The organism is Citrobacter sp. R56, from assembly GCF_016811995.1.
GTDB classification, from domain to species: Bacteria; Pseudomonadota; Gammaproteobacteria; order Enterobacterales; family Enterobacteriaceae; genus Citrobacter_D; species Citrobacter_D enshiensis.
In genome coordinates, this window is record NZ_CP069159.1 from 2,412,750 (window position 1) to 2,874,122 (window position 461,373).

At 52.2% G+C, this 461,373-nt stretch carries 434 protein-coding genes, 4 tRNA genes, 1 other RNA gene, 9 pseudogenes, 1 riboswitch and 1 other annotated feature (2 of these 450 running past the window's edge); of the genes and pseudogenes, 200 read left to right on the forward strand and 248 right to left on the reverse strand.

Going from position 1 to position 461,373, the window contains the following annotated elements; all coding sequences use genetic code 11:
* From JM656_RS11470 to JM656_RS11480, 4 genes are all read left to right on the forward strand, one after another.
* On the forward strand, window positions 1-171 hold the final stretch of the coding sequence (locus JM656_RS11470) for a carboxypeptidase M32 (protein ID WP_203357904.1). The gene continues 1,326 nt to the left of window position 1, outside the view; 171 of the gene's 1,497 nt are visible here — the last part of the coding sequence; its start codon lies off the left edge, out of view; its stop codon occupies window positions 169-171.
* A 176-nt stretch (window positions 172-347) separates the two neighbouring features.
* Window positions 348-677, forward strand: coding sequence for an acid resistance repetitive basic protein Asr (gene asr / locus JM656_RS11475; RefSeq protein ID WP_203357905.1), 330 nt, complete (start codon window positions 348-350; stop codon window positions 675-677).
* Window positions 678-768: 91 nt separating this feature from the next.
* Window positions 769-849 (forward strand): hypothetical protein, encoded by an 81-nt coding sequence (locus JM656_RS22520; RefSeq protein ID WP_192614343.1) that lies wholly within the window; start codon window positions 769-771, stop codon window positions 847-849.
* Window positions 850-949: 100 nt separating this feature from the next.
* Window positions 950-1,771, forward strand: a complete 822-nt coding sequence (locus JM656_RS11480) for a serine protease (protein ID WP_203357906.1) — start codon at window positions 950-952, stop codon at window positions 1,769-1,771.
* 1 nt (window position 1,772) lies between these two features.
* On the opposite strand, the gene JM656_RS11485 is transcribed toward JM656_RS11480, so the two are convergent.
* The 3 genes from JM656_RS11485 to mdtJ all read right to left on the reverse strand — a co-directional run bounded on the left by JM656_RS11485 (window position 1,773) and on the right by mdtJ (window position 4,718).
* Window positions 1,773-3,935, reverse strand: a complete 2,163-nt coding sequence (locus tag JM656_RS11485; protein ID WP_203357907.1) for a bifunctional diguanylate cyclase/phosphodiesterase — start codon at window positions 3,933-3,935, stop codon at window positions 1,773-1,775.
* 95 nt (window positions 3,936-4,030) lie between these two features.
* On the reverse strand, window positions 4,031-4,360 hold the full coding sequence (gene mdtI, locus JM656_RS11490) for a multidrug/spermidine efflux SMR transporter subunit MdtI (protein WP_203357908.1): 330 nt from the start codon (window positions 4,358-4,360) through the stop codon (window positions 4,031-4,033).
* On the reverse strand, window positions 4,347-4,718 hold the full coding sequence (mdtJ, locus tag JM656_RS11495; RefSeq protein ID WP_370552270.1) for a multidrug/spermidine efflux SMR transporter subunit MdtJ: 372 nt from the start codon (window positions 4,716-4,718) through the stop codon (window positions 4,347-4,349). The genes mdtI and mdtJ overlap by 14 nt, the downstream gene beginning before the upstream one ends.
* A 417-nt stretch (window positions 4,719-5,135) precedes the next feature.
* Between mdtJ and JM656_RS11500 the strand changes: the two genes are divergently transcribed.
* Window positions 5,136-6,170 carry an AI-2E family transporter gene (locus JM656_RS11500; RefSeq protein WP_203357909.1) on the forward strand — a complete coding sequence of 345 codons (1,035 nt, stop codon included), beginning with the start codon at window positions 5,136-5,138 and terminating at the stop codon, window positions 6,168-6,170.
* Window positions 6,171-6,226: 56 nt separating this feature from the next.
* On the opposite strand, the gene pntB is transcribed toward JM656_RS11500, so the two are convergent.
* Together pntB and pntA are read right to left on the reverse strand one after the other, a co-directional pair.
* Entirely contained in the window at window positions 6,227-7,615 is a 1,389-nt protein-coding gene (gene pntB, locus JM656_RS11505) for a Re/Si-specific NAD(P)(+) transhydrogenase subunit beta (RefSeq protein ID WP_203357910.1), read from the reverse strand.
* Window positions 7,616-7,625: 10 nt separating this feature from the next.
* On the reverse strand, window positions 7,626-9,155 hold the full coding sequence (gene pntA, locus JM656_RS11510; protein WP_203357911.1) for a Re/Si-specific NAD(P)(+) transhydrogenase subunit alpha: 1,530 nt from the start codon (window positions 9,153-9,155) through the stop codon (window positions 7,626-7,628).
* Between the two features lie 525 nt (window positions 9,156-9,680).
* On the opposite strand from pntA, the gene ydgH reads away from it, so the two are divergent.
* From ydgH to folM, 3 genes are all read left to right on the forward strand, one after another.
* Window positions 9,681-10,625 (forward strand): DUF1471 family protein YdgH, encoded by a 945-nt coding sequence (gene ydgH / locus JM656_RS11515; protein ID WP_192612141.1) that lies wholly within the window; start codon window positions 9,681-9,683, stop codon window positions 10,623-10,625.
* 187 nt (window positions 10,626-10,812) lie between these two features.
* The gene (locus JM656_RS11520) at window positions 10,813-12,195 is read left to right on the forward strand and encodes an amino acid permease (protein WP_203357912.1); all 1,383 of its coding nucleotides are present in this window, start codon (window positions 10,813-10,815) and stop codon (window positions 12,193-12,195) included.
* Window positions 12,196-12,232: 37 nt separating this feature from the next.
* Window positions 12,233-12,955, forward strand: a complete 723-nt coding sequence (gene folM / locus JM656_RS11525) for a dihydromonapterin reductase (RefSeq protein WP_203357913.1) — start codon at window positions 12,233-12,235, stop codon at window positions 12,953-12,955.
* Here folM and JM656_RS11530 read toward each other — a convergent pair.
* Window positions 12,952-13,287 carry a GlpM family protein gene (locus JM656_RS11530; protein WP_203357914.1) on the reverse strand — a complete coding sequence of 112 codons (336 nt, stop codon included), beginning with the start codon at window positions 13,285-13,287 and terminating at the stop codon, window positions 12,952-12,954. The two genes, folM and JM656_RS11530, sit on opposite strands and share 4 nt — an antisense overlap.
* 126 nt (window positions 13,288-13,413) lie before the next feature.
* On the opposite strand from JM656_RS11530, the gene rstA reads away from it, so the two are divergent.
* Window positions 13,414-14,148, forward strand: a complete 735-nt coding sequence (rstA, locus tag JM656_RS11535; protein ID WP_203357915.1) for a two-component system response regulator RstA — start codon at window positions 13,414-13,416, stop codon at window positions 14,146-14,148.
* Window positions 14,149-14,314: 166 nt separating this feature from the next.
* Here rstA and JM656_RS11540 read toward each other — a convergent pair whose 3' ends face one another.
* A complete protein-coding gene (locus JM656_RS11540; protein WP_203357916.1) occupies window positions 14,315-14,797 on the reverse strand; it encodes a glutathione peroxidase in 483 nt (160 codons plus the stop codon).
* Between the two features lie 375 nt (window positions 14,798-15,172).
* Here JM656_RS11540 and JM656_RS11545 point away from each other — a divergent pair, with 375 nt between their 5' ends.
* Window positions 15,173-15,883 carry a hypothetical protein gene (locus JM656_RS11545; protein WP_203357917.1) on the forward strand — a complete coding sequence of 237 codons (711 nt, stop codon included), beginning with the start codon at window positions 15,173-15,175 and terminating at the stop codon, window positions 15,881-15,883.
* A 560-nt stretch (window positions 15,884-16,443) separates the two neighbouring features.
* Here JM656_RS11545 and JM656_RS11550 read toward each other — a convergent pair.
* On the reverse strand, window positions 16,444-17,592 hold the full coding sequence (locus JM656_RS11550; RefSeq protein WP_203357918.1) for a multidrug effflux MFS transporter: 1,149 nt from the start codon (window positions 17,590-17,592) through the stop codon (window positions 16,444-16,446).
* A 97-nt stretch (window positions 17,593-17,689) separates the two neighbouring features.
* Here JM656_RS11550 and JM656_RS11555 point away from each other — a divergent pair, with 97 nt between their 5' ends.
* The 4 genes and pseudogenes from JM656_RS11555 to tus all read left to right on the forward strand — a co-directional run bounded on the left by JM656_RS11555 (window position 17,690) and on the right by tus (window position 21,432).
* Window positions 17,690-18,472: a helix-turn-helix transcriptional regulator gene (locus JM656_RS11555; RefSeq protein ID WP_203357919.1), complete on the forward strand. Its 783-nt coding sequence runs from the start codon at window positions 17,690-17,692 to the stop codon at window positions 18,470-18,472.
* A gap of 230 nt (window positions 18,473-18,702) precedes the next feature.
* Window positions 18,703-19,097: pseudogene (locus JM656_RS22310) on the forward strand (hypothetical protein); the annotation flags it as partial.
* Window positions 19,098-19,126: 29 nt separating this feature from the next.
* A complete protein-coding gene (gene rstB, locus JM656_RS11560) occupies window positions 19,127-20,434 on the forward strand; it encodes a two-component system sensor histidine kinase RstB (protein ID WP_203357920.1) in 1,308 nt (435 codons plus the stop codon).
* 68 nt (window positions 20,435-20,502) lie between these two features.
* A complete protein-coding gene (gene tus / locus JM656_RS11565) occupies window positions 20,503-21,432 on the forward strand; it encodes a DNA replication terminus site-binding protein (RefSeq protein WP_203357921.1) in 930 nt (309 codons plus the stop codon).
* Here the strand turns inward: tus and fumC are convergent.
* On the reverse strand, window positions 21,429-22,832 hold the full coding sequence (gene fumC / locus JM656_RS11570) for a class II fumarate hydratase (protein ID WP_203357922.1): 1,404 nt from the start codon (window positions 22,830-22,832) through the stop codon (window positions 21,429-21,431). The two genes, tus and fumC, sit on opposite strands and share 4 nt — an antisense overlap.
* 143 nt (window positions 22,833-22,975) lie before the next feature.
* Window positions 22,976-24,622: a class I fumarate hydratase gene (fumB, locus tag JM656_RS11575; RefSeq protein WP_203357923.1), complete on the reverse strand. Its 1,647-nt coding sequence runs from the start codon at window positions 24,620-24,622 to the stop codon at window positions 22,976-22,978.
* Window positions 24,623-24,820: 198 nt separating this feature from the next.
* On the opposite strand from fumB, the gene manA reads away from it, so the two are divergent.
* Window positions 24,821-25,996, forward strand: coding sequence for a mannose-6-phosphate isomerase (gene manA, locus JM656_RS11580; RefSeq protein ID WP_203357924.1), 1,176 nt, complete (start codon window positions 24,821-24,823; stop codon window positions 25,994-25,996).
* Between the two features lie 101 nt (window positions 25,997-26,097).
* Complete coding sequence (locus JM656_RS11585; protein ID WP_203357925.1) at window positions 26,098-27,606, forward strand: YdgA family protein; 1,509 nt, start codon at window positions 26,098-26,100, stop codon at window positions 27,604-27,606.
* Between the two features lie 83 nt (window positions 27,607-27,689).
* On the opposite strand, the gene JM656_RS11590 is transcribed toward JM656_RS11585, so the two are convergent.
* Entirely contained in the window at window positions 27,690-28,718 is a 1,029-nt protein-coding gene (locus JM656_RS11590; RefSeq protein ID WP_203357926.1) for a Mal regulon transcriptional regulator MalI, read from the reverse strand.
* A 200-nt stretch (window positions 28,719-28,918) separates the two neighbouring features.
* Between JM656_RS11590 and malX the strand changes: the two genes are divergently transcribed.
* The 3 genes from malX to add all read left to right on the forward strand — a co-directional run bounded on the left by malX (window position 28,919) and on the right by add (window position 32,798).
* Entirely contained in the window at window positions 28,919-30,511 is a 1,593-nt protein-coding gene (gene malX / locus JM656_RS11595) for a maltose/glucose-specific PTS transporter subunit IIBC (RefSeq protein WP_203357927.1), read from the forward strand.
* Window positions 30,512-30,521: 10 nt separating this feature from the next.
* Window positions 30,522-31,694: a MalY/PatB family protein gene (locus JM656_RS11600; protein ID WP_203357928.1), complete on the forward strand. Its 1,173-nt coding sequence runs from the start codon at window positions 30,522-30,524 to the stop codon at window positions 31,692-31,694.
* Window positions 31,695-31,796: 102 nt separating this feature from the next.
* Window positions 31,797-32,798, forward strand: coding sequence for an adenosine deaminase (add, locus tag JM656_RS11605; protein ID WP_203357929.1), 1,002 nt, complete (start codon window positions 31,797-31,799; stop codon window positions 32,796-32,798).
* Between the two features lie 55 nt (window positions 32,799-32,853).
* Here add and JM656_RS11610 read toward each other — a convergent pair whose 3' ends face one another.
* Complete coding sequence (locus tag JM656_RS11610; protein WP_203357930.1) at window positions 32,854-33,894, reverse strand: oxidoreductase; 1,041 nt, start codon at window positions 33,892-33,894, stop codon at window positions 32,854-32,856.
* 241 nt (window positions 33,895-34,135) lie between these two features.
* Here JM656_RS11610 and blr point away from each other — a divergent pair, with 241 nt between their 5' ends.
* The 12 genes from blr to gstA all read left to right on the forward strand — a co-directional run bounded on the left by blr (window position 34,136) and on the right by gstA (window position 44,590).
* Window positions 34,136-34,261 carry a division septum protein Blr gene (gene blr, locus JM656_RS11615; protein WP_203361281.1) on the forward strand — a complete coding sequence of 42 codons (126 nt, stop codon included), beginning with the start codon at window positions 34,136-34,138 and terminating at the stop codon, window positions 34,259-34,261.
* Between the two features lie 304 nt (window positions 34,262-34,565).
* The gene (ydgT, locus tag JM656_RS11620) at window positions 34,566-34,781 is read left to right on the forward strand and encodes a transcription modulator YdgT (RefSeq protein WP_162380406.1); all 216 of its coding nucleotides are present in this window, start codon (window positions 34,566-34,568) and stop codon (window positions 34,779-34,781) included.
* A gap of 91 nt (window positions 34,782-34,872) precedes the next feature.
* Window positions 34,873-35,313, forward strand: coding sequence for a DUF2569 domain-containing protein (locus tag JM656_RS11625; RefSeq protein ID WP_192612120.1), 441 nt, complete (start codon window positions 34,873-34,875; stop codon window positions 35,311-35,313).
* Window positions 35,314-35,389: 76 nt separating this feature from the next.
* A complete protein-coding gene (gene rsxA / locus JM656_RS11630) occupies window positions 35,390-35,971 on the forward strand; it encodes an electron transport complex subunit RsxA (protein ID WP_005121199.1) in 582 nt (193 codons plus the stop codon).
* Window positions 35,971-36,549, forward strand: coding sequence for an electron transport complex subunit RsxB (gene rsxB, locus JM656_RS11635; RefSeq protein ID WP_203357931.1), 579 nt, complete (start codon window positions 35,971-35,973; stop codon window positions 36,547-36,549). Before rsxA ends, rsxB begins: the two co-directional genes overlap by 1 nt.
* The gene (gene rsxC, locus JM656_RS11640; RefSeq protein ID WP_203357932.1) at window positions 36,542-38,749 is read left to right on the forward strand and encodes an electron transport complex subunit RsxC; all 2,208 of its coding nucleotides are present in this window, start codon (window positions 36,542-36,544) and stop codon (window positions 38,747-38,749) included. Before rsxB ends, rsxC begins: the two co-directional genes overlap by 8 nt.
* Window positions 38,750-39,808 (forward strand): electron transport complex subunit RsxD, encoded by a 1,059-nt coding sequence (rsxD, locus tag JM656_RS11645; protein WP_203357933.1) that lies wholly within the window; start codon window positions 38,750-38,752, stop codon window positions 39,806-39,808.
* A 3-nt stretch (window positions 39,809-39,811) separates the two neighbouring features.
* A complete protein-coding gene (gene rsxG / locus JM656_RS11650) occupies window positions 39,812-40,432 on the forward strand; it encodes an electron transport complex subunit RsxG (RefSeq protein WP_203357934.1) in 621 nt (206 codons plus the stop codon).
* 2 nt (window positions 40,433-40,434) lie between these two features.
* On the forward strand, window positions 40,435-41,130 hold the full coding sequence (locus JM656_RS11655) for an electron transport complex subunit E (protein WP_203357935.1): 696 nt from the start codon (window positions 40,435-40,437) through the stop codon (window positions 41,128-41,130).
* Window positions 41,127-41,762 (forward strand): endonuclease III, encoded by a 636-nt coding sequence (gene nth / locus JM656_RS11660; RefSeq protein WP_192612114.1) that lies wholly within the window; start codon window positions 41,127-41,129, stop codon window positions 41,760-41,762. Before JM656_RS11655 ends, nth begins: the two co-directional genes overlap by 4 nt.
* A 612-nt stretch (window positions 41,763-42,374) precedes the next feature.
* The gene (gene dtpA, locus JM656_RS11665) at window positions 42,375-43,880 is read left to right on the forward strand and encodes a dipeptide/tripeptide permease DtpA (protein ID WP_203357936.1); all 1,506 of its coding nucleotides are present in this window, start codon (window positions 42,375-42,377) and stop codon (window positions 43,878-43,880) included.
* Between the two features lie 104 nt (window positions 43,881-43,984).
* Window positions 43,985-44,590 carry a glutathione transferase GstA gene (gene gstA, locus JM656_RS11670; protein WP_203357937.1) on the forward strand — a complete coding sequence of 202 codons (606 nt, stop codon included), beginning with the start codon at window positions 43,985-43,987 and terminating at the stop codon, window positions 44,588-44,590.
* Between the two features lie 92 nt (window positions 44,591-44,682).
* Here gstA and pdxY read toward each other — a convergent pair whose 3' ends face one another.
* The 5 genes from pdxY to anmK all read right to left on the reverse strand — a co-directional run bounded on the left by pdxY (window position 44,683) and on the right by anmK (window position 49,256).
* Window positions 44,683-45,543 carry a pyridoxal kinase PdxY gene (gene pdxY / locus JM656_RS11675; protein WP_203357938.1) on the reverse strand — a complete coding sequence of 287 codons (861 nt, stop codon included), beginning with the start codon at window positions 45,541-45,543 and terminating at the stop codon, window positions 44,683-44,685.
* A 59-nt stretch (window positions 45,544-45,602) separates the two neighbouring features.
* Window positions 45,603-46,877, reverse strand: a complete 1,275-nt coding sequence (gene tyrS / locus JM656_RS11680) for a tyrosine--tRNA ligase (protein WP_203357939.1) — start codon at window positions 46,875-46,877, stop codon at window positions 45,603-45,605.
* Between the two features lie 126 nt (window positions 46,878-47,003).
* A complete protein-coding gene (pdxH, locus tag JM656_RS11685) occupies window positions 47,004-47,660 on the reverse strand; it encodes a pyridoxamine 5'-phosphate oxidase (protein ID WP_203357940.1) in 657 nt (218 codons plus the stop codon).
* A gap of 58 nt (window positions 47,661-47,718) precedes the next feature.
* Window positions 47,719-48,042, reverse strand: a complete 324-nt coding sequence (mliC, locus tag JM656_RS11690) for a C-type lysozyme inhibitor (RefSeq protein ID WP_203357941.1) — start codon at window positions 48,040-48,042, stop codon at window positions 47,719-47,721.
* A gap of 92 nt (window positions 48,043-48,134) precedes the next feature.
* Entirely contained in the window at window positions 48,135-49,256 is a 1,122-nt protein-coding gene (gene anmK / locus JM656_RS11695) for an anhydro-N-acetylmuramic acid kinase (protein ID WP_203357942.1), read from the reverse strand.
* A 278-nt stretch (window positions 49,257-49,534) separates the two neighbouring features.
* Here anmK and slyB point away from each other — a divergent pair, with 278 nt between their 5' ends.
* A complete protein-coding gene (slyB, locus tag JM656_RS11700; RefSeq protein ID WP_162380421.1) occupies window positions 49,535-50,002 on the forward strand; it encodes an outer membrane lipoprotein SlyB in 468 nt (155 codons plus the stop codon).
* A 72-nt stretch (window positions 50,003-50,074) separates the two neighbouring features.
* On the opposite strand, the gene slyA is transcribed toward slyB, so the two are convergent.
* Window positions 50,075-50,515: a transcriptional regulator SlyA gene (slyA, locus tag JM656_RS11705; RefSeq protein WP_192612106.1), complete on the reverse strand. Its 441-nt coding sequence runs from the start codon at window positions 50,513-50,515 to the stop codon at window positions 50,075-50,077.
* 194 nt (window positions 50,516-50,709) lie between these two features.
* On the opposite strand from slyA, the gene JM656_RS11710 reads away from it, so the two are divergent.
* From JM656_RS11710 to JM656_RS11720, 3 genes and pseudogenes are all read left to right on the forward strand, one after another.
* The gene (locus tag JM656_RS11710) at window positions 50,710-50,946 is read left to right on the forward strand and encodes a DUF1656 domain-containing protein (protein ID WP_203357943.1); all 237 of its coding nucleotides are present in this window, start codon (window positions 50,710-50,712) and stop codon (window positions 50,944-50,946) included.
* Between the two features lie 2 nt (window positions 50,947-50,948).
* Window positions 50,949-51,812 (forward strand): HlyD family secretion protein, encoded by an 864-nt coding sequence (locus tag JM656_RS11715; RefSeq protein ID WP_203357944.1) that lies wholly within the window; start codon window positions 50,949-50,951, stop codon window positions 51,810-51,812.
* Window positions 51,812-53,852, forward strand: a pseudogene (locus tag JM656_RS11720) (FUSC family protein). The gene JM656_RS11715 and the pseudogene JM656_RS11720 overlap by 1 nt, the downstream one beginning before the upstream one ends.
* Here JM656_RS11720 and sodC read toward each other — a convergent pair.
* From sodC to JM656_RS11735, 3 genes are all read right to left on the reverse strand, one after another.
* Window positions 53,828-54,349, reverse strand: a complete 522-nt coding sequence (gene sodC, locus JM656_RS11725) for a superoxide dismutase [Cu-Zn] SodC (protein ID WP_203357946.1) — start codon at window positions 54,347-54,349, stop codon at window positions 53,828-53,830. The pseudogene JM656_RS11720 and the gene sodC overlap by 25 nt on opposite strands.
* A 75-nt stretch (window positions 54,350-54,424) precedes the next feature.
* Window positions 54,425-55,321, reverse strand: a complete 897-nt coding sequence (locus JM656_RS11730) for an aldo/keto reductase family oxidoreductase (protein WP_203357947.1) — start codon at window positions 55,319-55,321, stop codon at window positions 54,425-54,427.
* A gap of 49 nt (window positions 55,322-55,370) precedes the next feature.
* Window positions 55,371-55,610 (reverse strand): DUF1289 domain-containing protein, encoded by a 240-nt coding sequence (locus JM656_RS11735; RefSeq protein ID WP_203357948.1) that lies wholly within the window; start codon window positions 55,608-55,610, stop codon window positions 55,371-55,373.
* Window positions 55,611-55,763: 153 nt separating this feature from the next.
* On the opposite strand from JM656_RS11735, the gene JM656_RS11740 reads away from it, so the two are divergent.
* The 3 genes from JM656_RS11740 to gloA all read left to right on the forward strand — a co-directional run bounded on the left by JM656_RS11740 (window position 55,764) and on the right by gloA (window position 58,023).
* Window positions 55,764-56,363, forward strand: coding sequence for a TetR/AcrR family transcriptional regulator (locus tag JM656_RS11740; protein WP_203357949.1), 600 nt, complete (start codon window positions 55,764-55,766; stop codon window positions 56,361-56,363).
* A 57-nt stretch (window positions 56,364-56,420) separates the two neighbouring features.
* Window positions 56,421-57,518 (forward strand): alkene reductase, encoded by a 1,098-nt coding sequence (locus tag JM656_RS11745; protein ID WP_203357950.1) that lies wholly within the window; start codon window positions 56,421-56,423, stop codon window positions 57,516-57,518.
* 97 nt (window positions 57,519-57,615) lie between these two features.
* Window positions 57,616-58,023, forward strand: coding sequence for a lactoylglutathione lyase (gene gloA / locus JM656_RS11750; protein ID WP_162380431.1), 408 nt, complete (start codon window positions 57,616-57,618; stop codon window positions 58,021-58,023).
* A gap of 54 nt (window positions 58,024-58,077) precedes the next feature.
* Here gloA and JM656_RS11755 read toward each other — a convergent pair whose 3' ends face one another.
* From JM656_RS11755 to JM656_RS11770, 4 genes are read right to left on the reverse strand one after another with little or no spacing between them, the layout of a single operon-like run.
* The gene (locus tag JM656_RS11755) at window positions 58,078-59,172 is read right to left on the reverse strand and encodes a fimbrial protein (RefSeq protein WP_203357951.1); all 1,095 of its coding nucleotides are present in this window, start codon (window positions 59,170-59,172) and stop codon (window positions 58,078-58,080) included.
* A 31-nt stretch (window positions 59,173-59,203) separates the two neighbouring features.
* Window positions 59,204-61,732 (reverse strand): fimbria/pilus outer membrane usher protein, encoded by a 2,529-nt coding sequence (locus JM656_RS11760; protein ID WP_203357952.1) that lies wholly within the window; start codon window positions 61,730-61,732, stop codon window positions 59,204-59,206.
* A gap of 22 nt (window positions 61,733-61,754) precedes the next feature.
* Window positions 61,755-62,477, reverse strand: a complete 723-nt coding sequence (locus tag JM656_RS11765; protein ID WP_203357953.1) for a molecular chaperone — start codon at window positions 62,475-62,477, stop codon at window positions 61,755-61,757.
* A 50-nt stretch (window positions 62,478-62,527) separates the two neighbouring features.
* Entirely contained in the window at window positions 62,528-63,085 is a 558-nt protein-coding gene (locus JM656_RS11770) for a fimbrial protein (protein WP_203357954.1), read from the reverse strand.
* 729 nt (window positions 63,086-63,814) lie between these two features.
* Between JM656_RS11770 and rnt the strand changes: the two genes are divergently transcribed.
* On the forward strand, window positions 63,815-64,462 hold the full coding sequence (rnt, locus tag JM656_RS11775; protein ID WP_203357955.1) for a ribonuclease T: 648 nt from the start codon (window positions 63,815-63,817) through the stop codon (window positions 64,460-64,462).
* Between the two features lie 72 nt (window positions 64,463-64,534).
* On the opposite strand, the gene grxD is transcribed toward rnt, so the two are convergent.
* Window positions 64,535-64,882 (reverse strand): monothiol glutaredoxin 4, encoded by a 348-nt coding sequence (gene grxD / locus JM656_RS11780; protein WP_003832760.1) that lies wholly within the window; start codon window positions 64,880-64,882, stop codon window positions 64,535-64,537.
* 338 nt (window positions 64,883-65,220) lie between these two features.
* Between grxD and JM656_RS11785 the strand changes: the two genes are divergently transcribed.
* Window positions 65,221-66,051 (forward strand): C40 family peptidase, encoded by an 831-nt coding sequence (locus JM656_RS11785; protein WP_203357956.1) that lies wholly within the window; start codon window positions 65,221-65,223, stop codon window positions 66,049-66,051.
* Between the two features lie 126 nt (window positions 66,052-66,177).
* Window positions 66,178-66,759 carry a superoxide dismutase [Fe] gene (sodB, locus tag JM656_RS11790; protein ID WP_203357957.1) on the forward strand — a complete coding sequence of 194 codons (582 nt, stop codon included), beginning with the start codon at window positions 66,178-66,180 and terminating at the stop codon, window positions 66,757-66,759.
* 53 nt (window positions 66,760-66,812) lie between these two features.
* Here sodB and JM656_RS11795 read toward each other — a convergent pair whose 3' ends face one another.
* Together JM656_RS11795 and cydH are read right to left on the reverse strand one after the other, a co-directional pair.
* Entirely contained in the window at window positions 66,813-67,979 is a 1,167-nt protein-coding gene (locus JM656_RS11795) for an MFS transporter (protein WP_203357958.1), read from the reverse strand.
* 166 nt (window positions 67,980-68,145) lie between these two features.
* Entirely contained in the window at window positions 68,146-68,235 is a 90-nt protein-coding gene (gene cydH / locus JM656_RS11800) for a cytochrome bd-I accessory subunit CydH (protein ID WP_003029209.1), read from the reverse strand.
* A 296-nt stretch (window positions 68,236-68,531) separates the two neighbouring features.
* Here cydH and purR point away from each other — a divergent pair, with 296 nt between their 5' ends.
* Window positions 68,532-69,557, forward strand: coding sequence for an HTH-type transcriptional repressor PurR (purR, locus tag JM656_RS11805; protein ID WP_203357959.1), 1,026 nt, complete (start codon window positions 68,532-68,534; stop codon window positions 69,555-69,557).
* Here the strand turns inward: purR and punR are convergent.
* Window positions 69,554-70,486: a DNA-binding transcriptional activator PunR gene (gene punR, locus JM656_RS11810; protein ID WP_203357960.1), complete on the reverse strand. Its 933-nt coding sequence runs from the start codon at window positions 70,484-70,486 to the stop codon at window positions 69,554-69,556. The two genes, purR and punR, sit on opposite strands and share 4 nt — an antisense overlap.
* A gap of 113 nt (window positions 70,487-70,599) precedes the next feature.
* On the opposite strand from punR, the gene punC reads away from it, so the two are divergent.
* Window positions 70,600-71,805 carry a purine nucleoside transporter PunC gene (gene punC / locus JM656_RS11815; protein ID WP_203357961.1) on the forward strand — a complete coding sequence of 402 codons (1,206 nt, stop codon included), beginning with the start codon at window positions 70,600-70,602 and terminating at the stop codon, window positions 71,803-71,805.
* A gap of 292 nt (window positions 71,806-72,097) precedes the next feature.
* Window positions 72,098-73,246 carry a cyclopropane fatty acyl phospholipid synthase gene (cfa, locus tag JM656_RS11820; protein WP_203357962.1) on the forward strand — a complete coding sequence of 383 codons (1,149 nt, stop codon included), beginning with the start codon at window positions 72,098-72,100 and terminating at the stop codon, window positions 73,244-73,246.
* A 41-nt stretch (window positions 73,247-73,287) separates the two neighbouring features.
* On the opposite strand, the gene JM656_RS11825 is transcribed toward cfa, so the two are convergent.
* Window positions 73,288-73,929, reverse strand: a complete 642-nt coding sequence (locus tag JM656_RS11825) for a riboflavin synthase subunit alpha (protein WP_203357963.1) — start codon at window positions 73,927-73,929, stop codon at window positions 73,288-73,290.
* A 218-nt stretch (window positions 73,930-74,147) separates the two neighbouring features.
* Here JM656_RS11825 and mdtK point away from each other — a divergent pair, with 218 nt between their 5' ends.
* The 6 genes from mdtK (at window position 74,148) to JM656_RS11855 (ending at window position 88,116) form a co-directional block, all read left to right on the forward strand.
* Window positions 74,148-75,521: an MdtK family multidrug efflux MATE transporter gene (gene mdtK / locus JM656_RS11830; protein ID WP_203357964.1), complete on the forward strand. Its 1,374-nt coding sequence runs from the start codon at window positions 74,148-74,150 to the stop codon at window positions 75,519-75,521.
* 440 nt (window positions 75,522-75,961) lie between these two features.
* Complete coding sequence (ompC, locus tag JM656_RS11835) at window positions 75,962-77,104, forward strand: porin OmpC (RefSeq protein WP_203357965.1); 1,143 nt, start codon at window positions 75,962-75,964, stop codon at window positions 77,102-77,104.
* Window positions 77,105-77,379: 275 nt separating this feature from the next.
* Complete coding sequence (locus JM656_RS11840) at window positions 77,380-78,723, forward strand: cation:dicarboxylate symporter family transporter (RefSeq protein ID WP_203357966.1); 1,344 nt, start codon at window positions 77,380-77,382, stop codon at window positions 78,721-78,723.
* 291 nt (window positions 78,724-79,014) lie between these two features.
* Window positions 79,015-79,091, forward strand: a tRNA-Val gene (locus JM656_RS11845).
* Between the two features lie 4 nt (window positions 79,092-79,095).
* A tRNA-Val gene (locus JM656_RS11850) sits at window positions 79,096-79,172 on the forward strand.
* A 364-nt stretch (window positions 79,173-79,536) separates the two neighbouring features.
* Window positions 79,537-88,116: a glycoside hydrolase family 94 protein gene (locus tag JM656_RS11855; RefSeq protein ID WP_203357967.1), complete on the forward strand. Its 8,580-nt coding sequence runs from the start codon at window positions 79,537-79,539 to the stop codon at window positions 88,114-88,116.
* Window positions 88,117-88,135: 19 nt separating this feature from the next.
* Here JM656_RS11855 and JM656_RS11860 read toward each other — a convergent pair whose 3' ends face one another.
* Window positions 88,136-88,369, reverse strand: a complete 234-nt coding sequence (locus JM656_RS11860; protein WP_007374831.1) for a hypothetical protein — start codon at window positions 88,367-88,369, stop codon at window positions 88,136-88,138.
* Between the two features lie 147 nt (window positions 88,370-88,516).
* Between JM656_RS11860 and JM656_RS22315 the strand changes: the two genes are divergently transcribed.
* From JM656_RS22315 to JM656_RS11875, 4 genes are all read left to right on the forward strand, one after another.
* Entirely contained in the window at window positions 88,517-88,693 is a 177-nt protein-coding gene (locus JM656_RS22315) for a YnfU family zinc-binding protein (protein WP_238929141.1), read from the forward strand.
* An 80-nt stretch (window positions 88,694-88,773) separates the two neighbouring features.
* Entirely contained in the window at window positions 88,774-89,043 is a 270-nt protein-coding gene (locus tag JM656_RS11865) for a hypothetical protein (protein WP_203357968.1), read from the forward strand.
* A gap of 548 nt (window positions 89,044-89,591) precedes the next feature.
* Window positions 89,592-89,732 carry a hypothetical protein gene (locus tag JM656_RS11870; RefSeq protein WP_101737839.1) on the forward strand — a complete coding sequence of 47 codons (141 nt, stop codon included), beginning with the start codon at window positions 89,592-89,594 and terminating at the stop codon, window positions 89,730-89,732.
* Window positions 89,733-89,841: 109 nt separating this feature from the next.
* Window positions 89,842-90,651, forward strand: a complete 810-nt coding sequence (locus tag JM656_RS11875) for an MBL fold metallo-hydrolase (protein ID WP_203357969.1) — start codon at window positions 89,842-89,844, stop codon at window positions 90,649-90,651.
* 59 nt (window positions 90,652-90,710) lie between these two features.
* Here the strand turns inward: JM656_RS11875 and JM656_RS11880 are convergent, their stop codons facing one another.
* From JM656_RS11880 to ttrS, 9 genes are all read right to left on the reverse strand, one after another.
* A complete protein-coding gene (locus JM656_RS11880; protein WP_203357970.1) occupies window positions 90,711-91,667 on the reverse strand; it encodes a hypothetical protein in 957 nt (318 codons plus the stop codon).
* Window positions 91,668-91,670: 3 nt separating this feature from the next.
* Entirely contained in the window at window positions 91,671-92,456 is a 786-nt protein-coding gene (phsC, locus tag JM656_RS11885) for a thiosulfate reductase cytochrome B subunit (RefSeq protein ID WP_203357971.1), read from the reverse strand.
* Window positions 92,453-93,121, reverse strand: coding sequence for a 4Fe-4S dicluster domain-containing protein (locus JM656_RS11890; protein WP_192612081.1), 669 nt, complete (start codon window positions 93,119-93,121; stop codon window positions 92,453-92,455). Before JM656_RS11890 ends, phsC begins: the two co-directional genes overlap by 4 nt.
* A 63-nt stretch (window positions 93,122-93,184) precedes the next feature.
* Complete coding sequence (locus JM656_RS11895) at window positions 93,185-93,835, reverse strand: YdhW family putative oxidoreductase system protein (protein ID WP_203357972.1); 651 nt, start codon at window positions 93,833-93,835, stop codon at window positions 93,185-93,187.
* Window positions 93,836-93,848: 13 nt separating this feature from the next.
* Window positions 93,849-95,951, reverse strand: a complete 2,103-nt coding sequence (locus JM656_RS11900; RefSeq protein ID WP_203357973.1) for an aldehyde ferredoxin oxidoreductase — start codon at window positions 95,949-95,951, stop codon at window positions 93,849-93,851.
* Between the two features lie 119 nt (window positions 95,952-96,070).
* Window positions 96,071-96,697, reverse strand: a complete 627-nt coding sequence (locus JM656_RS11905) for a ferredoxin-like protein (protein ID WP_192612078.1) — start codon at window positions 96,695-96,697, stop codon at window positions 96,071-96,073.
* A 471-nt stretch (window positions 96,698-97,168) separates the two neighbouring features.
* Window positions 97,169-97,378, reverse strand: a complete 210-nt coding sequence (gene fumD / locus JM656_RS11910; RefSeq protein ID WP_192614337.1) for a fumarate hydratase FumD — start codon at window positions 97,376-97,378, stop codon at window positions 97,169-97,171.
* 113 nt (window positions 97,379-97,491) lie between these two features.
* Complete coding sequence (ttrR, locus tag JM656_RS11915; protein ID WP_203357974.1) at window positions 97,492-98,076, reverse strand: tetrathionate respiration response regulator TtrR; 585 nt, start codon at window positions 98,074-98,076, stop codon at window positions 97,492-97,494.
* The gene (ttrS, locus tag JM656_RS11920; protein ID WP_203357975.1) at window positions 98,051-99,832 is read right to left on the reverse strand and encodes a tetrathionate respiration histidine kinase TtrS; all 1,782 of its coding nucleotides are present in this window, start codon (window positions 99,830-99,832) and stop codon (window positions 98,051-98,053) included. Before ttrS ends, ttrR begins: the two co-directional genes overlap by 26 nt.
* A gap of 179 nt (window positions 99,833-100,011) precedes the next feature.
* On the opposite strand from ttrS, the gene ttrB reads away from it, so the two are divergent.
* Genes ttrB through ttrA form a run of 3 tightly spaced genes read left to right on the forward strand, consistent with a single transcriptional unit; the run spans window position 100,012 to window position 104,830 of the window.
* Window positions 100,012-100,746, forward strand: coding sequence for a tetrathionate reductase subunit TtrB (gene ttrB, locus JM656_RS11925; RefSeq protein WP_370552271.1), 735 nt, complete (start codon window positions 100,012-100,014; stop codon window positions 100,744-100,746).
* Window positions 100,747-101,772: a tetrathionate reductase subunit TtrC gene (gene ttrC, locus JM656_RS11930; RefSeq protein ID WP_203357976.1), complete on the forward strand. Its 1,026-nt coding sequence runs from the start codon at window positions 100,747-100,749 to the stop codon at window positions 101,770-101,772.
* On the forward strand, window positions 101,765-104,830 hold the full coding sequence (ttrA, locus tag JM656_RS11935; RefSeq protein ID WP_203357977.1) for a tetrathionate reductase subunit TtrA: 3,066 nt from the start codon (window positions 101,765-101,767) through the stop codon (window positions 104,828-104,830). Before ttrC ends, ttrA begins: the two co-directional genes overlap by 8 nt.
* Before the next feature lie 43 nt (window positions 104,831-104,873).
* On the opposite strand, the gene JM656_RS11940 is transcribed toward ttrA, so the two are convergent.
* The 3 genes from JM656_RS11940 to JM656_RS11950 are packed head-to-tail and all read right to left on the reverse strand — an operon-like array spanning window position 104,874 to window position 107,391.
* Entirely contained in the window at window positions 104,874-105,686 is an 813-nt protein-coding gene (locus JM656_RS11940; protein ID WP_203357978.1) for a MetQ/NlpA family ABC transporter substrate-binding protein, read from the reverse strand.
* Window positions 105,687-105,707: 21 nt separating this feature from the next.
* Entirely contained in the window at window positions 105,708-106,376 is a 669-nt protein-coding gene (locus JM656_RS11945) for a methionine ABC transporter permease (RefSeq protein WP_203357979.1), read from the reverse strand.
* Window positions 106,369-107,391 carry a methionine ABC transporter ATP-binding protein gene (locus JM656_RS11950; protein ID WP_203357980.1) on the reverse strand — a complete coding sequence of 341 codons (1,023 nt, stop codon included), beginning with the start codon at window positions 107,389-107,391 and terminating at the stop codon, window positions 106,369-106,371. Before JM656_RS11950 ends, JM656_RS11945 begins: the two co-directional genes overlap by 8 nt.
* 589 nt (window positions 107,392-107,980) lie before the next feature.
* Between JM656_RS11950 and pykF the strand changes: the two genes are divergently transcribed.
* Window positions 107,981-109,402 (forward strand): pyruvate kinase PykF, encoded by a 1,422-nt coding sequence (gene pykF, locus JM656_RS11955; protein WP_203357981.1) that lies wholly within the window; start codon window positions 107,981-107,983, stop codon window positions 109,400-109,402.
* A 308-nt stretch (window positions 109,403-109,710) separates the two neighbouring features.
* The gene (lpp, locus tag JM656_RS11960; RefSeq protein WP_001082307.1) at window positions 109,711-109,947 is read left to right on the forward strand and encodes a murein lipoprotein Lpp; all 237 of its coding nucleotides are present in this window, start codon (window positions 109,711-109,713) and stop codon (window positions 109,945-109,947) included.
* Between the two features lie 69 nt (window positions 109,948-110,016).
* Here the strand turns inward: lpp and JM656_RS11965 are convergent, their stop codons facing one another.
* The 8 genes from JM656_RS11965 to JM656_RS12000 form a co-directional block, all read right to left on the reverse strand.
* Window positions 110,017-111,021: a L,D-transpeptidase family protein gene (locus JM656_RS11965; protein WP_203357982.1), complete on the reverse strand. Its 1,005-nt coding sequence runs from the start codon at window positions 111,019-111,021 to the stop codon at window positions 110,017-110,019.
* 99 nt (window positions 111,022-111,120) lie between these two features.
* On the reverse strand, window positions 111,121-111,537 hold the full coding sequence (gene sufE, locus JM656_RS11970; protein WP_203357983.1) for a cysteine desulfuration protein SufE: 417 nt from the start codon (window positions 111,535-111,537) through the stop codon (window positions 111,121-111,123).
* Between the two features lie 12 nt (window positions 111,538-111,549).
* On the reverse strand, window positions 111,550-112,770 hold the full coding sequence (gene sufS, locus JM656_RS11975) for a cysteine desulfurase SufS (protein WP_203357984.1): 1,221 nt from the start codon (window positions 112,768-112,770) through the stop codon (window positions 111,550-111,552).
* Entirely contained in the window at window positions 112,767-114,038 is a 1,272-nt protein-coding gene (gene sufD, locus JM656_RS11980) for a Fe-S cluster assembly protein SufD (protein WP_203357985.1), read from the reverse strand. The genes sufS and sufD overlap by 4 nt, the downstream gene beginning before the upstream one ends.
* Window positions 114,013-114,759 (reverse strand): Fe-S cluster assembly ATPase SufC, encoded by a 747-nt coding sequence (sufC, locus tag JM656_RS11985; protein WP_203357986.1) that lies wholly within the window; start codon window positions 114,757-114,759, stop codon window positions 114,013-114,015. The genes sufD and sufC overlap by 26 nt, the downstream gene beginning before the upstream one ends.
* Before the next feature lie 9 nt (window positions 114,760-114,768).
* On the reverse strand, window positions 114,769-116,256 hold the full coding sequence (gene sufB / locus JM656_RS11990) for a Fe-S cluster assembly protein SufB (protein WP_192612063.1): 1,488 nt from the start codon (window positions 116,254-116,256) through the stop codon (window positions 114,769-114,771).
* Between the two features lie 8 nt (window positions 116,257-116,264).
* Window positions 116,265-116,633, reverse strand: a complete 369-nt coding sequence (gene sufA, locus JM656_RS11995; protein ID WP_203357987.1) for a Fe-S cluster assembly scaffold SufA — start codon at window positions 116,631-116,633, stop codon at window positions 116,265-116,267.
* Between the two features lie 638 nt (window positions 116,634-117,271).
* Window positions 117,272-118,147 (reverse strand): LysR family transcriptional regulator, encoded by an 876-nt coding sequence (locus JM656_RS12000; protein WP_203357988.1) that lies wholly within the window; start codon window positions 118,145-118,147, stop codon window positions 117,272-117,274.
* A gap of 124 nt (window positions 118,148-118,271) precedes the next feature.
* On the opposite strand from JM656_RS12000, the gene JM656_RS12005 reads away from it, so the two are divergent.
* Window positions 118,272-119,123, forward strand: coding sequence for a Vmh family MBL fold metallo-hydrolase (locus JM656_RS12005; RefSeq protein ID WP_203357989.1), 852 nt, complete (start codon window positions 118,272-118,274; stop codon window positions 119,121-119,123).
* An 83-nt stretch (window positions 119,124-119,206) separates the two neighbouring features.
* Here JM656_RS12005 and JM656_RS12010 read toward each other — a convergent pair whose 3' ends face one another.
* From JM656_RS12010 to JM656_RS12020, 3 genes are all read right to left on the reverse strand, one after another.
* On the reverse strand, window positions 119,207-119,395 hold the full coding sequence (locus JM656_RS12010) for a YdiH family protein (protein WP_203357990.1): 189 nt from the start codon (window positions 119,393-119,395) through the stop codon (window positions 119,207-119,209).
* A 99-nt stretch (window positions 119,396-119,494) separates the two neighbouring features.
* On the reverse strand, window positions 119,495-119,905 hold the full coding sequence (menI, locus tag JM656_RS12015) for a 1,4-dihydroxy-2-naphthoyl-CoA hydrolase (RefSeq protein WP_203357991.1): 411 nt from the start codon (window positions 119,903-119,905) through the stop codon (window positions 119,495-119,497).
* Window positions 119,902-122,958 carry an FAD-binding and (Fe-S)-binding domain-containing protein gene (locus JM656_RS12020; protein ID WP_203357992.1) on the reverse strand — a complete coding sequence of 1,019 codons (3,057 nt, stop codon included), beginning with the start codon at window positions 122,956-122,958 and terminating at the stop codon, window positions 119,902-119,904. The genes menI and JM656_RS12020 overlap by 4 nt, the downstream gene beginning before the upstream one ends.
* Window positions 122,959-123,260: 302 nt before the next feature.
* Between JM656_RS12020 and ydiK the strand changes: the two genes are divergently transcribed.
* The 3 genes from ydiK (at window position 123,261) to aroD (ending at window position 125,625) form a co-directional block, all read left to right on the forward strand.
* On the forward strand, window positions 123,261-124,373 hold the full coding sequence (ydiK, locus tag JM656_RS12025) for an AI-2E family transporter YdiK (RefSeq protein WP_203357993.1): 1,113 nt from the start codon (window positions 123,261-123,263) through the stop codon (window positions 124,371-124,373).
* 265 nt (window positions 124,374-124,638) lie between these two features.
* Window positions 124,639-124,746: antisense sRNA RprA (gene rprA / locus JM656_RS12030), an RNA gene on the forward strand.
* A gap of 126 nt (window positions 124,747-124,872) precedes the next feature.
* The gene (gene aroD / locus JM656_RS12035) at window positions 124,873-125,625 is read left to right on the forward strand and encodes a type I 3-dehydroquinate dehydratase (RefSeq protein WP_203357994.1); all 753 of its coding nucleotides are present in this window, start codon (window positions 124,873-124,875) and stop codon (window positions 125,623-125,625) included.
* Between the two features lie 64 nt (window positions 125,626-125,689).
* Here the strand turns inward: aroD and ppsA are convergent, their stop codons facing one another.
* A complete protein-coding gene (ppsA, locus tag JM656_RS12040; protein WP_203357995.1) occupies window positions 125,690-128,068 on the reverse strand; it encodes a phosphoenolpyruvate synthase in 2,379 nt (792 codons plus the stop codon).
* Window positions 128,069-128,403: 335 nt separating this feature from the next.
* On the opposite strand from ppsA, the gene ppsR reads away from it, so the two are divergent.
* From ppsR to hemP, 3 genes are all read left to right on the forward strand, one after another.
* Complete coding sequence (gene ppsR, locus JM656_RS12045; protein ID WP_203357996.1) at window positions 128,404-129,237, forward strand: posphoenolpyruvate synthetase regulatory kinase/phosphorylase PpsR; 834 nt, start codon at window positions 128,404-128,406, stop codon at window positions 129,235-129,237.
* Window positions 129,238-129,392: 155 nt separating this feature from the next.
* Window positions 129,393-130,439, forward strand: coding sequence for a 3-deoxy-7-phosphoheptulonate synthase AroH (gene aroH / locus JM656_RS12050; RefSeq protein WP_203357997.1), 1,047 nt, complete (start codon window positions 129,393-129,395; stop codon window positions 130,437-130,439).
* 169 nt (window positions 130,440-130,608) lie between these two features.
* Window positions 130,609-130,800: a hemin uptake protein HemP gene (gene hemP, locus JM656_RS12055; RefSeq protein ID WP_203357998.1), complete on the forward strand. Its 192-nt coding sequence runs from the start codon at window positions 130,609-130,611 to the stop codon at window positions 130,798-130,800.
* Between the two features lie 6 nt (window positions 130,801-130,806).
* On the opposite strand, the gene selO is transcribed toward hemP, so the two are convergent.
* The 14 genes from selO to thrS all read right to left on the reverse strand — a co-directional run bounded on the left by selO (window position 130,807) and on the right by thrS (window position 143,570).
* Entirely contained in the window at window positions 130,807-132,249 is a 1,443-nt protein-coding gene (gene selO, locus JM656_RS12060; RefSeq protein ID WP_203357999.1) for a protein adenylyltransferase SelO, read from the reverse strand.
* A 61-nt stretch (window positions 132,250-132,310) separates the two neighbouring features.
* Window positions 132,311-133,024, reverse strand: coding sequence for an EAL domain-containing protein (locus JM656_RS12065; RefSeq protein WP_203358000.1), 714 nt, complete (start codon window positions 133,022-133,024; stop codon window positions 132,311-132,313).
* Between the two features lie 314 nt (window positions 133,025-133,338).
* On the reverse strand, window positions 133,339-133,803 hold the full coding sequence (locus JM656_RS12070) for an NlpC/P60 family protein (protein ID WP_203358001.1): 465 nt from the start codon (window positions 133,801-133,803) through the stop codon (window positions 133,339-133,341).
* 75 nt (window positions 133,804-133,878) lie between these two features.
* A complete protein-coding gene (btuD, locus tag JM656_RS12075) occupies window positions 133,879-134,628 on the reverse strand; it encodes a vitamin B12 ABC transporter ATP-binding protein BtuD (RefSeq protein WP_203358002.1) in 750 nt (249 codons plus the stop codon).
* Window positions 134,628-135,179, reverse strand: coding sequence for a glutathione peroxidase (locus tag JM656_RS12080; protein WP_203358003.1), 552 nt, complete (start codon window positions 135,177-135,179; stop codon window positions 134,628-134,630). Before JM656_RS12080 ends, btuD begins: the two co-directional genes overlap by 1 nt.
* 81 nt (window positions 135,180-135,260) lie before the next feature.
* Window positions 135,261-136,241, reverse strand: coding sequence for a vitamin B12 ABC transporter permease BtuC (gene btuC, locus JM656_RS12085; protein ID WP_203358004.1), 981 nt, complete (start codon window positions 136,239-136,241; stop codon window positions 135,261-135,263).
* Between the two features lie 102 nt (window positions 136,242-136,343).
* Window positions 136,344-136,643, reverse strand: coding sequence for an integration host factor subunit alpha (gene ihfA, locus JM656_RS12090; RefSeq protein ID WP_003030571.1), 300 nt, complete (start codon window positions 136,641-136,643; stop codon window positions 136,344-136,346).
* A gap of 4 nt (window positions 136,644-136,647) precedes the next feature.
* Window positions 136,648-139,035: a phenylalanine--tRNA ligase subunit beta gene (pheT, locus tag JM656_RS12095; protein WP_203358005.1), complete on the reverse strand. Its 2,388-nt coding sequence runs from the start codon at window positions 139,033-139,035 to the stop codon at window positions 136,648-136,650.
* Between the two features lie 15 nt (window positions 139,036-139,050).
* Window positions 139,051-140,034, reverse strand: coding sequence for a phenylalanine--tRNA ligase subunit alpha (pheS, locus tag JM656_RS12100; RefSeq protein WP_192612044.1), 984 nt, complete (start codon window positions 140,032-140,034; stop codon window positions 139,051-139,053).
* A 114-nt stretch (window positions 140,035-140,148) separates the two neighbouring features.
* Window positions 140,149-140,273 (reverse strand) — a sequence feature (Phe leader region).
* Window positions 140,224-140,268 carry a pheST operon leader peptide PheM gene (gene pheM, locus JM656_RS12105; RefSeq protein WP_001386830.1) on the reverse strand — a complete coding sequence of 15 codons (45 nt, stop codon included), beginning with the start codon at window positions 140,266-140,268 and terminating at the stop codon, window positions 140,224-140,226. Its footprint overlaps the feature before it by 45 nt.
* A gap of 119 nt (window positions 140,274-140,392) precedes the next feature.
* Window positions 140,393-140,749 carry a 50S ribosomal protein L20 gene (gene rplT / locus JM656_RS12110; RefSeq protein ID WP_192612043.1) on the reverse strand — a complete coding sequence of 119 codons (357 nt, stop codon included), beginning with the start codon at window positions 140,747-140,749 and terminating at the stop codon, window positions 140,393-140,395.
* A gap of 52 nt (window positions 140,750-140,801) precedes the next feature.
* Window positions 140,802-140,999: a 50S ribosomal protein L35 gene (gene rpmI, locus JM656_RS12115; RefSeq protein WP_003030583.1), complete on the reverse strand. Its 198-nt coding sequence runs from the start codon at window positions 140,997-140,999 to the stop codon at window positions 140,802-140,804.
* A 96-nt stretch (window positions 141,000-141,095) separates the two neighbouring features.
* Window positions 141,096-141,638, reverse strand: a complete 543-nt coding sequence (gene infC / locus JM656_RS12120) for a translation initiation factor IF-3 (RefSeq protein ID WP_071828920.1) — start codon at window positions 141,636-141,638, stop codon at window positions 141,096-141,098.
* A gap of 3 nt (window positions 141,639-141,641) precedes the next feature.
* A complete protein-coding gene (gene thrS / locus JM656_RS12125; RefSeq protein ID WP_203358006.1) occupies window positions 141,642-143,570 on the reverse strand; it encodes a threonine--tRNA ligase in 1,929 nt (642 codons plus the stop codon).
* A gap of 302 nt (window positions 143,571-143,872) precedes the next feature.
* On the opposite strand from thrS, the gene yniD reads away from it, so the two are divergent.
* Entirely contained in the window at window positions 143,873-143,980 is a 108-nt protein-coding gene (yniD, locus tag JM656_RS12130) for a small membrane protein YniD (RefSeq protein ID WP_162379854.1), read from the forward strand.
* A 174-nt stretch (window positions 143,981-144,154) separates the two neighbouring features.
* Here yniD and JM656_RS12135 read toward each other — a convergent pair whose 3' ends face one another.
* The gene (locus tag JM656_RS12135; protein ID WP_203358007.1) at window positions 144,155-144,913 is read right to left on the reverse strand and encodes a YdiY family protein; all 759 of its coding nucleotides are present in this window, start codon (window positions 144,911-144,913) and stop codon (window positions 144,155-144,157) included.
* Between the two features lie 288 nt (window positions 144,914-145,201).
* Here JM656_RS12135 and pfkB point away from each other — a divergent pair, with 288 nt between their 5' ends.
* The 3 genes from pfkB (at window position 145,202) to JM656_RS12150 (ending at window position 147,495) form a co-directional block, all read left to right on the forward strand.
* On the forward strand, window positions 145,202-146,134 hold the full coding sequence (gene pfkB, locus JM656_RS12140; RefSeq protein ID WP_203361283.1) for a 6-phosphofructokinase II: 933 nt from the start codon (window positions 145,202-145,204) through the stop codon (window positions 146,132-146,134).
* 103 nt (window positions 146,135-146,237) lie between these two features.
* A complete protein-coding gene (gene ghoS / locus JM656_RS12145; protein WP_203358008.1) occupies window positions 146,238-146,528 on the forward strand; it encodes a type V toxin-antitoxin system endoribonuclease antitoxin GhoS in 291 nt (96 codons plus the stop codon).
* 106 nt (window positions 146,529-146,634) lie between these two features.
* Window positions 146,635-147,495 carry a fructosamine kinase family protein gene (locus JM656_RS12150; RefSeq protein ID WP_203358009.1) on the forward strand — a complete coding sequence of 287 codons (861 nt, stop codon included), beginning with the start codon at window positions 146,635-146,637 and terminating at the stop codon, window positions 147,493-147,495.
* An 87-nt stretch (window positions 147,496-147,582) separates the two neighbouring features.
* Here JM656_RS12150 and JM656_RS12155 read toward each other — a convergent pair whose 3' ends face one another.
* A complete protein-coding gene (locus tag JM656_RS12155; protein ID WP_203358010.1) occupies window positions 147,583-148,122 on the reverse strand; it encodes a YniB family protein in 540 nt (179 codons plus the stop codon).
* Window positions 148,123-148,271: 149 nt separating this feature from the next.
* Here JM656_RS12155 and hxpB point away from each other — a divergent pair, with 149 nt between their 5' ends.
* The 4 genes from hxpB to tcyP all read left to right on the forward strand — a co-directional run bounded on the left by hxpB (window position 148,272) and on the right by tcyP (window position 152,051).
* Window positions 148,272-148,940, forward strand: a complete 669-nt coding sequence (hxpB, locus tag JM656_RS12160; protein ID WP_203358011.1) for a hexitol phosphatase HxpB — start codon at window positions 148,272-148,274, stop codon at window positions 148,938-148,940.
* Between the two features lie 138 nt (window positions 148,941-149,078).
* The gene (gene kduD / locus JM656_RS12165) at window positions 149,079-149,840 is read left to right on the forward strand and encodes a 2-dehydro-3-deoxy-D-gluconate 5-dehydrogenase KduD (protein WP_203358012.1); all 762 of its coding nucleotides are present in this window, start codon (window positions 149,079-149,081) and stop codon (window positions 149,838-149,840) included.
* Between the two features lie 96 nt (window positions 149,841-149,936).
* Window positions 149,937-150,524 carry a metal-dependent hydrolase gene (locus tag JM656_RS12170; RefSeq protein WP_203358013.1) on the forward strand — a complete coding sequence of 196 codons (588 nt, stop codon included), beginning with the start codon at window positions 149,937-149,939 and terminating at the stop codon, window positions 150,522-150,524.
* Window positions 150,525-150,659: 135 nt separating this feature from the next.
* The gene (gene tcyP / locus JM656_RS12175; RefSeq protein WP_203358014.1) at window positions 150,660-152,051 is read left to right on the forward strand and encodes a cystine/sulfocysteine:cation symporter; all 1,392 of its coding nucleotides are present in this window, start codon (window positions 150,660-150,662) and stop codon (window positions 152,049-152,051) included.
* 61 nt (window positions 152,052-152,112) lie between these two features.
* On the opposite strand, the gene cedA is transcribed toward tcyP, so the two are convergent.
* From cedA to osmE, 8 genes are all read right to left on the reverse strand, one after another.
* A complete protein-coding gene (cedA, locus tag JM656_RS12180) occupies window positions 152,113-152,355 on the reverse strand; it encodes a cell division activator CedA (protein ID WP_203358015.1) in 243 nt (80 codons plus the stop codon).
* A gap of 205 nt (window positions 152,356-152,560) precedes the next feature.
* The gene (gene chbG, locus JM656_RS12185) at window positions 152,561-153,319 is read right to left on the reverse strand and encodes a chitin disaccharide deacetylase (protein ID WP_203358016.1); all 759 of its coding nucleotides are present in this window, start codon (window positions 153,317-153,319) and stop codon (window positions 152,561-152,563) included.
* 12 nt (window positions 153,320-153,331) lie between these two features.
* Window positions 153,332-154,681, reverse strand: coding sequence for a 6-phospho-beta-glucosidase (locus JM656_RS12190; protein ID WP_203358017.1), 1,350 nt, complete (start codon window positions 154,679-154,681; stop codon window positions 153,332-153,334).
* Window positions 154,682-154,808: 127 nt separating this feature from the next.
* A complete protein-coding gene (gene chbR / locus JM656_RS12195; protein WP_203358018.1) occupies window positions 154,809-155,651 on the reverse strand; it encodes a transcriptional regulator ChbR in 843 nt (280 codons plus the stop codon).
* A gap of 11 nt (window positions 155,652-155,662) precedes the next feature.
* Window positions 155,663-156,010 carry a PTS N,N'-diacetylchitobiose transporter subunit IIA gene (gene chbA / locus JM656_RS12200; protein ID WP_203358019.1) on the reverse strand — a complete coding sequence of 116 codons (348 nt, stop codon included), beginning with the start codon at window positions 156,008-156,010 and terminating at the stop codon, window positions 155,663-155,665.
* Between the two features lie 49 nt (window positions 156,011-156,059).
* Window positions 156,060-157,418: a PTS N,N'-diacetylchitobiose transporter subunit IIC gene (gene chbC, locus JM656_RS12205; protein WP_203358020.1), complete on the reverse strand. Its 1,359-nt coding sequence runs from the start codon at window positions 157,416-157,418 to the stop codon at window positions 156,060-156,062.
* A 79-nt stretch (window positions 157,419-157,497) separates the two neighbouring features.
* Window positions 157,498-157,818 carry a PTS N,N'-diacetylchitobiose transporter subunit IIB gene (chbB, locus tag JM656_RS12210; protein WP_192612027.1) on the reverse strand — a complete coding sequence of 107 codons (321 nt, stop codon included), beginning with the start codon at window positions 157,816-157,818 and terminating at the stop codon, window positions 157,498-157,500.
* Window positions 157,819-158,121: 303 nt separating this feature from the next.
* Complete coding sequence (osmE, locus tag JM656_RS12215; RefSeq protein WP_192612026.1) at window positions 158,122-158,460, reverse strand: osmotically-inducible lipoprotein OsmE; 339 nt, start codon at window positions 158,458-158,460, stop codon at window positions 158,122-158,124.
* A 226-nt stretch (window positions 158,461-158,686) separates the two neighbouring features.
* Here osmE and nadE point away from each other — a divergent pair, with 226 nt between their 5' ends.
* The gene (nadE, locus tag JM656_RS12220; RefSeq protein ID WP_203358021.1) at window positions 158,687-159,523 is read left to right on the forward strand and encodes an ammonia-dependent NAD(+) synthetase; all 837 of its coding nucleotides are present in this window, start codon (window positions 158,687-158,689) and stop codon (window positions 159,521-159,523) included.
* Between the two features lie 66 nt (window positions 159,524-159,589).
* Here the strand turns inward: nadE and ves are convergent, their stop codons facing one another.
* The 7 genes from ves to JM656_RS12255 form a co-directional block, all read right to left on the reverse strand.
* Window positions 159,590-160,165, reverse strand: a complete 576-nt coding sequence (gene ves, locus JM656_RS12225; protein ID WP_203358022.1) for an environmental stress-induced protein Ves — start codon at window positions 160,163-160,165, stop codon at window positions 159,590-159,592.
* A gap of 163 nt (window positions 160,166-160,328) precedes the next feature.
* A complete protein-coding gene (gene spy / locus JM656_RS12230; protein WP_192612023.1) occupies window positions 160,329-160,814 on the reverse strand; it encodes an ATP-independent periplasmic protein-refolding chaperone Spy in 486 nt (161 codons plus the stop codon).
* 339 nt (window positions 160,815-161,153) lie between these two features.
* Window positions 161,154-162,122, reverse strand: a complete 969-nt coding sequence (gene astE / locus JM656_RS12235; protein WP_203358023.1) for a succinylglutamate desuccinylase — start codon at window positions 162,120-162,122, stop codon at window positions 161,154-161,156.
* Complete coding sequence (astB, locus tag JM656_RS12240) at window positions 162,115-163,458, reverse strand: N-succinylarginine dihydrolase (protein ID WP_203358024.1); 1,344 nt, start codon at window positions 163,456-163,458, stop codon at window positions 162,115-162,117. Before astB ends, astE begins: the two co-directional genes overlap by 8 nt.
* Window positions 163,455-164,933, reverse strand: coding sequence for a succinylglutamate-semialdehyde dehydrogenase (gene astD / locus JM656_RS12245; protein ID WP_203358025.1), 1,479 nt, complete (start codon window positions 164,931-164,933; stop codon window positions 163,455-163,457). The genes astB and astD overlap by 4 nt, the downstream gene beginning before the upstream one ends.
* Window positions 164,930-165,964 carry an arginine N-succinyltransferase gene (astA, locus tag JM656_RS12250; protein WP_203358026.1) on the reverse strand — a complete coding sequence of 345 codons (1,035 nt, stop codon included), beginning with the start codon at window positions 165,962-165,964 and terminating at the stop codon, window positions 164,930-164,932. Before astA ends, astD begins: the two co-directional genes overlap by 4 nt.
* Window positions 165,961-167,181: an aspartate aminotransferase family protein gene (locus JM656_RS12255; RefSeq protein WP_203358027.1), complete on the reverse strand. Its 1,221-nt coding sequence runs from the start codon at window positions 167,179-167,181 to the stop codon at window positions 165,961-165,963. The genes astA and JM656_RS12255 overlap by 4 nt, the downstream gene beginning before the upstream one ends.
* Window positions 167,182-167,626: 445 nt before the next feature.
* On the opposite strand from JM656_RS12255, the gene xthA reads away from it, so the two are divergent.
* The 9 genes from xthA to JM656_RS12300 all read left to right on the forward strand — a co-directional run bounded on the left by xthA (window position 167,627) and on the right by JM656_RS12300 (window position 176,020).
* Window positions 167,627-168,433, forward strand: a complete 807-nt coding sequence (xthA, locus tag JM656_RS12260; RefSeq protein ID WP_203358028.1) for an exodeoxyribonuclease III — start codon at window positions 167,627-167,629, stop codon at window positions 168,431-168,433.
* A 173-nt stretch (window positions 168,434-168,606) separates the two neighbouring features.
* Entirely contained in the window at window positions 168,607-169,329 is a 723-nt protein-coding gene (locus tag JM656_RS12265; RefSeq protein ID WP_203358029.1) for a TVP38/TMEM64 family protein, read from the forward strand.
* 4 nt (window positions 169,330-169,333) lie between these two features.
* A complete protein-coding gene (locus tag JM656_RS12270; protein WP_203358030.1) occupies window positions 169,334-170,017 on the forward strand; it encodes a YdjY domain-containing protein in 684 nt (227 codons plus the stop codon).
* A gap of 15 nt (window positions 170,018-170,032) precedes the next feature.
* Window positions 170,033-170,740, forward strand: coding sequence for a TVP38/TMEM64 family protein (locus JM656_RS12275; RefSeq protein WP_203358031.1), 708 nt, complete (start codon window positions 170,033-170,035; stop codon window positions 170,738-170,740).
* Window positions 170,740-171,306, forward strand: a complete 567-nt coding sequence (locus tag JM656_RS12280; protein ID WP_203358032.1) for a carboxymuconolactone decarboxylase family protein — start codon at window positions 170,740-170,742, stop codon at window positions 171,304-171,306. Before JM656_RS12275 ends, JM656_RS12280 begins: the two co-directional genes overlap by 1 nt.
* A 12-nt stretch (window positions 171,307-171,318) precedes the next feature.
* Complete coding sequence (locus JM656_RS12285; protein WP_203358033.1) at window positions 171,319-172,485, forward strand: ABC transporter substrate-binding protein; 1,167 nt, start codon at window positions 171,319-171,321, stop codon at window positions 172,483-172,485.
* The gene (locus JM656_RS12290; protein WP_203358034.1) at window positions 172,458-173,993 is read left to right on the forward strand and encodes a thiamine ABC transporter permease; all 1,536 of its coding nucleotides are present in this window, start codon (window positions 172,458-172,460) and stop codon (window positions 173,991-173,993) included. The genes JM656_RS12285 and JM656_RS12290 overlap by 28 nt, the downstream gene beginning before the upstream one ends.
* Window positions 173,993-174,625, forward strand: coding sequence for an ATP-binding cassette domain-containing protein (locus JM656_RS12295; RefSeq protein WP_203358035.1), 633 nt, complete (start codon window positions 173,993-173,995; stop codon window positions 174,623-174,625). The genes JM656_RS12290 and JM656_RS12295 overlap by 1 nt, the downstream gene beginning before the upstream one ends.
* Before the next feature lie 87 nt (window positions 174,626-174,712).
* The gene (locus JM656_RS12300; RefSeq protein WP_203358036.1) at window positions 174,713-176,020 is read left to right on the forward strand and encodes a rhodanese-like domain-containing protein; all 1,308 of its coding nucleotides are present in this window, start codon (window positions 174,713-174,715) and stop codon (window positions 176,018-176,020) included.
* A 66-nt stretch (window positions 176,021-176,086) separates the two neighbouring features.
* Here the strand turns inward: JM656_RS12300 and JM656_RS12305 are convergent, their stop codons facing one another.
* Complete coding sequence (locus JM656_RS12305; protein WP_203358037.1) at window positions 176,087-176,710, reverse strand: CDP-alcohol phosphatidyltransferase family protein; 624 nt, start codon at window positions 176,708-176,710, stop codon at window positions 176,087-176,089.
* Between the two features lie 87 nt (window positions 176,711-176,797).
* Between JM656_RS12305 and JM656_RS12310 the strand changes: the two genes are divergently transcribed.
* Entirely contained in the window at window positions 176,798-177,211 is a 414-nt protein-coding gene (locus JM656_RS12310) for a pyrimidine (deoxy)nucleoside triphosphate diphosphatase (RefSeq protein WP_203358038.1), read from the forward strand.
* Here the strand turns inward: JM656_RS12310 and JM656_RS12315 are convergent.
* Window positions 177,171-177,449, reverse strand: coding sequence for a YnjH family protein (locus JM656_RS12315; protein WP_192612007.1), 279 nt, complete (start codon window positions 177,447-177,449; stop codon window positions 177,171-177,173). The two genes, JM656_RS12310 and JM656_RS12315, sit on opposite strands and share 41 nt — an antisense overlap.
* A gap of 236 nt (window positions 177,450-177,685) precedes the next feature.
* On the opposite strand from JM656_RS12315, the gene gdhA reads away from it, so the two are divergent.
* Window positions 177,686-179,029, forward strand: a complete 1,344-nt coding sequence (gdhA, locus tag JM656_RS12320) for an NADP-specific glutamate dehydrogenase (protein WP_203358039.1) — start codon at window positions 177,686-177,688, stop codon at window positions 179,027-179,029.
* A 99-nt stretch (window positions 179,030-179,128) separates the two neighbouring features.
* Here gdhA and topB read toward each other — a convergent pair whose 3' ends face one another.
* The 3 genes from topB to JM656_RS12335 all read right to left on the reverse strand — a co-directional run bounded on the left by topB (window position 179,129) and on the right by JM656_RS12335 (window position 182,785).
* The gene (gene topB / locus JM656_RS12325; protein WP_203358040.1) at window positions 179,129-181,069 is read right to left on the reverse strand and encodes a DNA topoisomerase III; all 1,941 of its coding nucleotides are present in this window, start codon (window positions 181,067-181,069) and stop codon (window positions 179,129-179,131) included.
* Between the two features lie 4 nt (window positions 181,070-181,073).
* A complete protein-coding gene (gene selD / locus JM656_RS12330; RefSeq protein ID WP_203358041.1) occupies window positions 181,074-182,117 on the reverse strand; it encodes a selenide, water dikinase SelD in 1,044 nt (347 codons plus the stop codon).
* Window positions 182,118-182,233: 116 nt separating this feature from the next.
* On the reverse strand, window positions 182,234-182,785 hold the full coding sequence (locus JM656_RS12335) for an NAD(P)H nitroreductase (RefSeq protein ID WP_203358042.1): 552 nt from the start codon (window positions 182,783-182,785) through the stop codon (window positions 182,234-182,236).
* Window positions 182,786-182,963: 178 nt separating this feature from the next.
* On the opposite strand from JM656_RS12335, the gene sppA reads away from it, so the two are divergent.
* The 4 genes from sppA (at window position 182,964) to JM656_RS12355 (ending at window position 187,649) form a co-directional block, all read left to right on the forward strand.
* Window positions 182,964-184,820, forward strand: coding sequence for a signal peptide peptidase SppA (gene sppA, locus JM656_RS12340; protein ID WP_203358043.1), 1,857 nt, complete (start codon window positions 182,964-182,966; stop codon window positions 184,818-184,820).
* 54 nt (window positions 184,821-184,874) lie between these two features.
* The gene (ansA, locus tag JM656_RS12345; RefSeq protein ID WP_203358044.1) at window positions 184,875-185,891 is read left to right on the forward strand and encodes an asparaginase; all 1,017 of its coding nucleotides are present in this window, start codon (window positions 184,875-184,877) and stop codon (window positions 185,889-185,891) included.
* A gap of 20 nt (window positions 185,892-185,911) precedes the next feature.
* Window positions 185,912-186,553: a bifunctional nicotinamidase/pyrazinamidase gene (gene pncA / locus JM656_RS12350; protein WP_203358045.1), complete on the forward strand. Its 642-nt coding sequence runs from the start codon at window positions 185,912-185,914 to the stop codon at window positions 186,551-186,553.
* A gap of 193 nt (window positions 186,554-186,746) precedes the next feature.
* Window positions 186,747-187,649: a DMT family transporter gene (locus JM656_RS12355; protein WP_203358046.1), complete on the forward strand. Its 903-nt coding sequence runs from the start codon at window positions 186,747-186,749 to the stop codon at window positions 187,647-187,649.
* Window positions 187,650-187,959: 310 nt separating this feature from the next.
* Here JM656_RS12355 and JM656_RS12360 read toward each other — a convergent pair whose 3' ends face one another.
* Window positions 187,960-188,238: a YeaC family protein gene (locus tag JM656_RS12360; RefSeq protein ID WP_203358047.1), complete on the reverse strand. Its 279-nt coding sequence runs from the start codon at window positions 188,236-188,238 to the stop codon at window positions 187,960-187,962.
* 41 nt (window positions 188,239-188,279) lie between these two features.
* Window positions 188,280-188,693, reverse strand: coding sequence for a peptide-methionine (R)-S-oxide reductase MsrB (gene msrB, locus JM656_RS12365; RefSeq protein WP_203358048.1), 414 nt, complete (start codon window positions 188,691-188,693; stop codon window positions 188,280-188,282).
* A gap of 341 nt (window positions 188,694-189,034) precedes the next feature.
* On the opposite strand from msrB, the gene gapA reads away from it, so the two are divergent.
* A complete protein-coding gene (gapA, locus tag JM656_RS12370) occupies window positions 189,035-190,030 on the forward strand; it encodes a glyceraldehyde-3-phosphate dehydrogenase (protein WP_203358049.1) in 996 nt (331 codons plus the stop codon).
* 76 nt (window positions 190,031-190,106) lie between these two features.
* Window positions 190,107-190,991: a D-hexose-6-phosphate mutarotase gene (locus JM656_RS12375; RefSeq protein ID WP_203358050.1), complete on the forward strand. Its 885-nt coding sequence runs from the start codon at window positions 190,107-190,109 to the stop codon at window positions 190,989-190,991.
* A gap of 121 nt (window positions 190,992-191,112) precedes the next feature.
* Here the strand turns inward: JM656_RS12375 and JM656_RS12380 are convergent, their stop codons facing one another.
* On the reverse strand, window positions 191,113-191,967 hold the full coding sequence (locus tag JM656_RS12380) for an aldo/keto reductase (RefSeq protein WP_203358051.1): 855 nt from the start codon (window positions 191,965-191,967) through the stop codon (window positions 191,113-191,115).
* A gap of 90 nt (window positions 191,968-192,057) precedes the next feature.
* A complete protein-coding gene (locus JM656_RS12385; RefSeq protein WP_203358052.1) occupies window positions 192,058-192,804 on the reverse strand; it encodes a MipA/OmpV family protein in 747 nt (248 codons plus the stop codon).
* Between the two features lie 445 nt (window positions 192,805-193,249).
* Between JM656_RS12385 and yeaG the strand changes: the two genes are divergently transcribed.
* The 5 genes from yeaG to JM656_RS12410 all read left to right on the forward strand — a co-directional run bounded on the left by yeaG (window position 193,250) and on the right by JM656_RS12410 (window position 200,457).
* Window positions 193,250-195,184, forward strand: a complete 1,935-nt coding sequence (yeaG, locus tag JM656_RS12390; RefSeq protein ID WP_203358053.1) for a protein kinase YeaG — start codon at window positions 193,250-193,252, stop codon at window positions 195,182-195,184.
* A 123-nt stretch (window positions 195,185-195,307) separates the two neighbouring features.
* On the forward strand, window positions 195,308-196,591 hold the full coding sequence (locus JM656_RS12395; RefSeq protein ID WP_192611994.1) for a YeaH/YhbH family protein: 1,284 nt from the start codon (window positions 195,308-195,310) through the stop codon (window positions 196,589-196,591).
* Between the two features lie 298 nt (window positions 196,592-196,889).
* Window positions 196,890-198,227, forward strand: coding sequence for a GGDEF domain-containing protein (locus JM656_RS12400; RefSeq protein WP_203358054.1), 1,338 nt, complete (start codon window positions 196,890-196,892; stop codon window positions 198,225-198,227).
* A gap of 188 nt (window positions 198,228-198,415) precedes the next feature.
* Window positions 198,416-199,906 (forward strand): diguanylate cyclase DgcJ, encoded by a 1,491-nt coding sequence (dgcJ, locus tag JM656_RS12405; RefSeq protein ID WP_203358055.1) that lies wholly within the window; start codon window positions 198,416-198,418, stop codon window positions 199,904-199,906.
* Window positions 199,907-199,950: 44 nt separating this feature from the next.
* Window positions 199,951-200,457, forward strand: coding sequence for a YbaK/prolyl-tRNA synthetase associated domain-containing protein (locus JM656_RS12410; RefSeq protein WP_203358056.1), 507 nt, complete (start codon window positions 199,951-199,953; stop codon window positions 200,455-200,457).
* A 1-nt stretch (window position 200,458) separates the two neighbouring features.
* Here the strand turns inward: JM656_RS12410 and yoaI are convergent, their stop codons facing one another.
* Window positions 200,459-200,563 carry a small membrane protein YoaI gene (yoaI, locus tag JM656_RS22320; protein ID WP_238929142.1) on the reverse strand — a complete coding sequence of 35 codons (105 nt, stop codon included), beginning with the start codon at window positions 200,561-200,563 and terminating at the stop codon, window positions 200,459-200,461.
* Between the two features lie 204 nt (window positions 200,564-200,767).
* On the opposite strand from yoaI, the gene JM656_RS12415 reads away from it, so the two are divergent.
* Window positions 200,768-201,214: a DUF441 domain-containing protein gene (locus tag JM656_RS12415; protein WP_203358057.1), complete on the forward strand. Its 447-nt coding sequence runs from the start codon at window positions 200,768-200,770 to the stop codon at window positions 201,212-201,214.
* Here the strand turns inward: JM656_RS12415 and JM656_RS12420 are convergent.
* Window positions 201,197-201,989: pseudogene (locus JM656_RS12420) on the reverse strand (helix-turn-helix transcriptional regulator); the annotation flags it as partial. The gene JM656_RS12415 and the pseudogene JM656_RS12420 overlap by 18 nt on opposite strands.
* Before the next feature lie 99 nt (window positions 201,990-202,088).
* Here JM656_RS12420 and JM656_RS12425 point away from each other — a divergent pair.
* A complete protein-coding gene (locus JM656_RS12425; protein ID WP_203358059.1) occupies window positions 202,089-203,276 on the forward strand; it encodes a CynX/NimT family MFS transporter in 1,188 nt (395 codons plus the stop codon).
* A 34-nt stretch (window positions 203,277-203,310) separates the two neighbouring features.
* On the opposite strand, the gene JM656_RS12430 is transcribed toward JM656_RS12425, so the two are convergent.
* Complete coding sequence (locus JM656_RS12430) at window positions 203,311-204,018, reverse strand: CTP synthase (protein ID WP_192611987.1); 708 nt, start codon at window positions 204,016-204,018, stop codon at window positions 203,311-203,313.
* Between the two features lie 198 nt (window positions 204,019-204,216).
* On the opposite strand from JM656_RS12430, the gene JM656_RS12435 reads away from it, so the two are divergent.
* Entirely contained in the window at window positions 204,217-204,564 is a 348-nt protein-coding gene (locus JM656_RS12435) for a DUF488 domain-containing protein (RefSeq protein WP_203358060.1), read from the forward strand.
* Window positions 204,565-204,569: 5 nt separating this feature from the next.
* On the opposite strand, the gene JM656_RS12440 is transcribed toward JM656_RS12435, so the two are convergent.
* Window positions 204,570-204,821: a DUF333 domain-containing protein gene (locus JM656_RS12440; protein ID WP_203358061.1), complete on the reverse strand. Its 252-nt coding sequence runs from the start codon at window positions 204,819-204,821 to the stop codon at window positions 204,570-204,572.
* A gap of 198 nt (window positions 204,822-205,019) precedes the next feature.
* On the opposite strand from JM656_RS12440, the gene JM656_RS12445 reads away from it, so the two are divergent.
* Window positions 205,020-206,033, forward strand: a complete 1,014-nt coding sequence (locus tag JM656_RS12445; protein WP_203358062.1) for a sensor domain-containing diguanylate cyclase — start codon at window positions 205,020-205,022, stop codon at window positions 206,031-206,033.
* A 47-nt stretch (window positions 206,034-206,080) separates the two neighbouring features.
* Complete coding sequence (locus tag JM656_RS12450; RefSeq protein ID WP_203358063.1) at window positions 206,081-206,179, forward strand: YoaK family small membrane protein; 99 nt, start codon at window positions 206,081-206,083, stop codon at window positions 206,177-206,179.
* Between the two features lie 141 nt (window positions 206,180-206,320).
* Here the strand turns inward: JM656_RS12450 and JM656_RS12455 are convergent, their stop codons facing one another.
* The gene (locus tag JM656_RS12455; RefSeq protein ID WP_203358064.1) at window positions 206,321-206,569 is read right to left on the reverse strand and encodes a GlsB/YeaQ/YmgE family stress response membrane protein; all 249 of its coding nucleotides are present in this window, start codon (window positions 206,567-206,569) and stop codon (window positions 206,321-206,323) included.
* Window positions 206,570-207,059: 490 nt separating this feature from the next.
* Here JM656_RS12455 and fdhF point away from each other — a divergent pair, with 490 nt between their 5' ends.
* Window positions 207,060-209,207 (forward strand): formate dehydrogenase subunit alpha, encoded by a 2,148-nt coding sequence (gene fdhF, locus JM656_RS12460; RefSeq protein WP_203358065.1) that lies wholly within the window; start codon window positions 207,060-207,062, stop codon window positions 209,205-209,207.
* Between the two features lie 61 nt (window positions 209,208-209,268).
* On the opposite strand, the gene JM656_RS12465 is transcribed toward fdhF, so the two are convergent.
* The 7 genes from JM656_RS12465 to dhaR form a co-directional block, all read right to left on the reverse strand.
* Window positions 209,269-209,913 carry a hypothetical protein gene (locus JM656_RS12465; protein ID WP_203361284.1) on the reverse strand — a complete coding sequence of 215 codons (645 nt, stop codon included), beginning with the start codon at window positions 209,911-209,913 and terminating at the stop codon, window positions 209,269-209,271.
* A 227-nt stretch (window positions 209,914-210,140) separates the two neighbouring features.
* The gene (locus JM656_RS12470) at window positions 210,141-210,323 is read right to left on the reverse strand and encodes a DUF1869 domain-containing protein (protein WP_012132688.1); all 183 of its coding nucleotides are present in this window, start codon (window positions 210,321-210,323) and stop codon (window positions 210,141-210,143) included.
* A 3-nt stretch (window positions 210,324-210,326) separates the two neighbouring features.
* Window positions 210,327-210,689, reverse strand: a complete 363-nt coding sequence (gene yeaR, locus JM656_RS12475; RefSeq protein ID WP_203358066.1) for a DUF1971 domain-containing protein YeaR — start codon at window positions 210,687-210,689, stop codon at window positions 210,327-210,329.
* Between the two features lie 186 nt (window positions 210,690-210,875).
* Window positions 210,876-211,514: a leucine efflux protein LeuE gene (leuE, locus tag JM656_RS12480; RefSeq protein ID WP_203358067.1), complete on the reverse strand. Its 639-nt coding sequence runs from the start codon at window positions 211,512-211,514 to the stop codon at window positions 210,876-210,878.
* Between the two features lie 138 nt (window positions 211,515-211,652).
* A complete protein-coding gene (umuC, locus tag JM656_RS12485) occupies window positions 211,653-212,918 on the reverse strand; it encodes a translesion error-prone DNA polymerase V subunit UmuC (protein WP_203358068.1) in 1,266 nt (421 codons plus the stop codon).
* On the reverse strand, window positions 212,902-213,336 hold the full coding sequence (umuD, locus tag JM656_RS12490) for a translesion error-prone DNA polymerase V autoproteolytic subunit (protein WP_203358069.1): 435 nt from the start codon (window positions 213,334-213,336) through the stop codon (window positions 212,902-212,904). The genes umuC and umuD overlap by 17 nt, the downstream gene beginning before the upstream one ends.
* Window positions 213,337-213,474: 138 nt before the next feature.
* Window positions 213,475-215,391 carry a dihydroxyacetone kinase operon transcriptional regulator DhaR gene (dhaR, locus tag JM656_RS12495; protein ID WP_203358070.1) on the reverse strand — a complete coding sequence of 639 codons (1,917 nt, stop codon included), beginning with the start codon at window positions 215,389-215,391 and terminating at the stop codon, window positions 213,475-213,477.
* Window positions 215,392-215,714: 323 nt separating this feature from the next.
* Between dhaR and dhaK the strand changes: the two genes are divergently transcribed.
* The 4 genes from dhaK to JM656_RS12515 all read left to right on the forward strand — a co-directional run bounded on the left by dhaK (window position 215,715) and on the right by JM656_RS12515 (window position 220,769).
* On the forward strand, window positions 215,715-216,785 hold the full coding sequence (gene dhaK / locus JM656_RS12500; protein WP_203358071.1) for a dihydroxyacetone kinase subunit DhaK: 1,071 nt from the start codon (window positions 215,715-215,717) through the stop codon (window positions 216,783-216,785).
* An 11-nt stretch (window positions 216,786-216,796) separates the two neighbouring features.
* Window positions 216,797-217,429: a dihydroxyacetone kinase subunit DhaL gene (gene dhaL, locus JM656_RS12505; protein ID WP_203358072.1), complete on the forward strand. Its 633-nt coding sequence runs from the start codon at window positions 216,797-216,799 to the stop codon at window positions 217,427-217,429.
* Between the two features lie 10 nt (window positions 217,430-217,439).
* Entirely contained in the window at window positions 217,440-218,873 is a 1,434-nt protein-coding gene (gene dhaM / locus JM656_RS12510; RefSeq protein WP_203358073.1) for a dihydroxyacetone kinase phosphoryl donor subunit DhaM, read from the forward strand.
* 180 nt (window positions 218,874-219,053) lie between these two features.
* On the forward strand, window positions 219,054-220,769 hold the full coding sequence (locus JM656_RS12515) for an alpha,alpha-trehalase (protein WP_203358074.1): 1,716 nt from the start codon (window positions 219,054-219,056) through the stop codon (window positions 220,767-220,769).
* Between the two features lie 41 nt (window positions 220,770-220,810).
* Here the strand turns inward: JM656_RS12515 and JM656_RS12520 are convergent, their stop codons facing one another.
* Together JM656_RS12520 and JM656_RS12525 are read right to left on the reverse strand one after the other, a co-directional pair.
* Window positions 220,811-222,916, reverse strand: a complete 2,106-nt coding sequence (locus JM656_RS12520; RefSeq protein ID WP_203358075.1) for a TonB-dependent siderophore receptor — start codon at window positions 222,914-222,916, stop codon at window positions 220,811-220,813.
* A gap of 136 nt (window positions 222,917-223,052) precedes the next feature.
* Window positions 223,053-223,307, reverse strand: a complete 255-nt coding sequence (locus JM656_RS12525; RefSeq protein ID WP_203358076.1) for a GlsB/YeaQ/YmgE family stress response membrane protein — start codon at window positions 223,305-223,307, stop codon at window positions 223,053-223,055.
* 202 nt (window positions 223,308-223,509) lie between these two features.
* Here JM656_RS12525 and ycgR point away from each other — a divergent pair, with 202 nt between their 5' ends.
* Complete coding sequence (ycgR, locus tag JM656_RS12530; RefSeq protein WP_203358077.1) at window positions 223,510-224,244, forward strand: flagellar brake protein YcgR; 735 nt, start codon at window positions 223,510-223,512, stop codon at window positions 224,242-224,244.
* Window positions 224,245-224,256: 12 nt separating this feature from the next.
* Here the strand turns inward: ycgR and emtA are convergent, their stop codons facing one another.
* The gene (emtA, locus tag JM656_RS12535; protein WP_203358078.1) at window positions 224,257-224,868 is read right to left on the reverse strand and encodes a membrane-bound lytic murein transglycosylase EmtA; all 612 of its coding nucleotides are present in this window, start codon (window positions 224,866-224,868) and stop codon (window positions 224,257-224,259) included.
* Between the two features lie 160 nt (window positions 224,869-225,028).
* On the opposite strand from emtA, the gene ldcA reads away from it, so the two are divergent.
* Both ldcA and JM656_RS12545 read left to right on the forward strand, forming a co-directional pair.
* On the forward strand, window positions 225,029-225,943 hold the full coding sequence (gene ldcA, locus JM656_RS12540; RefSeq protein WP_203358079.1) for a muramoyltetrapeptide carboxypeptidase: 915 nt from the start codon (window positions 225,029-225,031) through the stop codon (window positions 225,941-225,943).
* 119 nt (window positions 225,944-226,062) lie between these two features.
* Complete coding sequence (locus JM656_RS12545; protein WP_203358080.1) at window positions 226,063-227,796, forward strand: potassium/proton antiporter; 1,734 nt, start codon at window positions 226,063-226,065, stop codon at window positions 227,794-227,796.
* Window positions 227,797-227,846: 50 nt separating this feature from the next.
* Here the strand turns inward: JM656_RS12545 and dadX are convergent, their stop codons facing one another.
* Together dadX and dadA are read right to left on the reverse strand one after the other, a co-directional pair.
* Window positions 227,847-228,917, reverse strand: coding sequence for a catabolic alanine racemase DadX (gene dadX / locus JM656_RS12550; protein WP_203358081.1), 1,071 nt, complete (start codon window positions 228,915-228,917; stop codon window positions 227,847-227,849).
* Between the two features lie 12 nt (window positions 228,918-228,929).
* Complete coding sequence (dadA, locus tag JM656_RS12555) at window positions 228,930-230,228, reverse strand: D-amino acid dehydrogenase (RefSeq protein WP_238929144.1); 1,299 nt, start codon at window positions 230,226-230,228, stop codon at window positions 228,930-228,932.
* Between the two features lie 326 nt (window positions 230,229-230,554).
* On the opposite strand from dadA, the gene JM656_RS12560 reads away from it, so the two are divergent.
* Window positions 230,555-232,087 (forward strand): SpoVR family protein, encoded by a 1,533-nt coding sequence (locus JM656_RS12560; protein ID WP_203358083.1) that lies wholly within the window; start codon window positions 230,555-230,557, stop codon window positions 232,085-232,087.
* 63 nt (window positions 232,088-232,150) lie between these two features.
* On the opposite strand, the gene fadR is transcribed toward JM656_RS12560, so the two are convergent.
* Entirely contained in the window at window positions 232,151-232,870 is a 720-nt protein-coding gene (gene fadR / locus JM656_RS12565; protein ID WP_203358084.1) for a fatty acid metabolism transcriptional regulator FadR, read from the reverse strand.
* A 224-nt stretch (window positions 232,871-233,094) separates the two neighbouring features.
* Here fadR and nhaB point away from each other — a divergent pair, with 224 nt between their 5' ends.
* Together nhaB and dsbB are read left to right on the forward strand one after the other, a co-directional pair.
* Window positions 233,095-234,636, forward strand: a complete 1,542-nt coding sequence (nhaB, locus tag JM656_RS12570) for a Na(+)/H(+) antiporter NhaB (RefSeq protein ID WP_203358085.1) — start codon at window positions 233,095-233,097, stop codon at window positions 234,634-234,636.
* A 144-nt stretch (window positions 234,637-234,780) separates the two neighbouring features.
* Complete coding sequence (gene dsbB / locus JM656_RS12575) at window positions 234,781-235,311, forward strand: disulfide bond formation protein DsbB (protein WP_203358086.1); 531 nt, start codon at window positions 234,781-234,783, stop codon at window positions 235,309-235,311.
* 130 nt (window positions 235,312-235,441) lie between these two features.
* On the opposite strand, the gene JM656_RS12580 is transcribed toward dsbB, so the two are convergent.
* The gene (locus JM656_RS12580; RefSeq protein WP_162383724.1) at window positions 235,442-235,687 is read right to left on the reverse strand and encodes a hypothetical protein; all 246 of its coding nucleotides are present in this window, start codon (window positions 235,685-235,687) and stop codon (window positions 235,442-235,444) included.
* A gap of 154 nt (window positions 235,688-235,841) precedes the next feature.
* A complete protein-coding gene (locus JM656_RS12585; protein WP_203358087.1) occupies window positions 235,842-236,261 on the reverse strand; it encodes a hypothetical protein in 420 nt (139 codons plus the stop codon).
* A 328-nt stretch (window positions 236,262-236,589) separates the two neighbouring features.
* Here JM656_RS12585 and JM656_RS12590 point away from each other — a divergent pair, with 328 nt between their 5' ends.
* Entirely contained in the window at window positions 236,590-236,949 is a 360-nt protein-coding gene (locus JM656_RS12590) for a hypothetical protein (protein ID WP_203358088.1), read from the forward strand.
* A gap of 264 nt (window positions 236,950-237,213) precedes the next feature.
* On the opposite strand, the gene JM656_RS12595 is transcribed toward JM656_RS12590, so the two are convergent.
* From JM656_RS12595 to JM656_RS12605, 3 genes are all read right to left on the reverse strand, one after another.
* Window positions 237,214-237,660, reverse strand: a complete 447-nt coding sequence (locus JM656_RS12595; RefSeq protein WP_203358089.1) for a YcgN family cysteine cluster protein — start codon at window positions 237,658-237,660, stop codon at window positions 237,214-237,216.
* A 92-nt stretch (window positions 237,661-237,752) separates the two neighbouring features.
* Window positions 237,753-238,412, reverse strand: coding sequence for a fumarylacetoacetate hydrolase family protein (locus JM656_RS12600; RefSeq protein ID WP_203358090.1), 660 nt, complete (start codon window positions 238,410-238,412; stop codon window positions 237,753-237,755).
* 69 nt (window positions 238,413-238,481) lie between these two features.
* Window positions 238,482-238,775, reverse strand: a complete 294-nt coding sequence (locus tag JM656_RS12605) for a YcgL domain-containing protein (protein WP_192611955.1) — start codon at window positions 238,773-238,775, stop codon at window positions 238,482-238,484.
* A gap of 905 nt (window positions 238,776-239,680) precedes the next feature.
* Here JM656_RS12605 and minC point away from each other — a divergent pair.
* From minC to minE, 3 genes are read left to right on the forward strand one after another with little or no spacing between them, the layout of a single operon-like run.
* On the forward strand, window positions 239,681-240,388 hold the full coding sequence (minC, locus tag JM656_RS12610; RefSeq protein ID WP_203358091.1) for a septum site-determining protein MinC: 708 nt from the start codon (window positions 239,681-239,683) through the stop codon (window positions 240,386-240,388).
* A gap of 22 nt (window positions 240,389-240,410) precedes the next feature.
* Complete coding sequence (minD, locus tag JM656_RS12615) at window positions 240,411-241,223, forward strand: septum site-determining protein MinD (RefSeq protein WP_192611953.1); 813 nt, start codon at window positions 240,411-240,413, stop codon at window positions 241,221-241,223.
* A 3-nt stretch (window positions 241,224-241,226) separates the two neighbouring features.
* The gene (minE, locus tag JM656_RS12620) at window positions 241,227-241,493 is read left to right on the forward strand and encodes a cell division topological specificity factor MinE (RefSeq protein WP_003859937.1); all 267 of its coding nucleotides are present in this window, start codon (window positions 241,227-241,229) and stop codon (window positions 241,491-241,493) included.
* A gap of 91 nt (window positions 241,494-241,584) precedes the next feature.
* Here minE and JM656_RS12625 read toward each other — a convergent pair whose 3' ends face one another.
* The gene (locus tag JM656_RS12625) at window positions 241,585-242,502 is read right to left on the reverse strand and encodes a LysR substrate-binding domain-containing protein (protein WP_192611952.1); all 918 of its coding nucleotides are present in this window, start codon (window positions 242,500-242,502) and stop codon (window positions 241,585-241,587) included.
* A gap of 103 nt (window positions 242,503-242,605) precedes the next feature.
* Here JM656_RS12625 and JM656_RS12630 point away from each other — a divergent pair, with 103 nt between their 5' ends.
* The 5 genes from JM656_RS12630 to JM656_RS12650 all read left to right on the forward strand — a co-directional run bounded on the left by JM656_RS12630 (window position 242,606) and on the right by JM656_RS12650 (window position 249,230).
* Window positions 242,606-243,691, forward strand: coding sequence for a tartrate dehydrogenase (locus tag JM656_RS12630; protein WP_203358092.1), 1,086 nt, complete (start codon window positions 242,606-242,608; stop codon window positions 243,689-243,691).
* A gap of 256 nt (window positions 243,692-243,947) precedes the next feature.
* Entirely contained in the window at window positions 243,948-245,561 is a 1,614-nt protein-coding gene (locus JM656_RS12635) for a BCCT family transporter (RefSeq protein WP_203358093.1), read from the forward strand.
* 49 nt (window positions 245,562-245,610) lie between these two features.
* Entirely contained in the window at window positions 245,611-246,735 is a 1,125-nt protein-coding gene (gene yeaW, locus JM656_RS12640) for a carnitine monooxygenase, oxygenase subunit YeaW (protein WP_203358094.1), read from the forward strand.
* 18 nt (window positions 246,736-246,753) lie between these two features.
* Entirely contained in the window at window positions 246,754-248,202 is a 1,449-nt protein-coding gene (locus tag JM656_RS12645; protein WP_203358095.1) for an NAD-dependent succinate-semialdehyde dehydrogenase, read from the forward strand.
* A 62-nt stretch (window positions 248,203-248,264) separates the two neighbouring features.
* Complete coding sequence (locus tag JM656_RS12650) at window positions 248,265-249,230, forward strand: PDR/VanB family oxidoreductase (RefSeq protein ID WP_203358096.1); 966 nt, start codon at window positions 248,265-248,267, stop codon at window positions 249,228-249,230.
* A 47-nt stretch (window positions 249,231-249,277) separates the two neighbouring features.
* Here the strand turns inward: JM656_RS12650 and rnd are convergent, their stop codons facing one another.
* The 5 genes from rnd to JM656_RS12675 all read right to left on the reverse strand — a co-directional run bounded on the left by rnd (window position 249,278) and on the right by JM656_RS12675 (window position 255,678).
* Entirely contained in the window at window positions 249,278-250,393 is a 1,116-nt protein-coding gene (gene rnd / locus JM656_RS12655) for a ribonuclease D (RefSeq protein WP_203361285.1), read from the reverse strand.
* Between the two features lie 81 nt (window positions 250,394-250,474).
* Window positions 250,475-252,160, reverse strand: a complete 1,686-nt coding sequence (gene fadD, locus JM656_RS12660) for a long-chain-fatty-acid--CoA ligase FadD (RefSeq protein WP_203358097.1) — start codon at window positions 252,158-252,160, stop codon at window positions 250,475-250,477.
* Between the two features lie 204 nt (window positions 252,161-252,364).
* The gene (locus JM656_RS12665; RefSeq protein ID WP_203358098.1) at window positions 252,365-252,958 is read right to left on the reverse strand and encodes a Slp family lipoprotein; all 594 of its coding nucleotides are present in this window, start codon (window positions 252,956-252,958) and stop codon (window positions 252,365-252,367) included.
* A 56-nt stretch (window positions 252,959-253,014) separates the two neighbouring features.
* Window positions 253,015-253,710 (reverse strand): tRNA (adenosine(37)-N6)-threonylcarbamoyltransferase complex dimerization subunit type 1 TsaB, encoded by a 696-nt coding sequence (gene tsaB / locus JM656_RS12670; protein WP_203358099.1) that lies wholly within the window; start codon window positions 253,708-253,710, stop codon window positions 253,015-253,017.
* A gap of 57 nt (window positions 253,711-253,767) precedes the next feature.
* Window positions 253,768-255,678, reverse strand: a complete 1,911-nt coding sequence (locus JM656_RS12675; protein WP_203358100.1) for an ATP-dependent DNA helicase — start codon at window positions 255,676-255,678, stop codon at window positions 253,768-253,770.
* Between the two features lie 136 nt (window positions 255,679-255,814).
* Between JM656_RS12675 and JM656_RS12680 the strand changes: the two genes are divergently transcribed.
* Window positions 255,815-256,159 (forward strand): RidA family protein, encoded by a 345-nt coding sequence (locus JM656_RS12680; protein WP_203358101.1) that lies wholly within the window; start codon window positions 255,815-255,817, stop codon window positions 256,157-256,159.
* A 7-nt stretch (window positions 256,160-256,166) separates the two neighbouring features.
* Here the strand turns inward: JM656_RS12680 and JM656_RS12685 are convergent, their stop codons facing one another.
* Window positions 256,167-256,346, reverse strand: a complete 180-nt coding sequence (locus JM656_RS12685) for a YoaH family protein (protein WP_203358102.1) — start codon at window positions 256,344-256,346, stop codon at window positions 256,167-256,169.
* An 83-nt stretch (window positions 256,347-256,429) separates the two neighbouring features.
* Here JM656_RS12685 and pabB point away from each other — a divergent pair, with 83 nt between their 5' ends.
* The 4 genes from pabB to JM656_RS12705 all read left to right on the forward strand — a co-directional run bounded on the left by pabB (window position 256,430) and on the right by JM656_RS12705 (window position 261,653).
* Window positions 256,430-257,794, forward strand: a complete 1,365-nt coding sequence (gene pabB, locus JM656_RS12690) for an aminodeoxychorismate synthase component 1 (RefSeq protein ID WP_203358103.1) — start codon at window positions 256,430-256,432, stop codon at window positions 257,792-257,794.
* A gap of 3 nt (window positions 257,795-257,797) precedes the next feature.
* Window positions 257,798-258,376 carry a CoA pyrophosphatase gene (locus JM656_RS12695; RefSeq protein WP_203358104.1) on the forward strand — a complete coding sequence of 193 codons (579 nt, stop codon included), beginning with the start codon at window positions 257,798-257,800 and terminating at the stop codon, window positions 258,374-258,376.
* 183 nt (window positions 258,377-258,559) lie between these two features.
* Window positions 258,560-259,924 carry an L-serine ammonia-lyase gene (gene sdaA, locus JM656_RS12700; protein ID WP_203358105.1) on the forward strand — a complete coding sequence of 455 codons (1,365 nt, stop codon included), beginning with the start codon at window positions 258,560-258,562 and terminating at the stop codon, window positions 259,922-259,924.
* 130 nt (window positions 259,925-260,054) lie between these two features.
* Window positions 260,055-261,653, forward strand: coding sequence for an EAL domain-containing protein (locus JM656_RS12705; protein ID WP_203358106.1), 1,599 nt, complete (start codon window positions 260,055-260,057; stop codon window positions 261,651-261,653).
* Window positions 261,654-261,659: 6 nt separating this feature from the next.
* Here the strand turns inward: JM656_RS12705 and yoaE are convergent, their stop codons facing one another.
* On the reverse strand, window positions 261,660-263,219 hold the full coding sequence (gene yoaE / locus JM656_RS12710; RefSeq protein WP_203358107.1) for a CNNM family cation transport protein YoaE: 1,560 nt from the start codon (window positions 263,217-263,219) through the stop codon (window positions 261,660-261,662).
* Between the two features lie 461 nt (window positions 263,220-263,680).
* Between yoaE and manX the strand changes: the two genes are divergently transcribed.
* The 5 genes from manX to mntP all read left to right on the forward strand — a co-directional run bounded on the left by manX (window position 263,681) and on the right by mntP (window position 267,871).
* Window positions 263,681-264,646 (forward strand): PTS mannose transporter subunit IIAB, encoded by a 966-nt coding sequence (gene manX / locus JM656_RS12715; protein WP_203358108.1) that lies wholly within the window; start codon window positions 263,681-263,683, stop codon window positions 264,644-264,646.
* Between the two features lie 57 nt (window positions 264,647-264,703).
* A complete protein-coding gene (manY, locus tag JM656_RS12720; RefSeq protein ID WP_162379735.1) occupies window positions 264,704-265,504 on the forward strand; it encodes a PTS mannose transporter subunit IIC in 801 nt (266 codons plus the stop codon).
* A 12-nt stretch (window positions 265,505-265,516) separates the two neighbouring features.
* Entirely contained in the window at window positions 265,517-266,368 is an 852-nt protein-coding gene (locus JM656_RS12725) for a PTS mannose transporter subunit IID (RefSeq protein ID WP_203358109.1), read from the forward strand.
* 51 nt (window positions 266,369-266,419) lie between these two features.
* The gene (locus JM656_RS12730) at window positions 266,420-266,878 is read left to right on the forward strand and encodes a DUF986 family protein (RefSeq protein WP_203358110.1); all 459 of its coding nucleotides are present in this window, start codon (window positions 266,420-266,422) and stop codon (window positions 266,876-266,878) included.
* Between the two features lie 195 nt (window positions 266,879-267,073).
* Window positions 267,074-267,174, forward strand: a riboswitch (yybP-ykoY riboswitch).
* Between the two features lie 130 nt (window positions 267,175-267,304).
* Window positions 267,305-267,871 (forward strand): manganese efflux pump MntP, encoded by a 567-nt coding sequence (mntP, locus tag JM656_RS12735; protein WP_192611932.1) that lies wholly within the window; start codon window positions 267,305-267,307, stop codon window positions 267,869-267,871.
* On the opposite strand, the gene rlmA is transcribed toward mntP, so the two are convergent.
* From rlmA to mgrB, 6 genes are all read right to left on the reverse strand, one after another.
* A complete protein-coding gene (gene rlmA, locus JM656_RS12740) occupies window positions 267,868-268,677 on the reverse strand; it encodes a 23S rRNA (guanine(745)-N(1))-methyltransferase (protein ID WP_203358111.1) in 810 nt (269 codons plus the stop codon). The two genes, mntP and rlmA, sit on opposite strands and share 4 nt — an antisense overlap.
* A 141-nt stretch (window positions 268,678-268,818) precedes the next feature.
* Window positions 268,819-270,564 (reverse strand): peptidoglycan glycosyltransferase FtsI, encoded by a 1,746-nt coding sequence (gene ftsI, locus JM656_RS12745; RefSeq protein ID WP_203358112.1) that lies wholly within the window; start codon window positions 270,562-270,564, stop codon window positions 268,819-268,821.
* A gap of 219 nt (window positions 270,565-270,783) precedes the next feature.
* Window positions 270,784-270,993 (reverse strand): transcription antiterminator/RNA stability regulator CspE, encoded by a 210-nt coding sequence (cspE, locus tag JM656_RS12750; protein WP_001062678.1) that lies wholly within the window; start codon window positions 270,991-270,993, stop codon window positions 270,784-270,786.
* 12 nt (window positions 270,994-271,005) lie between these two features.
* Window positions 271,006-271,149 (reverse strand): DUF2627 domain-containing protein, encoded by a 144-nt coding sequence (locus JM656_RS12755; RefSeq protein WP_192611929.1) that lies wholly within the window; start codon window positions 271,147-271,149, stop codon window positions 271,006-271,008.
* 700 nt (window positions 271,150-271,849) lie between these two features.
* Window positions 271,850-272,137, reverse strand: coding sequence for a YebO family protein (locus JM656_RS12760; protein WP_203358113.1), 288 nt, complete (start codon window positions 272,135-272,137; stop codon window positions 271,850-271,852).
* Window positions 272,138-272,211: 74 nt separating this feature from the next.
* Window positions 272,212-272,355, reverse strand: a complete 144-nt coding sequence (mgrB, locus tag JM656_RS12765) for a PhoP/PhoQ regulator MgrB (protein WP_203358114.1) — start codon at window positions 272,353-272,355, stop codon at window positions 272,212-272,214.
* A 157-nt stretch (window positions 272,356-272,512) separates the two neighbouring features.
* Here mgrB and JM656_RS12770 point away from each other — a divergent pair, with 157 nt between their 5' ends.
* Window positions 272,513-272,752 carry a YobH family protein gene (locus tag JM656_RS12770; protein WP_203358115.1) on the forward strand — a complete coding sequence of 80 codons (240 nt, stop codon included), beginning with the start codon at window positions 272,513-272,515 and terminating at the stop codon, window positions 272,750-272,752.
* A 197-nt stretch (window positions 272,753-272,949) separates the two neighbouring features.
* Here JM656_RS12770 and kdgR read toward each other — a convergent pair whose 3' ends face one another.
* Window positions 272,950-273,741: a DNA-binding transcriptional regulator KdgR gene (gene kdgR, locus JM656_RS12775; RefSeq protein ID WP_192611926.1), complete on the reverse strand. Its 792-nt coding sequence runs from the start codon at window positions 273,739-273,741 to the stop codon at window positions 272,950-272,952.
* A gap of 176 nt (window positions 273,742-273,917) precedes the next feature.
* On the opposite strand from kdgR, the pseudogene JM656_RS12780 reads away from it, so the two are divergent.
* Window positions 273,918-274,085, forward strand: a pseudogene (locus JM656_RS12780) (MFS transporter); the annotation flags it as partial.
* A gap of 54 nt (window positions 274,086-274,139) precedes the next feature.
* On the opposite strand, the gene JM656_RS12785 reads toward JM656_RS12780, so the two are convergent.
* From JM656_RS12785 to JM656_RS12795, 3 genes are all read right to left on the reverse strand, one after another.
* On the reverse strand, window positions 274,140-274,979 hold the full coding sequence (locus JM656_RS12785) for a hypothetical protein (RefSeq protein WP_203358116.1): 840 nt from the start codon (window positions 274,977-274,979) through the stop codon (window positions 274,140-274,142).
* A gap of 279 nt (window positions 274,980-275,258) precedes the next feature.
* A complete protein-coding gene (locus JM656_RS12790) occupies window positions 275,259-275,957 on the reverse strand; it encodes a recombinase family protein (protein WP_203358117.1) in 699 nt (232 codons plus the stop codon).
* Between the two features lie 180 nt (window positions 275,958-276,137).
* Window positions 276,138-277,220 carry a recombinase family protein gene (locus tag JM656_RS12795; RefSeq protein ID WP_203358118.1) on the reverse strand — a complete coding sequence of 361 codons (1,083 nt, stop codon included), beginning with the start codon at window positions 277,218-277,220 and terminating at the stop codon, window positions 276,138-276,140.
* Between the two features lie 66 nt (window positions 277,221-277,286).
* Between JM656_RS12795 and JM656_RS12800 the strand changes: the two are divergent.
* Window positions 277,287-278,504: pseudogene (locus JM656_RS12800) on the forward strand (MFS transporter); the annotation flags it as partial.
* A gap of 82 nt (window positions 278,505-278,586) precedes the next feature.
* Here the strand turns inward: JM656_RS12800 and htpX are convergent.
* The 4 genes from htpX to JM656_RS12820 all read right to left on the reverse strand — a co-directional run bounded on the left by htpX (window position 278,587) and on the right by JM656_RS12820 (window position 283,012).
* Window positions 278,587-279,471 carry a protease HtpX gene (gene htpX, locus JM656_RS12805; protein WP_203358120.1) on the reverse strand — a complete coding sequence of 295 codons (885 nt, stop codon included), beginning with the start codon at window positions 279,469-279,471 and terminating at the stop codon, window positions 278,587-278,589.
* A gap of 191 nt (window positions 279,472-279,662) precedes the next feature.
* Window positions 279,663-281,711 carry a carboxy terminal-processing peptidase gene (gene prc / locus JM656_RS12810; protein WP_203358121.1) on the reverse strand — a complete coding sequence of 683 codons (2,049 nt, stop codon included), beginning with the start codon at window positions 281,709-281,711 and terminating at the stop codon, window positions 279,663-279,665.
* Window positions 281,712-281,730: 19 nt separating this feature from the next.
* Window positions 281,731-282,417 carry an RNA chaperone ProQ gene (gene proQ / locus JM656_RS12815; RefSeq protein WP_203358122.1) on the reverse strand — a complete coding sequence of 229 codons (687 nt, stop codon included), beginning with the start codon at window positions 282,415-282,417 and terminating at the stop codon, window positions 281,731-281,733.
* A gap of 97 nt (window positions 282,418-282,514) precedes the next feature.
* The gene (locus JM656_RS12820) at window positions 282,515-283,012 is read right to left on the reverse strand and encodes a GAF domain-containing protein (protein WP_203361286.1); all 498 of its coding nucleotides are present in this window, start codon (window positions 283,010-283,012) and stop codon (window positions 282,515-282,517) included.
* Window positions 283,013-283,140: 128 nt separating this feature from the next.
* On the opposite strand from JM656_RS12820, the gene yebS reads away from it, so the two are divergent.
* The 5 genes from yebS (at window position 283,141) to JM656_RS12845 (ending at window position 289,191) form a co-directional block, all read left to right on the forward strand.
* Window positions 283,141-284,436 carry a membrane integrity lipid transport subunit YebS gene (yebS, locus tag JM656_RS12825; RefSeq protein ID WP_203358123.1) on the forward strand — a complete coding sequence of 432 codons (1,296 nt, stop codon included), beginning with the start codon at window positions 283,141-283,143 and terminating at the stop codon, window positions 284,434-284,436.
* Window positions 284,393-287,026, forward strand: coding sequence for a PqiB family protein (locus tag JM656_RS12830; protein ID WP_203358124.1), 2,634 nt, complete (start codon window positions 284,393-284,395; stop codon window positions 287,024-287,026). Before yebS ends, JM656_RS12830 begins: the two co-directional genes overlap by 44 nt.
* A 78-nt stretch (window positions 287,027-287,104) precedes the next feature.
* Window positions 287,105-288,553 carry a 16S rRNA (cytosine(1407)-C(5))-methyltransferase RsmF gene (rsmF, locus tag JM656_RS12835; protein WP_203358125.1) on the forward strand — a complete coding sequence of 483 codons (1,449 nt, stop codon included), beginning with the start codon at window positions 287,105-287,107 and terminating at the stop codon, window positions 288,551-288,553.
* Between the two features lie 107 nt (window positions 288,554-288,660).
* Window positions 288,661-288,897 carry a YebV family protein gene (locus JM656_RS12840; protein ID WP_192614329.1) on the forward strand — a complete coding sequence of 79 codons (237 nt, stop codon included), beginning with the start codon at window positions 288,661-288,663 and terminating at the stop codon, window positions 288,895-288,897.
* 102 nt (window positions 288,898-288,999) lie between these two features.
* Window positions 289,000-289,191: a YebW family protein gene (locus JM656_RS12845; RefSeq protein ID WP_203358126.1), complete on the forward strand. Its 192-nt coding sequence runs from the start codon at window positions 289,000-289,002 to the stop codon at window positions 289,189-289,191.
* On the opposite strand, the gene pphA is transcribed toward JM656_RS12845, so the two are convergent.
* From pphA to JM656_RS12860, 3 genes are all read right to left on the reverse strand, one after another.
* Complete coding sequence (pphA, locus tag JM656_RS12850) at window positions 289,192-289,854, reverse strand: protein-serine/threonine phosphatase (protein WP_203358127.1); 663 nt, start codon at window positions 289,852-289,854, stop codon at window positions 289,192-289,194.
* 387 nt (window positions 289,855-290,241) lie between these two features.
* The gene (locus JM656_RS12855; protein ID WP_203358128.1) at window positions 290,242-290,919 is read right to left on the reverse strand and encodes an SDR family oxidoreductase; all 678 of its coding nucleotides are present in this window, start codon (window positions 290,917-290,919) and stop codon (window positions 290,242-290,244) included.
* Window positions 290,920-291,244: 325 nt separating this feature from the next.
* Window positions 291,245-291,526 carry a hypothetical protein gene (locus JM656_RS12860; RefSeq protein WP_238929145.1) on the reverse strand — a complete coding sequence of 94 codons (282 nt, stop codon included), beginning with the start codon at window positions 291,524-291,526 and terminating at the stop codon, window positions 291,245-291,247.
* A 294-nt stretch (window positions 291,527-291,820) separates the two neighbouring features.
* On the opposite strand from JM656_RS12860, the gene JM656_RS12865 reads away from it, so the two are divergent.
* The 3 genes from JM656_RS12865 (at window position 291,821) to JM656_RS12875 (ending at window position 295,202) form a co-directional block, all read left to right on the forward strand.
* Complete coding sequence (locus JM656_RS12865) at window positions 291,821-292,225, forward strand: cell envelope integrity TolA C-terminal domain-containing protein (protein WP_203358130.1); 405 nt, start codon at window positions 291,821-291,823, stop codon at window positions 292,223-292,225.
* Between the two features lie 135 nt (window positions 292,226-292,360).
* A complete protein-coding gene (locus JM656_RS12870) occupies window positions 292,361-293,344 on the forward strand; it encodes an alpha/beta hydrolase (protein WP_203358131.1) in 984 nt (327 codons plus the stop codon).
* Between the two features lie 472 nt (window positions 293,345-293,816).
* Window positions 293,817-295,202: an FAD-binding oxidoreductase gene (locus JM656_RS12875; protein ID WP_203358132.1), complete on the forward strand. Its 1,386-nt coding sequence runs from the start codon at window positions 293,817-293,819 to the stop codon at window positions 295,200-295,202.
* A gap of 309 nt (window positions 295,203-295,511) precedes the next feature.
* Here JM656_RS12875 and JM656_RS12880 read toward each other — a convergent pair whose 3' ends face one another.
* Window positions 295,512-296,423: a LysR substrate-binding domain-containing protein gene (locus JM656_RS12880; RefSeq protein WP_203358133.1), complete on the reverse strand. Its 912-nt coding sequence runs from the start codon at window positions 296,421-296,423 to the stop codon at window positions 295,512-295,514.
* A gap of 185 nt (window positions 296,424-296,608) precedes the next feature.
* Here JM656_RS12880 and JM656_RS12885 point away from each other — a divergent pair, with 185 nt between their 5' ends.
* Entirely contained in the window at window positions 296,609-297,808 is a 1,200-nt protein-coding gene (locus tag JM656_RS12885) for an MFS transporter (RefSeq protein WP_203358134.1), read from the forward strand.
* Window positions 297,809-297,810: 2 nt separating this feature from the next.
* Window positions 297,811-298,983: an amidohydrolase gene (locus JM656_RS12890; RefSeq protein ID WP_203358135.1), complete on the forward strand. Its 1,173-nt coding sequence runs from the start codon at window positions 297,811-297,813 to the stop codon at window positions 298,981-298,983.
* Between the two features lie 565 nt (window positions 298,984-299,548).
* Here JM656_RS12890 and JM656_RS12895 read toward each other — a convergent pair.
* Window positions 299,549-300,394 carry a hypothetical protein gene (locus JM656_RS12895; protein WP_203358136.1) on the reverse strand — a complete coding sequence of 282 codons (846 nt, stop codon included), beginning with the start codon at window positions 300,392-300,394 and terminating at the stop codon, window positions 299,549-299,551.
* Window positions 300,355-300,663 carry a hypothetical protein gene (locus JM656_RS12900; protein ID WP_203358137.1) on the reverse strand — a complete coding sequence of 103 codons (309 nt, stop codon included), beginning with the start codon at window positions 300,661-300,663 and terminating at the stop codon, window positions 300,355-300,357. Before JM656_RS12900 ends, JM656_RS12895 begins: the two co-directional genes overlap by 40 nt.
* A gap of 570 nt (window positions 300,664-301,233) precedes the next feature.
* On the opposite strand from JM656_RS12900, the gene JM656_RS12905 reads away from it, so the two are divergent.
* Window positions 301,234-302,346, forward strand: coding sequence for an oligosaccharide repeat unit polymerase (locus tag JM656_RS12905; protein ID WP_203358138.1), 1,113 nt, complete (start codon window positions 301,234-301,236; stop codon window positions 302,344-302,346).
* Window positions 302,347-302,359: 13 nt separating this feature from the next.
* Here the strand turns inward: JM656_RS12905 and JM656_RS12910 are convergent, their stop codons facing one another.
* From JM656_RS12910 to JM656_RS12920, 3 genes are all read right to left on the reverse strand, one after another.
* Window positions 302,360-302,773: a hypothetical protein gene (locus JM656_RS12910; protein ID WP_203358139.1), complete on the reverse strand. Its 414-nt coding sequence runs from the start codon at window positions 302,771-302,773 to the stop codon at window positions 302,360-302,362.
* 743 nt (window positions 302,774-303,516) lie between these two features.
* Complete coding sequence (locus JM656_RS12915) at window positions 303,517-303,993, reverse strand: hypothetical protein (protein ID WP_203358140.1); 477 nt, start codon at window positions 303,991-303,993, stop codon at window positions 303,517-303,519.
* 61 nt (window positions 303,994-304,054) lie between these two features.
* Window positions 304,055-305,299, reverse strand: a complete 1,245-nt coding sequence (locus JM656_RS12920) for a host specificity factor TipJ family phage tail protein (RefSeq protein WP_370552335.1) — start codon at window positions 305,297-305,299, stop codon at window positions 304,055-304,057.
* A 240-nt stretch (window positions 305,300-305,539) separates the two neighbouring features.
* Here JM656_RS12920 and JM656_RS12925 point away from each other — a divergent pair, with 240 nt between their 5' ends.
* Window positions 305,540-305,839: a tyrosine-type recombinase/integrase gene (locus JM656_RS12925; protein ID WP_203358142.1), complete on the forward strand. Its 300-nt coding sequence runs from the start codon at window positions 305,540-305,542 to the stop codon at window positions 305,837-305,839.
* Window positions 305,840-306,175: 336 nt separating this feature from the next.
* Here JM656_RS12925 and JM656_RS12930 read toward each other — a convergent pair whose 3' ends face one another.
* The 3 genes from JM656_RS12930 to yobA are packed head-to-tail and all read right to left on the reverse strand — an operon-like array spanning window position 306,176 to window position 307,780.
* Complete coding sequence (locus JM656_RS12930; RefSeq protein ID WP_203358143.1) at window positions 306,176-306,514, reverse strand: YebY family protein; 339 nt, start codon at window positions 306,512-306,514, stop codon at window positions 306,176-306,178.
* 16 nt (window positions 306,515-306,530) lie between these two features.
* Window positions 306,531-307,403 carry a copper homeostasis membrane protein CopD gene (gene copD / locus JM656_RS12935; protein WP_203358144.1) on the reverse strand — a complete coding sequence of 291 codons (873 nt, stop codon included), beginning with the start codon at window positions 307,401-307,403 and terminating at the stop codon, window positions 306,531-306,533.
* 2 nt (window positions 307,404-307,405) lie between these two features.
* Window positions 307,406-307,780: a CopC domain-containing protein YobA gene (yobA, locus tag JM656_RS12940; RefSeq protein ID WP_203358145.1), complete on the reverse strand. Its 375-nt coding sequence runs from the start codon at window positions 307,778-307,780 to the stop codon at window positions 307,406-307,408.
* 137 nt (window positions 307,781-307,917) lie between these two features.
* Between yobA and JM656_RS12945 the strand changes: the two genes are divergently transcribed.
* The 3 genes from JM656_RS12945 (at window position 307,918) to exoX (ending at window position 309,596) form a co-directional block, all read left to right on the forward strand.
* A complete protein-coding gene (locus JM656_RS12945; RefSeq protein ID WP_162383786.1) occupies window positions 307,918-308,148 on the forward strand; it encodes a DNA polymerase III subunit theta in 231 nt (76 codons plus the stop codon).
* Window positions 308,149-308,254: 106 nt separating this feature from the next.
* A complete protein-coding gene (locus tag JM656_RS12950; protein WP_203358146.1) occupies window positions 308,255-308,911 on the forward strand; it encodes a carbon-nitrogen hydrolase family protein in 657 nt (218 codons plus the stop codon).
* 22 nt (window positions 308,912-308,933) lie between these two features.
* Window positions 308,934-309,596: an exodeoxyribonuclease X gene (gene exoX / locus JM656_RS12955; protein WP_203358147.1), complete on the forward strand. Its 663-nt coding sequence runs from the start codon at window positions 308,934-308,936 to the stop codon at window positions 309,594-309,596.
* Here the strand turns inward: exoX and ptrB are convergent.
* The 4 genes from ptrB to yebG all read right to left on the reverse strand — a co-directional run bounded on the left by ptrB (window position 309,593) and on the right by yebG (window position 313,208).
* The gene (gene ptrB / locus JM656_RS12960; protein ID WP_203361287.1) at window positions 309,593-311,653 is read right to left on the reverse strand and encodes an oligopeptidase B; all 2,061 of its coding nucleotides are present in this window, start codon (window positions 311,651-311,653) and stop codon (window positions 309,593-309,595) included. The two genes, exoX and ptrB, sit on opposite strands and share 4 nt — an antisense overlap.
* Before the next feature lie 87 nt (window positions 311,654-311,740).
* The gene (locus JM656_RS12965) at window positions 311,741-312,400 is read right to left on the reverse strand and encodes a tellurite resistance TerB family protein (protein WP_192611902.1); all 660 of its coding nucleotides are present in this window, start codon (window positions 312,398-312,400) and stop codon (window positions 311,741-311,743) included.
* A 95-nt stretch (window positions 312,401-312,495) separates the two neighbouring features.
* Window positions 312,496-312,852 carry a protein YebF gene (gene yebF / locus JM656_RS12970; RefSeq protein ID WP_203358148.1) on the reverse strand — a complete coding sequence of 119 codons (357 nt, stop codon included), beginning with the start codon at window positions 312,850-312,852 and terminating at the stop codon, window positions 312,496-312,498.
* Between the two features lie 65 nt (window positions 312,853-312,917).
* Window positions 312,918-313,208, reverse strand: a complete 291-nt coding sequence (gene yebG, locus JM656_RS12975; RefSeq protein ID WP_192611900.1) for a DNA damage-inducible protein YebG — start codon at window positions 313,206-313,208, stop codon at window positions 312,918-312,920.
* A 131-nt stretch (window positions 313,209-313,339) separates the two neighbouring features.
* Here yebG and purT point away from each other — a divergent pair, with 131 nt between their 5' ends.
* Window positions 313,340-314,518, forward strand: coding sequence for a formate-dependent phosphoribosylglycinamide formyltransferase (gene purT / locus JM656_RS12980; RefSeq protein WP_203358149.1), 1,179 nt, complete (start codon window positions 313,340-313,342; stop codon window positions 314,516-314,518).
* Between the two features lie 61 nt (window positions 314,519-314,579).
* On the opposite strand, the gene kdgA is transcribed toward purT, so the two are convergent.
* The 3 genes from kdgA to zwf form a co-directional block, all read right to left on the reverse strand.
* Window positions 314,580-315,221 carry a bifunctional 4-hydroxy-2-oxoglutarate aldolase/2-dehydro-3-deoxy-phosphogluconate aldolase gene (gene kdgA / locus JM656_RS12985; RefSeq protein WP_162383794.1) on the reverse strand — a complete coding sequence of 214 codons (642 nt, stop codon included), beginning with the start codon at window positions 315,219-315,221 and terminating at the stop codon, window positions 314,580-314,582.
* 37 nt (window positions 315,222-315,258) lie between these two features.
* On the reverse strand, window positions 315,259-317,070 hold the full coding sequence (gene edd / locus JM656_RS12990; RefSeq protein WP_203358150.1) for a phosphogluconate dehydratase: 1,812 nt from the start codon (window positions 317,068-317,070) through the stop codon (window positions 315,259-315,261).
* Window positions 317,071-317,304: 234 nt separating this feature from the next.
* The gene (zwf, locus tag JM656_RS12995; RefSeq protein WP_203358151.1) at window positions 317,305-318,780 is read right to left on the reverse strand and encodes a glucose-6-phosphate dehydrogenase; all 1,476 of its coding nucleotides are present in this window, start codon (window positions 318,778-318,780) and stop codon (window positions 317,305-317,307) included.
* 355 nt (window positions 318,781-319,135) lie between these two features.
* On the opposite strand from zwf, the gene JM656_RS13000 reads away from it, so the two are divergent.
* Both JM656_RS13000 and pyk read left to right on the forward strand, forming a co-directional pair.
* Window positions 319,136-320,005 (forward strand): MurR/RpiR family transcriptional regulator, encoded by an 870-nt coding sequence (locus tag JM656_RS13000; RefSeq protein WP_203358152.1) that lies wholly within the window; start codon window positions 319,136-319,138, stop codon window positions 320,003-320,005.
* A 93-nt stretch (window positions 320,006-320,098) separates the two neighbouring features.
* Window positions 320,099-321,541: a pyruvate kinase gene (gene pyk / locus JM656_RS13005; protein ID WP_203358153.1), complete on the forward strand. Its 1,443-nt coding sequence runs from the start codon at window positions 320,099-320,101 to the stop codon at window positions 321,539-321,541.
* A 48-nt stretch (window positions 321,542-321,589) separates the two neighbouring features.
* On the opposite strand, the gene lpxM is transcribed toward pyk, so the two are convergent.
* The 15 genes from lpxM to yceD form a co-directional block, all read right to left on the reverse strand.
* Complete coding sequence (lpxM, locus tag JM656_RS13010) at window positions 321,590-322,561, reverse strand: lauroyl-Kdo(2)-lipid IV(A) myristoyltransferase (protein WP_203358154.1); 972 nt, start codon at window positions 322,559-322,561, stop codon at window positions 321,590-321,592.
* A 177-nt stretch (window positions 322,562-322,738) separates the two neighbouring features.
* Window positions 322,739-324,172: a PTS glucose transporter subunit IIBC gene (gene ptsG / locus JM656_RS13015; protein WP_203358155.1), complete on the reverse strand. Its 1,434-nt coding sequence runs from the start codon at window positions 324,170-324,172 to the stop codon at window positions 322,739-322,741.
* A 294-nt stretch (window positions 324,173-324,466) separates the two neighbouring features.
* Window positions 324,467-325,264: a metal-dependent hydrolase gene (locus tag JM656_RS13020; RefSeq protein WP_203358156.1), complete on the reverse strand. Its 798-nt coding sequence runs from the start codon at window positions 325,262-325,264 to the stop codon at window positions 324,467-324,469.
* A gap of 10 nt (window positions 325,265-325,274) precedes the next feature.
* Entirely contained in the window at window positions 325,275-326,279 is a 1,005-nt protein-coding gene (holB, locus tag JM656_RS13025) for a DNA polymerase III subunit delta' (protein WP_203358157.1), read from the reverse strand.
* Window positions 326,276-326,917, reverse strand: a complete 642-nt coding sequence (gene tmk / locus JM656_RS13030; RefSeq protein ID WP_203358158.1) for a dTMP kinase — start codon at window positions 326,915-326,917, stop codon at window positions 326,276-326,278. Before tmk ends, holB begins: the two co-directional genes overlap by 4 nt.
* Complete coding sequence (yceG, locus tag JM656_RS13035; protein ID WP_203358159.1) at window positions 326,907-327,929, reverse strand: cell division protein YceG; 1,023 nt, start codon at window positions 327,927-327,929, stop codon at window positions 326,907-326,909. The genes tmk and yceG overlap by 11 nt, the downstream gene beginning before the upstream one ends.
* Before the next feature lie 2 nt (window positions 327,930-327,931).
* Window positions 327,932-328,741, reverse strand: coding sequence for an aminodeoxychorismate lyase (pabC, locus tag JM656_RS13040; RefSeq protein ID WP_203358160.1), 810 nt, complete (start codon window positions 328,739-328,741; stop codon window positions 327,932-327,934).
* Between the two features lie 162 nt (window positions 328,742-328,903).
* Entirely contained in the window at window positions 328,904-330,145 is a 1,242-nt protein-coding gene (fabF, locus tag JM656_RS13045; RefSeq protein WP_203358161.1) for a beta-ketoacyl-ACP synthase II, read from the reverse strand.
* Window positions 330,146-330,235: 90 nt separating this feature from the next.
* Complete coding sequence (gene acpP, locus JM656_RS13050) at window positions 330,236-330,472, reverse strand: acyl carrier protein (protein WP_000103754.1); 237 nt, start codon at window positions 330,470-330,472, stop codon at window positions 330,236-330,238.
* Window positions 330,473-330,626: 154 nt separating this feature from the next.
* Window positions 330,627-331,361 carry a 3-oxoacyl-ACP reductase FabG gene (gene fabG / locus JM656_RS13055; protein WP_203358162.1) on the reverse strand — a complete coding sequence of 245 codons (735 nt, stop codon included), beginning with the start codon at window positions 331,359-331,361 and terminating at the stop codon, window positions 330,627-330,629.
* 12 nt (window positions 331,362-331,373) lie between these two features.
* Window positions 331,374-332,303, reverse strand: coding sequence for an ACP S-malonyltransferase (gene fabD, locus JM656_RS13060; RefSeq protein ID WP_203358163.1), 930 nt, complete (start codon window positions 332,301-332,303; stop codon window positions 331,374-331,376).
* A gap of 15 nt (window positions 332,304-332,318) precedes the next feature.
* Entirely contained in the window at window positions 332,319-333,284 is a 966-nt protein-coding gene (locus tag JM656_RS13065; RefSeq protein ID WP_203358164.1) for a beta-ketoacyl-ACP synthase III, read from the reverse strand.
* Between the two features lie 76 nt (window positions 333,285-333,360).
* The gene (gene plsX / locus JM656_RS13070) at window positions 333,361-334,440 is read right to left on the reverse strand and encodes a phosphate acyltransferase PlsX (RefSeq protein WP_203358165.1); all 1,080 of its coding nucleotides are present in this window, start codon (window positions 334,438-334,440) and stop codon (window positions 333,361-333,363) included.
* A gap of 201 nt (window positions 334,441-334,641) precedes the next feature.
* Window positions 334,642-334,815 (reverse strand): 50S ribosomal protein L32, encoded by a 174-nt coding sequence (gene rpmF / locus JM656_RS13075; RefSeq protein WP_000290724.1) that lies wholly within the window; start codon window positions 334,813-334,815, stop codon window positions 334,642-334,644.
* Between the two features lie 16 nt (window positions 334,816-334,831).
* The gene (gene yceD / locus JM656_RS13080; RefSeq protein ID WP_192611884.1) at window positions 334,832-335,353 is read right to left on the reverse strand and encodes a 23S rRNA accumulation protein YceD; all 522 of its coding nucleotides are present in this window, start codon (window positions 335,351-335,353) and stop codon (window positions 334,832-334,834) included.
* 197 nt (window positions 335,354-335,550) lie between these two features.
* On the opposite strand from yceD, the gene JM656_RS13085 reads away from it, so the two are divergent.
* The gene (locus JM656_RS13085) at window positions 335,551-336,135 is read left to right on the forward strand and encodes a nucleoside triphosphate pyrophosphatase (protein ID WP_192611883.1); all 585 of its coding nucleotides are present in this window, start codon (window positions 335,551-335,553) and stop codon (window positions 336,133-336,135) included.
* A gap of 81 nt (window positions 336,136-336,216) precedes the next feature.
* Here JM656_RS13085 and rluC read toward each other — a convergent pair whose 3' ends face one another.
* Entirely contained in the window at window positions 336,217-337,170 is a 954-nt protein-coding gene (rluC, locus tag JM656_RS13090) for a 23S rRNA pseudouridine(955/2504/2580) synthase RluC (protein WP_203358166.1), read from the reverse strand.
* 572 nt (window positions 337,171-337,742) lie between these two features.
* Between rluC and rne the strand changes: the two genes are divergently transcribed.
* Window positions 337,743-340,970, forward strand: coding sequence for a ribonuclease E (rne, locus tag JM656_RS13095; RefSeq protein WP_203358167.1), 3,228 nt, complete (start codon window positions 337,743-337,745; stop codon window positions 340,968-340,970).
* A 243-nt stretch (window positions 340,971-341,213) separates the two neighbouring features.
* Here the strand turns inward: rne and flgL are convergent, their stop codons facing one another.
* The 11 genes from flgL to flgB all read right to left on the reverse strand — a co-directional run bounded on the left by flgL (window position 341,214) and on the right by flgB (window position 351,117).
* Window positions 341,214-342,167, reverse strand: a complete 954-nt coding sequence (flgL, locus tag JM656_RS13100; RefSeq protein WP_203358168.1) for a flagellar hook-associated protein FlgL — start codon at window positions 342,165-342,167, stop codon at window positions 341,214-341,216.
* A gap of 15 nt (window positions 342,168-342,182) precedes the next feature.
* Window positions 342,183-343,826 carry a flagellar hook-associated protein FlgK gene (gene flgK, locus JM656_RS13105; RefSeq protein ID WP_203358169.1) on the reverse strand — a complete coding sequence of 548 codons (1,644 nt, stop codon included), beginning with the start codon at window positions 343,824-343,826 and terminating at the stop codon, window positions 342,183-342,185.
* Window positions 343,827-343,890: 64 nt separating this feature from the next.
* Entirely contained in the window at window positions 343,891-344,841 is a 951-nt protein-coding gene (flgJ, locus tag JM656_RS13110) for a flagellar assembly peptidoglycan hydrolase FlgJ (RefSeq protein WP_192611878.1), read from the reverse strand.
* Window positions 344,841-345,938, reverse strand: coding sequence for a flagellar basal body P-ring protein FlgI (locus JM656_RS13115; RefSeq protein WP_203358170.1), 1,098 nt, complete (start codon window positions 345,936-345,938; stop codon window positions 344,841-344,843). The genes flgJ and JM656_RS13115 overlap by 1 nt, the downstream gene beginning before the upstream one ends.
* Before the next feature lie 12 nt (window positions 345,939-345,950).
* On the reverse strand, window positions 345,951-346,649 hold the full coding sequence (flgH, locus tag JM656_RS13120; RefSeq protein WP_162378992.1) for a flagellar basal body L-ring protein FlgH: 699 nt from the start codon (window positions 346,647-346,649) through the stop codon (window positions 345,951-345,953).
* Window positions 346,650-346,706: 57 nt separating this feature from the next.
* On the reverse strand, window positions 346,707-347,489 hold the full coding sequence (gene flgG / locus JM656_RS13125; RefSeq protein ID WP_162378993.1) for a flagellar basal-body rod protein FlgG: 783 nt from the start codon (window positions 347,487-347,489) through the stop codon (window positions 346,707-346,709).
* Between the two features lie 13 nt (window positions 347,490-347,502).
* Window positions 347,503-348,258, reverse strand: a complete 756-nt coding sequence (locus JM656_RS13130; protein ID WP_203358171.1) for a flagellar basal body rod protein FlgF — start codon at window positions 348,256-348,258, stop codon at window positions 347,503-347,505.
* A 20-nt stretch (window positions 348,259-348,278) separates the two neighbouring features.
* Entirely contained in the window at window positions 348,279-349,556 is a 1,278-nt protein-coding gene (gene flgE, locus JM656_RS13135) for a flagellar hook protein FlgE (protein WP_203358172.1), read from the reverse strand.
* A gap of 26 nt (window positions 349,557-349,582) precedes the next feature.
* Window positions 349,583-350,281 carry a flagellar hook assembly protein FlgD gene (flgD, locus tag JM656_RS13140; RefSeq protein WP_192611874.1) on the reverse strand — a complete coding sequence of 233 codons (699 nt, stop codon included), beginning with the start codon at window positions 350,279-350,281 and terminating at the stop codon, window positions 349,583-349,585.
* 11 nt (window positions 350,282-350,292) lie between these two features.
* Window positions 350,293-350,697, reverse strand: coding sequence for a flagellar basal body rod protein FlgC (gene flgC / locus JM656_RS13145; protein ID WP_192611873.1), 405 nt, complete (start codon window positions 350,695-350,697; stop codon window positions 350,293-350,295).
* Window positions 350,698-350,700: 3 nt separating this feature from the next.
* Entirely contained in the window at window positions 350,701-351,117 is a 417-nt protein-coding gene (gene flgB, locus JM656_RS13150) for a flagellar basal body rod protein FlgB (RefSeq protein ID WP_162378998.1), read from the reverse strand.
* Window positions 351,118-351,275: 158 nt separating this feature from the next.
* Between flgB and flgA the strand changes: the two genes are divergently transcribed.
* The 3 genes from flgA (at window position 351,276) to flgN (ending at window position 352,751) form a co-directional block, all read left to right on the forward strand.
* Window positions 351,276-351,935 carry a flagellar basal body P-ring formation chaperone FlgA gene (gene flgA / locus JM656_RS13155; RefSeq protein WP_203358173.1) on the forward strand — a complete coding sequence of 220 codons (660 nt, stop codon included), beginning with the start codon at window positions 351,276-351,278 and terminating at the stop codon, window positions 351,933-351,935.
* A 95-nt stretch (window positions 351,936-352,030) separates the two neighbouring features.
* Complete coding sequence (flgM, locus tag JM656_RS13160) at window positions 352,031-352,324, forward strand: flagellar biosynthesis anti-sigma factor FlgM (protein ID WP_203358174.1); 294 nt, start codon at window positions 352,031-352,033, stop codon at window positions 352,322-352,324.
* A 4-nt stretch (window positions 352,325-352,328) separates the two neighbouring features.
* Window positions 352,329-352,751, forward strand: a complete 423-nt coding sequence (gene flgN, locus JM656_RS13165; RefSeq protein WP_192611870.1) for a flagella biosynthesis chaperone FlgN — start codon at window positions 352,329-352,331, stop codon at window positions 352,749-352,751.
* A 70-nt stretch (window positions 352,752-352,821) separates the two neighbouring features.
* Here flgN and murJ read toward each other — a convergent pair whose 3' ends face one another.
* From murJ to rimJ, 4 genes are all read right to left on the reverse strand, one after another.
* Entirely contained in the window at window positions 352,822-354,357 is a 1,536-nt protein-coding gene (murJ, locus tag JM656_RS13170; RefSeq protein WP_203358175.1) for a murein biosynthesis integral membrane protein MurJ, read from the reverse strand.
* Between the two features lie 167 nt (window positions 354,358-354,524).
* Entirely contained in the window at window positions 354,525-355,448 is a 924-nt protein-coding gene (locus tag JM656_RS13175; protein WP_203358176.1) for a Gfo/Idh/MocA family protein, read from the reverse strand.
* Window position 355,449: 1 nt separating this feature from the next.
* Window positions 355,450-356,103 (reverse strand): YceH family protein, encoded by a 654-nt coding sequence (locus JM656_RS13180; RefSeq protein WP_203358177.1) that lies wholly within the window; start codon window positions 356,101-356,103, stop codon window positions 355,450-355,452.
* A gap of 26 nt (window positions 356,104-356,129) precedes the next feature.
* Entirely contained in the window at window positions 356,130-356,714 is a 585-nt protein-coding gene (gene rimJ / locus JM656_RS13185; protein ID WP_203358178.1) for a ribosomal protein S5-alanine N-acetyltransferase, read from the reverse strand.
* Window positions 356,715-356,950: 236 nt separating this feature from the next.
* Here rimJ and mdtH point away from each other — a divergent pair, with 236 nt between their 5' ends.
* The 9 genes from mdtH to JM656_RS13230 all read left to right on the forward strand — a co-directional run bounded on the left by mdtH (window position 356,951) and on the right by JM656_RS13230 (window position 363,683).
* The gene (gene mdtH / locus JM656_RS13190) at window positions 356,951-358,159 is read left to right on the forward strand and encodes a multidrug efflux MFS transporter MdtH (RefSeq protein ID WP_203358179.1); all 1,209 of its coding nucleotides are present in this window, start codon (window positions 356,951-356,953) and stop codon (window positions 358,157-358,159) included.
* Window positions 358,160-358,302: 143 nt separating this feature from the next.
* A complete protein-coding gene (locus tag JM656_RS13195) occupies window positions 358,303-358,863 on the forward strand; it encodes a lipoprotein (protein ID WP_203358180.1) in 561 nt (186 codons plus the stop codon).
* A gap of 104 nt (window positions 358,864-358,967) precedes the next feature.
* Window positions 358,968-360,014 carry a dihydroorotase gene (gene pyrC, locus JM656_RS13200; protein ID WP_203358181.1) on the forward strand — a complete coding sequence of 349 codons (1,047 nt, stop codon included), beginning with the start codon at window positions 358,968-358,970 and terminating at the stop codon, window positions 360,012-360,014.
* Between the two features lie 75 nt (window positions 360,015-360,089).
* Window positions 360,090-360,335 (forward strand): DNA damage-inducible protein I, encoded by a 246-nt coding sequence (gene dinI / locus JM656_RS13205; protein ID WP_203358182.1) that lies wholly within the window; start codon window positions 360,090-360,092, stop codon window positions 360,333-360,335.
* A gap of 288 nt (window positions 360,336-360,623) precedes the next feature.
* Window positions 360,624-360,878, forward strand: a complete 255-nt coding sequence (bssS, locus tag JM656_RS13210; protein WP_203361288.1) for a biofilm formation regulator BssS — start codon at window positions 360,624-360,626, stop codon at window positions 360,876-360,878.
* Between the two features lie 113 nt (window positions 360,879-360,991).
* Entirely contained in the window at window positions 360,992-362,110 is a 1,119-nt protein-coding gene (gene solA, locus JM656_RS13215; protein WP_203358183.1) for an N-methyl-L-tryptophan oxidase, read from the forward strand.
* Window positions 362,111-362,162: 52 nt separating this feature from the next.
* Complete coding sequence (locus JM656_RS13220) at window positions 362,163-362,276, forward strand: YceO family protein (protein WP_162380555.1); 114 nt, start codon at window positions 362,163-362,165, stop codon at window positions 362,274-362,276.
* A gap of 262 nt (window positions 362,277-362,538) precedes the next feature.
* Complete coding sequence (locus JM656_RS13225) at window positions 362,539-363,111, forward strand: cytochrome b (protein ID WP_203358184.1); 573 nt, start codon at window positions 362,539-362,541, stop codon at window positions 363,109-363,111.
* Window positions 363,108-363,683: a YceI family protein gene (locus tag JM656_RS13230; protein ID WP_203358185.1), complete on the forward strand. Its 576-nt coding sequence runs from the start codon at window positions 363,108-363,110 to the stop codon at window positions 363,681-363,683. The genes JM656_RS13225 and JM656_RS13230 overlap by 4 nt, the downstream gene beginning before the upstream one ends.
* A gap of 50 nt (window positions 363,684-363,733) precedes the next feature.
* Here JM656_RS13230 and JM656_RS13235 read toward each other — a convergent pair whose 3' ends face one another.
* A complete protein-coding gene (locus tag JM656_RS13235; protein ID WP_203358186.1) occupies window positions 363,734-364,786 on the reverse strand; it encodes a rhodanese-related sulfurtransferase in 1,053 nt (350 codons plus the stop codon).
* Between the two features lie 220 nt (window positions 364,787-365,006).
* Between JM656_RS13235 and JM656_RS13240 the strand changes: the two genes are divergently transcribed.
* From JM656_RS13240 to JM656_RS13250, 3 genes are all read left to right on the forward strand, one after another.
* On the forward strand, window positions 365,007-365,927 hold the full coding sequence (locus JM656_RS13240; protein ID WP_203358187.1) for a Kdo(2)-lipid IV(A) acyltransferase: 921 nt from the start codon (window positions 365,007-365,009) through the stop codon (window positions 365,925-365,927).
* 148 nt (window positions 365,928-366,075) lie between these two features.
* Window positions 366,076-367,281 carry a multidrug efflux MFS transporter MdtG gene (gene mdtG / locus JM656_RS13245; protein WP_203358188.1) on the forward strand — a complete coding sequence of 402 codons (1,206 nt, stop codon included), beginning with the start codon at window positions 366,076-366,078 and terminating at the stop codon, window positions 367,279-367,281.
* A gap of 118 nt (window positions 367,282-367,399) precedes the next feature.
* Complete coding sequence (locus JM656_RS13250) at window positions 367,400-367,771, forward strand: MysB family protein (protein WP_203358189.1); 372 nt, start codon at window positions 367,400-367,402, stop codon at window positions 367,769-367,771.
* Here JM656_RS13250 and JM656_RS13255 read toward each other — a convergent pair whose 3' ends face one another.
* The 3 genes from JM656_RS13255 to mdoG all read right to left on the reverse strand — a co-directional run bounded on the left by JM656_RS13255 (window position 367,772) and on the right by mdoG (window position 372,130).
* Window positions 367,772-368,011 (reverse strand): YceK/YidQ family lipoprotein, encoded by a 240-nt coding sequence (locus tag JM656_RS13255; RefSeq protein WP_370552275.1) that lies wholly within the window; start codon window positions 368,009-368,011, stop codon window positions 367,772-367,774.
* 62 nt (window positions 368,012-368,073) lie between these two features.
* Window positions 368,074-370,602, reverse strand: a complete 2,529-nt coding sequence (gene mdoH, locus JM656_RS13260; RefSeq protein ID WP_203358191.1) for a glucans biosynthesis glucosyltransferase MdoH — start codon at window positions 370,600-370,602, stop codon at window positions 368,074-368,076.
* Window positions 370,595-372,130: a glucans biosynthesis protein MdoG gene (gene mdoG, locus JM656_RS13265; RefSeq protein WP_203358192.1), complete on the reverse strand. Its 1,536-nt coding sequence runs from the start codon at window positions 372,128-372,130 to the stop codon at window positions 370,595-370,597. The genes mdoH and mdoG overlap by 8 nt, the downstream gene beginning before the upstream one ends.
* A 272-nt stretch (window positions 372,131-372,402) precedes the next feature.
* Between mdoG and mdoC the strand changes: the two genes are divergently transcribed.
* Entirely contained in the window at window positions 372,403-373,563 is a 1,161-nt protein-coding gene (gene mdoC / locus JM656_RS13270; RefSeq protein ID WP_203358193.1) for a glucans biosynthesis protein MdoC, read from the forward strand.
* A gap of 22 nt (window positions 373,564-373,585) precedes the next feature.
* Here mdoC and JM656_RS13275 read toward each other — a convergent pair whose 3' ends face one another.
* From JM656_RS13275 to csgB, 6 genes are all read right to left on the reverse strand, one after another.
* Window positions 373,586-375,025 (reverse strand): phospholipase D family protein, encoded by a 1,440-nt coding sequence (locus JM656_RS13275; protein ID WP_304521074.1) that lies wholly within the window; start codon window positions 375,023-375,025, stop codon window positions 373,586-373,588.
* Window positions 375,009-375,551: an O-acetyl-ADP-ribose deacetylase gene (gene ymdB, locus JM656_RS13280; RefSeq protein WP_203358195.1), complete on the reverse strand. Its 543-nt coding sequence runs from the start codon at window positions 375,549-375,551 to the stop codon at window positions 375,009-375,011. The genes JM656_RS13275 and ymdB overlap by 17 nt, the downstream gene beginning before the upstream one ends.
* 99 nt (window positions 375,552-375,650) lie before the next feature.
* A complete protein-coding gene (locus JM656_RS13285) occupies window positions 375,651-375,974 on the reverse strand; it encodes a type 1 fimbrial protein (protein ID WP_203358196.1) in 324 nt (107 codons plus the stop codon).
* A gap of 154 nt (window positions 375,975-376,128) precedes the next feature.
* Window positions 376,129-376,461 (reverse strand): curli assembly chaperone CsgC, encoded by a 333-nt coding sequence (gene csgC, locus JM656_RS13290; RefSeq protein WP_203358197.1) that lies wholly within the window; start codon window positions 376,459-376,461, stop codon window positions 376,129-376,131.
* Between the two features lie 59 nt (window positions 376,462-376,520).
* Window positions 376,521-376,979, reverse strand: a complete 459-nt coding sequence (csgA, locus tag JM656_RS13295) for a curli major subunit CsgA (protein ID WP_203358198.1) — start codon at window positions 376,977-376,979, stop codon at window positions 376,521-376,523.
* A 40-nt stretch (window positions 376,980-377,019) separates the two neighbouring features.
* Window positions 377,020-377,475 (reverse strand): curli minor subunit CsgB, encoded by a 456-nt coding sequence (gene csgB / locus JM656_RS13300; RefSeq protein ID WP_203358199.1) that lies wholly within the window; start codon window positions 377,473-377,475, stop codon window positions 377,020-377,022.
* 765 nt (window positions 377,476-378,240) lie between these two features.
* On the opposite strand from csgB, the gene csgD reads away from it, so the two are divergent.
* From csgD to csgG, 4 genes are read left to right on the forward strand one after another with little or no spacing between them, the layout of a single operon-like run.
* Window positions 378,241-378,891, forward strand: a complete 651-nt coding sequence (gene csgD / locus JM656_RS13305) for a biofilm master transcriptional regulator CsgD (protein WP_192611845.1) — start codon at window positions 378,241-378,243, stop codon at window positions 378,889-378,891.
* A gap of 4 nt (window positions 378,892-378,895) precedes the next feature.
* Window positions 378,896-379,285, forward strand: a complete 390-nt coding sequence (csgE, locus tag JM656_RS13310; RefSeq protein ID WP_203358200.1) for a curli production assembly/transport protein CsgE — start codon at window positions 378,896-378,898, stop codon at window positions 379,283-379,285.
* Window positions 379,286-379,311: 26 nt separating this feature from the next.
* On the forward strand, window positions 379,312-379,728 hold the full coding sequence (csgF, locus tag JM656_RS13315; RefSeq protein WP_203358201.1) for a curli production assembly/transport protein CsgF: 417 nt from the start codon (window positions 379,312-379,314) through the stop codon (window positions 379,726-379,728).
* Window positions 379,729-379,754: 26 nt separating this feature from the next.
* A complete protein-coding gene (gene csgG, locus JM656_RS13320; RefSeq protein WP_203358202.1) occupies window positions 379,755-380,588 on the forward strand; it encodes a curli production assembly/transport protein CsgG in 834 nt (277 codons plus the stop codon).
* Window positions 380,589-380,626: 38 nt separating this feature from the next.
* Here csgG and JM656_RS13325 read toward each other — a convergent pair.
* The 4 genes and pseudogenes from JM656_RS13325 to ghrA all read right to left on the reverse strand — a co-directional run.
* A pseudogene (locus JM656_RS13325) lies at window positions 380,627-381,113 on the reverse strand (DUF1097 domain-containing protein); the annotation flags it as partial.
* A gap of 101 nt (window positions 381,114-381,214) precedes the next feature.
* Window positions 381,215-381,769 (reverse strand): molecular chaperone, encoded by a 555-nt coding sequence (locus JM656_RS13330; protein WP_203358204.1) that lies wholly within the window; start codon window positions 381,767-381,769, stop codon window positions 381,215-381,217.
* 28 nt (window positions 381,770-381,797) lie between these two features.
* Window positions 381,798-382,535 carry a phosphatase gene (locus tag JM656_RS13335; protein ID WP_203358205.1) on the reverse strand — a complete coding sequence of 246 codons (738 nt, stop codon included), beginning with the start codon at window positions 382,533-382,535 and terminating at the stop codon, window positions 381,798-381,800.
* Between the two features lie 86 nt (window positions 382,536-382,621).
* Window positions 382,622-383,560, reverse strand: a complete 939-nt coding sequence (gene ghrA / locus JM656_RS13340; RefSeq protein ID WP_203358206.1) for a glyoxylate/hydroxypyruvate reductase GhrA — start codon at window positions 383,558-383,560, stop codon at window positions 382,622-382,624.
* A gap of 235 nt (window positions 383,561-383,795) precedes the next feature.
* Here ghrA and JM656_RS13345 point away from each other — a divergent pair.
* Window positions 383,796-383,883, forward strand: a tRNA-Ser gene (locus JM656_RS13345).
* A gap of 89 nt (window positions 383,884-383,972) precedes the next feature.
* On the opposite strand, the gene JM656_RS13350 is transcribed toward JM656_RS13345, so the two are convergent.
* The 9 genes and pseudogenes from JM656_RS13350 to putP form a co-directional block, all read right to left on the reverse strand.
* Window positions 383,973-384,203 carry a hypothetical protein gene (locus tag JM656_RS13350; RefSeq protein WP_203358207.1) on the reverse strand — a complete coding sequence of 77 codons (231 nt, stop codon included), beginning with the start codon at window positions 384,201-384,203 and terminating at the stop codon, window positions 383,973-383,975.
* A 358-nt stretch (window positions 384,204-384,561) separates the two neighbouring features.
* Complete coding sequence (locus JM656_RS13355; RefSeq protein WP_238929147.1) at window positions 384,562-384,981, reverse strand: hypothetical protein; 420 nt, start codon at window positions 384,979-384,981, stop codon at window positions 384,562-384,564.
* Window positions 384,982-385,009: 28 nt separating this feature from the next.
* Window positions 385,010-388,957, reverse strand: coding sequence for an RHS repeat-associated core domain-containing protein (locus JM656_RS13360; protein WP_203358209.1), 3,948 nt, complete (start codon window positions 388,955-388,957; stop codon window positions 385,010-385,012).
* A 446-nt stretch (window positions 388,958-389,403) separates the two neighbouring features.
* Window positions 389,404-389,697 (reverse strand): annotated as a pseudogene (locus JM656_RS22330) (integrase); the annotation flags it as partial.
* Window positions 389,698-389,811: 114 nt separating this feature from the next.
* Window positions 389,812-390,600 (reverse strand): phosphate starvation-inducible protein PhoH, encoded by a 789-nt coding sequence (phoH, locus tag JM656_RS13375; protein WP_203358212.1) that lies wholly within the window; start codon window positions 390,598-390,600, stop codon window positions 389,812-389,814.
* 517 nt (window positions 390,601-391,117) lie between these two features.
* Window positions 391,118-392,401: an iron uptake transporter deferrochelatase/peroxidase subunit gene (gene efeB, locus JM656_RS13380; RefSeq protein WP_203358213.1), complete on the reverse strand. Its 1,284-nt coding sequence runs from the start codon at window positions 392,399-392,401 to the stop codon at window positions 391,118-391,120.
* A 5-nt stretch (window positions 392,402-392,406) separates the two neighbouring features.
* On the reverse strand, window positions 392,407-393,534 hold the full coding sequence (gene efeO / locus JM656_RS13385; protein WP_203358214.1) for an iron uptake system protein EfeO: 1,128 nt from the start codon (window positions 393,532-393,534) through the stop codon (window positions 392,407-392,409).
* Between the two features lie 57 nt (window positions 393,535-393,591).
* Complete coding sequence (gene efeU, locus JM656_RS13390) at window positions 393,592-394,425, reverse strand: iron uptake transporter permease EfeU (RefSeq protein ID WP_203358215.1); 834 nt, start codon at window positions 394,423-394,425, stop codon at window positions 393,592-393,594.
* A gap of 270 nt (window positions 394,426-394,695) precedes the next feature.
* Window positions 394,696-396,204 carry a sodium/proline symporter PutP gene (putP, locus tag JM656_RS13395; RefSeq protein WP_192611831.1) on the reverse strand — a complete coding sequence of 503 codons (1,509 nt, stop codon included), beginning with the start codon at window positions 396,202-396,204 and terminating at the stop codon, window positions 394,696-394,698.
* A gap of 420 nt (window positions 396,205-396,624) precedes the next feature.
* Here putP and putA point away from each other — a divergent pair, with 420 nt between their 5' ends.
* Entirely contained in the window at window positions 396,625-400,587 is a 3,963-nt protein-coding gene (putA, locus tag JM656_RS13400) for a trifunctional transcriptional regulator/proline dehydrogenase/L-glutamate gamma-semialdehyde dehydrogenase (RefSeq protein WP_203358216.1), read from the forward strand.
* A 59-nt stretch (window positions 400,588-400,646) separates the two neighbouring features.
* A complete protein-coding gene (locus JM656_RS13405) occupies window positions 400,647-401,042 on the forward strand; it encodes a lysozyme inhibitor LprI family protein (RefSeq protein WP_192611829.1) in 396 nt (131 codons plus the stop codon).
* On the opposite strand, the gene rutR is transcribed toward JM656_RS13405, so the two are convergent.
* From rutR to JM656_RS13420, 3 genes are all read right to left on the reverse strand, one after another.
* Window positions 401,039-401,677, reverse strand: a complete 639-nt coding sequence (rutR, locus tag JM656_RS13410; protein WP_203358217.1) for an HTH-type transcriptional regulator RutR — start codon at window positions 401,675-401,677, stop codon at window positions 401,039-401,041. The two genes, JM656_RS13405 and rutR, sit on opposite strands and share 4 nt — an antisense overlap.
* Before the next feature lie 70 nt (window positions 401,678-401,747).
* The gene (locus JM656_RS13415; RefSeq protein ID WP_203358218.1) at window positions 401,748-402,683 is read right to left on the reverse strand and encodes a DMT family transporter; all 936 of its coding nucleotides are present in this window, start codon (window positions 402,681-402,683) and stop codon (window positions 401,748-401,750) included.
* Between the two features lie 154 nt (window positions 402,684-402,837).
* On the reverse strand, window positions 402,838-403,011 hold the full coding sequence (locus tag JM656_RS13420; RefSeq protein ID WP_012132907.1) for a general stress protein: 174 nt from the start codon (window positions 403,009-403,011) through the stop codon (window positions 402,838-402,840).
* Window positions 403,012-403,396: 385 nt separating this feature from the next.
* Between JM656_RS13420 and wrbA the strand changes: the two genes are divergently transcribed.
* Together wrbA and JM656_RS13430 are read left to right on the forward strand one after the other, a co-directional pair.
* Window positions 403,397-403,993 carry an NAD(P)H:quinone oxidoreductase gene (gene wrbA / locus JM656_RS13425; protein ID WP_203358219.1) on the forward strand — a complete coding sequence of 199 codons (597 nt, stop codon included), beginning with the start codon at window positions 403,397-403,399 and terminating at the stop codon, window positions 403,991-403,993.
* Between the two features lie 20 nt (window positions 403,994-404,013).
* A complete protein-coding gene (locus JM656_RS13430) occupies window positions 404,014-404,241 on the forward strand; it encodes a YccJ family protein (protein WP_203358220.1) in 228 nt (75 codons plus the stop codon).
* A 36-nt stretch (window positions 404,242-404,277) separates the two neighbouring features.
* Here the strand turns inward: JM656_RS13430 and agp are convergent, their stop codons facing one another.
* The 7 genes from agp to JM656_RS13465 all read right to left on the reverse strand — a co-directional run bounded on the left by agp (window position 404,278) and on the right by JM656_RS13465 (window position 410,840).
* Window positions 404,278-405,519: a bifunctional glucose-1-phosphatase/inositol phosphatase gene (gene agp / locus JM656_RS13435; protein WP_203358221.1), complete on the reverse strand. Its 1,242-nt coding sequence runs from the start codon at window positions 405,517-405,519 to the stop codon at window positions 404,278-404,280.
* A gap of 87 nt (window positions 405,520-405,606) precedes the next feature.
* The gene (locus JM656_RS13440) at window positions 405,607-406,317 is read right to left on the reverse strand and encodes a helix-turn-helix transcriptional regulator (protein ID WP_238929149.1); all 711 of its coding nucleotides are present in this window, start codon (window positions 406,315-406,317) and stop codon (window positions 405,607-405,609) included.
* A gap of 192 nt (window positions 406,318-406,509) precedes the next feature.
* Window positions 406,510-407,265 carry a sulfite exporter TauE/SafE family protein gene (locus JM656_RS13445; protein ID WP_203358222.1) on the reverse strand — a complete coding sequence of 252 codons (756 nt, stop codon included), beginning with the start codon at window positions 407,263-407,265 and terminating at the stop codon, window positions 406,510-406,512.
* Window positions 407,266-407,423: 158 nt separating this feature from the next.
* The gene (locus JM656_RS13450; protein ID WP_203358223.1) at window positions 407,424-407,930 is read right to left on the reverse strand and encodes a protein disulfide oxidoreductase; all 507 of its coding nucleotides are present in this window, start codon (window positions 407,928-407,930) and stop codon (window positions 407,424-407,426) included.
* Entirely contained in the window at window positions 407,920-408,543 is a 624-nt protein-coding gene (locus JM656_RS13455; RefSeq protein WP_203358224.1) for a DsbA family protein, read from the reverse strand. Before JM656_RS13455 ends, JM656_RS13450 begins: the two co-directional genes overlap by 11 nt.
* Window positions 408,540-410,426, reverse strand: coding sequence for a protein-disulfide reductase DsbD (locus JM656_RS13460; protein ID WP_203358225.1), 1,887 nt, complete (start codon window positions 410,424-410,426; stop codon window positions 408,540-408,542). Before JM656_RS13460 ends, JM656_RS13455 begins: the two co-directional genes overlap by 4 nt.
* A gap of 48 nt (window positions 410,427-410,474) precedes the next feature.
* Entirely contained in the window at window positions 410,475-410,840 is a 366-nt protein-coding gene (locus JM656_RS13465) for a copper resistance protein (protein ID WP_203358226.1), read from the reverse strand.
* Window positions 410,841-411,097: 257 nt separating this feature from the next.
* Here JM656_RS13465 and cbpA point away from each other — a divergent pair, with 257 nt between their 5' ends.
* The 4 genes from cbpA to dgcJ (JM656_RS13485) all read left to right on the forward strand — a co-directional run bounded on the left by cbpA (window position 411,098) and on the right by dgcJ (JM656_RS13485) (window position 415,311).
* Entirely contained in the window at window positions 411,098-412,018 is a 921-nt protein-coding gene (cbpA, locus tag JM656_RS13470; protein WP_203358227.1) for a curved DNA-binding protein, read from the forward strand.
* Window positions 412,018-412,323 carry a chaperone modulator CbpM gene (cbpM, locus tag JM656_RS13475; protein WP_203358228.1) on the forward strand — a complete coding sequence of 102 codons (306 nt, stop codon included), beginning with the start codon at window positions 412,018-412,020 and terminating at the stop codon, window positions 412,321-412,323. Before cbpA ends, cbpM begins: the two co-directional genes overlap by 1 nt.
* Before the next feature lie 223 nt (window positions 412,324-412,546).
* Window positions 412,547-413,644, forward strand: coding sequence for a 4Fe-4S binding protein (locus JM656_RS13480; RefSeq protein ID WP_203358229.1), 1,098 nt, complete (start codon window positions 412,547-412,549; stop codon window positions 413,642-413,644).
* 137 nt (window positions 413,645-413,781) lie between these two features.
* Window positions 413,782-415,311 (forward strand): diguanylate cyclase DgcJ, encoded by a 1,530-nt coding sequence (dgcJ, locus tag JM656_RS13485; RefSeq protein ID WP_255565689.1) that lies wholly within the window; start codon window positions 413,782-413,784, stop codon window positions 415,309-415,311.
* A gap of 96 nt (window positions 415,312-415,407) precedes the next feature.
* Here dgcJ (JM656_RS13485) and JM656_RS13490 read toward each other — a convergent pair whose 3' ends face one another.
* The 12 genes and pseudogenes from JM656_RS13490 to JM656_RS13545 form a co-directional block, all read right to left on the reverse strand.
* Window positions 415,408-416,583: an ROK family transcriptional regulator gene (locus JM656_RS13490; protein ID WP_203358230.1), complete on the reverse strand. Its 1,176-nt coding sequence runs from the start codon at window positions 416,581-416,583 to the stop codon at window positions 415,408-415,410.
* 230 nt (window positions 416,584-416,813) lie between these two features.
* Window positions 416,814-417,842, reverse strand: coding sequence for an N-acetylglucosamine-6-phosphate deacetylase (locus JM656_RS13495; RefSeq protein WP_203358231.1), 1,029 nt, complete (start codon window positions 417,840-417,842; stop codon window positions 416,814-416,816).
* Between the two features lie 10 nt (window positions 417,843-417,852).
* Window positions 417,853-418,593 (reverse strand): glucosamine-6-phosphate deaminase, encoded by a 741-nt coding sequence (locus tag JM656_RS13500; protein ID WP_203358232.1) that lies wholly within the window; start codon window positions 418,591-418,593, stop codon window positions 417,853-417,855.
* 44 nt (window positions 418,594-418,637) lie between these two features.
* Window positions 418,638-419,975 carry an MFS transporter gene (locus tag JM656_RS13505; protein WP_203358233.1) on the reverse strand — a complete coding sequence of 446 codons (1,338 nt, stop codon included), beginning with the start codon at window positions 419,973-419,975 and terminating at the stop codon, window positions 418,638-418,640.
* Window positions 419,976-420,322: 347 nt separating this feature from the next.
* Window positions 420,323-421,735 carry a tetratricopeptide repeat protein gene (locus JM656_RS13510; protein WP_203358234.1) on the reverse strand — a complete coding sequence of 471 codons (1,413 nt, stop codon included), beginning with the start codon at window positions 421,733-421,735 and terminating at the stop codon, window positions 420,323-420,325.
* A gap of 299 nt (window positions 421,736-422,034) precedes the next feature.
* Window positions 422,035-422,784 carry a hypothetical protein gene (locus JM656_RS13515; RefSeq protein WP_203358235.1) on the reverse strand — a complete coding sequence of 250 codons (750 nt, stop codon included), beginning with the start codon at window positions 422,782-422,784 and terminating at the stop codon, window positions 422,035-422,037.
* A 424-nt stretch (window positions 422,785-423,208) separates the two neighbouring features.
* Complete coding sequence (locus JM656_RS13520) at window positions 423,209-424,825, reverse strand: hypothetical protein (RefSeq protein WP_203358236.1); 1,617 nt, start codon at window positions 424,823-424,825, stop codon at window positions 423,209-423,211.
* A 335-nt stretch (window positions 424,826-425,160) separates the two neighbouring features.
* Window positions 425,161-425,391, reverse strand: a pseudogene (locus JM656_RS13525) (IS630 family transposase); the annotation flags it as partial.
* A 335-nt stretch (window positions 425,392-425,726) separates the two neighbouring features.
* Window positions 425,727-429,494: a peroxidase family protein gene (locus JM656_RS22465; protein ID WP_203358237.1), complete on the reverse strand. Its 3,768-nt coding sequence runs from the start codon at window positions 429,492-429,494 to the stop codon at window positions 425,727-425,729.
* A gap of 609 nt (window positions 429,495-430,103) precedes the next feature.
* Window positions 430,104-430,235, reverse strand: a pseudogene (locus tag JM656_RS13535) (IS3 family transposase); the annotation flags it as partial.
* A gap of 322 nt (window positions 430,236-430,557) precedes the next feature.
* Window positions 430,558-430,645: transfer RNA gene (locus tag JM656_RS13540), tRNA-Ser, on the reverse strand.
* A gap of 130 nt (window positions 430,646-430,775) precedes the next feature.
* Window positions 430,776-432,404 (reverse strand): ABC transporter substrate-binding protein, encoded by a 1,629-nt coding sequence (locus JM656_RS13545; RefSeq protein WP_203358238.1) that lies wholly within the window; start codon window positions 432,402-432,404, stop codon window positions 430,776-430,778.
* A gap of 267 nt (window positions 432,405-432,671) precedes the next feature.
* On the opposite strand from JM656_RS13545, the gene yccA reads away from it, so the two are divergent.
* Together yccA and tusE are read left to right on the forward strand one after the other, a co-directional pair.
* Complete coding sequence (gene yccA / locus JM656_RS13550) at window positions 432,672-433,331, forward strand: FtsH protease modulator YccA (RefSeq protein WP_162383894.1); 660 nt, start codon at window positions 432,672-432,674, stop codon at window positions 433,329-433,331.
* Window positions 433,332-433,418: 87 nt separating this feature from the next.
* Complete coding sequence (gene tusE, locus JM656_RS13555) at window positions 433,419-433,748, forward strand: sulfurtransferase TusE (RefSeq protein WP_203358239.1); 330 nt, start codon at window positions 433,419-433,421, stop codon at window positions 433,746-433,748.
* Here the strand turns inward: tusE and yccX are convergent.
* Window positions 433,745-434,026, reverse strand: a complete 282-nt coding sequence (yccX, locus tag JM656_RS13560) for an acylphosphatase (protein WP_203358240.1) — start codon at window positions 434,024-434,026, stop codon at window positions 433,745-433,747. The genes tusE and yccX overlap by 4 nt on opposite strands.
* Before the next feature lie 94 nt (window positions 434,027-434,120).
* Between yccX and rlmI the strand changes: the two genes are divergently transcribed.
* Entirely contained in the window at window positions 434,121-435,311 is a 1,191-nt protein-coding gene (rlmI, locus tag JM656_RS13565; protein ID WP_203358241.1) for a 23S rRNA (cytosine(1962)-C(5))-methyltransferase RlmI, read from the forward strand.
* A gap of 57 nt (window positions 435,312-435,368) precedes the next feature.
* Entirely contained in the window at window positions 435,369-435,686 is a 318-nt protein-coding gene (gene hspQ, locus JM656_RS13570) for a heat shock protein HspQ (RefSeq protein WP_162382774.1), read from the forward strand.
* 105 nt (window positions 435,687-435,791) lie between these two features.
* Here the strand turns inward: hspQ and JM656_RS13575 are convergent, their stop codons facing one another.
* On the reverse strand, window positions 435,792-436,205 hold the full coding sequence (locus JM656_RS13575; RefSeq protein ID WP_192614325.1) for a CoA-binding protein: 414 nt from the start codon (window positions 436,203-436,205) through the stop codon (window positions 435,792-435,794).
* A 173-nt stretch (window positions 436,206-436,378) separates the two neighbouring features.
* Here JM656_RS13575 and JM656_RS13580 point away from each other — a divergent pair, with 173 nt between their 5' ends.
* Both JM656_RS13580 and mgsA read left to right on the forward strand, forming a co-directional pair.
* Window positions 436,379-437,041 carry a DUF2057 family protein gene (locus JM656_RS13580; protein ID WP_203358242.1) on the forward strand — a complete coding sequence of 221 codons (663 nt, stop codon included), beginning with the start codon at window positions 436,379-436,381 and terminating at the stop codon, window positions 437,039-437,041.
* Between the two features lie 93 nt (window positions 437,042-437,134).
* Complete coding sequence (gene mgsA / locus JM656_RS13585; protein WP_203358243.1) at window positions 437,135-437,596, forward strand: methylglyoxal synthase; 462 nt, start codon at window positions 437,135-437,137, stop codon at window positions 437,594-437,596.
* Window positions 437,597-437,625: 29 nt separating this feature from the next.
* Here mgsA and helD read toward each other — a convergent pair whose 3' ends face one another.
* On the reverse strand, window positions 437,626-439,680 hold the full coding sequence (gene helD / locus JM656_RS13590; protein WP_203358244.1) for a DNA helicase IV: 2,055 nt from the start codon (window positions 439,678-439,680) through the stop codon (window positions 437,626-437,628).
* A 122-nt stretch (window positions 439,681-439,802) separates the two neighbouring features.
* On the opposite strand from helD, the gene JM656_RS13595 reads away from it, so the two are divergent.
* Window positions 439,803-440,249: a YccF domain-containing protein gene (locus JM656_RS13595; RefSeq protein ID WP_203358245.1), complete on the forward strand. Its 447-nt coding sequence runs from the start codon at window positions 439,803-439,805 to the stop codon at window positions 440,247-440,249.
* An 18-nt stretch (window positions 440,250-440,267) separates the two neighbouring features.
* Entirely contained in the window at window positions 440,268-442,421 is a 2,154-nt protein-coding gene (gene yccS / locus JM656_RS13600) for a YccS family putative transporter (RefSeq protein ID WP_203358246.1), read from the forward strand.
* Here the strand turns inward: yccS and JM656_RS13605 are convergent.
* The gene (locus JM656_RS13605) at window positions 442,399-443,013 is read right to left on the reverse strand and encodes a TfoX/Sxy family DNA transformation protein (protein WP_203358247.1); all 615 of its coding nucleotides are present in this window, start codon (window positions 443,011-443,013) and stop codon (window positions 442,399-442,401) included. The two genes, yccS and JM656_RS13605, sit on opposite strands and share 23 nt — an antisense overlap.
* A 217-nt stretch (window positions 443,014-443,230) precedes the next feature.
* Here JM656_RS13605 and sulA point away from each other — a divergent pair, with 217 nt between their 5' ends.
* Window positions 443,231-443,740, forward strand: a complete 510-nt coding sequence (gene sulA / locus JM656_RS13610) for an SOS-induced cell division inhibitor SulA (protein ID WP_203358248.1) — start codon at window positions 443,231-443,233, stop codon at window positions 443,738-443,740.
* Between the two features lie 354 nt (window positions 443,741-444,094).
* A complete protein-coding gene (gene ompA / locus JM656_RS13615) occupies window positions 444,095-445,141 on the forward strand; it encodes a porin OmpA (protein ID WP_192611803.1) in 1,047 nt (348 codons plus the stop codon).
* An 86-nt stretch (window positions 445,142-445,227) separates the two neighbouring features.
* On the opposite strand, the gene matP is transcribed toward ompA, so the two are convergent.
* Window positions 445,228-445,680 (reverse strand): macrodomain Ter protein MatP, encoded by a 453-nt coding sequence (gene matP, locus JM656_RS13620; RefSeq protein WP_203358249.1) that lies wholly within the window; start codon window positions 445,678-445,680, stop codon window positions 445,228-445,230.
* A gap of 185 nt (window positions 445,681-445,865) precedes the next feature.
* Here matP and JM656_RS13625 point away from each other — a divergent pair, with 185 nt between their 5' ends.
* Complete coding sequence (locus JM656_RS13625) at window positions 445,866-447,626, forward strand: Lon protease family protein (RefSeq protein WP_203358250.1); 1,761 nt, start codon at window positions 445,866-445,868, stop codon at window positions 447,624-447,626.
* 68 nt (window positions 447,627-447,694) lie between these two features.
* Window positions 447,695-448,213: a bifunctional 3-hydroxydecanoyl-ACP dehydratase/trans-2-decenoyl-ACP isomerase gene (fabA, locus tag JM656_RS13630; RefSeq protein ID WP_010429339.1), complete on the forward strand. Its 519-nt coding sequence runs from the start codon at window positions 447,695-447,697 to the stop codon at window positions 448,211-448,213.
* A 94-nt stretch (window positions 448,214-448,307) separates the two neighbouring features.
* On the opposite strand, the gene rmf is transcribed toward fabA, so the two are convergent.
* From rmf to rlmKL, 6 genes are all read right to left on the reverse strand, one after another.
* Window positions 448,308-448,475 (reverse strand): ribosome modulation factor, encoded by a 168-nt coding sequence (gene rmf / locus JM656_RS13635; RefSeq protein WP_192611800.1) that lies wholly within the window; start codon window positions 448,473-448,475, stop codon window positions 448,308-448,310.
* Between the two features lie 256 nt (window positions 448,476-448,731).
* The gene (gene pqiC / locus JM656_RS13640; RefSeq protein WP_192611799.1) at window positions 448,732-449,295 is read right to left on the reverse strand and encodes a membrane integrity-associated transporter subunit PqiC; all 564 of its coding nucleotides are present in this window, start codon (window positions 449,293-449,295) and stop codon (window positions 448,732-448,734) included.
* Window positions 449,292-450,932 (reverse strand): intermembrane transport protein PqiB, encoded by a 1,641-nt coding sequence (gene pqiB / locus JM656_RS13645; RefSeq protein WP_203358251.1) that lies wholly within the window; start codon window positions 450,930-450,932, stop codon window positions 449,292-449,294. The genes pqiC and pqiB overlap by 4 nt, the downstream gene beginning before the upstream one ends.
* A 4-nt stretch (window positions 450,933-450,936) precedes the next feature.
* Window positions 450,937-452,190: a membrane integrity-associated transporter subunit PqiA gene (gene pqiA, locus JM656_RS13650; protein ID WP_203358252.1), complete on the reverse strand. Its 1,254-nt coding sequence runs from the start codon at window positions 452,188-452,190 to the stop codon at window positions 450,937-450,939.
* Window positions 452,191-452,204: 14 nt separating this feature from the next.
* Complete coding sequence (locus JM656_RS13655) at window positions 452,205-454,112, reverse strand: ABC transporter ATP-binding protein (RefSeq protein ID WP_203358253.1); 1,908 nt, start codon at window positions 454,110-454,112, stop codon at window positions 452,205-452,207.
* Window positions 454,113-454,124: 12 nt separating this feature from the next.
* Complete coding sequence (rlmKL, locus tag JM656_RS13660; RefSeq protein ID WP_203358254.1) at window positions 454,125-456,233, reverse strand: bifunctional 23S rRNA (guanine(2069)-N(7))-methyltransferase RlmK/23S rRNA (guanine(2445)-N(2))-methyltransferase RlmL; 2,109 nt, start codon at window positions 456,231-456,233, stop codon at window positions 454,125-454,127.
* 97 nt (window positions 456,234-456,330) lie between these two features.
* On the opposite strand from rlmKL, the gene JM656_RS13665 reads away from it, so the two are divergent.
* The gene (locus JM656_RS13665; RefSeq protein ID WP_203358255.1) at window positions 456,331-457,440 is read left to right on the forward strand and encodes a YcbX family protein; all 1,110 of its coding nucleotides are present in this window, start codon (window positions 456,331-456,333) and stop codon (window positions 457,438-457,440) included.
* Here the strand turns inward: JM656_RS13665 and zapC are convergent.
* Window positions 457,437-457,979: a cell division protein ZapC gene (gene zapC, locus JM656_RS13670; protein WP_203358256.1), complete on the reverse strand. Its 543-nt coding sequence runs from the start codon at window positions 457,977-457,979 to the stop codon at window positions 457,437-457,439. The two genes, JM656_RS13665 and zapC, sit on opposite strands and share 4 nt — an antisense overlap.
* A 166-nt stretch (window positions 457,980-458,145) precedes the next feature.
* Window positions 458,146-459,156, reverse strand: coding sequence for a quinone-dependent dihydroorotate dehydrogenase (gene pyrD / locus JM656_RS13675; RefSeq protein ID WP_192611792.1), 1,011 nt, complete (start codon window positions 459,154-459,156; stop codon window positions 458,146-458,148).
* 255 nt (window positions 459,157-459,411) lie between these two features.
* On the opposite strand from pyrD, the gene ssuE reads away from it, so the two are divergent.
* The 3 genes in view from ssuE to ssuD are tightly spaced (each overlapping or abutting the next) and all read left to right on the forward strand, a layout consistent with a single transcriptional unit that may run on beyond the window.
* Entirely contained in the window at window positions 459,412-459,987 is a 576-nt protein-coding gene (gene ssuE / locus JM656_RS13680; protein ID WP_203358257.1) for an NADPH-dependent FMN reductase, read from the forward strand.
* The gene (locus JM656_RS13685; RefSeq protein WP_203358258.1) at window positions 459,980-460,954 is read left to right on the forward strand and encodes a sulfonate ABC transporter substrate-binding protein; all 975 of its coding nucleotides are present in this window, start codon (window positions 459,980-459,982) and stop codon (window positions 460,952-460,954) included. The genes ssuE and JM656_RS13685 overlap by 8 nt, the downstream gene beginning before the upstream one ends.
* A protein-coding gene (gene ssuD, locus JM656_RS13690) for an FMNH2-dependent alkanesulfonate monooxygenase (protein WP_203358259.1) crosses the window boundary here: on the forward strand, window positions 460,951-461,373 show its beginning. The gene runs 723 nt beyond the window's last position; only the first 423 of its 1,146 coding nucleotides appear in the window; the start codon lies at window positions 460,951-460,953; its stop codon lies off the right edge, out of view. The genes JM656_RS13685 and ssuD overlap by 4 nt, the downstream gene beginning before the upstream one ends.

The following is a 461,373-nucleotide window of genomic DNA, read 5'->3' on the forward strand; positions in this document are numbered from 1 at the left end:
ATCGCCGAAGGCGACTTCACCGCCCTGTTCGACTGGCTGCGGCAAAACATCTGGCAACACGGGAGCCGGTACACCACCGCGCAGCTCATTACCCAGGCAACCGGAGAACCCCTCAGTAGCCGGTACTTCCGCGAACACCTTGAATCGCGTTATTTGTCATTGCCTCGCTAAACCAGATTGCCCGATAGCGCAGGCTTATCGGGCTTCTCTACCGCTTATTCCCCATCTCGTACATATCGTTACACGCCGATACCAATGACTCACGGAAGCCCTGAATTTACAGCGATATAGTTATTTCAACGGCCCCGCAGTGGGGTTGAATGAAAAACCAAATCGAGGGTATTAAAATGAAAAAAGTATTAGCTCTGGTTGTTGCCGCTGCTATGGGTCTGTCTTCCGCTGCATTTGCTGCCGAAACCGCAACATCCACTACCGCTCCAGCGGTCACCAAATCGGCTTCCGCGACCACCACGCATCACAAAAAACATCACAAAGCCGCTACCCAAAAAGCGCCAGAACAGAAAGCGCAGGCCGCTAAAAAGCACACCAAAAAGTCTGCAACCAAACCGACGGTAGAACAGAAAGCCCCTGAGCAAAAAGCGCAGGCGGCTAAAAAACACACCAAAAAACCGGTAAAACACGAAGCGACTAAACCAGCAGCTCAACCGGCTGCTTAAGACGCCCCCAGGTTCAATGGCGCTCCCCCGCGCCATGACACACGGCGCTAAATTGTTCTGATTTAGCGCCGTCCTTTTGGAGGGTGCCAGGATGCCTCGTTACCGATTTGAGTTCATTCTTATCGCACTTATTTTATGTGCGCTTATCGCCACCCACTTTTATCTTTCCTGATGTAGTTATCTGATTTTACTCCCACTTTTCTGCCGTCCCGTCTATAGTATTTACTGAGGGTTTGCTTTTAATAATCATAATTACCCACACAGAGTGTGATATGCAGAAAACCATTGCTGTATTACTGGCTTCAGTTTGTCTTTCTCCTGTCGTGACTCATGCGGATGAGGTTGATACGACTGCCACGGATACCAGTGAAGTCAAAACACTATTTTTTGGTCAGGATGATCGCGTACAGGTCGCTGACCCAACCCAACCGCCCTGGGATGCGATTGGGCAACTGGAGACCGCCAGCGGTAACCTCTGCACCGCTACGCTCATCTCACCGCATCTGGCACTGACGGCGGGACACTGTTTGCTGATCCCACCGAAAGGTAAGCCGGATAAAGCCGTCGCCTTACGTTTTGTGTCGAAAAAGGGACTCTGGCGCTACGAAATTCACGGGATTGAAGGACGGGTCGATCCCTCACTGGGTAAGCGTCTGAAACCGGACGGCGACGGCTGGATTGTTCCCCCTGCCGCAGCATCCTGGGACTTCGGTCTGGTGGTGTTACGCTACCCGCCTTCCGGCATTACGCCACTGCCCTTATTTGAAGGTGATAAAGCGGCGTTAACCGCAGCGCTTAAAACCACCGAACGTAAAGTGACGCAGTCGGGATATCCGGAAGATCATATTGACGCGCTGTATACACACCAGGATTGTCTGGTCACCGGTTGGGCGCAAACGTCGGTCCTCTCTCACCAGTGCGACACGTTGCCTGGCGACAGCGGATCGCCACTGATGCTGAAGACCGATACGGGCTGGCAGTTGATTGGCGTGCAAAGCTCCGCCCCGGCGGCCAAAGATCGCTGGCGGGCAGATAACCGCGCGCTCTCCGTCACGGGGTTTCGTGACAAACTGGACGCGCTGGCCCAGCAATAACTTAGCAATGTCGTTGCTGGCGCAGCTGTAACAGTGATTCGATCGGCATCGGCTGGCTAAAATAGAAGCCCTGAAGCTGGTCACATCCGGCAAGACGCAGCAGCTTCATCTGTTTTTCTGTCTCCACGCCTTCGGCAATGACCGCCATCCCGAGCGCGCTGGCGATACGGATAGTGCCGCTCACCAGCGCTGACGCCTGATCGTCATCATCCACCAGCCCTGCCAGCGATTTATCTATCTTAATGGTGTCGAAGTTAAACCGGCGTAAATAACCGATGCTCGAATATCCGGTCCCGAAATCATCCAGCGCCACCGCCGTACCCAGCGATTTTAAATTTGCGATGGCAGCGCGCGCCCTTTCCGGGCTTTCCAGCACATAGGTTTCGGTCACTTCCAGCTGTAAACGTCCCGCCGGAAACCCGGTTTCCTGCAACACGCCAGCTACCTTGTTCTCAAAATCCGGATCGCGGAACTGGGCGGGAGAAATATTCACCGACAGTTTAAGGTCGCTCAGCGGCTGGAGATCAAAACAGGCGCGGCGCAATACAAACTGGCCGAGTCGGTAGATCAACCCGCTGGTCTCGGCAATGCGGATAAACTCATCCGGTTTTAATCCACCAGCGGGTCGCCGATGCCAGCGAGCCAGCGCCTCAACGCCAATCATTTTTTGCGATCGGGCATCAACAATAGGCTGATACCAGACATCGAACTCTTCTCTTTCCAGGCCGAGGCGAATGTCATTTTCGATGACGATTTCCCGTTCCCGAACGCTGTTTAATTCAGAATCGTAATGCGTAATTCGCCCTTTGCCGGTACTTTTGGAGTGATACATCGCAATATCCGCCCGACGGAACAGTTCTGAACTGGTAATCTCCACCAGCGAGCCACTCGCAATACCAATGCTGGCGCCAATGTGGATAGTTCTTTCTCCCAAGCTAATGGGCGTATTGAGATAATCCAGAACACTGCCCGCAAATGCCGCCGCGCTTTCTTCCGCGCGCGCGCCGCCAACCATCATGGCAAATTCATCCCCGCCCATGCGTGCCAGCATCCCTTCCGGAGGAATTTTATCTCTCAGCGTTTGGGCAATGGTGACGATCAGCTGATCGCCCACGTGATGACCGTAAATGTCATTGACGTCTTTAAATCCGTCCAGGTCGATAAAAACCACGCTTTTCGTTCCCGGCTCGCCGCTTAACCTGGAGTGCTCCAGCTTTTCAATTAACGCGCGGCGGTTTGGCAAATGACTTAACCAGTCAATACGCGCGATGCGTCTTGCCTGCTGCTCACCTTTTGCCAGTTTATAGAGTCCAACGCTGCTCAACAGAATAAAGAGCAGGATTAACGCGGCGGCGAGTAAGACGATCTGCGTAATATCGGTTGAAGCAGCCTGCGCCGCCTGGACACCGGGCAGACGCGCCTGCCAGCTAAGATAACCAAGCAACTCTCCGGCCGAACTTTTCAGTGGTACGCTGGGACCAGCCGAGGGTTCAGCAGTATAGGTGAGGTCTTCTATCTGAAAGGTTCTACCCAGTCCACTCAGGATCTCTGGATTGAGATGGCGGGTAATGACCAGGTAACGACGTGCGCTTCCCTGAACGGGAAACCCTTCCGTCATCGGGCGAATCAACCCGATACCGACAAAAGCGACACCTTCCCGGGTGCGGGTTATTCCGGCGTAAATGTTTTTTTCGCTGGCGAGAGGCTGAGCATGTTGGTCGATCAAGAACTGCATACCCCGACCAAAAAAACGGAGGTTATCTTCCGTAAACGGCTTACCGTGAAATGCGCCCCACAAAACGTGAAAGTGCTCGTCGAGAATAAACGTGCCGTCATACAGGTTATTGATCTTAAGGCCTGAACCCCAGGTTTTAGATAACCATGCGGTGTCTAACGTGGGTCGATAAGCCTCTTTGACCGCCTCGTCCCAGACGGCATTGTCCAGTACCAGCGACCATACGCGATTCACCGAGGTTTGCACCGCCCCTTGTACCGACAGCGCCGTGCGGCGGTCGTCAATTTCGTTGGTTTTAGTGGTGATCAGATGAAGGGAAAGATAAAGCAGAGCCACGACCGAGATTATCAGACCTATCCCGGCCATAAAAATCATAACAAACAGCGTTTTTGCTGTAGGAATATTACGCCAGTGCAACAAATTTGCCATCCGGATCCCTCGCCCGTCGCCTGACTAATTGTATTATTTATAGCGTACTACAGCCGGAGAATTTCGCTGCCTGATTCTTTCAGGCAGTGATCACATCAGGCGAGTTTTATCATTATCATACCGGCCAACAGTAATACCACACCGACCCAGCCTTTGTTATTCAGACGTTGACCAAAAAGCACCCAACCCGCTGCCAGCGTGGCGGCAATACCAAACCCGCCCCACAACGCGTACGCCACGGAAAGGTCGATACCTTCTACGGCCTGAGACAGCGCACTAAACGCGGCCAGGACGGCGGCGAGAGACAACACACCGTAAATTTTACGCCGAAAACCGTCAGAGAATTTGAGAAAGACGTTAGCGACAATTTCCAGCACGATGGCGGCCGCCAGCCAGGCGCCGTGTACCCATTCAAACTGTTGCATGCGTCGCCCCTTTCACCGTTTTCACCGTTTTGGCGGGCTTTCGCGTACCGGATTTAATCAGCACAATGCCGAGCACCAGGGTCGCCAGCCCCGCGATTTTCATCGTTGACAACGCTTCATCAAATAACAGCACACTAAACAACGTAATAAATAAAATACCGATCCCTTCCCACAAGGCATAGGCGACGCCAAGGGCTATTTTTTTAACCGCAAACGAGAGAAAAATATACGAGAGGGTGATCATTACCAGCATCAAAATAAAACCTGTGTTGCCATCGCTAACACTGGCCCATTTCATCGACAACGTTCCGGTAATTTCGGTCGCAATTGCCAGCGCTAATAAAATCCAGTAAAACATGATACTTCTCCTGCTTGAGAATATAGTCCTGCGGATCTGCTGCATGCAGCAAACCAAAAATAAAATCAGATAGCTCAGCGCGTCGCGCCAGCTCAGGCAGAAGAAAGGGACTAAAGCGCGTTGCGCCAGAGCTGCTCACCAGCAAGCAGGAAGGTAGAAGAAGTACGAAGGTGTGTCGATGTAGAAAAAAACGTTCTGAACAAATTGTCCATAATATTACAATTATCCGCAGTGTTGCTTCTCGTCATCGCGGATGATAATTGTCCTCGGTAGTTAAACACGCCTGATTTGTACCACAGCTACAGATTTAACTCAAAACCTTTTCACTTCTTTACCTCAATCGTCTGATTTTTGGTAGCGCACTTCGACACAAATCACATTATTATAAACACCAGGAAGCAGAATTCAGGAATTACCATGGCAAAACCAATTATCACGCTCAATGGTCTAAAAATAGTGATTATGCTGGGAATGTTAGTCATCATTCTCGCGGGAATTCGTATTGCGGCGGATATCATTGTCCCCTTTATTTTAGCGTTATTTATTGCCGTTATTTTAAACCCGGTCGTACAACGGATGGTCAAATTACGCATCCCCCGCGTGCTGGCGGTATCATTACTGGTCGTCATCATTGTGATGGCGATGGTGCTCCTGCTGGCGTATCTGGGAACCTCATTAAATGAGCTCGCACGAACGCTGCCGCAGTACCGTTCGTCTTTGATCATCCCACTGAAAAGTATTGAGCCGTGGTTACAACGCGCAGGAATTGGCGTTTCTGTGGATGAACTGGCGAAATATATTAATCCTAACGCGGCCATGACGCTGGTCACTAACTTGCTGACCCAACTCTCTAACGCCATGTCGTCTATCTTTTTACTTCTGTTAACTGTCGTCTTTATGCTGCTGGAAGTGCCACAACTGCCCGGCAAGCTAAAACAGATGATGGCTAACCCCGCAGAAGGCATGTCTGCCATTCAGCGCGCAATTGACAGCGTTTCGCATTATCTGGTGCTGAAGACCGCCATCAGCATTGTCACGGGTCTGGTCGCCTGGGGAATGTTGGCGGCACTGGATGTACGTTTTGCTTTCGTCTGGGGGCTGCTGGCCTTTGCGCTGAACTATATCCCTAATATTGGCTCCGTACTGGCGGCGATTCCACCTATCGCTCAGGTGCTGGTGTTCAGCGGATTTTACGACGCGCTTGTTGTGCTGGCGGGATATCTGGCGATCAACCTGGTGTTCGGTAACATCCTTGAACCTCGAATCATGGGGCGTGGATTAGGCCTTTCGACGCTGGTGGTGTTTCTCTCATTGATTTTCTGGGGATGGCTGCTCGGTCCCGTTGGTATGTTGCTTTCGGTGCCGCTGACCATCGTCGTTAAAATCGCCCTTGAGCAGACAACAGGCGGTCAGAGCATTGCGGTTTTGCTTAGCGACCTCAATAAAGCCTGATATAAAAAACGGCCTCCGCAGAGGCCGTTCACATCATTGCCGAATGGCAGCTATCTTTAAAGCGCTTTCAGAATGGCATCCACGCTGGCTTTAGCATCACCAAACAGCATGTGGGTGTTTTCTTTAAAGAACAGCGGGTTCTGCACGCCTGCGTAGCCGGTGTTCATGGAGCGTTTGAAGACAATAACGTTCTGCGCTTTCCACACTTCCAGCACGGGCATACCGGCAATCGGGCTACGCGGATCGTCGAGCGCCGCCGGATTAACGGTGTCGTTCGCGCCAATCACCAGCACGGTGTCGGTGTCGGTGAAATCGTCGTTGATCTCATCCATTTCCAGCACGATGTCGTACGGCACCTTCGCTTCTGCCAGCAGCACGTTCATGTGGCCTGGTAAACGCCCTGCCACCGGGTGAATACCGAAACGCACTTTGATACCGCGTGCGCGCAGCTTCTCAGTGATTTCCGCCACCGGATACTGTGCCTGCGCCACCGCCATGCCGTAGCCTGGGGTAATGATCACCGAGTGGGAGTTTTTCAGCATGTCAGCGGTGTCTTCCGCATTGATTTCGCGGTGCTCACCCACTTCTTCATCATCCCCGGTTGAAGAACCGTCAGTACCGAAGCCACCGGCAATCACGCTGATAAACGAGCGGTTCATCGCCTTACACATAATGTAAGACAGAATCGCACCCGAAGAACCGACCAGCGCGCCGGTCACAATCAGCAGATCGTTACTCAACATAAAGCCCGCCGCTGCCGCCGCCCATCCTGAGTAGGAGTTCAGCATGGAAACCACCACCGGCATGTCTGCGCCGCCGATCGACGCCACTAAGTGCCAACCGAATGCGAGAGCAATAATGGTCATCACCAGCAGGGCGAGAACCTGCAGGCCGACGCTTTCGGTACGGACAAAGAGCACCATCAGCAGGAAGGAGACCACCAGCGCCGCCAGGTTCATTTTGTGGCGGTTCGGTAACATCAGCGGTTTGGAAGAGATCTTCCCACGCAATTTGCCAAACGCGACAACAGAACCGGTGAAGGTGACCGCACCAATGAAGATACCGAGGAACACTTCCGTCAGGTGAATGTTCACCAGAATCGGCTCCAGACCGGCTTCGTGGTACAGGTAGCTGTTGAAACCAACCAGTACGGCAGCCAGACCGACGAAGCTATGTAGGATCGCCACCAGCTCCGGCATTTCGGTCATTTCAACTTTCTTCGCCAGACGAATACCAATCGCGCCGCCGATGATCATCGCCACCAGAATCCAGGCAACGTTGCCAGTATCCGGGCCAAAAATCGTGGCAATCAGCGCAATCGCCATCCCGGCGATACCAAAGTTATTACCCTGCTGGGAGGTTTCATGTTTCGAAAGCCCCGCCAGACTGAAAATAAACAGGATCGCGGCAACAATGTATGCAGCTGTAACTAATCCTCCAGACATGTGTTACCCCTTAGTTTTTCCGGAACATTTTCAGCATGCGCTGAGTCACGGTGAAGCCACCGAAAATATTAATACTGGCGATAAGCACCGCAACAAAGCTCAGGAAGCTCACCCAGCCGCCCTGGCCGATTTGCAACAATGCCCCCACCACAATGATCCCCGAGATGGCGTTAGTGACCGACATCAATGGGGTATGCAGCGCATGCGAGACGTTCCATACCACGTAGTATCCCACCACGCAGGAAAGCGCGAACACCGTAAAGTGACCGAGGAACTCTTTCGGCGCTACATCCGCCAGCCAGCCGAAGAGGATGATTGCCAGGGCCATAAACGCGAATTTACGCCACGGCGAAGCCGGTTTTGCGGGTTCTTTCGGCGCAGGGGCCGCTTTTGCCGCAGCCTGCGGTTGGGCAGAAACCTGGATCGGCGGTGCCGGCCAGGTGATTTCGCCATCGCGCACTACCGTGACGCCACGAATCACCACATCGTCAAAATCAACGGTGACATTACCGTCTTTTTCTTTGCATAACAGTTTGAGCAGATTGACAAGGTTAGTGCCATACAGCTGGGAAGACTGCGTCGGCAGACGCCCCGGCAGATCGGTATAACCAATCACTTTCACGCCATTTTCGGTGGTCGTGATCTGGTTTGGCACGGTGTATTCACAGTTGCCGCCGTTTTGCGCGGCCAGATCGACAATCACACTGCCCGACTTCATGGAGTCAACCATTTCGCGGGTGATCAGTTTCGGCGCGGGTTTACCCGGAATAAGCGCCGTGGTGACGATAATGTCGACCTCTTTGGCCTGCGCCGCAAAGAGTGCCATTTCCGCTTTGATAAACGCTTCAGACATGACTTTGGCGTAGCCATCGCCGCTGCCTGCGTCCTCTTTAAAATCCAGCTCGAGGAATTCAGCGCCCATACTCTGGACCTGCTCTTTGACCTCCGGACGGGTATCGAATGCGCGAACAATCGCCCCAAGGCTGTTTGCCGCGCCAATCGCCGCAAGACCCGCGACGCCAGCGCCAATCACCATTACTTTTGCCGGAGGAACCTTACCCGCTGCGGTGATTTGACCAGTAAAGAAGCGACCAAATTCATGCGCGGCTTCAACGATAGCGCGATAACCGGCGATGTTCGCCATTGAACTCAGGGCATCGAGAGACTGCGCACGCGAGATACGCGGCACGGAATCCATTGCCATGACGGTGACATTGTGCTCGGCAAGTTTTTGCATTAATTCCGGGTTCTGCGCAGGCCAGATAAAACTGACCAGCGTAGTCCCGGCATTCAGCAACGGAATTTCTTCATCTTCTGGCGCATTGACCTTCAGGATTACCTCTGACTGCCAAACCGCATTTCCATCCACAATCTCAGCGCCTGCTTGCACAAACGCCTTGTCGTCAAAACTTGCCAGTTGACCAGCGCCGCTTTCAATCGCGACGGTAAAACCCAGTTTCAGCAGCTGCTCAACCGTTTTCGGCGTCGCGGCGACACGGGTTTCATTGGTAAACCGCTCTTTTGGTATGCCAATTCGCATAATATTCCCTTCCATCGTTTTTTTTGATGATGGTTTGTCAGTGATCGCAAGATGCATATGCACTCTTGCGGAAGAGGTAAGCTTTACCTCTGCAAAATAAAACAGTAACAAACTCTTTATAACCTACTGAAAATAGCGCCTGTGATCTAGCGCCAAAAAACAGTATTTATTGCTAAATTGGCAAAACATGAACGATTCAGCCTGCAGACAGGGATAATGACCTTGAAATAGCGCTCAAAGGCCGATAATCCGCTCAAGCGGAGCGGCAAAACATGATTTAGCGCCACCCATAAACATTCATTTAACATTAAATTAACTTATGCAATTCATAGACCTCATTAGATTTGGCGCTTAAAAGCCTGTTTTTTAGACATATCAGGCAATGTGATCGGCTTTGTAATGTCACGTGACACGATGAGTGAAAAATGACGCAGACATTGACAGGGATTAAATGCAATAATCAGCCACGTTTCTAGTCAATAACAATACCAGTACCTGGTTTGCGCAAGGCGAAGGATTATTTTTATGAAGCTTAAGAACACTCTCCTGGCGTCCGCACTTCTTTCTGCGACTGCTTTTTCTGTAAATGCAGCGACAGAACTGACGCCGGAGCAAGCGGCAGCACTTAAACCTTATGACCGTATCGTGGTCACCGGTCGTTTTAATGCCATTAGCGATGCGGTGAATGCTGCATCCCGCCGTGCAGATAAAGAAGGTGCAGCCTCTTTTTATGTTGTTGATACATCTGACTATGGCAGTGGCGGTAACTGGCGCGTCGTAGCCGACCTCTATAAAGCCGATGCTGAAAAAGCGGAAGCCTCCAAAAATCGCGTGATTAACGGCATTGTAGAATTACCAAAAGATCAGGCCGTTGCGCTGGAACCGTATGACACCGTGACGGTGCAAGGTTTCTTCCGTAACCAACCGGAAGTCAATGACGCGATCACCAAAGCAGCAAAACAGAAAGACGCTTACGCCTTCTTTATCGTTCGCCAGATTGATGCCAACCAGGGCGGCAATCAGCGTATCACCGCGTTCCTCTACAAAGCGGATGCGAAAAAACGTGTGATTCAGAGCACTGACGTGATTCCGGCTGATTCCGAAGCGGGACGCGCGGCACTGGCCGAGGGCGGCGAAGCGGCGAAGAAAGTTGAAATTCCGGGCGTTGCAGCAACCGCTGCGCCAAGCGCTGATGTGGGTCGCTTCTTCGAAACACAATCGACCAAAGGTGGACGTTACACTGTCACGCTTCCGGACGGAACGAAAGTCGAAGAGTTGAACAAAGCAACGGCCGCCATGATGGTGCCTTTCGACAGCATCAAGTTCACGGGCAACTACGGCAACATGACGGAAGTCTCGTATCAGGTTGCTAAACGTGCCGCGAAAAAAGGTGCCAAGTACTACCACATCACTCGCCAGTGGCAAGAACGTGGTAACAACATGACCATCAGCGCCGATCTGTATAAATAAGGTGCATCAGTAGCAAAATAAGGCGGCTTTTTGCCGCCTTTAGTATTTTTAATCATAAATCTTTCCATGATTATTGCATGCGCTCTCTTCTCTCCGTAAAATCCCGCGCCTTGAGATGCTTTCGCTATTTTTATGCATTTTGGCAAAATAATTATTCTCCCACTCTCGTTTTTACAACTGGATATCGATGGAAAAGAAACTGGGTCTGAGCGCGCTCACCGCGCTGGTACTAAGCTCAATGCTTGGCGCAGGTGTTTTCAGTCTGCCGCAAAACATGGCGGCAGTTGCCAGCCCGGCGGCATTATTGATTGGTTGGGGTATCACCGGCGCAGGCATTTTACTGCTGGCCTTTGCCATGCTGATCCTGACGCGTATTCGCCCCGACCTGGATGGCGGGATCTTCACCTACGCGCGTGAAGGATTTGGCGAGCTGATTGGCTTCTGCTCCGCGTGGGGATACTGGTTATGCGCCGTTATCGCCAACGTCTCCTATCTGGTGATTGTCTTTTCGGCCCTCAGCTTCTTCACCGATACGCCTGAGCTGCGTCTTTTTGGCGACGGCAATACCTGGCAGTCAATCATCGGCGCATCCGTGCTGCTGTGGGTGGTTCACTTTCTTGTGCTGCGCGGCGTGCAAACGGCGGCAAGCATTAATCTGGTCGCCACACTGGCAAAACTCCTGCCGCTCGGACTGTTTGTCATCCTGGCGTTCATGTTGTTTAAGCTCGACACCTTCCGTCTCGATTTTACCGGTCTGGCGTTGGGCGTCCCGGTCTGGGAGCAGGTGAAAAACACCATGCTGATCACGCTCTGGGTGTTTATCGGCGTGGAAGGTGCGGTCGTTGTTTCCGCGCGCGCCAGAAATAAACGCGACGTTGGACGCGCCACGCTGCTGGCAGTCATCTCCGCGTTGGGCGTTTATCTGCTGGTAACCCTGCTCTCTCTCGGCGTGGTTGCCCGTCCGGAACTGGCGGAGATTCGTAACCCGTCCATGGCCGGTCTGATGGTCAAAATGATGGGACCGTGGGGCGAAATCATTATCGCCGCGGGGCTGATTGTCTCGGTGTGCGGTGCGTACCTGAGCTGGACCATTATGGCGGCGGAAGTGCCATTCCTGGCCTCAACGCACAAAGCGTTCCCGCGTATTTTCGCGCGTCAGAACGCTCAGGGCGCCCCGTCAGCGTCACTGTGGTTAACCAATATCTCAGTTCAGGTTTGTCTGGTCCTGATTTGGCTCACAGGTTCCGATTACAACACGCTGCTGACCATTGCCTCAGAGATGATTTTGGTGCCTTATTTTCTGGTTGGCGCCTTCTTGTTGAAGATTGCCACGCGTCCTCTTCATCAGGCCGTGGGTGTCGGTGCCTGTATTTATGGTTTATGGTTGTTGTACGCGTCCGGCCCCATGCATCTGTTATTGTCGGTGGTGCTTTATGCGCCAGGACTGCTGGTTTTCCTCTATGCACGCAAAACACATACGCATGATAATGTGTTAAACCGTCAGGAAATCGTCCTGATTGGCCTGCTGTTAATGGCTTCGGTTCCAGCGACGTGGATGTTGGTGGGGTAAGAATCGCCCCATCGTTTGATACCAAAAGGAGATTACGATGGGTAAGCATCCGTCCTTGCCAATTCTTATCACCGGTGGAGGCCGTCGTATCGGCCTCGCCCTCGCGTGGCACTTCCTGAATCAACAACAGCCGGTCATTGTGAGTTACAGGACGCGCTATCCTGCCATTGCGCTTTTAGAAAAGGCCGGTGCGGTATGCATTCAGGCCGATTTTTCAACCGATGAACGCGTGCTGAGCTTTGCGGAAGAGGTCAAAGCACAGACTGACGGATTGCGCGCGATTCTGCATAATGCCAGCGCCTGGAGGCCAGAAACGCCCGATACGCCGCTCTGTGATGTGTTGTCATCAATGCTGCAGATCCACGTCAATACCCCCTACCTGCTCAACCACGCCTTAGAAAGTCTGTTAGTCGGTCGCGGACATGCCGCCAGCGACATTATTCACTTCACCGATTACGTTGTGGAGCGCGGCAGCGATAAGCACATTGCCTATGCGGCCAGTAAAGCGGCGCTGGACAACATGACCCGCTCATTTGCCCGAAAACTGGCCCCGGACGTCAAGGTTAACGCCATTGCCCCTTCACTCATTTTATTCAATGAAGGCGATGATGCGGCGTACCGCGAGCAGGCGCTGGATAAATCACTGATGAAAACAGCGCCAGGTGAAAAAGAGGTCATCGACGTCGTTGATTACCTGCTCACCAGCGGCTTTGTGACAGGACGTAGTTTTGCCGTTGATGGCGGGCGCCACTTACGTTAATGCAGCTTTATCCAACAGACGATCAGCAGCCAGGCGCTTACCCCCCAGCATAAGACCGAGCCGCCAAGGGCGACCGGTAAGCGCATAAAGCCGGTGAAGTACCACAATGAAACCAGATACACAAAATAGGGAATGATCGACCACATACTAAACACGATGGTCGTACGTAACGCCTCTACCCCGCGCTCACTGGCCACAATATAGTGTGCAATAAGCGCAAACGTTGGAAACAGAGGGATTAACCCGGCGATATAATAATTTTTTGTTTTTGCCAGCACACCGATCAACACCACCACCAGCGCACCCAGCGCGGCTTTTATAACGAGTCCCATTCCTCTGCCTTAACACATCGATAACATCAGTCTCTAGCATAACGGAAGCGATCTCGTTTAGAAAAGATTAATAGCAGCGAAAACAGCGGCGGTGTATGTTGTCGTTTTATATTCATAATGAATGATATGAACACCATCGTATTTGTCGAAGATGAACCCGAAGTCGGCTCGCTGATTGCTGCCTACCTGGCCCGGCATGATATTGAGGTCATCGTTGAGCCTCGGGGCGATCGGGCTGAAGAGGTTATTCTGCGCACGCAACCCGATCTGGTGTTGTTGGATATCATGCTGCCGGGCAAAGACGGCATGAGCATTTGCCGCGACCTGCGCGAGCGCTGGCGTGGCCCCATCGTTCTGCTCACCTCGCTGGATAGCGATATGAATCATATCCTTGCGCTGGAAATGGGCGCCTGCGACTACATTCTGAAGACCACGCCACCTGCCGTGCTGCTGGCACGCCTGCGTTTGCATCTACGTCAGAGCGAACAGTCCGCCCATTCGAAAGGCATCCAGGATGCCATTGTCGCACCGCATAAAACGCTACGTTTTGGCACGCTCGCCATAGACCCCATCAACCGTACGGTGGTGTTATCAGGTGAGCCGGTTTCACTTTCCACAGCAGACTTTGAGCTTCTTTGGGAACTGGCAACGCATGCCGGGAAAATAATGGATCGCGATGCGTTGCTGAAAAACCTACGGGGCGTAAGTTATGACGGGCTGGACCGCAGTGTGGACGTGGCGATTTCCCGTCTGCGGAAAAAATTGCAGGATAGCGCCACCGAGCCTTACCGAATTAAAACGGTTCGCAACAAAGGCTATTTGTTTGCTCCCCATGCCTGGGAAGATGCGCAACATGATTGATCGTTACAACGTCACATCTGAACCAAAGAAGGCTTTCTGATTGTGACGTCAGTTGCTCCCCCTTTTTACACTCGACCGGCTGCGATGAGCGGACGTTAGCCTCACGCGGATATCATCCGTTTGTCGGGGGCTGTCTAAACGGGAATGGCTCGGATTACAGGAACACTTAGATTTTAAGTGCAGCAAGGATTGCGGCTTCCATTTTCTCTGGGGTGGTGAACGGTGCAAAACGCTTGATCGGTTTGCCGTCGCGCCCGATCAGGAACTTAGTGAAGTTCCACTTGATTCGCCCACCCAGTACGCCTGGCAATTCTGCTTTCAGGTAACAAAACACCGGGTGCGTAGCGGCGCCGTTGACCTCCACTTTCTCGAACATCGGGAAGCTCACACCGTAGTTGATGTAACAGGTCTGAGCGATTTCGTCGGTGCCGCCGGGCTCCTGCTTACCGAACTGGTTGCAGGGGAAACCAAGCACTACCAGCCCCTGGTCGGCGTACTTCTTGTAGAGCGCTTCAAGTCCTGTGTATTGCGGCGTGAAGCCACAATGACTGGCGGTATTAACCACCAGAACCAGTTTACCCGCGTAGTCGGCCATAGAGATGAGCTGACCACGCAGGCTGGTGGCAGTCAGTTGATGAAAAGTGGTCATGTCGGAATCCTCAAAGCAGTGGCGATTTAGTAATACACTGTCGCAAATTAATTACGTTTAGATTGAGACAAAGTTTGATAAATTTTCCCTGCAAAATAAACCGTTGTAATAGCGAGAATGATGGAGAGGATACCCATAAAAATCATCACTGATAGAAGAGGATTTATTACGCCACCAAAACTTGTTACATACCCCAACCAGGAAAGATGTTCGGGACTAAGTATACGAAAAATGAACTCAGGAATTATTAGAAAAAAAATAATAACAGTCGAGATGTAAATGAATGCCTTCCGTTTTTTTCCCGCCATCCTACTTGCCCTCGTCATCAGTATTGATCAATTATGAGGCAAAAATGATACAGCATGGAGTAATAAAATGTCACAGACCTATTTTCAACTACAGATGCAGTCCAAAAGACAATTAGCAATAGACCTCACAAACTCTCTACGCAGCATCCACGGAAATCTGATATCCACAATCAACAGCGCTAAAATGGGCACACAACGCCTGATCAACTATGGTTCCTGCGTTATCCCTGATGAATACTATCGCAGCGCGTGCCGTGACATGATGCGTGAAGATGAGAGATTGCTTTTGGCTGTAGGTGAGATTTTTAATCGCCAGGACGTCACTGTCGATATGGTTTCCATTTATTTTAAGAAAACTCTTAAAATAATCGATAACAACAAAGCTAATGATCTCGTGTCATTCCTACACGAAAAACTAGGGTTTGCAGCTAACAAAGCGGCTGGCAAAGTTAGCAACATGTCACTGGCAATAACTATTGCAAAATTAATTATTAGCTCAGGTAACTTTAAGGAAACTCATATCAACATGGTTAATAAGTTTGCGTCATGGTTTATTAGTGGCGCATCAATATATGGCAATGCTCAATTAGCTGCCTCAGCAGCAAATAAGTTAAAATTCCAGGACTCCGAGTATTATAATTTACTTTATAAAGAAAATTTAGAAATGCTTTACTTCACAATTGAACCGTTCATGACAAAGATAATTTATCAAATAGAGTCAGGAGATAACAGGCCTGAAATTATAGCCGATGCTTTGTATGAGATACTGAAGAAATGAAGAAACTGATTCTATGGCTATTGCAGTCTTTTTTTTACCTTGTGCCAGTCATAGTGAGTGTGATTGGTGCTTATTTCATTGTTCGTTTCATTCCGTTTTATCCAAGGGTTTTCGTTGTACTTTGGGTTATTATTGTTGCTTACCTATATGTAAGATACAGCAAATGGGTTTAGCCCTTTTAATCAGAACAGATAGTCGGCCTTGAGCGAGGAGCGGACGTCGCTGTCTGTTCACTGAACCAATTCGGTAATTGCCAGCTCAGCAACTTCTAATGTAGTGGATGCTGTATCATTGCTGTCGAGTGACACTGTTGTTGAGAGACCGCTCCACGCAATTATCCATTTGAGTTGACGCTCTCTATCCAGACCAGACATTTCTGGTAACAAATCTCAGTCGTTGTTTAAATATACCTGGCACAGTGGACTGGTGAGCTTTCTCAAAGCTTAAATTTTTAGTTCCCTATATCACGTGGTTTTGCTTGTTGCCGGATTTCAACTCTTGAACAAACATCAGTGCTATTGCCCGTAAATTCAACACAACGCGGCAAGCAAATTTGCGAGTCAAGGCGTCGTGGCTAATTCTGATACGCGAAGGGGTTTACATAACCAGGCTGTCAGCGCGCAGGCTGTGAGAACAAGCCCCAACTGTTGTACCAGACCAGCGACTCCCAGCATTACACCTAGCAGTAAATAGTAGGTCAATCCGAATAATGCTCCGGCAGTTCCCGCTTGCTCCCGATAGTGACGTAGAGCATTGCTCAGTATATTAGGTATCGCAATCCCATAGGCGACGACAACTCCGGTAACAGGCATTAAAATCCACGGCGAATTCTGTAAGCTCCATGCGACAAGACTGGATAACAGGGCCAAACTACAAGCATGACGAACCAATTGCGCAGGTTCCAGGCCTGTGACCAGTAACTTCCGGTTCAGAAGACTTCCAGATAGCGAGGCAATCGCCAGTAGTAATCCCGTCCACCCAAATGCTCTGGCTCCCCAACCCAACTGCTCGAAAAGAAACGGTGCCAGGCTGTAATAACTGAAGATCATTGCATTGAACAGTGAAACCAGCATTGCATTTCGCCAAAGCGAACTGTCACACGCCATGCGGACAGCCAGACAGCCCATACGAGGTGTTATTGTATTTAACGGCCGTGTTTCCGGCAGCATAAAGGCAGTAAGTACCAGCAGCAATATCGCCAGCAACGACAGTGCAATAAATACCCCAATATGACCGTAAATACTCACAATCCAGCCCCCGCTCACCAAACCAAACACCGGACTGACTGCCAGTGCAGCCCCCATGATAGAAAATACGCGAGCCAGGTTCGTGGATTCATAACTGTCCCGTAACATAGTCTGCACCACGACAGATCCTGCAGCAGCACCCAGAGCTGACAACATGCGAGCCAATAACAACATATTAAAATCTGTAGCAACTATCGCCATCACGGCTCCTGACCCATAGCAGGTCAGGCCAAACATCATGGCAAGACGTCTACCAATGCGATCACTCAACCAACCCCATAGTGCTACACCAATAGCAAAGGCGACAAAGTAAACTGAAAGTGTCTGAGCGGTACGTTCACTGCTCACATTGAATGTAAGAGCAATGTTTGGTAACGCCGGGCTGTAGATCGTTTCCACGAGTTGCGGAAACATGATCAGCAGAGTTAACAACCACAGTGGCGGTCGGTTAATAGTATTCATAGCGATGCTTCAATAATGAGGGAATAGATACCATTATTGCGGAAAGGAAGTGGTCACATTACAATCATAAGGACTAAATATATAAAATATCGGACAAATGGCTAAAATTAATCCGGATCAATTTTTTGACGCAGATAGCTTCGATACCCCAGTAATCGGTATTGCAGCCGATCTGGGGCTGCATGATTCTGGTCGACACAGCCACCGTCGCCATCAATTGCTATTTTCTGCTGCGGGTTGTATCACTATTGAGCTGGAAAAAACCTTATGCCTACTTCCACCGCGTCGTGCTGCCTGGATCCCCGCAGGCACTGTTCATCGTGCCATGATGCGTGGCGTTATGGCTTACCGCTCTCTGTATTTTTCAACTACGCTACCATTTCCTGATATGCCATTACAGGTTGTAGCGGTAAATCCTCTCTTTTACGAAGTCATTGAACGGATGGCATTTTGGTCATGGGACATGCCTGCGAGTCAACAGACCAGCCTGATCACCGTATTTAGTGAAGAGCTACACACAGCGCGTAGTGAGAACTGGAGTTTACAGTTTCCCTCAGATCCGCGTCTGTGCTCATGGCTGGACAGCGTGCGCAGGGGCGAATTACCTCCACGACTGAGCCAACTGGCGCATCGAGTTGGTGCATGCGAGCGCACGATTAGTCGAATTTTTATCAGAGATACGGGGATGAATTATCAGAGCTGGCGACAACAATGGCGATTGCTGAAGGCAATGGAATTGGTTGCTGATGGAGCTAATATAAATCAAATTGCGCAGCAACTGGAATTTGTCAGCGACAGTGCATTCATCGCATTTTTCCGTCAGCATACAGGTATAACACCAAAACATTATTCAAATAAGGCGCGAACCGGAGGTGAGTAGAACACGTTCAATATTAAATAATGACTCACTTCTATTTTACATTACGTACTTTCCATCTAAACAAGACCGTTTCGTTAAGAGGTAAGTACTGTCCGATTAAAAAGCGACCTTAGCGTGGAATATTTCTGTTTTCCCGGCAGCCCCAAAGGCAACGCCCGCTCCTGGCACTTAGCAGACAGGCCAGGAGCATGACATCAGTTATGAGCGAGGAGCGGGAATAGAGAATTTGGAAGAGTGAAACCCAGAATCTGCATTTTGTTTTTATCCCGCGGCACTGCGGGTAAGCAAATTGCACGTTATTCTGTGAGTTCCATTAATTCGATCTGGAACGTTGCCGTTCGTAGGGCGAACATACGACGTCGCCGTCCGTATCAGACATGTCATACGTTTGCATGTTGGATGTTGGATGTTGGATGTTGGATGTTGGATGTTGTCAGCCGGTGCAAACCCTGCTTTTATAGCAACACAAATGGGACATGAAAACGCACAGCTGGTTTATACAGTGTACTCTGCCTGGATAAGCGCGCTTGACGGTGATCAGATTGAATTTCTGAACCAGCGTATCAGTGGATACAGTCATGCCTCCACATGCCCCCACATGCCCCCAGGGGTCAAGGCGCACTAGCTAACGTATTGAACTTCCGGTAAATTATCATGAAGAAGCTGTTTGTGCAGTTTTATCTGTTGCTGTTTGTCTGCTTTCTGGTCATGACCTTGCTGGTTGGTTTAGTTTATAAATTCACTGCCGAGCGTGCGGGCAGGCAATCGCTCGACGATTTGATGAAAAGTTCGCTGTACCTTATGCGCAGCGAACTGCGCGAAATCCCCCCCAGCGATTGGGGAAAAACCCTTAAAGAGATGGACCTCAATCTCTCGTTCGATCTGCGTGTCGAACCGCTGAATAAATACAAACTGGATAGCGTCACGACGCAGCGACTGCGGGAAGGCGACATCGTCGCGCTTGACGATCAATACACGTTTATTCAGCGTATTCCGCGCAGCCACTACGTGCTGGCCGTGGGGCCGGTGCCGTATCTCTATTTTCTGCATCAGATGCGTTTGCTGGATATGGCGTTGATGGCCTTTATCGCTATCTCCCTCGCCTTTCCGGTTTTTATCTGGATGCGGCCACACTGGCAGGAGATGTTAAGGCTGGAATCCGCAGCGCAACGCTTCGGCGAGGGACATCTCACCGAGCGGCTCCATTTTGACAATGGTTCCAGCTTCGAACGCCTCGGGATCGCCTTTAACCAAATGGCGGATAACATCAACGCCCTTATTGCCAGCAAGAAACAGCTTATCGATGGCATTGCCCACGAGCTCCGCACTCCGCTTGTACGTTTGCGCTATCGCCTGGAGATGAGCGACAACCTGAGCGAGCAAGAGTCGCTGGCGCTGAATCGCGATATTGGTCAACTGGAAGCATTGATTGAAGAATTACTGACCTATGCTCGCCTCGACCGGCCGCAAAATGAATTACAGCTCACGGTCCCCAACCTCCCCGCCTGGCTGATTGCCCATCTTGACGATGTGCAAAGCGTCAATCCTGAACGCAAAGTACATCTGAGTAACCTGGTATCAGGCGATTACGGCGCGCTGGATATGCGACTGATGGAGCGCGTACTGGATAACCTGCTTAACAATGCTTTGCGCTACTGTCATTCCACCGTGCATGTCAGTCTGCTGTTAGCGGGCAACCAGGCCACCCTGCTTGTTGAGGATGATGGCCCGGGTATCGCACCCGATGCGCGTGAACGCATCTTTGAGCCGTTTGTACGCCTCGATCCCAGCCGGGATCGCGCCACGGGCGGTTGCGGACTCGGATTAGCGATTGTTCGCTCAATCGCGCTGGCAATGGGGGGAACGGTAAGCTGTAGCGAAAGCACGTTGGGCGGCGCACAGTTCAGTTTCAACTGGCCAGTCTGGCACGACATCGCCGATTTCCCCCCTGTAAGACCTTAACCGCACGGTGGTCAGGCGTGGAATGTTGTGGTATACAATAAGTATGTTGTAACTAAAATGGTGAACATATGGCCCGTTACGATCTCGTTGAACGCCTGAATGGTACCTTTCGCCAGATAGAGCAAGAACTGGCAGACCTGACGGAAAAGCTTGAGCAGCATACCTTGCTGATTGCGCGTGTCTTTTCCCTGCCTGAAGTGACAAAAGAGGCCGAACATTCGCCGCTGGAAACCATCGACGTTAAACAGCATCTGGGAAAAGAAGCCGAAGCGCTGGCTTTGCGCCATTACCGTCACCTGTTTATCCAGCAACAGTCTGAAAACCGCAGCAGCAAAGCCGCAGTACGTCTTCCGGGGGTGCTTTGCTATCAGGTTGATCATGCCACGCAGGCGATGCTCGAAAATAGGATACAACGCATCAACCAGTTAAAAACCACGTTTGAGCATCTTGTGACGGTCGAATCCGCCCTTGCGCCCAATGCGCGTTTCGAATGGGTACACCGGCATTTACCAGGGCTTATTACGCTGAATGCTTACCGTACACTGACGGTTATTCGGGATCCGGCCACTCTGCGATTTGGCTGGGCAAACAAACATATTATCAAGAATTTGCGCCGCGATGATGTTCTGGCGCAGCTGGAGAAGAGTCTCAGTTCGCCGCGTAGCGTTTACCCATGGACCCGCGAAGAGTGGCAGACCAAACTGGAGCGCGAATATCAGGATATCGCTGCCCTGGAGCAACACGCCAGACTGAAGATTAAGCGGCCGGTGAAAGTGCAACCTATCGCCAGAGTCTGGTACAAAGGGCAACAGAAACAGGTTCAGCACGCCTGCCCGACACCGCTTATCGCGTTGATTAATACGGATAACGGCGCTGGCGTACCGGATATTGGTGAATTGTTAAACTACGATGCTGAAAATATTCAGCACCGTTTTAAACCCCAGGCACAGCCGTTACGATTGATCATCCCACGGCTGCACCTGTATGTGGCGGATTAATGGCCCGGTTTCATACTGCCGACCATCAATTCCGGGCGAACCCAGCTGTCGAACTCCGCTTCTGTAAGGTAGCCTAACGCCAGGGCTGACGCTTTCAAGGTCAGCCCTTCTTTATGCGCTTTTTTGGCGATTTCTGCGGCTTTGTCATAGCCGATATGCGTATTGAGCGCCGTCACCAGCATCAGCGATTCGTTGAGTAACTGGTTGATGCGCTCACGATTCGGCTCAATCCCCACGGCACAATGCGCGTTAAAACTCTCCATACCGTCTGCCAGCAAACGAACAGATTGCAGGAAGTTATGAATCACCATCGGACGATAGACGTTAAGCTCAAAATTCCCTGATGCCCCGCCCATATTCACTGCTACATCATTGCCCATCACCTGGCAACACAGCATAGTCAGCGCTTCACACTGGGTCGGGTTCACTTTACCCGGCATTATCGAGCTTCCAGGTTCATTTTCTGGAATTTCAATCTCGCCAATCCCACAGCGTGGGCCTGACGCCAGCCAACGTACATCGTTGGCAATTTTCATCAACGACGCCGCCAGCCCCTTTAACGCACCGTGCGCATGGACCAGCGCATCACAGGTCGCCAGCGCTTCAAATTTGTTCGGCGCAGTAACAAAGGGCGCGCCGCTACTTACCGCCAGTTCATCCGCCACCCGGCGGGCATACTCCGGATGGGTATTCAACCCGGTTCCGACGGCCGTTCCGCCCAGCGCCAGTTCCGCGACGTGCGGCAAACTATGCTCAATATGGTTGAGATTGTGTTCCAGCATCGCCACCCACCCCGAGATCTCCTGGCCGAGCGTCAGCGGTGTCGCATCCTGCAGGTGTGTACGACCAATTTTGACAATATCCGCAAAGGCGTGGGATTTTTCGGTGAGCGTTTTGGTCAACACCTTCAACTGTGGGATCAACTGATTGCGCAGCGCCAGCAGCGCAGCGACATGCATCGCCGTCGGGAAGACATCGTTTGAACTCTGGCTCTTATTGACGTCATCATTCGGATGCACTTTGCGTTCCATGCCGCGAACGCCGCCCAGCAGTTCGCTGGCGCGGTTTGCCAGCACCTCGTTCATGTTCATATTGCTCTGGGTTCCCGACCCGGTCTGCCAGATAGCCAGTGGGAACTCATCAGTATGTTTGTCAGCCAGCACTTCATCTGCCGCCTGCCTGATAGCAGAGGCTTTATCTGCCGACAGTAAGCCTAAATCTTCGTTGACCTTTGCCGCTGCGCGCTTGGTCAGCGCCAGCGCGTGGATCAGTGAGACGGGCATTTTCTCCGTAGAAATACGAAAATGCTCCAGCGAACGCTGGGTTTGCGCGCCCCACAGCTTATCTGCCGGGACATCAATCGCGCCCATCGAATCTTTCTCGCGGCGTACCGTTACCATGACCTGCTCCTTATACAATCATTTGATTAGGTTATGTTTCGACATGGCCCACTTGCTTGCGGTCTTAATAAGTATCAACGAAATCAGTACCGCCATTTGGTGGTTTGTGCGGTAAAAAAAACCGCCCCGAAGGGCGGCTGACGTTACTTAACGCAGCGTGCGCACTGCGACGTCTGAATCTGTTGGAAGAAATCGTTGCCCTTATCATCGACAAGAATAAAGGCCGGGAAATCTTCGACTTCAATTTTCCAGATAGCTTCCATCCCCAGTTCAGGATATTCCACACACTCCAGACTCTTGATACTGCCCTGAGCCAGTACCGCCGCCGGACCGCCAATGCTGCCAAGATAGAAACCACCGTGCTTATGACAGGCATCGGTAACCTGTTGGCTGCGGTTACCTTTCGCCAGCATGATCATACTGCCACCAGCCGACTGGAGCTGATCCACATAGGAATCCATACGTCCTGCTGTGGTTGGGCCAAGCGAACCAGAGGCATACCCTTCAGGTGTTTTCGCCGGGCCTGCGTAGTAGATAGGATGGTCTTTCACGTACTGTGGCAAACCTTCACCGTTATCCAGACGCTCTTTCAACTTCGCGTGAGCAATATCGCGCCCCACAATAATGGTGCCGTTCAGCGACAAACGCGTCGACACCGGATACTGAGACAGTTGCTCAAGGATCGCTTTCATCGGGCGATTAAGGTCGATCCGAACCGCCTCACCTTCACCGGCCTGACGTAACGCTTCCGGGATGTATTTCCCCGGGTTGTGCTCGAGTTTCTCTACCCAGATACCTTTACGGTTGATCTTCGCCTTGATATTGCGGTCCGCAGAACAGGAGACGCCCATTCCCACCGGACATGACGCGCCGTGACGCGGCAGACGAATCACCCGGATGTCGTGTGCAAAATACTTCCCGCCAAACTGGGCGCCCAGTCCAAGATTTTGCGCTTCAATCAGCAGCTCTTTTTCCAGTTCGACATCACGAAACGCCTGGCCGTGCTCGTTCCCTTCGGTTGGCAGTTCGTCATAGTATTTTGCCGACGCCAGTTTGACGGTCTTCAGCGTCGCTTCCGCCGAGGTGCCGCCAATCACAAAGGCGATGTGGTACGGAGGGCAAGCCGCCGTCCCCAGCGTGCGCATCTTATCGACCAGATAATTTTTCAATTTTCCGGGTGATAACAGCGCTTTGGTTTCCTGATACAGATAGGTTTTGTTCGCCGACCCGCCGCCTTTGGCGATACACAGGAATTTATATTCGTCGCCATCGACGCTGTAGAGATCAATCTGCGCAGGCAGGTTGGTGCCGGTATTGACCTCTTTGTACATATCCAGCGCGGCGTTTTGCGAATAGCGCAGGTTGTCTTCGATGTAGGTGTTATAGACACCGCGGGCAAGCGCGGCTTCATCACCACCGCCAGTCCAGACACGTTGACCTTTTTTACCAACGATAATCGCCGTGCCGGTATCCTGGCAGGTTGGCAAGATACCTTTCGCAGCGATGTCGGAGTTACGCAAGAATTGCAGTGCGACATACTTATCGTTTTCGCTGGCATCCGGGTCATGCAGAATATCGGCCACCTGTTGCTGGTGCGCAGGACGCAGCATAAAAGAGGCATCATGGAATGCCTGTCGGGCAACGAGGGTTAAGGCTTCCGGGTCAACCTTGAGCACTTCCTGCCCGGCAAACTCGGCAACGGAAACATGCTCACTGGTCAGTAGATAATATTCGGTGTCATCCTTTTGGAGGGGAAAAGGATCCTGATAATGGAAGGGTTTGTTTGACATTGTACTCTCACTTACAGCTCGGTCTGTTTATACTCTGGGCAGATTTTCCAAAGCCCTGCTAAAAAGCAATTCACCTATCCTACACATTTTTTTAACAAAAACTGAGACAAGGACGACTTTTTACGTGCAGAGGTTACTTCCACTGGGTTTCTTGCTTTAATACACGCATTAATTTCCACATTGAAACAAGGCTTGATAATGCAAAAACTCATCAACTCAGTGCAAAACTATGCCTGGGGAAGTAAAACTGCGTTAACAGAACTCTATGGGATCGCCAATCCGTCTCAGCAGCCGATGGCTGAACTCTGGATGGGGGCGCACCCGAAAAGCAGCTCAAAAGTTCAGGATGCTCACGGTCAGACCGTCTCATTGCGCGACGTGATCGACAGTAACAAATCTGCGCTGCTTGGCGATGCGGTCGCTAACCGTTTTGGTGAGCTGCCGTTCCTGTTTAAAGTGCTGTGCGCTGCGCAACCGCTCTCCATTCAGGTACACCCCAACAAACACAATTCTGAAATCGGATTTGCGAAAGAGAATGCAGCGGGTATCCCGATGGATGCCGCAGAACGCAACTATAAAGATCCGAACCACAAACCTGAGCTGGTTTTCGCCCTGACACCATTTTTGGCGATGAATGCGTTTCGCGAGTTTTCCGAGATTGTTTCTCTGCTACAGCCGGTTTCCGGCGCACACCCGGCCATTGCGCACTTCCTGCAAGCCCCCAACGCGGAACGTCTGAGTCAACTCTTTGCCAGCCTGCTCAATATGAAGGGTGAAGAGAAATCCCGCGCGCTGGCGGTGTTAAAAGCTGCACTGAACAGTCAACAAGGCGAACCGTGGCAGACTATCCGTGTTATTTCTGAGTTCTACCCGGATGACAGTGGCCTCTTTTCACCGCTGCTGCTGAATGTGGTCAAACTGAATCCTGGCGAGGCCATGTTCCTGTTTGCCGAAACGCCGCATGCGTACCTGCAGGGCGTGGCGTTAGAAGTCATGGCGAACTCCGACAACGTGCTGCGTGCCGGATTAACGCCAAAATACATTGATATCCCGGAACTTGTCGCCAACGTTCAGTTTGTGGCAAAACCCGCGTCGCAACTGCTGACCACCCCGGTCAAAAACGGTGCGGAGCTGGACTTCCCTATCCCGGTGGATGATTTTGCGTTTTCCCTGCATGACCTGTCGGCGCAGGAAACGGCTATCGCCCAGCAAAGCGCGGCCATTCTGTTCTGCGTTGAAGGTGAAGCGGTACTGAGCAAAGGCGAAGAGCGGTTGGTCCTTAAGCCAGGAGAATCGGCATTTATTGGCGCACAAGAGTCTCCGGTTTCTGCCAGCGGCGTGGGCCGATTAGCCAGGGTTTATAACAAGCTTTAGCAACATACTGAATTTTTTAACAACTCTTGCTAAGCTAGTAAGTGGCTTATAACTTATCCAGGCGGATTCTCCCGCCTGGTTTCATTTTATGGATAATCGATATGAAAAAATCGCTGGTAGCTGCGGGAGTCATCGTTGCACTTGGCATCGTCTGGACGGGTGGCGCCTGGTACACAGGGAAGAAACTGGAAACGCATCTTTCCGAGATGATTTCTGAGGCTAATACCCAACTTAAACTGAATTCACCGGAAGCGAACATAGAACTCAGTTATCAGAACTACCAGCGCGGCGTATTTAGCAGCCAGTTGCAGTTGGTGGTAAAACCCATCGCAGGTAAAGAAAGTCCATGGATGAAACCAGACCAAAGTCTGGTGGTGAATGAAGCGGTAGATCACGGTCCCTTCCCGTTCGCCCAGTTGAAGACGCTGAATCTTGTCCCTTCAATGGCGTCAGTCAAAACCACCCTGGTGAACAATGCGTTTAGTAAGCCGTTGTTTGATTTTGCCAAAGGTGAGTCACCGTTCGAAATTAACTCCCGTATCGCCTACAGCGGCGACACGCGCTCCAATATCGCCATCAAGCCATTGAGCTACGAAAATGAAGGCGAGAAAGTGGCATTCAGCGGGGGTGATTTCCAGCTCGATGCAGACAAAGACGGGAGCATCCTTTCTCTGACGGGTGAAGCGCAAAGCGGACTGGTTGATGCCGTCAATGAATATAACCAGAAAGTACAAATCACCTTTAATAACCTGAAAACCGACGGTGCCAGTAGCGTCGCCAGTTTTGGCGGGCGCATAGGTAACCAGCAGCTGTCGGTAGAAAAACTGGCAATCTCAGTCGAAGGCAAAGAGATGTCGGTACTGGAAGGGATGAACATCAGCGGGAAATCCGAACTGACGCCTGATGGCAAAACCATCAACAGCCAACTGGATTACGCGCTTAAGAGTCTTAAAGTTCAGGGGCAGGATTTGGGTAGCGGTCAACTAACCTTGAAAGCGGGCCAGATTAATGCTGAAGCCTGGCATCAGTTTAGTAAGCAGTATAACGCGCAAACACAAGCGCTGATGGCACAGCCGGACGTGGTGCAAGATCCTGACCTTTATCAGGAAAAAGTGACTGAAGCGTTTTTCACCGCCCTGCCGCTGCTGTTGAAAGGCGAACCGGTGATCACTGTTGCGCCATTGAGCTGGAAAAATGCCAAAGGTGAAACAGCACTTAATTTATCTCTTTTCCTGAAAGATCCGACAACCTCAACCGTTGAGCCGCAATCCCTGTCGCAGGAGCTGGACCGCTCGGTTAAATCCCTCGAGGGTAAGCTGACGATCCCGGTGGATATGGCCGTTGAGTTCATGACGCAGGTCGCGAAGCTTGAAGGTTATCAACCGGAAGAAGCAGCCAGTATGGCGAATCAACAGGTAAAAGGTCTCGCTGCGATGGGACAAATGTTCCGTATCACGACGATGCAGGATAATGCCATTGCCACCAGCCTGCAGTACGCGAACGGTCAGGTAACACTTAACGGGCAAAAAATGCCGTTAGATGAGTTCGTGGGGATGTTTGGCATGCCGACGCTCCCTGTTCCACAAGCGCCTGCCGTACCTCAGCCGTAATTTTTCAACACGCAGTCTGCCCGATGACATTACGCTCATCGGGCAATTCCCTTCGCGATGGGTTCAGCCGTTGCGCCAGAACGTTACTTCTGAGTGATAAGTCGGGCCGAAATGGTCTGGCTACGCGACACGCTCTCTTCGTGACCGATCTTCTGCAGGATGCGTTCCGCCAGGGTATACCCTATCTCACGGGCGGGGGTACTGGCCCAGACAATGGGCAAATCATCCAGCGCATGTTCCGCAACATCGGCAAACGCCGCCAACGAAATTTGCTGATCAAAATAGCGATCCACGCCGCTTTCGCCACTTTGACGACCTGCCCGCATCAACCCAAACCACGCGCCCATCGCGATAGTTTCGTTGTAGCAGACCACCGCGCTAATGGTCGGGTTGTGTCGCAGTAATGCGGTGATTGCTTCGGCTGCCTGCTTCTGGCTGGAAACACATTCCAGTACCCAGTCGCTGTGAAACGGCAAACCGAATTTCAGGAGGGTTGCGCAATAGCCGCCAACGCGCTCAGCCCGGGTCAGCGATGAACTTTGCCCCCCGAGCCATGCAATGCGTTGATGTCCGTGGCGAATGAGATGCTCGGTCAGCAACTGCGCCGCCTGCATGTTATCCGGGCGGACCGTATCCACTTCATCAAGGTAACTGGCACGTGAAGCAAACACCACCGGGATCCCTTTTTCCTCTGCCAGTTGTCGCAAGGTATCGCTGCTGCCTGCCGCACCGGCAATCACCACACCATCGACGCCCTGATTGAGCAACATAGAAAAGCGTTGCGTTAGTTGTTCGCCGTCCTGGCCGCCGTGAAGGAGAAAAACCATCCGCCCCTGCGACTCCAGCGCTTCCGTCAGCCCGGCGGTCAGTTCTGCATAAAAAGAGGCCGACAGGTCACGCACAATCAATCCAATGACGCCACTCTGCCCGCCGCGCAGCGCCGAAGCCTGACGATTGCGAACAAACCCGAGCTGTTCAATCGCCGCATTCACCCGTTCGCCGGTGGCCGACGAAATGCGGCCTTTACCGCTAAGTACTAATGAAACGGTACTGACAGAGACACCCGCAGCCAACGCAACATCATGGATAGTAATTTTTTTGGCTATGGCCATGAAAACTGAAAACTCCCCGAAAACGTGACCTACCCGTGCCTTGACCGGATAGAGATAAAACGTTTTATCAATTACTTATATTTATACGCTTTATTATCATTCGGTAATGTGATTTATGCCGCACTAAAATTAGGTAAAACGTTTTATCTTCTCGTCCCACAAACCTAAAACAGAGCCTTCTTTTCACAAGGAATCGTTAGATGACGACGAGAACAACGCCAAAAATAACCTTATGGGAGTTTTTTCAGCAGCTGGGGAAAACGTTTATGTTGCCCGTGGCCCTGCTCTCTTTCTGCGGGATCATGCTGGGCATCGGTAGCTCGCTGAGCAGCCATGACGTTATCACGCTGATCCCGGCGTTGGGGAATCCTGTGCTACAGGCCCTGTTTACCTGGATGAGTAAAGTCGGCTCCTTTGCGTTCAGTTTCCTGCCGGTGATGTTCTGTATCGCCATCCCGCTCGGACTGGCGCGTGAAAACAAAGGCGTTGCCGCCTTTGCGGGATTCGTCGGCTATGCCGTGATGAACCTTGCCGTGAACTTCTGGTTAACCGCGAAAGGGATCCTTCCGACCACCGACGCCGCGATTCTGAAAGCCAACAACGTACAGAATATTCTGGGGATCCAGTCGATCGACACCGGGATCCTCGGCGCGGTTATCGCAGGGATTATCGTCTGGATGCTGCATGAGCGTTTTCATAACATCCGTCTGCCGGACGCGCTGGCCTTCTTTGGCGGCACCCGTTTCGTACCGATCATCTCTTCCGTAGTGATGGGACTTGTCGGCCTGGTTATCCCGCTGGTATGGCCTGTCTTCGCGATGGGTATCAGCGGACTGGGACACATCATTAACAGTGCCGGTGATTTCGGTCCGATGATTTTTGGTACCGGTGAACGCCTGTTGCTGCCGTTTGGTCTGCACCATATTCTGGTGGCCTTGATTCGCTTCACCGAAGCGGGCGGCACGCAGGACGTTTGCGGTCATAGCGTCAGTGGCGCATTGACCATTTTCCAGGCACAGCTGAGCTGCCCGACCACCCACGGTTTCTCTGAAAGCGCTACCCGCTTCCTGTCTCAGGGGAAAATGCCGGCTTTCCTCGGCGGTCTGCCGGGCGCGGCACTGGCCATGTATCACTGCGCCCGCCCAGAAAATCGTCACAAAATTAAAGGGCTGCTGATTTCCGGTCTGATCGCCTGTGTTGTCGGCGGAACGACAGAACCGCTGGAATTCCTGTTCCTGTTTGTCGCTCCCGTGTTGTATGTGATTCATGCCCTGCTGACTGGCCTTGGCTTCACCGTCATGGCGATTTTGGGCGTCACTATCGGTAACACTGACGGCAACATCATCGACTTTGTGGTATTCGGTATTCTGCATGGCCTCTCGACGAAGTGGTATCTGGTGCCGGTGGTGGCCGCCGTCTGGTTTGCGGTCTACTACGTGATTTTCCGCTTCGCCATTACCCGCTTTAATCTGAAGACGCCGGGTCGCGATACGGAAATTGCCAGCAATATTGAGAAAGTGGTGGCTGGTGCGCCAGGAAAATCCGGCTATAACGTTCCGGCCATCCTCGCTGCGCTGGGTGGCAGCGACAATATCGTCAACCTGGATAACTGCATTACACGCTTACGTTTGTCGGTTAAGGACATGTCGCTGGTGAATGTGCAGGCGCTGAAAGACAATCGTGCCATCGGCGTGGTACAGCTGAACCAGCACAATTTACAGGTGGTCATTGGCCCGCAGGTACAGTCTGTGAAAGACGAAATGGCCAGTCTGATGAACACCGTTCAGGCATAAGGATAGCGATATGTTCGATTTTTCGAAGGTTGTCGACAGGCACGGAACCTGGTGTACGCAGTGGGATTATGTCGCCGACCGTTTTGGTTGCGCCGATCTGCTGCCATTTACCATCTCGGATATGGATTTCGCCACTGCCCCCTGCATTCTTGAGGCGCTGAATCAGCGCCTGACGCACGGTGTTCTGGGGTACAGTCGTTGGAAAAACGAGGAATTTTTAGGCGCCATCAGCCACTGGTTTTTGACGCGTCACCACACCCCGATTGACCCTCAATCGGTGGTGTACGGTCCCTCCGTTATCTATATGGTGTCTGAGTTGATCCGCCAATGGTCCAATGTGGGCGAAGGCGTGGTCATCCATACCCCGGCTTATGATGCCTTTTATAAAGCCATTGAGGGGAACCAACGCACTGTTCTGCCCGTTGCACTGGAAAAACGTGGAAACGACTGGTTCTGCGACATGACAAAGCTCGAGGCCGTACTCGCTCGCCCTGAGTGCAAGATCCTGCTGCTATGCAGTCCACAGAATCCCACCGGCAAAGTCTGGACTCGTGATGAACTGGAGACCATGGCTGAACTTTGTCATCGTCACGGCGTCCGGGTTATTTCTGATGAGATTCATATGGATATGGTTTGGGGAGAGCAACCTCACATCCCCTGGAGCAACGTGGCGCGCGGTCACTGGGCGCTGCTGACCTCCGGATCCAAGAGTTTCAATATCCCGGCATTAACCGGGGCATACGGGCTTATCGAAGATGAAAGCAGTCGGGAACGCTACCTGAGCGCCCTGAAAGGTCGCGATGGTTTGTCTTCACCGGCAGTGCTGGCGCTCACCGCGCACATTGCCGCCTATCAGGACGGCGCGGAGTGGCTGGATGCGCTACGCGGCTACCTGAGAGATAATCTGGACTTTATCGCGCAGTCACTGAATACTGCATTTCCGGAGCTGAACTGGCAGGCGCCACAATCCACCTATCTGGCGTGGATCGATCTTCGTCCGTTAAACATTGATGATAAGGTATTACAGGATGCGCTGATTTATCAGGAAAAAGTCGCCATTATGCCCGGCTATACTTACGGTCAGGAAGGCCGGGGATTTGTGCGACTGAATGCCGGTTGTCCCCGCGCGAAACTTGAAAAAGGCGTTACCGGTTTAATCAACGCTATCCGGGCCGTACGCTAACTCTGGTTGCGCAATGAAATTAATCATTGCGCAACATAGATTTTACCCCCCGTTTGTTTTTATAATAGCGAGCACTTTTATATTCAAAAAATGAGTGCGACCATGATTGATACTTCCCTTCCGTTAACTGATGTTCATCGCCACCTTGATGGCAACATTCGTGCCCAAACTATTCTTGATCTTGGCCGCCAGTTTAATTTGACCCTCCCCGCTCAAACACTTGAAACCCTGATCCCACATGTACAGGTAACCTCGACAGAACCTGACCTGGTCAGTTTCCTGTCCAAACTGGACTGGGGCGTGAAAGTGCTGGCCTCGCTGGATGCCTGTCGTCGCGTGGCCTACGAGAACGTGGAAGATGCCGCACGTAACGGTTTGCATTATGTTGAACTGCGTTTTTCGCCGGGCTACATGGCCATGAGCCATCAACTCCCTGTTGCGGGCGTGGTCGAAGCGGTCATCGCTGGCGTGCAGGAAGGCAGCCGAACGTTCGGTGTTGAAGTCCGTCTGATCGGCATCATGAGCCGCACATTCGGTGAAGCGGCATGCTTGCAGGAGCTTGAAGCATTGCTGGCCCACCGCGATCGCATCACCGCCCTCGATCTGGCTGGCGACGAACTCGGATTCCCGGGCAGCCTGTTCCTGTCACACTTTAATCGCGCACGTGACGCTGGCTGGCATATTACCGTCCACGCAGGCGAAGCGGCCGGTCCGGAAAGTATCTGGCAGGCTATCCGTGAGCTGGGCGCTGAGCGAATTGGTCATGGCGTAAAAGCCGTTGAAGATCGTGCGTTAATGGATTTTCTGGCTGAGCAGCGTATCGGGATTGAATCGTGTCTGACCTCCAATATTCAGACCAGCACCGTCGCATCCCTCGCCGTACACCCACTGAAAACGTTCCTTGAACATGGCGTGATGGCAAGCCTCAATACCGATGATCCCGCCGTACAAGGGGTAGATATTATTCACGAATACACCGTCGCGGCACCTGCGGCAGGTCTGTCCCGCGAGCAGATTCGCCAGGCGCAAATCAACGGTCTGGAAATGGCTTTCCTGAGTGAAGCGGAAAAACGCGCACTACGTGAAAAAGTGGCGGCGGCGTAAGCGTATCGTTGCCGGATAAGCCACGCTTATCCGGCATTGCCGAAAAGAGAGAAAATCAGGTAAGACTTAGCGTTGCACGGTGTTTCGCTGACTCAATACCCAGTTCAATCAGTTCCATAATTTGAATAGCCTGACTCGCCGGAACCGGATTTTCACCGTTACCGTTCAGCGCATCGCGGATACCGGCGTAATAAGCCGGATAGTTACCCGGAACAGTCAGCCAGGTCTCTTCCACACGTTCTTCACCCTCAACACGCGTTAACACACCGTCACGCATATCGTAGCCCCAGTCCTCTTGCGGCAGACGTTCGCCATTTTTCAGGCGTTCTTCTTGCGGATCAAGACCATATTTTACGTAACTTCCGCGCGAACCGTGCACGATGTAGCGTGCCGATTCCGCCGCCGCCAGCATCGTGCCATGCAGAACGACCCGACGCTGTGGGTAGGCCAGCACGGCATGGAAGTAATCGGTAGACTGCGCGCCCGGACGCAGTTGCGCGAGATCGACCGTCATACTGACAGGTAAGCCGAACAGATTAATGGCCTGATCGAGCAAATGCGGCGCCAGATCATACCAAATACCGCTGCCCGGTCCGCCCTGTTCCCGCCAGCGATCGCGAATCTGCGGACGAAAGCGGTCAAAGTGAGATTCAAAATACGCCACCTCGCCCAGCACACCATCAGCCAGCAGCGCCTTCAGCGTCAGGAAGTCGCTGTCCCAGCGCCGGTTGTGGAAAACGGAAAGCACCCGTCCCAGACTGCGGGCTAGTGAATCCAGCTCACGCGCTTGTGACAGTGTCACGGTAAACGGTTTGTCCACCACGACGTGTTTCCCCGCTTCCAGCGCCGCTTTTGCCAGCGGGAAGTGCGTGTCGTTCGGGGTGGGGATCACAATAAGGTCGATAGTCGGATCGTTGAAAAGATGTTTAGGCTCAGAGACAACCGCCACAGAAGGCCAGTCAGCCTTCACTTTTGTTTCATCACTACTGGATACCGCCGCCAGCTCCAGTCCAGGCGTCCCTACGATCAAAGGTGCATGGAAAGTTTTGCTGGCATAACCGTAACCGATTAACCCAACACGGATGTTGTCACTCATGTCATTGCCTCTCATTACAGAACATTCACATTTCACACTATCCAATAACCACTCACAATAGTTTAATGGCCTTACAACGACAAAGGCCATAAGTTAACTTAAGTCAAACAAATGCCACTTTACCTAAACTTGTTGTGAAAAAGTCGTTGAAATCGTTCCCGATGAACTTGCCGTCTTAAATGTTGATGGGTAACATTTGCATCCTGTGTTTATGGATAAATCAAAGCAAATGTCGTCAGTAATGAATCGTCTTATTGAATTAACAGGCTGGGTTGTTCTTGTGGTCTCCGTCATTCTTTTGGGTGTAGCCAGTCATATCGACAATTATCAACCTCCAGAACCTACCGCCACCGTTGGGAAAAAATAAACGTCGCCGGGATCAGACGCCGTACATGGCATGACGCGAGGATGTTTACCGTTTGGTCACCCCGTGAATCCGCTGTAAATTTATCAAAATAGGATAAATGTACCGCATCCAGACCCGACGTTTATTGCCTGTTTTAATGAAGCGCGTTACCCTTCCGGCGGGTCCTTAATTGCACCCGCCTGTTTATACGTAAGAACTATCTTATTTTGAAAATCACGTGTCGCTTAACGTTCCCTGCGCCTGGTTGTGTATTTTCATATTTACTACTCCGTTAGTGTTATTTTTTTAATATGGATCCCTATTTATGACTGTCCAGGATTATCTATTAAAATTCCGTAAAATCAGTTCACTCGAAAGTCTGGAAAAATTGTTCGACCATCTTAACTACACGCTGACTGACGATCGGGAGATTATCAATATGTACCGTGCCGCCGACCATCGTCGTGCGGAATTGATCTCCGGTGGACGACTGTTTGATGTCGGTCAGGTGCCCAAATCTGTCTGGCATTACGTGCAATAACGAAGAGAGTAGCGATCGCCGTTAAAAGATTTATAATAATCGCCCCAAAATAGAGGGTATGCCTGTTAGCGCCAGCAAATCTGGAGAAGATATGACCACAACACCGGCACAACGCATTGGAGGCTGGTTGCTTGGCCCGTTAGCCTGGCTGTTAGTCGCGCTATTGAGCGCATCACTGGCACTGCTGCTTTACGTCACTGCGCTTGCGAATCCGCAAACGCTAAAAGCGCTGAGTGAACAAGAGACGGGCAACTTAGTGCTCTGGGGCATTTCATTTTTGACTGCGATTGCGATGTGGTATTACACGTTGTGGCTGACAATTGCCTTCTTCAAACGCAGGCAATGTGTGCCTAAGCACTATATTCTCTGGCTGCTGATATCGGTATTACTGGCCATCAAAGCGTTTGCGTTTTCGCCAGTGCCTGATGCTTTTGCCGTTCGCCAGTTGCTGTTTCCGTTACTGGCAGCAGCCCTGATGGCACCCTATTTCAAACGTTCAGCGCGCGTAAAAGCCACGTTTGTGAACCCGTAATAACCTTACAGTTCACCTGTTGTCGCCTGCTGTAGATTGACAGATAATAGGCGGCTTTTTTATTTCAGGCCGAAAAATGACTGATTACCTGCTGCTCTTTGTCGGAACTGTGCTGGTCAACAACTTTGTACTGGTTAAGTTTCTGGGTCTTTGTCCATTCATGGGAGTTTCCAAAAAGCTGGAAACCGCGATGGGTATGGGGCTTGCAACCACGTTTGTGATGACGCTTGCGTCTATTTGCGCCTGGTTGATCGACACCTGGATTCTTATCCCGCTCGATCTCATCTATCTGCGCACGCTGGCGTTTATTTTAGTCATTGCCGTGGTCGTGCAATTTACCGAGATGGTGGTGCGTAAAACCAGTCCAGCACTGTATCGTCTGTTGGGGATCTTTCTGCCGCTTATCACCACCAACTGCGCGGTGTTAGGTGTGGCTTTGCTCAACATCAACCTCGGTCATAATTTTCTGCAGTCGGCGCTGTACGGTTTTTCCGCGGCCGTCGGCTTCTCTCTGGTCATGGTGTTATTCGCCGCGATTCGTGAACGCCTCGCCGTGGCAGACGTTCCTGCCCCCTTCCGTGGCAACGCGATAGCGCTGATTACCGCAGGTTTAATGTCATTAGCCTTTATGGGCTTTAGTGGTTTGGTGAAGTTGTAATGAATGCTATCTGGATTGCCGTTGCCGCCGTGAGCCTGCTGGGTTTGGCGTTTGGCGCCATTCTGGGTTATGCCTCCCGCCGTTTCGCGGTTGAAGATGATCCGGTTGTCGAGAAAATTGACGAAATTCTGCCGCAAAGCCAGTGTGGGCAATGCGGTTATCCTGGCTGTCGCCCCTACGCAGAGGCGATTGGCAGCGAAGGTGAGAAAATAAACCGCTGCGCACCTGGCGGTGAAGCCGTCATGCTCAAAATTGCGGAATTACTGAATGTAGACCCGCAACCCATTGACGGGGATGAACAGGAACTCATCCCGGTCCGCATGCTGGCAATCATTGATGAAAACAACTGCATCGGCTGCACGAAATGTATTCAGGCCTGCCCGGTAGACGCGATTGTGGGTGCCACCCGAGCGATGCACACGGTCATGAGCGATCTCTGCACCGGCTGCAATCTGTGTGTCGACCCTTGCCCGACCCAGTGCATCGAATTACGTCCGGTGGCTGAAACGCCTGACAGTTGGAAGTGGGATTTGAACACCATTCCCGTTCGTATCATTCCCGTGGAACAACATGCTTAAGTTATTCTCTGCCTTTAGAAAAGATAAGATCTGGGATTTTGACGGCGGCATTCATCCACCGGAAATGAAAACCCAGTCAAACGGTACGCCCCTGCGCCAGGTTCCGCTGGCGCCGCGTTTCGTCATTCCCTTAAAACAGCACATTGGCGCCGAAGGTGAACTGTGCGTCAACGTGGGCGATCGCGTGTTACGCGGACAACCGTTGACCCGCGGTCGCGGAAAAATGCTGCCGGTTCATGCGCCAACCTCCGGCACCGTCGTTGCCATTGCTCCCCATTCCACCGCGCATCCTTCCGCCCTGGCAGAACTCAGCGTCATTATTGATGCTGACGGCGAAGATTGCTGGATTGAACGCGAGGGCTGGGCGGATTATCGTACCCGGAGTCGTGAAGATCTGATCTCCCGTATTCACCAGTACGGCGTTGCCGGACTCGGCGGTGCGGGATTCCCGACTGGCGTTAAATTACAGGGCGGCGGCGACAAGATCGAAACGCTGATCATCAATGCGGCGGAATGCGAACCCTATATTACGGCAGATGACCGCCTGATGCAGGACTGCGCCGCCCAGGTGGTCGAAGGTATCCGCATTCTCGCGCACATTCTGCAACCGCGTGAGATTTTGATCGGCATTGAAGATAACAAACCGCAGGCCATTTCCATGTTGCGGGCGGTACTGGCTGACGCGCACGACATTTCGCTGCGCGTTATTCCGACGAAATACCCTTCCGGCGGCGCAAAACAGCTCACACAAATTTTGACCGGTAAGCAGGTTCCGCATGGCGGCCGTTCCTCCGATATTGGCGTGTTGATGCAAAACGTCGGCACCGCGTATGCCGTTAAACGTGCGGTTATTGATGGTGAACCGATTACCGAGCGCGTCGTAACGTTGACTGGCGAGGCGGTGAGTCGCCCCGGCAACGTCTGGGCAAGACTGGGCACCCCGGTTCGCCACCTCCTGGACGATGCCGGTTTTTGCCCTTCCGCCGATCAGATGGTGATTATGGGGGGGCCGCTCATGGGCTTCACCCTGCCGTGGCTGGATGTTCCGGTCGTGAAGATCACCAACTGTCTCCTTGCGCCATCGGTCACTGAAATGGGCGAACCGCAGGAAGAAAAAGGCTGTATCCGTTGTAGCGCCTGTGCCGATGCGTGTCCGGCCGATCTGCTGCCTCAGCAGTTGTACTGGTTTAGCAAAGGCCAGCAGCACGACAAAGCGACGGCGCACAATCTGGCGGACTGCATTGAATGCGGTGCCTGCGCCTGGGTATGCCCGAGCAATATCCCGTTGGTGCAGTACTTCCGGCAGGAAAAAGCCGAGCTCTACGCCATCAGTCAGGAAGAAAAGCGCGCCGCAGAAGCGAAAGCACGCTTCGAAGCCCGACAGGCACGACTTGAGCGTGAGAAAGCCGCGCGTCTTGAGCGACACAAAAGCGCCGCTGTGCAACCTGCTGCGAAAGATCATGATGCGATTGCCGCCGCGCTGGCTCGCGTGAAAGAAAAGCAAGCCCAGGCAATGCAACCGGTGGTTATTCAGGCGGGGGCGAAACCTGACAATAGTGCGGTGATTGCCGCGCGAGAAGCGCGCAAAGCACAGGCCAGAGCAAAACAGGCTGAAAACGGCAACATCGAAGAGAGCCGTACCGATGCAGATCCGCGCAAAGCCGCCATCGAAGCAGCGATTGCCCGCGCCAAAGCACGCAAGCAGGAACAACAGACTGCCAGTGAACCAGCCGACCCCGTAGACCCACGCAAAGCCGCCGTCGAAGCGGCCATTGCCCGGGCTAAAGCGCGTAAACAGGAACAGCAGTCAGGCAGTGAGCCTGCCGAGCCCGTAGATCCGCGCAAAGCCGCCGTCGAAGCGGCCATTGCCCGCGCCAAAGCACGTAAGCAGGAACAGCAGGCAGTCAGCGAACCCGCTGAGCCCGTGGACCCACGCAAAGCCGCCGTCGAAGCAGCCATTGCTCGCGCTAAAGCGCGTAAGCTGGAACAACAGGCAGTCAGTGAACCCGCCGAGCCCGTGGACCCACGCAAAGCCGCCGTCGAAGCGGCGATTGCCCGCGCCAAAGCACGTAAGCTGGAACAACAGACGGCCAGTGAACCTTCCGAGCCCGTGGACCCACGCAAAGCGGCCATCGCAGCAGCGATTGCCCGCGCTCAGGCAAAAAAAGCCGCACAGCAGCAGGTTGTTAACGAGGAATAAATGGTATTCAGAATCGCAAGCTCCCCTTATACCCATAACCAGCGCCAGACATCGCGCATCATGTTGCTGGTGCTTATCGCCGCATTGCCGGGGATTGCCGCTCAATTGTGGTTTTTCGGCTGGGGGACGTTGTTCCAGATAGTCCTGGCCTCAGCCAGCGCGCTGATTGCCGAAGCCATTGTGCTCCAGCTACGTAAACAGCCTGTCGTCTCGATATTAAAAGACAACTCCGCCCTGCTTACGGGTTTATTGTTGGCAGTGAGTATTCCGCCGCTCGCCCCCTGGTGGATGGTCGTGTTGGGGACTGTGTTTGCCGTCATTATTGCCAAGCAACTGTACGGCGGCCTTGGGCAAAACCCGTTTAACCCGGCGATGATTGGCTATGTGGTGCTGCTGATCTCGTTTCCGGTACAGATGACCAGCTGGTTGCCTCCGCACGAAATCGCAGCGTCTGTTCCTGGTTTTTCCGATGCGCTACAGGTGATTTTCACCGGACATACCGCCGCTGGCGGTGATATGAACACACTGCGGATGGGTATTGACGGTATCAGCCAGGCAACGCCGCTGGATACCTTTAAGACATCGCTGCATGCAGGTCACTCGGTTGAGCAGATCATGCAATACCCCATCTACAGCGGAATGTTGGCGGGTGCTGGCTGGCAATGGGTGAACCTGGCCTGGCTGGCTGGCGGCGTATGGCTGCTGTGGACGAAGGCTATCAAATGGCACATTCCCGTCAGTTTCTTGCTGACGCTTGCCCTGTGCGCTTCGTTAGGTTGGCTTTTTTCACCTCAGTCACTGGCATCGCCGCAGTTACATCTGCTCTCTGGCGCGACCATGCTGGGCGCATTCTTTATATTGACCGATCCTGTGACAGCCTCAACGACGAATCGTGGCCGGTTGATTTTTGGCGCGCTGGTCGGCTTGTTAGTCTGGCTTATCCGCAGTTTTGGCGGTTATCCCGATGGTGTGGCCTTTGCCGTTCTGCTGGCAAACATCACCGTTCCCCTGATCGACTATTACACCCGACCTCGCGTGTACGGTCATCGAAAAGGATAAACCATGCTGAAAACAATTCGTAAACACGGCATCACGCTGGCGCTGTTTGCAGCGGGTTCGACAGGACTGACCGCCGCCATCAATATGATGACAAAAACGACGATCGATGAGCAGGCCGCGTTGCAGCAAAAAGTGTTGTTTGATCAGGTAATTCCGGCGGACCGCTACAATAATAATCTGCAGAATAGCTGCTTTGTCGTAAACAGCCCGGCATTGGGGAAAGGCGCACATCGCGTTTATATCGCCCGTATGGACGATACACCTGTTGCGGCAATTCTCGAAGCTACGGCGCCTGATGGATACTCCGGTGCAATTCGGCTGTTAGTGGGTGCTGATTTCAACGGTACGGTCCTCGGCACGCGAGTGACCGAGCACCATGAAACGCCGGGCCTGGGCGACAAAATAGAATTGCGTCTCTCCGACTGGATAACCCACTTTGCGGGCAAGAGCATCGGTGGAGAAAATGACGCGCACTGGGCGGTAAAAAAAGATGGCGGCGACTTTGACCAGTTCACCGGCGCGACCATTACGCCGCGAGCAGTTGTTAATGCGGTGAAACGCGCAGGTCTGTATGCGCAAACACTGCCTGCGCAACTCCCCCAACTCACCGCCTGTGGAGAATAACCATGAGCGAAATTAAAGACGTCATTGTTCAGGGGCTCTGGAAAAATAACTCCGCCCTCGTGCAGTTACTCGGTATGTGCCCCCTGCTGGCAGTCACCTCAACCGCCACCAACGCGCTCGGTTTGGGTCTTGCCACGACACTTGTACTGACACTCACCAACCTGACGATTTCGGCACTGCGTCGCTGGACACCCGCGGAGATCCGCATCCCTATCTACGTGATGATCATTGCGTCCGTGGTCAGCGCAGTACAAATGCTGATCAATGCTTATGCGTTTGGCTTGTACCAGTCGCTGGGGATTTTTATCCCTCTGATTGTGACGAACTGCATTGTGGTTGGCCGTGCAGAGGCGTTTGCCGCCAGAAAAGGCCCGGCGCTGTCGGCGCTTGACGGTTTTTCTATCGGGATGGGCGCCACCTGCGCAATGTTTGTGCTCGGTTCGCTTCGCGAAATCATCGGCAACGGAACCTTATTCGACGGTGCAGACGGTCTGCTCGGCAGCTGGGCAAAAGTGTTGCGAGTAGAAATTTTCCATACCGACTCACCGTTCCTGTTGGCAATGTTGCCGCCGGGAGCCTTTATCGGTCTGGGACTCATGCTGGCTGTGAAATACCTTATCGATGAGAAGATGAAAAAGCGTCGTGCCGAAGCCGTTACGGCAGATTCACCAGCAGGTGAAACAGGGAATGTCTCATGAACAAAACAAAACGTCTGGAAATCCTGACGCGTCTTCGCGACAACAATCCGCACCCCACGACAGAGTTAAATTTTACGTCGCCGTTTGAGCTGCTGATCGCCGTTTTGCTCTCCGCGCAGGCCACAGACGTTAGCGTGAACAAAGCGACCGCGAAGCTCTACCCCGTCGCCAACACCCCTGCGGCGATGCTGGAGCTCGGCGTAGAGGGCGTTAAGTCCTATATCAAGACAATTGGCCTGTTCAACAGCAAAGCCGAGAATGTCATCAAAACCTGTCGGATATTGCTGGAGCAACATAACGGTGAAGTTCCTGAAGACCGCGCCGCACTGGAAGCGTTGCCAGGGGTAGGACGTAAAACCGCCAATGTGGTACTCAATACCGCCTTTGGCTGGCCGACTATTGCCGTCGACACGCATATTTTCCGCGTCTGCAATCGGACCCAGTTTGCGCCGGGCAAGAACGTTGAGCAGGTTGAAGAAAAGCTGCTCAAAGTAGTTCCGGCGGAATTTAAAGTCGATTGCCACCACTGGTTAATTCTTCACGGACGCTACACCTGTATCGCCCGGAAACCCCGTTGCGGTTCCTGCATTATTGAGGATCTCTGTGAATTTAAAGAGAAAGTCGATATCTGAATGACACGGAGGATGCCCTTCCTCCTTACATTCATAACGTTTTGTTACACCCTCGAGACGCCGTCATTCACCGACAATGATACCAGGTCAGAAAGCCTTTCCAATGGAATATGCTGGCTATTAAACACTCCACCAGGTTAATCGTTTTTTTGATAGCGGAAATTTCTATTCATACGTGATCAAGATCACTTTGATAACTCGATGTGAATTTTTTTACCACTTCTTGTTAAAGTCACAATCAGTTGACCTGACCCCCTCTTTTCACTACAAAACATTACACTGGCTATTTTTCAGATAATGGCCTATTTCACTACTAAAAACCTTATATAGTAGAACATATCGCCACCATGGGGATTTCCGCCCCTTCCTGTAGAGTAATAAACTGCCTTTCTTCATTAGAAAAAATTTAACGCTACATAACATTTCGTGCGGCCGATGATTACACCAGATAAGTTAAATGTAACAGACTATTACAAACCCCTTGTCTGACAGGGCAAGATAGTGAACATTACTTGCCGTTTCCCCTCCCACTATAACAATCGGACGGATGAACTTGACTCATCACGTACCTGAACTCCCCCGTTGATATGGGATGTAAAAAAAGAGGTAAAAGTGTCTACTGCAAACAATAAACCAACTGAAAGCGTGAGTTTGAACGCATTCAAACAGCCTAAAGCGTTCTATCTCATTTTCTCTATCGAGTTATGGGAGCGTTTCGGCTATTACGGCCTGCAAGGAATTATGGCCGTCTACCTGGTAAAACAACTGGGTATGTCAGAAGCTGACTCCATCACCCTTTTCTCCTCCTTTAGCGCCCTGGTTTATGGACTGGTCGCTATCGGTGGTTGGTTAGGTGATAAAGTATTGGGCACCAAACGCGTCATTATGCTGGGTGCTGTCGTATTGGCGATTGGTTATGCTCTGGTAGCATGGTCTGGCCACGATGCAGGTATCGTTTATATGGGTATGGCGGCCATCGCGGTCGGTAACGGCCTGTTCAAAGCGAACCCGTCTTCTCTGCTTTCTACCTGCTATGCGAAAGATGACCCGCGTCTGGACGGTGCATTCACCATGTACTATATGTCCGTCAACATCGGTTCATTCTTCTCCATGCTGGCAACGCCATGGCTGGCTGCCCGCTACGGCTGGAGCACGGCATTTGCACTGAGCGTTGTCGGGATGCTGATCACGGTCGTTAACTTCGCATTCTGCCAGCGTTGGGTTAAACAGTACGGTTCCAAACCTGACTTTGAGCCGATCAACTTCCGTCATCTGCTGCTGACCATTCTGGGCGTTATCGCGCTGATCGCGATTGCAACCTGGCTGCTGCACAACCAGCAGGTCGCACGTATGGCGCTGGGCGTAATCGCACTGGGCATCGTCTTTATCTTCGGTAAAGAAGCCTTTGCGATGAAAGGTGCCGCGCGTCGTAAAATGATTGTTGCCTTCATTCTGATGCTTGAAGCCATCATCTTCTTCGTTCTGTACAGCCAGATGCCGACGTCTCTGAACTTCTTTGCTATTCGTAACGTTGAACACTCCATCCTGGGTATCGCGTTTGAACCAGAGCAGTATCAGGCGCTGAACCCGTTCTGGATCATTATCGGTAGCCCGATTCTGGCCGCTATCTACAACAAGATGGGTGATACCCTGCCGATGCCAACCAAGTTTGCTATCGGTATGGTGCTGTGCTCCGGTGCGTTCCTGATCCTGCCAGTCGGCGCGAAATTCGCTAACGAAGCAGGTATCGTATCCGTTAACTGGCTGATCATGTGCTACGGCTTACAGAGTATCGGTGAGCTGATGATTTCTGGTCTGGGTCTGGCAATGGTCGCACAGCTGGTTCCACAGCGTCTGATGGGCTTCATCATGGGCAGCTGGTTCCTGACAACCGCAGGCGCAAACATCATTGGTGGCTATGTCGCTAACATGATGGCGGTGCCGGAAAACGTGACCGACCCGCTGATGTCTCTGGAAGTCTATGGTCGTGTGTTCCTGCAGATTGGTATCGCTACTGCGGTTATCGCTGTTCTGATGCTGCTGACAGCACCAAAACTGAACCGCATGACTCAGGACGACGATGTACGCGAAAAAGCCACCAAGGCCGCAACTGCGTAATTTTCAGGGAAACTGATTTTAAGGCCGCTAACGTTAAGTTAGCGGCTTTTTTTTAGCCGACGTAGCACTACCATTGGTTATACCTCAGCAAAAAGGAGTTACCGATGAAATTGTTCTACAAACCGGGCGCCTGCTCTCTTGCTTCCCACATCACCCTTCGCGAGAGCGGTAAAGACTTCACGCTGGATAGCGTCGATCTGATTAAAAAGCGTCTGGAAAACGGCGATGATTATTTCGCGGTGAATCCAAAAGGACAGGTTCCTGCACTCCTGCTGGACGACGGCACGCTGCTGACTGAAGGGGTCGCCATTATGCAATACCTTGCCGATACCGTCCCCGACCGCCAGCTACTGGCACCCACCAGCAGTATTGCTCGCTACAGAACGCTGGAATGGCTCAACTACATTGCGACAGAGTTGCATAAAGGCTTTACGCCGCTGTTCCGCCCGGACACCCCGGAAGAGTACAAACCGACGGTTCGCGCCCTTCTGGAGAAAAAGCTGCACTACGTGAATGACGTACTCAACGATGACCAATGGATCTGTGGGCCGCGTTTCACCATTGCAGATGCTTATCTGTTCACCGTGCTGCGGTGGGCGCGAGCCGTTAAGCTCAATATGGAAGGGTTAACGCATATTGACGCCTATATGGCGCGGGTAGCAGAGCGCCCAACCGTCAAGGCGGCGCTTAAAGCAGAGGGACTGAATTAACGATTGTTATCGCCGGGTGGCGTTACGCTTACCCGGCCTACAATACGGACAGACCAATGGCCCGATAAACGATAGCGTCATCGGGCATTAAGTCAGAGCTGTGTTGCGCTAAAGTAGTGTTCCGGCTTCGCAATACGATCCTGTGCCGCAACGACCTGCAACTCATACTCCTGCATACTCTTCGTGGCGATCATGATTTCATAGACCGCTGCCGTCACATGCTCAAGCGCTTCCTGTAGGGTTGCGCCCTGCAACAGTTTGACTAACAGCAGGCCGCTGGTCACATCGCCGACGCCCACCGGCTGGCGAGTGCCAAAATCCACTAAGGGACGACTGATATGCCACGCTTCATGGCGGGTCACCAGCAGCATTTCAAAGCGATCCGTACTGTAACCTGCGCGCGCCAGATGTTTCACCAGCACGATCTCCGGCCCCATCGCAATCAACTCACGGGCGGCCAGCACGGCTTCTTCAACATTATGTACAGCATGCTCGCAGAGAATTTCCAGCTCAACCAGATTTGGCGCAATGATGTCACTTGCGGGAAGCGCATGACGGACGTGGAATTCCGCCACGCCTGGGGCGACGATACACCCTTTTTCAGGATGCCCCATGACCGGATCGCAGAAATACTTCGCCTGCGGATTCGCTGCCTTAACCTGGCGAACAATCCCCAGAATATGCTCACCCTGCTCTGCTGAGCCAAGATAGCCGCTGAGTACGGCATCGCACTTCTGCAACTGATCAATCTCAGCGATGCCCTGCACAATTTCGGTTAAATGGCTGGGCGGCATGACACAACCTGTCCATTTACCGTATTGGGTGTGATTCGAAAATTGAACGGTGTTGAGTGGCCAGACATTCGCGCCAAGACGACGCATCGGAAATTCTGCTGCACTGTTACCCGCGTGGCCAAAAACGACGTGAGACTGGATGGCGAGGATATTCTTCATTTTTTTACCTGAACATTAAAAATAAGGGAGTGATTTCTCACTCCCTGTTACTTAATGCGTTACTTCCAGCAAATCAGACAGTAGTTCTTTTTGCCACGGCGCAATAAGGTATAGCGACCAAACAAACGATCCGCATCGTTGAAGAAATATTCAGGATCGGACTGTTTTTCGCCGTTGATGGTGACAGCATTCGAGGCAATCGTTTTACGCGCCTGACCACGAGACGGTTGCAGCTCAGAATCCACCAACGCCTGCATCAGATCGGCACCCTTTTCCATCTCAACCATCGGTACGCCATCCTGCGCCAGCTGTTCGAAGTCAGCTTCGCTCAGCGCGCTCAGCGTGCCGTTGAACAGGCTTTCGGTGATGCGTTTTGCGGCCACCAGACCTTCTTCACCATGAACCAGACGCGTCACCTGCTCGGCCAGAACGTACTGAGCACGCGGTGCCTTACCGCTGTTTTTGTCTTCTTCTTCGAGGGCATTGATCTCTTCAATGTCCATAAAGGTGAAGAACTTCAGGAAGCGATATACGTCAGCATCTGCGGTGTTGATCCAGAACTGGTAGAACTTGTACGGGCTGGTTTTCTTCGGATCCAGCCAGACCGCGCCACCTTCGGTTTTACCAAATTTGGTGCCGTCAGCTTTGGTGATCAGCGGAACCGTCAGACCAAAGACCTGATTCTGGTGCAGACGACGCGTCAGATCGATACCGGAAGTGATGTTACCCCACTGGTCAGAACCGCCGATCTGCAGCGCAACACCGTGCAGTTTGTTCAGGCAGGCAAAGTCATAACCCTGCAGCAGGTTATAGGAGAACTCGGTAAAGGAGATGCCCTGATCGTCACGGTTCAGACGCTGCTTAACCGCTTCTTTGTTGATCATCTGATTAACAGAGAAGTGCTTGCCGATGTCACGCAGGAAAGTCAGCACATTCATGCCGCCAAACCAGTCGTAGTTGTTCGCAGCAATAGCAGCGTTGTCGCCACAATCGAAATCGAGGAACGGTGCAACCTGTTTGCGGATTTTATCCACCCACTCCTGAACCGTATCTTCGGTGTTCAGTTTACGCTCAGCGGCTTTGAAGCTCGGGTCGCCAATCAGACCGGTCGCGCCACCTACCAGTGCGACAGGTTTGTGGCCTGCCTGCTGGAAGCGTTTCAGGCATAACAATGGAACGAGATGCCCCAAATGCAAGCTGTCAGCGGTAGGATCGAAGCCGCAATAGAGCGCGATCGGGCCTTGCGCCAGTCGCTCTGCTAACGCTTCCTCGTCCGTCACCTGGGCTACCAGCCCCCGCTCTTGCAATTGTTTAATCAAGTTACTGCTTGCCATCAAAATCTCCATGTATAAAACGACTGCACCTTAGCCGGTACACGACTTTTCGCCTGATGCGAAAGAAACATAGAATAAAGCGCCGGAATCAGGAGTACCAGCGCTTAAAACAAGAAATTTGCATCTTTAAGGAGCAAGCCTGTCGATTTTCCACCCGTTATTTTCGCGTTGGTACAAAAAGCGGTCATGCAGACGGTGTTCGCCACCCTGCCAGAACTCCATTTGCTCAATGCTGACGCGAAATCCGCCCCAGAAGCTGGGCAGCGGCACTTCACCCTGCTGGAATTTCTGCTTGAGTTCAAGGAACTTGCTTTCGAGGATGCCACGCGCGGAGATACGGCTTGATTGTTTCGAAACCCAGGCGCCAATCTGACTGTCACGCGGGCGACTGTGAAAATACTTCACCACCTCAAGCGTGGACAGGCGTTCTGCTTTACCAATCACCATCACCTGACGTTCCAGCATGTGCCACGGGAACAACAGACTGATGCGCGGATTGTTTTCGAGTTGATGCGCTTTACGGCTACCAAGGTTGGTATAAAACACCATCCCTTTATCGTCGTAATGCTTGAGTAACACGATACGTTGATGAGGTTGACCATTTTCATCAACGGTCGCGACAACCATCGCTGTCGGATCGGCAAGTCTGGCTTCGCATGCCTGACCCAGCCAGCGTTCAAAAAGGGGTAATGGTTCGGCGGGAAGATCGTGGCGACGCAGGCCACCTTTGGTGTATTCACGGCGCAAATGCGCGATTTGCTGCAATTCGTCGTTATCAGACATGATGTTCGCTACGGATTGTCAGTGGGTGGCGCTATTGTGCGCCGCCCTGCTGAAAATCTCAACGCTTCGGGTTTTGTAACTGGCAGTTATTTAGCATAATTCTGTCACGTTTGTAGATTGTGGCACCGTCGCCTTTTGACCAGAAGACGTAGATGCCATCCGTGTAGCGTGCGCCTGATGCGGACACACCCTGCTTGAGCGTTTGCAGTTTATTATCGTAGATAAAGCTCACCTCTTGTCGCGTATTATTCAATTTGACGGTGAGTGGTTTTTCATCACACTGGTATTCCAGCGTATCTGTTTGCATACGCTCAACAAATTGATTGTAGACACTACAACCGGTGAGCAGCATGGGCAGACAAACGAGTAAGAGTTTTTTCATAGACGTATCCTGACGACTTTCCTGGTCCCGGAGGGTAAAACACCCTCCTTAACATCCTAAGTGTAACGGTATACGCTCGAAGAAAAATTCAGTTAACTCTGAGATCGTGGATTCGCAGGGAAAATAGCGCCCAGTACGCTCGGTTCTGAGGCCCCCGTCACTGAAGGCAGGTTTCCAGGGAGTCCGGCGAGCGTTCGCCAGGCAAGCCAGGCAAAGGCAAGCGCTTCCATATCATCACCGCTGATCCCGGCATCATCTGTACTGGTCACTTCAGTTCCAGGCAACAATCCTGCCAGACGCGCCATCAGCAACGGGTTACGGCTGCCGCCGCCGCAGACCATTAACCGCTCGCAGCAGCCGCTCAACAAAACTTGCTCTGAGATCGTTACCGCCGTCAGTTCTGCCAGCGTCGCCTGCACATCGCGAGGCTGAAGACCCGGAAATAATGAGAGATGCCGTTCTATCCAGCCGTAGTTGAAATACTCACGCCCGGTACTCTTCGGTGCCGGCAGTGAAAAATACGGGTCGCTCAGCATATTCTGCAACAGTGGGAGGATAACATTGCCCTCGCTCGCCCACTGCGCGTCTTTGTCATAGGGTTTGCCACACTGCCGCCAGATCCACGCATCCATGAGCATATTCCCCGGTCCCGTGTCATAGCCGCGAACCGGCTGTTCGGGGATCAGCAGCGACAAGTTGGCAATTCCCCCAATATTCAGCACCATGCGCCTTTCTGTGGGATGCGCCAGCAGCGCCTGATGAAACGCAGGAACCAACGGTGCGCCCTGACCGCCCAGCGCAATGTCACGACGACGAAAATCACCCACCACCGTTATCCCGGTGCGTGCCACGATCTGGTTGTTATCGCCAATTTGCAAGGTATGCGGCGCAATCCCGCCGGGCTCATGCCACACCGTCTGCCCATGGCAGCCAATGGCAATGACATCCTGAGGCTTCAGATTTTGCTGTACCAGCATCGCGTTGACTGCCTCGGCAAAGAGTTGCCCGAGCTGTGTATCCAACTGACCGAATTGGGAAAGCGTGAGTTGCTGCCCCTGGCAAATATCCAGTATGGCCTGTTTCAGATGAACAGGAATCGGCCAGGTCAGACTCGCCTGTTGCGCCACCATATTTTCGTCTATTGCCGCCAGCACAACATCGACACCGTCAAGACTGGTCCCGGACATAACACCAATAAAACGGCCCGATTTCATATGTTTTCCTTTTTGGCATGGATTTCACTTATCACACTCAACCATAATATACCGGTCAATGCCACGCTTCACTGCCAGATTTTGACCGCGCGTTCAGCGCGATGAGTTTATATTCTGATAAGTCTCGCGAATGGTTCGTTTATACTTGGTTAACCCAATTCTGATTATGATTTTCACAATGTTCCAGTAGAACATGTGACCTTAGGCTCACAAATGCCATATAATTTAACCATGAGGGATGCTTAAGTAGCGTTTCGTGGTGAACAGGAGATTTATAAATGATTAAACGTGTGCTGATCGTTTCAATGATGGGGTTGTCTCTGGCAGGCTGTACGAACACCGATAGCCTTTCCGGGGATGTCTATACCGCATCTGAAGCAAAACAAGTTCAGAATGTCACGTACGGGACTATTGTGAATGCTCGTCCGGTTCAAATTCAGGGTGGTGATGATTCGAATGTCATCGGCGCTATCGGCGGTGCGGTATTGGGTGGTTTCATCGGTAACACCGTCGGCGGCGGTACCGGACGCTCTCTGGCAACCGCGGCGGGCGCAGTAGCCGGTGGCGTTGCAGGTCAGAGTGTACAGGGCGCGATCAACAAAACGCAGGGTGTGGAGCTTGAAATCCGTAAAGATGACGGCAACACCATCATGGTTGTTCAGAAGCAAGGCAGCACCACGTTCTCTGCAGGTCAGCGCGTTGTACTGGCCAGCAACGGCAGCCAGGTTACCGTCTCTCCGCGCTAACCGAAGCGCTGATGCCGCCTGACGTAAGACGAGTATGTGTGGCCTGCCGGGTCACACATACGTCTTTCCGGGTTAATCCTGCGATTGCAACTCGATAATGTTGTGCTCAAGTTTGGCAACCAGCTTGATTAAAATGTCAATTTCCTGCTGAGAAATCCCTTCCAGAATCTCCCCACGGGTCTTATTAATCACAGCTTCCATCTCGGTAATAAGAGGCGTGGCTTTTTCCGTGAGCTTTATACGTTTCGCGCGACGATCGCTTGGACACGTCTGTCGTGAAATTAACCCTTTCTCTTCGAGCTGATCTAACGTACGTACCAGTGAAGGCTGCTCAATGCCAATCGCTTTCGCCAGTTGAATTTGCGACTGCTCCGGCGGCAATTGATGAATGTTGTGCAGCGTTACCCAGTGTGTCTGCGTCAACTCCAGAGGTTTCAGGCGATGGTCAATCAGAGCACGCCAAATGCGCACCAACCGTGCCAGATCAGAACCTAGTGGCGATTCCAATTTCATCTCCTTATAATTAGCTTGCTAAGTTATTATACTGATTTTAGAATAGTGTGCAGTATTTATATTCTCAAAACAAATGTATTGCTAAATTTGCATACAGGTAGACATTTTTTCAGACATTATGCGAGAAAGACGTGCGTTGCCCCGCTCTATACTAACCCTAAAGCCACGCTTTCTAATGCAAAGGAATAGTACTTGTGACATTCATGTTCAACGCAACAGGATTGCCCTTACAAGATCTGGTGTTCGGCGCATCAGTTTATTTTCCTCCCCTGTTCAAAGCGTTCGCGCTGGCATTTGTCATCTGGTTGATGATTCATCGCCTGTTACGCGACTGGATATACTCAGGTGAAATCTGGCATCCCCTGCTGATGGATCTCTCTCTCTTTACACTTTGCGTCTGCCTGAGCCTTATTTTACTGATTGTGTGGTGATTATGTCCCTGAAAACCATTAAATACTTTTCAACTATTGGGGTTGCTGTTATCGCCGTGCTGGCCGGCTGGTGGCTGTGGAATTATTACATGCAGTCGCCGTGGACGCGTGATGGCAAAGTCCGGGCAGAACAAGTGAGCGTGACGCCTCAGGTCTCCGGAAGCATTATTCAACTCAACGTGAAAGATAACCAGTTCGTCAATGCAGGCGATCTTCTGTTTATCATCGACAAGACCCCTTTCCATATCGCAGAACTTAACGCACAGGCACAGTTGGCAAAAGCGCAGTCCGATCTGGCAAAAGCCAATAATGAGGCAAATCGCCGTCGGCATTTATCCCAAAACTATATCTCCGCCGAGGATATGGACACGGCGAATCTGAACGTTAAAGCCATGCAGGCCAGTGTTGAAGTCGCCAGAGCAACCCTGAAACAGGCCCAGTGGCAGCTAACCCAGACGGAAGTCAAAGCCCCGGTCGCGGGGTGGATAACCAATCTTTCGACCCGCACGGGCGATTATGCCACCACCGGCAAGCCCCTGTTTGCGCTTGTCGACAGCCACTCATTTTATGTGATCGGCTATTTTGAGGAAACCAAATTACGCCATATCCGTGAAGGTGCTCCAGCACAAATCACATTGTACAGCGGCAATATAAAGTTACAGGGTCACGTAGCCAGCATTGGCCGGGCCATCTACGACCAAAGTGTGGAAAGCGATTCCGGGCTGGTGCCTGATATCAAGCCCAATGTTCCGTGGGTTCGCCTGGCGCAGCGCGTCCCTGTGCGGATTGAATTTAACGCCTTGCCGCATGACGTCACGCTGGTGTCGGGCACCACATGCAGCGTGGCGATTGCTGGTCAGCGCTAATGAAACGCCTTCATCAGGTGTTGCAAAACGCCCCCTGGTTTAAAGCGACATCCGGGCAATGGCGATATGCCTTACGCAACACCATTGCCATGTGTCTTGCGCTGACGTTTGCCTATTATCTGAACCTGGATGAACCCTACTGGGCGATGACCTCCGCTGCGGTTGTGAGTTTTCCTACGGTAGGCGGCGTTATCAGCAAAAGCCTGGGGCGAATCGCCGGGAGTTTGCTTGGCGCAACCGCTGCCCTGATCCTGGCGGGACATACCCTCAACGAGCCCTGGCTCTTTTTGCTGAGTATGGCCGCCTGGATTGGCTTTTGTACCTGGGCCTGCGCGCACTTCACCAACAACGTGGCCTATGCGTTTCAGTTAGCGGGTTATACGGCGGCAATCATCGCCTTTCCGATGGTTAACATTAGCGAGATCACCCAGTTATGGGATATTGCTCAAGCCCGCGTATGCGAAGTAATTGTGGGCATTCTGTGTGGGGCGATGATGATGATGATCTTGCCCAGCACCTCTGACGGCACCGCACTGCTCACCGCGTTAAAAAACATGCACGCGCGATTGCTGGAGCATGCCAGTCAGCTCTGGCGGCCCGAGACAACTGACGCCATTCGTTCCGCCCACGAAGGTGTGATCGGCCAAATCCTGACGATGAATTTGTTACGCATCCAGGCCTTCTGGAGCCATTATCATTTTCGTCAGCAGAATGCCTTGCTCAATTCACTGCTGCACCAACAGTTGCGCCTGACCAGCGTCATCTCAAGTCTTCGCCGGATGTTACTGAACTGGCCCAACCCTCCGGCGCATCTCCAGGAGGTGATTGAACAACTGCTGGTCACTCTCGCTAAACCGCAGACGGACAGCTACACCGTGGCGCGGATCATTGCCCCATTACGTCCTCTGGACAAGCAAGATTACCGGCACATCGCATTCTGGCAGCGGTTACGTTATTTCTGCCAGGTCTACTTACAGAGTAGCCATCGCTTAAACTTGCTGGAAAATGTCGCGTCGGTTGAGCAGATTAACGTGAAGCGCAGCCCCGGACTTGCGCGCCACACCGACAACGCGGAAGCCATCTGGGGTGGCTTACGTACGTTTTGCACGTTGATGGTGATTGGCGCATGGAGCATTGGCGCACAATGGGAGTCAGGTTCTGGCGCGTTAACGCTGGCGGCCATCAGTTGCGTACTCTATTCTGCCGTTGCGGCCCCGTTCAAATCGCTCTCTCTGCTGATGCGCACGCTTATCCTGTTGTCGCTGTTCAGTTTCGTCGTCAAATTTGGGCTGATGGTACAAATCACCGATCTCTGGCAGTTTCTGTTGTTCCTGTTCCCGCTGCTCGCGACGATGCAGTTACTGAAGTTACAAATGCCAAAGCTGGCGGGGCTTTGGGGGCAGCTCATTGTATTTATGGGGTCGTTTGTCGCCGTCACTAACCCGCCGGTTTATGACCTGGCGGAGTTTTTAAACGACAACACCGCCAAGATAGCCGGGGTGGCCATCTCCTGGCTGGCATTCGCCATTCTACGCCCCGGCTCAGACGCCAGGAAAAGCCGACGTCACATTCGCGCATTACGTCGGGATTTTGTGGATCAGCTCAGCCGTTATCCCTCTCTGAGCGAAAATGAGTTTGAATCCCTGACGTATCATCATGTTAGCCAACTCAGCAACAGCCAGGATGCATTAGCGCGACGTTGGCTATTACGATGGGGTGTGGTGTTGCTGAACTGTTCGCACGTTGTCTGGCAATTACGCGCCTGGGAGGCACGTTCAGACCCACTTTCGCGGGTGAGGGATATTTGCATCTCGTTATTGCATAACGTGATGAGCGAGCGCGGCGTTCAACAACGCCCACTCGCCACCACATTGCAGGAATTGCAGCGTATCTGCGACACGCTCGCGCACCATCATCAGCCCGCAGCACAGGAACTGGCGGCGCTTATCTGGCGACTTCACTGTTCACTTTCGCAGCTTGAACAAGCGCCACCGCAGGGTACGCTGACATTCTGATTATTTAATCACGCCACAGGCATAACGCGCCCCGCCACCGCCCAACGGTTTTGGCTGATCGGACATGTTATCGCCGCCCACATGGATCATCAGCGCCTTGTCTTTAACGTCATCGAGGGATGTGAGTCGCGGGGCAACGACGGGCGCTGTCGCCGTACCGTCGCTATTCACCACCAACAGGGGCAAGTCGCCCATATGGCCTGCGCCACTGGGTCCCTCATGTTTGCCGGTTTTGTGGGGATCGAGATGTCCTCCTGCGGACTCCGCGGCAGAGGCTTTCCCCTCTTTCATCGCGGGCTCGCAGCTACCGTTGGTATGGACGTGAAAACCATGTTCTCCTGCGGGTAACGCTTTAAGATCGGGGGTAAATTGCAGGCCTTTATCGGTTTCGGTGATAGTGACCGTGCCAATCGCTTGCCCGACGCCTTGCGATGTCACCAGATTCATTTCCACTTTTTCACTGTTGGCCTGCGCACCCGCACAAACCAACAGCGTCAACATTGCCAGACTCACACGTTTCATAGGACCTCCGTCAATTTATCTCCCCGTTAAGTGTAAACCAGCGAAATAATCTTGAGCGTAAAGTCCGTATGTTGGTTATGGCACGTCGTAACCGAGAGCGGCTTTGCGGATGCGGAACCATTGCTGGCGCGACATATTCAACGATTCTGCTTCAATTGCTGAACGCACCCGCTCAATTTTCCCGGAACCGATAATAGGCAATGGCTGCGAAGGCAGTCGTAGAATCCACGCATACACCACCTGCTCGATGGATTGCGCATTGAGCTCCTCCGCAATCGTGGCAAGTTCATTACGCAGCGGTTGGTATTCGTCATCATTAAACAGGCGTCCACCGCCGAGGCAGGACCAGGCCATTGGACGAATGCGCAGTTGCTGGAGCTGATCGAGCGTACCGTCCAGCAACAGCGGCTGGTAAACCGGCGAGATTTCCACCTGGTTTGTCGCAAGTGTGAACGGCAGGCGTGACTGCAATAACGTGAACTGTGCTTGCGTGAAGTTTGACACCCCAAAGTGGCTAACCTTTCCACTTTTGTGCAACTGTTTAAACGCTTCTGCGACATCATCGGCGTCCATCAACGGATCGGGGCGATGAATCAACAGCAGGTCAAGATGGTCGGTTGCCAGATTTTTCAGCGACTGTTCCGCGCTGGCAATAATATGGGAGCTATCGGTAATGTAATGACCGAGCGTATTTTCTGCCCGGGCGGTCGTGGCAATACCACACTTGGTGACAATTTGCATGCGTTCACGCAGATGCGGCGCCAGCTTCATGGCCTCGCCAAATGCCGCTTCACACTGGTAGCCACCATAAATATCCGCATGGTCAACCGTGGTAACGCCTAATTCAAGATGCTCTTCAATGAAACTCACCAACTGACGCGCGGACATATTCCAGTCCATCAAACGCCAGTAGCCCATAACGAAGCGGGAAAACTCCGGACCTTGCGGCGCAATCGTGACACGCTGAACCATAACAGCTTCCTCATCAATAGACAGGTTTTGAGTATACGCAATTACGCTTTTAAAAGAGTGAAGGTTGTTGCGGTTCTTCCTGCGGGTCAGGTTTGTTTGCACGCAATCTGCGCATCAGGCGCTGACGGCATAAGCGCAGCACCTCTTGTTTTTCGGCATCGCTCATATTTTGCCAGTTAAAGCGCTCATCACGGTTGCGCAGACATCCACGGCAAAACCCACGATCATCCGACTGACAGATGCCACGACACGGGCTCTGGACGGGAAAAAACTCCAACTGCTCAGCCACATTCCCTCCTTAATTAAGATAGCCCTGCACCACATACTTCATGTTGCGGCGCACCGCCTGAAGGATGATGTCTCTATGACAATTGAAGACGCTAACTGAAATTCTGGCAACTTCTGTTGCATTAGACCGACTGGTCTATTACACTCTTTTCCCATGAACAAACAGACTGAACATGACACACGCGAACATCTTCTGGCAACAGGCGAAAAGCTTTGCATGCAGAAAGGCTTCACCGGAATGGGGTTGAGCGAACTGCTGAAAACCGCCGAAGTGCCCAAGGGTTCGTTTTATCACTATTTTCGCTCAAAAGAAGCGTTTGGCGTCGCGATGCTGGAACGCCACTACGCGGCGTACCATCTGCGTCTGGCGACACTGCTGGAATCCGGTGCGGGAAATTATCGCGACCGGGTTCTGACGTACTACCAGGAAAACCTGAAGCAGTTCTGCCAACAGGGCAGTATTAGCGGGTGCTTAACCGTTAAACTTTCCGCTGAGGTGTGCGATCTTTCGGAAGATATGCGTACCGCGATGGACAAAGGTGCCCGGCACATTACCACGCTGCTGGCGCAAGCCCTGGAAAAAGGACGTGATAGTCACTGTTTGTCGTTTGTCGGTGAACCTCTGCAACAGGCGCAGGTACTTTATGCCCTGTGGTTAGGGGCGAATCTGCAGGCCAAAATTTCTCGTAGTGCAGCACCGCTGGAAAGCGCGCTGGCACACGTAAAAACCATTGTTGCAACGCCTGCCGTTTAACAGGCGTTTTTATTTACCTTATCACTAGTCGACCGGTCTACTCAGGAGTCATTCATTATGTCGTCCGAAAAATTATTTACCCCACTGAAAGTCGGGGCCATTACCGCCGCAAACCGCGTATTTATGGCCCCTCTTACGCGTTTGCGCAGCATTGAACCTGGCGATATTCCGACACCGTTAATGGCCGAGTATTATCGTCAACGCGCAAGTTCTGGGCTTATCATCTCCGAAGCAACCCAGATTTCGGCCCAGGCGAAAGGTTACGCTGGCGCACCTGGGCTGCACAGCCCGGAACAGATTGCCGCATGGAAAAAAATCACTGCCGGCGTTCACGCGGAACAGGGGCATATTGCCGTTCAACTTTGGCACACCGGGCGTATTTCTCACAACAGCCTGCAGCCAAATGGCCAGGCGCCAGTATCGGCGTCAGCGATCAGCGCAAATACCCGTACTTCTCTGCGCGATGAAAATGGTCATGCGACCCGCGTAGATACCTCAATGCCGCGCGCGCTGGAAACCGAAGAAATTCCAGGTATCGTGAACGATTTCCGTCAGGCGATTGCGAATGCGCGTGAAGCCGGGTTTGATCTGGTGGAGCTGCATTCGGCCCACGGTTATCTGTTACATCAGTTCCTTTCTCCGACCTCAAACCACCGTACCGATCAATATGGCGGTAGCGTAGAAAACCGTGCGCGTCTGGTGCTGGAAGTGGTGGATGCCGGTATTCAGGAATGGGGCGCAGAGCGCATTGGTATTCGCGTGTCGCCGATAGGTTCTTTCCAGAATGTGGATAACGGCCCGAACGAAGAAGCCGACGCGCTGTATCTGATTGAACAACTGGGTAAACGCGGTATTGCTTATCTGCATATGTCCGAACCGGACTGGGCGGGCGGTCAGCCGTATAGCGAAGAATTCCGTCGCAAAGTGCGTGAGCTCTTCCATGGCCCGATTATCGGCGCTGGCGCATACACTCCGGAAAAAGCCGAGGATCTGATCGCAAAAGGGTTGATTGATGCTGTGGCATTTGGTCGTGCGTATATCGCCAACCCGGACCTGGTTGCGCGTTTGCAACATAAAGCCGAACTCAACCCGCAACGCGCAGAAAGCTTCTATGGCGGTGGCGCGGAAGGTTATACCGACTACCCTACCCTGTAATTTCGCATTGCGTAATCCTGCATTGATAGCGGCGTAAAAACGCCGCTATACTAAAACAACATTTTGAATGTATTGACCATTTTAAAGGGGAATAACAATGCGTTTACTTCATACCATGCTGCGCGTCGGCGATCTGCAACGCTCCATCGATTTTTACACCAAAGTGCTGGGCATGAAGCTGCTGCGCACCAGCGAAAACACCGAGTACAAATACTCTCTGGCATTCGTCGGTTACGGTGAAGAACGTGATGAAGCGGTGATTGAGCTGACCTATAACTGGGGCGTCGATAAATACGAACTGGGCACTGCTTACGGTCATATCGCCCTGAGCGTGGATAACGCCGCCGAAGCCTGCGAGCGCATTCGTCAGAATGGCGGCAACGTCACCCGTGAAGCTGGCCCGGTTAAAGGCGGCACCACGGTGATTGCGTTTGTTGAAGATCCGGACGGTTACAAAATCGAACTGATCGAAGAGAAAGATGCCGGTCGCGGTCTGGGCAACTAATGCCTGCCGGGCGCAGATCCTCTGCGCCCTTTTTTCGTTTTTTCAGCGTTGTCGTTATTGGTAGGATATTTCATAAACAACCGACGCCGAGACTTTGCCGCCGACAATCGTGTCGTCGGACGTTCTGTAATATCTGACTGACATCGGAATTTCATAATGGCCATCACTCGCATCACCCACCGTAAAGGATTCGTTCAGATGAACCGTTTGCGGCGTTTGTCCCCCGTCTTTGACTGACAAGATCTGAATACCCACATTTTCCGCTAGTCCGTCCCCTTTATCGCTATACAGCACGCCATTTTCAGCGTCACCGCCATTAGGATCGGTCAACGTCATATTGACGGTAGTGGTACCGGTGCAAGTGAGATTAATAGCAAAATCCACATTATCACCGACGTCACCTTTATGCGTAAGTTTGTTGGCGTTAATGCGCGCTAAATTGACGAAGGCCGGTGTATCCGCATCAATATCGCAACCGCCGACCTTAACTGAAATAATGAAGGCTTTATTAGAAAGAATCGAACACGAATCATGCGTATTGGTTGTCCGGGAGGACGATAAACACACTCTTGCCAACGTCACTCCGCCTTCAATAATGTAATTTCCCGGAACCAGTGGACCTGTCATGACATAATATAGTTTATATTTTACCCCCAAAGATCCATACGATATTGCATGGTCATCTGCCCAAAGCGGCGCGGTAGGATTTTGTTGAAGTCCCTGATAAGGTTTGTTGGGATCGCCGATAGCCAGCGCAAAGCCAAATCCAACCGTATTATAGACTTCATAGACGGGTAGATTTCCTTCCGGCGACGAATATGTAGCAACCGCCGGTTTGCCAGCTTCCGCCCAGGTAGATGACCCACTTCCTACTGCACATTCCCGTTCTGTAAAATCAAATGCTACCGCAGAGTCATCCGCGTATGGCCCGCCAATCAGTGTTCCAACCGGATAGGCTGAGGCATCGTCAGTATTGATTGAGATATTATTGGTATCTACAGAAATATCATCGGAACGAACACATAAAAAATTATAGCTGGCCCAGGCCTCTTCGGAGATCACGCACAGCAATAATGCAATAACAGACATTATTACTATTCGCAGTGAGTAGTTCCATGTTCTGTTTAGAATTAAAATAATCGCTGTCATATATTCCTGTTATCCATTGTGTGCCGGTCGTTTATCTGCAACTTTCCACAAACGGCTTCAGCGCCGTTTTCTTTGTTTTTTCAGATTCTGGCGCAAGCGCATAATTGACACGACACTGTTCATTTTCATCATCCCCCCATTTAATATGCAAGCTGCCTTTATCATTCGGCACACGGGCATATATCAGGCTCCCTTGTGAAACCACCCCAACGCTGATACCGTTTTCATCAAAAACATCCGCGCCAAACGGTAGTGTGTTTCCGCCAAAATTCGCCTGAATTAATACCGGCCTCCCCTGACGGGCATCAAACTTCGCTTTCACCACCGCACCATAGCGAGGAACAATTTTTTGCGAGGTGTTTTCCAGTTCCGCGTTTTCAGATATCCCTTTTGGATCAATAACGACATCATTTAATTGATAAGGATTGGTTGACGGAAACAGGGCGTAGCCAAAACGGTCAATGGTCACACCGGGATATGAGGGTATCGCCGCCCCTTCAGCCCCTTTCGCCTCCACCAGGGTAAACGTATCACCCGTGTAGGGTGAGAATGTAATGCCGCCAGAATGCGCGACTAACGAACCGGACATCCCCAACGATGCGCTATGGTAATCGCGACCTTTACTGTACGTTGCGGAAAGTGAAGCGACACCACCTTTATAGGTCCCGGCAACGTTACCGCTTGTCCCTGCATAGTCGTCATGACTGCCGCTAACCGAATAAGTATACTGGTTCTGTTCACCGAGACTGCCCGAAATAATCGCCTGTTCTGAGGCCGTGCCAGATGAATCCTGGTTATAGCTCATACTGAGTTGCGGCACAGACGTCCCCATATCGTGGCTTTCCCACAATGGAATCGAGAAATTCAGAAAATAACTGGTCTGGGATGTGCCCCATTCGTCCTGACTACGACTGATATTCAGACTGTAATTCAACCATTTATAACTATTGGAATAACCGATCTGGTATTGCCGCTCTACAGATCCTTTATTCCAATAGTTCTCCATACTGGCACTGATATATAACTGGCCCCATCCTTCCTTGAGCCCCTGGCTCAGATTAAGCGTAAAGCGGTTTTTCTGTCGCTGAATCTGAGAATCATTATTACCGTGATGCAAATCATCCAGCGTTTCCATCGCCGTGAGGTAATCCATATATCCACTGCTGGAGAAACGGTACGCGGCCAGTGTGATATTACTGTTCGTTTCATTAATCAGCTTACTGTAGCTTATCTGAAAACTTTGACCGGACATATCGCCACGATCGGGCAGATGCGCTTTGGACTGGGTGACGTCAAACGCGATTGCGCCAATGGGAAAACCTAAGGCAGCGCCCATTTTTACCGCCTGATAATCCTTGTTTGCCTGAACGCCCCCATACCCTGTCAGAATGTTCGTGAAGCCCTGTTGCCAGGTCGCCTCCGTAAAGACAGGATCGTCCGATACGCTGTCGCTGCGCAGTTTTCCCGCACTGAGGCTGTAACGCGTACTTCCGGGGCGCAATAATTGCGACACCGAAGAATAAGGAATAGTAAAGTTCTGCTGCGAGCCATCGGCCTCCTGAATGCTCACATCCAGGTTGCCGCCATAACCGGTCGGATAGAGATCGCTAATCACAAACGCACCGGGCGAAACGGTGGTTTCATAAATCGTCTGACCGCTCTGTTTAACCGTGACCTTCGCATTCGTTTTCGCCACGCCGCGTATTTCGGGCGCATACCCGCGCTGCGATTGTGGCAACATGCGCTCATCACTGGCCACCTGCGCCCCGCTGATGGGCAATGTATCAAACAGTTGTCCGCTGGTATTGAGTTGCCCGGCAGCCAGACGCCCCCAGATAGCAGGAATATCCCGCTGAACATAGGTATTCAGGACAGTGTAGTGCCCGCCTTGATCCTGCATCCAGTTCCAGGAGCCATTATGACGAAGATACCATGCGCCAATATTCAGACCGCTGTTGATCGAGGTGTAGAATGACTTCGACTCATAATTGCTGTTTTTTGATTCGTAGGCATTCATATTGTATCCCAGCATCAGGGCGGGGATCCCGCTGTCCCACATTGACGGGGGGACAGAACCGCGCGGAAGTTTATTGATATAGACTTGCGGGATAGAGAGACTTAATTGCTGAGCTTCACTGTCAAATTCCTGCGTTGCCTCCGGGATGATATCCTGTATACGCGTACAGTTCTTACTGTCGGTCAGTACATCCCATTGCGTGAATTTAATCTGTTCTTTTTTAAAACGGATCAATTCAAAAACATTATTCGGAATACACGCATCAACGGCATTGTTCGCCCCGGCCCGGAACTCGATGTTCGAAATCGTTAATTGCTCAGTGTTCAGCAAGACAATAACTTTATAGATACCCGGTAATACACTCGCGCCATTTGAAAATCGCTTCAGGTCGATAATTTTCGCGCCTGAACGGTTAACAAAAGCATCATTAAACTCATAATTCCCTGCAACGTCCATCGAGGTGGCGTCAGTTGTTGCTCCGGCAACAGCATATTGCAATGGGAGCACAATGTTAACGCAACACAGTACTTTGAATAAGCGCATAATAAGATCACCGGAGGAAGAATTATTTTTTGACTTTAAACTTACTCAATCCACCAAAATCATTGATTGACGCATATTCGATCGAATCTACGCTACTTAACTGATTCACACCGTTGAAATGAAAATCGCTGGTTCCACCCGGTGAAATCATCTGTCCTTGGGCAACCACTTTCTTTCCACCTGATGTATACGTCACCTCACTCAGCGTGACATAGTAAGGTGTCGGGTTAGTTGCTGTAATACCGCTACCGTTAATACTCCAGCGTAGTAAATTGGGCGCGTCATTGGCGCTGCCTTTTAGTGAATCGGGACGATAGAAAAGCTTGATACGTGTTTTGAAGGCAATATTAATCTGGCTTGCGTCAATGGAGTCTTTCGACTTTGTCGGGATAGCTAATACATTAAGATAAAATACAGACTCTTTATCCTGCGGCAGAGTGTTTTCCGCAAGCAAACTGATCCTCAGCGTCTGTCCTTTGCCCGCATTCACCCGGTTAATGGGCGGTGTTAAGACAAAGACCGATGCTATTTTATCAGGCGTCTCGTTTTTGACACCATTATCGATCCAGCTTTGCGCCAGAACCGGCAGGCTTCCTGTATTTTTCATTCGTACAGTCACTTCACTCTCGCCGGCAGGATAAATAATGCGAGTCCCCTCTAACACCAGGCCTGCAAATGAAAGAGTGCTGAAACCAAACAGTGTCATCATTAATGACATCTGACATAATATTTTTAACCGTTTCATTAAATCATTCCAGAAATAACCATTTGTTAACAACACTCTGTGTAACTTATTTACTGATACGACAGTTCATAGGTGGCATTAGCGGTAACTTTACCGACGGCTGGCGCGGCATCATTACTGTAATATTGCACGATATAGGAAAGTGAACCGTTCCCACTGGCATCGATGGTAAATTTCGACCCACCGCTCTGATCCGCATTTAAATCAATCGCAGTATTGGATTTAGCCACATCCACCAACTGCAGACTTACTTTCGTCGGATTCGCTTCTTCGTTTTTCAGGTTGCCATTGGTATCCGGCGTCCCATTCTGCACGCCAAACTGAACACCTATACCTGTCGCGCTCGCCGTACAACCCGTAACGGAAATAGCGAAAGGTGTAGGTTTTGCTGTCGTACCAACCACCGCGATGGTTTCTGTAGACACTTTATCCAGAGTCACCGTGCCATTGGCACCACCGGCATCAACTTGGGTATCGCAGGTTGAGGCAACGACTTCTCCGGCGAATTTAATGGTTCCTTTATCTGTTGCCGCATTCGCGGTATTGATACCGGACAAACTTACTATCGCACAGGCAGACATCACCATGTATAACTTACGCAATTTCATTTATCTCTCCAACGTATAACAAGAGTGTTTATTGAGTATCATTCATCCCTAAAACTTAACACTCACTCAGCCAGTGTTATCTGTAAGGATTTTTATGTTATTTATCGCCATTATATTTTATATTTCCGACAACTCGCATTTCCGCGCAATTTTAGCCATCATATGCAAAAGAATGACTTTAGCGTCAGTACAATAGCCATAACAACATAATAATATTATATATCAATAATAAGCCGTCGGTAATCAATGTTCAGTCCAGTTTTGGACAGTTCACAACGCGGACACTTTAATTAAACACAAAGTTAACCAGAGATAATATCAGGTATTAGTTCACATAATAAGCAAGTGAAATTAAATAACCCCCTTCCACCTTTCAATTAAATTGATTGCACGATCGCTTAATCCCACAACACTGAATAATGCGGATACAAAACAGGAATACAAAATATATTTTTGTACATTTGATGAGTATGGTCACCAGCACCCTATTCCGCGCACACCCACGCTTTGCTCGGCGAGGTCATATTTTTTTGATTTTATGAACAGGCGTTCCTGCCATCTTAAGGAGAAGAAAATGCCCATAAGCAGCCTGGCAGGACATCAACCTGCTCTACGGGATGTCGATATCCTGGGACGCAATACCCGATGTCCCTTTTCCCTCTACCATTCCCGTCAGCAACAAAATTTGGCATAATGCGCGCTGCAATTTTTCTGTATTAAGAGACCCTGATGTCCGATAACGCTCAACTTTCCGGTCTGTGTGACCGTTTTCGTGGTTTTTATCCTGTCGTGATAGATGTCGAAACGGCTGGATTTAACGCCAAAACCGATGCGCTGCTTGAGATCGCCGCCATCACATTGAAAATGGATGAACAAGGCTGGTTGATGCCGGACACGACGCTGCATTTCCATGTCGAACCGTTTGAAGGGGCAAACTTACAGCCTGAGGCGCTCGCCTTTAACGGTATCGATCCGTCGAATCCACTGCGCGGTGCCGTGAGCGAGTACGACGCGTTGCACGCGATCTTCAAAATGGTGCGCAAAGGCATCAAAGACAGCGGTTGCAACCGGGCCATTATGGTTGCCCACAACGCCACCTTCGACCACAGCTTTATGATGGCAGCGGCGGAACGCGCATCGTTGAAGCGTAACCCGTTCCATCCCTTCGTGACCTTCGATACTGCAGCACTCAGCGGTCTGTCGCTGGGGCAAACCGTGTTGTCAAAAGCCTGTCTGGCAGCAGGTATGGAGTTTGATGGCACCCAGGCGCACTCCGCCCTCTATGACACCGAACGCACCGCTACCCTGTTTTGCGAAATCGTGAACCGCTGGAAACGCCTTGGCGGATGGCCACTACCGCAGCCGGAAGACGCTTAATCGTTTTTATCAGGCGAGCGAGCCCATAAAAAAAGCGACCAGAGAATGGTCGCTTTTTTTTATTTCCGCTGATTACTCAGCATCAGGTTCTTCGGTTTTGTATTTTGCCGCAGTTTCTTTAATCAGTTGCTGCAACTCACCGCGCTGATACATTTCGATCAAAATATCACAGCCGCCAACCAGTTCGCCATCAACCCACAGTTGCGGGAAGGTTGGCCAGTTTGCATATTTCGGTAATTCCGCGCGAATATCCGGGTTTTGCAGGATATCAACATAGGCAAAACGCTCGCCACAGGCAGACAACGCCTGGACAGCCTGTGCGGAGAAACCGCAGCTAGGCAGTTTTGGAGAACCTTTCATGTACAGGAGAATCGGGTTTTCAGCGATCTGGCGCTGGATTTTTTCGATAGTGGTGCTCATTGTCTTGCTTCCTTTAACTTCTTTTACGGCAGTAGTCTGACATTGTAGCGGGTCAGACTGGCAACGGAAAATAACATTTTCATTACGCTTTACTATTTTATCCCCTGGCGCGATAAGTTGCATTCTCTATATTCCTTATCCTGCGGAACAACACGCCCTGGACTCTCCGCTGACCATTTTTAGTACGAGCTGTTGATTTTTTTTGCAGTCGCTTACGAAATGGGGTTTTAGATGATAAAAGCGATTAACTTTCTGTGCTTTTATGGATTAGAATTGACAGGTTTTGTAAATCACACGCAGGCATTATAGCCGCCTGCCATTAACCAGAGGACTGCTCAGTGGCGCGAATAAACCGAATTTCGATCACGCTCTGTGCTTTGCTTTTTTCCACACTCTCTTTCACATCCCCGGCTAATGCTTCCCGGCAAACCAGGGAGACGCCTGCTGTTTCTCATGTGACGAAAACGGCAGATAAACATAAGAACGCGACGGCCAGTAAAAAAACAACCAAAACCAGTCAGAAAACCGTCAAAAAAGCCGTTAACAAAACCAGCGTAAAAACGGCCTCTTCGTCCAAAAAACGTACTGCCACGCCAGCGAAAACCACCAAAAGCGCACATCGCCGCGTCTCTTCCACAACCGCAAAAACAGCCGCCGTCACCTGGACCGAAAAATGCACGCCACGCAAAGGCCGCAAGCCCCATTGTGTGAAGGTGAAAGAGACCGCACCAACTTCGCTTGCCGATGCGCATAAGGTCAGAGTACAGAAAGCGACCAAAACGGCAATGTCCACGTTGATGAATCAGATTGGCAAACCGTATCACTGGGGCGGCACGTCGCCACGCACCGGTTTTGATTGCAGCGGTCTGGTCTGGTACGCCTATAAAGATCTGGTGAAGTTCCGTATTCCGCGTACGGCAAATGAAATGTACCACCTACGCGATGCCTCACCGATTGAGCGTGATGAACTGAAGAATGGCGATCTGGTCTTCTTCCGGACCCAGGGGCGCGGTACTGCGGATCACGTCGGCGTGTATGTCGGCAATGGCAAATTTATCCAGTCCCCCCGTTCAGGACAGGAAATTCAGATAACCTCATTAAGCGAAGATTACTGGCAACGCCACTATGTCGGCGCCCGCCGTGTCATGACGCCCAAAACCATTCGTTAATCCCTTACCCTGTTGTTTACGCAACAGGGTAAGTTCTTCTTTTGCATCACCTTTCAATTTGCTACCCTATCCTTACGTACTTTATGGCTATTGTACGTACCCATATTAATAATAAGGAGAGAAGCAATGTCGTTCGAATTACCTGCATTACCGTATGCCAAAGACGCGCTGGCACCTCACATTTCCGCTGAGACGCTGGAATACCACTACGGCAAACATCATCAAACCTATGTGACGAATCTCAATAACCTGATCAAAGGTACCGCCTTTGAAGGTAAATCACTGGAAGAGATCGTCCGCAGTTCAGAAGGTGGCGTATTCAATAACGCAGCCCAGGTCTGGAACCACACGTTCTACTGGAACTGCCTGGCCCCGAACGCAGGTGGGGAACCAACTGGTAAACTGGCTGACGCTATCGCCGCGTCCTTCGGTAGCTTTGCTGAATTCAAAGCACAGTTCACCGATGCTGCGATTAAAAACTTCGGTTCCGGCTGGACCTGGCTGGTAAAAGGGGCTGATGGCAAACTGGCTATCGTTTCTACGTCCAACGCGGGCACCCCGCTGACCACGGATGCCACCCCGCTGATGACCGTTGACGTGTGGGAACATGCTTACTACATCGACTACCGTAATGCCCGTCCTGGCTACCTGGAGCATTTCTGGGCGCTGGTAAACTGGGAATTCGTTGCGAAGAACTTCGCGGCGTAAATACGACAACGCAGAAGGGTTTCCTTCTGCGTTTTTATTTTCAACTCAATCGTTTAGTTGGCGACATATGCCGTTTCAGGCTGCCTTCTCGCTGACACAAAGACCAGCAATAACGCCAGCCCTGCCACAATGGCGCCCATCACCGGAACAAAGCTATACCCCAGACCGCCGGAAATCACCGCGCCGCCTGCCGCCGCGCCTAACGCATTCCCAAGATTAAATGCCCCGATATTCACCGACGAAGACAACCCCGGCGCTTCACTGGCGACACGCATCACGCGCATCTGCAAAGGCGGGACGACGGCAAATGTTGCCGCACCCCACACCACCATACTGAACGCAGCCCCCAGGTCATTGCGCGCCAGGAATGGAATGGCCAGCATGATAACCATCAACAGCAGTAAGAAACCTTTCAGAGTACCGTTGACGGAACGATCGGCCAGTTTGCCGCCTAAATAGTTGCCGATCGAAAAACCAACGCCGATCAGCACTAACATCGCGGTGACAAAGGCAGGCGTAGCATGGGCAATGTTTTGCAGAACGGGTGAAATATAGGTGTAGAGGGTGAACATTGCCCCCGCGCCCAGCACGATGGTGAGCAGCGCAGAAAGCACCTGTGGGCGTAACAAGACAGCCAGTTCTTTACGAACATCAGGTCGTTCCCCTGCGCCGCCTTTCGGCAGAGAGAAGAACAAACTGAGCATCGCAATCACACCCAGCCCAGCGGTCGCTAAAAACGACATCCGCCAGCCAATGGTTTCCCCAAGCCATGTGGCAGCAGGCACGCCGCCGATGTTTGCAATGGTCAGTCCCATAAACATCGTCGCCACGGCGCTGGCCTGTTTATGTTTCGGCACCACACTGGCCGCCACGACCGAACCCAGTCCGAAAAACGCGCCGTGATTAAGACTGGACAAAATGCGCGATAGCATCAGGGTGGTGTAATCCGGCGCAATGGCCGACAGGACGTTGCCCAGCGTAAAAATAGCCATCAGAAAAATCAGCGCATTACGACGAGCACGGTGTGAAAGCAGCAGGGTCATCAACGGCGCGCCCACCATCACGCCCACCGCATAAGCGCTGATGAGCATCCCGGCGGCGGGAATAGAAACATTTACGCCATGCGCAATGACGGGCAACAGCCCCATCGGAGAGAATTCCGTGGTCCCAATACCAAATGCGCCAATCGCAAGCGCCAGTAAGGGGTAATTGATTTTCATACGTCGACTCCGCTGAACCGTGCCGCGAAGCGACACCCGATAAGAGCCAAAAGCATGACATCAATCACAAAAATGATAAAGTTAACAGAATGGCAAAAGACTTTTGCTGATTTAGTAACAATGAAGGGGTAACGAGATGAGGGAGAGCACGCTCCCTCACGGTAAATCAGTGCAGTGCGGCGGTCAGACCACCCGCTACGATCAGGCCCAGAACAATAATAGTGGTTACTAACGAAAACTTCAGATCGGTGCTCATCAAATTTGCTCCTTTTTATTCCCACACAAAAAGTGATATTGCGCATTTTTACACACTTGGATGTAAAAATCTCCCAGGATTTATATTGATAACCACTTTTAACTCTTCCCCTTTTCGTCAAGATCAGACAAAATTCCACGCTTACTTGATTAGCGTACCGGCCATTGACCCCCTCCTGACGTTTCGTGTCGTTTTCCCGGCGTGCCGCAACCCTGATGTTGCGATAAGGGTGTGTAAAGGCAAACGTTTACCTACAGTATTTTCAGGAGTTTGGATATGGTCTGGAGTGAAATGTAATGGCAACAATTAAAGATGTAGCGAAGCGAGCAAACGTTTCCACTACAACCGTATCACATGTAATTAACAAAACGCGTTTTGTCGCAGAAGAGACACGCAATGCTGTCTGGGCAGCAATCAAAGAATTGCACTACTCCCCGAGTGCCGTCGCCCGCAGCCTGAAGGTGAATCACACCAAATCTATCGGCCTGCTGGCAACCAGCAGTGAAGCCGCCTATTTTGCTGAGATTATTGAAGCCGTTGAGAAAAACTGCTTCCAGAAAGGCTACACTCTGATCCTTGGCAATGCCTGGAATAATCTTGAAAAACAACGGGCCTACCTTTCCATGATGGCACAAAAGCGTGTGGATGGTCTGCTGGTTATGTGTTCGGAATATCCAGAGTCTCTGCTCTCCATGCTTGAAGAGTATCGCCATATTCCCATGGTGGTTATGGATTGGGGCGAAGCGAAAGCTGACTTTACCGATACGGTCATTGATAACGCGTTCGAAGGCGGTTATATGGCCGGTCGTTATCTGGTGGAGCGCGGTCATCGTGAAATCGGCGTCATTCCTGGCCCGATGGAGCGTAACACGGGTGCTGGCCGCCTGGCGGGCTTTATGAAGGCGATGGACGAAGCACTGATAAAAGTCCCGGAAAACTGGATTGTGCAGGGCGATTTTGAACCTGAGTCTGGTTATCGTGCAATGCAGCAAATCCTCTCTCAGACCCATCGCCCTACTGCGGTATTCTGCGGTGGCGACATCATGGCAATGGGGGCGCTCTGCGCTGCTGACGAAATGGGTTTGCGCGTACCGCAGGATATTTCGGTGATCGGTTATGACAATGTGCGTAACGCGCGCTATTTCACACCCGCACTGACCACCATTCACCAGCCGAAAGACTCACTGGGCGAAACGGCCTTTAATATGTTGTTAGACCGTATCGTCAACAAGCGTGAAGAGTCGCAGTCTATTGAAGTCCACCCGCGACTGATTGAACGTCGTTCGGTTGCGGATGGTCCGTTCCGCGACTATCGTCGTTAAGCTTCCCCAGCGGGAACCTCTTCAGGTTCTCGCAACCACTCTTTATTCAGCGTTTCACTGTCGCCTAAATACTCCAGCAGCCAGGCTAATGCGGGCGACGTGTCATTTTGCTGCCAGGTCAGGCAACATGCTGCATCCGGGAACGGATTCTCCAGGGTTAACGCGACCCATTTGCCGCTGTCGATCCACGGTTTTGCAAAATGCGTAGGCACCATACCGACACATAATCCGGCGGAAAGACAGGTCGCTGACGACTCCCAATCCGGCACAATCACCCGTTTTTGGTTATCCAGCAGCCAGGTAATACGTTTCGGCAGCGTCCGAGACGTATCTTCACGGACCAGCGATGGCCAGTTGCGCAACGTATCATCACTCAAGGGTCCGGGCATCGCCGCCAGGGGATGATGACTTGCCACCACGCAGCTCCAGCTCAACATTCCCATATCGCGAAAGGTATAGCGCCCGCCGACGGGGATCGCCTGCGTCGCACCGATAGCCAGTTCCACGCGTCCGTCGGAAAGCGCATCCCAGACGCCGTTGAACACCTCCTGAGAAACGACCAGCTCAACATCATCAAAATGGCGGTAGAAATCGACAATCATCTGCCGGGTGCGTTCTGGCCGCACAATATTGTCTACCGCGATAGGCAGTTGCCCTCGCCAGCCGTTCGCAATCTGTTGGCACTGCTGGCGGGTGATCTGCATTTTTTTGATAACAGAGCGGCCTTCTTTTAAAAACCAGGCACCGGCGGGCGTCAATTCCACATCCCGGTGGCGTCGTTCAAACAGGGGAACCGCCAGCCACTCTTCCAGTTGACGTACGGTGTAGCTGACGGCCGAGGGCACGCGATGCAGTTCCTGGGCGGCGGAACTGAAGCTGCCATTGCGCGCGACAGCATCAACAACTTCAAGGGAATATTCTGACCACATATTCTGCCTACAAAAAATTTGAATTCAGTAGACAAATATTAGCGTTTCACAACAGGAATTTCACTCCCTACACTCTGCGGCAATGTCTTACTGATAAAAAAAGAGAATGTATTATGCAACCGGGAAAAGGGTTTTTAGTCTGGCTGGCGGGTCTCAGCGTACTGGGTTTTCTGGCAACAGATATGTACTTACCTGCATTTGCTGCCATTCAGGCCGATTTGCAGACACCTGCCTCTGCCGTCAGCGCCAGTCTGAGCCTGTTCTTAGCCGGGTTCGCCATCGCCCAGCTCGCCTGGGGTCCGCTATCCGATCGTTACGGTCGTAAGCCCATACTATTGCTCGGTTTGTCGATCTTCGCCCTCGGAAGTCTGGGTATGCTGTGGGTAGAAAGTGCAACAGGCTTGCTGGTTCTGCGCTTTATCCAGGCCATTGGCGTGTGTGCTGCTGCTGTTGTCTGGCAGGCACTGGTGACGGATTACTACCCGTCGCAAAAAGTTAACCGTATTTTTGCCACCATCATGCCGTTGGTCGGGTTGTCGCCTGCGCTTGCGCCATTGTTAGGCAGTTGGATCCTCGCGCATTTTTCCTGGCAGGCCATTTTCGCCACGCTGTTTGTGATTACGCTGATCCTGATGCTGCCCGCCCTGCGTTTAAAACCCACCGCAAAAGCACGTGACGATAGTCAGGATAAACTGACGTTCACTACCCTGCTGCGTTCGAAAGCCTATCGTGGGAACGTGCTGATTTACGCAGCCTGTTCCGCCAGCTTCTTTGCATGGTTAACCGGTTCGCCGTTCATCCTTAGTGAAATGGGTTATAGCCCCGCAGTGATTGGTCTCAGTTATGTTCCGCAAACCATCGCCTTCCTGATCGGTGGGTACGGTTGCCGCGCAGCGTTACAAAAATGGCAGGGGCAACAGCTGTTACCCTGGTTATTGGTCATCTTCGCATTGAGCGTCGTCGCGACCTGGGCGACCAGTTTTATTAGCCATGTATCGCTGACCGAAATTCTGATCCCCTTCTGTGTCATGGCTATCGCCAACGGCGCGATCTACCCTATTGTTGTGGCTCAGGCATTGCGCCCATTCCCACAAGCCACCGGGCGTGCCGCAGCATTGCAGAATTCACTGCAGTTGGGTCTCTGTTTCCTGGCCAGTCTGGTCGTCTCCTGGTTAATCAGCACACCGTTGCTGACCACCACCAGCGTCATGTTATCGACCGTTGCGCTCGCAGGATTGGGGTATTGGATGCAGTCGCAGGCGAGCGAGTCCACGCATCACACCGCGCACTCTGAGATGGCACACAACGATTCGTACTAAAAATAGCGATAATAGCCACTGATTAGCTCGCTAACATTTTTGGGTTGTTTCACCGATTATTGAGGCCTATACTCATTTTCGGTTGTTACATAAATACGATAAATATTACGTTCTAACGGGAGCCGGAGCGCTCCCGTTTAGCCAGGGAATGGTCTTTTCGGCAAGGGTTCTCCCTTCCTCTGTTCTACGTCGGATTATAGGCTCGCGGACTTTTTCCGTGAGATTTCTCACAAAGCCAAAAAGCGTCTACGCTGTTTTAAGGTTCTGATCACCGACCAGTGATGGAGAAACTATGAGTTCATCGTGTATAGAAGAAGTCAGTGTACCGGATGATGACTGGTACCGTATCACCAACGAATTACTGAGCCGCGCGGGCGTTGCTATCAACGGTCCTGCCCCGGCTGATATTCAAATCAAAAACCCCGATTTTTTCAAACGCGTATTGCAGGAAGGATCGCTGGGTTTAGGTGAAAGTTACATGGATGGCTGGTGGGAGTGCGAACGACTGGATATTTTCTTCAATAAAGTTCTGCGCGCAGGCCTCGAAAATCAACTCCCTCACCATTTTAAAGATACACTCCGCATCGCAGGCGCACGCCTGTTCAACCTGCAAAGTAAAAAACGCGCCTGGATAGTCGGCAAAGAGCATTACGATCTTGGTAATGATCTTTTCAGCCGGATGCTTGACCCGTATATGCAATATTCCTGCGCCTACTGGAAAGAAGCCGATACTCTGGAGTCTGCCCAGCAGGCGAAGCTAAAAATGATTTGTGAAAAATTGCAGCTTAAACCGGGTATGCGCGTGCTGGATATCGGCTGCGGTTGGGGCGGATTATCACAATATATGGCGGCCAATTATGCAGTCAGCGTGGTGGGAGTGACCATTTCTGCAGAGCAGCAGAAAATGGCGCAACAACGCTGCGAAGGTTTGGATGTCACCATTCTGCTGCAGGATTATCGCGACTTACAGGATCAGTTCGATCGTATTGTTTCGGTAGGGATGTTTGAACATGTCGGCCCCAAAAACTACGACACCTACTTTGAGGTGGTTGACCGTAATTTAAAATCTGACGGCCTGTTTCTGCTTCATACCATCGGCTCTAAAAAGACCGACAACAATGTCGACCCATGGATCAATAAATATATCTTCCCGAACGGTTGCCTACCTTCCGTACGCCAGATAGCCAACGCCAGCGAACCGCATTTTGTGATGGAGGACTGGCACAATTTTGGCGCCGATTATGATACAACGCTGATGTCGTGGTATTCGCGCTTTATCAATGCCTGGCCTGAAATCGCAGAGAACTACAGCGAGCGTTTTAAGCGGATGTTTAGCTACTATTTGAATGCCTGCGCTGGCGCATTTCGCGCCCGAGATATTCAACTCTGGCAGGTCGTTTTTTCGCGCGGTGTTGAACACGGTCTGCGCGTTCCCCGCTAACAGAGCAGCCCCCGAAATTCTGCGGGGGCCACTTTCATCTTTTAGGCGTCATTCGCCAGCTTATTTACGGCGCTGTCCCGGGCCGCTAATACGCGCTCAACCGTATCGATAACCGCCTGGGTTTGCGGGTCAATTTCGATATTCACGCGAGCGCCCAGCTTTTTCTTGCCAAGCGTAGTGCGTTCAAGCGTTTCTGGAATAAGGTGAACACAAAAACGCGTTGCGGTAACTTCTCCCACGGTCAGGCTGATGCCATCGATGCCGATATATCCTTTGTACAGAATATATTTCATCAACTGCGGATCCTGAACTTTGAACCAAATCTGACGATTATTTTCTGAGGTCAGAATTTTTGAGATCTCGGCAGTGGTCATAATATGGCCCGACATTAAATGCCCACCAATCTCATCACTGAATTTGGCGGCGCGTTCAACATTAATCAGATCGCCGACGTTCAGCTCACCTAAATTAGTAATGCGTAAGGTCTCTTTCATCAAATCAAAACTGATCTGATTGCCCTTGATTTCGGTCACGGTCAGACAGCAACCGTTGTGCGCCACCGACGCCCCCGTCTCCAGCCCATCCAGCATGTATTCAGGTAATTCCACTACATGAGTGCGAAAATTCGGTTTTTCATCAATAGACACCAGTCTGGCGGTGCCCTGCACAATACCCGTAAACATACCTGCAACTCCTGAAATCAGTTTGAATATCTCTGCCCAGCACAATAGCAGGTGAAAATTCAGGTTGCCAGCAAAGTGCCGCTCACTCCTGTTTTTTCACTGGAGAATTACACATTCCCCGCTACAATAGACTGCAAATTCCCCTGCATCTTCTTCTTGCTGCCAATCAAGGCGGCTTTTCTGGTCTCTCAAATAACAACAAAAAACAAGGTGTATACGTGCAAAAGTATATCAGTGAAGCGCGTCAGTTATTAGCTCTGGCAATACCGGTGATTCTCGCGCAAATCGCCCAAACCGCGATGGGATTTGTTGATACCGTGATGGCCGGTGGATACAGCGCCACAGACATGGCGGCTGTCGCCATTGGCACATCCATTTGGTTACCGGCCATTCTGTTCGGTCACGGTCTGCTGCTGGCAATGACCCCCGTTATCGCGCAGTTAAACGGTTCCGGACGCCGTGAGCGGATCGCCCATCAGGTGCGCCAGGGATTCTGGCTGGCGGGGAGTGTCTCCGTCCTCATCATGGTCGTGCTGTGGAACGCCGGGTATATCATCCGCTCCATGCATAATATTGATCCGGCGTTGGCCGATAAAGCCGTCGGTTATCTGCGGGCCCTGCTCTGGGGAGCGCCGGGCTATCTGTTTTTCCAGGTAGCGCGTAACCAGTGCGAGGGATTGGCCAAAACCAAGCCCGGCATGGTCATGGGCTTCCTCGGACTACTGGTCAACATTCCGGTTAACTACATCTTCATTTACGGCCATTTTGGCATGCCGGAACTGGGCGGCGTCGGCTGTGGTGTTGCTACTGCGGCAGTGTACTGGGTGATGTTCATCGCGATGGTTTCCTACATCAGGCGCGCGCGTTCGATGCGCGATATTCGCAATGAGCCAGGATTCAGTAAACCTGACACCGCCGTCGTGAAACGGTTGGTCCAGTTGGGTCTCCCGATCGCGTTAGCCTTATTCTTCGAAGTTACCCTCTTTGCCGTAGTGGCATTGTTGGTATCGCCGCTGGGTATCGTCGACGTTGCGGGTCACCAGATTGCTCTCAATTTCAGTTCGTTGATGTTTGTACTGCCAATGTCGTTGGCGGCGGCGGTGACGATTCGGGTGGGGTATCGTCTGGGTCAGGGATCAACACTGGATGCGCAGACCGCAGCCAGAACCGGTTTAGGCGTCGGTGTCTGCATGGCCATGATGACGGCAATTTTCACGGTAACATTGCGAGAGCATATCGCCCTGCTCTACAACGATAATCCAGCAGTCGTTGCGCTGGCGGCACAGTTAATGCTGCTGGCAGCGATTTATCAGATCTCCGACTCCATTCAGGTCATCGGCAGCGGTGTTTTACGTGGCTATAAAGACACGCGATCCATCTTTTTTATCACCTTCACCGCCTATTGGGTGTTGGGTTTACCGAGCGGGTATATCCTGGCGTTAACCGACCTGGTCGTTGACCGTATGGGACCTGCTGGCTTCTGGATTGGCTTTATTATCGGTCTGACCTCCGCAGCCATTCTTATGATGCTGCGTATGCGATATCTGCAACGCCAACCTTCTACGGTTATTTTGCAACGCGCTGCGCGATAAATACGCAACCCCCACCTAAAAGCCAAAAAAAAACCGAACACACATTGTGTGTTCGGTATCCAACAGATGAATAAATGTACTACTGCGTAAGCAGAATATCACGCAAGTGCATATCCATTCCTCTCATTGTAGATTTAATAAATAAATTAAAAACTCATATTTGAGTCACAAAACTAACGATGAAAAGAGCCGCACAGGTCTACGGCTCGATAATTATAACGATTTTAATATTTAAAACAAATACACAAATTATATGTGAAACATAATTTCATTCGTCGCATGAATGTATATTTCCATTAGTTACGATTGTATTAACTGATAACACATAATAAATAGTTAGGATTTGCTGAACTATTAAGATTCAGCTTAGGATATTATTGATTCAATGAATCGCAATTAGTTCCATCTTCTAAAAATAATTTTGGTATTCGAGGGATAAAATGAAAAGAAAGGTATTGGCTATCGTCATTCCAGCCCTGATGGCGGCTGGTGCAGCTCACGCTGCTGAAGTTTATAACAAAGACGGTAACAAGTTAGATCTCTATGGCAAAGTCGATGGTTTGCATTATTTCTCTGATGATACAGCTTCTGATGGTGACATGAGCTATATCCGTCTGGGCTTCAAAGGTGAAACTCAGATTACTGATCAACTGACCGGCTACGGTCAGTGGGAATACAACGTGCAAGCCAACACCACTGAAAGCGACCACGGTAATTCATGGACCCGTCTGGCGTTCGCGGGTCTGAAGTTCGGTGACTACGGTTCATTCGACTACGGTCGTAACTACGGCGTTCTCTACGACGTTGAAGGTTGGACCGATATGCTGCCAGAATTCGGTGGCGACTCCTACACCAAAGCTGACAACTTCATGACCGGTCGTGCTAATGGCGTAGCGACTTACCGTAACAACAACTTCTTCGGGATGGTTGATGGTCTGAGCTTTGCCCTGCAGTACCAGGGTGCGAATGAAAACCAGGTTACTGACGAAGCATACTTTGACGGTATGACTCAGGAAGGTACGGGCAATGGCAGCGACCGTAATGTGAAAAATTCCAACGGCGACGGGTTCGGTATCTCCTCTACGTATGATCTGGGTATGGGCGTCAGCTTCGGTGCTGCATATACCTCTTCCGATCGTACTAATGAGCAGGTTAACCATTCAACCGCCGGTGGCGATAAAGCAGATGCGTGGACGGCTGGCCTGAAATATGATGCGAACAACATCTATCTGGCAACCATGTATTCTGAAACCCGCAATATGACTCCGTATGGTGGTCGTTTTGATAATACCATCGCCAATAAAACGCAGAACTTTGAAGTAACTGCGCAATATCAGTTCGACTTCGGTTTACGCCCGGCAGTTTCTTTCCTGATGTCTAAAGGTAAAGACCTGGTCGGCGTGGACAACGACAAAGATCTGGTGAAATATGCTGATATTGGCGCGACATACTACTTCAACAAAAATATGTCCACCTACGTTGATTACAAAATCAACCTGCTGGATGAAGACGACAGCTTCTATTCACGGAACGACATCGCGACTGATGACGTCGTCGCTTTAGGCCTGGTTTACCAGTTCTAATATTTGCCCTGTATAAAGTAGCCCACTCTGCAACAGGTGGGCTTTTTTCTTATATTCTCCTGGCTACGGACAAATATCCGTTCCCCCTTTCTTTGGCTTAATATTCGCCACATACAAATAAATCACCGTGACTCCACAATTTTTGTGTGCATTTAGAGGGCATACCTCTTTAGAATCTTGCCCGGCTCTATGACTTGTTTAAGACATAGATTTACTTACTGAAAACAAACTCTTTCCGGCATTTCAGGTGCTGAATGAGGCAAGAGGCTTAAAATATGTTCACCACGCTCGCCTATGTTGCGCTTTTTTTGATCTGTTCATGGGGTGTATTTAAAATAGATCAGAAGAGTCAATCCCTTTCCCGCGCTGTCTTCATTGCTATTTTTTTGGGTGCCGCCATCGGCATATCTCTCCATTTTATGGCAACCGACAACAGCAAAACCATTATGGAATGGTATAGCATTATCGGAAATGGTTATGTCAATTTATTAAAACTCGTCGCAATTCCACTTATTTTCATATCCATTCTTTCTGCAATTAACAAACTCGAAAACAATGCCGGTATCGGTAAGATGTCGTTGACCATCGTTGCCTGCATGCTGTGCCTGGTGATGATCGCCGGATTCGTGGGGCTGCTTACAGCGCACACCATTGGACTGGATGCCAGCGCCTTTGGACAGATGCAATCAACGCTGACAGCCGAGGATGTCAACAAAACGGCCGCTGTATCATTACCTCAGTTAGTGACATCGTTAATCCCCACCAATATATTTCTCGACCTTACCGGGGCAAGAAGCGTTTCCGTCATTGGTATCGTCATTTTTACTCTTCTGGCTGGCATCGCGCTGTTAAAAGTCAAAAAAGACGCCCCCGAAGAAGGTAAAAAATTAAGCGCGGGTATTAATGCCATACAGATTTGGGTAATGAAGATGGTGCGTATCGTCATTGCGCTGACGCCTTATGGGGTGATGGCATTAATGGCAAACGTATTTTCATCATATCAGCTTTCACAATTTACCAGCCTGCTGGGGTTTATTGCCGCTTGTTATCTGGCGGTGGCAATGATGTTTATCGTGCACGCCATTTTGCTGGTGCTGAGTGGTAAAAATCCCATTCACTACTTTAAAACCGTTTGGCCCGTGCTCACCTTTGCCTTTGTCTCACGCAGTAGCGCAGCGTCAATTCCTCTGGCGATATCTGCACAGGAAAAATATGGCGTACCGAATACGATTGCCAATATTGCGGCATCTTTCGGCTCCAGCATGGGGCAGAACGGGTGTGCGGGTATTTATCCTGCCATTATGGTGGCGATGATTGCACCAACAATGGGTGTCGATCCGTTATCTCTTCATTTCCTGGCAACCCTGCTTCCCGCGATCGCGTTGGGATCGATTGGCGTCGCGGGTGTGGGTGGGGGTGGGACATTTGCATCACTGATCGTTCTTTCGACGCTGAACTTCCCGGTGGCGCTGGTCGGTATCTTTATTGCGATAGAACCTGTCGTTGATATGGCAAGGACTGCGCTCAATGTGAATGGCTCAATGATGTCTGGTGTTCTGGCAACCCGATTGCTGAGTGAAAAAGGTCAGGAACAACAAGACAGTGCAACAATGAATTAACCTGTATTCAGGGTTTTCTCAAGCCTATCTGTTTCCTCAGCGTTTGCCCCTTTCCCCCGGGAGCACACGCTGAGGGTTCACACCTCAACCCCATTTATCTGATAATTCACCTGCCCCATGATGCCCTCAGCGTACAGTCTGAGTGAAAAACACGCTGCAATATCAACAAAATATAAGCAACTTGTTTAAATACTCTGCGATCGAGTGAATTCAGAAAGAAAAATACCATTTCCCTCTTGCCTCATCCTGACTCTGCCGCTAATATTCGTCCCCGTTGTCACCTACAACGTTGCGTTCATAGCTCAGTTGGTTAGAGCACCACCTTGACATGGTGGGGGTCGTTGGTTCGAGTCCAATTGAACGCACCATTTTGCGTCCGTAGCTCAGTTGGTTAGAGCACCACCTTGACATGGTGGGGGTCGGTGGTTCGAGTCCACTCGGACGCACCATTTCACAGCTTTGTGACCTGGTGCCTCGCTATTCTCATCGAATTTTTCTCAATATTATCAATACTTAGTTTTTATCTTACTCGCGGTCAATAAAGCATTTTTCTGCTCTCAATTCCGTAGCCGTCCATTGCCTTCCACTTGCAGCCACAACGTTTTGGTTCATCTTAGATTAGCCCCATCGATCACCAGACACTTCGTCGCGCTGAAACGTGAGGCAATCCTGGCAAAAAATCGATGTTCTATACTTAAAGAAGTGTCCCAGCAGCTGTTAAATCCCCGATGCCTTACGCCCATCCTGAGAAAATGTTTCTGAACTGATTTCGCAACTGCTCCCGCGCGTTAACGTCGCATCAGAGCAACTTCGATGAAAATGAATATCAGGGCGTGGTTCAGCCGTTTCCGTTTCTTACCGACTGTACCTGAGCAACAGGCGCTCCAGAGCAACGAACTGCCAGGCGAAAATAGTCTCAGAGCCGAGCTGTTTTCGACACCGCAGATGGCGCGTTTCGGACAAAAACTGGCGCGTTCCCATAAATTGTCTCCTGACCGGTTGCCTTACTCTCTTCTCAAACGACTGAGCGATAATGAGGCCGTCATTACGCAAAACTGCTATGTGCTCAATGCCGGAAAAAAGGCGAGCATTATGCCCGCTGGCGAGTGGCTGCTGGACAATTACTACCTCATTGAGGAGCAGATCCGTATCGTTCGCCAGCACCTGCCGAAAAACTTCGGTAAAGGGCTACCGGCGCTGGCGTCGCCGCACCCGTGTCCACGCATTTACGATATCGCGACCGAGGCCATCGCACACGGAGACGGACGCTGGGACACCGCCAGTCTGACCAGTTATATCACCGCTTATCAGCAAGTGGCGCCGCTCACGTTAGGCGAGATATGGGCTTTACCTGGTATGCTGCGACTGGCCCTGATTGAAAATCTACGCCGCGTCAGCATAGAGGTGGTAGAAGCCCAGCAGGAACGCAATCTGGCCGACACCTGGGTTACGCGAATTGTCGAGTGCGCCGAGAATACCCCCGCAGACCTGATCATGGTGATTGCCGATCTGGCGCGCTCCCGCCCTCCGCTGAGCAGTGCATTTGTGGCCGAACTGGTTCGCCGCCTACAGGGGCGCGGCAATGTGCTGGCGCTGCCGCTGACCTGGATTGAGCAACGTCTTGCTGAGCAGGGCGTCACCGCCGATGCCCTCATTCATCGTTTCAACCAGCAGCTTGCCGCCAGCCAGCTTTCAGTAAGCAACAGTATCACCGGTTTGCGTTTACTGAGTGAAACCAACTGGGCCGATTTCGCTGAAGCCATGAGCGTGGTGGAACAGACGTTACGTCAGGACCCTGCCGGTATCTATCCCCTGATGCACTTTGATACCCGCGACCATTACCGCCATGTGATTGAAATTCTGGCCCGGGGCAGCCGCTTCAGCGAACCCGACGTCGCCCGACGCGTGCTCACGCTCTCCAGAGAATCCCCCCCTGACACACCGGGACGCCATATTGGCTATTTTTTGATGGGTGAAGGCCGGAAGCGTCTGGAAATACAGCTGTCAGCCGACACCTCGCGGTTCATCCGCCTGCGGCACAGTTTCAACCAGATCCCCCTGCTCTCCTGGCTTGGCAGCCTGAGCCTGTTGACGATGGCGGCGACAACCGAAATAGTGCACGAAACGGCGCTGTCGGGGATGGGCTGGTTGCTGATACCGCTGGCGATACCGCTGATTGTGGCGATCAGCCAACTGGCAAGCGATCTGCTGAGTGAGGCGACCACCCGTTTTCGCTCACCGCGACCGCTACCGCGAATGGATTTTTCTGCCGGTATCCCGCAGGGTTCCGCGACCATGGTGGTGATCCCCTGTCTGCTGAACGATCGCGAAAGTATCAGCAAACTCATTACCCGTCTTGAGGTTTGCTGGCTTGGTAATCAGAGCGAACATCTCTGTTTCGCCCTGTTGACCGATTTCATTGATTCAGCGAATGAAAACTCGCCGGAAAACAGCGAACTGCTCGATCAGGCTCTCTCACAGATGCAGGATCTTAACCGGCGCTATCCGGCCAGCCGTCCCCGCTTTTATCTGCTCCATCGGGCACCTGAATGGAACCCACCCCAGGGCGTATGGATGGGTTATGAACGCAAACGGGGCAAACTGGCGTTGCTCAACAGCTGGTTGCGTCATCCTGACACACAGTTTTCCAGCGTGGCCGGGCTGCCTGCTGATCTGTTACCGGAGGCGATCCGGTATGTGATTACGCTGGACAGTGATACGGTGCTGCCCCGTGATACCGCGCATAAGCTGGTCGCGACAATGGCGCATCCGCTGAACCGGCCGGAATATGACCCCGCACGCCAGCGGGTGGTCAAAGGATATGGAATTTTACAGCCAGGGCTGGCGGAAGAGATGCCGCGTAACGGACAGGGTCACTATGCCGCCATGTGCAGCAGCGTTCCGGGCAACAACCCGTACTCGATGATGTCTTCCGATATCTATCAGGATCTCTTCGGAGAGGGGTCGTTTGTCGGGAAAGGAATTTACGATGTCGATATCTTTGTTCAGGCCACAAAAAATACCTGCCCTGAAAATCTGGTCCTCAGCCATGACTTACTGGAAGGGTGTTATGCCCGTTCAGGTCTGCTGAGCGAGGTCTTACTTTACGAACAATACCCGAATAACTACCTTACCGACGTTGCACGAAGAACCCGCTGGATCCGCGGGGACTGGCAGTTGCTTAACTGGCTTAAACTCCGCGTCAGAAAGGCGGATGGAACTCACGATAAAAACCCGTTATCCGCGCTTTCTTACTGGAAATTATTCGATAATCTGCGGCGCAGCCTGGTGGCGCCTTCGTTGCTGGCGCTTCTGTTTTGCACGCTGGTGTGGGTACCCAATCCATTTTACTGGCTGGGCGTCCTGGCGCTGGTATGGCTGCTACCCACGGCGATGGCCGTCACCCACGATCTCATCAGGAAACCCGCCCGCCGCCCTGTGGGACAACATCTGCTGCTGGTTGCGACCGGCGCACTGAAGCGGCTTTCCCGCATCGGGCTGAACATTGTCACCTTACCGCATGAAGCCGGGTACTCTTTATACGCCATTGCCGTGACGCTGTGGCGGCTGGGGTTCAGTCAACGCAACCTCAGTCAGTGGGCCAGCTTCAGCCCGGACAGCGATCGGACGAAGACATCCCCCGTGCGCTTTTACCGGGCGATGTGGATGAATGTGGTCAGCGGTGTGGCGTTAACGGTGCTGACTGCGCAGGTTGCGCCGGGGTTCTCAGCGATGGCGTTGCCGGTCAGTATCATGTGGTGCCTGGCGCCACTGCTGCTGAGCTGGATGAGTCGCCCGCCAGTACGTAACGCATTTTCGCCCAATAAAGAGCAGAAACAGCTGTTACGGCAGACGAGCCGTGAGATCTGGGCCTTTTTTGAAACCTTCACGACGGAAAATGAGAACTGGCTTACGCCTGACAACTATCAGGAAATACCGCAGCCGGTGGTCGCCCACCGAACCTCGCCCACTAACATTGGTCTGTCGCTGATGGCCAACCTGACCGCATGGGATTTGGGCTATTTGCCCATCGGGGAGATGTTGCAGCGCATCACGCTCACCCTCGACGCGATGGATAAAATGGAGCACTTCCGCGGTCATTTGTATAACTGGTATGACACCCGCACCCTTGCGCCCCTCAACCCCCGTTATGTTTCAAGCGTCGACAGCGGCAATATGGCAGGCCATTTACTGACGCTACGCGAAGGGTTGTCTGCCCTGCGCAATCAGCCGGTCTTAAACAGCGAACAGGTACTGGCCGGACTGGACGACACGCTGAGCATCCTGGAAAAACACTGGGGGCAGAACGCGCCAACCGGGCTGCGACTGCTGCGAAAACATTGTCACAGCGCCTTCTCGTTGCCTCCGGCGCTGTTGTTTACCGAACTCAAAAAAATGCGCACTCAAAGCAACCATCTGACGGCGTTGTGTCATCACGAAGACCATCTTGTGCTGCGCTGGACTGAACACTTACAACATCAACTGGTCCTGATCTGCCACGAATGGACGCATTTGCTGGGCTGGTTAACGCCAGAGTATGACGCGCAGGCCCTGCCGTCACTGAACTGGCTTGCTCAGGCAACATTTACCGGCGAAGGAACACCTCCGGCATCGACGATCGCGCTGGCACGCATGCGACTGAATATCATCACCGAGCTGGAACAGCGGCTGAATGAGCATGCACGCATGGATTTCACCTTCCTGTACAGCAACGTGACCAGCCTGCTCAGCATTGGCTACAACTGCGACAGTAATACGCTGGATAAGAGTCACTATGACCTGTTGCCCTCCGAAATTCGCCTGACCAGCTTTCTCGCCATCGCAACCAACCAGTTGCCGCTCAAAAGCTGGTACGCCCTGGGGCGGCTGTTCACCACCATTGAGAAAGAGACTGCGCTGATGTCCTGGAGCGGCTCAATGTTTGAATATCTGATGCCCAATCTGGTGATGCCCACCTGTCCCGGCAGCCTGCTTGACGACATGAACCAGTCGGCGGTGATGCGCCAGATTCACTGGGGAAAAGAGCGCGGGGTGCCGTGGGGCGTTTCAGAGTCTGGCTACCACGCGTTTGATGTTCAACACAATTATCAGTATCAGGCATTTGGCGTTCCTGGCCTGGGTCTTCGCCGGGGGCTGGCCGACGATATGGTGGTCGCCCCTTACGCCACGCTACTGGCACTGATGGTTTCACCACTGAAAGCCTGTGAGAACCTGGCAAGGCTGGAGAAAACCGGCGCTCGCGGCGAATACGGCTTTTATGAAGCGCTGGACTATACGCCGTCACGCCTGGCAACCGGACAGCTGTATGCCGTGGTGCAGTCATGGATGGCGCACCATCAGGGCATGGCCTTTCAGGCTCTGGCTCACGTGTTGCTTAACGCCCCGATGGCCGACAGATTCATGTCGAGTACGGCGTTTCAGTCGGCGAGCCTGCTGTTGCAGGAGCGGGTGCCGGATGCAGTCGATCTCTACAGCCCGCGCCGCCATTTTGAATCTCATGAAGGGAGAGTCAAACCGGTTCGCTACGAACCCCGCATTTTCACCCGGGTAGACAGCCTGGTTCCTGAAGTGCAGCTGTTGTCCAATAGCCATTACCATCTGATGATGACGCCTGGCGGCGGTGGTTACAGCCGCTGGAACGATATCGCCCTCACCCGCTGGCACAGCGATACCACCCGCGATAACTGGGGGGCATTCTGCTATATCAGCGATACGCAAACGGGTGAAGTCTGGAGCAATACCTGGCAACCCACGGCAGATAACAACTGTCACGATGAAGTGATATTTACCGATGCGGGCGCGGAATTCAGACGCACGCTCGGCGCGATCAGCGTCAAAACGCAGATTGTGGTCTCGCCGGAAGATGATATTGAACTGCGGCGGGTAACGCTGCTGCATCATGGCCGTCACCCGCGTCTCCTGGAACTGACGACCTACGCGGAAGTGGTGCTGGCGCCTGCGGCCAGCGATCTGGCGCATCCGGCATTCAGCAATTTATTTATCCAGACTGAGCTTATCCCCGCCCAGAATGCCATCCTCTGTCACCGACGTCCTCGCTCTCCGGATGAACCAAATCCCTGGCTGTTTCACATGATGGTGGTGCATGGCGACACGCGGAAGAACGTCTCGTTTGAAACCGACAGAGCGAAATTTCTCGGTCGCGGCAGAAGCCCGGCAGAGGCTCTGACGGTCAGACAACACGGGCCGCTCAGCAACACGGCGGGATCCGTGCTGGATCCGGTACTGGCGATACGCCACGCCGTCACCCTGCAACCCGGACAGCCGGTGATTATTGATATCCTGTATGGTCTCAGTGAAAGCCGTCAGCAAAGCCTGGCGCTACTGGAAAAATATCGCGATCACCCCATTGCCGATCGCGTCTTCGAACTGGCCTGGTCGCACAGTCTGGTGGTATTACGGCAGATTAATGCCAATGAAGACGATGCCGCGCTGTTTAACCGCCTCGCCAGCGCGATCCTTTACCCCTGCCAGGAACTGCGTGCCGACAGCCAGACAATCAGCCGTAACCGGCGCGGGCAATCGGGTCTGTGGGGCTGGGCGATTTCTGGCGATCTGCCCATTGTGCTTCTCAGTATCACCAGCGAGGAGAGCATGCCCTCCGTTACCACGCTGATTCAGGCGCACCGCTACTGGCGGCTAAAAGGGCTGGTGGCGGATTTAGTGATTCTGAATGACAGTCCAGGAGGTTATCAGCAGGCGCTGCAAAACCAGATTATGGATCTGATTTATGCCGGTTCTGAAGCCAGTCAACTGGATAAATCCGGCGGGATTTTTGTCCGTAATGGCGAGCATCTTTCCGCCGAAGACAAGCTGCTTTTGCTGAGTGTGGCGCACCTGTATCTGGATGACCGCGCAGGCGGGCTGAATGAACAGCTTGATCAGCGTATTCATCTCCCTAAAACATCGGTGCGGCCTTTTATTCCGCACGTTGGGCCGGGGATAAACCAGCATCTCCCCTGGACACCGGATACCGCTCAGCTGTTCCATTTCAACGGTCTTGGCGGTTTTTCTCAGGATGGTCGTGAATATCAGATTGTGCTCAGGGAAAACGAACCGACTCCCGCCCCGTGGTCAAACGTGCTGGCAAATGCCGGTTTCGGCAGCGTATTGTCGGAAGCAGGACAAGCCTATAGCTGGTATATGAATGCCCATGAATACCGGTTAACGCCGTGGGAAAATGACCCGGTCAGTGACCGCAGCGGCGAAGCCTTCTATTTGCGTGATGAAGAGAGCGGCGTGTGCTGGTCGCCGACCACGCTGCCGGTACGCGGCGAGGGGGATTATCTTACCCGCCACGGTTTCGGCTACAGCGTGTTCTCTCATCGTGAGTGCGGCATCGACAGCGAACTGACGGTGCTGGTTGCTGAACAGGCTTCGGTTAAACTGGCAATTCTGACGCTCAGTAACAATTCCGGGCGCACGCGCAGACTATCAGTTACGGGCTATGTGGAATGGACACTGGGTGAATCCCGGGCACGTTCCGCGCTGCATGTTGTCACCCATGCCGCAAGCGTTGCCGGTGGATGCGCCGTGATGGCCAATAACTTTTATGGCGCCAGCGGTGCCGGACGCACCGCATTTTTTGCTGTTACCGGCGTGCATTGCTCGCTGACGGGCGATCGCCGTGAGTTTCTCGGTCGTCAGGGTTCACTGCAAAAACCGGCGGCATTAAGCCTGCGCAGACTGTCTGATAAAACAGGCGCCGGTCTTGACCCCTGCGGCGCAGTGCAGTCTGCGACCACACTTATCGATGGCGATCAACGGACGTTTATTTTTGTGCTCGGCGTTGGCGAAGATCAGGCTCAGGCCCAGGCAACGCTCACCCGCTATCTCAACGAAGAGGCCGCGCGCGAAGAGCTGAACAAGGTTCATCGCTACTGGCACCACATGCTCGATAAAATGGTGATCAACACGCCGGACAGTACCGTTAATTTACTGGTGAACGGCTGGCTGCTGTACCAGACGATGGCCTGTCGCCTGATGGCGCGCAGCGGCTACTATCAGTCCGGCGGCGCATTTGGTTTTCGCGATCAATTGCAGGATACGCTGGCGTTGAGCCACACCGCGCCGCAACGGCTGCGCGAGCAGATTGTCCTCTGTGCGTCACGGCAGTTCACTGAAGGCGATGTCCAGCACTGGTGGCACCCGCCTCAGGGCAGTGGCGTGCGCACACGTTGTTCGGACGACTATCTCTGGCTGCCGCTGGCCGTCTGTCACTATGTGGCAACAACCGGAGATGCAGAGGTACTGGAACAGCTCATACCTTATCTGGAAGGTCGCCTGCTCCAGCCGGGCGAAGAGTCCGTTTACGACACGCCGGTAACCAGCGCCATCGAAGAGACGCTCTGGTTGCACTGCGTGAAAGCCATTCGGCATGGGCTACAGTTTGGGCAGCATGGCCTGCCGCTCATCGGGGCGGGCGACTGGAATGACGGGATGAACCGGGTCGGCATTGAAGGTAAAGGTGAAAGCGTCTGGCTGGGGTTCTTCCTGTATGACATTTTACTGCGCTTTGCCGATCTTGCCGAACAGCGTCAGGACGCCAGTATTGCTTTGCTGTGTCGCACGCAGGCCGTGCAATTACAGAAAAACCTCGATGCCTCTGGCTGGGACGGTGAATGGTACCGACGCGGATATTTTGATGGCGGCGAACCTCTTGGTTCCAGGCTTTCGCAGGATTGTCAGATTGATGCCATCGCGCAAAGCTGGTCCGTACTCTCCGGTGCCGGAAGTCCGGAACGCAGCGCCCGGGCCATGCAGTCGCTGGATGAACGTCTGGTAGACCGCGATGCTGGCCTGATCAAACTGCTGGCGCCACCGTTCGATGGTCACGGACCGAATCCGGGTTACATTCAGGGATATCTGCCTGGCGTGCGGGAAAACGGTGGGCAGTATACGCATGGCGCAATCTGGGCAATCATGGCGTTTGCCCGGATGGGCAAAACCGCACGCGCCTGGCAGTTGTGGTCGATGATCAATCCGATAAACCATGCGCGAAATGCCAGCGAAGTAGAAATATATAAAGCGGAGCCTTACGTCATGAGTGCGGATGTTTACAGCGTCGCGCCGCATACCGGACGTGCCGGCTGGAGTTGGTATACCGGATCTTCTGGCTGGGCATACCGACTGCTGACTGAGGAACTACTGGGAATTAAACGTTACGCAGACACCTTCACTGTTCACGCTCAGTTGCCTGATGAATGGCCGTCACTCAGCCTGACGTATCAGCATGGCCACAGCGGGTATCACATCACCATTTCGCGCGGCAGCGAGGAATATCGGGTCACACTGGATAGCAACACACTGCCAGATGATAAAATCCCGCTGTTGGATGACGGGCAAAACCATACGGTTGATATCCTGCAAAAGTGAGGCCGTCGTAAAATGCGCATTAACGTCTGCCGTTAATGCGTTGATTATCTCTGAGAACATCAATCGCGGTCTGCATCGCCACTTTATCATCCCTTCTTTTTTGCTTTCCCTGCATGACCTGAAGGTACTCAAGCAGCGTCCGGGTGTTAATTGGCCGGCCCTGTTTACCAACAGCCAGCACGGCTTCGCCAAGGATAATTTTCACTGGCGGCAATTGTGCCGGGTACCAGTCAAGAGTGTCTTCTGATTTCATTATAAATTTCTCATGGAAGGGCATTATATCACAATATCTAGTCTTACTCTCTGACGCATTCCCCAGACACAGAACCAAACACATATAAGCTCAATATTATTAAATATAGGCGTATACTTAATTATTAAACTTCTGGAGTGTTAATTTATGTCTTATACAAGTGGCTTGCGAAAATTTAAAGAAAGACCTGTGCATGTAACCTGCCCTGCCTGTAACCACACGGCAGACCAAAAAGCAGGTAAACTGCGAAAAGATGCGGTGCTGGAATGTCCTTCATGCGGGCTGTTATTTCTACCATCAGAATGCTGGTGCATTGGCGGCTAGCCAGCAATTCCCTCTTCGAAAGAAAACGAAACAGGAAAATAACCACATATCAATGTGATACTGTGATAAAGGTGAATCTCATGAAAAACAAGAAAGCTGTTTTTATTGAAGGGCATATCATTGCAAACCGCCTTTTTGGAGATGCAAGGCCCCCCTTTTGTATCCACAGGGTTATGTTCAGTAACGGAAAATATGCGATCGTTCGGGCTGCATCCGGGATATGCTTCAAACCCGGAGACGTTATTCAACGAAACGATTGCGAATGGTTTTTCAACGATGAAAAAACTCGCCTGCTCTCCTTCGAATATCTCGAAGAAAACGAATCACAGAGGCAACTGCTTGAATATTAATAATGTATTAGTGAATTTATGAACAGATAAAAATCACTGATGTAAATACGGAAATTAGAATACAGGATGACGTTCCTGTTGCTGTTTATTAACTATTTTATCTTGTCATTTCAAACGAAGGGACGCGGTCTTATTTAATACATATCGCCGAAGACTAATTTTCCTTATGCATTACAACGTTCAATGACATTAAGGAGAAGTTGTGCCACAGGTCTGTACTAACGCTTTACTTCATCGTGCGAGACTGTTGCGCACATCGAAGTACCGAGAAAATTCCGTTTAGAAATGCATAGTTGGTACATAAAATTGTCAGCAAAAAGGTGCGCTCCCAAGGGTTCTGATAGATAAATCATAAACATTCTCATCTACTGTACAACTTTAGGCCATCAACTCGGATGCCCCCCATTTTTTCTTCATCAGGCGCATTGACTTCTCGCTCGGCTTACTCCCCTTCGATTAAGTCCACTTTGCTGTACTTTGTTTGTTGATTATGTCCTTTCTGAAATATAATCAGATGTTGATAAACACTGAAATGAAGCAGGTAGCTGATGGAAATTGATCTCGATAATCTGGTCTTTAACGGACTGGAAGAAGCGGAAGAGCGTAATGCAGAGCGTCTTGATGATGCAGACAAAAAAGCGCAAGCGATTGTGGCCGATGATGACTGCGGCGACGCCTGCAAAATCTAATGTTTAAACCGGCTTCGCGCCGGTTTTTTAATGTCATTGATTCCTTCTTGCCCTATTGAGACTTCCCCGCAGATAGCAGACAATTCAGCCTTATGGCTGGAGAATGACCATGTCTTTGAAAATCAGCGTGCTACTTGAAAATCATCTGGCAAAAGAAAGCCACAATACCTCGCCATTGATATCCAAACCCGGCCTCAGTTTGCTCATTGAAGACGGTCAGGACAGACTACTGTTCGATACCGGCCCCGATGATAGCTTTCTGAAAAATGCCCTGAACATGGGGATTGATCTCAACACCCTGACGGCAGCTCTCCTTTCCCATGGACACTATGACCATTGTGGTGGCGTACCGTGGCTCCCGGAAAAGACGCGGATCATCTGCCATCCTGCCATCAGTCAACCACGTTTTGCCGCGCTCACATTTGCCGGGATAAAAGCAAAATTCAAAAAGTTGTCAGTCGACGTTGATTATTCACGCTTTATACAGGAACCGACATCAACACCGGTGGACATCAGCCCACGTTTCATGTGGTCAGGCGAGATCTCAACCCCTTCTCCAAAAGCCTATGGCGTACTTGGCGATCCTGCTCGGTCCACAGATTACATTCAGGATGAGGGGGTGTTGATCTATAAATCGACACAGGGACTGGTGATCATCACTGGCTGCGGTCATAAGGGGATTATCAACATTGTACGTCACTGCCAAAAAATCACCGGCATCACGCGTATCCATGCCATTGTCGGCGGGCTGCATCTGCGTAGTGCGTCGCCGTGGACTTTATGGAAAATCAGACGTTTTCTCCGCAAGGAAAACCCAACGTATATTTTCGCCTGCCATTGCACGGGTTGGTGGGGAAAATTGTGGCTGCCTTCGCTGCACAGCCCTGCGACGGGGGAAGTGGTCGTCATTCCGGAATAAGAGACATCGCGGCGCGTTGAGCGGGCAATAGTCGACCTGTATTGAGACTCCAGACTGACTCAGCACGCCACAAACTGGTGGTGTTCATTGAGCCGGTATTTCACCCCAGCCTGAATATTGTCCTCCCCTTCAATGGCAACGGCAAAGCGTGTGCGAACCCCATCGTGATAGGCTAACGCGGCGCACCCTCCGGGTCCAAGAATGATGGAATCCACATGCCCGACGCTGGCGATAACGGCATGTTCGCCACTGGCAACTATATGAACGTTATCACCGCTATTGGCTATTTTAGGTTGTTCACCGAAGCAGGTAATGTGTGACAGATCGCCCGCGCTGGCGATATTACTTCTGCTGCCGAGGGTACTGACTCGCACACGCATTCCCGTATTGGCGATTCGCATGCTATTTCCGGCGCTGCTAACGCGGGTTGAATTCCCCGCCACCACCACACGGGCACGATCGCCTGAACTGCCAATGTGGGCGTTATATCCCACACTGCCAATACGCACGCCATAACCCGCACTGGCAATCTGTGTGGCATAACCGGCACTGCTCAGCCAACCATTGTCCCCTGTGCTGCCGATATAACTGTGGGTCCCTGCGCTGGCCACTTTCACATTGTCTCCGGCACAGCCTAACCGCACGTTATCGCCCGCACTGCAGATCTGCGCGCTATTCTCCGCATTCGCCAGCTGTTCTTTATCTTTAACCATGGACAATTTACTGAAACAGGGGGCAACGCTTTCCGCATCATGAGGAAAAATGGCATTCGGCGGAGTCAGTGCATTCGCCAAAAAATCCATGGTACGAATATCCTGACGCACAAAGTTCTCTTCACCCAGCCACTTTGTCCACGCATATTCCACCAGACTGTTTGCCCAATCCGCATAACCTTCGAACTGGAGCGTGCGATGCACGTCTGCGTAACTCCCCCCATCAGGAAAATGGCGAATAAACCATCGATACATTACGGGCCCGACACGCCAGGCCCGCAAATCCTTACGCGTAATAACCATCGATCAATGCCGGTGGTAGCCATCTACCATGCACTTGAAGGTTTCGCCCGGCGTGCGACCTGTTGTGCATAAATAGAGATGACCAAAAATGAAAAACAGACTGACTATGGATAACGCAAAATGCGCCTGCAACAGCCAGTAACGAACGCCCGGGAACAGATCGCCGACGACCTGAGGGTAAAGCGACAACAAGCCGGTTATCAACAGTAGCGGCAGTAATCCATACATCACACCAACATAGGCAGCCTGCTGCAGCGGGTTAAACTTCGAGCGCACACTTGCCGGAAACGGGTGCGATTCCCCCTGCATAATGCCGAACAGATAGAAACGCGTCTGCCGAAGCGCACGGCTTACCCACCCCTGGCGCTGAATAATGTAATGATGACCGTTACCGCCCGCCAGGTTGATCAACACGAATCCAATCCAGCATATCAGCAGCAGGAAGCCACAGACTTCATGCACCGCCAGCAGACTTTTGATCGCCGACGGGCTGGCGAGAGTGAAATGATTAATCAGGCCGCTGACCAACAGCAACAGAAATAACAACGCATTAGACCAATGCCATAGCCTGACCGCTTTTGAGTACAAATAGACTTTCTCCCCGTGACTCGCCGACTTCTGATTCACGGATCGAAAACGTAAAATGGCGTGCAGCGCCAGAACCAACCCCATCGCCACCAGCATCAAACCGGCAATCACCAACCAGACAGGCCAGTATTCCGCTGAAAACAGGGGGACATAGCGGGCGAGCTGCATGTGAAACTGTTCGGCACTCTGCGACGCGTTCATACATTTTCCTTTTTAATCAAATGTTGACCGAACCGGCGATACAGATGGGGTTTGCCTGCGCCTGGAAGTTGATGCTCGTAGTATTTGTTTTCCCGCAGCCATGCCTGAATTTCTGGACTGTCTTCACGCCCAAAAATCAACGCGTGCTCTGGACAGGCACTGACACAAATGGGAGGAAAGCCTTTCGCCAGACGGCTTTCAGCGCAGAAATCGCATTTATCTGCCACTTTAGTTTGTGGGTTGAGATAACGAACCTGATACGGGCACGCGCCGATACAGTAGCTGCATCCAATGCAGCGGGATGTATCTACTCGCACAATACCGTTTTCGTCTCGCCAGGAGGCCCCGGTCGGACAAACGTCAATACAGGGCGCATTCTCGCAGTGCTGACAAGACTGACGAAAATAGTGATACAGAGTTTCATTTTCGTTATCAGACACCGGGATATGCGCGATCGACAAACGGCTCCCCTGCGGGGGGACATGGTTCGTTTTACGGCACGCACGTGCGCATAAATTACAGCCATTACACAGTGATTCGTCGTGAATCATGGCGTAGCGCACGTCTTTGGTCTGTTTCGTGCCGGCTACTACCTTTTGACCGGGGCCGGTGAAAAAGATCACCGTCCCCATGCCAATTACAAATTTTCGTCGAGTGAAGGACATCGGGTTATCCTCTAATGCTGTGACAGAGACAGTCCACACATTCCATGACATCTACCTGAAAAATCAGGGGTTCTGATACTGCTCAACCTCAAGCCATTCACATAAGCCATAGGCTTTTCCGTAGCTCATAAAACGCTCGCTAAACAGATAAGGCTCTGCGTTTGATGACTCCACGCGGCGTATATCCGCATAGTCCGGATGAACGTCCATCGTTGCCAGCGCCGCCTCTATCTCTTGCGGTTCAAAGCGGTACGGCGGTTGTTCCAGCATGGCGACTTTGTAAGGTCGGGGATACGTGCGGCAATCAAAACGCACCGCCTCGGCAACCGCACGGCAGATATCCCTTTCCACCACCTGCACACACATGTCGGCATAGTTTTCGGTCATCGTCTGCGTGCTGTAGTAGTACTCATCCTGGCTACCTTTCACACAGGTAATATCCGTCCCCCTTTCGCCCTGGCGCAGACTTTCCAGCAGAGGATCGAGATCCTCTTCGGTCAACAAATAGGGCGGCAGCGTAAACAGACTACGCGCCACCAGGTTTCCCGATGCCGAATGCTGGCGGATAAAATCCGCCACAATTTCTACTGGATTCGCCGCTTCCGCCGGTGTATCGCCTTGCTCTTCCTGAGGACGTAACGCATGAAACCACTGGCGTTTCTCGACGTCGATCTCTGGAGCATCCTGGGCTGAAACGCTATCTACATGGCTCATCACGCGTTCCTTTCTACGCAGGCAACAGATTCTGTGCGGCCAGATCGGCTGCAACGTCTTCAAGCCCGAGTCGATTCAGGGTTTCGCGGGTCGGGCATCCCAACTCAGGATCCCAGCCCATCTCCTTATAGAACAGCGTCAAAGAAAGGCGCATATCCTCACGATCCATTTTGTCCGTTCCTTCGGTGAAGACGGGGATTTTCGGATCCTTGTCGAACACCCATGAACAGATGAGATCGTGTTCATTACGCATATCTTTGGTTTGCATCAGCTTGACCGTGTAGGCACGGTGCAGCGTAAAGATACGCTCAGCAGCGAGATCCAGGCTTGCCTGGGTCGTTTCATCGCCGGTTACGGCCTGAAAGAACTTAGCCTCCAGGTCCAGATCGCCGCGATAATTACGACTTTTGAGCGGCGATACCGTCATTGGCCAAACCCAGTTACACAGCGTAACGGCGTTATGCAGGCAGACTTTGAGCAGCGTCCATTTGGCGTATTTGATTTTGGCCGCATTGATCGGCGTGTAATTTTTGGTTTCGTCGTAGGCGTCTTCGGAACCAAACAACTCGCCCGCCACTTCCCGTTGCAATTTCAGCGGTAAACCGGAACCAATGAAGTTGATGTGGGTGTGCGTCATGCAGTCGCGGTTAAACATGCAGTTGGTGATCGCCCCAACCTGTGCTGAAGCTTCGTTGGCGTGATGCACAGGAAAACCAAACGGCGACCAGAGTTTGTTTTTATCGTAAGCCCAGTATTCTTCACCCAGATTCCAGCGCTCAGCGATGGCATAAGAACCATCCGCAAGATGGCTGAGTTCACCGACGCGATGCGCCAGTCGGTAATAGAAATCTTTGATGAAGTTAGGATCGCCTGCTTCTAACTGATCCCAACGAATTTCGGCGTACTCGTCGGCAGGAAGAACGCGCTTGAAGACCCCTTTGCTGTAGCAATAAGTGAAATCCCGGTGCAATTGCCCGTAATTGCACCAGATACCGTAATCGTCAAACAGGTTTAAGCCGATCAGATTACCAATGACGCGCCCGTCATCTTTGTCATCAAAGTCTTTCGGGCCGTGCGGAAAGATCGTGGTGTGGACGAAGTTCGCCACGCAGGTGTTCCCCCCGGTACTTGGCACACCGAAATCTTTTACCCGGGGAACGTTGAGCTGGGTCATACAGCGAATCGGACACGAGTGGCATCCGCTCATTTTCACCGTGTATTTTTCGGCAGCGGGTCCCAGGTCAAAAACCGATTTACAGGTACGAAAGCCGACGGTGTTCTGGTTACCCGGTGGTATTTCACCCGTCTCAATGGGACCGCCTTCCGCCGCCCCCCAATACAATCCTTTGCGCGCATTCCAGCGTGAAGCCGGAGAGGAATATTCCGCCCATGCCTGCGGTGTACTGGGCACTACATGGTTGTTATTGGAACCAATCAGCTCGGTCATCATATAGTCATTGAGCCGTTTCATCTCTTTGCGATCGGCAATATTGACCCCTTTGGTGCCCTCAACCGCGATCGCTTTCAGGTTTTTCGACCCCATCACCGCCCCGGTTCCCGCCCCGCCACTGTGGTTGCGGCTGTTGAGCATACAGGAGAGCGGAACAAGGTTTTCACCGGCCTGACCGATTGCCGTCACGCAGGTTTCAGGACTGGTCATCCGACAGATCTCTTCGGTTGTGGCTCGCGTCCCTTTGCCCCAGAGAAAATCGGCTTTCTCCAGACTGACTTTGTCGTCTTTAATGTTAAGCCAGACGGGCGATGCCGCCTTACCTTCAATAATAATGGCGTCATAGCCTGCAAATTTCATTTGGGCGGCAAAAAAGCCTCCCATATGCGCATCTACGACTAAATTACCTTTGGTAAACGTGGAAAGTGAGGTGATATTGACGCGAGAACTGCATGGCGCTCCAGACCCAGTCAACGGGCCGGTGGCGAATACCAGTTTATTACCTTCATCAAAAGGTTTAGTGCCTGGCGGGACTTCGTCATACATGATTTTATAACCAAAGCCCATTCCGCCGACGAATTTTTTAAATTTGCTGGAATCTTCAAGAGTTATTTCACCCGTACTGAGATTGACCCGCAAAATATTACCAGTCCAACCGTTAGCCATAATTTTTTCCTTTGCAAGATGATTTAATGGCGTGATTATCGCTCACCGTCATCTCGCACTTTTTGCAAAACTGGATTCATTAAGGGAGGATAACGTATTGCGTTTCCACCTGAGATCAATCAAACAGTAATCTCTTTCCACTCAATTATTTTTAATGCCCCGGTCGGGCAAGCATTAGCGCATTCGCCGCATAAAACACACTTTGAAGACTTTTTGGTTTCGGTGTTTACGGTGGCCATCATCCAGGGGCAAGCGGTCGTACATGCACTGCAACCAATGCACCGCTTATGATCAACGACAATACAGCCCTCTTCCTGTTGCCAGGTAATGGCGCCGATGGGACACACCTTCATACATTGCGGATCTTTGCACTGACGGCAGGTATCAGGGGTATAGTTCAAATCACCGTACAAGCCGCCGCCGGAGCCGACGCCAGCATCGCCAAAGAAGTAATTACGATGGATCTTAATGCGAGAAAAGAACGTTCCCACCGCGCCATCGTTATAATTGGTACAGGAAATCTCGCAACGATGACATCCCGTACAGCGAGCGCGCTGGGTGACCAGAACGCCTTTCGGTGTATTAATCAGTCCTACTGTGCCACTGTCTATATCTTCCTGCTTGCAGCCAAAGAGTGACAACAACGCAGGCGCAATCGTTAATCCCGCCAGCCCTTTTCCTGATATACGCAAAAATTCAAGCCGCGTTAAACCGAAATCTAAAAGTGGACGATCAACCTGGTTCATTTATTTTGCATCCTCTTTGCAAACGCAGTGCTGACAACATCTCCCAGGCCAATTGTAATTATGCAAAAACAGAGCCTCTAATGTTGCCTCCAACACCTGGTGTTTTCGCCTTAACCGGATCTTGTAAAAGAGGATTAAATGCCAACGAACTAATCCTTTAGGGTTAGGCATAAAGATAATGTGGTTATTCAGCAGGTATAACTTTGATCGTCATCAATTAAAAAACGGAAGGGAAATATTAAATGCGAAGTGATATTTATTATCATTAAATGAGTGGGTGATATTTATTCAATTCTATTTCAGATGTTTGTGACAAGTCTCGCAGATATAATAATACGTCGCCTTCGATATATAATTAATCATACAGCGATTATTTCTGTTAATGAAAGAAATAGTATTTTCATATGGAAATAGTAACCCGAATATAAAGAATCAGAGATGGCGAAAGATATCGCCCATCTCCTTATCCCATTAACCTGTTAATGCCCTGATGACCGTTTCCATCGCCTGTTTTTCCAGGTCGCTGCGCACGATACGCTGATTCGCTAACGCCGTTCTTAACACGCCAGCAATCACGACGTGTTTCGGTTCTTGCCCCAGATCGCGCATTTCCAGCACCACTTTGCCTACTACCCTGCACATTTCCCGGTACAGTTCGTCTTCTTTGCCTGGTTTTCCCATCATGTTTCACTCGTTGCCAGCATTAGCCAACAGCATATATCACTCCGTTGAAATAGACAAAATTCAATGAAAATCAAATAAATAAAGATTGAAACTATTGCATAGTTATCGATTTACAGCACCTGTTGCAGGCGATTAACAAGCTCCGCCAGGCTTCCGGCCTGCATTTTTTCCATCACCCTGGCGCGATGAACCTCTACGGTGCGCACCGCAATATTCATCACGCTGGCGATTTCGCGATTCATCAACCCTTTCGCGACCAGCGCCGCCAACTCGCCCTCTTTTGGCGTGAGTTGTTGGTAACAGCGGATGATGGACTGCCGCGCAAACGCCGACGCCGACACTACCAGCGCATGTTCCAGCGCAGTCTGGAGGGGGCCGGCAGACACCGGCTTTTGCAGAAAATCGACCGCCCCGCGCTTCATTTGCTCCACCGCCATCGGGACATCCCCATGCCCGGTGAGAAACACGACGGCCAGCGTACTGCCTCGCTGGCGCATCTCTTCATGCACGCTCTGACCATCCAGCCCAGGCATCCGCATATCCAGCAGCAGCACACCGGTTTGTCGCAAGTCCGCCTGTGCTAAAAAACGGCCGCCATCGTTCCAGCAACGAACCTCGTAACCTAAACTCCCCAGTAAAAAGGCACATGCGTCTGTCACTGCCACATCATCATCCAGCAGATGAATGATCGCCATCGCCGCTCTCTCCCTCATTTTTTCTGAAATGCAATATGACAACCGCCCCCGTCTGACCATCAGGCGATGTCTGGTTCGAAATGCTAATTTCTCCCTGGCCGTAACGTACCAGCCGCTGGCAGATAACCAGCCCTAAGCCCATCCCTTCTTGGCGGGTGGTCACGAAGGGCTGAAAAGCCTGATGAAGTACCGCGTCATCAATTCCCCCCGCATTGTCCCGCAACAGGATAGACATCGAGTGGTTGCCCTCTTCAGCCTCTAACCACACTGTCGTCGCGCCCGCCTGAGCGGCATTGAGGATAAGATTCGCCAGAACCTGTTCAAGGAGCATCGGCGGCAGCGTGAGCGTCAGTGCAGGATCCACATCGGCGTGTAACGTCACCGTCGGGAAATGCTGCGACATGCGCAACAGCTGCCAGACGTGAGATATGGCGTCGCGAATGCCGGTAGCCTTCCACTCTTCGGTCAGGACCGGATTTCCCTGCGCCTGGCTGACCCAGTGGCGCAAATTGCGCAACGTATCCGCGCCGCGCTGGGCCTGGCTGTCGATATTTTCCAGCGCGGGTAACAGCGGGTGTTGCGGATCCTGTTTGCGTAACCGAATCAGGCACCCTTCGGCATAATGACGGATTGCCGAAAGCGGCTGGTTTATCTCGTGGGCGAACCCGGAGGTCATCTCGCCGAGAATACTCATTTGTCTTGCCGTTTCGAGGGCCTGCTCTTGTTGATGCAGCAGCACATTATTGCGTTCCAGCTGTTTCCCCCGCCGTCGAACCAACAGCATGACCCAGATGTAATTCAGGGTCAGCAGGAAGAGGATAATCGCCGCCCCGCCCATCGCCGTCTTATGCTGAATGAGCCAGCTTTTCACATCCAGCCATAAACGTCGATGCTGCGGATGCTGGCGCACCTCGCGCAGCAATGCTTCAACCTGGCTGGTAGAGGCAGGCGCGCCCCAGTGATATGGAGCGGATTCCGGGGCGTTGAATAACGCGCGGGTAACGCGATCCGCAAGGGCATTACTGACGGACGACAGGGCCGCAAACGACCAGTCAGGATAAAGCGGTGTGCTGGTTAAACAGGGGATCGACGCGGGATGGTTGAGTACCGCCACAAAATCGTCTTTATGGATCAGCCCTTCCTGGTCCATTTTTTCCAACAGGCACACCGGTACAATCGCGGCCTGTACCGCTTTTTCTCGTAGCAGATACACCACCGCATCGCCGGGGAAACCGGTAAAACGTAACTGCAGATCGCGCTCCGGACGCAGTCCCGCGTCGCTGAGGGCTTTATACCCCAGCAAATACCCGCCGAAGGCCTGGGCATCAATGGCGCCAACCGTTTTACCGATCAGGTCGTGAACGCCGTTGATGCCGCTGTCACGCCGCGTCAGGATCACGCTGCCAATCACATTTCCTGCCGTCTTGCTCCCTCGCAGCGAACGCAGCGATGCCAGCCAGCGTAACGGGGCGTGGCTATTGAGTTGCACAAACTGCGCCGGGTTAGTAATCACAAACTGAATCGTTCCGCGATTCACCGCCTCCTGCATTTGGTGCAAGTCTAACGGTTGAATATGGAATTGTTCGTCAGGCAGTTGCTGATTCAGCATCGTCACCAGCGGTTGCCAGTGATTGCGCGTTGAATCTTCCCCTCGCATCGCCAGAACGCCGATATTCCACGTCCCCGCCCACGCGGGATTCGTTAATACCCAGACGGATGCCAGCACCGTCAGGTAGGTCGCCACTTTGCCTTTCACCCAAGAATCCCTGTCATTTATGTTGTTTTAGATCAACAACAAGCCGGGTATGTGGTTAACCACAATAGAGCTGCCCCCGCCACGATTTTTACACTGTAAATCATCAAGATTCTTTATACATAACACGCAAATCAACGACATGACCAATGTTTAGTGGTTGCATCGTGACGGGAGAAAATATGGACAGCAGTAAACGGCAGTTTCTCCAGCATCTCGGCGTCCTGACCGCAGGCGCTTCTCTGGTCCCCCTGGCAGAGGCAAAATTTCCCTTCTCACCGGAGCGACACGAAGGATCGGCGCAACACCGTTATGCCATGCTGGTCGATCTGCGCCGCTGTATTGGCTGTCAGGCCTGTACCGTCAGTTGTGCGATTGAAAACCAGACGCCGCAGGGGGAGTTTCGTACGCACGTCAACCAATACCAGGTCAGGCTGGAAGGTGAGCAAAACGTTACTAACGTACTGCTTCCCCGCCTGTGCAACCATTGTGATAACCCGCCCTGCGTCCCGGTCTGTCCGGTGCAGGCCACCTTTCAGCGAGAGGATGGCATTGTGGTGGTGGACAACACACGCTGCGTCGGCTGCGCCTACTGCGTGCAGGCGTGTCCCTATGACGCCCGGTTTATCAACCACGAGACGCAAACTGCGGATAAATGCACGTTCTGTACGCACCGACTGGAGGTTGGATTGCTCCCCGCCTGCGTTGAATCCTGCGTCGGCGGCGCCCGGATTATCGGGGATATCAAGGATCCCGACAGCCGGATCTCGCAGATGCTTCACACTCACCGCGATGCAATCAAGGTACTGAAACCGGAAAACGGCACCTTGCCACACGTATTCTACCTGGGCCTGGATGAGGCGTTCGTCACGCCGCTGATGGGCCGCGCACAACCCGCCCTCTGGCAGGAGGTTTAAATGTCGCATTCACTGTTAATCGAAGAGGTGCTGACCCGGCCGCAGGAAGTGAGTTGGCTGCCCTGGGCTGTGCAATATTTCTTTTTTATTGGCATTGCCACCTGCGCGGCACTGTTTGCCTGCTATCTGCACTGGCGTAAGTCTGACGACAGCGCCTCTCTGGAGAATTTGACACTACTGATTGCCCTGACCTGCGCCATCACCGCGCCGCTGGCGCTCACCGCCGATCTCCACCAGACCGCCCGCGTATGGCATTTTTATGCGTATCCTACTCCCTGGTCCTGGATGCCCTGGGGCGCCGTATTCTTGCCGCTGTTCACGGGTTTTTTGGGTCTCTGGTTTGTGGCGCAGCACATCAAGCGGTTAACCAACAAAAGTTACCGCCTCACTAAATGGCTGGCGCTGGCCAGCGCGTTGTCCGCCGTGGGATTACTGATTTATACCGGGCGCGAAGTGTCTGTGGTGCAGGCTCGCCCGGTCTGGTTCAGCTACGCCTTTCCGGTGGCGATGCTCTTCAGCGCCTTTCAGGCTTTCTTCGCGCTATTGGTTGTCGCCAATCACCGCGACCCGCGATTACAACGACGCCTCGCAGGAGGACAGTTCTGCATGTTGTTAGCGCTGGCGCTCGTCGTGGTGATTTGGGTGAGCAGTGACACGCTTTCGGGCGTCGCGCTCCGCCAGTGGATTGACGTATCGCCTTCCGCCCGGCACTACGCCGTTGGCTGGGTCGCCTTATGGCTTTTCACTCTCACCGTGTGCGCCATCGCAATGCGTAAACCCTTATCGCGCACATGGCGCGTCAGCCTGGCGTTAAGCGCAATGGCACTGTGCTGGCTAATGCGCTGGACACTGCTGATTCAGGTACAGACCATCCCCAAATTTAACGCGCAATTTAACCCGTATTCACTGCCTGGAGGGAACGACGGCTGGCTGGCCATCGTCGGGACTTTTGGTTTGTGGATTGCGCTTATCATCATTGTTCGTGAGGTGCTTAACGTGCTCACCAGGAGATTACAACATGGCTAATTTAACCCGTCGTCAGTGGCTTAAAGTGGGTCTTGCCGTGGGCGGCATGGTGACCTTCGGCCTCAGTTACCGTGATGTGGCAAAACGCGCGATCGATGGTCTGCTGGATGGCACCTCCGGCAAAATTACCCGCGATCGGATCTTCGGCAATGCGCTGATCCCCGAAGCACATGCTGCGCCGCACTGGCAGCAAAATCCGCATCAGGTGATCTCCATGACGCAATGTTTCGGTTGCTGGACACAGTGCGGCGTGCGGGTTCGGGTCGACACCCAGCAGGGCAAGGTGCTGCGTATTGCAGGTAATCCGTATCACCCGCTTTCGCATGAACACCACATTGACGCCGCCGTCCCATTTGCAACGGCAATGGAGCAACTGGCCGGAGAAAATGGACTCGACGCCCGGTCCACCGCCTGCGCCCGTGGCGCCACGCTGCTCGAAGGCTTATACAGTCCGCTACGCATCCTGGTACCAATGAAACGCGTAGGCAAACGGGGAGAAGGGAAATGGCAGCGCATCAGTTTTGAACAACTGATCGAGGAGGTTGTCGAGGGTGGCGATCTGTTCGGCGAGGGACACGTCGACGGCCTGCGCGCCATTCACGCCCCAAACACGCCCGTTGATCCGCAGCACCCCGGTTTTGGCCCCAAAAGTAATCAACTGCTGGTGACCAACACCAGCGATGATGGGCGCGATACCTTCCTGCGCCGCTTTGCCCTGAACAGCTTCGGCAGTAAAAATTTCGGCGCGCACGGCGCGTACTGTGGTCTGGCGTACCGGGCAGGCTCTGGCGCGCTAATGGGCGATCTGGATAAAAACACCCACGTAAAACCCGACTGGGAAAACGTCGAATTCGCCCTCTTTATGGGCACCTCACCGGCGCAGTCCGGCAACCCCTTTAAACGCCAGGCCAGACAACTTGCCAGCGCGCGCTTACGTGATGATTTTCGCTATGTGGTCGTCTCTCCGGCAATGCCATTAACCACCGTGCAGGCCGACCCTCGCGGACACTGGCAGTCCATTTTGCCGGGCAGTGACTCGGCGCTGGCGATGGGCATGATCCGCTGGATCATCGAAAATAAACGCTATAACGCCGCGTACCTCGCGCTCCCCAGCGCGGCGGCCATGCAACAGGCTGGCGAGAAAAGCTGGACGAACGCCTCACATCTGGTGGTAACCGATGAGATCCCAACGCTTGCCGGACAGCATCTGACCCAGGCGCACCTGAGTTCTGAGGGCAGTGCCGATCCCATGGTTGTCAACGAATCGGGCGAGATGGTTGCGGCAACGGCGTGTCAGCAAGCCCAGCTGTTTGTCACCCGCCAGGTAACGCTGGCGGACGGTCGTCACGTGACGGTAAAAAGCGGGTTTCAGTGTCTGAAGGAGTCCGCAGAAAAACTGACGCTCAGCGAGTACAGCCAGCAGTGTGGGGTTTCACCAGAAAACATGGTGGCCATGGCTGACGCCTTCACCGGTCATGGCCGCAAAGCAGCCGTGATTACCCATGGCGGAATGATGGCGGGCAATGGATTTTACAACGCCTGGGCCGTGATGATGCTCAACGCGTTGATTGGTAACCTCAGTCTCGAAGGCGGTGTTTTTGTCGGGGGCGGTAAATTTAATGGCGCAACCGATGGTCCCCGCTACAACATGGACAGTTTTCCCGGCAAGGTGAAACCGAAAGGTCTGAGTATTGCCCGCAGTAAAACCGCTTATGAATCCTCCGAAGAGTACCGTGACAAAGTGGCTGCCGGGAAATCCCCTTTCCCGGCAAAAGCGCCGTGGTATCCGTTCGTGGCAGGCCAGCTCACTGAATTACTCAGCTCTGCGCTGGAAGGCTATCCCTATCCGCTGAAAGCCTGGATTTCCAATATGACCAACCCGTTCTATGGCATTCCGGGATTGCGGGCGGTCGCCGAAGAGAAGCTCAAAGACCCCCAACATCTGCCGTTGTTTATCGCGATTGATGCGTTTATGAATGAGACGACAGCGCTGGCGGATTATATCGTGCCGGATACCCACAACTTTGAAAGTTGGGGGTTCAGCGCACCGTGGGCGGGTGTCGCCAGTAAAGCCACGACCGCCCGCTGGCCTATTGTTCCGCCAGCCACCCACCGCGCGGCAGACGGGCAGCCCGTATCGATGGAATCGTTCTGTATCGCCGTGGCGAAACGGCTGCATCTGCCTGGATTTGGCGACAATGCGATCACTGATGCGCAGGGCAACAACTACCCACTGAATCGCGCAGAAGATTACTACCTTCGCGTCGCCGCCAATATTGCGTTTATGGGCAAATCGCCAGTGGCCGAGGCCAATCAGGAGGATGTCACGCTGACCGGCGTATCACGTATTTTACCGGTGATTGAACAGACGCTGAAAGCCGATGAAGTGCGCCGCGTTGCCTTTGTTTACTCGCGCGGCGGTCGTTTTGCGCCGGAAAAAAGCGGTCGGGTGGATGATCGGGTCGGCAACGCCTGGGAAAAACCGCTGCAAATCTGGAATGCGAGCGTTGCTGCACATCGTCACGCTATTACCGGCGAACGCTACAGCGGCTGCCCGGCATGGTATCCGTCGAGGCTGTCGGACGGGCGTTCGGTGGATGAACTGTTCCCCGTAAAACAGTGGCCGCTCAAACTCATTTCCTTTAAGTCCAATACGATGGCGAGCGCATCGGCGGTGATCCCGCGTTTACTCCACCTCAAGCCAACCAATCTGGTGGCGCTCAATCCGCAGGACGGCGAACGTTACGGACTCGCGCATGGCGACGTGGCGCGTATTACCACGCCCGGCGGCGAGGTGGAAGCGCACATCAGTCTGCTCAGCGGCGTAATGCCGGGCGTGATTGCCATTGAGCATGGTTATGGGCACCGGGAAATGGGGGCAGCACAGCATACCCTGGACGGTGAACCGATGCCGTTTGATGCGCAGATAAAATCGGGAATCAACCTGAACGATTTAGGGTTTGCCGACCCGACCCGCCAGGTGAGTAATACCTGGCTGGACTGGGTGTCGGGCGCGGCGGTTCGCCAGGGATTACCGGCGAAAATTGAACGGGCCTGAACCGTGCACCGGATGGCGATATCGCCATCCGGCACAGAACCTGTCAGTTATTGACCGGGATCACCGCACCTTTATATTTGGTACGGATCCAGTCCTGGATCGCCTGAGAGTGCAGCACGTCAACCAGCGCCACAATATCCTTCTTCTTCTCATCGCCGCGATGCACGGTAATGATGTTGGCATACGGGTTATTTTCACCACTTTCTACCGCAATCGGATCGTGTACCGGATCCAGACCGGCATCAATCGCGTAGTTGGCGTTGATAACCACCGCGTCGCCTTCGTCATTGTTGTACATCTGCGGTAGCAGCGCCGCTTCAACGTTTGGCAGGAACTTCAGTTTCTTAGGATTATCGACAATGTCGCTGATGCGGGCAGACACTTTATCCACGCCAGGCTTCAGTGTGATCACCCCTTCTTTTTCAAAAATCGACAGGATACGCCCCTCTTCAGAGACAGCATCACGCATGATAATTTTGCCGCCTTCCGGCAGATCCTTCAGCGACTTGTATTTCTTCGAGTAAATACCGATAGGCTCAATATGAATCGCCCCTGCGCTGACAAAATCATAGGTTTTATCCCCCGCATGATCCTTCAGAACGCTGTTCAGATAGGGAATATGCTGGAAGTAGTTCGCATCAATCTCGCGCCCAGCCAGCGCGGTATTGGGCAGGATGTAATCCTGGAAGGGTTGGATCTTCAGCTCGATCCCCTGCTTTGCGAGGATCGGTTTCGCCTGCTCGAGAATTTCAGCATGCGGAACGTTAGACGCACCAACGGTCAGGGTATCTGCCCAGGAGGCAAAGCTCAGGGCGCTTAAAGTTGCGGCGGCGAGTAATGTCAGTGTTTTTTTCATGATGCAGGTTTCCGTATTTTATTAGCGTTTATCGAACAGTGATGTGATCACATCGCCGCAGAACTGGATGATGAAAACGATGAGCAAAATGGTCACCGTCGCCACCAGCGTGACGTCGCTGTGGTTGCGCTGGAATCCCTCCAGATAGGCCAGATTCCCTAAACCGCCTGCGCCAATCACCCCTGCCATCGCGCTGTAACTAACCAGCGCAATCAGCGTCACGGTGATCCCGGACACCAACGCGGGTGATGACTCAGGCAGTAAAACCCGAAAAATAAGCGTGGCTGGGCGAGCGCCCATTGAGCGCGTGGCCTCAATTACCCCCTTGTCGACCTCGCGAAGCGCGATCTCCACCAGGCGCGCATAAAAAGGCGCTGCGCCGACAATCAGGGCGGGAAGCGCCGCGTTAGCGCCAAGAATGGTCCCCACTAATGACTTGGTGAATGGAATCAGCAGTACAATCAATATGATGAACGGGATAGAGCGAAACACGTTCACCACAAGGGAGATAGCGCTATAGAAAGCGCGATGTTGGTACAGCCCGCCGCGAGCGGTCAGGAACAATGCCAGCCCCAGAACGATGCCAAGCGCAAAGGTGGCAGTCCCTGAAAGCGCAGTCATGTAGAGCGTTTCCTGGGTTGCCGCCCACAGTTGCTCCCACCGGAGGTGAGGAAACAGCGTCTCAGCCATGTTGAATCACCTCGCTTTCAATCCCACTGCGTCCCAGATCCGCCAGAATATTGTTCAGTTGCTCTTCGGTTGCCACGACATGCAACCAAAGTTCCCCAAACACGCCGTGTGCGGTTTGCGTCATCTTGCCGTGCAAAATATTGAAAGGCAGGCCGTAGCGCAGGGTCAGCTCCCCGACAATCGGTTGATGCGTACTGTGACCGGTGAAGGTCAACTTAATCACCGTGCCGCCCAATTCACTCGCCAGTAAAGGATTGAAGGCATCGTCCTCGACATACTGGTTGACCTGACGGACAAACTGTCGGGTGATCGGCTGCTGCGGATGGGTAAAAACGGTCAACACGTCCCCTTCTTCCACCACCCGGCCATTCTCCATCACCGCCACGCGATCGCAGATTTTGCGTACCACGTGCATTTCATGGGTAATCAGCACAATCGTCAGTTGGAAGCGACGGTTGATATCGAGTAACAGATCGAGAATTTGATCGGTGGTTTGCGGGTCCAGCGCCGACGTGGCTTCATCGCACAACAATACATCCGGACGATTTGCCAGAGCCCGCGCAATACCCACGCGCTGTTTTTGCCCACCGCTTAATTGAGACGGGTACGCATTTTCGCGCCCGGTTAAGCCAACAAGTTCAATCAATTCCGCCACCCGGGTTTTGATCTTCGCCTTTGGCGCGCCGGCAATTTGCATCGAGAAGGCAATGTTTTCGCTGACGGTGCGCGACCACAGCAGATTAAAGTGCTGAAACACCATACTGATTTTTAGCCGCGCCTGGCGCAGGGATTCCCCTTTAGCTTGAGAGATAACCTGCCCATTGATGGTGACGCTGCCAGCAGTCGGTTTTTCAAGCCCATTGAGTAAACGAATCAACGTGCTTTTCCCGGCTCCGCTGTAGCCAATGATTCCGTAAATTTGCCCCTGTTCAACCGTCAAATTGACGTTATCCACGGCGGTGATCGTATGGTTGCCGGGCGTAAACACTTTCGAAATATTTTTCAACGCGATCATATCGTTATCGTATCCGCAGCTGCTGATGGTTATCCTGCCAGTGCCTTTCGCTGTTTAGCAGTATGGATGTCCAAATGAGTGTAATCAGAGCAGATACGCTTTAAAATGATTAAAAAAGAATTTGTTATAACTTCAGAGAATAAATGTCATCGTGCGAGCGTAAATTCAGACTTTGGCACTATTTTTGTAATGCTAAAGCATAAGATTCCCACTGTTGCGCAACACTTTTGCCTCCTGGAGGGTCAGTCTTCACGCGGGTATTAACGCTCTAATAACAATTTGTGGTGAAACTGCACAGAAGTTTTTTGAAACGCTGTTTTTATTTTCCTTTTGGATAAACTTCAGCGTATAATGCGCGCCAATTGTCTCTTGAATGGTTTCAGCAGATTGCACTATAAAACTCAACGACTAACATTATCCCCTTCCCGTTGGGCTGAAACACGAGCACACATTCTTCTGCACGCTCCTTCGATGTCACCTATCCTTAGAGCGATGTATCACCACTTTCGCAACACAGGTTTAGCTTCTTGGCCGTGCGCCCCTGAAGCCAGATTTCCATATCCTTCTCAACTTAAAGACTAAGACTGTCATGAAAAAGACGAAAATTGTTTGCACCATCGGCCCGAAAACCGAATCTGAAGAGATGTTAAGCAAAATGCTGGACGCGGGCATGAACGTCATGCGTCTGAACTTCTCTCACGGCGATTACGCAGAGCATGGTCAGCGTATCCAGAACTTGCGCAACGTGATGAGCAAAACCGGTAAAAAAGCCGCTATCCTGCTCGACACGAAAGGTCCGGAAATCCGTACCATCAAGCTGGAAGGCGGTAACGATGTTTCTCTGAAAGCGGGCCAGACCTTCACGTTCACTACCGACAAAACCGTAGTCGGTAACAACGAAATCGTTGCTGTGACTTACGAAGGTTTCACCACTGACCTGAGCGTTGGTAACACCGTTCTGGTTGACGATGGTCTGATCGGCATGGAAGTTACCGCGATCGAAGGTAACAACGTTATCTGTAAAGTACTGAACAATGGCGACCTGGGCGAAAACAAAGGCGTTAACCTGCCGGGCGTTTCTATCGCACTGCCAGCACTGGCTGAGAAAGACAAACAGGATCTGATCTTCGGTTGTGAGCAAGGCGTTGACTTCGTTGCCGCGTCCTTCATCCGTAAGCGTTCCGACGTGGTTGAAATCCGTGAGCACCTGAAAGCGCACGGCGGCGAGAAGATTCAGATCATCTCCAAAATCGAAAACCAGGAAGGCCTGAACAACTTCGACGAAATCCTCGAAGCGTCTGACGGCATCATGGTTGCTCGTGGCGATCTGGGTGTAGAAATCCCGGTTGAAGAAGTAATCTTCGCGCAGAAGATGATGATCGAGAAATGCGTTCGCGCGCGTAAAGTGGTTATCACTGCGACGCAGATGCTGGACTCCATGATCAAAAACCCACGCCCAACCCGCGCAGAAGCAGGCGACGTGGCTAACGCCATCCTCGACGGTACCGACGCAGTTATGCTGTCTGGCGAATCCGCAAAAGGTAAATACCCGCTGGAAGCCGTCTCCATCATGGCGACCATCTGCGAACGTACCGACCGCGTAATGACCAGCCGTCTGGACTACAATAACGACAGCCGTAAACTGCGTATCACTGAAGCCGTATGCCGTGGCGCAGTCGAAACCGCAGAAAAACTGGAAGCCCCGCTGATCGTTGTTGCGACCCGTGGCGGTAAATCTGCACGTGCAGTGCGTAAATACTTCCCGGATGCAACCATCCTGGCGCTGACCACCAATGAAACCACCGCGCGTCAGCTGGTGCTGAGCAAAGGGGTTATTCCACACCTGGTGAAAGAAATTGCCTCTACGGATGATTTCTACCGTCTGGGTAAAGAAGTGGCTCTGGAGCTGGTTGACCGTGGTCTGGCACAGAAAGGCGACGTTGTGGTCATGGTTTCCGGTGCACTGGTACCAAGCGGCACCACCAACACGGCATCTGTTCACGTGCTGTAATAATTCCTGTGTGAATTAATTTGTTTAAAAAGCGCCCTTGTGGCGCTTTTTTTATTTTATCAATAGCCACTATTAATAAAAAATCAAATCGGATTTCGCTATCTAATTACTGATTATCTAAGATGAATCCGATGGAAGGATTCTGTTTTCACTCAGTTTTTTAGACGATTTCGCTCAATTCGGTGCTTCTTTGAGCGAACGATCAAAAATAAGTGCATTAGCATCAAAAAAATATTCTCAACCTAAAAAACTTTGTGTAATACTTGTAACGCTACATGGAGATTAACTCAATCTAGAGGGTATTAATAATGAATCGTACTAAACTGGTACTGGGCGCGGTAATCCTGGGTTCTACTCTGCTGGCAGGTTGCTCCAGCAACGCTAAAATCGATCAGCTGTCTTCTGACGTTCAGACTCTGAACGCTAAAGTTGACCAGCTGAGCAACGACGTGAACGCAATGCGTTCCGACGTTCAGGCTGCTAAAGACGACGCAGCTCGCGCTAACCAGCGTCTGGACAACCAGGCTACTAAATACCGTAAGTAATAGTACCTGTGTAATAAAAATGGCGCACATTGTGCGCCATTTTTTTTGTCTGTTACTCACCCTTCCCTGTTACTGCGTCACACGCTGCTCCATATCATTCCCGGCTTTCCCATTCTGCGCAGAATCAACCGTTGAGACATTATTCGCAACCGGTGTCTGACTGGCGGTTACGGCCACAGGATATCCCGCGCGACGATACAGCGCTTTCTCTACCAGCCCATGATCCACATTCTTATCCGCTTTGAACTGGCTAAAACCCGCTGGCAAGACATAGGGCATGGTCTGTACGTTTTGTTCTTCTTCCGGCGACAACGGTCGGTGCACTTCTACATAACGTATACCGTTAGGCTCAACGGAGTATTTCACCGGTTCGTTGATCACTTTGACCGGCGTTCCTGTTCTGACCTGAGCAAACAGGGCCTTAATGTCAGGCGCATTCATGCGGATGCAGCCGGAACTCACTCGCAGACCAACGCTGTCCGGCGCGCTGGTACCATGAATGAGATACTCTCCGTGACCATGCGCCAGACGCAGCGCATAGCGTCCCAACGGGTTATTGGGCCCGGCCGGGACCACGGGCGGCAGCGTAATACCACGCTCCAGAGAACGCTTACGGATGCCTGGCGTCGGCGTCCATGTCGGGTTAGGGATCTTTTGCCCAACACGGGTTTCCATCACCGGTGTTTCAAGCCCCTGCAACCCAATACCAATAGGGAACACCTGCACCATGTTCTCACCTGGCGGATAATAGTAGAGCCGCAGTTCCGCCAGATTCACAATGATGCCTTCGCGCGGCGCATCCGGTAATAACAATTGAGAGGGGATTGTAATCAGCGTTCCGGCTTTAGGAACGGGAGCAATAGTGTTATTCGCTTCCAGGATCAGCATCGCGGCGGTATCGAAACGCCGGGCAATCGCCTGTAAATTCTTATCGCCTTCCTGAACGGTATACGTTTGATTTTGCCCAACCAGACGACTTCCTGCTGGCGGTAATGGATAATCCACCGCCCAGGCTGCCTGTAAGGCGCTGTAAGCGCCTAAAAGTGTAATAGTGATGAGAGACACGCGTTTCATACCCAAACTCCTGTATTCACTGGCTATGAGCCAGAAGGCTGAAAGTCCGACAAAGCAAAGCACCGCCTTGCCTAACAGGATGAAAGCTGTCTATTGAGTTTAGCCAATAGTGGCGGCTTTGGTGCGGATAGCGCGTATCATTGCCTCCAGCCCCTGTGAACGGGAAGGTGTTAAATGCTGTGCTAGCGCCATTTTTTCAAACCACGGTCGCACATCAAAATTCACAATATCCTGGGCGGTCATCTGGTCGTACAAAATAAAAACAACGCCGATAAGCCCCTTCACAATTGCCGCATCACTGTCGCCCTGCAACTCAATAATGCCTTCAGCATTCTGACGCATAACGATCCATACCTGACTCTGACACCCTTGAATGCTGTTTTCGGGGTTACGATCCTGCTCCGTTAATTCCGGCAGACGCTGTCCCAATTCAATGATGTACAGATACTTCTCTTCCCAATTATCGCAACGCTGAAAATTACGCAACAATTTTTCTTTATCCGGTAGCGCGGCCATAGTGTCTCCCTGTTACCCCAGCAGACGGTGAATACGTGTCAGCCCTGTCGCCAGGCGATCCACTTCTTCATGGGTGTTATACATTGCCAGCGACGCCCGGCACATGGCGGGAACGTGATAGAACGCCATCAGCGGCATCGCACAATGATGCCCGGTACGCACAGCAATGCCGTAGTTATCAAGAAAACTTCCCACATCATAGGCGTGATGTTTACCGAGATTAAACGCGATAACGCCAAGCCGATTATCCGGGCCATACAGCGTCAGTTCCGGCACCTCAGCCAGTTGCTCCAGCGCGTAGTGCATTAAATTCTGTTCATACTCGCTGATGTTCGCGAGCCCCAGCGCCGAGACATACTCTATTGCCGCGCCGAGTCCGACGATGCCGCCGGTATTTGGCGTACCCGCCTCAAAACGCCAGGGGGCTTTCGCCCAGGTGGTTCCCTGCGTCAGGCTAACAGTGGCGATCATCGACCCGCCGCCTTCCCACGGCGGCATTTCCTGCAACAGCGCCTCTTTGACATACAAAACGCCGATGCCCGTCGGCCCATACAATTTATGCCCGGAGAAGACATAGAAATCGCAGTCCAGCGCCTGTACATCGACCTTGTGATGCATCACCGCCTGTGCGCCATCCACCAGCACTTTCGCACCGTACTGATGTGCGAGCGCAATCATTTCCGGCAATGGATTCTCCGTCCCCAGCACATTGGAGACGTGCGTAATCGCCAGTAGCTGCGTATTGTCGTCAAACAGGGTGTCCAGAACATCCAGTTGCAACGTACCGTCCTGGTTTAGCGGGATCACCCGCAGTTCCGCTCCGACGCGCGAACAGAGCATCTGCCACGGCACGATGTTGGCGTGGTGCTCCATCTCGCTGATAATAATGTTGTCTCCGGCGCGTATATTGCTGTTGCCCCAACTGTTAGCCACCAGGTTAATGCCTTCAGTTGTGCCGCGAACAAACACTAATTCTTCGGCGGATCGGGCATTAATAAACAGCGACGCCTGCTTGCGTACGTTTTCCATTCTTTCCGTGGCCTGCGCACTCAGCGTGTGAATACCTCGATGGACCGCCGCATAGCCGTGTCGATAAAATTCGGCCTCAGCATCAATCACCTGATTGGGTTTTTGCGCACTTGCCGCGCTGTCCAGATAGGCCAACGGCATGCCATTGACCTCACGCGTCAGGACAGGAAAGTCCGCCCGTACTTTTTCGATGGAGAAACTCATGCTACGCCTCCCGGCAGGCGAAGACCTATTCGCGCCAGCACCTGTTGTTTAAGCACATCATCACCGAGAACTTCCGTCAGCTCTGCGGCAAATGCATAAAGGATCATCTGTTGCGCATCCTGCTGCCCAATACCCCGCGAGCGCAAGTAGAACATCTGCTCATTATCGATACGTCCTACCGTTGCCCCGTGACTGCACTTCACATCATCGGCATAAATTTCTAATTGCGGCTTAGTATCGACTTCAGCGAGTTTCCCCAGCAGCAAGTTGTTATTGGTCATCTGTCCGTCGGTTTTGATCGCGTGCTGCGCTACGGTGATCACGCCATTAAAGACCGCCCTGCCTTTATCGCTGACGATGGTTTTATGCAACTGACGGCTGTTGCAGTAGCCCTTGTTGTGTTCCAGCCAGGTCCGGGTATCGCACACTTCATTTTTCACCGGCATCGCCAGACTATTAATCCTAAGGGTGGTATTTTCGCCGTTAAGCTGCGTGCTGGTATTGTGGCGCAGCACGGCATCGCCTAGCAGGAAGCTGTGGCTGTGCGCGGTGGCATCGCCAGCCAGCCGAAGATCGTTATGGGCAAAATGATGGCTAACCGGGTTTTCAAACACCAGCTTGATGTGATGCAGATGCGCATTCGCACCGACGTTCATCGTTAAGCGCGCCCCAGTAAAATGACGCGCGTCATCGAGGCTGACGTAGTGCTCAATAATCGTTGCTTCAGCGCCGTCGCCCAGGTCAAGGTGATGGCGATAATGTGCGGTATTCACGTCATCACCGTCCACGCCTTGCGTGATATGCATCAGCAGCAGTGGTTTCACAGGACGTTGATGGCGTTTCACGCGAATATGGCTGCCGCGTTGGGCGAGACTTTCGGTCAAATGCAGGAACACATCCGGCTGAATCGGGGCAACCCAGGTTTGCGGGTCATCATTGAACGTGACCTCAAAGCCGCTGTCTTCTGTGCTGTCACTCAGCGCCGGGCTAAATTGTCCATCGACAAACACCAGGCGAACCGCATCGATGCCTAATGCCAGCGCCTCGCATTGAGCCGGGGTTATCGCAGCAACGCGGCTGACAAAAGTGCTGTTGGTCAATCCTTCAAGCGGTGTGTATTTCCAGTTCTCATGCTTACGCGTCGGCAATCCCAGACGCAGCATCTGCTGCAGATGCTGCTGGGCATGTTCTGAGCGCGATTCTCCCTGCGCTTCAAACAGGCGGTGCCATTGTTGCAGCACGCTACTGCTGTTCGCTAAGCCAGCCATATCCCTGCTCCTCCAGTTGTTTGACCAGAGTGAAATCACCGGATTTCACAATCCGCCCCTGATACAAAACGTGCACGTAATCAGGTTTGATATAGTCGAGTATTCGCTGATAGTGGGTAACGATAATGAACGCACGTTTCCCGTCACGCAGGGCGTTGACCCCATCGGCGACAATTTTTAGCGCATCTATATCCAGCCCGGAATCAGACTCATCAAGGATGCACAGTTCCGGCTCCAGTACAGCCATCTGCAAAATGTCATTACGCTTTTTCTCACCGCCCGAGAAACCCACGTTCACGGAGCGGGTTAACAAATCTTCCGGCATCTTCAGAAGCGCCATTTTTTCTTCCATCAGATCCTGAAAATCAAAGCGATCCAGGGACTCTTCTCCCCGGTAACTGCGCACCGCATTGAGCGCGGTTTGTAAAAAGAACTGGTTACTGACGCCAGGGATCTCTACCGGATACTGGAATGCCATGAAAATCCCTTCACCCGCCCTCGCCTCCGGCGACAGTTCAAGAAGATCTTTTCCTTTAAACTCTACCTGCCCCTGGGTGACTTGATAATCTTCACGTCCGGCAAGCGTAGCGGATAAGGTGCTCTTTCCGGAACCATTAGGCCCCATAATGGCGTGCACCTCTCCAGGACGGATCTCAAGATTCACGCCCCGCAGGATCGCGTTATCTTCAACACTGACCTGTAAATTTTTAATGCTTAACATGAGCTTTCCTTATCCAACGCTGTGTTCAAGGCTAATCGCCAGCAATTTTTGCGCTTCAACCGCAAACTCCAGCGGCAATTCGGAGAAGACATCCTTACAGAAGCCGTTGACGATCATGGAGATGGCGTCTTCTTCACTGATCCCACGTTGCAGACAGTAGAACAACTGGTCTTCACCAATGCGCGAGGTGGTCGCCTCGTGCTCCAGTTGGGCGCTGTTATTTCGGCACTCAACATACGGGAAGGTGTGTGCACCGCAGTCCGTACCGATAAGCATAGAGTCGCACTGGGTAAAGTTTCGTGCGTTGGTCGCCGTTGGCATGATCTTCACCAACCCGCGATAACTGTTCTGGCTGTGCCCCGCGGAGATCCCTTTCGAGATAATGGTTGAGCGGGTATTTTTGCCGATGTGGATCATTTTGGTGCCAGTATCCGCCTGCTGATAACCGCTGGTTAACGCGACGGAGTAGAATTCGCCGATGGAGTTGTCGCCGCGCAGAATGCAGCTCGGGTATTTCCAGGTGATGGCCGAGCCGGTTTCCGACTGGGTCCACGACATCTTGCTATTTTCCCCTTCGCACAGCGCGCGCTTCGTCACAAAGTTCAGAATCCCGCCGGTGTTGTTATCACCGGGGAACCAGTTTTGCACCGTGGAATATTTCACTTCAGCGTCTTTGTGGATGATCACTTCAACGACCGCCGCATGCAGTTGATAGCTGTCGCGGACCGGCGCAGAGCACCCTTCGATATAACTCACGTAGCTCCCTTCCTCCGCCACCAGAATAGTGCGTTCAAACTGGCCGGTTTTTTCCGCATTAATACGGAAATAGGTGGAAAGCTCCATCGGGCAGCGCACGCCTTTCGGCACATAGATAAAGGTACCGTCAGACGCCACGGCGGCGTTAAGCGCCGCAAAAAAGTTGTCATTCCCCGGAACCACAGTCCCGAGGTATTTCCTCACCAGTTCAGGGTGATCGTGAATCGCTTCACCAAAAGAACAGAAGATGATGCCCTGTTCCGCCAGTTTTTCACGGTAGGTGGTGGCCACAGAAACGGAGTCGAAAATGGCGTCCACCGCCACATTGCTACCTTCATGCACCGGCACCCCTAACTGGGCGAAAGCATCCTCCACCTCTTTGCTTAAAAAGGCATTTGCGCCTGTCTGCTGTACCGCGCCGGGTTCAGAGGCGCAGGTGTCGTCGCAGTTTCCGCACGACGGGGCTGAGTAATAGCTGTATTCCTGATAATTCAGTTTGTCGTAATGCGCTTTGAGCCAGTGCGGCTCCTCCATCTCAAGCCACGCGCGAAACGCGTTGAGGCGAAATTCGAGCATCCATTCCGGCTCATGGCGTTTTGCAGAAATAGCGCGCACCACCTCTTCATTAATGCCTTTTTCCAGCTCGTCAGTTTGCAACTGGGTAAAGAACCCCTCTTTATAGTTGAGGTGTCCGCCCGTCCAGGTTTTGACATCGTCGGTTGCTTCAGTATTACGAGACATAGTACCGCCTATACCCCAAAGCTTTCGCCGCAGCCACATTCATTCTGCGCTTTCGGGTTGTGAAATTTGAATATTTGATTTAATCCTTCACGCACATAATCGACTTCCGTTCCGTCGATAAACGGCATGGCCTGTAACGGCACATACAGTTTCGCGCCATCGAATTCGAACAGCAGATCGTCATTGTGCGGTTCACTGACCGTCGCCAGCACATAACCAAACCCTGCACACCCGGTTTGCTTCACGCCTAAACGCACACCCTGCATACCCGGTTGCTTATCAACCAGCTCGCGAATATGCGCTGCCGCGGCGGGCGTTAACGTCAATCCGCGCCAGGTAAAGTCGTCCGGGTTAAATGTTCCTGAATGCAATTCCATAGGTTCACCTCATGTCATGAGCCACCAGGGCATAACATCATGTTAGTGATAATGATTATCACTTCAACCCCTCATCCGCAGGGGCATTCGTTTAAATCGCCCTTTTTGGCTACGTTAACTAAGCATAGACCCTGCTACGCGGGATCACAGGGAACGATGATTTTGTTCAATGCATTGATTAATAATGAATTAATGAGAGGTTATCGTTCTGGCAGGTCAAATCATAAAAGATGTATAGAAAATGCCTATTTATAAAATAGCCGCAACTGGCACGTATCTGGTGTAGCGGAGCACCAACATTGTGAATCGTGCTGAAAAGAAGGAAGAACAGGTATGACGCGTTCGACGACGACGCCGGCAAACAGATTAAAAGAAGAGGGTTGAAAAAGAGAGAAACGACAGACAGTGAGGAAATGACCAGCGAACGGTCAGCGCTGTGGTACAACGCTGACCGTTCGCCTTCCCCATCCGGCGCTTATCTCCGGCACTCATTTCTGGCTTAGCTCTTGAAGGGGCATAAGAATCCTCTCATAACACCGCAGTGCCTTTTTAACACAAATTGCGGTTTGTTTTATTTATGAGCCATATTAAGCACCTGGACGCTCAAATAATCATCTGAATCGCTCTGATAATCGGGTTTATCTCATTGTGGCCTGCACCGCATCAAGCAGCAAACGCAATGCTGCTGGCTGATGATCGCGGGAAAGATACATGCCGTACACCGCAAGTCGCCGTGGCTCCAGTTGCCCTAAAAGCCGCACTAACGCGCCCTGTGCTAACTCCAGGCGAGCCTCTTTTTCCGGCACCAGCGCAATGCCCATTCCCGCCTGCGCGGCCTCACATAAGAGCGAGGAGATCCCGGCACTTAAATTTCCCTTGATAGCCACCGATAAAGCCTCGTCCTGAGCATTCAGAAAATGCCAGGATTTCCCTGCAAATCCGCTGTAATAGAGACAGTTATGGTGCGCCAGGTCCTCAAGCGTAAGTGGGGTTCCGTGCTGGCGAAGATAATCAGGTGAAGCGCAAAGGACGGATTCACAGTCACCCAGTCGGCGGGCTATCGTCCCTGGCTCAGGATTGTCGGTAATACGGATCGCCACATCAATACGTTCGCCCACCAGACTCACCGGTTGATTATTGATCTCAACTTCAATGCGCAGTTCCGGATAACGCGCTAAAAAGTCAGGCAGAATCGGGGCCAGAACATGGGTTGCCGTAAAATGCGCGCAAGCAACACGTAATATTCCTGAAGGGATTTCACGTCCGGCAGCCCCCGCGATATCGAGGGATAACCTTGCCAGCGTTCGTGTTTTCACCAGCGCCTCTTCCCCGGCAGGGGTAATCGTTAACCGCCGTGATGAACGATGGATCAGTCTGGCGCCTGCCCATTTTTCCATTTCATCCAGATAGCGGCTCACCATCGGTCTTGAGATCCCCAGCGCGCGGGATGCTGCGCTCAGACTGCCCAAATCGCAGATATGGTTAAATACCGTTGCCGCCATCACTCTGTCCATTCCGCCCTCATCTGATCGTTTTACGAAACCAAGCATGTCCTGATAGAGGAATTTTAACAGATCGCGATTTGCTTAAAATACGGGGCGTAAATAAAACAACATCATCTACATAAGGCTTCCTCTCATGAACGTTAAAACGCTGGCACTGCTGCTGTCATTTTCCGCATCGCCGTTACTCGCCGCCCCACTTCAACTCGATGTTTATAATCCGCAAGAAAACGGACTTTTCCCGGTCTCTTCTACACTGGTTTCCGGCCCGAAAGAGGCCATCTTGTTTGATGCGCAGTTCAGCATCAAAGACGGCGAAAAACTGGTGAAGATGATTCAGGCGAAGGGCAAAAAACTGAAAGCCATCGTGATTACCTCCGGCGATCCGGATTTTTACTTTGGCCTACAACCACTGGTCAGCGCCTTTCCAGAGGTGAAGATCCTGGCGACGCCCCACGTGGTTGACCATATTCGCGCGACAAAAGACGCCAAACTGGCGTTCTGGGGCCCACAAATGAAAGACGGCGCGCCAACAGCGGTGACGGTGCCAACGGTCACCCACGACACCCGTTTCACCATTGATGGTGAAACGCTGGAACTCCGCCATCCGGATGATTATGCCGCCTATATCTGGATCCCTGCGAACCGTGCCATTCTGGGCGGCACAGGCATCGCTTCCGGCATTCACGTCTGGACGGCAGACACGCAATCGGCAAAACAGCGCGCGGCATGGCGAGACTCTCTCAATGAAATGCAGAGCCTGAAGCCGGATCAGGTGATCCCAGGACACTACATTGGCGAACGTCCGGCTGGCGATAGCGCAATCCGTTTCACGCAAGATTATCTTCTGTCCTTCGAAAAAGCGCTGGAGGCGAAAAAGGGATCAACGTACGTGATTCAGACGTTAAAAGCCGCCTGGCCGGGGTTAGCGGATGAAAGTTCGCTTGAATTGAGTGCGAAGGTCAACAGCGGTGAAATGGCATGGTGAGCAGATAAAAAATAACCCCGGCGGGAGACTGTCGGGGTTTTCTGTTTGGCATTATAGGCCGTCGCCTTTCAGGCGGTCCGGAATCAATGCACGCCCAGCCGCCAGGCAAAATAAATTTCTTCTTTCAGCTCAGTGGAGGAAAGTGCGAGTAAATCGGCAAATTCCAGCTCGAGTTGTTTCAAACGTTTCAGATACTGCGCGGGAGAAAGCTCGGTTTTATCGCGACGAATAAATTCAATGGCCAGTTGGCTTGGGTCTAATTGGGTAGACATATCATCCTCACTTTTGTTCAAAACGTGCACAGTATATCACTTTCCACTGTGCACATTACGACCAAAAGCAAAATCAGGCTGATAATTAAAGTGACGTTGTCACACAATAGCCGTTGTCAGACGTGAAGTACAACACAGGCGCCCCTGTTCATCGAAGATCTCAATTTGCCAGACCTGATGGCGCGAGCCCGTATGCAGCGCTTTGCACACGCCCCTCACACGCCCTTCGCGAGCGGAACGAATGTGGTTGGCATTCACCTCCAGCCCCACCACCCTTTGTTCACCCTGGGTACACAGGTAGCCGGCAACCGAACCGATACTTTCAGCCAGAACAACGGACGCCCCGCCGTGCAACAGGCCAAACGGCTGTTTTGTCCGACGATCCACAGGCATTGTCGCCTCCAGCGTATCGTCACCAATATGCTCAAATCGGATATCCAGCAGTCCGACCATGTTTCCTTCTCCCATCGCATTAAGCGCGTCGAGAGAAACTTCACGTTTCCAGATCATCCAATAATCTCCAACAATGCCTGTAGTGGATGGCGAACGCCGGTGCCTTCAACACGCTTGACCTGGCTCCGGCAGGAATAACCGGTCGCCAGACAGCGGTTGCGCGGCAGTCTCTGCATCGCCTGACGCCATGAGAGCTCGTAGATCCCCAGCGAGTTCTCATGATTTTTGACTTCGTGCCCGTAGGTACCCGCCATCCCGCAGCACCCGACGCTGACATTTTCCAGTCTGGCGCCAAATTGGGCAAAAATGGCCCCCCACTGCGCTGGTGCGCCGGGTAAGGCAGTCACTTCAGTACAATGGCCGAAGAAATACCATGGCTCACCGCTGACCGCCAGCGGCTGTACCGGCTCGAGTACCTTCGGCAGCCATTCATGAACCAGTTGCACGTGGAAATCACCACGCTGTTCACCCAGCGCCAGGTTGTACTCATCGCGATAGCACAGAACCAGCGCCGGATCGACGCCCACCATCGGTATCCCCAACGCGGCCACGCGATTGAGAAACTCTGACGTCTTCTTCGCGGTTTTTGCAAACCGTTTGAGGAAGCCTTTGATGTGCTGAGCCTTGCCATTCGGCGAGAAGGGCAGCAGCACCGGCTGCAATCCCAGTTTTTCCACCAGGCGGACGAAATCTGCCACCACCTGCGCGTCGTAATAACTGGTGAACGGATCCTGCACCACCAGCACCGTGCGGGATTTTTGCTCGACACTTAACAACTCCAGCTGTTCCAGCGTCATATTGGCGCTGCGATGCCCGACCATGTGTTGCTGGAGCGACGGCGTAGAAAGCAACGGCAAATCAACCATCCCAATGTGTTTTTTGGAAAGCGACCGCACAATGGGTTGATTAATAAAGAAGTTGAATGTTTTGGGTGCCCGCGCCATCAGCGGCGCATAGGTTTCCACTGTCGCCACCAGATGGTCGCGCAGAGGACGCAGATAACGCGTGTGATAGAGCTGCAGGAAACGCGAGCGGAATTCCGGTACATCGATTTTGATCGGGCATTGCGTGGAACAGGCTTTACAGGCCAGACACCCGGACATCGCCTCTTTCACTTCATGCGAGAAATCGTACTCGCCCTTACGGGCATGCCAGCTATTACGGGTGCGGGCAATCAGAGTCCGCAAACTGGCGTGTTTTTCCGGCAGTTCGTGTTCCAGCTTAACCGGATCGATACCGCGGTCAGCCAACAGACGTAACCATTCCCGCACCAGCGTTGCGCGCCCTTTCGGGGAGTGGATACGGTTAAGACTGATTTTCATCGACGGACACATCGGACTTTTGGCATCAAAGTTAAAGCACAGCCCGTTGCCGTTACACTCCATCGCCCCACGCCACTCTTGTCTCACCGCGAACGGGATCTGGCGATCGTAGGTGCCGCGCTTCACGGCATCCACTTTCATCATCGGTGCATCAACACCTGCAGGCGGGCAAATCTTCCCTGGGTTCAGTCGGTTTTGCGGGTCGAACGCCGCTTTCACGTTGCGCAGTTCACTGTACAGTTGCTCGCCAAAAAATGCCGGGCTGTACTCGGCGCGGAAACCTTTCCCGTGCTCACCCCATAACAGACCGCCATATTTTGCCGTCAGCGCCACCACGTCGTCAGAGATTTGCTTCATCAGAATCTCTTGCTGCGGGTCGCACATATCCAGGGCAGGTCGAACGTGCAACACCCCAGCGTCAACGTGACCAAACATGCCATAGCTCAGGCCGTGGCTGTCGAGCAAAGCACGGAATTCAGCAATGTAATCAGCAAGATGTTCTGGCGGCACGCAGGTATCTTCGGCAAAAGGAATCGGTTTTGCCGCACCTTTGGCATTCCCCAACAAACCCACCGCTTTTTTACGCATCGCGTAGATACGCTCGACACCCGCCAGTTCAGTACACAGCTGCCAGCCGATCACGCCAGCCTGTTGCCCGGCAATCAAGCCGTCAAGTCGCTCGCACAGCGCCTCAATCTGCGCGTCAATCAACGCCTCGTCATCCCCCGCAAATTCGACGATGTTCAGACCCAACATCTCTTTGTCCGGCACATCGGTGATGAGTTCACTGACGGAATGCCAGACAATGTCCTCCCGCGCGAGGTTGAGCACTTTAGAATCAACGGTTTCGACCGACAGCGCCCGCGCCTCAACCATAAACGACGCATTGCGGAGCGCAGAATCGAAAGAGTCATATTTCACATTCACCAGACGGCGAACTTTGGGCAGTGGGGTGATATCCAGACGCGCTTCGGTGATGAAGGCAAGCGTTCCTTCAGAACCGGTCAGGACGCGCGTTAAATCAAACTCCGTCATCTCATCATTAAAGACATGACGTAAATCGTAGCCCGTTAAAAACCGGTTCAGCTTCGGGAACTTATCGATAATCAACTGACGGTTTTCACGGCAGCGCTGATAGACCGTATGGTAGATACGCCCTATCGTCGTATTGCTTTTACCTAGCGTCTCAGCAAGTTCGACGGGAAGTGCCTGAGTGTCGAGAATGTCGCCCCCCAGTAGCACTGCCCGCACGCCAAGAACATGGTCAGAGGTTTTGCCGTACACCAGCGATCCCTGACCGGATGCATCGGTATTAATCATCCCCCCCAGCGTCGCCCGGTTACTGGTCGACAACTCCGGAGCAAAGAAATAGCCATAAGGTTTCAGATACTGGTTCAACTGGTCTTTGATCACGCCGGCTTCCACCCGTACCCACCCTTCTTCCGGGTTGATCTCAATGATACGGCTCATGTAGCGCGACATATCAACGATAATGCCCTGATTCAGCGCCTGACCGTTGGTGCCGGTGCCGCCGCCGCGGGGGGTAAAGACAAGAGAGGTGAATCGCGGTTCTGCCGCCAGGCGGGCTAGCAGCGCCACATCTGCCGTTGAACGGGGGAAAAGAACCGCATCCGGCAGAAGTTGATAGATACTGTTATCTGTCGACATTGTGAGGCGATCGGCGTAACTGGTCGCCGTATCCCCCGTAAACCCTTGCTGTTCCAGTGCATGCAAAAAGTTGAGCACCAGCTGAACGACGCCGGGTGCCTGAGAAATTTGTGGAATCATTATTGACCCTTTCCTGCGGTCTGTGTTGTGGACTCTGGGCCTGTCCCGCTAATGGCTACTTTACAGACAATGAGAGACTGTTCAGCTTCATAACGGTAAATAAAATAGCCTTACAGGGCGGCACCTAATCGTTTGCGTGTTGCACTATTTGTTGTATCACATTTTTTTCATATGCGCTCAGCAGAATTACAGGCAGAATCACCCTGTCAAAAACCGCTGAAATTGCTCATTATTATATACGAGTGATTCGCGTGTTCAGATCACGTCAACGTTCTGACGTACAGAAAAGGTGAAAAGTATTTATGGAAAACATTCGTCAGCCAAGGGATATCGCGCAAGTGCTGCTATCGGCGCTGTTTTTGGTCATCATGATTGTGGCATGTCTGTGGATTGTACAACCCTTTATCCTTGGCTTTGCCTGGGCTGGCACCGTGGTGATCGCCACCTGGCCTGTTTTACTTCTGCTGCAAAAACTGCTCTGGGGCCGCCGCTCTCTCGCCGTTCTGGTGATGACGCTCCTGTTGGTTTTGCTGTTTGTGATCCCCATTGCGCTGTTGGTGAACAGCATCGTCGACGGCAGCGGTCCGTTGATCCACGCCATGAGCGCCGGTGACATGACGTTACCCGACCTTGCCTGGCTGAACAGCATTCCGCTGATTGGGAGCAAATTGTATGCGGCCTGGCACAACCTGCTGGATATGGGCGGCTCGGGGATTATGGCCAAAATCCGGCCCTATATTGGCACCACGACCACCTGGTTTGTCGGTCAGGCAGCCCATATTGGCCGTTTTATGGTGCACTGTGGCCTGATGCTGCTGTTTAGCGCCCTGCTGTTCTGGCGCGGTGAGCAGGTTGCTTTAGGGGTCCGCCATTTTGCCAGCCGACTGGCGGCAAAACGTGGCGATGCGGCCGTTGTGCTGGCAGCGCAGGCCATTCGCGCTGTGGCGCTTGGCGTCGTCGTCACCGCACTGGTGCAGGCGGTTCTCGGTGGTGTGGGTCTGGCGATCTCCGGTGTGCCTTATGCCACGCTGCTGAGCGTGCTGATGATCCTCTCCTGCCTGGTGCAACTGGGGCCTCTGCCGGTACTGATTCCCTCCATCATCTGGCTCTACTGGACAGGCGACAACACCTGGGGCACCGTGCTGCTAGTGTGGAGTTGTGTGGTCGGTACGCTGGATAACGTGATTCGCCCAATGCTCATTCGCATGGGCGCTGATTTGCCGTTGATTCTGATCCTCTCAGGGGTTATCGGCGGATTAATTGCGTTTGGCATGATCGGCCTGTTTATTGGTCCAGTGCTGTTGGCCGTCTCCTGGCGTCTGTTCTCTGCGTGGGTCAACGAGGCTCCGCTTCCCGATAATGAGCCAAACAACGCTCTGGAAGGACTGGCTGAACCTGAAGAACCCCACAAGTAGATCGTAAAAGTGTGGTGTTGCCGAAGCCTATTTTTCTGGTAAAGCCACACGGCAGAACTGCCCGTTAACAACGCGTCGACGGGCAGTCCCGATATTCCGAAACGCCAAATACTTTAGACTTACTAATCAATCAACCCCTTGATTACACAATATTGTTGCTGAATCTTTCTGTTTTCCCTTCTTTGTGTCGCAAATTCTTTACAGCTTTTAAACTATTGAGACGAATCTGATCGACGCAAAAAATCCCCATGCCTACTATTAGCTCACGGTTATAGATCAACACATTGATTTATAAGCATGGACATCCCCTGAGTGAAACAACGAATTGCTGTGTGTAGTCTTTGCCCATCTCCCACGATGGGCTTTTTTTTATTCCCCTGACGATGCCCCCCTGACCCCTTTATTTCGCCATTGTGTTGAAAATCCCCGGGGCTATGGTTGCAAAACGATGCGGTGTTGCGGCATGTTGTAACGCAGACCAGGTATGTGAAGGGTAATAATGAAGACGTTAACAATAAAAAATCTCGTCATTGGCGAAGGCGTTCCGAAAGTGATTGTCTCTTTGATGGGCAAGGACATCGCCACCATAAAGACGGAAGCACAAGCCTATCTCGATGCTGATTTCGACATTCTGGAATGGCGCGCCGACCATTTTATGGATGTGGGTTCTGCGCAATCTGTATTGAACGTGCTGGCTCATCTTCGCCAGATAGTGGGAGATATCCCCTTACTGTTTACCTTCCGTAGCGCTCAGGAAGGGGGAGAACAGGCGCTTTCCGTTGAGGAATACACAGCGCTCAATCTGGCGGTAATAGACAGTGGGCTTGCTGACATCATCGATATTGAACTGTACACCGGTGATAAACACGTAGAAGACCTCGTTGCCAGGTCGCATGAAAAAGGTGTTTATGTCGTCATGTCTAACCATGATTTTCACCAGACGCCAGCGGCAGACGAAATCGTCAATAGGCTACGCAAAATGCAGGCTTTGGGGGCGGATATTCCCAAAATTGCCGTCATGCCTCAGTCAAAGCGCGATGTATTGACACTGCTAACTGCCACGCTGGATATGCATGAAAACTATGCGGATCGTCCAATCATCACCATGTCGATGGCTAAAACAGGGGTCATTTCTCGCCTTGCGGGTGAGGTGTTTGGTTCTGCCGCCACCTTTGGCGCGGTAAAAAAAGCGTCAGCCCCGGGACAAATTTCTGTCACTGACTTACGCGCTATCCTGGCTCTCCTGCACTAACAAGGCATAAAAAAACGGCTCCTTTTTACGGGAGCCGTTCTCGATTTACGTGACGTAATCTATTTTACTTCTTCAGTTCCGCCAGGCTCAGCCAGGTTTGCACGACGGTGTCCGGGTTCAACGAAAGGCTGTCGATCCCCTCTTCCATCAGCCACGCGGCAAAGTCTTCGTGGTCGGACGGACCCTGACCGCAAATGCCCACGTATTTCCCTTGTTTCTTCGCTGCACGAATCGCCATCGACAGCAGTGCTTTGACCGCATCGTTACGTTCGTCGAACAGTGCAGAAACAACACCGGAGTCACGGTCAAGACCCAGCGTCAGCTGCGTCATGTCGTTGGAGCCGATCGAGAAACCGTCAAAATATTCGAGGAACTGCTCTGCCAGCAAGGCGTTGGACGGGATCTCACACATCATGATGAGCTTCAGTCCGTTTTCACCACGTTTCAGCCCCTGACGCTCCAGCTCTTCTACCACCGCTTTCGCCTGATCAACCGTACGCACAAACGGGATCATGATTTCAACGTTGGTCAGCCCCATGTCGTTGCGCACGCGTTTAACCGCATCACACTCAAGCGCAAAACAGTCACGGAAGCTGTCAGAAACATAACGGCCAGCGCCACGGAAGCCCAGCATCGGGTTCTCTTCTTCTGGCTCATAACGTTCGCCGCCCACCAGGTTGGCGTATTCGTTCGATTTAAAATCAGAGAGACGCACGATGACGCGTTTCGGGTAAAATGCGGCGCCCAGCGTCGCGATGCCTTCCGTCAAACGACCAACGTAGAACTCACGCGGCGAATCGAAACCTTTCATCATTTCGCGGATTTCGTTTTGCAGTTTCACGTCCTGGTCATCAAACTCCAGCAGCGCACGAGGGTGCACGCCGATCATACGGTTGATGATAAATTCGAGACGCGCCAGGCCAACACCTTCGTTCGGCAAACAGGCAAAATCAAACGCGCGATCCGGGTTGCCGACGTTCATCATGATCTTCAACGGCAGATCCGGCATGGTGTCGACGCTGGAGCTTTTCACACTAAAGTCGAGTAAATCGGCATACACGTAACCGGTGTCGCCTTCAGAGCAGGAGACGGTCACTTTATCGCCATCTTTCATGCGTTCGGTCGCATCGCCACAGCCAACCACTGCCGGGATCCCCAGCTCACGCGCGATGATCGCCGCATGACAGGTACGACCGCCACGGTTAGTCACAATCGCCGCGGCTTTTTTCATGATCGGTTCCCAGTCCGGGTCGGTCATATCAGTCACCAGCACATCGCCCGGCTCGATACGGTTCATCTCGCTGATGTCATGGATGACCTTCACGGTGCCCGCGCCGATACGGTGGCCAATGGCACGACCTTCCGCAACAATTTTGCCCTGGGCATGCAGCGTGTAACGCTCCATCACCTGACCGCGTGAGCGGACGGTTTCCGGACGCGCCTGAACAATGAACAATTTGCCGGTGTGACCGTCTTTTGCCCATTCGATGTCCATCGGGCGACCGTAATGTTTCTCGATCTGTACCGCTTGTTTCGCCAGTTCCTGAACTTCCTCGTTGGTCAGCGAGAAAATGTCGCGTTGTTCCTGCGGCACATCTTCAATTTTGACCTGCTTTCCGTGCTCCTGGGTCGGCGCATAGACCATACGGATTTTTTTCGAACCCATAGTGCGACGAACAATGGAGGGACGATTTGCCGCCAACGTTGGTTTGTGCACGTAGAACTCATCCGGGTTAACCGCGCCCTGCACCACCATCTCGCCCAGACCCCAGGCAGACGTAATGAAGACGACCTGGTCGAAACCTGACTCCGTATCAATGGAGAACATCACGCCGGACGAGGCGAGATCTGAACGCACCATGCGCTGAACGCCTGCAGAGAGCGCAACGCCGCGGTGGTCATAACCCTGATGCACACGGTAAGAGATCGCACGATCGTTAAACAACGACGCGAAGACATGTTTCACCGCCACCAGCACAGCATCAAACCCCTGAACGTTGAGGAAGGTTTCCTGCTGGCCCGCAAATGACGCGTCTGGCATATCTTCTGCCGTTGCGGAAGAACGCACCGCAAACGAGGCGTGAGCATCATCCGCAGAAAGCTGCGCGTACGCATCGCGGATGGCATTTTCCAGCTCAGGCTGGAAAGGAGTGTCGATAATCCACTGGCGGATCTGCGCACCGGCTTTCGCCAGCGCAGTGACATCGTCAATATCCGTTTGATCCAGCAGTTCATAAATGCGCTGGTTTACGCCGCTTTGGTCCAGAAATTGGTCAAACGCATCGGCGGTTGTCGCAAACCCATTCGGTACTGAAACACCCATACCGGAGAGGTTAGTAATCATTTCACCCAGGGAGGCATTTTTGCCCCCAACTCTGTCTACATCATTCATGCCGAGTTGGTTATACCAAAGCACCAGCGGTGACGAGCCATTGTTGGACATCGAACAATCCTTTTGTGATAAATGAACGAGTTTAGGAAACACTTAATTGCGTATTTATCTTTGCATATTTAACCCGCCGAAAAAAACGGTGAATCGTTCAAGCAAATATATTTTTTCTTTTTTCAGATTGTTTCCGCATTTGCGCAAAGCCACGAAGTACGGGCGATCCCCCTAAAAACTGTCGGTATAAACATCAGTTCCAAAAAATGAAATGTACTTTTCAGTAAATATAAAAATAGTGTTTCATTTTATAAAATAAGAGCTGAGTTATACGCTTCTGTCTTTTTTTAATTTATGCTTTCAGAGAATTATGTGTGCTCTTCAGGATGAACAAAATGGATAATGTTGTTGATCGTCATGTTTTTTATATTTCTGATGGTACGGCCATTACTGCCGAAGTGCTGGGACATGCTGTCATGTCGCAGTTTCCCGTGACGATCAGTAGCATCACGCTGCCGTTTGTCGAAAATGAGAGTCGCGCCAGGGCGGTCAAAGACCAGATCGACGCGATTTACCAGCAAACTGGCGTGCGCCCGCTGGTGTTCTACTCCATTGTGCTGCCTGAAATCCGTGCGATCATTTTGCAAAGCGAAGGTTTCTGTCAGGACATTGTGCAGGCGCTGGTCGCGCCGCTGCAGCAAGAAATGAAGCTTGACCCGACCCCGATTGCGCATCGCACCCACGGTCTTAATCCCGGCAATCTCAATAAGTATGATGCGCGCATCGCCGCCATTGACTACACCCTCGCGCATGATGACGGCATTTCGTTGCGCAACCTCGATCAGGCGCAGGTGATCCTGTTGGGCGTCTCACGTTGTGGAAAAACGCCGACCAGTCTTTATCTGGCAATGCAGTTTGGCATCCGGGCGGCAAACTACCCCTTTATTGCTGATGATATGGATAATCTGGTGTTACCCGCGTCTCTGAAACCCCTCCAGCACAAGCTTTTTGGTTTGACGATTGAGGCGGAACGTCTGGCGGCCATTCGCGAAGAGCGCCGTGAAAACAGCCGTTATGCCTCACTGCGCCAGTGTCGGATGGAAGTGGCGGAAGTTGAAGCGCTGTATCGTAAAAACCAGATCCCGTGGTTGAACAGTACCAATTACTCGGTAGAAGAAATTGCGACTAAAATTCTCGACATTATGGGATTGAATCGCCGAATGTACTAATGCGCTAGTGCAATGATTCAATTTTCGTTATCATCTCTGATAGCTTGCGAGGTGTGACACGCCTCGCACTTGAAATCAGCAGGGATTGGTTTATCGTGATGCCCATCACTTCCCGGTAGTCCTGCCGTTGAAGCAACAAATTTCTGAGAGATGTAATGAACAGAACCGACGAACTCCGTACTGCGCGTATAGACAGTCTTGTCACCCCCGCCGAATTGGCGCTACGACATCCCGTATCGTCCGCTGTTGCAAGCCACGTTACCGACTCGCGACGCCGGATTGAAAAAATATTGAATGGTGAAGATCCCCGCCTGCTGGTGATCATTGGCCCTTGCTCAATTCACGATCTTGATGCAGCGATGGATTACGCCAGCCGTTTGCAAACACTGCGTTCAAAACATCAGGCGCGCCTGGAAATCGTCATGCGCACCTATTTTGAAAAGCCGCGTACCGTCGTTGGCTGGAAAGGCTTAATCTCCGACCCTGATTTAAACGGCAGTTATCGTGTCAACCACGGCATTGAACTGGCGAGAAAATTACTGCTGAAAGTCAATGAGTTAGGCGTACCGACGGCGACTGAATTTCTTGATATGGTGACGGGTCAGTTTATCGCCGATCTGATCAGCTGGGGAGCCATTGGCGCACGGACCACCGAGAGCCAGATCCACCGTGAAATGGCCTCCGCGCTCTCCTGCCCGGTCGGATTTAAAAACGGTACTGATGGCAACACGCGCATTGCCGTCGACGCCATTCGCGCCTCCCGCGCCAGTCATATGTTCCTTTCACCGGATAAATCCGGCCAGATGACCATTTATCAGACCAGCGGCAACCCTTATGGTCATATCATTATGCGTGGCGGTAAAAAGCCCAATTACCACGCTGAAGATATTGCCGCCGCCTGCGACACCTTGCACGAGTTTGATCTGCCGGAACATCTGGTGGTGGACTTTAGTCACGGCAACTGCCAGAAGCAGCACCGCCGCCAGCTGGACGTGTGTGATGACGTTTGCCAGCAAATTCGTAACGGTTCCACCGCGATTGCCGGGGTCATGGCCGAAAGTTTCTTGCGTGAAGGCACGCAGAAAATCGTTAGCGGTCAACCGCTGGTGTACGGTCAGTCGATTACCGACCCCTGCCTGAACTGGGAAGACACCGAACTGTTGCTGGAAAAATTAGCCTCCGCCGTGGAGTGCCGTTTTTGATCTATAGCCCATTCCTTCGGGGATGGGCGCTTCCTTTCTCATCCTCATCTCGCGCATCGCCATCTTCGTTCTGCATCAACAGGCAACGACCCCATTTAACACTTGCCGTTACTGCCCATATTATTGATAATAATAATCATTGTTAAATTGATTTTTATTAATGAACGCTATGTCACGTATGGATCGCACCGAGTCACCTCATTCTAAGGAAAAGAGCAGCGTCCCTCCCCCCAATGATACGGAACGGCGGATCAGCAGTCAGACGTTATTAGGCCCACAAGGAAAAGTGATTATCGATCATGATGGTCAGGAGTATCTGCTGCGTAAAACAAACGCCGGTAAGCTCCTCCTGACCAAATAAGCCGTTTTAGCTTGAGCAACTGACTTCCAGCCGTTTTCCCCAGTCGGGAGGACGGCTGACATAGTCATCATCTCTGTCGGTAAACGGTGTGCGCAGTACCTGATGCAGTTGGTGCAATTTGCGCGTATCCCCACGTTCCGCATTCTCGATAGCACGTTGGGCCAACCAGTTACGCAGCACCACCGCAGGGTTGGCGCGCTGCATGTGTTGCTGACGCAATGCATCATCAACCTGTTCCCGTTGCAGGCGAGCGCGATACTGTGTGAACCACTCGTCAAAGGCAGCGCGGTCAACAAACTCATCACGCAGCGGAGATACCGCGCTTTGCTGCTCTGTCTGGCTCAACATTCTGAATGTTCGAGTATAGTCGCTTCCCTCGCGCGCCATCAGGCTGAACAAAGCGTTGAGTAACGCATTGTCGTCTTTCTGTTCGCTAAAGAATCCCAGCTTTTGCCGCATCCGTTGGCCGTAACGCGTCAACAGGGCCAGTTGATAGCCATCCAGCGCATCATTGAGCGTCTCAACCGACATAAACGGAGAAAGCGTCTGCGCCAGTCGTTGTAAGTTCCAGAGCCCCACTGCGGGTTGGTTTTCAAAGCTGTAGCGCCCCAAATGGTCGGAATGATTGCAAATCAACCCAGGCTGATAATCATCCAGAAAACCAAACGGGCCATAATCTATCGTCAACCCCAGGATAGACATGTTGTCGGTATTCATCACGCCATGGGCAAATCCCACGGTCTGCCAGTCAGCGATAAGCGTCGCCGTACGCGACACCACATCCCGAAACCAGAGCGTGTATTTATCCTCTTCACCCTGCAATTGGGGCCAGTAGTGGCGAATCGCAAAATCAGCCAACTGGCGCACTTTTTCAGGTTCACGGCGATAATAGAAGTGTTCAAAATGGCCGAAACGCATATGGCTTTGCGCCAGACGCATCAACATTGCACCGGTTTCCGGCGTTTCCCGGTAAACCGGGGAATCGCTGGTCACAATCGACAACGCACGGGTCGTTGGGATCCCCAGGTAATGCATGGCCTCACTGGCCAGACTTTCTCTGATCGTAGAGCGCAGTACGGCTCGCCCATCGCCCATTCGCGAATACGGGGTTAAACCCGCGCCTTTCAGATGCCAGTCAAGCGTCGTGCCATCGGGCAGGAGTTGTTCTCCCAGCAGAATGCCGCGTCCGTCGCCAAGTTGCCCCGCCCAGACACCAAACTGATGTCCGCTGTAGACCTGGGCCAGAGGCGACATACCGGGAAGTAAAGATTCACCACCCCAGACACCCGCTCCACGTTCAACATCAAAAAGTGAGGCTGGAATATCAAGCTGTTGTGCCAAAGCATCATTATGCCAAATCACACGGGCATTGCTCAGGGGAGTTGGGGAAAGAGCGGTATACGTTGCCGGCAACTCATCGCGCCAGCGGGCGGTAAAAGACAGGGTCATAGGGCCTCCTGTTTGTAGTGTAGTCGGTTACTACCGTCTTAAACACCAGCAAATAGAAGGGTTATCGCTGTACCAGAGTCGTTATCTGACCGACCGATACGGCTGACCACAAGCAGCCCTGCAATACGCTGAAACCTAAAGGGGTTACGCGGGCCTTCATCTCTTCCGTATCGATACCCGCAATTATAACGGAATCACAACAGGATGATATTTGCGAAACAATAGCCTGCATAAACGGTTCAAATGAAATGCTCATTGCTCTGTGCTGAACAAAACTTTTATCCAGCGCAACCCGTTTGAAAAGACCGTCAAAAATGGCTTTCATCGAAGAATCACCCGCACCAAAATTAGCCAGTATGAGTGGAAACCGCGCCGCTAATTTCACCAGCTTTGGATTTTCTTTTCCACGATTTAATTCAGGGTAATTTTCATTAATCATTAATTCAAGAAATGAAAATCGCTTAACACGCGCGTTAAACTGGTCGTCATATATTAATGCGTCAACCACCGCTGGTGTTAATTTAATCCAGGCATTCAATTTTTGTTGAATAAAAAAATGTTGGCACGTTTCAATCAGTGAGAGTTTTTCTTCGAATAAACAGCACTGTTCTTCAGCCGACAGTCGGGGTATGACCAGCTCTGTCGGCATACGTACAGAGCCATCGTCACTGACAAAGTTTGCAATGATTTCTAAACCGACAAGATCCCCTTTTACACTCCGCGCGGGCAGAAACAAGAGATCGGAGTGATAGGAATTATCCAGTGAAACAATCATTGTGCCAGCCCCGCTGTTTGGGTGTAATCCGGCATCCTGTAACAACGGATGGAAAACGACATCATTTCAGAGACTAATGGGGGTGCTTTCATTTTATCCTTTTTATCCGGTAAACCGGGTCCTTTTTTTAGCTTATCCTGATTATAAACCAATATCCAGTTTTACACTTTTTCATGAGATGCGCGCGAATTTACGCTAACCACATTACTTTCATGAATAGTATGGTTATCAGGAAGCCAGCCTTATGTCATTAATCGCAAAATTCCATTTTTAAATACGGATGATAAGCCAGGAAAACCTTGCCATCCGTATGATTAAATTCTTCGGGCCTGCCAAAAATTTTTGCGCCAGTAGACATTGTCGAGAGACGAACGCATCACCCCTCGACTGGTCGACGCATGGATAAATTGATTATTGGTGTCATAGATACCGACATGCAAACCACTCTCACCCGAACCGGTTTTAAAGAAAACCAGATCGCCGGGCAGGAGATCATCTTTGTCGATTTCCGTACCAATTTTGGACTGTTGTCGGGTATCTCGCGGCAGTTGCAGAGAGAACTGGTCACGCATCGTCATCAACACAAACCCTGAACAGTCCACACCACTACGGCTCATTCCGCCATAACGGTACGGTGTTCCGCGCCAGTTCTGTAACTGATCATTGAGACCCGCGATCACCGTAATGGAATCCGAAAGTCTGGCATTTGGCGCAGGAGCGCGATGGCTACTACACCCAGCTAACACCAGTGCTGCGATAAGAAGGAACCAAAAACGCATTCAGGACGAATCCTCTTTTTTATTTTTATATCTATATAGCGTGGAAAGCGCCTTATTTTCAAGAAACCATTTAACTTAAGTGGTTGATATGAGCATTCTGTGGCCTTCCACATCAAGCCGCCGAAAGTTTAACCCATACGCACGGGCTAAATTGGGCGGTGTCAGCACCTCTTCACGCGGCCCACAGGCAATCAACGCCCCACGTTTCAACAGCCACGCCTGATGCGCGTGACGTAGCGTGTGGTTAAGATCATGGCTACTCATCACGACAGCAATTCCCTGAAGGCAAAGCCGACTGAGCAGTCGGTCCAGTGCGTTTTGTTGCGCAACGTCCAGACTGTTCATCGGTTCGTCCAGAAGCAATAATTGCCCGTGAGGATTAGAATCTGGTGAAATTTGTAGCATTACCGCCGCAAGACGGACACGTTGCCACTCGCCGCCGGAGAGTTGATTCGTGCCCCGGTCCAGTTTATCGCCCAATCCGAGTGCCTCTGCCACCTCTTTCAGCAGATCGGTTCGTGTTTTATCGGGCTGATGAAGCGTCAGGTAATGCCAGACAGGCATGGCAAAAGGGGGATTTTGCTGTTGCGCAAGGTAAGCACGATGTTGGGCAAGCTTTGCGGCAGGCCAGGATTCCAGCGCCGTACCGCCAAATACGACAGTTCCGGCACCGCTGGTCAGGCCTGCCATCCGCGCCAGCAGTGTGCTTTTCCCCGCCCCGTTAGGTCCGACAAGGTGTAAGATTTCGCCAGCTTTGATCGAACCTGAAAGTGGACCAAGCCGGGAGCTTTCAGCCACGTCCTGTAACTGCATTAACGGAGACATTATTTCTCCAACGCCAGTTTGATACTTTCCATGACAATGGGATCGTCAGGCGTCATGTCGGGTGAAAAACGTTGCACGACGTGTCCATCCCTGCCCACTAAAAACTTCTCAAAGTTCCACAAAATATCGTCAGGATACAGCGGCGCACGACCTTTGCTGACCATCCGCTCGTAAAAAGCGCTCGCCTGCGGGGCAATGGCCGTAGGCGCGGCAGCGACCAATTTTTGGTACAAAGGGTGGCGGTCGTCGCCATTGACATCAATTTTGCTGAACATCGGGAACGTCACGCCCCAGGTCGTGGCGCAATACGTTTTGATCTCATCTTCGCTGCCCGGTTCCTGCCCGAGGAACTGGTTGCACGGAAAACCCAACACGGCAAATCCACGTTCGCCCCAGGTTTTTTGCAGGTTTTCCAGTTGTTCATACTGCGGCGTTAAACCGCATTTTGACGCCACGTTAACGATCAGCAGTACATTTCCGGCATATTTCGCAAGCGAGATCTCCTCGCCGTCGATGCTTGTCACTTGAGTGTTGAGAATGGTCTTTTGCATAACGTCTCCCGGGTAACAGACGAATGAGTATTGAACAACATCAGTTTCTAATCATAGACCGAACAGCGATGATCTTTGTATTTAACGTCCTGCTTTTAATAGCAACCAGATGAAGACAGGCGCCCCCAATGTGGCCGTCACCACACCGATGGGAAGTTCTGCGGAGGCGAGCGCCAATCGGGCAACCACGTCCGCCGTCAACAGCGCAATCGCGCCCGCCAGCGCACACGCAGGCAATAAGACACGATGGTCGGTTAACCCGCATAAACGCAATATATGGGGAATAACCAAACCGATAAAGCCAATTGCCCCAGCCAACGCCACGCTCACGCCAACCATCCATCCTGTCGCCACTACCAGAAGATTACGCCAGAACCATAAAGGCAACCCAAGCTGGCGGGCAGAGGTTTCACCCAATGCCAGCATATTCATAGCCTGCGACTGGCAGCAAATCCAGATCAGAACCGGAATCAATGCGATCATCAACCAGCTCTGTTGCCAGTCAACGCCGCCGAAGCCACCCATCATCCAGTACATCAACTGGCGCAGGTCAAAAGAGGTGGAAAAATAGATCGCCCACGTCATCAGTGCACTACAAATAATGCCCAACGCGACACCGGCAAGCAGTAAACGACTGGTCGAAAGATGACGACGTGCGAAACGCAGAAGAATGAGCGTGATGATGAGTGCGCCTGCAATGGCGCACACCCCTAATGCCCAACCCGGAAGCTTACCCTGCCCTAACAGCACGGCCGCAATAAGCCCCACGCCAGCGCCATTGGAGACGCCAAGCAGTCCCGGCTCCGCAAGTGGGTTTTCAAAGAGTGCCTGCATCACCGCGCCGGAGAGCGCCAGTGCGGCCCCGACCAGCAAAACAGCCAGCGTCCGTGGCAGTCGAATTTGCCAGACAAACAGGTCTCCACGGGTACCAAACCACTCACCTGGACCTATCCACTGTTCTCCAGCACATAAACTTACAGCGGCTGCCAGCAGCGTTAGCGCCGTCAGACTCAGTATCCAGCGCACATGTCGTCGCTGTTGTTGGCGGGCAAAAGTCAGCATATTTTCCATTCTGCTGAAAAGGGATGATCTTGATTTTACGGTGCTTATGCAGCAGTGAAAAGAAAAAAGGCCGCAAAAGCGGCCTTTTTAGTTAGTTAAAAATTACTCTTCTTTGGGCGTTGCGTTTTCAACCCGACTCTTTAACTTCTGTCCGGGTCTGAAGGTCACCACGCGCCTTGCTGTAATGGGAATATCTTCGCCCGTTTTCGGGTTACGGCCCGGACGTTGATTCTTATCACGCAGATCGAAGTTACCAAAACCAGAGAGTTTTACCTGCTCACCGTTTTCCAGAGCACGACGGATCTCTTCGAAAAACAGTTCGACCAGTTCTTTGGCATCCCGCTTGCTAAGCCCAAGCTTATCAAACAGATATTCTGACATTTCAGCTTTTGTAAGCGCCATAGGTTCAATCCCTCAATGATGCCTGGAATCGCTCTTTTAATGCCTCTACACATTTGGCGACGGTAGCGGCAATCTCCTCTTCTTCGAGTGTACGGCTGGTATCCTGAAGGATCAGGCTGATAGCGAGGCTCTTATAACCCTCCGCAACACCCTTACCGCGGTACACGTCAAATAAGTTTACGCCAACTACCTGATTTACGCCAACTTTCTTACACTCAGATAAAATATCTGCTGCAGGAACGTTTTCTGCGACCACAACCGCGATATCGCGACGGTTAGCCGGGAAGCGAGAAATCTCACCCGCCTGAGGCACCACGCGGTCTGCGAGCTTATTCCACTCCAGTTCAAACACCAGAGTGCGACCGTTGAGATCCAGTTTACGTTCCAGCTCAGGATGAACAACCCCAATAAAACCAATACGTTCACCTTTCAGATAAATCGCTGCGGACTGTCCAGGATGCAGTGCCGGATTGGCTTCTGCTTTGAACTGTACGTCAGCAAGTTTACCGGTCAGGTCCAGCACTGATTCCAGGTCGCCCTTCAGATCATAGAAATCAACGGTCTCTTTTGCCAGGTTCCAGTGCTCATCGTGACGGTTACCGCAAATCACCCCTGCCAGCATCAGGTCCTGACGAATGCCCAGGTTCGCCTGAGTATCAGGAACAAAACGCAGACCGCTTTCGAAAATGCGTACACGGTTCTGCTGACGGTTCTGGTTATAGACAACGGTCGCCAGTAAGCCAGTCCACAGAGACAGGCGCATTGCGGACATCTCTACAGAGATTGGGCTTGGCAGCAGCAGCGCTTCAACACCCGGGTGAATCAATTGCTGTACTTTAGGATCAACAAAGCTATAGGTGATCACTTCCTGATAGCCTTTGTCATTCAGCATCGTTTTGACGCGCTTCAGTGACAGATTGGCTTCGCGGTGCGTTCCCATGATCAGACCCGCCTGAACAGGCTCATCAGGGATATTGTTATAGCCGTACACGCGCGCTACTTCTTCGACAAGATCTTCTTCAATCTCCATATCGAAGCGCCAGCTCGGTGCAACCGCTTTCCACTCGTCCTGACCTTCAGTGACTTCGCAACCCAGACGGCGCAGAATATCGCTCACTTGCTCATCCGCAACGTGATGACCGATCAGGCGATCCAGTTTGCTGCGACGCAGGGTGATGGTCGCGCGCTTCGGCAACGTCGCTTCATGGGTGACGTCAATGACCGGACCAGCTTCACCACCACAAATGTCGATCAGCAGACGGGTCGCACGTTCCATCGCTTTGTGCTGCAGAGCCGGATCCACGCCACGCTCATAGCGGTGAGATGCGTCGGTGTGCAGACCATGGCGGCGTGCGCGACCAGTGATAGAGAGCGGGCTGAAGAATGCGCATTCCAGCAGCACATTTTGCGTTTCGTCGTTCACACCGGAGTGTTCACCGCCGAAGATACCGCCCATTGCCAGCGCTTTCTGATGGTCAGCAATGACCAGCGTGTCAGCGCTCAGTTTGGCTTCAGTGCCATCCAGCAGCACCAGAGATTCACCCTCTTTCGCCATACGCACGACAATCCCGCCTTCGATGCGGTCTTTATCAAACGCGTGCATCGGCTGACCCAGTTCGAGCAGCACGTAGTTGGTCACGTCAACCACGGCATCAATAGAACGGATACCACAACGACGCAGTTTCTCTTTCATCCACAGCGGCGTTGGTGCTTTAACGTTGATACCTTTGACCACGCGGCCCAGGTAGCGCGGACAGGCTTCTGGCGCGTCTACAGCGATAGGCAGCGTATCATTGACCATCGCCACAACAGGCGCGATTTCCGGCTCAACCAGCGGCGCCTGGTTCAGCACAGCGACGTCACGAGCGACACCGATAATACCTAAACAGTCGGCACGGTTTGGCGTCACGCTGATCTCGATGGTGTTATCATCGAGTTTCAGGTATTCACGGATGTCAGTACCGATCGGCGCATCCGCTGGCAGTTCGATAATGCCGTTATGATCGTCGGAAATGCCCAGCTCAGAGAAGGAGCACAGCATCCCTTCCGACGGCTCACCGCGCAGCTTAGCCGCTTTAATTTTAAAATCGCCCGGCAGTACGGCTCCGACTGTCGCCACCGCGACACGCAGCCCCTGGCGGCAGTTCGGCGCGCCACAGACGATATCCAGCAGGCGTTCACCACCCACATTGACTTTCGTTACGCGCAGTTTGTCGGCGTTAGGATGCTGACTGCATTCCACCACTTCGCCCACCACTACACCGTTAAACTCGCCGGCAACCGGATCAACACCATCAACTTCCAGACCGGCCATGGTGATTTGGTTCGACAGCGCATCGCTATCGATAGCCGGGTTTACCCATTCGCGTAACCACAGTTCACTGAATTTCATTATTTATTCCTGCCTTTATTTAAACTGTTTGAGGAAACGCAGATCGTTTTCGAAGAATGAACGCAGGTCAGTCACGCCATAACGCAGCATCGTCAAACGTTCCATGCCCATACCAAAGGCGAAGCCAGAATAAATTTCCGGATCGATGCCGACATTACGCAGTACGTTTGGATGCACCATGCCGCAACCCAGCACTTCCAGCCATTTGCCATTTTTGCCCATCACATCCACTTCTGCAGACGGCTCAGTGAACGGGAAGTAAGAAGGACGGAAACGGATCTGCAAATCTTCTTCAAAGAAGTTACGCAGGAAGTCGTGCAGCGTGCCTTTCAGGTTGGTAAAGCTGATGTTGGTGTCAACAATCAATCCTTCCATCTGATGGAACATCGGGGTGTGGGTCTGATCGTAATCGTTACGATACACGCGTCCCGGCGCGATGATACGAATCGGCGGCTGCTGGTCTTTCATGGTACGGATCTGAACGCCAGAGGTCTGCGTACGCAGCAGGCGGGTCGCATCAAACCAGAATGTGTCGTGGTCCGCACGTGCCGGGTGATGACCTGGGATATTCAGCGCATCGAAGTTGTGATAGTCGTCTTCGATTTCCGGGCCTGTCGCCACGGTAAAACCAAGCTCGCCAAAGAAACTTTCAATACGATCGATGGTACGGGTCACCGGATGCAGACCGCCGTTTTCGATACGACGACCAGGCAGAGAAACGTCAATCGTTTCTTCGGCCAGACGCGCGTTCAGCGCAGCATTTTCTAAATCTGCCTTACGTGCGTTCAGCGCTTGCTGCACCTGCTCTTTCGCTTCGTTGATAACCGCACCAGCGGCCGGACGCTCTTCTGGCGGCAGTTCACGCAGGGTCGTCATCTGAAGGGTTAAATGCCCTTTCTTGCCCAAATATTCGACGCGTACATTGTCTAACGCGGCAACATCTGACGCCTGGTTAATGGCTGCCTTTGCACTGGCAACCAGCTCTGCGAGATGTGACATGGTTTTCCTCATTGTGTCGGTGAAGACACCGTTTGTGGTCATTATTTTTGCTCTAACTATTTCGAGTTGCAGCCTGTACGCCTGCTACTTGAAATAGATCGCGCAATTTTAGATACAAAAAAAGCCTCCACTGGGGAGGCTTTCTGGCGCTGTTTTCCGTTTCATTTCTCACGCGCTAGCCTCCTGAAGTCAGGTGCTAAAGTAAAAAAAGAAACGGAAAATAGCAGCATTCATGCTTGCGTTACCTTGTTGGGTAAAACCGAAAGACCTTTATTGAAAAGGGTTACGGGTAAATTGTCAACTGATTGATTGCACTACAAATAAAAGAGAGGGAGCCAGGCTCCCTCTTTTCACTGGCTTATGCCAGAGCTGCTTTCGCTTTTTCGACCAGAGCGGTGAACGCTAATTTGTCGAATACTGCGATGTCAGCCAGGATCTTACGGTCAATTTCAACAGAGGCTTTTTTCAGGCCGTTGATGAATTTGCTGTAAGAAATACCGTTCTGACGTGCTGCTGCGTTGATACGCGCAATCCACAGTTGACGGAACTGACGCTTACGTTGACGACGGTCACGGTAAGCATACTGGCCAGCTTTGATAACAGCCTGGAAGGCAACGCGGTATACGCGAGAACGCGCACCGTAGTAGCCTTTGGCTTGTTTCATGATCTTCTTGTGACGTGCACGTGCCATTACACCACGTTTTACGCGAGCCATATGTGCTCTCCTGTATCTATATTCTTAGTGAAAAAAGTTAAACGTTAACGGCTTATGCGTACGGCAGGCACGCGATTACCAGACCCAGATCGCCTTTAGAAACAAGGCCTTTTGGACGCAGGTGACGTTTACGCTTAGTCGATTTTTTGGTCAGAATATGACGCAGGTTTGCGTGCTTACGCTTAAATCCACCACCACCGGTTTTTTTGAAGCGCTTAGCAGCACCGCGTACGGTCTTAATTTTAGGCATTTTAATAACTTCCACTTCGCATTGTTAATAAACGAAACGTAGGCGAACAACGGCTGTGGAACCCGCAGGCTCCACAGACATTGCTACTTGAAGGCCTTACTGTTTCTTCTTAGGAGCGAGCACCATGATCATCTGGCGGCCTTCGATCTTCGTAGGGAAGGATTCGACTACTGCCAGTTCACTCAGATCGTCACGGACGCGCGTAAGCACTTCCATACCGATCTGTTGGTGGGCCATCTCACGACCGCGGAAACGCAGCGTGATCTTAGCCTTATCGCCATCTTCCAGAAAGCGTACCAGGCTGCGGAGTTTTACCTGGTAATCGCCATCGTCGGTACCAGGACGGAATTTAATTTCCTTAACCTGGATAACTTTTTGTTTCTTCTTCTGTTCCTTAGAAGACTTACTCTTTTCATAAAGGAACTTGCCGTAGTCCATAATACGACAAACTGGCGGTTCGGCGTTAGGGCTGATTTCAACTAAATCTACTCCAGCTTCTTCAGCTTTTTCGATAGCTTCTCTCAGACTCACAATACCCAAAGCTTCGCCTTCCAGACCTGTTAAGCGAACTTCCAGGGCGCGAATCTCGCCATTGATACGATTCGGACGTGCCGTTTGAACTCGTTTTCCGCCTTTAATACCTTATTCCTCCAGTTGTTGAAGACTGCGGCTGCGAATCTCTTGTTGCAGCTTCTCGATAACTTCATTTACGTCCAGGCTGCCCAAGTCTTTGCCACGACGGGTACGCACGGCAACTTTGCCTGCTTCTACCTCTTTGTCGCCACAGACCAACATGTAAGGGACACGACGTAAAGTGTGCTCGCGGATTTTAAAGCCTATCTTCTCATTTCTCAAGTCTGCTTTTACACGAATGCCCGCATTTTGTAGTTTCTGCGTTAATTCGTTAACGTATTCAGACTGTGAATCGGTAATATTCATGACCACAACCTGAACCGGCGCAAGCCAGGTCGGGAAGAAGCCTGCGAACTCTTCAGTCAGGATACCGATGAAACGTTCCATCGACCCAAGAATTGCGCGGTGAATCATAACCGGAACCTGACGTTCGTTGTTTTCGCCAACATAAGAGGCGCTTAAACGAGACGGCAGAGAGAAGTCCAGCTGTACAGTGCCGCACTGCCATGCACGATCGAGGCAGTCATACAGGGTAAACTCAATTTTCGGACCGTAGAATGCACCCTCACCCAGTTGATATTCAAACGGGATATTGTTTTCTTCCAGTGCAACCGCTAAGTCCGCCTCAGCACGATCCCACATTTCGTCGCTGCCGATACGTTTTTCGGGGCGAGTGGAAAGTTTGACGACGATCTTCTCGAAGCCAAAAGTGCTATACATATCGTAGACCATACGAATGCAGGCGTTCACTTCATCACGGATCTGCTCTTCAGTACAGAAGATATGCGCATCATCCTGAGTAAAGCCACGTACACGCATCAGGCCATGCAACGCACCAGACGGCTCGTTACGGTGGCAACTACCGAACTCCGCCATACGCAGCGGCAGATCGCGGTAGGATTTCAGACCCTGATTGAAGATCTGAACGTGACCCGGGCAGTTCATCGGTTTGATGCAGTATTCACGGTTCTCGGAAGAGGTGGTGAACATCGCATCTTTATAGTTGTCCCAGTGCCCTGTTTTTTCCCACAGGACACGGTCCATCATGAACGGGCCTTTCACTTCCTGATACTGGTACTCTTTCAGTTTTGAACGAACAAAAACTTCCAGTTCACGGAAAATGGTCCAGCCGTCATTGTGCCAGAACACCATACCCGGTGCTTCTTCCTGCATATGGTACAGGTCAAGCTGCTTACCGATTTTACGGTGGTCGCGTTTGGCCGCTTCTTCCAGACGTTGCAGGTAGGCGCTCAGGGCTTTCTTATCGGCCCATGCAGTACCATAAATACGCTGCAGCATCTTATTGTTGCTGTCGCCGCGCCAGTATGCGCCTGCGGTTTTCATCAGTTTGAAGTGATGGCAGAAACGCATGTTCGGCACGTGCGGACCGCGGCACATATCGACATATTCTTCATGATGATACAAGCCAGGCTTATCATCATGAGTAATGTTTTCATCAAGAATAGAGATTTTATACGTCTCGCCACGCTTCACGAAGGTTTCACGCGCTTCGTGCCAGCTGACTTTTTTCTTAATGACGTCGTAGTTTTTCTCAGCGAGCTCGTGCATCCGCTTCTCGAGCGCGTCGACATCTTCCTGGGTTAACGTACGGTCAAGATCAATGTCATAGTAAAAACCGTTGTCGACAACCGGACCGATAGCCATTTTGGTATTCGGCCAAAGTTGTTTGATCGCGTGCCCTAACAGGTGCGCACAGGAGTGACGAATGATCTCAAGACCTTCTTCATCCTTGGCGGTGATGATGGAGAGCTTCGCATCATGTTCGATGAGATCGGAAGCGTCAACCAGCTCACCATTTACACGGCCAGCAATGGTGGCTTTCGCCAGTCCTGGACCGATGTCCAGCGCAACATCCATGGGGCTTACAGCGTGGTCGTAATGGCGTTGGCTGCCATCAGGAAGAGTAATAACAGGCATGTTATATCCTTATTTGCAGTGGTGACCCACACGAAAGATCACATACAAAGTTTCAATGTTAAATTTATCAAAAAGTTATGGACTGATTCCCGCTTCACTCTGCGAAATATGTCACGTACCACTCGCGTGGCGATACCGTAACCTACATCCGCTTTTTGATAACACCGTTTGACAGTGTACACGGCATTGACGGTCGTTCAAAGCCGCAATCACACTGAACTCTATGATGTAAATCAACTGACTGACTTGCCGCGACTTTGTTACACTAAGAAAATCAGGTTGAATTTAACAGGAAAAGGATAATGCCGACGAACCGCTTTGCGAAAAAACACTGGAAGATGGTGGTTGTGTTGATTGCCATCTGTGGTGCGATGCTTCTGTTACGCTGGGCGGCGATGATCTGGGGTTAACCTTCAGAATAATGGCGGAACGTTAAGCGCTGTATATTCCCTGCGCAACAATAAAACGCAAATGCGCGTTAATATTCCCCCGCCAGCGATGACTGAAATAATTTTCTGAAAAGAATAAAAAATAACGTCGCATTTTAAAACGGCCGGGTCGCCTGTAAACGACCCGGCGCACGTTTACATCTTATAACCCAGTGAAACTGTCGTACGGCGATCTGTATGCTCTGGCGCCGTTTCCGGCGGTTCGGAGTTCCAGGTCACATTATAAGCAACCTTCAAGCCGAAATGTTCATTGATGGCGACATCGAGCGCCGTCTCCGAGTTGAGGGTGGTATCATCCGCCCCAAACACTGACACGCCCTGCGTGAATTTAGTGGTATCCGTCATCTGCCAGGCGTAAGCGCCCGACGCATAACCGAGTGGCTGAGTTTCCGTCGTATCGTCTGTGCGTTCGTCATAACGAACACCGGGACCGAATTCAAAACGGAAACTGTGTACCGGACCATTGAGAAACTGGCGACCATACCCTGCCGTCGCAATATCACGCTCGTGGTAACCGTTGTAGCGGTCGGTAAGCCAACTCGCCTGGCCAAAAAGATAATCATAATCGGTGGTGTTAAAACGGCTACGGCCGCCCACAGCGTATTTTTCCGAAGAACGCTCATCATTCGACGAGGTGTTGCTGGCATTCCCCCACAGTGACCATGCGGTGGTTTGACCGTACCAGGTCATGGTGGTATCCGCCGTTATGGAAGAGCTTTGGGTATTGCCTGACTGAGCAAGGTATCCCGCATTCAGGTTACCTTCAAAGGGTTTCTTCGCGGTGGTGGGATCATCCATGACAGTAAAAACGGAATCATCGGCGGCGGCATGCATTGACGCAACGACGCCACCCGCCAGCATTAATGCAGCGGGTACTGTCTTCAAAAGCTTCATTTATAAAGAGTCCGTACAACAAAAAAAGAGACCATAGCGGTCCCGGAAACCTTCTTAGGGATCAAAGACAAACGATCGCCGGAAAGGTAACAAATTATAAAAAGGCTCGAATAACATAGCAATGAATTCTTATTTCATTTTTTGAATAAGGGCGCTCCTGAATCAATAAATTATTTATATCTACACATAGCGCAAATTTTGAATAAATAGCCAATAAATCATACCGTTAATTACTTCACTTTCCAGGCGTTCGGTGCCAGACTGAATTCAGCCTAACAGGAGGTAATGATGGTACGTATCTATACGTTAACACTTGCGCCCTCTCTCGATAGCGCAACACTCACGCCGCAAATCTACCCCGAAGGGAAGCTCCGCTGCACGTCACCGGTTTTTGAGCCCGGCGGCGGCGGCATCAACGTCGCCCGTGCAATTTCACATCTTGGCGGTACGGCCACCGCCATTTTCCCCGCTGGCGGTGCCACCGGCGAACACCTGGTAGCCTTATTGGCCGATGAACATGTTCCCGTCGCAACAGTTGAAGCCAAAGACTGGACCCGCCAGAATCTGCATGTCCACGTCGGATCCAGCGGCGAGCAATATCGCTTCGTGATGCCCGGCGCATCGCTTAGCGACAAAGAATTTCAGTTGCTTGAAGAACAGGTTCTCGAAATTGAATCCGGCGCGTTGCTCGTTATCAGCGGTAGTTTGCCGCCCGGCGTCAAGCTGGAAAAACTCACGCAGCTGATCTCGGCGGCGCAGAAACAAGGCATTCGTTGCATTGTTGACAGTTCAGGCGATGCCCTACGCGCGGCCTTAGATATCGGCAATATTGAACTGGTTAAACCCAACCAAAAAGAACTGAGCGCACTGGTCAACCGTGAACTCACCCAACCTGATGACGTGCGTAACGCGGCTCAGGAGATTGTGAAAAGCGGTAAAGCGCATCGGGTTGTTGTTTCTCTGGGCCCACAAGGTGCGCTGGCGGTCGACGCCGACAGTTGCGTTCAGGTCGTCCCTCCGCCGGTGAAAAGTCAAAGCACCGTGGGTGCGGGTGACAGCATGGTTGGTGCCATGACGCTGAAATTGGCTGAGGATGCATCTCTGGAAGATATGGTGCGGTTCGGTGTAGCTGCGGGGAGCGCGGCGACCCTCAATCAGGGAACGCGTTTGTGCTCCGCTGAGGATACACAAAAGATTTATGCTTATTTGACGCAATCATAACGGTTTTCCCCTCCTTAATTGTGAGGGGATTCGCCGACAAACCTGTCAGCATGGTGATTCTCCGTCTATGCTGAAAAGTCATGTGATTACAAAGAGGTGAATTATGGCCAGTGGTGATATCACCCGTTATGTCATAACCGTAACGTTTCATGAGCACTCCTTAACGGAAATTAATGAGCTTAATAATCATCTTACACGCGGTGGTTTCTTGTTGACCCTGACGGATGAAGACGGAAACGTGCATGAACTTGGCACAAACACCTTTGGCCTGATTAGCGCACTGAATAAAGACGAGGTGACGGCACTCACCGCAGGGCTGGCTGAAAGTGCGTTAGGCAATAAACCCGGAATTTCCGTTTCCACATGGGAGGAGTGGCGAAAAGACAAACAATAAGTGCCATTACAGCGACGACGCGTCTCAGGTGTGCGTCAGTTCGTGTTTTTTTACCGCATTTATGCGCTAACCTTATGATCTGGCAGACAACATGGGGAGAGACATCATGTGGCAGGCTATCAGTCGTCTTTTAAGCGAGCAATTAGGTGAAGGCGAAATCGAACTGCGTAATGAACTGCCCGGCGGAGAGATCCATGCCGCATGGCATTTACGCTATGCGGGACGTGATTTTTTCGTTAAGTGTGATGAAAGAGAACTCCTTCCGGGCTTTACGGCCGAAGCTGACCAACTGGAATTGCTCTCTCGCAGTAAAACCGTTGCGGTACCGAAAGTGTGGGCCGTAGGTTCAGACAGAGACTACAGTTTCCTGGTGATGGATTATCTCCCACCCCGTCCGCTGGATGCCCATAATGCGTTTATTCTGGGTCAACAGCTCGCCCATTTACACGCCTGGAGCGAGCAGCCGCAATTCGGTCTTGATTTCGATAACGCACTCTCTACCACGCCACAACCCAACGCCTGGCAACGACGCTGGTCGACCTTTTTCGCAGAACAACGTATTGGTTGGCAGCTAGAGTTGGCTGCAGAAAAAGGAATAGCGTTCGGTAACATCGACGCTATTGTTGAGCATATCCAACAGCGACTCTCCTCACATCAACCACAGCCCTCACTTTTACATGGCGATCTGTGGTCGGCAAACTGTGCGCTGGGTCCAGATGGGCCTTATATCTTTGACCCCGCCTGCTACTGGGGTGACAGAGAGTGCGATCTGGCGATGCTGCCGCTGCATACCGATCAACCTCCACAAATCTATGATGGCTACCAGTCGGTTTCCCCATTGCCGTTAGATTTTCTGGATCGCCAGCCCGTCTATCAGCTGTATACATTGCTAAACCGGGCGATTCTGTTTGGCGGTCAGCACCTGGTGATTGCGCAGAAAGCAATGGACAGACTGTTGGCAGCGTAGTGTGTATGCCCGATGGCGCGACGCTTATCGGGCACACAACCACACCCCCTGGCCGGATAAGGCGTCAGCCGCTATCCGGCATTATTTTTACCCGACAAATCCCAGCAGAGAAAAGAAGACGTAGCCGAGCACGATAATAATCACCGGCAGGATATAAAGCGGAAAAAACTGCAGAAAGATAGTGTGATGCGGCACGACGATACGTGACTCGATCTGCTCACGCGAGATCCCCTCAGCACCTTTGGCTTTTTCCAGAATCAACTGGTCCTCAACGCCTTCACGGAGAAAACGCGCCTGACGGCTCATTCTGGCACCAGAGTCCTGCAACGCAAGACCAATGAAGATCAGGACGAAAATCACCCAAAACATCACATTGAGACTGTTTTGAAAATCCGGCGTCGGCGAGTTGTACCAGAACAGGTTCAGGAACGGGGTATTAACGCGCATCATGTCGATCATCACGTGGGCAAAATCGAGCATCACCGCATTAATCCCCTCTTGCTTCTCGCTGCGGGCGTACATAAATTTCAGTACCGACACCAGCGTAGAAATCAGCGCAGGGATGAAAATCACCCATCCCAGAATCCTTTTTAAGATAGCAATGCGTCCAGCTTGTTGATACGTCATGAGTTCCCCTTGGTAAAGACGCGCTGTTTTGGCCTTAAGTCTACCTTCTGATAACTATTTTCGCCCGATTTTTAAAGGCAGTATGGTACGGTAGTAGCCATAATGAACGCTCATTACCTTACGTTTTAATCTCAACAGGAGAGGTTGTGATGTCAACCCCGCGTCAAATTCTTGCTGCAATTTTTGATATGGATGGATTACTGATCGATTCCGAGCCGCTATGGGATCAGGCCGAACTGGATGTGATGGCTAGTTTAGGCGTAGATATCGCCCGCCGCCATGAACTCCCGGACACCCTGGGTTTACGTATCGATATGGTTGTCGACCTGTGGTACGCACATCAGCCCTGGAAGGGGCCTGACCGTCAGGAAGTCACTGACCGGATCATCGCGCGGGCTATCTCACTGGTAGAGGAAACGCGTCCACTGCTGCCTGGCGTACGTGAGGCCGTTGCGCTGTGCAAATCTCAGGGATTGCTGGTCGGGCTGGCGTCGGCTTCCCCACTGCATATGCTGGAAAAAGTCCTGACTATGTTTGGTTTGCGCGACAGCTTCGACGCCCTCGCCTCGGCGGAAAAACTCCCCTACAGCAAGCCGCACCCGCAGGTTTATATCGACTGCGCAACCAAGCTGGGCATCGACCCGTTAGCCTGCGTCGCGCTGGAGGACTCCGTCAACGGCATGGTGGCGTCAAAAGCCGCCCGTATGCGCTCCATCGTCGTTCCTGCTGAAGAGGGTCAACACGATGCACGTTTTGCCCTTGCCGACGTGAAACTGACTTCTTTATCCGATCTTACGGCCGCCCATTTGCGTGGCTAATCCTCAGGGGCAATCGCGCATTGCCCCTTTCTTTTATTTTTTTAAAACAGCGTTTCATTTTTTGTTGTATTCCCTCGCAACCTCTTCTATTCTTCTTTCATTCGTTATCGCTGATAAACATGGGTAGCCGAGGTAAGTATGATTTTGGATGCGTTTAGTCTGGCGGGGAAAACAGCGATCGTCACCGGTTGCGATACCGGGCTGGGCCAGGGTATGGCTGTCGCGCTTGCCGAGGCAGGCTGCAACATCGTGGGTGTGAACCGGAAGATCCCCCACGAGACGGCAGCAAAAGTTGCGGCGCTGGGCAGGCAATTTATGACGATTCAGGCCGACCTGAGCCAGCAAAGTTCTATCGCTGATATCGTGAACCAGACGGTCGCGAAATTCGGGCGGGTGGATATTCTGGTCAATAACGCCGGGACGATTCGCCGCGACGATGCGCTCTCTTTCAGCGAGAAAGACTGGGATGACGTGATGAACCTGAATCTCAAATCTGTTTTCTTTCTTTCACAGGCCGTGGCGCGCCAGTTTTTACAGCAAGGCCACGGTGGCAAAATCATCAATATTGCCTCCATGCTCTCTTTCCAGGGCGGGATCCGTGTTCCCTCTTATACCGCTTCTAAAAGCGGTGTGCTGGGTCTTACCCGCCTGTTGGCCAATGAATGGGCGCCACATCAGATCAACGTCAATGCCATCGCCCCGGGTTATATGGCCACAAACAATACGCAGCAGTTGCGCGATGATGCCGGGCGCAGCAAAGAGATCGTCGATCGCATTCCGGCTGGACGCTGGGGAACGCCAGACGACCTGAAAGGCCCGGTGGTTTTTCTCGCATCAGACGCTTCTGCCTACATCAACGGCTATACCATTGCCGTTGACGGTGGCTGGCTGGCACGCTAATCACCACTTTTGTGACATAGGGTTACAACGTCACCTCTTCCGCCTACTGTACAAAAACCCTATACTGTATGAATTGACAGTTTATTGGGTTCTATCATGACGGCGGAAGGCCACCTCCTTTTTTCAATTGCCTGTGCGGTATTTGCCAAAAATGCCGAGCTTACGCCCGTTCTCGCGCAGGGCGACTGGTGGCATATTGTCCCTTCAGCAATTCTGACCTGCCTGTTGCCTGACATTGATCATCCAAAGTCATTGCTCGGTCAGCGGTTAAAATGGATCTCCAAACCGATTGCCAGGGCTTTTGGTCATCGTGGATTTACCCACAGTCTGCTGGCGGTATTTGCGCTACTGACCACGTTTTATCTGAAAGTCCCGGAGAGCTGGATAATCCCGGCCGACGCCTTGCAGGGCATGGTGCTGGGCTACTTAAGCCATATTCTGGCAGACATGCTAACCCCGGCTGGTGTCCCTCTGCTCTGGCCGTGTCGCTGGCGCTTCCGCCTGCCAATACTTGTCCCACAGAAAGGTAATCAACTGGAGCGTTTTCTCTGCATGGCGCTGTTTGCCTGGGCCGTGTGGATGCCGCAGACAATCCCCGAAAACAGTGCCGTACGCTGGTCTTCGCATATGATCAATACGCTGCAATTCCAGTTCAACCGTTTTATAAATCACCAAATCGATTAGTAAATCGACGCAACTGTTGTTTTTGGTATAAACAATTCCATTTGAATATAAGAGGCAACTCACAGTTCTGCTAATCTTGCGGCAACAGAATCGCAGAAACGAAGCGATACAAATAAAAAGATCAGGAGAACGGGGATGAATTTTCCATTAGTTGCGAACATCGTGGTGTTCGTTGTACTGCTGTTTGTGCTGGCGCAAGCCCGTCACAAACAGTGGAGTCTGGCAAAGAAAGTACTGGTGGGTCTGGTCATGGGCGTGGTCTTTGGCCTTGCTCTGCACACGATTTACGGGTCTGACAGCCAGGTCTTAAAAGATTCAGTTCAGTGGTTCAACATTGTCGGTAACGGCTATGTGCAACTGCTGCAAATGATTGTTATGCCGCTGGTCTTCGCCTCGATCCTGAGTGCGGTGGCGCGTTTGCATAACGCCTCTCAACTGGGAAAAATCAGTTTTCTGACCATCGGCACCTTGCTGTTCACCACGTTGATCGCCGCTCTGGTGGGGGTACTGGTGACCAATCTGTTTGGTCTGACCGCGGAAGGTCTGGTGCAGGGAGGCGCAGAAACGGCGCGTCTGACCGCCATTGAAACCAACTATGTGGGCAAAGTGGCCGACCTCAGCGTACCGCAGCTGGTGTTGTCATTCATCCCGAAAAACCCGTTTGCCGACCTGACCGGGGCAAACCCGACGTCGATCATCAGCGTGGTCATTTTCGCTGCGTTCCTCGGCGTTGCGGCGCTGAAACTGCTGAAAGATGACGCGCCGAAAGGCGAGCGCGTGTTAACCGCCATCGATACCCTGCAGAGCTGGGTAATGAAACTGGTTCGTCTGGTTATGCAGTTAACGCCTTATGGCGTGCTGGCACTGATGACCAAAGTCGTGGCTGGTTCTAACCTGCAGGACATCATCAAGCTGGGAAGCTTTGTTGTGGCGTCCTATCTTGGCCTGGCGATTATGTTTGCCGTACACGGCGTTCTGCTTGGCGTTAATGGCGTCAGCCCGCTGAAATATTTCCGCAAAGTGTGGCCGGTCCTGACCTTTGCCTTTACCAGCCGTTCCAGCGCTGCGTCAATTCCGTTGAACGTTGAAGCGCAAACGCGTCGTCTGGGCGTACCGGAATCTATCGCCAGCTTTGCGGCCTCTTTTGGCGCGACCATTGGTCAGAACGGCTGTGCGGGTCTGTACCCGGCAATGCTGGCCGTCATGGTGGCACCGACCGTTGGCATTAACCCGCTGGATCCCGTATGGATTGCCACGCTGGTTGGTATCGTCACGGTAAGCTCTGCGGGTGTTGCGGGTGTGGGTGGCGGTGCGACGTTCGCCGCGCTGATCGTTCTGCCCGCCATGGGGCTGCCGGTCACGCTGGTTGCCCTGTTGATTTCCGTCGAACCGCTGATCGATATGGGGCGTACTGCGCTGAATGTCAGTGGCTCAATGACGGCCGGTACTCTGACCAGTCAATGGCTGAAGCAGACAGATAAAACCATTCTGGACAGCGAGGATGATGCCGAACTGGCTCATCACTAATCCGCTCTGATGATGTGAAAAAACCGCCTGTATCTCCTACAGGCGGTTTTTTTATATCCCCTTATTCCGCCAACTCATTTTCCTGGCGGATCTGATTTGCCCAGCGCTGCGCCGACTCCGGAACGGTAAACGCAGGCGATCGCTGAAACGACTCCCCCATTAAGACAAACGCGACGTATTTTCCACGCATAATCCACACGTCACGAAATGACTCCATTTTTATCGCGTGTTCCGGCTGCGCAGGCTCCACGCGTGGAACATAGCTGATAACCGGGCGATTTTGTTGGCGAAGAGGTTTCATCATCAGTTGTTTCACTAAAGGCAAATTCAAAAAATCATAAAAACACTATCTTAGCCGATTTTGCCCCCCGGCGTCCTGCCCTGCGTGTGCGGTTACACGCATCGTAGCGATCGCGGATGGGAAAGTTGAAGGGGAAATAGCGAGCAGCAAATATAAAACATGGGTGAAATAAAAAAAGCGGCGCTCTATCGCGCCGCAAACTCAGGCTCTATACATCAAGAAAACTGCCGAGACGATACCCACGTTCCGCAATGGCATTTTTCAATGACGGGGACGTAAGCACATCAAGCTCAGTCAAGCGGGGGTAACAGTAGGCGCTCTGACGAAGTGTATTGTCGACAAAGGCCGGATGACACATGACTTCGAGTGATGCCTCGCCTTTTTCTGCAGAAGCGTCAAGCACCTGCAAAAAGAGCGATTCTGAAATCGCCTCACCATAAAACTCGCTGCTAAACCCTTGCGAGCTTCGCAGCGCCATCGGCAAATCGGTATCTTTAAATACCGTCTGGCGATCGATTCGCAATGCAACACCCTGTTGTGCGGCAAAATGCGCCACCCGCGGGAAAATCTGCGGGAACATATGGACATGGTGATGGCTGTCCAGATGCGTTGGCGCTTTACCAAACAGTTCTATAAAACGCTGATACTGACATTCCAGTTCATGCGAAATTTCGTCCAGCGGTAAGTCGTCTTCTTCCGCCATCTGCCAGATCCATTTCCCCAGACGGCCATCACGGGTTAGCCCTGGCATCTGCGTTAACGGTTTCCCCAGCGTCAGAACAAAGTGCATCCCCACCGCAAGCTCAGGGACTTCACGGCTAAGTTGAACGGCATGATCGATAGCGTCACCATTGACCAGCGCGGTCGTGGAAGTGACCACACCATGACGACAGCTCTCCACAATGCCGTAGTTTTGCCCTTTGCTCAGGCCAAAATCATCCGCATTCACAATCAATAAGCGTTCCATAGCCAACCTCTGTTAGTGTTCTTTGAGCTTTTCAATGCAGTCCGCAAAATGAGGCAGCCACTTTTCATGCGCCAGAATCAGTTCGCGCGCCAGGCTTTCCGCATCACGGTCAGAATGCACCAGCGGGCTCAGGTTAAGCGCCAGCAAGACATCATTAAATTCACCGCTCAGCGCCGCCTTACTTGCCGCGACTTCAAATCCTTTAATGGTATAGATAAGACCCAACACTTTCTCGTCAAAATGCGTAATACGCGGATGCGGCGTGGCGCCATTGCGTCCTAACGTACAGGTCATTTCCACCGCCCAGTCAGCCGGAATATTATCGACATGCCCATGATGCGGGATGTTGACATAATGCTCAGTCTGCTTGTCATTATAGATTGCATTAATCACTTCACAGGCGGCGTCGGAGTAATACGCCCCGCCGCGTTGCTCAAGCTCTTTCGGCTTCACGTTAAGTTCTGGATTCTTATAAAGGTCAAAAAGTTGTTTCTCCACTTTTTGCACCACCTGAGCGCGAGCGCCGCCTTTATAATATTCCCCTAATTCAATGGCCAGCATCTCTTTCTGTTTGAAGTAATACAGCAGATAAGAGCACGGCAGCAGATTCAGAGAACGAATTAACCCTTCGCTGAACGGCAGGTCGAAAATATTTTTCACCGTTGAGGCTTTCAACTCACCGGAGGCGACACCGTCCAGAAGTTCGGCAAACCGTGATTCACCATTTACCAGCACATCTTTAATAAAGACCATATGGTTCAAACCAAACAGGTCAATAGACAGATCGTCGTCTTCCGATAATTTCAGCACGTCATTAATAAACATCTTCATGCCAACCGGAATATTGCACACACCGATAAATTTCTTGAAGTTAGTGTGTCGGTAAACCGCTTCCGTCACCATTCCTGCCGGGTTGGTAAAGTTAATCACCCACGCATTCGGGCAAAGTTCTTCCACATCGCGAATGATATCGAAAATAACCGGAATGGTACGCAACCCTTTGAACAGGCCGCCAGCGCCGTTGGTCTCCTGACCAAGATATCCCTGACTGAGAGGGATACGCTCATCGAGTTCGCGGGCTTTCAGTTGGCCCACGCGCAGTTGGGTGGTGACAAAGTCAGCCCCTTTCAACGCTTCACGGCGGTCGAGGGTCTTAAACAACTTCATCGGTACGCCAGCTTTGTCGATCATTCGCTGGCAAAGATCAAAAATAATATCCAGTTTCTCTTTGCCGCCTTCCACATCGACCAACCATAATTCGGAAACCGGTAATTCGTGATAACGCTTAATAAAGCCTTCAAGTAATTCAGGGGTGTAACTGCTCCCGCCACCAATGGTGACGATCTTTAATTTCTGGCTCATAATATCTCCATTCAGTGTAAAAACACTGGCGTGTATTATGCTTCGCCCAAATACAGGACAGTCGCATGGCGTCCCGGCATTATTTTTCGGGCAAGCTTTAAAATAATTGAGTCGAACAAATAAATCGCTATTGATTTATTTCAGTTAATCTTTTCCGGTAGCTATTCGGCGTAAATGACGTCAGTTTTTTAAAGGTTTTAATGAACAGGCTTGGGCTACTGTATCCCGCTTCATAAGCGATATCGGTTACCGAATAGTTGGTCATTTCCAGCTGTTTTTTCGCAAAGTTGATACGGATTTCATTAATAATCTGCATCGGCGTTTTGCTGTAATAACGCTGGGTCGCGCGGGTCAGGTACTCCTGGGATTTTGCGGACAGGTATACCATATTTTCCAGCGCGCTTTCGCCAAACCGCGTTTTGTCGTGCATCGCCTCCACAGTGGCTTTAAGCCATTGTGGAATATCGCCAATCACCTGCTCTTCCCGGTGGTGCCGTAACCGATTAATGATATAGAAGGTGACCACTTCTATAAATTCATCCAGTTCGTTGTCCCGAAAGTTGAGCGACGCAATCACTGTCTCGATATAGGTGAGAAAGGCGCTGTTAGCCCGATACACCTGCGATGCCACAAAGCAAAACGGTAATAAAGGGTGATAGTGCTGTTCAAAAAAACGTTTACTGATGCCGACATTCAGAATGCGCGTGGCGCCAAATTCGTAAAAACTTTGATGGTGAGACCCCAGAGGGATAAAAACAAAGTCTCCACGCTCCAGCAACACCCGCTTGCCGTTGATTTCCTGATAATAGCGACCGGTTAATACCAGGGTAAACTCATAGTAATCATGCTGGTGCAGCCCACTGATACTCTCAGTTTTGTTGTAGATAAACACATGGAAATTTTTACCGTTAAAAAGCTGCTGCTCAAAAGCGGTCGCAATTTCCGGCGCGTTAACCTGTAGCTGCATCATATTACCCCTCGCTATTTCAACTTCTCGTGAAGCTCTATCAACTCGGTGACCAGTTCACGCGCCAGCATTGATGTCATCAGATGGTCCTGAGCATGCACCAGAACCAGGCTGACTTTCATTTTACCTTCGCCCTGATCGCCTTCAATCAGTTTCGTCTGCACGAGATGCGCTTCATTGAGCGCCATGCGTGACTGCTCCATCATAGCTTTTGCAGCTTCAAAATCACCCTGCTTGGCCTGCTTAAGCGCAGCGTATGCCAGGCTGCGAGCCTGACCCGAATTGATGATTAGCCCCATCACCACTTCTTCAAGTTCTTCCGCTTCTGACTGCGTATCCACGATATTTTCGAGATCGATCATAATCCGTCCTCTGATGTGTCCCGGCATGGCGCGCCATGCCGGACTCAATTTAGAATTTCAGTGCGTTGGCAATATCTTCTTCGCTTTCTTCTTCATCAATCGCGTTCTGTGCCTTGTTGGCAACCACCACGAACGGCAGATAAATCAGCGTGGCAATCCCTAAGTTGAACAGTGCGACCAGCAGAGCAGCGACACTACCGTTGGTGTTAAAGAACGCCCCTAGCCCGGTTGGCATCGTCCACGGCGCGATGTTGGTGATCGGCGGGATAATCCCCATGTAATAGGCCACCAGCGTGATACCTGCCAGAATCGGCTGTACCAGGATGAACGGAATAAACATCACCGGGTTCATGATAATCGGCAAACCGAACAGAATAGGTTCGTTAATCTGGAAGATACCGGAAGGCAGCGCCAGTTTCGCAACCTGACGATAATCTGCACGACGCGAGGCCAGGAAAATCGCAATAATCAGACCCAGAGTTGCACCGCTTCCGCCGAGGAAGATGTAGGAGTCCAGCATAGGTTTTGCCCACACGTGGAACGTCTTACCGGCTTCCAGCGCCGCATCTACGGAACCATACTGCTGGTAGATAGCGATGTTTTCCAGAGCCCAGGGGGTCATGATGCCGCTGTCCAACGCCGTCAGCGCCAGTGAACCGTGAATACCGAAGAACCACAGCAGCGGAACAAACAGTACATACGCCCAACCTACCACACTGCCCAGCGACGCCAGCGGTGTAGAAATGGTGTCCATAATGATCTGGTGGAAGTTAGAACCGTAATTAGACAGCGCCCAGGCAATGATCCCCATAATAGAGAGAATAATGAACCCTGGAATTAACGCCGAGAATGAGCGTGAAACAGATGTAGGCACACTGTCCGGTAATTTAATCACCCAGTTGCGGTGAACAATAAAGGTAAACATTTCGGCCACTGCCAGGCCAATAATAATACCGGAGATAATATTGGCACCGCCTAACCAGTTCGCTCCCACCGCATAGGCTTCACCTACGCTATATGGCGTTACGGTCATAAAGGCAGCGACAGATAACAGTCCTGCGGCCAATGAATCGACTTTACGCTCTTCCGCCAGCGCCATGCCAATAAAGAATGGCGCCATTAGGGACATGATACCCAGCGTACCGTTATAGACGTTTCCGCCGATGCCTTTCAGACTGTTCAAGTTCTCAATCGTCGACGCATCAAGCCGAATGCCTAATGAATAAAAAAACGACCCCTCCCCAAAGCTCAGGAAAACGTTATTGATCAAGACAAACATGGCCCCCGCAAGGGTCAGCGGCATTAAGCGAATAAAGCCGTTTTTGATTGCATTGACGTGTGGTTGCTTTCCTATTTTAACAGCGAAAGGAAGGAGTACCTTTTCAAGTGAAGCAATAGCGTTACTCATAGAAAAATACCCTTAAATACCGCAATAAAATATTGCGGTGAATGTTTATGAAATAACTCTTTGACGGGAAAATTTAAAATTAATTTGCAGCGGCTTTTTTAATTGCTGCAACAGCAGCCTTAAGCACGCCTAAACCATCGACTTTGCCATACAGCAGCGAGTCAATTACTTCTACAGGTTTGCCTGGTAACAGACGCTGAATTTCAGGCAACATATAAGCAATTTGCGGACCTAATAAAACGACATCTGCGACAGGTCCCTTTTCTCCGGCCAGTGTTTCAGGAAATGCTTCAATAACGACCGGAACTTCGTATTTCTCAGCCTGAGCACGCATTTTCGATACCAGTAACGATGTCGACATGCCGGCAGAACAAAACAGATAAATGTGTTTCTTTTCCATAAAAACGTTCCTCATGTGCGATTATCTGTCAGCCAGACATTGCGCAAGCCTTAACCTGCATCCATGCCTTGGGTAACTTGCGTAACCGAAATTACTTATTTAGGTGGCTGAAATGAGTATACGGTATCGAACCTGTGGATGGTATTTCCTTGACCTAACAAATTGTCTCTCATTGACCTTGCGTTATGACTGCCCTCACATTTTGGGCAAATAATTCGCGATAATAAATAAGATTATCATCGCCATAAAAAAACCGGCGCAATGGCCGGTTCTCTCAGATGCTCAGGCACCAGACAGGGAGGACTACTTGCCTGTCTGTGGATCGGTGTCATACTCTGCACAGGTCTGGTAACCCGAGTTAACGACATGCCCGGTATCGTCCAGCGCGACAAAATAGGTTTCCGTTTTACCATCCCGTTGACCCAGAATGTATGTCTGGCAACTACCGCGAGCGTGGGTCATGCTCACCTCAGAAGAAGGTTTCCCGGCAATTTGTGCAACCTGCGCCCGGCTCATGCCTTTCTTCACATCTTTGACGACGGGTTGAACAAATTGGTCTTTGGTACGATCATATGCCGTACACCCTGCCAACATCGTCATTACGGCCGCTGCGCTTAGAATTCCTGCCATTTTCTTGTTCATTTTTCGTCCTCTTGTTTATCAGCGTGTTATATAAGCCTGGAATACATCAAACCATTTTTCAAGCTTACTATTCCTACGATACGCGTTTCGGAAAATTCTCTTTAGGCCAAATGTTCTCTTTTTACGCCGCAAATTGCGCCACTCGCGCCAGTGAACCTTGTCGTTTGCACAGCAAAGCGTTAGCTTTAACGCATCGTGATTATTTTGATCGTTTCGGAGGGGTTGAATGACTCTGCAGCAAAAGATTATCCAGGCGCTTGGCGCAAAACCGCACATTAATGCCGAAGAAGAAATTCGCCGCAGCGTGGATTTTCTAAAATCCTATCTGAGCACCTACCCCTTTTTGAAATCGCTGGTGCTGGGGATCAGCGGCGGTCAGGACTCAACGTTAACCGGTAAATTATGCCAGATGGCAATAACGGAGCTACGGGAAGAAACGGGGAATATGGCTCTGCAATTTATTGCCGTGCGTCTGCCTTATGGCGTACAGGCTGATGAACAAGACTGCCAGGATGCTATCTCCTTTATTCAGCCTGACCGCGTATTGACCGTCAATATTAAAGGCGCCGTGCTGGCCAGCGAGCAGGCGTTGCGCGAAGCGGGCATTGAGCTTAGTGATTTTGTCCGTGGTAACGAGAAAGCCCGTGAGCGAATGAAAGCCCAGTACAGCATCGCCGGGATGACCAGCGGCGTGGTGGTGGGGACCGATCATGCGGCAGAAGCGCTGACCGGGTTCTTCACCAAGTACGGTGACGGCGGTACCGATATCAACCCTATTTTTCGCCTGAATAAGCGTCAGGGGAAACAGCTGCTTGCCGCCCTGGGCTGCCCGGAGCATTTATATAAGAAAGCGCCTACCGCCGATCTCGAAGACGATCGCCCTTCGCTTCCTGACGAAGCCGCGTTAGGCGTCACCTATGACAATATTGATGATTATCTGGAAGGAAAAACGCTGGCGGTCGAAACAGCAAAAATTATTGAAGGCTGGTATTTGAAGACGGAACACAAGCGCCGTACGCCGATTACCGTCTTTGATGATTTCTGGAAAAAAAGCGACCTCTGACCGTCACGTCAGGCCGGATAGCGCGTCCTCTATTCGGCCTGCCATTACCCGCAACACAATGTGAAATTATTGCACCGACGCTGGCGCATGACCCGCCAGCCAGGTGATCTCGCTAAACAGCAGTTTCCCCTCAGATTTCAACAACCGCAGCGTATGCCGTCCATCATCCCAGCAAGCCCCTTGATCGGCCGTCAGTAATTTTTCGCCCAACTGCCAGGCCCCGCTAATGACAAACACCACACCGCCGCGCGAGCCAAATGTCGTAAAGGAGCGGTCGGCGACTCTGACGTTCGCCTGGCAACAATCACGGCGGGTCATAATATTGAAATCCATCGACATTTTCCCCTCCGTCAGTTTCGCTTTCACCGCATGCTCGCCCGCAAAGGTAAACGGCTGATGTCGTTTGAGGGTATGGGTAAAGGTATTGCCGCCGTCCAGCGTGACCTCGCCCCCTTCCAACAACGTAATCACACGCTCCACGCCGGGGAAAAGTGCAAACTCACCGTTTCCGGCAATAGAGGCGATGCTCGCGCGCCAGTGAAAGTCACGCGTCGCCGGAGGAAAACAACAAATTTCTCGCGTTTCACCCGCCCCATTACGCCAGAGGTTTACCGGCATTTTACGGATATCAAAGTATTCCATCGTCACTCCTGAAAGATGCGGTGCGCCATAATCATGCACGGTATCGTTATCGGCAGCAGTGAGGATTTACCTTAGAGAGAAATAAAGAAAACCCGCCGACCCTGTCCACCTCGTAAAGACGTGTTGTGAACAGGGCCGGCGGTCTTGAATGTTGACTGCGAGATTACTCGGCAGTTGCAGGCATTTTACCTTCATGCGCCGGACGTTCTGTCAGACGCTTCTCAAAATTAGCATTAAACTGTTTTTTCTGTTCAGGGGTCAGAATGTTGTAGATCTTGTTCTGGGTTTCCATGTGCGCCAGCATGTTCGCCTGACGCTGCTCTTCCATCTTGGCAATCTGCGCCTGCGCTTTGGCTTTATCGAAGGTGTCGCTGGCAATGATGTCATGCATCGCGCGGCGTTCTTCTACCGGCGGACGTTTCATCTGGTCACGCTGGCCTTTCATGATTTCGCGAACCTGCTGTTTCTGCGCATCGGTCAGGTTCAGGTCTTTAAACATCATATCGTGATGCGGACCGAATTTACCTTTATGGTGCATCATCGGTTTTGCGTCAGTCGTGGCCGCGCTGGAAGTGTCAGCAGCGTGAGCCAGGTTTGCAGCGCCCAGCGCCAGCCCAGAGGCAACTAACAGTGCAGTTAATTTACGCATAATCTTTATCCTTCCTTTCAGTTATTTTTACGGCATTCCTGATGAGGCTATGCCGTGTTGACGAGATTAACTTTACTGGCTTATTCGTCAATAAGTCAGAGCAACGGTAAAACAATGAAAGTGTAAAAAACAGTTTTTCGCCAATTATGAAGAAAAAAAGAATAAATCGTGGAGAGTTGAAATAAATAATTACAATACACTGATTTTGAAGGGATTATGAAAAACTATACCGGAACAGTGGTGATTAATAAAGCAGTTATCCAGGAATAATCCGTAATCATGCGACCGACTGTCTGATGCGTATAATACCCTCAGGTGAACACCTGAGGGTAAATATCGCTAACGCAGTTTTTCCAGCATTAGTCCGGCGCGTAAACCAAATGCCACATTGGGATTGGGAAAGAGAACATATTCAACATCATGGGTGGCGATCACCCGCTCTTCACCATCCTGTGCCAGTAACGTCCCTTCTTTAAAGGGCGTAAAGTTCAGCGTCTGGTTATCCATATGCAGGACAAACGCGTCGCTGCGACGGGTAATTTGCGACACCACGCGATAGCGTACTGGAGACAAATCCCCTGCGATGGCGAGATTGCCGGCAAGCAACGACGCTAACGCCTGTGCGGTGGGCGCAAACAACGTGAGATCATTGTGGCCAAACGGCAGCGCCTTACCGAGTTCCAGCGTGCAGGACAGCGCGCCAAAATGCTCACAACTAAAATGCGTAAACGTGCCTCCCGGTGCCTGATGGAACACCAGCGCCTCCAGACCCGCCGCGCCAAGCCAGCTAAGAAATGTCTCCTCCCAGGGAATCGGACGCTGAGGCAATACGCCAAACCGAACGTGATACGAGCCGCGAATCGCGGTATGCAGATCGAGATGCCAGCGTAACCGTTCACTGCCGCCCGCGAAAAAATTCTCCAGACACTGCTCCAGCTCGCGGGTACGCTCCGTTTCTGCACTCTCCGCAAACACCTGCCATCGCCCGCCAAACATCCGGTTCATGTCGCTGTGGCAATACCGTTTCCCAGTCGAGAGCGCCAGTGGATTCCCCAGCACCACCAGCAGTCGCCAGCGCAGCGTCTGTCGCCCCTGAAGGAGCGCTGAAAGCAGCGCATCCAGCATTTCCACCGGCGCCGTTTCGTTGCCATGAATCCCCGCAGAAAGCACCAGAGCGCGATCCACAGGTGTTTCTGGCGTGAGTTCCAGCAATCCGTGACCTAACCACCGCCAGCGAAAACCGGGGGCTTCCCCCTCCCGGATATCCGGCGGTTTTCCCGCCAGCGTCAGCGCAAGAAAGTTATCCATTATTTGCCCCTGATTGCTGGAAGGGGTAGACCGACCCCAGGTTAAGCAACTGTGTCAGCGCATCCAGCGCTTCCCGACCTTCACGCAGCAACTGCGGATCGGCGAGATCGGCGGCGGTCAGGCGGTCGCGATAGTAGCGATCCACCCACTGATTCAGCGTCGCAAAGAGCGTATCGTTCATCATCACCGACGGATTCACGGCCCGCTGTTCCTCAGGCGTTAATACCACGCGCAAACGTAAACAGGCTGGCCCCCCGCCATTCGACATACTTTCACGTAAATCAAAGACTCGGAGATCGCTTATCGGGTTGTCAGCGTCAAGCAGTCCATTCAGGTAACGCCATACCCCCGCATGGTCACGACATTCCTGCGGTAAAATCAGCATCATGCTGCCGTCTTCACGACTTAACAGCTGACTGTTGAACAGATAAGTAGCCACCGCATCCTGTACCGTGACGTCAGACGACGCGACTTCTATCGGCGTAAAGTCGGCCACGCATGAGCGCAGCCGGTTCATCAGCTCGCCCTGGTTCACGAACGCCTGCTGATGGCAAAACAGCACCTGCCGGTTAGACACCGCGATCACATCGTTATGAAAAACGCCAAGGTCGATAACGTCCGGATTCTGTTGGGCGAAAATAGCCTGCCGGGGATTTACCTGATTCAGCCGCGCCACGGCGTCGCTGGCCTCACGCGTTTGCCGTGCCGGATAGCGCGCTGGCCGTAAGGTATTTCCCCCTTCACAGCCATAAACAAACAGTTGCACACCTGGCTCGCCGTAATCGCCCCCCAGTCGGTTATGGTTTGCAGCCCCTTCATCGCCCAGCAGCGCGACCTGAGGCAGCGCGTTGTGAACGGAAAAAAACTGCTCATCACGGAATATTGCCCGTAATAATGACTCGGTGGTCGATGCTTCCAGAGAACGATGGAATTTATTGTTCAGATTGGCGACGGTGAAATGCACTTTGCCATCCAGCGCATCTGCCGAAGGGCATACTGTCGCCGCATTGGCTACCCACATCGGTGAAGCCGAACTGGCGCTGGAGAGCCATTGCGGCGCCTGGCGCGCCACTTTTTCAAGCACCTGCTCGTCACTGCCGGTAAAACCCAACTGTCGGAGTACGGGAAGATACGGACGCTCATGCGGCGGGATCACCGCCTGCGGAAACCCGGCGTCCGCCAGCGCCTTCATCTTTAATAGCCCCTGCTTTGCCGCCAGCCGCGGGTTCGACACCTGAAAACGATGACGGGTCGACGCCTCATTGCCGAATGACAATCCGGCATAATGGTGCGTCAGACCGACCAGTCCGTCGAAATTGACTTCATGCGCTTTCATACCGGCTCCTCATGAGAAAAATCGAGTCCGGGACTGAGCGAGGTGGGTAAGGTTAATGCCGGTGATTCAAGACTCGCCATCGGCCAGGCACAATAGTCCGCCGCGTACCAGGCGCTCGCCCGGTGGTTGCCCGACGCGCCAACGCCGCCAAACGGTGCCGTACTGGCGGCCCCGGTCAACGGCTTATTCCAGTTGACGATCCCGGCCCGCGCCTCGAGCAACAGTTGCTCAAACTGTTCACGATCCGGCGAGACCAGACCGCACGACAATCCAAAGCGGGTGTTATTCGCCAGCCGAATCGCCTCATCAAAATCGTCATAGCGCCAGACCCCAAGCAGCGGGCCAAACACCTCTTCATCCGGCACGTTCGCCACGCCGGTCATCTCGATAATGCCCGGTGAGAGCAGCGATGCGCCCTCTTTCAGCACACGCGGTGCCAGCAGCGTATTCCCGCCCAGCGATTCAAGTTTTTGCCACGCGTCATACACGTGACGCGCCGCCTGGCCTGAGATCAATCCTCCCATAAAGGGCTGGGGTTCGTCGTCCCATCCCCCTGGCGTCAGCCGTTGGCTGACCTCGACCAGACGCGCCAGGAACGCATCGCCCAATTCCCCTTTTTTCACCAACAGGCGACGCGCGCAGGTACAACGCTGCCCGGCGGTGACAAACGCCGACTGAATGGTCAGGTGCACTGCCGCGTCAATATCCAAAGGTTCTTCAACGATCAGCGGATTGTTGCCGCCCATTTCCAGCGCGAGGATTTTTTCCGGCTGGCCGGAGAGCTGGCGGTGCAGTTGATAACCGGTGTTCGCGCTACCGGTGAAAAGCAGTCCATCAATGTCGTCCAGCGCGCTCAGGGCCTGCCCGGTTTCGCGCCCACCCTGCAGCATATTCAGCACGCCTGGCGGCAAACCGGCCTGTTCCCACAGGCGCATGACGGCTTCGCCCGTCCACGGCGTTAACTCGCTGGGTTTAAAAATCAGCGCATTCCCCGCCAGCAGCGCCGGAACAATATGGCCGTTCGGCAAATGTCCGGGAAAATTGTACGGGCCAAACACCGCCAGAACACCATGCGGACGATGGCGCAACGTCGCCGCGCCATCCGGTAGTTCACTGTGCTGTTCTCCGGTGCGGGTATGGTAGGCCTTCACTGAAATGGCAATTTTGTTGATCATTGCCGTCACTTCCGTCACCGCCTCCCAGCGGGGTTTACCGGTCTCACGAGCAATAATGGTCGTGAGCTCCGCTTTATTGCTCTCCAGTAACGCCGCAAATTTTTCCACCACCGCCTGTCGCTCATTGAACGCGCGTTTCGCCCAGCCGGGGAACGCCGCCCGCGCCGCGCGGTTCGCTTGTAAAACCTGCGTCGCATCGGCATCATTACCCTGCCAGAGGACATCTCCGGTCACCGGGTTGGTTTTAATGCGATGTTCTCCCTGACCGGTTATCCAGTCGCCGTTAATCCATAGCGTCATACCGTTTTCTCCTCAGCGCACAGACGCACCAGACGAACCTTATCTCCCGCGTGGCATTTCAGCGCATCTAATTGCGCTGCGGTCAGCACCAGACGCTGTGTGTCAGGGTCGGTACGTATCAAGGTGGCGCGAAAATGGTGGTAGTTTTCATTGGCGACCAGGCAGGCAGGAAACTCCCCCTGCGCAGGCTGTCCTTCAACAACCTCCACCAGTCGGCTTTTGCGGATCGCGCGCACGCGATCAATATCGCATTCCAGCGTCGGGCCACCGTCAAAAATATCGATATAGTTCCGGTAGCGGAAACCTTCTTTCTCCAGCACCGCGCGAGCGGGCGCGGTCTGCGGATGCACCTCGCCGATCACCGCCTGCGCCTCTTCAGAGAGAAAGTGCGTATAAATAGGATGCTTGGGCATCAGTTCGGCAATAAACGCTTTCTGCCCCGTACCGCACAGAAAATCGGCCCGGCTAAACTCCATCGAAAAAAAGCGTTTCCCAAGGCTTTGCCAGAACGGGGAATAACCGTGCTCGTCGATCACGCCGCGCATTTCGGCCACCACTTTCTCGTTGAACTTGTCGCGAAATGCCGCCATGAACATAAATCGCGACTTCGAAAGTAGATACCCGTTCCCCTCTTTGCGCCACTCCGGGTCGAGAAACAACGTACACAGTTCGCTGCTACCGGTATGGTCATTGCTGAGAAAAAGCGTCGGCAACGCGTTGTAAACATTCAACTCTTTCGATGCATGTACCAGCGTCCCGACCCGGTAGTTATACCAGGGGTCGTTCAGCCCCACCGCCACTTCAATAGCACAAATGCCCGCCACCGCGCCGGTTTCACTCTCTTCCAGCACAAACACGTAGCCCTGCTCGCTTTTTGGCAATTCACCCTGCCAGGTCTTTATCGCGCGATCGATTCGCGCAATCAGCGTCTCTTCATTCGCCGGTAACGAGGTCAGCCCGCCGCCGGTTTTCGCGGCAAGCTTCATCAGCGCGGTAATGTCCGCTTGTTCGACGGGACGGATCACCATCATGATGAACCCCCTTCTTTAATGCGTTCGCAGGCCAGGGAGAAGCGATCCAACCCGGTAGAGACTTCTTCTGCGCTGACGTTTAGCGCAGGGGCGAAACGCACCACGTTGCCACCTGCAATCAGCACCATGACACCGGCTTGTGCCGCTTCCTGGGAGATCAGTTTAGCTTTCCCGGCATATTCGGCCGTCAGCACACAACCGATCAGCAACCCCAGGCCCCGGATTTCACTGAACAACCCAAAACGGGCGTTGATGGCATTCAGCCGTTCAACAAACCAGTCGTGACGCTGTTTGACGCCATTGAGCATCTCAGGAGTATTAACGATATCCAGTAATTTTCCGGCCACCGCCGACGCCAGCGGATTACCGCCGTAGGTGGTGCCGTGGGTGCCCACCGTCATCACGCTGGCACACCGCTGGGTGGTCAACAGCGCACCGATGGGGAAACCACCGCCAAGCGCTTTCGCGGTGGTCAGCAGATCCGGCGTCACGCCGTAATGCATATAGGCATAGAGTTCACCCGTACGACCCACGCCGGTTTGTACTTCATCAAAAATCAGCAATGCATTGTGGCGCTCGCACAGTTCACGAAGCCCCTGCAAAAATTCTTTTGTCGCAGGCAGCACACCGCCTTCACCCTGCATCGGCTCCACAATCACCGCGCAGGTGGTGTCGTCGATCAGTTCGCTTGCCGAGTTGAGGTCGTTATACACGGCGTGACGAATATCCGGCGGCAGCGGTGCAAAATCCTGCGAATAGGCCGGTTGTCCACCTGCGCTGACAGTGAACAGCGTCCGCCCGTGGAACGCATTCTTGAACGCGACGATCCCACTTTTATGGCTGCCAAAATGGTCATGGGCGTACTTGCGCGCCAGTTTTAACGCCGCTTCGTTCGCTTCCGCGCCTGAGTTACAGAAGAAAACACGTTCGGCAAAAGTGGCATCAATCAACTGCTTTGCCAGTCTCAGCACGGGTTCATTGGTGTAACCATTACCGACATGCCAGAATTTTGCCGCCTGTTCATTCAATGCCTCACGCAATGCCGGATGCGCATGCCCCAGCGCGTTAACGGCGATCCCCCCCGCGAAGTCGATATACTCTTTACCCTGCTGATCCCATAAGCGCGAGCCCTCCCCACGAACCGGAATAAAAGGTGCGGGTGCGTATACGGGCATCATCCATTCATCAAAGTTTTCACGCGTAACTGACAGAGACATAGCGACCTCTTGGGTAAATTAAAAGTTACTTTTATGTTAAAAAATATGAGTGTTTGCGCTGTAAATGTAGATTGCAGAGTTCGTGCCAGCCAGTGCTAAAAATGCATAAACGGGAGATGAGAACGGAAAATCAACCGGTTACGACCCAACGATATTCACTTTAATTGCATAAAAAGTGAATATGTTTGCGTATCCGGTGAGTATGGAGAGGAAAAAACGCAATATTATTCAGTTGCCAAATATAATTCTGGAATTGTGATCGTATACGAAATTTATCGGAAATGACTGCCTCATTCTGACGCAGCGCGCCCTAAAACAGTGCGTTTTTTGCGCCATTGTTAATACCATTCACACCCATCGCCGTAATCTCACGACAAGTGGCAGTCAGTTAGCCTAATTTCTGCTAACATCCTTGCACTATTCACCTTACAAAGTGGCAGCAACTATGAAATTTGTCTCTTTTAATATCAACGGCCTGCGAGCCCGCCCTCATCAACTGGCAGCCATTGTCGAAAAACACCAACCGGATGTTATTGGCTTACAGGAGACAAAAGTTCACGATGACATGTTCCCTCTCGAAGAGGTGGCAAAACTGGGCTACAACGTCTTCTATCATGGGCAAAAGGGCCATTACGGCGTAGCGCTGCTGACCAAAGAGACGCCGATTTCCGTGCGTCGCGGTTTCCCGCAAGACGATGAAGAAGCACAACGCCGGCTCATCATGGCGGAAATCCCCTCTCCACTGGGAAATATCACCGTCATTAACGGCTATTTCCCTCAGGGCGAAAGCCGCGACCACCCGTTGAAATTCCCGGCAAAAGCGCAGTTTTACCAGAACCTGCAAAACTATCTGGAAACAGAGCTAAAACAAGAGAATCCCGTGCTGATCATGGGCGATATGAATATCAGCCCGTCCGATCTGGACATCGGTATTGGTGAAGAGAACCGCAAACGCTGGCTGCGCACCGGTAAGTGTTCCTTCCTGCCGGAAGAGCGCGAATGGATGGCAAGGCTGATGAACTGGGGTCTGGTTGACACCTTCCGCCAGGCAAATCCAGAAACCGTCGACAAATTCTCGTGGTTTGATTACCGCTCGAAAGGATTTGACGATAACCGTGGCCTGCGCATAGATCTTCTGTTAGCGAGCAATCCGCTGGCAGAACGCTGCGTAGAAACGGGGATTGACTATGAAATCCGCAGCATGGAAAAACCCTCCGACCATGCGCCAATCTGGGCCACCTTTCGCGGATAAATCATGCTGACGTCCTGGCGGCTACGTGGCGTAGGACGTTAAATATATTGAGTAAAATCAACAAAACGGCAGTAAGAATTTGTTACTTACTGCCGTTTATTATACTGTCACAATCGTTTTTTGTTTCCCGACAAACTCTCTATTATCAAGTCTTGATATAGGAAACCGCTGCGATGAAAGCCGAGTGTAAATTACCGATCGCCTGTCTGTTATTTGGCATTGTGGTTTACGCTATTCATTCATTCGGATTCTTTGATTTAGTCGTTAATTTACCCCATCTGCAAGAAATCGTTCGCCAAAGCGGCACGCCTGGTTACATCCTGTATATTCTGTTATTTATTGTTGCCACGCTCTGCCTGATGCCCGGCAGCGTGCTGGTCATTGTTGGCGGTGTGGTATTTGGTCCCCTTTGGGGAACGCTGCTCTCCCTGGTGGCGGCAACCCTGGCCTCCTCATTATCTTTTCTGCTTGCCCGCTGGTTGGGCAGAGATCTGCTGCTTAAATACGTCGGCCACACGCCCGTATTTCAGGCGATTGAGAAAGGTATCATCCGCAGCGGTACTGATTTTTTAATCCTTACGCGTTTGATTCCATTATTTCCCTACAACATTCAAAATTATGCTTACAGCCTGACGGCTATCTCATTCTGGCCTTTTACGTTTATTTCCGCCATCACCACCCTGCCCGGACTGTTGATATATACCCTGATGGCCAGTGAACTCGCCAGCGAAGGGGTTACAACGCTCTTTATTGTGAAACTCTGTCTGGCAGGTCTGTCGTTATTTATTTTAATTCAGCTTGCCAAAATATATGCCCGACATAAACGGGTTGATCTGCATGCTTCCGATACACCGAACAGCCCACCGACCTACTCATCGAATAATACGAAAGGATAGAGCGATGCAACATCACACAACAACATGGAAAAAAGGATTCACGGCACTGTGCCTGTTGGCTGTCGCAGGGCTTAGCGGCTGCGATCAAAAAACCGACGCGGCGGCGACCACACAAAAGACAGAATATGATGGTCTTTCGGAGAGTAAGCCGCTGCGCATCGATTCACAGGCGCACACTGTCACCCTGCTGGTGCAAATTAACGGGCGATTTCTTACCGACGATACCCGCCACGGCATTGTCTATAAAGGCGGCTCCAATGGTCATAAATCCCTGTTTATCGGCTATGCCGATCCCAAAGCACTGTATGACGCGTTGAAACAAGCCGGTGCCACTCCGGGTGATAATATGACGATGGAGAATAAAGAGACCACCCATGTCGCCGGGAGTAAACTGGATATGTCGGTCAACTGGGAAGGCGCGGCTAAAGCATATTCCTTCAATGACGTTATCAATGACAGTAATGGCAAAACTCTGGATATGCGCTTCGGCGGTAATTTGCAGGCAGCACAAGAGATGAAAACCGGTTGCCTGGTGTGTCTGGATAGCTGTCCTGTCGGCATTGTCAGCAACGCCACCTATACCTATGGTGCGGTCGAAAAACGCGGCGAAGTGAAATTTAAAGGTGACGCCTCGATATTACCGCCAGACGGCACGCTGGCTACCGTGACATTCAAAGTCGCTGACTGAGTTAACAGGTAAAGGATGATGGATAATAAAACGCGTATTCTCTGGTACTACCGCTGCGGAATCATCATCCTGTTGGCAGCCACACTGTTAGCATGGGCGCTGCTTCCCGGCGTTCATGCGTTTATTAATCACAGTATTGCGGCCTTTGCCGCCGTGGACCAACAGGGCATTGAACGTTTTATTCAATCGTACGGCGCCCAGGCGGCGGTAGTCTCTTTCATTTTGATGATCTTGCAGGCCATTGCCGCCCCGCTTCCGGCGTTTCTCATCACCTTTGCCAATGCGTCGCTGTTCGGTGCCTTCTGGGGCGGCCTGCTCTCCTGGACAAGCGCAATGGCGGGCGCCGCCCTCTGTTTTTTCATCGCCAGGGTGATGGGCCGTAGTGTTGTTGAGAAATTAACCGGCAAAGCCGTGCTGGATAGCATGGACGGTTTTTTTGCGCGTTACGGTAAACATACTATTCTGATCTGTCGTCTGCTGCCTTTTGTCCCTTTCGATCCGATAAGTTACGCCGCCGGTCTGACGTCGATCCGTTTTCGTCATTTTTTTATCGCAACAGGTCTGGGCCAACTACCGGCAACCATCGTCTATTCGTGGGCAGGAAGCCTGTTAACCGGTGGCACATTCTGGTTCGTGACCGGACTGTTTATTCTGTTCGCGCTAACGGTGGTTGTCTTTGCTGCCCGAAAATTCTATAGCGAACGTCAAAAGAGGAGTTCCTGATGGGGTTGCCGCCTCTGAACAAAATCCCGTTGATTTTACGTCCCCAGGCGTGGCTGCATCGCCGCCATTACGGCGAAGTGCTCAGCCCGATCCGCTGGTGGGGGCGTATTCCCTTTATCTTTTATCTGGTTTCTATGTTTGTGGGTTATCTGGAGCGCAAACGCTCGCCGCTGGATCCTGTGTTACGCGCCTTAGTCAGCGCCCGAATAGCGCAAATGTGCCTGTGCGAATTTTGTGTCGATATCACCAACATGAAAATCGCGGAACGCACAGGCAGTACGGACAAACTGTTGGCCGTCAGCGACTGGCGGCAATGTCCGCTGTTTAGTGAGTCGGAACGTCTGGCGCTGGAGTATGCTGAAGCCGCCACCATGACTCCCCCTACCGTCGATGACGCACTGCGCAGCACGCTGACCGCCCACTTTGACGCACAGGCGCTAACGGAACTGACGGCGCTGATCGGCCTACAAAATTTATCGGCGCGTTTTAACTCGTCAATGGACATTCCCGCTCAGGGGCTGTGTCGCCTTCCGGGCGGGCCGTCATCAGACGCGAAATCAGAATAATAAGGGGAAAATATGCGCCATTGTGTATTGTTATTGGGGATCCTGTCGCTCTTTTCCCAGACCACGTATGCCCTCGACTGGCAACACATCAAAGATGAGGTGAAAGGTCAGACCGTCTGGTTCAATGCCTGGGGCGGCGATAATGCCGTCAATCAGTATCTCGACTGGGTGAGCGGCGAAATGAAAACCCATTACGCCATCAACCTCAAAATTGTCCGTCTGGCCGACGCCGCCGATGCCGTTAAACGCATCCAGACGGAGTCTGCCGCCGGGCGTAAAACAGGCGGCTCGGTGGATTTACTGTGGGTGAATGGCGAAAACTTCCGGACGCTGAAAGAGGCCGGATTGCTGCAAACCGGATGGGCGCAAGCGCTGCCAAACTGGCGATTTGTGGACACAAAACAGCCGGTGGACGAGGACTTCGCCATTCCCACTGAAGGCGCTGAATCGCCCTGGGGCGGCGCGCAGCTAACCTTTATTGCCAACAGCGCGACCACGCCCGAACCACCCAAAACCCCGCAGGCGCTGCTGGAATTTGCCAAAACGCATCCAGGAACCGTGACCTATCCGCGTCCACCGGATTTTACCGGCACCGCCTTTCTGGAACAGCTGCTGATTACGCTTACCTCCCAGCCTGATGCCCTGAAAATCGCCCCCAATAGCGCCACGTTTGCTGACGTTACCGCGCCACTCTGGCACTATCTCGATGCACTGCATCCCTGGTTATGGCGAAAAGGAGCCGATTTTCCGCCATCACCTGCCCGTCTGGACGCGCTGCTCAACGCCGGTGTGCTGCGCCTCTCCATGACCTTTAATCCTGCCCATGCGCAGCAAAAGATCGCCAGCGGCGAACTCCCCGCTACTGCCTACAGTTTTGGCTTTTCTCAGGGCATGGTAGGCAACGTGCATTTCGTCGCGATCCCGGCGAATGCCCGTGCCAGCGCAGGTGCGAAGGTGGTCGCCAATTTTCTGCTCTCCCCTGAGGCACAGTTACGCAAAGCCGATCCCACCTTCTGGGGCGACCCTTCGGTGCTGGATCCGCAAAAGCTCCCGGATGCCCAACGTAACGTTCTGCAGTCGCGAGTCCCGGAAGGATTGCCCGCCGTACTGCCTGAACCTCATGCCGCATGGGTAAACGCACTGGAACAAGAATGGCTACGCCGCTACGGTACGCGTTAATTTCGCTGCTCTGGTGCACTATAGCGGTGATCTATTCGCCGCTGGTTCCCGCCGCGTTCGCGCTTATCATTCCCGCGCTGTCCGTCAACCACTGGCTGGCGCTGTTTGCCGACCCGCAGCTATCACAGGCACTGCTGGCGACGCTGACCTCGGTGACCATTGCCACAGTTGGCGCGCTGGCGATTGCTCTGACGGTGATTGTCGCCCTCTGGCCAGGTGCGAAGTGGCTGCGTCTGTGCGCGCGTCTACCGTGGTTGCTGGCCATTCCGCACGTGGCCTTTGCCACCAGTGCGCTGCTGTTGTTTGCGGAAGGCGGGTGGCTGTACCAGATATTCCCTTATTTCTCCCCGCTAATGGATCGCTATGGTATCGGGCTTGGCGTGACCCTGGCGGTGAAGGAGAGCGCCTTTATCCTGTGGATCCTGGCAGCACTACTCAGTGAGAAGCAACTTTCCCAACAGGTTATCGTGCTGGATACGCTGGGTTACAGCCGTCTGCAATGTCTGAACTGGCTGCTGTTACCTTCTGTGGCGCCTGCACTAGGCGCGGTAATGCTGGCGGTTGTCGCCTGGTCCCTCTCGGTGGTTGACGTGGCGATTATTCTCGGGCCAGGCAATCCACCTACGCTGGCGGTGTTAAGCTGGCAATGGTTAAGTCAGGGAGATAGCGAACAACAGATCAAAGGCGCGCTGGCCAGTTTGCTGCTGGTGGGACTGCTCGCCGCGTTTGCGCTGACAGGCTATCTGCTCTGGCGCTGCTGGCAACGCACTCTCCCCGCGATCAGCGGCGTGCGTCACCGCCGTTCATCCACGCGACCAAGCAAAACGCTTTCGGTGATGCTGCCGGTAACGGGCGTGCTGTGCGCCCTGCTGCTGGCGCTTATCGCTCACCCTGCGTCCGTCAACCCTGAGGCGTTACTCAACAGTCTGTACCTGGGCCTGGCTGCCAGCGCCATCGGACTCATCATGATTCTTTTATGGCTGGAATGGGGACCCGCACGCGGGCATCGCTGGCTCTGGTTGCCGATTATTCTGCCGGCGCTACCGCTGGTGAGCGGGCAATATACCCTCGCGCTGCGACTGGAACTGGACGGTCAGTTCGCCACCGTTATCTGGGGGCATCTGCTGTGGGTCATCCCCTGGATGCTGTTTGCGCTACGTCCGGCCTGGCAGCGCATCGACCCACGGCTGATACTGGTGGCGCAAACGCTGGGCTGGACAAAAGGTAAGATATTCTGCTGCGTAAAATGTCCGTTGGTGGTCCGTCCGGTTCTGCTGGCCTTTTCGGTAGGATTTTCCGTCAGTATCGCCCAGTATATGCCAGGACTTTGGCTGGGTGCCGGTCGCTATCCTACACTCACCACCGAAGCGGTCGCGCTCAGTAGCGGCGGCAGCAACGCAATCCTGGCGGCTCAGGCCTTGTGGCAGCTATTGCTCCCGCTGCTGGTTTTCGCGCTGACCGCGCTCATTTCAAAGTGGATTGGCTATTCACGACAAGGACTCCGCTAATGCTCGCTGTTCGCCATCTCTCACTGCATGTGGGACAAGTGCCACTGCTTAAACAGATGTATTTTGCTGTCGATAAAGGTGACATTGTCACTTTAATGGGACCCTCTGGCTGTGGCAAATCGACCCTACTCTCCTGGATGGTGGGGGCGTTGTCTTCGCATTTTCAGGCGAGTGGCGAACTATGGCTTGATACGCGACGCATCGATGGTTTGCCCACCGCTGAGCGACAAATCGGCATTCTGTTCCAGGATGCCTTGTTGTTCGATCACTTCAGCGTCGGGCAAAATCTGCTGCTGGCAATCCCCGCCAGGTTGAAAGGTTCAGCGCGGCGAGACGCCGTTCAGCAAGCCCTTGAACGTGCCGGGCTGGAGGGGTTTTATCACCGCGATCCGACCTCGTTGTCCGGCGGTCAGCGGGCGCGTGTTGCCCTGCTACGTGCGCTACTGGCGCAACCGCAGGCGCTATTGCTGGATGAGCCGTTCAGCCGCCTGGATACGGAACTTCGCGAAGCCTTTCGCCAGTGGGTATTTGCTGAAGTACACCAGCAGGGAATTCCCGTGGTGCAGGTCAGCCATGACGTGCAGGATATTCCACCGGGTGGTGTGGTGTTGCAAATGGCTGACTGGGCGTGAATTTGCGCACAAACTGCGTTAACGCAAAGTTTTTGCCTCACGGCAGGAAGAAAATAGCGCCCTCTTATTTCAATGTCGGGCTATTCGATGAAACGTGTTTCTCAAATGACCGCGCTGGCACTGGCTTTAGGGCTCGCTTGCGCTTCTTCGCAGGCTGCTGAAATGTCGCAGGCGCTCACCCTCCACCAGTTGCAACAAAAACAGGGCGCTGCCATTGATACGCGTCAAAGCGCTTTCTACAACGGCTGGCCACAGTCGCTCAACGGCCCCTCAGGGCACGAACCCTCCGCGCTGAATCTCTCCGCGAGCTGGCTCGATAAAATGAACGATGAGCAGCTCACCGCCTGGCTCCAGACGCATCAGTTAAACGCCGATACCCCGGTGGCGCTGTACGGTAATGAAACCGACATGCAGGCCGTCAAATCGCGTTTGCAAAAAGCCGGTTTACAGCAAATTTCCACCCTCAGCGACGCATTGCAACAGCCTTCCCGCCTGCAGCGACTGCCGCATTTTGAACAACTGGTTTACCCGCAGTGGCTGCACGATCTTCAGCAACAGAAGTCCGTGACGGCAAAACCTGCCGGTGACTGGAAAATCCTCGAAGCGGGCTGGGGCGCGCCAAAACTCTACCTGATGAGCCACATTCCTGGCGCCGGTTACATCGATACCAACGAAGTGGAAAGCGAGCCGCTGTGGAACAAAGTGTCCGATGCTCAGCTGAAAGCGATGCTGGCGAAGCATGGCATCCGCCACGATACGACGGTTGTCCTGTATGGTCGCGACGTTTACGCGGCAGCGCGTGTCGCGCAGATCATGCTCTATGCCGGTGTGAAGGATGTTCGCCTGCTTGATGGCGGCTGGCAAAGCTGGTCCGATTCAGGCCTGCCGGTAGAACGCGGCACACCGCCTAAGGTGAAAGCGGAGCCTGATTTCGGCGTGACCATTCCGGCGCAACCGCAGCTGATGCTGAATATGGAACAGGCTCGCGCCCTGCTGCATCGCCAGGATGCTTCGCTGGTCAGCATTCGTTCCTGGCCTGAGTTTATTGGTACCACCAGCGGGTACAATTACATCAAACCGAAAGGCGAGATTGCCGGTGCGCGTTGGGGCCACGCTGGCAGCGACTCTACGCACATGGAAGACTTCCACAATCCGGATGGTACCATGCGTAGCGCAGACGATATCGCCGCCATGTGGAAGCAGTGGAATATCCTGCCGGATCAGCAGGTTTCCTTCTACTGCGGCACCGGCTGGCGCGCTTCAGAAACCTTTATCTATGCCCGCGCGATGGGCTGGAAAAACGTCTCCGTCTATGACGGCGGCTGGTACGAGTGGAGCAGCGATCCGAAAAATCCGGTCGCCACCGGCGAGCGTGGTCCGGACAGCAGCAACTAAATCGTAAATGCCTGATGGCGCTACATTGTGTAGCCGGATAAACGTAGCGCCATCCAGCTACACGTCTTATCCGGCACGCTGAAGCGATTTCAGCGTCAGGTAGCCACTGCAAATCCGCGTAAAGGTCGTCATCCAGCACAACACGCCGAATACCCACGCTAGCCACGAAAAATAGGCCGGGAATACGCAACACAACACAAACAGCAGAATCGTCTCCGTCCCTTCCGTCAACCCACCGAGATAGTAAAACGATTTGTGCGCATAGCCGGGATTATCAATCTGATGTTTCGCCGCCAGCGCGGCAAAGGCCAAAAAGCTGCTGCCCGTGCCGATAAACGCAAACAGCAGCCAGCCACCGGCCAGCGCATTTTGCTCCGGGGAGGCAAGAATAAAGCCAAACGGAACCAGCGCATAAAAGAGAAAATCGAGCGAGATGTCGAGAAATCCGCCCGCATCCGTCAGCCCCCGACGTCGGGCTAATGCGCCGTCCAGACCATCCAGAAACCGGTTCAACACAATAGCGACCAGCGCGGCCAGATACCAGCCTAATGCCAGAAACGGCAAGGCCAGGACACCGATAGCAAATCCAAGCAGCGTCAGTCCGTCAGGCGTAATCGCCGGTTTATCCAGGAGGCTGGCGCATCGATGCAGGAGGGGTTTAATTCCAGGGTGAAGATAGCGATCAAGCACAAGCGCTCCCGTAAGCGTAAAGGTCTTCAGATTAGATAAAACTGCGGATATTATGGCATTTTCTCTCGTCAGACAGTGTTGAATATAATGAAATCTCTCGACGTCGTTGCCGCTATCATTGAACGTGATGGCAAAATTTTACTGGCTCAGCGCCCGGAACACGCCGACCAGCCCGGAATGTGGGAATTTGCGGGTGGTAAAGTCGAGTCCGGCGAAAGCCAGCCACAGGCACTGGCGCGCGAACTCAGGGAAGAACTGGGGATCGACGCGGTGGTTGGGCAGTATATCGCCAGCCATCAGCGCGAAGTGTCTGGTCGGTTAATTCATTTGCATGCCTGGCATGTGCCGGACTTTAGCGGTACGTTGCGCGCGCATGAACACCAGCGTCTACTCTGGTGTTCGCCTGAAGATGCGCTTAATTATCCGCTCGCCCCGGCAGACATTCCGCTATTAGAGGCATTCAGGGTTTTACGCGACGCCAGACCAGCGGATTCGTACTGAGGGTTTTCTCGTCACGTTGACACTGCAACAACACGCCGTCGGCTTTGATGACGGCCCCTTCTGAATAATTTTGGTCCTGGTAGATGCAGCACTGATTGCAGGGCTGCGGGCGCTGTCCGCTGGAGCTAAAGACCTCCGGCGGCACGTTGACGTCGATATCCGGGCGATAGCGGTCATTCGCCTGTACAGCAAAAGGCATAAGCGCCACTGCAACAGCGGCCATCAATAAACGGCGCATAGTCATTCCTTTTAAATTGAACTCGTCTTCCATTATAACGGTCGTCAATGGCAGAAACTTTAGCCCTCTGACCATCGCTTTTGGTAATGACGCCCGCCTCGTTATTAATTTGCTTAGTGCGACGATTTTTTTCTTGCTTAGCGTCACATTGCTGATGTTATATTCAAAATCTGCAAACACCTATTCACATAAAACACAATTACAACCACATTAAAATATAAGAGGTTTTTAAATCTATGGATCAGACATGTTCTCTGGAGTCGTTTCTCAACCATGTTCAAAAGCGCGACCCGAATCAAACCGAGTTCGCGCAGGCCGTTCGTGAAGTCATGACCACCCTGTGGCCCTTCCTTGAGCAGAATCCCCGTTATCGCCAAATGTCATTGCTGGAACGTCTGGTTGAGCCGGAACGTGTGATCCAGTTTCGCGTTGTCTGGCTGGACGACCGCAATCAGGTTCAGGTCAACCGGGCCTGGCGCGTACAGTTTAACGCAGCGATCGGTCCTTATAAGGGCGGGATGCGTTTCCACCCTTCGGTTAACCTGTCGATTCTGAAATTCCTCGGCTTTGAGCAAACCTTTAAAAACGCCCTGACCACGCTGCCGATGGGCGGTGGTAAAGGCGGTAGCGATTTTGACCCGAAAGGCAAAAGTGAAGGCGAAGTGATGCGTTTCTGCCAGGCGCTGATGACCGAACTGTACCGTCATTTGGGGCCGGATACGGATGTACCCGCCGGTGATATCGGCGTGGGTGGGCGTGAAGTGGGCTTTATGGCTGGCATGATGCGCAAACTCTCCAACAATAGCGCCTGTGTTTTTACGGGCAAAGGTCTCTCGTTCGGCGGTAGCTTGATCCGCCCGGAAGCGACCGGTTATGGTCTGGTCTACTTCACCGAAGCGATGCTCAAACGCCACGGTCTCGGGTTTGAAGGGATGCGCGTGGCGGTTTCCGGCTCTGGCAACGTGGCGCAATTTGCCATTGAAAAAGCGATGGAGTTTGGCGCGCGTGTGGTCACCGCCTCCGACTCCAGCGGTACCGTCGTTGACGAAAGCGGCTTTACCAAAGAAAAACTGGCGCGCCTGTGCGCCATCAAAGACAGCCGCGATGGTCGCGTCGCCGACTACGCGCGTGAGTTTGGCCTGACTTATCTGGAAGGCAAACAGCCGTGGTCAGTTCCGGTCGATATCGCCCTGCCATGCGCAACGCAAAATGAGCTGGATGTCGATGCAGCTCGCCAGCTTATCGCCAATGGCGTGAAAGCGGTGGCGGAAGGCGCAAATATGCCTACCACCATCGAAGCCACCGATCTGTTCCTGGAAGCGGGCGTACTGTTCGCGCCGGGTAAAGCGGCTAACGCAGGCGGCGTAGCGACCTCCGGGCTGGAGATGGCGCAAAACGCCGCGCGTTTAAGCTGGAAGGCAGAAAAAGTGGATGCACGTCTGCACCACATCATGCTGGATATTCACCACGCGTGCGTGGAGTACGGCGGTGAAAATAAACATACCAACTACGTTCGTGGCGCAAACATTGCGGGCTTCGTCAAAGTGGCCGACGCGATGCTGGCGCAAGGCGTGATTTAACGTTCTGTAGGTCTGATAAGCGTAGCGCCATCAGACAATGCCGGATGGCGACATAACTGCCTTATCCGGCCTACGACGACTTATCAGGCCTACACAGTGTTACAGGCCCGCCTCAGCTGATGGCGGGCTTTTTTTCGCCGTGCGTTTACGCGGCGCGGACTTTTTTTTCTCGCCGCCGCCCGGCGCAACAATTCCTCGGAAGCGCCTTACCGGCGTACGCTTCGCCTGATCGATCAGCTGATACAGCGTTCCGACCAATGGCTGCATAAAGTCCTGATAACGGCACTGTTTTTCACTGATTTGGGTCAGGATCGACTCCCAGTGCGCCGTCATATCGGGTCGGGTCGCCATTTCCGGCAGCGAGTGAAACAGCGCTTTTCCGGCATCGGTAGAGTGAATGTAGCGCCCTTTTTTGGTCAGAAAACCGCGTTTAAACAGTAATTCAATGATACCGGCACGGGTCGCCTCGGTGCCGAGGCCGTCGGTTGCACGCAGGATCTTTTTCAGATCTTTGTCCTGCACAAAACGAGCGATACCGGTCATTGCCGAGAGCAAAGTCGCATCCGTAAAGTGGCGTGGCGGTTGCGTCTGACGCTCGACCACTTCACCTTTCTCGCATAAAAGCTCATCGTCTTTCGCGACCACCGGCAGCGGCGTGCCGTCGTTCTCTTCATCACGTTCTTTATTGCCCAGCAGCGTGCGCCATCCCGCTTCCGCCAGGAACCGGGCTTTGGCAATAAATTTGCCCTTCGCAATGTCCAGTTCAATGACGCACTTGCGGAACACCGCATCCGGGCAAAACTGCATCAGATACTGGCGTGCAATCAGGTTGTAGACCTTCGCTTCGTTGTCGTTCAGCGAGATCGATGAGCTACGCGCAGTCGGAATGATGGCGTGGTGAGCATCGACTTTTTTGTCATCCCAGCAGCGGTTACGGGTATCCGGATTGACCGCAGGCTGCGGCAACAGATCCGACGCATGGATGCTGATGGCGTTCAGCACCGCATGACGTCCGGCAAAATGTTCTTCCGGCAGATAGCGACAGTCGGAACGTGGGTAGGTAATAAGCTTGTGGGTTTCATACAGCTTCTGGCAAATATCGAGCACATTCTGCGCGCTCAGGCCGAAGCGTTTGGCGGCTTCAATCTGCAAGGCGGAGAGTGAAAACGGTAGCGGCGCTGATTCTGATTCCCGTTTATCGTTATAACTGGTGACCACCGCGGGCTGCCCGTTGATACGGTTTACCACGTGTTCCGCCAGCGGGCGATGAAGTAAACGCCCTTCTTCGTCCTGATATGGTTCACAGGCTTCGCTGGGCTGCCAGAGGGCGGTGAACCGCTCATCGGCCGGCGTCACAATATGCGCCTTAACCTCAAAGAAATCTTTGGCGACGAAATTTTCGATCTCTTCATCGCGGCGCACCACCAGCCCAAGAACCGGCGTCTGTACGCGCCCCACCGAGAGAACGCCCTGATAACCGGCGTTGCGCCCCAGAATGGTATATGCACGGGTCATGTTGATGCCGTACAGCCAGTCGGCACGCGCACGCGCCAGCGCCGAGACGCACAGCGGCACAAATTCGCTATTGGAGCGCAGACGTTCAATCGCCCGTTCGACCGCCTGCGGGTTGAGATCGTTGATCAAACAACGTTGCACCTGATGGCGCTTTTCCGGGGCCAGTTGCAGGTAATCCAGCACTTCATCCACCAGCAACTGCCCTTCGCGATCGGGGTCTCCCGCGTGAATCACTTCGCTGGCTTCATGCAGGAATCGTTTGATAACGTTGAGCTGTTTCGTCACGGAAGGACGCGGCTGCAACTGCCATTTTTCCGGCACTATCGGAAGATCGGCTAAACTCCAGCGCGCATAACGGCTGTCATACGCGTCGGGCTGCGCTTGTTCAAGCAGGTGACCGATACACCAGGTCACCACTTGTCCATTGCCACATTCGATAAAACCATCGCCTTTACGGTGCGGCTTTGGCAGCACGTCCGCAATGGCGCGAGCCAGACTCGGTTTTTCGGCAATATACAACCGCATCGAATTAACGGATCTCGACCATGGCGCGTCCGCCACGGGCTTCAACCAGCTCACCGATGGCGGTCAGATCGATACCAAACTCCGCCGCGGTCGCTTTCACTTCCGCTTCGGATTCCGGCGTCACCGCCAACAACAGTCCACCGGAGGTTTGCGGATCGCACAACAGAGAACGTACCGCGTGCGGCATCTCGCCCATCAAATGCCCGTAGCTCGCATAGTTGCGTTCCGTACCGCCTGGCACTGCGCCCAGTTGGATGTACTCTTCAACGCCCGGCAGTTTCGGCACATCCTGATAATCAATTTGCGCTTGTACCCCTGCACCCTGACACATCTCGCTTAAGTGCCCCAGCAAACCAAAACCGGTCACATCGGTCATCGCCTTCACGCCGTCGATATTGGCGAACGCCGCGCCCGCAATATTCATTTGGCACATCACATCCGTCGCCAGTCCCTGATGTTCCGGCTTCAGCAGTGATTTTTTCTCTGCGGTGGTCAGTACGCCAATCCCCAGCGGTTTGGTGAGGAATAGCTTGCACCCGGCCTGCGCGGTACTGTTCTTTTTCACGCGCTCAGTAGGCACAACGCCGGTAACGGCCAGGCCAAAAATCGGCTCCGGCGCATCAATGGAGTGACCGCCCGCCAGCGCAATACCGGCCTGTTTGCAGGCAAAACGCCCGCCCTCCGTGACTTCCCGGGCAATTTCCGGGGACAGCGTATTGATCGGCCACCCCAAAATCGCGATCGCCATAATCGGTTTGCCGCCCATCGCAAAAATATCGCTAATGGCGTTGGTCGCCGCAATGCGACCAAAATCGAACGGGTTATCAACTATAGGCATAAAGAAGTCAGTGGTACTGATAATACTGGTGCCATTACCCAGATCGTACACCGCCGCATCATCGCGGGTTTCGTTACCCACAAGCAGGTTCGGGTCGACAAACTTCGCCTGCTCGCTGTGCAGGATGGTTTCCAACACTTTGGGGGAAATTTTACAACCGCAACCGGCTCCGTGGCTGTATTGCGTTAAACGAATAGTTTGCTCGCTCATGGACATCTCCTGTCATTGCAATCCGGCTATGGTAACGCTCATTCAGTGATGTGATAAGAGTGACTGTCTGAATTCCGGCGTCTTTGCTCACAATCCAGACAGTTTCGTCGAATATCTTAAAAATAACGGACGAAGGGAGTCGGATCCGGCAGGTTAATGCTCGTCGAGGCTTTCAGTTGCGGCGTCCCCAGATAGAGGAATCCCACAATTTTATCCTGCGCCCGGCACTGAAACGCATCGCGCACGACCGGGCTTTCCGTTAATGCGCCACTGCGCCAGATCCCATTGAAGCCCTGCGCGATCGCCGCCATCTGCATCGCCATCACCGCACAGCCCGCGGACATCTGTTGTTCCCAGACCGGTACTTTATGGTTCTCTTCGCACTTCGCCACCACGGCAATGATCAGCGGCGCGCGAAACGGCGCTGAGCGGGCTTTCTCAACAGCTTTTTCATCCCCGTCCTCCGCGATAGCGGCTTTCTCCAGCGTGGCGCTAAACCGTTCGCGCCCTTCGCCTTCAATCACAAAAAAACGCCAGGGTTGCAGAGATTTGTGATCCGGTGCGCGCATGCCTGCCCGCAAAATGTTTTGCAGTTGTTCACCGGCGGGAGCAGGTTCAGTCAGACGAGAGGCGCTACGGCGGTTAACAAGTAATTCGAGTGCATCCATTTAGTTAACTCCAGCAATGATGTTAATTCACAAAATTAACACGAGAGCAGATTTTGTTACAGCACAGGCAGTGATTCCTGCTGACAAGAGCCGGTTGGGTCATTACGATAGCCTCATCTTAGCGCTTTCTCCTGGTACGACGAGAGTGGCGTTGTGTTTCTTTGGTTAGGGAGTATACATGCGAACCCTGTGGCGATTTATTGCCGGATTTTTTAAATGGACGTGGCGACTGCTGAATTTCGTGCGTGAACTGGTGCTTAACCTGTTCTTTATTCTGCTGGTGTTGGTCGGTGTGGGCATCTGGATGCAGGTCAGCAGCAGTCATACCAGCGAGCAAACGGCGCGTGGCGCGCTGCTGTTGGATATTTCCGGCGTGATCGTCGATAAACCCTCCAGTACCAACCGCCTGGGCATTCTGGGTCGCCAGTTTTTTGGCGCAAGTTCTGACCGACTGCAAGAAAACTCGCTGTTTGATATCGTGAATACGATTCGTCAGGCGAAGGACGACCGTAATATTACCGGCATTGTGATGGACCTGAAAAATTTCGCCGGGGCGGATCAACCTTCCATGCAGTATATCGGTAAGGCGCTGCGCGAGTTCCGCGACAGCGGTAAACCGGTCTTTGCCGTGGGCGAAAACTACACTCAGGGGCAGTATTATCTGGCGAGCTTCGCCAATAAAATTTGGCTCTCGCCGCAAGGCGCTGTCGATCTGCACGGGTTTGCCACCAATGGCCTGTATTACAAATCCCTGCTGGATAAGCTGAAAGTCTCCACGCACGTTTTCCGCGTCGGAACCTATAAATCCGCCGTTGAACCGTTTATTCGCGACGATATGTCTCCGGCAGCGCGCGAAGCAGACAGTCGCTGGATTGGCGAGCTGTGGCAAAACTACCTGAATACGGTTGCCGCAAACCGTCAGATCCCTGCCCAGCAGGTCTTCCCCGGCGCGCAGGCCATGCTCGACGGGCTGAGCAAAGTGGATGGCGACACGGCGAAATACGCGCTGGATAACAAACTGGTGGATGCACTCGCCTCCAGCGCCGACGTGGAAAAAGCGCTGACCAAACAGTTTGGCTGGAGCAAAAAGGAAAATAATTACCGCGCCATCAGCTATTACAATTACTCGCTGAATCCCCCTTCCGATACCGGCGACAGCATTGGCGTGGTCTTCGCGAATGGCGCAATCATGGATGGCGAAGAGACGCCGGGGAATGTCGGTGGCGACACTACTGCCTCGCAGATCCGCGATGCGCGTCTGGATCCTAAAGTGAAAGCGATCGTCTTGCGCGTCAACAGTCCTGGCGGTAGCGTCAGCGCCTCCGAAGTGATCCGTGCAGAACTGGCAGCAGCGAAAGCGGCAGGTAAGCCAGTGGTGGTGTCTATGGGTGGCATGGCCGCCTCCGGTGGTTATTGGATCTCAACGCCTGCCAGTTATATTGTGGCCAACCCCAGCACCCTGACCGGTTCTATCGGTATCTTCGGGGTGATCAATACCGTTGAAAACAGTCTGGATTCTATCGGCGTCCATACTGACGGCGTCTCCACCTCCCCGCTGGCGGATATGTCGATGACCAAAGCCCTGCCGCCGGAAGTGCAGCAGATGATACAACTGAGTATTGAGAACGGTTACAAGCGCTTTATCACGCTGGTGGCGGATGCACGTAAGACCACGCCGGAGCAAATTGATAAGATTGCGCAGGGCCATGTCTGGACCGGACAGGATGCGAAAGCCAACGGTCTGGTCGACAGCCTGGGTGACTTTGACGATGCGGTCGCCAAAGCCGCTGAACTGGCCAAACTGAAGCAATGGCATATTGATTACTATCAGGATGAGCCGACCTTCTTTGATTTGGTCATGGACAGCATGTCAGGCTCGGTCCGCGCAGTGCTGCCGGAAGCGATTCAGGCAATGCTGCCCGCCCCGCTGGTCTCTGCGGCAAACGTGGTCAAAGCGGAGAGCGACAAGCTGGCGGCGTTTAATGATCCACAAAACCGTTATGCGTTCTGTTTAACCTGCGCGAACGTTCGCTAATCCTCAACCCCTCTTCACAAGAAGAGGGGTTTTTATTTTCCAGAAGAAAATATCATGCAGAAGAAATCGATTTACGTTGCTTATACTGGCGGTACCATTGGTATGCAGCGTTCCGAACAAGGCTACATTCCTGTTTCCGGCCATCTTCAACGTCAACTGGCGCTGATGCCCGAGTTCCATCGCCCTGAAATGCCAGACTTCACCATTCATGAATACGCCCCCCTGATGGATTCATCCGATATGACGCCGGAAGACTGGCAGCATATTGCCGAAGACATCAAAGCGCATTACGACGAATACGATGGTTTTGTCATTTTGCACGGCACCGACACCATGGCGTTTACCGCCTCTGCACTCTCCTTCATGCTGGAGAATCTGGGTAAACCGGTCATAGTGACAGGGTCACAAATCCCACTGGCGGAGCTGCGGTCAGATGGTCAAATCAATCTGCTGAATGCGCTGTATATTGCGGCAAATTACCCGATCAACGAAGTGACGCTCTTTTTCAATAATCGCCTGTTTCGCGGTAATCGCACCACCAAGGCGCACGCAGACGGTTTTGATGCTTTTGCGTCCCCAAATCTACAGCCGTTGCTGGAAGCCGGGATCCATATTCGCCGGTTGGGTACGCCACCCGCACCGCACGGCGAAGGTGAATTACTGGTGCATACGATCACCCCACAGCCGATTGGCGTGGTGACCATTTATCCGGGAATTTCCGCCGATGTGGTGCGTAACTTCCTGCGCCAGCCGGTAAAAGCGCTGATTCTGCGTTCTTATGGTGTGGGAAATGCGCCACAAAACAAAGAGTTCCTTAAAGAACTGGAAGAGGCCAGCTCGCGAGGTATTGTTGTCGTCAATCTTACGCAATGTATGTCCGGCAAAGTGAACATGGGCGGTTACGCCACGGGCAACGCGCTGGCGCACGCCGGGGTGATTGGCGGTGCCGACATGACCGTTGAAGCGACGCTGACCAAACTGCATTATTTGCTGAGCCAGGGCGTAGACACACAAACCATTCGCACCGCGATGACGCAGAACCTTCGCGGTGAACTGACGCCGGACGACTGAGTCGCCCTCAGGAGGACGAAATGACAAACCGGGCCTTGTTACTGGTCGATTTGCAGAATGATTTTTGTGCCGGTGGCGCACTGGCGGTTCCTGAAGGGGACAGTACGGTAGAGGTTGCCAACCAACTGATTGCCTGGTGTGCTTCCCGGGGAGACGCCGTGATCGCCAGTCAGGACTGGCACCCCGCCGGGCACGGGAGTTTTGCCAGCCAGCATCAGGCGCAGCCGTACAGTCAGGGCACGCTCGATGGTTTACCACAAACCTTCTGGCCCGATCACTGTGTGCAAAACAGCGACGGTGCGGCGCTCCACCCCCTGCTCAATCAACGCGCCATTACGGCTATTTTCCATAAGGGTGAAAACCCGTTAGTTGATAGCTACAGTGCTTTTTATGATAACGGCCGTCGCCAGAAAACGGCGTTAGACGCCTGGCTTCGTGACAATGGCATAGAGGCGCTGGTCATCATGGGGCTGGCAACCGACTACTGTGTGAAGTTTAGCGTGCTGGACGCGTTACAACTGGGCTATACGGTGAGCGTTATCACCGACGGCTGCCGGGGGGTGAATATCCAGCCGCAGGACAGCACACAGGCGTTTATGGAGATGTCGGGCGCAGGCGCAACGCTGTATACCCTGGAGGACTGGGAAGAGACGCAGGCTTAAGTTTTATTCGGGCATCGGCGGTGGCTGATGCCTTTTTCCCCTCATATTGCCGCCATGACAGCAAAAACCGCTTTTTATGTTCATAAAGCCAATGAACCCCTGCGATTTCAGTCACAAAAAACCGCCATCTTATCCCCTTACAATCTACGCCACGCTCTGGGAGCAGTATTGCGAGTCATTTAAGGAGTTAGCCGTGGCTTATTTATTTCTGACATGGGCTGCCATTTTCTGGGGCGGAAATTATGTCGTCGGGCATATTCTGGTGCAATATGTCGATCCCTACGGATTGAGTCTTATACGCTGGGGAGGCACGACGCTGCTGATGTTTGCTCTTTACTGGAAGACATTTGTTCAAGACTATCCGGCACTGCGCCGTCAACTCAGGATGAATACTCTCTTCTCTTTGCTTGGTCAGGTTAGTTTTCCTCTCAGTTTGTATATTGGGCTGCAGTACACCACCTCGCTAAACGCGTCCATCTATATTTCCAGCACGCCTTGCCTGGTGTTGCTAATCAATTATTTTATTTTCCGGGAGCGTATTTCCGGAAGAAATATCCTCGGCGTCATTGCCAGTACTGCCGGAGTTATCTATCTTGCCTTCTCCAACGCTAAAGGCGCCAGCAGTCTGCAGGCCTTCGGCTGGGGAGATGTGCTGACGATTGTGTCTGCATTGAGCTGGGCATTTTACTGCGCGTTGTTGCGGCTCAAAAATAAAGAAGTGAAAAATACCTCATTTGTTGCCTTCAGCTCCCTGATTGGCACGATCATTCTTGTGCCAATGTACTGGCTGCATGCCACATTTTCGCAAGACTTCCACGGTATGATTTACACGGTTTCACCTCCGGTTATAGCCGGGATCCTCTATTTAATTATCTTTCCATCATGGCTTTCTTATGTGTTTTGGAACAAAGGTGTTTCGCTGATAGGAACGACACGTAGCGAAATCTACACGCATCTCATCCCCATTTCTGGCGGGATAATGGGAATCGCTTTCCTCGGCAATACGCTGGAGACTTATCATCTCATTACCCTGCTTTTGATTGTTTTTGGCATCGTCTGCTGCTCAACAAAAAACTTAGCAACTGAGAAAATATAAGCCGTGACGGAGATTTTTGGCGAGTCGTCACGAAAAACAGAGAACCGTTTCCCGAATGGACGGAAATAAACCGGTGAACGGCGCATGGGATCTGCTGGATAAGCAACCTGCCGAGAGAGAAAACACCACCACCCTGTTAAAAGAACTTCACGAAACGTTGCCATAGAGCCAACGCGTAGCCATTGCCGTGGGGGTAAATGTCAAAAGCCCAAAAAGCTGAGTAGATGTGAAAACCTTTGCGCTTTTTTGGGTCTGGCTGGCCCGTACACAGGCCCAGCAAGCGTTGGCACCGCTGGGCAACAAATACAACTTACTGCACTTTCAGTGTCGCTATCGGCGGCGGTACAATGCCGAAATCGGCCTTCAGCTGTTGCTTACTCTTCATCACCATCTGACCCTGGGTGTCAATCGTCATATGCTGCGCATCGGTGTTGTAACGCGCCTGCCACAGCATCACCAGTTGCAGACTGTTCTCTTTTTGTTCCGGCGTCAGCGCGACGCCATCAGGCCATTTCCCCAGTTCAACCGCGGTGGATAACCGCTGATAAACTTCCGGCGTCATGCTGTCGATCATCTCATCAAGGTTCATGATAAGTCCGCTCCTCTGGAATAATTTGCTGAATCGTTTTTTCAGCCTTTGATTTGTTCGCCATTTTCATCATCGGTAAAGCTTAATGAGGCTGAATTGACGCAATAACGCTCGCCGGTCGGCTGCGGGCCGTCCGGGAAGACGTGTCCCAGGTGCGCATCACAGCTCCCGCAGCGGATTTCAATACGCTGCATCCCATGGGAAGTATCTTTAATGTAACGAATTGACTTTTCGCTGACCGGCTCATAAAAACTGGGCCACCCACAGCCCGAATCAAACTTCGTCTGGGAGTGAAATAACGCAGCATCACAGACCAGGCAATGGTAGGTCCCACCCCGCTTGTTATGCAGCAAACGCCCGGTAAACGGCGGTTCTGTGCCGTGATTTTGCGTCACGTAAAATTGCATTTCCGACAAATTTTTTTTCAGTTCTTCCGGAGAGGGTTGGTTAGCCATTTACTCGCATCTCGCTGTAGTCATGCTCACATTACGCAACCGATTCTAACAAAACATTAACACCTCAGTACGAACTTTTGTTCTAAACTTGATCCTGGCGAAATGGCAGCTCGTGATTCGTGATCGCAATCACATTTTTATCTGAGTTGCCCTTTAAAATTCGGGGCGCCGCCCCCACGTGGTTTGAAGCCCAAAGGAAGAGTGAGGTGAATCAGTCGTGCAAAGCTTGTTCAGAGGATTGATTTGTCGCAATGATTGACACGATTCCGCTTGACGCTGCGTAAGGTTTTTGTAATTTTACAGGCAACCTTTTATTCACTAACAAATAGCTGGTGGAATATATGACTATCAAAGTAGGTATCAACGGTTTTGGCCGTATCGGTCGCATTGTTTTCCGTGCTGCTCAAGAACGTTCTGACATCGAGATCGTTGCAATCAACGATCTGTTAGACGCTGAATACATGGCTTACATGCTGAAATATGACTCCACTCACGGCCGTTTCAACGGTACCGTTGAAGTGAAAGACGGTCATCTGATCGTTAACGGTAAAAAAATCCGTGTTACCGCTGAACGTGATCCGGCTAACCTGAAATGGGACGAAGTTGGTGTTGACGTAGTTGCTGAAGCTACTGGTCTGTTCCTGACTGACGAAACCGCTCGTAAGCACATCACAGCTGGCGCGAAAAAAGTGGTTCTGACTGGTCCGTCCAAAGACAAAACCCCAATGTTTGTTAAAGGCGCTAACTTTGACAAATATGCTGGCCAGGACATCGTTTCCAACGCATCCTGCACCACTAACTGCCTGGCTCCGCTGGCTAAAGTTATCAACGACAACTTCGGTATCGTTGAAGGCCTGATGACCACCGTTCACGCAACCACCGCTACTCAGAAAACTGTTGACGGCCCGTCTCACAAAGACTGGCGCGGCGGCCGTGGCGCGGCTCAGAACATCATCCCTTCTTCTACCGGTGCTGCTAAAGCTGTAGGCGTTGTACTGCCAGAGCTGAACGGTAAAATCACTGGTATGGCGTTCCGTGTTCCGACCCCGAACGTATCCGTTGTTGACCTGACTGTTCGTCTGGAAAAAGCGGCTTCTTACGAAGACATTAAGAAAGCAATCAAAGCTGCTTCCGAAGGCCCGATGAAAGGCGTTCTGGGTTACACCGAAGACGACGTTGTATCTACCGATTTCAACGGTGAAGTTTGCACTTCCGTGTTCGATGCTAAAGCTGGTATCGCACTGAACGACAACTTCGTGAAACTGGTATCCTGGTACGACAACGAAACCGGCTACTCCAACAAAGTTCTGGATCTGATTGCTCACATCTCCAAATAAGTTGAGATGAAACAGTAATCTGTAAGAGAGCGACTTCGGTCGCTCTTTTTTTTGCCTGAAGAGAAAGGATTACGTGATGATCAATAAAATTTTTGCACTGCCGATAATCGAACATATTACCCCTGTCCTCTCCCGCCGCCAGCTTGATGAGCTGGAGGTGATCGTTGTCGACCACCCGCAGGTAAAAGCCTCTTTCGCATTACAGGGCGCGCACCTGCTCTCCTGGAAACCGGCAGGCGAAGACGAAGTTCTGTGGTTAAGCAACACGACGCCGTTCAAAACAGGCACCGCGTTGCGCGGCGGCGTGCCGATTTGCTGGCCGTGGTTTGGCCCGGCGGCACAGGCAGGCCTGCCTGCTCACGGTTTTGCCCGTAACCTGCCGTGGACGCTGAAAGCGCACAACGAAGACGATAACGGCGTGGTCCTGACCTTTGAACTGCAAAGCAGTGACGCCACCCGCAAGTATTGGCCGCATGACTTTACGCTGTTAGCCCGTTTTAAACTGGGGAAAACCTGCGAGATTGAGCTGGAAGCCCACGGTGAGTTTGAAACAACCTCCGCGCTGCACACCTATTTTAACGTCGGCGATATTGCGGCAGTGAAAGTCAGTGGTCTTGGCGATCGCTTTATCGATAAAGTGAACGATGCCAAAGAAGATGTGCTGGCTGACGGCGTGCAAACGTTCCCGGACAGGACTGACCGCGTGTACCTGAATCCGCAGGCCTGCAGCGTCATTCACGATGACGCGCTCAATCGCACTATTGACGTCGTGCACCATCACCACCTCAACGTGGTAGGCTGGAACCCTGGCCCGGCGCTGTCCGTGAGCATGGGTGATATGCCGGATGATGGTTACAAGACGTTTGTTTGTGTCGAGACGGTGTACGCTACCGCGCAGCAAAAGACCACCGAAGAGAAGCCTTCTCGTCTGGCGCAAACGATCCGCGTCGCCAAACGTTAAGCGGTAAGTGATGCCGGTGTTTCTGTAGGCCGGATAAGATGCGTGAGCATCGCCATCCGGCAAACAATGCCAGATGGCGACTAACGTCTTATCTGGCCTACGAAAATAACATCCGGCATCGTCACACCATATCCAGCGCGGTTTTCCCCTTCGGGGCCGGATGCGCTTTATCCAGTGCAGCCAGATCACTGGCTGAAAGGGTAATATTCAGCGCCGCCGCGTTCTGCTGCACATGCTCAACGCTTGCCGCTTTTGGAATCGCCATCACGCTCTGATGACTAATGACCCACGCCAGCAGGATTTGCGCCGCGCTCGCACGGTGAGCATGGGCAATCTCATTAATGACGGGATTGTTCAATAAGCCGCTACGTAGACGTCCGGCTTGCGCCAGCGGGCTGTAAGCCATCACCGGCATCTGATGCTGCTGGCACCATGGCAGCAGGTCATACTCAATCCCACGAGAAGCCAGATGATAAAGCACCTGATTGGTGGCGCACTGCTTCCCGCCAGCAACCTGCCATAATTTCTGCATAGCGTCATCATCAAGATTAGAAACGCCCCAGCGACGGATTTTTCCCTGCGCGATCAGCTTTTCCATCGCCTCGACCGTCTCTGCAAATGAATAGCTGCCTGACCAGTGTAATAAATAGAGATCCAGGTAATCGGTATTCAGGCGGCGCAGACTGCCTTCACATGCGGTAATGGCTTTCTGCCCTCCGGCATTCCACGGATACACTTTCGAGACCAGGAAGACCTTATCACGCCGGCCTGCCAGCGCTTCGCCGACCACCTCCTCTGCCGCACCTTCAGCGTACATTTCTGCGGTGTCGATAAGCGTTAACCCCAAATCAATGCCCGCACGCAGTGCATTCACCTCGGCCCGTCGATGATGGGATTTTTCACCCATATACCAGGTCCCCTGTCCCACCGCAGGGAGTGTGAGCTGGCCACTAAAAACAACCTGTTTTTCTGTCATCGTATCCTCCCGTGTTATGCACTACCGTAATGCAAAACAGGGCGCGAGCGCCCTGTTTTGATGCACAAAATGCACTGTAATGATGCACAATCAGAACTTGTAGGTAACCCCGGTGGAGATCAGACCACTCCAGGATTTGTCTACCATCGGGCTGTCGCTAATTTCATCCGACAAATGGGTATAGCGCGCAGTACCGTACACGCTCCAGTTACCGAGGAAATTGTAGTTGGCGCTAATTTCCAGGTACGGGTTCCAGCTGTCGTTCGGGTCGTAGCTACGCAGACCGCTGTGCGAAGACTCTTTGCCCGAGACGCCATAGTAGTACTCGTTCTGGTTTTCGCTGTTCCATTCCACACCGATACCCGGCGTTAATGTCAAACCGCCATTGGTATAACGGTACAGCCAGGCCAGATCCCACACGATGCCGTTGCTGTTATCCAGCGTGTCACCCGCAAGCGTAGTGCGCAGGAAGCCATACTGCGTGTTATGAACGTAAGACAGCCCTGCCATCATGGTGCTTTTACGTTTGTCGAGCTGGCGAAGTTGGTGATTGTCGCTGTCTTCCGGTTTGAAATACATCGGAGACCAGTACGCGGTAATCGACAATTTATCGGTGTTGTCATTCCACAGGTAGTATCCACCACCCAGACCACGGAACCAGAAATTTTCACTTTCATAGGTGATGACTGGAACCGGATATACGTCGGTATCGTAATCTTTATAGGGGTGCTCAACCACACCAACACCTGCGCCCAACGTCAGGTTGCTTTCAGCTTGTGCGACATTCGTCGTCGTTGCGATAAGCACGCCAAGTGCCAGAAGTTTGAGTTTGGTCACAATCCATAATTCCTTATTCAAATGTTTAGCAGCAAAAGTGTAACCGCCAATACGTTTCAACCCAACCATTTTACTTATTACTCACAAAATGTAACCGACTAATTTTTCAGCAGCAGATGACATTTCATTTTCAGTCCGGTGAATTCTGCGTGATTTTCGTCCTTTATCTTTACATTAAATATGCATTTTTTGTGGATGAGTTATTGATATGCCATTGAAATTCATTTAAGCGCACAGGCAAGTTTTGCAAATGCCATCTACGCTTAATTTTAAGAAGGTGTATCACCGGGCACGTTGATCTCTTGGCCGCCAATTTGGCATGAGAGTTGCTGTTTTTTACAACAAGAGACAGCAGAGGCGTCGTTCAGTTTACCTCTTCCGGGGGCCTCTACTATTCATATGAACGGCTCTTAACATGTGCTAAAAAACGAAAGGACGGCATACCATGAATATATTCGATCACTATCGCCAGCGCTATGAAGCTGCCAAGGACGAAGAGTTCACACTGCAGGAGTTTCTTACCACTTGTCGGCAAGATCGCAGTGCTTATGCCAACGCGGCAGAGCGGCTATTGATGGCCATTGGTGAGCCCATTATGGTCGATACTGCCCAGGAACCCCGACTTTCTCGACTCTTTTCAAACCGGGTGATTGCTCGTTATCCCGCCTTTGAAGAGTTTTATGGCATGGAAGACGCGATTGAACAGATTGTCTCTTATCTGAAACACGCGGCGCAGGGGCTGGAAGAGAAGAAACAGATCCTGTATCTGTTGGGGCCTGTAGGGGGCGGTAAATCCTCGCTTGCTGAAAGACTGAAGTCTTTAATGCAGCTTGTTCCGATTTATATCCTGAGCGCAAACGGTGAACGCAGCCCGGTAAACGATCACCCGTTATGCCTGTTTAATCCGCAGGAAGATGCGCAAATTCTCGAAAAAGAGTACGGCATTCCGCGCCGTTATCTCGGCACCATCATGTCACCGTGGGCGGCGAAACGCCTGCACGACTTCGGTGGCGACATCACCAAATTCCGCGTGGTGAAAGTGTGGCCGTCGATTCTTGAACAAATCGCCATCGCCAAAACGGAACCGGGTGATGAAAACAACCAGGACATCTCCGCGCTGGTCGGTAAGGTGGACATTCGTAAACTCGAACACCATGCGCAAAACGATCCTGATGCTTACGGTTACTCCGGCGCACTGTGCCGTGCCAACCAGGGGATTATGGAATTCGTCGAGATGTTCAAAGCGCCGATTAAAGTGCTGCATCCTCTGCTGACGGCGACCCAGGAAGGCAACTATAACGGGACAGAAGGCATTTCTGCCCTGCCCTTTAACGGTATTATCCTTGCCCACTCGAACGAATCCGAATGGGTGACGTTCCGCAACAACAAAAACAACGAAGCCTTCCTCGACCGTGTGTATATCGTGAAGGTGCCGTATTGCCTGCGCATTTCTGAAGAGATCAAAATCTACGAGAAATTGCTTAATCACAGTGAGTTAACGCACGCGCCTTGCGCGCCGGGAACCCTCGAAACCCTGTCGCGCTTCTCGATCCTTTCCCGACTGAAAGAGCCGGAGAACTCGAGCGTCTACTCGAAAATGCGCGTCTACGACGGCGAGAGTCTGAAAGATACCGACCCGAAAGCGAAATCCTACCAGGAGTATCGTGATTACGCAGGCGTCGATGAAGGGATGAACGGTCTGTCAACGCGTTTCGCGTTTAAGATCCTCTCCCGCGTCTTTAACTTTGATCACGTTGAAGTGGCAGCCAACCCGGTGCATCTGTTCTACGTCCTCGAACAGCAGATCGAGCGTGAGCAGTTCCCACAAGAGCAGGCAGAGCGTTACCTTGAGTTCCTGAAAGGCTATCTGATCCCGAAATATGCTGAGTTTATCGGCAAAGAGATCCAGACCGCCTATCTCGAATCCTACTCCGAATATGGGCAGAACATTTTTGATCGTTATGTCACTTATGCGGATTTCTGGATTCAGGATCAGGAGTATCGCGACCCGGATACCGGTCAGCTGTTCGATCGCGAGTCGCTGAACTCAGAGCTGGAAAAAATCGAAAAACCGGCGGGCATCAGCAACCCGAAAGATTTCCGTAACGAGATCGTCAACTTTGTTCTGCGTGCTCGCGCGCATAACAGCGGTCGCAATCCGAACTGGACCAGTTACGAGAAACTGCGCACCGTGATTGAGAAGAAAATGTTCTCGAACACCGAAGAGCTGTTGCCGGTAATTTCATTCAACGCCAAAACCTCTACAGATGAGCAGAAGAAACACGACGATTTTGTCGACCGTATGATGGAAAAAGGCTATACCCGCAAGCAGGTGCGTCTGTTGTGCGAATGGTATTTGCGCGTACGTAAATCGTCATAAAACCAGCCCGGTAGCGTTGCGCTTACCGGGTCTGGAACGACAGCGAACCGTAGGCCGGATAAGCGGCGCTTATCCGGCGCTACAGGCGTAGCATGAAGTTGGCAAATGCAGTACGGGGGGCATATGACCTGGTTTATAGACCGGCGCCTGAATGGGAAGAATAAAAGCACTGTGAATCGCCAGCGCTTCTTACGCCGTTACAAAGGGCAAATTAAACAGTCGATCTCCGAGGCCATTAACAAGCGTTCGGTCACCGACGTGGAGAGCGGTGAGTCCGTCTCCATTCCCACAGAAGATATCAGCGAACCGATGTTTCATCAGGGGCGTGGCGGTCTGCGCCATCGCGTACACCCGGGTAACGATCATTTTGTGCAAAATGACCGCATTGAACGTCCTCAGGGCGGTGGCGGCGGCTCAGGAAGCGGACAAGGCCAGGCCAGTCAGGACGGTGAAGGCCAGGATGAATTCGTCTTTCAGATTTCAAAAGACGAATATCTGGATCTGCTCTTTGAAGATTTGGCCCTGCCTAACCTGAAGAAAAACCAACAACGCCAGCTAACCGAGTATAAAACGCACCGGGCGGGTTTTACCTCTAACGGTGTTCCGGCCAACATTAGCGTGGTGCGTTCTCTGCAAAACTCTCTGGCGCGCCGCACGGCAATGACCGCCGGTAAACGCAGAGAATTGCATGAGCTGGAAGACGCGCTGGAAACCATCAGCAAAAGCGAACCGGTACAGTTACTTGAAGAAGAGCGGCTACGCAAAGAAATTGCCGAATTGCGGGAAAAAATTGCGCGCGTGCCGTTTATCGACACTTTTGATCTCCGCTACAAGAACTACGAAAAACGCCCTGACCCTTCCAGCCAGGCGGTGATGTTCTGTCTGATGGACGTGTCAGGCTCCATGGACCAGTCCACCAAAGACATGGCCAAGCGTTTTTATATTCTGCTGTATCTGTTTTTAAGCAGGACATATAAGAACGTTGAGGTGGTGTATATCCGCCACCACACTCAGGCCAAAGAAGTTGACGAGCATGAGTTTTTCTATTCTCAGGAAACGGGCGGCACCATTGTCTCCAGTGCCCTGAAATTAATGGATGATGTGGTGAAGGATCGTTACGACCCCGCACAATGGAATATTTATGCGGCACAAGCGTCTGATGGCGATAACTGGGCGGATGATTCGCCTTTGTGTCACGAAATTCTGGCGAAAAAACTGCTGCCGGTCGTACGCTATTACAGCTATATCGAGATCACCCGACGCGCTCACCAGACCCTCTGGCGGGAATATGAGCATCTGCAAACCACGTTCGAAAACTTTGCGATGCAGCATATTCGCGATCAGGATGATATTTATCCGGTATTCCGCGAGCTTTTTCATAAGCAAGGCGCCACTAACAGAGATTAATCATTCGCCATCAGCCAGCGGTTAACGCCACTGGCTGATTTCTCCTGGTGATTATTTTACTTGCTGGCTTAATAAACACCGTGTTGATAATCAAGTCCGTTAATTCCCAAAACCTCTACATAATTTATTTCTCACGTTATCATTCGGAAAAACTCACATCAGACATTTATCTTTTCCGTTTTATCAGAGAATAGTCCCTGCCCTGAACGAAAATAGTTGATCACAATCAACACTGAACATTTTTATCATCAATAGAATCCCACCCACATCACAATCGATTGCCATTAAGAGTTGTTTTATGGAAAAGCATAAAATAAATGCACGGAGCATTCTTTTATTCACCCTGCTACTTTTCGTTATCTTATTTTGTCTCACAATGCTATATCAGGAAAATTCCAGCGTAAAATCGATACCGCAATTAAATTATCTTATTGTTGTCGTGGCGTTATTTTTCTTGAACGCGATAATTTTCATTTTTATGATTTTAAAATATTTTGCCAACAGCCGTCATTTTTCAACTCTCATTATGAGCTTAGCGTTCCTGAGCAGTCTGGTTTATTTTGTAGAAACAATATTTATCATCAAGGAACCGATTATCGAGAGCGCATTAATTCAGATGAAATCGAATGATATCTCAATCTTTTATCTCTTTCGACAATTAAGCTTTATATTCTTACTATCTCTGGCACTGTTCTGTTCAGACATCAATAACGTAGACCAAACCGATAATAAGAAAAAAACCGTCGTTTTGCTAATGTCGCTGATCCCGTTCTTCTTCTTTCCTGTGATTGCCCATAACCTGAGCAGTTATAACCCAGATTATTGCTGGTTTATTGTCGATTACTCCAGAAAAAATGAAGCCGTCACATGGGGCGCTAACTACCTTAAAATCATCATATGCCTGTGGTCATTTTTACTTTTCTTTATCATCACCCAAACCCGACTGGCATCTGATCTTTGGCCTTATATTGCCCTGCTTTGCCTTTCGGCAATATGTTGTAATTTATTACTGCTGGCTCTGGATGATTATAACTATACTGTCTGGTATATCAGTCGGGGGATCGAAGTCGCCAGTAAGCTTTTCATCATCTCAATTCTCATTCATAACATATTTAAGGAGTTACACTTAGCAAACAAACTGGCCGTTCATGATGTAATGACCAATATCTATAATCGCCGCTATTTCTTTAATGAACTCGAGTTACGATTAAACACCAGGAACAAAACATGCTTTTGTCTTTTGTTTCTCGATATTGACCATTTTAAAAGAATCAATGACCGATGGGGACATGTGGTGGGAGATAGGGTGATCATCTCAATTGTTAATATTATACAACAAAGCCTTCGCTCAGAAGATCTGCTGGCGCGCCTGGGCGGAGAGGAATTTGGCGTCATGCTTTATAAAACTAATATAACCCAGGCCAGATTTATTGCTGAAAAAATCCGTAAAAATGTTGAAATGCTCACCGGAGAAAATAACATTTATAATATCCCTGAACCGATGACAATAAGCATAGGTGCTTTTTTTGCGACCACGCCAGATTACAGCGCTTCGGACATCATGGTTCAGGCAGACAAAGCACTCTATGAAGCTAAAAACAATGGCCGTAATCAAGTGGTGATCCATCACACCTGAGTGGGCTGTTTTAATTATGGTCATACACAATGTGTATGACCATTGTCTTCCTACTTTTTCGCCTATTTCCTCATTAGCGCTGTCCCACATCCTGTTCATGAGTATAATTAACACCTTCTGCATTATGAGTACAAACGGATATTGTGCGATAATCTTCAGTTTCCGATCGGCAAGGGGTGTCATTTACCATGAAATTGCATCATAAAGCGCTCAGGCACTTTATCTACGCAAGCGTCATCGTCCTGACCTCTTCTTTCCTGGTTTACGAACTTATTGCCAGTAACAAGGCGATGAACGCCTATATGCGTTACATCATCGAGAAAGCAGATTCCTCTTTTCTGTATGATAAATATAAAAATCAGAGTATTGCTGCGCATTTAATGCGTACATTCGCCTCGCCGAAAACGCCTGTAACGACAGCGGAGAAAAACGCATTATGCGCTGCCTTTGAGACTCTCAACGATACACACGGACTCAACCTCACTGCGCATAATTACCGTGCGCTACACGGCACGTTGCAGACATCTGCCGAACGCTGCACGGAACAACTCGATGACGTGTTCTTGCTCCCGGCCTTCGACCAGGCAGTGAACGTCAATCGCCAGCAAGTGGATTTCAACCAGGGGCTGGGAACGCTGGAGTATAAATTCCGTTATTATTTCGATTTGAAAAATCACTACATCTATTTCTACGATCTGGTCAATTCACGCCAATTTTCGATGCACCACTGGTCTTTCCTGCAAAATGCAACATTAGGCATTGACCGGGAGGATATTGATGATTTATTTACCGGTCGCACGGTTATTTCCAGCATCTATCACGACGATCTCACACAAAAGAAAGTGATGAGTTTTTTAACGCCGGTCTATTTATCCGGAAAGTTGAAAGGCATGGTGATGGTAGACATTAACCAGGATAATCTGAAGAATATTTTTTATACCGATGACCGCCCTCTGGTCTCGCGTTATCTGAATGTGACGTTGGCAGATATCGAATCAGGAAACACAATTGACATTCACCAGAGTGAAAGCGATCTCTTCCCGTATGTTCACCATGTTCATAACATTCCGGGTGGGATGCGTGTCACGCTGTCCCTCGATTTAATGTACTTTGTCGTCTCTTCCTGGAAGCTTTTTGCCTTCTACCTGTTGGCCACTGCGCTGCTACTGAATATGGTCAGAATGCATTTTCGTCTGTATCACAACATCACGCGTGAAAATATCAGCGATGCCATGACCGGGCTCTATAACCGAAAAATATTAACGCCCACCCTTGAGCTACGTTTACAACGCCTGGTGAAATCAGGAACGCCCGTTACATTCATCGCCATTGATTGCGACAAATTGAAAATGATCAACGATACCCACGGGCATCAGGAAGGCGATCGGACGATTACGATCCTCGCAAAGTCCATTGAAGCATCAATTCGTAAAAGCGATTACGCCATTCGTCTTGGCGGCGATGAATTCTGCATTATTCTTATCGATTATGCTGTAGACGCCGCGAACACACTCCCGATGCGGATCGCGACACACCTGCAAATCATCGCCGACGAAAGAACGATCAGCTTTTCCTGGGGAATGTATACCATGCAGGCGAATGACACTATTGATGACGCATATCAGGCTTCCGATGCGCAACTCTACCTCAACAAGCAACAAAAGCGGGATCGTTCGTGATAGTCTTTTCGCGTTGATTTTTCTCTGTGAAGTCAGGAGTAAGCATGACCGAAGTTGTTAAAGGCACCGCGACGCATCAGCGATTGATTGCCTTATTATCACAGGAAGGGGCGAGCTGGCGCGAGGTCAGCCATGAGCCCGTAGGCAAATGTGAAGCCGTTTCTGAAATCCGCGGTACAGCGTTGGGTCAGGGCGCAAAAGCGCTGGTCTGCAAAGTGAAAGGCAATGGCGTCAACCAGCACGTACTGGCTATTCTTTCCGCCGATCAGCAGGCCGATCTCGCGCAACTGGCAACCCATCTGGGCGGTTTGCGCGCCTCCCTTGCCAGCCCGGCAGAAGTTGACGAACTGACAGGCTGCGTATTTGGCGCGATCCCCCCTTTCAGCTTCCATCCTAAGCTGAAACTGGTCGCCGACCCGCTGCTGTTCGAACGTTTTAGCGAGGTCGCGTTTAACGCGGGCGTACTGGATAAATCCGTCATCCTGAAGACCGAAGATTACCTTCGCATCGCCCAGCCAGAACTGGTCACATTCCGTCGCATATCATCGTGAGTTAATGGCTTCTTTCGAGAACCAGCACTGAAATCACAATAACGACGGCTATGGCCAAAAAAGAAGAGGTAATGAACAGCGTCTCAATAAACATGTGATCGTTCATGGTTTCACCCCGTGGTGACAAAAATGAAAACTCACTTGTTATTGATAGTGCAAATAGATGGCAATTTAATGACAGCCTCTTCTGTTTAAAAACCGACCTCGGGCATTTGCCTAAAAATAAAACCCGGCAACAAAAAAAGCCTGTTCAGCTACGCATTTACGCGTACAGTAAGCAGGCTTATCTTTTTTTGGCAAGGAAACCCCGATGTTTGATGTCACTCTGCTGATCCTACTCGGACTGGCGGCTCTCGGCTTTGTTAGCCATAACACCACTGTCGCCGTTTCAATTCTGGTACTGATTATCGTCCGCGTGACCCCGCTAAATACCTTTTTCCCGTGGATTGAGAAACAGGGTCTCACGGTGGGGATTATTATTCTGACAATTGGCGTTATGGCGCCCATCGCCAGCGGAACACTTCCCCCCTCCACGCTGATTCACTCCTTTGCAAACTGGAAATCACTGGTCGCCATTGCGGTGGGCGTATTTGTCTCCTGGTTAGGGGGACGCGGCGTAACGCTGATGGGCAGCCAGCCACAGCTTGTCGCCGGTCTGCTGGTGGGAACCGTCCTCGGCGTCGCTCTGTTTCGCGGCGTGCCGGTGGGGCCGCTTATTGCGGCGGGACTGGTTTCGCTGATTGTTGGGAAGCAGTAGTTAATCCCGTCAGATAACGGCCTGGTGTTTGTCCCAGGCCTTTTTTAAACATGGTGATAAACGCCGTTGTCGAGTCATAACCCAGCGTTTGCGCCACCTGTTGAACGCCTTTACCGTCAATCAGCGCCTGCAGCGCCAGGATAAGCTGTAACTGATGACGCCAGCGGCGAAAACTGAGTCCTGTTTCCTTCACCACCAGTCGAGCCAGATTACGTTCGCTCATGGCAAACTCACTGGCCCACTGCCCCAGCGTCTGCCATTGGGCGGGCTCACGTGCCATCGTCGCCACCATTCGGCGAATTTTCGGATGCCCGGAGACCGGCAGTTGCATCTGCTCCTGGGGCTGCTGTGGAAGCTCATCAAACAGCACCTGCGTCAGTCGCTGTGTGGTCGGTTCTGTACGCTGAAGATCCGATCTGTCGGCCAGTGCTAAGATAAGCTCCCGGCACAGCGGGGCAATTTTCAACGTGCAACAGCGTTCCGGCATTTTTACCGCTTCTGGCTCTATAAACAAAAAGCACAGCTCGGCTCCGGCGGTAACATGGTTGCTGTGCGCAATTCCACCGGGTATCCAGACGGCGTACTGCGGCGGCACCATCCACATCGCATTTTCAACTTCACAGGTGATCGCGCCATGCTGGGCCAGGATCAGTTGCCCCTTGCGATGCTGATGCAATGGGCTGAACAGTTCGTCTTCTCGGGCGCGGATACAAAACGCGACGGCGACATCGTGGTGAAGATCTGGCTCATAGCCATCCAGTCTCAAACCAATCATCAACTTGTCCGATTTTAGCGATAATCTGTCATTTTAGCTTGATTCATCCAACCTGTAAAAACGGTAAGGTAGCGCCTCGCCTGACACGATGAGAAGACAATGACCCTTTCACCTGCATTACGCGGCAAAAATACCGGCTTACTGATTGCCGGTATCCTGATGATTGCCACCACGCTGCGCGTTACCTTCACCGGTGCGGCGCCGCTGCTGGAGGCTATCCGTGCTGATTACGGACTGACGACGGCCCAAACCGGTCTCCTGACCACTTTACCCTTGCTGGCCTTTGCGCTGGTTTCGCCGCTGGCGGCGCCGATCGCTCGCCGATATGGGATGGAGCGCAGCTTGTTTGCCGCCATGCTGCTGATCTGCCTCGGGATCGGCGTACGCTCACTCCCCTCACCCTGCTTTTTATATAGCGGAACGGCGATCATCGGTTGCGGTATCGCCCTCGGTAATGTGCTGTTGCCAGGGCTTATCAAGCGAGATTTCTCGCAGCATGTGGCAAAACTCACGGGCGCCTATTCACTCACGATGGGTGCTGCTGCCGCGCTCGGATCCGCACTGGTTGTGCCGTTAGCGCTACACGGCTTTGGCTGGCGCGGGGCGCTATTCATGCTGATGGCCTTCCCGTTGCTGGCCTTTCTCATCTGGCTACCCCAGTGGCACAATACCGCCCAGGCCAGTCTGAGTACTTCCAGAGCTTTGCACACCCGCGGTATCTGGCGTTCTGCCCTTGCCTGGCAGGTCACACTGTTTCTGGGAATTAACTCGCTGATTTATTACGTGATAATAGGCTGGCTACCCGCGATTTTGATAAGCCAGGGTTACAGCGAGTCGCAGGCAGGCTCCGTTCACGGTCTGTTGCAACTGGCGACCGCCGCACCAGGGCTCCTGATCCCCCTGATTCTGCACCGATTTAACGATCAACGCAGTATTGCCGCCGGGGTGTCGTTAATGTGCGCGATAGGTACCGCCGGAATCTGGCTAATGCCGGGACAAGCAGTGCTGTGGACGCTGCTGTACGGGTTTGGCTCCGGTGCAACGATGATCCTCGGGCTGACCTTTATCGGCCTGCGTGCCAGCTCTGCACACCAGGCTGCCGCGCTTTCGGGCATGGCGCAGTCGGTCGGTTACTTGCTCGCGGCGTGCGGTCCGCCGTTGATGGGAAAAATTCACGACGCCCGCGGAGACTGGCACATTCCGCTGATGGTGGTGGCGGTGTTATCTCTGGTGATGGCTGTGTTCGGACTCTGCGCCGGGAGAAACCGGGAGATCGCCACACAATAACGTTGCGGGCAGGTGTCATAACCTGCCCTTTTGTTTAACCTCGTGCGACCCGCAGCATCGCCTGCACCAGCGGCACCGGTTTGCCGGTCAGCGCACCGCGTTCATGTTGAAAGAGCGTGCCGACAAAAAACGGATGCGTCACCAGTTCAATCGCGCGAACCTCGCCTGCTTCATCCCAGCCGGTCACCCGCAGATCGCCACGTTCAAGTTCGGCGGTAAATTCTTCAGACACGCCGTAGTTGCAGTGATAGCCCTCAGAGATCACCGTCTGCCCATACGCCTTAGCAATCAACGTATTCGCCCGCAGTTCGATAGCCTCGGTTTTTTCCACCAGGGAACAAGCCAATGGCGCAATCACCATGCGGCCTGAAGTGTCGGTCTCCGCGTGTGCGGCATCGCGCCAACCCACGACATTACGCGCATACTCCAGAATGGCATGCTGAAAGCCGCCACAGGTTCCGAGAAAAGGAATGCTATTTTCCCGCGCATAGCGAATGGCGATCAGCGCGCCTTCCGTATTCTGATACGGACTGCCAGGCACCACCCAAATCGCATCGTAACCCACCAGATCTTCAGCGCTACCGATATCAGACGTCGTCAGCCAGTCGTAGTCGGCCATGAGCTCCAGCACAGCAGCGGCGTCATCAATCGCCAGGGGAATAGCCTGATGCGCCACGATCTCTGGGTTGTAATCACCCACCAGCGCGATGCGTAGCGTATCTTTAACAGGGGAGAATTCCATGAGGAGTTCCTTATGCCAGTACAATGAGGGACAACATAAGGAATCTCAAACTACCGATCTTTTGCGGTTATCACAATCCCTTAATTTAGGGGGCGTCATCGTCAGGTGCTATAGTGTTCGCGATGGCGTCAGTCTGGCATACCCTGTTTTATGGCAATCATAGGGATCGGTTAACCCCCGAATTGATAAGAGGGAAACATGAAAATTCAGTGCAAACGCGTTTATGACCCGGCAGATCAAAACGATGGATATCGTGTGCTTATCGACAGGTTATGGCCACGCGGGATCAAAAAAACGGATCTAGCGTGTGATGAGTGGGATAAAGCCCTGACGCCATCGACCGAATTGCGTAAAGCCTTTCACTCTGAAGCGATAGATTTCGCACACTTTTCAGAACAGTACCGCGCAGAGCTGGCGCAACATACGCAGGAAGGCCAACGGCTGGCGGACATTGCCCGCCAGCAAACGCTAACGCTGCTGTATTCAGCAAAAAACACCGGGCAAAACCATGCTCTCGTGTTAGCCGAGTGGTTACGCGGTTTTTAATTCACTCATTTGTTGGCCGGATGATCTCTGCGCCAGAGCGCCCACTCATCGATGACTTCCCCGCCAGGCAGTTTGCAGTCTGCACGTGCGCCTTGTGGGGTCTGAACCGGCACGAGCGTTCCGCCTTTTTGTTCACAATAGACCGCCGCAGGATTCGCCATACCGACCTGAGGGGGTTTAGGGGCATCAGGCAGTGTTGAAGATGAGCATGCAGCCAGTCCCAGAACACAAGGCAGCACAGCAAGAACGAATTTCATAGAATCTCCCATTAACGCAATATCCGGACAGGGTAACCCGTCTGATAAGGCATCTCCATGTTTTATTTGCGCCTTTTCCCTGTGACTCACTTTCTGGCAGAACAGATACATTTCATTTGTCAAAGTGATACTCTACCTGCCCAGCAAAGCAGAAATTTTCAGCACACTGTGCTACCAATCAGGGAGAACCTTCGCGTCATGCCAGATATGATCCTCGCCCGCGTCTCGCAATCACTCGCCACCGAACAGTCTCTGGAAAGCCTGGTTCGGCAACTTCTGGAGATGCTGGAGATGGTGACCGAGATGGAATCAACCTATCTGACGAAGGTCGATCTCGACGCCCGTTTGCAACACATCTTGTATGCCCGTAACAGCAAGCAGATGCACATTCCTGAAGGATTGTCCGTGCCCTGGGATGAAACGTTATGTAAACGCGCAATCGACGATAACTGTTTTTACAGTGATAACGTCCCGGAGCGCTGGCCGGATTGCACCGCCGCCCAGGCGCTGGAAATCACCACATTTTTAAGCACGCCGGTTCATCTTCCGGACGGCACGTTTTACGGTACGCTGTGCGCCACCAGTAAGCAGCAACATAAATTGAGTCACCGTGGAGAACAGGTATTGCATCTGTTTGCCGGACTCATTGCCCAGTATATTCAGAAAGAGTCACTGGTTTCTCAACTGCAATCGGCCAATGCGGCGCTTATCGCGTACTCGTATACTGATGCACTTACCCGCTTACCAAACCGACGGGCCATTTTTGAGAATATGGACACCCTTTTCTCACTGGCCAGCCATCTGAATCGCAACGTCATTGTGGCGTATATCGATCTGGATCATTTTAAACAGATCAACGATCGCTATGGGCACGAAGCCGGCGACCAGTTTCTGATCCAGGTCGGTCAGCGCCTGACCGACTGGCGCAGTGAACACGATATTATTGGCCGCTTAGGCGGCGATGAGTTTCTGGCCGTGTGTCTTGCCGATGAAAATGACCTCAGTCTGCAAACGTTAAAAGACCGGCTACAGCAGCAGATTCGTGGGGAGTACCAGGTCGAGGGCGAGGTTCTGTTTTACCCTGGCGCCAGCCTCGGCGTTATTGAAATCAATCCTCGTGAGACGGACATTGACAGTGCTCTTCGCGCTGCGGATAGCGCTATGTATCAGGATAAAAAGCGCAAAGATAAAACACCTTTTGTCACGCATTGAGCCCTGCTATTCTGGCGCGTCATCAAATAACACAATCAGGTGGTAGCATGAGATTGGGTATTGTTTTTCCTGTCGTCATTTTTATTACAGCGGTTATTTTCTTAGCGTGGTTTTGTATTGGTGGTTACGCAACCCCCGGAGCATAACGGTGAAAAAAACAACGCTTATCATGATCGGCGTGGCCATTATTGCGCTAATAGGAACGGCGCTGGGTTGGTGGTAACGGCGGTCATTTAAAATAATAAAGGCCACCGTCGGTAGCCTTTTTATCTTGCGATATTCTTCGTTTAGCTTTTGATTTTTCTGTAGATAAACAGAACAACAATGGCACCAATAACGGCGACGGCAAAACTGCCAAAGTTGAAACCGTCAACTTTGCCAAATCCGAGAAGTGTGCTGATCCATCCCCCAACCACGGCACCGACGACCCCGAGAATGATCGTCATAAAGAAACCACCGCCATCCTTACCAGGCATAATCCACTTCGCCAGAATACCTGCAATAAGCCCAAAGATAATCCATGAAATAATGCCCATTCTTTCCTCACTTATGTTTTTACGTCAGCGATTAATTCGCTGCTAAAAAGAATAGCACATGGACAGAAAATTGAAATTTGTGATCAGCATCACCTTTCAGTATTTCACGTTCTTCCGTTATTCGATCAAATAAACACGCATAAAAGACAGGGTTGAAATGTTAGATGATAAAGATTATCTTTCTCATTACCAAATAGTTGAGTAAATAACTCGGGTATTTGGTACGACATTGCTCACATTGCTTCCAGTATGTTTTGCCCGCCTCAATGAGTGCGGGCTTTTTTTTGACATCTGCCCGTCATTTCTGTCGATCCGTCTGTCATTTCTCGCCCACCTTCTCAGCAAAGCCCCGCCGTCTCTGGTTTTCTGCTTTTGGCACAATTTATGCTTAGCTTCCCCTGTCGCTACGACAAAACGAAGTCCATCGCCTGTAATGCGCTGACTTCTTCTTCAATTCGCGCTATTTCAGCATTTAACAGGTCTGTTATTGATGAAAAAAATCACCAGTGTGTGCCCTTATTGCGGGGCCGGGTGCAAGCTCACGCTTGTTGTTGAAAATAACAAAATCATCCGCGCCGAAGGTGCAGAAGGTGTAACGAATCAGAATCAGCTATGCCTGAAGGGATTTTACGGTTGGGATTTTCTTAACGACACACGTCTTCTGACGCCGCGTCTGACCCGCCCAATGATTCGCTATGAAAAAGGCGGCAAACTCACCCCTGTGAGTTGGGATGAAGCCATCCGCTATACCGCAACGCGTTTGTCAGAAATTAAAGCGGCCTTCGGCCCTCGCGCCATCATGACCACCGGTTCTTCCCGCGGGACAGGGAATGAGACGAACTACGTCATGCAGAAATTTGCCCGCGCCGTGCTGAATACCAACAATGTCGATTGCTGCGCTCGCGTGTGCCATGGCCCTTCCGTTGCTGGTTTGCAGGAGACGCTGGGCAACGGCGCAATGAGCAACGCGATTAGCGATATTGAAAACTCCAAATGCCTGCTCATTTTTGGCTACAACTGCGCCGACTCCCACCCAATCGTGGCGCGCCGGGTTATTAAAGCGCGTCAGAACGGCGCCAAAATTATCGTGTGCGATCCAAGACGCATTGAAACGGCCCGTATCGCCGATCAGCATCTGCAGTTAAATAACGGCTGCAACATGGCGCTGGTCAACGCCTTTGGCTATGTCCTGATTGATGAGCAGCTTTATGATCGGGAGTATGTGTTAAAACACACCGAAGGGTTCGAGGATTACTGGCAAACCGTGAAGGATTTTTCGCCAGAATCCGTCGAACACTTAACCGGCGTCCCTGCACAACAAGTACGTCAGGCGATGCGGACTTTCGCCGCCGCCCCTTCTGCGACGGTGATGTGGGGCATGGGCGTAACGCAGTTTGGTCAGGCCGTTGACGTCGTTCGCGGTCTGTCGAGCCTGGCCTTGCTGACCGGAAATCTGGGGCGTCCTCATGTCGGCGTCGGGCCGGTTCGCGGTCAGAATAACGTGCAAGGGGCGTGCGATATGGGCGTGTTGCCCAATCAATTCCCCGGTTATCAGGACGTGACGGATCCCGCAGTCAGAGAGAAATTTGCGCGCGCCTGGGGCATTGATGCCGCGCTGATGGACGATAAAGTCGGCACCCGTATCACTGAGGTGCCTCATCTGGCGCTCGAAGGTAAAGTCAAAGCTTACTACATCATGGGGGAAGACCCGCTGCAAACAGAGGCCGACCTGGGGCTGGTACGTTCAGGCTTCGACGCGCTGGATTTTGTCGTGGTGCAGGATATCTTCATGACCAAAACAGCGGAAGCGGCGGATGTGATTCTGCCCGCCACCTCGTGGGGTGAACACGGAGGTGTCTTTACCTGCGCCGATCGTGGTTTCCAGCGTTTTGAAAAAGCCATTGAGCCGACTGGCGATGTGAAGCGTGACTGGGAGATAATCAGCCTGCTCGCCACCGCAATGGGCTACCCCATGAAGTATGAAAATAATCAGCAAATCTGGGATGAGATGCGCGAGTTATGCCCGCTATTCTACGGTGTGACGTACGAAAAAATGGGCGATATGGGGCATATTCAGTGGCCGTGTCCTGACCTTGATCACCCCGGCACCCCGTATCTTTATCTGCACAGCAAATTTGATACGCCCAGCGGGAAAGGCAAGCTGTTTGCCGCCCCGTGGCGCGCGCCTGCTGAGGTGCCGGATGAGGATTTCCCGATGGTGCTGTGCACCGTGCGTGAGGTCGGGCACTACTCCTGCCGCTCCATGACCGGTAACTGCGCGGCGTTACAGACGCTGGCTGATGAGCCGGGGAATGTGCAAATCAACGGACTTGATGCGGAAAAACTGGGGATTCGCCATCGCGATCTGGTCTGGGTCAGTTCTCGTCGCGGCAAGGTGATCAGCCGTGCCGACGTCTCCGACCGTATTAACCGTGGCGCAGTCTACATGACGTATCAATGGTGGATTGGCGCCTGTAATGAACTGACTCAGGATAACCTTGATCCCATCTCAAAAACGCCTGAAACAAAGTACTGCGCCGTGAAAATTGAGCCGATTGCCGATCAGCGCTGGGCAGAAAACTATGCTGTAGACACTTACACGGCAATGAAATCGCGTCTCTGTGAGGCCATCGCGTAAGCGTCATTATCTCGCCTGGGTCCGTATTTGCGGACTCAGGCTACCTGTATCGGCTAACCCACTATTTCGCGAACTGCACATCACCGACCCGGGACGTGGCATTCTCGCCCACTCTCTCCCGCTGCATAAACCCCAGCGTAATCAGAAATAATCCCAACATAAACGGCAATTCATACAGCTCTTCAATCAGATCGGCATAGTGCAGGTTGTGCAGGAAAACGGGCGCCATCAAACGATGATGCTCTACTGCGTCGGAAATCAAAAAAGTCGCGGCGGTTATGGCAAACAGCCACAACGGGAACGGCTCTTCACGCAGTCGACGCACAATCTCGTGACGCAGCGTTTTCGAGAATAATACCGGCAGTGCGAGTGCGGCGATCAATATCACCGAGATACCCCTGAAGATGATTCTGGGCTCGTCCGGGAAATAAGCGCGTCCCCAACTCGTGCTTCGCCCCAGTAGCACCAGCCACCATACAACGGCCCAGAGCCAAAACTGTTTTGCCCCTTCCGGGCGAGAGAGAGGCTTGATATACCAGGCGGTAAACAACGCGCCAAACAGCAACCATAGCGCTTGTCCGTTTTCAATCCACGTCACCACGACGCCATCAAGCAGGGGAAGATGCCAGTCAGCAGTGAAGGGGATAACTATCGCGGCCAGTACAAGCAGCACCGTTATCGAGGTGATTCGGGTATCAAGTTTCATAAGCATTTTAGTCTGTTCCGCTTTCGATACCTGAATCATAAGTTTTATGAATATTCATTCATTAGCAATCTATGCCATATTCTTAAGGTTTTATTAATATTTTATTTCTACTGATGTCAGCGGGTAAGGTAGTCTGCCAGACCGTTAACAAAAAAGCCGCACAGCGCGGTCATCACGCTATGCGGCTTAGAGGACTGAAAGCGTTACGCTTTCGTTAGCTGGCTGAGTTACCAGCCGCAAACATCATGTTCATTTTCCGTGTCGTATGAACGCACGGTATTAACCAGGTCTTTGACGACTTCTGCGGCGACATCCGGCACCAGCAAGGTCATCGGCGCTTCAGTTTCATAATCGACCGAAACGCCATTACTGTTGTTGGTCACCGTCACGGTATATGTTGCTTTACCCATGGTTTACTCCTTCCCGGTGCGAATGACTTTCCGTTGGTTTGCGCTTTCCAGTAACACTTCCGGGGCAACGAAAAAATCGATGTTAAAGTAAGTGTCGTCAGTCATCACTTCGATGTTATGCCACTTTTCCGGTGGGAAAACGCCAAACTGACCGGCTTCAATAATCATCACCTTTTCTGGCTCGGGACTGTGTTCATCGGCATATCCGAGATATTTGACCGCCCCCTGCATGACCGACAGACGGGGATACACACCCGGTCGGGTTCCTTTATCAAGGTGGCGTTCGAAAATTCCGGCGGGCGCTGTCTCTTTGTTCCAGAATGGCGTGGCGCGTGTGTGAATATGATTCTGTGGAATTTGAAGCATTGTCTTCCCTCTTTCCATCAACAACGCAGCGTATTTCATTTATCGCTGCTGTAAGAAGGTTACTCCTCATAATATGCATTTAAAATACCATTTATTGGTTATTTTAAAGGTTTATACATCAGGGCTGTATCTTGATTTGCGGGAGGAAAAGACAGAGGCCCGTCAGAATAAACGGGCCTGTAGGTATTACGACTGCAGCGTCGCCAGACGCGCGGCAAAACCGACGAAAATCAAACCAATCAGAGAATTGCCGACTTTCGCCAGTTTCTTTTTAGTCCGAATATATTGCGTCACAAACGCCCCCGAAATAATCAGGAAGCTCAGGTAGAAGAAGCTCACCACTTCCAGCGAGATAGCCAGAATCAAAAATGACAGCCCCGTATGCGGCGCGTTCACATCAATAAATTGCACGAAGAACGACACGTAAAAAAGGATCGCTTTTGGGTTGGTCAGGCTCAGAACTAAGGCGCGTTTAAAAATCGCACCAAAAGGGACATCCTCGCCAGCCGACGCGTTTTCTTTTGATTTCAGCGTCGCGTAGAGCATCTTTGCGCCAAGATAAAGCAGATACAATGCACCGAGATAGCGAACAATACTAAACAGCACCGGCGTCGTTTTAATCATCGTAGCAACGCCGGCGTAAGCGAGAAACATCAGCACCGCATCGCCAATAAACACGCCACTTGCCGCGAGATACCCACCTTTCATCCCACGCCCAACGCTATTTTTCAGCACAAAAAATGTATTAGGACCAGGGACCAGAACGATAAAAATTGCCCCGACCAGATACGTCCAGTAATTCAGAACTCCATACTCTGCGAACACGTTAACCTCTTCCTGAAAAAAACAGATACGCCTAGCTGCGAAACAATATGCTAACGAATGCGTCTGATGATGGAAAGGAAAATCAGGACTCCCCACAACACCCAGTACATTACTCCGAGAAACAGGCAATAAAGCAGCCTATTTCACCACCGGTAAATCTGAAAACCGAGTGGTATAGCGTGGGGAGAGCATTTCCCGTTTCATTTGCCATTGCTGCTGCGCGCCCTGACCGGCAAAATAGAGGGTACCTCTCCCCTTTTTGCTGTTGAGGTTATCCAGCACCGCCATTAATTTCTCACTGTTGGGGCGTGGGGCGTTTTCATCAAACAAGTTTAGCTGAGCAATCCCCTGGCTAAAAAAATCACTGAGCATGACGCCTGCTTTCATATAGCGAAAACCGTCTTTCCAGATCCTGTCCAGCGCGCTGCAGGCAACGCGAATAATGTCGCGGGTATCCTGAGACGGAATCGTTAACTGACCACCGGCCTGCGGCGCGTAAAATACCTCATTTTCGGCATGCGGGCTGGTTCGCATGAATACGCTGATAGTGCAGCAGTACTGTCGTTCTGCCCGCAGTTTTTCCGCCGCGCGTTCAGCGTACATACAAATCGCCTGATGCATTTCGTCGTAGTGGGTGATGCGATGGCCGAATGACCGACTACAAATAATCTGCTGTTTGGTGGGGGCAAACTCATCAAATGCCAGGCAGGATTCCCCGCGAAGCTCACGCACGGTACGTTCCGTCACCACGCTGAAGTGTTTACGCATCACCCAGAGAGAGCTGTCAGCCAATTGCAGCGCCGACGTAATGCCCATCGCATTGAGTTTTTTACTGGTACGCCGCCCTATCCCCCAGACCTCTTCAACAGGGACGTGCGCAAGAAGTTTTCTCTGACGCAACGTGTCTGAGAGATCAACCACGCCGCCGGTCTTTTGCCATGTTTTCGCCGCAAAATTGGCGACTTTTGCCAGCGTTTTGGTCTGCGCAATGCCTACGCCAACGGTCAACCCCGTGTTCTTTCGTATCTGTTGACGAATTTGGTGCCCAAACGCCTCGAGCGAATAGCCACGCCCGACGCCTGACAGATCGATAAACGCTTCATCAATGGAATAGACCTCAACCGACGGCGCCATTTCTGCCAGCGTCAGCATTACACGGTGGCTGAGATCGGCATAAAGCGCATAATTTGAGCTAAAGACCGCGACGTGCTGACGCCGTAATTCATCTTTCACTTTGAAATAAGGCGCCCCCATTTTGATGCCGAGCGCTTTTGCCTGTGCCGATCGCGAAATAATGCATCCGTCGTTGTTTGAAACCACCACCACCGGTTTTCCCTCGAGATCCGGTCGAAAGACCGTCTCACAAGACGCATAAAAACTGTTTACATCAACCAGCGCGAACATGTCTGTGTGATTTCAACGTAAATGTCACAACGCCAAAGAGTTGCAGCTCTTCCTCGCTCTGCAACACAATGGGGGAATAATGCGGGTTGTGGGGAACGAGCTGAAGACGGGGCCGCGTGCGTAGCTCCTTCACGGTAAACTCCCCCGCCACGGCCGCCACCACAATATCGCCATGCGTCGCCGTCAACGAACGGTCAACCACCAATAGATCGCCATCGCTGATACCGGCGCCTACCATCGAGTCACCGCTGACCCTGAGGAAGTACGTTGCCCCCGGATGTTTCACCACCAGGGTGTTAAGATCGAGACTGTCCTCAACATAGTCTTGCGCCGGGCTGGGAAACCCGCATGAAACACGCTCCAGAAACAGAGGTAACGTAATGATGTCATTACGTTCACAGGAAAAAATATCATTCATCACGGCCAAACCAATAAATACTGTACATATAAACAGTATGTTGTATTTGCCGATCAAATCAAGCGACTTATGCGATCAGTGAATGAACCCGTTGAAGTCACAGCACATTCAGTGATCCATGCCCCGCCACGTTCCGCCTCAACGCGAGTCCTGACGACGGCGCTTAAACTGACTGACATCAATGTTGTACTGCTTTAGCTTACGCCATAGCGTTGTACGCCCAATGTTCAACACGCTGGACATTTCCTGTACACGGCCGCCGGTGACCTTTGCTGCATGAATAATGGCGTCTTTCTCGATACCGGCAAAGGTCAGCTGGGTTGGGAGGCGTGTACCGCCCTCTTCGAAGCGTTCGGTGAAAAGATGTTCCGGTAAATCGCTCAGCCGGATATGCCCGTTGTCGCAACTCATGGCGATGTTTTCGATAACGCTAAGCAACTCAAAATCATTCCCCGGCCAGGCGCAATCAACCAGTTGCGCCATCGCATCATCCTCTATCTTCAACCGCGTCGAGAAACGTTTCTCAAGACGCGCAAGGGTATTACGCACCAGCGCTGGAATACTGTTTCGCCGCATTCGAAGCGGCGGAATGGTGATTTCAAAAGCATGTAACGCGTAGTAAAGCTGGCGACTAAAACGGTTTTGTTCCACCAGCAACGCGAGATCCAGGGTCGTAGAGGCGATGACTTTAACATCAACAGGAATCAGTCTGCGGGCATCAAGGCGCGTTAATACCCCTTGTTTGATCACCTGCAGAAGCGCCGATTGCAACTCCGGCTCCAGATATTCAATTTTCTCCAGAAACAGCGTACCGCCGTTGGCCAGCTCCAGACGACTTAAACGCCCGCCCTCCGTCGCGCCATCGCTATCGCCCTGTCCCAGGACGGTATCGGCATATAACTGGCAGTTCACTGCAATATAGGGGCCTTCAGCGCGTTCACTTTCATTATGAATAGCCTGGCTGAGCTGTTCTTTGCCGACCCCTTCCTCCCCGCAAAGTAACACCGGGAAGCGTCCTCGCGCGGCCTGTCGCCCAAAATGCAGTAAGCGCCGGGTGTCAGGATCGTCGCCCGGCATTTGTGCAAAGGTGTGGCTCACTTTTCCCAATTGGCTGGTCATCAACTGCCGCATCTGTTCGACCGGATGGAGCAACAGAATAAAACTGGCCCCCTGAGCCTCAATAATCGGTTTCAGAGTGATGACCGCATCAACAAATTGATGCTGGCTTTCAAACGTGACTTCGACATGGTTGAGCTGGCACATTTGCCGGATTGCACGCTGTAAAACGGCAGGCAGCGTGACCAGATCGGTGATATTTTTCCCCTGGCTCGACTGGGCATCCAGATGCAGTAATCGCGCGGCCTGCGCATTCAGAAATTGCAGCGTTCCCTGCTCATTCCAGGCCATCACGCCGTCGACCATCCCTTCGAGCAGGCCGTACAGCTGATTCAGATGGCGATTAGACTCGGTCAGCAGGTTGTCGGTGAGCAGTGAATTGCCCACTTCACGCGCTATCGCCAGCGTCAGCGGCAGATCGGACGCGGCCTCCTGCCCAACGGGACAACACAAGGCGATGGAACCCGACTGGCGACCGTGGTTATCAAAAATAGGCGTGGAGAAGAAACTCCAGCCAGACAGCCTCCGTTTGAAATGTTGCTCGCCAGAGGTTTGAATTGGCTGTCCAAGCGCAGACGCCAGGGAGAGCGCACAGGTGCCGATAAGACTTTCCGCACAGTAGGCACCGTTGATAAACCCCAGTTCGCCAAGCTGTTGCAGCGTAAGCGGATCGCCGCAGCGGCTAAGTATGCAGGCCGACTCGTCAAGAATAAATAGCCCACATCCCCGGGGAGACATATATTCCCAGGCATCCTCCAGCGCCGCTTGCCCTAACGCCAGCAATGCGGTCTTTCGCCGACAAATAGAGTCAAACGTCAGCCCCTGTGCCTGATGCGGAGCGATCCAGGGCTCCCGCTGCATCATTGTGCTACAGCGTTGCCACGAGGCGCTAAGAATGCCAGAGACGGCGTTGTCGCCGGTTTGATGTTGAGTCGCCATGTTTTCTCCGCGCGTATGAACGCGCTTTTCCACGTCCCGAGAACCGGGAACCCTTTTTCACCTTTGCAGCGGCAAAGATGGTTGAATCTCTCATTTTTGCCGAAAAATTCATCTTCACGTTCCATTATGAAACATAAATAAAAATAAATGTTCCGTATTGAAACGTAAATTTGTGGAATATTTTTTTCGCGTCGCTGCGGCACAATGATCGTATCGGCAGCATGTGGTCGCCGTGTCGTTGTCCATAACCGATACCCTCACTCAGATGCCTGCGATGTGTTCCCTTTTGCAGCCATCTCATGACGACCTACGGAGCACAAAAAATGAAAAAATTGATTAACCGTGTCGAAGATGTCCTGAATGAACAACTGGCTGGTATGGCGAAAGCCTTTCCTACACTGACGCTGCATCAGGACCCGGTGTATGTCACCCGTTCAGATGCCCCTGTACAAGGGAAAGTGGCGCTGCTGTCGGGCGGCGGTAGCGGACATGAACCCATGCACTGTGGCTACATTGGTCAGGGAATGCTTTCCGGCGCCTGCCCGGGTGAAATTTTCACCTCTCCGACGCCGGACAAAATGTTTGAATGCGCGATGAGTATCGACGGCGGTGAAGGTGTCCTGCTGATTATCAAAAATTACACCGGCGATATTCTTAATTTTGAAACCGCCACAGAGCTCCTGCACGACAGCGGCGTGAAGGTAACGACCGTCGTCATTGATGATGATGTGGCGGTCAAAGACAGCCTCTATACCGCCGGTCGCCGGGGGGTGGCAAACACGGTTCTGATTGAGAAATTGGTCGGTGCCGCGGCAGAACGCGGCGATTCTCTGGAAGCCTGCGCGGAACTTGGACGTAAACTTAACAACCTCGGCCACTCCATTGGTATCGCGCTGGGGGCGTGTACAGTGCCTGCCGCCGGTAAACCCTCGTTTACTTTGCAGGATAATGAGATGGAGTTTGGCGTGGGTATTCACGGCGAACCGGGTATTGACCGTCGGGCTTTCACCTCTCTCGACAGGACCGTCGATGAAATGTTCGACACCTTGCTGGAAAACGGTGCCTACAACCGTACGTTACGTCACTGGGATCCCGTACAGGGCGCATGGCAAGAAGACAAACAGGGCAAACAACCGCTGCAACGCGGCGATCGCGTGATTGCGCTGGTCAACAATCTTGGCGCGACGCCGTTATCTGAGCTGTTCGGCGTCTATAACCGACTCGAAAGCCGCTGTCAGGAAACGGGCATTCACATCGAACGCAATCTGATCGGATCTTACTGCACCTCCCTGGATATGGCCGGATTTTCCATCACCCTCTTAAAAGTGGACGATGAGACGCTGGCATTATGGGATGCCCCGGTACATACCCCGGCCCTCAACTGGGGTAAATAAGGAGATTTTTTATGTCGCTCAACAGAACGCAAATTGTTAACTGGCTCTACCTATGCGGTGAAATCTTCACCAAAGAGAGTGATTTCCTCACCGGGCTCGACAGAGAAATTGGCGATGCTGACCACGGTTTAAACATGCATCGCGGATTTAGCAAAGTGGTCGAAAAATTACCCGCGATTGCCGACAAAGACATCGGTTTTATTTTGAAAAATACCGGAATGGTGCTGCTCTCCAGCGTCGGGGGTGCCAGCGGACCACTGTTTGGCACCTTTTTCATTCGCGCCGCTCAGGTTACCCAGTCCCATCAAAGTCTGACCCTCGACGAGGTCTATGCAATGGTGCGCGAAGGCGCCGAAGGTGTGGTCAGCCGGGGCAAAGCCGAACCGGGTGATAAAACGATGTGCGATGTCTGGCTGCCGGTGGTGGAATCCTTGCGCCACTCCTGCGAACACGCGCTGTCCGTACCGGCAGCGCTGGAGGCCGCCCGTCTCCAGGCGGAAGCGGCGGCGCAAAGCACCATCACCATGCAGGCGCGTAAAGGTCGCGCCAGCTACCTCGGCGAGCGCAGCATCGGTCACCAGGATCCGGGAGCGACTTCCGTCATGTTTATGGTGCAATGTCTGGCGGCAGCCTCCAGAGAGTAAGGGGAATACGATGGTAAACCTGGTCATTGTTTCTCATAGCGCCAGGCTGGGCGAAGGCGTTAGGGAGTTAGCCCAGCAGATGTTGATGGGGGGAAGCTGTAAACTCGCGGTTGCTGCGGGCATTGATGACCCGCAAAATCCCATAGGCACCGATCCCATCAAAGTGATGGAAGCCATTGAGTCCGTGGCTGACGCAGACCACGTGCTGGTGATGATGGATATTGGCAGCGCGCTGCTGAGCGCAGAAACGGCGCTGGATTTACTCGATCCGGCTATCGCGGCGAAAGTGCGTCTGTGTGCCGCGCCGCTGGTTGAGGGAACGCTCGCGGCGACCGTGAGCGCAGCGACGGGCGCCGGTATTGACAAAGTCATCAGCGACGCCATGAACGCCCTTGACGCCAAACGTGAGCAACTGGGTTTACCCTCGCCGTTCGAAGCAAGCAACCCCACAACGGCATTTTCAGCCCACGACAGTGAAGCGCGTTCGCTTTCCGTCATCATCAAAAACCGTCATGGGCTCCACGTGAGACCCGCTTCACGGCTGGTCGCCACCCTGTCGGGCTTTAACGCCGACATGCTGCTGGAAAAAAACGGTAAATGCGTCACCCCAGACAGCCTGAATCAAATCGCCTTGCTGCAAATACGCTGCAACGACACGCTGCGGCTGATCGCCAAAGGTGAACAGGCAGACGAGGCGCTGGCGGCGTTCAAACAGCTTGCCGCAGAGAATTTTGGCGATGCGCTGGAAGAGAGCGGGTCTGGCGATCCGTCGCACCCGTTACCCGACCCGGTAACCGGCACCGCGTTTTGCTATGCGCCCGTCCTGCCAGACTTCGCCAGTAGCACGACTGCCTCTTCGCAGTATGAACAGCAGCGTCTTCGCGCCGCCATCCGGCTTACGCTCGACGACCTCAGCGCGTTGACGGCGCTGGCGGAAGAAAAATACTCCGCCGATCTGGCCGCTATTTTCTCCGGGCACCACACGTTGCTGGACGACCCGGAACTGTATGACATGGCCAGCGCGTTCATTCTCCATCAGCACTACAGCGCAGAAGCGGCGTGGCAAAGTGTACTGAACGACCTCAGAGAGCAGTATCAACATCTCGACGACGCCTATTTGCAGGCGCGCTACATCGATATTGACGATCTGCTCCACCGTACGCTTCAGCATCTGAGTGGCATAAAGGCGCAAATGCCCCTCTTCACTCGCCCGACTGTCGTGTTCACGGACAATATTTTCCCGTCTACCGTGTTGCTGCTCGATCCGCAATTCGTGAAAGGGATTGGCCTGAGTGCTGGCAGCGAGATGTCACACTCCGCGCTCATCGCCCGTGAGATGGGCATCGGCTGGCTTTGTCAGCAGGGCGAGTCTGTCAGTACGCTGAAGACCGGAGAAACGATCACGCTGGATCTCGCCAACCGCCGCATTCTCCGCCCAGAGTAAACCCATAAATAGCGCGTCCCTGCCCGAAAAAGGCCGCGCTATTCATGTCATGCCCTACGGCGAGAAATGCCCGTGAGTTCCCAAAATGTCGGTTCAATCACGCGCAGAGGGCAATCGTGGACTAAGGTTTTCTCAAGGTAAATGCCGTTAACTCAGGCACACCGCTAAGGAGGAACCTCAATGATAACCCCAGCTATTCGCCAACCAGGCGTATTGTCTTTCATGATTAAACTGGCTCTGACCGGGACGTTTCTGACGCTCGCCTCGTTGTCTGTACATGCGGAAGAATCCAATGACAGTCTGCCGCAACCCCCGGATATTCTGCTGGGGCCGCTATTCAATGATGTGCAGACCGCCAAACTGTTCCCCGACCAGAAGACGTTTGCCGACGCCGTTCCCAATAGCGATCCCCTGACGATCCTTGCCGATTATCGCATGCAAAAAAGTCAGTCTGGCTTCGATCTACGCCATTTTGTCGACGTGAATTTTACGCTGCCCAAAGAGGGAGAAAAATACGTTCCTCCGGACGGACAATCGCTGCGTGAACATATTGACGGGCTGTGGCCGGTGTTGACCCGCTCGACAAAAAGCGCGGGGAAATGGGACTCTTTGCTGCCGCTGCCTGAGCCTTATGTCGTGCCCGGCGGACGTTTTCGGGAGATCTATTACTGGGATAGCTATTTCACGATGCTGGGACTGGCTGAAAGTGACCACTGGGATAAAGTCGCGAATATGGTCGCCAATTTCGGCTACGAGATTGACAGTTGGGGCCATATTCCCAACGGCAACCGCAGCTATTATTTAAGCCGTTCACAGCCCCCCTTCTTCGCGTTTATGGTGGAGTTGCTGGCGCAACATGAGGGCGATGACGCCCTGAAAAAATATCTGCCGCAGCTGCAAAAAGAGTATGCCTGGTGGATGGAGGGGGCAGAATCTCTTCAGCCGGGGCAACAACATAAGCGGGTAGTCAAACTCGACGACGGCACGGTGTTGAACCGTTACTGGGATGAGCGTGACACGCCGCGTCCGGAATCCTGGGTAGAAGATATCGCCACCGCGAAGAGCAATCCGAATCGCCCGGCCACGGAAATTTATCGTGACCTGCGATCGGCTGCCGCCTCCGGCTGGGATTTTAGCTCACGCTGGATGGATGACCCGCAACAACTCAGCACCACCCGAACCACCAGTATCGTCCCTGTCGACCTCAATGCGCTGCTGTATAAAATGGAAAAAATTCTCGCCCGTGCCAGTAAAGCCGCAGGCGACGATGCCAAAGCCAGCCAGTACGAAACCCTCGCCAGCGCGAGACAAAAAGGAATCGAGGACCATCTGTGGAATGCACAAGAGGGGTGGTACGCTGACTACGATCTGAAGAGCAAGAAAGTCCGTAATCAGCTGACGGCGGCGACGCTGTTCCCGCTGTATGTGAATGCCGCGGCAAAAGATCGGGCCAGCAAAGTGGCGGCAGCAACTCAGGCGCATTTACTGCAACCTGGCGGCCTTGCCACGACCTCGGTGAAAAGCGGACAGCAGTGGGATGCCCCCAATGGTTGGGCGCCGTTACAGTGGGTCGCGACCGAAGGGTTACAAAATTATGGTCAGGATACGGTTGCCATGGACGTCAGCTGGCGTTTTCTGACCAATGTTCAACACACCTGGGAGCGAGAGAAAAAGCTGGTCGAGAAGTATGATGTCAGCAGCACCGGGACGGGCGGCGGCGGTGGCGAGTATCCGCTGCAGGATGGGTTTGGCTGGACTAACGGCGTAACCCTGAAAATGCTCGATCTGATCTGCCCGAAAGAAAAACCGTGCGACAACGTCCCCGCTACGCGCCCCACGCCGACAGAGACCGTGCAGTCTGCGCCACAAAAACAGACCACGCCCTCTACTCCGTAAACAGGATGAAATGACCCGGCAGAACGCCGGGTCATTTTTTATCAGAAACTGTAGCTCGCACCGACCTGCACCGTGCGATCGCGACCGATCCAGCAGTTGGTGCTGTCATAACAGCTGAAGGTCTCTTTGTTGGTGATGTTCTGCGCGCTGGCTTTCAACGTGACGCCAGTCAGCGACGGCAACGCTTCTCCCAGACGATACGACACGGCCATGTCGTACTGCGTGGTGCCGCCAAGCTTACCCCCTTTGTTATCCGGCGAGATCTCCATCGGCCCGGTATAACGTGCCCCGGTGCCAATGGTCAGCCCTCGCAGAACCGTCTCATCAAAGGTGTAGTCGCCCCACAGGTTAAACGCGTTTTCGGGTACCTGCGTCGGGCGTTTACCTTCGTACGTCTCATCTTCGGTATTGATGGCATGGGTATAGGCGTAGTTGGCGATCAGCGTGATGTTATCCGCCGGGCGGCTCACGACAGACACCTCAGCCCCTTTCGACTCTATCTCGCCAGTCTGACGGTAATCCCAGGTTGGCGTGGCGGAGAGAACGTTTTTCTGGCGAATGTTGAACACCGAGGCGGTTAAGGTGGTGGCATATTCTGCCAGCAGGTATTTCACCCCGCCCTCAACCTGCTTGCTGGTGGTCGGCTTCACATCTTTTGCCGTCAATGTGCCTTGTGGCGAAATCGGCTTAAAACCTTCGGAGTAGCTGATAAACGGGGAGATGCCATTTTCGAAGGCATACAGCGCACCAAGACGTTTGGTTACGCGATCCTGCGAGATCCATGTTTTCTCGCCATTTTGCATATCATCCGTGGTCGTGGAGCGGTAGTCGTCGTACCGCACGCTCGCCAACAGATTCAGCCCGCCAAACTCCACCTGATCCTGCAAATAGTAACCATTCTGCTGGTAGGAGAGACGGTTTTTCTGCGCGGTATAAAGCCCGAGTTCATCGCTGTGAATTTGATGATAGTTCGGATCGCGCATATCGATCCCTGGCGTGTTGCTGGCATAACGATACAAGTAATGGCTATCGAGTTTTTGGTAGTCAAAACCCGCCAGCAAATGGTGTTTCCAGTCACCCAGCTCAAGGGTTTTGGTCACCTGGTTGTCAATATTAAAGCTCTTCAGATCTTCATCGGTGGTGTAGGCAAAACGGTTTAACTCCCACACCGGATTCGTGCCATTCCCGGTTGAGTAGACGCTGCGCTGATGGGTATCGACATCAAAATAGCGGGCTTTCTGCGTAAAGCCCCAGCCGCTGTCAAACTGGTGTTCAAAACTGTACCCCAGCATCCATTGCCGCTGTTTGAAACCGCTCCACTCGTCCCCGGCATAGTCACGGGAATCGGCATACCCTGAGCGCAAATAGGCAATGGGCAGCGGGTTGGAAGGCGACAACGACGGCGTGTTCTGCGCCAGCGCATCGATGGTCAGGCGCGTTTTATTATCCGGCTGCCAGGTGACTGAGGGCGCCACCAGATAGTTCTCATAACGGGTGGTGTGCGGCTGATCGTCGCCTTCCGTCGCTTTGCCCAGCAGACGGTAATTCCAGTCGCTGTCGCTGATTTGCCCGGTCGAATCCAGATAACCCTCTTTCAGATTGCGGGTCCCGGTCGTAAAGCCCATTTCCGTTTTTTGTTCTGCTTGCGGCTTTTTCCCCTGGATGTTAACCAGCCCGCCAGGCGATCCATTCCCATAAAGCACCGATGCCGGACCTTTCAGAATATCCACGCTTTCAATCATCAGGGGATCGATCCGCGCTTTGGTATTGCCGGTCACGTTATAGGGGAGTTGTAAGCCGTTGTAGTACTCCTGCTCGACCGTAAAGCCACGAATTTTGTACTCGCTCATGTACGAAGTACTGCCCCGCACTTCCGTGGATACGCCCGGTGCGTAACGTAAGATCTCATTCACCGAGTTCGCGTGGCGCTGCTCGATCTCTTTACTGTCGATGGTGTTAATGACCTGCGGCGTTTTGCTTTCCGGCACAGCCGACTTGGTGGCGCTGTTGGTCCAGGCGGGCAGCAGACTCTCCTGCCCGGCGGCCGTCACGACAATTGTTGATTCTTCGGCATAAGAAGGGAGTGTCAGTGCCAGGGTGATACATCCAGAGAGTGCGCGCAATGTAAAACAACGGGTGGTTTTCATGGGTGAATTATTATATGAGAAATGGAACGACAATTATTCGCATTTTCATTAACAAATCAAGCGTTCCTTCCCCCTTTACATTCACGTAGTTACGGAACCTGCACAAAGAAAAACGGCCCCCGCAGGAGCCGTTCTGTTAATTTCGCCGCAGGAGTCGAAAGACGCCCAGCACAAGAATCGCACCAACGACGGCCACCAGGAAACTATTCAAATTGAATCCACTGATACTGCCGCCAATGCCAAACATGGTCGCCAACCATCCACCGACAACTGCACCCACGATACCGAGAATGCAGGTCAGGAAAAAACCTCCACCATCACGGCCCGGCATGATCAGTTTGGCGATAACACCTGCAATCAGACCAAAAACAATCCAGGCAATAATTCCCATTTTCAGGCCCTCTTTCCAGTGAACGCATGCGCAAGACGTTCTTGCACTCGCACCCTAAGTATAGGCAAGCCACGATTCTGCGCTTTTGGACGCCGCCTTAATTCGTTCAGTTTGAAAAAAAATTTCACCCATTTGTATTAAGTTCTGTCGCGTAATGCCGATAACTGACGACAGTCTGTCAGGTATCCAGGAGTCATTAGGCGTGAGTCATTACCATGAGCAGTTCCTGAAACAAAATCCATTGGCGGTGTTAGGCGTTCTTCGAGACCTCAATAAGAATCAGGTTCCGTTACGCATTTCGTGGTCAGGAGGCCAGCTCATCAGCAAAATTCTCGCGGTCAGCCCGGAGAGTCTGGTGATGGATTTCGGCAGTCAGGAGAATGAAAACCTTGCGGCTCAGCGCGCCAGACAAATAACCATTACCGCCGAAACGCAGGGCGCGAAAGTCGAATTTACGCTACCGCAGCTGCAGAGCGGTGAATACCAGCAGCTTCCGGCGTTTATCACTGCGCTACCGCCCGCCCTGTGGTTCGTACAACGACGCGAATATTTCCGTATCTGCGCCCCGCTGCATCCTCCCTACGTCTGCTCAGCAAAAATGCCGGACAACAGCACGCTGCGTTTTCGCTTATTCGACCTCTCTCTCGGGGGAATGGGCGCATTGCTGGAAGGCGCCAAACCCGAAGGGTTAAAAGAGGGAATGCGATTTTCTCAGATTGAACTCAACATGGGCGAATGGGGAATTTTCCATTTTGACGCGCAGCTCATCTCGATTAGCGAGCGTAAAGTGATCGACGGGAAAAATGAAACGATCACCACTCCCCGCCTGAGTCTGCGTTTTCTTAACGTCAGCCCGGCGGTGGAGCGGCAATTACAGCGGATTATCTTTTCGCTGGAGCGCGAAGCGCGGGAAAAAGCGAATAAAGTGCGCGAGTAACATCAACCCCGGTTACATGGCATTCAGCGCTTGCTGAAGTTTCCAGATATAGCGCGGTGCCTGTGGCGCAGGATGGTTATCGGCAACATGTTCGATAAACTCATCAGGGTCAAGATCGTTGATCTTGCTGATCGCTTTTTTCCTGTCAGAGGAGAAGGTACGCAGCAGCGCGCCGGCCCCGTTCGCATAAGAAACCACCAGTGCATATTGCATCACCTGCGGATCTTCGATGCCGGCAAGCGGCCCGTTCTCCAGAATGCTCAGATAGGCGGCGCCCATGGAGATATTACGTTCCGGGTTTTTCAACTCGCTGGTCGACGGCTCGCCGCTCCACCCCATCCGGCGATAGACATCCCGTCCGGAAGTAGAAGCTTTCAACTGCATCAATCCTACGGCATTCGATTTACTGACCGCATTGGGGTTACCGCCGGATTCAATCGCGATAATCGCGGTGATAAGCTTCGGGTCCACGCCCCAGGCCGCACCGGCTTTTTCGCTGATCGGCATCCATTGCATCGCGCGTTTGACCGGAACTTCCGCATTCCAGGGCGGATTTTTATAATCCTGCTTTGAACTACAACCCGCCAGTAACACGATTAAAAAAGCAAACCATCTCAATTTCACTTCGTCTATCCTTTTAGCCGGAATCCATCGTTGAGGTGACAACAACACAACGTTGCGCTGAAACTTCAGCAGGCCGGATAAGCAAGGCACTACCCGGCAAAACGTTCTAATATATGCGGCATGATATACATTTGCATTCTATTGTCAGCAAGGAATTGCCATGTCTTTGTTTCATTTAATTGCTCCATCGGGCTACTGCATCAACCAACAAGCCGCATTACGCGGGCTTACGCGTCTTAGGGAAACGGGGCATCAGGTGAATAACGCCTCGGTCATCCATCGCCGTGAACAGCGCTTTGCCGGAACGGAAGCAGAACGCCTGGCTGACGTGAATTCCCTCGCCAGCCTGACCACTGCCGATACCATTGTGATGCCGGTGCGTGGCGGTTACGGCGCCAGCCGTTTGCTGGAGAACATTGACTGGCAGGCCCTGACGGCCCGACAACAGCACAACCCGTTACTGATCTGCGGGCACAGCGACTTTACCGCCATTCAGTCCGGTTTACTCGCCCAGGGTAACGTCATCACCTTTAGCGGCCCAATGCTGGCGGCTAACTTTGGCGCTGAAGAAATGAACGCCTTCACGGAATACCATTTCTGGCTCGCGCTACGCAACGCGCAATATACCGTGGAGTGGCAAGGTCAGGGGCCAGCCTGTCAGACCGAAGGGACGCTGTGGGGCGGCAATCTGGCGATGCTGATTTCGCTCATCGGCACACCGTGGATGCCGAAAATTGAAAACGGCATACTGGTGCTGGAAGACATTAATGAGCATCCTTTCCGCGTTGAGCGTATGCTGTTGCAACTGCTTGATGCCGGTATTTTAAACCGGCAAAACGCGATTGTACTGGGCAGCTTTAGCGGCAGTACGCCAAACGAGTATGATGCGGGTTACGATCTCGACGCGGTTTACGCCTTTTTGCGCTCACGTCTGTCTGTGCCGCTGATTACTGGCCTGGATTTTGGTCATGAGCAACGCACCGTAACGCTGCCATTAGGCGCACATGCGGTGCTGAAAAATACAAAAGAAACTACCCAACTCACGATATCGGGTCACCCCGTACTCAAATCGTAAAAAAACCGGTCCGAAAGTGCAGAGCCTGACCCGTCAGGCTTTCAGCAACACGCTGTTTCTGTCGTTTTTGTGTTAGGGTTTATTATTAAGAAACAGCGTAATTCAGGAGTAACCGAACGTTGGATGCCGCAGCAATCATTAGTCTGTTTATTTTGGGTTCAGTCCTCGTAACCTGCAGTATTTTATTAAGTTCATTCTCATCCCGCCTCGGCATCCCTATTCTGGTTATTTTTCTCGCTATCGGTATGCTCGCTGGCGTGGACGGCGTGGGCGGTATCCCCTTTGATAACTACCCGTTCGCTTACATGGTGAGTAACCTTGCGCTGGCGATCATTTTGCTGGATGGCGGCATGCGCACGCAGGCCAGCTCTTTTCGCGTTGCGCTGGGACCGGCCTTATCGCTGGCCACCGTCGGGGTTCTTATCACCTCCGGATTAACCGGGATGATGGCGGCATGGCTGTTTCACCTTGATCTCATTGAGGGGTTGCTGATTGGCGCCATTGTCGGCTCAACGGATGCAGCGGCGGTATTTTCATTGCTGGGCGGTAAAGGGCTTAACGAACGTGTGGGGTCCACACTTGAGATCGAGTCCGGAAGTAACGATCCGATGGCGGTGTTTCTGACCATTACGCTGATTGCGATGATCCAGAATCATGAGACGAGTCTGAGCTGGATGTTTGCAGTCCACATCATCCAACAGTTTGGCCTGGGGATTATGCTCGGCTTAGGCGGCGGCTACCTGCTTTTGCAGATGATTAACCGCATATCGCTGCCCACCGGTCTGTATCCTTTGCTGGCGCTCAGCGGCGGGATCCTGATTTTCGCCGTCACCACCGCGCTGGAAGGCAGCGGCATACTGGCGGTGTACCTGTGTGGATTCCTGCTCGGCAATCGCCCGATTCGCAACCGGTTTGGGATCCTGCAAAACTTTGACGGCCTCGCCTGGCTGGCGCAAATCGCCATGTTCCTGGTGCTCGGGCTGCTTGTGAACCCTTCGGATCTGCTGCCGATTGCTGTTCCGGCGTTGCTATTGTCCGCCTGGATGATCTTCGTTGCCCGACCGTTGTCGGTCTTCGCCGGGCTGCTGCCCTTTCGCGGCTTTAATCTGCGCGAGCGGACGTTCATCAGTTGGGTTGGACTGCGGGGGGCTGTGCCGATTATCCTCGCGGTCTTCCCGATGATGGCCGGACTGGAGAATGCGCGGTTGTTCTTCAATGTCGCGTTCTTCGTGGTGCTGATCTCCCTGCTGCTTCAGGGCACGTCTCTCTCCTGGGCGGCCAAAAAAGCCAAAGTGGTGGTTCCCCCTGTTGGTTGGCCGGTCTCTCGCATGGGGCTGGACATTCATCCGGAAAACCCCTGGGAGCAGTTTGTTTATCAGCTGAGCGCCGACAAATGGTGCGTTGGCGCGGCGCTGCGCGATCTGCACATGCCAGAGGATACGCGCATTGCCGCCCTGTTTCGCGATAATGCCCTGTTTCATCCGACCGGCAGTACTCGCCTGCGTGAAGGCGACGTCCTGTGCGTGATTGGCCGCGAGCGTGACCTGCCTGCGTTGGGGAAACTGTTCAGCGAGTCGCCGCCCGTGGCGTTGGATCAGCGCTTCTTCGGCGACTTTATTCTGGAAGCCAGCGCGAAATATGCTGATGTGGCGCTGATTTACGGGCTGGACGATGGTACAGAGTACCGCGATAAGCAGCAGACGCTGGGTGAAATTGTTCAGCAACTGCTTGGCGCCGCCCCGGTCGTGGGTGATCAGGTGGAGTTTGCCGGGATGATCTGGACAGTGGCGGAAAAAGAAGACAATGCGGTACTGAAGGTCGGTGTTCGTGTCGCAGAGGATGAAGCGGAATAACGACGCAACATGCCGGATACGCCCAAGGCGTTATCCGGCAGAACATTAAGTTACACTGTCACTACTGGCACGCGTAACGCTAACGCGCACATCAGCTCATAACCTACCGTGCCTGCTGCAGAGGCGACATCGTCAATTTTCACCTCTTTGCCCCACAGCTCCACCGGCGTGCCAATCCCCGCCTGCGGACACGGCGTCAGATCCACCGCCAGCATATCCATCGATACCGTCCCCACCGTTCCGGTACGGACACCGTCGACGAGGACGGGGGTTCCGCTCGGCGCATGGCGCGGATAGCCGTCCGCATAACCGGCAGCGACAATGCCAATGCGTTGTTCGCCACGGGCGGTATAGCGCCCGCCGTACCCCACCCGGTCGCCCGCTTTCAGGGTCTGTACGCCAATGATTTCGCTGCGAAGGGTCATCACCGGCTTCAGCCCGGTATTGGCGATATCCTGCCACTTTCCTGACGGTGATGCGCCATACAGAATGATACCCGGGCGCACCCAGTCAAAATGGGCCTCAGGATGCCATAGCGTGGCCGCCGAGTTTGACAACGAGCGACGACATTCCAGTCCTTCCGTGGCCTGAGATACCCGGGCCATGGCGTCACGGATGCCGTCCGGATGCTCGGCATCCGCAAAGTGCGACATCAGCGTCAGTTCGCCGACATTCGGCAACGCACGCAGTTGCTGCCAAACGGTTTGCACTCTTTCCGGCAGGAATCCCAATCGGTTCATGCCGGTATTGACCTTCAGATAGACATCCAGCGGCGCGTTTAATCGGGCATTCTGTAGCGCTTTTAGCTGCCAGTTGCTGTGCACGCTGGTTGTCAGACGATATTTGTCGTACAACGCCAGATCCTCTGCGTGGAAAAAGCCTTCCAGCATCAGAATTGGCCCCTTCCAGCCGCGTTCCCGCAGGGTGACCGCTTCCTCCAGATTGAGCAGGGCAAAGCCGTCAGTCGCGCCCAAAGCCGACCAGACGCGATCAATGCCATGCCCATACGCATTGGCCTTTACCACCGACCAGATACGGGAGTTCGGTGCTGCCTGGCGCGCAATCCCCAGGTTTTGTTTCATCGCCTGCAGGTCAAGGCTGGCCAGTATAGGACGAGTCATCCGGATTCCTTATTAGCTATGTGCGCCATGCAAATGTCGTGGACGTGAGGGGGTAAATCCCGGTTGGTAACGCGCAACACTCAGGTCATCGTAAGGGATAGCCGGCGTCCGTCCGGAAAGAATGTCGCTCAGCAACTGCCCTGACCCACAGGCCATGGTCCACCCCAGCGTGCCGTGTCCGGTGTTCAGCCACAGATTTTTGAAGTGGGTACGCCCCACCACTGGCGTACCGTCTGGCGTCATCGGGCGCAGTCCGGTCCAGAACGTGGCCTGTTCAACATGTCCTCCGCGTGGGAAGAGATCGCGCACGACCATCTCCAGCGTTTCACGACGCGGCTGCAGCAGTTCGGTATTAAAGCCCACAATTTCCGCCATCCCGCCCACACGGATGCGATTATCGAAACGGGTAATCGCAATTTTGTAGGTTTCATCGAGAATCGTAGACACCGGCGCGCCATCCTCCTGCGCCACCGGAATGGTCAGCGAATAGCCTTTTAGCGGATAGACAGGAATATCGACAATCCCTTTCAGCATAGCCGTCGAATAAGAGCCAAACGCCATCACATACGCATCGGCCTTAATAATTTCCTCGCCGCACTTCACGCCATAAATCTGCTCGCCCTCATAAAGCAACTTTTCCACCGGCGTGTTGAAGCGGAATTTAACGCCCGCCTGCTCCGCCATCAGCGCCAGATGTTGGGTAAACAGCTGGCAATCGCCGGTTTCATCATTCGGCAACCGCAGGCCACCGGTCAGCTTGTGCGCCACTTCAGCCAGCGCCGGTTCGACTTCCGCCAGGCGGCTGGACTCCAGCAACTGATACGGAACGCCCGCGTCTTCGAGCACGGCAATATCACGGGTCGCGTTTTCGTACTGCTGCTCGGTGCGAAATAGCTGCAGGGTTCCGCCCTGACGGCCTTCATACTGAATGCCGGTTGATGCGCGCAGCGCTTTCAGACAGTCACGGCTGTATTCCGCCAGACGCACCATGCGTCCCTTGTTTTCCATGTAATGGCTTGTGTCACAGTTACGCAACATTTGCCACATCCATTTAAGTTGAAATTGCGTCCCGTCAAGGCGAACGGCCAGCGGTGCGTGCCGCTGGAACATCCATTTAATTGCCTTCAATGGAACACCGGGTGCCGCCCACGGCGCCGCATACCCCGGGGAGATTTGCCCCGCATTCGCAGCACTGGTTTCCAGCGCCGGGCCGGGTTCGCGATCAATGACGGTCACGTCATGTCCAGCCTGACTCAGATACCAGGCGCTGGTCACGCCGACAACGCCACTTCCCAGTATGACAACTCGCATAGCCACTCCGTTAACAGTAGGTAAAAGAACAATCATCTAATTACATCTTGATAACTCAGATGAAAATATTATTCAACATATGGCTTTTTTATGGTGACGTATCTCACATATGTCTCTTGTGTCAGGCATATTGCTGGTTTGGGATCTCCTGCTGCGCGTCATTTTTATCCAGCATAAAATGCTGTAGCACCTGCGTTATACGGCATCCCAATAACGTGAAATCGCAAAGAAAAATTTTCCTCACCAGCACGCTTTTTAACACGGTGTTCTATGCTTGAGATGAGGTGCTCCAGACAGAGAGCGCCGCTAACAATGAGGGTGCGCGAATGGCTACGATTGATTCCATGAATAAGGACACCACACGTTTGAGCGATGGACCCGACTGGACGTTTGATCTGCTGGATATCTATCTGGCGGAAATAGACCGCGTGGCGAAACTCTACAGACTGGACACCTACCCGCACCAAATCGAGGTGATCACCTCCGAACAGATGATGGATGCCTACTCCAGCGTCGGCATGCCGATCAACTATCCTCACTGGTCGTTTGGCAAAAAATTTATCGAAACCGAGCGACTGTATAAACATGGCCAGCAAGGGTTAGCCTATGAAATCGTGATTAACTCTAACCCGTGTATCGCCTATTTAATGGAAGAGAACACCATCACCATGCAGGCGCTGGTGATGGCGCACGCCTGCTATGGGCACAACTCGTTCTTCAAAAATAACTACCTGTTCCGCAGTTGGACGGACGCCAGTTCGATTGTCGACTACCTGATTTTCGCGCGGAAATACATTACCGAATGCGAAGAGCGCTACGGTGTGGATGAGGTGGAAAAACTGCTCGACTCTTGTCACGCACTGATGAACTACGGCGTCGACCGTTACAAACGACCGCAAAAAATCTCCTTACAGGAAGAAAAAGCCCGACAGAAGAGCCGCGAAGAGTATCTGCAAAGTCAGGTCAATATGCTGTGGCGCACCCTGCCGAAACGCGAGGAAGAGAAAACCATCGCCGAGGCGCGTCGTTATCCGTCTGAGCCACAGGAAAACCTGCTCTACTTTATGGAGAAAAACGCCCCGCTGCTCGAATCCTGGCAGCGTGAGATCCTGCGTATCGTGCGTAAGGTGAGCCAGTATTTCTACCCACAGAAACAGACGCAGGTGATGAACGAAGGCTGGGCGACCTTCTGGCATTACACCATCCTCAATCATCTGTACGATGAGGGCAAAGTGACCGAACGGTTTATGCTGGAATTTTTGCACAGCCATACCAACGTGGTGTTCCAGCCGCCGTACAACAGTCCGTGGTATAGCGGGATTAACCCCTATGCGCTCGGCTTTGCCATGTTCCAGGATATCAAACGTATTTGTCAGTCACCCACCGAAGAGGACAAATACTGGTTCCCGGACATCGCGGGTTCCGACTGGCTGGAAACGCTCCATTTTGCGATGCGCGACTTTAAAGACGAGAGCTTTATCAGTCAGTTCCTGTCGCCCAAAGTGATGCGTGATTTCCGCTTGTTCACCGTGCTGGACGACGACAGACACAACTACCTGGAGATTTCGGCGATTCACAATGAAGAGGGGTATCGCGAAATTCGCAACCGTCTCTCCTCGCAGTACAACCTGAGCAATCTGGAGCCGAATATTCAGGTCTGGAATGTCGACCTGCGGGGCGATCGCTCTCTGACATTACGCTACATTCCGCACAACCGTGCACCGCTGGACAAGGGGCGTAAAGAGGTCCTGAAACATGTGCATCGGTTATGGGGGTTTGATGTGATGCTGGAACAACAAAACGAGGACGGTAGCGTCGAGCTTCTGGAGCGTTGCCCTCCACGCATGAACAGTCTGTAAAAAAAGGCCCCTTCATCATGAAGGGGCCTTTTTACTCTTTTCGCCGATGATTCGAAGAGCCGCTTAGCGACCCTGAATCGCTAAATCACCGGGCAGATTTTTCTGCATACGATGCCAGATTTCACCACTGTCATGACCGTAGCGACGCACCGTTTCATAAACCTGATCGTGAGAGCCTTGCTCACACAGCGTTGACAGCTTGTGGTAAAACGCCAGCGCCAGGCTGCGCGCTTCAGGATTCGCGAAATAGTGACGACCAATGCGGGTGTACAGCCCTTTCATCCCATTAATAATCAGACCATAAATGGGGTTACCGGAGGCAAACGCCAGACCACGGAAAATGTTGTAGTCCAGATCGGCGAACGCATCGGCGTGATCGGCCACTTCGTTTGCCGTCGCCAGCACTTCTTGTGCTTTCTCCGGATGTTGACGAAGCGCTGTGCGGATAAAGATGGTGGAAATGTTGGTACGCACCGACAGCAAATTATCGATCAGCTGCGGGACACTCTCGTGATCGAGTCGCGCGAGCGTCTCGAGAATATTAAGTCCGGACGTTTCCCAGAAATTATTCACCTTCGTCGGTTTGCCGTGCTGAATGGTCAACCAACCGTCTCGCGCCAGACGCTGCAACACTTCACGTAATGTGGTACGCGTTACCCCGATAAGCTCGGAGAGTTCACGTTCTGCAGGCAAGATAGTGCCGGGTGGGAAGCGGTTATTCCAGATACTTTCAATAATGTACTCTTCCGCGAAACCCGCCGGGCTCTGCGCCTTAATGACCATAGTGAGATTTCCATTACACAGCAAAACATAGTTGCACTCATCATACCAGACGGGTTTCATGGCTGATAGCGGACAAAATAAAGAAAAAAGGGATCAAGGCTTCATTTTCTGCATTTCCCGATTCCACACTCTTTGCAGAAGGACTTGCCTGCGCGCGCCCCTGCCCGTAAGCTTTGCGCCTTACATAAAAACGCCATTTCATAATTTACGGTAAGGGAAACTGCATGGAGATCTCCTGGGGGCGCGCATTGTGGCGCAACTTCTTAGGCCAGTCACCAGACTGGTATAAACTCGCACTCATTATCTTCTTAATCGTCAACCCACTGATATTTATCATCAACCCGTTTGTTGCTGGGTGGTTGTTGGTCGCTGAGTTTATTTTTACGCTGGCAATGGCGCTGAAATGCTACCCGCTGCTGCCCGGTGGATTACTGGCGATCGAAGCCGTAATCATCGGTATGACCAGCGCCTCACACGTCCGTGAAGAGATTGCCGCCAATCTTGAGGTACTGTTGCTGCTGATGTTCATGGTGGCGGGTATCTATTTTATGAAGCAGCTTCTGCTGTTCATTTTTACCCGGCTGTTGCTCAATATCCGCTCCAAAACCATCCTGTCGCTCGCCTTTTGTCTTGCGGCGGCATTCCTCTCAGCCTTCCTCGACGCCTTAACCGTGGTGGCCGTGGTGATCAGCGTTGCCGTCGGTTTTTACGGTATTTATCACCGCGTTGCCTCAGCACGCGGGGAAGATAACGACCTGCTTGACGACAGCCACATCGACCAACACTACAAAACCGTGCTGGAGCAGTTTCGCGGATTCTTGCGCAGTTTGATGATGCACGCTGGTGTGGGCACCGCATTAGGCGGCGTGATGACCATGGTGGGCGAACCGCAAAACCTGATCATCGCCAAAGCCGCAGGCTGGCATTTTGGCGACTTCTTCCTGCGCATGTCGCCCGTCACCGTACCGGTACTCTTTTGCGGCTTATTAACCTGCGCACTGGTAGAGAAAATGCGCTGGTTTGGCTACGGCGAAACCTTGCCAGAAAAAGTGCGCGGCATCCTGCAAGAGTTTGACGATCAAAGTCGCAAGCAACGTACTCGTCAGGATAAGCTCAACCTGATTGTACAAACCATTATCGGTATCTGGTTGGTTATCGCACTGGCATTGCATCTGGCGGAAGTGGGATTAATTGGTCTGTCGGTTATTATCCTGGCGACTTCGCTGACCGGCGTCACCGATGAACATGCCATTGGTAAAGCGTTCACCGAGTCGCTGCCGTTTACCGCACTGCTGACCGTATTCTTTGCGGTAGTCGCGGTCATTATCGATCAGCACCTGTTCGCCCCGATCATTCAGTTCGTTTTACAGGCGCCTGAGCATACGCAATTAAGGCTGTTCTACCTTTTCAACGGGCTGCTTTCTTCTATTTCCGATAACGTCTTTGTGGGAACGATTTATATCAACGAAGCCAAAGCGGCAATGGAAAGTGGCATTGTTAGCTTGAATCAGTATGAGTTACTGGCCGTCGCCATCAATACCGGCACCAACCTGCCTTCTGTTGCGACACCGAATGGCCAGGCGGCATTTTTGTTCCTGCTGACCTCGGCACTGGCTCCCCTCATTCGTCTTTCCTATGGCCGGATGGTCTGGATGGCGCTGCCGTATACGATAGTACTGACCCTGGTCGGTTTATTCTGCATTGAATATACGTTAACGCCAGTAACAGAATGGATGACGCAATTAGGCTGGTTGGCTACACTTTAATAACAATAAACCGAGCAAATCACTGCTCGGTTTCACTTTTTGCATGATAATTATCCAATTACACTTTATTTCATTTTCCGCTAGTGGCGTGAAAATTGAATTGGTTTACACTGCCGACTCTACGCATGTTGCAGGGAAATTATTATGTTACGATTTTTGAACCAGTGCTCACGGGGTCGGGGCGCATGGTTACTGATGGCGTTAACCGCACTGGCGCTTGAAATGGTGGCGCTATGGTTCCAGCATGTCATGCTGCTTAAGCCTTGCGTCCTGTGCATTTATGAACGTTGCGCGTTATTCGGCATTATGGGTGCGGGTCTGGTTGGCGCGATTGCGCCGAAAACACCGTTACGCTATGTGGCACTGGTGATTTGGATTTACAGCGCATGGCGCGGCCTGCAGCTGGCGTATGAACACACCATGATCCAACTTCATCCTTCGCCATTCATGACCTGTGATTTTATGGCGCGTTTCCCGAGCTGGCTGCCTCTGGACAAATGGCTGCCGCAGGTGTTCGTCGCTTATGGTGATTGCGCACAGCGTCAGTGGGAGTTTTTGACGCTGGAAATGCCGCAGTGGCTATTGGGGATTTTTGCCGCGTATCTCGTCGTGGCCGTTCTGGTGGTCATTGCCCAGCCGTTTAAGCCTAAAAAGCGCGATCTGTTCGGTCGATAACATAAAACGCTCTTGTGGAGCGCTGAGTGTGATGACAACGAACATCATCTCAGAATCAGCGATTAACGCTAAAACAGACTGGGCAAGATAAGATTCAACCCGACTAACGTCGGGTTTTCTTGCACATCACTTAGTACTTGATATCACGAGCCTGATCGCGCCCTTCCTGTTTATTCTGGCGATGATCCTGGCGGCAATCAGCATTACCGACAACACCATTACGGCATTCCTGCTTAATTTCACGGGATTCCTGACGCGTATCCTGGCGAACTTCCCTGGCATCACGGCGCTCACCAGCCTGCTGGGTTTCAGCCTGCGCGGGAACAATGGTCATCAGGGACGTGGCAGCCAGCAGCATCAACGCAAACTTCTTCATTATCAACCCTCTAAATATTCATCACGCCTCTACGACGTTCTAAAATTATAGGTTTAAGACATATTTTTTTGCTTGATGGAAAGTGCTGGCTTTTGCCGTTTTTATCTTACCTCTTCAATCCTCTATGAAAATAAATTGCCACAAAATATAACCATTAAAACCGGCCATTTTTGGGCCGCAGATGCCCCAGTGCGATAAGGTAAACGCTGCTGATTAAAAGCAATCCGGCAACGGCTATCATCCAGTAAATTTCATTTGGGGCAGGACTGAAGATGAGATTGCCGTCTGCATCATCCGGATAGTTGAGCAGTGACCCGATACCGGCAATCACCTGAATGGCACTGGCGCACAATAACGCCACTCTGGCCCCTGCAAAGCGGGTCAGGATGGTCGCGACCAAACCAGCGGTGGTCAGCAGCCAACCGCCTAAACACATCAGGACCAAAAACATTCCGCCAAATAATGTCCCTCCCACCTCTCGCGGTGTTATCAGCAGGATACCGAAAAATGACTGCACACCGAGCAGGAGGAGTGCCGCTATTCCGCAGAATACGTAATAGATCAGGTGATTCATTGCGCCTCATTAAACAATTAATAATGACCTTATTATACGGGCTAACGGGTAAGCGAAAATACCTTTTACTTCAGGCACTAACGGTGCCCATTCGGGTTTATTGAGGCCCGGCAGCAGTAAAAAATGAGAGTACGTAGAGTGACCGATTGGGAGGAAGTTGCCGATCGTGCTGTGCTACCTTGACCCGCGTGCATTGCTGGGCAATCATCGGCAAATCTCCACGCGTACCGCTGTTTGAGAACAACAGAGGTACGCGTTTTTATTTATCTATGATGTCTGTTTGAACAGGCTCATGCGCTATGCATGAGCCCATTATTTGAGGTTATTAATGAAAAATACTGCACTGCTGCTCTCCCTACTGATGACAGCGCCTGCCCTGGCAGACGTCAGCATCAATTCCGATGGTATTCGGGTCAGTATGGATCGAGAAGACGAGATCAATGAGTGGAAAAATAAGCACAAGAATGAGTGCTCATCAGTCACCATCGGCGGCGTCAAAGTGACCAGCGACGGTTGTAGCGACGGCAAGAACAAAGAGAACCGCAGCGTCCACGGCGACAACAACCCTGGCAAGGGGCACGACAAAAACAAGAACAAATATGATGACGATGATGACTATAACGTCAAGGTCGAGCACTATGATGCTGACTCCACAAAAGGCAAAGGCAAGAGTAAGCAAAACAAATAAAATGTATTCGCTCAGACCTGAACTGACAGCTGCTGGTTATTAACCCGTGACCCGTCGCTCCTCGCCCAATGCGGGCGGGGAGTCGTCACAGCGAGAAAATCATATCAATCGAGACACACTTCGGCACTGAGGATGTACAGCGAGATGGGCAATGGATGACAGACAATAATACCAATCAACTGCTGAACGCAGATTTAGGCGATGATGCCCCATCTGCGCCCCACGCACAAAACAGCAAGCAATAACGCCTTTTACCTCAACAACTTACTGAGCCCATTCGGGTTTGTTGAGGATATGATCCTGCCAGTCCAAAACTTCGGACTCTTTCACCGCAATATGGCGCACAGAAATACGCTCACCGTGCATGGCGGATTTTGAACCGGCCACCAGCGGGTGCCAGTCCGGTAATCCCTTCCCTTCGGCCAATAACCGATAGGCGCAGGTCATTGGCAACCATTCAAAGGTCGGAAGATTATCGCGGGTAAGTTTGATGCAATCGGGTTCGTACTCGAAACGACGTTCGTAGTTACGACACTGGCAGGTTTTGATGTTTAGCTGACGGCAGGCGACGTTGGTGAAATAAATTTCATCGGTGTCTTCATCCATTAATTTATGCAGGCAGCATTGACCACAGCCATCGCATAACGACTCCCACTCAGCATCGGTCATGTCGTCCAGGGATTTACGTTGCCAGAAAGGTAAGTCGTTCATTCGGGTATCCGCCATTGCAATAAAGCTGCACCTTATAACCAGTCTGGCAGGCTGATGCAAGTTTTGCCGCCCAAAAAGGCGGCAAGCAGAGATTACAACACCCGGGTGGTCAGCGTTTGACCATTAAAACTGACGGTCAGCTCATCACCACTGTGTAACGGTCCCACCCCTTCCGGCGTGCCGGTCAGCACCACATCACCGGCTTTCAGCGTGAAAAATTTACTCATATAGGCAATCAGCGGAATAATCGGGTGGATCATATCCGCCGTCGTGCCGTGCTGACGCATTTCGCCGTTAATGCTCAGGCTGAGCATGGTGTTCTGCGGGTCATCCTTAAACTCGGCCACCGGAATAAACCCGGACAGCGGGCATGAGTTATCAAATCCCTTCGCTTTCTCCCAGGGTTGCCCGGCCTTTTTCATTTTCCCCTGAATATCACGCAACGTGAGATCAAGCGCGACACCGTAACCGGCAATGGCTTTACGCACATGATCTTCCGTTGCCTGTCGTAGCGTCGCGCCAATCAATACCGCCAGTTCGACTTCGTGGTGCACAGACCCCATGTTTGCAGGGATCGCCAGCGGCTGGCGCAAATCACACAATGCGGTTTCTGGTTTAATGAAAAGTACCGGTTCTTCCGGCGTCGCGCTGCCCATCTCCTTAATATGCTTTGCATAATTACTGCCTACGCAAACCACTTTACTCACTGGGTAATCAAGCAGAGCACCTTGCCAATTATGGTGTTGATACATTATTTTCCCCTAACGTAATCGTGGACTTCAGGAACTGCATCGACGAGGTATGACGCGGCCGGATACAGTTTAACGTTTAGCGTCTGATTTATTTTCTCCGGCTACCGAAAGATGCTGTTTCAGTAAATTTTCCGGCGGCGGCGGCAGTTGTAAATAATAGCCCTGTTCAGCAAGCGCCTGTTTTACTTTATCAAGATCGGCGTTAGCGAGTTTTTTACGCCCATCGAGAGGCAGGATCATCGCAAGCTGTGGCTGACCGAATCCCTTCAGCAGTTCTTCAGGAACCCGTGAGAAATCGTCTTTTTTTTCGACATATAAATAGGTCTGGTCACGCTTAGTACTTCTGTAGATCACACAAAACATACATTTACTCTTTTTAATGCGTAATTTCGACATACGCTAACATCAATCAAACCCGCCCCACAAGCCAGCTGCCTCAGTTTTGAGGTGCAGATTTTCGCATCCCGTCACTATTTTTGTCTGTCCTGTGGCACAAACCTGTCACATTCCTTTGAAGAGGATCGTCATCACCCGGAAGTGGCACCGAGCCTGGTGGTTGCGATTGCATTGCTTGCCAGTATAGCTTCTGCTGGTTTTCACACTGGTGGAGCTGCATGTGGCACATGAACGCCTCAATCTCGCTTCCTTGTGTCTACCTATGGCAGCCGCCAGAACCGCATCCACCGTAAACGTCGCACTGTCGGGTTTCCATGTCGACGATAGTGGCGCGCTCGCCTGCCGCGTTGAATCTGGTGATTAGGTTATCGGCTTTGCGTTTGAACTGGCTATAAGCGACCCCTGGTATCAGATGTTGACCGTGATGACTTCAGTCAGGCAACGAAAAAAAGCAAAGATCTCCTACTTCCGTTTTAATGACCTAAGACCCGCTTGGGTAAGTTGGCATCTTCAGAACGGAACCCCGTTAGTGATGTTAAAAGAAATGGGCGGATAGCAAACGCTGGAAATGGTGAAAAAATACACTTCCCTGGGTGCCGAACATTTAAACAAATTCGTAGGTTCTGTCACGTTTTTGGCACATGAAAATGAGCTTGATATGAGAGGGGAATTGAAAAATGCAGCATCACATTGACAGATAAAGGTTTTTTTGAAAAACGGTGAGTTAACTCTATTTAAGATAAGTAGACTTTTATTATGAATTAACGGGATGGTGACTTGCCTCAATATAATACTGACTATAACATGCCTTCTGGACTTCGGAATATCACTCCGCACTGGAGATGATAAATAGCAAATTGAGTAAGGCCAGGATGTCAAACACGCCAATCGAGCTTAAAGGCAGTAGCTTCACCTTATCAGTGGTTCATTTGCATGAAGCAGAACCCGAGGTTATTCGTCAGGCGTTAGAAGACAAAATCGCGCAGGCACCTGCTTTTTTAAAACATGCTCCTGTCGTGGTTAATGTCAGCGGCCTTGAAAGCCCGGTAAACTGGCCGGTTCTACAAAAGGTTGTTGCGTCCACCGGTCTGCGTATTGTCGGGGTTAGCGGATGCAAAGATGCCCGACTGAAAGCGGAAATCGACGGGATGGGCCTCCCTTTACTGACCGAGGGTAAAGAGAAAGTGGTTCGTTCCGCTCCCGTTGAAGTCGCTGCGCCCGTTCCCCCACCGCAAAACGTTACTCCTATCACAAAAACGCGATTAATTGATGTACCGGTTCGTTCCGGCCAGCGTATTTATGCTCCACAATGTGATCTGATTGTTACAAGTCACGTCAGTGCTGGCGCGGAGTTGATTGCCGACGGCAATATTCACGTTTACGGTATGATGAGAGGCCGCGCGCTGGCAGGCGCAAACGGCGATCGGGAAGCGCAAATTTTTTGTACGCATCTGACGGCAGAACTGGTGTCTATCGCAGGTGTTTATTGGCTGAGTGATAAAATCCCAGCAGAATTTTATGGCAAAGCGGCACGTCTGCAACTGGCAGAGAACGCTTTGACAGTTCAACCGTTGAATTGATCCCTTTTAACAAGGAATTTCTATGGCACGCATTATTGTTGTTACTTCGGGTAAAGGGGGCGTTGGCAAGACCACCTCCAGCGCGGCCATCGCTACAGGTTTGGCCCAGAAGGGAAAGAAAACTGTCGTTATTGATTTTGATATCGGCCTGCGTAACCTCGACCTGATCATGGGATGTGAACGTCGCGTCGTTTACGATTTCGTGAACGTGATTCAGGGCGATGCGTCACTCAATCAGGCGTTAATCAAAGATAAACGTACTGAAAATCTCTTCATTCTTCCGGCATCACAAACCCGCGATAAAGATGCACTGACCCGTGAAGGCGTAGCGAAAGTGCTTGATGATCTGAAAACGATGGATTTTGATTTCATCGTCTGCGACTCTCCGGCAGGTATTGAAACCGGCGCGCTGATGGCGCTCTATTTTGCCGATGAAGCGATTATCACCACCAACCCGGAAGTCTCCTCGGTACGTGACTCTGACCGTATTCTGGGCATTCTGGCCTCAAAATCACGTCGTGCAGAGAATGGTGAAGATCCAATCAAAGAACACCTGCTGTTAACGCGCTACAACCCAGGCCGCGTCAACAAAGGCGATATGCTCAGCATGGAAGACGTGCTTGAGATCCTGCGTATCAAACTGGTGGGCGTCATCCCGGAAGACCAATCCGTATTACGTGCATCTAACCAGGGCGAGCCGGTCATCCTCGATATCAACGCGGATGCAGGCAAAGCGTATGCAGATACTGTGGAACGTCTGTTGGGAGAAGATCGTCCTTTCCGCTTCATTGAAGAAGAGAAGAAAGGTTTCCTCAAACGCCTGTTCGGAGGATAAGTTATGGCATTACTGGATTTTTTTCTCTCGCGGAAAAAGAGTACAGCTAACATCGCAAAAGAGCGACTGCAAATTATTGTCGCGGAGCGCCGTCGCAGTGACGCCGAGCCGCATTATTTACCGCAGCTGAGAAAGGATATTCTCGAGGTTATCTGCAAATATGTGCAAATAGATCCGGAAATGGTCACCGTGCAGCTTGAACAAAAAGACGGCGATATTTCTATCCTCGAACTTAACGTGACGTTACCAGAAGCAGAAGAGTCCCGATAACGTTCTGCACAAATAGCGCATGTATTATAGAAGGCAGATAATTCTGCCTTTTTTATTTTCGATGGCCTGCCAAAAAATCAGCGCGTCACGTTTATTCCAGTTTAAACTTTGGATAACGCTCCTGAAAATAACCGCGTAAAAACTCGACCGTAATACGGATTTTTGCCGAAGTCGCAAGACGAGATACATAAACAGCCCAGATATTGGCGGGCTGATAATACTCCGGCAACACGTGTACCAGATGACCACTGGCAATGTTGTCGCACACATCCCACCATGAACGTAGCGCAATCCCCTGCCCATCCAGACACCACTGATGCACAATCTCGCCGTGGTTGGATGACAACGCGCCAGTCACTTTGATCGAGTGAACGCCCTCTTTGTTGCGTAATTGCCATATCCCAAACGGATGGTCACGCTCCTTAATGACCAGACATGGATATGTTGCCAGCTCAGAAAGTTGTTTCGGCGTACCGTGCTGTGTCAGAAATTCTGGCGATGCGCATAAAACCCGATAGTTGGTGGCCAGTTTGCGGGCTATCAAATTCGGGGCAATATCATCCCCAATGCGAATATCGAGATCGACCCCTTCATTGACCAGATCCACCAATCGGTCTTCAACGTCAAAGCGCACTTCCAGTTGCGGATACTGTTTTGCCAGGGCGGAGAGCGCCGGGGCGACAACCCTGCGTCCAAAACCAAAACTGCTGATTACCCGTAGCATGCCCTGCGGCACCTGCCGCACGTCGGACAGTTCATCCATCATCTGATCCACATCCTGCAAAATGCGCTGCGCCCATTCGTAGATGCGCTCCCCCTCTTCAGTGATGGTGACCCGCCGGGTGGTTCGGTGTAATAACACGACGTTCAGCGTCTGTTCCAGCAGCGCGACGCGCTTGCTGATAAACGCAGGGGAAACGCCCAGCTCTTCCGCCACGGCGGCAAATCCGGCACGGCGGGCAACCAGCATAAAGACGCGTAAATCATTCAGCAGCGGCAGATTATTCATGATCTGTGTTTTATGTTTCACCAGTTAGGGGGATTAACTATCAATCAGTCAATTATAGGATAAAGGGGAAGTCAATTTTGGTTGCTGATAAGTGAGAGCTGGTATGAAGAAAACCTATCGTATTGCCGCAATTCCCGGAGACGGTATTGGGAAAGAAGTTCTGCCTGAAGGTATTCGTGTCTTGCAGGCCGCCGCTGAGCGCTGGGACTTGTCCCTGAGCTTTGAGCCGATCGAATGGGCCAGCTGTGAGTACTATACCCATCACGGAAAGATGATGCCTGATGACTGGCACGAGCAACTTAAGTCCTATGATGCCATCTATTTTGGCGCCGTCGGCTGGCCGGAAACGGTGCCTGACCACGTCTCATTGTGGGGTTCACTGCTGAAATTCCGCCGCGAGTTTGATCAGTACGTCAATCTGCGCCCGGTACGTCTCTTCCCTGGGGTTCCGTGTCCGCTGGCCGGAAAACAGGCGGGTGATATTGATTTTTACGTAGTGCGCGAAAATACCGAAGGTGAATATTCTTCGCTGGGCGGACGCGTCAACGCCGGGACCGAGCATGAACTAGTTATCCAGGAGTCCGTGTTTACCCGTCGCGGCGTGGATCGCATTCTGCGTTACGCCTTTGAGCTGGCGCAGAGCCGCCCACGCAAAACGCTCACCTCTGCCACCAAATCTAACGGTCTTGCCATCAGCATGCCGTACTGGGATGAACGTGTTGAGGCGATGGCCACGCAATACCCGCAGATCCGCTGGGATAAGCAGCACATCGATGTACTGTGCGCCCGCTTCGTTTTACAGCCAGAACGCTTTGACGTGGTGGTCGCCTCTAACCTGTTCGGCGACATCCTGTCCGATCTGGGTCCGGCCTGTACCGGAACCATCGGCATTGCGCCCTCTGCCAACCTCAATCCTGAGCGCACTTTCCCGTCACTGTTCGAGCCGGTACACGGCTCAGCGCCGGACATCTACGGTAAAAACATCGCCAACCCCATTGCGACCATTTGGGCTGGCGCCATGATGCTGGATTTCCTCGGTAATGGTGATGAGCGTTTCCATAATGCACACAATGCCATTCTGGCGGCCATTGAGCAGGTGATTGCCAGCGGGCCTAAAACGCCCGATATGAAAGGCGTTGCCTCCACGCAACAGGTGGGTGATGCCATTTGTCAGGCTATCCTGCGTTGAGGTCAAACCACAGAATAAGAGCCGCGTCACTGACGCGGCTTTTTTTATTCATTCTCCCCGGTAAATTCCTGCGCCATTTCACCTTTTATTATTTCCGTTCCGTGTTTTATTGCTTCACGCATCCGCTAATTGTTTAATTCATGTAACAACTAAATAATTAAATTGTTAATACGGCAGTAACAAGTCTTGACCCTACAGCGTGATTACAACTACAGGCCAATGCCAAATACGGGCGACGACGCCCAGGAGATCACCCATGTTGAGCAATGTAAAAAAGAAAAAAGATGTGCCGCTGATTGCCATCAGCTTACTGGCCATCCTTTTTATCGCAGCAACATTAAGCCTCTTCCCCCAGCAGTCTGCGCAAGCAGCAAACACCATTTTTAACGGCGTTACCCGGATGCTCGGTTCCGCGGTTCAGGTCCTGGTACTATTGGCAATGGGACTGGTCATTTATCTGGCGACCAGTAAATACGGCAATATTCGCCTGGGGGAAGGAAAACCGGAGTACAGCACCCTTTCCTGGTTATTCATGTTTATCTGCGCCGGATTAGGTTCTTCCACGCTTTACTGGGGCGTTGCGGAATGGGCGTATTACTACCAGACTCCGGGTCTGAATATCGCGCCGAACTCGCAAAAAGCCCTCGAATTTAGCATCCCCTACTCCTTCTTCCACTGGGGGATCAGCGCGTGGGCAACCTACACCCTGGCCTCGTTAATCATGGCCTACCATTTCCATGTGCGTAAAAATAAAGGATTAAGCCTCTCGGGGATTATTGCCGCCATCACTGGCGTACATCCGCAAGGCGTCTGGGGCCGTCTGGTCGACCTGATGTTCCTGATCGCCACCGTCGGCGCATTGACCATCTCTCTGGTCGTCACCGCCGCCACCTTTACTCGCGGGTTGTCTGCGCTGACCGGATTACCGGATAACTTCATGGTGCAGGCTTTCGTTATCCTGCTTTCCGGCGGTATTTTCTGCCTTAGCTCCTGGATTGGTATCAACAACGGCCTGCAACGTTTGAGCAAAATGGTCGGCTGGGGCGCATTTTTGCTGCCGCTGCTGGTGCTCATCGTTGGCCCAACCGAGTTTATTACCAACAGCATCATCAACGCCATTGGCCTGACCACGCAGAATTTCCTGCAAATGAGTCTGTTCACTGACCCGCTTGGCGACGGCTCGTTTACCCGCAACTGGACCGTCTTTTACTGGCTGTGGTGGATCTCTTATACCCCAGGTGTGGCGATGTTCGTGACCCGCGTGTCGCGTGGTCGTAAGATTAAAGAGGTCATCTGGGCGTTGATCCTCGGCAGCACCGTCGGCTGCTGGTTCTTCTTCGGCGTGATGGAAAGTTATGCCATCCATCAGTTTATTAACGGTGTGATCAACGTTCCGCAGATTATGCAAACGCTGGGTGGCGAAACCGCCGTGCAGCAAGTATTGATGTCGCTCCCGGCCGGTAAGCTGTTCCTGGCGGCGTATCTGGCGGTGATGATTATTTTCCTCGCATCCCACATGGATGCGGTGGCCTATACCATGGCGGCGACCAGCACGCGAAACCTACAGGAAGGTGAAGATCCTGAGCGTGGACTGCGTCTCTTCTGGTGTGTGGTCATTACCCTGATTCCGCTGTCGATTTTGTTTACCGGCGCCTCGCTGGAAACAATGAAAACTACCGTGGTACTGACAGCGCTTCCGTTCCTCGCCATCTTACTGGTGAAGGTCTTTGGCTTTATTCGCTGGTTAAAGCAGGACTATGCCCACGTCCCTGCCCATCAAATTGAAAGTAGTCTTCCCGAAACGCAGGAGAGCGCGCCCGTATCAACGCCCACGCTGCCCGCCGGGACAATACTCAAAGGCGACCACTGAGCGCCACGAGCCAACATCCTCTTACTGACAAAAAATAAAAGGTAACCCTATGAGCAATCTGAGCCCTGAATTTGTTTTGCCTGACAACTTTTGTGCAAACCCGCAGGATGCCTGGACCATTCCGGCACGCTTTTACACCGACCAGCAGGCATTCGAACATGAAAAAGAGAACGTGTTTGCCAAAAGCTGGATTTGCGTCGCGCACAGCAGCGAACTGGCGAAGCCGAATGATTATGTGACCCGTGAGATCATCGGTGAAAATATCGTCCTGGTGCGCGGTCGCGACAATATTCTGCGCGCTTTCTATAACGTCTGCCCGCATCGCGGTCATCAGTTACTGAGCGGCGAAGGGAAAGCGAAAAACGTGATCACCTGCCCGTACCATGCCTGGGCTTTCAAGCTGGATGGCAATCTCGCTCACGCCCGTAACTGTGAAAACGTCGCCAATTTCGACAGCGACAAGGCCCATCTCACCCCGGTTCGCCTTGAAGAGTACGCCGGTTTTGTCTTTATCAACATGGACCCGAATGCACCCAGCGTTGAGGAGCAGTTACCGGGCCTGGCAGCAAAAGTGGTGGAGGCGTGCCCGGAGGTTCATGACCTGAAACTCGCGGCCCGTTTTACCACCCGCACCCCGGCAAACTGGAAGAATATCGTCGACAACTATCTGGAATGCTACCACTGTGGCCCGGCACACCCTGGCTTCTCTGATTCCGTACAGGTGGATCGCTACTGGCATACCATGCATGGCAACTGGACGCTGCAGTACGGTTTTGCCAAACCGTCTGAGCAGTCATTCAAATTTGAAGAGGGTGTGGATGCCGCCTTCCACGGCTTCTGGCTGTGGCCCTGCACCATGCTCAATGTCACCCCTATCAAGGGGATGATGACCGTTATCTATGAATTCCCGGTTGATGCGGAAACCACCCTGCAAAACTACGATATCTACTTTACCAACGAAGAATTAACGGATGAGCAGAAGTCGCTGATCGAATGGTATCGCGACGTGTTCCGCCCGGAAGATTTACGTCTGGTCGAAAGCGTACAAAAAGGGCTGAAATCACGCGGCTATCGCGGTCAGGGGCGCATTATGGCGGATACCAGCGGGAGCGGAATTTCCGAGCACGGTATCGCCCATTTTCATAATCTGGTCGCCCAGGTGTTCCAGAATTAATTGCGCAGGGAGAGAGCCATGTCCGTATTTCAGTCTTCACTTTTTCGTCAACAAGCGTTCATTGCTGGCGTCTGGCGAGATGCCGATAATGACGCCACGCTGGCGGTGACGAACCCTGCAACGGGCACGACGCTGGGAAAAATCCCCAATATGGGTGCAGAGGAAGCGCGTCAGGCGGTTGACGCCGCCTCGCAGGCATTACCGGCCTGGCGGGCGATGACTGCCGCTCAGCGTGGGATGTTACTCAAAGCCTGGCATCGTCTGATCCTCGACAACACCTCTGCGCTTGCGCAGATCATGACCGCCGAACAAGGTAAGCCGCTGGCGGAGGCAGAGGGGGAAATTGCCTACGCCGCGTCGTTTATCGAATGGTTTGCCGAGCAGGGAAAACGCACCAACGGCGACGTTATCCCCTCCCCGTCCACCGATAAACGGTTGATGGTGATCCGCCAGGGAATTGGCGTCTGTGCCGCCATCACGCCGTGGAACTTCCCTGCGGCGATGATCACCCGCAAAGCCGGGCCTGCGCTCGCGGCAGGTTGTACGATGGTGCTCAAACCGGCGAATGAAACGCCATTCACCGCGCTGGCGCTGGCGGAACTGGCGCGACAGGCAGGGATCCCGGCCGGTGTTATCAATGTCGTGACCGGTAAGTCCCGCGATATCGGGGCGGTATTCACCGGTGATGAGCGCGTGCGCAAACTCTCCTTCACGGGGTCAACCGAAGTGGGCCGCGTCCTGATGCGCCAGTGTGCCGACAGCATTAAAAAGGTGTCGCTGGAGCTGGGCGGTAACGCGCCGTTTATCGTCTTTGAAGATGCCGACCTCGACAAAGCCGTGGAAGGTGCGCTGGTCGCCAAATTCCGTAATGCCGGACAAACCTGCGTGTGCGTAAACCGCTTTTATATTCATCACGCCATTTACGACGCGTTTTGCGAGAAATTCGTCGCCAGGGTCGCGGCGCTGCGGGTGGGCGACGGCAGTCAGCCTGGCGTACAAACAGGACCGCTGATCAACAGTGATGCCGTGCAAAAAGTGCAGTCCCTGCTCGACGACGCGCTGACCCGTGGCGCCACGCTGTTAACCGGCGGCCAGCGTCATGCGGCAGGCGGCAATTTCTTTACCCCCACGGTGATAGGCAACGTGCAGCCAGGCTCTCAACTGTTGCAGGAAGAGATCTTTGGCCCGGTAGCCGCACTGGTGAAATTCGACGATGAACAGGATGTTATCCGTCAGGCTAATGACACCATTTATGGCCTGGCATCGTATTTCTACACCAATGACGCCGCGCGGATCTGGCGCGTTTCAGAACAGCTTGAGTACGGGATGGTGGGGATCAATACCGGACTCATCTCCAATGAAGTCGCGCCGTTTGGCGGCGTCAAACAGTCGGGGCTGGGGCGCGAAGGGTCAGAATACGGGATCGAAGATTACCTGGAGATGAAATACCTCTGCCAGGGGCTGTAACGATGACAGGTCCCGGCGCTGTCAATGCGCAGCGTCGGGCTGATTTTTAAGGGAGTGCTGCGATGTCTGAATATCAAATGCATCAGGTGCGGGTGAGTCAGGTTGAAACCCTCACCGCGCATGTAAAGCGTTTTACCTTAGTTGCTGCGTCGGGCGGCAGGTTACCCGCCTTCAGCGGCGGTAGTCATATTATTGTCCAAATGCGCGAGGGCAATCAGCTCTATAGCAATGCCTATTCGCTGATGAGTTCCCCGCTGGATACCTCTCACTGGCAAATTGCCGTGCGGCAGGAGGAGAACTCCAAAGGGGGATCCCGCTATCTGCATCAGCAGGTGAAACCCGGCGACACACTTACCGTGTCCACCCCGAAGAATCTCTTCGCGCTCGCGCCGCAGGCGCATAAACACCTGCTGATCGCCGGAGGGATTGGGATCACCCCATTCCTCTCTCAGATACCCGAACTGGAACAGCGCCAGGCGCAGTGGCAGCTCCATTATTGTGCCCACAGCCGGGAAAGTTGCGCGTTTCACAGTGAGTTATCTCAGCACATCAATGCCTCCCGTATTCATCTGCACCTTTCGTCAGAAGGCACACGGTTGGAACTGGCGCGTCTGCTGGCGGATGTTGAACCGGGCACCCATATCTATACCTGCGGTCCAGAAGCGCTTAACGATGCCGTAAGACGCGAGGCTGCCGCTCTCGGCATCGAAAAAGATGCTCTGCATTTTGAACAATTTGCCGTTGAAGATAAGGCGGGCGATGCCTTTACCCTCGTACTGGCCCGTTCGGGACGCGAATTTGTGGTCCCCGAAGAAATGACGATTTTGCAGGTGATCGAAAATAACAAAGCGGCGAAGGTGGAGTGTTTGTGCCGTGAAGGGGTGTGCGGCACATGTGAAACGGTGATTCTCGAAGGGGAAGCCGATCACCGGGATCAGTATTACAGCGACGATGAAAAAGCCAGCCAGCAAAGTCTGCTCATCTGCTGCTCACGCGCCAAAGGTAAGCGACTGGTGCTGGACTTATGATCTCACGGCCGAATAACGGGAGCGCCTGGCTCCCGTTTTCGTCTGGTTTAGCGTGGATACTCTTGCAACAGACGGTTGAGCTGTTCAGCCATCAACTCCGCGCGCCATCCGGAAATCAGCTCCGGTAACGTCGCCTGCGGTTTTAGCTTCCAGTGCCAGTTGAGCAACTGGTTTATCTGGCGGCGGGAGGCGAGCAGCTCGGCGCTGAGATTATGCGCCGCACTGACGTCGGCAACCAGCGCCTTGATGGCTTTGAATGCCTTGCGGTAGCCCGGCATATCCATCAGGTTCAGCAAGGGTTGCGGAAGGCTCTCTTCCGGGAGCGCCTGCGCTTGTGCCACCAGTGAAATCAGCGTCTTGCCGTGAAAACGAATTTCACTGCCGGAAAGCCCAAGACCGTCGAGTTCCCCCAGACTGCCTGGCATATAACGGGCAACAGCCCACAGATGTTCTTCGCGCACCACGAAATTGACCGCCAGATCGCGCTCACGGGCTTTACGCAGTCGCCAGTCGGCCAGTAATTGCAGGCAGGCCAGTTGACGGGTACGCAACTGCCAGGCGTTGGTAATTTCACGCCAGGCGTCTTCAGGCGCAAGGATCTCCTGACGGCGTTGCTGCATCAAACGACACTCGTCCAGCGCGGCGGGTAACCAACCACTCTCTTGCGTTTCCGCCATCAGTTTTGCGGTGATCGGTAATAGATACCAGACATCGGCCGCCGCGTATTCACACTGGCGCTCCGTTAACGGTCTGGCCAGCCAGTCAGTACGGGATTCACTCTTGTCCAGCGCTACGCCGGTGTACTCTTCCACCATGGACGCAAATCCCCATGACAGAGGACGTCCACAAAATGCGGCGAGGATTTGCGTGTCGATCAGCGGCTGTGGCAGTTCACCAAAGGTATTCAGAAACACTTCCAGATCTTCGCTGCCCGCATGCAGATATTTGGTAATGGCGGTATCGCGTAAAATGGCGCGCAGTGGGGACCAGTCGGTGATCCCGTGCGGATCAATCAGCGCAACGTGTTCGCCATCAAACAGCTGGATAAGACCCAGTTGCGGATAATAGGTGCGCGTGCGGACAAATTCAGTGTCCAGGGCAATGGCCTTAAACGCACGGACCGCTTCGCAAAGGGTTGCCAGCGCGTCGTCCGTGGTGATCATTTGGTAATTCAAATCGTGTTCTCTTAGGTTTGCGCCAAAAAAAACGCCGGCTTAACCGGCGTCTGGCGACTCATTTAAAGCTCATGCCTTATTGTCTACTTTGCCACGCGCTTCGTCACGTAATTCTCGTCGCAAAATTTTTCCGACGTTAGATTTTGGCAACTCGTCACGGAATTCCACCAGCTTAGGCACTTTGTAGCCCGTCAGATGGCGACGGCAGAAAGTGACCAACGCCTCATCGGTGAGGGAATCGTCTTTTTTCACCACAAAAATCTTCACCGCCTCGCCACTGCTGCCGGACGGCACGCCCACCGCGGCCACTTCCTGAACGCCAGGATGCTGCATGACTACATCTTCAATCTCGTTCGGATAGACGTTGAAGCCGGAGACCAGAATCATGTCTTTTTTACGGTCAACGATGCGCAGGAATCCTTCGTCATCCATCACCGCGATATCACCGGTATGCAACCAGCCCCCTTTGACGATTTCATCCGTCGCGTCGGGACGTTGCCAGTAACCCAGCATCACCTGTGGGCCTTTGATGCACAGTTCGCCCGGCTCTCCCGGTGGCACTTCGTTGTCATCATCGTCGACCAGTTTGACCTCGGTGGAGGGAACCGGTAAGCCGATGCTGCCGCTGTGATAGTCGATATCATGCGGGTTAACGCTCACCAGCGGTGAACATTCGGTCAGTCCGTAGCCTTCCAGCAGGTATTGCCCGGTCAGCTTCACCCAGCGCTCCGCTACGGCTTGCTGGACGGGCATTCCGCCCCCCGCCGACAGATGCAACGTAGAAAAATCGAGCTGCTGGAACTCTTTGTTATTCAACAAGGCATTAAACAGCGTGTTCACGCCCGTCATGGCGGTGAACGGGTATTTCGCCAGCTCTTTGACCAGTCCTGGGATATCGCGCGGGTTGGTGATCAGCAGGTTTTGACCGCCCAGTTCAATGAACAGTAAGCAGTTCATGGTCAGGGCGAAGATGTGATACAGCGGCAGCGCGGTGACCACCAGCTCTTTACCCGGATGCAACAGCGGCCCGTAGGTCGCATTCACCTGCTCGAGATTTGCCAGCATATTGCGGTGCGTCAGCATCGCCCCTTTCGCCACCCCGGTCGTGCCGCCGGTGTACTGCAGGAAAGCCAGATCTTCAGGCACCACCTCAGGCTTCACATATTGCATGCGATAGCCGTTTTGTAACGCGCTACGAAATGAAATCGCATCCGGCAGATGGTACTTCGGCACCAGGCGCTTAATGTATTTCACCACGAAGTTAACCAGCGTGCCTTTCGCCGTCGAGAGCTGATCGCCCATACGGGTCAGGATCACGTGTTTTACGGCCGTTTTCTCAACCACTTTTTCCAGCGTATGGGCAAAGTTGGAGACAATCACGATAGCCGTCGCGCCACTGTCGTTGAGCTGATGCTCCAGTTCACGCGGTGTATACAGGGGATTGACGTTGACCACGATCATCCCGGCTCGCAGGATACCAAACAGTGCGACAGGGTACTGCAACAGGTTCGGCATCATCAGCGCGACACGATCGCCCTTTTTAAGCCCGAGCCCCTGCTGCAAATACGCCGAAAATGCCCGGCTACGCTCTTCGAGTTTGCGGAAGGTCATCACCTCCCCCATATTGACGAACGCAGGCTGATCGGCGTAGCGCGCCGAAGCCTGTTCAAACAGTTCCACCAGGGATTGATAACGGTCAGGATTGATCTCCGCCGGGACATCTGCGGGATAACGGTTAAGCCAAACCTTCTTCAAAACATCACCTCTAAAATGCGTGTTCGTCGTCATCACAACCCCAGTAAATAAACAAGCCGTTAACATAATATTAACTCAGCGTACCAGCTTATTAATTACTCAACTGAAAGGTTGCGAAGCGCGTCACTATTTATTTTTCTTCTATCCGTATTAATGCAGAAACAGCGGACGAGCCGCTGTTTCTTTTATCGACAAAACAATGAGTTACTCTGTTACTATCGTCTGAACCTGGACGGGGCCGGGGTTATACCATCCGCCATAACCATAGCCGTAACCATAGCCATAGTGTCTGGCGCGTGCACCGTAAAACCACGGATCAATCGGCTGAGGCGGCATCACAACCTGTTGCGTAACCCGCCAGCGCTTATAACCCGTCACATTCATCAGCATAAATTTGTACGGGGTATTGCCGATTTTACCGTCGACACTTCCGCTGATCGGGCCGACGACGGTGACCAGTTGACCGCGAAAATCAACCGGGTCAAGGAACCCGTTCACGTCTGCCAGAATACGTCCGCGAGACACTTCGCCCAGCACCGGTCGCGCGCCGCTATCCAGAGACACCGTGGCAATCTCCAGACGGGTTTTCCCCTGCTGGTTTTGCACGTCCACCACTTTGCCGCCAAAACGCGCTTCCTGGCCGACATACAGTTGCGGCGCGCTCATCACCCGCGCCAGATCCTGTTGCGGCGTGGGACTCGACCCTTTGATGGCATCCGGAACGGTGACGCAGCCACTGAGCATAAGCGCAACGGCTGCCGCCAGCATTCCTTTAACAATCTGTCTGTGAACCGCCATAATGCGACTCCTTCTTCTCAGCGCATATCACTGCATCAGGCTAATACTACTGAGATTCATTCTTTACCGGGAAGTTTCTTCCACGCCACGTTGTTACGCAAATAAACCGGTTCGGCATGCTCAACGGCGACGGTTTTTCCTGCCGCCAGCATTTGGCTGGCTAACGGCAGCATATCTTCTGCCGCTGGCAGCAAGACATCGCCATCACGCAGCGCCAGACCGCTCTCGTTTGCCAGTTCCGGCCATGCCGGCCAACCCGTGCCCACCGTGGCCCACTCGCCGGAAAGTTGCTTTAACCGTGCAAGTACCGCGTCCGGTTTTAACACCGCTTCAGTATCTTCACCGTGCCATACGCCATTTTCGTCGCGCTGATATTCTGCCCAGTAGACTTCGCCCATTCGGGCGTCAATCGCCGCCAGAACGCGGGTGGCGCCGGTTTTACGCCAGGCGCCCTGCGCCATCGTTGCCAGCGTCGAGACCCCGATCATCGGAAGAGAGGCCCCCAATGCCAGACCTTGCGCAATACCGATACCAATGCGCACGCCGGTAAAGCTCCCCGGCCCGCGGCCAAAGGCCAGCGCGTTGATTTCGGCAAGCGTTGTGCCGCTGGTTGCCAGGATATCCTGAACCATCGGCAAGATTCGTTGGGTGTGTTCTCGTGGGCAAAGCTCAAATTGAGCATTGATATTACCGTCATTCCACAGGGCAACAGAACAGGCTTCTGTGGCGGTATCGATAGCCAGAATTCGCATGGGTCTTCGTGCTTAGATCAATAAAATGGCGCGTATCTTACCATACTCCGTAACAAATTACTTAACCGATGGGAGGGCAAGAAACCGGACGGCGCGAGCAATATCCCGGGTGCGCGGCGCAGGCGGGAGACTGGCCAGGAACGTCGCGCCATAGGGACGCATAACGAGTCGGTTATCACAAATCACCAGCACGCCACGGTCATCGGCATCACGGATCAGGCGCCCCACCCCCTGCTTCAGGGTGATAACCGCATCCGGTAACTGAACCTCATCGAAAGGATCGCCGCCGCGCAGTCGGCAGTCTTCCATTCGCGCTTTGAGCAACGGGTCATCCGGCGAGGTAAACGGCAGCTTGTCGATAATCACCAGCGACAAGGTATCGCCGCGCACATCAACGCCTTCCCAGAAACTGCTGGTCGCCACCAGCAGCGCGTTGCCCGCGCTGACGAACTGTTGCAACAGTTGACCTTTGCTGGTTTCGCCTTGCAGCAGCACCGGCAACGTCATGGTGGCGCGGAACTGTTCGGCAAGGTCGCGCATCATGGCGTGCGAGGTACACAGCATAAAGCAACGCCCATTGTTCGCTTCAATGATGGGTCTTAACATCGCGGCCAACTGGCGCGCCGCGCCGGGCTGGTTGGTCTGCGGCAGGTTTCGCGGCACTAACAGCAGCGCCTGCTGCGTGTAATCGAACGGACTGGGAAGCAGCATGGATTCTGCCTCTTCAATCCCCAGTCGCGCGGTAAAATGGTGGAGATCGTCATTCACCGACAGGGTCGCTGAGGTAAAAATCCAGCTACCGGGTTTCTGCGCCATCACCTCTTTGAATTTATCCGCAACGGTCAGCGGCGTCAGCGCCAGGGTAAAATGACGCGACGTACATTCATACCAGTAGCTGTAGCCTGGCTGATTGATCTCTTTCAGGCGTTTGAGGCGGGTGCGGTACAGCGTGGCCCGCTCGAAGGCGGCGTCCAGAAGTGTCGAACGCCCCAGAGAAAGTTTCGCGACGTCGTAACACAGTTCGAGTGTGTCATCGAGCAACAGAAAGGCCCGCTGGACGCGCGGATCGGCGAGAAGCTCGCGCAGGTTCCCACGGTAGCCTGGCTCCCCTAATTGCAAACGGAAATCTTGCGCACTCTGGGCAAGACGGTCAGCGCATTTTTGCAGTTGTTGGGTGTCTTTGAGTTCGGTGCGATACGCAATCGTAAAATCTTTTGCCAGATCAAGAAGCTGTCGGCTGGAGAGTGACTGGCCAAAATACTGGCTGGCGATGTCGGGAAGCTGATGGGCTTCATCGAAGATCATTACCTCCGCTTCGGGGATCAGTTCACCAAAACCGCTCTCTTTCACCACCATGTCAGCCAAAAAAAGATGGTGGTTGACCACCACGACATCGGCATCCATCGCTTTTTTACGCGCTTTGACCACAAAGCACTCTTTGTAGAGCGGGCAATCGCTGCCCAGACAGTTGTCATTGGTGCTGGTGACCAGCGGCCAGGCCTGAGAGTCTTCCGCCACGCTGACGCAGGTACTGATGTCGCCATCAAGGGTTTGATTGGACCAGGAGCGCAGTAAGATAACGTCGCTCAAAATTTGCACCGGCAAGTCACCGCCCGCCAGCGCCTGCTGTTCAAGACGCTCCAGACACAAATAGTTTGAGCGCCCTTTCAGCAGCGCCAGTTTGCCGGTGAACTTCAGGGCGTTTGCCACGGTAGGGAGATCGCGACTGTAGAGCTGATCCTGCAACGCTTTCGAGCCTGTTGAAATAATCACTTTCTTTTTGGCGCGTAATGCAGGGGCGAGATAGGCGTAGGTTTTCCCTGTGCCTGTCCCGGCTTCAACGACCAGAGGGGCCGAGGTTTCAATCGCATGGGCCACGGCAACGGCCATTTGTCGCTGTGGTTCGCGCGGCTTAAAACCCGCTATCGCTTTCGCTAACTGACCGTCTACGGCAAAATCGTCCGACACACTACCCCCTGTTCATTTGAACAGGGATTATGTCAGGCCAGAGGATCTTTCGCCAGTTGAAGAGGTGACGACGGCATAACAATGTGGCAGTCTTGCCGCGTAAAAATGGAACCTTAACGCTAACGAGGAGTAATTGATGACTATTGTCCGTATTGATGCCGAAGACCGTTGGTCTGATGTCGTTATCCACAACAATACCCTGTACTACACCGGCGTACCTGAGAACCTGGACGCTGACGCCTTCGAGCAGACGGCCAATACCCTGGCGCAAATCGATGCCGTACTGGAAAAGCAAGGCAGCAATAAGGCGCGCATTCTGGATGCGACCATTTTTCTTACCGATAAAAGTGATTTCGCGGCGATGAACAAAGCCTGGGATGCCTGGGTTGTTGCCGGACATGCGCCTGTACGTTGCACGGTACAGGCTGGGTTAATGAACCCGAAATACAAGGTTGAGATTAAAATTATCGCTGCCGTCTAAGGTCGCGTTATTCGTCTTCATCCTCAAAACGCGCCACGATCCGCTCGCCGGTATGGGTGGCGCGTAACTCCGCAGCCACCAGCGCAATCGCCTCCCCGCTACTCATTCCTTGTGACATCAGTTCCTGAATGCGTTCTACCGCTTTTTGCTGCTGATCGTGCGTGAGTGAAGGTAAACCTGCAAACATGATGAACTCCTGCTAAATTGTTAACGCTAATTATTTCATGCTACCCGGCACATAGCCAGTAGAGTAGTCACGAGTCAGGACAGATGAAGACGTTATCTCCCGCTGTAATCCAGTTACCCTGGCGTCAGGACGCCGCTGAACACTATTTTGCGCCGCTGAGTCATACCCCCTGGGCCATGCTTCTGCATTCCGGTCACGCGGACCATCCGCATAACCGTTTTGACATTCTGGTGGCCGATCCCATCACGACGCTGGTCACACGTGGCGAAAAAACACGGGTCTGCGATGCGCATCACTGCACCACAACAACAACGGATGATCCGCTGAACGTCGTGCAGACAGCGCTGGCATCGCTGGCGATGACGCCATCGCACAGCGACGATTTGCCGTTTCAGGGGGGAGCTCTGGGACTTTTTGGCTACGATCTGGGGCGTCGTTTTGAATCGCTGCCCGATATTGCCCAACACGATATCACGTTGCCGGATATGGCGGTGGGAATTTACGACTGGGCGCTGATTGTCGATAACCAAAAGCAAACCGTGTCGCTGCTCAGCCATTCGAACGCACTCGCACGACTCGACTGGCTGGAAAGCCAACAGGCGCCAGTGCATGAGCCGTTCAGCTTAACCTCCGCCTGGCAGTCGAACATGACGCGCGAGCAGTATGGTGAAAAATTTCGCCAGGTACAGGCTTATCTGCACAGCGGCGACTGCTATCAGGTGAATCTTGCCCAGCGTTTTCAGGCTGACTATCAGGGTGACGAATGGCAAGCCTTTGTGCGTCTCAATCAGGCCAACCGCGCCCCCTTCAGCGCCTTTTTACGTCTGGAAGATGGCGCTATTTTGAGCCTTTCACCAGAACGATTTATTCAACTCGCGAACGGCCACATTCAGACCCGCCCCATCAAAGGGACACTTCCACGTCTGGAGGATCCGCACGATGACCGCCAGCAGGCGCATAAACTCGCCTGCTCGCCAAAAGATCGGGCGGAAAACCTAATGATTGTCGATCTGATGCGCAATGATATTGGCCGCGTCGCCGTACCGGGGTCAGTCAAAGTGCCCGAACTGTTTGTCGTTGAGCCGTTTCCGGCGGTACACCATCTGGTCAGTACCATCACCGCGCAGTTGCCCGACCACCTGCATGCCACCGATTTGCTGCGTGCCGCCTTCCCAGGCGGTTCGATTACCGGTGCGCCGAAAGTACGCGCAATGGAAATTATTGATGAACTGGAGCCCCAGCGACGCAATGCCTGGTGCGGCAGCATCGGGTATCTCAGCGTTTGCGGCAATATGGATACCAGCATCACCATTCGTACCCTGAGCGCGACGCAGGGAAAACTGTCGTGTTCCGCAGGCGGCGGGATTGTGGCGGACAGCCAGGAAGCGGCGGAATATCAGGAAACGTTTGATAAAGTGAATCGTATTTTGCATCAACTGGAGGACTAAGACGTGGATAACAGCAGCCTGACGCTCGATGATTTTTTATCACGGTTTCAACTTTTACGCCCTGAGGTGAATCGTGAAACGCTGAACAACCGTCAGGCCGCCGTACTGATCCCTGTCGTTCGTCGCCCCCAGCCTGGGCTACTGCTCACCCAGCGTTCCGTCCATCTGCGTAAACACGCCGGTCAGGTGGCCTTTCCCGGCGGCGCGGTAGACAGCAGTGATGTGTCGCTTATCGCCGCTGCGCTGCGCGAAGCCCAGGAAGAGGTCGCGATCCCGCCAGAGGCCGTCGAGGTGATTGGGGTACTCCCTCCGGTAGATAGCGTCACCGGGTTTCGGGTCACGCCCGTCGTTGGCATCATCCCACCCGATCTTCATTATCACGCCAGTGAAGATGAAGTGTCTGCCGTGTTTGAAATGCCGCTGGCGCAAGCGCTGCAACTGAGGCGATATCATCCACTGGATGTGTATCGTCGCGGGGACTCTCATCGCGTCTGGCTTTCCTGGTATGAGCATTATTTCGTCTGGGGCATGACGGCCGGAATTATTCGTGAGCTGGCGCTGCAAATTGGCATGAGACCCTGACTATACTTAACTTTACACGTACCAAACACGACTTGAAACTCCACGCCCAATATTAGTAAAAGCAAGGTTATCTATTAGTTTAATTCATGTGAATAGTTAAGCTGATAGCCCTATTCCCTCTTACACTATGCAAAGTTATTACATCGTTACTGGAACCCCAGTTACCCTGTCAGGAGTATTATCGTGATTAGTCTATTCGACATGTTTAAGGTGGGGATTGGTCCCTCATCCTCCCATACTGTAGGGCCTATGAAGGCGGGTAAACAGTTCGTCGATGACCTGGTCGAAAAAGGATTATTGGATAGCGTTACCCGTGTCGCCGTGGATGTATACGGCTCGCTGTCATTAACGGGTAAAGGTCACCACACGGATATCGCCATTATTATGGGTCTGGCGGGGAACGAACCTGCCACCGTTGATATTGATAGCATCCCGGGTTTTATCCGCGACGTTGAAACGCGCGGACGCCTGTTGCTGGCTCAGGGTCGGCATGAAGTGGATTTCCCGCACAATAACGGGATGCGTTTTCATAATGACAATCTGTCGTTGCACGAGAACGGAATGCAGATTCACGCGTGGAACGGCGAAACCGTCATCTACAGCAAAACCTATTATTCCATCGGCGGCGGTTTTATCGTTGATGAAGAGCATTTTGGTCAGGACGCAACGGGTGATGTGAGCGTGCCTTATCCGTTCAAGTCAGCCACCGAGATGCTGGAATATTGCAACAGCACCGGCCTGTCGCTTTCTGGCATGGTGATGCAAAACGAACTGGCGCTGCACAGCAAGAAAGAGATTGAAGAGTATTTCGCCAATGTCTGGCAAACCATGCAAGCCTGTATCGATCGCGGCATGAACACCGAAGGCATTCTGCCTGGTCCGCTGCGCGTTCCGCGCCGTGCGTCTGCGCTGCGCCGGATGCTGGTTTCCAGCGACAAGCTCTCCAGCGATCCGATGAACGTTATCGACTGGGTGAACATGTTCGCCCTGGCCGTTAACGAAGAGAACGCGGCGGGCGGTCGGGTGGTGACGGCACCAACCAACGGCGCCTGCGGTATCGTCCCTGCGGTGCTGGCCTATTATGATCATTTTATTGAGTCAGTCAGCCCGGATATCTATACCCGTTACTTTATGGCCGCTGGCGCTATCGGCGCGCTGTATAAAATGAACGCCTCTATTTCTGGTGCTGAAGTCGGCTGCCAGGGGGAAGTTGGCGTGGCTTGTTCAATGGCTGCTGCGGGTCTGGCGGAACTGCTGGGTGCCAGCCCGGAGCAAGTCTGTGTTGCAGCCGAAATCGGTATGGAACACAACCTGGGCTTAACCTGCGATCCGGTTGCGGGTCAGGTGCAAGTACCGTGTATTGAACGTAACGCAATTGCCTCGGTAAAAGCGATCAACGCCGCGCGTATGGCTATGCGTCGTACCAGCGCACCGCGCGTCTCGCTGGATAAAGTTATCGAAACCATGTACGAAACGGGCAAAGACATGAACGCCAAGTACCGTGAAACGTCGCGTGGCGGACTGGCCATTAAAGTGCAGTGTGACTAATACTTGAACCTCGCCCATCTGCAACGGATGGGCGAATTTTACGCATCACCCTCGTCTACTGTAATTTTCCCCACTACACTTGCTCTGTCGCGGTTGGCTTTTGTTGCCAACGGCTTATCGGGCAGCTCGCATGCAAACAGCTCAACGGATCATCAAAACCTACCGTCGTAACCGTTTCATTGTTTGCACGATTTGTGCGCTGACCACGCTCATCCTGACGTTATGTTTCCGCTTTATGTCAGAGCGAAATTTTAATCATCACCGAACCGTGTCGTTCGCCAATCATGCCGTTAACGCACTGGATGATGTCCTGCGTCCCCTCCAGTCTGGGCGGGATGTGATGCTGCCGTTGATTAGCCTGCCCTGCTCAGTCACCCATTTAGCGCTGCGTAAACAGGCCGCCAAACTGCAAACGGTCCGTTCCATTGGTCTGGTCGAAGGGGGTGTATTGTACTGCTCCAGCATCTTTGGCTATCGCAATGTGCCGGTCCACCAACTGCATGCAAATCTCCCGGCGCCAGAGCCTTTACTGCTTCTCTCCATCGATCGCTCACTGATCAAGGGCAGCCCTATTCTTATCCAGTGGTATCCGTCATCATCCAATGGCAAAAACGGGGTGCTGGTGATAGTGAACATCGATTTGCTGGTGGATATGCTGCTTGAACCAGAACAGCCGCAAATCACCAGCGCGAGTTTGTCCGTCGGCAATCACCATCTCCTTTATGGCAGAGGGGTCGTCGACACGTTACCCCCTCTTAATGGCGAACAACGTTACCAGCTTTCCTCACAATATTTTCCGTTCACCATTAGCGCGACCGGTCCAGGGGCGGGAGAACTGGCGCTAAAGCATCTGCCCTCTCAGCTCCCGCTCGCCATGATGCTCAGTCTGTTGGTGGGGTATCTCACGTGGCTGGCGACCGCCAACAGAATGAGTTTCTCCTGGGAGATCAATCTGGCCCTTGCCGCGCGCGAGTTTGAGCTTTTTTGTCAGCCATTAGTGAACGCCCGTACACAACAATGTATTGGCGTAGAAATTCTGCTGCGCTGGAATAATCCCCGCCAGGGTTGGATCTCTCCGGATGTGTTTATTCCGATCGCCGAAGAGCACCATCTCATTGCCCCACTGACCCGCTATGTGATTGAGGAAACGGTTCGTCAGCGGCACTTTTTTCCGATGAGCAGCCAGTTTCACATCGGTATCAATGTGGCGGCCAGCCATTTTCGTCATGGCGTACTGTTAAAAGATCTCAACCACTACTGGTTTAAAGCGCAACCCATTCAGAAGCTCGTTCTTGAACTCACGGAACGGGATGCGTTGCTTGATGTGGACTATCGCATGGTCCGCGAGCTTCACCGTAAAGGTGTCAAACTCGCGATTGATGATTTTGGGACGGGAAACAGCTCGCTGTCGTGGCTGGAAAAACTGCGGCCAGATGTGCTGAAGATCGATAAGTCGTTTACCGGCGCTATCGGCACCGACGCGGTGAATTCGACAGTGACCGATATCATCATTGCCCTCGGACAGCGGTTGAATATCGAACTGGTGGCGGAAGGGGTGGAAACACAAGCGCAGGCGCAGCATCTTCGCCAACACGGCGTACACATACTGCAAGGATTTCTGTATGCGAAACCGATGCCATTACGTGATTTTCCACAGTGGCTGGCGGGCAGCTCACCGCCGCCCGCCCAACATAACGGGCATATGATGCCCGCCATACCGTTCCGTTAACCCCGTTTACTCATCTTCGTCATGTGCGGGTTGCTCTTTAACAATACGAACCAGATCAACCCGATAGTCATTGGCTTCGACAATCGTAATACTCAATGGCGCGACCTCAATAACATCGCCCACGCGTGGAATATGGCCATTTACCGCGATAACCAGTCCCGCGACCGTGGCGATTTCATCGTCGTCGTCCACCAGATTATCGACCGCAAGCGCCTGTTGAAGCGCATGGAGATCGGTCCCACCTTTCACCAGCCAACCGTCAGCATCGGTGATGATTTCCGGTGTTTCATCCGCATCCGGGAATTCACCGGCAATCGCTTCCAGAACATCCAGCGGAGTGACCAGTCCCTGCACGACGCCAAATTCGTTGGTAACGATAACAAAGCTACCGCGGGCACGACGCAATACCCCTAACAGGTTGATCGGATCCAGCGTTTCCGGAACCACAATCGCCGGCGATGCGGAGGCAATGGCCGCAACGTCGACACCTTCTTCCAGGGCAACCAGCAGTTCTTTCGCACGGACGATACCGATAATTTCATCAAGCTCGCCACGACACACCGGGAACAAACTGTGCGGAGAGGAGAGTAATTGCTCGCGGATTTCATCCACGCTCAGACTCGCATCAACCCAGCTAATCTCACCGCGCGGCGTCATAATGCCGCGTAACGAACGTGACGCCAGCGTCAGCACGCCGTTAATCATGTAACGCTCTTCATCGGCAAAGGCGCCTTCCAGGACGGGAACCACCGCCGGAATATCCGATTCACTCTGCACATTCGCCTGCCGTTTTCCGCCCATTAAGCGCAGAATCGCGTCAGCGGTACGCGCACGCAGCGGTAACGTCGACTGATGGCGAATAAAATTACGCCGGGCAATTTGGTTAAACAGCTCGATAATAATGGAGAAGCCAATCGCCGCGTACAGATACCCTTTCGGAATGTGGAAGCCGAAACCTTCAGCCACCAGACTCAAACCAATCATCAGCAGGAAGCTCAGACAGAGCACGACCACCGTCGGATGTTGGTTCACGAAACGTGTCAGCGGTTTAGAGGCCAGCAACATCACCGCCATCGCAATGACCACTGCCGCCATCATCACTGGCAGGTGGTTAACCATACCGACAGCGGTAATGACCGCATCCAGCGAGAAGACCGCATCCAGAATCACAATTTGCGTAACCACCACCCAAAAACTCGCATAGCCTTTACCGTGCCCGGAATCATGCTCGCGATTTTCCAGCCTTTCATGGAGTTCCGTGGTGGCTTTAAACAGCAAGAATATCCCCCCGAGCAGCATGATCAGGTCACGCCCCGAAAAGGTTAAATCCCAGACGGTAAAGAGCGGTTTGGTTAAGGTCACCATCCACGAAATGATGGACAGCAGCGCAAGACGCATGAACAGCGCCAGTGACAAACCGATGAGACGTGCTTTATCGCGCTGCTTTGGCGGCAGTTTGTCAGCCAGAATCGCGATAAAGACCAGGTTATCAATGCCCAGAACAATTTCGAGAACAACAAGCGTGAGCAGCCCCACCCAAATTGAGGGGTCCATTAAGAATTCCATGACAAGCTCCTGCTTAAGGAATAGCCAGACGGCGCACTGAACATCTCAGGCGATAAAGCAATGTGCAAATTCAGATTGTGGCAAACGTTGCCAGAATGGCAGGCGCAAAGCGACCTGAAGGTGAAATGACGTCGGTGACGATCCATACATCGGGCTACTGCCCTATACTCCTTAGAAATTAAAACAGATCATAAACATAACAGAGACAATATCTTTTTGGCAAAGATTTACGGTCCTTTGCAAAGAGATGTGACAGAGATATTTTACACCACGAAATTTCTCGTAACCGAAACCTAAATTACGGATCTCCATCACATAAAATATTTTTTTCGATATCTAAAATAATTCACGAAAATCATAGGTTTTCTATTGTAACCCTTATCTGAATCGATTCGATTGCGGACGGCGATTCAAACTACATTTTTGCGTCGATGTGTTAACAATAATAAAGGAGGTAGCAAGTGACCATTGCTATTGTGATAGGCACACATGGTTGGGCTGCAGAGCAGTTACTTAAAACAGCCGAAATGCTGTTAGGCGAGCAGGAAAATGTCGGCTGGATCGATTTCGTTCCAGGCGAAAATGCCGAGACGCTTATTGAAAAGTACAACGCTCAGTTGGCAAAACTCGATACCAGTAAAGGCGTGCTATTTCTCGTCGATACATGGGGAGGCAGTCCGTTTAACGCTGCCAGCCGCATTGTCGTTGATAAAGAGCATTATGAAGTTGTCGCAGGTGTTAACATTCCCATGTTGGTGGAAACGTTTATGGCCCGTGATGACAACCCGAGCTTTGACGAATTGGTTGCTCTGGCAGTTGAAACCGGACGTGAAGGTGTGAAAGCGCTGAAAGCAAAACCGGTTGAAAAAGCCGTGGTCGCACCGGTTGTAGCACCCAAAGCGGTCGTACCGGCAAAACCAATGGGTCCTGATGATTATATGACCATCGGTCTGGCCCGTATTGATGACCGTCTTATCCACGGCCAGGTGGCAACGCGCTGGACCAAAGAGACCAACGTGACCCGCATTATCGTGGTAAGCGATGAAGTGGCTGCGGATAACGTTCGTAAAACCCTGTTAACACAAGTCGCACCTCCGGGCGTAACGGCGCACGTCGTAGATGTCGAGAAGATGATTCGCGTCTACAACAACCCGAAATACGCCGGCAATCGCGTCATGCTGTTGTTCACCAATCCTACTGATGTGGAGCGTATCGTCGAAGGTGGCGTGAAAATCACCTCCGTGAACATTGGCGGTATGGCCTTCCGCCAGGGCAAAACGCAGGTTAACAATGCGGTTTCCGTCGATGAGAAAGATATCGTCGCTTTCAAAAAACTCAACGAACGCGGTATCGAACTTGAAGTTCGTAAAGTTTCCACCGATCAGAAACTGAAAATGATGGACTTGATCGCCAAAGCGGCGAAGTAACCCGTCATCATTAATTAGCTTTCACACTTAAGTCTGTATAGCAATAGGAGAAGTACAATGGAGATTACCACTCTTCAGATTGTGCTGGTGTTCATCGTCGCATGTATCGCGGGTATGGAGTCGGTACTTGATGAATTTCAGTTCCACCGTCCGCTGATAGCCTGTACGCTGATCGGCGCCGTTCTCGGGGATATGAAAACCGGTATTATCATCGGTGGTACCCTGGAAATGATCGCTCTGGGCTGGATGAACATCGGTGCCGCCGTTGCACCCGATGCCGCACTGGCGTCCATTATCTCAACCGTTCTGGTTATCGCCGGTCACCAAAGTATTGGTGCTGGTATCGCGCTGGCTATCCCGCTGGCGGCGGCAGGCCAGGTTCTGACCATCATCGTGCGTACTATCACCGTGGCATTCCAGCACGCAGCGGATAAGGCGGCCGAAAACGGCAACCTCACGGCGCTGTCCTGGATCCATGTCTCTTCCCTGTTCCTGCAAGCAATGCGTATCGCCATTCCGGCCGTTATCGTGGCTATCTCTGTCGGTACCAGCGAAGTGCAGAGCATGCTCAACGCGATTCCAGAAGTCGTTACCGGTGGTCTGAATATTGCGGGCGGTATGATCGTCGTCGTCGGTTATGCAATGGTCATCAACATGATGCGTGCGGGCTACCTGATGCCGTTCTTCTACCTCGGCTTTGTGACCGCCGCATTTACTAACTTCAACCTGGTCGCTCTGGGTGTGATTGGCGCAGTCATGGCCATCCTCTACATTCAGTTGAGCCCGAAATATAACCGCGTAGCGGGTGCGCCAGCTCAGGCTGCTGGTGATAACTCTCTCGATAATGAACTGGACTAGCAGGTGAGCGAAATGGTTGATATGACTAAAACAACTACCGAGAAAAAACTCACTCAGAGTGACATTCGTGGCGTGTTCATTCGTTCTAACCTGTTTCAGGGTTCATGGAACTTCGAACGTATGCAGGCGCTGGGTTTCTGCTTCTCGATGATACCGGCCATCCGCCGTTTGTATCCTGAGAACAACGACGAGCGTAAACAAGCGATTAAACGTCACCTCGAGTTCTTTAACACCCATCCTTACGTGGCGGCCCCGGTACTGGGCGTTACGCTGGCGATGGAAGAACAACGTGCTAACGGCGCGGAGATTGACGATGGCGCCATCAACGGTATCAAAGTCGGTCTGATGGGTCCGCTGGCGGGCGTCGGTGACCCGATCTTCTGGGGTACTGTTCGTCCGGTGTTTGCCGCACTGGGTGCCGGTATCGCGATGAGCGGCAGCCTGCTGGGTCCACTGCTGTTCTTCATCCTGTTCAACGCCGTACGTCTGGCAACCCGTTACTACGGCGTAGCCTACGGTTATCGTAAAGGTGTCGATATCGTTTCTGATATGGGCGGCGGTTTCCTGCAGAAACTGACTGAGGGGGCGTCAATTCTCGGCCTGTTTGTCATGGGGGCGCTGGTTAACAAGTGGACGCACGTCAACATCCCGCTGGTGGTGTCGACCATCACCGGTCAGGATGGACAAACCCGCGTGACCACCGTGCAGACCATCCTTGACCAGCTGATGCCAGGCCTGGTGCCGCTGCTGCTGACCTTCGCCTGTATGTGGCTGCTGCGTAAGAAAGTGAACGCCCTGTGGATCATCGTTGGCTTCTTCGTCATCGGTATTGCAGGTTACTCTGTAGGTCTGTTGGGTCTGTAATAACGTTGTACTTTACCGGGGGCCTGCCCCCGGTTTTTATTTGGAGGATTCATGACAATCACGGACCTGGTGCTGGTTCTCTTTATTGCCGTGTTGCTGGCATTTGCCATTTACGATCAGTTCATCATGCCCCGCCGTCACGGCTCCACCCTGCTTTCTGTTCCCCTGTTGCGTCGCAGTCGTGTGGACAGTGTCATCTTTGTTGGCCTGGTGCTCATTCTTATCTATAACAACGCTACCAGCCACGGACCGCAAACCACCACATGGTTATTATGTGGTCTGGTATTAATGGGGTTGTATCTGTTTTGGATCCGGGCGCCCAAAATCATCTTCAAGCCAAAAGGCTTCTTCTTCGCCAATGTGTGGATAGAATATAACCGGATTAAAGAAATGAATTTATCCGAGGATGGCGTGCTGGTGATGCAATTAGAACAACGCCGATTACTGGTCCGCGTACGAAATATAGACGACCTAGAAGGAATATATAAACTTCTCGTTTCTTCTCAATGAGTTAATAATATAGCCTGAACTATATCCTGGTATATCAGCCAACGACAAACATAGCTCAGGCTATATTTTAATAGCTAAAATTATTATTCCTTTTAACCTTTCATTGATATTTAAATCTAAATGAAAATCGTTTTCAATTAGAAGTAAAATATTATTTCCCCTTTGTTGTTTTATATTCTCAAAATATGTTAAGGTTGCGCCGTCATTTGGGGAGTAGCCGATTTCCAGACTCCGGAAATGTACGCGTCAACATACTCGTTGAAAAACGTGGCGCGTACGGACTGAAACTCTCAGTCAGGCGAGACCATATGCACATCAACTGCTATGCCAACCAGAATGCGAATACTGTCATCACAGATGCGCGTTGGGGGCATGTTTGCTGGGGGCGGTGATGTGTTTTATGGAAACCCCGGTCAGGACACTGTCATGCATGTTACCGCTACAATTCTTCTCGCTTTTGGCATGTCGATGGACGCCTTCGCTGCGTCGATTGGTAAAGGCGCTACCCTGCATAAACCCAAATTCTCCGAAGCGCTGCGCACCGGCCTTATTTTTGGCGCTGTCGAAACGCTGACCCCGCTGATTGGTTGGGGCATGGGGATGCTGGCAAGCAAATTCGTTCTCGAATGGAACCACTGGATAGCCTTCCTGCTGCTGATTTTCCTCGGCGGGCGTATGATCATTGAAGGCTTTCGTGATAACGATGACGAAGACGCAGAGCCCCTGCGCCGTCACAGCTTTTGGCTGTTGGTGACTACAGCCATTGCCACCAGTCTGGATGCAATGGCCGTTGGGGTCGGTTTAGCCTTCCTGCAGGTAAATATCATCGCGACTGCGCTGGCCATTGGTTGCGCTACGCTTTGCATGTCGACGCTGGGAATGATGATCGGCCGATTCATTGGCCCGATGCTGGGCAAACGCGCTGAAATTTTAGGCGGGATCGTGCTGATTGGCATTGGCGCCCAGATCCTCTGGGCGCATTTTTACGGCTAACTGTCGCGCTGCCAGAGGTGAAGGCTAAAATCGGTCTGGCAGTCAAACACCTCACTGGCTGACAACGTTTCCCACACCTCGGGTTTCGCCCGCCATGCAAAAGGCGTCATCTGTAACAATGCTACAGCCTCACTGCCGCTAAGGCTCATCGGATAGTTCAACGCCACGCTCTGCTGTAACGTAAATCCGTCGATCTGCTCCGTGTGCGGCGCATGCAGGCGGATCTCATCATAAATCAGCCCTTTGAGCTCCATTAAATGGCGTGGCCCCGGCGTGGCGGTGATCACCCACCCACCCGGTTTGACGACTCTGGCTAACTCTTCCGCTTTGCACGGCGCGTATATCCTGACAATGGCATCCATTGACGCATCAGCAAATGGCAGACGGTGACTCGAGGCAACGCAGAACGTCACCTGCGGATAACGCTTTGCCGCAGACTTAATCGCCACTTTTGCCACATCCAGACCAAACACGGTGATTTCTGGCTGCGCATCGGCAAATGCATGGGTGTAATACCCTTCGCCGCAGCCAATATCGAGAACCGAAGTCGCATGGGGAGGTAAACGTTCATTGAGGATATTGACGATAGCGTCACGTAGCGGCTGATAATGCCCGGCGTCAAGAAACGCCCGGCGCGCCTGCATCATTTCCGCACTGTCACCGGGGTCACGCGAGCGTTTATGCTGCACCGGCAGTAAGTTGACATATCCTTCTTTCGCCACATCAAACTGATGTCGTTGCGGACAGATAAAACTGTTTTTTACTTGCGCAAGAGGGTGGTGGCAAAGAGGACAAGAAAACGACATGACAACTCCGGCTGATAACTTCGGGGCGCAAGTGTAACGCGAATTGCGCCCCGGGAAAATATACTCTCAAAAATTCACGTTGCAGAACAACGCGCGCAAACGCCCTGAATGCGGGCCCGCAGACCAGGTAACCTGGCGCTCTTAGTGCGCAGGCGACGGAGCACGGTTGCCGTGCATGACCAGCAAATGGTCAGAATCGGCGGGCATGCCATCAGGCTTAACGTTTTCGAGGCGTAATACGTCCCCCATAATCTGGCTAAAGACCGGAGCCGAAACCGCCCCGCCATAATAAGCACCGTTCTGCGGATCGTTGATAACCACCACCAGCGCAAATTTCGGGGCGCTCGCCGGGGCGACACCCGCCGTGTAGGCCACATATTTGTCGATGTACTTTCCATCATCGCCTATTTTTTTCGCCGTGCCGGTTTTCACCGCGACACGGTAATCTCTCACCGCCGCTTTAGTTCCCCCGCCTCCAGGCAATGCAACGCTCTCCATCATATGTTCAACTTCGCGGACCAGATCTTCAGACATCACACGGGTGCCAATCACCGGGGGATCGATACGGGTGATGGAGAGCGGCCGATAAATACCAAAGCTACCGATCGTAGCGTAAACATGCGCCAGTTGTAGCGGCGTCACCATCAGACCATAACCGAAAGCGAAGGTTGCCCGGTCGAGATCGCTCCAGTAACGGCGTTGGGGCAGCAAGCCGCGACTCTCCCCGGTTAATCCCAGTCCTGTCGGCGTACCAAATCCGAAGCGTTTATAGGTATCGAGCAATTGCTGAACCGGCATCGCCAGTGAGAGATGCGAAACTCCCGTGTCACTCGATTTTTGCAAAATGCCGGTTAGCGAGAGTTCAGGGTAGAAGCCCACATCTCGGATACGATGACCGTCAAGATTAAACGGATGCGTGTCGATCACGCTGTCTGGCTGCACAATACCCTGCTTAAGCGCCGTCATGATGACTAATGGTTTGACGGTGGAGCCCGGCTCGAAGGTGTCGCTAATGGCGCGATTTCGAAAATCGTCCAGCACGGCTCCATCGCGATTGTTTGGGTTAAAATCCGGGAAGCTTGCCATCGCGAGAATTTCGCCGGTAGCAACGCTGACCAGCACTGCTGCGCCCGACTCCGCTTTATTCCAGGTGACAGCATTGTCTAAGGCATCTTCCGTCACGGTCTGCAAACGCTCATCAATACTGAGTCGCAATTCATGTGCCGGAATAGACGTGACTTCCGTGATGTTCTCAATCACGTGCCCGAACTTGTCTTTACGCACAAGACGCGAGCCCGGTTTTCCCGTCAATTGCGAATTAAAACTTTTCTCAACCCCTTCAATGCCCTGCCCGTCAATATTGGTAAAACCAATCAGGTTAGCCGCAACATGTCCGGCAGGATAAAATCGGCGAGACTCTTCACGCAGATTGATCCCCGCAAGGTTAAGTTTGTCGATCCATTGTGCTTGTTGTGGAGACACCTGGCGCGCCAGATAGATAAACCGCCCCGCCGGATTACTGTTAACTCGCTTTGCCAGCACACTTAACGACAGATGCAGCGTACTGGCCAGTGCTTGCCAACGTTCGTTATATCCTACGCCGCCTTTGCTGATGATGGTTTTAGGATCGGCCCAGACCGCATTCACCGGCACACTGACGGCCAGCGGACGCCCTTCCCGGTCAGTAATCATTCCGCGCACAGAAGCCGTCGTGACTTCACGTAGCGAGCGCATATCCTCTTGCCTGACCAGGTTCGTCGGCGTGACAATCTGTAACCACGCAAGGCGCCCGAGTAATAACCCCATACTTGCCACTATTGCCGCACAAAGCAGCGCAAAACGCACGGGGGTAAAATTAGCCACAGCGCCGTCGCTTTTCTTTTTCACCAAGTCTCCAGCAAACTTACTTTTCAGGTGATTGATTTAACGAAAAACAGTGGGGGAAATCGGGAAAAACAATGCTACGAACTTCGCGGTTTTGCAACAAAGCGCAAACGGGAGGGGATTCAGAAATGTTTTGACGCAAGTTGAATTAAAAAGCCCCGCATTTGCGAGGCTTTATATCTGAGGTTGATGCGCCTGAACGCTTCAAATCAGTGGTATCGATCAGATAGCTGTTACGTTAACAGCAGCCGGACCTTTCTGGCCGTCCTGAATTTCGAACTCAACGTTCTGGCCTTCAGCCAGAGTTTTGAAGCCATTACCCTGGATAGCGGAGAAGTGTACAAACACGTCTTTGCTGCCATCAGCCGGAGTAATGAAACCAAAACCTTTAGACTCGTTGAACCACTTAACTTGACCTTTAATCTTTGCCATTTGCAAAATTCCTTAGATTGTTTTCTTCGCCCGCAGGCATAACATAGATAAAACTGAGACATTACTGCTTGAGGCACTAATATAAGGTTCGGCAGAGAAGCGGTATTCAACGACAACGTTTTTACTCAGGACTTCTTTACTGAAAATGCCACACATAAACAGAACTGTACCTCGTTTAACCCAAGCCGTGTTATCACATACAACGTTAAATATGGCAAGCCATTTTTAAACGTGTCTCGATCAGTCGCACAAATCCCGAAAATCGGCAAAGCGCGACTGCACAGTTATGCGCTAAATCCGCTGAAAATATATTTTCGCCTCTCTGCGTCCGCTCTGACAAACCGCAGTCAGAACAGGCGCTTTTCTACCATAGCTCAATAAGTTCGGTTGTTCCAGGCAAGTTGCTTAACTTATCACCACTAGTGACAGATATCACTTTTTATGCTTTGTAATGCATAAATTGTCACATAACAAAAACACACTAATTGAAAAAAAACAGATACGAAAGACTGATTTTTTAATGGATTAATGTATCAAAATTCTCCAACGGCATTGTGCATCAAAATAATGAAAATACGATGGCAATGCCCAAAAAAAGTGAGAGAAACGTTTCGTTATTAATAAAAACGATCGTCATCACAAAAAAAGCATAATCATATATTAGTCGTAGAGAAGAACATTAATTAATCCAGGCAAGGATAAGATATTCATTGTTCGATAAAATATTACGGTGCCGGGGTCTATAGCAGACGAGAATCAAACTGTGCACTTGCACCAGAACAGTGCATCACCGCGAAGGATGACAGGATGGCGTGTCCGCAGGTTGTGCAGGCTCACTCGCATCCTGTCACTCCGGTTACCTTTCCGCTACCAGACGGATGAGGTCATCGTCCTCTTCCCGTGCATTTGCTGCGGGGGTCGCCTCAGCCGCTTTTTCTGGTTCATTTGCTTCACACAGACGGCGCAACAACGCATTTTGACGTTTTTGCTGGTCTAACAAGGATTCGAGCAATTCGATCTGCTCATTGGTGCGCGAGCTTGCGCGGTTGACGAAAAACCATAAAACAAGTCCAACAACCAGAACCACCACCGATACCATTAAAGACGCGAAAGTTAGCGCGCCAGAGTTCAGAACTTCGTTCATTTTACCACCTCAATGTAGACGGAGCATTTTAGCACTGCTACACGAGAAGGTAATCACCTGTTGTAAAAATGCAGTTACCAGGGAATAAATTTATTGATGGCACAAATACCGCTGAAAAATTGTACATCCTGATCGCACATGATGTTGAACACCTGCGCCCAAAGCAACAGGCAGACCAGCACGCCAATTAACAGGAATACCCACCGAAACTTTTTCACTCCGTTCTCCGAATCCACATCTTATGACTCTAAATTACCATGCGTTACCTAAACCGGGGCTAACTGTAGCGGCACTCTGTATTTTTAGGAATGATTCACTTGTATCAGCAGATGTAGAGGCTACTCTTATTATAACGAAAGAAGAAAAGAGGTTGTAATGCGTTTGATCATTCGCGCGATTGTCTTGCTTGCTCTGGTATGGATAGGTTTACTACTCAGCGGTTATGGAATTTTGATTGGGAGTCAGGAGAATGCGGCGGGTCTGGGCTTGCAATGCCACTATCTGACAGCCCGCGGCACCAGCACGGCACAGTATATTCACACTAATAGCGGTATTATCGGTCTGACAGATTGCCCTGTATTGAGAAAAAGTACGGTTGTGGTTGATAATAACTAAATCTGTTTGTCGAATATTTCCCCAGGGCATAACTCTGTTATGCCTTATTTATTCTTCCGTTCATCATATTGAGTCCCGCTAATATTGACTTATCCAATATTGAAACGATCCCGGCGGTAAACCGGTTACGTCATATTTAAAAAGCCAGCCAGCAGTATATGCCGTCTGGCTTTTTAAAATCAGGAAGCGAACGCCACTCAGAACGGGTAGTCGTTATAGCCCATTTGTTCGGAGATCTTGCGTGCCGCCGTATGCAGCATGGCGACATACTCGTGCAAACGCTCTTCTGAGAAGCGCAGCGTCGGGAAGGAGATGCTCAGACCCGCAATGACAACCCCGAAACGATCGAATACCGGTACGCCAATACAGCGTAAACCTTCTTCCTGCTCTTCGTTATCTTCGCCATAGCCCTGTTCGCGGACTGTATCCAGCAATGTCAGCAATTCATCAGTAGAAGTTATAGTACGGTCAGTGCTGCGCTTATACTCAACCCCTTCCATGATCTGTTTGACTTCATCACGATCGCGCCAGGCCAGCAGCACTTTACCAATCGCGGTACTGTACAGCGGGTTACGACGTCCAACCCGCGAGTACATACGCAGATTGTACATAGAATCAATTTTGTGAATGTAAACGATACTGTCTTCATCCAACGCACCGAGGTGTACCGTCTCTTTCGTCAGACGCGAAAGCTCACGCATTTGGATATCAGCGCTACGGATCAGATCAACATTCTGTAAAGCACGTGCGCCTAATTCAAACAGTTTCAGGGTCAGAGAATATTTTTCTGATTCGCCTTCCTGAGCCACATACCCCAGCGTTTTCATGGTCTGCAAAAAGCGATAAACGGTGCTTTTTGACATCATGACACGTTGCGACAACTCGGTAATACCAATTTCGCGCTCTTCCCCCAGCGCCTGTAAAATGCCAAACACCTTCAGCACAGAAGAAACAGAATCAGGTTGTTTATCCAGATCTGCGATAGCCATTTATCACCTCATTACGAGTGTTTTATAAAAATCAGAACAATTTTTTATTATAATTTCACGTTACATTGCCCGCAATCCATCTTTGCTTACTTAGTGACAATTCTGCGACATAAGCCCTGAATATCAATGCTAAAATAATTACTCTGATCATAATCCCCAAAAGACTCTGAATTCATATGGAAAAATGCCAGACAGATGGATTGCCCGTTCCTCAACGGTACGGTGCCATTCTCACCATCGCTATTGGTATTTCGATGGCAGTCCTCGACGGTGCAATTGCTAACGTCGCGCTCCCAACGATAGCCGCCGATCTTCAGGCTTCACCCGCCAGTTCAATCTGGATTGATACGCTGTAAAATAGCAAATACGGTTATTTATCACACAATCACATAACACCATTACTCATTTTCTAATCTGATTGGAGAAGCGCTTGACGCTATCGAGGGGTGTTTTGCCATTTCATCCTCTGCGGCCTTAACTTTTTCCAAGAGTTCAGCCGCGCGGGTTTTCTTCTTCCGAGTAACTTTTGATGCGTTTCTCTCCTCGGATTCCTCAAATTCAGCAACAGTAAACAACTCCGAAATCTCGTCCACTAACTGAGCAACCGAACGACTGTTATCAACCCTGAGTGATTTTTCCAACAAGGTCGAAATCTGAACAGCGAGGTCTTGAAGCTTTTGCTTTTCCTTTATCACCTCTTCGAATTCCAGTTGTTCTTCTTCAAACTTTTTGCCAAGAAGTTCAATTTTCTCCTCAAGCACTTTTTGCTGGGATTCAAGTTCTTCTGTGATTAACTGTTCACGCTTCCCGCGCTCAGTGTCAGCCTGAATGTCTGCGTTGATTCTGGCGGTTTCGGCTTGCTCTGCCAGCACTGACTGAACTTTCAGCTTAGAGAGCTTGATGTCATCTTGATAAACACGCTCTTTACCCTGAAAAATGTTATCGCTGTAACGGTCATCAGCCCATTTGTGAGCTTTGGAGAGTAGCCACTGTGCATAGGGGGAGACAATAGCCAAAAGCCCACCTATCACAAATGGTCGGACTATGTAGGCAAGGTAAAAATGCTCCTGGTTGAGAATGTAATCTATCCTGAATTTTACAGGCGAATCACTCATGAACAGCATCGCCATGTTAGGCCAGTTAAACCACACCCACGCCAGAATAATGAAACCCCACAACGGATTTTTGAGCCTGTCTTCCAACACCTGCTTTAACGACTCTCCTGCACTTTCGCCCATGTCTATGTCTCTGATGTTGAGGTAATTCTGTATCATAAACCTACAGTTCATCTTTAGAAACAGTTCGCCGTTTTGTTAATTTTTTATTTTTTCCAGCAGGCGCCCCTCTATCACAATGGTTGCTGGTGGTCTACTGGGAAGTATTGGGAAAGGTGTCTGAACCGAGGTACTTAGAGGCGAAGGAAACGCGCTCACCTGGTACTTTGCAAAAGCAGTTAAAGTATCTCCGCTGGTGGCTGTATAGATACGACAAAACCCGCTCAGAGGCGGGTGAAGATGTTACTGAGCAGCAGCCTGTGAACGTTGACCTTTCAGACGCTGTACAGTGGACACAGACCATTCCTTGCCGTTGATAGTCTTGATGCCCTTCTGGTTCATGTATGCAGCAATCTGGCGGTATGAGCTATGCCCCTTTGCCTCTGCTGCTAACATTGTGTCTTCCACCATCTGCAAGTAATCCTGTGCCATTGCCTGGCGAACATGTGCAGACTTCTGTTGACCTAAACGGATAACCTTTTGAATCTGGCTATCACGATTAGCAACCTTCTGCTGTGCAGCGGTATCACCATTGTCTGCACGGTCTTTCAACTTCTTGAGTGCATCTTTGGTACGTTGGGAAATGAACTCCCTTTCCTGCTGTGCCAGTGAAAGATAAATGTGCAGTTCTAGGTTGCCAGCGTTTGGCATGGTGGCAACTTTCACACAAACCTGTTCCATGATTGCTGAACCATGTGCAACGTTACGGGATAAGCGGTCAATCTTCGCTACCAGTAAGCAAGCGTTGTGTTTCTGACAGTAGGCAATAGCAGCTTGTAAGCCTGGACGATTAGACAGAGCACCGGAAATACCGTCATCGGTGAAGGTTGCCACTTCGACCCACTGGTTAGACGCTATCGCTGAATCACAATAGTCTTTCTGGGATTCCAGACCTAAGCCAGTACCTTTTTTAGAGATGCGGTAGTAAGTGACAACGTTCATGATAATTCCCCTATTTCGATAAGGTGTATTTTACCGATGCGGGAGTGTATTGCAATAGCTTATCCGTGCTATAAAAAATACAACACAAGGGTTAACCGAACATCCTACCGGACGGATTCGGGTTGAATGTAGCTTTTGATGGAAGTTGGGTCACAGTTGCTGTTTCTGGTTGCTTACCAGCTAGTGCTTGTGGTGGCTTAGCTGGTGTATGTTGGGGTGTCTTACGTGACAAAATGTTCCCTGCGGCAAGTAGTTTGGCTGCCGCCTGTTGCTGTTGTTCAGGGTTGACCGCGTCACAGTCTTGTTTGCTGTATCCGTAAGTGATTTGAACAGACGGACGGCAAAAGGATTGTTTTCATCACGTACAGCCTTTTTACCCATCTGTGACAGGGATTCCTGAGAAGCCAGCCAATGTTCAAGCGGTATAATCGGGTCACCGTAGTAGCCTTTTACTGCTGGGTAGACTGAGCCTTTACGCGCTGATTCTGGGAGAGTACCTATTACACGTGAATTGTTTAGGATGTTTTTGATTGTGGATTGAGTCCAGCCTTGTGGCGCTGCTTTCTTCTTCCATGTGCGGTTAGTAATCAGTGGGATGTTGTCAGCGTTGAGACCAGCGGCAATTGCTGACATAGAACGGAGTTGAAAACGTTCGGCAAAGATACGCTTGATGGTGGTTGAGTGTTCGGGGATTGGTTCAAATTTACCGTTTCCCAGAGGCTTCAACCAGTACGGGCATACGTTGCCTAAATTGCCAGTACCATCAATACGGGCTGCTTTCTGCTTACTCTCTTTAACTTTGCGTACCTTTTCGGCAAGGTCACGTGAGTATGCGTTGTTTCGTAGGCCATCCATCATCGTGAGGATAACGCCAGTATCATCAAGTGTGGTTATTTCTCGATGGTCGGATAGTGACCAGATGGTTATTCCCGCTTTGTTCAGTGTGTGGATGATGAGCGCTGCTTCAACTACGTGCAAACGAGTTAAGCGGGATTGGGACTCACACACCAGGATAGAACCGGATGAGATGTCACCGGAATCTACACGTTTCAGGACTGAACCGAGACCGCCCCTTTCCGATACGTTTACACCGTGGAATGCGGAAAGACCTTCATCACTGATTTCCTCAATGCGGTATTGTTCGCGGTTCGGGAGATTGTTCAGATAGCTATTGAAAGCGTCTTGTTGCCGCTGTAAACCGTGACCGTCAATCTGCTTATCTGTGGAAACTCGTTTGTACCAGATGAGTGTACGCTGTTGCATGTTGTGTGTACCGTGGAGAGAAGTGAATCCCAGCATGGTAAACCTGATTGGCTATTTAGGGGAATATCAATCTGGGTGGTTAACGCTTACCAAATTGCCATTGTGGTGTCCCTGCTCTCTCTATCATTTTTGGGGGATATGTTTGGTTATCGACGTATATACAAATGCGGGTTAGTGATTTTCCTGCTGGCGTCCCTGTTTTGTGCCTTGTCTGACTCATTGCAAATGCTGACGATGGCGCGCGTCGTCCAGGGATTTGGCGGGGCAGCGCTGATGAGTGTCAACACCGCGCTAATTCGCCTTATATTTCCCCAGCGCCATCTTGGACGGGGAATGGGCATTAACTCATTTATTGTCGCGGTATCATCAGCGGCAGGCCCCACACTGGCTGCCGCCATCCTCTCTGTTGCGTCGTGGCAGTGGTTATTTCTGATTAACGTACCGTTAGGCATTCTGGCATTGCTACTGGCCATGCGCTTTTTGCCGCCCAACAGCTCGCGCAGTACGAAACCGCGCTTTGACCTGCCGAGCGCAGTGATGAACGCTTTAACGTTTGGACTGCTGATCACGGCGCTAAGTGGATTCGCCCAGGGGCAGTCACTCCTGCTGATCGGCACCGAGGCCGCCATCATGCTTGTTGTCGGTTTTTTCTTTATTCGCCGCCAGCTTTCGCTTCCGGTCCCTTTACTGCCGGTAGACTTGCTGCGAATCCCGCTGTTTTCCCTCTCTATTGGCACCTCGATTTGTTCTTTTTGCGCGCAAATGCTCGCCCTGGTGTCCCTGCCCTTTTACCTGCAAACCGTTTTAGGTCGAAGCGAAGTGGAAACTGGCCTATTGTTAACGCCCTGGCCGCTGGCCACCATGGTGATGGCACCGCTTGCCGGTTACTTAATAGAAAAGGTACACGCGGGTCTGCTGGGCGCATTGGGGTTGGCGGTGATGGCGGCAGGCATGTTTTCCCTGGTGTTGTTGCCGGCCGCCCCCTCCGACATCAGTATTATCTGGCCGATGATCCTGTGCGGCGCCGGTTTCGGTTTATTTCAGTCGCCAAATAACCATACGATCATCACCTCAGCCCCCCGCGAACGTAGCGGCGGTGCGAGTGGCATGCTGGGAACGGCACGTTTACTGGGGCAAAGTTCGGGAGCCGCACTGGTGGCGCTCATGCTGAACCTGTTCGGCGATGGCGGAACCCACACCGCGCTGATGGTTGCGGGCATAATGGCTACGCTGGCGGCTATTGTGAGTGGTTTACGTATCACACAACCCCGGGCAGGCGCGTAAAAAAAAGCGCGTCATCAGACGCGCTTTTTTACAGTCAGACTTTACGGAGAACCTGTTCAGCTCACCGGCATACTGATGTCGGTTACTTCAGATATTCTCCGCTGCGCAACGCTTCAATGCGCTTATCCAGCGGTGGGTGAGTCATGAACAGTTCGCTCAGCGATTTCGACTTGCCGTTGATACAGAATGCCATCATGCTGCTGGCTTCCTGTGGCTCATAGCTGGTTTTCAGACGCTGCAGCGCGGCAATCATTTTTTCGCGACCGACCAGTCTCGCCGAACCGGCATCGGCATGGAATTCACGGTGACGAGAGAACCACATGGTGATAATGCTCGCCAGAATACCAAAGACCAGCTCCAGCACTGTCGCGACAGCGAAGTAGATCAACGGATTACCATTACCGCCCTCACCTTCTTCTTCACGGTTACCGCCCAGAAAGCCTGCGGCGATCTGCGCAATAATACGTGAGATAAAGATAACAAACGTGTTCACAATCCCCTGAATCAGGGTCATCGTCACCATATCGCCATTCGCAATGTGGCTTATCTCATGCGCAATAACGGCTTCAGCTTCGTCCGGGCTCATGTTTTGCAGCAAGCCCGAGCTCACGGCGACCAAAGACGCATCGCGACGAGCACCGGTAGCAAACGCATTGATGTCTGGCGCATGGTAAATAGCCACCTGCGGCATAGCAATCCCCGCCTGGCGGGCCTGCGTCGCGACCGTATTCATCAGCCAGCGTTCTCTTTCATTACGTGGTTGCTCGATGACCTCTCCACCAACGGATTTCAACGCCATCCATTTGGACATCAGCAACGAAATGAAGGAACCACCAAAACCAAACAGCAGCGCCATGATCAGCAGACCTTGCACGCTGCTCGACTGTATCCCCGTCAGGCTCAGCACCAGCCCGAAAACGACCATCACGGCCAGGTTCGTCAGCAGGAAGAGCGCGATTCGCATCATAATCTTCTTTTAACCTCAACTTAACAAAACGCACTATGCGATTACCCACATCGTATGGATCTTATTGCTATTTTCAAGCATCAATGGGCTGTAAGTCACCAGAAAGACACAACTTTACATTTGATAGCCCTGGTCTGACGGCCACCCACATATGTTAAAAAAACAGGCACAATTTCTTGTGCCTGTTCAGGTTATTGCGTGACTGCGGGTTGCTCCGCAGGCTTCTCTTTCTCAAGATGGGCCAGGTCCAGCGCTATTTTCACCGTCTCATCAAGATACGGATCGGGCTCCTGGTAATCCTTCGACAGATCGTCCAGGTTCTTCAGCGGTGGTTTACCTTCGCGTTTAAAGCGGTCGTTGATACGCGCCAGTCGCATTGCATCATCTTCGTTATTCTCTTTTTCACGTTGCGCAAAATTGAGAGACGCAATGTTGCGTTTATCTTTCATGGCGTTGTAACGGGCAATATCCTTCATGATGTACTGGAATTCAGGATCACTGGCGATACGTGCAGTGTGTTCCTTGAGCAATTCCGGACCGAATGGCGTTAAATCCTCTGACTTCACATAGGTTGCCGCATCAACACTGTCCCACGGTAACGCGTTATCTTCGAACTTCTCACCAGTTTCAGTCTCTTCATTACCTGTCGGCATGAGGATATCGGGTGTAACGCCCTTACGCTGAGTACTACCGCCATTAACACGATAGAACTTCTGGATTGTGTATTGCACGGAACCCAACGCCGGCCATTCAGGACGCAGCATCTGGTCGTAAATGCGATTCAGTGAACGGTACTGCTGCACGGTGCCTTTCCCGAAGGTCGGTTCACCCACAATCAGCGCACGGCCATAGTCCTGCATTGCCGCGGCAAAAATTTCAGATGCGGATGCGCTAAAGCGGTCGACTAACACCACCAGCGGACCTTTATAGTAGACAACGCCGTCGGTGTCGCTGTCTTCGCGAACCTTACCGTTGTTGTCACGCACCTGCACAACTGGGCCAGAAGGGATAAACAAGCCGGAGAGCGAAACGGCTTCTGTCAGCGCGCCGCCGCCGTTGGTGCGCAGATCGATAACGATGCTGCTCACGTTCTGTTTTTCCAGTTTCTGCAGTTGAACTTTGACATCATCCGTCAGGCCAACATAGAAACCTGGAATATCCAGCACGCCCACTTTTTCTTTGCCGACGGTTTTTACCGACATTTTGACAGCACGGTCTTCAAGGCGAATACGCTCACGCGTCAGCGTAACAATTCGGGTCTTCGTGCCTTTACCGGCAGGCAGGATTTCAAGACGAACTTTACTGCCCTTCGGTCCCTTGATTAGCGCAACGACATCATCCAGACGCCAGCCAATCACATCCACCATGCCTTTACCGTTCTGGCCGACGCCCACAATGCGATCGCCAACGCTTATCGCTTTGCTCTTCGCCGCCGGACCACCAGCCACCATGGAGTTGATGACCGTGTAATCATCATCCATCTGCAGCACAGCGCCAATACCTTCCAGAGACAGGCTCATTTCGGTATTGAACTGTTCCGTGTTACGCGGAGAAAGGTAATTGGTATGCGGATCGATTTCGCGCGCGAAAGCGGTCATTGCCAGCGAGAAAACGTCTTCGCTGTTGGTTTGCGCCAGACGGCGAATGGCAAATTTGTAACGACGCGTCAGCGTCTCACGAATTTCTTTGTCGGTCTTGCCCGTTAACTTCAGGCTCAGCTCGTCAAATTTTACTTTTCCATCCCACAGCGCATTCAGCTCGGCCTCATTCTTCGGCCAGGGCGCTTTGCTGCGATCAAGGTTAAACGTATCGGTACCGGTGAAATCCATCGGACGTTCCAGTACGCTTAACGCATACTGATAACGTTCAAATCGACGTTTTTGCGCCAGATTATAGAGATCGTAAAAGACATCCAGCTTGCCCGAACGTAGCTCATCGCCCAGCACGGTTTTCTTTTTAGCAAACTGCTCGACATCGCTCGCCAACAGCACGTTGTGGCTGAAGTCGAGTAAATTCAGATAACGATCGAAAATTTTCGCCGAAAACGACTGATCCAGATCGAACTGACGATAGTGGGAACGTGTGAAACGGGACGTCACACGTTCACTCACTGTCGCATGCTGTGTTTCTTCCTTCAGTACAGGAATTTGATCGGCACGCGTAATGTCGTCCACAGCAAATGACTGGCCTGCTATTGCAAGCAGGCCAGCTAACGCGGTAAGCCTAAAAAAAGTGTTCATGCCCGGCCTGGCCTCCGTTTCAGAACACCAGGTGTTCTGCGCGTACAATCAAAGACATACCCGAATTCAGCTGTACACGGACGCCATCTTTGGTGATTTCTAATACGGTGGCATCCATCGCATTATTACCAGCTTTCACCTTCAGAGACTGCCCTACCGTGAGGACTGAAATGTCAGAAACCGGGGTGTGCTGCTCTTCGCGAGGTGCACGAGGTGCTTTCGCTGCCGGTTTCTCAGCGCGAACTTTACGTTCAGCGCCTTCTTTGCGGCGTGGTGCAGGACGCGGCTTACGTTCGCGACGCGGGGCGTCTTCTTTTTCGCCTGCAGCAGCGGCAGCTTCGCGTTTTTTCGCTTGCTGTTCTGCGCGCTGCGCCTGAACGCGAGCTTTTGCCTCTTCAAGCTGCTTACGTGCATGCTCAACGTGCTGCTCATCCAGCTCACCGCAAGGATTGCCATCGAGATCGACACGCGTTGCACCCGGTTTAACACCGTAGAGGTAACGCCAGCTTGAAGTGTAAAGACGTAAAGCGGAGCGAAGTTGAGTCTTGCTAAGGTTCATTTCACCCTCAACGCGCTCTACCAGATCCTGAAAAATGCCAATTTTCAGCGGGCGCGCTTCGCCTTCCGCACTAAAACAGTGAGGAAAACGTTCGGCCAAAAATGCGATAACTTCTTTACTGCTATTCAACTTAGGTTGATTTTCCATGAAATTTCCTGATTACAACGGACGTAGCCAACTAGCCGCAGGCATGAACAGGCGTCATTATAATGACGCCATCAGTAATTGCTACGTTATCCGTTGATTATCCTGCGTCGGCCGCAAAGAATTTTTTGTAATCCGTCATTGCAAGCACCGCCTCAAGCTGTGCAACAAGCTGACGCAGACCCTGTTCATCTTCTTCAGTGAAGCGGCCAAATGCCGTGCTATCAATGTCCAGCACACCCAAAATCCGATTCCCGACCGTCAGCGGCAGTACGATTTCGGAATTGCTGGCGGCATCGCACGCGATATGCCCGTCAAAAGCATGAACATCTTCGATACGCTGAACGCGGTTCTGCGCCACTGCCGTGCCACAGACGCCGCGCCCAACCGGGATACGTACGCAGGCGATTTTCCCCTGAAACGGACCTAATACAAGCGTGTCGTTTTCAAGCAGATAAAACCCCGCCCAATTCACTTCTGAAAGACGTTCATACAACAATGCGCTTGTGTTCGCGAGTGTTGCCAGAAAACTTGTTTCACCTGCCATTAATGCCTGAAAGTCGCGATGAAGATCCGTGTATAACTCTGTTTTGTTCATTTTATAATCACTTGGTTGTCTTACTTTATATTGCAGCCTATTAAAATAAGCATTAAATGCGTTAATGCTCAAGATCATTCCCGTCATGAGTTAAGATTACATAAATCTAACACTTTGATTCGCGATACATGGCTCTTAAAACCCCACATATCACGCCAACGAAAAAAATAGCGGTCAGATCCATCGGCGAGGCATTGCCCCGAACACATTATCACCGTTGCCCTCAGTGCGACCTGCTGTTCAGCCTGCCAAAAATGCGCTCTTACCAGAGCGCGTACTGCCCGCGCTGTCAGGCCAAAATCCGCGACGGACGCGACTGGTCGCTGACACGTCTGGCGGCAATGGCCATCACGATGCTGTTGCTGATGCCTTTTGCCTGGGGCGAACCGCTGCTGCACATCTATTTACTCGGGGTACGCATTGATGCCAACGTGATGCAGGGTATCTGGCAGATGACAAAACAGGGCGACCCGATAACCGGCGCGATGGTGCTCTTTTGTGTTGCCGGTGCGCCGCTGGTGCTGGTGACGTCAATCGCCTACCTGTGGTTTGGCAACATTCTGGGGATGAACCTGCGCCCGGTGCTGTTAATGCTGGAAAGGTTAAAAGAGTGGGTCATGCTGGATATCTACCTGGTCGGCATCGCGGTGGCATCAATTAAAGTGCAGGATTATGCTTTTTTGCTGCCCGGTGTTGGGCTGACTGCCTTCATCGCACTGGTGATCCTCAGTATTCTGACTTTATCCCACCTCAATGTTGAGCAGTTATGGGAACGCTTTTACCCGCAGAAACCGGCCCGGCGTCCCGACGAAAAACTGCGCGTTTGTCTGGGATGTCATTTTACGGGTTACCCCGATCCCCGTGGGCGTTGCCCTCGCTGTCATATCCCACTGCGATTGCGCAGAAAGCAGAGCATACAAAAATGTTGGGCCGCTTTATTAGCCTCTATCGTCTTTTTGCTACCGGCCAACCTAATGCCTATTTCGATCATTTATGTCAATGGCGGGCGTCAGGAAGACACTATTTTTTCAGGTATTATGTCACTGGCGAGCAGCAATGTTGCGGTGGCCGCCGTGGTTTTTATCGCCAGTATCCTGGTGCCATTTACCAAAATAATTGTGATGTTTACACTGTTGACCAGTATCCATTTCAACTCGGTGCTGGGGCTGCAAATGCGTATCCGGCTTCTGCGCCTGGTCACCTGGATTGGTCGCTGGTCAATGCTGGATCTCTTTGTTATTTCATTAACGATGTCTCTGATTAATCGCGATCAGATACTGGCTTTTACTATGGGACCGGCTGCGCTGTATTTCGGCGCAGCGGTAATATTGACTATTCTTTCAGTCGAATGGCTGGATAGCCGCTTACTTTGGGATGCACATGAGTCAGGAAACGCCCGCTTCGCCGACGGAAGCGCAGATTAAAACAAAACGCCGTATTTCGCCCTTCTGGTTGCTGCCGCTCATTGCCCTGATGATCGCCGGATGGCTGGTATGGGGAAGTTATGAAGATCGCGGTAATACTGTCACCATCGATTTTATGTCGGCGGATGGCATCGTTCCTGGCCGAACCCCCGTGCGTTATCAAGGGGTTGAAGTCGGCACGGTGCAAGATATCAATCTGAGCAAAGACCTACGCAAAATCAAAGTTCGCGTCAGTATCAAGGCCGACATGAAAGATGCACTGCGTGAAGATACGCAGTTTTGGCTGGTCACGCCTAAAGCGTCTCTGGCGGGGGTTTCCGGCCTGGACGCGCTGGTCGGCGGCAACTATATCGGCATGATGCCCGGAAAAGGCGAACCCAGCGATCACTTTGTGGCGCTGGATACCCAACCAAAATATCGCCTGAACAACGGCGAATTAATGATCCATCTTCAGGCGCCGGATCTCGGTTCACTCAACAGTGGCGCACTGGTCTATTTCCGTAAAATTCCCGTGGGGCGTGTCTACGACTATGCCATCAACCCCAACAAACAGGGGGTCACGATTGATGTACTGATTGAACGACGCTTCACTAACCTGGTGAAAAAAGGCAGCCGTTTCTGGAATGTCTCGGGGGTGAATGCCGACATCAGTCTCAGCGGCGCAAAAGTGAAACTGGAAAGTCTGGCGGCGCTGGTGAACGGCGCTATCGCGTTTGACTCCCCGGACAACTCTCAGCCCGCCGCGCAGGACGATGCTTTCGGGTTGTACCAGGATCTCGCGCACAGTCAACGTGGCGTACTGGTGAATCTTGAGCTGCCCAGCGGCGAGGGTCTGAAGGCTGGTTCGACGCCATTGATGTATCAGGGGCTGGAAGTGGGTCAGTTAACCAAACTGCATCTCAACCCCGGCGGCAAAGTGACCGGTGAAATGACGGTGGATCCTGCCGTTGTGACACTGCTGCGCGATTCGACACGCATTGAGCTACGCAATCCGAAACTGTCGCTCAGCGATGCCAACCTCAGCGCATTGCTCACCGGAAAAACCTTCGAACTGGTGCCCGGTGAAGGCGAGCCGCGTAGCGAGTTTGTGGTGGTGCCGGGCGAACAAGCCCTGCTTCATGAGCAAAATGTGCTGACCTTTACCCTCACCGCGCCGGAAAGCTACGGCATTGATGCCGGACAGCCGCTGATTCTGCACGGGGTGCAGGTGGGTCAGGTCATTGAGCGTAAACTCACCAGCAAAGGCGTCACATTTACTGTCGCTATCGATCCGCAACATCGCGATCTGGTTCAGGGCGACAGTAAATTCGTGGTCAATAGCCGCGTCGATGTCAAAGTCGGTCTGGACGGCATTGAGTTTCTCGGCGCCAGCGCCAGTGAATGGATAAGCGGCGGCATTCGAATTTTGCCTGGCACCAAAGGCGAAATGAAGGCCAGTTATCCGCTGTATGCCAATCTGGAAAAAGCCGTAGAAAACAGCCTCAGCGACTTGCCGACAACCACCGTCAGCCTCAGCGCCGAAACGCTACCGGATGTACAGGCCGGTTCCGTCGTGCTGTACCGTAAATTTGAAGTGGGTGAAGTGATCACTGTGCGTCCGCGCGCCAATGCCTTTGATATTGATCTGCATATCAAACCTGAATACCGCAATTTGCTGACCAGCAACAGCGTGTTCTGGGCCGAAGGCGGCGCGAAAGTACAGCTCAATGGCAGCGGCCTTACCGTGCAAGCCTCCCCGCTCTCCCGTGCGTTAAAAGGGGCTATCAGCTTCGATAATTTGAGCGGTGCCAGCGCCAGTCAGCGTAAAGGCGACAAACGGATCCTTTATGCGTCGGAAACCGCAGCCCGCGCGGTCGGCGGCCAAATCACCTTACACGCCTTCGACGCGGGGAAACTTGCCGCCGGTATGCCGATTCGTTACCTCGGCATCGACATTGGACAGATCCAGACGCTGGAGTTGATTACTGCGCGCAATGAAGTTCAGGCCAAAGCGGTACTCTACCCGGAATACGTGCAAACCTTCGCCCGGGGCGGCACCCGTTTCTCGGTGATCACCCCGCAAATCTCTGCTGCGGGCGTCGAGCATCTGGATACGATTTTGCAGCCTTACATCAACGTTGAACCTGGACGCGGCAACCCACGTCGCGAATTCGAGCTACAGGAAACCACCATTACCGACTCGCGCTATCTTGATGGCCTGAGCGTCGTGGTTGAAGCCCCTGAAGCCGGTTCGCTGAACATCGGTACGCCGGTTCTGTTCCGGGGAATTGAAGTGGGCACGGTGACGGGAATGACCTTAGGAACGCTGTCTGACCGTGTGATGATCGCCATGCGCATCAGCCAGCGTTATCAGCACCTCGTTCGCAACAACTCCGTGTTCTGGCTGGCATCTGGCTACAGCCTCGATTTTGGCCTGACCGGCGGGGTCGTGAAGACAGGCACCTTTAATCAGTTCGTTCGTGGCGGTATCGCGTTCGCCACCCCGCCAGGCACTCCGCTGGCGCCTAAAGCGCAGGCAGGCAAACACTTCCTGCTGCTGGAAGTCGAACCCAAAGAGTGGCGCGAATGGGGAACCGCGCTCCCTCGTTAACCGCAGAGCTCCGGCGTGCCCGCGCCGGAGCGTTTGTGCTACACTGCGCGCCTGTTTTACTGCCGGTGGTATATTCTTGTGGCTCAACACGCCGTTTATTTTCCTGATGATTTTCTGACGCAAATGCGTGAGATAATGCCTTCAACGCTCTGTTTTGATGATTTTCTTGCCGCCTGCCAGCGTCCGCTACGTCGCAGCATTCGCGTCAACACGCTGAAAATCTCCGTCTCCGCGTTTCTCGAGTTGACGGCCCCTTACGGCTGGTCGCTGACGCCCGTTCCCTGGTGTGAGGAAGGTTTTTGGATTGAGCGTGATGATGAAGAGTCTCTGCCGCTGGGCAGCACGGCCGAGCATTTAAGCGGTCTGTTTTATATTCAGGAAGCAAGCTCAATGCTGCCGGTCGCTGCACTGTTTGCCGACGGGAATACGCCGGAGCGAGTCATGGACGTCGCCGCCGCCCCAGGTTCTAAAACCACGCAAATCGCCGCCAGAATGCATAACCAGGGCGCGATTCTGGCCAATGAGTTTTCTGCCAGCCGCGTCAAAGTGCTGCATGCGAACATCAGTCGTTGCGGGATCAGTAACGTTGCGCTGACCCATTTTGACGGTCGCGTGTTCGGCGCCGCACTGCCAGAAATGTTTGATGCCATTCTGCTGGACGCTCCCTGTTCAGGTGAAGGCGTGGTGCGTAAAGATCCTGACGCGCTGAAAAATTGGTCTGTTGAGAGCAACCTTGACATCGCCGCCACCCAACGCGAATTGATTGAGAGTGCATTCCACGCATTGCGCCCCGGCGGAACGCTGGTTTATTCCACCTGTACGCTCAATCGCGATGAAAACGAAGCCGTCTGTCTGTGGCTGAAAGACACCTGGCCGGACGCTGTTGAATTCCTCCCGCTAGATGACTTATTTCCTGATGCAAAGCGGGCATTAACGCCGGAAGGTTTTCTGCATGTCTTCCCGCAAATTTATGACTGTGAAGGCTTCTTCGTTGCACGCTTACGCAAAACACAGGCTATCCCTGCGCTACCGGTGCCAAAATATAAAGTCGGTAATTTTCCGTTTACACCGGTGAAAAGCCGCGAATCAGCACAGATTACACAGGCGGCCAGCGCCAGCGGCCTGCAATGGGATGAAAACCTGCGCCTCTGGCAACGTGATAAAGAGATCTGGCTTTTCCCGGCGGCTGTCGAAGGGATGATTGGCAAAGTGCGCTTCTCCCGACTCGGCCTGAAATTAGCGGAAACCCATAACAAAGGCTTCCGCTGGCAGCATGAAGCGATCATTGCGCTGGCCAATCCTGAGCACAAAAATGCCTTTGAACTTTCGCCGCAAGAAGCAGAAGAGTGGTATCGCGGTCGCGATGTGTATCCGCAAACCTCTCCGGCCACTGACGATGTTCTGGTGACATTCCAGCATCAGCCGATAGGTCTGGCAAAACGCATTGGTTCGCGCCTGAAGAATAGCTATCCCCGCGAACTGGTGCGTGACGGTAAACTGTTTAGCGGTAATGCCCAGGGTGCATAAAAATAACGCACTTTTTGACTGGCGCTTTTGCCGCCGTTGACTACGCTGAAAATTGGGCGATCGAACTGGTCGTACCACAACCAGCGAATTTCAACGGAGAGCAAATGATGAAAACCAGTGTGCGTATTGGCGCTTTTGAAATTGATGACGGTGAGTTACACGGTGAATCACCGGGGGATCGAACGTTAACCATTCCGTGCAAATCCGATCCCGATTTATGTATGCAACTGGATGCCTGGGACGACGAAACCAGCATCCCCGCCCTCCTCAATGGAGAACATTCCGTTCTATTCCGCACCCGCTACGATCGCCATTCCGATGCCTGGGTCATGCGTCTTGCCTGACTCAAAAAGAACCCGTCGCCAGACGGGTTATTTATTTCTCCCTTTCCCTCCAACGATAACCTCTCCTACACTAACGGTACGGCAGTACAATTTGAGGATGGAATGTTCGCACTGGTACTTTTTGTTTGCTACCTGGATGGCGGTTGCGAGGATATCGTGGTGGATGTCTACAATACTGAGCAACAGTGCCTGTTCTCAATGGACGATCAGCGAATTCGCCATGGAGGCTGCTTCCCGATAGAAGACTTCATCGATGGATTCTGGCTGCCGGCCCAGAAATACAGCGATTTCTGATTACTGCAACTGGACCAACGTCAGTTCGCCACCGAAAACAGCACCGGTATCAATATAGTGCAGGTTATCTATATCCACGCGATGACGTAACGGGGTATGGCCAAACCAGAAGTGATCCGCCCCACTAATACCGCCACCGCGTCCCGCCAGTCGTTCACTCAGACGCGTGCGACTCCACAACACCTCATGCAAGTCGACAGGCTTTTGCCACTGATACTCATCGTCCGGATAATCAGCATGCGCCACAACATGCATGCCATTGTGGCAATGCAGCTCCAGAATCCACGGAAGTTCGCGGCAATCTTCCAGCGCGCGCCTTGCCTGCGCCTGCTGTATTGCCGGTAACGCCATAAACCAGCCCCCGCCATTCATCGACCATAACGAAGGCTCTTCTGATTTCAGCGCATCCATCGCCATTTGCTCATGGTTCCCTCTGATCGCCACCATCCAGTTTTTACGCAGTAACCGGAGGCAGCCCAGACTGTCCGGCCCACGATCGATAACATCACCTACCGAGACCAGCAAATCCTGCCAGGGATCAAAATGGCATTCGCGTAATTTGGCCATCAGCAAGGCGAAGCACCCGTGGAGGTCGCCTACAATCCAGACGTGCCGCCACTGGTTTCCGTCAACGCGCAGATAGACATTATCAGGCTGTTTCATCTCTCCTCCTCTCCCATACGACACACCCCAAAAATTGAATAGCAGAGGCAAAAAACCAGGGCGATTGAGGGGCAAAGTATGGAATTGTTTAAAAAGAGTACAGCGTGTGGCGCAGGTTTGTGCCAGGAAATGACAGCGTATTTTGCACTAAAAAAGAGACGGAATATGGTTCCCGCATTGTCCTGAATTTTATTTTTTCTTTATAATTCGTATAAATAAAAGATTCTTAGAAACAACCGATCTACGTTGTGTTTTTAAAGCCTGCGGTTACAGCTGAAACATCAACGGATTGCGAGGTCTTTTCAGCCAGGCTTTAAGCTGAAAAATACGATGTCCAGATACCCATTCAGGTTTTGTCTCCTGAATGGGCAAAGTGTCTTATTGCGGCTACCAGGTCAGCGGCGTTGAGGTGTAGTCCACGAAATGGTGCCCACCCTTTCCTTGATAACTGTCCAGAACGTTAGCCAGCCCCTTAACGCTTTCTTCAACCGTAAGCGGTGCCTGCGCACCACCCATATCAGTCTGCACCCAGCCCGGATGCAGTGACAGAAGCGTCAGACCACGAGAATCTGTCTCCGGTAACAAGGCGCGTGTCAGCATGTTCAGGGCGGATTTACTTGCCGAGTAGAGAGGCATATCAGCCTGCGTGTTTTCGTTCAGGCTGGCAAGCTTTGAACTGGTGAAGGCCAGGATCCCTGTTCCCGGCTTAACGGCATCAAGCACTAAATTTGCTAACCTGATAGGCGAGAACGTATTGGTCATAAACAAGGACAAGAGCTCTTCTGGCGTCGCGGAACTGACTGACTGAAGCTCCGGACCCTGCACGCCAGCATTAATCAGAATGACATCGTATTGCCCTGGCTGCAGCAACTGACCGAAAGCAGTGCTTTGCTGCACATCATTAATATCGAGAGTCAGCCACGTAATTTCTGGATACGTCTCAGCGCCAACAGACTGCCTGCGCGTTGCAGAGACTGCCCATCCCCGGTGATGCAGCTCCTGACTCAGACCAAGCCCGATCCCCCGAGATGCACCAATGATGAGTGCCTGATGTTGCTTACTCATATTTCCTCCGTTTGAGTATGGTCGGATTACGTCCTGTACCAGAACTCAGTAGCAGTAACCGGATCTTCCGACATCCTGATATCAGTATTTCAATGAGCCCCAGACTGAAGACTGAATGCGAAACGTTAAGATATTACTGTTGAATTAAGCATAAGGAACGTTCAATTTGTGCTGATATGATTTTTTCTGTGCATAGCTAATCTATTTATTGCTGCGGCAGCAAGCACAGTGGTTAAACTCTTTCGGTCCGGATAAAGATAAACATACAGTCGCCATCAGCTAGAATAATTGCTGCTCCTGGAAAAATGAAATAAGGCGCAAGCCATCATTTCATTTTTAACCAAAATGATTCCTGGCAAACATTATGAAATTGTTTCTTCATGGGTCTGATATTCTGTCCAGCCGCATCTGTGACCTCCCAACAGATCCAACATTCAGGACAAACATAAGCGGAACTTTGCATTGCTTCAAGTTCATTGGTGTAGCTGATTATCACACCACTCTCATGAAGCCATACCTTAGAGATAGTCTCAACTTCTGCTAAATCATCTTTTTCCCTGCTCTCTTGAATGCATTTTACTTTCTCTCTGTTTTTAATAGCATTCACATAATACCTTAAGTCGATCATCGCCGGGTTCGTCGCAAAAAATAACTGTGGTAAGAATATATTATCCTATTGCTTCTCCCACAGCATCACAGATGTAACAAAATACGGTCTACCACACACCGTCAACCTTACCGCGTTCTTCCTGACTCCTTGCTGCTATTTTCCAGTCTGACATTCCCCCTAAAATTGGTGGGATTATGAGCCAACAAATCCTTCTTCTGATTTACATGTCATAATGCCCCAGTCATTGGTGTATATCGGTACTTTTTGGAAAAATAATAAACGGACTTAGACATGACCAAATTCTTGATGCTGGTAGTAATGCTAGCAACCATTGCTGGCTGCACTCCACTTACCCCAAAAGATTGCCAGAAGAAAAGCGCTCTTGATTCGTGCTCTTACAAGCGTTCAGGTAAAGTCACCGATAAAGACATTTATGGCGAACAAGCATCAGGTATAAAAAAAGCACTCGATGCAGCACTTACCAAACCACACGCCTGGAATGGTAAAAGATGTAATGTGCATCTGGATTTCAATATGGACGGTACCTTGCAGAATTTCATCATAAAGAGTGGAGATAAGGATTACTGCCGTGCTTTAGCTGAAGCCGCCAGGCGAACAAAATTCCCAGCATTTACTGACCTGCATGTTTACAACGACATGGGTTCTGCTCGGTGGGATATGCACGGACAACCATGAAAAAATATACGCTGACTGTCGGCTTCGTGCCAGCAGCGGACTTTTCTAACGCCGCTGATGTATTAATCAATGGAGAGCAGGCCATATTTATAATATAAATTGACGGGTACGCTGAATTTTACAGGAACATCTCCGATGAATATTGCTGCCTCCATTGCCCTTTTGAGCGCTTGCCCAGTTGTGAGTCTGGCGGCAGTACCGGTGACCTTTTCCGAAACTGTCCTGGATGCCGCAGGGCCAAAAGGCCCTTTGAAAGGCACGTTACTCACCCCGAATTCAAAACCAACAGCCGTTGTTCTTATCGTTCCAGGCTCCGGGCCGACCGATCGGGATGGAAACAACCCGCTTGGTGTGAATGCATCGCCTTACCGACTTCTTGCTGAAGGTCTGGCTGCCAAAGGCTTTGCGACGCTTCGTATCGACAAACGTGGAATGTTCGCTAGCGCAATGGCCGTAGAGGATGCCAATGCGGTGACGATTGCTGACTATGTTGACGACGTTCGATCCTGGGTAGACGTGCTTAGACGTCACATGCACACTCCCTGTATTTGGGTTTTAGGACACAGCGAAGGGGGCGTTGTCGCACTTGCCTCGGCTCAAGAAGAGGATGTGTGCGGCGTGGTTCTTATCGCAACGCCCGGGAGGCCGATGGGAGAGGTGTTGAGGGGGCAACTTAACGCTAATCCGGAAAACGAAATGCTATTAAAGCAGGCACTGCCGATAATTGATGCCCTGGAGCATCGGCGGCGAGTCGATATTACGAATATGCACCCAGCACTGCAAAGTATCTTTAATCCTGCGGTTCAGGGGTTTTTGATCAATGCGTTTTCATATAATCCGGGTCATCTCATTTCGAGTATTTCCAAACCCGTGATAGTGCTACAAGGGCAACGCGATCTCCAGGTGGAAGAAACGGATGCAAGACTGCTTAAGGCCGCGAATCCTCAAGCGTCCCTGGTTATACTGCCCAATATGAACCATGTTATGAAAGAGGTGGCTTCGGACGATCGCAAGGCGAATATCGCGTCATACGCCGAACCCGCGCTCCCCTTAGCTCCCGGTTTAATCGACTCGATTGAGCATTTCCTGATCCACAACTCACCTTTTCCCGAAAAGTAATAGTTGCTCTGCTCGCGGTGTCCTGCCAAAAAACGATTTACTTTTAAAGAGTTCAGCATTCTTTAAAGCATTCGTCTGCTCCTCGCTCTAAACAGACATAGCTAATCTCGAGATTGACTATGAATTTGTATCATCAGTTACTGGAAAGCGATGAGCTAATTAAATAGCTGATCTTCAAATCGCTGAGCTTTTGTCTACCTGTGTTTTCCGCCAGCCAATGGATTTAACATATTCATTAAGTGGCGTACCTTGTTCAGAACCCATGTCAGCAAACCTTCGTTTATGTGTTGTATCCCATAGCCGAACACACCTCTGATTTCTTCATGCAGAGCGGCCTCAGACAGATGAGTGCTCCGGTGCTGATTCTGTTTACGACCACAGTCCACAAACTCCTCATTAAATACCCTTCAAACCATCAGGGGTTGTGAAATCCGCCATAATTAGTAGGGATACTCAAAGGTAGGAGACAATCATGAAGGAGTTACTAAAGCTAAATATCGACGAGTTCAAAACTCACTTCCAAGGGGAGGTGATTCTTCCTGACGATGCAGGCTACGACGAGGTGCGCCAGATCTGGAACGCCATGATCGACCGCAAACCTGCGCTGATCGCCCGCTGCACGTCGCATGAGGATGTGGTCCAGGCCATCGAATTTGGACGAACGCAGAATCTCCTCATTTCGATCCGAGGAGGTGGACACAATATCGCGGGCAATGCCGTGTGCGACGACGGCCTAATGATCGACCTCTCGCTGATGAAGAAAGTGCAAGTGGACCTGGCAACCAACAGGGCTAGCGTTGAACCTGGCTGCACCCTTGGCGATTTTGATAAGGTGGTGCAGGCACATGGCCTTGCCACGCCACTGGGCATCAACTCGACCACCGGTGTGGCTGGCCTGACGCTCGGCGGCGGGTTCGGCTGGCTGAGTCGCAAGTACGGTATGACAATAGACAATCTGCTCTCTGCGGAGGTCATTACGGCAGATGGCAGCCAACTGCACGCCAGCGAATCAGAAAACTCGGATCTCTTTTGGGGGTTGCGGGGTGGAGGTGGCAACTTCGGTGTTGTTACTTGCTTCGAATTCCAACTCCATCCCGTCGGGCCGAATGTATTGAGTGGACTCATCGTGTTTCCGTTTGATCAGGCAAAGTCCGTTATCTCGCAGTTCGCCCAATTCACCGAGACGATGCCGGAAGAGCTCAATGTTTGGATGGTAACGCGCAAGGCGCCTCCGCTACCTTTCCTGCCCGAGGACGTTCACGGGAAAGAGATGGTCGCGCTCGCGCTGTGCTATGTGGGCGACCCTAAAGAGGGCGAGAAGCTTATTGAGCCATTACGCGGGTTTGGTACGGTGCTCGGCGAGCACATCGGAGTGCAGCCCTATATCGCCTGGCAGCAGGCATTCGACCCGCTATTGTCAAAAGGGGCGCGTAACTACTGGAAGTCGCACAACTTCTCGCAACTCAGTGAGGGGGTTATCGATGCCATCATCGAATACGCCGCCAGGTTGCCGTCACCCCAGTGTGAGATATTCATCGGGACAATTGGAGGCCAGACAGCCAGCGTCTCGCCCGAAGCAATGGCCTACTCAAGTCGGGATGCCAACTACGTGATGAATGTGCATGGTCGCTGGGAGTCGGCCACAGAGGATGAGCACTGCATTACCTGGGCGCGCGAATTCTTCGCTAAATCACAACCGTTTGCCAGTAGCGGTGCATACATCAACTTCCTCACCCAGGAGGAGACTGACCGCATCGCCTTCGCTTACGGTGCGACCTGGAATCGACTAGTGGAGCTCAAGAAAAAGTACGACCCGACGAACCTCTTCCGGATGAATCAGAACATCAAGCCGGTATGAGACCAGGTATTGCGCCTGACAGCAGTATGTCGCCAGCACGCTACGTGTACTGCGGATGCTAAACGTTAGGCGCAGTAATGACGCGCATTTATTGGCCACGCAGTTGCCAGTCGACACCTATTTTGGGGTTGAGATGGATATCGACGTGATCCTCATTTCGAGCAGCAATTTTGTCTGCACTGTCCGCTCTTCGCTGATAACCGACGTCATGCCCAGAGCGTGCCAGATATAGTCATTCATTTACACCAAAGATGTGTAATTCGATAATAAGCATACACCTCTGTTAAGGTGACCCGATTTACTGTGCCGCTACAACCAGTTATACCGAGTGCAATGATCGCGCAAGAGATCGAGAAAACGGCGAGCCGTGTTGGTGAGGGGCGATTTTTGTGACCAGAGTACGCAATATTGTGCCTGCGGCAGGTTGTCGATCGGCAATATTGCCAGCTGTTGTTGAAACCAGATGGAACGCACCATCGCTCTGGCAACCACCACCAGATACCCCGTCTCCAGTACCATATTCATACCGCTAATAAATGAGTCAGTATGTACTGCTGGCGTGATCAGATGCTGATAAAGCTCACTCCATTCCATCTGTACCTGTTGGTAATACCCCATATCCGTTTTTGGCAATATCCATTTCGCCTCTGTCAACTCACCGAATGTAGAAGACCGGGACAGCGGATTATCTTTGCGAGAGATAATGCAAAATTCGGCGCTAAACAGTGGCTCACAGATCAAATCATCGAGCGGCAATTCCGGGCTGACGGTACCAACGGCAAAGTCCAGTCGCCCTTCCCGCAACGCAGGCAATAGCGTAGAAAGTTGTGCTTCATGAATGAATACATTGGATTGTGAAAAGGATTGGCGAAACGCATCTACCAGCGCAGGTAAGACAGTGAGGGAAAGTAGTGAGGAGCAACCAATTGCCACACTGCCTTGCTTAAGCTGATCGAGTTGTTGAATTTCATGAGCGGCGCGCTGGAGTTCTTCAAGAATCAGCTGCATACGTCGTGAAAAGGCCTGCCCCGTTTCGGTGAGTGTCATTCCATGAGTGCTGCGAATGATTAACTGGGTTTGCAATACCTGTTCCAGTTCCCGAATAGTACGACTCACCGCCGGTTGCGATTGCCCAAGCGCCCGCGCAGCCCCTCGAATGCTGCCACTACGAATCACCTGCTGAAAGACTTTCAACTGCTGAATCTTTGGTAAGTAGCGCATCCTGAGCCCTATCAGAAAAAAACATCACCGATTAAAAATTAGTATCTTATGCCCCTTCAATAAAGTCGATAATTTCGATGGCGCAAGCACTTGTTATCAACATCATAAAGTGACGTAAGTCACGCAAAAACAGACGCCACCCTATTCGTTGGTTTTCCGGGTGATAATTAAAAGGAATACATCCGATGAAAAATCGTTCGTTGATGGTTTTTTTGCTGTTTATGGGTTATGCCGTGGTTTATCTCGATAAAACTATTATCGGCTTTGCGCTGCTACCCATAGAAAAAGAGTTTCATTTACTGCCTGAGCAACTCGGTTATATCACCGGGATGTTTTTCCTCGCTTATTCGTTGTTTCAGGTTCCCGCAGGTTGGCTAAACGATCGTATCGGTTTTAAGAAAGTCCTCTGCTGTTCTTTGTTATTGTTGGGCGGATTTGCTCTGTGCTTTGGCTTGCTGGGCTTCAGTTTGGGTCTGCTGGTCACTTTTCGTTTCCTTTCCGGTATGGGGCACTCAGGTTATCCAACGGCGTGTGCCAAAGCTGTCGTCGCTAATTTTCCTCTTGAACAGCGCACGTTTACCCAATCGATTCTGCTCTCTTCTGCCGGGCTGGCGATGACCGTCGGGCCGCTGATCGCCGTCTATGTACTGGCGCATCTTGGCTGGCGTGGCTCATTTTCCGGGCTCGGTTTGGTCGCCTTCACCATCATGATAGCCGTCTTGGTGCTGGTGCCAAATCCGCCTAAAACAGCAGATGAAAAATCCGCGGCAGCGGCGGTGAGTTATAAAGGCTTATTGAAAAACCCCATCGTTATCCTGCTGTTTATCTCGATTTTTTGTATCAACATCCCTGCTTATGGCCTGTTGGCCTGGTTACCGAAATTCCTCGTTCAGCAACGAGGGATGCCAATAGGTACCTCCAGCCTGGTCGTTGCAGCGGGTGGCCTTGGGATCTGGATTTCCTCACTCGGTAGTGGCTGGCTGGTCGGGCGCTACCTGCAAGGACGTGAGCCCCTGTTTGTCTGTTGCAGCTCGCTACTCAGCGCATTGTGCATCTGGTTAGTATTTATCAGTCAAACGGCTTTGGTTTCCAGTGTGTTCCTGTTTATTGGTTATATCTTCCTGATGGGTTCATTTGTCACCGTCTTCACGCTGCCAATGAAACGCCTGCAGACCGAAGTCATCGGCGCGGGCATGGGCATGATTAACACTGGGGGAACACTCGGGGGCTTTATCGCACCGATTGCTATCGGCTATTTAGTCACCATCAGCGGTAATTACACGACGACCTTTATTTTTTTAGCCATGGCTATGGTGGTTTCCGGGTTAATTGTTTTACCGCTGGCGGGCAAATCACGTCACCAACTCTCACCTGAAGGAATCTGAAAATGAATGCTGAACAACTCATCGCTGACGTGGAACAGGACGTCCTGACATGGCGTCGTCATCTCCACGCCAACCCGGAGCTGTCGTTTCAGGAGCATAAAACGGCCGACTATATCATCGAGCAGCTTACACGCTTTGGCGGGCTTAAGATCAGCCGGCCGACAGCAACGAGTGTGGTCGCGTATCTGCAAGGCGTTGCAGAAGGTCCATGCTATGCCTTACGTGCGGATATCGATGCCCTGCCATTGCAGGAAAAAAATGACGAACCATTCTGCTCGACCAACCCCGGGGTAATGCACGCCTGTGGTCATGATGCCCACACCGCGATGCTGCTGGGTGCCGCGCGTGTGTTGTGTCAGATGCGGGAGCAATTAAAGGGGTCTGTCTGTTTTATCTTCCAGCATGCGGAAGAGTTGCCACCGGGCGGTGCACAAGAGCTGGTTGATCTCGGGTATCTTGACGATGTGAGCATGATCTTCGGACTCCATGTTTTCCCGACGGTCCCAACCGGGATCGTCAACATGAAGCAGGGGATTTTCAGCGCCGCCTGTGACAACTTCGACATCGTGATTCAGGGCAAAGGCGGCCACGGCTCGACACCGCAGTACTGCATCGATCCTATTGTGATTGGCGCTGAAGTTGCAACGTCATTACAGAATATTGTCGCGCGTAAAATCGATCCGCTCACGGTGCCGGTGTTGAGCATCACCACTTTCCAGGCCGGAGCCAGTTATAACGTGATCCCCGATAGCGCACGTCTGGCGGGGACGCTGCGTACGCATAACCGTGAGGTTCGTGAGAAGGTACCACAACTGGTGGAACAGACCGTCGCAGGTATCTGCCAGGCCCATGGAGCAAGCCACAAAATTAGCTGGACACGGGGTTTTTCCAGCGGCGATAACCATCCAGATGCGTGTGCTATCGCCCGCCAGGTGGTGGCTGACGCGTTGGGGCCAGACGCTCTGGAGGAGGTTTATACTCCACTGTTTGGCGGGGAAGATTTCTCGTCATATCAGGAGAAGCGGCCAGGTTGTTTTCTGTTTATCGGCTGCGGTAATGACGCTATTGGCGCTACCCATGGCCTGCACAACCCCTACTTTAAACTGGATGAGGCCGCCTTGCAGGTGGGTGTAAAACTGCATGTAGGCTTTATTCGTCAGCTATTGATGCGTTAATCCATAAGATCTGGCCCATCAGGCATTTCTGTTGGGCCAACTTGAACACATCTCATACCATGACTGGCCGAGCGAATGTACGAGAAAGAATTCGGGAAGGATTTTGCACAAAAGCCGCTGGAGCATAAGCCGGGAAAATGGCAGAGAAGAACCCGAATACCAGAAAAAAAGAGTATGTGATGATCGGTTTTTTTTCGGCGTAAATGAATTGTTAATGTTAATGTCGGGTGGTATAACGGAAAAAGACCGGATATTGAAATTCGGGATAATTTCGGGATCGAGCTGTTCCGGTTGTTCCCCTCCTTTCAGAATTCATCTATTCCAAAAATCTATCCCCCACACTACTGTACAGACTCCTTTAAGTCATTACCGGTGCGCACCACTTTTTCTCAGCAGCTATAACCCTTCCGCATTCCCTTGATGAGAGTCATCATCGTCCGTAGGTGGGCTCGGTATCGGTGGGCGAGGCTGTATTGTCTCCACTATTTACCCCCAACATTTTGCAGCCCCTCTACCAGCATTTTGTTCAGTGCCCTTCAATCCGGCGTCTGATAAAAATACGGGATCAGGTTGGCGTTCTGATATAAAAACTGCTGTTCTGCGATAGAGAGCCCATAATTCTGGATTGCCGGCACTTGCGGCTGTACGTACTGCTGCTGGGGTACGAACTGCGGCTGTTGCGGTGACTGTTGTGGCAACATGCCTGCATATTGCGGAGCATTCTGCATAACCCACTGGCGAACAGCAGGGTCGTAAAGGTTGAGCCCGGTAAGCTGATTTTGCGCGGGTAGATTGGAATACGGGTACATGCCAGTTCCTCTTCATCCAGATCCAGAAAAACGGCCCCGGAGGGCCGGTTTAAATCGCTTACCGTTAAAGTCGGGTTTGCGGTCTGCGGGCCGGTAGTCGTCACACCCGGGTTTCCCACCAGTACTTTCTGTTTGGTCGCTTTTGCCCATTGATTGCACTCAGCAACACCGTGATGCAGGAAAGCCAGTCCCTGAGCCTGCTGCTGGAATTGCAGTTGGTTCTGGTTCTGATTGTTAATCATCTGGATTTCCAGGCGGTGATCGTGGTCGCGACCCTGACGCAGTTCTACGATGGTGTTCTCTGCAACCGCCAGTTGACGTGACAGATTCTGACGATCGATAGAGTTAATCAATTCGTGGGTTTTATCGCCGTCATCACGAATCGCGATTGCGGTAGCCAGCGTTACGGAGGTAACAGCGGTATTAACGTTCTGAATGGCGTTATTCAGGAAGAAAGTTCCGTTCTGAGTCGCGTCTTTTACGCTGTTAATTGACTGCTGCAGCAGTAGGGTCTGTTGCAGAGTGGTCAGGGTAGATTCAGCGGTCTGAGTCTGCAGAGCAGTCAGGGGGACGGTAGCCTGAACGTTACCGACAGACTGCAAAATAGCAGTACCAAGAACTCGCTCACCACCCCATCCCCACTACCATGGCCGCAATAACCACCACCGCCAGATATAGTCATAGGATAAGGAACGCCTTTAATTTCAACTTCATTCTTGCATGGATATTCCATTTCAGAATTCCCCTCCTCGTCATGTTTTGGCGAATCAGGCGACATATGCACAGCAGATGAATCCGGGCCAGCCGGACGGGTCGGTTTCAGTTTCTCTGTGTATTCGCCGTCATAATCGCCACCTGTCAGCTCTTGCATATCCACCTCCACTTCAGGTGATAATACTGTATATATAGACAGCAATCAGGAGGTCTTTGGCGGCATTCGCAGATACTGTGACGAGAGCCATCACGGTTTTTTAGGCGGAGATTTCATGGCAAAGTTACGGCGGCGGTAGGACTTCATCTGGCATGATCGGTTGTGATAACGCTGGAATGGATGCTTCTGGCAGAGTTCATTTCTGCATCTGTCACAGATGATTGTGCGAAGCATTAGACCTCCAGGTTTGTTAATTTTTTATGTAATTGATGTCAAGCTATAATTAGCAGTGTATATAAAAACAGTATTAATGCGAGCAGGTTGAATCAAGTACAATCTCTTATCATGCTATTTTTTAGGCACAGATTATCATATCTATATGATATACTTATACTATCATTGGATTTTATGAAGCATTGATTTAGTTTTCTTCGATATTTTAGTGCACATACGATATGATCCTTCGTCGCTGGATTTTGAGGGTTGTGATGAGCATATCAACTGAGGGTGCAGTCTTTATAGGTGTAGTAAGTGGCCTGTTGATTATTTACTTTAAAAAGAACGATAAAGATGAATAAAACAAATAAATTTTATATTACATTGATTATCATTGAGATAGTATTTGGTGGTGGCGGTCGTCTTTTAGACCCTTTAGGTATTCCACCACTTAGATATGTACTATTTGCTGCCGCGTTGGCGTTATTTATTTTGAATGTATTAACAATGAACTCCTCACTAGGAAGAAGCACTGCAATAACAATGATAATGCTTGTAGGACTTCCAATTTACGGGGCATTTGTTGGGACGGTGAACGGAAATTTAACTTCTGATATAGCTTTTGATTTACAGCCGTTTGCGTATATGCTTATTTCGCTATATGTCTGCACTCAGAGCGAAATAATTACGAGTTATTCAGTTGAATGCTTTATAAAGACCACTAAGATCTTCAGTATCATAGCGTCATCACTTTACATTTTTTATATAGTAATGCTGAAGGCTGGTATGGTGAACTTCCCATCATTCTACAGCACACTATCACTAACCTCAGAATTCTTCTTTAGGCCTAGCGGCGCATTTTTTGCAAAATCATTTTTCTTCATAGGTATTGGAGCCATATTTTTCTTTATCGAAAAAAGATATTTTCTTTTCCTGCTTTCTATTTCAGCACTTTTTTTAACAGAAACGAGAGGTGTGTTTCTTTTTGCTGGAATATCGATGATGATCGCCAGTTTGAGGATTAATGGTGCAGTGAAAAATGCTTTATACATAGGTATTGCTGTTGCCGCAGGATTTGCTCTTATGGTAGTTGTTGGTGATAGGGCTGGTGATTCTGATTCAGTAAGGATAAACGACTTCGAATTTATCATAAAAGAAATGAATGGTCTTTATTCTGTGTTTGGGCATGGATTTGGATCTCAAATTCTTGATAGAGGAAGAATAGAAGTAGTACCTCTTGAGCTTCTGTACAAAACTGGGCTCATCGGTATTATTTTATCTATATTTCCTCTATTTTTATTGTCGATTAGAACGCTAATAAAGAAATTTACAACAAGACAATTGCAAATAGTTTGTGCGCTGATTTTTTCTGCTGGAGTTTCTATTACAAACCCATTCCTTTACACCCCGATGGGGATTTTTGTGATAGCGATGGCGATAAATTCAAACAAATTGGCCAAGGGGTAACCCTTGGCATTTATTATTTAGTGGCGGTAGTAAATGTGTTGTAGGTGATACTCCCTGATCCTGTCTTGGCGATGTTCACTGCTGGTACAAATGGCTCGTGACAGGTAAGAACTGATGCGCCTTGAGCTTCTATAGCGTTTGTAACAGTTCTGATATTGTTGGTAGACGTCCTTACTTCTGGGCAATCAAGAGCAACTATACCCTTTCCGGCAGGAACACTACTGCTTAGGCTATTACCTGAAATAAGTAATCCTGAACATGAGCTTGCTTGTATAGCAGGAACCGCTCCGCTCATAGAAATGATGTTATTAGATACATTGCTCAACAGGCCTGTACCTGATAAAAAGATCCCTACAGGTGATGCTGCCTGAGGTGTTCCTGTATTACCACTAACAAGCATCCGGTTTGCATTGATGATTTTTATCATGGCCCCAGTTTCACGGAAGGAATTGTTACATACTTGACCACTCACTAATGATGCGCCGCCAAGTTACGGATTGACCAGAATGCAGGTTTCAGTGGCCATATCATAGAATGAGTTGTTATAGCAAACGATTGGTTCACAGGCACTCAACGCTACCGCCCAAGTACCGATCCCGGTAATAGTGCCGTAAGAATTGTCCCTCATCGCATGGTGTATGTTGTTAACCTATCTAAGGTTTTGAACGTTCTGAATGGTAATGCTCTTATCTCTACCCATAAGTATAATACCATCAACATATCCGTAATTTCTCTGTGCTTCATTAGTTGATGATGCACGCATGGATATTAATCCGCTACCTGATACAACTGCATCACTATTTAGTGATTCTATTAGAGGCAACTAAAACACCACCCCTAATTACAAATTATCTATGATTACCTGCAAGGTTTAGCTCATAATTTCTGCTACCGTATATGTAATTTCCTTCAATCCCAAGAAATTGATAACACCCACCATTCGAGTCTGAATTTATACCAGCGAGAAGATTATTAAGAATAACATTATTTCTTATGAAGATTATTGCGCCTGCATAATTGTGAATTGAAATTCCAGAGTATAGATTGTTAATCAAATAGCACTTTCCAAACCAAAAAGAATCACATACTGCCCAATTCGATGTACCAGCAGGATCATTTGCAGTATACATATAGTTACCGCTTGCATCTGCACCTGTTACTGATTTCCCCCTACTGCGTAATCAACCTGAAGGTGCGACAACTCTGATGCAAATTCTGCTCACACAAGGTGAATAACCATATTATTTGCACCGCAACTATCAACTGTATACAACCAAATAGATTCTGTATGGATATCCTCAATAAGTATATTCTCGCCCCTCTATTGCATCGCCAAACGACTTTACCGCCAACAAGAAATGCACCGTCCCAGCGGTAATAATCACCAGTTGCCTCATAGCGAAGAACCTGATTAGGAAGTGTTAGATTGTTCCCATCTTCAAAGCTGTCCATTGTAATGTAGCCAAAATTAGCAATAGCAGTATTGGCATCCTGCTGAATTCCCCGCCATGTCTTCAGATTATTACCGGAGCGGTCTTTCGTAGTTGTCTGCTGTGAGTGAACAATCTCATCAACAATCTGTGCGTTGTCGCTGAAGTCTTTTACTTCGTTAGATAGAACCGGATTATTAGTGTTATATCGGGACATGAATTTCTTCCATAAAAAAAGCCAGCACGATGGCTGGCTTTGGTGGGTAGCAACTGTTAGGTCACATGTAGTCGAATTCGAACATGCGTTCGTCGTACTGAGAGAGTGAGATTTTTATCTGCGTCGGGTCTTCGCCTGATGATTTCTCCGTTAGCACGAAGTCCATCGGATCAGATGCCACTGATGGTGTGAGGATAAACCTCGAACCAAGCATCGAGTTGATGTTGTCGGCGGTGTAGGCGTTGTGAAAATCAGCCTGAAACGCGCCGGGGTTTCCGGTTACTGGCGTTGCGGTGATCCACGGCGACGGATAACCATACGGATCGGTAATGCTGACCCTGTACGTTTTCCCGGCCTCAAATATCAGGGTTTCTGACGTGGTGAAGATATCGCCATTAATCTGCAATATCTCACCACTGGACACCGCTTCATCATAGACATCAGCCCACCGGACGCGGTCACCTTTCTGGACAAAGTTCGCATCACTGAGGGCGACATCTTCAACGGCTGTTCGCTGGTAGATAAGACGCCTTGCCTCGAGTTGCGCGCGGTTCATCGCCTGGTCTTTATTGCGGCATCCGGCCAACTGGATTTTGTAGGGTCGTACGGAACCCTCTTCCAAAATCGTCTTGTTTGCCGCATCAATGCGCAGTCTGATGTACGCCTTTTTATCGGTGCCATCATCATTGGCGTCAGTTGCATCGACCCACTCCAGCTCTATGCCGTCGAAGCTGGTCGGAAGATGCCCTTTATATTGCAGAGTGCCGCCAGTTTCGTCGTTAGCGAGGTTTCTGGCGTCGAACTGCGCTGAGATGATGTCCTTCTTCTCTTCTCGAACGAATCGCCATTTAATCCCATCCCTGAACACTGTCACCCTGGCGGCGTTGCAGATACTCTGGAGCCGTTGTCCGAGCGAAATATCTTTATCGTCAAACGAGAAATCGAACCATCCAAGACGTTCATCTTTCGCCTTGATTGATGCGCTGATGGAATAGAGTTCCTCCATATCTAGCTCGTTCGGATCCCGTCCAGCTATCGCAACAAACGAATGAAGCACCGCGTCTGCAAAGTCACGGCTTGGGTTAAGTGTGTTGACGACCTGAGAACCATTCCACGTAATCGTCTGGCGCGTCACCTCCGCGTTGAATTTACGTTCCTTAATGCCGACAGCCTGCTCTGTTGCGGTAGTCACGCAGCGGATCAGCGTATCCTCAACGACAACGTTATTCCGCACCTGGACAGAGTAGACCTCTTCCAGCTTTGCCTGGTCCGTGAGCTCGTCGTATCCGTTGTTGGTCCTGATGATGCGGAATGCATACCCTCATCGCGGATCCGAATGTACCGATTGAATGCGGACTGAACCTCTTTGTCCATTGGGCTTTAATTTTGAATGATTCACGCTTGACCTGGCGACGCTGGTGCCCTTCCTTCTCTGCCTGATGCCTTTCTCTGATGCGTTTAGCCTCTGCTTTTACCTTCTCTTTAGCGAGCAATTCGAGTGCATAGATGGCCCCATGCTCCGAGCAGCACCAACGGATATTGTCATATGCATGGTAAAACCACTCGTTGCAGACTTCATGCTTTACTCATCAGTAAGAAGAGGGGCAGGAAACCGGGTCCATTAACTCCAGACGGATTGACCCAGGCGTTTTCAGATATCCGCGACTCAACCGACCTTAAGTTTGGGGCCAATCCTCCTCCGTTCCATGAGATCAGGAGCCTGGCGAGCAGACTGTACGAAAAGGAGCGCGGAGAGGAATTTGCACAACGATTGCTGGGCCACAAAAATTTAACAATGACCAAAAAATACCTGGACGCACGCGGTGCAGAGTATGTTATGGTTTAGACAGGATATGGAAAATTCGAGTAATTTTCGGGGGATTTCGGGGGAAGACCGAAAAACACCTTATAAAACATATACATAAAAAGAGACCGAATACGATTCCTGTATTCGGTCCAGGGAAATGGCTCTTGGGAGAGAGCCGTGCGCTAAAAGTTGGCATTAATGCAGGCTAAGTCGCCCTGCCCTTTAAGAATAGATGACGACGCCAGGTTTTCCAGTCCGTGGCTAAAGTGGCTGGAAAAAAAGGATGCTTGTCACCCGCTACAACGTAAAAACCGCAAGTTCTTCTGCGAGAAACTTGCGGTTTTTTATTGGAAATCAGAAAGATATTTCTGACAATTAACAGAGTTTTTCCGCTCTTTCAATAAACGGCGCCAGGCTCATTTTTTCCCCTGGCTTCGCAGGATCGTCAATCTGAATAATGGTAAGAGGCTGAGCATTGGTTTTTCCGCTGCTTACCTGCTGCTGCGCGATAGCATTGAGCGGGTATTGCACCAGCGTACTGGGGTTGATCACATACAAGGCATTCCCCGCCCGACACGTCAACATCACTTCTTCACGGTTAAAGGCCCACTTGTCTTTACCAACTTCAAAGCGGCTTACGGTGATCACCTGGGGTGCTGCCATTGCTGCTGTGGAACTTGCCAGTAGTAGCAGAGAAAGAATCATTTTTTTCATACGTTTTGCCTGTCCATCAGAATGGTTCCAGGGTCGCAAACAGGCTGACAATGGCCAACACGACGCCCCCAATTCCCCATTCAATTTGAGTCATCCAGATAAACCAGAGATTCGCGCGGTGATTTTCTTCGCGCATCCGTGGTACGAGAACATACCGATTCGTCAGCGCAATTGCCACCATTAGCAGTACTAGCGCAATTTTTAGTACCAGTAACTGCCCGTACGCGGTATGCCATGGCGCAGTAAATCCAGTAATAAACAAGAGATTAAAGATACCGGTCAGTAGCACACCCGCCACAAACGCGTGACCATAACGGGAAAAACGCATCATGGTGTCAATGGCCTGTTCGCGCCAACGGGTTCTTGCGATGCGCATACAGTAGATAACGGGCAGCAGCCCGCCAAACCAGGCCGCCGCGCAGATCAGGTGCAGGGCGTAGTTTGTTTTGACCAGCCCGCCCAGCACGCCGTGATGTACGGCGGCATGCCCCACGCCCGCGAGGAATAGCAGTTGGCCCAACGTGAGGATAAGCAGCAAACGCGGCAAATTACGCGGCACAATCAGAACCACACCCAGCGTGACAAAGGCCAGGATAATCTGCCATAGCCAGACGCCGCCAAATTGCGTTTGCAGGACTGCGGCCCATACGGGAACGGAAAAGACATCCGGCCAGCCGGAACCCATTAATCCGCCCTGAACCATAAACATCAGCGCAGCGCTGATAAAACTCCACGTCGCGGCATGTTGTTGCAGGCGCAGGAAACGGCGCGCCATCAATCGGCGAATCGAGAACGGCGCCAGCCATGCGCTATACAAAGCACAGCCGAACACCAGCATCAGAGCGGTAAAATGGATAAATCTGAGCGCGACCCAGGTGAACGTCAGCATAGTTACTTCACGCTAAAGGTGTATTGCCCTTTGGTTTTATGCCCGTCCACCGAGACGACATGCCAGTCCACCGTGTAAGTACCTGGGGTCATAGGCTGGTCAAGTGGGACAATCAGTTGTTTTTCATCCTGTTCGTTGCGCTTCGCTTTTTGCGTTTTAATGATTTCCTGCTTTGCTCCCGTGATCGTTGCCCCGCTGAACCCCGGTTCAATACCCTCAGAGAAATTCAGCGTGATGGCCTGCGGAGCAGCTTCAACCGCTGCATTCGCGGCTGGATATTGGTGTGTTAAATGCGCATGGGCCCAGGCGGTAGGAGCGACTAGCGTTGAGACAAGAAAGATGAATGCATAACGCAGCGATGGGGCAGAAAAAACCATATCAAATATTCCTTTTTGTTATGTCTAACCCTATGAGAATAACCTTCTATAATGATTGAGTCGAGAATCATCAATTGTGGCTTGCCATTGGGACGGGGAGTTAGTAACTTTTGCGCGCACTTGATGAGGAGAAGCGCATGAAAACAAATCTGGCTCTACTTGAACAGGCTGAAATGGATAAGGTCAACGTCGACCTGGCCGCTGCGGGCGTGGCGTTTAAAGAGCGCTACAACATGCCGGTCGTGGCTGAAGTTGTCGAGCGCGAGCAACCAGAGCATTTACGCGGATGGTTTCGCGAACGGCTGATCGCACACCGTCTGGCCTCCGTTTCGCTTTCACGTTTACCTTACGAGCCTAAAGTTAAATAAAGCTTATATAACGTTACACTTCCTTACATGACAATTGCTACAGTATAAGTGCATTCTTAATGCCTGATTTAAGGATGATTGTAGACACTATGAAAAGGAAGTCATTATGTCACACTGGAAAATCGCTGCAGCACAGTATGAACCCCTACAGACCAGTCTGGCGGAGCACGTCACGCACCACCTGAAATTTATTGAGAAAGCCGCCAGCCATCGATGTGAATTGTTGGTATTTCCTTCCCTGTCGCTGCTGGGATGCACCGATCAGGATGATTCACTGCCTGCCCCGCCCGACAGCGCGTTATTACAACCTTTGGCTTACGCCGCCGCTACGTACCGCATGACGATCATCGCAGGTTTGCCGGTGGAGCATCACTCGCGTTTCGTTAAAGGCATTGCAGTGTTTAGCCCGTGGATCTCTTCGCCGTTAACCTTTCATCAAAGCCATGGCGCCTGTATCGCCCGGCATTTAAAGACCATCAGCGTTGTCGACGAGCAACCTGAAGGCATGGATATGGATCCGGCGTTTTCGCTGTTCACCACCGGTCAAAGCGTGAGTGAGCCAAACCTGCTGGCCTCCACTTCCCGATTGCAGCGCTTCTCGCATCAATTCGCCATTGCCGTTTTGATGGCAAATGCGCGCGGAAGCAGTGCATTATGGGACGAAAGCGGTCAGCTTATCGTCCGTGCTGACCGCGGTTCGTTATTGTTAACAGGTCAGCGTACCGCACGGGGCTGGCAAGGTGATATCATTCCACTCCGCTAAGCGTTTTGGTCAGGAGCCTCCCATGTTGCGCATTATAGATACAGAAACCTGTGGCCTGCAGGGTGGAATTGTTGAGATCGCGTCAGTTGACGTCGTGGATGGCAAAATAGTGAATCCCATGAGCCACCTGGTGCGTCCTGACCGCCCCATTAGCCCGCAGGCTATGGCTATCCACCGCATTACCGAGGCCATGGTGGCTGACAAACAGTGGATTGAAGACATTATTCCGCTCTATCACGGAAGTGACTGGTATGTCGCGCACAACGCCAGTTTTGACCGTCGCGTTTTGCCGGAGATGCCCGGCGAGTGGATCTGCACCATGAAACTCTCCCGCCGGTTATGGCCGGGAATTAAATACAGCAACATGGCGCTGTATAAATCACGCAAACTGAGTGTGCAGACGCCGCCAGGGCTTCACCATCACCGCGCGCTGTATGACTGTTACATCACGGCAGCTCTGCTTATCGATATCATCAACACCTCAGGCTGGTCGGCAGAACAGATGGCCGATATCACCGGTCGCCCTGCGCTTCTCACCACCTTTACGTTTGGCAAGTATCGCGGTAAGGCCGTTTCTGAAGTGGCGGAACGCGATCCGGGCTATCTGCGTTGGTTGTTCAACAATCTTGACAGCATGAGCCCGGAACTGCGTTTAACGCTAAAACACTATCTGGATAACGCTTAAACGTCTGCCTGTCCGGGCAACGTCCCCTGCGCCAGCGCAATCAGGAAAGCGAATTCCAGCGCCACGCCTTCATACGATTTAAAGCGTCCTGATTTGCCGCCATGCCCGGAATCCATATCCGTACACAGCAGCAGCAGGCGCTCATCGGTTTTGAGTTCCCGCAGTTTTGCCACCCATTTGGCAGGCTCCCAGTACTGCACCTGGGAATCATGCAGGCCGGTGGTGACCAGAAGATGCGGGTAGCCCTGCGCGCGGACATTATCGTAAGGGCTGTAGCGCTTCATGTAGGTGTAATATTCAGGATCCTGCGGGTTGCCCCACTCTTCAAACTCCCCGGTGGTCAATGGGATCGACTCGTCGAGCATGGTGGTTACCACATCCACAAACGGAACCTGCGCAATCACGCCGTGAAAAAGTTCAGGCCGCTCATTAATCGCAGCGCCCATCAGCATTCCCCCTGCGCTTCCCCCCATTCCATAGCACAATGAAGGCGAACCGTACCCCAGATTGACTAAGGCGTCACAAACATCCAGATAGTCGTTGAAGGTATTTTCTTTTTTCAGAAACTTGCCATCTTCGTACCACTGTTGTCCCAGTTCACCGCCGCCGCGCACATGCGCGATGGCGTAGACAAAGCCCCTATCCAGCAGACTGAGTCGACTGCTGCTGAAATCGGCATCCATGCTGGCACCGTAGGAACCATAGCCATACACCAGCAGCGGATTATGATGCCTGCGAAAATGCTTTTGATGGTAAACCAGTGAAACTGGCACCTCAGTGCCGTCACGGGCGGTTACCCACACGTGTTCACTGCGATAATTCGCCGCGTCAAATCCTGGGACATTGGTCTGTTTAAGGACCCGTCGCTCACCGGTGTCCATATCCAGTTCAAATAACGTATCCGGCGTCGTCATTGACGAGTAGCCATAGCGCAGGCGTGAGGTTTCCGGTTCGGGGTTGTAGGCAATCCAGCTCACATAAGCCGGATCGTCAAAAGCGATCCCCACCACTTCACCTGTTTTACGGTTTATTTGCCGCAGACTGGTCAATCCGCGCTGACGTTCTTCCACCACCAGCCAGTCGGTGAAAAGCGTGAACCCTTCCAGCATGATGGTCTCTCGCGGCGGGATCAGCGCTTCCCAGGCGTTTTCATCACGGACACGCGTGCGGTACAGACCAAAATTTTTACCCTGCCGATTTGAACGCAGATAAAACGCATGCTGGTAGTGATCGAGGCTGTATTCATGATCCTTACGGCGCGGTAAAAACACGAACGGTTCAGCGTCGGCAAGCTCCGCATCGATCAGGCGTACTTCACTGGTCGTCGCGCTGGCGAGTTGGATCACCACATAATGCTGCGACGTCGTTTTATGCAGACTGACATAAAACATATCGTCTTTTTCTTCGTAGACCAGGTCATCGCTGGATGTCGGTGTTCCGACCGTATGACGCCACACCTGGTATGGCAACAGCGTGACGGCGTGTTTACGCACGTAATAGAAGGTCTGTGAATCATTCGCCCACACCAGCTCCGGCTCGACATTATCCAGCAGTTCCGGATACCAGTTGCCGGTTTCCAGGTTGCGAAAGCGGATCCCATACTGGCGGCGGGAGAGATAATCCTCTGCCAGCGCCATAAGGCTGTTGTCGGGGGAAATCGCGAGCCCACCCAACGTATAAAACTCGCTGTGTGCCGCTCGCTGGTTGCCATCCAGCAACGTCTCCCATTCATCCCACTCTTCAGTGAACGCGGATTGCCGCTGGTAGATGGCGTATTCGCATCCCGGCTCATAAAGATGTCGGTAGCGATAGCCATTCTTTATGTAAGGCGCGGAGACATCCTGAGGGGGGATCCTGTCGATAATTTCTTTCAGCACACGCTCCTGGAGCGCTTGCTGAGAAGCCATGACCTTGTGCCCGTAGGCATTTTCCTGATGCAGATAATCCAGCACATCTGGCTGCGCACGGGAGTCGTCGCGCAGCCAGTAGTAGTTGTCGATTCGGGTGTCGCCATGCACGGTCATGGCGTGAGGAATTTTGTGCGCTTTTGGTAGCATGTCATTGTTCTTTTGCAATATACACTCTATAAGGTGTGGCAAAAGTTACGCGCAATGCAAGCGAAACATGCGACTTCGCAAAGTGGATTAACCCGGCAACGCCTGTTTTTGTTGTTGCAGATCCCGCTCAATATCTTCCCGGACGTCCTGCGGGATCTTCAGGGCATCGCCCAGCGCGTTGAGGTAGCTGCGCTCCATAAAGTGGTCAATATCGATTGCCGCACAGCTCAGGAAGTAAATTTCCAGCGCCTCTTCTTCATTACGGATCCCCTGCGCCAGTCGCTGCGGGTCGAGCGGTTGTTCAATGGCGTGTTCAATGAGTTTCCGCCCCTGTTCTTCCACACCGGCTTCACGCAGTTGTTGTTCAATGGCCGCGCGCTCTTTCGCATCAATATGCCCATCGCTTTTTGCCGCAAAGACCAGCGCCAGAATCAGTCGCTCGGTACGCACATCAAGCGGTGTGCTATGTGTGCCAAACTGCGGTTCATCCTGATGCGCCGTACGGACTTTATCTTTGTACTTATTCCATAACACCGTACCAGCGACGGCGCCGCCGCCCACCAGCAACGCGCTGGTGCCGTATTTGGTCAGTAATTTACGAGACGATTTATTGGCGACCAGTAAACCCGCCAGGCCGCCTAACGCGCCAGGAACCAGCAGTTTACTGAGACCCTGATCACCAGAAGACGATGAAGAAGACCCTTTTTGCCCGAGAAGAGATTGTAATTGGTTCAACCAGTTAGCCATGTAGCCCCCTCAAGTACAGACGATTTGTCGTCAAAGCGTACCCGAGGGGATGTCAGGAAGTGTCTATATCCGCAAAAGATGCGCAAATTCGGTGATTAGCGCAATTGGTACTCCGCCTTTCCTGCGCCGCAATCGACGCTCACCTGATAGTGGAGATCGGCGCTTTTACCGCGCGCGGTCAGCGGCACTGACCATTTACCCTCTTTGCCCACAATGTCCTGCGCATTTACCCATACCACCGGATCGATTTGCCCCAGCGTTTTTTGATCATCAGCCCAGCGCACAATGCGGTTTTGCTGATAATCACGCTTTACGCTCGCGGCAATACCTTCAGCATCCAGACCTTCACACTTTGGAAACGTCACCGATTTGCTGTCGGGATTATTAGCGGCGAAGACCGATACGCTGGCGGATAACAACAGCAGGCTCAACAGCGCTCCTCTCTTATTCATACTTTTCTCCTTAGCACATGATTCAGGAAAAGCATGGTACAAAACGTCAGGAGCGCAAGTCAGATTCAGGCGGCCTGGGTATCTTCCTCTGCGGACGCCGCGTTATCGACGGCCTGTGGAGAAGGTAATTTGCCGGTTTTCAGGATCGTACTCAGCACATCCTTCTGTTCAGCCAGCCAGAGAGACAGCGCTTCGCGTTGTTCGTCCTCCAGTGCGACCGGAGACTGCTCAAGCCACGTGTCGAGCAAATCTGCTGTATCGAGCATTTTGTCGTATGCATCGGCTTCCTTTTTGCTGGTAAAAGACATCTTCTCCTCACCTTCCCGAATGACTACGTATTTAACTTCAACCGCCATTTTGCAGCCTCTCAATATACCTGTATTTTTGTACAGTATATTACTTTTCGGCATTGAAATCAACCTGGCAATAAAGACAGACGCAAACGTTTTCGTATATACTGCGCCCGGATAAATCAGGGGATATTTTTATGACGTTATTAGGCACAGCGCTGCGTCCGGCAGCGACGCGGGTGATGTTATTGGGTTCAGGCGAACTGGGTAAGGAAGTGGCGATTGAATGCCAGCGTTTGGGCGTCGAAGTGATCGCCGTCGATCGCTACCCCGACGCGCCAGCGATGCATGTCGCTCACCGTTCGCATGTCATCAATATGCTGGATGGCGACGCGTTACGCCGCGTGGTTGAACTTGAAAAACCGCATTTTATCGTGCCGGAAATTGAAGCGATCGCCACCGATATGCTGGTAAAACTGGAGCAGGAAGGGCTGAATGTCGTCCCCTGTGCCCGGGCGACCCAATTGACCATGAACCGTGAGGGGATCCGTCGGCTGGCTGCAGAAGAACTGGCGTTGCCAACCTCCTCGTTCCGCTTTGCAGACAGTGAAGCTACCTTCCGTGAAGCCGTGGCAGAGATCGGTATTCCCTGTATCGTTAAGCCGGTAATGAGCTCTTCGGGTAAAGGGCAAAGTTTTATTCGCTCTGCCGGGCAACTGGCGCAGGCGTGGGACTACGCGCAACAAGGCGGTCGCGCCGGTGCGGGCCGGGTAATCGTCGAAGGGGTGGTGAATTTCGATTTTGAAATTACGCTGCTGACCGTCAGCGCCATTGATGGCGTCCATTTTTGCGCCCCCGTCGGCCACCGTCAGGAAGATGGCGATTACCGCGAATCCTGGCAGCCGCAGCAAATGACGCCGCTGGCCCTTGAGCGAGCGCAGGAAATTGCCCGTAAAGTGGTGCTGGCGTTAGGCGGCCACGGCTTATTTGGTGTCGAACTGTTTGTTTGCGGCGACGAGGTTATCTTCAGCGAGGTGTCTCCCCGTCCACACGACACCGGGATGGTCACGATGATCTCTCAGGATCTGTCGGAATTTGCTCTGCACGTTCGCGCCTTCCTCGGTCTGCCCGTTGGCGCGATTCGCCAGTATGGCCCTGCCGCCTCGGCCGTTGTCCTGCCGCAGCTCACCAGTCAGAATGTGTCGTTTGATAATGTGCAGGCGGCGGTTGGCGCTGGTCTGCAGGTAAGATTCTTTGGGAAACCAGAGATCGACGGCACCCGTCGCCTGGGCGTCGCGCTGGCAACTGGCGTGAGCGTTGAAGAGGCCATCGCACGCGCGAAAGACGCCGCCGCTCAGATAAAAGTCAGCGCATAAAAAAACGGGCCAAATGGCCCGTTCAGGCAAAGCCCGGTGGTGTACCGGGCTTTTTATTCACTTACTGTTTCGCGCCTTCTACCGCTTCGCGAGCCAGTTGAGTAATGCGGTCGTAATCACCCGCTTCCAGCGCATCGGCCGGAACCAGCCAGGAACCACCGATACACAGCACGCTTTTCAGCGCCAGGTAATCACGGTAGTTAGCCGGAGAGATACCACCGGTCGGGCAGAAACGCACCTGAGAGAACGGACCCGCAATCGCCTGCAGCGCTTTGGTGCCGCCGTTGGCTTCCGCTGGGAAGAATTTGAACTCTTTCAGACCGTAGTCCATACCCAGCATCAGTTCAGAAACGGTGCTGATACCCGGAATCAACGGGATCGTCCCTTCGGTTGCCGCTTTCAACAGAGGCTCGGTCAGACCCGGGCTAATGGCGAACTGCGCGCCCGCTTCAGTCACTTCTGCCAGCTGCTGCGGGTTCAGTACGGTACCCGCACCGATAATCGCGTCTGGCACTTCTTTGGCAATCGCGCGGATAGCATCCATCGCACATGCGGTACGTAAGGTCACTTCCAGAACGCGCACACCACCTGCAACCAGCGCTTTTGCCATCGGCACCGCGTGTTCCAGTTTATTCACCACAATCACCGGAACTACCGGGCCCGTGGTCAGGATTGCTTCCGCACTTGTTTTCCAGTTTTTCATCAGAGTTTTTCTCTCGCCTGATTACAAAATTTTCGTTTTAAAAAGTGATACAGGTTGCGCCCTGCTCCGCACCGGAGAGTTTTTCGCGCAACGCGCTGAACATCTCACGTCCTGTCCCTACTCTTGATGAGCTCAGATCCGGGATGTGAGGCTGGCGAGCGGCAAGTTCCGCTTCATCGACCAGCAGAGTCAGTTCACCTGTCTGTCCGTTCACACGAATGATGTCGCCATCGCGCACTTTCGCCAGTAACCCACCATCGTAAGCTTCCGGCGTGACATGGATTGCTGAAGGCACTTTACCTGAAGCACCGGAAAGCCGTCCATCGGTAACTAACGCAATTTTGAAACAACGGTCCAATAATACACCAAGTGGCGGCATGAGTTTGTGCAATTCTGGCATTCCGTTCGCTTTTGGTCCCTGATGGCGTACGACTACCACGCAATCACGGTCCAACAACCCGACCTCAAATGCCGGTAATACGTCGTGCTGGCTCTCAAAGACAATGGCTGGCGCTTCAATGACCTGGTTTTCAACCGGTACCGCAGAGGTTTTCATCACTGCACGCCCCAGGTTGCCGCTCAGCACTTTCGTCCCGCCGTGGTGCGAGAACGGCTTATCAAAGGTGGCGATAACATTGCTATCAAGAGACTTCGCCGCCCCTTCACGCCAGTCCAGCTCGCCATTGTTCAGCCACGGTTCCAGGGTATAACGAGACAAGCCAAAGCCCGCCACGGTGTTGACGTCTTCATGCAGCAGGCCCGCGTTCAGCAGTTCACGCATCAGTACAGGCACCCCGCCCGCCGCCTGGAAGTGGTTAATGTCCGCCGGGCCATTCGGGTAGAGGCGAGCCATCAGTGGGACGACATCTGAAAGGTCGGAGAAGTCATCCCAGTTGATCACAATACCGGCGGCGCGCGCCATTGCCACCAGGTGCATGGTGTGGTTGGTTGAGCCGCCCGTAGCGAGCAGCGCGACAATACCGTTCACCACCACTTTTTCGTCAATCATTTTACCGACAGGCATCCATTCGTTGCCGTTGCCGGTCAAACGCGTCACTTGACGGGCTGCCGCCGCGGTCAGTGCTTCACGCAACGGCGCATCGGGATGCACAAAGGAGGAGCCCGGTAATTGCATCCCCATAAACTCCACCACCATTTGGTTGGTGTTGGCGGTACCGTAAAACGTACAGGTGCCTGGCGCATGGTAAGAGGCGGCTTCGGATTCCAGCAGCGCCATGCGGTCAACCTTACCTTCGGCATAAAGCTGGCGAATACGAACTTTTTCTTTATTTGGCAGGCCGCTGGCCATCGGCCCAGACGGCACGAAAATGGACGGCAGATGACCAAACGAGAGCGCCGCCATCGCCAGCCCCGGGACGATTTTGTCACACACGCCGAGGAACAACGCCCCATCGAACATGTTGTGCGACAGCCCGACCGCCGCCGACATGGCAATGACTTCGCGGCTCAGGAGTGACAGTTCCATTCCATCCTGGCCCTGGGTCACACCATCACACATCGCAGGCACGCCGCCCGCCACCTGACCAATCGCATTCGCCTTGTGCAGCGCTTTGCGGATAATCTCAGGGTAATGCTCATAAGGCTGGTGCGCAGAAAGCATGTCGTTATAGGAGGTAATGATCGCGATATTGTTACGCAACATGCTTTTCAGCGACGCTTTATCGTCGGGTTGGCACGCCGCAAATCCGTGCGCCAGGTTTCCGCACGCCAGCTGGGAGCGGTGAACCGTCGACGTTTTCGCTTGCTCAATACGGGCAAGGTAGGCAGAACGTGTCTTGTGAGAACGTTCGATAATACGTTGTGTTACGCGTAACAAATTCGGATTCATAGAGGCTCCTAAAATTTATCTGTCCGGGCCGCAGGATTACCAATGTGTTTCATCAGGGTTAAATAATGCTGAAACGCTTGTAAGCCGTAGCTCAGGGGCAAAATCGTTTCAGTCAGTGTAATAAAAAAAGCCCCGCGGGTGAATCCACGCGGGGCTTAAAAGTGCAAAAATTATTCTGCAATCTGTGTTAGATCATGTTACCGGTAAAATAACACCATCATGGCAGATGAAGTTTTACTCAAATTCATTCCAGGAACGGCCATCGCGGGTGATCATCGCCACCGAGGCCACCGGTCCCCACGTCCCCGCCTGATACGGCTTCGGCGCGTCGTTATCCATCGCCCAGGCTTCTGTGATGGAGTCGACCCATTTCCATGCTTCTTCTACTTCGTCACGGCGCACAAACAGCGCCTGAATGCCCCGCATGGTTTCCAGCAGTAAACGTTCATAGGCATCAGCCAGATGCGTCTGGTTGAAGGTTTCAGAGTAGCTCAGATCCAGCTTGGTAATTTGCAGGTTATGTTTATGATCCAGACCCGGGACTTTATTGAGTACCTGAATATCCACGCCTTCATCTGGCTGCAAACGGATCGTCAATTTGTTCTGCGGCAGATCCTGCCAGGACTCTTTGAACAGGTTGAGCTCCGGCGTTTTGAAGTAGACGACCACTTCAGAACATTTGGTCGGCAGTCGTTTGCCTGTACGCAGGTAAAACGGCACGCCCGCCCAGCGCCAGTTATCGATATCGACACGAATGGCGACGAACGTTTCGGTATTGCTGCTCTTATTCGCCCCCTCTTCTTCCAGATAACCCGGCACTTTTTTACCTTGCGCGAAACCGGTGGTGTACTGGCCACGAACCGTTTTTTCACGGACGTTCGAACGGTCGATACGACGCAGCGATTTCAGCACTTTCACTTTTTCATCGCGAATACTGTCAGCGCTCAGATCGGACGGCGGTGACATAGCGATCATGCACAGAATTTGCAGCAGGTGGTTCTGGATCATGTCGCGCATCTGACCGGCCTGGTCAAAGTAGCCCCAGCGACCTTCAATACCCACCTCTTCCGCCACGGTGATTTCCACGTGATCGATGGTGCGATTGTCCCAGTTATTGACGAACAGGGAGTTGGCAAAACGCAGCGCCAGTAAGTTCAGAACCGTCTCTTTGCCGAGATAGTGGTCAATACGGTAAACCTGGCTCTCGTCAAAATATTCACCCACCTGGTCGTTGATTTCACGAGAAGTGGCCAGTGATGTGCCGAGCGGTTTTTCCATGACCACGCGCGCAGGCTTAGCATTCAGCTTCGCCTCGCCTAACCCTTTGCAGATTGCGCCAAAGGTGCTGGGCGGCATCGCAAAATAGTTAATGGTGGTGCGCTCTTTTTGATCCAGCATCTCCCCCAGGCGGGAAAAGGCTGCGGTATCGTTGACATCCAGATTGCAGAAATCCAGGCGACCACTCAGGGTATCCCACAACCCTTCATCAATTGTTTCCTTCATGAAGGTTTCGAGCGCTTCGCGTACCACCTTGGTGTAGGCTTCTTTATCCCAGTCAGCACGACCAACCCCAATAATGCGGGTATCCGGGTTTATCTGACCGGCTTTTTCCAGTTGATACAGGGAAGGCAGCAATTTACGACGCGCCAGGTCGCCTTTCGCGCCGAAAATGACCAGGTCACATGCCTGGGCTGTTTGCGTTACCGCCATGTCATTCTCCTCAGTTAACTATCCTGGTACTTCTGCCAGGTTATAGTTGTAATTTTATTACAGTGCACTGTACTGCTTTTACGTGATTCCGGAAACCGTAAACACTTATCCACCGGTGCGATCCCGGCTTGTCAGGCATTTTGCGGCATGTTCAGCCACAAAACGGATAAAAAAGTCGTCGTTTTCACACACGTAGCCGACAGCTAAAATCAGACGCCGATCATGTAATGAAAAAAAACAACAACTATTCTATCCATTTTGCCCCCTTAATGGGCACCCGGGGGTAATATCTAACAAAATTGCCTCTCGATTTCCTGTATCTCAGAAATCGTCGTCACCATGAGTTTTCTACATCATGAATATGCTGGAAAAAATCCAGGTACAACTGGAACATCTGAGCAAGTCAGAACGCAAAGTCGCCGATGTTATTCTTGCTTCCCCTGATCAGGCCATCCACTCGAGTATTGCGACGCTGGCCCTGGAAGCGAATGTCAGTGAACCGACCGTAAACCGCTTCTGTCGCAGCATGGACACGCGCGGCTTTCCTGATTTTAAACTGCATCTGGCGCAAAGTCTGGCAAATGGCACGCCCTATGTTAATCGCAATGTGGATGAAGATGACAGCGTTGAGTCCTACACGAGAAAAATCTTCGAATCCGCGATGGCCAGTCTCGACCATGTCCGCCAGTCGCTTGATAAAACTGCGGTGAATCGCGCGGTCGACCTGCTGACGCAAGCGAAGAAAATTTCCTTCTTCGGCCTTGGATCTTCCGCCGCCGTGGCACATGACGCCATGAACAAATTTTTCCGCTTCAACGTTCCGGTCATATACTCCGATGATGTTGTCCTGCAACGCATGAGCTGTATGAATTGTAGCGATGACGACGTCGTTGTGCTCATTTCGCACACGGGCAGAACCAAAAGTCTGGTGGAGCTGGCGCAGCTGGCGCGCGAAAACGATGCGATGGTGATTGCACTGACCTCTGCCGGAACGCCACTGGCGCGCGAGGCCACATTAGCGATTACACTTGATGTACCGGAAGATACTGACATTTATATGCCTATGGTCTCTCGACTTGCCCAACTGACCGTGATAGATGTGCTGGCAACCGGATTTACTTTGCGTCGCGGGGCAAAATTCAGAGATAACTTGAAGCGCGTCAAGGAAGCGCTTAAGGAATCGCGTTTTGATAAAGAACTGCTCATAAGGAGCGATGACCGCTAAAAGCAATAACATGCACACCCTTTTCGTCATCCGGCGTTATATCCGGATCAATGTTCACGCAACACCAAGTTGTTTCAGTCAACGGAGTATTACATGTCCAGAAGGCTTCGCAGAACCAAAATCGTTACCACGTTAGGCCCGGCAACTGATCGCGATAACAACCTTGAGAAAATTATCGCTGCGGGTGCGAACGTCGTACGAATGAACTTCTCTCACGGATCGCCAGAAGATCACAAAATACGCGCTGATAAAGTTCGTGAGATTGCCGCAAAACTGGGGCGTCATGTGGCAATTCTGGGCGATCTCCAGGGGCCAAAAATTCGCGTATCGACCTTCAAAGAAGGCAAAGTATTCCTGAACATCGGCGATAAATTCCTGTTAGACGCAAATCTGGGGAAAGGCGAAGGCGATAAAGAAAAAGTCGGTATCGATTACAAAGGCCTGCCCGCTGATGTTGTTCCTGGTGATATCCTGTTACTGGACGATGGTCGCGTACAGCTAAAAGTCCTGGAAGTTCAGGGCATGAAAGTCTTCACCGAAGTGACCGTCGGCGGCCCACTCTCCAACAACAAAGGCATCAACAAACTCGGCGGCGGCCTCTCTGCAGAAGCGCTGACCGAAAAAGACAAAGCGGATATCGTCACTGCAGCGCAAATCGGCGTTGATTATCTGGCCGTCTCCTTCCCACGCTGCGGCGAAGACCTGAACTATGCGCGTCGTCTCGCACGCGAAGCTGGCTGCGATGCAAAAATTGTCGCCAAAGTCGAACGTGCAGAAGCCGTTTGCGACCAGAATGCGATGGATGACATCATTCTGGCTTCCGATGTTGTGATGGTAGCTCGCGGCGATCTGGGCGTTGAAATCGGCGATCCGGAGCTGGTCGGTATTCAGAAGGCCTTGATTCGTCGCGCTCGTCAGCTGAACCGTGCGGTTATTACCGCTACGCAGATGATGGAGTCGATGATCACCAACCCTATGCCAACCCGTGCAGAAGTTATGGACGTGGCCAACGCCGTGCTGGATGGCACCGACGCCGTAATGCTGTCAGCTGAAACCGCCGCGGGCCAGTATCCGGCTGAAACGGTAGCCGCGATGGCGCGCGTATGTCTGGGCGCAGAAAAAATCCCAAGCATTAACGTCTCTAAACACCGCCTCGACGTGCAGTTCGATAATGTTGAAGAAGCCATCGCCATGTCGGCAATGTATGCTGCAAACCACCTGAAAGGGGTGACGGCCATTATCGCCATGACCGAATCAGGGCGTACTGCGCTGATGACCTCGCGTATCAGTTCTGGCTTGCCGATTTTCGCGATGTCTCGTCATGAGCGCACGCTGAACCTGACTTCTTTGTATCGTGGCGTCACGCCGGTACACTTCGACAGCGCGGCTGACGGCGTTGTGGCGGCAAGTGAAGCGGTTAATTTGCTGCGTGACAAAGGCTATCTGGTGTCCGGCGATCTGGTGATTGTCACCCAGGGCGACGTGATGAGCACCATCGGTTCGACCAACACGACCCGTATTCTGACCGTCGAATAATTTCCCGACGCCAGAAAGTAAAAAGCCTCTCTGACGAGAGGCTTTTTTTTATTTGATTGGATAAAGGTCTTTGCGCTTATACGGCTGAATTTCGCCCGGTTTACGCGTCTTCAGCAGTTTTAAAATCCAGGTGTATTGTTCAGGATGCGGACCCACGAAGATTTCCACCTCTTCGTTCATTCTTCTGGCGATGGTGTTGTCATCCGCCGTCAGGAGATCGTCCATCGGCGGACGCACCAGAATCGATAACCGGTGTGTTTTGCCATCATAGACAGGAAAAAGCGGAACCACGCGGGCGCGGCACACTTTCATCAAGCGACCGATAGCCGGCAAGGTTGCTTTATATGTCGCGAAGAAATCAACAAACTCACTGTGCTCGACACCGTGATCCTGATCCGGCAAATAGTATCCCCAGTAACCCTGGCGGACAGACTGGATAAACGGTTTAATGCCGTCATTACGGGCATGCAAACGCCCGCCGAAGCGGCGACGTACGGTGTTCCAGACGTAATCAAATACCGGGTTGCCCTGATTATGGAACATGGCCGCCATTTTCTGCCCCTGCGATGCCATCAGCATCGCCGGGATATCAACGCCCCACCCGTGCGGCACCAGAAAGATCACTTTCTCATTGTTGCGGCGCAGTTCCTCGATAATTTCCAGCCCCTGCCAGTCGATGCGTTTCTGTACTTTTTCAGGGCCTCGCATCGCCAGTTCGGCCATCATCGCCATTGCCTGAGGCGCTGTCTCAAACATCTCATCGACAATTGCTTCACGCTCGGCTTCGCTGCGCTGCGGGAAGCAAAGCGATAAATTGATCAGTGCACGACGACGAGAGCTTTTCCCCATACGTCCGGCAATACGGCCCAGTTTGGCCAATATGGGGTCGCGAATTGACGCTGGCGTTAGCGCAATACCCGCCATCGCGGCGACGCCCAGCCAGGCTCCCCAATAGCGAGGGTGGCGAAATGATTTTTCAAATTCAGGGATGTACTCAATGTTATTTTTTTTCGTTTCCATGCTTTTCCAGTGTCTGATGACGCGAATGCGAAAAGTCGATCTGCTGATAGTGTAGCGGCGCGCCGTGCCCCATACAAAGTAAAAATCCGCCTTCGCGGGCGGTAGTCTCTCTTTTTTTCGTCAGACGTAAAAAAGGCAGCCATAAGGCTGCCTTAGTTCTCCCCAACGTCTTACGGCTTAGTGGCTGCGGATGTATTCATCCATTTCAGTTTTCAGGTTATCGGATTTAGTACCGAAAATTGCCTGAACACCAGAGCCCGCCACAACAACGCCCGCTGCACCCAGTTTCTTCAGGCCAGCTTGATCCACTTTCGTCACATCAGCAACGCTGACACGCAGACGTGTGATACAGGCGTCGAGGTTGGTGATGTTATCTTTACCGCCGAATGCCGCAATCAGAGCCGGAGCCATTTCACTGGTCTCGCCAGTTTTGTTGTCTTCGGTGGCATCTTCACGACCAGGCGTTTTCAGATCCAGCGCTTTGATCAGCACACGGAAAATGGTGTAGTAAACAATCGCATAACCTGCACCCACAATCGGGAACAGCCACAGCTTGCTGCTGTTACCACTCAGCACGATGAAGTCAATCAGACCGTGAGAGAAGGAAGTACCATCACGCATACCCAGCAGGATACAGATCGGGAACGCCAGACCAGCCAGAATCGCATGAATCACGTACAGGATCGGCGCAACGAACATGAAGGAGAACTCGATCGGCTCGGTAATACCGGTCAGGAACGAGGTCAACGCTGCGGAGATCATGATACCGCCCACTTTCGCGCGGTTTTCTGGTTTAGCAGAGTGCCAGATTGCAATCGCAGCCGCCGGCAGACCGTACATTTTGAACAGGAAGCCGCCAGACAGCTTACCTGCAGTCGGGTCACCCGCCATATAGCGCGGAATATCGCCGTGGAACACCTGACCTGCTGCGTTGGTGTATTCACCAATTTGCATCTGGAAAGGAACGTTCCAGATGTGGTGCAGACCGAATGGAACCAGGCAACGCTCAACGAAGCCGTAGATACCGAACGCAACAACCGGGTTCTGGTATGCGGCCCACTGAGAGAACGTCTGAATAGCAGTACCGATCGGCGGCCAAATGAAGGACAGGATGACACCGGTGAAGATGGCAGCCAGACCAGAAATAATAGGCACAAAGCGCTTACCGGCGAAGAAGCCCAGATACTCAGGCAGCTTGATACGGTAGAAACGGTTGAACATATACGCTGCAATCGCACCGGAGATAATCCCCCCGAGCACACCGGTATCCGCCAGGTGTTTTGCTGCGATTTCTTCAGCAGGTAAATGCAGAACCAGCGGCGCTACCACAGCCATGGTTTTAACCATGATGCCGTATGCAACCACCGAGGCCAGTGCCGAAACGCCGTCGTTGTTAGTAAAACCGAGTGCAACACCGATAGCAAAGATCAATGGCATATTGGCAAAAACAGAACCGCCTGCTTCCGCCATTACGTGTGAAACTACGGCTGGCAGCCAGCTGAAGTTTGCGGAACCGACGCCCAGCAGGATACCTGCGATAGGCAGTACGGATACCGGTAGCATCAGCGATTTACCGACCTTTTGCAGGTTAGCAAATGCATTCTTAAACATAATTGAGAGTGCTCCTGAGTATTTTGTGCTTTCTACGTTCTCACGCATTGGCGAGGGGGGAGAACCCCGCCGTGGACAGGACATCTAAGTGCCCTTTTATTTATTACACAGAGTAAAATAATTCAGATCAATTTTGTTTGACGGCTATCACGTTTCAGCTGTAGCCCATGTCAATATCGTCAAATACTGTCGAAATCCGTATCGGAATGTTTCAAACCGACCGTTCACCGCCCATTTTATGGCGGTGAACTCTACGCGTTTTGCGTATTAATTACGAGCTTAAAAAAAACTCTGCTAGCGGATGGATTGCAGGCGAGAAGCGTTAATATGGAACAGGCGGGAGAAGTTATCGGTGGTTACCTGCGCCAGTTCTTCAACGGCAACACCTTTTAAAACAGCCATATACTCTGCAACATCACGAACCATAGCGGGCTGGTTCTCTTTCCCGCGATGCGGCACCGGAGCAAGATATGGCGAATCCGTTTCCACTAACAGACGATCCAGCGGTACGTAGCGGGCTGCATCACGCAACTGCTCAGCATTACGAAAAGTCACGATACCGGAAAAAGAGATATAAAATCCGAGATCCAGTAACTTACCCGCCGTTTCTCTGTCCTCTGTAAAACAGTGTAGTACGCCACCGCAATCCGTCACCTTTTCCTGGCGTAAAATTGCCAGCGTGTCAGCGCGTGCATCGCGGGTATGAACAATGACCGGCTTATTAAGCTCACGGCCAATCTGGATATGGTGAATGAAAGATTCCTGCTGGCGCATCTTTGTTTCAGGGGTGTAGAAATAATCCAGCCCGGTCTCTCCCATCGCGACAACGCCCTCTTCAGCGGCGAAACGACGCAGCTCTTCGACATCATACGGTTCATCCTGATTTAACGGATGTACGCCGCAAGAGAAAACCACATTGTCGCGGTCACCGACCAGTTCACGCATTCCGCGATACCCCGGCAGCGTTGTCGCCACCGCCAGGCAAAATTTCACATCACGCGCGGCGGCTTTCGCCAGCACGTCATCCACGTCCTTATGCAGAGATTGATAATCCAGGCCATCCAAATGGCAGTGTGAGTCGACTAAAAACATAATGTCTCTCTCAAAGATGGGAAACGGGCAACACGGTGCCCGGTTGCAAATAATGTTCAATACGGAGGATGAGATCGGTAAGCACCAGTTCGCGGTTTACCCCGACCACATTGATAAGTTGCTCGCGGCAATGACAAACATCGCTGAGGATTGCCTGAATATGAGCCGCCGATAAGCGTTGTGCTATCAGCGGAACCAGCGTTTGGACATCCACATTGGTAAGGTACGAAGCACCGTGGCGGAACTTCAGGGCATCCATCAGTAAGGTTGCCAGCCAGTGTAGACGGGTCGCCGCCTGCTCATGATTCAGTGCGGAAAGCAAGATATACCAGTCGTTGGCCTGCAGAGTGTTAGCCAGCGCCTCACAGAGTGCACCACGATGCGCCCAGCTCTCTTCCTGAAGCAGCGTCAAGGCGGCACCAGGAGACCCCGCACTCAGGCGCAGCGCCGTGAGCAACGCGTCTTGTGACACCGTCACTTCTCGTGCAAGCCAGGAAATTGCATAGTTTTCTGCCGGGGGCGCCAGGTGGTGAAGTCGGCAGCGGCTGCGTAATGTGGCCAGCAATCGTGCGGGTTCACGACAGGCGAGGAAGAACCAGGTTTGAGACGGCGGCTCTTCCAGCGTTTTTAACAACGCATTGGCGGCAGCCTCTGTCAGTAACGACGCTTCGGGGATCCACACCACCTTCGCGCCGCCAAGACGGGAGCGCTCATACAGTTTTTCGCTGATGTCGCGGACGGCGTCAACCCCGAGGGTACTTTTCCCTTTTTCGGGCAGCAGTGAGTAGTAATCCGGATGCGTTCCAGCCTGCATCAACTGGCAGCCCCGACAGTGTCCACAGCTTTTATGTCCTTCCGGACGCTGACACAACAGATAGCGGCTAAGGGCATAAATCAGCGCATCGTCGCCCATACCAGGCAGCGCCTGAATCAGTAGCGCATGGTGACCACGACCCGACTGATAGCTTGCTACCAGTTTTTCAAAGTCCGGTCGTAACCATGGATACCATTTCATGCGCCCTGCTCCTTCACCCATTCGGTGACGGCGGCGCGAATATCACTCATGACCTTTTCCAGCGTCTGGGTCGCATCAATCGTGCGGATGCTGGCATCCTGCGACGCCAGTTCCAGATAACGGGCGCGGGTTCGATTGAAGAAATCAAAAGACTCCTGCTCAATGCGATCCAGTTCGCCACGCGCACGGGCGCGTTTTAGTCCGACTTCAGGGGTGACATCCAGATAGAGCGTGAGATTCGGGCGAAAATCCCCCAGCACGGCGTCACGCAGTGTCGCCAGCATGCGCTGATCGATACCGCGACCGCCGCCCTGGTACGCCTGCGTGGAGAGATCGTGACGATCGCCAATCACCCAGGTTCCCTTAGCCAGCGCAGGTTTGATCACCGTCTCCACCAGTTGCACGCGGGCGGCATAAAACATGAGCACTTCAGCTTTGTCTGTAATCACTTCATCGCCGACCGATTTGATGTCCAGCACCAGGCTTCTTAATTTTTCCGCAAGCTGCGTACCGCCAGGCTCACGGGTAAAAATCATGTCGCGGATACCCAGTTGCTCGAGCGTCTCTACCACGACATTTCGCGCCGTGGTTTTGCCCGCGCCTTCCAGTCCTTCGATGACGATGTAATTACTGCCCATTTTTTTCCTTAAGCACTTTCAGGTAGTCCTGCACTGACCGGTTATGGCCGGCAAGATTAGTATTAAACGTGTGACCGCCTTTGCCATCGGCCACAAAATAGAGATACGGGGTTTTAGCCGGATGTGCGGCGGCCTTTAAAGATGCCTCACCAGGCATGGCAATCGGCCCTGGGGGCAACCCTGAGATAGTATAGGTATTATACGCGGTCGGGGTTTCCAGGTCCGCACGGGAAAGTTTGCCATCATAGCGCTCCCCCATTCCATAGATAACCGTCGGGTCGGTCTGCAAACGCATCCCCGTACGAAGACGGTTGATAAACACCGATGCCACCTGGTCACGCTCACTGGCAACCGCCGTCTCTTTTTCGATGATGGAGGCCATGGTAACCAGCTGATTCTGATCTTGATAGGGCAACCCTTCCGACCGACCTTCCCAGACACCCTCAACGGCTTTGACCATCTTTTGGTGGGCGCGCTTCAGTAACGCAACGTCGGTCGTGTTGGCGGTGTACATCCAGGTATCTGGCCAGAACCAGCCCTCCACCCACTCAGGATTTTCCAGCTTCAGCGCCTGCGCGACCGTCTCGTACTTGTCGTCGCTCAGGGTGTGCTTGATGTAAGGGGCTTCTCTCAGCTGTTTGAGGTAATCACTCAGCCGCATCCCTTCAACCAACCGTAGCGGAAACTGGGCCTCTTTCCCACTTTCCAGCAGGATAAGCATCTCCCTTACGGTCATATCAGGCGTGAGTCGATACGTCCCCGCCTTAAAATGCGAGAGTTCTGGCTCAATGCGCAATAACCACTGAAACACGCGAGGGCGGTTGATGACGTTATCAGCATAAAGCTGTTCCCCCAGTGCCAGGCGGCCCGTCCCGGCCTTCAGGCTAAAGACCGTCTCTTCTTTAATCAGCAGTTTGCTGTCCGCCAGTTGGCGAACTTTCCACATTCCCACTCCAGCAGCAATGCCCAGCACAACCAGCATCAGAAGGAAAACGTATAACAATTTTTTCATGGCTAATTCGGGTGCTCACAACGTGGGGCTAAAAAATCAAACAATGTGCGTGAAGACAACAGCCTGTCACCGCAGGCGCGCACTGGAACCACAGGCATCAGGGCGTTGCAAACCACCATTTCTTCAGCCTGCATCAGTTCCTCTTCTCTGGCATTCACTTCGACAACCTCGAAAGGCGATTGTGCCAGTATACGAATACAGAATTGTCGCATAATGCCATTCACTCCGGCCTGGTCCAGACGTGGGGTATACACCCTGGTACCTATACGCCAGAACAGATTCGCGGCACAGCATTCCGTAACCCATCCCTCACTGTCAAGAACCAGCGCCTCATCCGCGTTCGTCTGCTCAAGATGAGAGCGGATTAACACCTGCTCCAGCCTGTTCAGGTGTTTTAAGCCAGCGAGATAAGGATTCCGCCCGAGACGAACAGGGCTTAACGCAAGGGTAATTCCCTCACGACGCCAACGATCATAATGGGCAGGCCAGGCAGAAACTGAAAGAAGTCGGGTGGCTGCCGTGCAGTTCGCCGCGCTATACCCTCTGCCGCCGCTGCCACGACTGATGATCACTTTCAAAACGCCACGTTCATGCCCCACTGCCAGTTGCACCATTTCTCGCTGCAACAAATCCCATTCACTGAAAGGGATCAGGAGCCTCTCGCAGGCATTCTGTAAACGCTCCAGATGAGCATTCAGCAGGGAAACGCTTCCCCCGACGATTTGCGCCGTGGTGAAGCAACCATCGCCGAATTGTATCGCCCGGTCACTGGCGGCAAGGGTTTCCTGCTCACGGCCATTAATCAAGAACATAGTGGCTCCTTATGCGTGGTCGGGTAGTTTGGCAGGATGGATAACACAGGACAAGGGAAGAAAACTGAATAAAAAAGGCCCGGCAAGCGGACCTTTTTTATTTTAATCACCAAATGGCGCTTCGCAATGAACAGGCCTGCGCATTGGCAGGCCTAAATTGCATCAGATCTTTTTAAAGATCAGCGAGCCGTTGGTGCCGCCAAAGCCGAAGGAGTTACACAACGCGTACTCCATTCCGCTGACCTGACGCGCTTCGTGAGGAACGAAGTCCAGATCGCAACCATCATCTGGATTATCCAGGTTAATGGTCGGCGGAACAGCCTGATCGCGCAGCGCCAGGATAGAGAAAATAGACTCTACCGCGCCAGCCGCGCCCAGCAAGTGGCCGGTCATGGACTTGGTGGAACTGACCATCACACGGGTCGCCGCATCACCAAATACCGATTTCACGGCCTGGGTTTCCGCTTTGTCGCCAGCCGGCGTCGACGTACCATGTGCATTGACATAGCCAATCTGAGCCGGTTCGAGTGCGGCATCACGCAGCGCGTTGACCATAGCCAGCGCCGCGCCTGCGCCATCTTCCGGCGGTGACGTCATATGATAAGCATCGCTGCTCATACCAAAGCCGACAACTTCAGCATAAATTTTTGCGCCACGCGCTTTCGCATGTTCGTACTCTTCCAGTACCACCATGCCTGCACCGTCGCCCAGCACAAAGCCATCACGTTCTTTATCCCACGGGCGGCTTGCCGCTTGTGGGTTTTCATTACGTGTAGACAGCGCACGAGCCGCGCCAAAACCACCCACGCCAAGCGGGGTACTGGCTTTTTCAGCACCACCCGCAACCATCGCATCTGCGTCGCCGTATGCAATGATACGCGCGGCATGACCGATGTTGTGTACGCCAGACGTACAGGCTGTAGCGATAGAGATGCTTGGCCCACGCAGGCCATACATGATGGTCAGGTGTCCTGCCACCATGTTAACAATCGTCGACGGGACGAAGAACGGGCTGATCTTACGCGGCCCACCGTTTACCAGTGAGGTATGGTTTTCTTCGATAAGTCCGAGACCGCCAATACCGGAGCCGATTGCGGCGCCAATACGGGTTGCGTTCTCTTCCGTCACTTCAAGACCAGAATCCTGCATGGCCTGAGCGCCAGCGACAATTCCATATTGAATGAAGGCATCCATCTTGCGCTGTTCTTTGCGCGAGATGATGTCATCACAGTTAAAATCCTTTACTAAGCCAGCAAATTTAGTTGCATAGGCGCTAGTATCGAAATGGTCGATCAGGCTGATGCCACTCTGACCGGCAAGGAGAGCTTTCCAGGTAGACTCTACGGTATTGCCGACAGGAGACAACATGCCCAGTCCGGTCACAACTACACGACGCTTAGACACGGTTGTCCTCCAGGGAGGGAAAAAATGATTCTAGTGGGACAAAATAAAGATAAAACTCAGGCGGTCGAGTGACCGCCTGGAGATGTTCACTTACGCCTGGTGACCGTTGATGTAATCAATGGCAGCCTGAACGGTAGTGATTTTCTCAGCTTCTTCGTCCGGAATCTCAGTATCAAACTCTTCTTCCAGAGCCATTACCAGCTCAACGGTGTCAAGAGAATCTGCGCCCAGGTCTTCAACGAAGGAAGCATTGTTGGTTACTTCTTCCTGCTTAACGCCCAGCTGTTCGCCGATAATTTTCTTAACGCGTTCTTCGATAGTGCTCATACTCTTAAATTTCCTATCAAAACTCGCTTTCGCGATGGTTTTCGTAGTGTATAAAATGTTGAAAAATTTGCAACTAAATCCCGGCAGGTCTTACCACGATTTTACGTTATTTTGAGGCCATTCGCTCTAATAACGCAAATCTTTTTCATCGTGATTAAACCATGTACATTCCGCCGTTGACGTGCAGAGTCTCACCAGAGATGTAACTTGCTTCGTCAGAGGCTAAAAATGCAACCGCACTGGCGATTTCCTGAGCGCCGCCGAGGCGACCCGCAGGAACCTGCGCCAGAATACCCGCACGCTGATCATCTGACAGCGCACGCGTCATGTCCGTTTCAATAAAGCCCGGAGCAACAACGTTTACAGTAATACCACGGGACGCAACTTCACGCGCCAGTGATTTACTGAAGCCGATCAAACCCGCTTTCGCCGCAGCGTAGTTAGCCTGACCTGCATTTCCCATGGTACCAACCACAGAACCGATAGTGATAATACGACCATGACGCTTTTTCATCATAGCGCGCATTACCGCTTTTGACAGACGGAAAACAGATGACAGGTTGGTTTCGATAATATCGTTCCACTCATCATCTTTCATTCGCATCAACAGATTATCACGAGTGATACCGGCATTATTAACCAGGATATCGACTTCACCAAATTCTGCGCGAATTTTTTCCAGAACAGATTCAATAGATGCAGGGTCGGTCACATTCAACATCAGACCTTTACCGTTTGCACCTAAGTAATCGCTAATGGCCTGAGCGCCACTTTCGCTGGTAGCAGTACCGATAACCTTCGCGCCACGGGCAACGAGTGTTTCAGCAATTGCGCGGCCAATGCCACGGCTTGCACCGGTAACCAGCGCGACTTTTCCTTCAAAACTCATGGTTTTCCTCTTTTATTGCTCAAGCGCCGCAGACAGCGCCGCTGGCTCATTCAGTGCCGAGGCTGTCAGGGTGTCAACAATACGTTTCGTCAGACCAGTGAGAACTTTACCTGGGCCCACTTCATAAAGGTGCGTAACACCCTGCGCGGCGATAAATTCTACGCTTTTCGTCCACTGCACCGGATTATACAGTTGGCGTACCAGTGCATCACGAATTGCATCAGCGTCAGCTTCACATTTCACATCAACGTTATTCACGACAGGTACCGTCGGCGCGTTGAAGGTGATTTTCGCTAACTCAACAGCCAGTTTATCGGCTGCGGGCTTCATCAGCGCACAGTGTGACGGAACGCTGACCGGTAATGGAAGCGCACGTTTTGCACCTGCGGCTTTACAGGCTGCGCCAGCACGTTCAACGGCTTCTTTGTGCCCGGCAATGACCACCTGACCCGGTGAGTTAAAGTTAACCGGGGAGACAACCTGACCTTCAGCAGACTCTTCGCACGCTTTGGCGATGGAAGCGTCGTCCAGGCCGATAATTGCAGACATGCCGCCAGTCCCTTCTGGGACCGCTTCCTGCATGAATTTGCCACGCAGTTCAACCAGACGCACGGCATCAGCAAAATTCATGACGCCAGCGCAGACCAACGCAGAGTATTCACCGAGGCTGTGTCCTGCCATCAGCGCTGGCGTTTTACCGCCCTGCTGCTGCCATACGCGATACAGTGCCACGGAGGCCGTCAACAGTGCTGGCTGAGTTTGCCACGTTTTATTCAGTTCTTCCGCTGGACCTTGCTGCGTCAACGCCCACAGGTCATAGCCCAGCGCGGCAGAAGCTTCAGCAAAAGTTTCTTCTACGATGGGGTATGCTGCAGCCATATCAGACAGCATCCCAACGGTTTGAGAACCCTGACCAGGGAACACAAAAGCAAATTGCGTCATGTTTAATTCCTTATACTAGAAACGAACCAGCGCGGAGCCCCAGGTGAATCCACCCCCGAAGGCTTCAAGCAATATCAACTGACCGGCTTTGATCCGTCCGTCACGCACGGCTTCGTCGAGCGCGCACGGTACAGATGCAGCAGAAGTATTGCCATGACGGTCAAGCGTAATGACGACTTTCTCTTCAAGCTTGTCTGGATCAATCCCCAGCTTCTTCGCCGTTGCGGAAATGATGCGAAGGTTCGCCTGGTGTGGCACCAGCCAATCCAGGTCGGAGCGAGAAAGACCATTAGCTTCCAGCGTCTCATCAACGATGCGCGCCAGTTCAGTCACCGCGACTTTAAAGACTTCGTTACCCGCCATCGTCAGATGAATCGAGTTTTCCGGATTCACGCGATCGGCATTTGGCAGCGTCAACAATTCACCGTAGCGTCCGTCCGCATGCAAATGCGTCGAAATGATGCCCGGTTCCTCGGATGCGCTCAGAACAACAGCGCCAGCGCCATCACCGAAGATAATGATCGTCCCACGATCGGTCGGATCGCAGGTACGCGCCAGGACATCAGACCCCACCACCAGCGCATGCTTTACTGAACCCGATTTTACATACTGGTCGGCAACGCTTAAGGCATAGGTAAAACCAGCACACGCCGCCGCAACGTCAAACGCCGGACAACCTTTAATGCCCAGCATATTCTGAATCTGGCAAGCGGCACTTGGGAATGCGTGTGTTGAAGATGTGGTCGCAACCACGATCAAACCAATTTGTTCTTTATCGATGCCAGCCATTTCAAGCGCGCGGTTTGCGGCAGTGAAGCCCATCGTCGCGACTGTTTCATTTGGCCCAGCAATATGGCGTTCACGGATACCTGTACGAGCGACGATCCACTCATCAGATGTCTCTACCATTTTTTCCAAATCGGCGTTAGTACGCACTTGTTCAGGCAGATAGCTGCCAGTACCAATAATCTTCGTATACATGTACGCTCAGTCACTTTTCGGTTATATACCACCACGAACAAACTGCTGGTGCGTTAACAGCGAGACGGCCACATGATTACTTGTGTGTCCGCGAACTCCCGCTTTTGCCACCATCCAGCAATTCGAATCCGGCTGGGTATACAGATTCCAGGCGAGCGGCAATTCGCTGAGGAACTTGTCGCTGCACCGCCTGCACTGCCTGTTCAATCGCGACCGCAAATGCTCGCTGATTGGCCGCACCATGACTTTTTATCACCGTGCCGCGCAATCCTAACAGACAGGCGCCATTATACTGGTCGGGGTTGAGGTGACTGAATCGCCTCGTTAGGCTTTTTTGTAACCAACGTTTTAATAACAGCAGCCACCACGACCGTTTTTTACCCTCACCCTGAGATTTCAGCAGTGAGAGAAACATTCTGACAACACCTTCCATTGTCTTTAATGTGACATTACCTGTAAATCCATCACATACCAGAACATCGGTTTTCCCCGTCAATAATTCATTAGCTTCAAGATAGCCGATGTAGTTGATGGAAGGGATTGTTTTTAGCACCACTGAGGCATCCCGAATACTGTCGAGACCCTTGGTTTCTTCTTCGCCGATGTTAAGTAGCGCCACTCGAGGGTTGGTTATGCCAACCACCTCCTCCGCTAATACGGAGCCCATAATGGCGAACTGCACTAACATCGTGCTGTCGCAATCGACGTTGGCGCCAAGATCCAGCACCACCGTTTTGCCCTTTTGCTGATGCGGTAAAACCGTCACCAACGCCGGACGCTCAATCCCCTCAAGTGGTTTGAGCAATAATTTCGCCAGTCCCATCAGCGCGCCCGTATTACCGGCGCTCACACAGGCCTCAGCTCGACCTTCTTTCACCAGCTCCAGGGCCACACGCATAGAGCTACCGCGACTGGCGCGGATCGCTTGCGAAGGCCGGGCATCACTGGCAATAACTGACTGTGCAGGGATAATCTGCAGACGCGAACGTTGTTCAAAGTCAGCTTTGGCAAGTAATGGCGTGATTGTATCGGGATTCCCGACTAAAAGAAGTGTGAGTTGCGAATTAGAATTCAGTGCCTGCAGTGCTGCAGGCACTGTCACGGAAGGGCCAAAATCGCCCCCCATGACATCTAACGCCAGGGTTAGACGTGTCAAGGTATCGTCGCCGCCCGGTTTGGTGTTTCCCCGCTCACACGGGGAAATCCTCACTAAGCTTCATCACGCTTGTACTCTTCGACATTCACACTGCAGGCGCACTGACCGCGCTTATTCACCCCAGGGCATAGTAACCTGTGCAGTGGGGTTCCTCTCGCTTGCCGGTTTCCTGAAACGCGAAATCCGTTGAGTAACGCGTGATTACTTAGCGATTACCTTGCGACCGCGGTAGAAACCGTCGGCAGTGATGTGGTGACGCAGGTGTTTCTCACCAGAGGTTTTGTCTACAGACAGGCTGGTGACTGCGGTCAGAGCGTCATGAGAACGACGCATGCCACGTTTGGAACGGGTTGGTTTATTCTGTTGTACGGCCATGGACCTTACTCCTCAATTACTTACGCTTTAAGCTGGCTAATACGGCAAATGGATTTGGTTTTTGCACTTCAACAGGCAATTCACCAAAGACCATGTCCGCCTCGGACACTTCACAGTGTTCAGAATCATGCACCGGAACTACCGGCAAGGAGAGGATAATTTCATCTTCTACCATTGCAAGCAGATCGATTTCACCGAATTCGTTAACCTCAATCGGCTCATACGCTTCCGGGAGTGCTTCAGCTTGTTCGTCAGAACGGACAGGACTGAAACAATACGTTGTGTGTACATGGTGTGGAAACGGCTTCCCGCAACGCTGGCATTCGAGCGTTACCGAAACCTTCGCATCACCCGTAATAACGGCGAGACGTTGATTATCGATAGCGAACGACATGGAGCATTCCACATCACTGTCCACACTGACTACAGAATCGGCGACGCGCTCTGCCAGATCGGAAGGAAAGATACCTTCGTAATCGAGGCGTTTTTGAGCCGTACGAACCGGATCAAGAGTCAGGGGTAATTTTACCTTTTGCATAGGGCGCGCATATTAACTTTGTAACGTCATATAGTCAAAGAAAAAGGCAACGTGCGGTTGCCTTTTGCCAATAATTCGCACACATTGCGAGTCACAGTCTTAAAATCAATCAGGACAAGCCGCTGTGGCACGCTTGAACGTCCCGGCGCCTAGTTTAAAATGGCTCACATCATTACGCTATATCTGGGGAAAAAAATATGCCGCAACTGATTCTCGCCTCAACGTCTCCCTGGCGTCGCGCGTTGCTCGAAAAACTGTGTATCCCCTTCGAATGCGCAGCCCCAGAGGTCGACGAGACCCCGATGCCAGGCGAAGCGCCGCGACATCTGGTATTGCGTCTGGCACAGGAAAAAGCACAATCTCTCGCCCACCGTTTCCCAAATCATCTGATTATTGGTTCCGACCAGATTTGCGTTCTGGACGGCGAAATTACAGGTAAACCGCTAACCGAAGAAAAAGCACGGCAACAATTAGCGAAAGCCAGCGGGAATATTGTGACGTTTTATACCGGGCTTGCGCTTTATCATTCCGCAACCGGGCACTTGCAAACAGAAGTCGAGCCTTTCGATGTCCATTTCCGTCATCTGAGCGAAACGGAAATCGAGGACTATGTGCGCAAAGAACGCCCATTACATTGTGCGGGGAGCTTTAAAAGCGAAGGACTCGGCATCGCGCTTTTCGAGCGCTTAGAGGGACGAGACCCTAACACGCTCATTGGCCTGCCGTTGATTGCGCTGTGTCAGATGCTGCGCCGGGAAGAGATGAACCCGCTGAAGGCCTAGTGTGTCTGCCTGATGGCGCACTAGAGCGTCTTATCAGGCCTACAATGGACATGACTCCGTAGGCCAGATAAGCAAAGCGCCTTAAGCTTTGTTACGCAATACCTGAAGACAATGCTTCAGTTGGTTATCCATCGGCGCTTCGATACGTAACACTTCTCCGGTGCCGGGATGGGTGAACTTCAGCGCTGCGGCATGGAGAAAGAGTCGCGATAACCCTGTGCCCGCCAGCTGTTTATCGAACTCACGATCGCCGTAACGATCGTCAAATGCGATAGGATGCCCGGCATATTGGGTGTGAACACGAATCTGATGGGTTCTTCCAGTCACCGGGCTACAACGTACCAGCGTGGCGAACGCGTAGCGCTCTTCCACTTTGAAACGTGTCTCCGACGGCTTACCTTCCTGGTTTACCCGCACAATACGCTCACCGCTTTGCAGAATATTCTTTAATAAAGGTGCCTGGACCGTTTTGACGTGCGACTGCCACTGACCGCGCACCAGCGCCAGGTAATCTTTTTGCATTCCCTTTTCGCGCAACTGTTCATGCAGCGAACGCAAAGCAGACCGTTTTTTCGCCACCAGCAATACGCCGGAGGTGTCACGGTCAAGGCGATGCACCAGTTCCAGGAAACGTGCTTCTGGTCTCAGTGCGCGTAAACCTTCAATCACCCCGAAACTGAGCCCGCTTCCGCCATGCACAGCCGTACCGGAAGGTTTGTTTAGCACCAGAATATGTTCATCCTCATAGAGAATGACATCTGCCAATGCCGCGACTTTTTGCAGATGCGGCGAAACCGCCTCTTCTTCGCGTTCGGCAACACGCACTGGCGGAATACGCACCTCATCCCCGGCTTCCAATTTATACTCGGGTTTGATGCGCTTTTTGTTCACCCGCACTTCGCCTTTACGCAAAATGCGATAAATCATACTTTTTGGCACGCCTTTAAGTTGCGTGCGTAAAAAGTTGTCGATTCGTTGCCCAGCTTCGTCTGCTGAAATGGCAATCATTTTTACGGATGGAGTCTCTGTTTTCATGGTGGGCGATTCTAAATAGCCATTGAGATTAGCGCCACTCATTTTTCTATGCTTATATTTACTTTTACACCCGTTCACTCACCGTCCACTTCTTCATTTTGGCGGTTATTAAACCAATCACTCTGCAGAAGTGAAAAAACTGTGAGTAACCGGGTGATAAATGGTAAAAGTCATCTTGCTATAACAAGGTTAGCAGTGGAATAATGAGGCTGTTTCCGTGTTGAAACTTGCTAAAACAAGAACTTTTACGGAATAACCCATTTTGTCTGACCGATCATCAACGCAGCAATGGCGTAAGACGTATTGATCTTTCAGACAGTTAGCGGGCTGCGGGTTGCAGTCCTTACCGGTAGATAGGATCTTCTCTGGAGAGTAATACCCAGACTGTTCCCCTGATAATTGCGCTGTGTTTCCGTTTGAAATACAGGCAACCGACACTCTGCGCCTCTTTGAGCTGACGACAACCGTGAGGTTGGCGACGCGAATAGTCACGAGGCCATCGGTTCACACCCGGAAAGGCGTTACTATGCCCGCAGCTTAGTCGTCAATGTAAGAATAATGAGTAAGTTACGATGAAAAGAATGTTAATCAACGCAACTCAGCAGGAAGAGTTGCGTGTCGCCCTTGTAGATGGGCAACGTCTGTACGACCTGGATATCGAAAGTCCTGGACATGAACAGAAAAAAGCAAACATCTATAAAGGCAAAATTACCCGTATTGAACCGAGTCTGGAAGCCGCTTTTGTTGATTACGGCGCTGAACGTCACGGTTTCCTCCCGTTAAAAGAAATTGCCCGCGAATATTTCCCCGCCAATTACAACGCCCATGGTCGTCCAAACATTAAAGATGTGTTGCGCGAAGGCCAGGAAGTTATTGTTCAGATTGATAAAGAAGAACGTGGCAACAAAGGTGCTGCGCTGACGACATTTATCAGTCTGGCGGGGAGCTATCTGGTTCTGATGCCGAACAACCCGCGTGCGGGCGGCATTTCTCGTCGTATTGAAGGCGACGATCGTACCGAGTTAAAAGAAGCGCTGGCGAGCCTGGAACTGCCTGATGGCATGGGGCTCATCGTGCGTACCGCTGGCGTCGGCAAATCTGCCGAAGCGCTGCAGTGGGATCTGAGCTTCCGTCTTAAACACTGGGAAGCGATTCAGAAAGCCGCTGAAAGCCGCCCTGCTCCGTTCCTGATCCACCAGGAAAGTAACGTTATCGTTCGTGCTTTCCGTGACTATTTACGTCAGGACATCGGTGAAATCCTCATCGATAACCCGAAAGTGCTTGAACTGGCGCGCCAGCACATCGCAGCGCTGGGTCGCCCGGATTTCAGCAGCAAAATTAAGCTCTACACCGGTGAAATTCCGCTGTTTAGCCACTACCAGATCGAATCGCAGATCGAATCTGCATTCCAGCGCGAAGTCCGCCTGCCTTCCGGCGGTTCCATCGTTATCGACAGCACCGAAGCGTTAACCGCTATCGATATCAACTCTGCTCGCGCCACGCGCGGCGGTGATATCGAAGAGACCGCGTTCAACACCAACCTGGAAGCGGCCGATGAGATCGCTCGTCAACTGCGTCTGCGTGACCTCGGCGGCCTGATTGTTATCGACTTCATCGATATGACCCCGGTTCGCCACCAGCGCGCGGTTGAAAACCGTCTGCGTGAAGCGGTACGCCAGGATCGCGCGCGTATTCAGATCAGCCATATTTCCCGCTTTGGCCTGCTGGAGATGTCCCGTCAGCGCCTGAGCCCATCTCTGGGTGAATCCAGCCATCACGTTTGCCCACGCTGTAGCGGCACCGGCACCGTTCGTGATAATGAATCGCTGTCCCTGTCTATTCTGCGTCTGATTGAAGAAGAAGCGCTGAAAGAAAACACCCAGGAAGTGCACGCGATTGTTCCTGTGCCGATCGCTTCATATCTGCTGAACGAAAAACGTAACGCGGTAAATGCGATTGAAACGCGTCAGGATGGCGTTCGCTGTGTGATCGTACCAAACGATCAGATGGAAACTCCGCACTACTCCGTGCTGCGTGTCCGTAAAGGCGAAGAAACACCGACCCTGAGCTATATGCTGCCGAAACTGCATGAAGAGGCAATGGCATTACCTTCTGAAGAAGAGTATGCCGAGCGTAAACGCCCTGAGCAACCGGCGCTGGCGACCTTTGCCATGCCAGAAGTTCCGCCTGCACCAGAACCTACAGAGTCCGTTGTTAAAGCCACTGCACCGAAGGCAGCCGCAGTGACCGTTGCAGCCGCCGCTGCACAGCCGGGTCTGTTAAGCCGTTTCTTTGGCGCGCTGAAATCCATGTTCGCTGGCAGTGAAGAAGCGAAACCGGTTGAGCAAGCAGAACCTAAAGCGGAAGAGAAACCGGAACGTCAGCAGGATCGCCGCAAGCCGCGCCAGAACAATCGCCGCGATCGTAATGATCGCCGTGATAACCGCAATGAGCGTGGTGACCGCAGTGACCGTGGCGAACGTTCAGAAGGCGGTGAAAACCGCGAAGAGAACCGTCGTAACCGCCGTCAGCCTTCGCCGCAAAATGCAGAGTCGCGCGACAACCGTCAGCAGACGGTCAATGACGTTAGCGAAAAAGCCAAATCCGGTGATGAGCAGCAAGCGCCGCGTCGCGATCGTAATCGTCGTCGTAGCGACGACAAACGTCAGGCGCAGCAGGAAGTTAAAGCGCTCAACCTTGATGAGCAACCGGTACAGGAAGTTGAACAGGAAGAGCGCGTTCGTCAGCCTCAACCGCGTCGTAAACAACGCCAGCTGAACCAGAAAGTACGTTACGGTGAGAGCGCAGCGGTTGACGTCGAACTCGCGGCCACTGCGGTCGTTGAGAATGTTGCGACCCAGGCTGTAGAGCAAACAGCACCGGTTCAACGTACTGAGCTGGCAAAACTGGATCTGCCGGTTGTCGCCGATACTACCGTAGAACAGGAAGAGAACGCCGACGCGCGCGACAACAACGGTATGCCGCGTCGCTCACGTCGTTCACCTCGTCATCTGCGCGTCAGCGGCCAACGTCGTCGTCGCTACCGTGATGAGCGCTACCCGGTTCAGTCACCGATGCCGTTGACCATCGCCTGTGCTTCTCCGGAAATGGCCTCTGGCAAAGTGTGGATCCGTTACCCGGTTGTTCGTCCTCAGGATGCGCAGGTTGAAGAGCAACGTGGACAAGAGATCGCACCGGTAGTCACCCAAACCACCGCGATGAAGCCGCAAGCCGTTGCCGTCGAGCAGGTTATCGAAACTCCAGTTCAGACCGAAACGGTTGCTGTCGAGCCGCAGCCTGTTGTTGCGGAAACTAAGGTTGTGGAAACGACGCACCCGGAAGTCATCGCAACGGCCGTTGCTGAACAGCCACAGGTTATCGCGCAAGCGGATGTCCCTGTTGCCGAAGAAATCATTTCTGAAGCGAAAGCGGTGGAAGAAGTTCAGGAAACCGTAATCGCCGAATCTGCGGACGTTGTCGCTGAACCTGAAGTGGTTGCCGAGGTCGCTGAACCTGTCGTTGTGGTGGAAGAAGACGCGAAAGTCGAGGTGATTGCACCTGTTGTCGCGGCTGAAGTCATTGAAGAGACCGCGCCTGTCGCCGTTGAATCTCTGCCAGCAAGCCACCACGCCACTGCGCCGATGACCCGTGCACCTGCACCGGAATATGTTCCGGAAGCGCCGCGTCACAGCGACTGGCAGCGTCCAGAGTTTGCCTTTGAAGGTAAAGGGGCTGCCGGGGGTCACAGTGCAACGCATCAGGCGTCAGCGCAACCAACGCGTCCTCAGCCGATAGAATAAGCAGACAAACCGCTAAAGCCGACCTTCTGGTCGGCTTTTTTTTATCCTTAATTCGGTCGCTGCGGCTTGTCAATGCCGCTTTTGTGTCTGCAAATCGCCCATGTTCGCGTTGCAGATAACACATAACCATCGTGCGCAGTTTTGTCTTGCCACTACGTTATTTAGGCGCAAAAAAAGCCCGCTCCGGGGTGATGGAGCGGGCAGACAAAACATACCCGATTTCACGGTATGTTTTAAAAAAGATTATCGGTTTAGCTGAAACAGCGACATACCCTGCATATCGGTAAACGCTTTATAAGACGCCTGTAGCGCCGCCTGTTGCATCACATACGAAGAGATTGCCGCATTCCAGTCCACGTCGACCAGGTTGCTCATTTGCTGCGTCTGACCCAACGCGCGATCGCTTCCCAATGCATCCAGTGAACCAAGCTCATCCAGTTGCGTTCCCAGTTCTGCCCGCACCGTCAGAATATTATTCATCGAGTTTTTTAAGCCCCGGTTGGTTTTATCAATCGCCGCCGACGCTTTATCTCTTGCCGCATCATCCCCCGCCACCGGCGTGTTCAGCGCGTCGATAGCGCTATCCAGCATTTTGAACAGACTGGTTTCAGAAGCGCTGCCGTCTGGCTCCGGCACGGCATTACTGGTGATTTTATTAAAAATTTGGTCACCGGTGTGGCCAATCACCATCGTACGGGACGCATCGACCTGTTGGGTGACGCTCTCACGCCCGCCGCTGTATGCGCCGTCCGTCTGGGAAAATGGCGCCGTTTCAGTCTTATAACCAGCAAAAATATAGCGCCCATTACCATCGGTGCTGTTCGCCAGGTTCATCAGCTGATCGCGGATCCCCTGCAGGCCTGTCGCCAGCGAAGCACGGTCATCGTCACTTAACGTACCGTTACCCGCATTGACGATTAACTCTTGTGCACCTTGAATCGCCGTTATCGACTGCCTTAACACATTCTCTTCCAGCGACACTTTCTGCGTGGCAAACGAACGCGCCAGCGCGAACTGACTGTTCTGCGCCTGCGCCTGCGACAAGACAACGGCCTGCGAAGCGGCAATCGGATCATCCGACGGATTAATCACACGCTTGCCCGTGGACATCTGTTCGCCGTACTTCATCCATTCGGCCTGGGAATTGGTGATGCCACGCATATTCTGCTGGTACATCATCTGGGTACTGATACGCATTTAAGCCCCTCTCCTTTAGCGAATGTTCATCAGCGCATCAAACATCGAACTGGCCGTTTGCAGGACTTGCGCATTCGCCAGATAGTACTGTTGATAACGTTGCAGGTTGCCATACTCTTCATCAAGATTGACGCCAGAGATCGACTGCTGCTGGTTCGTCAGTTGGGTCACCACATTGCCCTGGGTGGTGCTACTGGTTTTCAGCGTGGCGGTTTTATTCCCCACATCACTGACCAGCGTGGCGTAAGCATCGTTAAAGGTTTTATTGCCGACGGTGGCTTTGGTTTGCAGATCCAGCAGCGCCTGACCGTTGCGGTTATCACTCTGGCCGGAATCCTTAAGGCCAGACATGGCGATTTTCGACTCATCCGTGACCATCACTTTCATGTTCACAATGGCGTCACTGACCGGCTTTAACGTAAAGCTGTCATTGGCTTTCGCTCCCGGCGTTCCGCTGATCGTCACTTTCAGACCGTCAATATCCAGCTTACCGTTGGCATCGGGTTTCGCTTCGAAAGTGGTGTTATCCGCAAGACGCGTGACCTGCCACTTACTGCCGTCGTACACCACTTTATAATCCGTGGCCTGCACTTTTGTGCTGTCATCCACTTCAGCCGTTAATACCGCATTACCGCTATTTTTGGCGTTACCGATAACCGAGGGTTTTCCGATCGCGAAAAAGTCTTTACCGGCATCGCCGTTGGCATCAAAACCCGCTTTGTGCTGGGTATTAAATTCAGTGGCCAACGCCAACGCTAACTGGCCCAGGGTATTGCGGGTCTGGTCCAGATCCTGAGAACGGAACGTCATCAGGCCGCCGAGCGAGCCGGTATTGAGCAGTTTCTCAGGAATTTCAATGTTTCCGGCCGCCGCATCAACATAGGCAACCGTGGTCCGCGAAGGATCGGCGCTGGATGGCACCGCCGCGAGTTGACGTGCATTACTGCCCTGTACCAGGGTATATCCGTTTGCCATCGTCAGGTTATAGGTGCCGCCATCCTGGACGCTGACCTCAACGCCGACAATTTTGTTTAACTCGCTCACCAGCTGATCGCGCTGGTCAAGAAGGTCATTTGGTGATGCCCCTGCCCCCACGCCGGTCAGACGGGAGATCTGGTCATTCAGGCTGGCAATCTGTTTCGAATAGTTGTTGATCTGCTCAACGCTGGACGAAATAGCCGTGTTGACCTGTTTATCCTGATCGCGCAGGTATTGATCGGTGGTCTTAAACTGGTTTACCAGTCCGTTCGCTTTTCCAATCAGCGCCTGACGCGCTGCGGGATCTTCCGCGTTACTGACCAACGTTTGCAGACTGGTGAAAAAGTCCTGCATCGAGGTCGAAATTGAGCTGGTTTTACTGGAAAGCAGGTTGTCGATTTTCGACATTTGCTCAAAACGGGTAGTCAACCCGCTGCTCTGGTTTTCGGCTGCACGCAGCTGATTGGTGATAAACGCGTCGTACTCGCGCTGCACGCCTGAGACATACACGCCATTGCCGCCCCAACCACCCGCACCTAACGTACTGTTCGCTTGCGACATAATGGTGGTTTGTCGGGTATATCCCGCAACGTTATAACTGGCGATGTTGTTACTGGCGGTATTTAACGCAGCCTGGGCCGCGTTAAGTCCACTCATGGCGTTGTTAATCAAGCTGGACATGGAGATTCCTTTTAATCCTTCAATACAGGTTATTATCGGCAGCGGCTTGCTGGACTTGAGCTATTTAGAAGAGATTGTCGAGATTGGCGCTGTACGTTTTATTCACTTTTTCGCTCATCGACTTCAGCTGTTGGATCATGCTGGTGAGTTTGCGCGCATAGTGCGGGTCGGTGGCGTATCCCGCATTTTGCAAGGCCTGTGCGCCCTGCTCCGCACTGGATGCTGACGTCACCCCAGCGTAGCGCGGGTTACGGGTCAACAGCCCCACATAATCCGACAGCGCCTCCAGATACGAGCTGTAGACGCGGAATCGGGCTTTCACCTTTTTCGCCTCACCGTTTTCAAATTCCGTGGTGGTGATTTCCGTGGTGGGGCCCTTCCAGCTCCCCGAAGCTTTAACACCAAAAATGTTAAAACTGGGTTCGCCGTTTTCACGGCGAATTTGCCGTTGCCCCCACCCGGATTCCAGCGCCGCCTGCGCCAGAATCAGGTGGTGCGGGACGCCGCTCTGCTCGCTTGCCAGGCGCGCGGGGAGGGAAAGCTGAGCAAGAAACGCTTTGCTGTCGCCCGAGAGCGGTTCATCGTGGCTCTCGGGGGTTTTCGGCATCGCTTTTCGTACCAGTTGCGTCAACGCCTGATTTTGATAGCTGGTCACCGTTTCCAGCGAGAACTTCATCGGTATCTGCGGCGCGTCATCGGCAGGCTGGGCCTGCCCCTCGGTCATTTGTTTGACCATCATCTCCGCCAACCCCAGACCTTTACCTGCCGTCATCTGTTGCGCAATTTGCTGGTCGTACATGCTGGTATACAGGCGCGTCGAGTCGCTGCTAAACACGCCATCTTTCGGCAGCGCTTCACGCATGCTTTTCAACATCATCTGCACGAACATCCCCTCAACCTGGCGGGCGACCGGGCGGAGGTTCGCCGCCGGATCCTGCCCTGCTTTGGCCTTCAGATCGTTAAGCGACTGGGCATCCCAGGCCGCGCTGGCCAGCAGTTTGCTTTCTCCAATCATCAGATAATTTCCAGCTTCGCCCGTAAACACCCTGCGCTTTGCATGGACTGCAGAATGGACATCAAATCCATTGGCGTCGCGCCAAGGGCATTAAGCGCCCGTACCACGTTGTTCAGGTTCGCGCTGGAGCGCACGCTTTGTAGTGAACCCCCGCTCTGGCGCAGGTCGATCTGCGTTTGCGGTGTAACGACCGTTTGCCCACCGCCAAACGGCGTATCCGGCTGGCTGACGTTAGCCTGGCGATTCACCGTCACCGACAGGTTGCCCTGCGCGACAGCACAGCTGTCCAGCGTCACTTCACGGTTCATCACCACGGAGCCGGTTCGTGAGTTAATCACCACTTTCGCGTCCTGCGGCGTGACGTTCACTTCCATATTCTGAATATCGGCGAGGAAACGGACCTGAGAGCTGTTGCCGCTCGGCACCCGCACCTGGATAGTGCGCGCATCCAGCGCCGTCGCGCTGCCAAAACCCCGGGAGCGGTTGATGGTGTCGGTGATCTGCTGCGCCAGGGTGAAATCTTCATTGTTGAGCTGCAGATTAAGGGTATTACCACCACCAAACTGGCTCGGCAGTTCCCGCTCAATCACCGCGCCATTGGTAATGCGCCCGCCATTCAGTTGGTTCACCTGGACGCTGCTGCCTCCGGCGGACGCCCCGGCCCCGCCGACCAGAATATTTCCCTGCGCCAGCGCGTAGACCTGACTATCAACCCCTTTCAGCGGGGTCATTAACAGTGTCCCGCCACGCAAACTTTTGGCGTTACCCATCGAGGAAACCACCACATCGATGGTCTGCCCCTGGCGACCAAACGCCGGAAAACTGGCGGTGACCATTACCGCCGCCACGTTTTTCAGCTGCATGTTCGTCCCGGTCGGGACGGTAATCCCCATCTGAGAGAGCATGTTATTGAGCGTTTGTGTCGTGAACGGGGTTTGCGTGGTCTGATCGCCTGTGCCGTCCAGCCCGACCACCAGTCCGTAGCCAATCAGCGAGTTTTCACGCACGCCCTGAACGCTGGTCAGATCGCGGATACGATCGGCATGTGCGAAGGTCGTCGCCAGCAGCAGTACGACGCCAATAAAAGATTTAAACACTGGGAACCTCGCTTACATCGGCGACAAGTTAAGGAAGAAACGCTGCAGCCAACCCATATTCTGCGCTTCGTTTATGTAGCCGTTACCGACATACTCTATGCGTGCATCCGCAACCTGCGTTGACGGAACGCTGTTGCTGCCGCTGATCGTGCGTGGATTCACAACCCCGGAGAAGCGGATGAATTCAGTGCCCTGGTTGATGGCGATCTGTTTTTCACCCACCACATGTAAATTGCCATTCACCAGCACCTGATCGACGGTGACCGTCAACGTGCCGCTAAAGGTGTTGCTGGCGTTCGCGCCGCCTTTGCCATTGAAAGAGTTTCCGCCGGAAGCGTCTACGTCTGCACGCGCGTTACCGAATAATCCTTCCAGATAGCGCGGAACGGTGTCGAAGCCAAAATTCGTTTTGCCATCGCGGCTGGCATTGGCTGAGGAGCTTTTGCTGGCGCTGACGTTTTCCTGCAAGACAATCGTCAACGTATCGCCAATGTTACGCGGACGTCGGTCTTCGAATAGCGGCTGATAGCCATAATTAACCGGTTGTGCAGACTGAAAGATGGAGCCATTCGCCACCTGCGTCGGGCCAGGTATTGGTTGTGCCGTCGTCGCGCCCTGCACGAGCGGCGTGGCGGGGATCCAGGCACATCCTGTCAGTGAAACCACCAGCAGGGCCATCATCGGGTATGGGTGAAGCGCGTATTTTCGCATTGCCTTCATCTTCAAAATCAGTGTGCCGGTGAGGTTTTCACCCCACCGGCCAACACGTTAGAGTTGCGTCAGTTTCTGCAGCATCTGATCGGTCGTCGACACCGCTTTACTGTTGATTTCGTAAGCGCGCTGAACCTGGATCATATTCACCAGCTCTTCCGCGACGTTCACGTTGGAGGTTTCGACATAGCCCTGATACAACAGACCCGCACCGTTCAAACCCGGCGTGCTTTCGTTTGGCGCGCCCGACGATTGCGTTTCGGTGTACAGGTTCTCGCCGATGCTCTCCAGACCGGTGTCATTCATAAAGGTGGTCAGGTTCAGCTGGCCAACCTGCACAGGTGCCGCCTGTCCCTGCTGCGTCACACTGACTACGCCATCACGTCCGATAGTGATGCTGAGTGAGTTCGCCGGGATCGTGATCGCAGGCTGAACCTGAAAACCGCCCGCCGTCACCAGTTGACCGTTTTGATCGACCTGGAATGAACCGTCACGGGTGTAGGCCGACGTGCCATCCGGCAGCATGACCTGGAAAAAGCCCTGCCCTTTGATGGCGACGTCTTTGCTGTTGTTGGTCTGAGACAAGTTGCCCTGACTGTGCAGACGTTCCGTGGCGACAGGACGAACACCGGTACCAATTTGCAGGCCGGAGGGTAAGGTCGTCTGCTCCGAAGACTGGGCGCCAGGCTGGCGAATCGTCTGGTAAAGCAGATCTTCAAACACCGCGCGCTGACGCTTAAAACCATTGGTGCTGACGTTTGCCAGGTTGTTGGCAATCACATCCATATTGGTTTGCTGGGCGTCGAGACCGGTTTTGGCGATCCATAATGAACTGATCATAAAATGTCCTGTATTAACTCATCGACAGCAGTTGGTTAGCGCGGCCTGCGTTGTCATCAACGCTGCTGATCACTTTCATCTGCATTTCAAAACGACGGGCGCTGGCGATCATGTCGCTCATGGCGGAGACGGCACTGACGTTGCTGCCCTCCAGGACGCCAGACATGATGCGAATGGACGGATCGGCCTGCAGGGCCGGGCCACGAGTCGCCTGTGTCGCTGCGGTCAGACGGAACATGCCGTCGTCGCCGCGCTGCACTTCATTGCCCATCGCTTTGACCAGTTTCAGACGTCCCACTGGCGCCACCGTATTCGCCGGATCGCCGGGATTCAGTGCCGAGATGGTGCCATCCGCCGCGATGGTAATTTCGGAGCCTTCCGGCACGGCGATGGGACCCGCTTCGCCAATCACCGGGTGCCCCTGAATCGTCAGTTCGCCGGTCGGACTCACCTGGATACTGCCGTTACGGGTATACCCTTCGCTGCCGTCGGCGGTTTGTACGGCCAGCCAGCCGTCCTGCTGCAGCGCGACATCCAGCGGTCGTGAGGTGTAATCCATCTGCCCCGGGGTCATATCGGCCCCTGGGGTAGAGGCCGTGACAAGGGTACGCGTCGGTAAAGAAAGCCCTTCAACCGGCACTGCGCGCAACGCAGTGAGCTGTGCACGAAAACCCGGCGTTGAGGCATTGGCCAGGTTGCTGGCCGTCACCGCCTGTTGATTCAGGGTCTGACTGGCCGCCCCCATGGCGGTATAAATTGCGTGATCCATTAAGCCATCCTGTCAGGCGCTTAGCGCAGGTTGACCAGCGTGTTGAGGATCTGATCCTGGGTCTTGATGGTCTGCGCGTTAGACTGATAGTTACGCTGGGCGACAATCATGTTCACCAGTTCTTTACTCAGGTCCACGTTAGAGGCTTCCAGCGCACCGTTGGTCAACTTACCGAAGTTACCGGTACCCGCCGTCCCCAGTAGTGCAACACCCGAAGACTGTGTGGCGGCCCAGACGTTATCCCCCTGCGAGGCCAGCCCTTCGTTGTTGGCAAAGTTAGCCAGTACGATTTGCCCCAGAACCTGTGTCTGCTCGTTGGAGTAGTTCCCCACCACGGTGCCATCATCGTTGATCTTGTAGCCCACCAAATCGCCCGGCTTGTAGCCGTTCTGCGTAGCGGCAATAACACTGTTTGTACCCGTGTTTTGCTGCATAGAATTTTGCAGGCTCAGCGTGAATGTCGCAGGGACCGCACCGTTTATTGTGCCGGTAGTGATCGAAAACGAAGGTGTTGCATTTGCCGCGCCCAGCGTCCAGGTTGATTTAGTCTCAGGAGGCGTCGGCTTCACTTCGGTATAGCTTTTAACGGCCTCCAGAGAGCCATTGGTATCGAAGGTCATCTGGCTTGATTTCACCAGCGGTGCGTTTGCTACGCTGGAATCCTGAGTCCAGATATCCCAGGTGTTATCACCGGTTTTAACATAGTAAAGGTTAATGTCGTGCTGGTTCCCTTGGCTGTCAAATACCGTCAGCGGCGCACGTTTGTTATAGCTGTCAGCATCGGACGGCGAAAACTCATTCGTCGGTACTTCTGCAGATGAGTTCAGGTTGATCTGCATCGTCGCCGTTTCGGTGGATTTTCCCCCCATCAGCGTATTGGGGATCGTAATCGGTGCCGGGTTTGCGCCCTGTTGGATAGTCGGCGGCGTACCGGTGGCCGGATAACCGGTCAGTTGCAGACCCTGCATGTTGACCAGATTGCGATTTTCGTCGAGTTTAAACTGACCGTTACGGCTATAAAAAACAGACCCGTTGCTGTCCACCATACGGAAGAAACCGTTCTGGCTGATGGCAACGTCCAAACCACGACCTGTGTTGGTGGTGGTGCCATCGGTAAAGTCCTGGGTGATCCCCGCCACTTTAACGCCCAGCCCTACTTTGGAACCGGCAAACATATCGGCAAATGAGGCCGACCCGGATTTAAACCCATAGGTGGCGGAGTTGGCGATGTTATTACCAATGACATCGAGATTGGTGGCTGCAGCGTTCAGGCCGCTGACCGCTTGAGAAAAGGCCATTTCTTACTCCTGATAAGTGTGAAGGCTTAGATGATCTGCCGTACTTCGTCGAGTGTGGTGGTTCCGTAGGTCCCTAAATCCAGCGTGTTACCGCCATTGTTGCGGATAACGCCCTGTACCATCGCAAACTGCAACGGCTGTGCGACCAGTTGCGTGCTGCCGTTGCTGGCGGTGATCGCCACGTTGTAGGAGCCGTTCGGCGCGGTGGTCCCGTCGGTGAGAGTCCCGTCCCAGGTAAAGGTGTGCACGCCCGCCTTCAGTCCGCCGATATCAATAGTGCGAACCACTTTGCCGTCTTTATCGGTAATCGTGGCGGTGACTTTGTCGGCAGGTTGCTGTAGCTCAACGCCAAACGGCGTGGTGGTGGTGATGGCCTCTTCTTCGGTTCCTTTGCCTGCCAAAATGGTGGTGCCCGGAATCATGACCCCGTGACCAATCAGGGTGCTGGCCTGCATCGACTGACTGTTGTCGATCTGCCCTGAAATCGCCCCCAGCGTGGTGTTCAATTTTTCGATTCCGCTGACGGTACTGATCTGCGCCAACTGCGAGGTCAGCTCGTTGTTTTCCATCGGGTTCGTCGGATCCTGGTTTTTCAGCTGCGCCACCAGCAAGGTCAGGAAACTGTTTTGCAGATCGGCGGAATTGCTCCCGGTTAACGAACTGCCGCTACTGGCAGATTTGACGCCCGTGTTCGTCGGGTCATTCATATTGACGGCAATAGACATACGTGCCTCCTTTACTGGCCAAGTGTCAGCGTTTTAAGCATCATGCTCTTCACGGTGTTGAGTACTTCGACGTTTGCCTGGTAGCTGCGCGATGCCGACATGGTGTTCACCATCTCGCCAACCGTATCCACATTCGGCATCTTTACGTAGCCATTGGCATCGGCCAGCGGGTTGCCGGGTTCAAACACCAGTTTGTCTGGCGCCTGGCTTTCAATGACATCCGCTACCTTCACGCCGCCCGTCGCCGCACCGGGTGCTGCATCAACCTGAAAAACGACCTGTTTTGCGCGGTACGGCTGACCATCGGGCCCCGTCACGCTGTCGGCGTTCGCCAGGTTACTGGCGGCGACGTTGAGCCGTTTGGACTGCGCCGTCAGCGCCGAACCCGCAATATCGAAAATGTTTAACAGCGCCACGGATTAGTTCCCTCCCTGTAGCACGTTCATCATGCCTTTGATTTGGCTGCTCATTAGGGTGAGCCCCATCTGGTATTTCAGACTGTTGTCGGCAAACTGCGTACGCTCCCTGTCCATATCGACGGTGTTACCATCGAGAGAAGGCTGGTCTGGAATACGGTAGAGAAGATCCGCAGAGGGAGACGCCAGCGTCTGGGCCGGAATGTGTTGCGCAGAAGTCAGCGCCAGTGAAACACCGCTGGTTTCGGCCCTTCCTTGCACCATCACTTTTTTGAGTTCACTGGCAAAATCCATGTCTCGCGCCTGATACCCCGGCGTATCAGCGTTGGCAATATTCGCCGCCAGCACCTCCTGACGTTGGGCACGCAAATTGAGCGCTTCTTGTTGAAAACGTAAGGCGGCATCGAGCTTGTCGAGCATATCTACCCCGCAAATGACAAAATTCAGCCGACAGCTTAAATCCCATCACGCGCGCGTTATCGCCGGAATAAACGCAAAATGCGTCGCTATTTGTTCCGTTGATGGCGGCGGCACACAGGTAGAATCCAGCCATTGCTTACAACAGGCGGGAGATGACGATGCAAACGTTAAAACGGGGAATCGCTGTGATGGCGCTGCTCTTCAGCCCCCTGGCGATGGCGCAGGACCTGAATGCGCAGCTGACTGACTGGTTTTCGGCGCGTCTGGTAGGGTTTAGTGATGAGGTGGTCGTCACCCTTCGCACATCGCCCACGTTACCTGCACAGTGTGAGCAACCGGCGCTGAGTGTGCCGGGCAGTGCGAAATTATGGGGTAATGTGAACGTGCTGGCGCGCTGCGGCAATGAAAAACGTTACCTTCAGGTCAACGTCCAGGCGACCGGCAACTACGTCGTAGCCGCCGTTCCCGTCGCTCGGGGTGGAAAACTGGGCCCGGCCAGCGTCACGCTAAAACGCGGACGTCTGGATCAGTTGCCGCCGCGCACGGTGCTGGATATCAATCAGATTCAGGATGCCGTCAGTTTGCGCGATCTCGCTCCCGGTCAGCCCGTACAGCTCACCCAACTGCGCCAGGCCTGGCGAATAAAAGCCGGTCAGCGCGTGGTGGTGATCGCCAGCGGCGATGGGTTTAGCGTCAATGCGGAAGGTCAGGCATTGAACAATGCCGCCGTTGCGCAAAGCGCGCGTGTCCGCATGCTGTCAGGCCAGGTGGTCAATGGAACCGTCGACCCTGATGGGAATATTCTTATTAATCTATAATACGTTAAAGATTTTGTCGTGGCTGCCGATATGAATAATCAACGAAATAATGATAGCTGGTCGCTACTACGCAACCCCTCGATGAGGAAAATAACATGAGCATTGACCGTACCTCACCTTTGAAACCCGTTAGCACTGTCCAACCGCGCGACACCGGCGACACGCAGGTACAAAAAACGCGTCAGGAAAAAACATCGACGACGAAGAGTGCCAGTGTGACGTTAAGCGATGCTCAGGCGAAGCTGATGCAACCCGGTTCCAGCGATATCAATATGGAACGCGTTGAAGCACTGAAAACGGCGATTCGTAACGGTGAACTCAAAATGGACACCGGCAAAATTGCCGACGCATTGATCCGTGAAACACAGAGCTACCTGCAGAGTAAATAAAAGTATGACTCGTCTGTCAGAAATACTGGATCATATGACGGCCGTCCTCAATGACCTGAAAACGGTGATGGATGCCGAGCAGCAGCACTTATCTGCGGGTCAGATTAACGGTAGCCACTTACAACGTATTACAGAAGAAAAAAGCTCGTTGCTGGCCACCCTGGATTATCTGGAACAACAGCGTCGTCATGAACAAGCGGCGCAGAAAAGCGCAAATGATGATTTTGCCGAGCGCTGGCAGGTTATTACTGAGAAAACGCAGCACCTTCGCGACCAAAACCGACACAACGGCTGGCTGCTGGAAGGGCAAATCGCACGTAATCAGCAGGCGCTTGACGTACTCAAACCCCATCAGGAACCGGCGCTGTATAGCGCCAACGGTCAGACATCCTCTTCCCACCGCGGCGGTAAAAAAATCTCTATCTGATTGCCGGTTGGCAATCATCCCCTGTCAGACCTGCGTTTTGCAGGTCTGACAGGCAGTATCACTTCGCTTATCACGCCGTCCGGCGGACAAACTCTTTCACTTTAAATCCGAGAATGGCAAGCGCTGCAAAATAGGCCGCGATACCCGCCACCACCACCGCCATTAAGCGTAACAGACGCCACAGCATGGTCCCCTGCGACCACTCCGGCATAATAGAGAGCATGCCTACCAACGCCGCTGACATCACCAGCACGGAAATCACCAGACGGGTCAGGAACCACATCCAGCCCGGTTGAGGGGTGAAGATCTTTTGCTTACGCAACTGCCAGTACAGCAGAGACGCATTCAGACACGCCGCCAGACCAATCGACAGCGACAACCCCGCATGTTTCAACGGGCCAATAAACGCCAGGTTCATCAGCTGCGTCATAATCAACGTCACGATGGCAATTTTGACTGGCGTTTTGATGTCCTGGCGCGAATAAAAACCGGGTGCCAGCACTTTCACCACAATTAGGCCGATCAAACCGACCGAATAGGCCACCAGCGCCCGTTGCGTCATCGCCGCATCCATCGCGGTGAATTTTCCGTACTGGAACAGCGAAACGATCAGTGGCTTCGACAGAATGCCCAGCGCCACCGCGCTCGGTAACGCCAGCAGGAAGCAGAGACGCAATCCCCAGTCCATCAGGCGGTTGTATTCATCGTGGTTGCCGCTGGCGAAGCTTTTCGACAGCGATGGCAGCAGAATCGTCCCGAGCGCCACGCCCAGTACGCCGGACGGGAATTCCATCAGTCGGTCAGCGTAATACATCCAGGAGACCGACCCGGACGCCAGAAACGAGGCGAAAATGGTGTTGATGATTAGCGAGATCTGGCTCACGGAGACACCGAGAATCGCCGGTCCCATCTGTTTCACCACCCGCATAGAGCCGGCATCGCGGAAGTTAATACGCGGCAATACCAGCATGCCGATTTTCTTCAAATGCGGCAGTTGATAAACCAGTTGTAAAACACCGCCAACCGTGACCGCCCAGGCCAGCGCTAAGACCGGCGGGTCAAAATACGGCGCCGCAAACAACGCGAAGCCGATCATGCTGACGTTCAGAAAGGTAGGCGCAAACGCCGGAATCGAAAAACGGTTCCAGGTATTGAGGATTGCCCCGGCTAATGACGCGAGCGAGATCAGCAAGATATAAGGAAAGGTAATTTGCAGCAGTTGGGTGGTGAGGGCGAATTTATCTGCCGTGTTCGCAAACCCTGGGGCCGTGACCATTATCACCCACGGCGCGGCCAGCATACCCGCCACGGTCACTACCGCCAGCGCAAGGGTCAGCAAACCTGAGACATAGGCAACAAATACCCGGGTCGCGTCTTCACCCTGTTTGCTTTTATATTCCGCCAGGATAGGCACAAACGCCTGAGAAAACGCCCCTTCGGCAAAGATACGGCGCAACAGGTTGGGTAATTTGAATGCCACAAAGAAGGCATCGGTGGCCATTCCGGCACCAAAAATTCTGGCGACAATAGCGTCACGCGCAAAACCGAGCACACGTGAAAACATGGTCATTGAGCTAACGGCAGCCAGTGATTTTAATAAATTCATGTATGTTTTATTCCAGACTCTACGGCAAAACGCCTGCAAAGCAGGCGTTGGAAGAGGCGTAATATCAAGTGGGGTATAGTCTACCTGGATTAAGATGAATTACTACCGCCAGATGTTACAGGGTCTGCAGCCCCTGCATTTTCTGAACGCCTCAAAAAACTGTCACCCTATTCGCTGATCGCATCGCGCCACAGTTTCTCCACGACACGCTGCGCCAGAATCGCCTGTTCACCGGCGGTTTCCGGAACCGTCTGATTTTCCACGCATTCAATAAAATGACGCGCGCATCCGGTAAATCCACGCTGCTCTAACGTGGTTTGCCAGCCGGGAATCGGTTTGTGCACCACGCCCTGCCCACGCTCTTCACGCCATTCGCGCATGTCCGTCACCTCATAAACGCCCCCGTCGGTCACCGCCTGTACAGATTCGCGTTGACTCCCGGCACGTCGATGCATGCTGGTGGTGATTTGTAGCTGTTCTGCCGCAAAATGGTGCTCGGCGTACAGCATCTCCCCCGCATCTGTGGTCAGCAACGTGCCGCTTTTCAGTTGTGATGCGCCCCCCGCCAGCCACAGCGCCGTGTCGACCACGTGCAGATAATCATCGAGGAGTGTAAAACGCAGATCGTGCGGCCCAACGCTGTCAGCGCGGTGCTTATCCATGCGTAAGGAGGTCGCTGTTGAGAGTTGCGCCTTTAAATCGCGGTACAGCGGCGCAAACCGACGGTTAAACCCGACCATCAGCGTCAGTTTTTTGCGGGCCGCCAGTTCGACCAGCCGCTCGGCATCACGCAGCGTTTCCGCCAGCGGTTTGTCGACACAAACGTGCACCCCGGCATTCAGTAATTCGCTGACCACCTGGTAGTGGGTCTCCGTGCTGGAGTGAACAAAAACAGCGTCACAGGTTGATGCCAGATTCACCAGTGAGTCGGCGTAAGGTATCCGCCAGCTTTCGCAAATACGCAATGCTTTGTCCCGTGATGGGGACCAGGCGCCCTGTAACGTCCAGTCACCGGAGGTTCCCAGCACCGGCAGCCAGGCTTTTTGCGCGATCCCGCCCAGCCCTACCACGCCAATCCGCAATTTTTTCACCTTAGTCTCCCAGATGCGCCAGCAACGAATCGAGCCGCTGTTTCAGCTCCGCCACTTCACTCTCCAGCGCCTCTACGCGGGCGTGCAGATCGGCAGAACCCGCCTGCGCCTGCTGTTCATCCGCCGGGGCGGCCTGTTCATCCACCTCACCACAAAACAGATGCATATAACGACTTTCACGCTTACCCGGTTCACGCGCCAGACGAATCACATACGGGCCATCTTCCCGGGAGGCTAGTTTCTCCAGCGTGGCTTCCACTTCCGCCATATCGCTGAATTCATACATACGGGAGGCACGGCTGCGCAGTTCACCCGGCGTTTGCGCACCGCGCAGGAGCAGCGTGGTCACGACGGCGACTTCGCCCGCACTCAACTTTAAATTGCCAAATTCGGAGTTGCAAAAGCGCTGCTCATACTTGGTGACGCGATTGCCAAACCCGCTCACCGTGCGCAGAAAATGGCGTTTGACCAGAGCATCAAGCTGCTGCTGGACCTCATGCTCCGATAAGTTCATCACCGGTTCACGGTTGGTTTTTTGATTGCAGGCCACCACCACGCCGTTCACCGACAGAGGATACTGTTCAGGCGTCGTCACCTGTTTTTCAAGCAGACAGCCAATCACTCGCGCTTCAGTGGCGGTTAATTCATATTTCATTGTCTTTCTCCATCGCGTCCAGAGGATTAACGTCCGGGGGTCCATTCAGTTGTTGTCAACGCCGTCAGCACGTGATCGCGCCATTGCCCATCAATCAACAGGTAATCTTTCGCGTACCCTTCTTTTTCAAAACCGAGTCGCGCCAGTAAATCGCCACTACGGTTATTGTGCGGCATATAATTTGCCATAATCCGGTGCATGTGTTGTGTGCGTTGCATATAACGAATTGCCGAGCTTAAGGCTTCGAACATCAGCCCCTTTCCCTGCCACTTCTGGGCAATGGAATATCCCAGATAGCACGCATGAAACGAACCGCGTACCACGTTGGAAAAATTCGCTACGCCAATAATTTCTTTTTCGTCCGGATCGAGCAGCGCAAAATAGAATGCCGTACCCTGCTTATGAAACTCAGCGATCATACTCAGCCGCGTCTGCCAGCCCGACGGAAAGCAGTGACTTTCATCGCGGATGGGTTCCCAGGGTTTTAAAAAATGACGATTTTCTGCGTAATAATCTGCCAGACGCCAGGCATCACGCTCATGCACTAAACGCACGACCAGACGGTCGGTTGTTAAGCGCACTTTTGGCACGTTACTGCGATAGCCAAACATTCTATACCCACTCCTTCCCGTAACGTCTTCACACCCCTGATAACGTTACTATACCTGCGGCCACGCACTCTGTGAAAAGTGCAAATAGCCATTTTTTGGATTATTCACACATTTTGATGAAATCTCTCTATCAAGACGGACTCTTGATAAAAAAATATTGTCCCCGCGAGGGTGGGAAAAGCCCTGGCGACACCGCAGAATAGAAGGTGCACATCTTTTATTTCCCGGGAGGGGAAATGTCGCGCGTCTCGCAGGCGAGGAACCTGGGTAAATATTTCCTGCTCATCGATAATATGTTGGTGGTGTTGGGTTTTTTTGTCGTGTTCCCGCTTATTTCCATTCGATTCGTCGATCAAATGGGATGGGCCGCCGTCATGGTGGGGATTGCGCTCGGCCTGCGCCAGTTTATTCAACAAGGGTTGGGTATATTTGGCGGGGCCATCGCCGACCGCTTTGGCGCCAAACCGATGATCGTCACCGGCATGCTGATGCGCGCAGCCGGATTCGCCACCATGGGCATTGCCCAGGACCCCTGGCTGTTGTGGTTTTCCTGTTTCCTCTCCGGTTTGGGCGGCACACTGTTTGATCCGCCACGCTCCGCGCTGGTGGTCAAACTGATCCGCCCGGAACAGCGTGGCCGGTTCTTCTCTTTGCTGATGATGCAGGACAGCGCGGGCGCGGTGATTGGCGCATTACTGGGCAGTTGGCTGCTACAGTATGATTTTCGTCTGGTCTGCGCGACCGGCGCGGTACTGTTTGTTCTCTGCGCCGCGTTCAACGCCTGGCTGCTCCCGGCCTGGAAGCTTTCGACCGTGCGTACCCCCGTCCGTGAAGGGATGGGGCGCGTCATGCGGGACAAACGGTTTGTAACCTATGTTCTGACGCTGGCAGGGTATTACATGCTGGCGGTTCAGGTGATGTTAATGCTGCCCATCATGGTCAATGATATCGCAGGTTCCCCGGCCGCCGTGAAATGGATGTACGCCATTGAAGCGTGCCTGTCACTGACCCTCCTCTACCCCATTGCGCGGTGGAGCGAAAAACGTTTCCGTCTCGAACACAGGTTGATGGCTGGCCTGTTGTTAATGTCGCTCAGTATGCTGCCTATTGGACTGGTGAGTGATTTGCAGCAACTCTTCACGCTGATTTGCACATTCTATATCGGTTCCATTATTGCAGAACCCGCCCGTGAAACGCTCAGCGCGTCACTTTCAGATGCTCGTGCGCGCGGCAGCTATATGGGCTTTAGCCGTCTGGGGCTCGCCATTGGCGGGGCGATTGGCTATATCGGCGGCGGCTGGTTGTTCGATATGGGCAAAATCATGGACCAGCCCGAACTGCCCTGGGTCATGCTGGCGATTATCGGCGTTATCACCTTTCTGGCATTGGGATGGCAATTTAGCCATAAACGCACCCCGAACGGAATGCTGGAGCCGGGAGCCTGATTGATGTCCGGTTCACTGCTGAAAAAAACGGCTGTTGCATTGGGCGGCCGTTATTTCAGTTTTTTCTGCTGGCGCGTTGCGTGCTGGTGCCACATGCTGCTTTGTGTCAGGATTACAACACGGGCATCATGTTGAGGAACCCCATGAAAAAGATTTTTTTTGCCGCTGCGTTATTGGTTAGCGGCCTGTTGGTTGGCTGTAATCAACTCACACAGTACACAATCAGTGAACAAGAGATTAACCAGGCACTGGAGAAACGGAATAACTTTTCCAAAGATATTGGCTTACCCGGCGTTGCCGACGCGCATATTGTGCTCTCCAACCTGAGCAGCCAGATCGGTCGGGAAGAGCCCAATAAAGTGACGCTCACCGGCGATGCGAATCTCGATATGAGCTCATTGTTTGGCAATCAAAAAGCCACCATGAAACTGAAGTTGAAAGCGTTGCCGGTCTTTAACAAAGAGAAAGGCGCCATTTTCTTACAAGAGATGGAAGTGGTGGACGTCACGGTAACGCCGGAGAAAATGCAGCCGGTATTACAAACGCTGATGCCGTATCTCAACCAGTCGCTGCGCAATTATTTTAATCAGCAACCGGCCTATGTTCTGCGGGAAGACAGCAGCGAAGGCGAAGCGTTAGCGAAAAAATATGCCAAAGGGATTGAGGTGAAACCGGGTGAAATCGTCATCCCCTTCACCAATTAACGTTCAGAGGGCGCATTAGCGCCCTTTTTTTTCGTGCAAACGAAAACGTTTCCGCATATCCTTTGTTTCCGGCAAAAAGACCATCCCTCAGCCGGAGCATATTGATGACAGCACCATCCCAGGTTTTAAAGATCCGCCGCCCAGACGACTGGCACGTTCACCTTCGCGATGGCGACATGTTAAAAACCGTCGTGCCCTACACCAGTGAAACCTATGGTCGCGCGATCGTGATGCCTAACCTGGCGCCGCCCGTCACCACCGTTGACGCGGCTATTGCGTACCGCCAGCGCATTCTTGATGCGGTTCCGCAAGGACATGATTTTACACCGTTGATGACCTGCTATCTGACGGACAGCCTGGATCCCAATGAGCTTGAACGCGGATTCAATGAAGGCGTTTTCACTGCCGCAAAACTCTACCCGGCCAATGCCACCACCAACTCAAGCCACGGGGTTACGTCCACCGACGCTATCATGCCCGTTCTTGAGCGTATGGAAAAACTGGGGATGCCGCTGCTGGTTCACGGCGAAGTTACTCATGCGGAGATCGACATATTCGATCGCGAGGCTCGCTTTATCGACAGCGTCATGGAGCCATTGCGCCAACGCCTGACGGCGCTCAAAGTGGTCTTTGAGCACATCACGACCAAAGACGCGGCAGAGTATGTTCGCGACGGCAACGAGCTGCTGGCGGCAACGATTACGCCTCAACATTTGATGTTTAACCGCAACCACATGCTGGTTGGTGGCATTCGCCCGCACCTGTACTGTTTGCCGATCCTCAAACGCAATGCCCACCAGCAGGCATTGCGTGAACTGGTTGCCAGCGGTTTTAACCGCGCTTTCCTGGGAACAGACTCGGCGCCGCACGCGCGTCATCGTAAAGAGACCAGCTGTGGCTGCGCGGGCTGCTTTAACGCCCCAACGGCGCTCGGCAGCTATGCGACCGTCTTTGAGGAGATGAATGCGTTAGAGCACTTTGAAGCATTTTGCTCACTGAACGGTCCGCAGTTCTATGGTCTGCCCGTCAACGATACCTACATTGAACTGGTACGCGAAGAGCAACACATTCCGGAAAGCATCGCCCTGACAGACGATACACTGGTGCCTTTCCTGGGTGGCGAAACGGTACGCTGGTCGGTAAAAAAATAAAAAAAGTGTGGCCAACTGTTGTCACCGGGATATTTTAACTGTATAAATATCCAGTATATTCAACAGGGGGCCATTATGCGTATTGAAGTCACCATTGCAAAAACTTCTCCTTTACCGGCTGGCGCGATAGACGCGCTGGCCGGTGAACTCTCCCGTCGTATTCACCACTATTTTCCGGATAACGAAGGCAACGTCACCGTTCGGTATGCTGCCGCTAACAATTTGTCGGTCATTGGCGCGACAAAAGAAGATAAAGCGCGCATCAGCGAAATCCTGCAAGAAACGTGGGAAAGCGCGGATGACTGGTTTATCAACGAATAAAAAATGATATGCAGTAATCTTCATTTTGCCGGGTCGCCCCGGCTTTTTTATTTACGCAACTGTTCGGATTTTAATCTCTTTCTCAACTTAAATGCACAATATGCAAATAAAGCATGAACTACATGCTGTTTTATTGTTCATCTAATTCTTAAAAAGCAGAAATTTATGCTGCTCCCTCTTTAAATTTTCAGTGAATACCCTTATTTATTGATATACTGAAGTTGCTTCAGATAAAACACGCATTGAACCTCGAAAACCGTTGTCTAGTAACACGTATTAGGGGGCATGATGGAAAAGAATAATGAAGTCATTCAGACTCATCCGCTTGTAGGATGGGACATCAGCACCGTTGATAGCTATGATGCGCTGATGCTGCGTTTGCACTACCAGACCCCGAATCGCCCTGACCCGGATGGAACTGAAGTTGGTCAGACGCTCTGGTTAACCACTGATGTTGCCAGACAATTTATTTCGATATTAGAAGCAGGAATCGCCAAAATTGAATCTGGCGATTACCAGATAAATGAGTATCGTCGTCATTAACGTGACGAGGACCTCCTCCCAAAGGCACCTTCACGGTGCCTTTTTTAATTCCTTGTTGAATAACGCCGGTCAGTTATTTACCCTGCAATCATCGTGATAGCAGAGAGAAGCTGATGAACTACGATTTAATCATTATTGGCAGCGGTTCCGTTGGCGCGGCCGCCGGGTATTACGCCACGCGTGCTGGCTTAAAGGTGCTGATGACCGATGCGCACATGCCGCCACATCAGCAGGGTAGCCACCACGGCGACTCCCGATTAATTCGCCACGCCTACGGTGAAGGCGAAAAATACGTTCCGCTGGTGCTGCGGGCGCAAACACTGTGGGACGAACTGTCCACACGCAATGAAGATCCCATCGTTATACGCTCAGGGGTTATCAATTTCGGCCCATCCGACTCCACTTTTCTGGCCAATGTGGCGCAGAGTGCGCAACAGTGGCAGTTGAACGTCGAGCGACTGGACGCCGCCGCGATGATGGCCCGCTGGCCTGAGATCCGCGTACCGGAGAACTACATCGGCCTGTTTGAAGCAGATTCCGGGTTTTTACGTAGTGAATTAGCCATTAAAACCTGGGTTCGCCTGGCGGAAGAAGCCGGTTGCGCACAACTCTTTAACTGCCCTGTCTCTGCCATTCATCATCATGATGACGGCGTGACGGTCGTGACCGCCGATGGGGAATATCACGCGAAGAAAGCGCTGGTCAGCGCCGGTACCTGGGTTCAGGCACTGCTCCCCGAACTGCCTATCCAGCCCGTGCGGAAAGTGTTCGCGTGGTATCAAGCGGATGGCCGCTACAGTATCAAAAATAACTTCCCGGCATTTACTGGCGAATTACCTAATGGTGATCACTATTACGGTTTTCCTGCCGAAAATGACGAGCTGAAAATCGGTAAGCATAATGGCGGCCAGCTGATTCACTCCCCGGAAGAACGTAAACCGTTTGCTGCCGTCGTCAGCGATGGTTCAGAAACCTTCCCATTCCTGCGCGCCATTCTGCCGGGAGTTGGCTGTTGTCTGCACGGTGCTTCCTGCACGTACGACAACTCCCCTGATGAAGATTTTATTATCGACACCCTGCCTGGACACGAGAACACGCTGATTATCACCGGACTTAGCGGTCATGGTTTCAAGTTTGCCTCTGTACTGGGAGAGATTGCGGCTGATTTTGCGCAGGATAAACCGTCAGCCTTTGATCTGACGCCATTTCGACTGTCACGCTTTACGGAATAATGACTTAATGGCCTCGGTATGGAGGCCATTTCTTTTTAAGAGGTATCCGCCTGTGCTTCGTTTATTTCATTATCTGGTCAACAATATTCGTGAACACTTTATGCTTTACGTTATTTTGTGGTCGCTGTTGGCAATTATGGATGTTATTTATATCCTGTTTTTCTAAGTCAGAACTATTGACATAAATTGACAAAAGTTGATATTTCTCTAAATTTAGTTTAGATAATTTGAATAACCGAAAAGCCCCCTAACCTGCACAAACAATGAGAACTTACGTACAGTTTCTCGAAACTTCTGATGCTGACATTCAGGTTAAATCAAATTTATTGAAGTAAAAATAAATATCATTCATATTGTTATTTTTTGGTTGCAATAATCCCCTCAACACGCCATTTTCATTCACTCTTGAAATATTCATTGGTGTGTCTATGCAATTCACTAATACCCCACAACGCTATGGCGTGATTTCTGCTGCGCTGCACTGGCTGATAGCCGTCGTGGTCTACGGCATGTTCGCATTGGGTCTGTGGATGGTGACGCTCAGCTATTATGACGGCTGGTACCATCAGGCGCCGGAGCTGCATAAAAGCATCGGGATCCTGCTGATGATGGGACTGGTTATCCGGGTTGTCTGGCGGTTCATCTCGCCGCCTCCCGCCGCCCTCAAAAGCTACTCACGCCTGACGCGCCTCGGCGCAACGCTTGGACATATCACCTTGTATGCCCTGCTGTTTAGCATCGTGCTCAGCGGCTATCTGATCTCCACCGCAGACGGTGAACCGATTAGCGTGTTTGGCTGGTTTGAAATCCCGGCCACCCTTGCCGATGCCGGCGTACAGGCCGATCTTGCCGGAAGCCTGCATCTGTGGTTTGCCTGGGGCGTTGTGATTTTGTCTCTGCTACACGGGCTGATGGCCCTCAAACATCATTTCATCGATAAAGACGACACCCTTAATCGCATGTTGGGAAAATCGTCATCTGACTATGGAGTTCAAAAATGAAAAAAAGCCTGCTGGGAGTCACTCTCGCCTCTTTGTTGTTCACCGCCGGTTCTGCCGTTGCTGCAGACTATAAGATTGATAAAGCGGGACAACATGCCTTCGTTAACTTCCGCATCCAGCATCTGGGTTACAGCTGGTTATACGGCTCTTTTAAAGACTTCGACGGGACATTCACCTTTGATGAAAAAAATCCGGCCGCGGATAAAGTCAATGTGACGATTAACACCAATAGCGTTGATACTCACCACGCCGAACGTGACAAGCATCTGCGTAGCGCCGACTTCCTGAACGTCGCAAAATTCCCACAGGCGACCTTCACCTCTACCAGTGTGAAGAAAGACGGCGATGAGCTGGATATCACCGGCAACCTGACGCTCAACGGCGTGACCAAACCAGTAACACTGGAAGCGAAGTTGACAGGCCAGGGCGATGACCCCTGGGGTGGAAAACGCGCAGGCTTTGAAGCGGAAGGAAAAATTAAGCTGAAGGACTTCAACATCACCACCGATCTCGGCCCGGCTTCCCAGGAAGTCGATTTGATTATCTCTGTCGAAGGCGTTCAGCAGAAGTAACCGGTTGAGAAATGCCGGATAACGTGTTTGCTCCGTTATCCGGCTAAACGTTATTCCGCTGGATCCGGGATACCCAGTTTTGTATTCAGGCGACCGCGTGATTTATTGAAGATTTTATTGCCGTTTTCACGGCCCGCACGCCGCCGACGCTGTTCTTCTTCCGGTAACGCACTCTCTTCACAACAGAGATCGCTGCAACAGCCCTGATACTTCTCAGCGCAGGCTGGACACTGAATAAACAGCAGATGGCAGCCATCGTTTCGGCAATTGGTATGACTGTCGCACAACACGCCACACTGGTGGCAATGGGCAATCACCTTTTCAGAAATTCGCTCTCCCATACGCTCATCAAAAACAAAATTCTTACCGATAAAGCGAACCGGAAGCCCCTGTTCACGCGCCCGGCGCGCATATTCAATAATGCCACCTTCAATATGCCAAACCTTGCTAAAACCGTTATGTTTCATCCAGGCGCTGGCTTTTTCACAGCGAATACCACCGGTGCAGTACATCACGATTTTTTTGTCTTTGTGTTCCTGCATCATCTCGACCGCTTTCGGTAACTGCTCGCGGAAGGTGTCTGCGGGGATTTCCAGCGCGTTCTCAAAATGGCCCACTTCGTATTCGTAGTGGTTACGCATGTCGATGAACACCGCATCGGGATCGTCCAGCATGGCGTTCACTTCAGCCGCCTTCAGATAGTCTCCCACGTCGCTGGCATCAAAGCTTTCATCCTCAATACCGTCGGCCACAATCCGATCGCGCACCTTCATACGCAGTACCCAGAATGATTTACCGTCATCATCCAGAGCAATGTTAAGGCGCAGTCCGGCAAGTGCGGGATCAAAGGCGTAAAGTTGTTCACGGAAGGCATCTACATGGCTTTGCGGAACGCTGATTTGCGCGTTAATACCTTCATGAGCCAAATAAACACGCCCGAAGACATTCAACGCCGTGAACATCTGGTACATCGCATCACGCGTGCTTTGCGGGTCCGCGATAGTGAAATATTTGTAAAAGGAGATCGTTGTACGCGGTTCTGTCTCAGCCAGCATCCTGGCTCTGAGCGCATCATTCGATATGCGGTTGTGTAACACTGGCATGGTGTACGTATCCTGCGATTGATAAAAATGAAAATCGGGCGGCATCATAAAGCAAACCTCGCCAATTTACATCCACACATTTTGCGCTACATTTCAGGCTTCGCATTTAAAAAACTACCAACAATTGCCGTTTTTATCACCATTCTATAGCCGCAAATTTTTGCTACGCGCGAAAAAATGCAACAATACAGGGAATTGTTCGTTTATAGACAGGATAGACATGACGAATTTACCCAAATTCTCCGCCGCATTACTCCATCCACGTTATTGGTTGACCTGGCTGGGCGTAGGCGTTCTTTGGTTGGTTGTACAACTGCCCTACCCGATTATCCACAAACTGGGCTGTGGATTAGGTCATCTGGCGCTGCGATTCATGAAGCAACGCACCAGAGTGGCATACCGTAATCTGGAACTCTGCTTTCCACAAATGAGTGAGCAAGAGCGCCACCAGATGGTGGTCAAAAATTTTGAGTCCGTGGGTATGGGATTGATGGAAACCGGCATGGCCTGGTTTTGGTCAGACCGTCGGATGTCCCGCTGGACTGAAGTGATCGGCATGGAGCATATTCGCGACGTTCAGGCACAAAAACGCGGGATCCTGCTGGTTGGCATGCATTTTTTGACACTGGAGATCGGAGCCCGCATGTTTGGCCTGCAGGAGCCCGGTATCGGCGTCTATCGACCAAACGACAATCCGCTGCTGGACTGGCTGCAAACCTGGGGACGCCTGCGTTCCAATAAATCCATGCTCGATCGTAAAGACCTGAAAGGCATGGTCAAAGCGCTGAAAAAAGGGGAAGTCGTCTGGTATGCGCCGGATCATGACTACGGCCCGCGATCCAGCGTATTTGTTCCCTTTTTTGCAGTAGAACAAGCCGCTACTACATCCGGAACCTGGATGCTCTCCCGTATGTCGAATGCCTGCCTGGTGCCTTTTGTTCCGCGCCGTAAACCTGACGGCAAAGGGTATCAACTGATTATGTTACCGCCAGAGTGTTCTCCGCCTCTGGATGATGCCGAAACCACCGCGGCCTGGATGAATAAAGTGGTTGAGAAGTGCATCATGATGGCTCCCGAGCAGTATATGTGGCTACATCGTCGCTTCAAAACGCGCCCTGAAGGCGTCCCCTCCCGCTATTAAACTGCACACGCAGCCCTTTATGGGCTGCACAACTCGCCTTTTAGCTTTAAAAGCGCCCGTCCATTGCAGCGCCCCTGATGCAGGCGCATAATTAGCGTGCTTATTTTTATTCATCAGCGCGCCACCGCGCCTCGCACAGTGGAAAGCTATGTCACCCTCAGATGATGTTCCCATAAACTGGAAACGCAATCTCACCGTTGCCTGGCTGGGCTGTTTTTTAACCGGGGCGGCATTTAGCCTGGTCATGCCATTCTTACCGCTTTACGTCGAACAGCTCGGCGTGACGGGTCATAGCGCCCTTAACATGTGGTCAGGTCTGGTGTTCAGCATCACCTTTTTGTTTTCCGCCATTGCCTCCCCCTTCTGGGGCGGACTGGCGGATCGTAAAGGTCGTAAAATCATGCTGCTGCGTTCCGCGTTGGGTATGGCTATCGTGATGGTGTTCATGGGGCTGGCGCAAAATATCTGGCAGTTTCTCGTCCTGCGGGCCTTATTGGGTCTGCTGGGTGGATTTATCCCCAACGCTAACGCGCTGATCGCCACGCAGGTTCCCCGTCATAAAAGCGGTTGGGCACTTGGCACGCTCTCTACCGGGGGCGTCAGCGGTGCATTGCTCGGCCCGCTGGCGGGCGGATTACTGGCGGACCATTACGGTCTGCGTCCGGTTTTTTTCATTACCGCCAGTGTGTTGTTTTCCTGTTTTTTACTGACGCTCTTTTTTATTCGCGAACATTTTCAGCCGGTCAGCAAAAAAGAGATGCTCCGCCTTCGCGAGGTCGTCGCCTCACTGAAGAACCCGCGATTGGTGCTGAGTCTGTTCGTCACCACCCTGATTATTCAGGTTGCCACTGGCTCTATTGCGCCGATCCTCACACTGTATGTACGTGAGTTAGCGGGTAACGTCAGCAATATTGCGTTTATTAGCGGCATGATTGCTTCAGTCCCAGGCGTCGCGGCCTTACTCAGTGCCCCCCGGCTCGGTAAACTCGGAGACCGAATTGGGCCGGAGAAAATCCTGATCGTTGCGCTGGTGATTTCGGTGTTGCTGTTAATCCCTATGTCCTTTGTACAGACCCCCTGGCAACTCGGGATCCTGCGCTTTTTACTGGGTGCAGCGGATGGTGCCCTGCTTCCTGCCGTCCAGACGTTGCTGGTGTATAACTCGACCAACCAGGTGGCCGGTCGGATCTTCAGTTACAACCAGTCTTTTCGCGACATCGGTAATGTCACAGGACCGCTGATGGGTGCCGCTATCTCGGCAAATTACGGTTTCCGCGCCGTATTTTGCGTTACCGCTGTCGTGGTGCTGTTCAACGCCCTCTACTCCTGGAACAGCCTGCAGCGACGCCGGTAAGTGTCTGGAGCACGCCGCATCTCAGACATCTGAATGATTTTTGCGCATTCATACTTGCAAAACCAAAGAATCAGCTATTATTTCCCTGAATACCTCGTCAAATCAAAGGGAGACACTGATGACCATGTATGCCACGCTGGAAGAAGCCATCGACGCAGCCCGTGAAGAATTTCTGGCTGACTCAGGCCTCGAGCAAGATGAAGCGAATGTTCAACAGCTCAACGTGCAAAAATACGTACTGCAGGATGGCGACATCATGTGGCAGGTCGAATTTTTTGCCGACGACGGTGAAGAAGGTGAATGTCTGCCCATGCTAAGCGGCGAAGCGGCGCAATGTGTCTTTGACGGCGATTATGATGAGATTGAGATTCGACAGGAGTGGCAGGAGGAGAATACCCTTCATGAATGGGATGAAGGCGAATTCCAGCTTGAACCGCCACTTGATACCGAAGAGGGGCAAACCGCCGCCGATGAATGGGATGAGCGCTAGTTATTCATAGGGGCCGTGGTGAATATCCAGCGGGAGCAACAGCGTATCAAACACCAGGGAAAAGGGCAGATCGAGAATGGTGACATAGCGCCATGCCGAATCCCGAACATCCCACTGCACACCGGGATAGTATTGGTTGCCATGCCCCTGACCGGGAATGGTTCTGCTAATAATGCTGCCGCAACCGCTGAGTAACAGCACCATGATGCCTACTGCCAGTGTTCGCACTGGATACCTCATCAATCATTTATTGAGTCCAAAAAAAATACCGGCACCTGGCCGGTATTTTCATCTCGCTTCGTTTACTTCTTCCTGAGCGCCTGCGGGTTCAGGGTAATTCCCTGATAGTAATTCACCCATGACGAATATCGCTCAGGTGAATTCCAGACACGATAGTGTAAACGCGCCATCGTCACCGGGTCACTCAATAGCACCAGACGGCGGTCGCGATTCAGTTTCTCAGGCGTTTCGTTCAGCGCCTGTTCCACGTGACGGTCACGCGCAATCTCCAGCACCTGGCTCGCACGGTGACGCGCCGTTGCCATCGCCGTCGCCAGCGCATTGAATGACGGGTTAAACACGGCATGCATGAAACCATCGTCCAGCGAACGGTTACGGTTCATCGACAGATACTTATCGGTATCCACCAGCACCTGTGGCGGCGAGTACTCTTCCGGGATCAGGAACAGCTTCCAGCGCTTGGTGCGCAGACCCACCGTTGAACGGCTGGAGATCACCGAAACAAACGGTGACAGGATCAGCGAAAAGACAATCGGCGCCAGCCAGAACAGAAAACGTAAATCCAGCCAGGCCATACCGACAGCCCACACCAGGCCCAGCAGCAGCTGAGAACCATGGCGCATAAAGGCTTCGCCCCACGGGGTGGAATCGTCATCACGCTGCGGCGAGTTCCAGACCACTTCCCAACCGAGGAACGCACTTACCACGAATACCGTATGGAACAGCATACGTACAGGCGCCAGCAGCACGGAGAATAACACCTCCAGCAACAGCGACAGCGTCACGCGAACAAAGCCACCAAACTCTTTTGTCCCTTTACACCAGATGAGCAAAATACTCAGCAGTTTAGGCAGGAACAGCAGCACCATGGTGGAGGCAAACAGGGCAATGGCCAGCTCAGGACGCCACTGCGGCCAGACCGGGAACAACTGACGCGGCTGCAAGAAGTATTGCGGCTCCGTCAAGGCGTGTACCACCTGCAACGCGGTTGAGAGCGCAAGGAACATAAACCACAGCGGTGCAGACAGATAAGACATCACCCCCGTCAGGAACACCGCACGGTGAACCGGATGCATCCCTTTCACCAAAAACAGGCGGAAGTTCATCAGGTTGCCATGACACCAGCGACGGTCACGCTTGAGCTCATCCAGCAGGTTTGGCGGGAGTTCTTCATAAGATCCCGGCAGGTCGTAGGCAATCCAGACGCCCCACCCTGCACGACGCATCAGCGCTGCTTCCACAAAGTCGTGGGAGAGGATAGAACCCGCAAACGAACCTTCACCCGGCAGCGGTGCCAGCGCGCAATGTTCGATAAACGGTTTCACGCGGATAATGGCGTTATGGCCCCAGTAATGCGACTCCCCCAACTGCCAGAAGTGCAGCCCGGCAGTAAACAACGGCCCATAAACACGGGTCGCAAACTGCTGGCAGCGCGCATACAGGGTATCCATCCCGGAAGCTTTAGGCGAAGACTGGATAATCCCGGCATTCGGGTTCGCTTCCATCAAACGCACCAGACCGGTCAGACACTCACCGGTCATCACCGAGTCAGCATCCAGCACCACCATATAGCTGTACTGGTTGCCCCAGCGACGGCAGAAATCATCGATGTTTCCGCTTTTACGCTTAACACGACGACGACGACGACGGTAGAAGATCTGCCCCTCGCCCTGCACTTCTGCAATCAGTTCCATCCACGCTTTTTGCTCTGCCACGCAGATGTCAGGGTTGTAGCTATCGCTCAGAATGTAGACATCGAAATGCGCCGCATTGCCGGTTGCTTTAACCGACTCCCACGTAGCACGCAGACCTGCGAATACACGGTCAACGTCTTCGTTGCAGATAGGCATGATCAACGCAGTACGGTGTTCAGGGTTAAGGGGTTCATCCCCTACCGTTGACGCCGAAATACTGTATTTGTCACGACCGATGAGCAGTTGCAGGAAGCCCATCAACGCCGTCCAGAATCCCGCAGAGACCCAGCAGAACAACACGGCAAACAGGATCAGGATCCCGGTTTGCAGGATGTACGGCAGCAACTGCATAAAGGAAACCAGCAGATCTTGCCCGATCATGTCGGAAGGGTTGATCAACGCCCAGCCCTGATAAGGAAGAATGGTCTTCATATACCAGGTGGCAACAACCGTTTGCGCCAGGGTCAACAATAAAAGCGTGTAGCGACGGATGGTGCCGACGGTACGCCACTTTTGTTCGCTTTCCTGCTCTTCTTTCGTCAGGCGGGAAAGATAGCGTGGCGTAACGTCGCGTCCGCGCAAACGATCCCAGAAACGTCCCACGGGGTTGGTGCGCCAGGGATCGGGAAACATTGAAGAACGCGTCGCTTTCGGCATCGCCTGCAGCTGCTCGCGCCCTTCATCATCCTTAATCAGTTGCCCTTCAGCCAGCGACTCCGGCCAGGCCTGCTCCAGGCGCGCTTTAACCGATCCCTGCGGCGAATCGTCTTCTCGGGGGTAAGTACGATGCTCAGCATCCAGCGCCTCGTGTACGGCGCGGATGTCAGTTTTCGGCAACGCCGCTTTCTCAATATCGGAAAGCGGCAGCGCGTCAATATACTCAGTAGTGTTATTCATTGGCAGGTAACTGGTAGCTCCAGGTTTCGCTCAGCGGCTGATCGACATTGACCAATGCAGCGCGCATTTCAGTAGGTTGCTTCGCATCTTTCACTTTCACGCGCAGGATTAAACGCCATCCTTTGGTAACTGGATTGTAGCGCACGCTGCTGTCAACGATTTCACCGTTATCGCCAATACTGGTTTGTGCCGTTACCGGGGTATCCTGCGGCAGTTTTTTCATGTCCGTACCGGCGAAATCCACGACAAACGCGATGGTGCCGTCAGGCTGTCGAATAAGGTTAGATTGCTTCACATCCCCGGTTGAACGACGGGTCTGCTGCACCCAGGCGTTATCCGGCGCGTGAAGTTTGTCTTCGTCACGGCTGAACGTCAGGGTGTACTTGAAGTTCATCTCTTTGCCTGCTTCAGGCAATTGATCCGGCGTCCAGTAAGCCACGATGTTGTCGTTGGTTTCGTCATTGGTTGGAATTTCAACCAGTTCGATTTTCCCTTTGCCCCAATCGCCTTTCGGAGTGATCCAGGCGCTTGGACGCAGGTCGTAGCGGTCGTTTAAATCTTCAAAACGAGAGAACTGGCGGCCACGCTGCAACAGGCCAAACCCTTGCGGATTTTCCATGGCAAAGCTGCTCACCGCGAGATGTTTCGGGTTGTTCAGCGGACGCCAAATCCACTCGCCATTACCGGCGTGGATGGACAAACCGTTAGAGTCGTGAAGTTCCGGACGATAGTTCGTTGCCGGAGACGGCTGGTTAGGTCCAAACAAGAACATACTGGTTAATGGCGCAACGCCCAGCTTGCCGACTTTGTCGCGCAGATAGACTTTAGACTGCACATCCACCACGGTGTCACGCCCAGGCATTATCACAAAACGATAAGCCCCTGTCGCACGCGGAGAATCCAGCAATGCATAAATAGTCAGACGTTTGTCAGTCTGTTTTGGTCGTTCGATCCAGAACTCGCGGAAGCGGGGAAACTCTTCGCCAGACGGCAGAGCGGTATCGATCGCCAGACCACGGGCAGACAGACCATAAACCTGACCTGCACCAATCACACGAAAATAGCTGGCGCCGAGCATGCTGACGATTTCATCGTTTTTATCTTTGCTGTTGATCGGGTACAGCACTTTGAACCCGGCAAATCCGAGATCTTTTACGGTGTCTTTGTCATGCTGCACATCGCCAAAATTAAAATAATCTGGGCTATATTTAATTCGTTTTACCGCTGTTGCGGTCACTTCGTTGATCTTGACTGGTGTGTCGAAGTACATACCCTGGTGGTAGAACTCGAGCTTGAATGGGGTTTTGAGATTGCTCCAGTAGGCTTTGTCGTGATTAAACTGGATCTGCTGATAATCCGCATATTTCATGTCGCGGAAAACGGAGGGCAAGTTACTTTTCGGCGCCTCATAGCCTTTACCGGCTAAGGATTGAGCTTGCTTCGCCACATCATCAATACTGAACGCCCAGCTCGACGACGTGTACAGCGTTAACATGACGGCCGCACTCAACCAACGCATTTTCATCATTTGTAGTTTATGTTTCATAATAAGTAAGCACTTCCCCCTTTGTGTGCTTATATCGATCCGATCCATTTTAATGGATAATCAGGCATTCCGACAACTGAATCGAGCCATCGTTCAGCGCGCTGGCTCATGGATTAAGCAGGTTCATACGCCTATCTTCACTTTCAGTGCTTATCCTGGAGACAGGTTGTTGGACTTGGTGTAGGGTTGCCTTCGAATGTAACCATAATTTGTCTTCGGGATAAGACGAAAAGTCTGAGAATGCGTGTCCATCTATGAATCCAGTACCCCCGCAACGTGAATACTTTCTTGACTCCATCCGCGCCTGGCTGATGTTGTTGGGGATCCCCTTTCATATCTCACTGATATATTCAGGTCATACATGGCATGTGAACAGTGCGGAGCCGTCGTGGTGGCTTACGCTCTTTAATGATTTTGTCCATGCGTTTCGCATGCAGGTCTTTTTTGTTATTTCGGGTTATTTTTCGTACATGCTATTCCTGCGTTATCCCTTAAAACGCTGGTGGAAGGTCCGCGTAGAACGCGTGGGAATTCCCATGTTGACCGCCATTCCTCTACTCACATTGCCACAATTTATTATGTTGCAATATGTCAAAGGAAAGGCGGACAGCTGGCATACCCTCTCGGCTTACGATAAATATAATGCGCTGGCCTGGGAATTAATTTCTCACCTCTGGTTTTTGCTGGTACTGGTGGTATTAACGACGCTGAGCATGTGGGTGTTTACCCAAATTAAAAAACGTCTGGACGCCGCTGAAAACACGTTGATGACACATATTTCCATGCCGAAACTGACCTTCATCTTTTTCTTACTCGGTGTGGGTTACGCGGTCGTCAGACGCACTATTCTTGTCCTCTATCCTCCCATACTCAGTGACGGCCTGTTCAATTTCGTCGTCATGCAAACCTTGTTTTACGTTCCCTTTTTCATGCTGGGCGCGCTGGCGTTTATCTCGCCTAATTTGAAAGCGCTCTTCACGACGCCTTCACGCGGATGCACCATTGCCGCAGGCCTTGCCTTTGCGGCCTATCTGCTGAACCAGCATTACGGCAACGGTGATGCCTGGATGTATGAAGCGGAGTATGTCATTACCATGGTGATGGGGCTGTGGATGGTGAATGTGGTCTTTTCTCTGGGGCATCGTTTACTGAATTTTCAATCGGCTCGCGTCACCTATTTTGTCAATGCGTCGCTCTTTATCTACCTGGTACACCACCCCTTAACGCTGTTTTTCGGGGCCTACATCACCCCACATATTTCATCTAACTTGCTCGGATTTATATGCGGTCTGGTCTTTGTCATTGGTATTGCGTTAATTCTGTACGAAATCCATTTACGCGTACCGTTGTTGAAATTTTTGTTTTCGGGCAAACCGCCGGTTAAACGTGATAAAAATGATGCGGTGGCCAATTAATTTCCACTATGTGGAATTTAGTCTAGAGCAACCATTCAATCGGTAATAACGACGCCAGTCGCACCTGAACCCGCTTCCAGAATCCTGTGGCGGGTTCTTTTTTTAGTACCACTTCTTCGCTCTGTTGGCGATCGACCCAATTGACGCGCCCCCACTTGTCCAGACGCAGTTGCCAGGCTGAATCGCGCTGCCGTTGTATAAAACGCTCATGAATAAGCGACGCCAACGCCTCACTTTCTATGACAAATCCCATTTCGGTATTCAGCAACGTCGAGCGAGGGTCAAAATTAAGCGAGCCGATGAACACTTTATTGCCATCAATACTGAAGGTTTTTGCATGCAGACTGGAGCCAGAGTTTCCCGTTAATCCACGATCGTGAAGCCCTGCGTCACGCGTGTTGGTCGGTTTCAGTTCATATAACTCAATTCCGTAGCGAAGCAATTTTTTGCGCCAGCGCGCATACCCCGCATGGACAACTGCCACATCATTCGCCGCCAGAGAATTGGTCAGAATCGCTATCCTGACGCCTTTCCTGACCAGTTGCAGCAGTTGAATAACACCAGCGCGGGTCGGGACAAAATAGGCTGAGATAATATCGATTCGCTTTGACGGAGAGCCCATCACATCAAACAATCGTTGCGGCAGCAGCGAATGACGCTGGGCTTTCCCTTCGCCTTTTGAGGGATCATCGCTAAGAAGCCGGGTTTTCGCCCAAATCAAAGGCAGCGAACCGCCATCAAGGTGCGACATAAACTGGCTGGTCTCCAGTTTATTTAAGTAACGGCGAGTCATGTCGTCGTTATACCAGGATTCAGGGAAGTCGAGATGGTGAAGATGCTCGCGTTCGGGCAGTTCCAGCACATCCTGCAGGGTAGAAACCGATCCACAATGCCAGTAACGTTCAAAGTCATCGGCCACCTCTTTCACCACCGGACCGACGGCCATCACGTCAAGATCGGAAAACAGTGGCTCCTCCCCTGCACCGAAATAGGCGTCACCAATGTTTCGCCCGCCGACCAGTGTGATAACCCCATCCGCCGTATAGCTTTTGTTGTGCATACGGCGGTTCAGCCGCGCAAAATCGGTTAAATATCCCAGTACGCGCAGCGTGCGAAACGAGAACGGATTAAACAGGCGGACTTCAATATTAGGATGGTTGTCCAGCAACTGGAGCGTATCGTCCAGCCCTGGGGTGTTGTTATCATCTAAAAGCAGGCGAACGTGGACACCCCGATTTGCCGCTGCCATTAACACCGAAAACAGCAAACGCCCGGACATGTCGTTTTCCCAAATGTAATACTGCACATCCAGGGTACGTTCTGCCATTTCAGTAAGCCGGTAACGGGCGGCGAATGCATCCATACCATCACCCAGCGCAAGGATCCCACACTCACCTGGATGGCTTGAACAAAGAGGCGCGACCGCTCGTTCAAGTCGCGTCATCTCAGAAGGTATCCTCATCGCCCTGTTGAGTCAGCAAGCGTGAGTACAAGTGAGCATTTTCTTCATCATAACAAACGAAATACACCTGATCGGGCAAGGCGCGACGGATAAGAAATTTCGACACCGTTTTCACGGCGATCTCGGCAGCCGCTGCGCGCGGATACCCATACGCACCGGTGCTGATGGCAGGAAAAGCAATGGAGTTGTAACCGTTGGCCAGCGCCAGTTGCAGACTATTCAGATAAGCATCTTCCAGCAGTTCCGCTTCACGGTGCTCCCCACCCTGCCAGACCGGACCGACTGCATGGATCACTGCTTTAGCGGGGAGATCGCCCGCCAGAGTGATAACCGCATGGCCCGCAGGACACTCGCCCATCTGCTGTATCACTTTTTTGCACGCCTCGAGCAGTGCCGGTCCTGCGGCACGATGAATTGCACCATCAACGCCCCCGCCCCCCAGTAATGAAGAGTTTGCGGCATTAACGATCACATCTACAGCCACCTGCGTAATGTCACCGTGCAGAACATGAACACGCGATTTCATAAATCCCCCTAACTTGAGTCTATCTTCTAAGTGTACAGCAGGGGTTTCAATGAAATCGCGCTTTTTAATGACAGTTTGCGTTGTTGCCGTTTCAGCGGCCTATTTGTACTCAATACTCAAAATCGCCATGTTTTTTTGCGCATTAAGATAATGCATTTTCACGTTGGCAATCTGCTGAATCTGTTGAGGCGCGGTCGACACCTGCTGGAGGGTAAACTGGTTGGTTTTCATCGCGCCATTATGCGCACAAGACAGGGAAACCTGCTGCTGCCGGGATGAAACATCACAAGGAGACTCAACGATTTCGCCGCGAAAATGAATAATGCCGCCTTGCACTTTCTTTTCAGCCATTGTCGAGACAGAAAAAAGAATAAGAGCAGCCATGCTCGTCGTCAGAAGAAGCCTGGGCCAACGTGTAAACATGATAGCGCTCCTCAATGATAAATCATCCTTGAGGGGTCGGTGTTTTCCTTTACAGCTGAGATGGAGGTTCACGTCAATGGCGTGGACGCCTCTTTATAGTCATAGAACAACAACCGCTCCCCTGCCATATCATTTATATTAATAAATCAGATGATTATGACGATGTCGCAGAGGACGGCCATTCCTGAGATAAATGCAGTGTTTGTCCGTCCGAAACGGTCACTACAATTTTAACGGAGTCCCCCGCTGAAATATTTAAACTCAGTTTAGTTAAATCAATCGGTTGATTAGCGGGTAAAGAAAGCGTCTTTCTCTGCTGTGTGCGACTTTGCCCCGAAACACCCTCTCGCAAAGAGACAATTTGTACCTGGCACATACAGGGCTGCGTCAGCGTAACCTGAGGGATGATGGTGTACATTTCACCCTGCTGAGTCGTGTTGAAGGTAATTTGGTTGGTCAGCGCTGCAAGGAGTAATAACGTATGCATAATGTCCTCCCGAAAAAAAACAGGGCATTCGCCCTGTTTTCTATAATACAGATTCTGTATTAGTACTGATGGGCTGTCGCATTGTTGCCAAAGCCAACCTGTTTGATGGTCACATCCGAGCCAGAAGCAGTCTGATCCACCAGCGCACCGTTACCACCACCGAACTGTTTAACAGACATAGTGGATTCTTTGCCGTTCCACTGGTCGAGAGTCGCGCTGTTGCCGAAGCCTTTTTGCAGCAGATCGATAGAGCTGTCATCAGAACCCTGACCAACATCTGCACCGTTTCCGCCGCCGTGTTGAGTAATCGTCAGATCAGAGTTTTTAGCATTAGATTGCAAGGCGACAGCTGAGTTACCACCACCGTACTGGTAAATGCTCAAATGTGAATTCGGGCCGTTGTCGCCATGTCCAGGCCAACCACCATTACCGCCGCCGCCATATTGCGGAACAACACCAGCCAGAGCACTGCCAGAAACTACGATTGCTGCAATAGCTGCCACTTTGAAAAGTTTCATGGTAAACCCCCATCGGATTGATTTAAACGTCGTAAAGGTATTAACGTTGAATAACGCGAATAGCCATTTGCGACTGTCTCTGCACCACAACTGCTGTTTTTTGCGTACCATACTGAGTAATATTTGCTTTATTTCCAGAGCCTTTCTGGATAATCATCGCAGTATTACCATATGAACCTTGCGAAATACTTGCATCATTAGAGTTACCCTTCTGATCAATGTACGCAAGGTTATAAGCTCCTGATTGGTCAACCTTCGCCCGGTTATTTCCACCATCTTGTGAAACGACGGACAACTGTTTTGAGCCATCCTGGCGAACATTCGCACTATTATTCGTGCCGACTTGACCAATAATGGCTGCCTGATTAAATGAAGACTTGCTTAATTCATTTACCGCAAAGTTATATTCTGACGTTGCCATATCATAACTTGTCGCGGATGCAATCCCAGGCGCACCCAGTATTGTTAACATCATAAATAACAATTTGTTTTTCATGTTGTCACCCTGGACCTGGTCGTACATGAAGATAAATTAAAAAACTTGTCAAATTTATTGTTAACGCGATGCGCTTTTTGTTAACGCCGCGTTACGATGAAGAGTATGTCTGCGGAAACATTTTAAATAACTCACCCGCGAGTTGTATTTTGATATTTCGGTTCACACCAAAGTGCTAATTAACCACTAATCCCGCTGTTATTTCCGTCGTTTTTATTTTTTCAAAGTCAGGGCGCATTGCATTTCTATGCAAAGGGGAAAACTGGCGTTCCCGGTACATTTTAATGGGGTTCTGTAGCACGGAAGATAGTCTGGCAGCACGAGTCGTTACAAGCGTCGTTTTTTTTGCACTTAAAAATGATCGCTGGAATCCAGAACGAATTCTTTAAAATAAAAAAGGAAGAAAGTCGTAATCAAAAATTACACAAATACCTTAAAATCAATTGCTTAATATAATTTGTATGATTTTTTAAATCTATGCAATAACGGCAAAATGTACAACTTTCTTATCAAATCTAATCTTAAAAAAACCTTATGATTAACATATTAATATATATTTTTACATTTAGTTACAAGTTTAACACTTGCTTTAAGGTTTGTAATGACTAGATTGAAATCAGATGTAGTCCATTAGTTTTATATTTTGCCCATTAGGGCTGATTTATTTCTACAAACAGCAGTGCAACATCTGTCAGTACTTCTGGTGCCTCTATTTTAGTAGAGGTAGCTGTCAGGTGTGCGACTAAAAAAAAGTGGGGTTTCATCATGTTTAATGAAGTCCATAGTATTCATGGTCATACATTATTGTTGATCACTAAACCGTCCCTGCAAGCTACGGCCTTATTGCAACATTTAAAGCAATCTCTGGCGTTAACCGGAAAACTGCACAATATTCAACGTTCTCTGGATGATATCTCTGCCAGCTGCATTGTTTTACTGGATATGATGGAAGCCGATAAAAAGCTCATCCATTACTGGCAAGACAACTTAAGCCGGAAAAACAATAATTTAAAAACATTATTGTTGAATACTCCCGACGATTATCCGTACAGGGATATTGAAAACTGGCCTCATATCAATGGCGTGTTTTACGCAGCAGAAGATGAAGAGCGTGTCGTAAACGGATTGCAAGGGGTCTTGCGCGGTGAATGCTACTTTTCGCAGAAACTGGCCAGTTACCTGATAACGCATTCAGGAAACTATCGCTATAACAGCACAGAGTCGGCACTTCTCACGCACCGCGAAAAAGAGATCCTTAATAAGCTACGTATCGGCGCGTCAAATATTGAAATCGCTCGTTCGCTGTTTATCAGCGAAAACACGGTCAAGACGCACCTTTATAATCTTTTCAAGAAGATAGCAGTCAAAAACCGAACACAGGCGGTTTCGTGGGCAAACGATAACCTCAGGCGGTAAAGCCATGAAACGCTATCTGACCTGGATTGTAGCGGCTGAATTACTCCTTGCCTCCGGGAATCTACACGCAGTTGAAGTCGAGGTTCCCGGATTGTTAACTGACCACACGGTTTCGTCTATTGGGCATGATTTTTATCGTGCCTTTAGCGATAAGTGGGAAAGTAAATACACAGGCAACTTAACCATAAATGAAAGACCCAGTGCGCGTTGGGGAAGTTGGATCACCATAACGGTAAACCAGGACGTTATCTTCCAGACATTTTTATTCCCGACGAAACGAGACTTCGAGCGAACGGTTGTCTTCGCACTAACAGAAACTGAGGATGCATTAAATCGCCGGCAAATAGACCAAACGCTATTAGGCACCGGTGATTTAGCGCGTGATGAATTCTAATACATATTCTTTGTCCGGAGGCTGTCATGCGTGTTAAACATGCAGTAGTTATACTCATGATTATTTCGCCACTCAGTTGGGCTGGCAATATGACATTCCAGTTCCGAAATCCTAACTTTGGCGGAAACCCCAATAATGGGGCATTTCTATTAAACAGCGCCCAGGCGCAGAACTCCTATAAAGATCCTGATTTCGATGACGACTTTGGGATTGAAACACCCTCTGCGTTAGATAACTTCACCCAGGCAATTCAGTCGCAAATACTGGGGGGGTTACTCACCAATATTAATACCGGGAAACCCGGCAGGATGGTGACCAGTGATTTCATCATTGATATATCCAATACGGATGGTCAACTGAAGTTGAATGTCACAGACAGAAAAACAGGTAAAGTCTCCACCATTGAGGTGTCAGGTTTACAAACAAATTCAACCGATTTTTAAGCATCAGCCACAAAAGGACAATAATCATGCAGCGCTTACTGATTTTGGTTGCCGTATGCTTACTGAGCGGATGCTTAACCGCCCCGCCTAAAGAAGCCGCTAAGCCGACATTAATGCCCCGTGCGCAAAGTTATAAAGACTTGACGCATTTGCCTATGCCGACAGGTAAGATTTTTGTCTCGGTTTACAATATCCAGGATGAAACCGGACAATTTAAACCTTATCCGGCAAGTAACTTCTCAACCGCAGTGCCACAGAGTGCTACTGCCATGCTGGTGACAGCGCTAAAAGATTCTCGTTGGTTCGTCCCGCTGGAACGTCAGGGACTGCAAAACCTGCTGAACGAACGTAAAATCATTCGCGCAGCGCAAGAAAATGGCACCGTTGCCATCAATAACCGTATACCGCTGCAATCATTGACTGCTGCGAATATTATGGTGGAAGGGTCGATCATCGGCTATGAAAGCAATGTGAAATCAGGTGGTGTGGGCGCCCGGTACTTTGGTATTGGTGCGGACACGCAGTACCAGCTTGATCAAATTGCCGTCAACCTGCGTGTGGTTAACGTCAGTACCGGTGAGATCCTCTCCTCCGTAAACACCAGCAAGACCATCCTGTCTTATGAAGTCCAGGCAGGGGTATTCCGCTTCATCGATTATCAACGTCTGCTGGAAGGTGAGATTGGCTACACCTCTAACGAACCGGTCATGCTATGTCTGATGTCTGCTATTGAAACAGGCGTTATCTTCCTGATTAATGACGGTATTGATCGCGGTTTGTGGGATCTGCAGAATAAATCAGAGCGTCAGAACGACATTCTGGTGAAATATCGCCATCTGTCAGTCCCTCCGGAATCCTGATACGCAAAGCAAAAAAAAGCGTGAGATCTTCTCACGCTTTTTTTATTTGCTGGGCACCGCTTGCGATGCGCCTCGCGCCCGGCGGGATGCCAGCCAGAGTCCGCTGTTTTTCATCGCGTAGCCAAAAACCAGCCCCAGGGCGAGCGAAGGCAAAACCAACCGCCAGTCCCCCTGTCCTGCGAACGTCGCACATGCCCCGATAAAGGTTCCCGGAACAAAGGAAAGCAACAGTTGCTTAGCCTGAATGCACATCAGGAACGCGACAATTCCGGTCATGATATAGCCGACAATCTCAAGATGCGGTGCAAGCGCACTGCCATGAATGATCACCAGTGCCCATACCATGCCGCTTAATAGCGTACATGCCGACATCGCCAGCCCTTTCAAGCCGCCCTGAGGGCACGCAAAATAGGCTGTGCACCCCAGAAAACCGGCCCAACTGAGCAAGCCCAGAGACACGGCCACCCATCCCCAGATACCGGAGAGAATGCCCGTTGTAATTGCAATGGAGAGAAGTATGTTCATGGGCCGCATCATAGCAGAAAAACCGCATACGAATGCGATCGCGCACACAAATCATGCAAGCACTACATTAAGCTTGCAGTAAATAGTGATTCAGATCACATTCACTCTTCAGCGTCTTCCTGCAACTCGTCCCACATCGCGCTGATCGCATCACGTGTCAGCGGTGCCATCGTACGCCAGAACGGCGTCGTTGCATGCGCTTCTACTTTGCCCAGGAATGTTCCGCACCAGGGGAGCAGATATTCAACGAACAAGGTTTCCAGCGCTTCACTTTCATCTTCAGCTGACTGATCTTCCAGCCATGATGCCGCCAACAGCAACGTGCCAAGATGATCGGCCGGCGTATCCGCCAGAGGCATTCCGCGAGCAGAAAGGAATGCCCGGACCTCAGACTCGGCAGCGCCTTCTACCCATGCACTGCGATAAGGCGGCACCGCGCACTCATCACCGACGAACAAGGCATTATAATCTGCCGCCAGTTGCGCCATATCACAGCTTTTCTGTAACCGGGCCAAAAAATCATCTTGTTCCAGTGGCCAACTGGCTGACAATTTACCTTCACGAATCAGCGTAAACAGCGGAACCAGTAAAGGGTCCTGTGGTTGGCGGTAGTACAGCGATCCCAGCACGCGACACAGGATAGAAAACTCGTTCATTTAGGTATTCCAGTTATTAACAATTCAATTAAAGTTCAGCAAATTCCGGGATTGGTTCCATGCCACGCGATTCCAGGAATGTCAGCAACCGTTTTGGCGAAACGTTGAGAACCCGCTCTTCCGGGAAGTTCACCTCGTCGAGAATTTTTCGGCACTCGGCAAACTCCCCTAACGTGAACGCCGTATGGGAGTCTGATCCTAATGCCACCCAGCCCCCGGCATCACGCACTGCTGCTGCCACGGCGCGACAATTCTCTTCACTGCCTTTACGCGAATGTAAGAAGGAGGAGTTATTGATTTCCAATGCGACCTGATATTTCGCGGCAGCCTGTGCGATCGCTGTAATATCAACCGGATATTTGGGGTTTCCCGGATGGCTAATAATGTGCACATGACCACTGGCCATGGTGGCAATCATCGCCTGGGTGTTGGTGTCTTTATCGTGCGGCGCAAACACCGGCTCATGGAACCCTGCAATGATTAAATCCAGGGAGGTGAGCATTGGACCTGTGCAGTCAATCTCACCCTCAATATTTTTAATGTTGGCTTCAATGCCACGCAGAATGCCTATCCCATCAACCAGACGCGGCCAGATACGCATATTAATGAAATGCCAGTGATGCGGGGCATCAGCCATATCCGGTCCATGATCCGTAATAGCGAACAGCTTGATACCTTTACGTTTGGCTTCCGCGATATAGTCACTCAGAGTGCTGTAAGCGTGGGTGCTGGCGACGGTGTGCATATGCAGGTCAACGGGATACATCACTTTCTCCTGTATTCATTTTACGTCAAGGATAGCAGGAATCGTCGCCGTTTTTTAGTCGTAACCCGGCGCTAACCGGGTTTCCATCAGTAGCCTCGCTCGCGATCCACTTGCCCTGTCACGGGTTCACCGTTTTCCAGCTGCAAAATGGTGTGGGAAATAAATTTCACCGCTTCGGCGGGTCGCGTCACCGCCGCGATATGTGGCGTCATCGCCACGCGAGGGTGTTTCCAGAGTGGGCTCTCTTTCGGCAATGGTTCACGGCTGAACACATCAAGCATTGCGCCCTTAAGTTTTCCACTCTCCAGCGCCGACAGCAGATCGTCTTCATTGACGTGAACACCACGCGCCAGGTTGAGCACGTACGCCCCATCCTGCAACTGCGCCAGCAGTCCGGCATGAATAATCCCCACCGTCTCCGCGGTATTCGGCAGCAGATTAATCAGAACCCGGGTTTGGCTCAAAAACGCTGCAAGTTCCTCTTCACCGGCAAAACTTTCCACTCCAGGCCAGGATTTGCGGCTACGACTCCAGCAACGAAGCGGGAATCCCCACGCCTGCAGACTTTCGGCGACTTTCGCGCCTAACACGCCCGCCCCCATGATGCCGATAGTAAATTCCTCACGAGAATATTCCGGCAGCGGCCTCCACACAGATTCATTCTTCTGCGCCTGATAGTCATCAAAACGACGGAACCAATGCAACACCTGGCTCACCGCATATTCCTGCATCTGCAACCCCATTCCCGTATCTTCCAGGCGGAACAACGGAATGGACGGCGCCAACATTTCTGGATGCGCTTTCAGCTTACTCAGAATGGAATCGACACCTGCCCCCAGTGCAAACACGGCTTTTAACTTCCGACCTGCCAGCATTTCCACCGGAGGATGCCATACCAGCGCATAATCCGCGTGAGCGTTATCACCCTCTTTCCATTCGCGAACGTTAGCCCCAGGAATCGCTTTTGCCAACGCGTTCAGCCACCATGGCGTGTCGAATGTCGGGTGATAGAAAATTATATCCATACTGTCTCCTGCGTGTTGTTATGCGGAATCTACTCGCACTTATCATCATCATTTTCATAAGGATCATCAGCATAACAAATTTAAGCCTGCTGGCAAAAAAAGCAGTTTCTGCTTAATTAAGCCTCATATTGCTTGAAGTTTGTGTAAACGCACGATTTTTTAGAAAAGGTGATTGACGTAAAAGGCGGATTTCCTTACATTAGCGCCCGTTCCAGCAACACAGGAACAACAATATGGTGAGGTGTCCGAGTGGCTGAAGGAGCACGCCTGGAAAGTGTGTATACGGCAACGTATCGGGGGTTCGAATCCCCCCCTCACCGCCATATTTAAGAGAGAGCTCGTACGAAAGTACGGGCTTTTTTTTCGCATGTCGCACACGCCGGGGGGATGAGAATCCCCGACCGGGGATACTTCAGTTTAGACTGGCACTGTTTTCAGGGAGGAGATCAGACTCCTCGTCATACCACTGACCCGGTAGCCTCAGCGGCTGCTCCATCTTCTTCGGATTGTCTTCGGAAAGAACATTTCCCCACGGGTCAAGCTGCGCCGCCATCAGGTGGGCAGGGATATTCACAAATCCCTGCCAGTTGCTTCTTCTTTCCGACAGGTTTCCTGTCCTCAGTTCGTCTTCCAAAAGCTCCATATCCGCATACTCCTGCGCAGTAAACGGTATCTGGTTGTGCTGCTGTAACTTCTGTACAAGTGGCGTATACGCTTCGTCTCAGCCCTCGCTTTCCACGCTCAACAATGGCGTAAAACTGCCGGGTTCGTAGAGCGTGTGAACTTTATGCCCGTTTTTCTCCATCAGCACCAGACGGTCACCATCCCACCCGTAGCTTGTGGTGTCGCTCTAGTTATTGCATTTTGCTGATGCGCCGCCCGTATGGGTCGTACTGATAGCGGGCCTGTGTGACCGTACCTGCCGGGGTCTGTTTCTCATAACCCGTCAAGCGATGCAGCAGGTTCATTACGTCGTGTTTAAAAAAACTCACAAGTCTTGCTCAATTCTTGTTAGGGGTTGGATTTCCCTTACTTCGGAATTTTCTTGCTAACACTGCACATCCGCCCCCAATTCCCCCTAAAACAGCGCCTGTTAGTACACTTTCAAGAAGCAAGATGTACTCATCAGAATTCACTCCCGAAAGCAGATAAGTAAACATGACACCCAAAGCCACGGCTAATGAAGCATGGAAAATAGAATTTTTATGTATTAAATAACCCGCAAGGCAACCACACCAAAACATTATGGAACAAGACATTAAGTTTAAAAAAGTTATTAACCATCCGCTCTGAAAGGAGTCACCAAAAATATACCATACAATAATTTTAAAAGAGTTTCTTGTAAATACACAGACATTCACACAAATAACATAAGAAACCGCCAACCCTATTCCTGGAGGCAATTCAGAAACTTTATTCACCTGTTTCTCCACTTTATTTCAGCTGTCATTATTCACACAATTTTTTACCCAGCGCTGGCGTTGCGCCAGTATCCATAAAGCATCGATAACCACTCTTTGAGCCACATGTTAATGCCCTTGAATGAGCTTTTGCAAGACCATCCATACAGTCTGCAATGGTATTTACAGGTGCAGATTTACTTGAAACGTTTTCACTAGGATCCGGTACCCCTCTACCAGCGTCAATCTCATTAATAGAGAACAGACCTGTTTGAAAGGTCCGAGCATTAACAGATTTGGTGTTACCAAATTGATCTTTGCACATCGCATTAACATTTACATAGCTATTCCCAAACTTACGCCCTTTATCCTCATTCCACCCTGTAAATTCCCAAATGGATGTAGGTTGAGGAATTGAATCCTCGTATTGAGCAACTGCATTATTATACGCCTCTTTCATACCCGGTTGACCGAGCCAGATACCTAAATCATCAATACCACTTAATCCAAGTGGATCAATTTTCAATATTGGATTCAGCGGATACTGATATAGATTCCATCCTCCTCTCAGCCCTATCGGATCCTGCGTGATATATATCCCCTGCGCCGGATCATAATACCGGTGCCGGTTATAGTGCAGCCCCGACTCCTCGTCATACCACTGGCCCGGCAGCCTCAGCGTCTGCTCCATCTTCTTCGGATTGTCTTCGGAAAGAACATTTCCCCACGGGTCTAATTCAGCCTTCCAGTCCGTCTGTCCCTCCTGGTTGATCAGCGCCACCGGCGCGCCACGGTGGTCACACTGATAAAGATGAATTTTTCGGATATTCACCACCGGCAGCGGGTCAAGCTGCGCCGCCATCAATTGTGCTGGGATGTTCGCAAATTCCAGCCAGTTGCGGCTACGTTCCGACAGGTTTCCGGTCCTCAGTTCGTCCTCCAGACGCTCCATGTCTTCATACTCCTGCGCGGTAAACGGTATCTGGCTGTGCTGCTGTAACTTCTGTGCCAGAGGGGTATACGCTTCGTCTCCGCCCTCGCTTTCCACCCTCAGCAGCGGCGTAAAGCTGCCGGGTTCGTAGAGAGTGTACATTTTCTGGCCGTTTTTCTCCGTCTGCACCAGCCTGTCCCCATCCCAGCCGTAGCGCGTGGTGTCGCTCTGGTTATTGCGTTTTATTGTTTTGCTGATGCGCCGCCCGTACGGGTCGTAGCTGTAGGTCGCACGGGTGATGGCACCCGCCGGGGTCTGTTTCTCGTAGCCCGTCAAGCGGTGCAGCAGGTCGTAAGTGTAAAGATGCTTCTCCCGCTCGTTGTATTTTTTGATGAGGTTGCCCCACGCATCATACTCATACTGCCAGATGGCGTCTTTTGCCGGACGGTTGTCGAACTGCTGTCGTCCTTCCCCGTCCACCCGGTTGCCCGCCGGATCGTAGCGGTACACCGCGCTGAGACCCGGCTGTACCGCGCTGATTAAACGTCCGTGTTCATCGTAACCATACTGCCGTTCTGCACCGGTGCCGGTGAGCTGACCCAGGATGTCGTACCGGTAGTCCTGTGACTCACTGCCGGTCACTTTTTCTGCCAGCTGGCCCGCTACCGTGTAGCGCCGCTGCTCCCGGCAAGGCCCGAATACCCGCTCCGCTTCCCGGTGCAGCTTATCGCGCGCCAGCTCCACCATGACATGACCGCCCAGGCTGACGCCGATAAGATGCCCGCTGCCGTAGCGCTGCCAGCCGGCCTGCGGCAGCGCGCCGTACTGTGTCTGCTGTTCATTGCCCGGTGCGTCGTAACGGTGGCCGGTTTTGTGTTGCCAGATGGCCTCCCCGTCGGCGTTATATGCGGTCTGCACTTCTTCGGCGATGTGCCCGCCCGCGTTATAGCGCCAGCTGACGCTGGTGTTGTTGTCCCTGACTTCGGTCAGTTGCCCCGCATCACTGTAACGGTAGTTGGTTGTCGTGCGGCGGTCTTCCGTTTCGCAATGGTGCGCACTCAGACGTCCGCTGTCGTCATAGTCGTACTGATGATGAATGTCACCGTCATCCCGCCCGGTCAGCCGGCCCGCCGCGTCATAGCGGTAGCGCTGTGCTCTGCCATCAAACGCCACCTCCTCCGTCAGCCGGTCCATCACGTCATAGCTGAAGCGGTACGGACGCCGGTTCTCGTTGGTCAGACCGGTGAGCCGCCCCGCCAGGTCGTAATGGTATTCCCTCACCAGCCCGCCCTGACGGGTTTCGGTGAGATGACCGCGTTTGTCACGGGTCAGAAGCTGTTCTCTGCCATCCGGAAGAATCACAGAGGTAACGTCACCTGCACGGTTGTACCGGTAACGGGTGGTTCGCCCTTCAGCGTCGGTGCTGCTGACCCGGTTGCCGCGTGCGTCGTACTCATGCGTAAGGTGACTGCCTTCCTCGCCGCGGGTTTCGGTCAGATTGCCCCACGGGTCATACGTGTAAGTAGTTTTATAACCGCTGCAGTCGGTATAACGGACAAGCTGGCCATAGCGGCTCCACTGCAGGTGTCTTTTTCCACCTGCAGCGTCTTCGATTGTTGTCGGCTGTTCGTCTGTGGCACCGGCATAGTGGTAGCGGATGGTGCTGCCGTCTGCCGCCGTCTGTGCAGTTATCCGCCCGAGAGAATCATAGTCGTTGCAGGTGGCGCTGCCGTCCGGGGACAATATGGTGGTCAGCTGGCCCTGGCAGTTATAATCGAAGCGGGTTTCTTTTCCGTCCGGCCCTTTGATGCTGCTGACAGCGCCGCTGACCACATCCAGTGCCCAGGTGGTCTTTCTGCCCAGCGGGTCGATGATGGCGGTCAGCCGTCCGCTCGCATCGTACTTTTTCTCCACGCGACTGCCGTCCGGGTGGTCGATTCTGACCACCCGCTTTAAGCCGCCTTCACCTTCGGTGTGATACGTCCGTTGTCTGCCGTCGCTGTAGGTGACGAGGGTTTTGTCCGGCTGGTAGTCAAAGTGATAGTCCAGTCCCTGGCCGTCTTCGGTTAGCTGTCGTACCGCCCGGCCTTCATCGTCGTACTCATACGCCGTCGCCGGGCGACCGGTATGTCGCTGCCCGCTCATCCGCCCCGGACAGCCCGGGTGGTAAGCAAAGGCGCGCACCTCCGTGCCGCTGCGGTCAGACACGCTGAGCAGTTCGCCGTGTGCGCTGTAGCCGTAGCGCGCCAGCGGTTGTTCCGGTATCGTCTCGCCGCCATCACGCGCCAGCCAGACGGCCGCCAGCCTGACGCCGCTGTCCTGTTCCGTGGCGGCAACCGCCTGTATCAGCACCAGCCGGTAATGCCGGCCACTGCCGTCGGTGACGCCAGTGATGCGCCCCGTAAACTCCCCCTCCTGCGCCCGTTCCAGCACCATGCTGCGCCCGAAGCGGTCACGCTGCATCTGCAGCAGCTGACGGCCCGGCTGCACCGCACCTTCATGGCTGAATATCCACCAGGGCCCCAGCGGGTCGCTGGTCACAAAGTACAGCTCAGGGTGATGTCGTGCCTCTTCCGGGAGCGTCTGCCACAGCGGTTGCAGTACGTCTGACTGCCCGCCTTCCAGGACTGCGGCCCCGCCGCGGACTATCCATAATTTCTCACTGCGGCTGTAGGTCAGTTCGCCTGCGCTGAGCGGGTCGAAGGTGATGCTGCGACCTTTATCGTCGTTGAGGATAAGCGTATCCGCCTTCACCAGCAGGCTGACTTCCGCCGCCTGGTTCCAGCCGGGGCCGAATAACCCCACAGGGGCCGGTGTCGGGGTCCGGTAACTGGAATAGCTGCGGCTGATAACAAAGGGCACCGGACCGGGCAGCGCGACATCCACTTCATTGGGCAGGACTTTGGCACCGAGAACGGGGTTAACCGGGTCGCCTTCGGTGACGCCGTCCGGGCACACAGAACAGGCAATGCCGCCCTGACTGCCTATCAGAACGGTCAGCGAACCCTGCACAATCTGACCGTTCGCCACGCCGTCGCTTATCCGGCTCGCGGGTTTTCCACTCATTGCTGATATCCTTTTATTGTGGCGCATCTGTCCATAACTGACTGCACTGGTCAGAATGATAAATACTGTTCCTGTATAAAACGGATACTCTCCTTTAGAGTTTACTTTTTTGACGAATATCAATGGGGCAGGTTAATAAGAAGAATATTTAATAAAAGTTAACTGTGTAGCACTCAATATATTTTTGGATAAAATAAATACTCCTTCAGTATTCATGACGTAATTATATTTAATCTGCAATATTATTATATTCAGTGCCGACTTCCGGTAAAACTGCCTGTCGATCTTAATCCATCGTTATATCAGTTTATTGCTGACTCTCACTGTTACTGGTTCAGGCCGCCTTAAGCTGCCGCATATAAATATAGGTTGCTGTATCCCCCTCGCAGCATTTATAGAGACAATCCGATCACCACCGCATACCTCAAGCAGTTCCGCTTTATGTACATACGCAACGCCCAGTTGGTGGTGTATTCGTTCATCGTTTTGTACGGGTTATAGTCGCCAGGAAACACCAGTTCCAGATGACCAGTAATCTCCTGTATCTGTTTCAGAATGGCTATCGGCTGGTGGGAGAGCGGCACGATATGCAGGGGTAGCAATTGCGCCAAGACCTGAAAAAACACTTTACCGATGGTTTCGTGGGTGGCGGGGATAGTCCAGATTTTGTTTCGAAAATCAATATCGATCCAGCGGGCGAAACGCTGTTTTATGGAGCGGATAAACAGGCACAGCGTCAGCCCTCCGCTTTGAAGCGCTTTTCAGTAGAGTCAATTTTCCCGGTGAGATAGCCGCAAATACGAACACGGCTAAAAACAAAGCCCGGTTTCCCGGGCTATGAGATCACACTACCGCTAGCTGTATGCATTAAGCGTGCGTTGGCAGAGCGCTGAACGTACGCAATCGTCTTTGTTGAATCGGATAATCCCGACCATCTCATCTTCTTCAAAACGCGCTAACGCGTCACTGAGCCCTGACTGAACGTGAGCGGGTAAATCGCATTGGGTAATATCACCATTCACGATCACCGTGACGTTCTCCCCGAGGCGAGTTAAAAACATTTTCATCTGCGCTGCAGTCACATTCTGAGCCTCGTCGAGAATGACAACTGCGTTTTCAAATGTACGTCCGCGCATATAAGCGAACGGCGCGATTTCCACCTTACCAATCTCAGGTCGCAGGCAGTACTGCATAAAAGACGCACCCAGACGTTTCACCAGCACATCGTAGACCGGGCGAAAATAAGGCGCGAATTTCTCAGATACATCTCCAGGCAAGAAGCCGAGATCTTCGTCGGCCTGCAGGACTGGACGGGTGACAATGATCCTTTCTACATCTTTATGTATCAGGGCCTCTGCTGCTTTTGCCGCGCTGATCCAGGTTTTACCACATCCGGCTTCACCCGTAGCGAAGATCAGCTGTTTACTCTCAATGGCATTCAGGTACTGCGCCTGAGCCTCATTTCGCGCAGCAATTGGTGTTGCGTCGCGGCTGTCGCGCGCCATGCCAATTGCTTCTACGCCGCTCATCTGCACAAGCGAGGTGACCGACTCTTCTTCACGTTGTTTGTGGCTACGCGAATCCCGTCTCAGCACACGCTTTGCTTCACGACGAGCTTTGATCACTGCTTTTTGTCTTCCCATGGATAGCACCTTGAGTTGTAGGTATACATCACACGTGCCGCTGGCAGCACGATTATGCGCACACACATCTGAGGGTTGGCTTCCTTGTAAGCCATAGCTTGCCTTCTAAAAAGACACCACACACGGCTACGCGCACCGTATACGGCGTCAGTAACAATGCTAAGAAGAAGTGAGAGAAATTTAGGGGTGACGAGTGGGCTACCGGAGGAGAAACTTCCGCGTAAGGTACTGCGGTTACTGTGAAAAGCATGTCCAGTTGAGGACCTTACCATTCGCGATCTCCATAGTGAATGACCATCACTGCCGGGAACTACCGCTCATACGTATAATTACATCAGAATCGATCATTAACGCAACAACATTTTTACTTTACATTAACGAAAAATTCTCTTTGTTCTGACAGTAGTCTCTTACAGGGATATGACAAAATTATTTCAGAAGATGGGTTAGATCAAAAAATAATATTTTCATTCATGAGGATGAGAGTGAAGCCCCGCAGGAAAAGCGGGGCTGACGATCAGGCTTCCAGCAGGGATTGCCCCAGATAGCGGTCGGCGTTTTTTACGCCGGGGAGTGCGAAGAAGTAGCCGCCGCCTATTGGCTTAACGTACTCCTCAAGCGCTTCACCATTCAGCCGTTTTTGCACGGCCAAGAAGCCTTTTTCCAGATCGTGCTGATAACAGACGAACAGCAGTCCCATATCCAGTTGCCCCGAATTGGTCACGCCGAGCGAGTAACTGTAGCCACGGCGCATCATCAGGCTGGATTGGGTTTCTGCCGTGCGCGGATTCGCCAGTCGAATATGGCTATCCAGCGCAATCACATTCCCTTCCGGGTCGCTGGCGTAATCCGGCACATCATGCTCGTGCTGCATGCCCAGCGGCGCCCCGGTCTGTTTATCGCGGCCAAAAATGGTCTGCTGCTCTTTCAGCGGCGTCCTGTCCCAGAACTCGACGCGGAACTGAATCAGCCGGACGGCCTGATAACTGCCCCCTGTCGCCCACGCAGGTTCCCCTTGTTCTGCGGTCACCCACACCACATCCTGCATCAGCCTGGCGTCTGAGCTGTCGGGATTGGCGGTGCCATCTTTAAAGCCCAGTAGATTGACCGGCGTCTCTTTTCCCTTACTGCGTGCAGCGTGATCGGAGATAAATCCTTCCCGCTTCCAGCGCACGCTCAGGAGATCCGGCGTGTGCTTAATAATGTCACGCAACGCATGTATCACCGTATCCTGGGTATTGGCGCAAATCTGTAACAGCAGATCCCCGTGGCATAAGCCCGCATCCAGTGAATCATTCGGAAAGCGCGTCATTTTCTGCAGTTTTTTCGGCATCTGAGCCTGTAATCCATAGCGCTCATCGAACAACGCGTGCCCCACCGAGAGCGTCATGGTCAGATTATCAGGTGCGATCCAGGCGCCGAGGATCCCTGAATCCATAGGCGGCAAGCGAGAATTTGGCGTTTCAGGCGCTGGCCCTCCCGTCGTCAGGAAGGCGATACGGCGCGTCAACAGGCGAAACAGACGTTCGAGATCCGTTTTATCACTGGCCAGAATGTCAAAGGCCACCAGCACCATAGAGGCCTGCTGGGGCGTGAGAATACCCGCCTGATGTTCGCCGTAGAAGGGTTGTGTTTCGCTGCGGGCAGCCGGCGACAAGGTCCCCGGCGCACTTTGCGGTTTTTGAGCATGGGCCACCGGGCAGCCCCCCGCCAGCGCCAGCGCGCCGCCCAATGCCCCCATCCCTTTCAGTAAACGTCGGCGCGACGGTTCGCTCACGCCGTTTTCATTATCTTGCTGCATGGTGCTTAATCCAGACCCAGTACGCCGCGCAATTGAGACAAATCTTCCGCCAGCGTCGTGATTGGCCCTTTCAGGGCGTTACGATCGGCATCGGTCAGCTTGTCATAGGTTTCAAACCCGTCTTTGGTGCGATATTTCGCCAGGATGGCATCCACTTTCTTAAAGTTGGCATCCACTTTCGCCAGCAATTCCGCATTGGATTTTTGGAGCTGCGGGCGCAGAAGGTTGACGATTTTTTGCGCGCCATCGACGTTTGCCTGGAAGTCCCACAGGTCAGTTCGGCTATAGCGTTCTTCTTCACCGCTGATTTTGCTGGCCGCCACTTCTTCAATCAGAGCAGCCGCGCCACCCACCACTTTTGACGGCGGGAAAGCCAACTCGCTGATACGTGTTTGCAGATCAACTACGTCGGTATAAAGTTGGTCGGCATATTTTTCCATGCCTTTCGTACTGTTGTCGCCGAACAGGGCTTTTTCCAGACGGTGGAAGCCGGTAAATTTCGGATCCGCCGCTTTCTGTTCGTAATCATCTTCACGCGCATCGATACTGCCATCAAGATCAGAGAAGAGTTCTGCGATTGGTTCAATACGCTCGTAATGCTGACGCGTTGGCGCATACAGTGATTTTGCTTTCTCGATATCACCCGCTTTAATGGCATCGGTAAACGCTTTTGTGCCGGTCACCAGTTGTGCGGTCTCTGCCGTGACATACGCTTTATACTCAGTAATCGCGCCACTCAGACTCAATAATGCATCGCTTTGCGCCGCCTCTGCCGTTGCGCTGCCTTTCACGATCAGCTTCCCTTTCGGGTTGGTCAGCAGACCGCAGGTCATGTCATATTCACCCGGTTGCAGATTTACGGTCATTTTCTGACTGAAACCTGGGGCGATGTTTTCGCGTTCTTCCACCACCATCACGCCTTTGAGGATTTCCCACTCCAGCGCTTTCTGGCTGTGGTTCAGAATAATGAACTGCGTTTTCCCGGCATTCACTGTCAGGGTCATCGGTTCACACTGTTTATCATTAACGGTGACTTTAACCTGTGGAATATCAGCTGCATGAGCAGTAAAAGCGGAGGCGAACAGCGCAGCAATACCCAACTGCAGCGCGTTACGGCGGAAGTTAATCGTCATGACTCATCCCTTTAAATAAGTATGTTGTAACTAAGTAGTTTTCTGCGCCACATTTTTTCAGGGTGCTGTACGAGACGCCGTCGTACCTGCACGAGGCGGCAGCGCAAACAGCACCAACGCCGGAATCAGATAGATAAACCAGACCGCGACTTCACTCACGCTGGGTGCTTCCTGATAGCCAAAAATCCCCTCCAGCAGCGTTCCAAACAGCGAGTGCGTAGAGAGGATACTGCTCATATCAAATGCCACATCCTGGAAGTGGTTCCACAGTCCCGCTTCGTGAAACGCGCGGATCGCACCGGCAGCAAGCCCGGCCGCAACCAGCAAAATGAACAGGCTGGTCCATTTGAAAAAAGCGCCAAGATTAAGGCGGATCCCACCCCAATACAGTAAGAAACCGAGCACCACTGCGGTTGCCAGCCCCAGCATCGCGCCCAGCGGCGGCCAGAACCCAACGTCCTGTTGAAACGCAGCCAACAGGAAGAACACCGATTCCAGTCCTTCACGGGCAACGGCGAAGAAGACCATCATGACCAACGCCCAGCCGTGATGATTTCCCCGCTGCAATGCGGTGTCGACAGTCTGCTCCAGTTGTACTTTGACGTTGCGCGACACTTTGCGCATCCAGAACACCATCCAGGTCAGGATCACCACGGCAATGACTGCCACAATGCCTTCAAACAGCTCTTGTTCCTTCTGCGGAAATTCACCCGTGGTTTCATTGATGAAGACCCCTAACGCCAGGCACAATCCCGCCGCCAATATCACCCCAATCCACATCACACCAATCCAGCGACCACGCTGGGTACGCTTCAGATAGCTGGCGATCAAACTCACAATCAGCGCAGCTTCTAACCCTTCGCGTAACATAATTAGAAACGGAACAAACATGCCGGGAACCCTTAAACGTTATTCTCAGTCAACTGATGCAAAGAAAAGTAAATTACAGTGATAGTGATTATCATTACAGAGAAAGAAAACTCAAGCAGAATGTTTTGATTATGATGAGTGAATGTAAATAGCTAGCTAATTAATGGTTATTAATACTTTAGAGAATGCTGAGACGAAAAAGCCCGCACGCGGCGGGCTGGAGAGTGTTTTTGCCGGATGACCACGCGTAAGCGTCTTATCCGGCCAGCAATTCGATGCCTTCAGGCTCTGTTACTGCTCCTGCAGACGCGACGGCGGTGCCGAGTGATAGTGGGCATCCGCTTTCGCAAAGCGTGCCTGCATAGCGGCAGACGGCGCTTTGTCCAGCAAACTGAAGACCACAATCCCCAGGCTACCGAAAATAAAACCTGGAATGATTTCATACAGGCCCAGCCAGGCGAACTGTTTCCAGACAATGACCGTCACGGCACCAATGATCATTCCGGCCAGCGCGCCGTTGCGGGTCATTCGCGACCACATCACAGAGAACAGGACCACCGGACCAAATGCCGCGCCAAAACCGGCCCAGGCGTAGCTCACCAGGCCAAGAACCCGGTTCTCAGGGTTAGCAGCCAGCGCGATAGACACCAGCGCCACCACCAGCACCATCAGGCGCCCTACCCATACCAGCTCTTGCTGACTGGCCCCTTTGCGCAGGAAAGCTTTGTACAGATCTTCGGTAATCGCACTGGAGCACACCAGCAGTTGGCAGCTGAGGGTCGACATCACCGCGGCCAGAATGGCAGACAGCAAAATACCGGCAATCCACGGGTTGAACAGAATTTGCGCCAGTTCGATGAAGACGCGCTCAGAGTTCTGGTTAACTGCCCCTGCCAGTGCCGGATTATCGTTGAAGTAAGCGATACCGAAGAAGCCGACAGCCACCGCCCCCGCCAGACACAGGATCATCCAGGTCATACTGATACGACGCGCATGCACGATGCTGTGGTGAGAGTCCGCCGCCATAAAGCGCGCCAGGATGTGTGGCTGACCGAAGTAACCCAGCCCCCAGCCCATCAGGGAGATAATGGCGACAAAATTCAGCCCTTTGAGCATATCCACATTCTCAATGCTCTTTTGTTTGATAACCTCCAGCGAGTCACCAAACCCCCCCACGGCGATGATGACCATTACCGGCGTCAGGATCAGCGCAAAAATCATCAGGCTGGCCTGAACGGTGTCGGTCCAGCTTACCGCGAGAAAACCGCCAATAAAGGTGTAAAGGATGGTCGCTGCCGCCCCTGCCCACAGCGCCGTTTCATAGCTCATGCCGAAGGTGCTCTCAAACAGACGCGCGCCCGCCACGATGCCTGAAGCACAATAGATGGTGAAAAACAGCAGAATAACCACCGCAGAGATAATACGCAGAATGCGGCTGTTGTCTTCAAAACGTCCGGTGAAGTAGTCCGGCAGGGTTAACGCATTATTGTTGTATTCGGTATGCACGCGCAGACGGCCCGCCACCAGCTTCCAGTTGATCCACGCGCCTAATGTCAGGCCAATGGCAATCCAGCTTTCTGAAATGCCTGAAATGAAAATCGCGCCTGGCAGTCCCATCAGCAGCCAGCCACTCATATCCGACGCACCCGCCGACAATGCGGTCACAAATGGCCCGAGGCTACGGCCACCCAGAATATAATCATCAAAGTTCTTCGTTGAACGCCATGCAATAAACCCAATCAATATCATGCCCAAAATATAGACACAAAATGTCACCAGCATCGGTGTGCTAATAGCCATCAAAAATCTCCAGAATCATTTATCGACAATATCGATACTTGCCGTTTATCCCCTGCCGGAACGTAGCAGTGGTGTGTATGTTTACCATGGCGCCCGTATCCTGCCGGAAGCGGTGGTCTTTCACAATCGATTTAACACACCATTTACATCAATTTTTTAATCAGCGGCATACCATTTTTCTATAGGTTGCACTCTCTCACATTTTTCACGGTTGCACCTTTAAAAAGTGTTAACTACCGCAGAGAAAATAATTCACTTTTTATTTCCCGAATAAAGAACACCCGCCCAACATTTAACAATTAATTCATTTTTGAGCTTGCAAGCCACATCACACTTAACAAGGTTGCACAAAGTTGCAACATAGTAGATATTTCTCGATAACCATTAGTACTACTTACCAGAACAACAGGAGCACACGGCATGGGAACCACCACGATGGGGGTTAAGTTGGATGACGCGACGCGCGAACGTATTAAATCAGCAGCAATACGTATCGATCGCACCCCACACTGGCTCATCAAGCAGGCAATTTTTAATTATCTGGAAAAACTGGAAAACAATGACGCGTTGCCAGAGCTTCCCGCGCTGCTGGCCGGTGCGGCAAATGAAAGCGAAGAATCCGTCGCGCAGCAGGATGAAATCCACCAGCCTTTCCTCGAATTTGCCGAGCACATACTGCCCCAGTCGGTTTCACGTGCCGCCATTACCAGCGCATACCGTCGCGCCGAAACCGATGCCGTCGCGATGCTGATGGAGCAGGCCCGCCTGCCGCAACCTATTGCAGAACAGGCACATAAACTTGCCTGGCAGCTGGCGGAAAAACTCCGTAACCAGAAAACGGCCAGCGGTCGTGCCGGCATGGTTCAGAGCCTGTTGCAGGAATTCTCTCTCTCTTCTCAGGAAGGGGTGGCGTTGATGTGTCTGGCGGAAGCGCTGCTGCGTATTCCCGATAAGGCCACGCGCGATGCGCTGATCCGCGACAAAATCAGTAATGGCAACTGGCAGTCACACATTGGTCGCAGTCCGTCGCTGTTTGTTAACGCGGCGACCTGGGGCCTGCTGTTCACCGGTAAGCTAGTGTCAACGCATAACGAAGCCAATCTCTCCCGCTCGCTGAACCGGATTATCGGCAAGAGCGGCGAGCCGCTGATCCGCAAAGGTGTGGATATGGCGATGCGCCTGATGGGCGAACAGTTCGTCACCGGAGAGACCATTGCAGAAGCGCTGGCCAATGCCCGCAAGCTGGAAGATAAAGGTTTCCGTTACTCCTACGACATGCTGGGTGAAGCCGCGCTGACCGCGGTGGACGCCCAGGCCTATATGGTTTCCTATCAGCAGGCGATCCACGCCATTGGTAAAGCCTCTAACGGTCGTGGTATTTACGAAGGCCCAGGCATCTCCATCAAGCTCTCGGCTCTGCACCCGCGCTATAGCCGCGCGCAGTATGACCGCGTCATGGAAGAGCTGTACCCGCGCCTGAAATCGCTGACCCTGCTGGCGCGCCAGTACGATATCGGTATCAACATCGATGCCGAAGAAGCCGATCGTCTGGAGATCTCACTCGACCTGCTGGAAAAACTCTGTTTTGAACCGGAACTGGCCGGCTGGAACGGTATTGGCTTTGTTATCCAGGCCTACCAGAAACGCTGCCCGTTCGTAATTGATTATCTGATAGACCTGGCGACTCGTTCTCGCCGCCGCCTGATGATCCGTCTGGTGAAAGGCGCCTACTGGGATAGCGAAATCAAACGCGCGCAGATGGACGGCCTGGAAGGGTATCCGGTGTATACCCGCAAGGTGTACACCGATGTTTCTTACCTTGCCTGTGCGAAGAAACTGCTTGGCGTGCCGAACCTGATTTATCCGCAGTTCGCCACCCACAACGCCCACACGCTGGCGGCGATTTATCAACTGGCCGGGCAAAACTACTATCCGGGTCAGTATGAGTTCCAGTGTCTGCATGGCATGGGCGAACCGCTGTATGAGCAGGTCACCGGTAAAGTTGCCGACGGCAAACTCAACCGTCCTTGCCGTATTTATGCACCGGTCGGCACGCATGAAACGCTACTGGCCTACCTGGTACGCCGCCTGCTGGAAAACGGGGCTAATACCTCTTTTGTTAACCGCATTGCCGACGCCACGTTACCGCTGGATGAACTGGTGGCCGATCCCGTAGAAGCCGTCGAGAAACTGGCGCAACAGGAAGGACAGGCTGGCCTGCCGCACCCGAAAATTGCACTGCCTCGTGACCTCTATGGTCATGGTCGGGAGAACTCCGGCGGTCTGGATCTGGCCAACGAACACCGCCTGGCCTCTCTCTCCTCTGCGCTGCTCAACAGCGCCCTGCAAAAATGGCAGGCGAAACCGATGCTGGAACAGCCGGTTGCTGACGGGGAAATGGCACCCGTGATTAACCCTGCGGAGCCAAAAGATACCGTCGGTTTCGTGCGCGAAGCAAGCCCAGGCGAAGTCGAGCAAGCGCTACAAAGCGCGGTAGATAGCGCCCCGATCTGGTTTGCCACCCCGCCGCAGGAGCGCGCCGCAATTTTGCAACGCGCCGCCGTGTTGATGGAAAGTCAGATGCAGCAGCTGATTGGCATCCTGGTGCGCGAAGCCGGTAAAACCTTCAGTAACGCCATTGCCGAAGTGCGTGAAGCCGTGGACTTCCTGCACTATTACGCAGGCCAGGTACGCGATGATTTCGACAACGAAACACACCGTCCATTAGGTCCGGTGGTCTGCATCAGCCCGTGGAACTTCCCGCTGGCGATTTTCACCGGGCAGGTCGCCGCCGCGCTGGCGGCAGGCAACAGTGTGCTGGCAAAACCGGCAGAACAGACGCCGCTGATTGCAGCGCAGGGGATTGCTATCCTGCGCGAAGCGGGCGTACCTGCCGGGGTAGTGCAGTTGCTGCCAGGTCGGGGGGAAACGGTAGGTGCGCAACTGACCGCCGATAACCGTGTACGCGGCGTGATGTTTACCGGTTCGACGGAAGTCGCCACATTATTACAACGCACGCTCGCCACACGCCTGGATACCCAGGGCCGCCCGATCCCGCTGATTGCGGAAACCGGCGGAATGAACGCCATGATCGTCGATTCATCGGCCCTTACCGAACAGGTGGTGGTGGATGTGCTGGCCTCTGCGTTTGACAGTGCCGGGCAGCGCTGCTCTGCTCTGCGCGTACTGTGTCTGCAGGACGACATCGCTGAACATACCCTGAAGATGCTGCGTGGAGCGATGGCCGAATGCCGGATGGGCAATCCGGGTCGCCTGACCACAGACATCGGCCCGGTTATCGACCAGGAAGCGAAAAGCAACATTGAAGGCCATATTCAGGCCATGCGCGCCAAAGGCCGTCCGGTGTTCCAGGCCGTCCGTGAAAACAGCGACGATGCCCGCGAATGGCAGTCCGGAACCTTTATCGCACCGACGTTGATTGAGCTGGAAAGCTTCGACGAGTTGCAAAAAGAGGTGTTCGGACCGGTTCTCCACGTGGTGCGCTACAACCGTAACAATCTGGATGCGTTGATCGAACAAATTAACGCGTCCGGATACGGGCTGACGCTCGGCGTACATACCCGTATCGATGAAACCATCGCCCAGGTCACCGGCTCGGCACACGTGGGTAACCTGTACGTTAACCGCAACATGGTCGGCGCCGTGGTCGGCGTTCAGCCGTTTGGCGGCGAAGGGTTATCCGGAACCGGACCCAAAGCGGGTGGCCCGCTGTACCTGTATCGCCTGTTGGCGCACCGTCCGGAGAAAGCGCTGGGAACGACACTGGCGCGTCATGATGCCAGTTACGCTGTCGATACCCAGGTAAAAACCGTGCTGATTCAGCCGCTGGTGGCATTAACCCAATGGGCGGAAGCCAGCCCGGCGCTGCGCACGCTCTGCCAGCAGTTCAGCGAGCTCAGCCAGTCCGGGACTCAACGCGTACTGCCAGGCCCCACCGGGGAACGTAACACCTGGACGCTGCTACCAAGGGAGCGTGTGTTATGTCTGGCGGAAGACGAGCAGGATGCCCTGGTTCAGGTTGCCGCCGTGATGTCGGTCGGAAGTCTGATTTTGTGGCCGGATGATAGCGCCCATCGTGAACTGGCAAAACGCCTGCCTGCCGCCGTTTCAAAGCGTATTCAGTTTGCGAAACGCGATGGGCTGACGTCGCAACCGTTCGATGCGGTTATCTTCCACGGCGACTCCGATCAGCTGCGCGCCCTGTGCGAAGCCGTTGCCGCACGCGAAGGGGCCATCGTTTCTGTACAGGGATTTGCCCGTGGTGAAACCAACATTCTGCTGGAGCGGCTGTACATTGAACGTTCCCTCAGCGTTAACACCGCAGCTGCCGGAGGTAACGCCAGCCTGATGACAATTGGCTAAGGCTGTGGTTAATTAAGGCTCCGGTAACGGAGCCTTTTTTTATGGAGCCAGAGGGAAGCATGAACCGAATTTTACTGACGTGTGCTGCGCTGCTGTTGAGCAGTCAGGCACTGGCCGATGACTGCGCGAACGCCAGCACACAAACCGAAATGAACACCTGCGCCGCCGCACAATTTCAGGCAGCCGATAAAAAACTCAATGAGACCTGGCAGAATGCGCTGACCCGCGCCGCGCCGCCACAGCGTGAATTGCTGAAAAAAGCACAGAGCGCGTGGATTGCGCTCAGAGATGCCGATTGCGCATTACTCAGCTCCGGTACGGAAGGCGGTAGCGCACAGTCAATGATCGCCAGTCAGTGTCTGGCAGACAAAACCGCAGAGCGCGACGCGTTTTTAGCCTCACTGCTCCAGTGTGAAGAAGGTGATTTAAGCTGCCCGCTGCCGCCCGCAGGTTAACGCACGCGAATGCCTTCAATGATCATCCGCTGAACGCTCTCGACCGTTTGGTTAAAAAAGGCTTCATCACGCAGCGTTGCGCCCGTCACGGCTTCCACCTGAGGGGCAAAATCCGCGTAATGCTGCGTTGAAGCCCAAATCATAAAGATAAGATGGTGCGGATCGACAGGCGCAAGCTTGCCGCTGTCGATCCAGCCTGCGATCAACGCGGATTTCTCGTCAATCAGCGCCTTCAGATCGCCCGTTAACTCTTCCATCAGCAACGGCGCTCCCGCCAGCATCTCCATGCAAAACAACCTTGAGGCCTGCGGGTAATCACGGGAAACCTCCAGCTTCAGGCGAATGTACTCTTTGATCGCCGCCAGCGGCGCAAAATCCTCACGAAACGCCTTCAGCGGTGCCAGCCAGATATCGAGGATCTGGCGCAGTACCGCCACATACAGCGCCTCTTTTGACGGGTAATAATAGAGAAGATTGGTTTTGGATACGCCTGCCAGTTCAGCGACCTGCTCAAGCCGAGTGCCATGAATACCGTACTGGGAAAAGGTGTTTAATGCGGCGTTGAGAATGGCCTGGCGTTTTGCGCTAACGGCCTGTGAACGTTTACCTGGTTTTTTGACTGCGCTTTGTGCCATGCGCCCTCTCCTTTTTTATTTGCGATGAGCATAACAAATCTTGCGGGGGTTAACCCAGGATTGGTTTTGCTTACTGAGGGTCCGATGGCACCTGCGACGCGTCGTCAGCGGGGTGCTCCACTGACGCTGTTTTCCGCTTCAACTTCAATTCACTGACCAACACACCAGCAATAATAAATACCGCGCCCAACAGCGCCAGTAACGGTAAACGCTCTCCGGCAATGCGGCCAAAAATCCCTGCCCATACCGGTTCACCGGTATAAATGACCGTTGCCCGCGTTGGCGAAACGCTGCGCTGCGCCCAGTTCATCGTCACCTGGATAATCGCACTGAAGATGCCCAGTCCGAGGGTAACCACCAGCAATCCGGTGGACATCGGCGGGACCGACTCCCCGGCCGGAGCCATGGCGATGAACGCCACCAGCGATGCTGTTACCAGTTGCACCACCGTCACCCGACGGACATCCACTTTCCCCGCCCATGCGCTGATCAGAATAATTTCAGCCGCAATCGCCACCGCACTGGCAAGCGTAATCAACTCGCCTTCGCCCAGCGCCAGTAAGTTATCACCCGGACCCGCAAGAAAAATCAGTCCGATGAACGCCAGCACAATGCCCACACAGGGCATCAACCCCGGCATCCGCCCCAGACAAAGCCATTGTAATAAGGGCACCAGCGGCACATACATCGCGGTGATAAAGGCAGATTTGCTGCTGGGGATGTACTGTAACCCCCAGGTTTGCAGGCTATAGCCGAGCGCTATCGAGACACCGATCGCCACACCTGCTTTACATTCCAGCCAGGTTAACCCGCGCAATGTGCGCAGTGACAGCAATGCCACGGCCAGCGCCGCCGTCGCAAAACGAATACCGACAAAGAAAAACGGCCCGCTCTGGGTGACGGCATATTGCACAGCCAGAAAGGTACCTCCCCAAAACATCGTGATGATGATGAGGATGGCTTCCTGGGGCTTTATAGAGAAGGAGTAACCTGAACGTCGTGACATGGGACACCTGATGAGCAGAATCCCTTTAGTCTGCGTTGCGTTTTGTTACAGTTCAACCTTGCGGACCAAAAAAAACCGCCGGAATATCCGGCGGCGGTGGTCTCATGGCGTGTGAGTTTCACCTGCACCCAACGCCCTGGAAGATTCAGACAGGCTAGCTGTTACGGTTGCCGTGACTACTTTTGCCCCCTTTTTTGCCTGCTTCTGATGCACGTTGCGGATCGTTCTTGAAGTTCCCCCCGCTGTGCTGGCCACCTTTACGGCCTGCTTCTGATGCTCTTTCACGGTCTTCCGCAAAGTTGCCGGAACCGCCCCGATGGTTTGCCATTACTGACCTCCGTCATTGATTAGACATCATACTGCATAGGTACCGAGGAGTGACTCCTCACACAACAGATGGACATCGCCATCATTTTCGCTGCGTGGAACTAAGCTTAGTGAAAATCCCCTTATCAGCCAGTAAACCGTAATATCCTGCAACAGGATCACCGGAATAAAAGAAATAATTCCCCACAGAAATCAATAAGCCTTTCTTATGACTAAAAAAAGTCACATGGTTAAAAATGTATCATTTTGCGTCAAAGAGTGGTTGTATAAATGTTGTTATAAATCAAAAGAATGGTTGTGAAATTTGCACTCTCCTCAGTACGTCATATCTTTAAATGGAGGTAGCGAATCGCTACGGAGACGATAAAACCGAGGAGTAGTGCAAAATGGCAAAAGTTCTGGTGCTTTATTATTCCATGTACGGACACATTGAAACCATGGCGCATGCGGTGGCTGAAGGGGCAAGCAAGGTACAAGGCGCTGAGGTTGTCGTTAAGCGCGTACCAGAAACCATGCAGCCTGACATCTTCGCAAAAGCCGGGGGTAAAACGCAGAACACACCCATCGCAACCCCGCAAGAGCTGCCAGAATACGACGCGATTATTTTTGGCACCCCCACGCGTTTTGGCAACATGTCCGGCCAAATGCGCACCTTCCTGGATCAAACCGGCGGACTGTGGGCTTCCGGCGCGCTCTACGGCAAACTCGCCAGTGTCTTTAGTTCAACCGGAACCGGCGGCGGCCAGGAACAAACCATTACATCGACCTGGACCACCCTGGCGCATCACGGCATGGTGATTGTTCCTATCGGTTATGCCGCACCGGAATTGTTTGACGTTTCACAGGTTCGCGGGGGAACGCCGTATGGCGCGACCACGATTGCAGGCGGTGACGGCTCACGACAGCCAAGCCAACAGGAACTCTCTATTGCGCGCTACCAGGGCGAATATGTCGCGGGCCTGGCAGTAAAACTTAACGGCTAATCTTCAACAGGAGGATTCGAATGCCAACTCAAGAAGCGAAAGCTCATCGCGTCGGCGAATGGGCAAGTCTGCGTAATACGTCACGAGAAATAGCCGAGGCCATTTTTGAAGTCGCCCAGTACGACGAAAAACTGGCGGAAAAGATTTGGGAAGAAGGCAGCGATGAAGTATTAGTCAAAGCCTTCACGAAAACAGATAAAGATTCGCTCTATTGGGGCGAGCAAACCATCGATCGTAAAAACGTGTAGCACGCACTCCCCCGTTCACACGGGGGAGCCTTTCCGTTAGTTTGCCGCGTCGTTCAGTACACGATCAAACTTGTCAATCGGGCAGAATCCATTCGAATCTATCTGGCACCCTTTAAGCTCCAGCGTCACACGCTGCGCCGGTGATTTTAGCGTCAGAACTTCCGCATTACGCAACTGCTGCGAACTCTGGTACACATACTCGATTTTCATCAGATCGCGATTGGCTTTACTGTCATGCCAGCGCTGGAACACGATCTTACCGCCAATCGGCGTACGCTCATTCTGGTTATGTAACTGATACGGTTTGAAATCCAGTGCGGTCAATAGCGACGCGATGTTTGAGTCATGACCGACCAGTACGGTGATTTTCGGCGCGCTGCTGCGCTCGCTCACCAGTGCTTTATCAATGTATTTCACCAGCGGTTGGGCCACATTACGCGCCACCTCGCCCGAGGTAAACAGGCTATCCTGATAACCGTTTTTCAGTTTCGACAGCACTTTCCATTGCTGGTCGGTTTTAATCTCGCCCCAGGCCACCTGATCCATTGGGAACCCTTCGTAATACTGCAGCGTAAAGGCATCGACCAGCGAATTCCCCACCTTCAATGGACCTGACACGCCAGGTTCTTGTTGGTATTTCGCGCTAAAACTGTCTTTGGCGTCGAGAAGCGAGCACTGCTGTTTTTCTTTGCAGGACGGCGAGTCTTTGTAGTTCGTCATCTGCTCCAGCAACTGATAGCTCTCATTAAGATGCATCTGGCTGCGCTCTTTCTCCATCGCGAGAACCGCCTTCTCGCTAAACGCCGCGGAATCATCGGTGATCACCGGATTAAAGGTCGGGTCCATGGTGCCCATTTTTTCCTGATGGTGTACAGGAATGTCGCACCCCGGGAATGCCCCGGTGATAAAGAACTGCGCCGTCGCCACCGTGCGTTGCAGGCTGTTAGCATAGGTGTAGACCGCATCCGGCGCCGGGCATTCGCCTGACTTCACCATCCCCTGCTCTGCCAGCCACTCGCGCATATAGTGGCCCATATACACTTCCAGTATTCCACCTTTGGTGGTGAGCTGACCGCCTGGTACATCCCATTCAGGCCACTTATTTGGCGTAGATTGTTCAAGGACGCTGCCATTATTGGCCAACGGCGCGCGCAGGTTATGTCGGCTCATCATTAACACTTGTTGCAGTTGATAACCTTCCGGCGTGGTCTGCGCCTGCGCGAAACCAGACACCAATAAAAGCCCTGCCACACTTGTCGCGAGTAACGTTCTATTCATCCCTACAACCTCTTGTTGTTATCAAATTTTTCTAAGTGTGACAGAAATATGACATTTTTCCGGGAACGCTTTCGCAAAACGGAAGATTTACCGCAGCGCGGTAATGCCAAAATGAATCTGGAGTTTGCGGATACCCAACGGCGTAAAGGTGACCTGGCGGCTACCGGTCGTGGTTGTGATCCATCGCTGTTGCTCGAAATGGGTCAACAGGGCGGCGCCGAGTACCCCCCCGGTGTGGTAGCGCCGTTCGCTCCAGTCCAGACAGCCGCAGCACCGCTTTCTGCGCGACACGCCAGCGCCGACCTCAATGCCTATTTCGGCGAGTTTGTCCTGTCCCAGCGGCGTTAACGCATCGCCCTCTGTCGTTATCCATTGTCGGGAAATCAGGGTGTCAAAAAGCATGACGGCGATTTCTCCGGCAAGATGGTCATAGCAGGTGCGGGCATGGCGTAACCGGAGCGGCGTAGAAATTTTACGGGATGTGGAAGAGGCCCACGCCACCCCCATTAACCGTTCCAGTAATTGCGCGATCTCGTTGCTTGCCAGGCGAAAATAGCGATGTCGCCCCTGAGCCAGCGAGATAACAAATCGCTGCTCACATAAGCGCGACAGATGCGCGCTGGCGGTGGAGGCCGAAACATCCGCCACCGCGCTGAGTTCCGTCGCCGTCCACGCGCGCCCATCCATTAAGGCGCTCAACATGCGTGAGCGCGATTTATCCGCCATCACCGCAGCGGTCAGCGCCATCCTTGACTCGAGTTCGAACTCCTCTTCATTTTCTGAAATAAACAACGTCATACGATCCTTTTTAACCTGACACCGTGCGTTTAAGACCGGAATATTCGGGTCGACCACCGGGTTTGGCCTCCCTCCGGGAACCAAATCCCGGTGTTTCCCCTCATTCATTGGCTTATGTAAACGGTGTGACTCATTAACCCGGATAATCTGCATTGACCCTGGCACGGAATCCCCGCAAAGTCACGATGGCGCTTATACTGCACGAAGTATCATTTCAAGCCCCAACCCCATCAGGCAGAGTAAAAAGCAGCGTTTAAACACTAACGGTGATATCACCCGGCGCACACGGGTGCCGATCCACTGACCGACGAGCGCGGGAATAATGGCGAATGCAGATAAAGTGACCGACTGAACCGGCAGCGCGCCGTGCCACCACAAGCCGAGCGCTAATGCCAGCGTCGAGAAGGTGAAAGAGATGCCCAACGCCTGTACCAGCTCCTCTTTCTCAAAGCCGAGGGACTGGATCCACGGCACCGCGGGCATCACGAAAACACCGGTGCCACCGGTCAGCAACCCTGTCACTACCCCCACCATCATCGAGACCGGTTTTTCACGTTGCGGATCGACCCGGATTCGTTTCCCGGCCAGCGTCCACAGCGCGTAAAGAATCAGCGCGATGCCAAGCGCCAGTTGAGTACGCCGGGTGTCGCCGCCTGCAATCCAGACGCTGGCAAGCAATGTGGCGACGACGACCATCGAAAGCATCGGCCAGAGACGTTTCAGCAGTGTCCGGGTATTGCCGCCACCGCCGAACTGAAACAGATTGCTGATCAGTGAAGGTAACAGCAGCATCGCGGCGGCGGCGACCGGGGAGACCAGCGCCCCCAAGATCCCCATCGCTACGGTGGGAAGCCCCATACCGGTGACGCCTTTCACCATCCCCGCCAGCACAAAGGTAGCGGTAATCATCAACATCAGGTAAAGCCCAGACTCCCAGAATACGACCATACGTTGTCCTCCCGAAAAAAGCCGATACGCGATGTTGTCCGTTATTCTCAGGGCTTGCTTCGTTGGGGAGCGAAATATGGCTTCCGGGGATGAGCCGTTGAAGAGTCTGGCTGAAAGGCGGCAGGCACGGAAAAATGCCGGGTTTCCCCGGCACAGTTTCAGAACGCGTTAGCCCACCAGAGTCGAAGTTTCATCCCCCAGTAGCTGGTCCAGCCGCTGGTGGTAGACACTACCTCCCCCTTTGAGACGATCACCAGCGTCGGCGTTACGCTGATTTCCCAGCGTCGGGATATCTCGCCGCTCGCATCATTGATCACGGGGAAAGTGACATTTTTGCGCGTCAGCCAGCGGGAGACGTCGGACTCGCTACCAGAGCGTAGCGCAATGGTCATCACGTTTACCCCTTCCTGGTGAAGCCGCGCGACGTCTGGGGTCGTGAAACGACACACGCCGCACCAGCTTGCCCAAAAATAGAGCAAGACCGGTTTCTCTTCGCTGAGTTTCCCCAGGGTGACGGTTTCCCCGTCCACCGTTTGCAGCGGCGTGCTGTCAAAAGAGGGCGGGACCTGTGGCGCACGCCAGGCATCGACCAGCACCGTGACGACAACCAGCAGCGCCAGCAAGATGAGCCCTTCACGCAGCCAGCGCCGTAACTTACTGACCATTGGCCGCCGCCAGTTTCTCTTTGACGACCTCTTCCAGCGTCTCCCAGGGCACGGCGCCAGGGATCATTTCATCCCCGATGATGGTCGCGGGCGTCCCCTGAACCCCCACCAGCCGGGCAAGTTGCAGGTTGGTGCTCAAGGTCTCATTGCTTTTTTCATCCAGCGTCACCGCTGTCGCACCGGATTTTTCCTGCGCCTGGGCAATGCTGGCGGCGGTGTGATACCCCCGTTTCTGCATTAGTTTTTCATGCAGCGCCTGGAACTGTGCAGGATGTTCGCGCCAGGTCGTCAGTGCCGTTCGCGCCGACAGGACCGAGCTTTCCCCCTTAAAAGGCAAAGGCTTAATCACCACTGCAACCTGAGGGTATTTCTGCACAATCTTTTCCAGCATCGGATCAAGCTGTTTGCAGTAAGGGCAGTTGTAGTCCGTAAAGTTGATGAGCGTCAGCGTCGCCTTTTTCGCGCCAATGCGCGGACTGGCAGGATCGTTAAATAACGCTTCCTGAATCAGCGCTTCGATCTGTTTTTCCTGCTCTGGGGTAAACGGTGCCGCCTCTTGCGCCAGACTCAGACCAGAAAACAGGGTGAAGAACAGAACAATCAGGTATTTCATGGCATAACTCCTTTTGCGTTTACCAGCGTTTGCAGGACCATGTCCTGAGTCAGTAAGGTGGGTAACGCCTGACCTTCCGGTATTCCGGGGCCATAAATTTGGTTAAAGGGCACGGCGACGCGGCCACGTTTTTTCAGAAAATCAGACAGCTCAGCGGAAGGCAGCGTCCAGTCGCCGCGCAGGGCGACAACATCCTGCTGTTGCAGCGCCTTCTGCACCGCCTCTTTCTGCAATACGTTGTATTTATTGACCTTGCAGGTGATGCACCAGTCGGCGGTGACGTCGATAAACACTCGTTTGTTTTGTGCCAGCGCCTGCTGAATGGCCTGCTCGCTCAGGGGCTGCCAGACCACGCTCTCTTTTGCCGGAGCGGGAGTGGAGAATCCCAAATGCGGCAGCAGAAGCGTTGCCAGCCAGATTGCGGATCCCAGCATCATCAAACCCAGCAGGCGTCGTAGCCCGTTCATCCAGCGACCGGGACGGGGCAAACTCAGCGCCAGGCCGGGGCGCAGCGCGACCAGCAACCACGGCACGCTCATCCCTAATCCAAGCGCGAGAAACAGTCCCCACAGCGTCGGAAGCGATGCGGTCAGCGCCACCGCCACAGCGGTACCGAGGAACGGCGCGCTACACGGCGTCGCCAGCAGAGTGGCAAACGCCCCCTGCCAGAAGTGGCCGGACATCCCGTTCCCGCCCTGAGTCGCCAGCCGGGTTGTCATTGCCGAAGGAAGCCGGAATTCAAACAGTCCAAACAGGCTCGCGCTGAAGGTCAGCATCACCACCACCATGACGCCAATAAACCACGGATTCTGGAACTGAATACCCCAGCCGAGCGCCTGATTCGTCAACCGCAGCACGGTCATCAGCAGCGCCAGCGCCATGAAAGAGGTGATAATTCCCGCCACCGACGCGAGGAATTGCCGCCGCACCTGTTGTCGGTTTTTCTCCTCCACCAGCAATACGGAGCCGAGTTTCATCCCCAGCACGGGCAACACGCAGGGCATCAAATTGAGAATTAGCCCCCCCAGTAACGCCATCAGAACCACTTGCCAGAGCGGCAAGGCTGCGCTTTCTGTCACTGGCGCAGGGGCGCTACCCACCGAGAGCGTACTCTCCTGCGCGATTCCTTCATTGGCCAATACCAGCGTGACTGTCTTACCGCGGAGATCAGGAGCCCCCTCTCCCCAGCTATCGCGGACAGGGATCGTCGCCTGTAATGTCGTCCCCGCAATCTGGAATTGAGGTTTACCGATTTCCGCGTCATCGACCGTATCGAGATATAACCCAGGGGTTGACCAGCCTCCCGCACGCTCGGCTTCAACCACCAGCTCCCCGGCGCGCGCGCCAACGGTAATGGAATCGGTCAGTCCCTGAGACAGAGGGACTCGCCCCATCGCCTGGGCAAAGTCATGCGCAAAGGTCGCATCCTGGTGGGACGGTGACACGGAAAACGCATAATCGGTCAGCAAACAAACGTTGCTGCACGTCGAAAGCGTCAGAATGCCCTCGATTTTCTCCGGCGCTTTTCCCCGAATCACCAACGGGAAGCTGACCTGGTCGTGATACCCCTGAGTGGTCAGATTCGCCACCTCAAAACGCGAAGGCGTTGGCCAGAACCAGTCGACGTCGGGCATCTCCCCCTTCCAGGTAATCGCAGGAGCAACCCCTCCCTCCCCGGGCGAGCGCCAGTAGGTCTTCCAGCCGTTTTCCAGCTTTACCTCCAGCAACAACCGGGTTTCGCCCTGCGTGGTGGTATCGGCACGCAGTTGCACACGGGCATGGTCATTCTCTGGTGAACGCAGCCAGCCGTCGTCTGCCGCCCAGGATATGGGCAGCCATAGCAATAACAGACAGAACAGCATCTGCCTGAAAACAAGAATCATATTTTTTCTCCATGAATAATTAACTTACCGTTAGCACTAACCGGTCTGTCATTCACGGAACACGCAAAAGCGTAGATGAACTCTGAGAGTGGGGGGCGAGATGGCTCGCGGAGGGAAAAACGGCAGGCGAATAACCCGCAGGGGTGCCAACAGAGCAAGGAGCAGGCAAAGGACCAGAATCGCCCCTTCGAACATCACGGGCGGCGACGCCAGCAGTGATTTTGCGCTCAGTTCGCAGGGTGTAACTGTAGACGTGACCTCTTCGGACGGCGCATCCGGCACAACGGCCACGACGGTCGCGGCGGTTTCCATCTGCAACGCGTGCAGGCCCGCCATGCGCTGCGCGGTGCAAATCATCACCACGACACATGCCAGACACAGAAACCACCATCCCATCCGTTGTCGTTTCGCCATTACACCCTCACTGATTGACGCGGGTTATCTTAGCCCCTGGGGAGGTTTTGGCAACCTTTGGGCTGTAAAGTTATGTCCACAGGCTGATTTCGCGCCCGCAATCCCCTTCAGAAACCCTGTTTCCGTGGAGTCATTTCATTCAGCAAAGTGATGTTTTGGCTGTTTGCAGACGCGTTTCTTAGGATTACCCTACACTTAACGGTGATGTCTTTTCAGGGGATTTCCTTTGCATGCCGTGATTTACGAGAGAGAACGCTATGGAATTAAAGGATTATTACGCCATCATGGGCGTAAAACCGACGGACGATCTCAAGACTATCAAGACCGCCTATCGCCGACTGGCCCGCAAGTACCATCCTGATGTCAGCAAAGAACCCGATGCCGAAACCCGCTTTAAAGAGGTTGCTCAGGCGTGGGAAGTGCTCAGTGATGAACAGCGCCGGGCAGAATATGACCAGTTGTGGCAGCATCGCCACGATCCGCAATTTAACCGCTCATTCCAACAAGGCGAAAGCCAAAGCTACAACACTGAAGATTTCGACGATATTTTTTCGTCGATTTTTGGCCAGCACGCCCGACAGTCTCGCCAGCGCCCGGCAACCCGTGGGCACGATATAGAGATTGAGGTGGCGATATTTCTCGAAGAAACCCTGACTGAACACTCGCGAACCCTCACTTATACAGTGCCGGTGTATAACGCACTGGGTCTTGTGGAGCGAGAAATCCCCAAAACGCTGAACGTAAAAATCCCGGCGGGTGTGGGAAATGGACAACGTATTCGTCTCAAAGGCCAGGGAACGCCAGGCGAAAACGGCGGACCGAATGGCGATCTGTGGCTGGTTTTCCATATTGCGCCGCATCCTCTGTTTGATATCGTCAATCAGGATCTGGAGATCGTCCTGCCGCTGGCACCGTGGGAGGCCGCACTGGGCGCCAAAGTCACCGTGCCGACGCTGAAGGAGAACATTTTGCTGACTATCCCGCCCGGCAGTCAGGCGGGACAGCGTTTGCGCATCAAAGGCAAAGGGCTGGTGAGCAAAAAGCAGACTGGCGACCTGTATGCGGTGATTAAGATTGTGATGCCGCCAAAACCGGATGCCGCCGCAGCAGCCCTCTGGCAACAACTGGCGCAGACACAAACGTCCTTTGAACCGCGCAAAGAGTGGGGGAAAGCATAATGGCGAACGTGACCGTCACCTTTACCATCACCGAATTTTGTCTGCATACCGGTGTGTCAGAAGAAGAACTTTACGAAATTGTGGGTCTGGGTGTGATTGAGCCTTACGAGCACAAAGCCGCCCCCTGGCAATTCGACGACCATGCCGCCGCTGTCGTGCGACGTGCCTTGCGGTTGCGTCACGAACTGGCGCTGGACTGGCCTGGCATTGCCGTTGCGCTCACCTTGCTGGAAGAAAATGCGCAATTAAGAGAGGAAAACCGATTGCTGCGCCAGAGACTTTCGCGCTTTATTACGCATCCATAACCCACAGATTTCCGTAATTAACCGGGGGCTGTAAATTGCCCCCAATATTTGCCAAAAATAAACAATCACCACCCGCCAAATAACACTTTATAGGTATAACGTGGCGCAATACGTTATTTCTCTGCGACACGAACCATTATCAGGATATAAATCAATTTTAGCCGTGGGGTTCCGCCGTAGCATAGTAGCATTATGGATGCACGTTCTGGGAAAGTGAGCGGTCATGAGCGAGACGAAGAGAACACGCTGGCAACGCCGTCAGGGAACAACAGGCGGTAAATTACCGTGGAATGACTGGCGAAATGCCCTGACCTGGCGCAAAGCCACGCAATACCTGCTGCTGGCCATCAATATTTATATTGGCGTTAGTTTCTATTTCTGGGTCCGTTTTTATGAAACGGGCGGCGCCAGCATGTTTATTCCCAGGCCCGGCGGGATTGAAGGATGGTTACCTATCGCCGGGTTGATGAACGCCAGATACACCGTAGAAACGGGTTGGCTCCCCCCTATTCACGCGGCGTCCATGCTGCTGCTGGTGGCGTTCGTACTGATAAGCCTGCTGCTTAAAAAAGCATTCTGCTCATGGCTGTGCCCCGTGGGTACGCTATCGGAACTGCTCGGCAACCTGGGGATGAAATGCGTGGGACGTCAATTTACGCTCCCCCGCTGGCTGGATATTCCGTTACGCGGACTGAAATATGTGCTGTTAAGTTTTTTTCTGTATATCGCGCTTTCAATGCCAGCACAGGGAATTCAGCTCTTTCTCATGTCGCCTTACGGGATAATTATCGACGTTAAAATGCTCAATTTTTTCCGTCACATCGGTATGGCAACTCTCGTTTGTGTGATTATTTTCGCCATCGCCAGCCTGTTTATTCGTAATGTCTGGTGTCGATATTTGTGCCCCTATGGTGCCTTACTTGGCCTTTTTTCTCTGTTATCCCCGTTTAAAATCCGTCGTAATGCCGACAGCTGTATTGATTGTGGGAAATGTGCCAAAAATTGCCCCTCCCAAATACCGGTAGACCGATTAATTCAGGTGAGAACGCTTGAATGTACTGGCTGTATGACGTGCGTTGAATCCTGCCCAGTCGCGTCGACACTGGTATTTTCAGTACGTACACCACCCGGAACACAAACCGTTCCACATCAGAAAACGCGCTGGCAGAACGGCCTCTCGGGGGCCACCATGACCGCACTGGTACTGGGGATCGTATTTGCCACGGTCGGTATCGCTATGCTGGCAGGTGTCTGGGAGAGTCCCGTTCCCGAACATCTCTATTTCCGGCTTATTCCGCAAGCAAACATGATTGGGCATTAATTGAACGAAGCGGGCGATACACCAGGATAAAGCATAACCCCTGCACCAGGGGTTATACTCGCTGGCGGGAATTTTAGGGTTATCGATGCTATACTTGGGAGCACTTGCGGGTGGTTTAAAAAAGGGAAGTTACCAGCTTGTCTCCGAATAAATATATCAGCGCCGTTATCATCATCATTGCCTGTACGACATCGATTTTTTTTGCCCTCTTCGCTCATGAATACCGTAGCCTTCAACGCTACATGGGATACATTGCTGAAAACGGAAAGTCTGCGTTATTCCATGAGGAGTTCATAAACCAGGATATTGCATTTCGCCTATCGAGAGCATTTTCATCCACCGCATCTGCGTCAGTAAATGAAACGGATGAGATGGCTGACGTATACAAACATGTCGAATCAGTGAACACGATTTTCGGTTTAAATCTGGTGGGTAAAACCCTGCCCACTCTGGAGGGTACGCTACAAACGCACAATCCCTCGTGCGCACAATGGGGCCATGACGTCTCCGCGCTGCCCATCATTCAACATGCAAACACAATAATTTCGTCACGGTACAGTTTTTCGAACTACAACGGATATGTGTTCAAAAACATGCGGTATTATATTGATCTTGCACATAATTATATTTACATCAATCAATTAGTTGATACCCGGCACTACAAATTCAGTAACTGGCTGGTTGCCGATGATGACAGCATCAATATTGTTCGTAGCGCCCACACCATCAATATTGACACCACGGCATTAAATGACTTAATGCAGGGTGAAAACATCGTTTCGCATATTTATCATGATGGTTTTACAAAGAAAAATATCATCAGCATGCTGACCCCTGTGTTCCGTCACAATATCGTGAAAGGAATATTAATTACCGATATCAACATTAATGATCTGGCAACCTCGTTCCATACCCTTGATCGCCCTCTGCTGTGGCAATTTTTATCGCTTTACGTCACTGATAATACCACCCGTGACAATATCATTTTCCATAGCCCGTATATTAAAACGGCAGATGCCATTAATTATGAAGAGCCGATAACACAGTACTACACTCTGCATATTAAACTTGATGCGATTTATCTAATCATCAGCAATATGTGGTTAGTCGTACTTTATCTATTCAGTACCTGGCTGCTCTGCCGTTATGCTAAACAACAGTTTATACGTCATATGTCACTGTCTCATGACAATGTCACCGATGCGATGACCGGTCTCTACAATCGCAAAATAATGAACGTCAATCTTGAGCAAAAAATCCGTACTCTGCTGCAGAAAAAAATCGCCATCACGGTCATTTCGATCGACAGCGATGGGTTGAAAAAAATCAACGACACGCTGGGGCATCATATGGGCGACAAAGCCATTCAATCTCTGGGCATGGCGATAGCCCAATCAATTCGTAAAAGTGACTACGGTATACGACTGGGCGGAGACGAATTCAGCCTGATTTTGATCGATTATACGCTGGCGAAATCCTGGGATGTCATTGCCCGAATCCAGGAAAACCTGACCACACTGGATGAAGAAAAACTCGTGGCCTTCTCCTATGGCTGTTATCAACTGCATTCTGATGACACGCTGGAAAGCGCACTGTTAAAAGCGGACGATTTGCTGTATCAGCATAAACGGAATAAATACGGTATTCAGGAGCCGGGTAAGATCTGAGCGCGTCAACGTATCGCCAATATGGGGACATCAAAATCACCCGCGTTGGCGTAAATCCTGTAGAACACATACAGGGCTGCGCCAACGTGGGAAATGCTACACTAACAGTTTTGCCAGACCTTGCTCTAGTACGGGTATCGCCGCACCGTACACGCCAAGATCACGGTTCACCTGACTGACCGATAACACCGGAATGGTCTGACCAAAGAAGTTGTTTTGCTGTTCAAAACCGTCACAGAATGCGTGCCATATGCCCGCATTTTTTACGAAGGGACCGGAAACAACCAGTTTTTTAGGGAAAAAGACACGACAGACATTAGACGCGGCGGTGGTCATCTGATCTACCGCTTGTCGCACCGCCGGATTATCAGACAACGCTCTGGATTCCAGCATAGTCGCAATATGCTCTTCATCATCCCCTGCCTGAAAACCATCGCCCAGAACCGCGCGTCCAATGGACCATAATGCAGCGACCGTTTCCAGACAGCCTTTTTGTCCACAGTGACAAAGGCCATTCTGTCCTGGAATATGCCAGTGTCCTATTTCACCGAAGGCATAACCGCCTTCAACAATGTTGTCCCCGGACTGGCCAAACGCAAAACCGACGCCGTATCCCCAGTGCAAAAGCAATGTGCTTTCATTTTGCTGGAGGAGGTGGATCAGTAATTCGTTATCCAGTGTGCGCGACAGAGTGACTGAGTGTTCTTTATCCGGAAAAATATTTCTGATGTCCAGGTTATGCATCCTGGGCCAGCGCGAAGTGTGGATCCAGCGGTGAGTCGTCCGATCAAATACACCGCCAAGCGAAAAAACAGTCCCGGCTAATTCAGCACCTGCCGGTAACTTCATCACGATACTGTTATAGAGATTCAGAAAAATTGCTTCCAGGGCCGCATTGTCGCTATCGGGTGAAGCCTCAACATGCTCATGCGCGATAATCTGCGCAGCCAGGTTGACCATAAAGGTATGCACCGACTGACTGATCACCTGAAAAACGATGGTCACCACTCTGTTGGCGTTAACACCCAGCGTCAGCGACGGTCGCCCTCGCCCAACATGTTCGCTGGGTTCTTCCGTTAACAGGCGAGCCTCCAGAAGTTCAGCCACATAATCAGAGATCGTGGTGGAACGAATTGACAGTCGTTTGGTGGCTTCGCTTCGGGTTTTCACCTCTCCCTTTAGTACCGCAAGGAAAACACGTTCTTTATCATTGAGTAAGGCGCGAGTGATCGGCAAATGGGTCAAAAAGTCTATTGTGGGTTTGTTATTCATGCTCTTTTTAAAACATTTCAGGTTCAGACCAGGACATTAGCAGTAATCCCTCATCGTGGTAATCACGAGGGGGGTTATGCCAGCAGAGCTACCCGACAAAGTATCCTGAAAGGTAGCGCATCAATCAACTCTGATTTGCTTTTACAGGAGAAGGAACAAACGGTTACAACGTTGGGGAAACAGTTTAAATGCAGAGAGCTAGCATTGCAGGGGCATTGCTGCCCCTGTTTTTAGTTGTAGCGCCTACTGATGCCAGGCGCGATATGACACTCAATGACGGCATTGTTGTCATCCCAGACCACCCTGGATTCAGGGCGAATTTGCGAATGATGAACCATTGCCTTTTGCATAACCCTGCCCGGGTGGGCGCTTGCCATCTCCACGGCTTCGTCAAAACTGGCGATATTCCAGTACATCAAATTACGCACTGCCTGATCCAGGGTCAGACTGGATCCCGCCAGATTACTGGCACCCGGCTGGCGTACCGTACCATCGTCAGCAAGTTCCACCTTCACTCCGGCAAAAGAATACATCCCAGAGTTCTTGCAGGCTGCTGCACTCATCGCATCCGTCACCAGAATTGAGCGGGTCAACGTTTTCGCGCGCAGAAGGTTTTTGAGCGCGAACGGGGGAATATGTAACCCATCAGCAATAAAGCAGGCATCCAGCGCATCACAACTCAGTTGCGCCTGTAATGTGTTATCCAGCTTAGGCAATGTCTGAGGAATGCCATTACCAAGATGTGTACACAAACTGAGCCCTGCCTCAACAGCCTTCTGAAGTTGAGCATAGCCGACGCTGGAATGCCCGACCGCAACACATTTTCCCCTTTCCGTTAACGTCCGCACAAACGCGCTACTGGCATCAAATTCGGGGGCGCAGGTGACCAACAGAATCGATCGTGAAAGTCCCTTTTCGATGTCATCAATCAGCCGAATATCCGGAGCAAGCATATCTTGTGGAGGATGACACCCGGCATATCCCTCTGCCGGATTCAGGAAAGGTCCTTCCAGATGATATCCCGGGACCATCAACGCCCCGAGCTTACTCCCGGTCACGGCTTTATCCAGCGCCTGAAAGCGCCTGATAAGCACAGGGCCGGAAGCCGTAATCAGCGTTGGCAGACAGCAGGTCACGCCGGTTTTCAGCATGGCTTCCAGCGCAAAGTCCAGCATTTCGGCTTCAATGCTTTCATCATTGAAATCTACACCGGCAAACCCATTCACCTGTATATCAAACAAACCTGGAGTGACTTTCATCTTTCATCCCTTACGGTCTGGTCATAAGCGAGGCGGATTCATTATCCAGAAATACCTCGCAGGCAGCATGACGTTGAACAATAGAGGCTGGAACAGTATTCACCACAGGGCCTTGCAGAGCATCTTTTACAGCCTGCGCTTTACGTGCATCCGGAATGCTCAGGATCAGCACCCTGGAGAGCATAATCTGATGGATGCTCATGGAGATAGCGTGTGACGGCACCTCCTCTAAGCAACTGAACCATTTTTCGCCCAACTGCTGGCGGCGACAGGCTTCGTCCAGTTCAACCTTCAGATAAGGTACCGTTGTTGTAAAATCTGCCGGTGGATCGTTGAAAGCCAGATGGCCGTTTTCACCGATCCCTGCAAAGCAAACGTCAATATCCTGCGCGCTAATCAATCGGTTCAAACGAGCAAGCTCCAGGTCAATATTCTCAGCAGAGCCATCAACCCCCACAAACTGGTGCAATCCTGAAAGCTTTTCGACAACACGTTCGCGCAGATAACGCCGGAAACTGGCCGGATGATCTTCGCCTAACCCAATATATTCATCCAGATGAAAAATCGTCACTCGCGACCAGTCAATATCCGCCTTGATGAGATTTTCCAGCATTTGAAACTGACTGGCTCCGGTCGCCAGAATAATGGCAATATGCGCTTTCTGAGCCAGTGCGTTTTGTATCGCAAGAATACCTGCTTCCGCTGCTTTTACACCCAAAATGTCTTTATTGTCTGAAATTATGATATTCATGTTTACCTCATTGATTAATTTTTAATACTATCTCTGGACCTACATTAATGATGTTCTTTTAATCCCTTCGCCATTTGCACCGCGACTAAGGTCAACAGGCTACAAAAGATCAGGTAATAGATCAGAAGGGTCGGCTCTCCATCACCAAAGGTGATGAGCGCAGCGGCAATAACCGGTGTGGAACCTGCAAAAATAACGCTGTTAAGTTCACGCGATAACGCGATGCCGGAATAGCGGTACTGAGTCGGGAAGAGATTCGCAAGAAATGCCCCCTGAGCTCCCGACGTTGCGCCGTGTCCAATACCGTAAGCGATACACATCCCGATGGTGGCCAGCACAATATCGCCGCTATTAAGAAACCAGAACAGCGGGAAAGCAAAGGCACCAAGGAAAATAGCGCCAAACGAGAAGACAACCGTAGTGCCATATTTATCGGCCATTTTTCCCATGACCGGCGTCATGAGGGTATTTACCGTCACGGCAATCATCAGTGCCATTAGTCCTTCAGATTTCGCCATCCCTAAGGTATTCGTCAGATAACTGATACTGAAAACGCTGAGCAAGTACCCATTTGCCTGGTGGCCCGCCAGACTGAAGAAACCGCAAATAAGGCTTTTAGGACTGTTCATGATCAACGCTTTAATCGGGACGGCCTCGGTTTTCTTATTACTCTCGGCCTTCTCCATCGATTTTACGTATTCAGGCGTTTCATCCAGATGTTTACGGATATAAATAGCCACAATAAACAACACAATGGAGAACAGGAACGGAACACGCCATCCCCAGCTCATAAAGGCTTCATCCGGTAACTGGGTGACCAGGAAAAAAGCCAGCGATGAAAGAAGAATGGCCACGCCCGTGGAGGCATTGATCAGTGAAGTGTAAAACCCTCGCTGATTAGCAGGCACGTATTCGGCAACAAAGGTCTGAGCCCCCGCCAGTTCTGCGCCGGAACCAAACCCTTGCATCAGGCGAATAACGACCAGGGCAATGGTCGCCCAGATACCGATGTGGTGATATGTCGGCAATAATCCCAATGCCAGTGTTGCAATCCCCATTAATAATACGGCAAAAATCAGGGCGGGTTTACGCCCGTAACGATCACCAATATGCGCAATAATCACCCCTCCCAGGGGACGAGAAACAAAGCCAACCGCAAAGGTTAAAAAAGCGGCCAGCGTTGCAATGGTAGGAGAGAGATTGGGAAAATAGAGTTTATTGATGACCAGCCCCGCAGCGGCGCCGTATAGCGAATAGTCGTACCATTCAATAACGGTGCCGGAGATGCTGGCAAACATGACTTTGCGAATCGTTTTTTTACTGGCCCCCTGCTCTGCAGGGATATCCAGTATGCTACCTCGGTCTAAATTTGCTTCACTCATTGCTCCCCCTGAACTTCATTAAACAATTGTTTTAAAACAATAAAAAACATTGTCTGGTCTGGATAACAAGCGGACATCAACCTCGCGTGCAATGACGGTATCACTACGGCATCTATTTTTGAACGAGATCGTTCAAAAATAGAGTTGTAAATGTGACAGCTGTCATGACAAACGGGATTTATGAGTAAAAATGGGTCTGAAAGGACTGTCTGGTTCGACGTTGCCGGGAATGATATCCAGGTGACGGTTTCAATGGTGTGTCTGACGCGGGACTAGAATTTGTTGTGGTGACGGTACAAGCGATTACCCCCGGCCTCACGCCGGGGGTTTTAACCATTAAGACTGGGTTACATCTCTGATTGATCGCGGTGTTGTTCGAAATAGTTTCTCGCCTTATCGTCCGCGTCTTTAAAGGCGGCAGGCGTTAAATTCTGCTTTGCGCTCTCCATAGAAGCCCGCGCATCAGAATTTTCATTGGCGACGGCCACCGCAGACCAGATATAGGCTTGTGCATAATCCTGCTTCACCCCTTTCCCTTCCAGGTACATGCTTCCCAGCAGACCCTGAGCCCTTGCATTCCCCTTCCTGGCGGCTTTATCAAACCACTCAATGGCTTTTTTATCGTCCTGGGCGACACCGTTACCGTCTAAGTACATCATCCCAAGATCCGTCTGAGAGCCCGTGTCTCCCTGCTCAGCGGCCTTGCTAAACCACTCCAGCGCTTTCTTATTGTCCTGAGCGGTTCCCTCTCCTTTTAAATACATTGAGCCGAGCATGCCCTGCGCCAGCATATCGCCCTGGGGAGCGGCCTGGTTAAATAACGTAAACGCTTTCTGGTAATCCTGAGCCACACCGACGCCCTCGCCGATGTAATACATAACACCCAGCATGCTCTGGCCCAGTGCATCGCCGTGACTGGCGGCTTGCGTCAACAGCTCACGCGCTTTTTTATGATCCATACTAACGCCATCACCCTCAAAGTACTTTCTGCCGAGTAATGCCTGCGCCTTAGCATCTCCCTGCCCAGCCGCTTTACCCAATGCCTTGACGGTGTTGTAACCCTCTAACAGCGCTTTATTGCTTTCAAGAAAATGCTTCGCATCGGGATTTCCTTGTTCAACCGCCCGGTGAAGCCACTCTATCGCAAGATAGTTTCCCCGTCCGGCTGCCTGACTAAGCCACTCAACCGCTTTCTTATTACCCTGTTCGGCGTCTTTGTTGAACCACTCAATGACCTTACCGTCATACCACCGTGCCCCCTCACCATCGAAGTACATCAGGGCGAGGAAATAGCGCGCATCGGCATTGCCCTGTTCCGCAGCCTGGGTCAGCCATTCAACGGCTTTCTTGTCGTCCTGCTGTACGCTCTGACCTTCAAAGTACATGATACCAAGGTAGTACTGTGCATCGACCTTCCCCTGCTTAGCCGCTTTGCTAAACCACTCGGCCGCTTTCTTGTCATCCTTCTGCCCCTCCTTTCCCTCGTAATACATGAGCGCAAGAAGGTGCTGCGCATTAACGTTTCCCTGCTCTGCAGATTTGATTAGCCACTCGCGCCCTTTGCTGAGGTCCTGCGGCACCTCTTTTCCCTTTAAATAAACGGCCGCAAGAACGAACTGAGCCTCTGCATCCCCCGCCTCTGCACCTTGCTGTAAAACAGTCATAGGCTCTTTTTTCCACTCTTTTGCGTGTCCCTGCGATGCGCCAGCGCCCCATAATAAGCCGATGAAAGTTAAGGCGAAGAGAGGTCGAATGTTCATATAACGTAATCCTTGTTAAGAAAAATGCACATAATGGAGATGGCACACTAACAATCCAACCCGTTTGACCAACGGTTGTGATCTGTATCAGAACTATGAGTCGTCGACTTGATAAAACGCGGAAAAAATGCCCTTAAAATTCAGGGAATTCAACTGAAGCGTATGGCATTTACTCAGCGGACGCCGCCGCAGGGAATGCAAACAGTGGGGGGAATCCAGCACAGACCAGAGATACGGTTAGCCGAAACGCCCCCATTAATGAATGGTAACGGGCACTGCCTGTTGAAATAAGTTGGGCATTACGCCGGATTAGGTCCAAGTCGGGACAATAGCACTGCCGCACGAGCTGCGGTGTTCGGACCGGCCCCTTTTGCCTGCTCAGCGAAAGCAATAACTTGCGCTCGATGTGTCTTAAGTGCGGAAGCGTTGAACTCAGAAAGCACAACGACGGCATTGAAGATACCGTTCTCATTGGAGGGATGGCTTTTAGCAAAGGATATGATCGCATCAACCGCTCCAGGATCGTTCCGCCAACCTTGAATGATTTGCTGTGCAGCCGTTATACGGGTACTGGCATCTGATGCGAACAGATCCTGAAGTAGTGTCTCTATTCGCTGGTCAATAGAGTTACGAGCGGCTTCCTGCACCGACTTATCCTTGTCTGTTTGTTCTATCGTGCGTGCCAACGCTGGGCCCTCTTCCGGGAGGGCAATTATCACCGCTTGAACGGCTAACTGACGTTCCTGTGGGTTCACACTGGTCAACGATTTCATAAGGGTATTAATGAGATTCGCCTGTGAAACACGCACGCTCTCCCGAGCAAGCGCTCTATCGAGACCTGCGCGCTTTTCCTGGGATGCAATTTCTGCATCCTTGATTGCCTGACCGATGAAGTAACCGGCCAGGGCAATAGCAGCAGGGATAAGGATCGCCGCAAGCGATGTAATGCGGTCCCAAACATCCTTATCGGAAAAAGACACAGCATGTTTTCTGGGCTGAGATCGCGTCGTATGAGAAGCTGAAGAAACACGAGAAGAAGGAGCACTCATTCAAAACCTCCAGAAATTTATTCGCAACGCATCACGGATGGATCCAGAATGCACTCTCGGCAAATTGCTCACCATTCCACCCGTTGATTTTACCCGTACCAAAGCGAAAGTTATTCTCACCGGCCTGACTCTGCAGCGGCGCGACCAATTCAGTACGGGGCGCTTCAGCTGATACGCCATGCTATTCCGGTAGCCCCGGTTCATTGAGCGAATGCCCCCCGCGAGTTCAACTCTTCGCATCACCTTGCCAGGTTTCCGTGGCATGTACCCAGCGACGAAAAAATCCACCGTCAAAGGTGAATCGGCAAGCAAAGGTTCTATTTTTCTGAAACTGACTCTTAAACCACCTCACATCATTCGCATTGGGCATGAAGCTATCTCGCCGGTTCAGATTACCTACAGACATATGTGGGTCAGTTGTTCCCTATTCCCAGGGGCGGACTTTCAGTCTCAGTACACCCTTAATACCAGGAGCCCGGGATTGTTCGAATGGCAACGCAATATCGTGACTGCTCTGTTTATCCTGGAAGTGCATGTCCTCATCCACAGTAGCGGTGATACCTTCGTTCCAGGACAAGTTGACGTGCCAATCGGCATTGGGATTATGGACTGGAGGTGGTGTCAATTTGACGGTTGCGGTACCGCGAAACAAATCAGTTCCTTCATAGTGGACGTCAGGCAAAAATCGACGGTCGATCACATAGTCTGGCGTTTTGACCACGACGGTCATGGAATAGGAAAGCGAAGGATCGGAATCCACCTTTGCCCATTTCGACAGAAATACACTGGAGAGGTAGATACTCCGCCGATTTTTATTTTTTCCTGTCAGATCTTCGTGGCTTCGACAGGCAGGCGAATCCTCGACGGACTGTCTGCGGGTAAGGAACCAGCGCTTACCTTTTGGGGCGGCACGGAACTCGAATTGGTAACCGGCTTCCAGTGTCTTACCGGCCTGTACCTGCTCTTCCACTTCCGGCGGCAATGAAACGCTCTCAATATCCAGATAAATATCAACGCGAACGTCGCCAAAGAGGAAGCGAATCAGGTTCTGATATGCCTCTTCGGAATTGACTATACCAAAGAAGCCAGAATGGGAGCGATAGGCGTACGCTGTAGCCACTTGCGTCTCGCTGTTTGGCACTAATCGGTCATTGCCATCAGTCTTAATGCCCCACAGAGAAGCATTATCGATACGCACCAAACCATCACTTCCACTGCCGACGAAAGCCCGAACGGCACCCTGTAACACCTCATAGTCACCACGATTGGTACCTATCATGCAGAATATCCGGTCTGGTGATAGTGCAGACTCAGGGATCAGGTCAACGCGCCCGTCGAATTTGGGTGCGATCTTCGTTAAGTTAAAGTAATTCACCATCTCTTTGCGACTGAAGGTATTTGCCTGTGCTGGAGTCAGCCAGCTCGGGACATTAACCCCCAGAGCATCAATACCGTTGTGCGGTGTGGCAAAGGTGAAAAACTTGTCGACGCTTTCGCGAGCCTCCTTGTAATTGACCTGGCCCTGCAAGAACGCCCGGGCAATCAGTCCCCCCATCGAATGCGCCACCAGATAGCAGCGAAAATCCTCGGCAGCTATCGCAGGTTCGCCATCTACCCGGTACTGAAGAACCAGTTCCTTGACCTTCAGTATTAGACTGTTCAGACGCTTAGCATATTCTGTAACGTTACGGGACTCGCCATTACCGAACCATTCAGAACCATCATCGTAATACCTCAGGATCACTATTGAGGCGGGAGGGATACCGGGAATTGGCACCCCCTTTTCATTACGTGCCGGTTCCCAGTTCTCATCCAGGATATCAAAGCCGTTTTGATATACGTGCTGATACTTAAACTCACTCATCAAGCGTACTATCGGTGATTCAAAAACCATTTTTTCTGGTGGCCTGTCTTTGCTCTCAGAAGCGCGATAGAGAGTCGATCCGATGTTAAACCCACAGAAAGGATCTGCTGATGTTTCGTTACGTTCACCCACAGTCATTGCATAGCCGCGGATATAGATGATGGGGTATCTGTGCATAACAAACACTCTCTATTTGTATTACCTGATTGAAAATACAGGATAATTAGAAACAAGCTTGGCTAGCGTGCAAAGCACGCAATCATTTGCTGATGAAATGCGTATTTATTGCCAGTATTTTCAGTTTATTATTGCTATCAAATTGGCATACTAAATATTAACTTTCGTACTATTTTCATCTTAATAATCATGCAAAATAATGATGATAGCCTGTCTGCCGGATAACCAGGAAGGTACAGAAAATAAACTGACCACGCTCAGCAATCTGTTGTTCCTCGAAATGCTGCAGGACCGCCCGCACAGATAAAAGAACGGGACATCCGTTTTGCGTTTAATGAGCTTTTGCTGCTGCCACCTACGTAACTGACTTTTTCTGTACCACGGTGCTGCGCCCCGGCCAGATAATATTTTTCATTCTACCCGGGAGTAATCACTCGTTTTTGATGCCCTCGCAGTTGCCAGTCCGCTCCGATTTTTGGATTGAGGTGGATATCCACTTCACCTTCATAAAATACCGGGTGCTCCACGTTGCGTTCGTCCAGCTCTTTATGGATTGCGGCCATCTTTCCATTAATTTCGTCTGTTACCATTTGTGCTGAAACACGTGGGTTAGTAGGCTTCTGGCACTGCGAGCTAAGTTGCAATGAGTTGAAAAAATGACTAACTCAATTTAGTGATTTATTTATCCAGCGGATTGAGCGTAGCAGTATGTGATCTCCTTTCCCGGTTCCGTGTTTTTTGACGGGATTCGCTTTCTCACAAAACCGATATTTTACTGCAGGCGCCAGCATAAGCATATTGATAACATAACTAAAAAAACAGCATTATAAAGGTGGCTTTCGCTCCCTTTAATAAATCCTTTAGTTCTGTTGGCGTATGCTGGCGCGACATCGTCTTCTCCTTATCCGATTAGAGTAAAATCATTAATATCGATGCTTTTAGAGTTTACGTTTTCTAAAGTAATGACATTGCCATTAAGAGGATTGCCGATGGTAATGACGGTACTGCTACCGGCTCCTCCAGCAATCGTGACGCTGCTGGCAAAATTCGCTACACCAATGCCTAATAAACTCAGATCGATGAGGTCCTGTCCGCCGCCGGGATTACTATCGAAACCGTTGGTAATACGGTCTCGCCCAAAGCCTGCGCTAAAGACGAAGGTGTCATTTCCGGAACCACCTGCCATGATATCAGCGCCCTGGCCACCATCGAGTCTATCGTTACCCACTCCGCCTATCATGTAATCGTTACCGGTCCCGCCCTGAAGGTTATCGATACCCTCACCACCTTCAAGGAAGTCATTTCCTGCCCCGCCATTCAGTTGGTCGTTTCCTCCCATCCCATACAAAAAGTCATTACCGCTGCCACCGTTGATGGTGTTGGCAATGGCATTCCCTTTGCCGGTGAAAGCGCCTGTCCCGGCGAACACCAGTGTTTCAACGTTATTGGTCAACGTGTAATTTTGGAGGGTGGTCTGGACAACATCCGTCCCGCCATTAAGAGCTTCCTTGACACTATCCATGGCATTATCAACCAGATAAACATCATCTCCGGCCCCCCCCGTCATGCTATCGGCACCCTGGCCACCCTCGAGTCTATCGTTACCCGCTCCGCCTATCAGGTTATCGTTGCCAGCCCCGCCCTGAAGGTTATCGGCACCGTCACCGCCATCAAGGGAGTCATTTCCTGCCCCACCGTTCAGTTGGTCGTTTCCTCCCATCCCATACAAAAAGTCATTACCGCTGCCACCCGTGATGGTGTTGGCAATGGCATTCCCTTTGCCAGTGAAAGCGCCTGTCCCGGTGAACACCAGTGTTTCAACGTTATTGCCCAACGTGTAATTGTTGAGGGTGCTCTGGACAACATCCGTCCCGCCATTAAGACCTTCAGTGACAACGTCACCAGTATTATCAACAATATAGATATCATTACCGAGACCGCCCACCATCACATCGGCGCCAGTGCCGCCGTTGAGTGTGTCGTTGCCGGCCCCACCGTTGAGCGTGTCGTTGCTGCCCCCACCATTGAGGACGTCATCGCCAAGCCCACCATTGAGGACGTCAATGCCGTTCCCACCATTGAGGACGAGGTTGCGGTTGGCAACGACCGGCGGATTATCGAGCTGACTCGTCCCGAAGATGTTCTCGGGAAGATTGGTCAGGCCCGTGTTGCGTGCCACGATCCCGGCAAAGCCCTGCTCCTCGATGACCTCGTAGAGATCCAGATGCTCCACGCGGTCGAGATAATACAGCCGGTCACCTTCCTGGATCCGGTCAAGTTGCTCGTGGATGATGACCCAGAAGGTCTGGCCAACCACACCGCCATTGATGTGCTTCTCGGCGAGTCCGCCAACGAACAGATCAACTCTGTCGATGCCTTTGACGGTGTTTCCGTTGACAAATTTATAGCCAGGATTCGCCGCCAGGAAGTCTGCAATTTGAGCATCTTCCAGCACGAGGTCTGGATACGCCTGCTTGAATTGCTCAATGACTGTATCGCTGAGATCGTTCCGTGCCTGGAAGTCCTCCCACGAACTGTAGGGTGTGAGATCGCCAGCAAAGCTGACCGCCTCCTTCACATACGGATCGAGAGAGGCCATCAGGTCGGCCCGGATCTGGTTCATCGAACCCAGACCGACGTCCCACTCGCGGGCGACGTCGAACGCGAACACGTCAGCACTGGTACGAATGAGGTCATTTCGGACAGCATCGACGATATTGACGTCGACTTCTTCCGCGGGCTGGACAACACCACCGGCAATGATCCCGGAGACACCCAACTGCTCATAGCCAGGCTTGGGAGAGTAAGGCAATTGCCCACTGGGGAGGATGAACGCACTCGTATCGTTGGTCGGGTTGAGGAACGCGTCGAACAGAGGTACCTGCGTTGCATTGCCCTGAGCGTCGAGCACCGTCAGCGTCTGCCCTATCAGCGAATGACCGAACCGGTAAGCTGCAGTCGCGAACTCGTGTGAGACGCGCGCATCCACTTCCGGATTGTACCCGGCGAAGCCGTGATCGCCCTCGCCTCTCATGCCACCAAGCAACTTGTCGGCAAAGTCGGTGTAAATAACGCGCTGATACTCAGCCTCGTTGATTATCTTGGCGGCCTGGAACAGTTCTTCAGCTGTTCCCTCGAATCCGGCTTCGAGCAATCCGTTGACATGGAAGTTGTGATTCCGCTCCCAGATGTTGTGGACCGCAGTGAGTGCGATGTTCTCGTTCGCACGTCCATCACCCGCTACGTAGTGGTCGAGCAGGTTGATAAAGGGGTTGGTGTCGAGCAGCAGCGCAAAGCCACTTCCCATGAAATTAGACGTCATGGCAGGGAGCATCGACTTGTTGATAACACCATTGCTGTCGACCAGTCCGGCGAAGTACTCCCGGAAGGTCACGCTGTGGTCGCCCGGCAGCGAGCTGTCGGTGAACAGCGTGTTGTTGTTCCAGTGATGCAGGATCAGTTCGCTCAGCGTGGGCAGCAGCTTGAAATTCGGATTTGAGGGATCCACTCCGCCTTCCAATAGCTTGCCCGTAAACCCGCCCTGTCCGTCACCTTCGCGCAGGAACTGGCCGACGAGTTCGTTCGAGCCATAAGTTTGGTTCTGGTCAGCGAATGGCGATGTCTTATTGAGATGCTGCGGGATGCCATTGGCATCAATGCTGTCAACGGTTCCGCGAGTCAGGTCAGCAGGATTTGGAACCGTGCCCGGAGCGCCAATCTGGATCGTTCCGTTACCTCCCTTACCGAGGAAATCGAGACCGTGATCGAAGTACTGACCGAAGGCCGTGAACAAGCTGTTCACGCCCGCGGCGTTGCCGGAAAGGTTTGCTTCCTGTGCGCCAAGGATATTGCTGATGGCACGCGGATCCAGCCCGGAGAACAGGGGATTGATGTCGCGGTTGTGAGTCGTCTCATTCCAGGCGCCGTAGTGCGCGTCGGTGAGTCGTGTGAACGGCTGATCGGCCGAACCATAGTCAAGGTGAACACGGTTATTTCCGGTGCCTTCGAGATCGCGGATCCCGAGTGCATCGTTGTCTTCACCGCCTTCACGCCCGTTGACCAGATTCTTCAGGTTGGCGACATCACTGGCGTTGAGCGGGAAGGCACCGTCGCCGCCGACATCGTCATCGCCATCGCCATCGTCATCATCATCATCGTCATCCGCCGACGTTTCCTTGCTCGCTAAGATAATGGGATCGGCAGGTTTCGACATGGTGTTCATGCCGTCAGGCACTGTGCTCGTGTCCTGGGTCAGCGTAGAAGGCCTGGATTTCGACGCCAGCTCAACAACCTCCTGCGGCGACGGCGTGCCAAACACACCATCCAGACCAGTGCTGATGACCGGATCGGTACCTTTGTTCACTTCAACTGCGGGTAAGATGTTGGCGGTCTGGTTACTGATAACCGATCGCGGCGGATCTATAACTGACCATATCCCGGCGTATCCCGTTTGAAACGCGTGATCAAACACGCGCAGGAAGGAGTGGTCTATGGCACCAAACTTGTTCTGCACTGTGACCAGGTGGTTAAAGCTACCATCGAAGGTACGAATACCGAATGGAAGCAGAGGGTTGGAGAGTAAATTAAAGTTGACACCGTCGACATACGCTTGTGCTATAGAGGTTTGCAGGAGGATAAATTTAGGGTCATGCTTATTAATATCGGCCATGTTCATTTCTCTCAAGAATGATTATGAAAGGGCACGAAAAGGCGAAGCCTGTACGCGGCACTCGGATTACGCGCCTGGAATTGCTAACTGAGCGAGTAGACAGAGCAGCTCCGAGCTCCGAGGGGGCAAACGATCTATATTCCCCCTTCACTTCACAAAATGACCCTACGATGGATATGCTCAGCTCCCACTGGAAAATCGCGACGACTTACTTTGCCAAAGTGATAACAGGCTTCAGACAAGCGATCCCCTGATATTTAATAAAGCCATAAAGTTAACAACCGTCAATAATATTAAACAGCGAAAATGAACCACCGGTAATTAACCGGTCAACGTTGCGCTGATAGCCGCGCTTTAACTATCCAGCAATACAACACGATAGGTGAAATTTTCCAGATGAATATTGAATAAATCATAAAGAAAAAATTAATTATTAATATAGGCACGCTAAAATCAATAATATAAAAGTTTATAAAAAAACCTGAAAATAATACATTATTAGTACCGCTTCGTTGACATACCGAAACTAACTTATATTTACCTGCCATCAACATCATAAACGAGGTCATTATGTATGATGTGACCTGTCCCCAGAATTAGAGACTACCGTCAGTGAGTAATGTCGGTTTGTTTACCTTTAATTTTTCCGTTTCGCCAGCCTGCTGCAAACTCTGATGGTGTCGGATAATTCAGTGCTGAATGTGGAGGATACTCGTTATAATCCTGCCGCCAGTCATTAATGATTGGACTGACCCCACACCCGTAGACAAATTCTGTCCTCACGACGAGGCCTGTTCAAAGCACGTATCAAACGCTAAAGATGACTCTACTGTAAGCACAGTGTTCATCTTTGGGCTGGTGAACCTGAAGAGATGGTTAACTCTGGAATGACGATGACGTCGGCGGTACATGCTCCCCCCAAACCACAATAACCCTGGTTTTAATATGGTCTATGACAGCTATTCTTCCAGCAGGGACACTAAATGGTTAGGAGGCGTCAACTTATGGTAAAAACACCAAAAAAGAAAAAGGGGTTACCTTTCGGTAACCCCTTCTCTGTATTTGGCGGAAGCGTAGAGATTCGAACTCTAGAACCCTTTCGAGTCGCCGGTTTTCAAGACCGGTGCCTTCAACCACTCGGCCACGCTTCCAATGAGGCGCACTATAAACATCCCGAACGGACCTGTAAAGCACCAAAACGTTCGTTTGCCTGAAAAACAGTCAAAATGCTGTTAATAGCCTGAAATAACAACAAATTGACTATTTATTCAGCGCAAACCATCAATGTTTTATGATGTACATATCTTTGCTGTAGTAATTTCCCAGACTGTCGGAGACAAATCCGCCTATCCACGGCTTCACAAGATGGGTGCGAACGTAGTGATAAACCGGAATGGCGGGTACGTCCTGCCCCAACATGTCTTCAGCCTGTTGATAATATTTACCTCGCTCCGCGACCGTTGCTGCTTTCGCCGCATTACGTAATGCCTCGTCATACGCCGGATTGCTGTACTTGCTCGTGTTTTCACTGTCGCCAGTACGGTAGGTATTCAGGAAACTTGCCGCATCATCGTAATCCGCTATCCAGGCATAACGAACCGCATCGAAATTACCGGTATGCATGGTATCGAGCATCGTTTTCCATTCCTGGTTTTGTAATTTCGCCTCAACGCCGAGGTTCTTCTTCCACATCGAACTCGCCGCAATGGCAATGCGTTGATGCGTTTCCGAGGTGTTATAGAGCAAATTGAACGAAAGTGGATGATCCGGACCAAATCCCGCGTCGGCTAACAGTTTTTTCGCCTCTGCGATGCGTTTGTCCCGTGGCCCGGAGGCATAGTCAGGCGCACGTAGCGTCACACCGCCAATATCAGGCTGGCTGATGACCCAGGCTTCGCGTTGCCCCTGCCCCATGACTTTCTGCGCGATAATGTCCTTATCCAGCGCCATATTCAGCGCACGACGTACCCGCGGATCATTGAACGGTGCACGGGTGGTATTGAACTGATAGTAATAGGTAGACAGTTGTGGCGCGACGCGTAGCTCATCGCCCATTGTTTTTTTCAATTGCGCGAACTGATTCACCGGCACGGTATAGACAATATCTATCTCTCCCGCTTTGTAGCGGTTAACGTCCGCCGCCTCAGAACTAATAGGCAGCCAGGTGACTTTATTGATAACCGTATGTTGGTCATCCCAGTAGCGAGGGTTGCGCACCGTCACAATCCGTTCGTTTACCACCCATTGCGAGAGCGTGTAGGCTCCGCTGCTGACGAAATGTTCAGGTTTTGTCCACTTATCGCCAAAACGACCTATCAGGACTTTATCCAGCGGCACCAGCGATGGATGGGCCAACATCGCGAGAAAGGCGGCGGTCGGCTGCGTTAGCGTGATTTCCAGCGTTCTGTCATTGACGGCCTTGACCCCCAACGTATCAGGCGCTTTATTGCCTTGTGCAATCTCTGCGGCGTTCAGTACATGCATATTCCCCAGATAGGTCGCATACGGAGAGGCCGTTTTGGGCGAAACTAAACGCTGCCAGCTCCAGACGATATCCTGTGCCGTGATAGCCGAGCCATCAGACCAGGTGATCCCAGGACGTAAATGGAACGTCCAGACCGTATTGGCTTTATTTTCCCACGACAGGGCAAGTCGCGGCTCAATCCCCCCTTCCGGGGTGACGGCGACCAGTCCATCGAACATCTCGCTGATTAAACTAAACTCGACATTGCTTTCAACTTTATGTGGGTCCAGCGATGCCGGTTCGCTGCCGTTGTTTCTGACCAGTTCCTGTTTTTCTGCCAATACCGTTCCGGCCGGAACATTCGCTGCCCATGCCGCACTGGTTATCGACATCAGACTGACGGCCAACAGCGTAAACGTAAACACCCTCGGGTTGAGTTGAGTCATTCCCTTTACCTTATTGATCTGTTGATGAGGACATCACCACTCATAATGGGCGTCATGTAATAAAGCAATAATTTTCAGTTACCTATACGACACTGATCTCCCTGCGGCGTATAATTGGTGTGTTAAACTGGTTAACCTGATTTTTCTGAAATAAAATACTTATCCCGTTAGAGATCAACTGCGTAAAGATGGGTAAAACCGCTGTGTCATTGCCAGCGATTTCTTTATCCTCCGTCATTAATTACATCTGTCATAAGAGAGTGACTCATGGATCGTATAATTACTTCTTCGCGCGACCGTACATCGCTACTCAGCACTCACAAAGTGCTGAGAAATACCTATTTTCTGCTGAGTCTGACGCTGGCGTTTTCAGCGATCACCGCCACGGCAAGCACCGTATTAATGCTGCCGTCTCCGGGTCTGATTCTGACGCTGGTGGGTATGTATGGCCTGATGTTCCTGACCTATAAAACAGCGAACAAACCGACCGGCATCCTCGCCGCTTTCGCATTTACCGGCTTCCTGGGCTACATTCTCGGCCCGATGCTGAATGCCTATCTGTCCGCAGGTATGGGCGATGTGATCGCGATGGCGTTGGGTGGAACTGCACTGGTCTTTTTCTGCTGCTCCGCCTACGTTCTGACGACGCGTAAAGACATGTCCTTCCTCGGCGGTATGCTGATGGCGGGTGTGGTTGTCGTACTGATTGGTATGGTGGCTAACATCTTCCTGCAACTGCCAGCGCTGCATCTTGCCATTAGCGCGGTGTTTATCCTGATCTCTTCTGGTGCCATCCTGTTTGAGACCAGCAACATTATCCGTGGCGGTGAGACTAACTACATCCGTGCAACGGTTAGCCTGTACGTTTCGCTCTACAACATCTTTGTCAGCCTGCTGAGCATTCTGGGTTTCGCCAGCCGCGACTAAGAGACAGAATGTGTCATCCAGCCCCGCTTATGCGGGGCTTTGTTTTTTGGTAAACTGGCAACAGTTTGACTAACGCTGTGAAGAATTATGTTGATCTTTGAAGGGAAAGAAATCGATACCGATAGCGAAGGCTATCTGAAAGAGACGACGCAATGGAGCGAGCCTCTGGCAGTTGTTATTGCGCAAAACGAAGGCATCACCCTCTCGACTGAACACTGGGAAGTGGTTCGCTTTGTCCGTGATTTTTACCTGGAATTTAATACGTCGCCCGCGATCCGTATGCTGGTAAAAGCCATGGCGAATAAATTTGGCGAAGAGAAAGGCAACAGTCGCTATCTGTATCGCCTGTTCCCGAAAGGCCCGGCTAAACAGGCCACAAAAATTGCAGGCCTGCCCAAGCCGGTGAAGTGTATTTAGTAGCGAATACTAAAGCCTTTTAACTCGGCGCCAGGGCGATGCGGTTCACTGAGAACCCGGTCAACTCTGGCGCTCCTTGGCCCCCCATCCTTCAGCCACTTAAGCAGTTTTTCAACGAGCTCAGCTTCGCCGCAGGCCACCACTTCTACGCTACCGTCATCCAGATTTTTCGCGTAACCGGTTAATCCCAGTCGTTGCGCTTCATGCTGCGTGCTATAGCGAAAGCCAACACCCTGAACGCGACCGTGCACCCAGGCGATTATGCAGATTTTTGACATTGCTGTGCTCCTTATCATCGCGGGGCGCGTTGCAAATCCTCGCAAAACTCAGGACAATGGCGCCCATTTCTTTGATTCGACAGAATAGTAAATTATGAGTGTACGTTTAGTGTTAGCCAAAGGGCGCGAAAAATCTTTACTTCGTCGCCATCCGTGGGTCTTTTCCGGTGCGGTCGCTCGCATGGAAGGCAAAGCCAACCTCGGTGAAACCATCGATATTGTTGACCATCAGGGCAAATGGTTAGCACGCGGCGCGTATTCGCCTGCGTCGCAGATTCGTGCACGCGTCTGGACGTTCGATAAAACGGAATCCATCGACATCGCCTTCTTCACCCGTCGTCTGCAGCAGGCACAGCAGTGGCGTGAGTGGCTGGCGAAGAAAGACGGGCTGGACAGCTATCGGCTGATTGCCGGGGAATCTGATGGTCTGCCAGGCGTGACTATCGACCGTTTCGGCAACTTCCTTGTGCTGCAGCTGTTGAGCGCTGGCGCAGAGTATCAGCGCGCCGCCTTGATCAGCGCATTGCAGACACTGTATCCCGAATGCGCCATTTATGACCGCAGCGATGTTGCGGTGCGTAAAAAAGAAGGTATGGAGTTAACCCAGGGGCCCGTTACGGGCGAGCTGCCTCCTGCCCTGCTGCCTATTGAAGAACACGGTATGAAGCTACTGGTGGATATCCAGGGCGGACATAAAACCGGTTACTACCTTGATCAACGTGACAGCCGCCTGGCGACGCGTCGCTATGTAGAAAACCAACGCGTTCTGAACTGCTTCTCCTATACCGGGGGATTTGCGGTATCGGCGTTGATGGGCGGATGTCGCCAGGTCGTGAGTGTCGACACCTCTCAGGAAGCGCTGGACATTGCGAAGCAAAACGTTGAACTGAACAAGCTGGATCTCAGCAAAGCCGAGTTTGTGCGTGATGATGTTTTCAAACTGCTGCGCACCTACCGCGATCGTGGCGAGAAATTTGACGTGATCGTGATGGATCCGCCGAAATTTGTCGAAAATAAAAGTCAGTTGATGGGCGCATGCCGCGGCTATAAAGACATCAATATGCTGGCAATCCAGTTGCTGAATCCAGGCGGCGTGTTGCTGACATTTTCCTGTTCCGGGCTGATGACAACCGATTTATTTCAGAAAATCATCGCCGATGCCGCATTAGATGCTGGTCGTGATATACAATTTATAGAGCAGTTCCGTCAGGCTGCCGATCATCCGGTGATCGCTACCTACCCGGAAGGGCTGTATCTGAAAGGGTTTGCCTGTCGCGTCATGTAACTTGAAAAGTGGAATTTTACCCTCAAATAGAGAGTATTAATTTCCCGGGAGGTGACTATGATTGCCAGCAAATTCGGTATTGGCCAGCAGGTCCGCCATTCCCTGTTAGGTTATCTCGGAGTGGTCGTGGATATCGACCCGGTCTATTCGCTCGAGGAACCGTCACCTGATGAGTTGGCGGTTAACGACGAACTTCGCGCTGCTCCCTGGTATCACGTGGTGATGGAAGACGATAACGGTCAGCCTGTTCATACGTATCTGGCTGAAGCGCAGTTGAGTAGCGAAACTCAGGATGAGCATCCTGAGCAGCCTTCAATGGATGAACTGGCCCGCACGATTCGTAAACAACTCCAGGCACCACGACTGCGTAACTGATTTTAGCCCGTGCCCGATGGCGTTTCGCTTATCGGGCCTACGCGTCTTATCCGGCCATGAACCGCGGGCCGGATAAGCAACGCGCCATCCGACAACCGCGCAAACTTACTTTGCCAACCCCAGACGTGGAATTTCAATCGCCGGGCAACGATCCATCACGACGGTCAGACCTGCGTCTCGTGCCAGTACCGCAGCCTGCTCATTAATCACGCCCAACTGCATCCACAGCGTTTTCGCTCCGATAGCAATCGCCTCCTGCGCAACGCCCCAGGCAGCTTCTGAATTGCGGAAAACATCCACCATATCGACTTTTTCCGGCACGTCGGCCAGTGTCGCGTAGCCTTTCTGCCCTAACAGCGTCGTCCCGGCAACCTTGGGTGATACAGGAATAACGTGATAGCCCTGGTCGAGCAGATATTTCATCACACGATAGCTCGGGCGATCGGGTTTATCACTCGCCCCCACCAGCGCGATAGTTCGGGTGGACGTCAAAATGCCAGCAATATCGGTCTCTTTCATCATCTTTCTCCAGGCTGTTTTGCAAAGTGTACGACAAACCCGACATCCCAACCATTCGCCCCATACGAATGTATGAGAGCAAAAGTCAAAAATATGTCTATATGTTAGTAAAGATGATTACAGAAAAATTTTGATACATTATTCATTATGCGGTCTTTGGACAGGAGAACCCTATGAAAGCCGGCATTGTGACAACCTTCATTGCATTGATTTTGCCGGCCACCGTTTTCGCCACCACATTACGCCTCTCCAGTGATGTTGATCTTCTTGTTTTAGATGGTAAAAAAGTCTCCAGTTCGCTGTTACGGGGGGCCGACAGTATTGAACTGGATAACGGTCCGCATCAGCTGGTTTTTCGTGTGGAGAAGACCATTCGCCTCTCCAGCCATGAAGAGCGACTCTATATCTCCCCCCCCCTGGTGGTGAGCTTCGATACTCAGCCAATTAGCCAGGTCAATTTTCATCTGCCACGGCTGGAGAACGAGCGTGAAACAGCGCATTTTGATGCCGCGCCACGCCTTGAACTTCTCGATGGCGACGCCATGCCAATCCCTGTAAAGCTTGATATTCTGTCCATCACCTCGACGGCCAAAGTCATTGATTATGAACTTGAAACTGAACGCTATAATAAAGCATCTAAACACGCCTCGCTGCCGCAGTTTGCTACGATGATGGCCGATGACAGCACCCTGCTTTCGGGGATCTCAGAGTTGGATGCCATTCCGCCGCAATCCCAGACGCTCACCGAGCAACGACTCAAATACTGGTTTAAACAAGCCGATCCGCAAACCCGAAATAACTTCCTGAAATGGGCAGAAAAACAGCCATCCTCATAGCGTTTTGACGCCTGTCCGCATTTTTTACGTCTTTCTCTTGCAGCGTCAAGAGCTTCCAGTACTCTGTAGCAAGGTTAACTACGGAATTGAACTATGGAACTGACGACTCGCACTTTGCCGGCGCGCAAACATATTGCGCTGGTTGCACACGATCACTGCAAACAGATGTTGATGAACTGGGTTGAACGCCACCAGCCATTGCTGGAAAAGCACGAACTTTACGCAACCGGAACGACGGGTAACTTAATTCAACGCGCGACAGGTATGGACGTAAACGCCATGCTGAGTGGCCCGATGGGCGGCGACCAGCAAGTTGGCGCACTGATTTCTGAAGGGAAAATTGATGTTCTGATTTTCTTTTGGGATCCGCTCAATGCGGTACCGCACGATCCGGATGTCAAAGCGCTGCTGCGTCTGGCAACGGTGTGGAATATCCCGGTTGCCACCAACGTTTCTACCGCCGATTTTATTATCCAGTCGTCGAATTTCAGTGATGAAGTGGATATTTTGATCCCGGATTATGAGCGCTACCTGGCCGAACGCCTCAAGCCATAAGCCTACAGGCGGCGTTTGCCGCCTGTTTCTCAGGGTTTCCTCGCTACCGGCACATCCAGATGCTTCAGATCGTCGACAAAACAAGACGGATTTTCTTTATTAAATAAAATCCACACGCGATGCCGGGCACGTGTCAACGCCACATACAGCAATCTCCGCTCCTCTGCATTCGGGAAATCTTCCACCTGTGGCAGCAAGGCCTCTTCCATGATTGACTCGCGCGCCGGTGCCGGAAAACCATCGCTTCCCTCATGCAGCCCGACGATGATTGCATAGTCTGCTTGCTGACCTTTACTGGCATGAATGGTCATAAAATCCAGCTGTAGTTTTGGCCAGCGCGTCGCGGCCTTTTCCAGACTGGCGGGTTTCAAATGATGGTAGCGCGCCAGCACCAGAATCCGCTCATCCTCTTTTGCATAACCAGAAAGTTTATCCAGTAAGGCATCCAGCTGACTTTCCTCCAGCAGCGTGACCGCCTTCTTGTCTCCGGTTGTCAGACTGTTGAGCGGTTTTGCGAGTTGGTGCGGATTCTGCTGGATAAACCGGTTAGCGATTTCACCGATCCGGCTGTTGAAGCGATATGTGGTATCAAGATCGCACCGATCGCCCTCGCCAAACGTTTGATGAAACGCCGTCGTGAGCGAAAGCTGAGCCCCGCTGAAACGATAAATGGCCTGCCAGTCATCCCCGACGGCAAACAATGTGCTATGTGGGTTTTGCCGACGCAACGCGGCCAGCAATGCCGCGCGTTGCGGGGAGATATCCTGAAACTCGTCAACCAGAATATGCTTCCACGGACTGATAAAGCGCCCCTTTTCAAGGATCACAATCGCCTGATGAATAAGCCCGGAGAAATCGACAGCATTTTCCTCTTTCAGCGCGCTTTTCCACGCTTTCAGTAGCGGCGCCATCAATTTGATACGTTTACCGAACAGGTCGCGGATCGCTTCCGGCGCGCTGGCGATCATCTCGGCCTGTGTGCCGCCATGCATCCGCATCAGACTCACCCAACGATCCAGTCGTGGTGCCAGTCGACGTCGCAGCTTTTCATCATCCCAGAAATTGCCTTCCGGCACGGTCCACTGCATTTCGTCTTCCAGCCACTGCCGCCAGCCTTTTGCCTGGGCCTTTTTCTCACTGCACTGCTGTCGCCACGCCGAAATAAAGAGCTGATGTCTCGCGTCAGTATCGTTTTCAAGTTTACTGATCGTCGGGACTTTTTTGCTCCCTTGCTGGATGATGTGCAGCGCAAGCGCATGGAACGTTCGCGCGGCGACCTCTTCAGTATGCAACCGCTCGCGAATACGCTGGTCCATCTCTTCAGCAGCTTTACGGCCAAAAGCCAGCAGCAGAATTTGTTCAGCCGCCGCCTCTCCTCGGGCCAAAAGCCAACCGGCACGAGCAACCAATACCGACGTTTTGCCACTGCCAGCCCCGGCAAGAACCAACAGCGAATGCTCGCCGTTGACGACCGCTCTGGCCTGTGCGGGATTCAACGGGGACGATTCTATCTGTTCGAAAAACGCCGCATATTTTGTCAGCATGACATCGGTATAAGCCTGATTATGCACCAGTCGACAGCCTTCGATATCTTTTAGCCATGCCAGGCACTTACGCCATGCATCACGACAATTTTCAAAAGATTCCAGTCGGTTGACAGGCAACGGCAGCGCCGCAAACGCGCGACGAATTTGCTGCTGAATTCCTGACGTTTGCTCGCGGGTCAACCATGTGTTTTCCCCCGTCCTCTGCGCAATGAGGTCTAATTGTTCCTGCAACACCCGCGCAGCAACCTCACTCATCTCCTGACTCCAGCGTTGCCAGTGCGCCTCCAGGTGATGGTGAAACCGTTGCGTTTCGCTCCATTCTGTACCGTGCAAGCGCACCACTTTATCATCCGGCAGGACGAACTCCAGCTCTCCCCACACCAGGCCGCGTTTGCAATGGATAGCCAGTAACTGATTGAATGGAATAAGATATTCATGGCGGTCGCCAGAGACTTTGATACCAGCATTAAGAATAACAGCCCGATCGTAAGGGTGTTGTGCCAGACGTTTTCCAAGAGAAGTTGCTTTCAGTTCCATGACTCAGTGGATCCACACGAGAGGTTTACTTCTCAGTGTAACCGCCAGAGAAAACGTGCTCCAGCCCAAAAAAACGTTACAATTGCCTTGAATCATAGAAAACCAGATTTGACCGAGGCTTTATGCGTACCGTTCTGAATATCCTAAATTTTGTGTTGGGGGGTTTTGCGACCACCCTGGCCTGGTTACTGGCGACACTCGTCAGTATCGTTCTGATTTTTACATTACCCCTGACACGCTCGTGCTGGGAGATAACCAAACTCTCTCTGCTTCCCTACGGTAACGAAGCGATTCATGTGGATGAACTCAACCCTGCGGGCAAAAATGCGCTGATGAATACGGGCGGTACGTTACTCAATGTTTTCTGGCTGATTCTGTTCGGCTGGTGGTTATGCGTGATGCATATTGCTGCCGGTATTGCCCAATGCATTACGATAATCGGGATCCCTGTCGGCATTGCGAACTTTAAAATTGCCGCCATCGCACTCTGGCCGGTTGGCCGCCGCGTGGTCACTGTTGAAACCGCTCAGGCTGCGCGCGAAGCAAATGCGCGTCGCCGTTTTGAATAATCAGGACTGATGGCCTTTATGTTGAGTCCCTTGCTTAGGCGGTACACCTGGAACAGTACCTGGTTATATTATGTGCGTATTTTTATCGCGCTGTGCGGCACAACGGCCCTGCCCTGGTGGCTGGGCGATGTAAAACTGACCATACCCCTAACGCTGGGTATGGTGGCCGCTGCGTTGACCGATCTGGATGATCGCCTTGCAGGACGTCTGCGCAATCTGATCATCACGCTGATCTGTTTTTTCATCGCCTCCGCCTCCGTGGAATTGTTGTTTCCGTGGCCCTGGCTTTTCGCTATTGGCCTGACGTTATCGACCAGCGGATTTATTTTGCTCGGCGGTCTCGGTCAGCGCTACGCGACCATTGCTTTTGGCGCATTGCTGATCGCCATCTACACCATGCTTGGCGCATCGCTGTACGAGCAGTGGTATCAGCAGCCACTGTTCCTGCTGGCTGGGGCTGTATGGTACAACCTGCTTACGCTCACCGGGCATCTGTTATTCCCTATCCGCCCGCTGCAGGATAATCTGGCGCGCAGCTATGAGCAGCTTGCACATTATCTGGAATTAAAATCCCGGTTATATGATCCGGATATTGAAGATGAGAGTCAGGCGCCTTTGTACGATTTAGCGCTGGCCAACGGGCAACTGATGGCAACGCTGAACCAGACTAAAATCTCTCTGCTCACTCGTCTGCGTGGCGACCGTGGGCAACGCGGTACGCGCCGGACGCTGCACTACTATTTTGTTGCGCAGGATATTCATGAACGAGCCAGCTCATCGCATATTCAATATCAAACGCTACGCGATCATTTCCGCCACAGCGACGTGATGTTCCGCTTTCAGCGTCTGATGTCGATGCAAGGGCAAGCCTGTATGCATCTGTCGCGCTGCCTTTTACTGCGCACGCAATATCAACACGATCCGCATTTTGAACGTGCATTCACACACCTTGACGCGGCACTCGAACGCATGCGGGCCGGCGGCGCTTCAGCAGACTTACTGAAAACGCTGGGATTTTTACTCGCAAACTTACGCGCAATAGACGCGCAACTGGCCACGATTGAATCTGAGCAGGCGCAGGCGATGCCTCGCAATGAATCAGAGAATCAGCTGGCAGACGATAGCCCGCACGGATTCAGCGATACCTGGCTACGGTTCAGCCGCAATTTCACGCCAGATTCCGCCCTGTTTCGTCACGCAGTAAGAATGTCGTTGGTTCTCTGCCTGGGTTATGCCTTGATCCAAATAACCGGAATGGATCACGGTTACTGGATCCTGCTTACCAGCCTGTTTGTGTGCCAGCCAAACTATAACGCCACCCGACATCGTCTGGCGTTGAGGATTATCGGCACGTTGGTGGGTGTCGCCATTGGTTTGCCGATATTGTGGTTCGTTCCCTCCCTCGAAGGGCAATTGATCCTGCTGGTAATTACAGGCGTGCTGTTTTTCGCGTTTCGCAATGTGCAGTATGCCCATGCCACGATGTTCATTACTTTACTGGTGTTGCTGTGCTTTAACTTGCTGGGAGAAGGTTTTGAGGTCGCTCTGCCGCGTGTCATTGATACGCTCATTGGCTGTGCCATCGCGTGGGCTGCCGTCAGCTTCATCTGGCCAGACTGGCGTTTTCGCAATCTTCCGCGTGTTCTGGAACGTGCAACGGATGCGAACTGCCGCTACCTGGATGCGATCCTCGAACAATATCACCAGGGGCGTGATAATCGACTGGCCTACCGTATTGCCCGCCGGGATGCACACAATCGCGATGCAGAGCTGGCATCGGTGGTGTCCAATATGTCGAGCGAGCCCGATGTCACCGCAGAAACGCGTGAGGCCGCGTTTCGGTTACTCTGCCTCAACCATACTTTTACCAGCTACATTTCCGCGTTAGGCGCTCACCGTGAGCAGTTAACCAATCAGGAAGTTCTGACCCTGCTGGACGATGCGGTATGCTATGTCGATGATGCGCTTCATCATCAGCCCGCAGACGAACAACGGGTACATCAGGCGCTGGAGGGGCTAAAACAGCGGATTCAGCATCTGGAACCTCTCCCGGACAGCAAAGAACCGCTTGTCGTGCAGCAGATTGGCTTGCTGATCGCGCTGCTCCCTGAGATCGGTCGTCTGCAACGACAGATTACGCAATTGCCGTCTAATACCCCTGTTCTGTCATAAGTGACTGAACCCAGTCTGCAAGCTCCTGGCGGCGCGCCGCCGGGAGCGCGGCTTCATGTACCCCGAGAATCGCCCCTTCAAGGGAATAGAGAATTTTCACCGTCAGGGATTTATTAAGATGACGAAGCCTTAGCCAACTCATTTTCGCCCCCAGATTCCGTAATGTGCTCTCATCTTTAATCCCCGCTTCGTTCAGGAGGATCTCCAGATGAAAGGTCATATTCGGTAAATCCTTAAGACGATGTTGCGAAAAGCGGGAATGCTTTTCCTTTACCGCCGCATCCAGCGAATACTGTGACAAGCGCACCAGTTGCTGCTGGTCGCACCACAAGCTTTCATCCACCCGATAATAGTGGAGCATTACCTGACGTCCGCGCTTCATAAACGTCAGCCAGACAGGCGGATGTTTCACACAGTACTGTACGCTTTGCTCGCAGGCACGAAGGTATAACTCACCATTAGCAACCATCGCAAAGACAGTATCCCCAATACTCAAACTGTAACTGCCAAACAGCGAGCGGTAGCCAATCGTGCCCAGTGAAGCCAGGTATTCTTGAGATTTATAGATTCGACTATAAGAATGTGCTCTCATAAAAATCCTTTTTAAATCATAAGCTAAATAAATAAATTGCAGTAACAGCTCCGTTAATGACGAAAATAGGCAACTTATTCTAAAGGGGCAAGATGAATTTTGTTTTTACTGCGACGACGAATAAAAATTGCGAGTCTGTTTCCGAAAATAAGGTTGATCTTTATTGGTCACAGGGTTACTGTACATCCATACAGTAACTCACAGGGCTGGATTGATTATGTACACATCAGGTTATGCAAATCGTTCTTCGGCGCTCTCTTCCACTTCCGGTCGAATTGCGCGTGTCTCTTCGGAGAACTCCACCGCAGGGCTTATCAGTGAAGTGGTCTACCGCGAAGACCAGCCCATGATGACCCAATTACTCCTTTTGCCCCTGCTGCAACAATTAGGGCAGCAATCGCGCTGGCAGCTCTGGCTGACGTCACAGCAAAAACTCAGCCGGGAATGGGTGCAATCAGCAGGACTTCCTCTCACCAAGGTGATGCAAATAAACCAGCTTTCTCCGTGCCATACTTTAGAATCAATGATTCGGGCATTGCGCACAGGAAATTACAGTGTCGTGATCGGTTGGTTGTCGGATGAATTGACCGAAGAAGAGCATACGCAACTGGTAAAAGCTGCCGATGAGGGAAATGCAATGGGATTTATTATGCGTCCGGTACGAGCCCATTCCTTAGCCACGAGACAGCATTCCGGACTAAAAATTCACTCTAATTTGTATCATTGAGTAAAATTAGGATTAATCCTGGATTTTTTTTTCATGCTTTACCGGTGTATTGAAGCCTAAGGCTTTTTTGGTGCGAACGCTTGCCAGAAGCGGTTTCAGCGATTTTTGCTGCTCGATTTCTCATCTCTAAATGTTAAATAATGTGTATACAAGCCTTTTTTTTTCATATGCCTGACGGAGTTCACACTTGTAAGTTTTCCACTACGTTGTAGACTTTACATCGCCAGGGGTGTTCGGCCTAAGCCGCAGATTCGGTAGAGTAACTATTGAGCAGGTCCCCCGGTGAAGGATTTAACCGTGTTATCTCGTTGGAGATATTCATGGCATATTTTGGATGATAACGAGGCGCAAAAAATGAAAAAGACAGCTATCGCGATTGCAGTGGCACTGGCTGGTTTCGCTACCGTAGCGCAGGCCGCTCCGAAAGATAACACCTGGTATACCGGTGCTAAACTGGGCTGGTCTCAGTTCCATGACATTGGCAACAACCAAATCAACAACAACGGTTCAACTGAAGAAAGCCAGCTGGGCGCAGGCGCGTTCGGTGGTTATCAGGTTAACCCGTACGTTGGTTTCGAAATGGGTTATGACTGGTTAGGTCGTATGCCGTACAAAGGCAACACTCAGACCGGCGCTTTCAAAGCTCAGGGCGTTCAGCTGACCGCTAAACTGGGTTACCCAATCACTGACGATCTGGACATCTACACTCGTCTGGGTGGTATGGTTTGGCGTGCAGACGCTAAAAACAACACTGGCTTCAAAGACCACGACACTGGCGTATCCCCAGTATTCGCAGGTGGTGTTGAGTATGCAATTACTCCTGAAATCGCTACCCGTCTGGAATACCAGTGGACCAACAACATCGGTGACGCTAACACCGTTGGTGGTCGTCCGGACAACGGCCTGCTGAGCGTAGGTGTTTCCTACCGTTTCGGCCAGGGTGAACCGGCTCCAGTTGTAGCTCCGGCTCCGGCTCCGGCTCCAGAAGTACAGACCAAGCACTTCACTCTGAAGTCTGACGTTCTGTTCAACTTCAACAAAGCAACTCTGAAACCAGAAGGCCAGCAGGCTCTGGATCAGATGTACAGCCAGCTGAGCAACCTGGATCCGAAAGACGGTTCCGTTGTTGTTCTGGGCTTCACTGACCGCATCGGTTCTGACGCTTACAACCAGGGTCTGTCCGAGAAACGTGCTCAGTCCGTTGTTGATTACCTGATCTCTAAAGGTATTCCTTCTGACAAAATCTCTGCACGTGGCATGGGCGAGTCCAACCCGGTTACTGGCAACACCTGTGACAACGTGAAAGCTCGCGCTGCACTGATCGACTGCCTGGCTCCGGATCGTCGTGTTGAGATCGAAGTTAAAGGTATCAAAGACGTTGTAACTCAGCCTCAGGCTTAAGTTTCCGTCTAATAAAAAACCCCGCTTTGCGGGGTTTTTTTTTGCCATGCCACTGTGTACTCAGAACATGCTGGCAGAGCCATACGCTATTCTTTACCCAATAAGGCCTGCAGATCCTGCTTCAGCGTAGACATCTGACTGGCGTACTTCTCTTTATGTTCCGCATCCTCAATCAATTGCACTATCGTTTCTGAAAGCGTTTTGCCACGGCGCTGCGCAAGTCCAGCCAGGCGTTGCCAGACGATAAATTCTAAATCGATCGATTTCTTACGCGTATGCTGATGCTCAGCATTAAAGTGTCGTTTGCGTCGTGCCCGTATCGTCTGTTTCATCCGATTTAGCAGCGCAGGATTCATATGCTCGTCAATCCAGGTATTGACCCGAACCGGTTCATTCTCGAGGGTTAGCAACAAATCGACGGCCTCTTTGGCTGCGCTGGCCTCCACGTAACGGGTAATCAACTCCCCTTCGCGGTGCTTTTTCACCAGATACTTCCACTTCCAGCCGCTTTCAAGATTTTCAAGTTGTTGATATTTCATTGCGATCTCAATGTTACCGTGTAACTCTTATCAGAATATCAGCTTTTTAAGCATCTGAAGAAAAGAATATGCAGCCTGTGAACTGTCGCGCGTCATACTGCGTGTTTCCGTTCGCTTTCCACGTGTGCAGTGTTGCCGGTTACGGTATAATCGCGTTTTTCACAACAGACTAAAAAACCTCAACTTTGACCATTACGAAACTTGCATGGCGTGATCTGGTTCCTGATACCGACAGTTATCAGGAGATATTTGCACAGCCACACTTTACTGACGAAAACGACACCTTACTCAGTGATACTCAACCGCGATTGCAGTTTGGTCTGGAGCAACTTCTCCAGCCACGTACGTCGTCATCTTTTATGCTGGCAAAGGCCCCGCAAGAGCTTGAGTATATCAACCTCCTGGCCGATGCAGTCCGAACGCTGCACACCGACGACGGTAAATTGACCGGCGGTCACTACGAGATTTCAGGTCATCACATTCGTTTTCGCGAAGCAGAAAAAGCAGAAGACAATTTTGCGACGTTAACTCAGGTGGTCAGTGCCGACTGGGTTGAAGCCGAACAACTGTTTGGCTGCCTGCGTCAGTTTAACGGAGAAATCACCCTGCAACCCGGCCTGGTACATCAGGCTAATGGCGGCATTCTGGTTATTTCTCTGCGCACGCTGCTGGCCCAGCCCCTGTTATGGATGCGCCTGAAAGCCATCGTGAGCCGCGAAAGCTTTGACTGGGTCGCATTCGATGAATCTCGCCCACTGCCTGTTTCTGTGCCCTCTATGCCGCTTAAAATGAAGGTGGTACTGGTGGGTGACCGCGAGTCGTTAGCGGACTTCCAGGAAATGGAGCCGGAACTCGCAGAGCAGGCTATCTATAGCGAATTTGAAGACAACCTGCAGATCATGGATGAAGAATCCATGACGCAGTGGTGCCAGTGGGTGACCCAGGTCGCCAGAAGCAATAATCTGCCCTACCCCGGCCCTGATGCGTGGCAGGTCCTGATTCGTGAAGCGGTACGCTATACTGGCGAGCAGGACACCTTGCCGCTCTGCCCGCTATGGATTGCTCGTCAGTTCAATGACGTCACCCCGCTGTGTGAGGGGGAGACCTGCAACGCAGAACAACTTCGTCTGATGCTCGCCCAGCGCGAATGGCGCGAGGGTTTCCTTGCCGAACGGATGCAGGATGAAATCCTCCAGGAACAGATCCTGATCGAAACCGAAGGCGAACGCATTGGTCAAATCAATGCGCTCTCGGTGATTGAGTTCCCTGGCCACCCTCGCGCATTTGGCGAACCGTCACGTATTAGCTGCGTGGTGCATATTGGCGATGGGGAATTCACTGACATTGAGCGAAAAGCGGAACTTGGCGGGAATATCCATGCCAAGGGCATGATGATCATGCAGGCTTTCCTGATGTCTGAGCTGCAGCTTGAGCAGCAGATCCCGTTTTCCGCCTCGCTGACCTTTGAACAGTCCTACAGCGAAGTCGATGGCGACAGCGCATCAATGGCTGAATTATGCGCGTTGATCAGTGCTCTGGCTGATGTTCCTGTTAATCAGAGTATCGCGATTACCGGTTCTGTCGATCAATTCGGTCGTGCACAACCGGTAGGCGGTTTAAACGAGAAGATTGAAGGCTTCTTTACTATTTGTCAGCAGCGAGAATTATCAGGCAAGCAAGGCGTGATTATTCCAGCGGCCAACGTCAGACATCTTAGTCTGCAACCTGCGCTGCTACAGGCCGTTGAAGAAGAGAAATTCAGTATCTGGGCGGTGGATGACGTGACAGACGCCCTGCCGCTTCTGTTAAATCTGGTGTGGGACGGTGAAGGTCAGACAACGCTGATGCAAACTATCCAGGAGCGTATTGCGGCAGCAACGCAACTGGAAGGTCGTCACCGTTTCCCCTGGCCGCTGCGTTGGCTGAATTGGTTTGTTCCGAACTGATCGGACTTGTTCAGCGTACACGTGTTAGCTATCCTGCGTGCTTCAATAAAATAAGGCTTACAGAGAACATGGTAGATAAACGCGAATCCTATACAAAAGAAGACCTTCTTGCCTCTGGTCGCGGTGAACTGTTTGGCGCTAAAGGCCCACAATTGCCAGCACCAAGCATGTTGATGATGGACCGTGTCGTCAAGATGACTGAAACCGGTGGTAACTTTGACAAAGGTTATGTCGAAGCTGAGCTGGATATTAACCCGGATCTTTGGTTCTTCGGGTGTCACTTTATCGGCGATCCGGTCATGCCGGGCTGTTTAGGTCTGGACGCAATGTGGCAGCTGGTTGGATTCTATCTCGGCTGGTTGGGCGGTGAAGGTAAAGGCCGCGCCCTGGGCGTAGGCGAAGTGAAATTTACCGGCCAGGTTCTGCCGACCGCGAAAAAAGTCACTTACCGTATCCACTTCAAGCGCATCGTTAACCGTCGCCTGATCATGGGTCTGGCTGATGGTGAAGTTCTGGTCGATGGTCGTCTGATCTACACCGCCAATGACCTGAAAGTGGGCCTGTTCCAGGACACTTCCGCGTTCTAATCCTGCACTTTTACAGCCAGCCACGTTTGCTGACTGAGTGATAAAAGGCGAAACCTCCGCAATGCGGAGGTTTCTTTTTTCTAAAGAGACAGAATCAGGCCAAAACTGCCCTGTCCGCCATGGCTTCTCGCCAGCCTCCCAGCCAGTATGACCTCTGATTCAGCGTCTGATAGGGACACATTTCTTTTGAGCGTCCGGCGATGCCGGCCTGATATCCACGTTGATGTGCCCGATCCAGGCGATCTCGTTTTTGTCTCTTCATGCCTCGTTTCCCTCATCTTTTATCTGGTGGAAAAGAAAACAGTGATTACGAAGTGTGCAATCACACTAAAACGAATACCGCGAAACATTGGTTCCGTCAATGCGCAAAATTCACGCCAGTGTCATATTTGTGAGCTACCCAATAATTCATTTGTACAAGAAATGTGAGCCAGGACAGCTATTTTCCCGGAATAATAATGAAAAAAAACCGCCTCAGGGGTTAGTCTGAGGCGGGTTAATTTACAATTTTTTAAACTTTAAGGAAGGCGTTTTATCTCCTGAGCGATAGACGCGGCCTCCTGGCTCCATGCCGTTGCCAGCACTTTGACCATCTCATCATAGCCATCCTGCTGCTGCGTCGCCTCCAGATGGAATGGACGCTTAATCAGCTGCCCCTGATGGTTCAGAAGCCACTCACCACTCACGATAACCTTGCCATCATAGCGACCGTGGAATCCGGTCACCGTGACGTTTAGCGTGTCCTGAGTGCTTCCCAGCGGCTGAGAGGCGACAACCCAACCCGGAAGCTGGGTATTCAGACTGGCCACCAGCGTATTGCGCAACTGCTGGTCCAGCGGGCTGGCCCAGAGGTTGTTATTCGCAATCACGTACTTCACATCGCTGGTCTGATAGACCACGCCATTCCCTGCCAGGTAATCAGGTACTGAAACCTGTTCCACCCACAGCAGACGGTTTCCCTGATTCGCGGTACTTTGCACGCCCCCCTGCGCAATGGGCAGTTGGTAATAGCTTTTACTTTCTCCACCGGAGCTGCATGCCGTCAGCCAGACCGACATCATCACCACTAGCCACTTTTTCATTGTTTCGCCCTCTTCGGCTCTGGATCTTTCTTGTCCTTCGCTTCAAACACCAGCGCATTGCTCTTATCGTTGAGCGTTTTCAGAACCGGCTGCAGTTCGCGGAGTACCTGATCAAGACGCTGCATATCCGCCACCATCTTGTTATACGCGGCAGAACCCGGCTGGAAGCCCTGCATACTGCGGTTCAATTCGCGTAGCGTAGTTTGCATATCCGCTGGAAGCTGCTGCATCGACTCACTGGACGTAATCTTGTTCATGTTGTCCAGCGTGGTTTGCAGGTGCTTCATCGTACGCTGGCTTTCAGTGAGCGTATTGGTCGCCTGCTCAATCATCGGATTCAACGGCAGATTGTTGATTTTATCCAGCGCTTCCATCAGACGTTGTTGGATCTGCGCCAGACCACCACTCACGGTCGGAATGATCTGATAGCCGCTAAACTCACGGATGCCCTTAATAGGGGGTTCCTTCGGATAGAAATCGAGATCGACATACAGCGCACCAGTCACCAGATTCCCCGTTTTTAACGATGCACGTAAGCCACGGTTCAGCAATTCCTGCAGATGTGCGCCCACATCCGTATTTTCGCCTAACTGCGCTTTCAGACGCTCAGGTTCGATACGGATCAGTACCGGGATGCGGAAGTCGTTGTTAAATACCTGACGCATATTTGGCACAAAGAACGGCACTTTGCTGACGGTACCCAGACGAATACCACGGAATTCCAGCGGCGCGCCAGGTTGTAATCCACGAACCGAATCTTTAAAGAACACCAGATAGTCGATATGGTCGGTAAATAACGAATCCTGAATACTCTTCTGATCGTCATAGAGGACAAACGCCGATTTTTCCGCGACAGGTTGTCCCTGCTCAAGCCCTTCCGGGACGTCAAAACTGACACCGCCGCCGAACAAGGTGGTCAGCGAGCCCATCTCTACTCGCATTCCCGCAGAGGTGAGATCGACCGCAATGCCGCTGTCTTTCCAGAAACGTACATTATTGGTGACCAGGCGATCGTTCGGCGCATTGATAAAGAGCTGATAGCTAATGCTGCGCTTTTGCGGATCAAACGTGCTGGTTTCAACCGAGCCTACACGATAGCCGCGGAACAGCACCGGATCGCCCGGACTCAGCTGCCCGGCCTTTTTGCTGTCCAGAATCACGCGGATCCCTTTCGCATCCGGTGGCGCCAGCGGCGGAGAGTCCAGCAGATCGTATTTATTGAGCTGGCTTCCTTTATTACCTGGCTGCAGTTCAATATAGGCGCCAGACAGCAGCGTACCTAAGCCGCTGATCCCCTCACGCCCTACCTGTGGCTTAACCACCCAGAAGACAGAATCTTTATGCAGCAACTTTTCCATGCCGGAATTGAGGCGTGCTTTGATTTCTACATGGGTTAAGTCATCGGTTAGCGTCGCGCTTTCGACAACACCAACGTCGACGCTACGGCTTTTTATGGTGGTTTTACCGCCCTCAATGCCTTCGGCATTGGTGGTAATCAGGGTGACTTCTGGTCCCTGATGACTGTAGTGGTAAAACAGAACCCATGCCCCAATAAGCGCAGTGACGATGGGGAATATCCACACGGGAGACCAGTTCTTTACCTTCTGCACTTTGGCTTCCCCACTTTTAGATTCCATGCTGTCAGGACTCCTCATGGTCTGGTTCTGGTTTACGGTCCCACGACAGACGAGGATCAAACGTCATCGCAGAAAACATTGTCATAATGACGACTAAAGCAAACATCAACGCACCCATTGCAGGATAAATGTTCATCAACCCTCCCATGCGCACCAGCGCAGAGAGTACGGCAATAACAAAAACATCGATCATTGACCAACGACCGACAAATTCCACGACTTCGTAAATCAAATGCATTCTTTCGCTGTCACGCTTTCCATGCCCTTTTGCGTCCCAACATAGCCATGCAATCGCAATCATTTTTAACGTTGGCACCATAATACTGGCGATAAATATCACAGCCGCAACCGGATAAGATCCCTCGCTCCACAGTAAAACCACCCCAGCAATAATGGTGGATGGCAATTTTGAACCCAGCAAATCAGTAATCATAATCGGCATGATATTGGCTGGAAGGTAAAGCATGATCGAGGTGAACAGCAATGCCATGGTCCACTGCAGACTGTTTTTACGTCGCACATGCCCTTTGGTATTACAGCGTGGACACACCAGCTCATCGGCAGGCAGTACCGCCGTACAGCAGGAACAGGAACGTAAACCTTGTTGAATCCCCGGCGTTCCCACTTTTAACGGCTGCGCAATTTTAGGCGCAGGCGCAATGTCATCCCACAGCCAGCGACGATCCACACACTGAAACGTACGGAGCTGCAAAATACAAAACAGACACCACGGAATGAAACTGCTGCCTACGCCAATATCGCCGTAGGCCATCAGTTTGACAAAACTCACCAATATCCCGGCGAGGAATATTTCAGCCATGCCCCAGGATTTTAACTGGAACAAAACGCGCGCCAGCCTGGCCTGTAGTTTTTCCGGCATGGCGACACGATTAACGAGCAGTAATATCGTGATCAGGCAAAAGGCGGGCACCACCTGAACGAATAATAAAAAGAAGGTACCGAGACTGGCGTAATCTTCAGAAAATAAAACGCCCGGAATTTCCAGAAACGAAACTTCACTGCTCACCCCCGCCACATTCATACTCACGAAAGGGAATAGGTTGGAGAGTAGTAGCATGAATAAAGCCACTATTGCATACGCGGTGGGACGCTGCCTTGGCGCGTCCCACTCGGTTGTTAATGTTGTGCCACATCGTGGGCATGCCGCTTTTTGACCATGCTCTAACGGGGGTAATGCCACCAGCATGTCACATTGCGAGCATAATATATGCCTCGCAGCATGGTGATGTTCGCACATATGTGCTCCTTTAATTATGCGCCATTCTTCAAGGCTTCAAGATACTCCCAGCGCTCAAAGGCTTGCTCAAGTTCTTGTTCCGCTTCACTCAGGTCAGCCAGAACTTTTTGTGTATGCTCATGCGGCTGGCTAAAAAAAGCGGCGTCAGCAACTTGCGCCTGCAGCGTTTCCAGTTTAGCTTCCAGCTCTTCAAGCTGCTGGGGTAGCTGTTCCAGTTCGCGCTGTAGTTTATAGCTTAGTTTGCCACTCGCTCGTTTTACAATTTCTGCTTTAAGTGCAGCAGGTTCCTCATTTTTTTTCACAACAGGCTGTTTAAACGCCAGATGTTGTACCTGTTGTCCACGTGCATCGTGATAGCCGCCGACATAGCGACCAATTTTGCCGTCACCTTCGAAGATCCAACATTCCGTAACGGTGTTGTCCACAAACTGACGATCGTGGCTCACCAGCAAGACTGTCCCCTGATAACCGTCAATCATTTCTTCCAGTAGCTCGAGGGTTTCGACGTCGAGATCGTTGGTTGGTTCATCAAGAATTAAAAGATTACTGGGTTTGAGGAATAAACGCGCCAGCAGCAGACGGTTGCGCTCGCCACCCGACAATGCGCGAACCGGCGTCATGGCACGTTTAGGGTGAAACAAAAAGTCCTGTAGGTAGCCCAGCACATGGCGTGATTTACCGTTAACCATCACCTCTTGTTTGCCTTCCGCGAGGTTGTCCATCACAGTCTTATCGGGATCCAGTTCGGCGCGATGCTGATCAAAATAGGCCACTTCGAGCTTTGTCCCGACATGAATACGACCACTGTCAGCCTGAAGCTGACCCAGCATCAGTTTCAGCAACGTCGTTTTACCGCAGCCATTTGGCCCAATCAGCGCAATTTTGTCGCTGCGTTGTACCTGCGCGGAGAAATCTTTCACCAGCTGTTTGCCATCAACCTGGTAATCCACGTTTTCCATTTCGAAGACGATTTTGCCCGAGCGCGTCGCTTCTTCGACCTGCATCTTCGCAGTACCCATGACTTCGCGGCGTTCGCCACGTTCACGACGCATAGCTTTCAGTGCGCGGACGCGACCTTCGTTACGCGTACGACGCGCCTTAATCCCCTGACGGATCCACACCTCTTCCTGGGCCAGTTTGCGATCAAACTCCGCATTCTGTAGATCTTCGACCCGCAGCGCTTCTTCTTTCTCCAGCAGATACTGATCGTAATCGCCCGGATAAGAGACCAGCTTCCCGCGATCCAGATCGACAATACGGGTCGCCATATTACGAATGAACGAACGGTCGTGAGAGATAAAAATGATCGTGCCATTGAAGGATTTCAGGAATCCTTCCAGCCAGTCGATAGCTTCAATGTCCAGGTGGTTAGTCGGTTCGTCCAGCAGCAATACGCGCGGGTTGCTCACCAATGCTCTGCCCAGAGCAGCTTTACGCAGCCATCCCCCCGAAAGGGAAGAGAGCGCCGCGTTAGGATCAAGCCCTAATTGCGCCAACACTTCATTAATACGGCTTTCGAGCTGCCACAGGTTATGGTGATCGAGTTGTTCCTGTACCCGCGCCATTTCATTGAGGTTCTTATCGCTGGGGTCAGTCATCACGATGCGAGAAATATCGTGATACCGTTTCAGGTATTCCGCCTGTTCCTCGATACCCTCGGCGACAAAATCATACACGCTGCCTGCAACATTACGCGGGGGATCCTGTTGCAAACGCGCAACCACCAGATCCTGCTCATAAATAATGCGCCCGTCATCCAGACCTTGTTCGCGGTTGAGGATCTTCATCAGGGTCGATTTTCCGGCGCCGTTACGGCCCACCAGACAGACGCGTTCGTTATCTTCGATATGCAATTCTGCATTATCAAGAAGCGGCGCATCGCTAAACGACAGCCATGCACCATGCATACTGATTAATGACATTTACTTTTCCTTTCAGGCTGAGGTAATCAGCCAGCAGTTGTGGATCTGGCGGTTACGGGCAAAGTCCTGGGATTGCGTTTTCTGCGTAATTTCTTGTGCTTTCAGTCCCAGTGCTGCCAGTCCGTCGAGATCCATACGGAATCCACGTTTGTTGTTGGAGAACATGATGGTGCCGCCCTTACGCAGCAGACGTTTCAGATCCTTCATCAGCCCCAGATGATCGCGCTGCACATCAAACGAATCTTCCATACGTTTTGAGTTAGAAAACGTCGGTGGATCGATGAAAATAAGATCGAATTGCTCATTCGCCTCACGCAACCATCCGAGACAATCCGCCTGGATTAAACGATGCGCACGACCGCTCAGGCCATTCAGACGCAAGTTGCGCTCCGCCCACTCCAGATAGGTACGCGACATATCTACCGTGGTGGTGCTGCGAGCGCCACCCAAACCAGCATGTACGCTGGCGCTGCCGGTGTAGGAGAAGAGGTTAAGGAAATCTTTTCCACTGCTCATTTGACCCAGCATGCGGCGCGCAATTCGGTGATCAAGGAACAAGCCCGTGTCCAGATAATCGGTCAGGTTGACCCACAGACGCGCATTGTACTCGCTCACTTCGATGAACTCGCCCTTCTCGTTCATCTTCTGGTACTGGTTTTTCCCTTTCTGACGCTCACGCGTTTTCAGCACCAGCTTGTTCGGGGCCATCTCCAGCACGGCGAGGGTCGCCGCAATGATATCAAACAGACGCTGGCGCGCTTTCTGCGCATCTACCGTTTTCGGCGGTGCATACTCCTGGATAACCACCCACTCACCGTAGCGGTCAACCGCCACGTTATATTCCGGGAGATCGGCATCATAAAGGCGATAGCATTCAATCCCTTCCTGACGCGCCCACTTCTCCAGCTTCTTAATATTTTTACGCAGTCGGTTGGCGTAATCTTCCGCCACCGTGGCAGGTTTGCTTTCAGAAGTGGTCTCTGCGACGTGGTAGTTTTTCTGCACGCAATCCAGCGGGCCGTTTTTGGCCTTGAATTGTTTATCGGCGCGCAATTGCAGGCTGCTGAGCAAATCCGGAGACGCGCTGAACAACGACAAATTCCAGCCGCCGAACTGGTTTTTCATGTTACGGCCCAGCAGGCTATGTAACGCGATAAGCGCTGGCTCGCTGTCCAGACGTTCACCGTACGGCGGGTTACTGATAACCGTCCCGTGCGGACCTTCGGGCAGCGGATTGCTCAGCTGTGCAACGTCTTTGACTTCGAAAGTGATGAGATCGCCAATGCCTGCACGGCGGGCGTTACTGCGCGCACGCTCAATCACGCGCGCATCGCTGTCTGAACCATAAAAACGTGAGCTGTAGTCGGCCAGGCCTTTACGAGCACGAACCTGCGCTTCCGCTTTTACTTCCTGCCAGACTGCCTCATCATGCTGCGCCCAACCGCTGAAGCCCCAGTATCCACGGTGTAAGCCTGGGGCGCGATCGGTCGCCCACATTGCCGCTTCAATTAACAGCGTACCCGAACCGCACATTGGGTCGAGCAGTGGCGTGCCCGGCTGCCAGCCAGAACGCATCACAATCGCCGCCGCCAGCGTTTCTTTAATTGGCGCCTGACCGGTACGATCGCGATAGCCACGCTGATGCAGACCGTCGCCGCTCAGATCAAGGGCGATACTGGCGGTGTCTTTGTTCAGCCAGACATTAATACGTAAATCCGGGGATTCACGATCCACATTCGGGCGCGGCAGATTCTTGCGGGTGAAGGCGTCCACGATGGCATCCTTCACTTTCATTGCGCCGTACTGGCTGTTACGGATGGTGTCATTCAGGCCACTGAAGTGCACGGCAAACGTGGCGCCTGGATTAAAAATCTCTGTCCAGTCAATTGCCTGAACGCCGAGATACAGGTCCAGATCGCTATAGACCTTGCATTCCCCCATCGGCAATATGATGCGAGAGGCCAGACGGCTCCACATCAGGCTCTGGTAAACAAGCCGTGTGTCGCCCTTAAAATGGACACCACCCTGAACGACCTGGCACTCATCGGCGCCCAGGTTTTCCAGTTCAGTTTTTAACAGCTCTTCCAGCCCACGGGCCGTACTGGCAAACAGAGAATTCATATCGTCACTTTTACTCGGGGAAAATTGCTGCGCATTATAGCTAATATGGGCTGTATGTCATAAAGTTGAGGGCTTATTTTCATTTGAGGGCTGTACAGTGGTGACGTTAACCAGACTTTTTGTTCATCCGGTTAAATCAATGCGCGGCATTGGCCTGACACACACGCTGGCTGACGCCAGTGGTCTGGCGTTTGATCGTATTTTTATGATAACCACCCCCGATGGCACGTTCATCACTGCCCGCCAGTTCCCGCAAATGGTTCGCTTTACCCCTTCCCCTTTGCACGACGGACTGCATCTTACGGCCCCGGACGGCAGCAGCGCGCTGGTGCGGTTTGCTGATTTTGCAAAGCAAGATGCCCCAACTGAAGTCTGGGGAAACCATTTTACCGCCCGCATCGCACCCGATGCTGTTAATCGGTGGCTGAGTGGTTTCTTTTCCCGCGAAGTGCAATTACGGTGGGTCGGACCAAACCTGACGCGACGCGTTAAGCAACGCAGCGATGTACCGCTCTCCTTCGCGGATGGTTTTCCCTACCTGCTGACCAGTGAAGCCTCTCTGCGTGATTTACAACAGCGCTGCCCGGCCAGCGTGAAAATGGAACAGTTTCGCCCTAACCTGGTGGTGAGCGGTGCTGCCGCCTGGGAAGAGGACACCTGGAAAGTGATCCGCATTGGCGACGTTATTTTTGACGTTGCAAAGCCGTGCAGCCGCTGTATTTTCACCACCGTCAGCCCGGAAAAAGGTCAAAAACATCCTTCTGGCGAACCGTTAGCCACATTACAGCGTTTTCGCACGGCGCTGGATAATGGCGATGTTGATTTCGGTCAGAATCTGATTGCGCGCAACAGCGGCGTGATCCGCGCAGGTGATGAGGTCGAAATACTGGCCACAAAACCCGCAAAAACATACGGTGCCGCGGCACCTGACGATACCGTCACTGCAGAACAACACCCGGATGCTGCGGTGAATATCGACTGGCATGGACAGACTTTTCGTGGCAACAACCAGCAGGTGTTGTTAGAACAGCTGGAAAACCAGGGGATTCGGGTTCCCTATTCGTGTCGGGCGGGTATTTGCGGTTGCTGCCGGGTACGGTTGCTGGAGGGCGAAGTCAGCCCGCTGAAAAAATCAGCGATAGGCGAGGATGGCACGATTCTTTGCTGTAGTTGTGTACCGAAAACGGCGCTCAGACTGGAAAGCTAAACGGCTTGTTCAAGGCTGAAACTGTCAATAATGGCTTGCGGTTTCAGTCTGTCATTCATGATCTTTATCGCATCACCCAGCTGCATCGTGCGTCCCGCGACCACCACGCCAGGCTGAGCAAGCAGGCAAAGCGCCGCATTTTCACCCGGCTCCACCACCAGTAAATTGACCTGTTCTTCTGTGTCGCTCAAGTAGACGCAGGCCGCATCGCCGGAGACGGGCGACCAGTTTTCTCCATGCGCAACAAAGTGCCAGCTTTTTGGCATCTGGGGTTTGAGGTAGCGAATAGCCACCAGCGCATTAAGCACCAGTTCCGCTTTCTGTTCTTTCGATAATTCGAGGTCACGGCATTTTTCTTCAAAGGAAAAATAAAGCGCGGCATCTTCTACGCAAAAACCGGCGGGTGAAAAAGCATCAGGAGTGAGCATTTTGCGAGCAAAACGCGAGCGAAATAACATGCCATTGGCCAGATCGAGCATCATTCGATCATGCTCTTCATCATAATACCAGCGCCAGTTATCGTCAGGTTTAATTCGCATTCGTTTATCTCCTGGGCTTAACATCCTGTTGCAACATTGTCCTGATTGCCGCTTCGTTAATTGCCTTAATAAGAAAAGACTAAAATGTATAAATAAGCAACAGTGAAGGAATATAAAACAACCAGGGCTGGAAATAAAGCCCTGGTTGTCTGATTAAGGGAAAAGGTTAGAGATGGGTAACGATTTCTTTAATCAGCGGCGGACCTTTAAAAATAAAGCCGGAATAAATTTGCACCAGTGAGGCGCCAGCCGCCATTTTTTCACGCGCCGCTATCACCGAGTCAATACCACCGACACCTATAATCGGTAACTGCCCGTTTAATTCCTGCGACAGACGTCGAATAATTTCTGTACTTTTTAATTGCAGCGGTCGTCCACTCAAACCACCCATTTGGTCACAGTTTTTCATTCCCTGAACCAAAGAACGATCCAACGTTGTATTGGTGGCAATAACACCATCAATATTATGACGGACTAAACTGTCAGCAACCTGGATCAGTTCTTCTTCGGAAAGATCCGGCGCGATCTTTACCGCCACCGGCACATATTTTTGATGGATCGCCTGCAGATCGTTTTGTTTATTTTTAATTGCCGTCAATAAATCGTCCAGCGCATCGCCGTATTGCAGCGTGCGTAATCCTGGCGTATTTGGTGAAGAGATGTTGATCGCGATATAACCGGCATAAGCATAGACTTTTTCCATACAAATCAGATAGTCATCTTTACCCTGCTCTACCGGCGTATCTTTATTTTTGCCGATATTAATCCCCAGGATGCCGTCAAAATGCGATTTTTTAACGTTCTCCACCAGGTTATCAACGCCGTGGTTATTGAAGCCCATTCGGTTGATCAACCCTTCCGCATCGACCAGACGGAAAAGGCGGGGTTTATCGTTGCCAGGCTGAGGGCGTGGCGTCACGGTGCCTATCTCTATCGAGCCAAACCCCATTGCGCCCAGCGCATCAATGCACTCCCCATCTTTATCCAGACCTGCGGCCAGACCAAGCGGGTTCTTAAAAGTCAGCCCCATACAGGTAACAGGCTTTGCTGGCACTTTCTGGCGCACAAGCGCTTCCAGCGGTGTACCTGTGACACGGCGTAATTGTTGAAATGTTAATTCATGAGCGCGCTCTGGATCGAGCTGAAAAAGGGCTTTACGAACGAAGGGGTAGTACATGAACTCTCCTGGATTCCCGGTGTGCAAACCGGGGGCGTATTATGTGCGATGTTGAACCAAAAGGGAATTGACCTGCGGCAATAAATGACGATGTCCACGCAATCGTTTTCTTCCTCCCCCGCGCAATTATGCGTTTTTCAGATTTTCTCTGCCGGATAAATCATTTCGATTCACAAAATCTCTCTGTCAGACTGCACAAATTGTTATCAATGTTAGTAAAAAGCAACTAATTGGTTATAAGGAGAGATTGAGAATATGCGCATCATCACTCTGGCGGGAAGTCCGCGTTTTCCCTCTCGTTCCAGTGCGTTACTGGAATATGCCCGTGAAAAATTCAGTGCTCTGGATGTCGAGGTATGTCACTGGCACCTCCACAACTTCGCGCCTGAAGATCTTTTATATGCGCGATTCGACAGCCCCGCGCTGAAAACCCTGGTCGCCCAGTTAAAAGAGGCCGATGGACTGATTGTCGCCACACCCGTTTATAAAGCGGCCTACTCCGGGGCGTTGAAAACGCTGCTTGACCTGCTTCCTGAGAGGGCGCTCGACGGGAAAGTGGTTTTGCCTCTCGCCACCGGCGGCACCGTCGCACATTTACTGGCCGTTGACTATGCGCTCAAGCCGGTATTAAGCGCGCTTAAAGCGCAGGAAATTCTGCATGGCGTGTTTGCTGATGACTCTCAGGTTATTGATTATCAGCATAAACCGCACTTCACCCCGAACCTACAACTGCGCCTGGACACCGCGCTCGAGACGTTCTGGCAGGCGCTGCATCGTCGGGATGTACAGGTTCCTGATTTTCACCCATCGCAGGGGATCGCCCATGCTTAATCTCTTCAAACGTCATTCACCCTGGCTGGCGCTGACCGGTTTACTGTCACTTTCAGCCCTGTCTCACGCAGCGACCTCCGCGCCAGAGACGCTGCGTATCGGTTATCAGAAAGGCAGCATCAGTATGGTGCTGGCAAAAAGCCACCAACTTCTGGAAACGCGCTATCCGCAAACGAAAATCTCCTGGATAGAATTCCCGGCGGGACCGCAGATGCTTGAAGCGCTGAATGTCGGTAGTATCGATCTGGGCAGCACTGGCGACATACCACCGATCTTCGCGCAGGCTGCCGGGGCGGACCTGGTGTATGTCGGCGTTGAACCGCCTAAACCGAAGGCAGAAGTGATTCTGGTGCCTGAAAACAGCCCCATTAAAAGCGTGGCGGATTTAAAAGGGCGCAAGGTTGCTTTCCAGAAAGGCTCCAGTTCACATAACCTGCTTCTTCGCGCATTGCAGCAGGCCGGGTTAAAATTTACCGATATTCAACCGACCTTTCTGACCCCGGCGGACGCCCGTGCGGCCTTCCAGCAGGGTAACGTCGATGCCTGGGCTATCTGGGATCCCTACTATTCAGCAGCACTTCTGCAAGGCGGTGTGCGCGTACTGAAGGACGGCTCTGACTTAAAACAAACCGGGTCGTTCTATCTGGCGGCACGCCCGTATGCTGAAAAAAATGGCGCCTTTATTCAGGGCGTTCTCAACACCTTCAGTCAGGCCGATGCGCTGACGCTTAGCCAACGCCAACAAAGTATTGCGCTGCTTGCCAAAACGATGGGATTGCCCGCGCCGGTGATCGCCAGCTATCTGGATCATCGCCCACCGACCACGATCGCGCCGGTTGACGCCACGGTTGCCGCACTGCAGCAACAAACCGCCGATCTGTTTTACGACAACCGCCTGGTACCGAAAAAAATCGATATTCGCGACCGCATCTGGCACGCCACTTCGCAGGAAGGAGCAAAATTATGAGTTTGAATATATTCTGGTTTTTACCGACACACGGTGACGGGCACTATCTGGGAACAGAAGAAGGTTCGCGCCCGGTCACTCATGGTTATCTGCAGCAAATCGCACAAACCGCAGACCGCCTGGGCTTTACCGGCGTACTGATCCCCACCGGGCGCTCCTGCGAAGATGCGTGGCTGGTTGCAGCGTCAATGATCCCGGTAACGCAACGGCTTAAGTTCCTCGTGGCGTTGCGCCCCAGCGTGACGTCACCCACGATCGCCGCACGCCAGGCCGCGACGCTCGACAGGCTCTCCAATGGCCGCGCGCTCTTTAATCTGGTCACCGGCAGCGATCCGCAAGAGTTGGCAGGCGACGGCGTTTTCCTCGATCACAGCGAACGCTATGCCGCTTCTTCTGAATTTACTCAGGTCTGGCGGCGG

Coding starts and splice junctions, on each gene's coding strand:
- asr (WP_203357905.1), top strand. CDS start 348: ATGAAAAAAGTATTAGCTCTGGTTGTTGCCGCTGCTATGGGTCTGTCT.
- JM656_RS22520 (WP_192614343.1), top strand. CDS start 769: ATGCCTCGTTACCGATTTGAGTTCATTCTTATCGCACTTATTTTATGT.
- JM656_RS11480 (WP_203357906.1), top strand. CDS start 950: ATGCAGAAAACCATTGCTGTATTACTGGCTTCAGTTTGTCTTTCTCCT.
- JM656_RS11485 (WP_203357907.1), bottom strand. CDS start 3,935: ATGGCAAATTTGTTGCACTGGCGTAATATTCCTACAGCAAAAACGCTG.
- mdtI (WP_203357908.1), bottom strand. CDS start 4,360: ATGCAACAGTTTGAATGGGTACACGGCGCCTGGCTGGCGGCCGCCATC.
- mdtJ (WP_370552270.1), bottom strand. CDS start 4,718: ATGTTTTACTGGATTTTATTAGCGCTGGCAATTGCGACCGAAATTACC.
- JM656_RS11500 (WP_203357909.1), top strand. CDS start 5,136: ATGGCAAAACCAATTATCACGCTCAATGGTCTAAAAATAGTGATTATG.
- pntB (WP_203357910.1), bottom strand. CDS start 7,615: ATGTCTGGAGGATTAGTTACAGCTGCATACATTGTTGCCGCGATCCTG.
- pntA (WP_203357911.1), bottom strand. CDS start 9,155: ATGCGAATTGGCATACCAAAAGAGCGGTTTACCAATGAAACCCGTGTC.
- ydgH (WP_192612141.1), top strand. CDS start 9,681: ATGAAGCTTAAGAACACTCTCCTGGCGTCCGCACTTCTTTCTGCGACT.
- JM656_RS11520 (WP_203357912.1), top strand. CDS start 10,813: ATGGAAAAGAAACTGGGTCTGAGCGCGCTCACCGCGCTGGTACTAAGC.
- folM (WP_203357913.1), top strand. CDS start 12,233: ATGGGTAAGCATCCGTCCTTGCCAATTCTTATCACCGGTGGAGGCCGT.
- JM656_RS11530 (WP_203357914.1), bottom strand. CDS start 13,287: ATGGGACTCGTTATAAAAGCCGCGCTGGGTGCGCTGGTGGTGGTGTTG.
- rstA (WP_203357915.1), top strand. CDS start 13,414: ATGAACACCATCGTATTTGTCGAAGATGAACCCGAAGTCGGCTCGCTG.
- JM656_RS11540 (WP_203357916.1), bottom strand. CDS start 14,797: ATGACCACTTTTCATCAACTGACTGCCACCAGCCTGCGTGGTCAGCTC.
- JM656_RS11545 (WP_203357917.1), top strand. CDS start 15,173: ATGTCACAGACCTATTTTCAACTACAGATGCAGTCCAAAAGACAATTA.
- JM656_RS11550 (WP_203357918.1), bottom strand. CDS start 17,592: ATGAATACTATTAACCGACCGCCACTGTGGTTGTTAACTCTGCTGATC.
- JM656_RS11555 (WP_203357919.1), top strand. CDS start 17,690: ATGGCTAAAATTAATCCGGATCAATTTTTTGACGCAGATAGCTTCGAT.
- rstB (WP_203357920.1), top strand. CDS start 19,127: ATGAAGAAGCTGTTTGTGCAGTTTTATCTGTTGCTGTTTGTCTGCTTT.
- tus (WP_203357921.1), top strand. CDS start 20,503: ATGGCCCGTTACGATCTCGTTGAACGCCTGAATGGTACCTTTCGCCAG.
- fumC (WP_203357922.1), bottom strand. CDS start 22,832: ATGGTAACGGTACGCCGCGAGAAAGATTCGATGGGCGCGATTGATGTC.
- fumB (WP_203357923.1), bottom strand. CDS start 24,622: ATGTCAAACAAACCCTTCCATTATCAGGATCCTTTTCCCCTCCAAAAG.
- manA (WP_203357924.1), top strand. CDS start 24,821: ATGCAAAAACTCATCAACTCAGTGCAAAACTATGCCTGGGGAAGTAAA.
- JM656_RS11585 (WP_203357925.1), top strand. CDS start 26,098: ATGAAAAAATCGCTGGTAGCTGCGGGAGTCATCGTTGCACTTGGCATC.
- JM656_RS11590 (WP_203357926.1), bottom strand. CDS start 28,718: ATGGCCATAGCCAAAAAAATTACTATCCATGATGTTGCGTTGGCTGCG.
- malX (WP_203357927.1), top strand. CDS start 28,919: ATGACGACGAGAACAACGCCAAAAATAACCTTATGGGAGTTTTTTCAG.
- JM656_RS11600 (WP_203357928.1), top strand. CDS start 30,522: ATGTTCGATTTTTCGAAGGTTGTCGACAGGCACGGAACCTGGTGTACG.
- add (WP_203357929.1), top strand. CDS start 31,797: ATGATTGATACTTCCCTTCCGTTAACTGATGTTCATCGCCACCTTGAT.
- JM656_RS11610 (WP_203357930.1), bottom strand. CDS start 33,894: ATGAGTGACAACATCCGTGTTGGGTTAATCGGTTACGGTTATGCCAGC.
- blr (WP_203361281.1), top strand. CDS start 34,136: ATGAATCGTCTTATTGAATTAACAGGCTGGGTTGTTCTTGTGGTCTCC.
- ydgT (WP_162380406.1), top strand. CDS start 34,566: ATGACTGTCCAGGATTATCTATTAAAATTCCGTAAAATCAGTTCACTC.
- JM656_RS11625 (WP_192612120.1), top strand. CDS start 34,873: ATGACCACAACACCGGCACAACGCATTGGAGGCTGGTTGCTTGGCCCG.
- rsxA (WP_005121199.1), top strand. CDS start 35,390: ATGACTGATTACCTGCTGCTCTTTGTCGGAACTGTGCTGGTCAACAAC.
- rsxB (WP_203357931.1), top strand. CDS start 35,971: ATGAATGCTATCTGGATTGCCGTTGCCGCCGTGAGCCTGCTGGGTTTG.
- rsxC (WP_203357932.1), top strand. CDS start 36,542: ATGCTTAAGTTATTCTCTGCCTTTAGAAAAGATAAGATCTGGGATTTT.
- rsxD (WP_203357933.1), top strand. CDS start 38,750: ATGGTATTCAGAATCGCAAGCTCCCCTTATACCCATAACCAGCGCCAG.
- rsxG (WP_203357934.1), top strand. CDS start 39,812: ATGCTGAAAACAATTCGTAAACACGGCATCACGCTGGCGCTGTTTGCA.
- JM656_RS11655 (WP_203357935.1), top strand. CDS start 40,435: ATGAGCGAAATTAAAGACGTCATTGTTCAGGGGCTCTGGAAAAATAAC.
- nth (WP_192612114.1), top strand. CDS start 41,127: ATGAACAAAACAAAACGTCTGGAAATCCTGACGCGTCTTCGCGACAAC.
- gstA (WP_203357937.1), top strand. CDS start 43,985: ATGAAATTGTTCTACAAACCGGGCGCCTGCTCTCTTGCTTCCCACATC.
- pdxY (WP_203357938.1), bottom strand. CDS start 45,543: ATGAAGAATATCCTCGCCATCCAGTCTCACGTCGTTTTTGGCCACGCG.
- tyrS (WP_203357939.1), bottom strand. CDS start 46,877: ATGGCAAGCAGTAACTTGATTAAACAATTGCAAGAGCGGGGGCTGGTA.
- pdxH (WP_203357940.1), bottom strand. CDS start 47,660: ATGTCTGATAACGACGAATTGCAGCAAATCGCGCATTTGCGCCGTGAA.
- mliC (WP_203357941.1), bottom strand. CDS start 48,042: ATGAAAAAACTCTTACTCGTTTGTCTGCCCATGCTGCTCACCGGTTGT.
- anmK (WP_203357942.1), bottom strand. CDS start 49,256: ATGAAATCGGGCCGTTTTATTGGTGTTATGTCCGGGACCAGTCTTGAC.
- slyB (WP_162380421.1), top strand. CDS start 49,535: ATGATTAAACGTGTGCTGATCGTTTCAATGATGGGGTTGTCTCTGGCA.
- slyA (WP_192612106.1), bottom strand. CDS start 50,515: ATGAAATTGGAATCGCCACTAGGTTCTGATCTGGCACGGTTGGTGCGC.
- JM656_RS11715 (WP_203357944.1), top strand. CDS start 50,949: ATGTCCCTGAAAACCATTAAATACTTTTCAACTATTGGGGTTGCTGTT.
- sodC (WP_203357946.1), bottom strand. CDS start 54,349: ATGAAACGTGTGAGTCTGGCAATGTTGACGCTGTTGGTTTGTGCGGGT.
- JM656_RS11730 (WP_203357947.1), bottom strand. CDS start 55,321: ATGGTTCAGCGTGTCACGATTGCGCCGCAAGGTCCGGAGTTTTCCCGC.
- JM656_RS11740 (WP_203357949.1), top strand. CDS start 55,764: ATGAACAAACAGACTGAACATGACACACGCGAACATCTTCTGGCAACA.
- JM656_RS11745 (WP_203357950.1), top strand. CDS start 56,421: ATGTCGTCCGAAAAATTATTTACCCCACTGAAAGTCGGGGCCATTACC.
- gloA (WP_162380431.1), top strand. CDS start 57,616: ATGCGTTTACTTCATACCATGCTGCGCGTCGGCGATCTGCAACGCTCC.
- JM656_RS11755 (WP_203357951.1), bottom strand. CDS start 59,172: ATGACAGCGATTATTTTAATTCTAAACAGAACATGGAACTACTCACTG.
- JM656_RS11760 (WP_203357952.1), bottom strand. CDS start 61,732: ATGCGCTTATTCAAAGTACTGTGTTGCGTTAACATTGTGCTCCCATTG.
- JM656_RS11765 (WP_203357953.1), bottom strand. CDS start 62,477: ATGAAACGGTTAAAAATATTATGTCAGATGTCATTAATGATGACACTG.
- JM656_RS11770 (WP_203357954.1), bottom strand. CDS start 63,085: ATGAAATTGCGTAAGTTATACATGGTGATGTCTGCCTGTGCGATAGTA.
- rnt (WP_203357955.1), top strand. CDS start 63,815: ATGTCCGATAACGCTCAACTTTCCGGTCTGTGTGACCGTTTTCGTGGT.
- grxD (WP_003832760.1), bottom strand. CDS start 64,882: ATGAGCACCACTATCGAAAAAATCCAGCGCCAGATCGCTGAAAACCCG.
- sodB (WP_203357957.1), top strand. CDS start 66,178: ATGTCGTTCGAATTACCTGCATTACCGTATGCCAAAGACGCGCTGGCA.
- JM656_RS11795 (WP_203357958.1), bottom strand. CDS start 67,979: ATGAAAATCAATTACCCCTTACTGGCGCTTGCGATTGGCGCATTTGGT.
- cydH (WP_003029209.1), bottom strand. CDS start 68,235: ATGAGCACCGATCTGAAGTTTTCGTTAGTAACCACTATTATTGTTCTG.
- purR (WP_203357959.1), top strand. CDS start 68,532: ATGGCAACAATTAAAGATGTAGCGAAGCGAGCAAACGTTTCCACTACA.
- punR (WP_203357960.1), bottom strand. CDS start 70,486: ATGTGGTCAGAATATTCCCTTGAAGTTGTTGATGCTGTCGCGCGCAAT.
- punC (WP_203357961.1), top strand. CDS start 70,600: ATGCAACCGGGAAAAGGGTTTTTAGTCTGGCTGGCGGGTCTCAGCGTA.
- cfa (WP_203357962.1), top strand. CDS start 72,098: ATGAGTTCATCGTGTATAGAAGAAGTCAGTGTACCGGATGATGACTGG.
- JM656_RS11825 (WP_203357963.1), bottom strand. CDS start 73,929: ATGTTTACGGGTATTGTGCAGGGCACCGCCAGACTGGTGTCTATTGAT.
- ompC (WP_203357965.1), top strand. CDS start 75,962: ATGAAAAGAAAGGTATTGGCTATCGTCATTCCAGCCCTGATGGCGGCT.
- JM656_RS11840 (WP_203357966.1), top strand. CDS start 77,380: ATGTTCACCACGCTCGCCTATGTTGCGCTTTTTTTGATCTGTTCATGG.
- JM656_RS11855 (WP_203357967.1), top strand. CDS start 79,537: ATGAAAATGAATATCAGGGCGTGGTTCAGCCGTTTCCGTTTCTTACCG.
- JM656_RS11860 (WP_007374831.1), bottom strand. CDS start 88,369: ATGAAATCAGAAGACACTCTTGACTGGTACCCGGCACAATTGCCGCCA.
- JM656_RS22315 (WP_238929141.1), top strand. CDS start 88,517: ATGTCTTATACAAGTGGCTTGCGAAAATTTAAAGAAAGACCTGTGCAT.
- JM656_RS11865 (WP_203357968.1), top strand. CDS start 88,774: ATGAAAAACAAGAAAGCTGTTTTTATTGAAGGGCATATCATTGCAAAC.
- JM656_RS11870 (WP_101737839.1), top strand. CDS start 89,592: ATGGAAATTGATCTCGATAATCTGGTCTTTAACGGACTGGAAGAAGCG.
- JM656_RS11875 (WP_203357969.1), top strand. CDS start 89,842: ATGTCTTTGAAAATCAGCGTGCTACTTGAAAATCATCTGGCAAAAGAA.
- JM656_RS11880 (WP_203357970.1), bottom strand. CDS start 91,667: ATGGTTATTACGCGTAAGGATTTGCGGGCCTGGCGTGTCGGGCCCGTA.
- phsC (WP_203357971.1), bottom strand. CDS start 92,456: ATGAACGCGTCGCAGAGTGCCGAACAGTTTCACATGCAGCTCGCCCGC.
- JM656_RS11890 (WP_192612081.1), bottom strand. CDS start 93,121: ATGTCCTTCACTCGACGAAAATTTGTAATTGGCATGGGGACGGTGATC.
- JM656_RS11895 (WP_203357972.1), bottom strand. CDS start 93,835: ATGAGCCATGTAGATAGCGTTTCAGCCCAGGATGCTCCAGAGATCGAC.
- JM656_RS11900 (WP_203357973.1), bottom strand. CDS start 95,951: ATGGCTAACGGTTGGACTGGTAATATTTTGCGGGTCAATCTCAGTACG.
- JM656_RS11905 (WP_192612078.1), bottom strand. CDS start 96,697: ATGAACCAGGTTGATCGTCCACTTTTAGATTTCGGTTTAACGCGGCTT.
- fumD (WP_192614337.1), bottom strand. CDS start 97,378: ATGGGAAAACCAGGCAAAGAAGACGAACTGTACCGGGAAATGTGCAGG.
- ttrR (WP_203357974.1), bottom strand. CDS start 98,076: ATGGCGATCATTCATCTGCTGGATGATGATGTGGCAGTGACAGACGCA.
- ttrB (WP_370552271.1), top strand. CDS start 100,012: ATGGACAGCAGTAAACGGCAGTTTCTCCAGCATCTCGGCGTCCTGACC.
- ttrC (WP_203357976.1), top strand. CDS start 100,747: ATGTCGCATTCACTGTTAATCGAAGAGGTGCTGACCCGGCCGCAGGAA.
- ttrA (WP_203357977.1), top strand. CDS start 101,765: ATGGCTAATTTAACCCGTCGTCAGTGGCTTAAAGTGGGTCTTGCCGTG.
- JM656_RS11940 (WP_203357978.1), bottom strand. CDS start 105,686: ATGAAAAAAACACTGACATTACTCGCCGCCGCAACTTTAAGCGCCCTG.
- JM656_RS11945 (WP_203357979.1), bottom strand. CDS start 106,376: ATGGCTGAGACGCTGTTTCCTCACCTCCGGTGGGAGCAACTGTGGGCG.
- JM656_RS11950 (WP_203357980.1), bottom strand. CDS start 107,391: ATGATCGCGTTGAAAAATATTTCGAAAGTGTTTACGCCCGGCAACCAT.
- pykF (WP_203357981.1), top strand. CDS start 107,981: ATGAAAAAGACGAAAATTGTTTGCACCATCGGCCCGAAAACCGAATCT.
- lpp (WP_001082307.1), top strand. CDS start 109,711: ATGAATCGTACTAAACTGGTACTGGGCGCGGTAATCCTGGGTTCTACT.
- JM656_RS11965 (WP_203357982.1), bottom strand. CDS start 111,021: ATGAAACGCGTGTCTCTCATCACTATTACACTTTTAGGCGCTTACAGC.
- sufE (WP_203357983.1), bottom strand. CDS start 111,537: ATGGCCGCGCTACCGGATAAAGAAAAATTGTTGCGTAATTTTCAGCGT.
- sufS (WP_203357984.1), bottom strand. CDS start 112,770: ATGAGTTTCTCCATCGAAAAAGTACGGGCGGACTTTCCTGTCCTGACG.
- sufD (WP_203357985.1), bottom strand. CDS start 114,038: ATGGCTGGCTTAGCGAACAGCAGTAGCGTGCTGCAACAATGGCACCGC.
- sufC (WP_203357986.1), bottom strand. CDS start 114,759: ATGTTAAGCATTAAAAATTTACAGGTCAGTGTTGAAGATAACGCGATC.
- sufB (WP_192612063.1), bottom strand. CDS start 116,256: ATGTCTCGTAATACTGAAGCAACCGACGATGTCAAAACCTGGACGGGC.
- sufA (WP_203357987.1), bottom strand. CDS start 116,633: ATGGAATTGCATTCAGGAACATTTAACCCGGACGACTTTACCTGGCGC.
- JM656_RS12000 (WP_203357988.1), bottom strand. CDS start 118,147: ATGGACAGAGTGATGGCGGCAACGGTATTTAACCATATCTGCGATTTG.
- JM656_RS12005 (WP_203357989.1), top strand. CDS start 118,272: ATGAACGTTAAAACGCTGGCACTGCTGCTGTCATTTTCCGCATCGCCG.
- JM656_RS12010 (WP_203357990.1), bottom strand. CDS start 119,395: ATGTCTACCCAATTAGACCCAAGCCAACTGGCCATTGAATTTATTCGT.
- menI (WP_203357991.1), bottom strand. CDS start 119,905: ATGATCTGGAAACGTGAAGTTTCTCTCGACGCGCTTAATGCGATGGGA.
- JM656_RS12020 (WP_203357992.1), bottom strand. CDS start 122,958: ATGATTCCACAAATTTCTCAGGCACCCGGCGTCGTTCAGCTGGTGCTC.
- ydiK (WP_203357993.1), top strand. CDS start 123,261: ATGGAAAACATTCGTCAGCCAAGGGATATCGCGCAAGTGCTGCTATCG.
- aroD (WP_203357994.1), top strand. CDS start 124,873: ATGAAGACGTTAACAATAAAAAATCTCGTCATTGGCGAAGGCGTTCCG.
- ppsA (WP_203357995.1), bottom strand. CDS start 128,068: ATGTCCAACAATGGCTCGTCACCGCTGGTGCTTTGGTATAACCAACTC.
- ppsR (WP_203357996.1), top strand. CDS start 128,404: ATGGATAATGTTGTTGATCGTCATGTTTTTTATATTTCTGATGGTACG.
- aroH (WP_203357997.1), top strand. CDS start 129,393: ATGAACAGAACCGACGAACTCCGTACTGCGCGTATAGACAGTCTTGTC.
- hemP (WP_203357998.1), top strand. CDS start 130,609: ATGTCACGTATGGATCGCACCGAGTCACCTCATTCTAAGGAAAAGAGC.
- selO (WP_203357999.1), bottom strand. CDS start 132,249: ATGACCCTGTCTTTTACCGCCCGCTGGCGCGATGAGTTGCCGGCAACG.
- JM656_RS12065 (WP_203358000.1), bottom strand. CDS start 133,024: ATGATTGTTTCACTGGATAATTCCTATCACTCCGATCTCTTGTTTCTG.
- JM656_RS12070 (WP_203358001.1), bottom strand. CDS start 133,803: ATGCGTTTTTGGTTCCTTCTTATCGCAGCACTGGTGTTAGCTGGGTGT.
- btuD (WP_203358002.1), bottom strand. CDS start 134,628: ATGTCTCCGTTAATGCAGTTACAGGACGTGGCTGAAAGCTCCCGGCTT.
- JM656_RS12080 (WP_203358003.1), bottom strand. CDS start 135,179: ATGCAAAAGACCATTCTCAACACTCAAGTGACAAGCATCGACGGCGAG.
- btuC (WP_203358004.1), bottom strand. CDS start 136,241: ATGCTGACTTTTGCCCGCCAACAACAGCGACGACATGTGCGCTGGATA.
- ihfA (WP_003030571.1), bottom strand. CDS start 136,643: ATGGCGCTTACAAAAGCTGAAATGTCAGAATATCTGTTTGATAAGCTT.
- pheT (WP_203358005.1), bottom strand. CDS start 139,035: ATGAAATTCAGTGAACTGTGGTTACGCGAATGGGTAAACCCGGCTATC.
- pheS (WP_192612044.1), bottom strand. CDS start 140,034: ATGTCACATCTCGCAGAGCTGGTTGCCAGTGCAAAGGCAGCCATTAAC.
- rplT (WP_192612043.1), bottom strand. CDS start 140,749: ATGGCTCGCGTAAAACGTGGTGTAATGGCACGTGCACGTCACAAGAAG.
- rpmI (WP_003030583.1), bottom strand. CDS start 140,999: ATGCCTAAAATTAAGACCGTACGCGGTGCTGCTAAGCGCTTCAAAAAA.
- thrS (WP_203358006.1), bottom strand. CDS start 143,570: ATGCCTGTTATTACTCTTCCTGATGGCAGCCAACGCCATTACGACCAC.
- yniD (WP_162379854.1), top strand. CDS start 143,873: ATGCCGACGAACCGCTTTGCGAAAAAACACTGGAAGATGGTGGTTGTG.
- JM656_RS12135 (WP_203358007.1), bottom strand. CDS start 144,913: ATGAAGCTTTTGAAGACAGTACCCGCTGCATTAATGCTGGCGGGTGGC.
- pfkB (WP_203361283.1), top strand. CDS start 145,202: ATGGTACGTATCTATACGTTAACACTTGCGCCCTCTCTCGATAGCGCA.
- ghoS (WP_203358008.1), top strand. CDS start 146,238: ATGGCCAGTGGTGATATCACCCGTTATGTCATAACCGTAACGTTTCAT.
- JM656_RS12150 (WP_203358009.1), top strand. CDS start 146,635: ATGTGGCAGGCTATCAGTCGTCTTTTAAGCGAGCAATTAGGTGAAGGC.
- JM656_RS12155 (WP_203358010.1), bottom strand. CDS start 148,122: ATGACGTATCAACAAGCTGGACGCATTGCTATCTTAAAAAGGATTCTG.
- hxpB (WP_203358011.1), top strand. CDS start 148,272: ATGTCAACCCCGCGTCAAATTCTTGCTGCAATTTTTGATATGGATGGA.
- kduD (WP_203358012.1), top strand. CDS start 149,079: ATGATTTTGGATGCGTTTAGTCTGGCGGGGAAAACAGCGATCGTCACC.
- JM656_RS12170 (WP_203358013.1), top strand. CDS start 149,937: ATGACGGCGGAAGGCCACCTCCTTTTTTCAATTGCCTGTGCGGTATTT.
- tcyP (WP_203358014.1), top strand. CDS start 150,660: ATGAATTTTCCATTAGTTGCGAACATCGTGGTGTTCGTTGTACTGCTG.
- cedA (WP_203358015.1), bottom strand. CDS start 152,355: ATGATGAAACCTCTTCGCCAACAAAATCGCCCGGTTATCAGCTATGTT.
- chbG (WP_203358016.1), bottom strand. CDS start 153,319: ATGGAACGCTTATTGATTGTGAATGCGGATGATTTTGGCCTGAGCAAA.
- JM656_RS12190 (WP_203358017.1), bottom strand. CDS start 154,681: ATGAGCCAGAAATTAAAGATCGTCACCATTGGTGGCGGGAGCAGTTAC.
- chbR (WP_203358018.1), bottom strand. CDS start 155,651: ATGATGCAGCTACAGGTTAACGCGCCGGAAATTGCGACCGCTTTTGAG.
- chbA (WP_203358019.1), bottom strand. CDS start 156,010: ATGATCGATCTCGAAAATATCGTGGATACGCAGTCAGAAGCGGAAGAA.
- chbC (WP_203358020.1), bottom strand. CDS start 157,418: ATGAGTAACGCTATTGCTTCACTTGAAAAGGTACTCCTTCCTTTCGCT.
- chbB (WP_192612027.1), bottom strand. CDS start 157,818: ATGGAAAAGAAACACATTTATCTGTTTTGTTCTGCCGGCATGTCGACA.
- osmE (WP_192612026.1), bottom strand. CDS start 158,460: ATGAACAAGAAAATGGCAGGAATTCTAAGCGCAGCGGCCGTAATGACG.
- nadE (WP_203358021.1), top strand. CDS start 158,687: ATGACTCTGCAGCAAAAGATTATCCAGGCGCTTGGCGCAAAACCGCAC.
- ves (WP_203358022.1), bottom strand. CDS start 160,165: ATGGAATACTTTGATATCCGTAAAATGCCGGTAAACCTCTGGCGTAAT.
- spy (WP_192612023.1), bottom strand. CDS start 160,814: ATGCGTAAATTAACTGCACTGTTAGTTGCCTCTGGGCTGGCGCTGGGC.
- astE (WP_203358023.1), bottom strand. CDS start 162,122: ATGGATAACTTTCTTGCGCTGACGCTGGCGGGAAAACCGCCGGATATC.
- astB (WP_203358024.1), bottom strand. CDS start 163,458: ATGAAAGCGCATGAAGTCAATTTCGACGGACTGGTCGGTCTGACGCAC.
- astD (WP_203358025.1), bottom strand. CDS start 164,933: ATGACGCTATGGATTAACGGCGACTGGATAACCGGTCAGGGAGAACAT.
- astA (WP_203358026.1), bottom strand. CDS start 165,964: ATGATGGTGATCCGTCCCGTCGAACAAGCGGACATTACCGCGCTGATG.
- JM656_RS12255 (WP_203358027.1), bottom strand. CDS start 167,181: ATGTCTCTGTCAGTTACGCGTGAAAACTTTGATGAATGGATGATGCCC.
- xthA (WP_203358028.1), top strand. CDS start 167,627: ATGAAATTTGTCTCTTTTAATATCAACGGCCTGCGAGCCCGCCCTCAT.
- JM656_RS12265 (WP_203358029.1), top strand. CDS start 168,607: ATGAAAGCCGAGTGTAAATTACCGATCGCCTGTCTGTTATTTGGCATT.
- JM656_RS12270 (WP_203358030.1), top strand. CDS start 169,334: ATGCAACATCACACAACAACATGGAAAAAAGGATTCACGGCACTGTGC.
- JM656_RS12275 (WP_203358031.1), top strand. CDS start 170,033: ATGATGGATAATAAAACGCGTATTCTCTGGTACTACCGCTGCGGAATC.
- JM656_RS12280 (WP_203358032.1), top strand. CDS start 170,740: ATGGGGTTGCCGCCTCTGAACAAAATCCCGTTGATTTTACGTCCCCAG.
- JM656_RS12285 (WP_203358033.1), top strand. CDS start 171,319: ATGCGCCATTGTGTATTGTTATTGGGGATCCTGTCGCTCTTTTCCCAG.
- JM656_RS12290 (WP_203358034.1), top strand. CDS start 172,458: ATGGCTACGCCGCTACGGTACGCGTTAATTTCGCTGCTCTGGTGCACT.
- JM656_RS12295 (WP_203358035.1), top strand. CDS start 173,993: ATGCTCGCTGTTCGCCATCTCTCACTGCATGTGGGACAAGTGCCACTG.
- JM656_RS12300 (WP_203358036.1), top strand. CDS start 174,713: ATGAAACGTGTTTCTCAAATGACCGCGCTGGCACTGGCTTTAGGGCTC.
- JM656_RS12310 (WP_203358038.1), top strand. CDS start 176,798: ATGAAATCTCTCGACGTCGTTGCCGCTATCATTGAACGTGATGGCAAA.
- JM656_RS12315 (WP_192612007.1), bottom strand. CDS start 177,449: ATGCGCCGTTTATTGATGGCCGCTGTTGCAGTGGCGCTTATGCCTTTT.
- gdhA (WP_203358039.1), top strand. CDS start 177,686: ATGGATCAGACATGTTCTCTGGAGTCGTTTCTCAACCATGTTCAAAAG.
- topB (WP_203358040.1), bottom strand. CDS start 181,069: ATGCGGTTGTATATTGCCGAAAAACCGAGTCTGGCTCGCGCCATTGCG.
- selD (WP_203358041.1), bottom strand. CDS start 182,117: ATGAGCGAGCAAACTATTCGTTTAACGCAATACAGCCACGGAGCCGGT.
- JM656_RS12335 (WP_203358042.1), bottom strand. CDS start 182,785: ATGGATGCACTCGAATTACTTGTTAACCGCCGTAGCGCCTCTCGTCTG.
- sppA (WP_203358043.1), top strand. CDS start 182,964: ATGCGAACCCTGTGGCGATTTATTGCCGGATTTTTTAAATGGACGTGG.
- ansA (WP_203358044.1), top strand. CDS start 184,875: ATGCAGAAGAAATCGATTTACGTTGCTTATACTGGCGGTACCATTGGT.
- pncA (WP_203358045.1), top strand. CDS start 185,912: ATGACAAACCGGGCCTTGTTACTGGTCGATTTGCAGAATGATTTTTGT.
- JM656_RS12360 (WP_203358047.1), bottom strand. CDS start 188,238: ATGAACCTTGATGAGATGATCGACAGCATGACGCCGGAAGTTTATCAG.
- msrB (WP_203358048.1), bottom strand. CDS start 188,693: ATGGCTAACCAACCCTCTCCGGAAGAACTGAAAAAAAATTTGTCGGAA.
- gapA (WP_203358049.1), top strand. CDS start 189,035: ATGACTATCAAAGTAGGTATCAACGGTTTTGGCCGTATCGGTCGCATT.
- JM656_RS12375 (WP_203358050.1), top strand. CDS start 190,107: ATGATCAATAAAATTTTTGCACTGCCGATAATCGAACATATTACCCCT.
- JM656_RS12380 (WP_203358051.1), bottom strand. CDS start 191,967: ATGACAGAAAAACAGGTTGTTTTTAGTGGCCAGCTCACACTCCCTGCG.
- yeaG (WP_203358053.1), top strand. CDS start 193,250: ATGAATATATTCGATCACTATCGCCAGCGCTATGAAGCTGCCAAGGAC.
- JM656_RS12395 (WP_192611994.1), top strand. CDS start 195,308: ATGACCTGGTTTATAGACCGGCGCCTGAATGGGAAGAATAAAAGCACT.
- JM656_RS12400 (WP_203358054.1), top strand. CDS start 196,890: ATGGAAAAGCATAAAATAAATGCACGGAGCATTCTTTTATTCACCCTG.
- dgcJ (WP_203358055.1), top strand. CDS start 198,416: ATGAAATTGCATCATAAAGCGCTCAGGCACTTTATCTACGCAAGCGTC.
- JM656_RS12410 (WP_203358056.1), top strand. CDS start 199,951: ATGACCGAAGTTGTTAAAGGCACCGCGACGCATCAGCGATTGATTGCC.
- yoaI (WP_238929142.1), bottom strand. CDS start 200,563: ATGAACGATCACATGTTTATTGAGACGCTGTTCATTACCTCTTCTTTT.
- JM656_RS12415 (WP_203358057.1), top strand. CDS start 200,768: ATGTTTGATGTCACTCTGCTGATCCTACTCGGACTGGCGGCTCTCGGC.
- JM656_RS12425 (WP_203358059.1), top strand. CDS start 202,089: ATGACCCTTTCACCTGCATTACGCGGCAAAAATACCGGCTTACTGATT.
- JM656_RS12430 (WP_192611987.1), bottom strand. CDS start 204,018: ATGGAATTCTCCCCTGTTAAAGATACGCTACGCATCGCGCTGGTGGGT.
- JM656_RS12435 (WP_203358060.1), top strand. CDS start 204,217: ATGAAAATTCAGTGCAAACGCGTTTATGACCCGGCAGATCAAAACGAT.
- JM656_RS12440 (WP_203358061.1), bottom strand. CDS start 204,821: ATGAAATTCGTTCTTGCTGTGCTGCCTTGTGTTCTGGGACTGGCTGCA.
- JM656_RS12445 (WP_203358062.1), top strand. CDS start 205,020: ATGCCAGATATGATCCTCGCCCGCGTCTCGCAATCACTCGCCACCGAA.
- JM656_RS12450 (WP_203358063.1), top strand. CDS start 206,081: ATGAGATTGGGTATTGTTTTTCCTGTCGTCATTTTTATTACAGCGGTT.
- JM656_RS12455 (WP_203358064.1), bottom strand. CDS start 206,569: ATGGGCATTATTTCATGGATTATCTTTGGGCTTATTGCAGGTATTCTG.
- fdhF (WP_203358065.1), top strand. CDS start 207,060: ATGAAAAAAATCACCAGTGTGTGCCCTTATTGCGGGGCCGGGTGCAAG.
- JM656_RS12465 (WP_203361284.1), bottom strand. CDS start 209,913: ATGAAACTTGATACCCGAATCACCTCGATAACGGTGCTGCTTGTACTG.
- JM656_RS12470 (WP_012132688.1), bottom strand. CDS start 210,323: ATGGGTAAAGCAACATATACCGTGACGGTGACCAACAACAGTAATGGC.
- yeaR (WP_203358066.1), bottom strand. CDS start 210,689: ATGCTTCAAATTCCACAGAATCATATTCACACACGCGCCACGCCATTC.
- umuC (WP_203358068.1), bottom strand. CDS start 212,918: ATGTTCGCGCTGGTTGATGTAAACAGTTTTTATGCGTCTTGTGAGACG.
- umuD (WP_203358069.1), bottom strand. CDS start 213,336: ATGAATGATATTTTTTCCTGTGAACGTAATGACATCATTACGTTACCT.
- dhaR (WP_203358070.1), bottom strand. CDS start 215,391: ATGGCGACTCAACATCAAACCGGCGACAACGCCGTCTCTGGCATTCTT.
- dhaK (WP_203358071.1), top strand. CDS start 215,715: ATGAAAAAATTGATTAACCGTGTCGAAGATGTCCTGAATGAACAACTG.
- dhaL (WP_203358072.1), top strand. CDS start 216,797: ATGTCGCTCAACAGAACGCAAATTGTTAACTGGCTCTACCTATGCGGT.
- dhaM (WP_203358073.1), top strand. CDS start 217,440: ATGGTAAACCTGGTCATTGTTTCTCATAGCGCCAGGCTGGGCGAAGGC.
- JM656_RS12515 (WP_203358074.1), top strand. CDS start 219,054: ATGATAACCCCAGCTATTCGCCAACCAGGCGTATTGTCTTTCATGATT.
- JM656_RS12520 (WP_203358075.1), bottom strand. CDS start 222,916: ATGAAAACCACCCGTTGTTTTACATTGCGCGCACTCTCTGGATGTATC.
- JM656_RS12525 (WP_203358076.1), bottom strand. CDS start 223,307: ATGGGAATTATTGCCTGGATTGTTTTTGGTCTGATTGCAGGTGTTATC.
- ldcA (WP_203358079.1), top strand. CDS start 225,029: ATGTCTTTGTTTCATTTAATTGCTCCATCGGGCTACTGCATCAACCAA.
- dadX (WP_203358081.1), bottom strand. CDS start 228,917: ATGACTCGTCCTATACTGGCCAGCCTTGACCTGCAGGCGATGAAACAA.
- dadA (WP_238929144.1), bottom strand. CDS start 230,228: ATGCGAGTTGTCATACTGGGAAGTGGCGTTGTCGGCGTGACCAGCGCC.
- JM656_RS12560 (WP_203358083.1), top strand. CDS start 230,555: ATGGCTACGATTGATTCCATGAATAAGGACACCACACGTTTGAGCGAT.
- fadR (WP_203358084.1), bottom strand. CDS start 232,870: ATGGTCATTAAGGCGCAGAGCCCGGCGGGTTTCGCGGAAGAGTACATT.
- nhaB (WP_203358085.1), top strand. CDS start 233,095: ATGGAGATCTCCTGGGGGCGCGCATTGTGGCGCAACTTCTTAGGCCAG.
- dsbB (WP_203358086.1), top strand. CDS start 234,781: ATGTTACGATTTTTGAACCAGTGCTCACGGGGTCGGGGCGCATGGTTA.
- JM656_RS12580 (WP_162383724.1), bottom strand. CDS start 235,687: ATGAAGAAGTTTGCGTTGATGCTGCTGGCTGCCACGTCCCTGATGACC.
- JM656_RS12585 (WP_203358087.1), bottom strand. CDS start 236,261: ATGAATCACCTGATCTATTACGTATTCTGCGGAATAGCGGCACTCCTC.
- JM656_RS12590 (WP_203358088.1), top strand. CDS start 236,590: ATGAAAAATACTGCACTGCTGCTCTCCCTACTGATGACAGCGCCTGCC.
- JM656_RS12595 (WP_203358089.1), bottom strand. CDS start 237,660: ATGAACGACTTACCTTTCTGGCAACGTAAATCCCTGGACGACATGACC.
- JM656_RS12600 (WP_203358090.1), bottom strand. CDS start 238,412: ATGTATCAACACCATAATTGGCAAGGTGCTCTGCTTGATTACCCAGTG.
- JM656_RS12605 (WP_192611955.1), bottom strand. CDS start 238,775: ATGTTTTGTGTGATCTACAGAAGTACTAAGCGTGACCAGACCTATTTA.
- minC (WP_203358091.1), top strand. CDS start 239,681: ATGTCAAACACGCCAATCGAGCTTAAAGGCAGTAGCTTCACCTTATCA.
- minD (WP_192611953.1), top strand. CDS start 240,411: ATGGCACGCATTATTGTTGTTACTTCGGGTAAAGGGGGCGTTGGCAAG.
- minE (WP_003859937.1), top strand. CDS start 241,227: ATGGCATTACTGGATTTTTTTCTCTCGCGGAAAAAGAGTACAGCTAAC.
- JM656_RS12625 (WP_192611952.1), bottom strand. CDS start 242,502: ATGAATAATCTGCCGCTGCTGAATGATTTACGCGTCTTTATGCTGGTT.
- JM656_RS12630 (WP_203358092.1), top strand. CDS start 242,606: ATGAAGAAAACCTATCGTATTGCCGCAATTCCCGGAGACGGTATTGGG.
- JM656_RS12635 (WP_203358093.1), top strand. CDS start 243,948: ATGTTGAGCAATGTAAAAAAGAAAAAAGATGTGCCGCTGATTGCCATC.
- yeaW (WP_203358094.1), top strand. CDS start 245,611: ATGAGCAATCTGAGCCCTGAATTTGTTTTGCCTGACAACTTTTGTGCA.
- JM656_RS12645 (WP_203358095.1), top strand. CDS start 246,754: ATGTCCGTATTTCAGTCTTCACTTTTTCGTCAACAAGCGTTCATTGCT.
- JM656_RS12650 (WP_203358096.1), top strand. CDS start 248,265: ATGTCTGAATATCAAATGCATCAGGTGCGGGTGAGTCAGGTTGAAACC.
- rnd (WP_203361285.1), bottom strand. CDS start 250,393: ATGATCACCACGGACGACGCGCTGGCAACCCTTTGCGAAGCGGTCCGT.
- JM656_RS12665 (WP_203358098.1), bottom strand. CDS start 252,958: ATGGCGGTTCACAGACAGATTGTTAAAGGAATGCTGGCGGCAGCCGTT.
- tsaB (WP_203358099.1), bottom strand. CDS start 253,710: ATGCGAATTCTGGCTATCGATACCGCCACAGAAGCCTGTTCTGTTGCC.
- JM656_RS12680 (WP_203358101.1), top strand. CDS start 255,815: ATGACTATTGTCCGTATTGATGCCGAAGACCGTTGGTCTGATGTCGTT.
- JM656_RS12685 (WP_203358102.1), bottom strand. CDS start 256,346: ATGTTTGCAGGTTTACCTTCACTCACGCACGATCAGCAGCAAAAAGCG.
- pabB (WP_203358103.1), top strand. CDS start 256,430: ATGAAGACGTTATCTCCCGCTGTAATCCAGTTACCCTGGCGTCAGGAC.
- JM656_RS12705 (WP_203358106.1), top strand. CDS start 260,055: ATGCAAACAGCTCAACGGATCATCAAAACCTACCGTCGTAACCGTTTC.
- yoaE (WP_203358107.1), bottom strand. CDS start 263,219: ATGGAATTCTTAATGGACCCCTCAATTTGGGTGGGGCTGCTCACGCTT.
- manY (WP_162379735.1), top strand. CDS start 264,704: ATGGAGATTACCACTCTTCAGATTGTGCTGGTGTTCATCGTCGCATGT.
- JM656_RS12725 (WP_203358109.1), top strand. CDS start 265,517: ATGGTTGATATGACTAAAACAACTACCGAGAAAAAACTCACTCAGAGT.
- JM656_RS12730 (WP_203358110.1), top strand. CDS start 266,420: ATGACAATCACGGACCTGGTGCTGGTTCTCTTTATTGCCGTGTTGCTG.
- mntP (WP_192611932.1), top strand. CDS start 267,305: ATGCATGTTACCGCTACAATTCTTCTCGCTTTTGGCATGTCGATGGAC.
- rlmA (WP_203358111.1), bottom strand. CDS start 268,677: ATGTCGTTTTCTTGTCCTCTTTGCCACCACCCTCTTGCGCAAGTAAAA.
- cspE (WP_001062678.1), bottom strand. CDS start 270,993: ATGGCAAAGATTAAAGGTCAAGTTAAGTGGTTCAACGAGTCTAAAGGT.
- JM656_RS12755 (WP_192611929.1), bottom strand. CDS start 271,149: ATGTGTGGCATTTTCAGTAAAGAAGTCCTGAGTAAAAACGTTGTCGTT.
- JM656_RS12760 (WP_203358113.1), bottom strand. CDS start 272,137: ATGAACGAAGTTCTGAACTCTGGCGCGCTAACTTTCGCGTCTTTAATG.
- JM656_RS12770 (WP_203358115.1), top strand. CDS start 272,513: ATGCGTTTGATCATTCGCGCGATTGTCTTGCTTGCTCTGGTATGGATA.
- kdgR (WP_192611926.1), bottom strand. CDS start 273,741: ATGGCTATCGCAGATCTGGATAAACAACCTGATTCTGTTTCTTCTGTG.
- JM656_RS12785 (WP_203358116.1), bottom strand. CDS start 274,979: ATGGGCGAAAGTGCAGGAGAGTCGTTAAAGCAGGTGTTGGAAGACAGG.
- JM656_RS12790 (WP_203358117.1), bottom strand. CDS start 275,957: ATGAACGTTGTCACTTACTACCGCATCTCTAAAAAAGGTACTGGCTTA.
- JM656_RS12795 (WP_203358118.1), bottom strand. CDS start 277,220: ATGCAACAGCGTACACTCATCTGGTACAAACGAGTTTCCACAGATAAG.
- htpX (WP_203358120.1), bottom strand. CDS start 279,471: ATGATGCGAATCGCGCTCTTCCTGCTGACGAACCTGGCCGTGATGGTC.
- prc (WP_203358121.1), bottom strand. CDS start 281,711: ATGAACACTTTTTTTAGGCTTACCGCGTTAGCTGGCCTGCTTGCAATA.
- proQ (WP_203358122.1), bottom strand. CDS start 282,417: ATGGAAAATCAACCTAAGTTGAATAGCAGTAAAGAAGTTATCGCATTT.
- JM656_RS12820 (WP_203361286.1), bottom strand. CDS start 283,012: ATGAACAAAACAGAGTTATACACGGATCTTCATCGCGACTTTCAGGCA.
- yebS (WP_203358123.1), top strand. CDS start 283,141: ATGGCTCTTAAAACCCCACATATCACGCCAACGAAAAAAATAGCGGTC.
- JM656_RS12830 (WP_203358124.1), top strand. CDS start 284,393: ATGAGTCAGGAAACGCCCGCTTCGCCGACGGAAGCGCAGATTAAAACA.
- JM656_RS12840 (WP_192614329.1), top strand. CDS start 288,661: ATGAAAACCAGTGTGCGTATTGGCGCTTTTGAAATTGATGACGGTGAG.
- JM656_RS12845 (WP_203358126.1), top strand. CDS start 289,000: ATGTTCGCACTGGTACTTTTTGTTTGCTACCTGGATGGCGGTTGCGAG.
- pphA (WP_203358127.1), bottom strand. CDS start 289,854: ATGAAACAGCCTGATAATGTCTATCTGCGCGTTGACGGAAACCAGTGG.
- JM656_RS12855 (WP_203358128.1), bottom strand. CDS start 290,919: ATGAGTAAGCAACATCAGGCACTCATCATTGGTGCATCTCGGGGGATC.
- JM656_RS12865 (WP_203358130.1), top strand. CDS start 291,821: ATGACCAAATTCTTGATGCTGGTAGTAATGCTAGCAACCATTGCTGGC.
- JM656_RS12870 (WP_203358131.1), top strand. CDS start 292,361: ATGAATATTGCTGCCTCCATTGCCCTTTTGAGCGCTTGCCCAGTTGTG.
- JM656_RS12875 (WP_203358132.1), top strand. CDS start 293,817: ATGAAGGAGTTACTAAAGCTAAATATCGACGAGTTCAAAACTCACTTC.
- JM656_RS12880 (WP_203358133.1), bottom strand. CDS start 296,423: ATGCGCTACTTACCAAAGATTCAGCAGTTGAAAGTCTTTCAGCAGGTG.
- JM656_RS12885 (WP_203358134.1), top strand. CDS start 296,609: ATGAAAAATCGTTCGTTGATGGTTTTTTTGCTGTTTATGGGTTATGCC.
- JM656_RS12890 (WP_203358135.1), top strand. CDS start 297,811: ATGAATGCTGAACAACTCATCGCTGACGTGGAACAGGACGTCCTGACA.
- JM656_RS12900 (WP_203358137.1), bottom strand. CDS start 300,663: ATGCAAGAGCTGACAGGTGGCGATTATGACGGCGAATACACAGAGAAA.
- JM656_RS12905 (WP_203358138.1), top strand. CDS start 301,234: ATGAATAAAACAAATAAATTTTATATTACATTGATTATCATTGAGATA.
- JM656_RS12910 (WP_203358139.1), bottom strand. CDS start 302,773: ATGATAAAAATCATCAATGCAAACCGGATGCTTGTTAGTGGTAATACA.
- JM656_RS12915 (WP_203358140.1), bottom strand. CDS start 303,993: ATGTCCCGATATAACACTAATAATCCGGTTCTATCTAACGAAGTAAAA.
- JM656_RS12925 (WP_203358142.1), top strand. CDS start 305,540: ATGCATGGTAAAACCACTCGTTGCAGACTTCATGCTTTACTCATCAGT.
- JM656_RS12930 (WP_203358143.1), bottom strand. CDS start 306,514: ATGAAAAAAATGATTCTTTCTCTGCTACTACTGGCAAGTTCCACAGCA.
- copD (WP_203358144.1), bottom strand. CDS start 307,403: ATGCTGACGTTCACCTGGGTCGCGCTCAGATTTATCCATTTTACCGCT.
- yobA (WP_203358145.1), bottom strand. CDS start 307,780: ATGGTTTTTTCTGCCCCATCGCTGCGTTATGCATTCATCTTTCTTGTC.
- JM656_RS12945 (WP_162383786.1), top strand. CDS start 307,918: ATGAAAACAAATCTGGCTCTACTTGAACAGGCTGAAATGGATAAGGTC.
- JM656_RS12950 (WP_203358146.1), top strand. CDS start 308,255: ATGTCACACTGGAAAATCGCTGCAGCACAGTATGAACCCCTACAGACC.
- exoX (WP_203358147.1), top strand. CDS start 308,934: ATGTTGCGCATTATAGATACAGAAACCTGTGGCCTGCAGGGTGGAATT.
- ptrB (WP_203361287.1), bottom strand. CDS start 311,653: ATGCTACCAAAAGCGCACAAAATTCCTCACGCCATGACCGTGCATGGC.
- JM656_RS12965 (WP_192611902.1), bottom strand. CDS start 312,400: ATGGCTAACTGGTTGAACCAATTACAATCTCTTCTCGGGCAAAAAGGG.
- yebF (WP_203358148.1), bottom strand. CDS start 312,852: ATGAATAAGAGAGGAGCGCTGTTGAGCCTGCTGTTGTTATCCGCCAGC.
- yebG (WP_192611900.1), bottom strand. CDS start 313,208: ATGGCGGTTGAAGTTAAATACGTAGTCATTCGGGAAGGTGAGGAGAAG.
- purT (WP_203358149.1), top strand. CDS start 313,340: ATGACGTTATTAGGCACAGCGCTGCGTCCGGCAGCGACGCGGGTGATG.
- kdgA (WP_162383794.1), bottom strand. CDS start 315,221: ATGAAAAACTGGAAAACAAGTGCGGAAGCAATCCTGACCACGGGCCCG.
- edd (WP_203358150.1), bottom strand. CDS start 317,070: ATGAATCCGAATTTGTTACGCGTAACACAACGTATTATCGAACGTTCT.
- zwf (WP_203358151.1), bottom strand. CDS start 318,780: ATGGCGGTAACGCAAACAGCCCAGGCATGTGACCTGGTCATTTTCGGC.
- JM656_RS13000 (WP_203358152.1), top strand. CDS start 319,136: ATGAATATGCTGGAAAAAATCCAGGTACAACTGGAACATCTGAGCAAG.
- pyk (WP_203358153.1), top strand. CDS start 320,099: ATGTCCAGAAGGCTTCGCAGAACCAAAATCGTTACCACGTTAGGCCCG.
- lpxM (WP_203358154.1), bottom strand. CDS start 322,561: ATGGAAACGAAAAAAAATAACATTGAGTACATCCCTGAATTTGAAAAA.
- ptsG (WP_203358155.1), bottom strand. CDS start 324,172: ATGTTTAAGAATGCATTTGCTAACCTGCAAAAGGTCGGTAAATCGCTG.
- JM656_RS13020 (WP_203358156.1), bottom strand. CDS start 325,264: ATGTTTTTAGTCGACTCACACTGCCATTTGGATGGCCTGGATTATCAA.
- holB (WP_203358157.1), bottom strand. CDS start 326,279: ATGAAATGGTATCCATGGTTACGACCGGACTTTGAAAAACTGGTAGCA.
- tmk (WP_203358158.1), bottom strand. CDS start 326,917: ATGGGCAGTAATTACATCGTCATCGAAGGACTGGAAGGCGCGGGCAAA.
- yceG (WP_203358159.1), bottom strand. CDS start 327,929: ATGAAAAAATTGTTATACGTTTTCCTTCTGATGCTGGTTGTGCTGGGC.
- pabC (WP_203358160.1), bottom strand. CDS start 328,741: ATGTTCTTGATTAATGGCCGTGAGCAGGAAACCCTTGCCGCCAGTGAC.
- acpP (WP_000103754.1), bottom strand. CDS start 330,472: ATGAGCACTATCGAAGAACGCGTTAAGAAAATTATCGGCGAACAGCTG.
- fabG (WP_203358162.1), bottom strand. CDS start 331,361: ATGAGTTTTGAAGGAAAAGTCGCGCTGGTTACCGGTGCAAGCCGTGGC.
- fabD (WP_203358163.1), bottom strand. CDS start 332,303: ATGACGCAATTTGCTTTTGTGTTCCCTGGTCAGGGTTCTCAAACCGTT.
- JM656_RS13065 (WP_203358164.1), bottom strand. CDS start 333,284: ATGTATACGAAGATTATTGGTACTGGCAGCTATCTGCCTGAACAAGTG.
- rpmF (WP_000290724.1), bottom strand. CDS start 334,815: ATGGCCGTACAACAGAATAAACCAACCCGTTCCAAACGTGGCATGCGT.
- yceD (WP_192611884.1), bottom strand. CDS start 335,353: ATGCAAAAGGTAAAATTACCCCTGACTCTTGATCCGGTTCGTACGGCT.
- JM656_RS13085 (WP_192611883.1), top strand. CDS start 335,551: ATGCCGCAACTGATTCTCGCCTCAACGTCTCCCTGGCGTCGCGCGTTG.
- rluC (WP_203358166.1), bottom strand. CDS start 337,170: ATGAAAACAGAGACTCCATCCGTAAAAATGATTGCCATTTCAGCAGAC.
- rne (WP_203358167.1), top strand. CDS start 337,743: ATGAAAAGAATGTTAATCAACGCAACTCAGCAGGAAGAGTTGCGTGTC.
- flgL (WP_203358168.1), bottom strand. CDS start 342,167: ATGCGTATCAGTACCCAGATGATGTACCAGCAGAATATGCGTGGCATC.
- flgK (WP_203358169.1), bottom strand. CDS start 343,826: ATGTCCAGCTTGATTAACAACGCCATGAGTGGACTTAACGCGGCCCAG.
- flgJ (WP_192611878.1), bottom strand. CDS start 344,841: ATGATTGGAGAAAGCAAACTGCTGGCCAGCGCGGCCTGGGATGCCCAG.
- flgH (WP_162378992.1), bottom strand. CDS start 346,649: ATGCGAAAATACGCGCTTCACCCATACCCGATGATGGCCCTGCTGGTG.
- flgG (WP_162378993.1), bottom strand. CDS start 347,489: ATGATCAGTTCATTATGGATCGCCAAAACCGGTCTCGACGCCCAGCAA.
- JM656_RS13130 (WP_203358171.1), bottom strand. CDS start 348,258: ATGGATCACGCAATTTATACCGCCATGGGGGCGGCCAGTCAGACCCTG.
- flgE (WP_203358172.1), bottom strand. CDS start 349,556: ATGGCCTTTTCTCAAGCGGTCAGCGGCCTGAACGCTGCAGCCACCAAT.
- flgD (WP_192611874.1), bottom strand. CDS start 350,281: ATGTCTATTGCCGTCAATATGAATGACCCGACGAACACGGGCGTCAAA.
- flgB (WP_162378998.1), bottom strand. CDS start 351,117: ATGCTCGACAAGCTCGATGCCGCCTTACGTTTTCAACAAGAAGCGCTC.
- flgA (WP_203358173.1), top strand. CDS start 351,276: ATGCAAACGTTAAAACGGGGAATCGCTGTGATGGCGCTGCTCTTCAGC.
- flgM (WP_203358174.1), top strand. CDS start 352,031: ATGAGCATTGACCGTACCTCACCTTTGAAACCCGTTAGCACTGTCCAA.
- flgN (WP_192611870.1), top strand. CDS start 352,329: ATGACTCGTCTGTCAGAAATACTGGATCATATGACGGCCGTCCTCAAT.
- murJ (WP_203358175.1), bottom strand. CDS start 354,357: ATGAATTTATTAAAATCACTGGCTGCCGTTAGCTCAATGACCATGTTT.
- JM656_RS13180 (WP_203358177.1), bottom strand. CDS start 356,103: ATGAAATATGAATTAACCGCCACTGAAGCGCGAGTGATTGGCTGTCTG.
- rimJ (WP_203358178.1), bottom strand. CDS start 356,714: ATGTTTGGCTATCGCAGTAACGTGCCAAAAGTGCGCTTAACAACCGAC.
- mdtH (WP_203358179.1), top strand. CDS start 356,951: ATGTCGCGCGTCTCGCAGGCGAGGAACCTGGGTAAATATTTCCTGCTC.
- JM656_RS13195 (WP_203358180.1), top strand. CDS start 358,303: ATGAAAAAGATTTTTTTTGCCGCTGCGTTATTGGTTAGCGGCCTGTTG.
- pyrC (WP_203358181.1), top strand. CDS start 358,968: ATGACAGCACCATCCCAGGTTTTAAAGATCCGCCGCCCAGACGACTGG.
- dinI (WP_203358182.1), top strand. CDS start 360,090: ATGCGTATTGAAGTCACCATTGCAAAAACTTCTCCTTTACCGGCTGGC.
- bssS (WP_203361288.1), top strand. CDS start 360,624: ATGGAAAAGAATAATGAAGTCATTCAGACTCATCCGCTTGTAGGATGG.
- solA (WP_203358183.1), top strand. CDS start 360,992: ATGAACTACGATTTAATCATTATTGGCAGCGGTTCCGTTGGCGCGGCC.
- JM656_RS13225 (WP_203358184.1), top strand. CDS start 362,539: ATGCAATTCACTAATACCCCACAACGCTATGGCGTGATTTCTGCTGCG.
- JM656_RS13230 (WP_203358185.1), top strand. CDS start 363,108: ATGAAAAAAAGCCTGCTGGGAGTCACTCTCGCCTCTTTGTTGTTCACC.
- JM656_RS13235 (WP_203358186.1), bottom strand. CDS start 364,786: ATGCCAGTGTTACACAACCGCATATCGAATGATGCGCTCAGAGCCAGG.
- JM656_RS13240 (WP_203358187.1), top strand. CDS start 365,007: ATGACGAATTTACCCAAATTCTCCGCCGCATTACTCCATCCACGTTAT.
- mdtG (WP_203358188.1), top strand. CDS start 366,076: ATGTCACCCTCAGATGATGTTCCCATAAACTGGAAACGCAATCTCACC.
- JM656_RS13250 (WP_203358189.1), top strand. CDS start 367,400: ATGACCATGTATGCCACGCTGGAAGAAGCCATCGACGCAGCCCGTGAA.
- JM656_RS13255 (WP_370552275.1), bottom strand. CDS start 368,011: ATGAGGTATCCAGTGCGAACACTGGCAGTAGGCATCATGGTGCTGTTA.
- mdoH (WP_203358191.1), bottom strand. CDS start 370,602: ATGAATAACACTACTGAGTATATTGACGCGCTGCCGCTTTCCGATATT.
- mdoG (WP_203358192.1), bottom strand. CDS start 372,130: ATGATGAAAATGCGTTGGTTGAGTGCGGCCGTCATGTTAACGCTGTAC.
- mdoC (WP_203358193.1), top strand. CDS start 372,403: ATGAATCCAGTACCCCCGCAACGTGAATACTTTCTTGACTCCATCCGC.
- JM656_RS13275 (WP_304521074.1), bottom strand. CDS start 375,025: ATGAGGATACCTTCTGAGATGACGCGACTTGAACGAGCGGTCGCGCCT.
- ymdB (WP_203358195.1), bottom strand. CDS start 375,551: ATGAAATCGCGTGTTCATGTTCTGCACGGTGACATTACGCAGGTGGCT.
- JM656_RS13285 (WP_203358196.1), bottom strand. CDS start 375,974: ATGTTTACACGTTGGCCCAGGCTTCTTCTGACGACGAGCATGGCTGCT.
- csgC (WP_203358197.1), bottom strand. CDS start 376,461: ATGCATACGTTATTACTCCTTGCAGCGCTGACCAACCAAATTACCTTC.
- csgA (WP_203358198.1), bottom strand. CDS start 376,979: ATGAAACTTTTCAAAGTGGCAGCTATTGCAGCAATCGTAGTTTCTGGC.
- csgB (WP_203358199.1), bottom strand. CDS start 377,475: ATGAAAAACAAATTGTTATTTATGATGTTAACAATACTGGGTGCGCCT.
- csgD (WP_192611845.1), top strand. CDS start 378,241: ATGTTTAATGAAGTCCATAGTATTCATGGTCATACATTATTGTTGATC.
- csgE (WP_203358200.1), top strand. CDS start 378,896: ATGAAACGCTATCTGACCTGGATTGTAGCGGCTGAATTACTCCTTGCC.
- csgF (WP_203358201.1), top strand. CDS start 379,312: ATGCGTGTTAAACATGCAGTAGTTATACTCATGATTATTTCGCCACTC.
- csgG (WP_203358202.1), top strand. CDS start 379,755: ATGCAGCGCTTACTGATTTTGGTTGCCGTATGCTTACTGAGCGGATGC.
- JM656_RS13330 (WP_203358204.1), bottom strand. CDS start 381,769: ATGAACGAGTTTTCTATCCTGTGTCGCGTGCTGGGATCGCTGTACTAC.
- JM656_RS13335 (WP_203358205.1), bottom strand. CDS start 382,535: ATGTATCCCGTTGACCTGCATATGCACACCGTCGCCAGCACCCACGCT.
- ghrA (WP_203358206.1), bottom strand. CDS start 383,560: ATGGATATAATTTTCTATCACCCGACATTCGACACGCCATGGTGGCTG.
- JM656_RS13350 (WP_203358207.1), bottom strand. CDS start 384,203: ATGGAGCTTTTGGAAGACGAACTGAGGACAGGAAACCTGTCGGAAAGA.
- JM656_RS13360 (WP_203358209.1), bottom strand. CDS start 388,957: ATGAGTGGAAAACCCGCGAGCCGGATAAGCGACGGCGTGGCGAACGGT.
- phoH (WP_203358212.1), bottom strand. CDS start 390,600: ATGGGAAGACAAAAAGCAGTGATCAAAGCTCGTCGTGAAGCAAAGCGT.
- efeB (WP_203358213.1), bottom strand. CDS start 392,401: ATGCAGCAAGATAATGAAAACGGCGTGAGCGAACCGTCGCGCCGACGT.
- efeO (WP_203358214.1), bottom strand. CDS start 393,534: ATGACGATTAACTTCCGCCGTAACGCGCTGCAGTTGGGTATTGCTGCG.
- efeU (WP_203358215.1), bottom strand. CDS start 394,425: ATGTTTGTTCCGTTTCTAATTATGTTACGCGAAGGGTTAGAAGCTGCG.
- putP (WP_192611831.1), bottom strand. CDS start 396,204: ATGGCTATTAGCACACCGATGCTGGTGACATTTTGTGTCTATATTTTG.
- putA (WP_203358216.1), top strand. CDS start 396,625: ATGGGAACCACCACGATGGGGGTTAAGTTGGATGACGCGACGCGCGAA.
- JM656_RS13405 (WP_192611829.1), top strand. CDS start 400,647: ATGAACCGAATTTTACTGACGTGTGCTGCGCTGCTGTTGAGCAGTCAG.
- rutR (WP_203358217.1), bottom strand. CDS start 401,677: ATGGCACAAAGCGCAGTCAAAAAACCAGGTAAACGTTCACAGGCCGTT.
- JM656_RS13415 (WP_203358218.1), bottom strand. CDS start 402,683: ATGTCACGACGTTCAGGTTACTCCTTCTCTATAAAGCCCCAGGAAGCC.
- JM656_RS13420 (WP_012132907.1), bottom strand. CDS start 403,011: ATGGCAAACCATCGGGGCGGTTCCGGCAACTTTGCGGAAGACCGTGAA.
- wrbA (WP_203358219.1), top strand. CDS start 403,397: ATGGCAAAAGTTCTGGTGCTTTATTATTCCATGTACGGACACATTGAA.
- JM656_RS13430 (WP_203358220.1), top strand. CDS start 404,014: ATGCCAACTCAAGAAGCGAAAGCTCATCGCGTCGGCGAATGGGCAAGT.
- agp (WP_203358221.1), bottom strand. CDS start 405,519: ATGAATAGAACGTTACTCGCGACAAGTGTGGCAGGGCTTTTATTGGTG.
- JM656_RS13440 (WP_238929149.1), bottom strand. CDS start 406,317: ATGACGTTGTTTATTTCAGAAAATGAAGAGGAGTTCGAACTCGAGTCA.
- JM656_RS13445 (WP_203358222.1), bottom strand. CDS start 407,265: ATGGTCGTATTCTGGGAGTCTGGGCTTTACCTGATGTTGATGATTACC.
- JM656_RS13450 (WP_203358223.1), bottom strand. CDS start 407,930: ATGGTCAGTAAGTTACGGCGCTGGCTGCGTGAAGGGCTCATCTTGCTG.
- JM656_RS13455 (WP_203358224.1), bottom strand. CDS start 408,543: ATGAAATACCTGATTGTTCTGTTCTTCACCCTGTTTTCTGGTCTGAGT.
- JM656_RS13460 (WP_203358225.1), bottom strand. CDS start 410,426: ATGATTCTTGTTTTCAGGCAGATGCTGTTCTGTCTGTTATTGCTATGG.
- JM656_RS13465 (WP_203358226.1), bottom strand. CDS start 410,840: ATGGCGAAACGACAACGGATGGGATGGTGGTTTCTGTGTCTGGCATGT.
- cbpA (WP_203358227.1), top strand. CDS start 411,098: ATGGAATTAAAGGATTATTACGCCATCATGGGCGTAAAACCGACGGAC.
- cbpM (WP_203358228.1), top strand. CDS start 412,018: ATGGCGAACGTGACCGTCACCTTTACCATCACCGAATTTTGTCTGCAT.
- JM656_RS13480 (WP_203358229.1), top strand. CDS start 412,547: ATGAGCGAGACGAAGAGAACACGCTGGCAACGCCGTCAGGGAACAACA.
- JM656_RS13490 (WP_203358230.1), bottom strand. CDS start 416,583: ATGAATAACAAACCCACAATAGACTTTTTGACCCATTTGCCGATCACT.
- JM656_RS13495 (WP_203358231.1), bottom strand. CDS start 417,842: ATGAAAGTCACTCCAGGTTTGTTTGATATACAGGTGAATGGGTTTGCC.
- JM656_RS13500 (WP_203358232.1), bottom strand. CDS start 418,593: ATGAATATCATAATTTCAGACAATAAAGACATTTTGGGTGTAAAAGCA.
- JM656_RS13505 (WP_203358233.1), bottom strand. CDS start 419,975: ATGAGTGAAGCAAATTTAGACCGAGGTAGCATACTGGATATCCCTGCA.
- JM656_RS13510 (WP_203358234.1), bottom strand. CDS start 421,735: ATGAACATTCGACCTCTCTTCGCCTTAACTTTCATCGGCTTATTATGG.
- JM656_RS13515 (WP_203358235.1), bottom strand. CDS start 422,784: ATGAGTGCTCCTTCTTCTCGTGTTTCTTCAGCTTCTCATACGACGCGA.
- JM656_RS13520 (WP_203358236.1), bottom strand. CDS start 424,825: ATGCACAGATACCCCATCATCTATATCCGCGGCTATGCAATGACTGTG.
- JM656_RS22465 (WP_203358237.1), bottom strand. CDS start 429,494: ATGGCCGATATTAATAAGCATGACCCTAAATTTATCCTCCTGCAAACC.
- JM656_RS13545 (WP_203358238.1), bottom strand. CDS start 432,404: ATGACTCAACTCAACCCGAGGGTGTTTACGTTTACGCTGTTGGCCGTC.
- yccA (WP_162383894.1), top strand. CDS start 432,672: ATGGATCGTATAATTACTTCTTCGCGCGACCGTACATCGCTACTCAGC.
- tusE (WP_203358239.1), top strand. CDS start 433,419: ATGTTGATCTTTGAAGGGAAAGAAATCGATACCGATAGCGAAGGCTAT.
- yccX (WP_203358240.1), bottom strand. CDS start 434,026: ATGTCAAAAATCTGCATAATCGCCTGGGTGCACGGTCGCGTTCAGGGT.
- rlmI (WP_203358241.1), top strand. CDS start 434,121: ATGAGTGTACGTTTAGTGTTAGCCAAAGGGCGCGAAAAATCTTTACTT.
- hspQ (WP_162382774.1), top strand. CDS start 435,369: ATGATTGCCAGCAAATTCGGTATTGGCCAGCAGGTCCGCCATTCCCTG.
- JM656_RS13575 (WP_192614325.1), bottom strand. CDS start 436,205: ATGAAAGAGACCGATATTGCTGGCATTTTGACGTCCACCCGAACTATC.
- JM656_RS13580 (WP_203358242.1), top strand. CDS start 436,379: ATGAAAGCCGGCATTGTGACAACCTTCATTGCATTGATTTTGCCGGCC.
- mgsA (WP_203358243.1), top strand. CDS start 437,135: ATGGAACTGACGACTCGCACTTTGCCGGCGCGCAAACATATTGCGCTG.
- helD (WP_203358244.1), bottom strand. CDS start 439,680: ATGGAACTGAAAGCAACTTCTCTTGGAAAACGTCTGGCACAACACCCT.
- JM656_RS13595 (WP_203358245.1), top strand. CDS start 439,803: ATGCGTACCGTTCTGAATATCCTAAATTTTGTGTTGGGGGGTTTTGCG.
- yccS (WP_203358246.1), top strand. CDS start 440,268: ATGTTGAGTCCCTTGCTTAGGCGGTACACCTGGAACAGTACCTGGTTA.
- JM656_RS13605 (WP_203358247.1), bottom strand. CDS start 443,013: ATGAGAGCACATTCTTATAGTCGAATCTATAAATCTCAAGAATACCTG.
- sulA (WP_203358248.1), top strand. CDS start 443,231: ATGTACACATCAGGTTATGCAAATCGTTCTTCGGCGCTCTCTTCCACT.
- ompA (WP_192611803.1), top strand. CDS start 444,095: ATGAAAAAGACAGCTATCGCGATTGCAGTGGCACTGGCTGGTTTCGCT.
- matP (WP_203358249.1), bottom strand. CDS start 445,680: ATGAAATATCAACAACTTGAAAATCTTGAAAGCGGCTGGAAGTGGAAG.
- fabA (WP_010429339.1), top strand. CDS start 447,695: ATGGTAGATAAACGCGAATCCTATACAAAAGAAGACCTTCTTGCCTCT.
- rmf (WP_192611800.1), bottom strand. CDS start 448,475: ATGAAGAGACAAAAACGAGATCGCCTGGATCGGGCACATCAACGTGGA.
- pqiC (WP_192611799.1), bottom strand. CDS start 449,295: ATGAAAAAGTGGCTAGTGGTGATGATGTCGGTCTGGCTGACGGCATGC.
- pqiB (WP_203358251.1), bottom strand. CDS start 450,932: ATGGAATCTAAAAGTGGGGAAGCCAAAGTGCAGAAGGTAAAGAACTGG.
- pqiA (WP_203358252.1), bottom strand. CDS start 452,190: ATGTGCGAACATCACCATGCTGCGAGGCATATATTATGCTCGCAATGT.
- JM656_RS13655 (WP_203358253.1), bottom strand. CDS start 454,112: ATGTCATTAATCAGTATGCATGGTGCATGGCTGTCGTTTAGCGATGCG.
- rlmKL (WP_203358254.1), bottom strand. CDS start 456,233: ATGAATTCTCTGTTTGCCAGTACGGCCCGTGGGCTGGAAGAGCTGTTA.
- zapC (WP_203358256.1), bottom strand. CDS start 457,979: ATGCGAATTAAACCTGACGATAACTGGCGCTGGTATTATGATGAAGAG.
- pyrD (WP_192611792.1), bottom strand. CDS start 459,156: ATGTACTACCCCTTCGTTCGTAAAGCCCTTTTTCAGCTCGATCCAGAG.
- ssuE (WP_203358257.1), top strand. CDS start 459,412: ATGCGCATCATCACTCTGGCGGGAAGTCCGCGTTTTCCCTCTCGTTCC.
- JM656_RS13685 (WP_203358258.1), top strand. CDS start 459,980: ATGCTTAATCTCTTCAAACGTCATTCACCCTGGCTGGCGCTGACCGGT.